The sequence below is a fragment of the Streptomyces sp. CMB-StM0423 genome (assembly GCF_002847285.1).
GTDB lineage: Bacteria > Actinomycetota > Actinomycetes > Streptomycetales > Streptomycetaceae > Streptomyces.
In genome coordinates this window covers 5,002,364-5,332,500 of the sequence record NZ_CP025407.1, presented here as the reverse complement: position 1 = coordinate 5,332,500, position 330,137 = coordinate 5,002,364, and the positions used below count along the sequence as shown (strand labels likewise).

Here is a 330,137-nt window from a genome sequence, read left to right as displayed (position 1 = left end):
TCCCAGAGTGCAGGGCAGATTGCCCACGTGTTACTCACCCGTTCGCCACTAATCCCCGGCCGAAACCGGATCATCGTTCGACTTGCATGTGTTAAGCACGCCGCCAGCGTTCGTCCTGAGCCAGGATCAAACTCTCCGTAAATGCATACATGATGCAAAAACAGAAACGAGTCTGCCTCGCTTACTGCTGTGTCACTACATCAAACACTTGGCATCGATTACTTGGCACACTGTTGAGTTCTCAAAGAACGGACACTACCTTCAAAACCCTTCCGGGCCTCTCCGGGCGTTTCCCTTCGGTGTCCTGAACCTTACCAGACCTTTTTCGGTGCGAATTCCCGCTCCGGATCGGGTAGTTCAGAGAGTGCTCTGCTTCGGAGTCATCGTGCCCTCCTGCCCGAGCGACGTGAACAGTACCAGGTCAACCGCGGGCGATGCGAATCGCCCTCAGGCGTCCAGGGAGTTGGGCGGGGTGTCGAGTTCTTCGAGTTCGACACCGGGGGCGGCCAGCACCACGTCGCCAGCGATGTGGACCTCACCCTGTTTGCCCGTCTCCAGGTCGCTGACCTGGTAGTTCACCACCTGTAGCGGCCCCGTGTCGGCCTCGTGGGTGTCCTCCCCCGTTTTCTTCCACGCCTGGTCCAGCGTGCGCGGGGCGAGGACCGGGTGGGTGAGGGCAACGAGGCGGAGGCGTTGGGGGGCCTGGGTGGAAGGGGGCCCGAGGAGGCGGGTGGTGGCGATGAGGAAGGCCGGGGAGGTGCCGGTGAATCCGTGGGCGCGGGCGTTGCCCTCGCGGGCCTGGTCTCCCGTCGCGTCCGAGCGGACCCAGGTGATGCCGTCGAGTGCCGCGCCGCGGACCTGCCAGCCGGCGGCGTGGAGTTCGAGGCGGACGGGGCGGCCCAGGTGGTCGATGGTGAGGTCGACTGATCCTGTGGCCGTGCCGTCGGGGTCGGTGGTCCTGGCGGTGTAGCGCCAGCCGGAGGCGCCGGGGGCGCACTGGAAGTGTTCGTCGCCCAGCGGGGTGCCGTCGTACGGGTCGTAGAGGGAATAGCGTCCGCGCGGCATGTCCGGCACCCTACGCGGGCGTGCCCTCCCCCGACGTGCCGCCGCCCGCCCGGGGGTTCCCGGGCGGGCGGCGGTGGTGCCGGGCTCAGTACCGGTAGTGGTCCGGCTTGTACGGGCCCTCGACCTGGACGCCGATGTACGACGCCTGCTCCGGCCGGAGTTCGGTGAGCCGGACGCCGAGGGCGTCGAGGTGGAGGCGGGCGACCTTCTCGTCGAGGTGCTTGGGCAGCACGTAGACGCCGGTCGGGTACTCGGAGGTCTTCGTGAACAGCTCGATCTGGGCGATCGTCTGGTTCGCGAAGGAGTTGGACATGACGAACGACGGGTGCCCCGTCGCGTTGCCGAGGTTCAGCAGGCGGCCCTCGGACAGGACGATGAGCACCCTGCCGTCGGGGAAGGTCCAGGTGTGGACCTGCGGCTTGACCTCGTCCTTGACGATGCCGGGCAGCTTGGCGAGGCCGGCCATGTCGATCTCGTTGTCGAAGTGGCCGATGTTGCCGACGATCGCCTGGTGCTTCATCCGCTGCATGTGCTCGGCGAGGATGATGTCCTTGTTGCCGGTGGCGGTGACGAAGATGTCGGCGGTCTCGACGACGTCCTCCAGCCGCGCCACCTGGAAGCCGTCCATGGCCGCCTGGAGGGCGCAGATGGGGTCGATCTCGGTGATGATCACCCGGGCGCCCTGGCCGCGCAGGGACTCGGCGCAGCCCTTGCCGACGTCGCCGTAGCCGCAGATGACCGCCGTCTTGCCGCCGATGAGGACATCGGTGGCGCGGTTGATGCCGTCGACGAGGGAGTGGCGGCAGCCGTACTTGTTGTCGAACTTCGACTTGGTCACCGAGTCGTTGACGTTGATGGCCGGGAAGAGCAGGGTGCCGGCCTGGTGCATCTCGTAGAGCCGGTGGACGCCGGTGGTGGTCTCCTCGGTGACGCCGCGGATCTCGGACGCGAGCTGCGTCCACTTCTGCGGGGTCTCGGCGACGGTGCGGGTGAGGAGTTGGAGGATGACGCGCTCTTCGTCGCTCTCCGCGGTGTCGGGCGAGGGGACCTTGCCGTCCTTCTCGAACTCGACGCCCTTGTGGACGAGGAGCGTGGCGTCGCCGCCGTCGTCGAGGATCATGTTCGGGCCGCCGGTGCCGGTGCCGGGCCAGGTCAGCGCCTGCTCCGTGCACCACCAGTACTCCTCCAGCGTCTCGCCCTTCCAGGCGAAGACGGGGACGCCGCGGGGGTCGTCCGGGGTGCCGTCGGGGCCGACGGCGACGGCCGCTGCGGCGTGGTCCTGGGTGGAGAAGATGTTGCACGAGGCCCAGCGGACCTCCGCGCCGAGGGCGGTCAGCGTCTCGATGAGGACCGCGGTCTGCACGGTCATGTGGAGCGAGCCGGTGACGCGGGCGCCGGCGAGCGGCTGGGCCTCGGCGTACTCCTTGCGGAGGGCCATGAGGCCGGGCATCTCGTGCTCGGCGAGCTGGATCTCCTTGCGGCCGAAGGCGGCCAGGGACAGGTCGGCGACCTTGAAGTCCGGGCTCGTGGCGGTGGTCGTGGAAGTCACGTCGCAACTCCTTGAGGGTGGTCGGATTCCCTGAGCGCAGACGGGACGTGCGCGCGGCGCGCATGCGCACGCACGCGTACGGACACACCGGTCCCTCTGCGGCTCAGTCCGCCGGAGGCCCTCTCTCCCCCTCGGCCGGCCCGCTGGCGGGCCACCCGATCGCCATCAGCAGCGACGTCTGGCTCTGCCCCACGAATCTACCGCAGGCCGCCCTCGCCGCGCGGGCATGTGGACAACGGGAACTGGCCATCCCGCGGACCGGACAGTCGGTGAGACGGCCGGCCCGGGTGGGGGTGCGGCGGTCGCTGCGCGCCGGTCCCGGGTCTCGTTACTTGTCCGCCTGTGTGCGGGCGATGTCCGGCTCCAGGTAGATCATCCTCGCCACCGGCACCGCCTCCCGTACCCGCGACTCCGCGGCGTCGATGGCGCGCGCCACCTCGCCCGCGGTGTCGTCGTGCTGCACCGCGATCTTCGCGGCGACCAGCAGCTCGTCCGGGCCGAGGTAGAGGGTCTTGAGGTGGATGACCTGGGTGACGGCGTCGCCGTCGACGAGTGCGGTGCTGATGGCCGCGACGTCGGCCTCGCTGGCGCCCTCGCCGAGGAGGAGGCTCTTGGTCTCGATGGCGAGTATGACGGCGATGATCAGCAGCAGGACGCCGATGCACACGGTGCCGACGCCGTCCCAGACGCCGTCGCCGGTGGCGAGGGCGACGCCGACGCCGAGGAGCGCCAGGACCAGGCCGACGAGCGCGCCGAGGTCCTCCAGCAGCACCACGGGCAGTTCGGGGGCCTTGGCGCGGCGGATGAACTGCCACCAGCCCTGGCTGCCCCGTACCTCGTTGGACTCCTTGATGGCGGTGCGGAAGGAGAAGGTCTCCGCGATGATCGCGAAGACGAGGACGCCCACCGGCCAGTACCAGTGGTCGATCTCGTGCGGGTCCTGGATCTTGTGATAGCCCTCGTAGATCGCGAAGAGGCCGCCGACCGTGAAGAGGACGATGGAGACGAGGAACGCGTAGACGTACCTCTCGCGGCCGTAGCCGAAGGGGTGTTCCTTCGTGGCGGCGCGCTTGGCGCGCTTGCCGCCGAGCAGCAGCAGCGCCTGGTTGCCGGAGTCGGCCAGGGAGTGCACGGCCTCGGCGAGCATGGAGGACGAGCCGCTGAAGGCCCATGCCACGAACTTCGCGACCGCGATCGACAAGTTGGCGCCGAGCGCCGCGAGGATCGCCTTCGTACCGCCGCCTGCAGCCATGTGCCGCCGGTTCCCTTCCGTCTGCCTCCGCGGGGCGCGGCGGGAGGCCGCGCCCTTCACGGCGGCACATTCTGTCAGCACCGCGGCCGGTGGGCGCAAGCCCTGCCGGCCGCGGCTGTGGACAACCCGCGGCGGAGCGCGCAAATCCGGTCGGCGGCGGTCAGTTGCCCGTAGTGGCGCGGAAGAGCGTGCCGGAACCGGTGGCGTGCAGCGTGCCGTCGGCGGCCGGTACGAAGGCCGACTCGCCGCGGTGCAGGGCCAGGTGCTCGCCGGCGGCGTTGGTCAGCTCGGCGCTGCCGTCGGTGCACAGCAGGATCTGCGGGCCCGCGCCCTCCGTCTGGGCGACGGTGACGGGGCCGTCGTCGAGGTCGTGGCGGTGGAGGCGGAAGTCGTCGACGGGGACGGCGTAGCGGCCGTCGGGGCCGGCCCGCAGCACCTCGGGGACGCCGGGGGTGAACGAGACGATCTTCAGCAGCTCCGGCACGTCCACGTGCTTGGGGGTGAGGCCGCAGCGCAGCACGTTGTCGGAGTTGGCCATGAGCTCGACGCCGACGCCGTCGAGGTAGGCGTGCGGGACACCGGCGCCGAGGAAGAGCGCCTCGCCGGGCTGCAGCCTGATGACGTTGAGCAGGAAGGCGGCGACGACGCCGGGGTCGCCGGGCCACGAGCGGGCCAGGGCGCCGTAGGCGGCGTAGTCGGCGGCGTACGGGCTGTCGGTGGTGCCCAGCTTCTCCGCCGCCCGGCCCGCGGCCTCGACGGTGGCCGCCAGCTCGTCGCGGTCCGCACGCAGTATGCCGGCGAACACCTCGCGCAGCGCGTCCTCCTGGGGCTGTGCGCGCAGGGCGTCGGCGTACGGCTTGAGGCCGTCGACGCCGAGGCCGTCGAGCAGGCCGGCGGCGTCCGCGGGCGGGCGGAAGCCGCACAGGCCCTCGAAGAGGGTGAGGGCGCAGATCAGCTCGGGCTTGTGGTTGGCGTCCTTGTAGTTGCGCTCGGGGGCGTCGGCGGGGACGCCGCGCTCCTCCTCGTCGAGGTAGCCGACGCGGGCCTGGGCGAGGTCGGGGTGGACCTGGAGGGAGAGCGGGGCGGCGGCGGCGAGCACCTTGAGGAGGAACGGCAGCCGGGGCCCGAAGCGCGCCACCGTCGCCGCGCCCAGCTCGCCTTCGGGGTCGCCGTGGATCACCTGGTCCAGGGGGACGGGTCCGGCGCCGCGGTCGAGGCGGGAGGGCGCGCCGGGGTGGGCGCCCATCCACAGCTCGGCCTGCGGCTCGTCGGTCGGGTCGGTGCCGAGCAGCTCGGGGATGGCGGTGGTGGAGCCCCAGGCGTACGGGCGGACGGTGTTGTTCAGGCGATCCATACGGCCATCTTGGTACGAGTCAGGCGGAACCTGCAGCCAGGGCGAGGTAAACGGCGGTGAAATCGGCGGTGGCGATCAGCTCGCCCGCGGCCTCCAGGGGATCGCCGTCCGACGGTTCCAGCTCGCTGACGGGGGTGCCCTGGGCGGAGGCCAGCTCGCGGGCCGCGGGGGCGGCCTCCCGGGGGGTGCGGGCGGTGTCGGCGGACTCGTCGTGCAGCAGGACGATGCGGGCGCGGAGCGCGGCGGGCTCCTCGACGCGGTCGCGGAAGATGTCGTCGGGGTCGGCGCCGGAGGTGAAGGCCCCGGACAGCAGCATGCCATGGGCGGCGAGCGCGTCGGGCAGCGTCGCGGGCAGCGCGGGGCGGCCGGCGACGGCGGCCAGTTGGCGGGCGAAGTAGCGTGCGGCGACGCCCGCGAGGGGGCCCTCGCTCCACAGCAGCGGCAGCGACTCGGCCAGCTCGGCGGCGAGCGTCTTGGCGGGGTTCGCGTACGTCTCGATGGCGGGACCGCAGCGCTCGGCGACGATGTCGAGGCGGTCGGCGGCCCGGGAGAGGGCGTCGTCGGGGGCGTCGATCAGGTCGATGCGGTCGGCGAGCGCGAGCAGCGGGGTGAGCAGCGGCCACAGGCCGCCGGTCTCGATCTGCTCGCCGGGGGCGCGCAGCAGCGGCATCGCGAGGCCGCGGGAGGTGACGATCTCGGTGACCGCGGAGGTACGGGGGGCGACGGCGGCGACGGTGCAGCCGCGCCGGTACGCCTGCTCGACGAGCGCGGTGAGGCCCGGCTCGCGGCCGTAGTCGGTGGCGATGAGCAGCAGGTCGTACGGTCCGGCCCAGCCGGGCAGCGTCCAGTTCAGGGCGCTGGGCTCGGGGCGGGCGCCGGTGGGGCGCAGGGCGGTGACGGGGCTGGCGCCCGCCGTCAGCGCGCGCAGCAGGTCGGCGGTGGTGTTCGCGACGGGTCCCGGGGCGGCGACGAGCACCACGCGGGGGCGGCCGTCGGGCCGGACCCGGGCGAGGTCGGACTCGGCGGCCTGGCGGGCGGCGATGCGCATCTGGGCGCCGGCCTGGGCGGCGCTGCGCAGCAGGCCGCGGGCGTCGGCGCGGGCGAGTTCCCCGGGGTCGTCGAGCAGCGACTCGTCGAGCATGGCGGGGGCCTAGGCGGGGCGGCGGGCTTCGTCCACGAGCAGGACGGGGATTTCGTCGCGTACGGGATAGACGAGGCCGCAGGTGTCGGAGGTGCACTGCAGCTCGGGCTCGCCGGGGGCGTCGGAGGCGCCGCCGGCCGCGCCGTCCTTGCTCTCGCGCAGCGGGGCGTGGCACGCCGGGCAGGCGAGGATCTCCAGGAGGCTGGCGTCGACCGGCATGTACGTCCCCTTCGGCTGGCTGCTGCGGTGCTGGGCTCGGCTGTGCGTACGAGCGGCAGGCGCCAGCCTACCGCCGGGCGTACGGGGCCGCCTGCGCGCGGGCGGGCCCTGTGGACGGGCGCGGGGGCGGCCGGCGTACGGGCGGCGGTGAGGGCCGTATCGGCGGGGGTAAGGGCCGTACGCCCTGGGGCGCTGCCCCTTACCGGCCCGCGTGCGGCGAGCCCGCCGCCTCAGCCGCGTACCAGCGCCAGCGCCTCGTCGCGAACCCGCGCCATCGTCTCCGCGTCGCCCGCCTCCACGTTCAGCCGCAGCAGCGGCTCGGTGTTGGACGCCCGCAGGTTGAACCACCAGCCGTCGCCGGTGACCGTCAGCCCGTCCAGCTCGTCGATCGTGACGCCCTCGCGGCCGGCGTACGCGGCCCTGACCGCCGCGAGCCGGGCGTCCTGGTCGTCGACGGTGCTGTTGATCTCGCCGGAGGCCGCGTACCGGTCGTAGGCGGCGACGAGCTGAGACAGCGGGCCGTCCTGGCCGCCGAGGGCGGCGAGGACGTGGAGCGCGGCGAGCATGCCGGTGTCGGCGTTCCAGAAGTCGCGGAAGTAGTAGTGCGCGGAGTGCTCGCCGCCGAAGATGGCGCCGGTCTTGGCCATCTCCTCCTTGATGAAGGAGTGGCCGACGCGGGTGCGCACGGGCGTGCCGCCCTGCTCCTTGACGACCTCGGGCACGGTCCAGGAGGTGATGAGGTTGTGGATGATCGTGCCGCCGCCGTTGCGCTCCAGCTCGCGCGCGGCGACCAGCGCGGTGATCGCGGACGGCGGGACCGGGTCGCCCTTCTCGTCGACGACGAAGCAGCGGTCGGCGTCCCCGTCGAAGGCGAGGCCGGCGTCGGCGCCGGTCCTGCGGACCTCGGCCTGGAGGTCGACGATGTTCTTCGGATCGAGCGGGTTGGCCTCGTGGTTGGGGAAGGTGCCGTCCAGCTCGAAGTACATGGGGACGACGTCGACGGGCAGCGGTTCGAAGACGCTTGGCACGGTGTGGCCCGCCATCCCGTTGCCGGCGTCGACGACGACCTTCAGCGGCCGGATGGCGCCGAGGTCGACCAGGGAGCGCAGATGGGCCGCGTAGTCGGCGAGGAGGTCGGTCTCCGTGACGCTGCCTGGCTTCGCGACCGGGGCGGGCGCCCCTTCTGCCTGCCACCGCTCGACCTTGGCGCGGATCCCGGCGAGCCCGGTGTCCTGGCCGACAGGGGCGGCGCCGGCGCGGCACATCTTGATGCCGTTGTACCGCGCGGGGTTGTGGCTCGCGGTGAACATGGCACCGGGCAGGCCGAGATGGCCGCTGGCGAAGTAGAGCTGGTCCGTGGAGCACAGGCCGATGAGGACGGCGTCCGCCCCGCGGGCGACGGCGCCGCGCGCGAAGGCGGCGGCCAGCGCGGGCGACGAGGGGCGCATGTCATGGCCGACGACGATCTTGCCGGCGCCGGTGGTCTCGGTGAAGGCGGCGCCGAAGAGCTCGACGAGCGGCTCGTCGAGCTGCTCGGGGAAGACGCCGCGCACGTCGTACGCCTTCACGATCGTCGAGAGATCGGTCACGGTTCTCCGCCCTTCGCACGCTGCTGAGGCTTGCACAGTACGCGATGGGGCGGACACACGCCGTCCGGGGCCGGGCCGGCGAGGGGCCGTGCGGGAGCAGCCCGGCGGGCCGTCGGTGAGGCGGGCGGCGTCAGCCTTCGGGGGAGCGGAGCACCCGCAGGTGGGCGCGGCGCGCGACCTCCATGGGGTCGGCGTCCCGGCCGCCGGGGGCCACGGCGCGCGGAGCGACCATCCCGTCCCGGTCCGCCGCCGCGCGGGGCGGGCGGGCCGCTTCGCGTACGGCGTTGGCCAGGGCCTCCAGGTCGTCGCTGCTGGGCCGCGCGGGGCCCGAGGGGATCGCGAGCCGGACGACCTCCCAGCCGCGCGGGGCCGTGAGCCGCTCGGAGTGCTCCGTGCACAGGTCGTAACAGTGGGGCTCGGCGTACGTCGCGAGGGGGCCGAGGACGGCGGTGGAGTCGGCGTAGACGTAGGTGAGCGTCGCGACGGCGGCTCGGCCGCATGCGGTGCGCGAACAGCGACGTACAGGGCTCACGACGTTGGACGGTACCGCACTCCTGAGCGGGCCGCGACGACTCACCATCGCGTCACCCACCCGTGTCGCCCGTCGTCCGGCGCGAAGCCGGTCGCGTATGGCCGAGTTGACCTGCGACGTCGGTCACATCGGCGGTGGCTACGACGTTGCAAGTGATCAGTCCTGGCTGCAAATCATGTCAATCCAACCGGTTTCGGCGGACTTCGGCCCGTTCATCTGCGAGCCGATTCCTGTGCCGACCGTTCACTTCGCGACATTCCCGGGGTTGCCCCGGGATGGTCTGCGGCGGGCCCGGCGCGGGCTACGCTCATCGGTGATGGAGCACACAGAACGACCGGCGCCGCCGCCAGGGCCCCCGCCGCGCCCGCGCGGCCGCACCCGCGACCGCCACGGCCGCGGCATGCGGGGCCCCGTGGCGCCGCCGCAGGTGCCGCTGGCGGTCAGCCGCTCGGACGCCTTCGTCGACCTGGTGCACGAGTCCGCCACCCGGCTGGAACGCCGCTGGCCGCAGCTCGCCGGCGTCGAGTTCGCCGTCCTCGACGTCCCCGGCGGCGGCAACGGCCCGGCCGGCTGGGAGGACGACGGCGGGGTGCCGCTCGGCCGGCTCGTCACGGGCGGCGGGGGCCCGGACCGCATCGTCGTCTACCGCCGCCCCGTCGAGATCCGTACGAAGAACCGCGACGAGCGCGCGCTGCTGGTGCACGAGGTGATCGTCGAACAGGTCGCGGAACTCCTCGGCGTCGCCCCGGAGTCGGTCGATCCGCACTACGGCCAGGACTGACGGCGGCACCGTACGTCAGTCCGTGAGGACGCCCAGGTCCTGCTCGGCGTCCGGGACTTCGACCATCCCGTTGTCGTCGGGGAGGGTCTGGATCGTGAACATCGGGATGCCGCTCTCCTTCGTCTCCAGCGTGCGCGAGGCGTAGAGCTCGCCGCCCGAGACGCGCTCGACGGTGAGCGCGAAGGTGCCCTCGGTGCCGGACGTCTTCGGCGGCTCGACGGTCAGCGTGGTGCGCGGCTTGACCGTGTACGTCTCCTCCGCCGGCTCACCGCCCTCGCTGCCCGGCGACGCGGTGACCTTGACCTCGACGGCCTTGCCCGGCGCGGCGAGCGACAGGCTCGCGGCCTTCGGCCAGTTCCCCGAGGCGGTGGTGCGCTCCTCGACCGGCGCGGCGGAGGGGATGAACGCCATCTCCTGCTCGGTGTTCTTGCCGCGGGTCACCCGCAGGGCCGCGACGATGGGTGCATCGCTGCCGTCCTCCGGCTCCAGGATCAGCGAACCCACCTCGCCCTGGGTGAGTTTCTGCATGTCGATCGCCGTCGTCATGCCGCTCTTGGCGTGCACCGACTCGTACCCGGCGGGGGTGATCGAGCCGTTGGGCCCGGCGAGCTTCACGGCGAGGTCGGCGTCGTCCTCGCCCGGGACGTAGACGACGAGGCGCACGGAGGTGGCGTCGCCGGGGATGCCGGGGAGGACCGCGCCGGGCGCGGGTTCGGAGACGGGCTGGAGCCAGTCGCCGCCGACCTGCTCGTCGGCGACGTGCACGGCGGCGCCGACGCGCCCGGAGCGCACGGCGACGTGCACCGCGACGTTGATCGACGGCTCCTCGGCGACCGTGGAGAGCAGCACCGAGACGCTGGAGCGGGCCGGGACCTGGATGCCGTTGCCCGTCTCGCTCTCGACCGGGCCGTCCTTGTCGAACAACTGAAGGTCGACGACGGCGGCCTCGTCGTCGGGGTTGGTGAGCTGGACGTAGTCGCGGCGCTCGTCGATCGTGCTGGCGCCGGCGAACCAGAACTCGCTGTCCGGGGCAGTGCAGCGCGCGCCGGACAGGCCGCGGCCGTCGCCCGCGGTGACGAGGGTCGTCTGCTGCACGCTCCAGCCGGGGGCGAAGTCGCCCTCGGCGGTGCCGACGAGCGCGGGGGCCTCGGCCTCGTCGGTGGTGGCCTCCGCGGGAGTGCCGGCGCGCTTCAGGGGGGCGACGGGGTCGGGGGCGTCGTCCTTCTTCTGTTCGTCGCCCTTACCGCCGCCGTCGTCCTTCTTCTCTTGTTCGTCCGCGGCTTCGGACTCCGTTGCGGCGGGAAGCAGTTCGGCGCTTCCTTCGTCGCCCTCGCCGCCGGGCACGAAGGAGGTGTACGTCGTCTCGCCGACCTCGGTGTCGCCCGGCTGCGGGCACAGCAGGGTGGAGCGCTCGACGGCGATGCGCGCCGCGGCGGGCGCGGCCTTGCCGGCGTCGTCCTCGTCGCCCGGGACGGTGAGGGTGGCGACGCCCGCGGTGACGGCGAGTGCCGCCGCGGCGGCGATCAGGGAGAGGGGGCCGGTCTTCACGCGTTGTCGCTCCCGTCCCGCTCGGCGCCCGCGCCGTAGTTCCGTTGGTCGTAGTACGGGCCGGAGTACTGCCCCGCGCCGTACGGGTCCTGCTCGCCGTCGCCGTAGCCCTGGCCGCCCTGCGGCGGCACCGCGGGGGCGCCGGGCCGCTGTTCGCCCTCGTACGCGCCGGCGTCGTACTGCGGCTCATAGGGCGCCTCGTACGACGTCCCGCCGTACTGCCCGCCGTAGCCGGTGCCGTCCCACTCGTAGCCCTGGGGCGGGGCCGCGTACGGGTCGGCGACCGCCGTGTCCCCGTAGCCCTGCTCCGCCTGGCCAGCACCGGCCACCGGCGCCGCGGCCCAGGCCGGCTGCTCGTCGGGCGAACCGGTCGCCCCGGGTGAACCGGGCGGAGCCGGCGGCATCGGCGGCGCCTCGGGCACGCCACCAGGCGCGCCCGCGCCCTCCGGTGCCCCGGCGCCCCCGGCCTCCGCCGCGGCGGCCTGCGCCCGCAGCCGCCGTGCGCGCCGCCCGTCGCCCTCCAGCGCCTGCGCCGGGATGGCAGGCGCGGCCGCCTCCGGCAGGTCGTCGTCCACGTCGCGCCGCCGCCCGGGCAGCGCCAGCACCAGCACGACGAGCAGCGCCGCGCCGCGCGCCCAGGTCCACGCCGTGTGCGTCACGGCGGTGTCGTACGTGACGTCCAGCCGCCCGCCGCCCGCGGGCAGTTCGAAGCCCTGCGCCCAGCCGTCGACCGTGGTGCCCTCCAGCGGCTCGCCGTCCAGAGTGGCCTGCCACCCGGCGCTCGCCGCGTCCGCGAGGCGCAGCACGCGGCCCTCGGGGCCCTCCTTGAGGTCCGTGTGCACCTCGACCGGCCCGGCGGCCACGGGCACCGGCTCGGCGGCCCCCTTCGCCTCGTCGTCGCCCGCGACGACGGTCGCGCGCGAGACCCGCGCGTCGACGCGCCAGAGCGCGCCGCCGTCCTGCTGGCTGAGCCGGGTCAGCCCAGGGGTGGCGTCCAGCACGCGGCCGAAGGTGCGCGGGGCGTCGTTGCGTACGAGGACGTAGCGCACGGCGTACGCGCCCAGCTCCGCCGACTGGTCGGCGCCGGAGCCGGCCACGAGCCCGGAGACGGTCCCGGAGAGGCGGGAGTTGCCGCCGTCGGCCGCGGCCAGCTCGGCGTCGCCGAGGCGGGTGCCCGCGCCCCGTACGAGCATGTACTCGACCTGGCCGACCGACCCGCCGACGACCAGCGTGCGCGGCTGGTCCGGCGTGCGGCTCTCCTCCGCGACGAACGCCGGCACCTGGTCGGCGCCGCCGCGCTCCAACGGCCCGTCGGCCCCGCGCCACATCCAGCCGACGGCGAGCACCAGCGGGCCCACGGCGCAGGCGACGGCGACGAGCACCGCGGCCGGCTGCCGCCAGCCGAAGGACTGCTCGGCGACGCGGTGACGGGCGCCGTCGGCGCCGATGACGGCGGCGACCAGCAGAGCGATCCCGTAGACGAGCGTCTGCGGCCCGGTCCAGCCGTCGCCCGCGCCGGCCGCGGCGAGCAGCCCGGCGACGGCGGCGACGGCCCACGCGGCACCCACCGGCAGCCGCCGGTCGGAGCGCAGCAGGGCGGCCAGCGCGGCGAGCACGACGCCGGCGAGCAGCAGGCCGCCGCCCGCGTTGGGGCCGCCGGGCGAGGCGAGCAGCAGGCCGAGCGGGGTCACGTCGTCGGTGGCGGTCTCCAGTCCGGCCTCGGTGAAGAAGCCGGACGGTGCCGTCAGCAGATCGAGTGACCAGGGCGCCAGCAGCACCACGGGGGTCACCAGGACGGCCAGTTGACGCAGGACGGGCCCGACGGGGTTCCGGCCGCGCACGACGGTCCAGGCGACCAGCGCGGCGGCCAGGAGAGCGGCCAGCGGCCAGACGACGGGGGTGAAGGCGGTGGTGACGGTCAGCAGCAGCGCGTACGCCCAGGCGCCGCGCCAGCTCGCCCGGCCGCGCAGCCCGCTCGCGGCGACGGCAGCGCGGGCGAGGAGCGGCAGCAGCACGGCGAGCACCGCGGTACCGATGCGGCCGGCGGCGAGCGCGCCGGTGGCGGCCGGCAGGAAGGCGTACGCGACGCTGCCCCAGGCGCGCAGCAGCCGGGAGCTGACGAGCGGCCGGGAGGCGAAGTACGCGGTGAAGCCGGCCAGCGGCACGGAGCAGACGAGCAGCAGGGTCAGCGCGGCGTTGGTGCTGCCGAACAGGACGGTGCCGAGACCGGCGAGGAACGCCAGGTAGGGCGGTGCGTCCTGGGTGCCGCCGGTGCCGACGGGGTGCCAGGAGTCGGCGTACGACGACCAGAGGTCGCCGGCGTCGGCGGGGGCGGGCAGGAGCGCGCCGCCGATGAGGGCGCCGCCGCCGATCAGCTCGCGGCAGGCGATGAGGGCGACGAGCAGCAGGACGGCGAAGAGCACCGGGCCCGGCTTGCGTGCCACCCGCTTCAGCCGGGCGAACTGCTCGACTTCGAGAAAGTCGGCATCGTCGTCCCCCGGGCCGGACTCGACGGCGCCGCCGTGCCGGCCGCCGCCGGACAGCTCGGGCTCGGAGCGGCCGCTGAAGTTGCTGAGCACCTGCTCGACGGTGGCGCGTACGGTCGCGCCGCGGCCGGGGAAGAGGGGCTTGAGGTCGCCGGGCGGCACGGCGGGCTTGCCGCGCCTGCGGCGGGCGGCGGCGATGCGGTGCGGGCGCAGCAGCACGGCGCCGAGTCCCGCGACTTCGTCGAGGGCCTGCCGCGGGACCTTGCCGACGAGGTACGCCAGCGTGCGCAGCAGGGTGCCGAGGACGAGCCGGAAGGCGATGTACGGCAGGGCCGCGGTGCTGGAGTTGACGAGAAGGGTGTAGGCGGCGCCGGCCTTGTCGACGCGGTGCGGGCTCGCGGACGTGCGCTCGGAGCGGCCGATGCAGTCGATGGAGCGCCGCTCGCGGGCGGCGGCCTCGGCGTGCCGCATGACGGCGTCGGGCTGGACGACGACCCGGTGGCCGGCCTTGTGGGCGCGCCAGCACAGGTCGACGTCGTCGCGCATGAGGGGCAGCCGGGCGTCGAAGCCGCCGAGTTGGTCGAAGACGTCGCGGCGGATGAGCATGCCGGCGGTGGAGACGGAGAGCACGTCGCGGATGCCGTCGTGCTGGCCCTGGTCCTGCTCGCGGCGGTCGATGCCGGTCCAGCGGCGGCCGCTGTGGGCGAGGGAGACGCCGGCCTCCAGCAACTGCCTGCGGTCGTACCAGCTCCGCAGCTTGGGGCCGATGATCGCGGCGGAGGGCATGTCTTCGGCGAGGCGGAGCATGGCGGCGAGCGCGTCGGGCTCGGCGGCGCAGTCGTCATGCAGCAGCCAGAGCCACTGGACGGGCTCGCCGTGCGGGAGCTCCGGCATGTCGTACGCGTCGTCGCGCCAACTGCGGCTGACGGGGTCCCAGCCGCTGGGACGGCGCAGGTACGGCAGTTGGTCGGGGGTGAGGACGCCCGCGGTGCGGGCGGCCTCGGCGGCGGCGGTGCCGAAGCCGGTGCGGCGGGCGAGGTGGAGCACGCGCTCGGCGCCGAGGGCTTCGGTGAGGATGCGGGCGGAGCCGTCGGCGCTGCCGGTGTCGGCGGCGATGACGCTCTGCACGGGGCGCTCCTGCGCCGTGAGCGCGGCGAGCGCGTCGGGCAGCCACCGCTCGCCGTCGTGTGAGACGAGCACGGCGGTGACGACGTGCCGCGGGAAGGCGGGAGTGCCGCCGCCGGGGGCGGCCGCGGTCGTCCCGGGCCGGCCTGCCGCGTCGGCTGCGGCGGCCGGGTAGCCGGCCGCGTAGTCAGCGTTGCTGTGCTCGGACATCGAGGTGCGGACCCCTGGTGGAGTCCGGGTCACCTCCCGGGAATGTGGCGGCTGTCGTGGACGGTGCCCCACACTAGAGGGTCCCTCCGTCACAGGGCGACTTGGCGGACGATCCCCGGGCCACCGCGGGGTTCCGCCGAGGTCACGTACTCCGTACGGGCGCCGGGCGCACGCCCGCGCGATTCCCGTGGCGCCGCGCTCGCCGCGCCGGGCCCGCCCGGCGCGCGGCTGCGCCGCCGGTGACAGCGCCCGCTACGGCACCGGCCACACCGGCTAGAGGGCCGCCTTCTTCAGCCGGCGCCGCTCCCGTTCGGACAGGCCGCCCCAGATGCCGAAGCGCTCGTCGTTGGCGAGGGCGTACTCCAGGCACTCGGACCGGACTTCGCAGGCGAGGCAGACCTTCTTGGCCTCGCGTGTGGATCCGCCCTTCTCCGGGAAGAAGGACTCGGGATCGGTCTGGGCGCACAGCGCGCGCTCCTGCCACCCGAGCTCCTCGTCCGCCTCCTCGACCAGCACCTGCTGGAACAGCTCGGTCATGTGCGCCCCTCGTCTTTGCTTCCCCGTGATGTTGCCGTTACTGAATCGCCTGAACGGACACGTGTGAAATTACAGGTACGCCGCTCTGGCACAGTCAAGCCGGGATCTGCTATTGGACCTCTTATTCACCCTGCGGCACCAAGCCCTCGTGAATAGTGTTCATATCGGCCAAGACCATGACAGTCCGATAGACCGCGATCCCGGCAGGCACCCCTACCGGGGGAGACGATCGGGGCTACGGCGCCGTTGCGGCCCGCCCGGCAAAGCGAAGAAGATCACAGTCGCGTCACGGATGCACAACGGCACCCCGGCCCTATGGTCGCCCTGCGGTTGGTCGCCGTCTCTCCGTACAACGGGGTGAATAAACCTTTCGCCACGCCCGGCAACCGGAAGGTGTGAATCCTTGCGGTCAACCCGGACATCCAGTTGACAACCACCCCCCGGATCCGCTCTGCTGATGCGCATGTCGGACCCGTGGCCGTACCGGCCGAGCGAGGAGTGTCCGAGCTGTTGTAGCCGCTGAGGCTCCAGCTCCGCTCCCTGCTGCCTGCCCCGCAGGCCATCCCTTCGCCACTCTCCGCACTCCTCGCGCACCACACACGCCAAGGACTCCCGGGCCCCATGCTCAGCGACATCCAGATCGGCGGCGACCCGCTCGCCTTCCCCCACCTCCTCCCGCCCGCGCCCGCCCACCCCGTCACGGTCGCCGACTTCGCCGGCCTCGCCCGCGCGCTCGCCGCCGACCGGGACACCTGGGCGCCGCTCGTCGGCTACGACCCCGTCACCCGCTGGTACCACCGGCTGCGCACCGGTCCCGGCTACGAGGTGTGGCTGCTGAGCTGGCTGCCGGGACAGCGCAGCGGGGCGCATGGCCACGGCCCTTCCTCCGGCGTACTCACCGTGCTGGAAGGGGAGTTGACGGAGCGCGCGAACCACACCGCGCGCACCCTCACGCCGGGCGCGCAACGCGTCTTCGCGCCGGGGTACGTCCACGAAGTCGTCAACGACGCGCTGACGCCCGCCGTGAGCCTGCACGTCTACTTCCCCGCCCTCACCGAGATGCCGATGCACGAGGACCGTCCCGCCCGAACAGCAGTCGCCTGCTGCGCCGCCCGCCGGAGGCACGAGCCCGCCCGCCGCTGAGCCCGGCCTGCAAGACTGGGCGCCATGCGCATCGTTGTACTGGCCGGCGGGATCGGCGGCGCCCGGTTCCTCCGCGGCCTGAAGCAGGCAGTGCCGGACGCGGACGTCACCGTCGTCGGCAACACCGGCGACGACATCCACCTGTTCGGCCTCAAGGTCTGCCCCGACCTGGACACCGTGATGTACACGCTCGGCGGCGGCATCCACGAGGAGCAGGGCTGGGGGCGCGCCGGCGAGACGTTCGCCGTCAAGGAGGAGCTGGCGGCCTACGGCGTCGGGCCCGGCTGGTTCGGGCTCGGGGACCGCGACTTCGCCACCCACATCGTGCGCACCCAGATGCTCGGCGCCGGCTTCCCGCTCAGCGCCGTCACCGAGGCGCTGTGCGACCGCTGGCGGCCGGGCGTGCGGCTGGTGCCGATGACCGATGACCGGGTCGAGACGCACGTCGCCGTCGAGTTGGACGGCGAACGCAAGGCGATCCACTTCCAGGAGTACTGGGTGCGGCTGCGCGCCTCCGTGCCCGCGCTCGCCGTGGTGCCCGTCGGCGCCGAGCAGGCCAAGCCGGCGCCCGGAGTGCTGGAGGCCATCGGCGAGGCCGACGTGGTGCTCTTCCCGCCGTCCAACCCCGTCGTCAGCATCGGCACGATCCTCGCCGTGCCGGGCATCCGCGAGGCCATCGCCGACGCCGACGTGCCCGTCGTGGGCCTGTCCCCCATCGTCGGCGGCGCCCCGGTGCGCGGCATGGCGGACAAGGTGCTGGCCGCGGTCGGCGTCGAGTCCAGCGCCGAGGCGGTCGCGCTGCACTACGGGTCCGGGCTCATCGACGGCTGGCTGGTCGACGAGGTTGACGCGGCGGCGGTGCCGGCGGTGGAGGCCGCCGGGATCCGCTGCCGGGCGGTGCCGCTGATGATGCGGGACACGGACGCGACGGCGCGGATGGCCGCGGCGGCGCTGGAGCTGGCTCAGGAGGTACGGGCATGACGGCGGACCCGGGTACGGGCACGGAGACCGGCGCGGAGACCGCCACGGCGGTGGCCGCGGGGGAGGCGGGGGCCCCGGAGTTCCGCGTACGAGCCCTGCCCGGCATCCCCGAGGTCCGCCCCGGCGACGACCTCGCCAAGCTCGTCGCCGCCGCCGCGCCCGGCCTCGCAGGACCCCCGCTCGCCGACGGCGACATCCTCATCGTCACCTCCAAGATCGTCAGCAAGGCCGAGGGCCGGGTCCGGCCGACCGCCGTGCCCGGCGACCGAGAGGCCGCCATCGACGAGGAGGCCGTACGCCTCGTCGCCCGCCGCGGCCCGCTGCGCATCGTCGAGACCCGGCACGGCCTGGTGATGGCCGCCGCCGGCGTGGACGCCTCCAACACCCCCGCCGGCACCGTCCTGTTGCTCCCCGAGGACTCCGACGCCTCCGCCCGCGCGCTCCGCGCCGGCCTGCGCACGGCCCTCGGCGTCAACGTCGGCGTCCTGGTCACCGACACCTTCGGCCGCCCCTGGCGCAACGGCGTCACGGACGTCGCCATCGGCGCCGCCGGCGTCCGGGTGCTGGACGACCTGCGGGGCGCCCCGGACACGTACGGCAACGCCCTGGAGGGCACGATCGTCGCCGCCGCCGACGAACTGGCCGCCGCCGGCGAGCTGGTCAAGGGCAAGGCCGACGGGCTGCCGGTCGCGGTGCTCAGCGGGCTGCCGCAGCTCGTCGCCCCGGTCGGCGAGGACGACGGGCCGGACGCGCGGGCGCTGGTGCGGGAGCCGGCCGAGGACATGTTCCGCCTCGGCACCTCGGAGGCGGTCCGCGAGGCGGTGACACAGCGGCGGACGGTGCGCGAGTTCACCGCCGAGCCGGTGGACCCGGCGGCGGTGCGGCGGGCCGTGGCCGCCGCGGTGACGGCCCCGGCGCCGCACCACACGACGCCGTGGCGGTTCGTGCTGCTGGAGTCGCAGGAGGCGCGCACGGAGCTGCTGGACGCGATGCGCGAGGCGTGGATCCGCGACCTGCGGGAGCTGAGCAGCTTCACGGAGGAGTCCATCGCCAAGCGGATCCGCCGCGGGGACGTGCTGCGCAACGCCCCGTACCTGGTGGTGCCCTGCCTGGTGATGGACGGCTCGCACACCTACCCCGACGACCGGCGCAACGCCGCCGAGCGGGAGATGTTCGTCGTCGCCACCGGGGCCGGGGTGCAGAACTTCCTCGTCGCGCTGGCCGGCGAGGGGCTGGGCTCGGCGTGGGTGTCGTCCACGATGTTCTGCCGGGACGTGGTCCGCGAGGTGCTGGACCTGCCGGCGGACTGGGACCCGATGGGTTCGGTGGCCGTGGGCCACGCGGCGGCCCCGCCGCGGCAGCGCCCGCCGCGGACGGCGGACGCGTTCACGGTGGTGCGCTGAGCGCGGCGCGCCCCCGGATGCGTACGACGGCGGGACCCCGGCACACCGCGGGCCGGGGTCCCGTCCGACTGATCAATTTGCTCGGTTGGCCAGCGCCAGGGCTCAGTTTGCCGAGACGGTGACCTTGTCGTCGTTCTTGAGCTGCTCGAAGAGCTGCTTGGCCTTCGGCTCGTCCCACTTCTGCACGGAGCCGAGCCGCGGGTCGGTGCCGCCGGAGACGACCGGCAGGTTCATCGACTTGCCGTCGCCGCCCGAGACGCCCTTCATGGCCCAGAACATCTGGGCGACGTTGAACAGGCTCATGTCCTTGTCGACGATCAGCGAGTCCAGGCCCGCGCCCATCGTCGGGTAGAGCTTGAACGGGTTCATGATCGTCGTGAACTTCGCCGACTCGCTGGCCAGCTTCGACAGCAGCTTCTGCTGGTTCTTCGTCCGGTCCAGGTCGCCGCCCGGCAGCGCGTAGCGGTTGCGGACGAAGGCCAGCGCCTCGGCGCCGTCGAGGTCCTGGCAGCCCTTCGCGAAGTCGGCACCGGAGTTCTCGTCCTTGACCGCCTCGTCGAAGCACATCTCGACGCCGCCGAGTTCGTCGACGATGTTGGCGAAGCCGCCGAAGCCGATCTCGGCGTAGTGGTCGATCTTCAGGCCGGTGTTGTACTCGACCGTGCGGACCAGCAGTTCCGGGCCCTCGATGGCGTACGCGGCGTTGATCTTCTGCGTCTGCTCCGGGATGCGGTTGCCGGTCTCCGAGCCGGTGAAGGACGGGATGGTGACCATCCAGTCGCGCGGGAGACTGACCATGGTGTTCCCGTTGTCACCGGTGTGCAGGATCATCATCGAGTCGGTGCGCTTGCCCTCGACGGAGCCGGTGTGCAGCTCGTCCTGCCGCTCCTTGGACATGCCCTCGCGGCTGTCGGAGCCGACGATGAGGTAGTTCGTGCCGTCCTGGCCGCCCGGGCGGTCCTCGACCTTGCTGAGGTCCACCTCGCGGCGCAGCTTGGAGTCCGCCCAGAAGTACGTGGCGACCGGCACGACTATGAGGATGACGAGCGCGACGATGGCGCCGATCTTGATCCGCTTGCGCCAGTTCGGCGGCGGCTTGCCGTAGCCGCCGGCCTGGCGGCTGCCGCCGTCGTCGCCGTACGGGCCGGAGGAGTCGCCGCCGCCGCTGCGATAGACCTGTCCCTCGTTGTAACCGTCGTCGTGCGCACCGTGGCCGTCGTCGTAGCCCCGGGATCGCTGCGGTGGCACCCCGCCGCCGCCCACGACGGGCATGACGCGGTGCGGCTCAGGATCGGACGAGCGGCTGCCGCGCCCGTACCGGTCCCTGTCTGCAGTCCATCCCTCGGGCCAGTCACTCATGCGGGAAGTGTGCCCTGCCCGCCCGGCCGACCTGAAGGGGGGTTCCGAATCGGACCGGGCTTGTAGCGGTTCTGATGCAAAGAGGCGCGCCGCATACAGTGACACACATGAACGATCAGGCACGGCCGGCGGCGGGTGAGGCGAAGCCCACCTCGGCCTCCCGCACCACGTTGTCGTCCATCATGACGGCGAACGACGCGAACCTGCTGGGCACCGTGCACGGCGGCGTGATCATGAAGCTGGTCGACGACGTGGCGGGGGCGGTCGCGGGGCGGCACTCCGGCGGGCCCGCGGTGACGGCGTCCATGGACGAGATGGTGTTCCTGGAGCCGGTGCGCATCGGTGATCTGGTGCACGTCCTGGCGCAGGTCAACTGGACCGGGCGGACCTCGATGGAGGTCGGGGTGCGGGTGATGGCGGAGCGGTGGAACGAGTCGACGCCGGCGAAGCAGGTCGCGAGCGCGTACCTGGTCTTCGCCGCGGTCGACGACCAGGGCCGCCCGCGCCCGGTGCCGGCGGTCGCACCGGAGACGGACCGCGACGAGCGGCGCTGCCAGGAGGCGCAGATCCGGCGCACCCACCGGCTGGCCCGCCGGCGCGCGATCAAGAACCTCCGCGCCCGCAGCGAACCCGCCTGACGGCGATCGGTTGGGGTACGCCGGCCCACTGCCGGCCGGGCGGGCCGCCGCGACGCCGGCCTGTGCCGGGCGGGGCGGCTCGAAGCACGCCGGGGGCTTGGCGCGCGTCCTGGGGCGTACGCCACTCCGGGTCAGCGACCGCGCACGCCCGGGACGACGCCGTACGCCGGGCCGCTGCTGCCGACGCCGGGCGCGCAGGCGACCGCCCGCCGCGCCGCCGTCCCCGCGGGCGTCATGTACAGCGGCGTCACGTACAGAGGACTTCGTCGCCCGTGACCGCCGACCAGACGTCCGCGCCGTCCAGGATCGGGTCCGCGGGCCGTACCCGGTGCACCTTCTCGTGGTCGTCGCCCAGCGTGACCGTCATGAGCGCACCGTGGCCGCGGTCCGGGACCAGCTTCGCGTGCGGGAGGGCGGCGGCCAGGGAGCGTACGGAGCGGTCCCACTCCGGGTCGTACCTGATGACCGTGCGGTCCGTCCGCGCCGCCGTCGTGGGCACCCCGGTGGTGTCGAACCCGGTGCGGGCCAGCGTGCGGTCCACCCGGCCGCCGAGGCCGTCCTCCCGCGTGCCGTTCGCCACCTGCACCCGGACCCGTTCCGGCGGCACCTCCACCGGCGTCGCCTTGCCCTGCCCGTTCCCCTTGCCCTGCCCCTTCCGGCCGTCCGGGCCCCCGCGGGCCTTGAGCGGCCTGTCCTCGCGCAGCCTGTCGAAGAGCCGCCGGGCCCGCTCCTCGTCCCACCTGACCGTCGCGCCGAGCCCCGGCACCTCGTAGTCCATGTCCGCCACCGGCACCGTCGCGAACTCCGACGATCCGGGCGAGAACCCGTGCAGCGCCTTGCCCAGCGAGAACACGGCGCCGGTGTCCAGCGCCGCGTCCGTACGCACCGAGCCCAGGAGCGTCGAGCCGACCTCGCGGAAGCGCAGCGGGTTCATCAGGCCGCTGGTGCCGGTGAGCTTGTCGATCACGGCGGCCAGGAAGCGCTGCTGGCGCTTCATCCGGCCCATGTCGGACGCGCCGTCGAGATGCCGGGCGCGTACGTACGCCAGAGCCTCGCCGCCGTCGAGGCTGCTGGTGCCGGCGGGCAGGTCGAGACCGGAGTACTTGTCGCGCAGCGGGCGCTGCGTGCACACCTGCACGCCCCCGACCACGTCGACCGTCTTCATGAACGCCGCGAAGTCGATCTCCACGTAGTGGTCGATGTGCACCCCGGACAGCTTCTCCACGGCCCGTACGGTCAGCGGCGGGCCGCCGTGCGTGTACGCGGCGTTGACCTTCGCGGCGTGCGCGGTGCGCCGCTCGCCGAGGGCGCGGTTGGTGTGCGGCGGCAGCTCGACGTAGCTGTCGCGGGGGATGCTGACCACGCTGGCGCGCTCGCGGTCCTTCGACAGGTGGACGAGCATCAGCGCGTCCGTACAGTTGCACGGCTCCCCGCCGAGGCGGTACTTGCGCCGCTCCTCCTCGCTCACACTGTCGCGCCGGTCGACGCCGGCGACGAGGAAGTTGAGCCCGTGGCCCTCCCGGGGGCGGTCGGAGATGCCGCCGAAGGCGTCGACCCGGTGGATGCCGGAGCCGATGGAGCTGAGCATGAAGTACCCGGCCCCGCCGGTGGCCAGCAGCAGGAGAGAGAGTGCGGTGGCGATCCGCAGAACCCAGCGCGGGCGCTTCACGGACGGGGCTGGCACGGTGTGGGGACCTCCGCGGGGCTCGGGTGCGGGCGTCGGCTGCCGCGTGCACCTGCGGGCACGCGCGCGTCTGTGCCTGCGCGGCAGGGCGGTGGCACGTGCACGGACCCGACCACGGTAGGGACGTAGGCGCCGTCCTGCCCCGCACACGCCGTCCGTACGCTTAACGCCACCCTGCGGGCACGCCCCGATCCCCCGTTCGCGGTAACCTGAGCGGCGCCATGAACGACTTTGCGACTCCCCCCGCGGTCTCCGTGATCATGCCGGTGCTCAACGAGGAACGGCACCTCCGTGAGGCGGTGCGGCACATCCTGGAGCAGGACTACGAGGGCGATCTTGAGGTCGTCGTCGCCCTCGGCCCGTCCACGGACGGCACCGACGCCATCGCCGCCGAGCTGGTCAGCGAGACCGCCGACGGCGCCCGGACCAGGGTGCAGACGGTGCCGAACCCCACGGGCCGTACGCCCGCCGGGCTCAACGCCGCCATCGCGGCCTCCTCGCACCCCGTCGTCGTCCGCGTCGACGGCCACGGCATGCTCTCCCCCGGCTACATCTCCGCCGCCGTCCGGCTGCTGGCCGAGACCGGCGCCCAGAACGTCGGCGGCATCATGCACGCCGAGGGCGAGACGAGCTGGGAGCAGGCCGTCGCCGCGGCGATGACCGCGCGCATCGGGGTGGGCAACGCCGCATTCCACACCGGCGGCGAGGCGGGTCCCGCCGACACCGTGTACCTGGGCGTCTTCCGCCGGGAGGCGCTGGAGCAGCAGGGCGGGTACAACGAGGAGTTCATCCGCGCGCAGGACTGGGAGCTGAACTTCCGGATCCGCTCGGCAGGCGGGGCGGTCTGGTTCTCGCCGGAGCTGAAGGTGTCGTACCGGCCGCGGCCGAACCTGCGGGCACTGGCCAAGCAGTACAAGGACTACGGCCGCTGGCGCCGGGTCGTCGCCCGGTACCACAAGGGCTCGATCAACCCGCGCTATCTCGCGCCGCCCGCCGCCCTCGCCGGGATCGTCGCGGGTGTGCTGGTCACCCCGCTGACGCCGCTGGGGCTGGCGATTCCGCTCGCGTACGCGGTGGGGATCGCGGCCGGCTCGGTGCCCGCGGGGCGCGGTCTTCCGGTACGCGCGCGCCTGCAGATCCCGGTGGCGCTGGCCACGATGCACATGACCTGGGGCTGGGGGTTCCTCACCAGCCCGCGGTCGCTGGCGCAGAAGGTGATCGCCAGCCGCCGCCCCGCGGTCACGGCGGGCTGACCTCCGGCCGCCTTCCCCACAGACGTCCGCACGGCCCCGCCCGCACGCGCGAGCGGGGCCGCGGCGTCACCAGGTGTAGGACGGATTGACGTCCATGCACGCCTTCTTGTTGCCGCCCGCCAGCGGGTTGGAGCTCTCCGGCGCCTTCTCCGGCCCCGCCTCCTCGCCGCCGCCGTCGGCGTCGCCGCCCGCGTCCGGCGGGTAGGCGTCGCCCTCCCGCCAGTCGGCGCCGACCACCAGCGTCACCCCGTCGACGCCGCTGGACTCCTTCACCGCCCGGTCGGGCAGCCCGATCGACTTGGCCACCGCCAGGGCGTTCGCGTGCTGCTCCTCGGTCGCGTACGAGATGGTGGTGTCCGCCTGCGACTTGGGCGTGGCGTCGGTGGCGGCCTGGGTGAAGCCGTCTCCCGCGAGCGCCTCGGCGATGTCGCCGGCCCGCCCGGTGACCGGGGCGTACATCGTGGTGCCCGTGCCGTTCTGGACGAGGACGGGGATGTCCGCCTTCGGCTCGGCCTGGGCGACGAGGTCGTCCGGCTTCTTCTTCTTGGGCTTGTCCTTGCCGTCGAAGGCGACGTCGTTGCGGATCATGGACCAGATCTGCGGCGCGTCCTCCTCGTTGGGTACGACGTGCGCGGTGTTCTGCGGGTCCGGCACCCACGGCATGGTGGTCATGGTGATGCGCTCGGGCGGCACCCGCTTGATGTCGTTCCCGAGGTCGTAGAGCTTCTTCAGGTCGCCCAGGCCGTCGTCGACGGTGAGCGCGTTGGTCGCCGCCTCGGCGAGGCGGCGCAGCTTGCCGGGGTCGGAGAGCTTGGCGCCCTCCTTGAGCTGGCGGGCCATCGAGTTCATGTACTGGTGCTGCGCGTGCGTACGCCCGATGTCGCTGCCGTCCTCGAAGCCGTGCCGGGTACGCAGCCACTGCAGCGCCTGCTCGCCCTTGATGGTCGTCTCGCCCTCTTCGAGGCGCAGCCCGGAGTCCTCGTCGTAGACGTTGTCCCGTACGCAGACGGGGACGCCGCCCACCGCGTCGGCCATGCTCACCACGCCGGCGAAGTCGATCATCATGAAGTGGTCGATGGAGACGCCGGTCATGGCCTCCCAGGCGGCGACGGTGCAGCCGGGACCGCCGTGCTGGAGGCTGGTGTTGATCGTCTCGGTGGTGGTCTCCGGGTAGACCGTGCCGTCGTCGGGGTCGGTGCACTCGGGGATCGTCACCCGGGTGTCGCGCGGGACGGAGACGACGGACATGTTGCTGCGGTCCGCGGAGACGTGGAGCAGCATCTGCACGTCGGCGAGCGGCTTGCGGCCGCGGTCGGCGCGGGAGCCGCCGAGGCGGACGTTCTCGTCGGAGTTCCGGCTGTCGGACCCCAGGAGCAGAATGTCCAGCGGGGTCTGGCCGTCCGCGTTGGGCTGCTTCTCGTCGAGCTTGTTCTTGCCGAGGTTGAGGCGGTCCTTCTCCAGGTTGTTGTTCAGATCGCGGTAGTAGAGATAGCCCGCGGCCGCGGTGCCGAGTATGAGGAAGGCGACGATGCCGAAGAACCAGCGGGCGATGCGCATCCCGCGGCGCCGGGGCGGCGGCGGTCCGCCGTCGCCGGGGCCGTCCGCGTGGCTCCGGGGGCGGCCGTCGGGGTCCGGTGCTTCGTGGCCGTCGCCGTGGTGCGGGCCGTGGTCGCCGGTGTGACGCGCGTAGCCACGCTGCCGCGGCATGCCCGGCGCGCCCGCGTCTTCGTACAGACTGTCGTCCCAGCCGAGCTCGCCGGCTCTGTCGGGGCGACCGTCTGCTCCGCTACCGCGGACGTTGCTGCGGCGCATGGGGCCTCCTGGTCGATCGCGGACGTGCGGTGTCCAGTCCGCACGTACGCCTCACTTCGCACAGACGTTCTTGTCTCCGGCCTTGACGTTCTGCACCCCGTCCGGCGCCTTGTCCGGCGCCTCGACCGGGGTGCCCGGCGCGGCGAAGTCCTCGCCGAGCGTGAGCGTCATGGTTCCCTCGGCCCCCGCGTTCTCCCCCGTCTTCTTCATGGCCGACTTCGGCAGCCCCATCATGTCGGCGAGCCGAGCGGCCTGTTCGGCCTGGTCAGGACCGTACTCAAGCCGGGTCTCCGGCTGGAGATCCGGGGTGTTGCCGGCCTCGGCGGCGTAGCCCGCGCCCTCGTCGAGAAGCCACCCGGCGGTGGCCGACGCCATGCCGGACTCCCCGCCGCCGTTGACGACGTCGACCCTCACCTCCCCGGGCTCCGACTTCTTCACCGGCTTGCCCTTCTTGCCCTTCTTCGCCCCGTCGAACGGCTTGTCCGCGGCCAGCAGCTTGAAGAGCGGCTTCGCCTTGGCCTCATCCATGAGGACCGTTGCGTCGTCCTCAGGGTTGTCCAGGACAGGCAAAGTCGCGAAAGTAATTTCGTCCTGGGGGACCTTCTTGAGGTCGTTGGCCAGGTCCATGAGCTTCTTCGCGCTGCCGATGCCGGAGTCGACGGTGAGCGCCTTGGTGGCGGCATCGGCCAGGTCGTACATCTTCTTCGGATTGCTCAGCGAGCCGCCGGACTTCATCTTGCGGATGAGCGAGCTGAGGAACTGCTGCTGGAGCTCGATCCGGCTCAGGTCGCTGCCGAACCCGACCGAGTAGCGGGTGCGGACGAAGGCCAGCGCCTCCTCGCCCTCGATCGTGTGCCGGCCGGCGGGGAGGTTGAGCTTCGACTTGGGGTCGTCGATGTCCTCCGCGAGGCACACCTCGACGCCGCCGACCGCGCTGGACAGGTCCTTGACGGCGTTGAAGTCCGCGAGGATGAAGTGGTTGACGTCGAGCCCGGTCAGTTGCTCGACGGTCTTCCAGGTGCAGCCCGGGTCGCGGCCGAACTGGCCGAGGCTCTCGTTGAACTTGGTCTCGTACGTCCCCGGGATGGTCTTCCAGCTCCCGTCCTCCTGCTTGGTCTTGCAGTCCGGGATGTCGGTGATCATGTCCCGCGGGATGCTCATCGCGGTGGCGTTGGTGCGGTCCTCGGAGACGTGGAACAGCAGGGTGGTGTCCGCGTGGCCGGGGCTGTTCATGTCGCCGTAGCCGTCGTTGCCCTTGCCGGTGCGCTTGTCCGTGCCCATCACGAGGATGTTGACGGGGCCGTCGATGACCGCCGCGTGATCCTCGCCGGCGACCTCGACCTTGTCTATGTTCCCGTTGAGCTTGCGGTAGATGAGGAACGCGGCGGTCCCGACCGCGAAGAGCACGACCGCGAGACCGCCGGCGACCCAGATCAGCGCCTTCTTCTTCTTGCTCTTGCGGGGCTTCGGCCGGCGGCGGCTGCGCGGCCCGTCCGCGTCCGGCCCCGGGCCCGCACCGGAGCCGCCCGCGCCGCCCGCCGCGCCGCGGCGGCGCTGGGACGGCAGCCGGGGCTCCTGGAGGCTCTCGGGGGCTTCCGCGGGAGAGGCATGGGACTGGTGCCTGCCGCCGGGCTGGGGAGGTGCCTGGCCCGGGTGCAGGCCGCCGGGCTGCGGCTGGCCCGGCTGGGGCGGGCCCGGGTGCGGCTGCGCGTGCGGCGGTTGCGCATGCGGCGGGCCCGGGGCCTGGCCGTGCGGGGGCTGCCCGTTCTGCTGCGGAATGTACTGCTGTGGCTGCTGGGGCGGACCGCCGTACCCGTGCGGGGCGTGACCGTGCGGACCCGGTGCGTGTTGGCCGTGGGGCTGGGGTCCCTGTCTGCCCGGGATCTGCGGGTCGAGACGCAGCTCGTAGCTGCCAGTCTCGGGATTGAACACCCACTGATCGGCGGGGTCGACCTCGCCGGCGTGTCCACGGCCTCGCCCATCCACGGTCGCTTGGGTTCCTCACATCGCTCGGTCAGCGCCTCCCCCTGCCGGCGCCGGTCTTCCTGCCATACGCTCGACGACCGCCTGTCAGGCGGCCGGTCGGCTCACACTAGCCGCCTCTTTCGGCGACTGGCGACGCCCGTGACAAATTCCACGCACTCGTAACAGGACATCCCGCGCATCCCCTCCATACACCGTGCCCCCCTTGTGCGCGTTGATCCGCTCTATCGGCAGATGTCATCCACAGGGGTTGTCCCCTTGAAGACGGACGGCGCGCCGGAGTCCGGTTTCTGCTTGGCTTTCCTGCCCTCGGAGACGAAGCGCACCACGCTGTCGGTTCGCAGTGCGGCGAACAATTCTCGCGCCGCCGGCTGCGCCAGTTCGTCGCGGTTGGAGTCCAGGCGGTACGGGCGGCGTGGCACGGTCATGAAGTGCACGCGCTCTTTCGGCACGTCACGGACGACGCGCACGAGGTCGTACAACTCGGTGAGCGACGACAACTCCTCGTTGGCGGTGAGCGCGGAGGTCACCGCGTCCAGCAGCGGGGCCAGGCGCATCGGGTTGAAGAGCACGCCGTTGCTCTGCACCTTGTTGACGAGCGAGGCCATGAACTCCTGCTGCCGCGACATGCGCTGGGTGTCGCTGCCGCCGTCGAGGGACTTGCGTGCCCGTACGTAGCCGAGCGCGTGCTCTCCGTCGAGCACCTGGCGGCCCCTGGGCAGCCGAAGCTTGGCCGATTTGTCATGCACCGCCGCCGGCAGACATACCTCGACGCCGTCCACGGCGTCCACGACTTCCTTGAAGCCCTGGAAGTCCGCGATGACGTGGTGGTCGACGCGCACGCCGATGAGCTTCTCCACCACGCGGATCGTGCACGCGGCGCCGCCGGAGGCGAAGCTGAAGTTGAACTGGTTGACCTGCTTGCCGCTCGTCCCGCCGCCGGGGCGGCGGCAGTCGGGGATCCGGACCATGAGGTCGCGCGGGATGCTCACGGCGGTGACGCTGTCGCGGTCGCCGGCGAGGTGCAGGAGCACGGCGGTGTCGGAGCGTTCGACGCCGGTGTCGTGGCCGTACCGCTCGCTGCCCGCGCGGGAGTCGGAGCCGATGACGAGGATGTTGGTGGCCCCGCTGGCGGCGGGCGGGGGGCGGTCCTCCTCGTGGCGCTTCAGCTCGCGGGCGGTGGCGGAGTCGACGGTGATGTTGCTGTCGAAGCGCTGGTAGAAGTACCAGCCGACGCCGGAGAGGGCGAGGACGAAGAGGGCCAGGCCGAGGCCGACGCGGCGGGCGAGGACGCGGCGGCGGCTGCGGGGGCGGCGGGGCGGCCGGGGGTCTTCCCGGTACGGGGATGCGCCCTCCCGCGGGCCGGTCTCGTCTGCGCCCATCCCTCACACTCATTCGGCCGTTGTCCACGTGTGCAGACGGCCGGGCACCCCCGGGGGTCGTACGGCCCGCCGCATTCGGTACATCGCATCACGAATGCGGCGCTACGCCCGATAACTTCGCCCGCGCGCGTCGCTCGGGGAGGGTGGCACGGGACGGCGTTACGAGACTCGCTCGTCGGCCCTGCGCTTCTCCTGCTGCTCGGGGGTGAGCCGGTCCAGGTGCGGGCAGAGCACGACCCCCGCGCCGGCGGCCAGGGGGGCGTAGAGGCCCGCGGAGAGCCCTTCCCACGTGTCGTACCCGAGTGTCGAGAGGGTGCGGGAGCCCGGCGCGAGCGCGCGCGACTCCGCGTCCGCCCGGGCGCGGGCGACCAGCTCGGCGGCGGTGAACCGGGCGCCGGGCGCTTCGAGCGCCGGCGCGTCCGGGTCGGCGGGGGCGTACGGCTGGAAGCGGTCGCCCTGTCCCGGCACCTCCACGGCGTAGTCGAGGAAGCCCTCCGGGGTCTGCGGGAAGCGGGCGCCGAGCGGGCGCAGGCTGAGGGCGACCCGCTCGCCGGTGCAGGCGCGGGCCTGCTCCAGCGCGTCGGGACCGCTGACGACGAGGTCGGCGGCGGCCGGGTCGGGGTCGGCGGGCACCGCGGTGACGCCGGTCGCGGCACAGGCCAGCAGCCAGACGGCGGTCTGCCAGTGGGCGGGCAGGAGCAGCGCGAGCCGGTCGCCGGGCTCGGCGGCGAGGTCGCCCTGGAGGAGGTTCGCGGTCTTGGCCACCCAGTTGGCGAGGGTGGCGACGGACAGTTCGACGCGCTCACCGGTGGTGTCGTCGTAGTACGTGACCAGGGGGCGGGCCGGGTCGGTGGCGAGGGCGGCGTCGAGCAGGGCGGCGGGGGTGGCGGCGGTGGGGTTCATCGCCGTCAGGTTACGCCGTCGCGTTACTCCGTCCGGCAGGGGCAAATGGACAGCGGTGGGGGGTGTGGAAAGGATGCGTCATATGTATGCATTTTCTTCTTCGGTCGTCGCGATATCCGCCGCCGCGCTGCTCGCCCCGCTGACGCCGCTCGCGGCGCCGCCCGCTTCGGCGGGCGTGGTCCCCCGGGCGGAGCGGGCCGCGCGGACGGAGCAGCCCGGCGGCCGTACGCAGTCACTGCCGCTCGCGCCGCTCGGCTCGTCCTCGCGCGGGCCCGGGGCGGGCACGTTGGGCCTGTCGAAGCCGGACACCGGGCCGTTCACGATGGTCGGCGTCGTCTGGGAGGACCCGGAGGCGGAGCTGGCCGGGCGCGTGCGGGTACGGGCCAGGTCGGCGGAGACGGGCCGGTGGTCCGGCTGGCAGGACCTGGACGCGCACGCCGCGGACGCACCCGGCCCGGGGCCCGGCGCGGAGTCGGGTGCGGAGTCGGGTGCGGAGTCCCGTGCCGCGGCCGGTGGCGAGTCCCGTGGCGGCCCGGCGGCCCGGCGCGGGGGCACGGCGCCGCTGTGGGTGGGTGACTCGGCGGGGGTCGAGATCCGCGTCGTACCCGCGCGGTCGCGGTCGGCGGACGCGGCCGGCGCGGCGCGGCTGCCGCGGGGGCTGACCGCCGAGTTGATCGACCCGGGCGGCGCGGGGGCGGGAACGGACAGGGCGCGGGCGGCCGGCACCGCCGCCGCGGACCGGATCGCCGCGCAGACCAAGGCCGCGTCGGAAGGGGATGCCGTCCGCCTCAACCCCGCCCTGCCCGCCGCCGCCCGGCCGTTCGTCGGCCCGCGGCCGAAGATCGTCACGCGCACGGGCTGGGGCGCGGACGAGAGCAAGCGGGCGAAGGGGTACCGCTACACGAAGACCGTGAACATCGCCTTCCTCCACCACTCGGCGACGGGCAACAACTACCGCTGCGCCGAGGCACCCGGCCTGATCCGCGGCATATACCGCTACCACACCCAGAGCCTGAACTGGGCCGACCTCGGCTACAACTTCCTTGTCGACAAGTGCGGCCGCGTCTACGAGGGCCGGGCGGGCGGCGTCACGCGCGCGGTCCTGGGGGCGCACACGTACGGCTTCAACCACAACAGCGTGGGCATCGCCGTCCTCGGCAGCTACGACTCGGCGGCGCCGTCGCAGGCCGCGGTCAACGCGGTGTCGCGGCTGACGGCGTGGAAGCTCGGCCTGTTCGGCAAGAACCCGGAGAGCAAGCAGACGAAGGTGTCGGGCGGCGGCAAGTACACCAGCGGGACGCGGGTCAGGCTGAACGTCATCTCGGGGCACCGGGACGGCTTCGCGACGGACTGCCCGGGGGTGCGGCTGTACGACAGGCTGGGCGCGGCGAGGGCGAGTTCGGCGTCGTACCAGGGCCGCCGCTGAGAAGGGGCGCGCGCCGGTCGCCGGAGGCGCGGCCGCGGGCCGTGCGGGCGAGGCGCCGCGGCGCGGGCAACTCCCGGCACCGGCCGCCGCCGGGGCTGTCGGTGGCGGCGGCTAGAGTCGTGCGACGTGTCCGCCGCCCCCGACCACCGCGCCCGCACCCGGACCTGGGCACCCCCGGGCCCGTACGACCTGTGGCGCACCCTGGGCGTGCTGCGGCGGGGGCCGGGCGATCCGGCGTTCCGCGTCGCGGACGGTGCGGTCTGGCGGGCGAGCCACACCCCCGCGGGCCCCGGCACGCTGCGCGTCGCCCCGGCGGGCGGGGCGGTAGCCGCCGAGGCGTGGGGCCCGGGCGCGGAGTGGCTGCTGGAGGGCCTCCCGGCGCTGCTGGGCGCGGAGGACGACCCGGAGCCGTTCACGCCGCGCCACCGCGTCGTCCACGAGGCCCGCCGCCGCCATCCGGGGCTGCGCCTTATCCGCACCGGCGTGGTGCTGGAGTCGCTGATCCCGTCGGTGCTGGAGCAGAAGGTCACCACGGACGAGGCGTACCGCTCCTGGCGCCTGCTGCTGTACCGCTACGGCACCGAGGCCCCGGGTCCTGCGGGGACGGAGCTGCGGATGCGGGTGATGCCGGACGCGCGCGGCTGGGCGATGATCCCGTCCTGGGAGTGGCACCGCGCGGGCGTCGACGGCAAGCGCGCGGCGACGATCGTACGAGCCGTCCGCCGCGCCCGTGCCCTCCAGGCGGCGGCGGACATGGACCTCGAAGCCGCCACCCGCCGCCTCACCGCCATCCCGGGCATCGGCCCCTGGACGGCGGCGGAAACCCTTCAGCGCGTCATCGGCGCCGCCGACGCGGTCACGGTCGGCGACCTGCACCTGCCCCGCATCGTGGGCTACACCCTGGTTCGCGAACGCAACGCGGACGACGAGCGCATGCTCGAACTGCTCGCCCCGTACGAGGCCGCGGGCCAGCGCCATCGCGCCACGCGCTACATCTGCCTCCTGGGCCGCATGCCCCCGCGCCGCAAACCGAAGGCCGCCATCCCGGACATAGCCCGCCTCTGACCCCGCCGCGCGGCGGGGTCCGGCGGCGCCCCGTATCAGGGCAGGTTGCGGGCCATGACGATGCGCTGGACCTGGTTGGTGCCCTCGTAGATCTGGGTGATCTTGGCGTCGCGCATCATGCGCTCCACCGGGTAGTCGCGCGTGTAGCCGTAGCCGCCGAGGAGCTGGACCGCGTCCGTCGTCGCCTCCATCGCCGTGTCGGAGGCGAAGCACTTGGCCGCGGCGCCCTGGAAGGTGAGGTCCGCGTCGCCGCGTTCGGACTTGGCGGCGGCGGCGTAGGTCAACTGGCGGGCGGCCTCGATCTTCATGGCCATGTCGGCGAGCATGAACTGGACGCCCTGGAAGTCCGCGACCGGCTTGCCGAACTGTTTGCGTTCGCGGACGTAACCCTTGGCGTAGTCCAGGGCGCCCTGGGCGATGCCGAGGGCCTGTGCGGCGATGGTGATGCGGGTGTGGTCGAGGGTCTTCATCGCGGTGGCGAAGCCCGTGCCCTCGGCGCCGATCATGCGGTCCGCGGGGATGCGGACGTTGTCGAGGTAGACCTCGCGGGTGGGCGAGCCCTTGATGCCGAGCTTCCTCTCCGGGGCGCCGAAGGAGACGCCCTCGTCGGACTTCTCGACCACGAAGGCCGAGATGCCCTTGGAGCGCTTCTCCGGGTCGGTGACGGCCATCACCGTGTAGTACTCGGAGATGCCCGCGTTGGTGATCCACCGCTTGACGCCGTTGAGGACGTAGGAGTCGCCGTCCCGTACGGCGCGGGTCTTCATGCCGGCCGCGTCGGAGCCGGCCTCGGGCTCGGAGAGGCAGTACGAGAACATCGCCTCGCCGCGCGCCAGCGGCGTCAGGTACTTCGCCTTCAGCTCCTCCGAGGCGGAGAGCATCAGGGGCAGCGAGCCCAGCTTGTTGACGGCCGGGATGAGGGAGGACGAGGCGCAGACGCGGGCGATCTCCTCGATGACGATGACCGTCGCCAGCGCGTCCGCGCCCGCGCCGCCGTACGCCTCGGGGACGTGGACGGCGTGCAGGTCGTTGGTGACGAGCGCGTCCAGGGCCTCCTGCGGGAAGCGCGCCTCCTCGTCCACCTCGGCCGCGAAGGGCTCGATCTTCGCCTCGGCGAGCGAGCGTACGGCGTCGCGGAGCATGTCGTGCTCCTCGGCCGGGCGGTACAGGTCGAATTCGGGCGCTCCTGCCAAGGCTCTCTCCCATTCCCGCGCATGCTAATTACCGTTAAGTAGTTCCGATGGTATGCCGTGCGCGGCGGGCGGACCTACGTGACGTTGGCGACAGGGGCGCGGCCCGGCTCAGGGTGCCGTGCCGCCCAGGCGGTCGGTCGGGTACTTCTCGACGTACTGCGCCATGGTGTCGTTCCGCATGGCCTCCCACAGGGGGTCGCCCGCCTTGTCGTCCAGCAGCACCACCGACTGGCCCTCGATCATGTCGAGGCCCGCGACCGGCGCGTTCATGAACACCAGGTCGCTGGAGCGCACCCCCTTCATGTCCCACATCAGGTCGCGCATCGCGCCGTTCGAGAACCGGTCGTCGACGCTGACGGTGGCGGTCACCGCGTCCAGCAGGCGCTTGACCTTGAGCGGGTTGGAGAAGTTGTCCGAGGACATCGTCTCGGTGATGACGGCGCGCAGGAAGTTCTGCTGCCGCTGGGTGCGGTCGAGGTCGCCGCGGGGCAGGCCGTGGCGTTCGCGTACGTAGTCGAGGGCGGTCCTGCCGTCCATGTGATGGGTGCCGGCGGTCCACTCGCCGCCGCCGTTGCGGCGCGGGGTGGTCTCGTCGATGGTGATGTCCACGCCGCCCACGGCGTCGGTGAGCCGCTTGAAGCCGCTCCAGTCGATCACCGCGAGGTGGTCGATCTTGACCTTCGTCATGCGCTGCACGGTGTCGATGAGCAGCGGGGGGCCGCCGTAGGAGAAGGCCGCGTTGAGCTTGGCGTCGCCCCGGCCGGGGATGTTCACCCAGGAGTCGCGGGGCAGGGAGACGACGTAGCCGCCGTCGCGGCCCTCGGGGAGGTGGACGAGCATCATCGTGTCGCTGCGCTGCGCGCCCGGCTTCCAGGTGTGCTCGCCGGCGCCGTCGCCGGTGAGCGGGAGGTCGGAGCGGGCGTCGACGCCGACGAGAAGGTACGTTTCGCCGCCCTTGGACGGCGCCGGCTGGTGCTTCTCCGGGACGTTCGTCGGGAAGGCGTTCGGGATGCGGTCGACGCGCCCCGTGTAGTGCTCGTACGCCCACCAGAGGCCGCCGGCGAGCATGAGCATGCCGGCGAAGAGCATGATCACGGCGCCGAGGAGCACCTTGCGGCCGCGGCGCATGCGGCGGCGGGGCGCGGCGTGCGAGGGGGCGCCGGCGGGGTCGTCGGGGCCGTCCGGGTCGCCGGGGCCGGTCGCAGGAACGGTTGCCGGGCCGGCGTGCGGGTCCAGGCCGTCGGGTCCCTTGGGCCCGCCGTCCGCGGCTGTGCCCTGCGCGCCCGGTGTTCCCTGCGCGCCCGGCGCGAACGCCGCGTCCACGTACGCCGCGTGCGCCGCCGTCGACGTGTCCCCGGCGTACGGCGCCTCCGGCTCGCGGGCGCGCGGCGTACCGGGCTCGTCGGTTCCGCTGCCCCCGCCGTCCAGATGCTGCCTCGCCACGATCCCCACTCCTTCAGGTGCACGTTCATGAGTCAGACTCCGCACCCGGGCCCATGGTTGCCCAGGCGGACGTGTCGGAGCCCGCCGTTATGCTCGGGACCATGACCTTGAAGATCACCGTGATCGGCACCGGTTACCTCGGGGCCACGCACGCCGCCGCGATGGCCGAGCTGGGTTTCGACGTGCTCGGCCTGGACGTGGTCGAGGAAAAGGTCGAGCTGCTGTCCACGGGCAGGGTGCCGATCTACGAGCCGGGCCTGGAAGACCTGCTGCGCAAGCACGTCTCCGGCGTCGGGGGCTCGTCCGGCCGGCTGCGCTTCACCACCTCGTACGGGGAGGCGGCGGCCTTCGGCGACGTGCACTTCGTGTGTGTCAACACGCCGCAGAAGCAGGGTGAGTACGGCTGCGACATGAGCTACGTCGACGCCGCGATCGACACCCTGGCGCCCCGGCTCGACCGCCCGTGCCTGGTGGTCGGGAAGTCGACGGTGCCGGTGGGCTCCGCGGCCCGGCTGGCACGCCGGCTGGCCGAGCTGGCGCCGGCGGGCGAGCAGGCAGAGCTGGCCTGGAACCCGGAGTTCCTGCGCGAGGGCTTCGCCGTCGAGGACACCCTGCGTCCCGACCGTATCGTCGTCGGCGTCGCGAGCGACCGCGCCGAGAAGGTGCTGCGCGAGGTGTACGCCGCGCCGCTGGACTCCGGTACGCCGTTCGTGGTCGCCGACTACCCGACCGCCGAGCTGGTGAAGACCTCCGCCAACGCCTTCCTCGCCACGAAGATCTCGTTCATCAACGCCATGGCCGAGATCTGCGAGGCCGCCGGCGGCGACGTGGTCAAGCTGGCCGAGGCGATCGGCTACGACGACCGGATCGGGAAGAAGTTCCTGCGCGCCGGGATCGGCTTCGGTGGGGGCTGCCTGCCCAAGGACATCCGGGCGTTCATGGCCCGCGCCGGTGAACTGGGCGTCGACCAGGCGCTGACGTTCCTGCGCGAGGTCGACTCGATCAACATGCGCCGCCGTGCCCACATGGTCGAACTCGCCCGCGAAGCCTGCGGCGGGACCTTCCTGGGCCGCCGGATCGGCGTCCTGGGCGCCGCGTTCAAGCCCGACTCCGACGACGTGCGCGATTCCCCCGCGCTCAACGTCGCCGGGCAGATCCACCTCCAGGGCGGCCAGGTCACCGTCTACGACCCGAAGGGCATGGACAACGCCCGCCGCGTCTTCCCCACCCTGCGCTACGCCGAGTCGGCGGAGGATGCGCTGCGCGGCGCCGACCTCGTGCTGCACCTCACCGAGTGGCCGGAGTTCCGCGCCCTCGACGCCGGGCAGCTCGCGAAGGCCGTCTCCCGGCCGCATCTGATCGACGGCCGGAACACGCTCGACCCGGTGCCGTGGCGCGCCGCGGGCTGGACGTTCCGCGCGATGGGCCGCCCGGCGGCGTAACCCACGCCGGCCGCCGCCCGGACGCCGAAGCCGGACGCGGCGAACCCCCCGTTCCGCCGGAAACGGGGGGCTGCGCCGTGCGGGGGACCCTCAGATGGAGACGCCGTTGTCGCGCAGGTACGCGACCGGGTCGACGTCCGAACCGTAGTCCGGGCTGGTGCGCACCTCGAAGTGCAGGTGCGGCCCGGTGGAGTTGCCGGTGGAGCCGGACAGACCGATCTGGTCGCCGGCGCCCACGCTCTGGCCCACGCTCACCGAGGTGGACGACAGGTGGGCGTACTGGCTGTAGCGGCCGTCGTCGTGCTTGATCACGACGGCGATGCCGTACGCGCCGCCGTCGGCGCCGTTGCCGGCCTTGACGACGGTGCCGGAGGTGACGGCCTTGACCGGGGTGCCGGTGCCGGCGGAGAAGTCGACACCGGTGTGGTAACCGCTGGGCCACGAGCCGCCGGCGGCCCGGTACGCGGTGGAGAGACCGGCGTCGATCGGGGCGGAGAACCCGCCCGCAGGAGCGGCCTCGGCCGCCGGCTCCTCCTCGGCCGCCGGCTCCTCCTGCTGCGCGGAGGACGGCTCGGCCGACGTGGTCTTCGGCTCTTCGAGGGTGACCTCTTCGCCGCCGTCGAACTCGTACATCTGACCGGGGAAGATCAGGTCCGGGTCGTCGCCGATGACGTCCTTGTTGCCCTCGTAGATCGTCTGCCAGCCGCCCGCGATGCCGTGCTTGCGAGCAATGTCCCACAGGGTGTCACCGGAGACGACGGTGTAGTCGCCGGCCTTCTGGTACTTCTTCTCCGGCGCCTTCAACTGCTTCGGGGCCTCGTCCTTGGCGGCCTGCTGAGCGGGCTCGGACTCGGTCTGCGCCTCGGGCTCGCTCTTCTCGCCACCGCCGGTGGAGAGGTCCGGGGCGGGGCCGCCCTGGGTGAGCCCGGCCTGCACCGAGCAGACCGGCCAGGCGCCGGGGCCCTGCGAGGCGAGGACCTTCTCGGCGATCTCGATCTGCTGCTCCTTGGTGGCCTGGTCGGCGCGCGGCGCGTACTGCGTGCCGCCGTAGCCCTCCCAGGTGCTCTGCACGAACTGCAGGCCGCCGTAGAAGCCGTTGCCGGTGCTGATGCTCCAGTCGCCGCCGCTCTCGCACTGGGCCACGCGGTCCCAGGTGTCGACGGAGGCGGCCTGGGCGTGGCCGCCGGCGATGAGCGGAATGGCGACGCCGGCGCTGCCGGCGGTGACGATGAGGGCCCTGCTGCCCCGGGCTATCCGGCCCAGGCGACGGTGACGTCCGCGTGCGGACATGGACATGCTCCTCTCCAACGCCTGCGAGGTGAGCTGTCGGGTTCGAGCTGGAGATGCCCGGCCATGCGGAGCATGGCTTCACCCCAAGCCGTCCCGCGCTTGCGCGCAGGCCGGCACTTACCTGGGTCCCCCGCTCCTGCCGTGAAAGCTGAAGTGCCTGCCCGTCGCCGCCGACAGGATTCGGCGTTACGGCGACGAGGTACCCGCATCGGTGGCGCGAGCACGGCGAGCACCGTAAACACACAGCCGAAAACAGAACAAGCTGTGAACCGTCATCAAGGCCGTTCCCCACATCACATCGGAATCAGCCCGACAATCGACCCATCCCGCGCCGCTCCTCAATTCCCCCCATCCGGTGGAGACTTGTCGACATATGAGGAGTCGGACACATCGCCCCATGGCGTGAGAATTCTGTGAGTGACTTATGTCACTCTGCTCACCCCTGGACCTTCGCGGGGCCGTCGAGCTGTTCGATGGTGGCGATCGACGGGCCGCGCCGGGCGGTCACTTCGCGCGCCGCCGCCTCGGCGTCGCGCAACACCCGTAGCGCATTGGCCCACAGGAGCCTGGCCAGGTCTTCTTCCGACCAACGGCGGTGCAGCAGCTCGGCGACGAGATGCGGATAACCCGCGACGTCGGCGAGGTCTTCCGGCGTGAACGGCGTGCCGTCGAAGTCGCCGCCGACACCGATATGGTCGATTCCCGCCACTTCGCGCATATGATCCAGATGATCCGCGACGGTCGCGGCCGTCGCCTGCGGCCGCGGGTGCGCCTCCTCGAACGCACGCCGTACGCGGACCGCTTCGTCGTCCGCGCCGAAGGGGTCGAGGCCCCGGGCGGTCATGTGCTCGTCCACCTCCGCGGTCCACGCCACGGCGGCGGGCAGGACGAACTTCGGCACGAACGTGGCCATCGCCACACCGCCGTTGGCAGGGAGCATTTCCAGCACATCGTCCGGAATGTTGCGCGGATGGTCACACATGGCGCGAGCGGATGAATGGGAGAAAACGACCGGCGCCTCGGTGACGCGCAGCGCGTGGCGCATGGTCGAGGGCGCCACATGGGAGAGGTCGACGAGCATGCCGACCCGGTTCATCTCGCGCACCACCTCCTCGCCGAAGGCGGTGAGCCCGCCGTGCCGCGGCTCGTCGGTGGCGGAGTCGGCCCAGTCGGTGTTGTCGTTGTGCGTGAGCGTCATGTAGCGCACGCCGAGCCGGCGGAAGGCACGGAGAGTGGCGAGCGAGTTGGCGATGGAGTGCCCGCCCTCGGCCCCCATCAGCGAGGCGATCCGCCCGTCGGCCCGCGCCGCCTCCACCTCGTCGGCGGTCACCGCGAGCCGCAGCTCCCCGGGGTAGCGGTCGACGAGCCGGCGCACCACGTCGATCTGCTCCAGACACGCCGACACGGCGGCGTCCCCGGCCAGGTCGGCGCTCACGTACACGGACCAGAACTGCGCCCCCACCCCGCCGGCCCGCAGCCGCGGGATGTCGGTGTGCAGCCGCGCGCTCTGGTCGACGGCGATGTCGCGCCGGTCGATGTCGTACGTCACCTGCTCGCGCAGGGCCCAGGGAAGGTCGTTGTGCCCGTCGACGACGGGGTGCGCCCGCAGCACCTCGCGGGCACGCGCGAGCAGTTCGCCGGTCATAAGGTCGTCCTCCCTGCGCGGATAGCGTGGACCACACGCTATCCGCGCAGGCTGACACTCCCGCGCCCGGGTCGGGCCAGGTTCGCTCCTCTAGACCAATTGCCGATTGGTTCCAAAGCGCCAACGCACGAATGACATGTGTCACAATGGCAGGGTCCAACAGGCCAGTCCCTGGCGGCTACGCGCGAGCAGCTCCTGGCCGACAGACACATATCTACGACTCATGTCAACCAAGGAGCAACATGTCCCAGGCAGCGGACCCCAGCCTCAATCGCCGCAAGCTACGCCAGGAGCTGCGCAGGGCGCGCGGCAAGGCCGGGCTGACACAGCGCCAGGCCGCTGACGAACTCGACTGGTCACTGTCCAAGGTGATCCGCATCGAGATGGCCACGGTCAGCGTGTCGGTCACCGATCTCAGGGCGATGCTGCACCTCTACGGTGTCGAGGACCCGGAGCTGGTGGCCGAGCTGGAGGAGGCGGCCCGGGGGAGCAAGGGGGCGAGCTGGTGGGCGCGGTACAGCGAGCTGGTCTCCCCGCAGTACGCCAAGTACCTCGGATACGAGAGCGCCGCGGAGAAGATCCGTACCTACCACCCGATCGTCGTCCCCGGCGCGCTGCAGACACAGGACTACGCGATGGCTCTGCTGGAGCCGCGCGTCGACGAGGGGCGGGCGCGCAAGGTGGTGGACCTGCGCATGGCACGTCAGGAGCGGACGTTCGACGCTGACACCGCTCCCGAGTCGGCCTTCGTCCTCGACGAGGCGGCCCTGCGCCGGCAGATCGGCACCCCGGCCGTGATGCGCGGCCAGCTTGATCACCTCATCCGGATGAGTGCGGAACCGAAGGTGACCATCCGGGTGCTGCCACTCACCGCCGGCGCGCACTACAGCACTCTCGGCAGCTTCGTCCTGCTGAACCTCGGCGACGAGGAGGACGACCTGCTGTACGTGGAACACGCCGCCGGCAGCCTGACCAACCGCGACGACCTCGAACTGCTGGCGCGCTACCAGGAGTGCTTCGAGACGATCACCACCCGTTCGCTCGAAGGGGAAGACGCCGTCGGGCTTCTGGAGCGCATCAAGACCGAGTTCGGCAGTCGCTGAAGGCCGGGGCGCACAGTGCCGGCGGCCGGAGTCATCGGGAGGGCGGCCTTGTACCTCAGATGGTTGCTCACGCACGGCCGGCAGGTCCCCGAAGCCGCCGGCCCGGGCGAACCTGCCCCGGCAGCCGCCGCGGAGGACGCGACCGGCGGAACCGCCGATTCGTCCGATCAGGTCACCCGGGAGGCGATACGTGACCCGGATCGGTTCGATCGGCTGAACCGCCTGGAAGGGGCCCGGGCAGACCGCCGTAGGCAGGAGGAGCGGGACAGCACCACGCAGTACATCCGGCGGCTGCACGCGGTGGTTCTCTCCTGCGTACTCGCCCTCATCATGGTGACCGGCTGCGTCATGCTGGTCATCTACTCCGTCGGCGGCCTCGCGATACCCGGCTCGCGCGTCCTTCAGACGGCAGTCAGTGTCGTCGGGACCGCGCTGGTCACCGGTGTGGTGTTCGGGGCGGCGAGAAAGATCCAGAACGTGTTCACGGGATCGCCCGGTCGGACGGGAGAGGAGCGCACCCCCGCCGATGCACCGTGACCGGGGTGAGCGCCCGCCAGATCCCGGCGGCGACCGCCACCCCCACCAGGACGACGAGCCACACCACCCGCTTCGCCACCACGCTGTCGACTAACAGCGACAGGACCGCCGCCAGGATGGTGGCCGCGGCGCCGACGGCCAGGCAGTACGCGACTGTCCCGGTCCACCGGGATCCGCGCGGGCGGTCCTCCCGCCCGGAAGGCAGCGCTCTCACGCCTCCGGCCTCCACGTACTCACCTCCCCCGGCGTCGTCTCGCCGGTCATGAACCGGCTAACTCCCCAGACACGACGGCCGCGAGAAAGTCGCTCCAGGCGGTGGGGGTGAAGGCGAGAACCGCCCCGGTCCGGTTCTTCGAGTCACGTGCCAGCACAGCACCGTCCCTTATGGCGAGCTCGACGCACTCGGATTCGCTCCCGCTGAAGCTGCTCTTGCACCACGCTGACTGTTCCTCAAGCGCCACAGTCACCCCCAGATGACGGTCCCCACGGCCCTCGAGCGACATCGACCCGTAGACCCTAGCGTCCCCCTGCGCAGCCACACAGAGGGTTCACGGCATTGACCGATCGGACACCCGATGTCACCGATCGTGTTGCGCTGGAGCCGATAATTGTAGGAGTGCCCCGAATCTGGCCACCAGACACGAACAAGCCGTGGACACCCCGCCGCTGCCGCGGGTCAGCCCGCCTGGGTGGTCTTGCGGCGGAGGCGGGCGCCCTTTTCCCGGGCCTGGTGGTTCAGGTCCTCCTGGAACGCCGTCATCCGGGTGCGGAGGTCCTCGTCGTGGGCGGCCAGGATGCGGGCGGCCAGGAGGCCCGCGTTGCGGGCGCCGGCCACGGAGACCGTGGCGACCGGCACGCCCGCGGGCATCTGGACGATGGAGAGCAGGGAGTCCATGCCGTCGAGGTACTTCAGCGGGACCGGGACGCCGATGACCGGCAGGGGCGTGACGGAGGCGAGCATGCCCGGGAGGTGGGCGGCGCCGCCGGCGCCGGCGATGAGGGTGCGCAGGCCGCGGGGCGCGGCCTGCTCGCCGTAGGCGATCATCTCGTGCGGCATCCGGTGTGCGGAGACGACGTCGACCTCGTACGGGACCTCGAACTCGCCGAGGGCCTGCGCCGCCGCCTCCATGACCGGCCAGTCGGAGTCGGAGCCCATGACGATGCCGACCAGCGGGCTGTTCTCCGCGCTCATACGCTGCTCATTCCGTGATCGTCCCCCGCAGGTAGTCGGCGGCGTGGCGGGCGCGGGCGCGCACGTCGGCCAGGTCGTCGCCGTAGGTGTTGACGTGGCCGACCTTGCGGCCGGGCTTCACGTCCTTGCCGTACATGTGGATCTTCAGCCCCGGGTCCCGCGCCATGCAGTGCAGGTACGCCGGGTACATGTCGGGGTAGTCGCCGCCGAGGACGTTCGCCATCACCGTCCACGGGGCGCGCGGGCGCGGGTCGCCCAGCGGCAGGTCGAGCACGGCGCGTACGTGGTTGGCGAACTGCGAGGTGACGGCGCCGTCCTGGGTCCAGTGGCCGGAGTTGTGCGGGCGCATGGCCAGCTCGTTGACGAGGATCCGAGGCTCGCCGTCCGGCCCGTCCGCCTCGAACAGCTCCACGGCGAGGTGGCCCACCACGTCCAGCTCCATCGCGATCCGCAGCGCGAGCTGCTGCGTACGCACCGCGTCCTCGGGCGCCAGCCCGGGCGCCGGGGCGATGACCGTGTCGCAGACGCCGTCGACCTGGACCGACTCCACCACCGGGTACGCGACCGCCTGGCCGCTCGGCGAGCGGACGACGTTCGCGGCCAGCTCGCGGCGGAAGTCCACCAGCTCCTCGGCCAGCACCGGCACCCCCGCGCGGAAGGGGGGCGCGGCGTCCTCTTCCGTACGGACGACCCACACGCCCTTGCCGTCGTACCCCCCGCGGACCGTCTTCAGCACGACCGGGAAGCCGCCGCCCTCGCGCGCGAACCGCGCCACGTCCGCCGGGTCCGCCACGATCCGGTGCCGCGGGCAGGGGATGCCCAGCTCCGTCAGCCGGGCCCGCATCGCGCCCTTGTCCTGCGCGTACACCAGCGCGTCCGGGCCGGGCCTGACCGCGACGCCCTCGGCCTGGAGGGCCCGCAGATGCTCGGTCGGTACGTGTTCGTGGTCGAACGTGATCACGTCGCAGCCGCGGGCGAACTCACGCAGCGTGTCGAGATCGCGGTAATCCCCCACGACCGTGTCACCCGCCACCAGGGCGGCGGAATCCGTACGGGTGCCGCTGAGGAGCTTGAACCTGATGCCGAGGGGGATGCCTGCCTGGTGGGTCATCCGGGCGAGCTGTCCCCCGCCGATCATGCCGACTACCGGGAATGTCACGCGTCCCAGCGTATCGGCCGGCCGGGCGGAGCCGCCCCCTCCGTCGGCGGGCCCGGTTAGCATGAGGTCTCCGGCCCGCCGGAGAAGACCGGGACCAGGGGAACACCACCGACCATCGGAGTCTGACGATCTTGATGAGTGCACGGCAACCGGGGGTAACGCGGCTCCGCCGCCTGAGCCGCGAGGTGGCCGAGTTCGCCGTGGTCGGGGGCATCGGCGTCCTGGTCAACCTGGCGGTCTTCAACCTCGTGCGGAACTCCACGGAGCTCCCCGTGGTCCGCTGCAGCATGATCTCGACGGCCGTCGCCATCATCTTCAACTACATAGGCTTCCGGTACTTCACCTACCGCGACCGGGACAAGACCCGGCCCCCGCGCGAGTTCACCCTGTTCCTGGTCTTCAGCGCCGCCGGGCTCGTCATCGAGAACGGCCTGCTGTACGTGGCCACGTACGGGTTCGACTGGGACACCCCGCTGCAGAGCAACATCTTCAAGTTCCTGGGCATCGGGGTGGCGTCGCTGTTCCGCTTCTGGTCCTACCGGAGCTGGGTGTTCCGTGCGGTGCCCGCGGCCCGGGCCGCCGCCGCGCCCGCGGATGCCGGGGAAGCCGGCGACATACCCGCGGCCGCCGAGGCACGGATCCCGGGCAGCCGGCGGAAGCCGCGCGAGACCAAGGAGCCGGAGGAGGAGCCGGGGGAACCCGAGGCGCAGGAAGAGGCGGTCGGAGCGCGGCGGTAGCGTTCACGCCCCGTACGAGCCCTCACGTATCGCGTACGCGCCTCCCTCCACCCCCGTAAGCCTGCCCGCGCGCCCCGTACCCGGGCGGCCGTGTGCCCCCGTACCCGAGCCGGCCGCGGGCCCCGTACGCCCCCTCAGTGTTCCTCGTGCTCCCGCGCGAGGAACAGCGCGAACGTCGTCGGCTTCTGCTGCACCAGCTCCAGCCGCCCTCCGTCCGCCTCCGCCAGGTCGCGGGCGACCGCCAGCCCCAGCCCGGTCGAGTTACGCCCGCTGACCGTGCGCTCGAAGACCCGGGAGCCGAGGTCCACGGGGACGCCTGGACCCTCGTCGGTGACCTCCACGACCACCTGGTTGCCCGTGACCCGGGTGCGCAGCGCGACCGTCCCCGCGCCGTGCATCAGCGCGTTCTCGATCAGCGTCGCGAGCACCTGCGCCACCGCCCCCGGCGTGCCCACCGCGCGCAGGTCCTTCTTGCCGGAGCGGACGATCGCCCGCCCCTCACCGCGGTACGCGGGCCGCCACTCCTCCAACTGCTGCTTGACCACCTCGTCCAGGTCGAAGCCCATCCCCGAGCCGGCCTTGGGGTCCCGGGACTTGGTCAGCAGCCGCTGCACCACGTCCGTCAGCCGCTCCACCTGGGTGAGCGCGACCGCCGCCTCCTCCTTGACCGTCGCCGGGTCGTCGGTGAGCGCGATCTCCTCCAGCCGCATGGACAGCGCGGTCAGCGGCGTACGGAGCTGGTGCGAGGCGTCCGCCGCCAGCCGCCGCTCGGCGGTGAGCATCCGCGCGATCCGCTCGGCGCTGGCGTCCAGCACGTCGGCGACGCGGTCCAGCTCGGGGACGCCGTAGCGGCGGTGGCGGGTGCGCTGGTCGCCGGAGCCGAGGCGCTCTGCGGTCTCGGCGAGGTCGGTGAGCGGGGCGGTGAGGCGGTTGGCCTGGCGGACGGCGAGCAGCACGGCGGCGCCGACGGCGAGCAGCGCCACGGCGAAGATGATCAGCAGGGTCTGGCCCAGCTCGTCGTTGACCCGGTCGCGGGCCTCCATGACCGTGACCCGCTCGCCCCTGCTGCCGGTCTCGGTGGCCGCGATGACCGAGCCCTCGGGCCGCTCACCGATCTTGACCGGCGGCCCGCCGGGCAGCTCCACCTCCGCGTACCGCCCGTCCGTGACCTGCGCGGCGAGCGCCTGGCGGGTCACCCGCGCGTCGTCGGCGATCTTGCCTTCCACGACGCTGAACAGCCGCACGGCCTCGGACTGCACCCGGTCGCGCGCGGCGGCCTCGATGGTGCGGGTCTCGACGATGACGAGCGAGACGCCGAAGACGGCGATGACGACGAGCACGACCGCGAGGGTGCTGTTGATGAGCCGTCTGCGCATGGCTGCCGGAGGCCGCGGGCGGCCGGCCTAGCTCTTCTCGAAGCGGAAGCCCACTCCGCGGACGGTCGCGATGTAGCGGGGGTTCGCGGCGTCGTCGCCGAGCTTCTTGCGCAGCCAGGAGATGTGCATGTCGAGCGTCTTGGTCGACGACCACCAGGTGGTGTCCCACACCTCGCGCATCAACTGCTCGCGCGTGACCACCCGGCCCGCGTCCCGCACCAGCACCCGCAGCAGGTCGAACTCCTTCGCCGTGAGCTGCAGTTCCTCCTCGCCGAGCCAGGCGCGGTGCGAGTCGGTGTCGATGCGCACGCCGTGGGTGGCGGGCGGCTGCGCCTCGGTGGAGCCGCGGCGCAGCAGGGCCCGGACCCGGGCGAGCAGTTCGGCGAGGCGGAAGGGCTTGGTGACGTAGTCGTCGGCGCCCGCGTCGAGGCCGACGACGGTGTCCACCTCGTCCGCGCGGGCGGTGAGCACCAGCACGGGGAAGCCGTGCCCGTCGGCGCGCAGCCGCCGGCACACCTCCAGGCCGTCCATGCCGGGGAGGCCCAGGTCGAGCACGAGGAGGTCGACGCCGCCGCGGAGCCCGGCACCGAGCGCCGTGGGACCGTCTTCCCGTACCTCCACCTCGTAGCCCTCCCGGCGCAGCGCGCGGGCCAGCGGTTCCGAGATGGCCGCGTCGTCCTCGGCCAGCAGTACTCGGGTCATGGTGCGATGGTAGACCTCCCGTCACCGAGAGTGGGCCGGTGGCGTCGGGTTCGCTCACCTCCCGGTACGCGGTCGAACGCCTCGGCGGCGCCCGTGCGCCGGTTCGCGCCGTCCGCCGGATCGCGGTCGCCGGATCGCGGCGCGTGGCGTTGTCGGCGACCATGAGGGCACCGGGCCGGCCGGTCCGCGGGGAGGCGGGTGCGATGGCTGCGGTACGGGTCCGGTGGCGGCGGCGGCTCGTGGCCGCGGTGCTGGGGACCGCCGCGGCGCTCACGGCGGTGGTGCTGCAGCCGGCCGGGACGGTGCCCGCGGAGCGCACGGCGGAGCGGATGGCGGAGCAGCGGCCCGGCGCAGACGGGGCGCTCAGGCGCAGCGTCGAGGCGTACGGGGAGCATCCGCGGCAGCGCGTCACCGTCCACTGGCAGCCGCGGCGGGCGCTCCGGGGCGGGCTCGTCGTGCTGCACGGGGGGTACTGGTCGTACGACACCGACTGGGAGCACTGGGCGCGGGCCTTCGCCCGGCGCGGGTACGCGGTCTTCGACGCCGGTTACCGCCTCACCCCCGAGGTGCCGTGGCCGGCGCAGCGGGACGACGTGCTGGCGGCGCTGCGGTGGGTGCGGCACAACGCCGCCGGGTACGCCGTGGATCCGGCGCGGGTGGCGGTGCTGGGCTCGTCGGCGGGCGGGCAGCTCGCCGTCGCGGCGGCCACGTACGGGGCGGGGGCCGCGCGCAGCGCCGGGGTGGTGGCGCTGTCGCCGGTGGCGTCGCCGTACCGGGCCTGGCTGGACGGCGGGGCGCCGGGGGCGACGGCGGCGGAGCGGCGGCTGCGCGCGAGCGCGGAGCGGCTGGCGGGGTGCGTACCGGACGGCACCCCGTCCCTGTCGGCGGACCCGGGGTGCCGGCGGGCGTGGTGGTCGCTGGATCCGCGCAGCACGGCGTCCGGGCGGGACGACGCCCCGATGCTGCTGCTGCACTCGGCGCACGACTTCGTGCCCGCGTACCACTCGGAGGAGGTGGCGGCCGCGGAGCGGGCGCAGGGGATGCCGGCGGGGGACGTACGGGTGCAGGTGGTGCCGGGCAGCGCGCACGGGATGCGGCTGCTGACCCAGCCGGGGGTCGTCGGGGAGATCGAGGGGTGGCTGCGGGGGCGGATCGGTTAGGCGTACGCGCCGGGCGGGGGGCGTACGACAATCGGCTCGTACGACGTGCGGCGGGCGGGACACGTACGGCAGAGGCCAAGCTGCCCGTACGAAGACCGTCAGTGCTCCGTACGACGGGCTAGAGCGGCGCGGACAGCTCCGCCCACACCGTCTTGCCCGCCACTCCCGCCTCCCGCTGGACGCCCCAGTCGAGGCACAGCCGCTGCACGATGAACATCCCGTGCCCGCCCGGCCTGCTGGCCCGGTGCGGGTTGCGCGGCTCGGGCGTACCGGTGCCGGAGTCGCTGACCTCCAGCCGCAGCACCTTCCCCGCCGTGCGCAGCCGCAGCTCGTCCGGGCCGCCGCCGTGCAGGCAGGCGTTGGTGACCAGCTCCGAGACGACGAGCAGGACGTCCTCCGCGGCCGCGCGCTGCTCCGCGTTGACCGCGGGCAGCCAGCCCCAGTCCTCCAGCGCCCGGCGGGCGAAGTCGCGGGCGCGGGGCACCATGCCGCTGGCGCCGACGAGCCGCAGCCGGCGCACCTGTCCCGCGGGGGCGGGCTCGCCGGCCGGATCGGCCGCGGCGGCACCGCCGTCGGGGCGCGCGGGCGCGGCGGCGCCGCTGCCGGCCTCGCCCTCCGGCGGCAGTGCGCCCGGCGGCAACGACCTGAAGCTCATCGCCTCACGACACCCCCTTCGCGCAACCGCACGCCCGCTCGCGCACCCGTCCGCGCATTCGCGCCCTTCCTGCCCGTTCCAGAAGTTTCGCCTGGGCTTCTGCCCTACGAGATCGCGGAAACACCCCCGAGTTTCCCCGGGAAGCTGTGACGCGCATCACCTGACGCACCGGCCCCACCCGGCTTCCGGTGACAGGGAGGTCACTCCACGAGGGCGGCTTCCAGGGTGTCGTGCAGCGAGAAGACCGCCTCCGCACCCGTGATCTCGAAGACTCTGGCCACCACCGGCTGCAGGCCCGCGAGGTGCACTGCTCCCCCGTCGGCCTCCGCTTTCAGGCGGGCACCGAGGAGCACGTTCAGCCCGGTCGAGTCGCAGAACTCCAGGCGTGAGCAGTCGAGTACGAGCCGGCTGCGGCCGCCGGCGATGCATCGCTCCAGCGGCTCCCGCAGCACCTCGGCCGTGTGGTAATCGAGTTCACCCGCAGGTGTGAGGACGGCGCTCCCGCCATGGACCCGCACATCGACGTGCAGTCGGCCGCGGCTCGGGCTTCCGGCGGTTCCGGCGTCCATGCGCGCTTGTCTCCTGACCCTCGGGCTGTCGTGCGATGCAGCCCCGACCCTACGCCTTTGGTCACACGTTCGGCACCCGAACAGCCAACATAATAGGGCAAATATGGACACCTGATTCTTGCACCGGAGGAGAGAAGCGGGTAGGGCTAGAAGCACTCACCACACGTGGCCTTGGGAGGCGCCGCAGACCACAAGCGGACAAGAACTGGCATCGGCAGCCGCATTGCCGAGAACGATGGAGGACAAATGTCAACCCGGCTCGACGCCGCGGCGAGCACGCCGCCGGCACGACCCCACGCCGAGCACGGCAACGACCACACTGAGCACCACGGCGACGCCGTCGTCTCCCGTGGCGGGCCCGGCGGCGAGGACGCCGCCGACCAGGCCACCGAGGACCCCGCGAGCATCGCGGACACCGCGAACGACGCGGACACCGCCGGCGGCGCGGCGCCCGCGTTCACGGGGAGCATCGACGAACTGGAGGGCATCGCCTTCGACGAGGTCGCCCCCGGGGACGCACGGGCCATGTCGAAGACCCTCTTCGACCGGCTCGGCACCCTCGAAGAGGGCACCCACGAGTACTCGTACGTGCGCAACACCCTGATCGAACTCAACCTGGCGCTGGTGAAGTTCGCCGCCTCCCGGTTCCGCTCGCGCAGCGAGCCGATGGAGGACATCATCCAGGTCGGCACGATCGGGCTCATCAAGGCGATCGACCGCTTCGAGCCCGCCCGCGGGGTGGAGTTCCCCACCTTCGCAATGCCGACGATCATCGGCGAGATCAAGCGCTTCTTCCGCGACACCTCCTGGTCCGTACGCGTCCCGCGGCGGCTGCAGGAGCTGCGCCTCGACCTGGCGAAGGCGGGCGACGAGCTGGCGCAGCAGCTCGACCGCGCCCCCACGGTCGACGAGTTGGCCGAGCGGCTGGACATCGGCAGGGACGAGGTCGTCGAGGGCATGGCCGCCTCGAACGCCTACACCGCCAGCTCGCTGGACGCGCAGCCCGAGGAGGACGACTCCGAGAGCACCCTTGCCGACCGCATCGGCTACGAGGACCACGGCCTGGAGGGCATCGAGTACGTCGAGTCCCTCAAGCCGCTGATAGCGGAGCTGACGCCGCGCGACCGGAAGATCCTCTCGCTGCGCTTCGTGGCCAACATGACCCAGTCGGAGATCGGCGAGGAGCTGGGCATCTCGCAGATGCACGTCTCCCGGCTGCTGTCGCGGACGCTGGTGCGGCTGCGCAAGGGGCTGATGGTCGAGGAGTGAGCCACGGGCCGGGCACCGGGCCGAAAGCCGCCTCCCCGCGTTTCCGGGGAGGCGGTGCCATGATCGGCCCATGGCCTCCCCCCGGCGGCGGACCGGCCGCCAGGCCCCGGTGCTCGCCCTGCTCACAGCGCTGGCGCTGGCGTGGACGGGCGCCTGCGCGCTGCCGGGCGGGAACGGTCCGGAGCCGCCCGGCGCCGGCACCTCCTCGTACGAACCGGACCCCGGCGGCGACGAGTGGACCCCCTGCCCGCTGACGGGCATGGAGCAGCGCGAATGCCGCGGCGTCACCGTGCCCGTCGGCGGCGACAGCCACGAGACCCTCCGCCTCGCGCTCTCCCGGCTGCCCGCCCGCGACCCCGGCCGCCGCATCGGCGCGCTCGTCCTCGCGCCCGGCGGGCCGGGTCTGTCGGGCCTCCAGGAGGCCGTGTCCGCCGGCGTCGACTACCCGCGCGCGCTGCGCGACCGGTTCGACATCGTCGGCTACGACCGCCGCGGCACCGGCCGAAGCCACCGCGTCGACTGCGGCGAGCCCCGCGGCGCGCTCGACCGCCTCCGCACCGCGCGCAGCCTCCGGCTCGTCCGGGACGTCACCGCCGTCGACGCCGCCGCCCGCGACTACGTCGAGGGCTGCCGCCTCTCCTACGGCCCGCTGCTGGCCCGCCTCGGCTCCCGCGCGGGCGCCACGGACCTGGAGCGGGTCCGGCGCGCTCTGGGTGAGGAGCGGATCAGCCTGCTGCTGCACTCGTACGCCACGGCGGCCGGGCAGGTCTACGTCACCCGTCACCCGGAGCGGGTGCGGGCGGCGGTCTTCGACGGGGTCGTCGACCCGGACCGGCCGGGCACGTCCTACGTACTGAGGACGCTGCACACCCGCCAGGAGCTGGACGACGAGCAGGTCCCGGAGCCGGGGCCCAGGGCCGTACCGAAGGCGGTGCCGTCCGACGTCCGGGCGGCGCTCGACGAACTGGACCCGGGGCCGCCGCCGCTCGCGCTCTTCCTGGGCGTCCACTGCACGGACTTCCGGTGGCCGGGCAACCTGCGGGCGCTGCTGCGGGAGCTCGACGACGCGCACGAGGCGCGGTGGCGTACGCGGACGGTGGCGCGCGACTACGCGCCCTGCGTGCACTGGCCGGGGCGCGGGGAGCCGCTGGGCGCGGTCCGGCCCGGGGGCGGTGACGGGGGCGGTGACGGGGGCGGTGACGGGGGCTACGGCGCGGCCGACGGGGCGGATCTGCTGCTGATCAACAGCGAGGACGACATCCGCACCCCGGCGGCGGGCGCGGAGCGGGTGGCGATGCGGTTCCGGGCGCCGCTGCTGACGGTGCCGGGCGGGCGGCACGGGCTGGTGGGCTTCGGCAACGAGTGCGCGGAGCGCGCGGCCGTGGAGCATCTGACGGCACGCCCCGCGGCGGCCCCGGACGCGAACCTCAGTTGCTGACCGGCGCGGTGGGACCGTCCGCCGCTCCTGAGTTGTCGCCCGTCGCGCTCGCGCCGGGTCGCCGCTCCTCAGTTGCCGCCCGCCGTCACCCGCTCCCCCCGCCGCCACACCTCCGCCACCAGCGGCACCCCCGGCCGGTACGCCAGGTGCACGTGGCTCGGCGCGTCCAGCAGCGCCGCGTCCGCCCGCGCGCCCGGTGCGAGGCGGCCGACGTCCGTGCGCCGCAGCGCCGCAGCGCCACCCGCCGTCGCGGACCACACCGCCTCGTCCGGCGTCATGCCCATCTCCCGTACCGCGACGGCCACGCAGAACGGCATGGAGCTGGTGAACGACGATCCCGGGTTGCAGTCCGTCGACAGCGCCACCGTCGCGCCCGCGTCCAGCACCCGCCGCACGTCCGGGTAGACCGCCCGGGTCGAGAACTCGCAGCCCGGCAGGAACGTCGCCACCGTCACCCCCGACGCCAGCGCCGCCACGTCCGCGTCGGTCAGGTGCGTCAGGTGGTCCGCGGACGCCGCCTCCAGCTCGACGGCGAGCTGCACCCCAGGACCGTACGACAGTTGGTTCGCGTGCACCCGCGGGGTCAGGCCGCGTACCTTGCCGGCCGCGAGGATCGACCGCGCCTGGTCGCCGTCGAACGCCCCCTTCTCGCAGAAGACGTCGATCCACCGCGCGTACGGCGCGCAGGCGTCCAGCATCTCGCCGGTGACCAGGTCGACGTACGCGCCCGGATCGTCCGCGTACTCCGGCGCGACGACATGCGCACCGAGGTACGTGACCTCCTCCACCTGCTCCGCCGCGACCCGCAGCCCCCGCGCCTCGTCCGCCACCGTCAGCCCGTAGCCGGACTTCGTCTCCAGCGTCGTCGTGCCCTGCCGGAGCATCTCGCGGACGAACCGGGCGAGGTTGGCCGCCAGTTCCTCGTCGGTCGCGGCGCGGGTGGCGGCGACCGTCGTGCGGATGCCGCCCGCGGTGTACGGGCGCCCCGACATCCGGGCGGCGAACTCGCGGGTGCGGTCGCCGGCGAAGACGAGGTGGGAGTGCGAGTCGACGAAGCCCGGGAGCAGCGCCCGCCCCGCCGCGTCGTACGCCGTGTCCGCGGCCGGCGCCGCGTCCGCCGCGCCGACCCAGGCGACGCGGTCGCCGTCGAAGACGACGGCCGCGTCCTCCAGCAGGCCGAGCGGCCCGTCGCCGAGGGCCGGGTCGTTGGTGACGAGGCTGCCGATGTTGACGATGGCGATGGCGGTCATGTTCCTGCCCTCGTGGGTCGGGGTGGCGTGCCGGACGGGGATACGGGTTCCTGCCTCGTGGGCGGGTGGCGGGGGCGGGGGTACGGCCGGTGGCGTGCGGGCGGGGATGCGGGAGTCAGCCGCGCAGCGCCGCGATCGCCGCCGTCAGCGCCCCCGGTACGTCCTCCACGAGCGCGTGCGCCCCGTCCCGTACGACGTGCCGGCCCCCCACCACCGTGTGCCGCACGTCCGCCGCCGTCGCCGCGAACACCGCCGTCTCCGCGCCGAGCCGCGGCACCGCGCCCGCCGTGCGCACGCTGTCCAGCGCCACGGTGGTGAAGTCCGCGAGCCCGCCCGGCTCCAGCCGGGCCGGTGCGGCCCAGCCGAGGGCCTCGTAACCGCCCTCGGTGGCGGCGCGCAGCAGTTGGTGGGCCGTCCAGTGGCCGCGGCGGCGGGTGCGCAGCCGCTCGTTCAGCTCCAGCGCCCGCGCCTCCTCGAAGAGGTCGATCACGGCGTGGCTGTCGCTGCCCAGCGACAGCGGGCTGCCCGCCCGCTCCACGGCCCCGGCCGGGCCGATGCCGTCCGCGAGGTCCCGTTCGGTGGTGGGGCACATGCACACACCGGTGCTGCTGCGGCCGACGAGGGTGAGGTCGTCGGCGGTGAGGTGGGTGGCGTGCACGGCGGTGGTGTGGAGGCCGAGGACGCCGTGGTCGGCGAGGAGGCGGGCGGGGGTGACGCCGTGGGCGGCGACGCACGCCTCGTTCTCGGCAGGCTGCTCGGAGAGGTGGACGTGCAGCGGGACGCGCCGGTCGGCGGCCCAGCCCGCGACGGTGGCGAGCTGTCCCGCGGGCACCGCGCGTACGGAGTGGACGGCGGCGCCGACGCGCGCGGTGTCGTCGTCGGGTTCGAGGGCCTCGGCGCGCTCCGCCCACGCGTCGGCGTCGCCGTCGCTGAAGCGGAGCTGGTGCCGCCCGGGAGGCTGCCCGAAGCCGGCGGCCAGGTACGCGGTGTCGAGCAGGGTCAGCCGGACTCCGGCCGCCGCGGCGGCGGCGATCAGTGCGTGGCCCATGGCGTTGGGGTCGTCGTAGCGGGCGCCGCCGGGCGCGTGGTGGACGTAGTGGAACTCGCCGACGCAGGTGATCCCCGCGAGCGCCATCTCGGCGTAGACGGCCCGGGCGAGGTCGTAGTACGTGCCGGGGGTGAGCCGGTCCGCGACGCCGTACATCACCTCGCGCCAGGTCCAGAACGTCCCGGAGCCGACCTGGACGGTGCCGCGCAGCGCGCGGTGGAAGGCGTGGCTGTGGGCGTTCGCCAGGCCGGGGAGGGTGAGGCCGCGCAGGACGGTGGCGCCCGGCGGCGGCGCGGGGACCGCGGTCCGTACCGCGGCGAGCAGCCCGCCGGACGCCGCCGCCTCCAGGACGACACCGGGTTCCACGACCCCACCGACCCATGCCTGTTCCGCCCAGTACGTCGTCACGCGGCCCCTTCCGACCGAGGTACGGAACTGCCGTCGGCGGCCAGGTCCGCCAGCACGTCCGCGAGCGCCCGTACGCCCGCCGCGCAGTCGTCCTCGGCCGCCGACTCGGCCGGCGCGTGCGAGACGCCGGTCGGATTCCGTACGTACAGCATGGCCGCCGGCACCGCCCCGGACAGGATCCCGGCGTCGTGTCCCGCCCCCGTCGGAAGCAGGGGCGCGCCGCCGAGGCGCGCGGCGAGGCGGTCGCGCAGGGCGTGGTCGAAGTCGACGACGGGCGTCAGCGACTCGCGGGTGACCTCCAGCGCCGTGCCGTCGCGGCCGGCGCGCTCGCGCGCGGCCTGCTCGACGGCGGCGACGAGGGTGTGCAGGGTCTCCTCGTCGGCGGCGCGGGAGTCGAGCCAGCCGCGGACGAGCGAGGGGATGGCGTTGACGCCGTTGGGCTCGACGGCGACCTTGCCGAAGGTGGCTCGGGCGCCCGCCTGCGCGGCCTTCTTGCGGGCGGACAGCACGGTGTGGGCGTAGGTCAGCATCGGGTCGTGGCGGTCCTCCATGCGGGTCGTGCCCGCGTGGTTGGCCTCGCCGCGGAAGTCGAACCGCCAGCGGCCGTGCGGCCAGATCGCCGATGCCACGCCCACCGCGTGGTCCGTACCGGCGAGCGCCACGCCCTGCTCGACGTGCAGTTCGACGAAGGCGCCGATGCGCGCCAGCCGCTCGGGGTCGGAGCCGATGCCGTCGGGGTCCTGCCCCGCGCGCTCCATCGCCTGCGGCAGGGTGACGCCATCCGCGTCGCGCAATTCGTGCGCGGCGGCGGTGGTGAGCTGTCCGGCGGTGAGCCGGGAGCCGACGCAGGCCAGGCCGAAGCGGGCGCCTTCCTCGTCGCCGAAGTTGACCACGCCGAGGGGTCGGCCGGGGCGGGCGCCGCGGGCGCGCAACTCGTCGAGGGCGGCGAACGCGGAGACGACGCCGAGGGGGCCGTCGAAGGCGCCGCCGTCGGGTACCGAGTCGAGGTGCGAGCCGGTGACGACGGCGCCGCCGGCGGCGGGGTCGCCGAGCCAGGCCCACTGGTTGCCGTTGCGGTCGGTCTCGTACGCGAGCCCGCGCGCGCCCGCCTGCGCCCGGAACCAGGCCCGGCAGTCGGCGTCCGCCGCCGTCCACGCGAACCGGCGGTAGCCACCGGAGGGCGCGTACCGCCCGAGGGGGCGCAGCTCGCGCCACATCTCCTGGAACGAGGACGGGCTCACGCGGGTCCGCTTTCCGCGTTCTCCCGCATCGGTACGCGCACGCCGCGCTCGGCCGCGATCTCCTCGGCCCGCTCGTAGCCCGCGTCGACGTGCCGGATGACGCCCATGCCCGGGTCGTTGGTCAGCACCCGGCGGATCTTCTCGCCCGCGAGCGCCGTGCCGTCGGCGACGGTGACCTGGCCCGCGTGCAGCGAGCGCCCCATGCCGACGCCGCCGCCGTGGTGGAGGGAGACCCAGGAGGCGCCGGAGGCGACGTTGACCATGGCGTTGAGCAGCGGCCAGTCCGCAATGGCGTCGGAGCCGTCGCGCATGGCCTCGGTCTCGCGGTACGGGGACGCCACCGAGCCGCAGTCGAGGTGGTCACGGCCGATGACCAGCGGCGCGGCCAGCTCGCCGCTCGCGACCATGTCGTTGAACCGCTCGCCGGCCCGGTCCCGCTCGCCGTAGCCGAGCCAGCAGATGCGCGCGGGCAGCCCCTGGAACTGCACGCGCTCGCCGGCCAGCCGGATCCAGCGGGCCAGCGACTCGTTCCCGGGGAAGAGGTCGAGGACGGCGCGGTCGGTGGCGGCGATGTCCTTCGGGTCGCCGGACAGCGCGGCCCAGCGGAAGGGACCCTTGCCCTCGCTGAACAGGGGGCGGATGTAGGCGGGTACGAAGCCGGGGAAGTCGAAGGCGCGCGCGTAGCCGGCGAGCTTGGCCTCGCCGCGGATGGAGTTGCCGTAGTCGAAGACCTCGGCGCCCGCGTCCTGGAAGCCGACCATCGCCTCGACGTGCCGGGCCATCGACTCGCGGGCGCGGACGGTGAAGTCGGCGGGCTTCTCGGCGGCGTACGCGGCCATGTCGGCGAAGTCGACGCCGAGCGGGAGGTACGCGAGCGGATCGTGGGCGGAGGTCTGGTCGGTGACGATGTCGATCGGGGCGCCGGCGGCGAGCAACTCGGGCACCAGCTCCGCGGCGTTGCCGAGGACGCCGACGGACAGCGGGCGGCGGGCGTCGCGGGCCTCGGTGGCCAGCCGCAGGGCGTGCTCCAGGCTGTCGGCCTGCGCGTCGAGGTAGCCGTGCGCCAGGCGGCGCTCGATGCGGGAGGGGTCGCACTCGATGCAGAGCGCGACGCCGTCGTTCATGGTGACGGCGAGCGGCTGGGCGCCGCCCATGCCGCCGAGTCCCGCGGTGAGGGTGATCGTCCCGGCGAGGGTGCCGCCGCTGTGCCTGTTCTCACGACTGAGCTTCGCGGCGACGGCGGCGAAGGTCTCGTACGTGCCCTGGAGGATGCCCTGCGTGCCGATGTAGATCCACGAACCGGCGGTCATCTGGCCGTACATGGTCAGCCCCAGGGCCTCCAGCCGGCGGAACTCCTCCCAGGTGGCCCAGTCGCCGACGAGGTTGCTGTTGGCGATGAGGACCCGGGGCGCCCACTCGTGGGTCTGCATGACGCCGACGGGGCGGCCGGACTGGACGAGCATGGTCTCGTCGGGGCCGAGCGTCGTCAGCGTGCGCACCATGGCGTCGAAGGAGTCCCAGTCGCGGGCGGCCTTGCCCGTGCCGCCGTAGACGACGAGCTTGTCGGGGTGCTCGGCGACCTCGGGGTCGAGGTTGTTCTGCAGCATCCGCAGGGCGGCTTCCTGCTGCCACCCGCGGGCGCTCGACTGGTTGCCGCGCGGGGCCCGCACGGGTCGGGGTCCTGCCATGCCTGCCTCCTGGCGCGCCGTCCGTTTCCGAAGCCGTTCTGAATGAACAGAAACACATCCTGACGCGACTGAATTACCCTAGTCAAGGCCGCCTCGCGTCCGACAGTTGGACGCCGTACGACAGCATTTGCGGACGGATGATTGACTGCCGCCATGCCTTACGACGAGCCCGTTTCCGTGCCGGAGAACCTCCCGCTCGCCGCCCGCCGCGACCTGGCGGTACGCGCGGCGCTGGCCGCGGGCCTGGTGTCCGACGCCGAGCCGGTGGTGGGGCTGCTGGACGTCGCGGGCATCCGCGAGTCCGCGGCCGCGCTGCGGGCCGCGTTCGACGGGGTGGTGTCGCCGGGGACGCCGGTGCTGCACTCCTTCGCGGTCAAGGCCGCCTCCCTGGTGCCGGTGCTGCGGCTGCTCGCCGACGAGGGCCTGGGCGCGGAGGTGGCCAGCCCCGGGGAACTGGAGCTGGCCCGCGCCGCGGACGTACCCCCGGACCGCACCGTGCTCGACTCCCCCGCCAAGACCGCCGCGGAACTGCGCGGCGCCCTGGCCCTGGGCATCGCGGTCAACGCGGACAACCCCGGGGAACTGGCCCGCATCGACGGCCTGGTCCGCTCGGCGCCGACCCGCTCGACGATCGGCGTACGGATCAACCCGCAGGTCGGCGGCGGCAGCATCGGCGCGATGAGCACGGCGACGGCCACGTCGAAGTTCGGCGTGACGCTCCAGGACGAGGGCGCCCGCGACTGGCTGATCCGGGCGTACGCCGACCGCCCCTGGCTCACCGCGCTGCACACCCACACGGGCTCGCAGGGCGTGCCGCTGCCGCTGATGGCGGCGGGGGTGCGCGCGGCGTACGAACTGGCGGAGGAGATCAACGCGGCCGCGGGCCGGCGGCAGGTCACCACACTGGACATCGGCGGCGGCCTGCCGGTGAACTTCGGCTCCGACGACGTGGAGCCCACCTTCGCCGACTACGCCCGCCTCCTGCACGCCGAGATCCCGGGCCTCTTCGACGGCCGCTACGCGCTGATCACGGAGTTCGGCCGCTCCCTGCTGGCGAAGAACGGCCTGGTGCTGGCCCGCGTCGAGTACGCCAAGTCCGCCGGCGGCCGCCCCATCGCGGTCACCCACGCGGGCGTCCAGGTGGCCGTACGCACGGTCTTCGCGCCGGACTCCTGGCCGCTGCGCGTGACGGCGTACGACGCGGCGGGCCACCCCAAGACGGGCACCCCGGTCGCCCAGGACGTGGCGGGCCCGTGCTGCTTCGCCGGCGACCTGGTCGCCCGCGCCCGCGAACTCCCCCCGCTGGCGGCGGGCGACCACGTGGCGCTCCTCGACACGGGCGCGTACTACTTCTCCAACCCCTTCTCCTACAACAGCCTCCCCCGCCCGGCGATCCACGGCTTCACGACGGACGCCGCCGAGGTCCGCTTCGCGACGGTCAGAACAGCCCAGACCCTCCCGGAAATCGTCAAGGAATCCGGCGGCCCCCACAGCAGATCGCTGACGAACCTGACCTGACCACCGGTGCCGTCGCCGGGCGGATCGGCGGGGCGTTGTGGGTGCCGTTCGTCATCGGGTTCGTGGTGGCGATGCTGACCGCCGCCTCGTACGTCGAGTTGGTCGGCAAGTATCCGCGGGCCGCGGGGGCGGCGTTGTACACCCAGAAGGCGTTCCGGGTGCCGTTCGGCGTGGACTTCCCCGCGAAGCTGTTCGCGCTCATCGCGCTCCTTGCCGTGTCCAACTCGGCGCTGATCAACATCATGATGGCCTCCCGCCTCTGCTACGGCCTCGCCAGCGAGCGGGTGCTGCCGCGCGGGATGGCGCGCGTGCTGCCGGGGCGGCGGACGCCCGTGGTGGGGATCGTCTTCGTCACGGCGCCGGCCATCGGGATCGGGCTGTGGATCGTCAGCCAGGTCGCCCTGCGGGCGGCCGGGCAGAAGTGAGGCTCACGGCCACAGGAGGTGCTTCGTCCACCCGGGTGGGGCCGACTCGTAGACGAGGCGGGTGTGGCGGCGGGACTTGTCGCCCTGCCAGAACTCCACCGTCCGCGGCCGTACCGCGTACAACGTCCAGCCGGGCGCCAGCAGCTCCGGGTCCGCCTCGATCCGGGCCAGGGACCCGGCGACCGCCGCGTCCCGCTCCGCCGGGTCCGCGAGCGGGCGGGACTGGCGGCCGAGGAGGGCCTCCGCGCGGGCGCCGGCCCCGCGGGCGCGGAAGTCCGCGGCGCTCAGCTCCGGGTCCGCGGTCACGACCGGGCCCCGGATCCGTACCTGGCGGGCCAGCGGGGACCAGTAGAACGTCAGCGCCGCGTACGGCCGCTCCGCCAGCTCCCGGCCCTTCGGGCTGCCCGCGTCCGAGGCGAACTGCCAGCCGTCCGGGCCGACGTCCTTGAGGATCAGCACCCGCGCCGACGGGTCGCCGGCCGCGTCCGCCGTCGACAGGGTCATCGCGTGCGGCTCGCGCACCCCCGCCCCTACGGCGTCCAGCAGCCAGCTCGCGAAGAGCGCGACCGGCTCGTCCGGTGTCTCCCGCGGGTCGAACGACGGCAGGTCGCCCTCGAAGACCTCGATCCCCCGCAGCAGCCGCCTCAGATCGGTCATGCCCACCCCCTTCATGCCGGTGGCCCGGCCGGAGGGATCCGGCCGGGCCACACGGTCAGTCGTTCAGTCGTGTCCGCCGTGTCAGTCGCCGCCCTGGAGGATGGCGACCAGGCGCAGCATCTCCAGGTAGATCCAGACCAGGGTCAGGGTCAGCCCGAAGGCGGCGAGCCACGCCTCGTTCTTCGGGGCGCCGTAGGCGATGCCGTCCTCGACCTGCTTGAAGTCCAGGGCCAGGAAGCACGCGCCGAGCACGACGCCGATGATGCCGAACAGGATGCCGAGGCCGCCGCTGCGCAGGCCCATGCCGTCGCCGCCGCCGATGAGCGAGGCGAACAGGTTGACCGCCATCAGCAGCACGAAGCCGATGGCCGCGCCGACGACGAACCGCTGGAACCGGGCCGTGACCCGGATGATCCGCAGCTTGTACGCGACGAGCACACCGAAGAACACCGCCATCGTGCCGAGCACGGCCTGCATGACCGCGCCGTCGACGTAGGTGTTGAAGTACTCGCTGATGATGCCGAGGAAGACACCCTCAAGGACCGCGTACGACAGGATCAGCGCGGGGACGGGCCGGCGCTTGAACGCCTGGACCATCGCGAGCACGAAGGCGCCGAGGGCGGCCACCAGGCCGATGCCGAGCGACTTCTCGCCGTCGAAGGTGATCCAGGAGGCGACGGCCGCGAGGATCACCAGGCCGAGCGTCATGCCCGTGCGGGACACGACGTCGTCCATGGTCATCCGGTTGCCGGCGGGAGCCGCGTACGGCGCCCACTCACCCTGCTGCTGGTCCGCGGGCGCGTAGGGGTTCCGCGGGGCGGCACCCGGCTGCTGCGCATACGGGTTGGTGCCGGGCTGGGCGTACGGGTTGTTGCCCTGGGCGACAGTGGGGCCCCCGGCCTGCGACGGCGCGTTGAAGCCTGCCGAACCGCCCTCGCGGCTGAACCCCCGTCGCGTGAAGACCGGGTTGCTGCTCCTCATCTCACTCCTCAGTGGCCGCACTGCGCGGCCTTGGGACAAGAGTAATGGGTAGGCAAAGACATCGCGCCAGTACCTCAGGAGGATCTTTCACAAGGCTTTTCCCAGACTTTCCCCCTTCGGGGTAAGCAAGCGCTCAGAAATTGAGGTCCGCGTCACAGCGCGAGAACCGTGACCCCCTCGCTACGTACGGGTAACTTCAGCCCAGGACCCTGCCCCTCCGCGTTCCCTGGGAGCCGTGATGCCCGAAGCCGTGATCGTCTCTGCCACCCGCTCCCCGATCGGCCGGGCCGGGAAGGGCTCGCTCAAGGACGTCCGCCCCGACGACCTGACCGCGGGGATCGTCCGGGCCGCTCTCGACAAGGTGCCGGGGCTCGACCCCGGGGACATCGACGACCTCATGCTCGGCTGCGGCCTGCCCGGCGGGGAGCAGGGACACAACCTGGGCCGGGTGGTCGCCGTGCAACTCGGCATGGACCGCCTCCCCGGCTGCACCATCACCCGCTACTGCTCCTCCTCACTGCAGACCACGCGGATGGCGTTCCACGCCATCAAGGCCGGCGAGGGCGACGTGTTCGTCTCGGCGGGCGTGGAGACGGTCTCGCGGTTCGTCAACGGATCCTCCGACGGCATGCCCGGTACCCACAACCCCTTCTTCGCCGGGGCCGAGGCCCGTACCGCGGAACGCCAGGAGAAGGGCGCGGCTTTCGGGGGAGGAGGCTGGCACGACCCGCGCGCGGACGGCCTCGTCCCGGACGTGTACATCGCCATGGGGCAGACGGCGGAGAACCTGGCGCGGGCGAAGGGCGTCACGCGGCAGGACATGGACGAGTTCGGCGTGCGGTCGCAGAACCTCGCGGAGAAGGCCATCGCCGCGGGCTTCTGGGAGCGCGAGATCACGCCGGTCACCACCCCGGACGGCACGGTGGTGACCAAGGACGACGGCCCGCGGCCCGGCGTGACGATGGCAGGGGTCGCGGGGCTGAAGCCGGTGTTCCGCCCGGACGGGCTGGTCACCGCCGGCAACTGCTGCCCGCTCAACGACGGCGCCGCGGCGGTCGTCGTGATGTCCGACACCAAGGCGCGTGAGCTGGGTCTCACCCCGCTGGCGCGGATCGTCTCGACCGGCCTTTCCGCGCTGTCCCCGGAGATCATGGGCCTGGGCCCGGTGGAGGCGAGCAAGCAGGCGCTCGCACGGGCCGGGATGGCGATCGGCGACATCGACCTGGTGGAGATCAACGAGGCGTTCGCCGCGCAGGTCATCCCCTCGTACCGGGATCTGGGCATCGACCTGGACCGGCTGAACGTCAACGGCGGTGCCATCGCCGTCGGCCACCCCTTCGGCATGACGGGCGCGCGGATCACGACGACGCTCATCAACTCCCTGCAGTGGCACGACAAGCAGTTCGGCCTGGAGACGATGTGCGTCGGCGGCGGGCAGGGGATGGCGATGGTGCTGGAGCGGCTGAGCTGAGCGTACGGAACGGGCGCGGGGGCGTACGGGACGTGTTCCGCGCCCCGTCATGCGGCGGTGGGACCAAAGGCCCGTCCTATTCATGCCATTTTCCGCTAGGGGTGGGGTTCTGCCCTCCGGCAGGCTGAGGTAGAACATGGGGGTCCTACAGCAATCGGGAGTCCGACAGTGAGCGCCACCAACTTCGCCGTCCTGCTGGCCGCCACCCCCGCCGCGCTGCTCGGCGCCGCCGTGCTGCGCACGGTGAGCGGGCTGCGGCGCGAGGTCGTCACGCTCCGTGCCGAGCTGACCGCGCAGGCCGCGACACAGGGCGTCCCGAAGGCGGCGGGGACGGGGACGGAGACGGATTCCGAGACAGCGGCCGCAGGCGACGCGGCCGTGCCCGGTGCCCGGCCCGTACCGGCGGCGGAGATACGTATCGCCGTCGCCCAGGCGCTCGCCGACGAGCGGGAGCGCGAGCTGGCCGAGGCCCGGGCGTTCTGGGCCGAGCAGGAGGCCCGCGACAGCATCGACGCGACCCCCTTCCTCAACGACCCCGTCGACTTCGGCGGCGAGGTGTTCATACCGCGCCAGGCCGACTTCGCCGGCTTCGAGCCGCTGCTCGACCCGATGGACCGGCTGGACCGCATGGATCGCATGGACCGGCTTGAGCGCACCGAGCCGGACGACGTCGCCGCCGCCGCGGACGCGCCGCCCGCCGAGGGCGAGTCCGCCGAGCTGGCCGCCGCCCGCCGCCGCCACCCCTCGCACCCCGACTTCCGTCCCCAGCCCGCCGTCGCCGACCACGAGCGCACCGTGAACCGGCTGGAGGACCTGGCCGCGGGCCGTACGCCGCTGACCGACGTGCGGCTCGGCCCGCTCGGCACCCTCGACGTCTACGTCTTCGCCGACGGCACCACGCTCTGCCTCTCCCCCGGCCACCGCGACACCGCGGAGCGCCTCGCCGAGGCGCTCGACGGGGGTACGGAGCCGGTGCTGCTGGGCGGTTCCGCGATCAGCGGGGCGTTCGCGCTCACCTTCGACTGCGCGGGCGAGAGCGTCTACATCCTCGCGGACCGCGTCATCGCCTCTCTCTGAGCCGTACCCGCCGAGCCGTACGGACGGGCCCCACGGCCCGTACAAGCCCGTCAGAGCGCCCCGTTCACAGCCGTACGCCCCTCACGACCGCCAGCGCCTCCGCGAGCCCCTCGGCGTCCTCCGCCGCCCGCAGCGCCTCCGCCAGGTCCCGGCCCGCGACGGCGACCTGGTCCCCCACCGCGAACTCCCCCGCCGCCGGCATCTCGTACGGCGTGCGCTCCGGCGCCTCCAGCCGCTGCGCCCGCGCGGACAGCTCGCGCGCCAGCGCGAGCCCGGCGGCGGCCGCCCCCGCGCGCAGCCGGCTCTGCGGCAGCGACCGCAGCCGGTCGGCGATCCGGTCAACCGCGGTCACGAAGTCGAGGACGTCGAGCACGAGCCGAGCCTAACCCGCCGGTAGCCCCCGGGCGGTTCGAGCCGTCCCGTGCCAGACGGTTGTCATTCGGCGCGCCCTCAGGCACGGTGCTGAGAAGGACTGCATACCGGAGGCGCCGATGTCCCAAGTCTTCTCCGCAGAAACCCACCGGAACCTGCTCTCCCGCATCCCCCACTGCACCGGCCGTGAAGTCTCCGACTGGTTGCAGACCGTCGAAGACGGTCCCTGTCTCCTCCGCTTCGAGGAGAAAGTGAGCTGGCTCCGTGGTGAGCACAACCTGGCGTACGGCCACGCCAAAGCGATCATCCACGAGTACGACCTGAGGCGGGCCGCGCGCAAACTGCTCTAGGAGGGGACTCAGCGCACCCCTGGCGCACCACGAGAGCACACCACGGCACGGCGAAGGGCCCGCGGGAGGGCGATCCCTCCACGCGGGCCCTTCCGACGGGCACGGCCGCCCGTCTCCCCGTTCCCCCGTGCGCTCCTACTCGCTCTTGATGGCCGCGAGCATGTTGAGCCGCGACGCCCTGCGGGCCGGCCACAGCGCCGCCAGCATGCCGACCAGCGCCGCGCCGAGGAGGAAGTAGGCCATCCGCTCCCACGGCAGCACCAGCGAGTACGTGTCGATCGAGCTGGCGATCAACTCACCGGCGGCCCAGCCGAGGAAGACCCCGAGGCCGATGCCGAGCACCCCGCCGAAGAGCGAGATGACCAGCGACTCCAGCCGGACCATCCGCTTCACCGCGCGCCGGTCGAGGCCGATGGCGCGCAGCATGCCGATCTCCTGCGAGCGCTCGAAGACCGACATGGCCAGCGTGTTGATGACGCCGAGGACCGCGACCAGGACGGCCATGCCGAGCATCGCGTAGAGCACGTTGAGCATCATGCTGATGAGCCCGGCGACCATTTCGGAGACGTCCTCCTCGTCCATCACCGCGATGGCCGGGTTGTCGCCGAGGGCCGCCTCCAGCTTGTCCTTCATGGCGTCGCTCTCGCCGCCCGCGGTCTTCACCCAGACCTCGAAGTCGGTGATCCGGTCGAGGTGCGGGCTGACGACCGAGGTGTCGAGCATGATGCCGCTGAGCATCTCGTTGCCCTTGTAGAGGCCGGAGATGGCCAGCTCGCCCTTCTCCCCGTCCTGGTACGTGACCTGGACGGTGTCGCCCATCTTCCAGCCCTCGTCCTCGGCGGTGTCGGTGTCGACGATCGCCTTGGCGGGGCCGCCGCCGGCCGGGACGCCCTCGGCGAGGCCCGCGAACGAGCCCTGCTCGAAGTCCAGCTCGACCAGCTTGCCGACCGTCTCGCCGTTGACACCGGTGAGGTCCTCGTCGTCGCCGCCGATGTCGACGGGCACGGTACGCAGCGGGGAGGCGGCGGTGACCTCGTCCAGGCCGGCGAGCTTCTCCCCGACCTCCGGGTTCAGGGGCGTGAAGTTGGTCATGGAGACCGAGTAGTCGGCCTTCATCGCGTCGGTGGCCATCTTGTCGATGGCGTTCGCGACGCCGCCCGCGATCACCGTCAGGCTGGTGATGAGGGTGAGCCCGATCATCAGCGCGGAGGCGGTGGCGGCGGTGCGCCGCGGGTTGCGTACGGCGTTCTGCCGGGCGAGCTTGCCGGAGACCCCGAACACCCGCAGCAGCGGGGCGCCGAGCGCGATCACCGGGCGGGACAGCAGCGGCGTCAGCACGAAGATGCCGACCAGCAGCACCGCGGCGCCGATGCCCATGAGCGCCTTGCCGTCGCTCGCGGTGGTGCCCGCGACGACCATGACGGCGCCGATGCCCCCGATGAGCGCGCCGATGATGTTGCGGACGACGAGGCTGCGGGTGGACGCCTGCGCGTGCAGGCTGCTCATCGCCGCGACCGGCGGGATCTTCGCGGCCCGGCGGGCGGGCAGCCAGGCGGCGAGCACGGTGACGACGATGCCGACGACGAGCGAGATCACGACCGTCGCGGGCGAGACGACCAGCGGCCCGTCGGGCACGGTCTCGCCGGTGGCGCTCATCAGCGAGCGCAGCCCGGCGCCGATGCCGACACCGGCGGCCAGGCCCGTCAGGGCCGCGGCGGTGCCGACGGCGGTGGCCTCGAAGAGCACGGAGCGGGTGACCTGGCGGCGGCTGGCGCCGACGGCCCGTAGCAGCGCCAGCTCCTTGGTGCGCTGGGCGACGAGCATGGTGAAGGTGTTGGCGATCAGGAAGATGCCGACGAAGAGCGCGATGCCGGCGAAGGCGAGCATGGCGGTACGCAGCCCGTCCATGCCCTGCTCGATCTGCCTGGCCTGGTCGTCGGCGAGCTTGGTGCCGGTGAGCGCCTCGGCTTCGGCGGGCAGGATCTTCTGCGCCTCGGCGCGCAGTTGCCCCTCGGAGGTGCCGGGGGCGGCGGCGAGGTCGATCTCGGTGTACTCGCCGGGCTTGGTGAAGAGGTCCTGCGCGGTCTTCGTGTCGAAGAGCACGAGGCTGCCGCCGGCGGCGACGTTGCCGTCGTCGGTGGTGAAGACGCCGGTGATCACCGGTTCGAGTACGGGGCCGTCGACGGACATCCGCGGGGTGTCGCCGACCTCGTAGCCGGTGCGCTCGGCGGTCTTGGCGTCGATGGCGATCTCGTTCGCGTTCTCCGGCCCGCGGCCGTCGCGCATCGGGTAGCGGGGGTCTTCGCCCTTGCCGCCGTCGCCGGGGTAGTAGTTGGCGCCGCTGGTGGACCAGCCGTCGCCGACGAGGTCGCCGTCCTTGTCGGCGAGCGCGGCGAAACCGGCGACGTTGCCGGTGGCGGACTTCACGCCGGGCAGGGCCGCGGCCTCGTCCAGCAGGTCCTGGGTGAGCGGCGGCGGCTCGCCGGGGCGGCCCTCGTCGGCGTCGTCGTCGGGCTGGAGGCGTACGTCGACGTGGTCGAAACCCTGCTCCGAGCTCTTGGTGTAGGCGTCGGAGATGGTGGAGGTGAAGACCAGGGTGCCGGAGACGAAGGCCACGCCGAGCATCACGGCGAGCACGGTCATCAGCAACCGGGCCTTGTGCGCGAACACGTTGCGCAAGGCGGTGCGAAGCATATGGGGTCCTGTGGTGGAAAGCCGGTAGCGGGCGGCCTGCTGGTCAGCGAGCGGGGCTCAGCTCACCCGGCCCGGTGTCGAAGCCTGGGGGGTCCGGGGGGCTGCGCCCCCCGGAAGGTGCCGCATCTTGTCCAGCACCTGCTCGGAGGTGGGGTCGCGCAGCTCGTCGACGATGCGGCCGTCGGCGAGGAACACGACGCGGTCCGCGTACCCCGCGGCGACCGGGTCGTGCGTGACCATGACAACGGTCTGGCCCAGCTCGCGCACGGAGTTGCGCAGGAAGCCGAGCACCTCGGCGCCGGAGCGGGAGTCGAGGTTGCCGGTGGGCTCGTCGGCGAAGATGATCTCGGGCCGGGCGGCCAGTGCCCTGGCCACGGCGACGCGCTGCTGCTGGCCGCCGGAGAGCTGGCTCGGCCGGTGCTTGAGCCGTCCCGACAGGCCCACGGTCTCCACCACCTCATGCAGCCACTGCTCGTCGGGCTTGCGGCCGGCGATGTCCATGGGCAGCGTGATGTTCTCCAGCGCGTTCAGCGTCGGCAGCAGGTTGAACGCCTGGAAGACGAAGCCGACCTTGTCGCGGCGGAGTTGGGTGAGCTTCTTGTCCTTCAGCCCGTTCAGCTCGGTCTCGCCGATGCGCGAGGAGCCGCCGGAGATGGTGTCGAGGCCGGCCATGCAGTGCATGAGGGTGGACTTGCCGGAGCCGGACGGCCCCATGATCGCGGTGAACTCGCCCTGCATGAACTCTACGGAGACGCGGTCGAGGGCGACGACCTTCGTCTCGCCCTCGCCGTAGACCTTCGTCAGCTCGGTGGCGCCGGCCGCCGCCACGCGGGCGTAGGCGGTGCCGGGGCCGGAGGCGCCGGGGATGGTGGTGGTCACGGCGGTGGGCTCCTGTCGGGACGGTGGTGTGCAACCTGTCCCTTCCATCGTGGCTGCGGAATCCGTCGCACGGATCAGCCCGAGCTCCGGTTCCGGGCGAGACCGAGGAGGTACACGGGCCGCCGGCGGCTCCTCCTCGGGGATGACCCGCACCCTGACGAAGGCATGGGGCAAGGGCCTCCGGAGGGGCAATAAGGGAAGTGGAATTTCATCCGAGGACTTCTTCGACAACTCGGGCCTAATTCAAGCCAACATCAGTCCGTAGCTGGCCAGTTCGGCCCATCCGCCCCGCTACTCTGGTTACGCGCCATGCGGTGGTCCGTACGCAGCGTGTGCGGGCCGGGAGTCCTGCCCGGATGGTGGAAAGCAGACACGGCGACCTTAAAAGTCGCTGGCCTTCGGGCCGTGCCGGTTCAAGTCCGGCTCCGGGCACCTCCCGGCAAGAGGTCGTCGACCTGCGAAGACGACTGGTCAGCAACGGTGACCCCGCCCCTCCGGGGCACCGCTGACGCCCGTTTCGACCTCGCCCCGGCAGTCTGGAACCGGCCACAGCGCTGAAACGTTCACCCAGATCCCGCCGGCCGCAGATCGGACCACTGCGGCTCCCTGGCGCGGAGCGGCCCGCCTCTCATGTCCTCCTCAGAATCCGCAGGTAGCCTCGCGCGCTACGCGGTCGAGGACCCCCGGCGGGAGGAGCGGAAGTGGTACGCGGGACGGTGACGCTGGCGCGGGCGGCGGTCGTGGTGCGCGCGGGCGCGGCGCCGATGTGGTGGCTGGGTATCGCCGCCGCGGCGGCGGGTGCCTGGCAGGACGGGCTGACGGGTCAGTGGATCGGACTCTACGCGGGCGCGGCGCTCTTCCTCGTCGTCTCCCCCGCGGTCTACGCGGTCCGCCGCGGGCGCGTCCTGGCGCAGGCGCGAACGGCCCAACGGGCGGGCCGCGGCGCGGTGTTGCAGGACCGGGCGGTGACCGTACGGACATGGCGGCGGGCGCGCCGGTGGTGGCTGGCGGCGGCGTTCGCCGTCGCGGCGGGCTCGGCCGCGGCGATGCCGATCGCCGGCGGGTTGGTGCTGGCCGGAGCCGGTGCGGGGCTGCGGGTGAAGGCCGCGTGGCTCGGCCGCTGGGAGCGGGAGCAGCAGGCGCTGCTGTGGCTGCCGGTCGACGCCGTCACCGCCCGCGGCGCCGGAACGGGCGGTTCGGGCGCGGCGTACCTCCGTACGGGCATCGCCGCCGGCGACGCCCTGCCGGGCGGGGGCGTACGCCGGGGCTCGCCCGCCACCGTCTGACGGCGGCGGGCCCGGAGCGCGCGGTCGCGGCGCGCGGGCGCGCGGGTGCACGGTGGGCGGCGCGCGGGTGCGCGGGGGCGAGTGGTATTCGCGTACCGGAAAATCCTGTCTATTGCCACCGGCGCCCACCGCGCACGTGGAATTTCAGCGGCACACGAATTACCGGCGTTAAGTGAAAAACAACGTTCCGCATTACCCGCGTAGTTGCGGCTGCCCGGGGGCTAATCCGTTTCGTCGCCCAAATCACCGTGAACGCGTAGAAACAACGTCAGCGGAAGAGGCGCAGCGGGACCGTGCGGGCGAGGACGGCGTAACCCTCGGGGTTGAGGTGGAGGTGGTCCCCGGTGTCGAGGGCGGGCAGCAGCGCGCGGGGGTGCGCGGGGTCGCGGGTGGCCGCGTCGAAGTCCACGACGGCGTCGAAGCGCCCGCTGCTGCGGATCCAGTCGTTCACCCGCTGCCGGGTCGCCTCGCGCAGCCCCGCCGGGTCGTCGTACGGCGTGCTGCCGCCGAACGGCGTGAGCGTGGCCCCGTAGACGCGGATGCCCTGCGCGTGCGCGCGCGTGACGATCTGGTCGTACGCGGCCACCAGTTCGTCCCCGGTCTCGCGCTGCGCCGCCTCGGTGGCCGGCGCGGTGCCGATGTCGTTGATGCCCTCGAAGACCAGCAGCCAGCGCGCCCCGCTCACCGCGAGCACGTCGCGGTCGAGCCGGGCGAGGGCGTTGGGGCCGAGGCCGTCGTCGAGGACGCGGTTGCCGCCCGCGGCCTGGTTGACGACGGCGACGGGCGGGGCGCCGGGGCCGCGCAGCCGGTCGTTGAGCAGGTCGGGCCAGCGGTCGTTGCCGTTGGTGGTGGAGCCGCGGCCGTCGCTGAGGGAGTCGCCGAGGACGACGGCGGCGCGGGTGCGCGCGGGGGCCTGGGCCTCGACGCCGCCGAGGAAGTACCAGTGGTCGGTGGCCGTCGCTCCGGGCAGCGCGGTGGCGCCGGTGTGATCGCCGGCCAGCAGGTACGAGGTGGTGCGCGAGCCCGGGTGCGAGGTCACGTCGGTGGACGCCTGGCCGTCGGCGAGGTACAGGGTCACGGTCAGGTTGGCGCCGGGGGGAGCGTCGAGGCGTACGGGGTCGGAGACGACCTGCGCGCCGACAGGGACCGTCGCGCCCGGCCGGCCGCCGAACGTCAGCGGGCGGGAGCTGCCCGGCACGATGCCGTCGACGCCGGCCCGGCCGCCGGCGGGGAGGGCGACGGCGGCGCGGGTGATCGGCAGCTCGGCGCCGCCGAAGGCGTTGGAGAAGCGGAACCGGAGCCGTTCGCCGGGGACGGCGAGGCGCACGGTCTGGCGCAGGGTGGCGTCGCGCAGCACGCCGTCGTCCTGGGTGAACGGCGGGGGCGGCATGTTCGCCGGCTCGGTGAGCTGCGGCATCGAGGTCCAGGCGGCGACCCACTGCGCGGGCCCGCGGGGGGCCGCGGCCGCCGCCGCGGGGGTCCCGGCGGCGGCGGGGGCGAGGCCGCGTAGCGCGTGGGCCGCCACCGCGACGGCCGCGACGAGGGCCATGACGAGCGCGGCGGCGAGGTACGGATACACGGCGGAGCGGCGGTCACGGGGGCGTCGGTACGCGGGCTCGGGCATCTGCGGCTCCCGGGGCGAGACGGCGAAATATTTCGAGATCCGTGCCGAAATTTTCTGACCGTACGCTACGGTCCGCCATCACCCCGGTCAACGCCGCCACCCGCGCGAGCCCATGCCGAACAGCCGCCCGCGGCAGATACCGCGACCGGTACGGCCGCAACCGCTCCGGCAGCCGCGTCAGTCCCAGTCGGACTTGTCCTTCTCCGCCCGGCGGCGGCGGAAGAGCCCCGTGGCGTGCACCGCGTTCACGCCGACGATGCCGCCCCACGTCACCAGCAGCCCGGCCAGCCCCTCGTTGACCACCCCGATCGCCGACAGCGGAATCGCCAGCACCATCGACACGGCGGCGAAGCCGAACCGCTCGCCGAACGTGCCCTCCGGCGTGCTCGCGCCCGGCTGCGTGCCCCGCGCGACCTGCATCTGCTGCTCGGCGAGCTGCCGGCGGAGCCGGGTGTCGAACGTCCCGTCCATCCGCTGCTGCACCTTCTCGAGGAAGCCCTCGATCAGCTCTTCCTCGTACTCGGGGCCGAGGTCCCTGCGGGTCTGCAGGGTGGCATCGAGTTCACTCTTGATCTCCGGGTCCCGCGCACTCATACCCCGTACGGTACGAGTCCGCGCGCTCAGGTGCAGTAGTGCTACCCCCCCAATTCGTTCCGGTGCGCCCTTGCCGTCGTGCATACGGTCATGCAAAGTCGTCGTGCACTGAATAGGACATCGGATCCGGAGGTGGGATGGTCTCCGCCGACGCGGGCGCCAGGCTGCAGAAGCTCTTCGAGGGGCGCCGGCTGACGCCGACCCAGCGCCGTATCGCGCACTGCATGGTGCGCAGGGCCGCCGACGCGCCGTTCCTGTCCAGCGTGGAGCTGGCCGAGCTGGCCGGGGTGAGCCAGCCGTCCGTGACCCGCTTCGCCGTCGCCCTCGGCTTCGACGGGTATCCGGCGCTGCGCCGCGCGCTGCGCGAGGCGGGGCTCGGCGAGCCGGCGGGGCGTACGGACCGGAACGAGTACCAGCAGGCCGTCCAGGCCGAGATCGAGAACCTGCGCAACCTCTCCGCGCTCCTCGCCGACCCCGCCCCCGTCGAGGACGCCGGCCGGCTGCTCGCCGCCTCCCGGCCGCTGCCCGTGCTCGGGCTGCGCGCCGCGGCGGCGCAGGCGCGCGGCTTCGCGTACTTCGCGGCGAAGGTCCACCCCGATATCCGGGTGCTCGACGAGGCCGGCTCGATGCTCGACGACCGGGTCGACGCCGCGGCCCGCGCCGGCGCCACGGCGCTGCTGTGCTTCGCGCTGCCGCGGCACCCGCGGGAGCTGGCGGGCGCGCTGCGCACGGCGAGGGCGACGGGGCTGACGGTGGTCACGGTGGCGGACAGCTCGTTCACACCGGTCGCGCAGGACAGCGACGTGCTGCTGCCGGCGGCGGTGGGCACGGGGCTGTCGTTCGACACGGCGTGCGGGCCGATGCTGCTGGGGCGGGTGCTGCTGGAGGCGATGTGCGACGCGCTGCCGGAGGCGCAGGCGCGGCTGGAGGAGTTCGACGCGCGGGCGGCGGAGCGGGGACTTTTCCTGGACTGAGGCGTACGGGGAGCGCGGACGCGGGGCGCACGGCGGGCGCCGTACGCGAGGCGCGCGCCCGACGCGCAGCGCATGCCGTACACGAGCGCGCGCCGGACGCGAGGCGCGGGCCGGACGAGGCGCGGGCCGGACGCGAGGCGCATGTCCTACGGGGCCGCACGGCCCGTCGTGCCGCCGTACGCCCCCGGCCCCCGCCCGCGTACGCCCCCTGCCCGCTACCCCCGCTCCCCCACCGCCGTCTGCTCCGCGTCCGTCTCCGACTCCGCCACCCGCCGCCTGCGCCGGTGCTTCAGCAGCGCCCACGGCCCGCGGCCCCCCGTCGGCCCCGCCGGGGCGACCTCCGTGCCACTCTCGCCCGCCGCCTGGGCCGCGGCCTTGGCCACCGGCAGGTAGCCCTCGTCGCGGCGGACGTCCGGGCGCTCCTCCTCCGCCGGCCACATGCCGAGCGCCGCGGAGAGGGTGGGCAGCAGGGCCATCGCGGCGGTGGCGTAACCCTCCGCCGAGGGGTGGTAGTTGTCGGGCCCGAACAGCTCGCGCGGGTTGGCCGCGAACTCCGGCCCCAGCAGCGTGCCCAGCGACACCGTGCGCCCGCCGCGGTCGAGCACCGCGATCGTCTGCGCCGCGGCGAGCTGCCGGCTCAGCCGGCGGGCCAGCCAGCGCAGCGGCTGCTGCACCGGTTCGATCGTGCCGAGGTCCGGGCAGGTGCCGACGACAACCTCCGTACCCGCGTCGCGCAGCCGCGCGACCGCGTCCGACAGGCAGCGCACCGACACCGCCGGGGGCACCCGGTGGGTGACGTCGTTGGCGCCGACCATGATGACGGCGACGTCGGGCCGCAGCCCCTCCTCGTCCAGCAGCAGCGTCACCTGCCGGTCGAGATCGTCGGACTGCGCCCCGGAAAGCGCGACGTTGCGCAGGTCCACCGGCCGTTCCGCGACCGCCGCGAGGCCGGAGGCGAGCAGTGCCCCCGGCGTCTGACGGGGGCGGTAGACGCCCTGGCCCGCGGCGGTGGAGTCGCCGAGGAACGCCAGCAGCACCGGCCGCACGCCGCGTCTGCGGCCGAAGGCCGCCCCGTACCGGCCGTCGGCCCGCGGCGGCTCCTCGTCGCTGCCGCCCACCCGGCGCCGCGCCAGGTGCACCTCCGCGACCAGCACCCCCAGCGTCGCGCCGCCGAGCAGGCCGATGCCCCCGCCGCCGTACGCCGCCGCCGCGGCGATCCGGCGTGCCGCCCTCGCCCTGGTCATCGACATCGCCTCTCCGTTCCGCGCCGGCCCCCGTGTGCCGTGCCGCGCAGTGTCCGTACGTACCGCTGCCGCCAGGTCCGTACGACCGTGTCCGAACCGTCGCCGCCCTGTCCCTTTTCCTGTCCCGTTCCCTGTCTCTTTTGCCAGTCCCTGTCCGCTGTCAGTCCCCTCCCCTTCTCTGTCCTACGCCGTCTCCCTCTCAGGGCTGCGGCGGCGCGCGGGCACCCGCCGCCCGGCGCGGTCTACGCGCGTGCTAACACTTTGTTGCCCGGCCTTGTGCCCGGCTCAATCACCCGCGGCGGAAGCCGTACGCTGGGCTCGCCCCGAGAGCCACGGACCCTGGAGTGAGCGGTGCAGTATCACGAGTCGATCACCGACCTGGTGGGCAACACGCCCCTGGTCAGGCTGGGCCGGGTGACCCAGGGCATCCGGGCGACGGTGCTGGCGAAGGTCGAGTACTTCAACCCCGGCGGCTCGGTGAAGGACCGCATCGCGCTGCGCATGATCGAGGCCGCCGAGCGCTCGGGCGCGCTGCGGCCGGGCGGCACGATCGTCGAGCCGACGTCGGGGAACACCGGCGTGGGTCTGGCGATGGTGGCCCAGCAGAAGGGCTACAAGTGCATCTTCGTCTGCCCTGACAAGGTGTCCACCGACAAGATCAACGTGCTGCGGGCGTACGGCGCGGAGGTCGTCGTCTGCCCGACGGCCGTCGACCCCGAGCACCCCGACTCGTACTACAACGTCTCCGACCGCCTGGTCCGCGAGACCCCCGGCGCCTGGAAGCCCGACCAGTACAGCAACCCGGACAACCCGGCGTCCCACTACCACTCCACGGGCCCCGAGCTGTGGACGCAGACCGACGGCCGCATCACCCACTTCGTGGCGGGCATCGGCACCGGCGGCACGATCTCGGGCACCGGCCGGTATCTGAAGGAAGCCTCCGCCGGGGCCGTGCAGATCGTCGGCGCCGACCCCGAGGGCTCGGTGTACTCCGGCGGCTCGGGCCGCCCGTACCTGGTCGAGGGCGTCGGCGAGGACTTCTGGCCGGACGCCTACGACCGCGGGGTCGCCGACGAGATCGTCGCCGTCTCCGACAAGGACTCCTTCCGCATGACCCGCCGGCTGGCCCGCGAGGAGGGCCTGCTCGTCGGCGGCTCCTGCGGGATGGCGGTGGTCGCCGCGCTGCGGGTGGCGGAGCGGCTGGACGAGAACGGCGTGGTCGTCGTCCTGCTCCCGGACAGCGGCCGCGGCTACCTGTCGAAGATCTTCAACGACGACTGGATGGCGGACTACGGCTTCCTGGAGGAGGCCGGCGCCGCGAGCGTCGCCGACGTGCTCCGGGACAAGGAGGGCAGCATGCCGTCGCTGGTGCACATGCACCCGGAGGAGACGGTGGGCGAGGCGATCGAGGTGCTGCGCGAGTACGGCGTCTCGCAGATGCCGGTCGTCAAGCCCGGGGCGGGCCACCCGGACGTGATGGCGGCGGAGGTCGTCGGCTCGATCGTGGAACGGGAACTGCTGGACGCGCTGTTCACCCGCAAGGCCGAACTCGACCACCCCCTGGAACAGCACATGTGCCCCCCGCTCCCGCAGGTCGGCTCGGGCGAACCGGTGGCGGACCTGGTCGCGGTCCTGGAGCGCGCGGACGCGGCGGTGGTGCTGGTGGAGGGCAAGCCGACGGGCGTGGTGTCGCGCACGGACCTGCTGGCGTACCTCGCGAAGGCCGCCGGCACGGCGTGAAGTCGCCATGTTGTCCACACCCTTCGAACACGCGTCACCACGCACCGCTACGATGCGTGCGTATCCCGGTGACGACACGTGCGGAGGGACAGATTGGCGGACCGACTCGCAGTCGACGGTGACGAGTTAGAGCGCTTCATGAGGTTGCTGAAGCGCTCGGTGCAGTCACTCGAAGGGGTCCACAAGGCCCTGCGCGACTCCACCATCAGCGGCCTCGGCACGGACAACCTCGACGACGCGTGCGAGGACTTCCAGGACGACTGGAAGTACGGCACGGGCCAGATCGGGGAACAGGTCGAGGAACTGGCGGAGATCGTCGGGGACAGCAAGGAGAGCTACGCCGAGGTAGACAAGGCCCTGGAAGAGAACCTGACGAAGGCTGCCCAGGGAGGCGGCACATGACGAACGACGGAGCGCCCGGCTTAGACGGCACCCCGCAGCCGGACAAGAAACCCTTCGACTTACCCCCGCCCGCGGACGACTGGTCCTTCATCCAGCCCCAGGGCCTCCAGCCGGGCACGGTCCCCGACCGGTACCCGTACCTGGGCTTCAACCCCACCCCGGGCAACACGGATACCGTCCGTGCCCTGGGCGCCAAGCTGATCAAGTGCGCGAAGGTGCTCGACGAGACCCGCGACATGATCACCAAGCTGATGGACGGCAGTTACTGGAAGGGCGACGCGGCCGTCGCCTTCCGCCAGCAGTTGGAGGACGGCCCGCTCCCCCTGAACCTCAAGAACGCCGCGCACTCCATCAGGAAGGCCGCCAGGCAACTCGACCGCTGGGAGACGGAACTCGGCGACTTCCAGCGCCGCGCACGGAAACTCGACGACCGCGCCCGCGAGGCGCGGCGCACCCTGGACGAGGCGGAGTCCCGCGCCGGCGCGGCAAAGCAGGAAACCAGCGACCACACCGGCCGCACCGGCGACCGCCCGGACCTGAGCGCCAAGAAACCGGGGGACGACCCCGACTCGGAGGCGACCCTGCGCCGCCTCAACGCGGCGGTGGACGAAGCGCAGGCCGAACTCGACCGCATCCTCCGCAGCGCGCGCACCCTGGCCTGGGAACACGAAACGGAGGCCGCGTCCCGAGCGGACGACATCCGCGACGCCACGGACAAATTGGCCCCCCAGGAACCGGGCTTCTTCGCCAAGGCAGCAGCCTGGATCACAGAAAACCTCCCGGACATCCTCAGCATCGCGGCAGGCGTGGTGGCCCTGGCCGCCCTGACGATCGTGACGGGCGGCACGGCAACGGCGATCCTGCTTCTGGCCGCGGCAGCCCTGAGCGCGGGCGCACTGACCGCACGGTTGGCGGACCCGGCGGTTCGGGCGTCGATCTGGGACGGCGTCACGAAAGGAGAGTTCGACGCGGACTTCTGGAACAACTCGGTGAGCGCGCTTGCCGACGGACTGGGCGTGGTACCTGGTGCGGCCGCCGTGGGGAAGGGTGTTGTCAAGGGAGTGGACGTTGTTCGCGCAAGCACCGAGGCTCTGACGCTGGGCCAGAAGTTCGGCACGGTGGGCACCCGCATCATGACCGAGGCCCAAGCTGTCGCCGCGCTGGGTAATCCGCTGCTGGCACGGGGGGTCCATGCCGTCGGATGGACCGCACAAACGGCCAACCGTATTGAGGTCGGCGCAGCATCGACAGGTGTGCTGTCCGGCGGGGTGGGTCTGGTCGGCACCGGTGTAGAAGCTCTTGAGAACGATATCGTCGGCGGGTCGGACAGCCTTCTCGGCGGTGTCGAAATCGTTGGACTCACCAGCGGAGAGATGATCGAACTAATCCGCCATATACCGACACGGTGAAGGAAACGACGTCGTCTGCCGGCCACTCTCGAACGAGGTCTTCCGTGCACCCTTCCGACTATTCCACCGCCTGGGACCATCCCCCCACCCGGCGCGTGTGGGCCGAGCGACTGACGATGAACACGATCGCCTTCATCGGCTGGCTTCTCACCGCCTTCGGAGTCCTGATACTCATCCTGCTCCTGCCGACCGGCTTCGTTCCTCTGTTGATTTTCCCCATGGTCTACGGCGGATACCGTGCACTCATCGCGCTCGCCTTCTTCCAGGTTTACGTGCGAATGCGCCGCATCCTTCAGACTTACCCCTGGCGCCTCGACCACGCCCCTTACGGTCTATCACAGCACCCTGAATCACCTCACGGAGACAAGTGGATCGAGTTCCCGAACCCGGAGCGACCCGGAGAGCGCATACCGCTGCACTTTCTCACCCACTATCGCGTGAACTGGTGGGGGAGGCGCATGGCACCCCGCGCCAAGCCGGAACTCAAGGCACAACTGGACCCGATTTGGTTGGCCGGCGATCCGCGCTTTTTCGGCGTCGTCGCCGTCAGCAGTGGCCCTCCGAGTAAAACGGCAGACCTCAAGCCGAAGCGCCTGCACCTACTCACCCAACCCCACGCGTTTTTCGCACCTGCCGACCATAACTCCTGGGAGGCAAGCGAGCAGTACGTCGCACGTGCCCGGCAGGCCGGCGCCCGGTCAGCGAGGCGCAATGGCTGACGAACATGCCACGTACGTCCTCAGCGATTCCGTCACCCAACCCGACCGCGAAGCGTGGTTCGCCCTGCCCGCCGGATTCACCACGCTGCCGCTCGACGCTCTCACCGCCCAGTCCGACACCACCGACGCCTCGCGACTGCGAGAAGTCGTCGACGACCTACTCGCCGGAGTTCCCGACGGGGTCGGGCGGCAGCGGGTGATCGGGCAGTTAGCTGGTGCTCAGCGGATGATGCTCGCCCTTCGTGAAGAAGGCGTCGTGCACTGTTCGCTGGGACTCCATCGCGACGACGACGGCGACGGGCGACTGCTCACCTCGTTCTTCACCTTCCGGTGGCAGGAGATCAGTCGCGCGCCCCTGCACCTCACCGCCGCTCGTGCCGTCGCCGCAGGTCACGACCGTATCGAAGTCCTCGACTTACCCTGCGGGCCCGCCGCCATCGGGGAGGCGGCGATGCGCGTCGCACCGGATCTCGGGATCGCCGTCGAGCGGCTGTTGCAGATTCATGCCTATCTGCCCCACCCCGACGGCAGCCGGCTCGCCGTGCTCACCCTCACCACTCCCGCGCCGCACCGCCGTGCCCACTACCGCGCGATGCTGCACGACGTCGCCGAGCACGTCAGCTTCGACGACCCGCTCGTGCACCTGCGCACACACGTGTGACGCGGGGACCGCCGCACCCCCGGTGCGTGCACCAAGGGGCGGGACGACGGCGGTCCCCGCGTGGGGACGCGCGGGCCGGTCAGGCCGTGCCCTGCGTCCGGCGACCAGGAGGTCCGGGAGCCGCTCCGGAGAGTTCCTTGCCGACGTCCTCAACGATGCAGGACCCGTGTTAACCCCGTGCTGCGCCGGCGTGACGCCCTCGTACCGTTTGCGGAATCACCCGGTCCACGCGCCCCAGGACAGAGCCTCAGCGCCACCGCGGCTGCCGCAGCGGCACCCCCGAGTCGCCCGACGCCGGGGTCCGTACCGCCAGCACCTGGTTCACGCCGATCCGGTTGTGCTCGAAGGACAGCGCCGACGCCGCCATGTACAGCCGCCACACCCGCGCCCGCCCCGGCGAGGTCAGGGTCACGGCCTGAGCCCAGCGGGCCTCCAGGTTCGCCACCCAGCGGCGCAGCGTCAGCGCGTAGTGCTCGCGCAGCGCCTGGGTGTCGCGCACCTCGAAGCCCGCGCGCTCCAACTGGTCCACCGTCGTGCTGAGGGGCGACAGCTCCCCGTCGGGGAAGACGTACGCGTCGATGAACTCGTCGATGACGTAGTCCTCTTCATCCGCCAGCGGACGGCGGGCGATCTGGTGGTTGAGCAGCCGGCCGCCGGGGCGCAGCAGCCGGTGGAGGCCGCGGGCGTACTCGCCGTAGCGCTGGGAGCCGACGTGCTCGGCCATGCCGATGGAGGAGATCGCGTCGTACGGGCCGTCGGCCGTCTCGCGGTAGTCCTGTACCCGGATCTCGATGCGGTCGCCGAGTCCTGCGTCGGCCACCCGCTTGCGCGCGTACGCGGCCTGTTCGCGGGAGAGCGTGATGCCGACGGCGCGTACGCCGTATTCGCGCGCCGCGTGCAGCACCATCGAGCCCCAGCCGCAGCCGACGTCGAGCAGCCGGTCGCCCTCCCTGAGGCCGAGCTTGCGGCACACGAGGTCGAGCTTGGCGGCCTGGGCGTCCTCCAGGGTGCCGTCCTCGTGCCAGTAGGCGCAGGAGTAGACCATGGACGGGCCGAGGACGAGGGAGTAGAAGTCGTTGCCGACGTCGTAGTGGTGGCTGACGGCGGCCTTGTCGCTGCGCAGGGTGTGCAGGGCGCCGCGGACCTTGTGCCGGCGCACCTCCTCGGGCGGCGGCGGGGGCGGGGGCAGCGGCCGGGCGAGGGCGAGGGCGCCGCGGGCGGCGGCGGCGAGGCGGGCCGGGCGGGGGCGGGGGGCATCGGGGCCGCGTTCCCAGAGGAGTCCCGCGAGCCGGTCGAGGGCGGCGTACAGGTCGCCTTCGACGTCGATCTCGCCGGCGACCCAGGCGCGGGCGAGGCCGAGTTCGCCGGGCCGCCACAGGATGCGGCGCAGCGCTCTGCGGTGGCGTACGACGAGGACGGGGGCGCCCTCGGGACCGGCTTCCGAGCGGTCCCAGGCGCGGATACGGATCGGCAGCGGGCCTCCGAGCAGCTCTTCCGCGAGGGCGGCGAGCCGGGGCGCGGCTCCGTGGGGCATGGCGCACCTCCGTGAGATGGGCAGGTGGTCGACGTGGTGTGTCCGCCGTTGCTGGACTACACGTAAACACCAAGACCCACCCGGGGAAGTCCCGTTGCCCGCCGGGGCGCGGGTACCAGCCGAAAAGAGCAGTCAGGCGCCCTGCCCGGCGGACCGGGTGGGCGCCTGACCGGCGGGTACCTGGAGGTCAGGAGGCGCGGGCCGCCTCGCGGCTGCGCTCCTCGCGACTGCGCTCGTCGCGGCCGTCCTCGGCGGGCGGCAGGCCGGCGGCGCCGCGGGCATGCTGCTGCTCCCGCGTCGCCTCTCCGTCGCGTACGGACTGGTCGTGCTGGGCCCGGGCGGCGGCGGTGACCGGCGCGGCGGCCTCGTAGAACTCGTCCCGCGGCGATTCCATGGCACCCAGCGAGACGACCTCGCGCTTGAGGAAGACGCCGAGCGTCCAGTCCATGAAGACCCGGATCTTGCGGTTCCAGGTGGGCACGGCGAGGCCGTGGTAGCCACGGTGCATGTACCAGGCGAGGCGGCCCTTGAACTTCAGGGACCGGCCGAGCACGTTGATCATCGCTACGCCCTTGTGCAGGCCGAGCCCGGCGACGGCGCCCTTGTTCTTGTGCCGGTACTGGCGCTGCGGGAAGCCGCGCAGCTCCGCCACGACGTTGTCGCCGAGGAGCTTGGCCTGCCGCAGGGCGTGCTGGGCGTTCGGCGGGCACCAGGCGTTCTCGGCGCCGGCCGCGCGGGCGGCGAGGTCGGGGATCTGGGCGTTGTCGCCGGCGGCCCAGATGTAGTCGGTGCCCTGGACCTGGAGGGTGGCGGCGGTGTCGACGTGCCCCTTGGGGCCGAGCGGCAGGCCGTACTCCTTCAGCACCGGGTGCGGCTTGACGCCCGCGGTCCACACGATGGTGTGGGAGTCGACCTCCAGGCCGTTCTTGAGCACGACGCGGCCGTCGACGCACGACTCCAGGGAGGTGTCGAGGTAGACCTCGATGCCGCGCTGCTGGAGGTGCTTCAGCCCCCACTTGCCGAGCGCGGGGCCGACCTCCGGGAGGATCTTGTCGGCGGCGTCGACGAGGACGAAGCGCATGTCCTCGCGCTTGATCGAGGGGTAGTACTTGGCGGCGTCACGCGCCAGGTCCTCGATCTCGCCGATGGTCTCTGCGCCGGCGAAGCCGCCGCCGACGAAGACGAAGGTGAGCGCCTTGCGCCTGGTGTCGGCGTCGTTGGTGGACTCCGCCTTGTCGAGCTGCTCCAGCACGTGGTTGCGGAGCCCGATGGCCTCCTCGACGCCCTTCATGCCGATGCCGTTCTCGGCGAGGCCGGGGATCGGGAAGGTGCGGGAGACGGCACCGAGGGCGACGATCAGGAGGTCGAACGGCACCTCGTAAGGAGTGCCGACGATGGGTGCGACAACCGCGACCTTGCGGTCCTGGTCGATGGAGGTGACGCGGCCGGTGAGCACCTCGGCGCCGGGAAGGACCTGGCGCAGCGGCACCACGACGTGCCGGGGGGAGATGCTGCCGGCGGCCGCCTCGGGGAGGAACGGCTGGTACGTCATGTACGAGCGCGGGTCGACGACGGTGACCGACGCCTCCCCGTACCGCATCTTCTTCAGGATGCGGCGCGCCGCGTAAAGGCCGACGTAACCGCCGCCTACTACGAGGATCCTGGGACGCTCCGTAGTGCTCATGATTCGAGTATCCCCCCGGTACCGGAGGGGTGCTCGTGAGGGGGTTCACAAGCTCCACCCCCTGTGGTGCTACACTGCGCCGCCGCACCTTGTGCGCTCGTCACGGACCGCGGGGCGGTTTTCGGCGACAGGCCCGTGAGCTGGGATTTCGAGCCCGCGACGCACAGACGTCACTCTGACGCAAAGCGCCTGTCACACGCCGCGCGGGCCCGCGGAGTCCAGGATCCGAGCCAGAAGGCGAAATCCGCACCGGAAGCATGTGAATAACTTCACGAACTTCCTTCGGTGCTCGGCTCCGTCACTTCCGCTCCGTGGCATCCGGTACGAGTCTGCTCGTGAAACCGGCGTCGCGCAGCCGCTCGTACGCTGCGGCCACGTCGTCGGGGATGTGCTGTTCGATCATGAAGTCCTGCTGCGGGTAGACCATGAGCCGCTGCTGCGCCCCGACCAGCATGTCGAGCACCAGCCGTGCGTCCCCGATGGAGTCGACGTATCCGGTCAGCGTCATGGGCGTGGAGGCACTGACCCAGTCGACTTCGGGCCACAGCTTGCGTGCGGTCGCGTAGGCCCGTCGTTCCTCGTACGGCTTGCTGATCAGCAGGACGGACGACACAGGGACACCGTGTTCTTCGAGCAACGTGCGGGAGAAGCGGATGTTCTCCCCCGTGTTCCGGGCCCGTGGCTCGACGAGGACCGCACCGGCCGGCACCCCCAGCTCCACCGCCCGCTCGCGGTAGTGCTCAGCCTCCCCACGCGGCATGCGGTCGCGTGTGGTGCGGCTGGTCGCCCCGGTGAAGACGATCAGCGGCATCATGCCCCGGTGGTAGAGATCGGCGGTGATCTCAGCGACTCCGAGGTCATGGCTGCCCAGCCCGATCGCAACAGAGCACGGACGCAGCTCGTGACCCATCTGCTGAAAGTCCCAGAGCCGTTGCGCGTCGGCCCACACCTGCGTCGAGATCACTGGCTCTCGCCCTCCGCCTTCGCCGAGTCGGGGACCTTGAAGTCATAGGTCCAGGAGAAGCGCGTCGCCGCGTGAACGCCGATCGCGAATTCCACCACGGTGCCGTCAGCCGTGCAGGTCGTCCGGTGCAACTCCACCACCCACTCGCCCGGTGCGAGCCGGAGGAGTTGCGCTTCGTCCGCCGTGGGGATGCGTGCGAACAGCGTTTCCCGCATGTGGTCGATTTCGTATCCGGCGTCATACAGGACACGGAAGCCGCCGCCCCGGCCGGCGGGCCCCGGCGCCGGGTCGACGATGCGCGTTCCTTCCACGTGCTCGGGACGGTAGTAACTGGTGAGCGTGTGCGTCGGCTGTGAGCCTTCCTTGATCACTCGCGCACGTGCGTAGACCTCCGCACCTTCGGGCAGGCCGTGCGCCTGAGCGACGGCGGCCGGCGCAGGCACCCGGCTGATGGTCTGAGTCTGCTCGTCCCGGTTGTACGCGCGCCCGGACGCCACACGGTCGGCGATGAACGCCACTTCATCGCCGTCGCGCCACTTGGCCTTGTCGTACCGCCCGATGCCGAGCCGCTTGAGCGGAATCCGCTCGCGGACGACCGTGCCGTGTCCACGCGACGACGTGACCAGCCCTTCGGCTTCCAACGCCTTGTACGCCGCGTGGACCGTGGACTTCGAACCTTCCCCCGCTTCCACGAGGTCCCTGATCTGCGGCAACTGGGCACCGGGCAGGTACTCGCCGCTCCTGATCTGTTCGGCCAGTCGGTCCGCAAGCTCTCGCCATTTGGGCGCCATGCCGCACTCCTCTCGACAGCGACAGTGAAGCACAGTCCTAGGACTGTTGACTGTCCTAGGACTGCGCGCCATAATCTTGCTCAACCGGCTTGCAGTCCCAGGACAACGAGCGCCAGGGCGCCGCCGGTCCGCCCACGCCCGAGGATGTGACTCCAGGTGAAATCGCGTTCGTTCCCTCGCAGCGTCGCAGCCGTCGGCCGCGCGCGAACATTCGTGGCGGACTGCATCAGCGGATGCGCTCCCGAGCAGGCCGACGACATCCGCGTGTGCGTCTCCGAACTGGCCACGAACGCCTTACAGCACACCCCCATCGGCCGCCGCTTCCTCGTCCAGATCATGTGCAGCGACAACGTAGTACGCATCGAGGTACACGACGCCAGCACCAACATCCCGCACCTATGCACGCCCGCAGACACCGACGACCGCGGCCGCGGGCTGCTGCTCGTTTCCGCATTCGCGGACGACTGGGGAGTGTCCGACCGCACCGGCCCCGGCAAGGTCGTATGGGCCGAGTTCAAAATCAGGCAACCGGCAGAGGCAACGTGTTAGCGGCGCGGCATCGTTCTGTTCACCCAACCGAGGAGGAAGTGTGAGCACTTACCCGGTATCGCCGAATACTGTCCTGGCCAACGCGCTTTCACACGCTCAGGACGTGCTCACACCTCGAGTCCTCGACGCGGCACCCGAGCGGATCGTGTTCGTCGTCGGGACGCAGATCAACGGGGCGCCCCACATCGGTACGTCACTCGTCCAGTCCCTCACCTTCGATACGGCAGCGAGGGTGCGCGAGAAGTTCGGCGCGCCAGTCGAGGTGCGGTTCGCCGCGCTGGACAACGCCCCACACGCCATCGTCACGGCCCCCTCGACCGGTCACCGGTACATGCGCACCTACGCGCACGCTCTCGGCGAGCAGGCCATCACCAAGCAGATCGACGCCTTGTACCGACCGCTCTTCGCCGCGCTCTCCGAGCGCCTGGCGGTGCCCTACGCCGTCGAGACCTACAGCCAGCAGCAGGCCACCGAGCACTACCGGCGCACGTGGCTGCGCGTTCTGCCCCGTATGGATGCGGCCCGCTGGTGGCTCGCCCCCTCGGCCGGCGTCGCTCACCTCCGCGTGCCGTGTCCCGCATCGGGATGCGGCTGGTCCGAGAAGTACGCCCAGCGCACGTGCGTACGCGACAGCAGCCGCGATCACGCCACCGTCACCGCCGAGTGCCTGCACCACGGCGCGTACGAGGTCACCATCACTCCTGGCGGTGGCGGGTACCTCGACCTGGCCACCTTGTACCGGAACCTCGTGAAAGAGTTGTCCCTCGGCGACAAGTACAGCGGCACGCTCCACGTGATGGTCAAGGGCGGCGATTGGGTGTTCGGCTCGCAGCTCGTCGACGGAGCCCTACAGGCCGTCGGCCTCGCCCCGCAGCAGCTTCCCGCCCGGTTGTTCTGCCCGCAGGTCGTCACGGACACGGGCGCGAAGCTGTCCAAATCCCTCATCCGGGAAGGGCATGCGCCCTTGCCGGACGGCGCGGAGCCCTGGATGCTCGACACCCGGGAATGGCCCGGCACGTTAGCCGACTACGTCAAGCGCCTGCTCGGCATGACCGAGATCGTGCTCTCGGACCCGCGGCACTTCTTCCGTTCGTACTCCGTCGGCGAAGTCGGCCGACTGCTGACCGCACCAGCGACTAGGAGCGTTCCCGCCCCATGACCGGAACCATGGCTCGCGTTCACGAGCTGAATCTCTACCGGCGGTATTTCGATCTTGTCGCCGCCGGCACGAAGTCCATCGAGGTAAGGGTCAAGTATCCGCACCTCGCCGACCTTGCCGCGGGCGACGTGATCCGGTTCCGGATCAAAGGCACCGAGGAAACTGTCGACGTAAGGGTCACCCGGGTCAACGAGTACCCGAACTTCGAGGCCCTGCTCGACAGCGAGGGCCCGGACAACGTCAATCCGACAGCCTCGCGCGAGCAGCAGCTCGCGAACATTCGGAGCATCTACGGCCCCGAAAAGGAAGCGCTCGGTGCCCTCGCCGTCGGTATCACCCGCGTTTCGGCAGGTCAGCGGCCTCGATCAGGCTGAGGCGGACCGGTACGCGATCCCGTCCAGGATGTCGTGTTCGCTGACGATCACCTCGGGGGCGCCCGTGCGCTCCATGACCGACAGCAGGACCAGTGCCCCCGCGGCGATCACGTCGACGCGGCCCGGGTGCATGACCGGGATGGCGGCTCGTTCCTCGTGGGTGGCCTTGAGCAGGGAGTTCGTGATGTCGCGGATGCGGGCCACCGGGACGCGGGCGTGGTGCAGGGCCATCGTGTCGTAGGCGGGGAGGTCCATGGCGATGCCCGCGACCGTGGTGACCGAGCCGGCGAGGCCGACCAGGGTGGCGGTGTCGCGGAGCGGGACCGCGGCTTCCGCCGTGTCCAGGGCCGCGGCGATGTCGGCCTTCGCCGCCTCGATCTGCGCCGGCGCCGGAGGGTCGGCGAAGTGGTGGCGCTCGGTGAGGCGGACGCAGCCGATGTCGACCGAGCGGGCCGCCGCCACCTCGTCCGTGCCGGAGACGAACTCCGTCGAGCCGCCGCCGATGTCGACCACCAGGTACGGCCCCGGCACCCGTCCCGACAGCTCCTTCGTCGCGCCCGTGAAGGCCAGCGCGGCCTCCTCGTCGCCGGTGATGACCTCCGGGCGGACGCCGAGGATCTCCTCCACGCCGCGGGCGAAGTCCGCGCGGTTCTCCGCGTCCCGGGAGGCGGAGGTGGCGACGAACCGGGTACGGACCGCGCCCAGCCGCTCGATGATCTCCGCGTACCGGCGGCAGGCCGCGAAGGTCCGCTCCAGCGCCTCGGGCGCCAGCCGGCCCGTACGGTCCACGCCCTGGCCCAGCCGGACGATCTCCATCCGGCGGTCCAGGTCCTTCACTTCGCCGGACCGCGTGTCGACGTCCGCGACCAGCAGGCGGATCGAATTCGTACCGCAGTCCACGGCAGCCACTCGGGTCATGCCTCATCCTCCCCGGATTCCTCGGGCGTCACGCACGGGCCCTTGGCCCACCACTCCGGCAGCATCGCCAGCGCCTCGTCCCCCAGCGGGTTCACCCCGGGCCCCGCCGCCAGCGCGTGCGCGACCAGCACATGCAGGCACTTCACCCGGTCCGGCATCCCGCCCGCGCTCGGGAATCCTGCCAGCTCGGCGATCGCGTCGCGGCGGGCGAGGTAGTCCTCGTGCGCCGCGCGGTACGCCGCCGCCAGCTCCGGGTCCGCCGCGAGCCGGGCCGTCATCTCCTTCATCACGCCGTCCGCCTCCAGCGTGCCGATCGCGGAGTTCGCGCGCGGGCACGTCAGGTAGTACAGCGTCGGGAACGGCGTGCCGTCGGGCAGCCGCGGGGACGTCTCCACGACATCCGGGTTGCCGCACGGGCAGCGGTGCGCCACGGCGCGCAGGCCGCGCGGGGCGCGGCCCAACTGCGCGGCCACGGCGGCGGCGTCGGCCGCGGTGGCGGGGGTGTGCTCGGTGGGCGGCGGGGGCTTGTCCATCTCTCCTCGTTCAGCCGGGCGGTCGGCGTCAGGCGCCGGGCGGCGGCGGGCGGCAGGTGTCCCGCGTCGGGCCGGCGTGCCGCGGCGGGCGGCGTTCGCGTACGTGACGCGCCTCAGCGCCGGCCGTCCGCGGCGTCCAGGCCGTCCCACAGGTTCTCGTACCACGGCCTGTCCACCGCCTCCCCCTCCGCACCGGAGCCGGCGGAGCCGGTGCCGTCGCGCATCAGGTAGCCGGTCTCGCCGGGCAGGACGTAGTGCAGGTGCTCGCGGGCCTGCCGGCGCACGTACTCCGGGTCGTTCCAGCGGGACTTCTCGTCCCGCAGCTCCTCCACCCGCTGCTCGGCCTGGGCCTTCTCCCGCTCCAGCTCGGCGACCTCGGCGCGCTGGGCGATGTACTGGCGCAGCGGGTACGCGAGCGCCACCACCAGCGAGCAGACGACGAGCGCGAGCACCGCGGCCCGCCCCGTCAGCCGGCTGCGCCGCGGCGGGCGCGCGCGGTAGACGCGCTCCGAGACCCGGCTGACGGCCTGCTCGCCGAGCAGCTTGAGCCGGGTGGTGGTGGAGAAGCGCTCCCTGGCCATGTGCGTCGCGTCCTCCCCGGGCGGCAAGCGGTGGTCGGCCCCGGTCGCACCCTACGCGGTGCGGCCGGGGCCGGGGGCGTCCGACGCCGATGTCGTACGGGGTCGGTCCGTTCAGCCGTTCTTGTAGCGGGGGAAGGCGCTGCGGCCCGCGTACTCGGCGGCGTCGTCGAGGATCTCCTCGATGCGCAGGAGCTGGTTGTACTTGGCGACCCGCTCGGAGCGGGCGGGGGCGCCGGTCTTGATCTGGCCGCAGTTCGTGGCGACGGCCAGGTCGGCGATGGTGACGTCCTCGGTCTCGCCGGAGCGGTGGGACATCATGCACTTGAAGCCGTTGCGCTGGGCCAGCTCGACGGCGTCCAGGGTCTCGGTGAGCGAGCCGATCTGGTTCACCTTCACCAGCAGCGCGTTGGCCGAGCCCTCGTCGATGCCGCGCTGCAGCCGCTCGGGGTTGGTGACGAAGAGGTCGTCACCGACGATCTGCACCTTGTCGCCGAGGCGCTCGGTCAGCACGTGCCAGCCGGCCCAGTCGTCCTCGAACAGCGGGTCCTCGATGGACACCAGCGGGTAGTCCGCGACGAGCTGCTCGTAGTACTCCGTCATCTCGGCGGCGGAGCGGCCCTTGCCCTCGAAGACGTACACGCCGTCCTTGTAGAACTCGGAGGCGGCGACGTCGAGCGCGAGGGCGACGTCCTGGCCCGCGGTGTAGCCGGCCTTCTGGATCGCCTCGATGATGAGGTCCAGCGCGTCCCGGTTGGAGTCGAGGTTCGGCGCGAAGCCGCCCTCGTCGCCGAGGCCGGTGGACAGGCCGCGCTCCTTGAGGACGGCCTTGAGCTGGTGGTAGATCTCCGCGCCGCAGCGGACCGCCTCGGAGAACGACTCGGCGCCGATCGGCGCGATCATGAACTCCTGGATGTCCACGTTGGAGTCCGCGTGGCTGCCGCCGTTGAGGATGTTCATCATCGGCACGGGCAGCACGTGCGCGTTGGGGCCGCCGAGGTAGCGGAAGAGCGGCAGGTCGGACGCCTCGGAGGCGGCGTGCGCGACGGCGAGCGAGACGCCGAGGATGGCGTTGGCGCCGAGGGAGGACTTGTCGGGGGTGGCGTCGAGGTCGAACATCGCCTGGTCGATGAGGCGCTGCTCGGTGGCGTCGTAGCCGACGAGCTCGGGGCCGATCTGCTCGATGACGGCGAGCACGGCCTTCTCGACGCCCTTCCCGCCGTAGCGGGCCTTGTCCCCGTCGCGCAGCTCCAGGGCCTCGAAGGCGCCGGTGGAGGCGCCGGACGGAACGGCAGCACGGCCGGTGCTGCCGTCGTCGAGGCCGACCTCGACCTCGACCGTGGGGTTGCCGCGGGAGTCGAGAATCTCTCGGGCTACGACGACGTCGATGGACGGCACGGTGTCTCCTTCGGAGGGATTCGCTACGGGTTCCGCCCTGAGCCTAGCCGCCCCGGGTGACGGCCCCGGCGCGCACCCGGCCGCATTCCGCGGTACGAGACGGTTCGGGCCCGGGAGCGGGGACGGACCGCGGGACGCGGCGCGGGACGGGAGCCGCGGGGGCGGGGGCGGCGGGGACGGAGGCTGCGGGGACGGGAGCCGCGGGAGCGGGTGGCGTACGGCGTGGTCGTCCCGGCCCGCGCACCGGACGGGCCGGGACGGCCGCGCCGTACCGCGGCGGCGTGCCGGGCGGCCGGCGGGCCCAGGGAGCGGGCGGCGGCAGGAGCGGCAGGCAGCGGTGCACACGGCGCGGGCGGGCCGGCCCGTTCGTGGTCCGGTTCGGCCCGCCCGCGCACGGGGCTAGTTCACCTTCAGCTTCTGGCCCGGCCGGATCAGGTCCGGGTTCGCGCCGACGACCGGCTTGTTGTCCTCGTACAACTGCTGCCAGCTCTCCGCGCCGTGCCGCCGGGCGATGTCGTCGAGGGTGTCGCCCTCGCGGACCTCGTAGTAGAAGCCGCGGAAGACCGTGCGGGACTCCGGCTGCGTCTGCTCGGCGGCGCCGCGGGCCTCGGTGCCCTGCGGGGCCTCCTGCGGCGCCTGCTCCTGCGTCTGCGGGGCCGGCTGCGGCAGGGTCTCCGGTTGCTGCTGCTGTTGCTGCGGGGCCTCCTGCGGCGCCGGGGGGACGATCTGCCCGGCGGCCGGACTCCCCGCGGCCAGGCCCGCGCGTGGGCCGCAGTTGGGCCACGCGCCCGGGCCCTGCATGGACAGCAGCCGCTCCGCGACGGCGATCTGCTGCTGCTTCGACGCCAGGTCGGCGCGCGAGGCGAAGCTCCGGCCGCCGGCGGCTTCCCAGCTCGACTGGGAGAACTGGACGCCGCCGAAATAGCCGTTCCCGGTATTCGTCGCCCAATTTCCTCCGGACTCGCAGGCGGCTACCCGTTCCCACGTATCGATGGGCGCCGCGAACGCGTGCTGGGCGCCGAGCACCGGCAGCCCGATCGCTGTTCCGGTGGCGCCCACGAGGACGGCCATGCGGGAGTGTGCACCAAGGCGTGCCTGTGCGGCGGGGCGGCGGTGCTTACCCGTTCCGGCAGGAAGAAGCATGATGCTCTTTTCTCACCGACGCCTGCGAGGTGAGCTGTCGGGTGCGGGCTGTGAGTGCCCGGCCGTACGTCATACGTGCGGCTTGACCCCAAGCCGCCCGGTCCGCCTTCTCGTTGGACCGGAGCGGCGCTTACCGTGGGTCCCCCGCTCCTGTCAGCGGTGCTTCATGCACAGGTGGCCCGGGTGAACGCCGACAGGATTCGGCGTGAGGCGATCACCGGGGCTCGCGTTGGCGAGCAATGTGACGGTAAGCACATAGGCGTGTGCGATTCAAAGACCTCGGAAAATGCCACGCCCGGTTTTACGTCCGTCAGGTAGCCCGGTCAGCCGATTACGTCAAATATGACTAATACGCGCCGACTTCACCCGCCGGCTGTTCAGTTCCCGCTCAATTCGAGTTCCTGACCAGGCTTGATGGTGTCGGGGTCCTTACCGAGGGAGTTCTTGTTCCCGTCGTACAACTCGGACCATCCGCCCGACAGGGAATGCTCTCTGGCAATTTCCGAGAGGGTGTCACCCGGTCGGACGGTATAACTGCCGTCGCCCGCCGCGGCATCGCGTCCCGAGGCGTCGCCCTTGCGGTCCCCGCCGCGCTCGTCCGCGTCGCCGGGGATCTCAGCGATCCACTCGCGGCCCGGCTCGGGCAGCTCGGCCTCGTCGGGCGACTGGGAGGCGCCGGGGGTCTCGACGGCCTCGCGCGGGGCCTCGGGGGCGCCGGGCGAGGCCGGGGCCTCGGACGGGGTGGGGGTCGCGGAGGCGTTCGGGGCGCGGTGCCGGCCGGAGCCGTCGGCGGAGGTGGTGTCGTCGTCCCGGCCGGTCCCCTCGCCGGGGCCGCCGTCGTGCTCGCCCGGGTCCTGGCTGCCGCGGTGCTTGCCAGCGCCCTCGCCGGCCTTCCGGTCCTCGTCGCCGCTGTCCTTGCGGTCGCGCTTGTCCTCGCGGTCCGTACGCCGGTCCTCGTCCTGGCCCTGGGAGTCCTCGCCCGGGCTCGGGGCGAGGGTGGGCGGCGCCGTGGGCAGCAGCGGCAGCTCGGCGCCGGGGTCGACCTCCGGCACCTCGTCGTCGCCGTGCAGCCCGGCGTCCTGGGCGCACTCCGGCCACGCCTTGTCGGCGCCCATGCCGGCGAGGATGCGCTCGGCGACCGTGATCTGCTGCGCACGGCTGGCGAAGTCGGGCTGCGAGGCGAACTCCTCGCCGCCGTACTCCTGCCACATGTCCATCGTCAACTGCAGGCCGCCGTAGTACCCGTTGCCCTCGTCGGCGCTCCACAGCCCGCCGCTCTCGCACTCGGCGACCCGGTCCCACGTGCCGGCGTCGGCGGCGCTCGCGCCGCTCGCCCCCAGCAGCGGCAGGGCGAGACCCGCCCCGGTCGCACCGGCCGCGACGACGAACGCGGGGGCCTGGCGGGGACGTCGGTGGCGTCCGTTACCCGAGCGCATGCGAGTGCCTTTCGTTCCCTGTGTGTTCGAGCCAGTGGCCGAACTTAATACCGAACTACCTCCGATCACAAGTTGATCGCCTGATAGTCACGCGCAGATCACAGAGAAGGGCCGAAGTGCACCGGCAGCGTCCGCAGGCCCCGCATGATGAGCCCGCCGCGCCACCGCAATTCGGACGTCTCGCCCGCCAGCCGCAGGTCGGGAAGGCGGCGCAGCAAGGTACCCAGGGCGGTCTGCGCCTCCAGCCTGGCGAGGGGTGCGCCGAGGCAGTAGTGGATGCCGTGGCCGTAGCCCACGTGCTGATTGTCACGCCGGGACAGGTCCAGGGTGTCGGGTTCCGCGAAGCGCGCGGGGTCGCGGTCGGCGGCGGCCAGCACGACGAGCACCGGGTCGCCCACGGCGACGCGCTGCCCGCCGATCTGCAGCGGCTCGGTGGCGAACCGCCACGTCGCCAGCTCCACCGGGCCGTCGTAGCGCAGCAGTTCCTCCACCGCGGAGGGCAGCAGCGCGGGATCCGCGGCCAGCCGGGCGCGCTCGGCGGGGTGGGTGAGGAGGGCGTACGTGCCGTTGCCGATCAGGTTGACGGTGGTCTCGAAGCCGGCGAACAGCAGGATGAACGCCATGGCGGCGGCCTCGTTCTCCGTCAGCTTCTCGCCCTCGTCGGAGGCGCGGATGAGGCCGGAGATCAGGTCGTCGTCCGCGGCGTCGCCGCCGCCGAGCGCCGCGCGCTTGCGGTGGATCAGCTCGGCGAGGTAGGCGCGCATCTTCTTCACCGCGCGCGCGACGCCGCCGCGCGGGCCCTTGCCGTGGTGGATCATCACGGCGGCCCAGTCGCGGAAGTCGTCCTGGTCCTCCGCGGGGACGCCGAGGAGGTCGCAGATGGCGTAGATCGGCAGCGGGAAGGCGAACTCGTGGATGAGGTCGGCCTCGCCGCGGTCCGCGAAGCCGTCGATGAGGCGGTCGGTCAGCTCCTGCACGCGGGGCGCGAAGGCGGCGACGCGGCGGGGCGTGAACGCCTTGGAGACCAGCCTGCGCAGCCGGGTGTGGTCGGGCGGGTCGATGTTGAGCAGGTGGGTCATGAGGCCGGCGCTGCGCTCGCCGGGGATGCCGGTCTTGTCGCTGTGGTGGTGCGCGGGGTTCTTGGACAGCCGGGGGTCGGCGAGGGCCTGGCGGGCGTCGGCATAGCGGGTGACGAGCCAGGCGTCGACGCCGCTGGGCACGGTGGTGCGGTGGACGGGCGTGTGGGTGCGCAGCCAGGCGTACGCGGGATAGGGGTCGGTGGCGAACTCCCCACTGAAGAGCGCGGGCTCGGGCCCGTCGCCCGCGGGCGGACCGGCCACGTCAGCGCGCGCCGGAGGACCCGGCGGCGGACGGCCCGTCGGAGGCGCCGGAGTCCTCCGGAGCCCTGCCGTTCGTGCCGGGCGGGGTTTCCGGCCTTGCGGCGTCGTACGTGCCGGTGCCGCCGCCCCCGGCGGCCTGCTCCGCCGCGCCCGCCTGCTCCGCCGCGAGGATCGCCTCGCGGTACGTGCGCGCCGCGGCCCGCAGCGCCGTCTCCGGCTCCACGCCCTGCGCCTCGGCCCGCAGCGCCAGCGCGAGCAGTTCGGCGCCGAACCCGTCCACCGGATCGCCCGCCGGCGCGGTCGCGCCACGGCCCTCCCGTACGGCGGCCCCGTCCCTGCGAACGCCGTTCCCCGCGGCCGCGGGAGCCCCGTTCCCGAGCCCGGCCCGTGCCCCGCCGGGCACCTGCACCGCCAGGCCCGCCGTGCGGGCGCGCCCGGCCAGCTTCGCCACCAGCGACAGCGCCGACTGCGCCAGCGGCACGCCCTCCGTGACCGACGTACGCCGCTTCTCTATGGCCTTCTCGCGCAGCCAGTGCGCCTTGACGTCCGCCGGGGTCTCGGCCACCGCGTCGCCGAAGACGTGCGGATGGCGGCGGACCAGCTTCTCCACGAGCGTGCCCGCCACGTCGTCGATGGAGAAGGGCTCCTCGGGGTCCTCCTCCGCGATCCTGGCGTGGAAGACGACCTGGAGCAGCACGTCCCCCAGCTCCTCGCGGACAGCCTGCAAGTCGCCGGACTCGATCTCCTCGACCAGCTCGTAGACCTCTTCCAGGCTGTGCGCCGCCAGGCCCGCGCTGGTCTGCCCGCTGCTCCAGGGGCACTCGCGCCGGATCCGGTCCATCACCTCGACCACGTCGATCAGCCGGGCGCCCGGCACGTCGTACGAACCGGGGAGCAGCTCCAGCGACGGCATCTCCACCCGCCCCGAGCCCGCCAGCCGCGCCAGGCCGTCCGTCAGCCCGGGCTCGCCGTCCGCCGCGGCGACCACGACGACGGTGGCGCCCTCGGCGCAGGCGTCGACCAGCTCGCGGGCGTCGGGCACGGCGGTCTCCACCTCGACGCCCGACTCCCGCAGATACGGCACCTGCGGATGCGCGGCGTCGGCGCACAGCACGCGGTCGGCGCCGCGCAGCGCCTCCCACGCGGGCCAGGACAGCAGCCCGGGGGCGATGCGGTGGGTGGTGGTCAGCAGGACGATTCGGCCGGTCACGTCCCCGACCGTAACGGACACCGCCGACAGCCCGGCACCGGCGGCCGCGGAACGACGGGCCCAAGCCCGCCGCCCGCTCACTGCTGCGGGCCGGCGTCGCCCTCGGCGGTGGCGCTGACCTGCTTGATCCACGGGGTGTCGGCCTGCCCCAGCCGCACCTGCTCGTTGTCCCACGTGCCGAACCGCGGGCTGACGTCGATGCCCAGGTCCTTCGACGCCTCGACCAGCACCCCGCCGAGCCGCGCCTGGCCCTCCTGCGTCTGCGGGTTGATGCCCAGCTTCTCCACCAGCCCCTGCACCATGAGCTGCTGCTTGTAGTGCGTGTCCAGGCCCTCCGGCGGGATGCTGAACTGCTGGACGTACATGGTCTCGAGCTGCTTCTCGCCGCCGACGGACTGCGCCTCGGCCTGGCGCGTGCGCTGCACCTCGCTGCGGGGGACGGTCACGCCGTGGCTCTCCGCGGCCTGCTCGATGACCCGGCCCTGGAGCATCGTGTTCAGCGTGTCCACGCTGAGGTCGCCGCTCTGGTCGATCATCTCGGCGGCCTGGGGGCTGTCGTTCTGCGCATCGCGCACCTCGGCGACCCGGTTCTGCAACTGCGAGACCGTGATGCGCTCGTCGTCGCCGAGCACGGCCGCGGCTCCCGCGCGCGGTTCGCCGCTGCACGAGCTGAGCAGCGGCACGGCCGCGATGAACGCGGCGGCGGTTACGGCGAGCGCTGTCCTGCGCATGGCGGCCTCCTGGGCGGCTTTCCTGCGGCGGCGTGCCACTTCGTGATACGGATCACGATCTTATGCAAGGGGTGGCCGGCGCCACCACTGCCAAGGCATGACTTGTGTGTTCGGCCGTTCTGTTCGGCCGTCATTCATGTTCCGTACACCGCGGCACAAGAAGGTTCGGCAGTGACCGTATCCGACGTGCCGACGCAGCCGGCAGCCGCCTCCACTTCCCCGCCGAAGCGCACCGCCGCACCGGACCCGGCCGCGGCCCCGGATCCCGCCGCCGCGGCGGCACGGCGGCCCGGACACCGCTACGACGTGGACCTCATCCGGCTGCTCTGCGCCTGCGGCGTCATCCTGGGGCACACCGGCTCCGAGTTCATCGACGCCGTGGGCCGCCAGGAGGCGAACGGCGCGGCCGCGTACTGGGCGGGCATGACCGCCGACGCGATCAGCCGGTTCGCCGTCCCCATGTACTTCGCGATCGCCGGCTGGGCCGTCCTCGTCGGCGCGCCCCCGCGCGACGGCCGGCGGCTCGCGCAGCGCATGGTGCGCATCGTCGTCCCCATGGCCGTGTGGACGGTCATCTATCTGCTGTGGGGCAGGCTGCAGGAGACAAATGAGGACCCCCTGCGGGACCTGGCGGTGGACGCCGCGTTCGGGACCGTACGCCCCGCCTACCACCTCTGGTACCTGTACGCCTACGTCCCCGCCGTCCTCCTCCTCGGCTTCGTCGTCCTGCTGCGCGCAGGACGGCGCCCCTGGTGGTTGGGCGGGGTGCTCCTCGGCTTCGCCCTCGGGCCCGGCCTGCTGGCCGACGCGGGCCGGATTGCGGACTCGGGCACACCGTCGTTCGGCTGGGGCTTCGGCGTCTACTCGCTCGTGTACGCGGCCGGGGGCGCCCTGCTGTTCTCGCTGCGCCCGCGGAGCGGACGCGGCATCCGCGCGCTGTGGCTGGGCGCGGCGACGGCGGCGATGCTGGGCGTGCTGCTCTACCAGACGCAGGTGAAGTACGTGATCCCCAACGCGCACGTGCTGGTCGCGGTCTTCACCGGCGCGGTGCTGCTGACGCTGACCCGGGTGCGGGTGCCGGAGCGGTGGCGCTCCCCGCTGAAGCGCGTCGCGGGGGCCGCGTTCGGGGCGTACCTCGTGCACCTCATGGTGATCAGGACGCTGGCGGAGCCGCTGGTGTCGGCGGATCTGGGCCGCGCGGAGGCGGTGTTGCTCACGGCCGGGATATGGGCGGCGAGCGTGGTGCTGTCCTTCGGCGTGGCGCTGCTGTGGCAGCGGCTGGGGCTGCGGCGGCTGCTGGGGTAGCGGACCGGGGGCCGGGTGTCCGTACGAGCGCTCCGGCGCCCGTACGGCCTCCCCTTCGCCGCGCCGCCGGGCTACGGCTTCGTCAGCGCCCTGCGGACCTTCCCCAGCGCCCTGCGGGCGTTGGGGACCCGGCCGAGGTTGCCGCCCGGCAGCCCCAGCGCCGTCAGCCGCTTGCGCTTGAAGTACGGCCGGGTGGACGCGTCCAGGTACACCGCCAGCCACTCCTGCGCACCCGGGCGCAGCCGTGCGTGGTTGTCGGCCTGCATGCAGTACCCCACCGCCGTGAGCAGCCCGGCGAGTTGGGTGGCGTCCCGCGCCGGGCGGTCGGGGCCGCCCAGCTCCGGGACGACGGAGTCCACGATGGTGACGGGTATCCGGTTGCTGTTCTGGTACGGGGTCAGCCGCTCCAGCAGCGTGTCCGTGCCGACGCGGGCGACGGGGATGCCGTACAGGGTGGCCGCGGTGAGCATCGCGGTGGAGAAGCAGCCGACGACGAGCCCCGGGCGCAGCGTGCCGTACAGCGCCTCGGCGAGCATCGGCTCCTCCTGCACCGTCAGCGTGACGCCCGCGTCCGCGGCGGCCTTCTGGAGCACCGTGGAGTAGCGCGCGGGGGCGGTGGGGTGGGGCTTGAAGAGGACGGCGCGGTGGCCGGCCGCGGCGGCGCCGCGCAGCATGCGCTCGTGGAGCGCCTCCTCCTCCGCCTGGCTGAGGATGCTGAGCGCGGCGAGGTACTGGCCGAGGAGTATCGCGGTGGGCGCACCCTCGCCGTCGGCCTCGCCCTCACCCTCCCCACCGTCTGCCGCGGGCGTGGCGGCGGTCACCTCGTCGAGCACCGCGCGGAACGCCTCGTTCGGCACCACCTCCGCGGGCGCCCCGTACTCGGTGAGCAGCAGCGGTTCGAGCCCCGGCACCAGGTCCAGGTGCAGCAGCCGCTGCACCCGGCAGGCCACGTGCTGCGGCAGCTTCTCGCGGGTCGGGCCGTAGCTCATCAGCCCGTCCGCGTACACGTGCACGTCGGCGTCGGCGAAGATCGCGACGAGCGCCTTGGCGGGCGGCGCGGTGACCGACTCGACCACCAGGTCCAGCGGCCCGTCGCCCAGGTTCCAGGCGCGCCGCAGCAGCCGCTGGAGCAGCGGCACGTCGCCGCCCTTGGGGTGCCAGGCCGCGGGGTGGTGCGGGCGGATCTCGTGGTTGTAGTCCAGCACCTCGTCGAAGCGGGTGGAAACCGGCGTCCATCCGTGCATTTCGGACAGTTGGACGGCGGTCTCGGGTACGGCCGCATTGTTGGCGACGAGCAGGATGCGGCGGGCGCCGGAGCGCGGCCCGAACTGCCCGGCGTCCAGCGCGGCGGCGAGAGTCGCCGCCCCGTACAGCGTGGAGACCTCGAAGATCTGGGTGCGGTGCTCGTGCACGTTTCAGGCGACCCTTTCAGGCTTTCCCGTACTGTCCTGCGTGCCCTGCCTGCCCGGCTGCCCGGGCTTCCCCCGCCCCGACGCCCGCAGTTGCCGCAGCATCCGGCCGCGCTGCTCGTCCATGCCGCGCAGGGTCTCCTCCAGCACGTCCTGCGGCATCCGCCGCAGCGCCTCGGCGGAGGCGCGCTCCAGGCGTCTGGCGAGGCCCGGCTCCAGGCGTTCGGAGTTGCCGCGGTGGAAGGCGATGAGGGCGCAGTAGGTCCGTACGGCCTTGGGCAGGAAGCGGTCGGCGTCCGGGTCGGCGAGGACGGCGTTCAGCATCGCGTCGTGCGCGGGGATGAAGTCGAGCTGGCGGTCGTCGCTGATCTGCGTGAGGGAGGTCTTGACGCCGCGCCGGTAGAAGACCCCGAGCAGGCCGGTGACGGCGAAGGTCTCGGCGTTCAGGTGGAGCATCCACGTCCACAGCCGGTCCTCGGCGGTACGCAGCTCGGCGGCGAAGCGCCCGGCGCCGTCCTTGAAGAGACGGCGGTGGTATATACCGGCCCAGACGAAGGGATAGTCGACCATCGTTTCGAGATTGGCCTGACCGATGCCGTCGCGGGCCGCGAGTATCGTGTCGCGGCGCCGGGCGGGCGCCCGCCGCACGACGCGGTCGCGCCCGTTGGACTGCACGTGGTCGACGCGCACGAAGTCGGTGCCGTACCGGTCCATGGCGGCGATGAGGTCGTCCAGATACCCCGGCGCGTACCAGTCGTCGCCGTCGAGGAACGTCAGATAGTCGCCTCTGGCGGCGTCGATGCCGCTGTTACGGGCCCGGGCGATGCCCCGGTTGGTCTCGTGCCGGATCACCCGTGCACCGGGCAGCGTCCGCGCGGCGCGGTCGACGATCTGCGGGGTGGCATCCGTCGAGCAGTCGTCGACGAGGATGAACTCCCGGTCGGAGCGGGCGTTGCGGGCCAGGCTGCGCAGGGTGTCCTGGGCGAATTCCTGCACGTTGTGAAAGGGCACGATGACCGACAGTTTGGGCACTTCGCAAGGCTAAGCGTGCGACCGTTTAAGCGGTTGCCGCCGAGGAGTCCAGCGGGTGAATTCTCGGTGCCCGGTGGGCGAACGTGTGCCGTTTCTCCGGCTTCGTACGGGGGGGCCGCCCGGCCCCGCACCGCGCGGGGCGATAGGGGGAGCCTGTCACCCGGCGAGGAGTTCGGCGACCGCGCGGCGGATGTCCTCGTCCTCGGTGAAGGCGCGCCAGCCGCCGTTGTGGTGAAGGCGGCGGTCGGGGAGGTCGCGGAGGAGTCGTGCCGCGTCCTGGGCCGGAGGGCCGATGCGGGTGAGGTAGTGCACGGCGGGGAGGGTCACGGGGAGGTGCGTTCCCTCGGGCAGGTGCCGTACGGCGTGCAGGAGCGCCGGGACGGTGGTCTCCGTGTCGCCCGTCGGGCTCCGCGCGCCAGCAGTCCAGCAGCGCGGGCAGCCGGTGCGGCGGGGCAGATCCAGCCGCCCTGGTGGAACAGCACGTTCTCCAGGTCGAATGCCGCCGTGTCCACGTCCGCGCGGTCCGTCCCGGCGCAGCGGCGCAGCAGCCCGGGTACGTCCTCGGCGGTGCCGTAGTTGTGCCGCAGCCCGGCCCAGCCGACGTCCTCCAGCCCCGCCCGCATGCCGGGCGTCACGAGCCGCACTGCTCCCGCAGGGTCTCCTTGTCCGCCGTCGTCACCGGGAGTTCGTACTTCAGCGCGACCTGCGCGAACCGTACGCCGTACGCGCAGCGGATCCCCTCGGCCGGCGGCAGCCACGCCTCCGGTCCCGAGTCGCCCTTCGAGGAGTTGGTGTCGCCGTCGACCGCGAGGAGGTTCAGCGGGTCGTTCGCCAACTGCTTCCGCCTGTCCTCCGGCCACTTCCCGGCGCCCATCCGCCACGCGTACGACAGCGGCACCACGTGGTCTATCTGCACGTCCATTGAGGTGGACGGGCCGCGTTCGAACGCTATGTCCTTGCCGGCATACGGGTCCGCAAGCTCCATCGTCGCCACCACGCAGTCGTCGCCGTCCTGCATCCGGACGTCCTGGCCGTCGCGGCGCAGCAGGTCGTTGCGGGTGTCGCAGCCGTTGCCGGCCAGCGGTACGCCGGTCGCGGTGTCCATCCAGGCGTAGCCGAACTCGTCGCGGTCGTAACCGGAACCGGAGCCGCGGCTCCCGGTGGCCAGGCGGTCGATGATGCCCAGGGCGGCCTCGCGGTCGGCGGCGGAGGTGAGGGGGGCGAGGCCGGGGGCGGTGCCGTCGGGGTTGTCGAGGGGGGAGGTGCCGCTGCCTGGGGTGCCGGGACTGCCGGGGCTCGCGGGGGCGTTGTCGCCGGGTGGCTCGTCCGCCCGGTCCTCCGCGGCATCGCAGCCCGCGGTCAGGGTCAGGGTCACGGCCGCGGCGGCGGCGAGGAGCGGCGGCAGCAGGCGGCGTATTCGTATCACGGCACTCGCACTTCACGTCGGAGCCGGGACCCCGGCCGGGCCCCGGCTCCGCATGCTAACTGCCGCCCGCGGACGGCCGTTTACGGATAGACCTCCGCCCGGTCGACGGACACGAACGCCGCGCCCGAGTTCGGGTTCTTCTCGCCGGTCACCCGGATCCTCACCGTGTGCTCGCCGCGCGGCAGCACCGGGCTCACCCACTGCAACTGCTCGCCGACGCGCGGGCTGCCGTAGTAGTCGACGCGCTGCTCCGGGCCGCCGTCGACGGAGATCGCGGCGATCCCGTTGCCGGTGTCCTTGACCGACAGCAGCGCCAGCCGCGTACCGGTGAAGCGGAACGTGGCCGTCGCGCCGGACTCGGCGCTCCAGTGGTCGTTGCCCCAGAAGCACTGCACGGCGCAGCCGCTGCCGGAGTTCCAGTTGCCGGTGTACGTCACCTGCGCGTCGGTGTCGTTGATGGCCGTGGTGCCGGGGCCCGGGTCGCCGGCCGGCAGGTCGATGGTCGCGCCCGCGGCGACGGGGGTGCCGAGGTCGGGGCGGCCGTCGGCGGTCCAGCCGATCTTCTGCACCCGGGTGGTGCGCCAACTGTAGGTGTACGTCGTCGTGTTCTTCGCGTGGTAGGCGATCCAGTCCTGGCTGCCGTCCGGCGACTTGAAGAAGAAGTGGTGCCCGGGGCCGTACACGCCCGCGCCGTTGTTACGCGAGAACATCGGGCCCGGCTCCTGCCGCCAGGCGGCGGGATCGAGCGGGTTGGCGCCGGGGGCGAGGGACTTGGCCCAGATCGCGTAGTCCGGCTTGCCGGTGTCGCAGGCGGAGTACGTGAGATAGAGCCGGCCCGCGGAGTTGTGGAGCGGGGTGGGGCCCTCGCGCACCTCGGGGCAGTTGCCGTCCGCGGGGAGGTGGACGCGGCCGCCGGAGAGGGTCCAGGGGTTGGACATGGGGGCGACGAAGAGCTGGTTGCCGACGCCGTCGTCGCGCTGGCCGCTCCAGGCGAAGTAGAGCTTGCCGTCGTGCCGGAAGGGCTCGCCGTCGATGGCCCAGCGGTCGTTGCCGGAGTCGGCGACCTTGGCCTTGAAGTGGTACGGGCCGAGGGGGTCGTTGCCCTCGGACTCCAGCACGTACATGCGGTGGGCGGCGTCGTTGCCGTCGCTGGCGGTGTAGTAGAGGTACCAGCGGCCGCCGTCCCGGAGGAGTCCGGGGGCCCAGATCTGCTTGTTGCGGGAGGGGTCGCTGTCGCGCCAGACCTCGTGCGGGGAGGCGGTGAGGAGGGTCGCGACGGAGGGGGACTTCCACATGCGGATGGCGTCGCCCTGGGTGGTGGCGACGTAGTAGTTGCCCTGGTGGGTGACGAGGGTGGGGTCGGCGCCGGTGTTGACGGGGTTGCGGAACCGGCCGGCGGCGGCGGGTTTGGCTGCCGGGTCGGCTGCGGTGCGGTCGGCGGCGGCCGTGGGGCGTTCATCAGCGGCCGCGGGGCGGTCGGGCGCCGGGGCTTCGTCGGCTGCTGCCGGGCCGAGGCCGGCCACCACGGCGACCGCGAGCAGCGTCGCGGCCAGGGCCGGCCAGCGCCGGCGGCGGAGTCTGCGTACGGCGTGGGTCACGGTGGGTACCTTCCGTGCGGTGCCTGTGGGGGTGTGGTGCGCAGGAGGGTGTCACGGGTTTTGTAGCGGAGATTTCAACGTTGTACAACCCGTCGCGGCGTCCGCGTCCGTGACGTACCCAGATGCCACAGCAGCCCCGCGCCCGTGACCCCCGCCGCCACCGGCCCCAGCCCCGCGGCGCTCAGCCCGAACCACTCCTGCGCCAGCCCGCCCAGCCCGCCGCCCAGCGCCATCCCCGCGTACAGCGCCGAGGAGTTGAGCCCGAGCAGGACCGGCGCGGCGGCGGGGCCGAGCGCGACCAGTCGGTGCTGCTGCGGTACGACGACGAAGCCCACGGCCACGCCCCAGACCGCCGCCCAGAGGAGCGCGGGTATGAGCGCGCGGGTGGCGAGGGGGGTCAGCGCGAGTGCGAGGACCGCCAGCGCGAGCGGCGCGGTGAGGACGCGGGCGGGGTCGCGGCGGTCGACGAGCCGCCCGGCGGCGGCGTTCCCGGCGAGCACGCCGACGCCCCAGGCCAGCAGGGCCAGCGTGAGCAGCGCCTCGTCGCCGTCGGTCGCGTCGCGGAGGGCGGGGGCGACGTAGGTGTAGAGCGTGTACGTACCGAGGAAGGCCAGCGTCGTCACGGCCAGCAGCGCCGGCACCCGCCCGCCGCGCGCGAGCGGCCGCAGCCGGTCGGCGAGCGTGGCGGGCGGCAGCCGTACGGCGGGCAGCCCGGCGGCGACGCCGACTGCCGCCACCAGCCCGGTCCCCGCGACGGCCCAGAGCGTGACGCGCCAGTCCGCGCTGCCGATCAGCGTGCCGAGCGGCAGCCCGAGGGCGGTCGCCAGCGTCAGCCCGCCGAGCACGAACGCCAGTGCCCGGCCGCGGCGTTCGGGCGGCACGATCGCGGCGGCGGTGCTGGAGGCGGCGGAGTTGATGACGCCGGCGCCCACGGCGGTGACGACGCGGGCGGCCATGGCGGTCCCGTAGCCGGGGGCGAGGGCGGTGGCGGCGTTGCCGGCGACGAAGACGCCGAGCGCGATCAGCAGCGTCGTACGCCGGTCGAGCCCCCCGGTGAGCGCCCCGACGACCGGCGCGGACACGGCCATCGTCAGCGCGAAGACCGTCACGAGCTGGCCGGCCGCGGGGGTGGAGACGCCGAGGTCGGCGGCGATGGCGGGGAGCAGGCCGGCGATGACGTAGCTGTCGGTGCCGACGGCGAACGTCGCGAGGGCAAGGGGCAGGAGCTTTCTGGTCACGGGACGGCACCGTAGCCAATGCATGGATGCTTGTCCATGTATCAATATGTGAGTAGGCTGCGGGCAGACAGCGGAGGGAGTACGGAAGACGATGCGCGAGGTGTCCCAGCCCGCGGCCGAGGCGATCCGCATGGTGGACGTGCTGCGCGCGCTCGCCGACCCGGTGCGGCTGGAGGTCGTGCTGCGGCTCGCCGCGACGGGCGAGGAGAGCTGTAACGCCATCGGCGGAGACCTCGACGTCCACCAGACGACGATGTCCCACCACTACCGCGTGCTGCGGGAGGCGGGCGTGACGTGGACGACGGTCCAGGGCCGGACGCGGCTGGTGCGGTTGCGGCGGGACGACCTGGACGCGCTGTTCCCGGGCCTGCTGGACTCGGTGCTGAACGGCGCGGCGGCGGCAGACGAGGCCGTCACCCGCCGCTGAGCAGGGCCTCCCCCAGGTCCGTACGCCGGTGCAGCACGCAGTGCCCGCGCCGCTCGGACCGTACGAGCCCCGCCTCGCGCAGGACGGCGGCGTGCCGGCTGGCGCTGGCGGGCGCGACGTACAGGGCGTCGGCGATGCGGCCGGTGGACATCGGCCGGTCGAGGACTTCCAGCACGCGGGCACGGGTGCCGCCGATGAGCCGGACCAGCGAGTCGCCACCGTGCGCGGCGCCGGCGGCCCCCTCGGGGGCGGGCAGCCACCCGGGCGCGGGGGCGAGCGGATAGACGAGCACGGGCGGCAGTTCGGGGTCGGCGAGCGCGACCGGTGTGCGGGTGCAGAAGAACGACGGGATCAGCGTCAACGGCCGCCCGTCGAGGGCGAACCCCCTGCTCACCGGGTACGCACACTCCAGCCGGTCCCCGCGCCAGGTCATCTCGGGCGCGAAACTGGCCAGCAGCCCCTCCGCCCCCTCCCGCAGCGCGGCCTCCGCCCGTACGGGCCGATCGGCGGCGGCAGCGGACCGGATCGCCTCGCGGTACGGCGCCACGGCCACCGCGTAGTACCGCCGCACCGCATCACCGAGCCGCCGCAGCGCGCCGGCGTCCCCGTCGGCCAACCGCCGTATGCCACGGGGTGGTTGGCCATGTGCACAGAGGAGCCCGATCTCCTTGCGCAACTGGGCCTTCGGGGTCCGTAGCACCTGCTCCAGCTCGGCATCCAGCGTCCGGCCGCCCTCGGGGCCGGGCGTCAGGAAGTCCGGAAAGTACGCGGCCTCGGGACACAGCCGCTGTAACGCCCCGAGGGTCTCCCCCAGCCCGGCGGCAACCAGCTCGCCCCGCACCCGCCGCCGCCACGGATCCAGCGCGAGTGCGGCGTGCGCGGTCTGCAACGCCTGCAAGCTGAGGACGACTTCCCACATGGGACTGACGTCCCCGGCGGACCGCAGCCGGTTGAGATCGGCAGAAGTGAACTCGATGAGCAGCATGTTTCCCCCGTGGATGAGACGTGCGACGCGCGGCCAAAGTTGCACGGCAACTTCCCGTTCACACCGCCCCGTACGCCACGGGGGGTCACGCTGAAGGCGGGTCAGAGCCCCCGCGCGAAGGCGACGAAGTCGGCCCAGGCATCGGGGTTGAAGGCGAGCTGGGGGCCGGCCTTGTCCTTGGAGTCCCGAACGTGGACGACGGAGGGACAGGCAGCAACCTCGACGCAGTCGTCACCGGAGCCGCTGCTGTGGGTGGACTTGCGCCAGGAGACGGCGACCTCGACGCAGTCGCCGGAACTGCTGCTGCTGTAACTGGACTTGAACCAGGCCAGGTCAGAGGGGTTCATAGATCTCCTCGAATCCGCTGCAACAGGCTCAGGGAGTCCTCGGGGTTGAGAACCTGCGTGCACATCCTGGCATACCGCCGCTGAAGCACGCTGACCACTTTTGGGTCGAGATCAACTGACCACTTTCCTGGCCCTCGTTGTAGGCGAACCACTGATTGTCAGCGGTCTCGAGCAGTTGCATTGGACCGCCCAGCCCGGGGTGCGCATCCCGCGCCAACGGCATGACTTGGATCTCGACGTTCCGCAACTCTGCGATCCCCAAGACAGTGTCAATCTGCTCGCGGGCGACCTCCGTCCTGGCCGTTCGGCGCAGGAACAGATGCTCCTCCAGGATGAAGCTGAACGCGGTGTTCGGGAGCTCCCGCAGCAGTCGCTGTCGCTCCGATCGTGCTTCCCATGCAGCCTCGATCTCCTCGTCACGCAGTGGAGGCAGGTGACTCGCGAACAGAGCCCGCCCGTATGCCTCCGTCTGGAGCAATCCCGGGATCAGCCGGCACTCGTACGTATAGAGGCTGATTGCCTCCCTCTCCAACCCAGCCCACGCGCGAAACCACCGCGCCAGACCCGGCTTGCGCACCACATGAGGCACAGATCTACGCAGTACACCCGTGTCCCCGAGGACGGGCTCGGCCCGCTCCACGAAGTCGGGCGGCGGCATCCGGCGCCCGCCTTCGATCGAGGCCACCGTGTGCTTCGAGTACCGCACGTGGCCACCGAGCTGCTCCCGGCTCAACCCCGCGTGTTCACACAGCGCTTGGACCACAGCCCCGAAGGTCCTCATGCTGTCCGACGGCTCCGGCGCACTCCCCAGCCCACTCGTCCCACTCACATCCCCGGCCATCAGCGGCCACCTCCCGCTCACCCGGCCCGCCTTGAACACCGTGCACGCGAATGCTTACGCACAGTGACGGCCGCTGTCTATCTCCGCCCCTTCATGCAGTTGGACACGTACGCGGGCGGGCCGTGGCATTCCGAACGGAGAAATTGGGCCGTAACTCGCGGTAACACCCCCCGATCCGCGCCGAATCAGCCCTCCAACGCCGACTTTCGCCCGTCCAGACGCACCCACCCGCCCGCAGGCCGCCACCTCCACGCCCGAACCACCGGGAATGCGCGCCACCGGCACAAACTCACCGCAAACGGAGCCGTAAACTCGGGCAAAATACCCACCCAGCCCGACTTTCGCCCCACTAGCGCCGCCCCCGCTCCCACGGCCAGCCCACACCCCCGGCGGAACGCCCTACCGGGGCCAGCGGACAAGTCGGCAGGGCCGGACTCCGTAAGCCACCGGCACAGAGAGGCGGTACCGGCCACGGGCACAGGGGCGGCGTAAGCCACCGACGCAGGAGCCGTGTTGGCCACCGGCACGGGGCCCGCGTAAGCCACCGACGCTGGACCCGTCCGCGCACGGGGCAGGCCCGTCTCCGGTGGCCGGCCCCCGTCCACCGGACGACCGATCCGTACGCGGCTTCAAGGGACGCCGCTCCCTCCGGGCCACCCGTAGCCGCCGGTCTGTCACGGGCCGGAGTCCGCAGTCCAGGGTGGGGCGAAGCCCCATCGCGAAGCGACGCCCCTCGCAGCGAAGCGGAGAGGGACGCCCTTGACGGCGGACGCAGGCCCGCACACTCAGGAGACGGGTGGCCCGGTGGGAGCCCCAACGACACCGCCCACCCCGACCCGGACCCCCCGTACACCGACCAACCCCACGCACCACCGCCACCCCGACGCCGTACCCCCGCACCCGCCCCACACAGCCACGACGTACCAGCTCAACGCCCCGCTACTCCTTCGCTGTCAGACCAGGCGCATACCCTTGGGCGGGCGTGAGGGCACGAGTGGGCGGATCACGAACGGGCCGACTGACCCGAGCGGGCCGAGCACGAGCAGGCAGTCGCTTGTTCGGCCGTGAGGGGACGAGCGGGCGGATCACGAGCGGCGAGTGGCCCGATTGCGAGCAGGCCAATCGCGAGTGGGCGAGTAGGCCAATCGCGAGTGGGCGAGTAGGCCAATCGCGAGTGGGCGAGTAGGCCAATCGCGAGTGGGCCGATCGAGCCGAGCGGATCACCACGCTCCCGAGCCGCCCCGCGGCGTCCCCGGAGGCGACCACCAGCGGGCACCCGCCGGAGGGCCCCGAAAGGGAGCCGCCGGAAGGGAACCGCCCGAAGGCAACCACCGGAGGCCGACCACCGGAGGCCGACCACCGCAACAACGACCACCTGAGGACGACCACCCGAGGACGACCACCGGCACGACGACCGCCCCGGACGCCGCCGCCCCGCCACGTCCGCCGCCTTCCGCCGTGACCCACCGCGCGCCCGCGCAGCGACCCCACCCGCACGTCCAACCGAACGCACCCGCCTCCCAACCGCACCCACTGTCCAGAGTCCTGGGGTAAGTCGGCATGGGCAGTGGCAAGCCGGGCATGCTCGCATTCGCCGTCGCGCCTCCGCCTCGGTGATTCCCTCGGCGACTGGCGGCAGAACTGCGGCGCACTCCCTCATGGTTACGGGTAGCGACAGGTACTTTCCTCCTCCCGCTTTGTACCGTTCGACCCGTACGAGCGCCTGACCTGGCTAACTACCCGCAATCCAGGCCAGATTCGAGGGCATGACCGCACTCTCCACGTCGCACCCACTCCCCCCGCCCGTCACCGTACGTATGTTCAGCCAGCGTTTCAGCTCCACCCCGCTCGGGGCGCGGCTGGCGCGGCATCTCACGATCGTTCAGCTCCACTCCTGGGGTGTCCCGCAGACCGCCACCGTCTGCGACGCCGCCGCCATCGTCGCCGAGTTGGCGGCGAACGCCGTGACCCACGGCCGCGTACCCGGGCGGGACTTCGAGCTGCGGCTCTCGCTCCTCGGGCAGGCCGTCCGGATCGAGGTCTCCGACGCCCGGGGACAGCGGCGGCCGCCGGGGCCGGAGCAGGTGGGCGCGATGCCCGTACCGGAGGGGGAATCCGGGCGCGGGCTGCTGCTCGTCGACGAACTGGCCGACCGGTGGGCGGTCCTGGACCGGGTGCCCGTCGGCAAGACGGTCCGTGCCGAGCTCGACCTGCCTGGGGACACCGCGGCGGCGCTCCAGCGGCGGGACGCCGCGGCGGCCCGTCCACGGCCCGAGGCGGTGGCGGCGCCTCCACGGCCGGACACGGCAGCAGCGCCTCCACGACCCGACGCCGCGGTGGCGCCTCCCCAACCGACCCGCCTCAGGTGACGCCCCCGCCCAGCCCCCTCAACCGCTGTGTGTCGCCCTGCGGATGAGCCGCCAGCGGTGCAGGAAGAACCGTATGAACAGAAGACCACGTTGCCGAGGTCGAAGAACACGGTGGCGGCGGGGGGTGGCGGGGACAAGGGGGTTCCTCTCGCGCCGGAGGCAGCGGCCGGCGTGGCCAGAAGCCAGCAGGAGTGGGTCATGGCGTCGGCCGGTTCCGCGACGTCCGGGACCTGCGGCCGGAGTACGGGACCTGCGGCCGGAGTACGGGACCTGCGGCCGGAGTACGGGGCAGCGGCGGATCAGGCCGCCGCCGCCCGGTACGGGCGGAAGAAGGCGCGCAGCTCCTCCGCGTAGAGCTCCGGCTCCTCGAACGGCGCGAAGTGCCCGCCGCGCGCCGGCTCCGTCACCCGCACGACGTTCGCGGTGCGCTCCAGCCAGGCCCGCGGTGGGCGGGCGATGTCGCCGGGGAAGAGCGAGAAGCCGGATGGCACCTCGACGCGGCGGGCGAGTTGCGCGGGCGGGATCGCGCCGTTCGCGCGGTACATGCGCATCGACGAGCCGATCGTGTTCGTCAGCCAGTAGAGCGTGACGTTCGTAAGGATCTCGTCCTTGGTGTACGAGCGCTCGACGTCGCCGTCGCAGTCGCTCCACGCCCGGAGCTTCTCGACGATCCATGCCGCCAGCCCGGCCGGCGAGTCGGCGAGTCCGAAGGCGGCGGTCTGGGGCTTCGTACGGTGCATGGCGGCGTTACGCGCCCTCGCTCGCGCCCCAGGCCGCGACCGACTCGAACCAGGCGCGCTCTTCGGGGGCGAGGTCCGCCGGGTCGCCCGGCGGGACGGGCATGCCCCCGTCCGTACGGTGAACGGCGACGACCCGGTCGGGGTGGTCGAGCGCGAGGTAGCGGCTGACGTGGCTGCCGATGTCGCCGCCCGCGGCGCCGAAGCGGTCGTAGCCGAGGATGTCCATGAGCTGGGCCCAGAGCCCGGCGACGGCGATGGAGTCGAGGGGCGGGCCGGCGGGGTGGTCGGAGTACCCGTAGCCGGGCATGTCGGGGACGACGACGTCGAAGGCGTCGGCGGGGTCGGCGCCGTGCGCGCCGGGATCGGTCAGGAGGGGGATGACCTTCGTGTAGCGCCAGAAGGAGTCGGGCCAGCCGTGACTGAGGACGAGCGGCAGGACGGGGGCGGCAGAGGCTGAGGGCGCGGCGGCCCGTACGTGCACGAAGTGGATCCCGAGGCCGCCGAGCCGGACGCGGAAGCGGGGCAGCCGGGCGAGTGCCGCCTCCTGCGCCGGCCAGTCGAATCCGTCCGCCCAGTAGCCGGCGAGTCCACGGAGATAGGGGAGGTCGGTGCCCATCGACCAGCCGGCGTCCTCGGGCGCGTCCGGCCAGCGGGTCGCGCGGAGCCTCGCGCGGAGGTCGTCCAGCGCCGCGGGTTCGGTGTGCGGGGTGAACGGCTCGGGGCGGGACGGGGCATCCGGCATGCGACGCACCTTACCGCCGGGTTCCGGGCGGCTTCGGTTCATCCGTTACGGGCACGGGGCTTTGCCGGAACGGCAAGGTTTCTCGCGGGACGGGGCGGGGGTGCGGAGACTGGCGGCGTACCGGACGCTGCTCGTCGAAAGGCAGGACACCCCCATGGCCGCCGCATCCCGCCGCAGGGACACCCCGCCGCCCCGTACCGGAGCCACGGAGGCCGAGACGCTGCGCGGCTTCCTCGACTACCTGCGGACGTCGATCGCCGCGAAGGTCGAGTCCGCGCCGGAACCGCAGGTGCGCACGGCGGGAGTCCCGTCGGGTACGAACCTGCTGGGCCTGCTGCACCACCTCACGTACGTCGAACGCGCGACGTTCCTGGGCGAGCGGGTCACCGACTGGCCGTCGACGTTCGAGGCCCCGGCGGCGTCGACCGTGGCGGAGATCGTCGCGGACTACCGCGAGGCGGTGGCGGGCGCGAACCGGGTGCTCGACGACTGCACGGACCTGGGCGCGGAGGTACCGCGGCGGGGCGGGAAGGCGCCGAGCGTGCGGTGGGCGCTGACGCACATGATCGAGGAAACGGGCCGCCACGCGGGCCACGCGGACATCCTCCGCGAACAAATCGACGGCGCGACGGGCCGCTGACCGGCGCGCGCGCACCCGTCGTAGACGGTGTCCGGTACGCGGCCGTGAGCGGCCCGGCGCGGTAGCCGCGATCCTGCTCCGGTCGGCGCTCGTTCCCGGCGCTCCACGCCAGCCCTTCGTCGTCGTAGAAGACCAGACCACCGAAATCGCCGGCGTCGATGCGGCGTACCAGGCCCGGGGCGGGGGGCGTACCGGCGGCGCCCTACGGTCATCCGCACAGCCGTACGCAGGGTGATGATCCGACACGGTGTGTCATCACGTATGGGAGTATGGGTCCCTGGGTATGGTGAGCCATATGAAGACCACCGTCGACATCTCCGACGCGCTGCTGACCGAGGCGCGCCGGACGGCCCGGCGCAAAGGAACCACGCTGAAGGCCCTCATCGAGCAGGGCCTGCGCGCAGTCCTGGACGAAGAGGCCGACCGCGCCGCCTTCACTCTGCGGGACGCCAGCGTGACGGGCGACGGGCTGCAGCGGGACGTGCGCGGGGCGAGCTGGGACGAGATCCGCGACCTCGCCTACGGGGACCGGGCGTGATCGCCCTCGACACCAACGTCCTCGTCTACGCCCACCGCGCGGACAGCCCGTTCCACGACGCGGCCGCGGCCGCCGTGCGGGGGCTCGCCGAGGGGTCGGCTCCGTGGGCGCTGCCGTGGCCGTGTCTGCACGAGTTCTTCTCCGTCGCCACCCACCCGCGCATCTACCAGCCGCCGAGCACCACCGAGCAGGCGCTGACCCAGATCGACGCCTGGCTCCAGTCCCCCACCGCCGTCCTCCTCGCCGAGGGCACCGGGTACTGGGCCGTGCTCCGCGAGGCGCTGGAGCAGGGCAAGGTCGCCGGGCCGATGGTGCACGACGGGCGGGTCGCCGCACTGTGCCGGATGCACGGCGTACGGGAACTCTGGTCCGCCGACCGTGACTTCAGCCGGTTTCCCGGTATCCGGGTGCGCAATCCCCTCCAGGGGTGACGCACGCACCCGCCCCCGCCCCGCTCCCGTCCCTACGAGTCCAGGATCGTCGTCAGCAGTTCGCCCACCCACGCCAGCAGTTCGCGGCCCTTCAGCGGCTGGGCGCCCATCTGCTTCGGCTTCGGGCGGTCCACCAGGATCTGGTTGAGTGCCGGCTTCACCACCGCGCCCGGGTACAGCCGCTTCAGCCGCAGTTCCTGCGACTCCCGCAGCGACACCGGGCTGAAGCGGATGCGGGTGCCCTGCAAGGTGATGTCCGCGACGCCGCAGGCGCGGGCCAGCATGCGCAGGCCCGCTACCAGCAGGAGGTTCTCGACCGGCTCCGGGAGGGGGCCGTAGCGGTCGGTGAGTTCCTCGCGGACCGCGCGGATGTCGTCCTCCGACGTCACCGAGGCGATCGCGCGGTACGCCGCCAGGCGCAGCCGTTCGCCGGGGGCGTAGTCGTGCGGGACGTGAGCGTCGACCGGCAGTTCGATCTTGACCTCCGGCGGCGGCGCCTCCGCTGCCTTTCCGTCGGCACCCCCCATCGTCGCGCGGTAGTCGGCGACGGCCTCGCCGACCATCCGGACGTAGAGGTCGAAGCCGACGCCCGCGATGTGGCCCGACTGCTCGCCGCCCAGCAGGTTGCCCGCGCCGCGGATCTCCAGGTCCTTCATCGCCACGTACATGCCGGCGCCCATCTCCGTGTGCTGCGCGATGGTGGCGAGGCGTTCGTGCGCCGTCTCCGTCAGCGGCTTCTCCGGCGGGTACAGGAAGTACGCGTAGCCCCGCTCGCGGCCGCGGCCGACGCGGCCGCGCAACTGGTGCAACTGGGAGAGGCCGAAGGTGTCGCCGCGTTCGACGATGAGGGTGTTGGCGTTGGAGATGTCGATGCCGTTCTCCACGATCGTCGTGGAGACCAGCACGTCGAACTTCTTCTCCCAGAAGTCGACCACCACCTGCTCCAGCGCCGACTCCGACATCTGCCCGTGCGCCGTGGCGACCCGCGCCTCCGGCACGGCCTGCCGCAGCCGGGCGGCGGCGCGGTCGATGGACTCCACCCGGTTGTGGATGTAGAAGACCTGGCCCTCGCGGAGCAGTTCGCGGCGGATGGCGGCGCCGATCTGTCTGTCCTCGTACGGGCCGACGAAGGTCAGCACCGGGTGCCGCTCCTCCGGCGGGGTGGTGATCGTCGACATCTCGCGGATGCCGGTGACGGCCATCTCCAGCGTGCGCGGGATGGGGGTGGCGGACATCGTCAGCACGTCGACGTTGGCGCGCAGCTTCTTCAACTGCTCCTTGTGCTCCACGCCGAAGCGCTGCTCCTCGTCGACGATGACCAGGCCCAGGTCCTTGAACCGGGTGTCGGACGAGAAGAGCCGGTGCGTGCCGATGACGACGTCCACCGAGCCCTCGCGCAGCCCGTCGAGCACGGCCTTGGCCTCGGCGTCCGTCTGGAACCGTGACAGCGCCCGCACCACCACGGGGAACTGCGCGTACCGCTCGGAGAACGTGCCCATGTGCTGCTGCACCAGGAGCGTCGTCGGTACGAGGATGGCGGCCTGTTTGCCGTCCTGCACCGCCTTGAACGCCGCGCGCACCGCGATCTCCGTCTTGCCGTACCCGACGTCGCCGCAGACGAGGCGGTCCATGGGGATCGGCTTCTCCATGTCCTCCTTCACCTCGGTGATGGTGGACAACTGATCCGGCGTCTCCACGTACGGGAACGCGTCCTCCAGCTCGCGCTGCCACGGGGTGTCCCCCGCGAAGGCGTGGCCGGGGGCGGCCATGCGCGCCGAGTAGAGCTTGATGAGGTCGGCGGCGATCTCCTTGACGGCCTTCTTCGCCCGGGACTTGGTCTTGGCCCAGTCGGAGCCGCCCAGCCGGTGCAGCGTGGGGGCCTCGCCGCCGACGTACTTGGTGACCTGGTCGAGCTGGTCGGTGGGGACGTACAGCCGGTCGCCCGGCTGGCCGCGCTTGGCGGGGGCGTACTCCACCAGCAGGTACTCGCGGGTGGCGCCCTGGACCGTGCGCTGCACCATCTCCAGGTAGCGCCCCACGCCGTGCTGCTCGTGCACGATGTAGTCGCCGGCCTGGAGGGTCAGCGGGTCGATCTGCTTGCGCCGCCGCGCGGGCATCCGGGCGCCCTCGCGGCCGGCGGCCTTCTGGCCGGACAGGTCGGTCTCGGTGAGCACCGCGAGGCGCAGGCCGGGGGCGACGAAGCCGTGGTCCAGCTCGCCGCAGGAGACGTGCACGACGGACGGCGCGAGCGCGTCGGGGGCGAGGTCCGCGTCGAGGCGGGCGGCGATGCCCTCGCCGCCGAGGACCTCGGTGGTGCGCTGCGCGGGGCCGTGGCCCTCGGTGAGGTAGACCACGCGCCAGCCGTCGGCGAGCCAGCCCTTGGTGTCGGCGAGGGCGCGGGCGGTGTCCCCCCGGTAGACCTCGGGGGCGTGCAGGCCCAGCTCCAGGGTGTCGTCCTCCAGCTCCGCGTCGGCGGAGAAGGGGCTGACCGACCACCACATCATGCCCAGCTCGCGCGCGTGCTCGCGGACGTCGGCGATGCCCCACAGCGAGGCGCGGCCCAGCAGCTCCAGGTCGATCGGCGCCTCGCCGCCGCCCGCGGAGGCGGCCCAGGACGCCTGGAGGAACTCCTGCGACGTGGCGACCAGGTCGGCGGCGCGGGTCCGCACCCGCTCGGGGTCGCAGGACACCGCCATGCTGCCGGCCGGAAGCACGTCGAGCAGCAGCTCCATGTCGTCGACGAGGACGGGCGCCAGGGACTCCATGCCCTCCACCGCGATGCCCTCGGCGATCTTCCCCAGCATCTCGCCGAGCTGCGGGTGCCGTACGGCGAGGTCGGCGGCCCTGGCCCGGACGGAGCCCGTCAGCAGCAGCTCGCGGCACGGCGGCGCCCACAGGCCGTGCTCGGCGACCTCAAGGGACCGCTGGTCGGCGACCTTGAAGTAGCGGATCTCCTCGATGTCGTCGCCCCAGAACTCCACCCGCAGGGGATGCTCCTCGGTGGGCGGGAACACGTCGAGGATCCCGCCGCGCACCGCGAACTCGCCGCGCTTCTCGACCAGCTCCACCCGGCTGTACGCGGCCGCCCCCAGCGCCTGCACCGTCTCTTCCAGGTCGGCGGATCGGCCGCTGCGCAGGGCCACGGGCTTGAGGTCGCCGAGCCCCTTGACCTGTGGCTGGAGCACGGAGCGTACGGGCGCGACGACGACGGAGACGGGGCCCGCGGCCGCGTCGTCGGGGTCCGGGTGCGCGAGCCGGCGGAGCACGGCGAGGCGGCGGCCGACGGTGTCGGAGCGGGGCGAAAGACGCTCGTGCGGCAGGGTCTCCCAGGCCGGGTACTCCACCACGGCGTCCTCGCGGCCCGGCGGCATCAGCGAGCGCAGGGCGGCGGCCAGGTCCTCGGCCTCGCGGCCGGTGGCGGTGACGGCGAGCACCGGGCGCCGGGTGCGCGCGGCGAGCGCCGCGAGCGCGAAGGGGCGGGCGGCGGGCGGGCCGACGAGGTCGACCTTCGGCCGCGCGCCGCCCTCCGCGGCGGTCACCGCCTCGGCGAGCGCGGGGTCGCGGACGACGGCGTCGAGCAGGCCGTACAGGCTCATGGGGCATCCGCTCCGGGTGGCTGGGTACTGGGTGGGTGGGCAGGCGGCCGGCGCCGCGGGCAACGCGAACAGCCCGAGGCGGCGGACGCCCCGGGGGGTCTCCAGCGTACGACGCCCCGCCGACACCCGGCGCCCAAGCCGCAGGACCGCCCCCGCGGCGGCGCCCCCGGTGCCTGGGTGCCCGCCTCCCGGGGGTGCCCGCCCCCCTGGGTGCCCGCTCCCGGCCACCCGCGGCCGTGCCACCCCTCGGTCCGCGCCCGCCCCGGCCCCGTACCGCCGCACCGCCTTCCGCCGCCCCCAGCCCGAAGCCGCAGGTGCCGCCGCGGAACCCCGACCTCCGGCCCGTACCGCCCCCGCGCACCCCTAAGGGCCCGCCCCCGTCGGAAAGCAGGGGCGGGCTCCTCCGTCCGGCCGACGGGACCGCCCTCAGGGCTATCTAGCCTGGTCAGGCGGGTCGACGGCGGAGACGGCGGGCCGGGCGGGGGGTCCTTCCCCAGTAGCGGGGTGGGGATATCCCCACACCGGATACGGCGCCAGGCACCAGGGATTTCCCGGCCCCCGCTCACGAGACTCATACACACGACGAAACAGCGCCGCAGCAGCGGCGCGAACAGGTTCCGCAGGGGCGGTTCCACAGACGAAGGAGACACGACAGTGACTACGGCTGTAGCGGCGCGCACGGCCGTCGCCGCACGAGCGCGACAGGTGACCAAGGCGTACGGCTCGGGGGAAACGCGGGTCCTCGCTCTCGACAACGTCGATGTGGACATCGCCCGGGGCCAGTTCACCGCCATCATGGGGCCCTCGGGCTCCGGCAAGTCGACCCTCATGCACTGCCTCGCCGGCCTCGACACGGTCACGGCGGGCCGCATCTGGATCGACGAGACCGAGATCACCGGGCTGAAGGACAAGAAGCTGACCCAACTGCGGCGCGACCGCGTGGGCTTCATCTTCCAGGCGTTCAACCTCCTGCCCACCCTCAACGCCCTGGAGAACATCACGCTGCCCATGGACATCGCGGGCCGCAAGCCCGACCGCGAGTGGCTGGAGCGCGTGGTGGGCACCGTGGGCCTGGCCGACCGGCTCAAGCACCGCCCGAGCCAGCTCTCCGGCGGCCAGCAGCAGCGCGTCGCGGTGGCGCGGGCGCTCGCCTCCCGGCCGGAGATCATCTTCGGCGACGAGCCGACCGGCAACCTCGACTCCCGCGCCGGCGCCGAGGTTCTCGGCTTCCTGCGCCGCTCGGTGGACGAGCTGGGCCAGACCATCGTGATGGTCACCCACGACCCGGTCGCCGCCGGCTACGCCGACCGCGTCCTCTACCTCGCCGACGGCCGCATCGTCGACGAGATGTGGAACCCGACCTCCGAGCAGGTCCTCGACCGGATGAAGTCCTTCGACGCGCGGGGCCGGGTGGCCTGAGATGACCGTCCTCAAGACCTCCATGCGCAACTTCTTCTCCCATAAGGGACGCATGGCGCTCTCCGCAGTCGCCGTCGTCCTGTCGGTGGCGTTCGTGTGCGGCACGCTCGTCTTCTCCGACACCATGACCACCACCTTCGACCGGCTCTTCAAGGCATCCGCCTCCGACGTCCGCGTCAGCCCCAAGGCCGCGGACAACGACGACGGCGACTGGGGCCGCAAGCCGCAGCCGACGATGCCGGCCGCGGAGCTGGCGCGGGTCGAGAAGGTCGACGGCGTCAAGGCCGTCGAGGGCGAGGTGGCCAACGACGCCATCACCGTCGCGAACGCCGACAACGACAACCTCGGCTCCACCACCGGCGCCCCCACCATCGGCACCAACTGGGACCGGCTGGAGCTGGAAACCACCGAGATCACCTCGGGCCACGAGCCGCGCGGCCCCACCGAGGTCGTCATCGACGCCGACGCCGCCGACAAGCACGGCGTGGAGATCGGCGACAAGATCCGTACGATCGCGGCCCCGGGCTCGTTCACCTCCGAGGTCGTCGGCATCGCCACCTTCAAGATCACCAACCCGGGCGCGACGATCGTCTACTTCGACACCGCGACCGCGCAGGAGAAGCTCCTCGGCAAGCCCGGCGTCTTCTCCTCGGTCAACCTCACCGCCGACGCCGGCGTCTCCAACGAAGCGCTGAAGGCCGACGTCCAGAAGGCCGTGGCCGACTCCGCCGAGCCCCTCAAGGTGCAGACGAAGGACGAGGTCGTCGAGGAGAACAAGAACGACCTCGGCAGCTTCATGGACGTCATGAAGTACGCCATGCTCGGCTTCGCCGGCATCGCCGTCCTCGTGGGCATCTTCCTCATCGTCAACACCTTCTCGATGCTCGTCGCCCAGCGCACCCGCGAGCTGGGGCTGCTGCGGGCCATCGGGTCCAGCCGCCGCCAGGTCAACCGCTCGGTGCTCGTCGAGGCGCTGCTCCTCGGCGTCATCGGCTCGGTCCTCGGCGTCGGCGCGGGCATCGGCATCGCCGTGGGGCTGATGAAGCTCATGGGCGCGGCCGGCATGGAACTCAACACCGCCGACCTGACGATCAATGCCACCACGCCCATCGTGGGCATCGTCCTCGGCGTCATCGTCACCGTGCTCGCCGCGTGGCTGCCGGCCCGCCGGGCGGGCAAGGTCTCGCCGATGGCCGCGCTGCGCGAGGCCGGCACGCCGGGCGACCGCAAGGCGGGTGCCGTACGCACCACGCTGGGCGTGCTGCTCACCGCAGGCGGCGGCGGGCTGCTCTTCCTCACCACCCGCGTCGACGAGGCGGCCGACGGCGCGATGTACCTCGCGGGCGGCGTGCTGCTGTCCCTGCTGGGCTTCATCGTCTTCGCACCGGTGCTGGCCGGTCTGCTGGTACGGGCCCTCGCAGCCGGCGTGCTGCGGATCTTCGGCCCGGTGGGCCGCATGGCCGAGCGCAACGCGCTGCGCAACCCGCGGCGCACCGGGGCGACCGCCTCGGCGCTGATGATCGGGCTCTCGCTGGTCGCCTGCCTGTCGGTGGTCGGGTCCTCCATGGTCGCCTCGGCGACGGAGGAGCTGGACAAGTCGGTGGGCGCGGACTTCATCATCCAGGCCGACGGCGGCCAGCCGATCGTCCCGGAGGCCGCGAAGGTCCTCGACGAGGCCCCGCACATGGAGCACGTCACGCACTACAAGGCCCTCGACGCCGACCTGACGCTGCCGGACGGCGAGACCGTCGAGGAGTACGGCCTGACCGCCGCCTCCGCGACCTACGCGCAGGACCTCAGGACCGTGACCGTGCGCGGCGACCTGGCCGACGCCTACAAGAAGGACAGCATGTCCGTCGGCGAGGACTTCGCCAAGGACCACGGGCTGAAGCTCGGCGACACCCTCACCGTCGACTTCGCCGACGGCGGCACCGCGGAGCTGACGCTGCGCGCCGTCACCTCCTCCGAGACCACGCTCGACGCGGGTGCCGCGTATCTGAACCTGACCACGGCCCGGGACTACATCAAGGCCGGCGACCTGCCGTTCGACGACATCATGTTCGGCAAGGCGAAGGAGGGCCAGGAGGAGGCCGCGTACGCCTCGCTGAAGGAGCTGATGGACCCGTACCCGCAGTACCAGGTGCGCGACCAGACGGACTTCAAGCAGACCCTGAAGGACCAGGTGGGCCAGATGCTCAACCTCGTCAACGGACTGCTGGCGCTGGCGATCATCGTGGCGGTCCTCGGCGTCGTCAACACCCTGGCCCTGTCGGTGGTCGAGCGGACCCGGGAGATCGGGCTGGTGCGCGCGATCGGGCTGTCGCGCAGGCAACTGCGCCGGATGATCCGGCTGGAGTCGGTGGTGATCGCCCTGTTCGGCGCGCTGCTCGGGCTCGGGCTCGGGCTGGCGTGGGGCATGGCGGCACAGCAACTGCTGGCGCTGGAGGGCCTGAAGGTGCTCGACATCCCCTGGCCGACGATCGGGGTGGTGTTCGCGGGCTCGGCGGTCGTCGGGTTGTTCGCGGCGCTGGTCCCGGCGTTCCGGGCGGGCCGGATGAACGTGCTGAACGCCATCGCGACCGAGTAGCGGCGGTACGCGGTGGAGGGGCCCGGCGAAGCTTGGTGGGCGTTCGCCGGGCCCCGAGCCCGTTCCCGGTACGGGCGGTATCCGGGACGGGCGGTATCCGGGACGGGCGGTCATGCGGAGCCGCCGGAGGCGGCTCCCGTACGGGCCGGCGGCCCCACGGGGGTGGGACGCCGGCCCTGCTTCCGTTGCCGGCATCTGTCGCCGGTCGCCGCCGACGGCTTCCGCCGGGGGCCTCTGTTGTCGATCGCGGCCGCAGGCCGCTGTCGGCGGCCTCTGTTGCCGGACCGGCGGTTACGGGGTCCAGACGATCGGCTCGTCCTCGTAGTCGTCCTCCTCGTACGAGGCGCCCGCGACGCCGGCGCCGGGGCCGGCGCCCTGGAGCCGCTTCGTCTCGTACGAGGCCCCCGCCTCGGCGAACTCGTCGGGCGCCTGGCCCTCCGCACACCCCTCGACGTCCGCGCCGAAGACCGTGGCCCCGGGGTCGCCGCCGTCCGCGGTGGTGCCGATCAGGTCCGGCGGGTACGAGCCGCCCAGGTCGCTGCCGTCCGCGTTCTCGACGGTGAACTCGACGCAGAACGGCGTGATGTCCGCGTCGCCGTTCTCCCCGAGCGCGGCGTCGAAGGCCGCCTTGTCCACGTCCGACACCCCGGTGACGGTGATCCCGATGTGGCCGGTGGCGCCCGCCCTGTCGTAGGGGACGACCGCCTGCTCGCCGATCTTCAGCTTCGTCCCCGGCGGCGTCACCTCGACCTCCTTCGGCGCGGCGGCCGGGCTCTCCTCCTCGGCGGCCGCCGGCTCCTCCTCGGGCTCCGGCGCGGCCTCCTGCGAGGACTCCCGGTCCGCGGCGGAGGAGTCGGAGCCGTCGTCGTCCGAGCAGCCGGCGGTGAGGGCGAGCGCGGCGGCGCTGACGGCCGCCAGCACTGTCATGCGAGTTCGGTTCACTGAGGGTTGCCTTTCGAAAATGCGCGGTGGCGCGCGCGGTCTCTCGTGCTGGTCGTGCATGAGAGGCATGCAAGCAAGGACACGAGCGGTCACCGCACGCGCATATTCGTGTCCCGACCCACGGTGGCAGCCGGGCCCCCGCCGGGTCATTGACGCTCTGAGGACACTTTCTTGACGATGCGTCGACGTCAGCCGCAGACGTCAGCCGCGGCCCGCGCCGCGCGCCCCCGGCGCACTCCGCCCGCTCCGCGCGGTCCCGCCGTCCGGGTAAAGGGCGGGTAAATGGATGCTCTAGGCTCGGGGGACTTGTCTCGGGGGGCAGTCGGGGTGGAGGCAGGCATGATCGGGGACGAGTTCCGCAGCGACGAGGTACCGGCACCGGACCGGTTCTCCCACTGGACGAACCGGATGTGCTCGCGGATGGAGGGGTTCTGCGCCCTGGAGCCGGGCGGTGAGCGCTGGGACGGCACCGGGTTCCTCGCCGAGGAACTGGAGATCGGACTGGGCGAAGTCCAGGTCGCGGCCCGCAGGCTCTCCCCGGTGAACGTACGCCGCGCGTCCGCGGACGCCGACGTCGGCGACGACGCGTACCAGTTCCTCATGCCCCTTCAGGGCTCGCTGCACACGGACTGGGACGGCCGCACGGGCGTCTGCCGCCCCGGCGGCATGTACTTCCACGACGGGACGCGGCTCAACGGCTTCGACTGCCGCCCCCCGGACGCCTGCGGGACCTTCGACGCGCTGGTCGTCACCATCCCGAAGGAGCGGCTGACGCTCCCGGCCGGCAGCCTCCGGCGCTTGGTCGGCCGGGAACTCCCCGGCGACCAGGGCCCGGGCGCGCTCCTGGCCGGCGCCGTCGGCCACGTGCTGAGCAGCGCGGACGTCTACCGCCCCACCGACACCGCCCGGCTGGGCACCGCCGTGCTGGACCTGGTGCACGCCCACCTGGCCCACCAACTGGAGGCGCTGACGCCGGAGTCGCTGGACCCGGAGCACCGCAGGCACGCGCTGCTGGTGCGGGTCGTGGACTTCATGCGCCACCACCTGGAGGACCCGGAGCTGACCCCGCAGTCGGTCGCCGACGCCCACCACGTCTCCGTCAGCTACCTGCACCGGATCTTCCGCGCCCACACCGGGGGCCGCGAGACAGTCGCGGGCTGGATCCGCCGCCAGCGCCTCGAACACGCCCGCCGCGACCTCGCCGACCCGGTGCTCGCGGCGGTGCCCGTACACCGGATCGCGGCCCGCTGGGGCTACATCCACGCGGCGGCGTTCACGCGCAACTTCCGCGCGGCGTACGGGGTGACGCCCCGGGAGTACCGGCACGGCGACCCGGCGGCCTCCGCCGACGGCGGCTCCTGAACCCGTCGCGTGGGGCTCGTAGACTCGTGGCGTGGCATTCACGAGCGGTCCGCACTGCTTCCTCTGAGCGGAAGGCACTGAGGGCGGCGCCGGCCGGCGTCGCCCTCCCCGGCGTGCCTGCCGCGTGATCCGCGTTCCCTCGCCGCCCGCCTCGCGGGCAACGGCGTTGCGCGCGCGCCCGCAGGCACGGTCCCCGTCCGCCCCGTGCCAGGAGTGCCCCGTGCCCGTACCGCTTCCCCCCGCCCTCGCCCTCTCGCTCGACGTGCTGCGCTGCCCCACGTGCCGCCGCACCCGCCGCCTGCACCCCGAAGGCGGCGCCCTGCGCTGCCCGGCGGGCCACACCTTCGACCTCGCCCGCCACGGCTACGTCAGCCTGCTCACCGGCGCCCGCGCCACCAGCGGCGACGACGCGGACATGGTGCGCGCCCGGAGCCGGTTCCTGGCCACCGGCGCGTACGAGCCGCTGCGCGCGGCCGCGGCCCGGCTGGCGGCCGCCGCGGTGTCCCGGCCGCGGGCCACGGTCGTGGACGCGGGCTGCGGTACGGGCCACTACCTCGCCGGCGTGCTCGACCGGCTGCCCGGCGCCCGCGGCGTCGGCCTCGACACCTCCGTACGCGCCCTGCGCGCCGCCGCCCGTGCCCACGACCGGGCCGCCGCCGTGGCCGCCGACGTCTTCCGCCCCCTGCCGCTGGCCGACGGCACCGCCGATGTCGTCCTGAACGTCTTCGCCCCGCGCAACGCGGCCGGGTTCCACCGCGTGCTGCGGCAGGGCGGCCGGCTGGTCGTGCTCCGCCCCACCGGGCGCCACCTGGCCGAACTGCGCGACCGGCGGCCCGCGATGGTCGCCGTCGACCCGGCGAAGGAGGAGCGGCTGCACCGCGCGCTCGACCCCTTCTTCGAGGCCGCCGCCACCGAGCGGGTCGACTACCCCGTCCACCTGACCGCGGCGGAGGCCCTGGACCTGGTGGCGATGACACCGAGCGCGCGCCACCCGGCCCGTACGGAAGGACCTCCGCCGGGCCGGGTCACCGTCTCGGTGCTGGCCACCGCCTACCGGCGGCGGTGAACGGGGCCCTCGGCGTTCAGAGGTGATCGGGCTCGCCGGGCCGGAAGCTCGCCCGGACGTGGACGCGCTCGCCCTGGGGGCCGAGGATGCTGAGGAACTCCACGGCGCCTTCGTCGGCGTTGCCGAACCAGTGCGGAAGGTGGGTGTCGAACTCGGCCGCCTCCCCTTCTCCGAGAATGAAGTCCTTGTCGCCGAGGACGACGCGCAGGCGCCCCTTCAGGACGTACAGCCAGTGATAGCCCTCGTGCGACCGGGGGTCGGGCTCACGGCCGTCGGTCAGACCGGCGGGCAGCAGGTGCTTGAACGCCTGCAGCCCGCCGGGCTTGCGCGTCAGCGGGACGACGGTCATGCCGTTCCGGGTGAACGGCCGCGGATACACCCGGGGGTCGAGCTCCGCCGGCGCGCCGACCAGCTCCTCGTTCGGCACCTGGTACGCCCTGGCCAGCGGCAGCAGCAGTTCCAGACCCGGCTTGCGCTGTCCGGACTCCAGCCGGGACAGGGTGCTGACCGGAATGCCGGTGGTCGCCGACAGGGCGGTCAGGGTGACGCCCCTGCGGCGGCGCAGCTCGCGCAGCCGGGGGCCGACCGCGGCGAGCACGGCGTCGATGTCATCGCTCACGGGCCCACTGTGCGGCCCCTGTGCACTTTCCGCAAAGAACTTTGCCGGATCGCCGAGCCGGGTGCACCGTGGCGGCACACAGCGAGAGGAGCGGGCACATGGACACCGAGCACTGGGATGCGATGTACCGCGGCCGCGACCAGGTGTTCAGCGGCAACCCCAACGCCGTACTCGTCGCCGAGGCCGCCGGCCTGCCGCCGGGCCGGGCGCTCGACGCCGGCTGCGGCGAAGGCGCCGACGCCCGCTGGCTGGCCCGGCGCGGCTGGCAGGTCACCGCGGTCGACGTCTCCGGGGTCGCCCTGCGGCGCGCCAGGGCCACCGACGCCGGCGGCCGGGTGACGTGGCAGCGGGCCGACCTCCTGGCCGCACCGCCACCCGCCGGCGCCTACGACCTGGTGTCCGTCCACTACTTCCCGCTCAGGCGCCGCCCCGGCCACGCCGCACTGCGCGGCCTGCTGGACGCCGTCGCCCCCGGCGGCACGCTGCTCTTCGCCACCCACGCCCTCGCCGGCCTGGCCCGCCACGGGGAGCCGGGCTTCGACCCGGCGGACTACTACCAGCCCGGCGACATCGCCGGACTCCTCGCACCCGACTGGGAGATCCTGGCCGACGAGACCCGCCCCCGCACCGCCCCGCCGCCCGCCGGCACCCACCACGCCCACGACGCCGTCCTGAGAGCACGACGCCCAGGATGAGCGCTCCCGTCAGTACGGTGCCATGTCCAGGTCACCGATCACCCGCAGCCCGACTTGCGCCGCAAGCCACGGAGCGCGTTCGGCCTCGACCTGCTTGACGTGGACGAACACCGTGTAGTCGGCCACCGGCTCGGTCAGTTCCAGATCGCGGGCGTGCGCGCACAAGGTGACGAACGCCCCGCGGGTGCCTCCCGCCCCCAGGCCCACCTCCGGGGCCTCCGGCCAGGCGTTGAAGTCCCACCGCACCGTCGCCGGGCTGTCGCCCACCGCCCGGAGAAACGGCTCCACGGCCTCGGGGGTCTCGGACCAGCACGACAGCCGGACGGGCAGGCAGGCCGCGGGGTCGTCCCCCCTGGCGGAGGAGCCGGGCCTCTCCCCTTCCGCCCACCAGTCGGCGTCCGGCAGCAGGGCCAGCACCCCCGAGAGAGCGTGGGGCGAGGAGATCCGCGCGTCGAAGTCGACTTCCAGGTCGCTCAGGTCGGCGAGTGCCAGCAGCCTTTCGACGATGCGCAGCCCCTCCGAGAGGTCCACCGTTCTCAAGACGGGCTGCGCGTAGGAGTTCATGGCGAACAGTGTGCCACCGCGTAGGGAGGTGGCCGGGTGAGATCGCTCGCAGCCCGGACGTACCGCTAGTCGTCCCCGTGGGGCGAGGGGCCCGGGACGGTGCCGGTGGCCGGGTCGGAGTCCGGGGCACGGCCCGTCATCGCCGTGAGGGTGGCGCGTACGTGCTCCATGTGCGCCGACAGTTCCTCGCGGCGGCCCTCCGCCTCGCGCAGCGCGCGCTGCGTGTCGCGCTCGATCTGCTCCGCCTGCCCCACCGCCTCCGCCACCAGCTCCGCGCCCTGCGCCTCCGCCTCGTCGCGGCAGCGGGCCGCGTACTCCTCGGCCTCGGCGTGCGCCGCCTGCTGCTCGGCGAGGTGCGCCTCCGCGGCCCGGGTACGGGTGGCGAGGTCGGCGTCGATGGCCTGCCGCCGCTCCCGTACCTCCTCGTCCAGCCGCCGCGCCGCCGCCGTGCGTTCGTGACCGGCGTCGTCGAGCATCGCCGCCGTGCGGTGCTTCATCTCCGCCAGCGCCGCCGCCGCCTCGCCCGCGGTGTCCTCGACCGCGGCGTGCGCGGAGGACAGCAGGTCGGCCGCCTCCTGCTCGGCCACGCCGAGCGCGCTGCGCAGCCGGGCCTCGGCCTCCTCGCGCAGTGCGTGCGCGGCGCGGCGGGTGTCGGCGGTGGTCTCCTCGACGTACTGGCGCGTCTCGGCCTGCGCGCGGTGCAGTTGCTCCGCCGCCGTGCCGCGGAGTTCCGCGGCCTGGTCCTGGGCGAGGTACAGGATCTCCTGGGCGCGGGCGCCCAGTTCCGCGTACGTCTGCTCCTTGACCTGCGCCAGCTCGCCGGTGAGGCGTTCCAGCTCCTGGCCCAGCTCGCGCTCCAGGACGGTGAGGCGGGCGGCCCGCTCCCAGGCGGAGTCGCGCTCCTCGCCCACGCGGGTCACCGCGGCGTCCACTTGGTCGGGGTGGTAGCCGCGACCACCGCGTACGGTGTCGAAGCCCCGAGCCGACGTCTTCACGGTGCCCATGTGATCGAGCTCCTCTCGTCCCCGGTCGACTGTCGGCGCTCATCCTTCAGGACTCGTGCGAATCGGTCATAATCTGACACCCACTCCTTTCAGGTGGTCATCGGTCGAAGAACATACGAAACGGCCCCACCGGCGGAGCCGGTGAGGCCGTTCCCGTACTGCCCGCGCAGGGTTACAACAGGCCGTCCCAGAGCTGTTCGAGCACCACCGACCACCAGTGGTCGGGGCCCTGGAGGGCCGCCGGGTCGATCGCCGCCAACTGCGACTGGAAGTCGACCGTCCAGCGCCCCGCCTGGTCCGGCGTCAGCCCGAAGCGCATCCGCCACATGTGGCCGAGCATCGCCAGGCAGCGCACGAACTCCGGCAGCCCCGAGTTCACGAACTGCGGCGGCGCGCTGCCCCCGCCGGGCGCCGCCTCCAGCGGCACGGCGACGATGTGCGCGGTGCCGTACTGGACGCACATCTGGCGGCCGAAGTCGTTGCCCATCACGAGGTACGAACCGGCGTCGGACGCCGCCTGCACCCCCCGCTCCGCCGCCAGCTCCGCCAGCGTCGGCACCGGCCGGCCCGGCTGCGCCTGGCCCCAGAAGAACGGGCCGAAGTCCATCGGCAGCCCGGCCCACACGAGCGTCTGGGCCACGATGTCCGGCACGCCCTGCCGGGCCACGGCCCGCTGGTCGTACCGGAACACGCCCTGCGGCCCGAACGCCTGGTACAGCTCGTGCCCCAGCCCCTCCGGGGGCAGCGGCGGCAGCACGGGGATCTGCCCGGGCGGCGGCAGCGGCACGCGCTGCGGCCGCGGCCGGGCCGGGCCGTCGGCGACCTGGTGCAGCTCGCCCTGGTGCTCGATGAGCTGCTGCATGCCCTGCTGACGGGAGGCGTGGTCGCGGCCGTAGGAGGCGGTGTGGCTGAGCCGCACCTGCGGCCAGGTCTCGCGGATCATGCGGGAGCAGTAGCCGCCGGGCAGGTCGCAGGGCTCCAGCTCGGTGTGCAGCTCCAGGACCTGCTGCGGGGGTACGCCCATGCCGCGCAGCTCGTGCAGGATCTGCCACTCGGGGTGCGCGGTGCCGGGGGCGGAGCGGCGCATGACCTGCTGCTCGGAGCCGTCTTGCGCGCGGTAGCGCAGGACGGCGAGGTAGCCGGGGCCGACGGTGGGGACGCCGGGGGGCGGGTAGCCGTAGCCGGCGGGCTGGGGGGCACCGGGGGGTGGCATGCCGGGGGCGGGTGCTCCGGGTGCTCCGGGTGCTCCCGGTACGGGTCCGGGGGCGCCGGGGGCGCCCGGGGGGAAGGGGGCGGGGCCGGCGGCGGGGGGCGCGCCGGGGGCGCCCGGGGCGCCCGGTGCGAAGGGGGCGCCGCCGGGGGGCGGGGCGGGCTGGCCGGGCGCGGGAGGCGGGGGTGTGCTGGGTGCCCCGGGGGCGCCGGGTGGGGCGGCGGGTGCGCCGGGGGGTGAGGGTGGGCCCGGGGGTGCGCCGCCTGCGGAGGCGCCCGGGTCGACCTGCGACACGAGCTGGGTCGGGATGTACGAGTTGCCACCGCCCGGGGTGCCCGGAGCGGACGGCGGGGGCGGCGCCGAGGACCCGGAGCCGCGGCCGGCGCCGGGCGTGCCGGGGGCGCCGGGAGGCGGCGGTACGCCCTGACCGCCGGGGGACCGCTTGCCCTTGAGCGGGGGCGGGAGGGGGGTGGCCTTGCTGGTGGCCTGCTCGGCGATGTCCGCGGCACCGCCACCGGGGTTGGGGGGCGGGGCGGAGGGGGTGTGGGGGGCGCCCGGAGCGCCGGGGGCTCCGGGTGCGGAGGGGGCGCCCGGGGCTCCGGGGGCCGCGGGCGGGGTGGGCGGGGTGGGCGGGGCCGGGGTGCCGGGTGCCGCGGGGGCGGGTGGGGCGCCGGGGGCGTTCGGGGCTCCCGGCGGGGCGGGGGCGCCGGGGGGCGGGGTGCCCGGCGCGCCGGGGTAGCTGCCGGAGCCGGGGGCCGGTGCGGCGCCGGGGCCCGGAGGGGGCGTGGCGCCGGGGGCCGCGGGCTGGCCGGGCGGCGCCGGGGCGCCGGGGTAGCCGCTGGGGGCGGGCGGAGCGCCCGCGCCCGAGTGCGGGCCCGGGGCACCGGGGTAGCTGCCGCCGCCGGGCGGGGGCGGGTACGGGCCGCTCGGCGGCGGGGTGTCGGGAAGCTGAGCGGAGAGGACCGTCTCCGGCAGGGGTACGGAGGCCGCGTCGTCGTCGCCGCGGGAGTTGGTGTCGTTCCACGGAGTCGGCGCCGCCGCAGCGGGCGCCGTCGGGTCCACCCGCGGGCCCACCGACCCGGAGGAGACCGCCGAAGCACCGGCACCCCCGGCCGCGTACGGCGAAGCGGGACCGGAGCTCCCGGCCCCGTACGGCGCACCCGAACCCGGCGCACCCGAACCCGACGCCGAGGCAGGCGACGGCGACGGGGAAGGAGCAGGCGCAGCCGCGTGCCGGCCACCCGAACCACCGGACCCGGCAGACCCGGACGACCCCGAGGACCCCGAGTCGCGCCGCGGAATGCCGATCTGGTCCGCCGCCTCCTGCAGCCACTCCGGCGGCGTCAGCAGGAACGACGTCGCCCCCAGGTCCACACGCTCCCCCGGCTGCGCGCCACGCGGCGCCGCCGCCTCCTCGCCGCCGTACTCCTCCTCGAAGCGCCGGATCACCTCGCCGACCGGCAGCGCGGGCCACAGCGTCGTGTCGCCCGAGTCGCGCGCGATGACCATGCGCGCCCCCGAGCCCTCCGGCACCTCGTCGCCCGCCGGGATCTCGGCCCAGGCCACGAAGCCCAGCTCGAACTCCCGCACCTTGACCTCGCGGCGCCGCTGCTGCGGCACCCCGCCGTTGATCCACGAGTCGGCGCGCTCCTGCGCCTGTGCGAAGGTGACCATTACCTCTTCACCCCTCCACCGGCACGGCGCGCGCGAAGCCGCCGTCCACCATCAGATTCGCCACGGTCTCCAACTCCGGCGGGCCGCCGACCAGCCGGTCGAGGAAGGCGTCGAAGTCCTCCCCGCAGAACAGCAGCAGCCGCTCCACCCGGTCCGCGACCGACCAGCCCGAATCGCCCTGGTCGCGGGCGTCGTCGTACGGGCAGAACCACACGCTGCCGCGCCTGCGGCCCTTCGTCTTCAGCGCCAGCACCCCGCCCTGGAGGAAGGCGATCCCCAGGTAGTCCTTCGTCAGATGGTCGCGCAGGCACTTGTTGACGTAGACCACGTCGTTGACCGCCGCCTCGTCGCGCACGGTGAAGAACGGCTGGTCCACCAGCAGCCCCAGCTCCGGGTCGAGCGCCGCGCCGACCGGCGCGCAGCCGCCCGCCGCCTTGAGGAAGTCGCGGTACGCGCCCGGCAGCCCGTAGCCGAGATCCTCCTCGACGCCCATCACCTGGTCCTCGGTGACCGCAGCGCCGTCACGCGGAAGGGTGAAATGCACCGGCCGCGTCTCCTGCAACGGGCGCGTGCCGCGCTTGTCCTGGTCGACGGCCGCCGTCGCCAGCCCGCCGTGGTGCCGCAGCAGCGCCTTCACGTCGGCCGGCACCAGCTCCATGCGACGGGTGCCCGCCACGTGGTGCCAGGTCCAGCCGTGCGGCGTCGCCACGGACGGCAGCGTCGACCACAGCTCGTGGCCCTGCGCGTGCAGCGCCGCGTTCGCCGACACGTAGTCCGTCAGCCGCAGCTCGTCGATGCCGAAGCCCTCGGGGGGCTCGGCGATGTCCGCCGCCGCGCGCGCGTACGGGGAGAAGTCCGGGTAACCGTCGGCGTCCACACGCACGCCGCGGGGGTGTCTGGCGGCCCGGACCGGGTCCGGGAAGTTCACGACCTGCCCGGCGTATGCCGCGTTCGGCGGTGCGACGGTCGTTCCTCGCCGACCTGACGTCATCGCGTGTGCCCCCTGCCGTTGGTCTCCGTCAAAACACAGCCTATGGGGTGCCGCGGCCGGCGGTCTTGCCCTGGTCAGAGAGCGCCCCGGCAAGCGGCGTGATCTGCTCCGCAATGACGGACTTGCCCAGCACGGGACCGGACCACGGGGTGTGCACACGCCGGTACGGAAGGCACCTCGGGTGTCGTGTCGTACGTATGTGGCAAGCTGGACGGCGCGAGACAGCGGAGTTTCACGGGGGAGGCTCTTACCGCTATGCACGCACGCTCAGACACAGTCGATCCGCTCACCGGCGGCGATCCATACGGCGGTATGGGACGCACGTTCGGCGGGACGGACACTCCGTACGGATACATGGAAACGGACATGGGGACGGGGACGGGCCCGGCGGCCGACCCCCGCACAGACTGGCGCGACACGGCGCCCGGCGACGGCCTGCCGCGCCTCACCAGCCGGCGGGACGGCGTCCTGCCGGCCGTCGGCGCCGCGCTCTCCGTCCGCGGCCAGACCCTCACCTGCACGGCGGGCCGCGCCGACCAGGGCCCCCTGCTCCACCCACTGGTGCAGGACTTCCTCGACACGCTCACCAGCGGCCGCCGCGAGCGGTTCACCGGGCGCTGCCCGGAAGCCGTGCTGCTCTCGCGGCACCTGACCGCCGTCGAGGCCGGCCGCAGCAAGCGCGCCGCGCGCAAGCCGCTGTCGGCGGGAGAGGCGCGGCGGGCGCTGAAGCAGGCGAAGATCACCGCCCGGCACATCCGCGAGGACGGCGACCCGCTGCACGGGCGGTACGCACCGCCGTGCCGCTCCTGCACCGCGCTCCTGACCCATTTCGGCGTGCGCACCGTGGGCGACGCGCACGCCGAGGACTGAGCCGTGGTCCCCACGGACCCGCGCGACCTGGCCGCGCACCACATCACGCGCTTCCCGGTCGAGGTCGACAGCGCGCTGCGCGCGGCCGGCTGGGAGCCGGGCCGGTGGGACATAAGGCAGGCGGAGACCTGGGCCGACGCGCTCCGGGCCCATGTGTCGCCCGGCGGCCACGTGCACGCGGTGTTCCCGGCGGCGGTCGAGGCGTGGGCGGAGTTCGGCGGCCTGCGGGTCGTCGGCGAGGGCCCCGGGCGCCAGTTGGGCCCGGCGGACCTGCATGTGGACCCGATGCACGGGCTGCATCTCACGCGCACCCTCGCGGACCTGGGCCGCGCGCTCCGGACGGAGCTGTGCCCGCTGGGCGCGGAGCTGGCCCCGGACGGGAGCACGGCGCAGGCGGTGCTGGCGGTCGACGCCGACGGCAGGGGGTACGCGCTGGATCACGCCGGGGACTGGTTCCTGGGCAGGACCGTGGACGAGGCGCTGGTGACGCTGGTGACCGGACTCGAACCGCAGCGCCTGACGCCGGGGCCGGAGTAGGGACGGGCGTCCGTACGGGCGCTGCTTCCACGGGATGCGCTGACCGGCGCGTCGGCCGGCGCCCCGGGTGCTACGTCCCGCTGGGCAGCACGGCCGAGACGCGGAAGCCGCCCGCGTCCGTCGCACCCGAGACGAAGCCGCCGCCCAGCCCCGTCACGCGCTCGCGCATGCCCACCAGGCCGTTGCCGCCGCTGGGCAGCCCGGCGCTCTGCGAGGCGGCGTCGGACGGGCCGTTGACCACGAGCACGGCCACCTCGGCGACGCGGTGCGCGAGCAGCACCCGGGTCTTGGCGCCGGGCGCGTGCTTGTGGACGTTCGTCAGCGCTTCCTGCACGACCCGGTAGACGGTCTGCTCCACCTCGGCGGCGTACGGGCCGGGGTCGCCCTCCACCGCGAAGTCCACGGCCATCCCGGCGGCGCGGGACTCGCCGATGAGCGACTCCAGGTCGTCCAGGGACGGCCCGGGACCACCGGCGTCGGCGGCGTCCCGCGGGCGCTGCCCGCCACGGGCACCCGCGGCGGCCGGGCCGCCCCGCGAGGGCCGGCCGGCGTCGGTGGCGACGGCGGCGGGGGCGCCGCCGGCGGCGGAGGAGGCGGCCTCGGGACCACCCCGGGCACCCCCGGCGCTGGTACCGGCACCGGCCACCGCAACCCCGGCGCCCGCGACCCCGGCGGCCGTACCGCCGGCCGCGGCCGCGCCGGACGCCGCACCACCCGGTGCCGCAGCGCCGACGACGGCGTCGCCACCGCCCGGCGCCCCACCCCCCGGCGACGACACCGACCCCGCCGGCATCCGCAGCACGCCCAGCATCTCCCGCAGCTCCGTCAGCGCCTGCCGCCCCATGTCCCCGACCAGCGCCGCGTTCCGCGCCGCCTTCTCCGGATCGTTGAGCACCACCCGCTCCAGCGCCGCCGCGTGCACCACCATCAGGCTCACCCGGTGCGCCACCACGTCGTGCATGTCCCGCGCGATCCGCGTGCGCTCCTCGCGCCGCGCCCACACCGCGCGTTCCTCCGCCCGCTCCGCGAGCAGCGACAGCTCCCGCTCCAGCCCGTCGGCCCGCTCCCGCAGGCTCTCCACGAGCCGGCGCCGCGCGCCCACGTACAGCCCGAACAGCAGCGGCGGCAGCGTCACGCCGACCGACATCAGCAGGGCGACGAGCGCGGCCAGCACGAAGGGGGAGCCGCGGTCGTGCTCCTCGAAGGTCTGGTACATCTGCACGAACGTGACAATGATCACGGCGGAGACGGACATCCCGGCCAGGGCCCCGGTGATGCGCCGGGGGATGTCGGAGGCGGCGAGGGTGTAGAGGCCGACGATGGTCAGCAGGAAGCCCATCTCCGCGGGCGTGACGGCCATGCCGACCAAGACCGGGACGATCGGCCACCGCCGTCGCAGCACCAGCGTGCTGCCCGCGACGAGCCCCAGCACGATCCCGAACCCCAGGGGCAGCCCGGCGTCCTGCGCGAACGGCACGCCCTGCGCCACACACTCCGCGGCCGACGCCACCGCCAGCACCACGTCCAGCACCATCGACCGGCGCCGCGCCCACCACCAGACCGGCCTCCGCCCCCCGGAGACCTCGCTCACGGCTTCCCCCGACGCGGTCATACCAACCAGCGTAAGGGCCGATCGCACAGTGCCAGGCTTCGGGTGCAACAGCACGCAACGGATTCGAACGCACACGAAACCACCAGGTAAGCCCCGAACTGGTGAATCGACCGCATATTCGTATCCGCTGCCCGGGCCCCGGGCGAGGCTGGTCGCCATGACCCACGCAGCACAACGCCGCCGGGGCGACGGCACCGGCGGCCTGCTCACCGGCACGGCGACCTTCGAGGAACTACGCGACCGGGCGGCCGCCCTGCGCAGGGAGGGCCTGAGCCGCAGGCAGATCCGCGACCACCTGAAAGTCGGCAACAACGACCTGCTCAACCGCCTCCTGGAGGGCGAACCGCCGCCGGAGTGGACGAGACGCCCGCGAGCGAAGGACGACCTGCGGGCGAGGGCCCGCGAGTTGCGCAAGCAGGGAAAGACCTACGACCAGATCCAACTGGAACTGGGCTGCTCGAAGAGTTCGATCTCCCTGTGGGTACGCGACCTGCCCAAGCCACCGCCCAGGACCCCGGAAGAAGCCTCGGCGATCGCGAAACGGGGCTGGGAAGCGACGCTGCGAAAACGGGACAAGGAAAGACAGCAGACCAAGGAGGCGGCGACCCGCGAGATCGGGCAGCTCAGCGACAGAGAACTGTTCCTGGTCGGCGTGGGCCTCTACTGGTCCGAGGGAGCCAAGGCCAAAGCTCCCGGCCGGCAGGAAAGGGTGATCTTCGTCAACAGCGACCCCGGAATGATCACCGTCTTCCTGGCCTGGCTCCGCCTGCTGGAAGTCGATCCGGAGCGCGTGCGGTTCAGCGTGCAGATCCACGAGACGGCGGACGCCGCCGCGGCCGAGGAGTTCTGGGCCGCGCACGTGGGCGTGGACCGCAGCCTTCTGCTCAAAACCTCGCTCAAGACGCACAACCCCCGGACCAACCGCACGAACACCGGCGAGGGCTACAACGGATGCCTTCGTGTAACGGTCCGGGACGGCGCTGAACTGTACCGTCGCATCGAGGGGTGGTGGTACGGCATAGTGGTGGCCGCACATCACCCCGATCACTGAATCGGACATAGGTGACGAACCATCCCGGGTCGTCTAATGGCAGGACAAATGGTTTTGGTCCATTGAATGAGGGTTCGACTCCTTCCCCGGGAGCCTCGGCACAGATGGCCCACGGGCCCCGGCAACCGCCGGGGCCCGTTTGCGTTACCGACGCGTATGGCGTCGGTATCCTGCCCGTACCCCCGATTCCGCCTGCGTAAGGACCTCACGTGACCGCGAACCGCCCCGCAGCCGTCGTCGTACTCGCCGCGGGCGAAGGCACCCGTATGAAGTCCGCGACCCCCAAGGTCCTGCACCGCATCTGTGGTCGCTCGCTCGTCGGGCACGTCGTCGCCGCCGCCGGAGAGCTGGACCCCGAGCATCTGGTCGTCGTCGTCGGGCACGGCCGGGAGGCCGTCAGCGCGCATCTCGGGGAGGTCGCGCCGCAGGCGCGGGCCGTGGTGCAGCGGGAGCAGAACGGGACCGGGCACGCCGTGCGGATCGCGCTGGAGGAACTGGCCGGGAGCGGGGTGGCGCTGGACGGGACCGTCGTGGTGGTGTGCGGCGATACGCCCCTGCTGGCCCGCGAGACGCTGGACCGGCTCGCCTCGGCGCACGACGCCGACGGGAACGCCGTGACCGTGCTGACCGCCGAGGTGCCGGACGCCACCGGGTACGGGCGGATCGTGCGGGAGGACGCGACCGGGGCCGTGACCGGGATCGTGGAGCACAAGGACGCCTCCGCCGCGCAGCGGGAGATCCGGGAGATCAACTCCGGGGTGTTCGCGTTCGACGCGAAGCTGCTGGCGTCCGCGCTGACGCAGGTGCGGCGCGACAACAGCCAGGGCGAGGAGTATCTGACCGACGTGCTGGGGATCCTGCGGTCCGCGGGGCACCGGGTGGGTGCGTCGCTCGCCGCCGACCACCGCGAGATCCTCGGCATCAACAACCGTGTGCAGTTGGCGGAGGCGCGCCGGCTGCTGAACGACAGCCTGCTGCGGGACGCGATGCTGGCCGGGGTGACGGTGGTGGATCCGGCGTCGACGTGGTTCGACGTGGCGGTGACGTACGAGCCGGACGCGGTGGTGCACCCGCAGACGCAGCTCCTGGGCTCGACGCACCTGGGTGCGGGCGCCGAGGTGGGGCCGGGGTCGACGCTGACGGACACGGCGGTCGGCGCGGGCGCGCGGGTGCTCAACACCGTTGCGGACGGGGCGGAGATCGGACCGGGGGCGAGCGTGGGGCCGTACACGTATCTGCGGGCGGGGACGCGGCTGGGCGAGGGGGCCAAGGCCGGGACGTACGTGGAGATGAAGAACGCGGAGGTGGGCGCGGGGACGAAGGTGCCGCATCTCTCGTACGTGGGGGACGCGACGATCGGCGAGTACACGAACATCGGTGCCGCGAGCGTGTTCGTCAATTACGACGGCGTGGCCAAGCACCACACGACGATCGGGAGTCACTGCCGTACGGGCGCGGACAACATGCTTGTTGCGCCCGTCACCATCGGGGACGGCGCGTACACCGCCGCCGGCTCGGTGATCACGAAGGACGTGCCGCCGGGTTCGCTGGCCGTGGCGCGCGGTCAGCAGCGCAACATCGAGGGCTGGGTGGCCCGTAAGCGCCCCGGGAGCGCGGCGGCGCAGGCGGCCGAGGAGGCCCGCCGGGAGGGTGTGGCGGAGGGCGAGGGTGCCGGTCAGGCGGGGTGAGGGCGTGGGAAGCCGGGGCGTTCTGGGCGTACGGTGAGTAGGACACCCGACCGGCCGCCCGCCCGGCCGCCTGCCCGACACCGAGGAGAACGTGCTGTGACCGGGATCAAGACGACCGGCCAGAAGAAGCTGATGCTTTTCACCGGCCGTGGCTACCCCGAGCTTGCCGAGGAGGTCGCGCACCAGCTCGGTGTGGGCCTCGTACCGACGAAGGCGTTCGACTTCGCCAACGGTGAGATCTACGTCCGTTTCCAGGAGTCGGCACGGGGGGCCGACTGTTTTGTGATGCAGAGTCACACGACGCCCATCAATCAGTGGATCATGGAACAGATGATCATGGTGGACGCGCTGAAACGTGCCTCCGCGCGCAGCGTCACCGCGATCGTCCCCTTCTACGGCTACGCCCGCCAGGACAAGAAGCACCGCGGCCGGGAGCCGATCTCGGCGCGGCTGATCGCCGACCTGCTGAAGACGGCGGGTGCGGACCGGATCCTGACGGTGGATCTGCACACGGACCAGATCCAGGGCTTCTTCGACGGCCCGGTGGACCACCTGTTCGCGCTGCCGGTGCTGGCGGACTACGTGGCGTCGAAGACGGACCGGTCGAAGCTGACCGTGGTCTCGCCGGACGCGGGGCGCGTGCGGGTGGCGGACCGCTGGGGCGACCGGCTGGGGGCGCCGCTGGCGATCGTGCACAAGCGCCGGGACCCGGACGTGGCGAACCGGGTGACGGTGCACGAGGTCGTGGGCCACGTGGCCGGCCGGGTGTGCGTGCTGGTCGACGACATGGTGGACACCGGGGGCACGATCTGCGCGGCGGCGGACGCGCTGTTCGCGAACGGTGCGGAGGACGTGATCGTGGCGGCGACGCACGGCGTGCTGTCGGGTCCTGCGGGTGACCGGCTGAAGGGGTCGAAGGTCAGCGAGTTCATCTTCACGAACACGCTGCCGACCGCGAGCGAGTTGGACCTGGACAAGATCACGGTGCTGTCGATGGCGCCGGTGATCGCGCGGGCGGTGCGCGAGGTGTTCGAGGACGGGTCTGTGACCAGCCTCTTCGACGAGCTCGCGTAGCCGTACGGCAGAAGATCGACTTGGGGCGGCCGCTCGCCGCCGGGTAGACTCCCGGAGTTGCTCGGCGAGGGAGGCCGCCCCGGTCCGTCCGGTTCCGGTTCGGTGCTCCGTTATCGACGCGCTCTTCGTAGCAGGCCGATTGCGGCCGGGTGACCGTCCCGTCAGCTTCACCTACTGCGAGGAGTGCGGCCATGGCCGAGTACAAGATCACCGCGGAGCCGCGGACCGAGACCGGCAAGGGCGCCGCCCGCCGGCTGCGCCGCGAGGACAAGGTTCCCGGCGTCATCTACGGCCACGGCGCCGACCCGCGGCACGTGTCCCTGCCGAGCTACGACCTGCTGATGGCGCTCAAGACCTCGAACGTGCTGATCAGCCTCGACCTCGAAGGCAAGTCCGAGCTGGTCATCCCGAAGGACGTGCAGCGTGACGCGCTGCGCACCGGGGTGCTCAAGCACGTGGACCTGCTGGTCGTGAAGCGCGGCGAGAAGGTCACGGTCGAGGTGCCGATCCAGGTCGAGGGCGACCTGGCGCCGGGCCAGAACCTGCTGGAGCACACGCTGCACGCGCTGCCGGTCGAGGCCGAGGCGACGAACATCCCGGAGTCCGTGACGGTCAGCGTCGAGGGCCTGGAGGCAGGTGCCACGGTGGCGGCGAAGGACGTCAAGCTGCCGGCCGGGGTGACGCTCGCGGTCGACGGCGAGGACCCGGTGCTGCACGTCGTTTCGCCGCAGGCGGAGGAGCCGTCGGCCGCGGAGGGCGAGGCGGCCGAGGGCGAGGCCGTGGCCGCCGAGGGCAAGTCGGAGGAGTGAGCACGGCGGGGGCGGGCCGTACGGGCCCGCCCCCCGTCTCCGTACGCGCACGCACACGCACCCCGGGAGGGCCGGCAGATGTCGGACGCAGCGCAGCCGTGGCTCGTCGTGGGCCTGGGCAATCCGGGCCCGGGGTACGCGGGCAACCGGCACAACGTCGGGTTCATGGTCGCCGACCTGCTGGCGGAGCGCGTCGGCGGCCGGTTCAAGGCGCACAAGTCGCGGGCGCAGGTCGTGGAGGCTCGCCTCGGCCCGCCGGGTCCTGCGGGCCGGCGGATCGTGCTGGCCAAGCCGATGTCGTACATGAACCTGTCCGGCGGCCCGGTCTCGGCGCTCGCCGGCTTCTACAAGGTCCCGCTGGAGCGGATGGTCGTCGTGCACGACGAGCTGGACCTGGACTACGGCACGCTGCGGCTGAAGCTCGGCGGCGGCGACAACGGCCACAACGGGCTGAAGTCGCTGTCGAAGTCGCTGGGCCGGGAGTATCTGCGGGTGCGGTTCGGCGTGGGCCGGCCGCCGGGGCGGATGGAGGTGGCGGACTACGTGCTGAAGGACTTCTCCGCCGCCGAGCGCAAGGACCTCGACTACTTCGTGGACCGCACGGCGGACGCCGTGGAGGCACTGGTCACGGAGGGCCTGGAGCGCGCCCAGAACACGTACAACGGCTGATCCCGCAGTCTGTCACAGGACTGTGACAAAGGGCTTTCCGCGCACATCTCGCGAAACGGGATGAGCGGTGCACAGCGCGCTTGACCAGCAGTGCGTCGGAGGCGGAAGCTGAGCCGCCCCCCAACTTCCCTCTCACACCTTTCACTCACGAAGTCGGGTATCCCATGCGAACCATTGCTTCGGTCGGCGCGGTCGCCGCTGCCGCTGCCGCCTCGCTGCTGTTCGCCGCCGCACCGGCGCCGGCGGCCAGTGGCGACAACGGAACCGTGAAGATCCACGACGCCGCCACCGGCGAGGAACTTCGCAAGAACGAGCCGAAGGTCTGCGAGTTCTATCTCGACGCCTTCGGCTTCGATGCCGGGCAGCAGGTCACGTGGAAGATCGTCGGCTGGAAGCCGACCGGGGACAACAAGACCGTCGCGGACGAGGGCGCGATCGTCCTCGACGGCGAGGGGCACGGCCGGACCGAGGACATGACCCTCCCGGACGGCCACTACAAGCTGTTCTGGAACTGGAAGGGCGAGAACGGGGCCGCGAAGCACAAGGTCTTCTGGACGGCGTGCGAGGACTCCGAGTCGCCGGACCCGTCGGACACCCCGTCCGGCACCCCGTCGGACGACTCCTCCGAGCAGGCGGAGCAGCCGGGCAAGCCCGGCAAGCCCGGCAAGGGCGACGAGCAGGGTGAGGACGGCGGGCAGAGCGACGACGCGACGCCCAGTGCGTCCGGCGCGCCGGGCGCGCAGGGCGGGGGCGACGACGAGTCGGGCGGTCTGGCCGCCACCGGCGCATCGGTGACGGGCATCTCGATCGCCTCGGCGATCCTCCTGGGCGCGGGCGGGTACCTGGTGCTCCGCCGCCGGGGCATGGGCCGCCAGCACTGAGCACGTCCCGCCGGAAGACCGCACGCGGCTCTCACCCCAGGGGGGTGGGGGCCGCGTGCGGTTGCGGGCGCCGCGCCCCGGTGAGCACGGGTACGTCCGCCCCGCGGCGCGCCGCCTCGGGTACGCACCGCGCGCCGGACGGACCGCGGGTCAGCCGGTGTTGCGCAGGCCCGCCGCCACGCCGTTGACCGTCAGCAGCAGCGCCCGGCCCAGCAGCGGGTCCGGGGCCTGGCCGCGTTCGGCCGCCTCGCGCTGCCGGCCGAGCAGCGTGACCTGGAGGTACGAGATCGGGTCGAGGTAGGCGTCGCGGATGCGGAACGTCTGCTGGAGCACCGGGTTGGCCTCCAGCAGCTCCGACTCGCCGGTGATACGCAGCACTTCGCTGACCGTCAGCTCGTGCTCGGCCTCGATGACGGCGTAGATGTGCTTCAGCTCGTCGGGCACGAGGGTATCGACGTAGTGCTGCGCGATCCGCAGGTCGGTCTTGGCGAGCGTCATCTCGACGTTGGCGAGGAAGTTGCGGAAGAAGTGCCAGTGTTCGTACGCCTCTTCCACCACCGCGTCGAGCCCCGCCTCGCGGGCCGCGCGCAGCCCCGAGCCGACCCCGAACCAGCCGGGGACGATCTGCCGGGACTGCGTCCAGCCGAACACCCAGGGGATGGCCCGCAGCCCGTCGAGGCCCGCGCCGGTGTCGGGGCGGCGGGAGGGCCGGGAGCCGAGGTGCAGCTCGGCGAGCTGGTCGACGGGCGTGGAGGCGAAGAAGTACGCGGGCAGGTCGGGGTCGTCCACGAGCCGCCGGTACGCGGCGTGGGCGGCGTCGGAGACGACGTCCATCGCGGCGTCCCAGCGGGTCAGCGCCTCCACCGACTGCCGCGGCGCGGTGTGCAGGGCGGACGCCTGGAGGGTGGCGGCGACGGTCAGTTCGAGGTTCTCCCGGGCCAGGGACGGCACGAGGTACTTGTCGGAGATGACCTCGCCCTGCTCGGTGACCTTGATCTCGCCTTCGAGGGTGCCCCACGGCTGGGCGAGGATCGCGTCGTGGGTGGGGCCGCCGCCGCGGCCGACGGTGCCGCCGCGGCCGTGGAAGAGGCGCAGCCGTACGCCGTGCCGGTGGGCGACGTCGCGCAGCCGGCGCTGGGCGCGGTGGATCTCCCACTGGGAGGTGGTGATGCCGCCGAACTTGGAGGAGTCGGAGTACCCGAGCATGACCTCCTGGACGTCGCCCCGCAGCGAGACCAGGCGCCGGTAGGAGGGGTCGGAGAGCATCGCGTCGAGGAGGTCGTCGGCGATCTTCAGCTCGTCGGTGGTCTCCAGCAGCGGCACGATGCCGATCTTCGCCCAGCCGGCGTGCAGGTCGAGGAGCCCGGCCTCGCGGGCGAGGACGGCGGCGGCGAACACGTCGTCGGCGCCCTGGCACATGGAGATGATGTACGACTCGATGACCTCGGGCCCGAAGGCGTCGATGGCCTTCCTGACGGTCCCGAAGACGCCGAGGGTCTTGGTGCCGGCCTCGTCGAGCGGCGCGGGGGTGGGCGCCAGTGGGCGGCGCGAGCGCAGCTCCCTGGCGAGCAGGCCGCGGCGGTAGTCGCGCGGCATGTCCAGGTAGCGCCAGGACTCCTCGCCGAGCCGGTCGAAGAGCTGGCCGAGGGCGTGGTGGTGGGCGTCGGCGTGCTCGCGTACGTCCATGGTGGCGAGCTGGAGGCCGAAGGCGGCGATGGTGCGGATGGTGCGCTCCAGCCGGCCGTCGGCGACGAGCGAGCCGCGGTGCGCGCGCAGCGAGGTCTGGACGAGGGCGAGTTCGTCGATGAGCTGCGCGGTGCCGAGGTAGTCGCGGCCGGGCACGTGGGCGCTGCCCTCGGCGAGCCGGCGGCGGGTGTTGAGGAGCTTCTGCCGGATGCAGGTGGCCTTGAGGCGGTAGGGCTCCTCGGCGTTGAGCCGCTTGTAGCGGGGGCTGATCTCGGGGAGCACTTCAAGGTCGCGCTGGACGGATTCGAGGAGTTCCTCGGTGGCACCGCCGTTGCGGATGGAGTTGGACAGCGCGGAGCGCAGCTCGTCCACGTGGCCGATGGCCTCGGTGATGCCGTGCTCGTGCTGGAGGAGGAGCACGTCCCAGGTGACCTGGGGGGTCACGTTGGGGTTGCCGTCGCGGTCGCCGCCGATCCAGGTGCCGAAGGTCAGCGGGCGGGTGCCGGGCGGCAGCACGGCGGACTGGTCGGCGCCGACGCGCTCCAGTTCCGCGGCGAGGTCTTCGAGCACGTCGCCGACGGCGCCGCGGTTCAGCTCGTCCAGGTAGTAGATGGCGTTGCGGGCCTCGTCGGCGGGCTCGGGCCGGACGACGCGCAGTTCGTCGGTCTGCCAGATGAGGTCGATGTCCTCGGCGAGGCGGCGGTCGCAGCGGCGGCGGTCGGCGGCGGACGCGCCCTCGTCGGCTTCGAGGAGGCGGGCCACGTCGCGCAGCTTGGTGAGGACGGAGCGGCGCGCGGCCTCGGTGGGGTGGGCGGTGAAGACGGGGCGGACGCCGAGGCTGGCGATGGTCTCGCGCAGGTGCGCGGGGTCGGCGTCCTTGAGCATGTCGGCGGTACGGGCCAGGCTGCCGCCCTCCGCGGCGCGGCGGGCGCGGAACTCGCGGCCGCGGTGCACCTGCTCGGTGACGTTGGCGAGGTGGAAGTAGGTGGAGAAGGCGCGCACGAGCCGGGCGGCGGTCTCCAGGTCCACGGCGCGCAGCAGCTCCGCGGCGGCGTCGCCGTCGGTGCGAGTCAGGGCGCGTACGCGCTCGACGAGGTCCAGCAGTTCCGGCCCGTCCTGGCGGACAAGGGTCTCGCCGAGCAGGTCGCCGAGGCGCCGGATGTCGGCGCGCAGCTCGGCGTTGCCGGCGGCCGCGGCGCCCGGGTCGGGGCCTGCGGCTCCGGCGGGGCGGTGCGCGTGGGTGTCGGCACTGGTCACTGGTGCGGCTCCTTGGCGTGCGGCGCTGGTGGTTCCGCCCGTGCGCGGCGGCGCGCGGCGGGCCGGGGTGCGGACCGCGCTGTCCGACGCCCCCAGACTAGTCGTCCCTGCTCGCTGCCCGGGTGGGCGAAGCCCGCGGGGTTGCGGCATGGGAACCGGCGTCTGCGGGCACTCAAGAGGTGTTCCTTCCACACGGGCGCGCATGTACGCCCGTTGGGACCGTGCCTCTTTCAGCCCGGAACTGAGGCATGCCATACTTACGCCAACGTAGGTTACGGGACCGTAGCCTCGCTGGTCCATGTTCCCCCAGCCTCCGAGGATGCCCATGCCGTCCACGTCCGAAGTGATCGACGAGCAGCCCCGCTCGGCCACGGTCACCGCTGAGTCCGCGACGCTCGGCGGTGAGAACAAGAGATCGATCGAGCAGATCACGCTGCTCGCCTTCATCGTGCTGCCGTTCGTCGCGCTGGTCGCGGCGATCCCGCTGGCCTGGGGCTGGGGGGTGAGCTGGCTCGACCTCGGACTGATGACGTTCATGTACTTCCTCGGCCTGCACGGGGTGACGGTCGGGTTCCACCGGTACTTCACGCACGGCTCGTTCAAGGCGAAGAAGCCGCTGCGGGTGGCGCTGGCGATCGCCGGGTCGATGGCGGTGGAGGGCCCGGTCGTGCGCTGGGTCGCGGACCACCGCAGGCACCACAAGTTCTCCGACGCCGAGGGCGACCCGCACTCCCCCTGGCGCTTCGGCGAGACGGTGCCGGCGCTGATGAAGGGCCTGTGGTGGGCCCACATCGGCTGGCTCTTCGACGAGGAGCAGACGCCGCAGAACAAGTACGCGCCGGACCTCATCAAGGACTCGGCGGTCCGCCGGGTTTCGCGTCAGTTCGTGCTGTGGACGGCGGTCTCGCTGCTCTTCCCACCGCTGGTCGGCGGCCTGGTCACCTGGTCGTGGCAGGGCGCACTGTCGGCGTTCTTCTGGGCCTCGCTGGTCCGGGTCGCGCTGCTGCACCACGTCACGTGGTCGATCAACTCGATCTGCCACGCGGTCGGCAAGCGCCCCTTCAAGTCCCGGGACCGCTCGGGCAACGTGTGGTGGCTGGCGATCCTGTCCGGCGGCGAGTCGTGGCACAACCTGCACCACGCGGACCCGACCTCCGCCCGGCACGGCGTGATGAAGGGCCAGATCGACTCCAGCGCCCGGATCATCCGCTGGTTCGAGAAGCTCGGCTGGGCGTACGACGTCCGCTGGCCGAGCGAGTCCCGTATCGACTCGAAGCGCAATAGGGACGGCGACGCCGGCAAGGGCTCGCGCAAGGGTGCGGCCGCCGCGTCGGCCCGCCGTGAGGAGCCCGCCGCTGACGCGGCATGATGGAGCCGTGGCTACCGGCGGTAAGAGCAGCACGGGCAACAGCGGCGACGGCGGCGAGGGGAAGCCGCCGCGCCGTACCCGGCGGCGGATGACGGGCAAGGAACGCCGCGAGCAGCTCGTCGACGTGGGGCGCACGCTGTTCGCGGCGCGCGGCTTCGAGGCGACGTCGGTGGAGGAGATCGCCTCGAAGGCGGGCGTGTCCAAGCCGGTCGTGTACGAGCACTTCGGGGGCAAGGAGGGGCTGTACGCGGTCGTCGTCGACCGGGAGATGCGGCAGCTCCTCGACATGGTGGCGGGCGCGCTGACCGCGGGGCATCCGCGGGAGCTGCTGGAGCAGGCCGCGTTCGCGCTGCTGGACTACATCGACGAGTACACCGACGGCTTCCGCATCATGGTCCGGGACTCCCCGGTGGCGCAGTCGCACGGCTCGTTCGCCTCGCTGATCAGCGACATCGCCACCCAGGTGGAGGACATCCTGGGGCTGGAGTTCAAGTCCCGCGGCTTCGATCCGAAGCTGGCGCCGCTGTACGCGCAGGCCCTGGTGGGGATGGTGGCGCTGACCGGGCAGTGGTGGCTGGACGTGCGCAAGCCCAAGAAGGCGGAGGTCGCGGCGCATCTCGTGAACCTCGCCTGGCACGGCCTGGGCGATCTGGAGGCGAAGCCGCGGCTGATAGGCCACCGCCGCGCATAGCACGCGGCGCGCGGCGGCCTGCGGCGCGTGTCCGTGGTCCGGGCGCCGTCCGCTGCCGGTCCGGGCGGCCGGAACGCCGCCGGTCCCGGGGGTACAGGGGGCGGAACCGCCGGCATCCTGACCGGTATCCGGCCCCGGCGGAGCCCCTACGCGGCCTGGAACTCCAGCCGGTTGCCGAACGGGTCGGCGGTGTGGAAGCGCCGTACGCCCGGAATCTCGCCGTCGGCCCAGGTCACGTCGTGGCCGCGGGCGGCCAGCCGGCGGGCCAGCGCGTCGAGGTCGGTGACGACGAGCGCGGGGTGCGCCTTGCGGGCGGGGCGGAAGTCCTGCTCGACGCCGAGGTGGAGCATCACGGGCCCCGACGTGAACCAGCAGCCGCCGCGGGCGGCGAGCGCCGCCGGCTTGGGCACCTCGGTCATGCCGAGGACGTCGCCGTAGAAGATGCGGAGGATTTCCTCGCTGCCGGCCGGGACGGCGAGCTGGACGTGGTCGAGTCCGGTGATCACGGCATGACTCCCAGCGCGAAGATGCGGCGGAACGGGAACGGGGTGCCGTGCGGGCCCGGCGGGTAGGCGGTGCGCAGCAGGGCCGCGTAGGCGGTGACGAAGGCGTCGGCGTCGTCGCCGAGGGCGTCGAGGACGGGGCGCAGCCCGGTGCCCTTCACCCAGTCCAGCACGGGGTCGTTTCCGTGCAGGAGGTGGGTGTACGTGGTCTCCCAGGCGTCGCCGGCGCAGCCGAGGTCGCAGAGCAGCTCCAGGTACGCGACGGGCTGCAGCACCGGCTGGTCGCGCAGCACGCCGTGCAGCCGCTCGCGCCAGCGCGGGTCGCGGGTGAGCTGCCGCATCAGCGCGTGGCTGGGGGCGTCGTAGTTGCCGGGGACCTGGAGGGCGAACGTGCCGCCGGGGGCGAGCCCGGCGAGCCAGCGGGGGAAGTGCTCCCAGTGCTCGGGCACCCACTGCAGCACCGCGTTGCCGAGGATCAGGTCGTACGCACCGGGCTCCGGCGTCCAGTCGGCGAGGTCGGCGTGGGCGAAGTCGATCCGGCCGCCGCCGGGGGTGGGGCCGGCCTGGGCGGCGGCGGTGCGGAGCATGTCGGCGGAGCTGTCGTACCCCGTGATGTGGGCGGCGGGCCAGCGGGCGGCCAGCAGCGCGGTGCCGTTGCCCGTGCCGCAGCCGATGTCGGCGATCCGCGCCGGGCGTCCCGGCAGCTCGCCGACGCGGGCGACGAGGTCGGCGAGGGGGCGGGTGCGGGGCCCCTCGTGGCGCAGGTACTGCTGCGGGTCCCAGGAGGGTGAGGTCATGCCTCCAGCGTTCCGCCGATGTATCTCGATGTCAAGAGACTTCACGTCGACAGACCGACTACACTGATCGCATGCGGGACGAGGTGGACCGGCTGGTCGCGGCGTGGCGCAGGGAGCGCCCCGACCTCGACGTGGAGCCGCTGGAGGTGCTGAGCCGGGTGAGCCGGCTGGCCCGCCACCTGGACCGCGCGCGGCGGCTGGCCTTTGCGGAACACGGCCTGGAGGGCTGGGAGTTCGACGTGCTGACCGCGCTGCGGCGGGCCGGCGAGCCGTACCAGCTCTCCCCCGGGCAACTCCTCACCCAGACCCTGGTCACCTCCGGGACGATGACGAACCGCATCGACCGGCTGGCGAAGAAGGACCTCGTCGAGCGGCTGCCGGACCCCACCGACCGGCGCGGCGTGCTCGTACGGCTCACCGCGGAGGGCCGGGAACGCGCGGACGCGGCGCTGGCGGCGCTGCTGAAGCAGGAGCGGGCGATCCTCGCGGAGCTGCCGCCGGAGCGGCGCAGGGAGCTGGCGGACCTGCTACGGCAACTGACGGCCCCGTTCGACAACGTTCCGTGACGGCCCTGACCGCCCCTTCCGCCGTACGGATGCCCCCGCCGCCGGGACGACCGCGCTAGCCGCCCACTCTGGCCGGTTCGCCCAGGTCCACCGGGCCCACGCCCGCGCGGCGGGCCAGGGCCACCGCGGCCAGCGTCGAGTGCACGCCCAGCTTGCCCAGGACGTTCTGCATGTGCGTACGGACCGTGTGCGGTGACAGGTACAGCCGCTCGGCGACCGCCTTGCGGCCCAGGCCCGCGACCATGCAGCGCAGTACCTCGTGCTCCCGCGGGGTCAGCGACTCGACCAACTGCTCGCTCTCCGTACGGTGCTCCCTGGCCGCCGTCAGCTCCCGCAGCACGCCCGTGAGCAGCGCGGGCGGCAGATGCGTTTCTCCCCGCAGCACGCCCCTGATCACCGCCAGCAGCCGGGACAGCGAGCTGTCCTTGGCGACCCAGCCGAACGCCCCCGCCTGCAGCGCCGCCGCCGCCCGCGCCGGGTCGTCGCGGGCCGCGAGCACCACCGTGCGCGTCTGCGGGTGCGCCGAGCGGACACGTGCGGTGAGCGATATCCCGCCGGGGCCGCCCGCCGCCGAGCCGTTCCCCGCGACCGCCTGCGCGGGCACCGGGGCGCCCGCGGGCGTATCGCGGTCGAGGTCGGCGTCGACCAGGAACACGTCGAACCTGCGGCCCTCCGCCGCCGCCCGCTCCAGCGAGCGCAGCGCGGCCTGGCCGCTGCCGGCCGGCAGCACGTCGACGTCCGGCTCCGCTGCCAGCGCGGCGGCCAGCGACTCGGCGAACACGCGGTGGGCATCGGCCACCAGGACCCGGATCCGAACCACGGACACCCCCATGTCGCGGACTACCAGAACTCGCGGAATGCGGAATACGGCGCTCGGAGCGTGAAGCGCCTGCCTGAGCTGCGGCCGCCGCCGCGTCCCATAGCTACCCCACCCCGTGCGCCGTACCCACGGTCTCGCCCCCTGAACGGCACCGGCCCCCACCGGTGCTGCCCCACAGCGTAGGGCGCGGGCCCCACAAGGGAAGCCCAACGGCCGACTTTCCGTGGCGAGTTCGCCACGCGGAGTAGAAACCGGCCGGATACGGCCCCGTTGTGGATGGATTCCGGAGTTCCGGCGGGCCCGGGAGCGGTAAGGCTGTACCTTGCCGGGGCAGTAGACCCCCGGGGGGAGGGCGAGATGGCCGTTCGGCTGATCGTGGTCGACGAGCACCGCCTGCTCGCCGAGGCTCTCGCGTCCGCGCTGAAGCTGCGCGGGCACCGGGTGCTGGCCGCGGCCGCGCCCACGGCGGGCGCCGCGGAGCTGGTGGTGAGCAGAGGACCTGAGGTGTGCCTGCTGGGCACGGCGACCCCGGCCGCACCCGGGGCGTTCGACCCTGTGCTGCGCATCAAGCGGGAGCGCCCGCAGATAGCGGTGGTGGTGCTCGGCCCGGTGCCGAATCCGCGCGGCATAGCGGCGGCGTTCGCCGCGGGTGCCTCCGGGTACGTGCGGCACGACGAGCGCATCGAGGGTGTGGAACGTGCGCTGGTCAAGGCGCGTGCGGGGGAGGCGGCGGTGGCTCCTCAGTTGCTGCAGAGCGCGTTCACGGAGCTGCTGAACCCGGCGGCGGAGCCGGACGACGAGGGCGCCCGGCTGCTTCAGTTGCTGACCCCGCGCGAGGTCGAGGTGCTGGTGCGGGTGGCGGAGGGCGAGGACACGCGGCTGATCGCCCAGGGGATGCGCATAGCCGCGAGCACGGCCCGTACGCACGTGCAGCGCGTGCTGATGAAGCTCGGGGTGGGTTCACGGCTTGAAGCGGCGGCGCTGGCGGCCCGTACGGGGCTGCTGGACCGCGCCGCCGCCCGGCCCGCGGTGGACGGCGAGGCCGGGGCGTAGCGGCTTTTCCGGGGCCGAAGACGCGGCGGCTTTCGGACATTCGCGTACGGGCGGGCCCGGCAGGTGTACGGGGATCGGTCGGCGTACGGATCAGCGGGTGTCCGGGCGGTCCTGGCCGTCGTCCCCGTTGACGGCCTCCGCCAGCTCCTCCCCCGACGGCGGCCGCACCGGCCGCAGAAGCTGCCAGCCGAGGAAGAACAGCCCGAGCGCCAGCATCCCCAGCCCGGTCCACAGGTTGATGCGCACGTCCTCCGCCTTGGCGATCTCCGCATCGGAGTCGAAGGCGCCGGTGATCACGAGGATCAGCCCGTACACGACGAAGAGGCCGCCGATCAGCCGCCGTACGTCGAACAGCCTGCTGGCCGTCGCCGACTTGCGCTCCAGCTCCTCGATCTGCTGTGCCAGTTCGCCGGTGTCCGGGATGCGGCCGGGACCGTCCGGGCCGTCCGGGCGCTCGTTGCTGTCGCTCATGGTGCGCTCCTAGAAGGAGAAGGGGATGTAGCACAGGGCGGCCAGGACGAGCGCGCCCCAGCCGAGCAGCGCCGGCTTGCGGTACCAGGCGTCGTCCCCGGCGGCGGCGGGCTCGGACATGCCCGGGGAACGGGTCCCGTAGACGAGGCCCGCGAGCTGCTCGGGGGCTTGGGCCGGGTGAACGGCGTGACGACGAGCATCGCGGCCGCGCCGGCGACGAAGCCCACGATCGCGGAGACGAAGTTGGCGCCCTGGTCGCTGGGGATGCTGATGACGCCCTGCTTGTAGATCCAGAAGTAGTTGAGCACCGCGGCGACCGTGCCGACGAGCAGCCCCCAGAAGCCGGCCTTGGCGGAGGTGCGCTTCCAGAACATGCCGATGATGAAGACCACGAACATCGGCACGTTGAAGAAGGAGAACAGCGTCTGCAGGTAGGCCATGATGTTGCTGAACCTGGACGCGATGAACGCCGTGCCGACGCTCGCCGCGACCCCGATCACGGTGATGATCCGGCCGAAGCGCAGGTAGTACGCGTCCGGCTGACCGCGCCTGACGTACGGCTCCCAGATGTCGGTGGTGAACACCGTGTTGAACGACGAGACGTTGGCCGCCATGCCCGCCATGAACGCCGCCAGCAGTCCCGTGATGGCCACGCCCAGCACGCCGTTGGGCAGCAGTTGCTGCATGAGGTACGGGATCGAGTCGTTGTACGTCAGGTTCGAGCCGGACGTGCCGATCTTGGGGACCAGAGCCGCGGCGGCCAGGCCCGGGATCATCACCAGGAAGACGATGAAGATCTTCGGGTACGCGCCGATGAGCGGCGTGCGCTGGGCGGCCGAGAGGTTCTTGGCGGACAGCGCGCGCTGCACCTCGGCGAAGTTCGTCGTCCAGTAGCCGAAGCTGAGGAGGAAGCCCAGTCCGAGGACGATCGTCAGCCAGTTGGCGCCCAGCGGGTTGGAGTGGCCGATGGCGGTGCCACCCCAGGCGGTGGTGAAGTCGCTGCCGCGGGAGGCGGTCAGGGTGTCCTTGAGGCCGTCCCAGCCGCCGACGCGCTTGAGGGCGAGGAGCGTCAGCGGCAGCAGCGCGGCGATGATGACGAAGAACTGCAGCACCTCGTTGTAGACCGCGGACGACAGCCCGCCGAGGGTGATGTACGCGAGCACGACGGCGGCGGAGACGACGATGGCGACCCACTCCGGCCAGCCGAGCAGCGCCTCGACGACGATGGACATGGCGTAGAGGTTGACCCCGGCGATGAGCACGGCGGCGACGGAGAAGAGCACCGAGCTGAGCAGGTGCGCGCCGCGGTCGTAGCGGTGCAGCAGGAACTCCGGCACGGAGCGGACCTTCGAGCCGTAGTAGAAGGGCATCATCACCAGGCCGAGGAAGACCATCGCCGGGATGGCGCCGATCCAGTAGAAGTGCGTGGTGTAGGCGCCGTACTGGGCGCTGTTGGCGGCCATGCCGAGGATCTCGGTGGCGCCGAGGTTGGCGGAGATGAACGCCAGGCCGGTGATCCAGGCGGGCATGGAGCGGCCGGAGAGGAAGAAGTCGAGGCTGGTCTTGACGCTTCGCCGGGCCAGGAAGCCGATGCCGAGGACGACGGCGAAGTAGATGGCCATGATCACGTAGTCGAGGGCGTTGGTGTCGAGGCGCAGCTCTGTCGCTAGTGGGTGCATGCTTCAGGTCCGCTTCCGTGCGTGGTGCGTTCAGAAGACGAAGCCAGACGGGTGGCGTTGGATTCCGAAAGCTTCTGTTGGGACTGTTTGCTTGTCTGTTGGATCTTGCCCCAGAATGTCGGATAAGGGGTAAATTAGGGTGAGCGACGCTCCGGCGTTGACTCGCCTGTTGGCTTGTGGTTCATTGTGTTCGATTGTGTTGGGGAACCGGACCATGACGGCCGGCGGGCAGGGCAGGCCAGGGCCGAGGAAGAGGCTCCAGTGAAGAAGACGCACACGCGGCTCGCGGACGGGCGCGAGCTGATCTACTTCGACGCGCGTGACGACGCCGTCCGGGACGCGGCCGACCGCCGCCCCCTGGAGCCGACGCGCACCGCGTCGGAGGCGCGCTTCGACCCGCTGCGCGGGGAGTGGGTGGTCATCGCCTCACACCGCCAGGGCCGTACGTACCGGCCGCCCGCCGACGAGTGCCCGCTGTGCCCCTCCCGCGACGGGCGGCTGAGCGAGATCCCCGCCGACGACTACGAGGTCGCCGTCTTCGAGAACCGCTTCCCCTCGCTGACCGGCGACCCCGGCCCCGGGACCGGCGAACCGCCGTTCGTCGGCGCGCCGGGCGCGGGGCGCTGCGAAGTGGTCTGCTTCACCTCCGACCACGACGCCTCGTTCGCCGGTCTCACCCCCGGGCAGGCCGCGCTGGTGCTGGACGCGTGGACCGACCGCTCCGTGGAGCTGGCGGAACTCCCCGGCGTCGAGCAGGTCTTCTGCTTCGAGAACCGCGGCGAGGAGATCGGCGTCACCCTCGGCCACCCGCACGGGCAGATCTACGCGTACCCGTATGTCACGCCGCGCACCGCGCAGATGATGCGGTGCGCCGACCTGCACCGGGCGAGGACGGGCGAGAACCTCTTCGACACCGTCGTCGCAGCCGAGACGGCGGCGGGGACGCGGGTGGTGCTGGAGGGGGCGCACTGGGTGGCGTTCGTGCCGTACGCGGCGCACTGGCCGTACGAGGTCCACCTCTACCCGCGGCAGCGGGTACCCGACCTGCCGGCGCTGGGCGACGCGGCGCGCGCGGAGTTCCCGGAGGTCTACCTCGAACTCCTGCGCAGATTCGACCGGATCTTCGGCCCGGGCGAGCCCCCGACGCCGTACATCTCGGCCTGGCATCAGGCACCGGTGCGGGCGCCGGGCCGCGATGACTACGCTCTGCACCTTGAGCTGTTCACGATCCGCCGAAGCCCGGGCAAACTGAAGTACCTTGCAGGCTCGGAGTCCGCGATGGACGCCTTTGTCACCGATGTGCCGCCCGAACGAGCGGCGGAGCGACTGCGAGAGGTAGCGAGCGCGTGAAGTCTGCCGACGGCGACCGGAGGTGCGGCGGCCAGGTCCGGGGCACCGTCCCCTGCCGGAACTCCGCGGCCGCATCGCCCGGACCCGGCACCCCGTCCCGCTACGGGCTGCGGTGCGCGGTCTCCGCGCTCACGTACCTTGCAGGCTCGGAGTCCGCGATGGACGCCTTTGTCACCGATGTGCCGCCCGAACGGGCGGCGGAGCGACTGCGAGAGGTAGCTGGCAAGTGAGTCATGACGTGGCCGGGGGTGCCGGAGGTGCCGGGGGCGGCGGGCGGAAGTATCTGGTGACCGGTGGGGCGGGGTACGTGGGGAGCGTCGTCGCGGCGCACCTGCTCGCCGCCGGGCACGCGGTGACCGTGGTCGACGACCTGTCGACCGGGTTCCGCGAGGGGGTGCCGGAGGGCGCCGAGTTCGTCGAGGACCGGATCCAGCACGCCGCGAAGTGGCTGGACTCCTCGTACGACGGCGTGCTGCACTTCGCCGCCTTCTCGCAGGTCGGTGAGTCCGTCACGCACCCCGAGAAGTACTGGCGCAACAACGTCGGCGGCACCCTGGAGCTGCTCGCCGCGATGCGCGACGCGGGCGTGCGGCGGCTGGTGTTCTCCTCCACCGCCGCCACCTACGGCGAGCCGGAGTCCGTGCCGATCACCGAGGACGCCGTCACCGCGCCGACGAACCCGTACGGGGCCTCCAAGCTCGCCGTCGACCAGATGATCGGCGCGGAGTGCCACGCCCACGGGCTGGCCGCCGCGTCGCTGCGCTACTTCAACGTCGCCGGCGCCTATCTGCCCGCGCAGGGCGGCGGCCCGTACGGCGAGCGGCACGACCCCGAGTCGCACCTGATCCCGCTGGTGCTCCAAGTCGCCCTGGGGCGGCGCGAATCGATCTCCGTCTTCGGCGACGACTACCCCACCCCCGACGGCACCTGCATCCGCGACTACATCCACGTCGCGGACCTCGCCGAGGCGCATCTGCTCGCGCTCGACGCGGTACGCCCCGGGGAGCACCGCATCTGCAACCTCGGCAACGGTGCGGGGTTCTCCGTGCGCGAGGTCATCGAGACGGTCCGCCAGGTGACGGGGCACCCCGTGCCCGAGGTGGTCGCGCCGCGGCGGGCCGGGGACCCGGCGGTGCTGGTGGCCTCGGCGCAGGCGGCGAAGGAGCAGTTGGGCTGGCGGCCGTCGCGTACGGAGCTGGCGGGGATCGTGTCGGATGCCTGGGACTTCGCACGGCGGGGTTCGGGCGCGGGGGAAGGCGGAGGGGACGCATGACGGCCGGGGAGACGACGGCGGCGGGCCGGGACGCGGCGAGCCGCGGCACCGCGGAGACGGACGCGGCGGGACCGGGCGCGACGGAGGCGGCCGCGGCGGAGACGACGGCCGCGGCGTTCGCGGAGATGTACGGGGAGCCGCCCGCCGGGGTGTGGGCCGCGCCCGGGCGCGTCAACCTCATCGGCGAACACACCGACTACAACGACGGCTTCGTCATGCCGCTCGCCCTCCCGCACACCACCCTCGCCGCCGCCCGCCGCCGCGACGACGGCGTGCTGCGGCTGCACTCGGGCGACGGCGAATCGCGCCTGACCGAGCTGGCCGTCGACCGCATCGATCCCCTGACCGTCGGCGGCGACCGCGGCGGCTGGGCCGCCTACCCGGCGGGCGTGGTGTGGGCGCTGCGCCGCACCGTCGACGCCTTCGCGGACTTCGCCGGCGCCGACATCCACTACGAGAGCACGGTCCCCACGGGCGCCGGGCTCTCCTCGTCGGCGGCCCTTGAGGTCTCCACCGCGCTGGCGCTCAGCGACCTGTACGGCCTGGGCCTCGACCCCGTAGGGCTGGCGAAGGTCGGCCAGCACGCCGAGAACGACTTCGTCGGCGTACCCAGCGGGATCATGGACCAGATGGCCTCCGCCTGCTGCACCGCGGGCAACGTGCTCTATCTCGACACCCGCGACCTCACGCAGCGCGCCGTGCCCTTCGACCTCGCCGCCGAGGGGCTCACCCTGCTCGTCGTCGACACGCAGGTCAAACACGCCCTGGGCGACGGCGAGTACGCCGAGCGGCGGGCCGGCTGCGAGGCGGCGGCGCGGACGCTGGGCGTACCGGCGCTGCGCGACGTGCCGTACGCGGAGCTGGACGCCGCGCTGGCCCGGCTGACGGACCCGGCGGTGCGCCCGCTCGTCCGGCACGTCGTCACCGAGGACCGCCGCGTCGAGGAGTGCATCGCGCTGCTCGACGCCGGCCGCACCCGCGACATCGGCCCCGTGCTGCTCGCCGGACACGCCTCGCTGCGCGACGACTTCCGCGTCTCCTGCCGCGAACTCGACGTGGTCGTCGAGTCGTCGGTCGCCGCGGGCGCGCTCGGCGCGCGCATGACCGGGGGCGGCTTCGGCGGCTCGGCGATCGTGCTGGCCGGGACGGACGCGGCCGACACGGTCGGCAAGGCCGTCGAATCGGCCTTCGCCGCCGCGGACTTCGGCCCGCCGCGGATCTTCGCCGCAGTCCCCGGCGCGGGCGCCCGCCGCCTGGTCTGAGGCCGCTCAGGCGCCCCCGCCCGGGGGGCGCCCGGCAGCCGGCCGTCACTTCTCCTTGCTGCCGAACGCGAGGGCGAAGTACTCGACGTCGTCGCGGTCGCTGATGATGTCCTGCGCCAGGTAGAACCGGCCGTGCTCGAATATGTACGGCACGCTGTCGCTGTAGGTCAGCGTCGACTCGGCCTCTGCCGTGTCGTTCGGCAGCTCCAGCCAGGTCTCCTCCTTGGCGGAGCCCGGATCTATCGCGACGATCTCGCCGCCGGAGTCGTACGTCCCCTTCCGGTACGCGATGATCTTGCCGCCGTCCATCCGCAGCGGCACCATGGTCCGCTTCTCACCGGCGTCGTACTTCTTCGTCGGCTTGCCCGTGTCGAGGTCGAAGGCGACGATCTCGTTCGTGTCGCCGTAGTCGCTCTTGCCCTGGTGCTCGCGCGACGGCAGGTACATCGTGTCGCCGTCCACCGCCACCGTCGTACACGACTCCGCGCCGTCGGAGTAGTCGCAACCCGGCTTGTAGCGCGGCCCGGCCGTCTCCGTGCCCAGGGAGATCTTCGAGCGCAGCTCGCCCTCGTCGAGGGCGAAGATGTCGGTCTCGGTGGTCTTGCCCGCGCCGATCGTGATCACCGGCGGCTCGACGCTGAGCACCTGGACGCTCTGCACCCCGTCCGGCACGTCGTACGACCAGTAGATGCCGCCGGTCGCCGGGTCGACCTTCTGGACCTTCATGTCCTCGTTGAGCGAGCCGCAGAAGACCAGGCCGAGCAGGTTCGTCCCGTCGCTGGCGTAGTCGTGGTCCTTGCACTCGGTGGTGGGCTTGGTCTGCCACACCGGGTCGCCCCCGGCGAGGGGGAACGCTGCGGAGCCGGAGAGGCCGGAGGCGATGACCGTGCCGTCGGCGATGGTCACGTACTCGAACTTCAGGCTCTCGTCGGCGGTCGCCACGTGCTGCTTCCACAGCTCCTCGCCGGTGTTGACGTCGAAGACCACGACCTCGGAGCACGGCGCGTAGGTGTCGTCCGGGTCGGAGACCTTGCCGTCCTGCACCAGCATGGCGGCCTTGCCGTCGTCTGTGACCGCCCGCGAGGCGCCGCAGACCAGGCCGGCGGTCGGCAGCTCCCAGACTTCCTTGCCGGTCGCGGTGTCGTACCCCTTCACGGCGTTCAGCTCGCCCTTGGCGTAGATCTTCTCGGTCGCCCACTGGCCCTCGGCGGGCCACGTCGCGCCCTCCTCGGCCTGCGGGTACGGGACGCCGAACAGCAACTCGCCGTCGGCGCCGGCCGGCTTGCTGTCGCTGACGGTCTTCTTGGCACCGCCGCCGCCACCGCCCCCGCCGCCGCCGGCCTGCGTGTCGGCGTCGTCGCGGGTGAGGAAGAAGCCCGTACCACTGGCGACCACCAGGATCGCCACCACCGCCGCGATGATCGCCCACACGGGGACGAGCTTCTGCGCCTCCGGCTTGGCCGGCATGCCCGGGACCTGCGCCTGCGGATAGCCGCCCGAGTGCTGCGGAGCGGGCTGGGCGAAGCTGTAGTGCGGCTGTTCCCGGGACTGCTGCGGGGTCTGCTGCCCGTACGGCTGCGGGGCCGGGGCCGGAGGCTGGGCCGGGGCCTGCGGCGGCTGCGCCGGCGGGTAGCCGTACTGCGGCTGCTGCGCGGGCTGTTGCGGCTCCTGCGGCGCGCCGAAGCCGCCGCCTGGCGCGGGCGGCGGCGGAGTCTGCGGATATCCGTAACCGGGCTGCTGCGGATCCTCGGCCGGCGGCGGCCCGAAGCCACCGGACGGCGGCCGGCCAGGCGGCGGTGGCGGCTGCGACATTTCCCTGTCCCCCCGGATGGATGTGCGTACGAGCTGCGGTCGCGTGGCTCATTTCTACCACCCGCGGGTGACAGCCGCCGCCGGCCGCGTACGGACCGCGCACCCGGCCGCACGCCGCGGGCTCAGCCCGCCTCCGCCGCCTCCGCCAGCTCCAGCCAGCGCAGCTCCAACTCCTCGCGCTCGGCGGTCAGCTCGCGCAGTTGCGCGTCCAGCTCCGCCACCCGCGCGAAGTCCGTCGCGTGCTCGGCGATCGCGGCGTGCAGGTCGGTCTCCTTGCCGCCGATCCGGTCCAACTGCCGCTCGATGCGCTGCAGCTCCTTCTTCGCCGCCCGCGCGTCCGCCGCGGACAGCCCGGCTGACGCCGGCTGTGCCTGCGCCCCGGCAGCCAGCGGGGCCTGCGGCTGCCGGTCCTGCGTCTCGCGGATACGGGCCCGGCGGCGCAGGTACTCCTCGATCCCGCCCGGCAGCATCCGCAGCGACCCGTCGCCCAGCAGCGCGTGCACCGTGTCCGTCGTCCGCTCGATGAAGTACCGGTCGTGGCTGATGACCACCAGCGTCCCCGGCCAGCCGTCCAGCAGGTCTTCGAGCTGCGTGAGGGTCTCGATGTCCAGGTCGTTGGTCGGCTCGTCGAGGAACAGCACGTTCGGCTCGTCCATCAGCAGCCGCAGCAACTGCAGCCGCCGCCGCTCGCCGCCGGACAGGTCGCCCACCGGCGCCCACTGCTTCTCCCGCCCGAAGCCGAACTGCTCGCACAACTGCGAGGCGGTCATCTCCCGCCCCTTGCCGAGGTCCACCCGCTGCCGTACCCGCTCGACCGACTCCAGCAGCCGCCATTGCGGGTCCAGTTCGGTGACCTCCTGCGAGAGGTACGCGAGCCGCACGGTCCTGCCCGCGACGATCCGCCCGGCGGCCGGCTGCGTCTCGCCGCCGGAGCGGGCGGCGTCCGCGAGCGTACGCAGCAGGGACGTCTTGCCCGCGCCGTTGACGCCGAGGAGCCCGACGCGGTCGCCGGGGCCGAGATGCCAGGTCAGCCCCTTGAGCAGCACCCTGCCTTCGGCGCCGCCCCCGGCCCGTACGGTGACGTCCTCCAGGTCGAAGACCGTCTTGCCGAGGCGGGAGTTGGCGAACTTCATCAGCTCCGCGGAGTCCCGGGGCGGCGGCACGTCGGCGATGAGCGCGTTGGCGGCCTCGATCCGGAAGCGGGGCTTGCTGGTACGGGCCGGGGCGCCGCGGCGCAGCCAGGCCAGCTCCTTGCGCACGAGGTTCTGCCGCTTGGCCTCCTCGGTGGCGGCGATCCGGGCGCGCTCGGCGCGGGCGAAGACGTAGTCGGAGTAGCCGCCGTCGTACTCGTGGACCGCGCCCCGCTGGACGTCCCACATGCGGGTGCAGACCTGGTCGAGGAACCAGCGGTCGTGGGTGACGACGACGAGCGCGGCGCGGCGGGTGCGCAGGTGCTCGGCGAGCCAGGCGATGCCCTCGACGTCGAGGTGGTTGGTCGGCTCGTCCAGCACGATGAGGCCGGGGGTGCCGATGAGCAGCTTGGCCAGCGCGATGCGGCGGCGTTCGCCGCCGGAGAGCGGGCCGATGACGGTGTCGAGGCCCTGCTCGAAGCCGGGCAGGTCGAGGCCGCCGAAGAGGCCGGTGAGCACGTCGCGGACGCGGGCGTCGCCGGCCCACTCGTGGTCGGCCATGTCACCGACGACCTCGTGCCGGACGGTGGCGGCGGGGTCGAGGGTGTCGCCCTGGGTGAGGACGCCGAGGGTGAGGCCGCCGGTGTGGGTGACGCGGCCGGCGTCGGGCTCTTCGAGCTTGGCCAGGAGGCGGACGAGGGTGGTCTTGCCGTCGCCGTTGCGGCCGACGACGCCGATGCGGTCGCCTTCGGCGACGCCGAGGGAGATGCCGTCGAGGAGGGCGCGGGTGCCGTAGACCTTGTCGACGGCTTCCAGGTTGACCAGGTTGGCGGCGGCCATGGCGGTGCGGTGCTCCTCGCGGGGTCGGGGTGGGTTTCCTCGGCGGGCGGCCTCCCAGCGTAGTTCGCGCGCCGCGGAAAGCCGCCCGCGGCCTTTCCCCCACCCCGCCCCGGCCGAACCCGGGGGCGCTGCCCCCCTAGTCCACGACCACCGCGCCCGGGGCCGGGGCCTGGGCGACGCGGGCCTTGCGGCAGGTGCCCGACGCCTCCAGCGCGGCCGCGACCTCCGCCGCCGCCGTCTCGTCCGCCGCGAGGAACGCGCACGTCGGGCCCGAGCCCGAGACGAGGGCCGCCAGCGCGCCTGCCGCGGTGCCCGCGTCGAGGGTCTCCGCCAGGGAGGGGCGGAGGGAGAGGGCGGCGGGCTGGAGGTCGTTTCCGCCTTCGATCGCCGTCAGCGCCGCGGCGAGGTCCGCCGGATCGCCGGAGCCCAGCGCGTCCAGCACCGCGGGGGACGGGTCCGGGTCCGGTACGGAGCGGCCCGCCACCAGGCGGTCGAACTCCCCGTAGACCTCCGGCGTCGACAGGCCGCCGTCGGCCACCGCGAAGACCCAGTACAGCGGGCCCTTCGCGGACAGCGTCGTCAGCCGCTCGCCCCGGCCGCGGCCCAGCGCCGCCCCGCCGACCAGGCTGAACGGGACGTCGCTGCCCAGCTCCGCGCAGATCCGCAGCAGCTCGCCGGCGCCGGTCCCGGTGCCCCACAGCGCATCGCAGGCCAGCAGCGCGCCCGCGCCGTCCGCGCTGCCGCCGGCCATGCCGCCGGCGACGGGGATGTCCTTCGCGATGTGCAGGTGGACGTTCGGCTCCCGCCCGTGCCGGGCGGCGAGCAACTGCGCGGCGCGGGCGGCGAGGTTCGAGGTGTCGGTGGGGACGGCGGCGGCGTCGGGGCCCGCGACCGTGACGCGCAGGGCGTCGGCCTCGGTGGCGGTGACCTCGTCGAAGAGGCCCACCGCGAGGAAGACGTTCGCGAGGTCGTGGAAGCCGTCGGCGCGCGGCGGGCCGACGGCGAGCTGCACGTTGACCTTCGCGGGTACGCGGACGGTGACGCTCCGCGCGGCGGCGGGGGCGGGACCGGGGGCGGGCGTGGTCGATCCGGATGTCACGGCGTGCTGCTCCTCGTGGTGGCGGTCCGGTGCCGGGACTCCGCGATCCGCGCGAAGTCCTCGATGGTCAGCGACTCGCCGCGGGCCTGCGGCGAGACGCCCGCGGCGCGCAGCGCGGCCTCGGCGGCGGGCGCGGATCCTGCCCAGCCGGTCAGCGCCGCGCGCAGCGTCTTGCGGCGCTGGGCGAACGCGGCGTCGACGGCCGCGAAGACCTCGGTGCGGGTGGCGCCGGTCGCGGGCGGCTCGCGGCGGGTGAGTGAGACGAGCCCCGAGTCGACGTTCGGCGCGGGCCAGAACACGGTGCGGCCGATGGCACCGGCCCGCTTGACGTCCGCGTACCAGGCGGCCTTGAGCGACGGCACGCCGTAGACCTTCGACCCGGGGGCGGCGGCCAGCCGGTCGGCGACCTCGGCCTGCACCATGACCAGGGTGCGCTCGATGCCGGGGAAGGTGGCCAGCATGTGCAGCAGCACGGGCACCGCGACGTTGTACGGGAGGTTCGCCACCAGCGCCGTCGCCGGCGGGCCCGGCAGTTCGGTGATCCGCAGCGCGTCGGCGTGCAGGAGCGCGAAGTGCTCCGCGCGCTGCGGCAGCCGGGCCCGTACGGTCGCGGGGAGGGCGGCGGCGAGCGCGTCGTCGATCTCGACGGCCGTGACGTGGGCCGCGGCCTGGAGCAGGGCGAGGGTGAGCGAGCCGAGTCCCGGGCCGATCTCGACCACCACGTCGTCCGGCCGCACGCCGGCGGCGCGCACGATGCGGCGGACGGTGTTGGGGTCGATGACGAAGTTCTGGCCGCGCTGCTTGGTGGGGCGTACGCCGAGGGCCGCCGCCAGCTCGCGGACGTCCGCGGGGCCGAGCAGCGGGTCCGGCTCGCCGGTGGGGGCGCTCACCGCTCCAGGCTATTCGGTGCGTCTTGGCGGACTCCTGGCGAGCCGCCGGCGGCGGACCGTACGGCGTCGGCCGGGGCGTAGCCGAACGCGCGCGCGGTGTTCGCCGCGATCGCCGCGGCCAGCTCGTCGGGGTCCTCGCCGCGCTCCGCGGCCATGGCGCGCAGCGTGAGGGGGATCAGATACGGCGCGTTGGGGCGGCCCCGGTACGGCATCGGCGTCAGGAACGGCGCGTCCGTCTCGACGAGCAGCAGCTCCGCGGGCGCGACGGCGACGGCCTCGCGCAACTGCCCCGCGTTCTTGAAGGTCACGTTTCCGGCGAAGGACATGAAGTAACCGTTTTCCGCGCAGGTTTCGGCCATCGCCGCGTCACCGGAATAGCAGTGGAATACCACCCGCTCCGGCGCCCCCTCTTCATCAAGAATGCGCAGCACGTCGTCGTGGGCATCCCTGTCGTGAATGACGAGGGCTTTTTGCCGGCGTTTTGCCATCTCGATATGGCGGCGGAAGGAGTGCTGCTGCGCGGCGACGCCCCCGGGGCCCGTCCGGAAGTAGTCGAGGCCGGTCTCGCCGACGCCGACGACCTGCGGCAGCGCCGCGAGCGCATCGATCCCGTCGAGGGCCGCCTCCAGTCCCGCGCCCAGCCGCGGGGCCTCGTTGGGGTGCAGGGCGACGGTCGCCCACACCGCGTCGTGCGCGGCGGCGGTCTCCGCGGACCAGCGGGACCGCTCCAGGTCGCAGCCCACCTGGATGAGCGTGGTGACGCCGGCCCGGGCGGCCGCGGCCACCGCCTCGGCGACCGTGCCGTCCTGCATGTCGAGATGCGTGTGCGAGTCCGCCGCGGGGTGGCCGAGCGGCTCGGGCGGCGGCGGCGCGGACTTCGCGCCCGCGCCGCCGGAGGTGTGCTGAGCCATGCCGGGGACTCTACTGGCTCGGTACGACAGCGCCGTGCGGGGCGGTGACCGACCGGACCTGCCAGGGCCCCCGCGGTGTCAGGTGCGGCGTGTGCGCTGCCGCACCGACTCGACGGACCGGACCTGGCCGGCGCGCATGATGCGTACGACGTGCTCGCCGCAGTTCAGGCACGTGGGCCGGGTCAGCGGCGAGGGTACCCGCTCTCCGTCGGTGTGGTACGTGACGAAGGGCCGGCCCTTCGAATCGACGTGATGGTGTATCTCGTAGCTCTGCTCCCACCCGTGCCCGCACATCATGCAGGCGAAGGCATATGACTCGATCACTGGCTCGGGTTCGGACATTGGCTGCTCCTCTTGTCCATGTGAGGGACAAGTCGCCGGAACGCATCCCCTATTCCAGTGGACACCCATTCGGCGCGGCCCGCAGCCGTCCATACCATCAATTGAAGGAGTTTTGATCCGGCTACTCTGAGTTGTTTACCGAGTTTTTCGCGGCCACCACCGCATCGAACACGTCGCGCTTGGGTACCCCGGCGTCCCGGGCGACCGCCGCGATGGCCTCCTTGCGCCCCTCCCCCGCCTCCTCACGGACGGTGACCCGGCGGGCCAGCTCCGTGGGACCGGGCCGCTCGCGGTCCACGGGCGCGCCCTCCACTACCACGGTGACCTCGCCGCGCACGCCGTCGGCCGCCCACTCCGCCAGCTCCTTCAGCGGGCCGCGCCTGACCTCCTCGTACGTCTTGGTCAGCTCCCGGCACACGGCGGCCCTGCGGTCCTCGCCGAAGACCCCGGCCATGGCGGTGAGGCTGTCGGCGAGCCGGTGCGGGGCCTCGAAGTACACCAGCGTGCGCCGCTCGGCCGCCGCCTCCCGCAGCCGCGAGAGCCGCTCCCCCGGCTTGCGCGGCAGGAAGCCCTCGAAGCAGAACCGGTCCACGGGCAGCGCGGAGACCGCAAGGGCCGCGAGCACCGCGGAAGGGCCCGGCGCGGCGGTGACGGTGATGCCGCGCCGTACGGCGGCCGCGACGAGGCGGTAGCCGGGGTCGGACACGGAGGGCATCCCGGCGTCGGTGACGAGCAGGACGCGCGCGCCGCCGGCCAGCTCCTCGACGAGATCGGGGGTACGGGCGCTCTCGTTGCCCTCGAAGTACGACACGACGCGGGCCGTCGGCTGCACCCCGAGCGCCTGCGTCAGCCGGCGCAGCCGGCGGGTGTCCTCGGCGGCGATGACGTCGGCGGCGGCCAGCTCGGTCGCCAGCCGCGGCGGGGCGTCCGCGGGGTCGCCGATGGGCGTGCCTGCCAGTACGAGGAGTCCACTCACGTGCCCATCCTGTCGGATGGCACCGACAGGCCGCGAGGACGGGTCCCGCCGCAGGTCCGCGGCGGGGTCCGCGACCGGTCCGTGGCCGCGTCCGCCGCCCGGTCCGTGGCCGGGTCCGCGGCGGCGGGCGGTCGGCCCCGGGGCGTACGGGCCGTACGGCGGCCGTACGGGCTGCTCCCGGCCGGATCGGATCAGTCCCGCCGTGCCCGGGACGCGCGCGCCTAGGATGGGCCCCCGTGAGCAGTGACACCGTGACGCAGCCCGCGCAGAGCCGGTCCGCGCCCGCCCCCGCGTGGCAGCGGCGGCTCCGCGCGTTCGGGTACGTGCCGCGGCGCGAGTCCGGTGTCACGGAGCGGCTGGTGCCGCCGTACCGGCGGTCCGGGGCGCGGCTGCTGCAGGTGATGGGCGTGCCCGCGGTGACGGCGATGCGGGTGGCGCGGCTGGGCGCGTGGGGCGGGCCGCTGCTCGTGGCGCTCTTCGCCGGCGTGCTGCGGTTCGTGAACCTGAGCAGCCCGCGCGCGGTGATATTCGACGAGACGTACTACGCCAAGGACGCCTGGTCGCTGCTCCAGCTCGGCTACGAGGGCAGTTGGCCCAAGGACGCCAACGACAAGCTCCTCGACGACCCGCAGGTCATCCCGCTCAGCGAGGATCCCGGCTATGTCGTCCACCCGCCCGTCGGCAAGTGGATGATCGCGCTCGGCGAGTGGGCGTTCGGCCTGGAGCCCTTCGGCTGGCGCTTCGTGACCGCCCTGCTCGGCACGCTGTCGGTGCTCATGCTGTGCCGCATCGGCCGCCGGCTGTTCCGCTCCACGCTGCTCGGCTGTCTGGCGGGGCTGCTGATGGCGGTCGACGGCCTGCACTTCGTGATGAGCCGTACCGCGCTGCTCGACCTGGTGCTGATGTTCTGGGTGCTGGCCGCGTTCGGCTGCCTGCTGATCGACCGGGACCGCGCACGGGAACGGCTGGCCGCCGCGCTGCCCCGCGGGCGGCCGGACGACTCGGTGGCCTCCGGGCTGCGGCTCGGGGCGCGGCCGTGGCGGCTCGCCGCCGGAGTGTGCATGGGGCTCGCGCTGGGCACCAAGTGGAACGGGCTGTTCATCCTCGCCGCGTTCGGGCTGCTGACGGTGCTGTGGGACGCGGGCGCCCGCCGTACGGCCGGATCCCGCCGCCCGTACGCGCGCGCGCTGCGCCTCGACGTGGTGCCGGCGTTCTTCTCCACGGTGCCGGTGGCGGCGGCCGTGTACGTCGCCTCCTGGACCGGCTGGTTCGCCTCCGACAACGGCTACTTCCGCGGCTGGGCCGAGGACCGCGACACGGCGTTCCCCTTCATCCCCGATGCCGTGCGCAGCCTGTGGCACTACCACGCGGTGGTCTACAGGTTCCATGTCAACCTCGACTCCGGCCACACCTACGACTCCAACCCGTGGAGCTGGCCCGTGGTCGGCCGGCCCGTGTCGTACTTCTGGGACGACCCGCGCCCGGGCTACGACGGCTGCCCCGCCGACGCGACGGAGAACTGCGCCCGCGAAGTCCTGGCCCTGGGCACCCCGCTGCTCTGGTGGCTGGGCGTCGCCGCCGTCGTCTACGCGCTCTACCGATGGGGCCTGCGCCGCGACTGGCGCGCCGGCGCGATCCTGTGCGGGGTGGCGGCCGGCTGGGTGCCGTGGCTCTTCTACCAGGAGCGCACGATCTTCCTCTTCTACGCCGTCGTCTTCCTCCCGTACCTGTGTCTGGCGGTGACGATGATGCTCGGCGCGATGGCCCGCGCCGGCACCGCCGCCCTCGCGGGCACGGGCACGTCCGCGGCCGGACCCGGCGCGGACCAGCCCACCGAATGGCGCAGAGCCGCGGGCGTGGTCGCGGCGGGGGTGCTCGTCCTCCTCGTGCTCTGGAACTTCATCTACTTCTGGCCGATCTACACCGGCGAGACGATCACGCGCGACGCCTGGGAGGCGCGCATGTGGCTGGGGAGTTGGGTCTGAGCGCGGGCGCGACGGGTGGGCGTCCCTGCGGCAGGTGGCTTAATGTGCTTGACGCAGGGTCGAAATGGTCTCGGGGCGCGCAGAGGGAGCACGGCAGATGGCGGGCAGCCACCGGCGCAGACGCGTCGGATCAGGTGCGTCGGCGCGAGCGACGCGCACCCGGATCGCAGTAGTCGTCGGAGTCGGTGCCGCGGTCGTCGGTGCGGCCGGGTTCGGCGCGTACAGCGTCCTGGAGGACGACCAGGCCGAGAGCGGCGGCAACGCGCTGTCGGCGCCGGCCTCATCCGATCCGGTGAAGACCGGACCCCCGGGTCCCCGGGAGACCGCCAGGGCGGCGGGGGACTTCCTGGCCGCCTGGGCGGGCGGCAACACGGAGACCGCGGCCGGGATGACGGACGACAGGAAGGCGGCGCTTCGCGGCCTCGACTCGTACCGCGAGGACGCGGGCGTCGAGAAGGTGAAGCTGACCCCCGGCCGGGCGGAGGGCACGAAGGTGCCGTTCAGCGTCGACGCCCGGGTGACCTTCGGGGACAACGTCAAGCCCTGGGCGTACAACTCGGCCCTTGAGGTCGTACGGGACGAGAAGACCGGCGAGCCCGAGGTCGTCTGGGACCCGTCCCTCATACATCCCAGACTCACCGAAGGCGAGCGGCTGCGCACCGGTTCGACCGAGGCCCCGCCGATCAGGGCACTGGACCGCACCGGCGCCAGGCTCGACCCCAAGGAATACCCCTCGCTCGCGCCCGTCATCGCCGACCTGCGCGAACGTTACGGCGCGAAGACGGGCGGCAAGGCGGGCGTCAAGGTCTGGACCGAGCCGGCCGACGCGCCGAAGGGGGACAAGAAGAAGGACAAGAAGGACGACGACAAGGCGGGCACGCCCGAGACCCTTCTGGTGCTCTCCAAGGCCAGGCCCGGCACGCTGCAGACGACGCTGGACGCGGCCGTGCAGGAGACCGCGGAGGAGGCCGTCGCCAAGCAGGGCGGCGCGGCGCTGGTGGCGCTGCAGCCCAGCACCGGCCAGATCCTCGCGGTCGCCAACCAGGTACCGGACGGCCACAACACGGCGCTCCAGGGCACGCTGCCGCCAGGATCGACGATGAAGGTCGTCACGGCCTCGATGCTCATGGACAAGGGCCTGGCCGCGCCCGACAAGCCGCACCCCTGCCCGCGGTACAAGGCGTACGGCGGCTGGGAGTTCGAGAACGTCGGCGACAACTCGTTCACCATCCAGGGCGGCACGTTCGCGCAGTCCTTCACCGCCTCCTGCAACACCGCGTTCATCTCGATGGCGGAGAAGCTGGAGAACGACGACCTGACGAAGCAGGCCCGGGATGTCTTCGGCATCGGGCTCAACTGGCAGACGGGCGTGACCACGTTCGACGGCTCGGTGCCGGTGCAGTCCGGCGTGGAGATGGCGCTTTCGCTGATCGGCCAGGGCGGCGTACGGATGAACCCGCTGACGATGGCGTCGGTGTCGGCGACCGCGAAGTCCGGCGTCTTCAGGCAGCCGCACCTGGTGCCGCAGTCGTTCGACGGGCGGCAGTTCGCGACGGCGCCGAAGAGCATGAAGGCGGCGACGGCGCAGTCGCTGCGGGACCTGATGGAGGAGACGGCGAGGACCGGGACGGCTGCGGGGGCCATGAGCGGGCTGACCGGGCAGGTGGGCGCGAAGACCGGCTCCGCGGAGATGGGCGGCCAGGAGGAGACGGACGCCTGGTTCACCGCGTACCGCGGGGATCTGGCGGCGGCGGCCACGGTGCCGAACATCGGGCACGGCGGCGAGTTCGCGGGCCCGCTGGTGCGGGACGTGCTGGCGGCGCACGGCGGCTGAGGCGCAGGTTCACCGGGACCCGGCGCGGAGGGCGCCGGGTCCCGGCGCGCGGAATGTGTTCGCGTGGCCTATACACGGGGCGTTAACGTCACCTGCATGACGACAGCCGACGCCGCACACCCGCTCTTCGCCGCCGCCCTCGCCGAACTCGGCCTCAGCGTCCCGGTACGCCGCTTCCCCGACGCCACCCGCACGGCGGCGCAGGCGGCGGAGGCCATCGGCTGCGAGCTGAGCCAGATCGTCAAGTCCCTGATCTTCGCGGCGGACGGCGTACCGGTGCTGGTCCTGATGGACGGCGCCTCGCGGGTGGACACCGAGCGCGTACGGGCCGAGTTGGGCGCCGCGGGCGTGCGCCGGGCGGATGCGGCGGTGGTGCGCGAGGCCACCGGGTACGCCATCGGCGGCGTGCCGCCCTTCGGGCACGTGACGCGCATGACGGTGCTGGCCGACCGCGGGCTCCTCGACCACGGCGAGGTCTGGGCCGCCGCGGGCGACCCGCACACCGTGTTCCCCCTCGCTCCCAAGGACCTCGTCGCGCACGCGGGCGCGCGGGTCGCGGACGTGTCCGAGGTGCGCGAGCCGGGGGTGTGACCCCCCTCATAGCCGCGGCGGTCCTCGCGGCCGCCGTGATGCACGCCTCGTGGAACGCCATCGCCCACGGCGTCAAGGACCAGTTGGTCGTCTTCGCGCTGATCGGCGTGGGCGACGTGCTGATCGCGGGCACCGCGGTGTTCTTCGTGCCGTTCCCGGACGCCGGCGCCTGGCCGTGGCTGCTGGCGTCGGTCGCGATCCACCTCGTGTACATGACGCTGCTCATGCAGTCGTTCCGGCTGGGCGACTTCGGGCAGGTCTATCCGATAGCGCGCGGCACGGCCCCGCTGGTGGTCGCGGCGGTGGCGCATCTCTTCCTGAACGAGCGGCTGGGCCTGTGGCAGACGGCGGGCGTCGCGGTGGCGTGCGCGGGCCTGAGCGGCATCGCCCTGTGGGGGCTGCGCGGCAAGGACACCCGCCCGCACTGGCCGGCCCTGGCGGCGGCGTTCGCGACGGGCCTGTCGATCGCGGCGTACACGATCGTCGACGGCGTCGGCGTGCGCGCCTCCGGCAGCGCGATGGGCTACACGGCGTGGCTGGTCCTGCTGATGGGCCCGTGGATCCCGCTGGCGGCGCTGGTGCTGCGCGGCCCGGGGATGGTGCGGGAGCTGGCGCCGGTGGCGGTGCGCGGGCTGCTGGGCGGGGCGATCTCCATCACGGCGTACGGGCTGGTGCTCTGGGCGCAGACGCGCGCCCCGCTGGCGCCGATAGCGGCGCTGCGGGAGTCGAGCATCGTGGTGGGGGCGGCGATCGGGGCGGTGTTCCTCAAGGAGCGGTTCGGCGGGCCGCGGATAGTGGCGGCGTGCCTGATGGTGGCGGGGATCGCGCTTGTGCTGCTCCCGGCGTAGCCGGGGTGTCCCGAGGGTGTGACGAGTACGCAACAGGTGTTATCCACAGGGGTTTTCTCCGCGGGCGTTCACCTTCAGGATGGAATCTCCGCAACACAGACAACGGGGGATGACCATGGCACTGCTCGGCGAAGGGACGAAACGCCAATCCGATGAGGCATCGGACCGCGAGGCGCCCAGGCGGCACCTGGGCGCATATCTCACCGCGGCGGTGCTGCTCACGGCGCTGGGGCGCATGGTCGTCGCCTGGATCTCCTACGACTTCGACCAGGTGGACGGCAAGGTCGACGACTTCTTCAAGGCGCTGTACGACCCGCGTGTCCTGCTGGAGCCCGAGTTCTTCAACCCGTACGTGTGGGCGTTCACAGTGGCGTTGATGGTGACGGGGCTGGTCGCGGCGCTGAACCGGCGGGCGGGGCGGGGGGCCGCGCTGCTGTGCGGGTTCGTGATGTTCGCGACCGCGGCGCGCGAGTTGATCGGCCTGGCCCGTAGCGAGGAGTTCCGGGAGTGGTACTTCGGGATCAGCGACCTGGAGGCCGCGATCGTCGGCAGTTGGGTCGTCGTCCTGCTGTTCTCGGCGACCGTCGTCGTGCTGATGCTCCGGGCGGGCGACCGGCCGGCCGCGGGCGCGGCGGGGATGCCGGCGCGGGGGTCGCAGCTCTACCTGATGTCCGGCGTGCTGATGCTGATCCTCGGCCTCGCGCTCATCGGCTGGATCGTGCGCGTACTGACCATGGACGGGTACGACAGGGGTGAGTACTTCAAAACCCTGGTGGACGCCGGGGAGGCGCCCTTCCCGGTGTTCGCCGGCTCCGGGGAGTTCTGGACGGCGGTCGTCCCGGTGGCGCTGCTGGTGCTGGGCGTGCTGGCGCTGATGCGCCGGCCGGTGGTGCGGGGTGCGTCGATCACCATGCTCGGGGTCTTCCTCTACATCTACGTCCGCCAGATGATCGGCATGACGATCACCGAGTTCCCGGATGATTCGCTGGACGAGAGCCGTCTTCCCTTCCCCGACTGGGATGCCTACACCGAGGACACGGAGGGCTGGCTCAGCCTGGCCACCTATGTCGGCGGCTCGCTGATAGCCATCGTGGTGATCGCGATGATGCTGCGCGCGCCGGAGGCGGCGGCGGGGGCGGACGCGCCGCCGGTGGCGGGCGGTTACGTACCGCCGCAGCCGGTGGGGCAGCCCGTACCCCAGGACTCACCGCAGCCGCAGGGGCAGCCGCGGTACGACGCGATGCCGCAGGCGCCGACCATAGCCGCACCGCCGCCCCCGGCCGCGCCGCCGCAGGCGCCACCGCCGCCTGCCGGCCCGCCGCCCGCGGGCTGACCGGGCGGGAGCCGACCCCGCGGGAGCCGACCTTGCGGGCGCGGGTCAGACCGGGCGTACCTCGTCGCCGAGGCGTACGGTGCCGGGAGTCAGGACGTCGGCGCCCACGCCGATGCACATCCCGCGGTCCGCGGTCAGCGTCTTGAGCACCCGGCGGTCCTCCGGCAGGTCGCGCTGCGCCATCGTGGTCATCACGCAGCGCTTCATGCGCTTGATGACCCGCAGCCGCACCTCGTCGCCCACGGCGATCTCCCGGCCCACCCAGTCCTCTTCGATCCAGGGCTCCTCGGTGTCCAGAAGGATGTTCTTGCGGAAGCGGCGGGCGTCCGCGGGTTCGGTGTCGCCGAGGATCAGGCCGAGCGCGTGCAGGGAGGCGGTGCCGATGAGCGTCACGCCGCAGTCGTCGTAGTGCGAGACGGCGTCCTCGCGGGCCAGCCGGACGTCCGCGCCGAGCAGTTCTGCGAGGTGGGCGTCGCCGCGCAGGTCGGAACCGTCGGGGGTGACGACGTGCGGGCGGGCGGCGCCGGCGTCGTGGGCGGCGGCGTAGGAGGCGGAGAAATGGAGCAGGCCCTCGGTGCGGCGGAAGCGGCGGGAGTTCTTGCCGCTGCCGAGCTTGCCGTCGCCGTAGGTGACGGCCCAGAGGCGGTCGCCGACCGTGCCGCGCTCGTCGATGACGAGCTCCGGCAGCCGTTCGCCGAGCATCGACTTGACCGGGAAGCGCCGGAGCATGGCGACGGTGGGGTCGGACGGTTCCGGGAAGGGCGGCGGAGCCGGTATGGCGGGCGGGAGTTCGGGCATGCTTCGGACCCTATGCCCGCCCCGGGCGAAGCCGAAGGGTATTTCCAGGCCGTACGCGACCGGGGGCGCGGCCGGGTGCACGCCCGGCCGCCGCCCCGGCGCCAGGCCCCCGACGCGAGCGGTCCGCGCCCACCTGCGGCCGCGGCGACGGCGCCCGGCCCCTCGTGGGGCCGCCGCCCGACTTGCCGTGTCCCCGTACGCCCCGAAACATGGAGTCTGTGACAGCCGGTTCCGACAGCACCGCCGCGCCCGGCCCCGGCCTGCCCTACCTGCGCTTTCCCCACCTGTACGGCGACCTCCTCTGCTTCGCCGCCGAGGACGACCTGTGGCTCGCCCCGCTGCCCGCCCCCGGCGCCAAGCCCGAGCGGGGCTGGCGGCTGACCGTCGACCGCACCCGCGTCGGGCACCCGCGGTTCTCGCCGGACGGGCGGTCCATCGCGTTCACCAGTTGGCACAGCCTCGACGCCGAGATCCACGTCGTGTCCGCGGAGGGCGGCGGGGCACGGCGGCTGACGTACTGGGGCAGCCCGGACACCCGGGTGTGCGGCTGGACGCCGCCGGGCACCGGCGAGGACGGCTCGGCGCAGATCCTCGCGGTGTCCTCGCAGGGCCAGCCGCTGTCGTACCAGACCTGGTCCTATCTGGTGCCGACCGACGGCGCCCCCGGGCACCGGCTGCCCTGGGGCCCCGTCGACGACATCGCCGTCGCGGAGCTGTCAGGAGACCGCAAGACGCTGCTGCTCACCGGCCGCCCGCCGCACGAGCCCGCCGCCTGGAAGCGCTACCGCGGCGGCGCCACCGGCCGGATCTACCTGCACGGCCGGCGGCTGCTCGCGGACCTCGGCGGGCACGTGGAGTGCGTGATGTTCGTCGGCCCGCCGCCCGCCGCGCGGATCGCCTTCCTCTCCGACCACGAGGGCGTCGGCAACCTCTACTCCTGCCTCCCCGACGGTACCGACCTGCGCCGGCACAGCGATCACGCCGAGTTCTACGCCAGGAACGCCGCCACGGACGGCTACCGGGTGGTCTACCAGTGCGCCGGCGAGCTGTGGCTGGCCGAGGACTTCGGCCCCGCCGGCCAGCCGCGCCGCCTCGACGTGCGGCTCGGCAGCCCGCGGGTCGGCCGGCGGCCGTACCAGGTGGCCGCCCAGAACAACGTCCAGGGGCTGACCGTCGACACCACAGGACGGGCCAGCGCCGTCGCGGTGCGCGGCGCGCTGTACTGGCTGACCCACCGCGACGGCCCGGCGCGCACGATCACCGAGACCCCCGGCGTACGCATCAGGCTGCCGGAGATGCTGGGCGACACCAACCGCGTCGCGTACGTCACGGACGCCGCAGGCGAGGACGCCATCGAGATCGCCGACCTGCCGCGCACCGGCGCCGTCGGCGAGCCGCTGCGGCTGGCGGCCGGAAAGCTGGGCCGCGTGCTGGCGCTGGTGCCGTCGCCGGACGGCCGGCACATCGCGATCGCCTCGCACGACGGCCGGCTGCTGCTGGTCCGGGTGCCGGAGCGGGTGCGCGCGGACGAGCGGATGTCGGCGGAGGTGGCGGAGGAGTTCGCGGAGGCGGTACGGGCCGCGGAGGAGCTGTCGCCGGCGGAGGCGGCCGGCGACTGCCAGCTCACCGAGCTGATCCGGTCGGTCAACGGGCCCGTACGCGACCTGTCGTTCTCGCCGGACTCGAAGTGGGTCGCCTGGGCGCACCCGGGCATCGGCCGCTCGCTGCGGCAGATCAAGATCGCCCGGGTCGCGGACCGGACGATCGTGGACGTCACGGACGGCAGGTTCGAGGACGAGGAGCCGGTGTTCACCCGCGACGGGCGCTATCTGGCGTTCCTGTCCTGGCGCGGCTTCGACCCGGTGTACGACGTGCACACCGGCGACCTGTCGTTCCCGCTGGGCTCCCGCCCGTACCTCGTACCGCTGCATCCGGCGACGCCCTCGCCGTTCGCGCTGTCCGCCGAGGGCCGGCCCGCGGCCGGCGGGATGGACCCGGTCGGGCCGGCGGCGGCGGAGGCGGGCGGGAACACCGCGGTGCTGGTGGAACCGGAGGGGCTGGAGAGCCGGGTGACGCCGATTCCGGTGCCGGCGTCGAAGTACTCCTCCCTGGTGCCGGTCGCGGGCGGCGGGCTGGTCTGGCTGCGCTGGCCGATCTCCGGGGCGCTCGGCGAGACGTTCGCCAACCCCGCGGACACCTCGGGCCGGCCGACGCTGGAGCACTTCGACATCTCCACCGCCCGGCTCACCGAGCTGACGTCGCTGGTGACGGAGATCGCCGTGAGCGGCGACGGCAGCCGGCTGGTCGCCAACGACGGCGGCTCGCTGCGCGCGATCCCGGCGACCGGCCTGGCGGACGCGGACACCACCGTCTACATCGACATGCGGCGCGTGCTGCACACCGCGGACCCGGTGGCCGAGTGGCACCAGGCGTACGACGAGGCCGGCCGGATCATCCGCGCGTACTTCTGGGAGCCGCACATGTGCGGCGTCGACTGGGACGCGGTGCTGGCGCAGTACCGGCCGCTGCTGGACCGGGTGGCCTCCCCCGACGAGTTCGCCGACCTGCTGCGCGAGGTGCTGGGCGAGCTGGGCACGTCGCACGCGTACGTCACGCCCGCCCGCCGCAACGAGGGTCCGCCGCACTACCAGCGGCCCATCGGCTTCCTCGGCGTGAACTTCTTCCGCACCCGCGACGGCCGCGGCTGGGCGCTGGCCCGCATCCTGCCCGGCGACTCCTCCGACACCCGCGCCCGCTCCCCGCTGGCCGGCACCGGCATCCCGGACGGCTCGGTGCTCACGCACGTCGACGGCCGCGCGGTCGACCCGGTCACGGGCCCGTACCCGCTGCTGGAGGGGGCGGGGGGCACGTCGGTGGAGCTGACGTTCGCGATCGAGGGCGGCGGCGGGAGGCTGCGCCGGGTGGCGGTGGTGCCGCTGGTCGACGACCGGCCGCTGCGCTACCAGGACTGGGTGGCGGCGCGCCGCGCGGTGGTGCACGAGCTGAGCGGCGGGCGCTGCGGCTACCTGCACATCCCGGACATGATCGGCAGCGGCTGGGCGCAGTTCAACAGGGACGTGCGGATGGAGATGAACCGCGAGGCGCTGATCGTGGACGTACGGGGCAACGCGGGCGGGCACATCAGCGAGCTGGTGCTGGAGAAGCTGACCCGCACGATCATGGGCTGGGACCTGACACGCAACACGCAGCCCGTCTCGTACACCTCGACCGCGCCCCGCGGGCCCATGGTGGCGCTGGCCGACGAGGCCACGTCGTCGGACGGCGACATGATCACGGCGGCGTTCAAGCTGCTCGGCCTCGGCCCGGTGGTGGGGCTGCGGACGTGGGGCGGGGTGGTCGGGATGACGGGCCGGCACCGGCTGGGCGAGGGCACGGTGATCACGGTGCCGATGAACGCGGCCTGGTTCGACGAGTACGGCTGGGGCGTGGAGAACGCCGGCGTCCCGCCCGACGTGGTCGCGGAACGCACGCCGCTGGACTGGGCGGAGGGCCGGACCTCCGAGCTGAACGTCGCCGTGGCCACCGCGCTCGACCTGCTGCGCGAGCACCCGGCGGCCGCGCCCCCCGACTACACCGACGTGCCGGACCGCAGCCGGCCGCCGCTGCCGCCGCGCACGCGGCGGCCGTAGAACACCCGGGAGGCGTAACAGCACTTGGTCCCGGAATGCAGCATTCGTCCGTTCATGTAAGCCTGAGGGAGGCCCGAACCCCCCTCTCTCACTAGGAGTGACAAGAATGGGCGCATTCGACAAGGCGAAGGAGATGGCCGGCGAAGCGGCCGAGAAGGCCAAGCAGGCCGCGCACAAGGCGCAGCAGAGCCGCGAGCAGAAGCAGGAGTCCGGCCAGGACACTTCGCAGCGCGCCAAGGAGGGCGCGGAGCAGGGCCGCGACCGCATGAAGGACGACCGCGACAAGCGCGACGACCAGCGGGAGCAGCGCTGATACGGCGTCGCTGAGCCACGCCCGAGGGGCGCACCCCACGCCGGGTGCGCCCCTTCGCCGTTGTGCCGCCGGGCGCGTACGAACGCGCGCGGGTCTGCCTTCAGCGCGTACGGGCATACGGCGTACGAGCGTTCGCCACCGCCGCCGTACGCGCCGGGCCGCCGCCGCACGCTACCGCTCCGGGGTCCCCCGCAGCGCCCGCGTCCGCTCGTCGGCCGCGCCGCCCGCGCCCACAAGTCCGCCGCGCGCCTCCCGCGTCGCCGCGAGCCGGGGCGCGAGCTTGCGCATCTCCCGCCGCCCCAGCGGCCCGGTGACGAGAGACGGCAGCGCGCCGCGCACCGACTGCATGCCGCGCAGCCACCACTGCCCGTAGACGTGCGGCGAGCGCCGCTCGATGCCCGCGACCAGACGCTCGACGGCGGGCGCCAGCGGATAGGTCTTGTTCGACGGCCACGGCAGCCGTGCGCGCATGTCGCGCAGCACCTCGTCCTCGTCGGCGCCGCGCACCATGTCGGTGTCGGTCCAGCTCAGATAGCCGACGCCGACGTCCACGCCCTGGTGGCCGACCTCGCCGCGCAGGCAGTGCGCGAACGCCTCCACGCCGGACTTCGACGCGCAGTACGCCGCCATCATCGGCGCGGGCGTCACGGCGGCGAGCGAGGCGATCTGGAGGTGGTAGCCGCGGGCGCGGACCAGCGCGGGCAGGAAGGCGCGGGCGGTGGCGACGCTGCCCAGCAGGTTGACCTCGATGACGCGGTCGAAGGAGCGGGCGTCGGAGTCGAGGAACGGGCCGCCGGTGGCGACGCCCGCGTTGGCGACGACGACGTCGACGCCGCCGAAGTGCTCCTCGACCCCGGCGGCGGCGCCGGCCATCGCGTCGTGGTCGGTGACGTCCGCGTACCAGTGGGCGGCTTCGCCGGGGAGCGAGCCGGCGACCTTCTTCAGCTCGTCCGGCTCCAGCCCGACCAGTGCGAGCCGCGCCCCGCGGGCCGCGAGCCGGCGTGCCAGCAGCGCGCCGACGCCGCGGGCGGCGCCGGTGACGACGACGGTCCTGCCCTCAAGCCCGTGCCGGCGGCTCATGCGCCCGCCTCCTCCTTCTCGGCGGCCGCCGTGGCGGCCGGATCGGCTGTCGTCCCGGCGGTCGAGTCACCGGCCGGCTCGGGGGCCGTCTCCCCGGCCGCCTCGGCGGCCACTTCAGCCTGCGCCTCCTCCGGCGGTCCCGCCAGGTGGTCGCGTACGAGCCCGCGCAGCACCTCCGCGACCGCGTACGGGGCCTCGATCGGCGTCATGTGCCCCAGCCCCGGCAGCTCGGTGAAGCCCGCGCGCTCCGGCAGCAGCTCGTCGATCTTCCGCGCCAGCTTCACCGGCGTGAGCCGGTCGGCGCTGCCGTGCACCACCGCGGCCGGCACCGGCATCCGCGCCACCTCCGCGTCCAGGTCGAGCGACGCCAGCACCCGCCCCCACGCGCCGCGCGCCCTGCGCGGGGTGGCGAAGACGATCCGTACGCTCGCCTCGATCTGCGCCGGGGTGGCGCCGCGGCCCAGGATCGCCGGGCCCAGCACCTTCTTCGACAGCGGGGTCACCGGCCCCATCGGCAGCCGCGAGACCAGCAGCGCGCGCTGGATCGCGGAGCGCAGCGTACGGGCCCGCAGCGGCACCACCCGCGACTCGGGCACCAGCCGCGAGCTGCCCGTGCTGCACAGCAGCACGGCGGCGGCCCGCTCGCGCAGATAGGGGCGGCCCGCGGCGGCCATCAGCGTCATGCCGCCCATCGAGTGGCCGCCGATCACGGCCTTCTCGCCGGGCGCCAGCGCCGCGTCCAGCACGGCGCCGAGGTCGTCGGCGAGCGTGGCGGTGTGGTACGAGCCGTCGCTGCCGGCGGGGCTGCGGCCGTGGCCGCGCTGGTCGTACACGACGACGCGGTAGTCGGGCGCGAGCTGCCGGACGACCGGCGCCCAGAAGGCGGTCGAGCAGCACCAGCCGTGCGCGAGGACGACGGCGGGCGCGTCCTTCGGGCCGTGCTCCTCGACGTACAGCCGGGTGCCGTCGGCGGAGACGGCGGTCAGCTCGCGCCGCGGTACGGGCGGGGCGTACGGGCCTGTGGTGACGTGCATGAGCCTGGTCATCGGACGGCCTCCTCGTCATGCCGCGCCGCGCCGGACCGCCGGGCACCGGGCACCCCTTCACCGTCGGTGCGCAGCACCCCTTCACCGGCGCGCAGCACCTCGTACTCCTCCGGATGCACCCTCCTCGTCACCCTCCGGAACTCCGTCGTCGTGCCCGGCCACACGGTCGTGTTGCGCCCGTTGGCGTCGAGATACCAACTGTCGCAGCCGCCGGTGTTCCATACCGTGCGCTTCATCCGCTCCTGCACCCGCGCGTTCCACGCCTTCACGGCGGACGGGCGCGCGTCGAGCGCGACGCGGCCGCCGGGCTTGCCGAGGCGGCCGAGTTGGCGTACGAAGTCCGCCATGTAGGTGAGCTGCGCCTCGATGATGAGGATCATCGAGCTGTTGCCGAGGCCGGTGTTGGGGCCGATGATCGTCAACAGGTTCGGGAAACCGGCCGCGCTGGCGCCGCGCAGCGCCTCCATCCCGCCGCTCCACGCCTCCGCGAGGGTGGTGCCGTCACGCCCCTTGATGCGGTCGGCGATGGGCATGTCGGTGACGTGGAAGCCGGTGCCGAAGATGATCGCGTCGGCCTCGGTCTCGGTGCCGTCGGCGGCCACGAGGGTCGAGCCGCGCACCTCCTTCAGGCCGGAGGCGACGACGTCGACGTTGGGCTGGGCGAGCGCCGGATAGTAGTCGCTGGACAGCAGGATCCGCTTGCAGCCGATGCGGTAGCCGGGGGTGAGCTTGCGGCGCAGTACGGGGTCCTTGATGACCCGGCCCAGGTTCCGCTTGGCCAGCCCCTCCACGAATCCCAGCTCGTTGGGGTGTTTGGTGAACGCCCCCACCTGGAGTTCGCGGATGCCCCACAGGATGCCGCGGCGCAGCTTGGTGGTCGCGGGTACGCGCGCGTGCAGCCACCGCTCGGGTCCTGTGATGGCGCGGTCCACCCGCGGCAGCACCCACGGCGGGGTGCGCTGGAAGACGGTGAGCCGCGAGACCTCGGGCTGGACGGAGGGCACGATCTGGATGGCGGAGGCCCCGGTGCCGACCACGGCGACGCGCTTGCCGCCCAGCGGCAGGTCGTGGTTCCAGCGCGCGGAGTGGAAGACCTTGCCGGGGAACGTGTCGAGGCCGGGGATGTCCGGGACCTTCGGGTCGGACAGCGGGCCGGTGGCGGAGACCACGACGTCGGCGGCGAGTTCGCCGCGCGCGGTGTCGATCTCCCAGTGCAGCTCGTCGTCGTCCCAGCGGATGCTGCGTACCTCGTGGTCGAAGCGGATGTGCTGCCGTACGCCGAAGACGTCGGCGACCTGCTCCAGGTAGTCGCGGATGTGCCGCTGTCCGGAGAAGGTGCGCGGCCACTCGGCGTTGGGCGCGAAGGAGAACGAGTAGAGGTGGGAGGGGACGTCGCAGGCGCAGCCCGGGTAGCTGTTGTCCCGCCAGGTGCCGCCGAGCGTGCTCGCGCGCTCCAGCACGACGAAGTCCGTGATCCCCTCCCGGCGCAGCCTTACGGCGGCGCCCAGGCCGCCGAAGCCGGAGCCGATCACCGCCACCCTGACGTGTTCACGCGTCATCGCCGTCGTCCTCCCAGGCGTGGAGTCGATTGCGCCAGCATTCACTGGCACGATGAGAGCGTAGGGCCTGTCCTTACCGATGGGTAGGGGGCCGGCGTGATCGACTTCCGCCCGGGGGCGGGGTGTCGGCGGGAGGTCCTACCCTGGTGGTCGGGGCGTACGGCACGGACCTGCGAGGACGGCCGGAGGCCGGCGGAAGGGCCGGCGAAGGGCCCACGGAAGACCGGAAGATGACCGGTGGAAGCCCGGCGGAGGGGACAGACGGTGGGACGCGAATACCGGACGGAGGAGCTGGCCGAGCGCGCCGGCATCACCGTCCGCACCCTGCGCTTCTACCGCGAGCGCAAGCTCCTCCAGCCGCCGCGCCGCGAGGGCCGTATCGCCTGGTACGGAGAGGCCCACCTGTCCCGGCTGCGGACGATCGCCGCGCTGCTGGACCGCGGCCACGCCCTGGGCGGCATCGCCGAGTTGATCTCCGCCTTCGAGAGCGGCCGGGACGTACGGGGCGCGGCCGAGCTGCTCGGCCTGGAGGAGACGCTGACCAAGCCGTGGTCGGAGGAGACCCCGGTGCGCATCACGCCGGAGGAGCTGGCCGACCGGTTCGCGGGCGAGGTCTCGCCGGAGAACCTGGCGACGTCCATCGACATGGGGTATGTCGCCGTGGAGGGCGAGGAGTTCATCCACGTCAGCAGGCGGCTGCTGGACGCCTCGTCGAAGCTGGTGGCCAGGGGCGTGCCACTGGCCGCCGTGCTCGCCGCCGCCCGCGAGGTGCGCGCGCACGCCGACGACCTCGCCGAGCTGTTCACCGCGCTCATACGGGCGCACGTGCTGGCCGACGTCATGGAGACGCCCGCGGGCGAGCTGACGGGCGAGCAGGTGGAGCGGCTGACGGACGCGCTGGAGCAGTTGCGGCCGGTGTCGATGGAGGTGCTGGAGGCGGAGGTGGCCATGGCGATGGACCGGCGGGTGCGCAAGGAGTTCGAGGAGTGGAAGCGCACGCACGCCGGGTCCACCGCCGAGGAGCCGGAGGGCTGAACCGGCCGGTCAGGTACCGGCGTCCGGGACGCCGGTCCTCAGGCCGCGGGCGGCACGTCGCCGGAGGCCAGGTCCGGGGCCGTATCGCGGGCGGCGGCGTGACCGGGCTCGGTCACCTGGGCCCTGCGGGCGTTCACCGGGATTCCGGCAGCCACCAACGGGCCTTGTAGATCCCGCTGTCGGGGAGCTTGTACGCGCCCTCCGGATTGTGGGCCGACACCGTCGTCGTCCACCACGTCTTGCCGAGGCCCGGCTCCGGCACGGTCGTGGCGACCCGGCCGCTGCCCTGCACGTCGCTGACCGCCTTCACGCTGCGCCGGCTGATCTGCGCGGCGCCGGCGAAGTCCTTACGGAACTCGCGCCGGCCGATGTCGTACTGGTACACCCCGTAGTTGGTGGTCAGCCACAGCCGGCCGGGGCGGCTCGCGACGAGGCTGAGGTCGTGCCCGCCGGCCCGTACGCCGTCGGGGTGCGGCAGCGCGGCGCCGTCGACGCGGGTGAGCGTGGGCGCGGCGGGGGTGCCGCCGGCCCTGAGGGCGATCAGCTCGTCGTAGCCTATGGCCCACAGCAGGCCGTTCCTGTTGTCCCACTGCAGCCCGTGTGCGTCGTCGAAGCGGTACTCGAAGTACGTGTCCGTCGCCGGGCCCTGCGAGGCGGCGTAGAGGCGGATGGTGTCGCCCGTGCTGCCGGCGACGGCGACGTTGCCGTCGGGGAGCAGCTCGATGCTGTGCGGGTTGACCGAGTCCGTACCGCCGGCGAGGGCACCGGCCCAGTAGCGGCGGCCGGTGGGCACCTCGACGACGGCGGCGAAGCCGAACGAGGCGGTGGTGAGCAGGTACGTACGGCCCCTGCGGCGGCGGGCCTTGGCCTCGTCGACATACGTCCAGCTCGCCTGCGGCACCAGGTCCGCGTAGCGCTCGTCGCCCTCCGGCGAGAACGCCCAGCGCACCGCGTCCGGCGAGTCCCACGGCAGCCGGGAGTCGAGGACGAGGACGCGGCGGGACTTCTGGTCGGTGACGGCGACGGGCGGGGTGGGCTTGCCGCCGGCCGCGTGCGCGGCGGCGGCGGGGAGCGTGGCGGCCGCGGCCGCGCCGAGCGCGGTGAGCAGGGCCGTACGACGTGTGGGTCTGCCGGTCATGGGCACTCCTGACGGGTTGCTCTGATCAACATCATCCGCACAGTGCCACGCGGAACGACGGGAAGTAAGCCCTTGCGGTGGCTGATTGGTGAATTCTGCGCATCTGTCCCACCCGATGACTCTTGTCAGTGGCCGCCCTTACGATGACGAAGTGACCAGAGAAACGGTGGCGGACCCCGCCGCAGAAGAGCCGGTGGAGAAGCGCCTGGAGTCCCACCGCATCGAGCTGACCGGGTACTGCTACCGCATGCTCGGCTCCGCCTTCGAGGCGGAGGACGCGGTCCAGGAGACGATGGTGCGCGCCTGGAAGGGCTTCGAGCGCTTCGAGGGCCGCGCGTCGATGCGCTCGTGGTTGTACCGCATCGCCACGAATGTCTGTTTCGACATGCACGGCAGCCCCCAGCGCCGCGCCCGCCCCATGGACCTGTCGTCCCCCGGCGCCGCCACCACGCCCCCGGAGGCCGCCCTCGGCGCGGCCCTCCCGGAGGCCACCTGGCTGGAGCCGATGCCGGACAAGAAGGTGCTCCCCGAGGGCGGCGACCCCGCCGAGGTCGCCGCCCAGCGCGACTCCGTGCGCCTCGCCTTCGTCGCCGCGCTCCAGCACCTGCCGCCGCGCCAGCGCGTGGTGCTCATCCTCCGGGACGTGCTCGCCTGGAAGGCGAGCGAGGTCGCGGAGCTGCTGGAGACCTCCGTGGCGTCGGTGAACAGCGCGCTGCAGCGCGCCCGCGCCACGCTGGCCGCCGAGGCCCCGGCCGACAGCGAGCCGGCCAAGCCGCTGGACGCGGACCAGCAGCGCTTCCTGGAGCGGTACGTGGACGCCTTCGAGCGGTACGACCTGGATGCGCTCACGGCGCTCATGCGCGAGGACGTCATCCTCTCCATGCCCCCGCTGCCGCTCTGGCTGCAGGGCCCGGAGGACATCCGCACCTGGTTCCTCGGCACCGGCGCGGTCTGCCGCGGCTCCCGCCTGGTCCCCTGCTCGGCGAACGGCATGCCGGCCTTCGCGCAGTACCACCCGGATCCCGAGAGCGGCGGTCACCGCGGCTGGGCGATACAGGTCCTGGAGATCGAGGACGGCAAGGTCACCCACATGAACAGCTTCCTGGGCGTGGACCGGCTGTTCCCGCTCTTCGGCCTGCCGCTGGTGCTGGCGGACTGAGCGCGCGGACCGGCGAGGCCGGCCGGGCGATCCCCCGGACCGCCCCGCCACCGCGCCCGGATGCTACGGCGCCCGCGGCCGGGACCGGTTCCGAAGGCCCGGTCCGCTCCGGCCCGTCCGCCGCGGACCCCGTTCGCCACGGCCCGATCCGCCGGGCCCGGCATGCGTGCCCGCCGTGACCCGTCCCGCCAGATCCCGTCCGCAAGGGCCCGGTCCGGCGCAGCCCCGCCCGCTACGGCCCGTCCGGCGAGGACTCCGCGCGGGTCTGCAGCAGCGTGCGCTCCTGCGCGTTGCGCGTCAGCTCCGCCGCCCGCGCGAACTCCTCCCGTGCCTCCTCCACCCGCCCCAGCCGCCGCAGCAGGTCGCCGCGCACGCTCGGCAGCAGGTGGTAGTCCTTCAGCGCCGGCTCCTCCGCGAGCCCGTCGACGATCCGCAGCGCGTCCTCAGGACCGTACGCCATGGACACCGCCACCGCCCGGTTCAGCTCCACCACCGGCGACGGTGCCACCCGCGCCAGGGCCTCGTACAGCCGGACGACCTGCCCCCAGTCCGTGTCCTCGGCCCGCGACGCCCGCGCGTGGCAGGCGGCGATCGCCGCCTGCAGCGCGTAAGGACCGGGCCCCGGCGCCCCGGCCGTGACCAGTGACTGCGCCCGCGCCAGCGCCGTGAACCCGCGCCGGATCAGCAGGTGGTCCCAGCGCCCGCGGTTCTGCTCCAGCAGCAGCACCGGCTCGCCGCCGGGCCCGGTGCGCGCGGCCGCGCGCGACGCCTGGATCTCCAGCAGCGCCGCGAGACCGTGCACCTCGGGATCCTCCGGCACCAGCCCCGCCAGCACCCGCACCAGCCGCAGCGCGTCCTCGCAGAGCCCCGGGCGCATCCAGTCGTCGCCGGCGGTCGCCGAGTAACCCTCGTTGAAGATCAGGTAGATGACCTCCAGCACCGACTCCAGCCGCTCCGCCCGCTCCGGCCCCTGCGGCTGCTCGAACGGCACCTCCGCCTTCGCCAGTGTCCGCTTCGCCCGTACGATGCGCTGCGCCACCGTCGGCTCCGTGACCAGGAACGCCCGCGCGATCTCCTCCGTCGTCAGCCCGCCCAGCAGCCGCAGCGTGAGCGCCACCCGCGCGGGCGTGGACAGCACCGGGTGGCAGGCCGTGAAGACCAGCCGCAGCAGGTCGTCCTCGATGTCGTCGTCGAGGACCGCGGCGAGTTGCGCCTCGCCCTCCGGGCGGCGGCTCTCCAGGTCGTGGCCGATCTCCGCCAGCTTGCGCGCGTAGCGCTCCTTGCGGCGTACGAGGTCGATGGCCCGCCGCCTGGCCGTGGCCATGAGCCACGCGCCGGGGTTGTCGGGCACCCCCGACCCGGGCCACTGCTCCAGGGCCGCGACCAGCGCGTCCTGCGCCAGTTCCTCCGCCACCCCGACATCGCGCACGATACGGGCCACGCCCGCGATGATCCGCGCGGACTCGATCCGCCAGACCGCCGCCACGGCGCGGTCGGTGGCCCCCCGCGCGGCGACGGGCGGCCCTGGTACGTCCTCCCGCCGGGCGCGGGCGTCCTGCGAAGCCGTCACAGCCCCACATCAGAACAGCCCGCCCCGGCCGAAGGCAACTCTCAACGGCCCTGACCTGGGCCGTCACCTGCGGCTACGGCTCCATGATCTCCCGCAGCTCCAGGGTGATGGTCCACTCCTCGCCGTGCACCTTCAGGAACCGGTTGGCCCACTCCAGGGCCTCTTCCTTCGACTTGACCTGGACGATGAGATAGCCGCCGACCAGTTCCTTGGACTCGGTGAAGGGACCGTCGACGACGGAAAGCTTCCCGTGGTCGGAGACGACCCGTACGGCCTCCTCACCGGGCTTCAGCCCGGCGGTGTCGAGCAGCACGCCGGACTTGGTCATCTCCTCCAGCAGCTTGCCCATCTCGTCCATGATCTCCTGGCTGGGCATCCCGTCGGCGGGGCTGTTCTCCAGGTCCGGCTCGATCAGCATCATGTAGCGCATCGCGCGTCTCCTCGTACTCGTCGCGGGCGGCCCGGTGCCGTCCTTCTGCCCATGCGTCGAACGGCACCCTGCCGGATCGACACCCGCCCAGAAGTTTTTTCCGCGACCTCAGCGCGCCACGAACTCGACCCGGAACATCCGGGGCCAGTACTTGCCGGTGAGCAGGAACTCGTCGCCGCCGGGGACCGCGGCGATCCCGTTGAGCTGGCGCGCCCCGGCCCGCAGCTCGGCGGGCGTGAGCAGCCCCGCGGCGTCGATGTCCGCGGTGACGGCGCCGGTGTCCGGGTCGATACGGACCAGGGTGTCGGTCTGATAGACGTTCGCGTAGACGCTGCCGTCGGGGGTGCACTCCAGCTCGTTGAGCTGGTCGACGGGGGCGCCGGCGCGGGTGACGTCCACGTGTCCTGTGGGCTCGAACGTCTGCGGGTCGCGGAACGTGAGCCGGGAGCTGCCGTCGCTCATGACGAGCCGGCCGCCGGTGCCGCCGTCCGTACGGTCCTGGCACAGGCCCCAGCCCTCGCCCTCGTAGCGCACGCGGCGCAGCTCCTTGAGGGTCTCGGCGTCGCGCTCGATGGCGATGCCGTCCTGCCAGGTGAGCTGCCAGAGCCGGGGGCCGACGAGGGTCAGGCCCTCGCCGAAGAGCGGGGCGGGCAGGTCGCGGCGGACGGTGGGGGTGCCGCCGGCGGGGCCGCGGCGTACGGAGGAGCTGCCCTCCAGTCCCGTGCCCTCGTAGAGGACGTCCCCGCGCAGCTCCAGGCCCTGCGTGAACGCCTCGGCGTCATGCGGCAGGCGCTCCAGCACCCGTACCCGCAGCTCCTGTACGTCCTGGTCCGTGGGAGCCGGGCTCCGGCCGCTCCCGCTCTGCGCCGCCCCGGGGTCCCCCGTCGAGCACGCGGCCAGCGCCGCGGCGAGGAGAGCGGAGGCGGTCACGGCGATGCGGCGCATGGGGCCACCATGGCACAGCGGTCGCACAGCACGGAGGCGGGACGGCTTCGGTGTCACCGCCGGGAGTGACGGAGGCGGGTGCTGCAGAGGCGGGTGCGACGGGGACGGGGGCACCGGCGGACGATGCCGTGCCGGTCGTCGTGGCTGGGCGGGGTCCTGGCGGGCCGGATAAGCGGGAGCAGCCGGCGGGGTGCGGCGCCAGGGCGGCGCCGCCGGACGCGGCGGCGCCGGCAACGATGAGCGCCGCCACCGCGGGTGACGGGCCCGCGGGGGCGGCGTTCTCCGGCGCCGGGACCCGGGGTGCGGGGGTCTCGGGCGCCGGGGTGTGGGGGGCGGGGGTCTCGGAGGTACGGGGCTCGCCGCCCCGGGTCGCGGCGGGCGCGGCGCCGGCGCGCCCCGTTCCGGCACGGCCGCCCCCGGCGTGCGCCGCGTCGGCGTGCGCCGCTTGGGCGCGGCCGGCTTCGGACACACCTGTCCTGGACGCATCCGTCCCGGGCCCGTCGGGCCCGAGCGCCTCCGGCCCGGCCTCCGCGGCCGGGGCGGTCTCGTAGAGCGCCGCCGCCGCTGCCGCACCCGCGTGGTACGCGGGAGTGGGCGCGGGTACGGAGCCGGGCACGGCCCCGGGCCCGTCCAGGACCGGGGCGGGCCCGGCGGGGTCTGCCGGTGCGACCGGCTCGGGCGGCGCGGCGGGGGCGGGCACCCTGCCGGTGACCGGTGCCACGGCCCCGTCCGCCGGCGCCGCGGCGGTCCCGGTGGCGGGCTCGCCGGCCGGCTCCTCCGGCGGCGTACGGTGCGCCTGGACCGTCAGCTCGATCAGCCCCGCTGCCGCGACCACGCCGGCCCCGATGGCGAGCAGGGCGCCGAGCGCCCCGTACCGCACCGTCTCGCCCAGCGCCGTGACGCCGACCGCCGCCGCTATCACGGGATTGACCACCGTCAGTGTCGCCAGCGGCGCCGACAGCCCCGCGCCGCGGTACGCCGCCTGCGACAGCAGCAGCCCGGCCGGGGCGAGGATCGCGATCATGCCGATGGCCAGCGGGTCCATGAAGTCCGCGGTGACGTCCTTGGTGAACACCGATGCCATGCCGAACGCCGCGCCCGAGGCCACCGCCAGCGTCACGCTGCGGGCCGCCACATGCCGTATCCGCGTGCCCACCAGCGTCAGCACGGCCAGCACGCCCACCGACGCCACGGCCAGCGCCAGCGCCGTCGTCCCGCCCAGCTCCCGCGACTCGACGGGGTCGACCAGCATCAGGAGCACCACGAGCCCCACGGTCGACAGCAGCGCCCCGCGCCAGGCGGCCCGCCCGGCGCGGCGGCTGAAGAAGATCGCCGCCATCGGCAGCGCGAAGACGATGGTCAGGGCGCCCAGCGGCTGGACCAGGCTCAGCGGCCCGTAGGCGAGCGCCACCACGTGCAGCAGCGCGCCCGAGGTGTTGAGCACGACGGAGGCCCACCAGCTCCCGCGGTGCAGCGGCGCGAACAACCCGCCCGCGCCGTCGGTGGTGGTGGCCGCGACACGCTCCTGGACGAGTGCGGCGCCGGCGTATGCCACCGCTGACACCAGCGAAAGCAACACCGACAGCATGAGTGGGCTCATATAGCAACGATCGCGCGATCGCTGGCGAAAGTCGTCATCCTGGCGGATGCTCTGGGTCGTACTGCCGGAGCAGTACGACCGCCGGGGGGAACCCCTCTCGGGTCGCATTCCACGCCCATATCGGTCCGGCCCGACAATCGCCTACCGGCCGGTAGCCGGGCGCCGGGCCGTAGCGGAGGCGCGCGCCGGCTCACGGCCAGGCGTAGAAGCCCTGCCCCGTCTTGCGCCCCAGCTCGCCCCGCGCGACCTTCGCCCGCAGCAGCTCCGGCGGCGCGAACCGCTCCCCCAGCGTCTCGCGCAGGTGCTCGGCGATGGCCAGCCGGACGTCGAGCCCGACCAGGTCCGTCAGCCGCAGCGGGCCCATCGGGTGCTTGTAGCCCAGCTCCATCGCGGTGTCGATGTCCGCGGGCGCCGCCACGCCCTCCTCGGCCATGCGGATCGCCTCCAGGCCCAGGGCCACCCCGAGCCTGCTGCTGGCGAAGCCCGGCGAGTCCCGTACGACCACCGCCGTCTTGCCCAGCGTCCGCGTCCAGTTGCGCGCCGCCGCGAGCGCCGCGGCACCGGTCTCCGGCGCGTTGACCAGCTCCACCAGCTCCGAGGCGGGCACGGGGTTGAAGAAGTGCATGCCGAGGAACCGCCCCGGCCGGCCGAGGGCGGCGGCCAGCTCGGCGACGGACAGCGAGCTGGTGTTCGTCGCCAGCACGGCGTCCGGGCCCACCGCCCGCTCGGCGGCGGCGAGGACCCGCGCCTTCAGCCCGGCGTCCTCGGGCACCGCCTCCACCACCAGCTCAAGACCCGCCTCTGCCGGCAGCTCCGCGATGGAGCCGACGGCCCGTATCCGCGCGACCACCTCGTCCGGGTCCACCCCCGCGGGCAGCCGGCCCCGCTCGGCCGCCCGCCGCAGCGCGCCGGCGACCCGCGCCACCGCGGCCGCCGCCGCGTCCGCGCCGCCCTCCACGATCACGACGCGCGACCCGGCGGTCGCGAACGACTGCGCGATCCCGGCGCCCATCCGGCCGCCGCCGACGACCGCCATGGCGCGGGGCGCCCCGGCTCCGGGCTCGTCAGGCGCTGTGCTGTGCTCCGTCATGTCGTACGTCCTGTCGTACCTCTTGACTGGGATCCGGCCGCTCCGCAAGCTAACCGAATGATCGGTCGGGCCACAAGGGGAGTCAGGTGGTGCAGCACATGACCTCGCCGCACGACGGCACGACGGTGTTCGCGGCGGACATGGCCGCCCGCCGCCACGGCATCGAGCTGCTGGAGGCCGCGCCGGGCACCGCGACGCTGCGGATGGCGGTCACGGCGGAGATGGCGAACGGCCACGGCATCGCCCACGGCGGCTACGTCTTCCTCCTCGCCGACACCGCGTTCGCCTGCGCGTGCAACAGCCGCGGGGTCGCCGTCGCGGCGGGCGCGGACATCACGTACGCGGCGCCCGCGCACGTCGGTGACGTGCTGGTGGCGCGGGCGGAGGAGCGGGTGCGCTTCGGGCGGAACGGGGTCTACGACGTGCGGGTGCTGCGCGGCGCCGAGGTGATCGCGGAGTTCCGCGGCCGGAGCCGTATCGTCCGCGACCCGGCGACGGGCGCGAAGGGGCCGCACGGAGCCGGCGGCGGCAACGGGGCGAACGGCGAGCACGACGGAACCGGCCCGGAGGGACGAGCGTGAGCGACACGACGACCGGCACCCCCGCACCGCTCCTCGACGACGGCGAGCGCATGACTCCCGGCGAGCTGGCGGCGTACCAACTCGACCGCCTCCGCGCCACGCTGCGCCACGCGTACGACAACGTCCCCCTCTACCGCCGCAAGTTCGACGCCGCCGGCGTCACCCCCGACGACTGCCGCACGCTCGACGACCTCGCGCGCTTCCCCTTCACCACCAAGGACGACCTCCGCGAGGGGTACCCCTTCGGCATGTTCGCCGTCCCCGTCGCCGACGTCCGCCGGTTGCACGCCTCCAGCGGCACCACCGGCCTGCCCACCGTCGTCGGCTACACGGCGGCCGACCTCGACACCTGGTCAGGACTCGTCGCCCGCTCCATCCGCGCCGCGGGCGGCAGGGCCGGGCACCGGGTGCATGTCGCGTACGGCTACGGGCTGTTCACCGGCGGCCTCGGCGCCCACTACGGCGCAGAACGCCTCGGCTGCACCGTCATCCCCGCCTCCGGCGGGATGACCGCGCGCCAGGTGCAGCTCATCCGGGACTTCGCGCCCGAGGTCATCATGGTCACGCCCTCGTACATGCTCACGATCATCGACGAGTTCGAGCGCCAGGGCCTCGACCCGCGCGCCAGCTCGCTGCGCGTCGGCATCTTCGGCGCCGAGCCGTGGACGGAGGAGATGCGGCACGAGATCGAGGAGCGGGCCGGTCTCGACGCGGTGGACATCTACGGGCTCTCGGAGGTGATCGGGCCCGGCGTCGCCCAGGAGTGCGTGGAGACCAAGGACGGGCTGCACGTCTGGGAGGACCACTTCCTGCCGGAGATCGTGGACCCCGTGACGGACGAGGTGCGGTCGGCGGGCGAGGGCGGCGAGCTGGTGTTCACGTCGCTGACGAAGGAGGCCATGCCGGTCGTCCGCTACCGCACCCGCGACCTCAGCCGGCTGCTGCCGGGCACGGCGCGGCCGGCGTTCCGGCGGATGGAGAAGGTCACCGGACGCTGCGACGACATGATCATCCTGCGCGGCGTGAACGTCTTCCCGAGCCAGATCGAGGAGATCGTGCTCCGCACCCCCGGGGTGGCCCCGCACTTCCAGTTGCGGCTGACCCGGGACGGCCGGCTGGACCGGATGACGGTACGGGCCGAGGCCCGGCCGGGGGCGCCGGTGGAGCAGCGGACGGCGGCGGGCGAGGCGATCGCGCGGCGGGTGCGGGAGGGCGTGGGGGTGGGCGTGGAGGTGGAGGTCGTGGCGCCGGAGACGCTGGAGCGATCGGTGGGCAAGATCCGCAGGGTGGTGGACGAGCGGGAGGGGTAGGCGGTACGGGCGCTGCCTCCGGCCTCCGCCGCAGCCCTCCGCTGCGGCCCCCCGCCGCGGTTCAGCGGGCCGCGGCGCCCTCCACCTGTTCGCCGTCCCGCGCCGCCCGCAGCGGCTTGGCGAAGCAGCGGCTGTCCTGCTCGAAGCGGTAGTAGCCGAACTTCTCCGTCGGCTCGTACCCCTCCGAGATGTACAGCGCTATGGCCTCCGGCTGCTTGTTGCCCGTCTCCAGCACCATCCGCGACCGCCCCGCGGCCCGCGCGCTCTCCTCCAGCGCCGCGAGTATCCGCCGGGCAAGACCCCGCCCCCGGGCCTCGGGGACCACGTACATCCGCTTCAGCTCGGCGTCACCGGCCTGGTGCCCCTCGGGGGTCCCGTCCATGGCCCGCCAGCCGCCCGTGGCGAGCGGGGTGCCGTCGGCGTCGTACGCGAGCAGGTACAGCCCGCGCGGGGGCGTGAAGTGCAGCGGGTCCATCACCGTGTGATCGCCTTCGCCGTACCGCTCGGCGTACTCGAGCTGGACCCGGTCGTTGAGCATGACCGCGTCGGGATGGTCGTAGGGCACGGCGACGATCTCCATGACGGCAATGGTACGAAGCCGCCGCCGGGTGCCGAACCGGGCATCACGGTGCAGGTAACCGGACCCGGAGACCGCGAGGGGGGCCAGCGGCCATACTTTGGGACCGTGGAGGAGAACAAAGGTCTGAAGGTCACGCCCGTCAACGCCGCCGCGATGGACCCGGCCGCTCTGCCCGGCCTCGTATCGTCGCCGCCGGACGAGAAGGAGAAGGAGCAGGACGAAGCAGAAACGACCGACGAGAAGAAGGAGTCCGAGGACTCCGAAGTCTCCGCGGACTCCGCGGACTCCGCGGACTCCGCAGACGACGACAGCGACAAGGAGAAGGCGAACAAGGCAGACAAGGCCGAGTCCGCCGGGAAGGACACCGAAGGGGACACCGACGAGGACAAGGCGACCGCGGCCGGTGACGCCGAGGCCGACGACTCCGACGGCTCCGATGAATCCGACGGCTCCGACGCCGACGGCCCCGTCTTCGAAGCCGCCGACCGCCGCGGCTCGGTGACCGTCGACAGCACCGGCGTCCGCTTCCAGCTCGACGACACCGAGGCCGAGTTCACCTGGCCGGAGATCGGCGCGGTCGAGTACAAGACCTCCCGGTTCGGCCGCCGCCTCATCCTCAGCGTCCACGACAGCCGCGGCATCTGCCCGGCCGAGGTGGAGGCCCCGGACAAGGCGACGCTGAAGACGTGGGCGGCCGATCTGGAGTCGGCTCTCGACGCCTACTTCGAGGCGTCGTCGTCGTAACCGTCCGCCGGTCGTAGACCCGCCGGAAAGAGGTCACATACGCAGAGAAGCGAACTAATCCGACGAGGGCGGCTCCCGCGGTGCCGTCGACGCCCCCGGCCCGCGGCGCCGCCGCCACGCCCCGTCCACCAGCGCCACCGCGCTGAAGCTCCCGTCCGTCACCCGCCGCGCGCACTCCTCCCACTCCCGGAGCACGCGCCGCCGCCCGCCGGGGGTGGCGGTCCACGCGGCGCGCGTCACGACCGGCCCGCCGTACGCGGGGTCCCAGGTCAGCGTGTGGAAGGGGCCGATGCCGGGCACCTGGGTGGCCAGCATGTGCACGGTGCGCCGGTGGTACCACTTGCTGACGGTGGTGACGGACAGCCCGGCGGCCAGCGCCTCGTGCACGTACGGCAGCGAGAACGCGACGTTCTCCCAGGTGTTCGCCGACCTGTCCTCACACCGGATGGCCTCCTCCGGCACCCCGCGGGCCACCAGCAGCCGGCGGAACTCCCGCGCCTCGACGACGCCGTCGTGCCGGTTCACTCCCCCGGTGAGGATGACCATCGGCGCCAGCCCGCGGAGGTGGCGCTCGGCGACGATCTCCACGGGCGGGCCGAACTGGTTGGTGCCGAAGACGAGATGCGCGGTGGCCCGCCCGGCGGGCGGCGGTGCGGAGACGTCCACGTACGCGGTGATCTCGGCGATCTCCCGTGCGCCGAGCGGGTGTTCGCTCATGTGCCCCTCGCGGACGGCCTCAGAGGGGGACTGCCACCGCGTTGAAGGTGGTGTCCGGTTCCTGGGGGGAGGTGAAGCGGGCGTTGACCAGATAGAGGCGGTTGCCGTGGCGGGCCGCCGTGGTGGGGACGTCGAAGCGGGGGTCCGTGATCGTGTGGTGCAGCGTGGCGGTGCGTATCGCGCGGTCGAGGCGGAAGGCGGCGACCAGGTTGTCCCGGTTGCGGACCACGTACAGCGTGTGGCCGACGCGGGCCAGGCCGTCGCCGTTGGCGACGTCCGCCGCGCCCTGCAGCGCGATCTCCGTGGCGTGGCCGGTCCGCGAGTCGACGTGGTACAGGCGGCCGGGACTGCTGCTGACGACGATGAGGCCGCGGCCGTCGGGGGTGTCGACGATGCCGTTGGCGTTGAAGACGCCGGGGGTCTGGACCCAGTCGCCGGTGAGCGGGAGGGCGCGGACGGCGCCGGAGCGGCCGCGGGGGACGGCGTACAGGACCGCCTCGTTGGAGTCGGTGAACCAGGCGCTGCGGCCGAGGAGGACGGTGTCGTTGACGAAGTGGCCGGCCGGCGGCGTCAGCCGGTGGGTCGCGACCACGGCGCCGGTGCGGGCGTCGATGACACTCGCCGTGCCGCCGGCACCGCCGGCCACGTACAGCAGGCCGTCGCGGTCGAGCTTCAGGCCGATGGACGCCGTGCCGGGGGCGCCGGCGTGGATGACCTTGGTCGCGCCGGTGCGCAGGTCGGCGCGGAGGACGGCGCCGTTGGCGCGGGAGCCCATGTAGGCGTACGGGCGGCTGCCGATGGTGATGCCCTCGGGGAGCCAGCCGTCGGGGAGCGGGAAACCGGCCGGCCAGTCGCCGCCGCCGTAGGGCCTGCTGGTGCCGTACGGCCTGGTCGTACCGTTCGGCCTGGTGTTGCCCGACGGCCTGCTCCCGCCGTACGCCGCACCCGTGCCGGCGACCGTCGCGGCCGTGAACGTGGCGCCGGCGGCGGCGCCGAGGAGCAGGCGGCGGGAGAGTCTGGGGTGGTTCGGAGCCATGGTTGCGGGCCTTCCGTGACAGTGGACGGCAGGGGTGTGCGCACCTCGGTAACTCTGCGAACTCCCGACACAACGGATCGTCCGCGCCCCGGAGTTCCCTGAGCGAAGCGCCCCGGGCGAAGTGCCCTGTACGAAGTTCCGCACGCGCGGTTCCCCGCGCGCCCCCGCCGCGCCCGCCTGAGAAGATGACCCCATGCCGCCCCCCGAAGCATCGCCCCGGCGCAGCGCCATCGGCGTCCGCGACGTGGCCGCGCTGGCGCGGGTGTCGCCCACCACGGTCTCCAACGTGCTGTCGGGCAACCGCCCCGTCAGCGCGGCCACCCGCGAGCGGGTGCACTGGGCGATCGACCAACTCGGTTACCGCCCCAACCTCTCCGCCCGCAACCTGCGGCTGCGCCGCGCCGGCCTGATCGCCGTCGCCGTACCGGAGATCGACATCCCGTACTTCGCCGAGCTGACCCGGCACGTCGTCCAGGCCGCCCGCGAGAGCGGCTACACCGTGCTCATCGACCAGACCGGGGGCCGCCTGGAAGCCGAGCGCTTCGTGCTCAGCGGCATGAACCCCGGCATGGTCGACGGCGTGCTCTTCAGCCCCCTCGGCATCGAGCGGCACGAGTTCGACAACCGGCGCGGCAGCACCCCGCTGGTGCTCCTCGGCGAGCGCATCACCGGCACCGGCGCCGACCACGTGGCGATCGACAACGTCGCCGCGGCCGCCGACGCCACCGCGTACCTCCTCGGCCGGGGCCGCCGCAGCGTAGCCGCGCTCGGCCACCAGGAGCCGCGCGGCGGCGGCACGGCGCCCCGCAGGACGGAGGGCTACCGCCGGGCGCTCCAGGCCGCGGGCGTGCCGTACGACCCGTCGCTCGTCGTCCACACGCCCTCGTACCACCGCCGCGACGGCGCCCTGGCCATGGCCGCGGCCCTGGACCGCGGCGCCCGCCCCGACGCGGTGTTCTGCTACACCGACCTCCTCGCGCTGGGCGCGATCCACACCCTGCACGAGCGCGGGCTGCGGGTGCCGGAGGACGTGGCGGTCATCGGGATCGACGACATCGACGACGGCCGGTACAGCAACCCGACGCTGACGACGATCGCGCCGGACAAGGCGGAGATCGCGCGGACGGCGCTGGGGCTGCTGCTGGACCGGATCGCGGACGGGGGGCGGGTGGCGCGGCAGGTGGTGGCGGCGCACAGGCTGGAGGTCAGGCGGAGCGCGTGAGGCGGGGGCGTACGCGCGGACGCGCACACCCCCGGCGCACACGCGGGCAGGGATCCTACGCCCCGTCGGACTCCCCCTCGAACGCCGCCGGCCGGAGCTGCGCGGCCCGTACCCGGGCGACGTCCAGCTTCTCCGACCGGTCGAACCGGTAGATGCCGTTCTGTTCCTGGAAGACGTCCGTCAACTGCGTGTAGCAGTAGCCGAACATGTCCGGGTCGCCGAGCAGCACCCCCGTCAGCCCGGCGAACCGCTCGTGGAACGCCTCCTCGTCACGCGGCCGCTGCCCGTACCCCCACGACACCAGCCGGTCCTCCCCCGCGGACGCGGCGTCCTCGGGGTTCCACCAGATGCCGCCGAACTCGCTGCAGAAGTAGGGCTGTCCGCCATACGGCAGCGACCAGGTCTGCCCGGCCGCCTCGTCCTGCGGGTTGACGAAGGGGGTGCCCGCCCGCAGCCCGGCCATCAGGTCGCCGAATGCCTTCGGGTCCTGCTCGTAGCAGTGCGAGTCGTAGACGTCGGTCTCGGGTACGCGGTGGGCGTAACCGGAGGCGTCGAGTACGGGCCGCGAGGTGTCGGCGGCCTTGGTGGCGAGGAACATGGCGCGGGTGACGTCGTCGAGGACGCTCTGCCGGTCGGTGAGCACCTGCCGGGTCTCGTTGAGCGGGCACCAGCCGATGAGGGCGGGGTGGGAGTAGTCGCGTTCGACGGCCTCCAGCCACTGGGCGACGAAGCCGGCGGTGGGCTGCTGGTTGTCGGGCCCGACCGGGCCGCCGGTGCCGGCGCCCCAGTCGCCGAACTCGCCCCAGACCAGGTAGCCGAGGCGGTCGGCGTGGTGGAGGAAGCGCTCCTCGAAGACCTTCTGGTGCAGGCGGGCACCGTTGAAGCCGGCGGCGAGGGAGAGTTCGATGTCGCGGACGAGGGCGGCGTCGTCGGGGGCGGTCATGAGGCCGTCGGGGTAGTAGCCCTGGTCGAGCACGAGCCGCTGGAAGACGGGCTTGCCGTTGATCAGGATCCGCTTGCCGTCGACCGTCACCGCGCGCAGCCCGGCGGTGCAGACGGCACGGTCGGTCACGGTGCCGTCGAGACCGGTCAGTTCCAGCGTCAGCTCATACAGATGCGGGTCCTCGGGGGACCAGGGTCGGCGCCGATCACCGGGTACGGGCAGGACGAGGCGCGGCGCGAGGTCGAAGTCCGCGGCGACGGCGGCCTCGACGACGACGCCGTGCTCGTCGCGCAGTTCGGCGCGGACGCGGTGGCCGGTGCGGCTGCCGGCGAGGGGGACCTCGACGTGGAAGCAGCCGGCGGCCAGGTCGGGGGTGATGCGGGGCCGCCGGAAGTGCGTGTCCGCGACGGGCTCCAGCCAGACGGTCTGCCAGATGCCGGTGGTACGGGTGTAGAAGCAGGCGTGGTTCTCGTACGCGGTCGACTGCTTCCCCCGCGCCTGCGGCCCCTGCGCGGCATCCCGCGCCCGCACCACGACGACGGCCTCCTCCCCGGCCCGTACGACACCGCCGAGATCGGCGCTGAACGGCGTGAACCCCCCGCTGTGCCGGGCGACTTCCCGCCCGTTGACCCACACGGTGGCATCGTGGTCGACGGCCCCGAAGTGCAACAGCACCCGCCGCCCGGCCCACGCCTCCGGTATCCGCACGGTGCGCCGGTACCAGACGGCGTGGTGGAAGTCGGTGTCCCCGATCCCGGACAACTCCGACTCGGGACAGAACGGGACGACGATGCGCTCGGGCAACTCACGTCCGGCAAGCCCGCGCTCGAACCCGCTGTCACCGGGATCACGGGCGAACTGCCAGGTGCCGTTGAGGTTGAGCCAGTCCGCCCGGACGAAGCCGGGCCGGGGGTACTCGGGCCGCGGAGTCCCCGCGGGGGCGGCGGGAGCGTGCGAATCGGGCATGGCGAAGGGTCTCCTGGGGGAGGACGACGATCGGACGGGATGCGGTCCCTGCCATCACAGCACCAAGATGCAACGTTGTAAACCACACCGGAACCCGGCAGCCACCCCGGCCGCGTAACGTTAAAATCCGGGAGGGGCCGGGTGGGGCGCTCACGCAGGCACGGCGGCTGCCACGTAGGAGGGCTTTGCCGGTGCGAGTGCCCGCGCCGAGAATGGCGCCGTGACTGATCTCTACGCGGTGCGCGTGCTGGCCGTCGACCCTCCGCGGCGGCACATACAACTGCGGGTGACCGCCTTCAACCCGGACGTATGGCACTGGCCGCTGCCCGACAAGAACTTCTTCCTCCGCGACCTGGAAGAGGACGAGGCCGTACTCGACCTTCTTGTCGACGAGGACGACGGGATCGAGCAGGACTTCGTCGAGAGTGCGGAGCGCACCGCGACCCGCAACTACCCCTTCACGGCTGAGGCCGAAGAACGGCTCTCCGAGAGCGGCAGAGGGTTTCCCTGGGAGGACGAGGGGCCATTCGACGAGATGTCCCCCGAATCCGCCGCGGCCTTCCTCCGGTGCGAAGAGGTCCGCGTGGGGGCCGACTACGACGTCGTGGTCACCGACTCACGACTGATCGGGCATCTCAAACCCGGCCTCTGGTGGCGCACCACCGCTTATCCCGGCGCAGATTGACGCGACGACGGGCCCGGACCGGGCCTCCGGCCGCCCGGGTGGGGCGGCGCGGCCGGAGGGGACGCCTGACGGTGGGGGCGGCGGCGGGGTGGGGGTTAGCTGCGGTCGTAGAGGTAGAACTGCTCCCAGGCACCGGAGACGGTCTCGGAGCGGGCGCGCAGCACGTACTGCAGGGAGCCGGTGTAGTTGTTCTCCATCGCGACGAACCGGCCGTTCAGCTCGGAGCGGAAGGCCCAGCGGTCGAGTTCCTCGTTGTACCAGAGCGTGAAGCGCTCCCAGGCGCCCGCGGTGGTGGAGCGGGCACGCAGCACGTTCGCGGCGCTGCCGGTGAAGTTGCGCTCGACGGCCACGTACCGGTTGTTGGCCTTGGACTTCAGGGCGTACGTCTCGGTGGCCTCGTTCCAGATCAGGTCGAAGGTCTCCCAGGTGCCGGGGTTGGCGGACCGGGCGCGCACCACGCCGGTGCGCGGTGCGGCGTAGTTGACCTCGGCGGTCGCGAACCCGCCGTTGCGGACCGACTGGATCGCGACGGGCTCCGCCGCGTTCGCCGAGACCGCGCGTGCCCCCTCGGCCGCGGCGGCCGCCTCCGGGCCCTGCACTTCCTCCCACCCTCCGGGCAGCGCCGACGACGAACCGGGCTGCGCCGCGGCCGTCTCCAGCACGGGAAGCCCGAGCGCGGTGCACAGGCTGACCAGTACTACAAGCGTGCGTCTCACGTTGTCATGTCCTTCGTGTCAGTCGATGCCTCGCGGCCCGCCGGGAGACCGGGTGCGCCGGCAGTTGTCGCGGAACGGCAGCGGCTGTCCGCAGCGGACACCAGGACACGGAGATCCCACCCTCTGATTCCTGCGAGCACCGGCATCGTGCTCAGCAGCCCCACCCTTCCCCTACGGTGCACTTTCACATGCCCTATGCGGATTGCAGCCGGGGACCGACGATTGCGCCACAACATTCCCGCCCCGTTCACCGGGGATTCGCGAGAGAACCGCCACCTCTTCGAAACCCGGAACGGCCGGGAGCCGCGGGCGTCGGTACCGGCGTCGTCGTGCGGACTGCCGTGGCGTGGTTCGAGGACGCGGATCCGCACGGTGGCGTCCTGCCGGTGGAAGATCCGGCGGAAGACGGTGGTCCGCACCGGCCGCTCCCGCGGGTTCGCTGCCGGGCCCCGGAAACGACAAAATCCCGCGCGGTCGAGAAGACCGGCGGGACCTTGTGAACACCCTGGGAGCCGAATCCAGAACGGCTCTGAAGTGGGCCGTTCACGAGTGGGGTTGACCAGCACCGTCGTGGGCCTTTGAAGATCGTTCCCCGCGCGCCGAGTGATCGTTCCCCGCGGTTTCTGCGAGCGCGTTCTTGTCGACTCAGCAGCCTCCAGTCGTCGTAGTACAGCCCGGCCTCACCGTCAGAGGTGGCAGTACCTCGCTACCACGGGCTTGGAAGGTTGCGTTCTCGTCAGGGCACCCTAGCCCTGGACATGGGCTGCCCCGTGCTGGCTTGCATCGCAGCCGTGCGCTCCGGCTGCGGCTGGATCTGCTCTGACCGGCTGGAAGGCTGCGGTATCCTGAATGCGCTTCCATTTGTCAGTTCCGCAGGCCGAGGATGGGCTCTTCATGGGCGGTCCCACCGTGTATGACGTCGCCGAGCGCGTCGGCGTGTCCATCGCGACGGTGTCACGTGTGTACCGGAGCCCCGACAGCGTCCGCTCGGAGACCCGTGAAAGGGTCCTGTCCGCCGCCCGTGAGCTCGGGTACGTGCCGAGTGCGAGCGCGCGCGGGCTGGCGAGCCGGGTCACCGGCGTGCTCGGGTTGTGCTTCCCCGACTTCGCCGAGCCCGCGGCCGACGACTCCTCCGACCCCCAGGGCGCGGAGCTGAGCCTGTACGGCGACGAGGTGATCCGGGGCATGGAGCGAGCCGCCCGGCGGCGTGGCTACGCCTTGCTGATCTCGGCGTCACCCGCTGACCGGGCGGGAGAGTCGATGGCGGAGATCGCCGGTCGCGTCGACGGGCTGGCGTTGCTCGCCCAGCAGTGGCCTGCCGCGGAACTCGACGTCGTCTCGCGGCGGCTGCCCCTCGTGGTGCTGGCCGGGCAGCGGCACCCCGGACTCGACCGGGTCGAGGTGGCCAACTTCGACGGTCAGTTGGCGCTCACCCGGCACCTTCTCTCCGATCACGGGCTCCGCCGGCTCGCCTTCCTCGGGGGCCCCGAGGACTCCCCGGACGCGCAGGCCCGGTTCCGCGGCTTCCAGGCGGCCCTCCTCGAAGAGGGGCTGGAGGTGCCCGAGTCGCCGGACACGCGGGGAGACCTGACCCTGGCCGCCGGCCGCAAGGCGGTGGCGGAGCTGCTGGACCGGGGCGGGCCCCGCCCCGAGGGTCTGGTGTGCGCCAACGACCAGATGGCCGTGGGCGCCCTGCAGGCACTGGCCGAGCGGTCGATCGGGGTTCCGGGTGACATGAGTGTCACGGGTTTCGACGGGATCCCGCTGAGCGGGGCGGTCAGCCCCTCGCTCACCACGGTCAGGCAGCCGATGGGCCGCCTGGGCGAGGAGGCGGTGGAGGTGCTGCTCGCCAGGCTGGCGGACCGCGCCCAGCCCGTCGTGGCCCGTACTCTTCCCACGGTTTTGGTCCGCCGGGTGAGTTGCGGGTGCCCTGCCTGACCTCCCGGGGGACCTGCGTCAGATACCCGGCCCGGATTTTACACCACCGTTACTGAAGCGTTATCGAGTCGACCCTTGTGAGGGGCGGCGAGTTTCCGCCAGGGTCATGTATGCGCTTACAAACCCGCGTGTGCACTCGATAGGAGCCCCTCATGGCCCGCAGAGCCCGGATTGCCACTGCACTTGCCGTCGTCTCAGCGCTGGGACTGGCCGCTTGCGGCGACGGCGGGGGCGGCGAGGTGGGCGCCGACGCCGAACAGACCCTCACCGTCTGGGCCATGGGGGAAGAAGGCACGCACATCCAGGAAATAGCGAAGAAGTTCAACAAGGACCACCCGAACATCACGATCAAGGTAACCCCCATCGGCTGGGACGTCGCCCATCAGAAGCTGGTCTCCGCCGCAGCCGCGGGCAAGCTGCCGGACATGGCGCAGCTCGGCTCGACCTGGGTGGGCGAGTTCATCGACCTCGGCGTCCTGGAGCCGGTGGATACCGGCGCCTTCTCCGCCGACGACTTCTTCCCCGCCGCCTGGGAGGGCAATGAGCGGGACGGCGAGGTCTACGGCGTGCCGTGGTACGTCGACACCCGGGCCCTGTACTACCGCACCGATCTGGCCGCGAAGGCCGGTGTCGACAAGGCCCCCGAGACCTGGGCCGACCAGCTCGCACTTGCCGAGGCGTACCAGGGGCTGGAGAGCACCAAGTGGGGCTTCTCCCTCCCGGCCGGCGGCGTCGGCTCCTGGCAGAACTGGATGCCGTACTTCTTCTCGGCGGGCGGCTCGTTGATGGACGACGACGGCAACCTCACCCTGGACTCGCCCGAGGCGGTCGCGTCCTTCACCGAATACCGGAAGTACTTCGACAAGGGCCTGTCCAAGAGCACCCCCGAGGCCCCCGGCTACGACGTGATCAAGGACTTCGGGGCGGACCGCGTGCCGATGTTCGCCTCCGGGCCCTGGATGGTCCAGAACATCACGGACCAGACCCCGCAGTTGAAGGATAAGTGGGATGTCGTACCGCTGCCGGCCGGCGACGAGCCCGCCTCCATCATCGGCGGCGCCTCCCTGGTCACCTTCGCGGACAGCGAGCACAAGGCGGCGGCGAAGGAGTTCACGTCGTTCCTCTCCGGGCCGAAGACGCAGGCCGACTGGTACGAGATGGCCAAGTCGCTGCCGGCCAACACGGCCGCCTGGGACGAGCCGGCGCTCCAGAACGCCGACATCAAGGTCTTCCAGAAGTCCCTGGACACCGCCGGCACGATTCCGCCGCTGGCGAAGTGGGAGGAGATCGCCCACGAGATCGACCTCACCCTTGAGGAGCTGGGCAAGGGCGGCGACCCCACCGACCTCGCCAAGCAGCTCCAGGAGAAGACCGAGGGTCTGGCGGGCTGAGGCATGACCTCCGCCACCGCCAAGCAAGACGTCGCCGAGCGGCCGGCCTCCCGGGCGGGCAGCCCGGGTGGGGCCGGCGGCCAGGCTCCGCCCCGGGCGTCCCTGCGCCGCGACCGGCTGTCCCGGCACAACCTCTCCGGCTGGCTGTTCTCCACCCCTTTCCTGGCCTTCTTCTTCACCTTCATGGCGTTCCCGATCGTCGCGACGCTCCTGATGAGCTTCACCGACTTCGGGCTGCGCAACGTCACCGACCCGCTCTCCGCCGACTTCACGGGCCTGGACAACTACAGCAAGCTCTTCGGCGACGAGAAGTTCGTGCGGGCGCTGCTCAACACCGGCTACTTCGTCGTCCTCGGTGTGCCGCTCACCATCGGCAGCGGGCTCGTGGCCGCGGTGCTGCTGAACTCCGGCATCGACCGGCTGCGCACCTTCTTCCGGGTCGGCTTCTACGCCCCGGTGGTCACCGCCATCGTCGCGGTCGCCGTCGTCTGGCGCTTCGTGCTCGACCCGACCGAGGGCCTGATCGCCGGGCTGGCGGCCCAGGTCGGACTGACCGCCCCGGACTTCCTGGCGTCCGAGACGCTCGCCATGCCCTCGCTGATCGTGATGGCGGTCTGGCGCAACATGGGCACCGCGATGGTGCTCTTCCTCGCCGGACTGCAGTCCGTCCCGACCGAGGTGCGCGAGGCCGCGCGAATCGACGGAGCGGGCGCCTTCCAGGAGTTCCGCCGGATCACGCTGCCGCTGCTGCGGCCCACCATGCTCTACGTCGCCATCATGACCAGCATCGGTTTCCTCAACGTCTTCGAGGAGCCGTTCGTGATGACGAACGGCGGTCCCTCGGACAGCACTCTGACCGTCTCGCTGTACATGTACCGCGAAGGCTTCAACTTCTTCCACATGGGTTACGCCAGCGCGATGGCGTACACGCTGTTCGTGATCATTCTGGCCGTCACGCTGCTGCAGCTCAGGCTGCTGAAGGACAAGACGAAATGAGCACCACCACCGCATCGCACAACGGCTATGCGAAACGCGACGCCCGAGCCCGGCGGCGCAAAGCCCTCACCTACGCGGCCCTCGGCCTCGGCCTGCTGATCACCGCGGCTCCGTTCCTGTGGATGGCCCTGTCCGCCTTCAAGACCGAGCAGGAGCTCTCCGCCAGCCCGCCCCGATGGATTCCCCGGGAGTGGACGCTCGACAACTTCCGCACCCTGCTGGACCTGCTGGATGCGCCACTGTATTTCTTCAACTCCGCCGTGGTCGCGGTCTGTGTGACCCTGTGCAACCTGCTTTTCTGCTCGATGCTCGGGTACGCGCTGGCCAAACTCAACTTCGCCGGCAAGAAGCTGGTGTTCGGCATCGTGATGGCCGCCCTGATGGTGCCCGGCAATCTCATGCTCATGCCGAAGTTCGTCATGATGAGCAAGCTGGGGCTGATCGACACCTTCGCGGCGCTCATCCTGCCGTTCGCCGCGGGAGCCTTCGGCGTCTTCCTGATGCGGCAGTTCATGTCGAGCGTCCCCGACGAGCTGCTGGAAGCCGCCCGGGTAGACGGCGCACGCGAGTGGTACATCTTCTGGCGCATCGTGATCCCACAGGTCAAGCCCGCACTCGCCACCCTCTCGATCTTCGTGTTCCTGGGCTCCTGGAACAACTTCCTGTGGCCCCTGGTCGCGACGAACGACGCCGACAAATACACCCTGCCCGTGGCGCTCGCCACCTTCGCCACCGACCCCACCAAGGCCGACGGCTCCAACGGCGTCCTGATGGCCGGCGCCTTCCTGGTGGTGCTGCCGGTGCTCGTCGTCTTCATCATGCTGCAGCGGTTCTTCACCCAGAGCATCGCCACCGCGGGGCTGAAGTAGTCCGCTGCCCGGGCCGTAAGGGGCCGCCGACAGCCTGACGGCCCGCGGTCCCTTACGGCCCACCACCCGCAGAGCACACACCGATCACCGCACCCCCATGCATCTGCCTGCACACAGACACCTGCTGTCAAGGGAGTTGGATCGCTCATGGACCGCCGCTCGTTCCTCGCAGCCACTGCCGCCACCGCCGGAGCCGCGGGCTCCGCCGGTCTCGGCGCTGCCCCCGGGCACGCCGCAGTGCGCTCCGCACAGGACCCGGAGTCGGTGCTCACCGGCTGGTTCGAGGACACCTACCGCTCGCTCGAGGCGATGGTCGCCAACAACGGGCTGCCCGCCGACAACATCGACCTGAGCGGCGGCGAACCCATCCTGACCGAGAACACCTCGGTGACCAACATCGGCTGCTGGATCTGGTCCACCGTGGCCGCCGCCGGCCTCGGCGTCATCAGCGAGCGTGAGATGCACGCACGCCTGGCGCGTACGGTGGCCACCATCGAGCGGATGGAGCGAATCCACGGATTCTGGTTCAACTGGTACCAGACCTTCACCGGCGAGGTGCTCGACGAGTGGCCCGGCAGCGGCGCCCCCGTCGACCACCTGCTCTCCACCGTCGACAACGGCTGGCTGGACGTCGCCCTCCGCATCGCCGAGGACGCCGACCCCCTGCTGCGCGGCCGGATCCGCAAGCTCCGCGAGGACATCGACTGGTCCTTCACGTACGTCCCCTACAACCCGGCCGACCCCGTCGCCCACCCCGGCCATATGTCCACCGGATTCCGGCTCGCCGACGACGCGCTCACCCCCCATTTCTACGGCGCCCTCGTCTCCGAGACCCGCATCGCGGGCTACCTCGGCATCGCCGACGGCACCGTCCCCGGTGACCACTACTGGCACATGCTGCGCACCTTCACGCCGGATCAGGCACAGGAGATGCCCCCCGGCGGCGACTGGGTCGTGCGCGACGGCGTGCGGTACTTCAACGGCCACTACACCTACCGCGGCCGCCGCCACGCGCCAGGCTGGGGCGGCTCGATGTTCGGCGCTCTGATGCCGGAACTGTTCGTGCCCTCCGCCCACTGGTCCCCGTCATGGCGCACGAATCTCACCCACCACGTCCTGGGGCACCGCGACCACGGCCTGCTCGACGCCGAATACGGCTACTGGGGCTTCTCGCCGGCCAACGTGCCCGAGGGCGGCTACCAGGAGTACGGGGTGCAGTACTTCGGCATCTCCCCCGAGGGCTACTGCTCCAACACCGACCGCACCTACGTGCCGTACGGCGAGCCGAAGCCGGACCCCTCCGCCTACACCAACGGGGTCGTCACCCCGCACGCCGCCGCGATGGCGCTCATGGTCGCGCCGCGGTACGCCTTCGACAACCTCAGGCGCATCGCCCGCGACTTCGACGCCTACGAGCGCGGTTTCGGCTTCTACGACTCCGTCAACGTCGGCACCGGCAAGGTCAGCGACCGGATGCTCTCCCTGGACCAGGGCATGTTCGCCGCCGCGCTCGCCCAGGTGCTCAGGCCCGGCCTGCTGCAGCGTCCGTTCCGCACCGGCGGTTTCCGCCGCATCCTCAAGCCGCTGCTGGCCAAGGAGGACTTCGGGATATGAGCACCCTGCCGGTCACCACCCCCAGCCGCAGGACGGTCGTCGGCGGCCTCGGCGCCGCCGCCGTGACCACGTCCGGCGCCCTCGGCAGGACCCCGGAGGCGTCCGCCGCCGGCGCCCCGGCGCCCGCGCCCGCCTCCGCGGCCGGTACGCGGCGCGCGGCCGATCCCGTCACGTACCGGAACAAGCAGATCCACATCGACGGCGAGCCGGCGCTCGTCCTGGGCGGGGAGATCCACTACTTCCGGCTCAAGCGCGGCGAGTGGCAGTCCCGGCTCGACAGGGCCAAGGCGGCCGGGCTCAACGCGATCGCCACGTACATCCCCTGGATGTGGCACGAGACACCGGACGGCCGTATCGACGTGACGGGACGCACCCGGCCGGAGCGTGACCTCGGGGCCTTCCTCGACCTGTGCTTCGAGAACGGCTTCGACGCCGTCGTCCGGCCCGGTCCGTTCACCATGGCCGAGCTGAAGGGCGAGGGAGTGCCGGAACGGGTGCGCAGGGAGCACCCGGAGATCAACCCCAAGGGCTGGCACGGTGCCAAGGGCACCACGCCCGCCGTGGACTACCTCGCGCCCGCGTTCCTGGAGGAGACCCGCCGCTGGTACGACGCCGTCATGCCGGTCATCGCCCGACGGCTGCGCGGCGACGGCCGGCCGGGTGTCATCGCCTGCCAGCTCGACAACGAGATCGGGATGCTCGACTGGGTGAGTAACACCCCCGCGCTCACCGACCACGTGCTGCGGGACTTCCGGGGCTGGCTGGAGCGGACGTACGGGGACGGCCTGGCCGACCGGTACCCGTTCGCCGGGGAATCCGACGGCGCGTTCGACAAGGGCGTCCGTGAGCCCGCCGACGGCTACTCCGCCGCCCTCATGCACGACTTGGGCACCTTCATGCGCGGCCGCTTCGCCCGCTACGTCGATGCGCTACGCGAGGCCGCGGAGGACAACGGGGTGCGCGGCATTCCGTTCCTCGTCAACATCCACGGCACCGGGGGCGATCGGGGCACGAACTTCCCCATCGGCATCAGCCAGTTGATGGAAACGTACTCCGGCAAGCCCGGGCTGATCTCCGGCGCCGACTTCTACCTCGGCGACCTGACGTTCCGGAACGTCACCGACCTGTATCTGGTCCACTCGTTCATGGACGCGACGAACGATGGCGACCAGCCGGTGACCGCCCTGGAGTTCGATGCCGGTCACGCCGACTACGGCAACGACCTCGACAACCAGTCCGGCGCCGAGGCGGCCGACCTCAAGACCCGGCTCTGCCTGGCCCAGGGCGCCAAGATGATCAACTACTACCTGTTCGCCGGCGGGTTCAACCCCAAGCTCGACGAGCCGCTGGACGACGGGAACGACCGCATCGGATCCACCGGGGAACGCCACGGCTTCGCCGCCCCTGTCGACCCCGAGGGGCGGCCCGGTCCCAGCTATCCCTCCCTGGTCCGCACCGCCCGTGCGGTCCGCGCCAACGCGGCCGTGCTCGCGCCGATGCGGGCGGAGTACGACGATCTCGCCCTCGGCTTCGTACCGGATCACTACCTGACCGAGTACCGCCCCGACACCGACGCCGTGCGGGACGTGCTGAGCGATGTCGAACCGGTACGGGGCTTCGGCCCCCGGGGCGCGCTGTCCCGCGGCATGCTGCTGGGCGGCTACCGCTACCGCAGCGTCGACCTGCAGGCCGGTGATCTCGACCCGGCCCGTACTCCCGTCCTCGGGCTGGCCACCGGCGAGTACCTGGACAGCGTGGTCCAGCGGCGCCTGGTGCGCTATCTCCGGGCGGGCGGCAAGCTGCTGCTCTCCGGTCTGCTGCCGGGCAAGGACATGTCCGGCCGCCCGTCGACCGAACTGCGTGACGCGCTCGGGCTGACGCCCGGCAAGACCCTGACCGACGCGAACCGGTTCTCCCTCTCGGTGACCGCACACGGCTGGGCCGCACCGCGCGCCGAGATCCGGGTGCCCAAGGCGCAACTGTGCACGGCGAGCCACGGGAGCCGCGCCGACATCGTGCTGCGTGAGCTGTCCACGGGCCAGGGCTGCGGATTCGACATTCCCGTCGGCGCGGGCCGGGCCGTCGTCGTCACGAGTGCGTACCGCTGCGACCTCGGATTCTGGACAGCGGCGCTGCGTCGGCTTGGCGCCGAGCCGCGCTTCACCCACGACGCGAAGCTGCCCGGCGTCTTCCTGGCTACCACGGCCGACGGCGACGGCGGACGGATGCTGCACGCCTTCAACATCTCCTCCGGATACGGGCAGGACGTCACCTTCGCGGAGCGCGGCAAGCCTCTCTTCGGCGGTGAGCGGCTGCACCTGCCGGGGCGCGGCGCGGCGATGCTGCCGCTGGGAGTCCGTACGGGCGGCCTGCGGATCGCGTACGCCACCGCGGAGATCAGCGAGATCGCGGACGGGCGGATGGCCTTCCGGGCGCTCGGAGACGAGGCGGTCGTGGCCGTCGACGGACCAGCCCGCTGCGCGGGGGCGAAGGTCTCCGTGGAAGGCGGCCGGACGCTGCTGCGCGTGGGACGGCGGGAGTTCACCGTGCATCGGGGCTGACGCGCCCCGTGGGCCCGCGGCACCCAGGTGCGCGGGCCCACGGGGGAGCCGCGACTTCCGTATCTATGCGCTCGCACCCCGGCTGATGATCCCGCCGGGGCGCGTCACCAAGGCAAGAGGACTTCAGATTCACATGCACGGACCGCACGAAGGCAAGGTCAAGGACCTGATCAGCAGGATGACCGTCGAGGAGAAACTGGGCCAGCTCCAGCAGTTGACCTGGACCGGGGCGACCGGACCCGGCGGCGGCCAGACCGAGGAGGTCGAGCGAGCGGCCCGGGCCGGCCTGCTCGGCTCGGTGCTCAACCTGCACGGGGCCCGGCACACCAACTCCCTGCAGCGGATGGCCGTGGAGGGGTCCCGGCTGGGGATCCCGCTGCTGTTTGCCCAGGACATCATCCACGGCTTCTGGACCACCTTTCCCATCCCGCTTGCGGAGGCCGCCGCATTCGATCCCGCGGTCGTCGAGCGCGACGCCAGGGTTTCGGCGAAGGAGGCCCGTTCCAACGGAGTGCGCTGGACCTTCTCGCCGGTGATGGACGTCACCCACGAGCCCCGCTGGGGCCGGATCGCCGAGAGCTGCGGCGAGGACCCGTACCTGAACGGTGTGCTCGCGGTCGCCAAGGTCCGCGGCTACCAGGGCGACGACCTGGCCGCCGACGACAGCCTGGCGGCCTGCGCCAAGCACTTCGTGGCGTACGGCGGCGCCGAAGGCGGGCGCGACTACAACACGGTGGACGTCTCGGAACAACGGCTGCGCAACCACTACCTGCCGCCGTTCAAGGCGGCCGTGGACGCCGGAGCGGCCACCGTCATGGCGGCCTTCAACACCGTCAGCGGCGTCCCCGCGCACGGCAACCCGCACACCCTCACCGGCATCCTCAAGGAAGAGTGGGGCTTCGAGGGGCTCGTCGTCAGCGACTACACCGGCGTCGAAGAGCTGATCGCGCACGGGTACGCCGCCGACGGAGCCGACGCCGGGCGGCTGGCCCTGACTGCGGGCATCGACATGGAGATGGTCAGCACCCGCATCGCCACCCACGGCGCGCAACTACTCGCAGCCGGGCGGATCAGGGAGGACCGGATCGACGACGCCGTCGCGCGCGTGCTGCACCTGAAGTTCGCCCTCGGTCTCTTCGACGACCCGTACACCGACGAGGACGCCGCCATCGACGCGCCGACACCCGAGGCACGCGCTGCGGCGCGCGAGACCGCCGCCCGCTCCATGGTGCTGATGAAGAACGACGGTGTCCTGCCGCTGGACCGCGGCCTCCGCTCCGTCGCCGTGGTCGGCCCGTTCGCGGACTCCACCGACCTGCACGGCACCTGGGCCGGCCCCGGCTGCCGGCGGTTTCCTTCCGTGAGCGTCCTCGACGCCGTACGTGCCGCGGCCCCCGGCGCGGAGGTCACCCACGCCGCGGCGGACCCTGCGCAGGCCGCTGCCGCGGCCGGCGCCGCCGACGCCACCGTCGTCGTGGTCGGCGAGGCCCCGGAACTGAGCGGTGAGGCCGCCGCGCGCAGCGACATCTCTCTGCCTGCCGGACAGCGGGAGCTGATCGCCGCGGTCGCGGCCACCGGCAAGCCGTTCGCGGTCGTCCTGGTCAACGGACGTCCCTTGACAATCGGCGACTGGGTCGGCGAAGTCCCGGCCCTGCTGGAGGCATGGCACCCGGGCATCGAGGCCGGCAACGCCGTCGCCGACGTGCTCTTCGGCGCGGTGAACCCCGGCGGCAAGCTACCGGTGACCTTCCCACGCGCCGTCGGGCAGATCCCCCTCTACTACAACCGGGAGAGCACCGGCCGTCCGTACGACCCGGAGGAGAAGTACACCTCGAAGTACCTCGACCTGGCCGACGGGCCGCAGTTCCCCTTCGGCCACGGCCTCAGCTACACCGCTTTCAGCACCGGGCAGCCCCGGCCCGTCCGGGACACGGTCACCGCCGAGGCCCTTGAGCGGGGCGAGCGGATCGGGATCGAGGTCGAGGTCTCGAACACCGGCGACCGCACCGGCGACGAGGTGGTGCAGATGTACGTGCACGATCCGGTGGCGAGCATCGCCCAGCCGGTGCGCCGGCTGCGCGGCTTCACCCGCGTCACCCTCGGCCCGGGGGAGAAGCGCACCATGCGCTTCACACTCGGCGCCGAAGACCTCGGCTTCTGGACCAACGACGCGGCCGGGCAGTATGTCGTCGAGCCGGGCCGGATCGACGTGTACGTCGGCAGCAGCTCCCTGACGGAGGCCCGCTGCACGCTCACGATCGCCTGAAGGCACCCGCGTCCGCCCCTGCACCACGGAGGTTCGCCAGCATGACCGCGCCCCCGCGGCCGAACATCATCCTCTTCATGACCGACGACCACGCGCCGGCTGCCATCAGCGCATACGGCAGCGTGATCAACAGGACCCCGGCGGTCGACCGCCTCGCCGCCGAGGGCACCGTCTTCGAGAACGCCTACTGCACCAACGCCATCTGCTCCCCGGCCCGAGCCACCCTGCTGACCGGCACCTACAGCCACGTCAACGGCATGACCTCGCTGGAGAGCCCCACCCACAGATTCGACGCGGCCCAGCCGTCGTTCCCCAGGATGCTCCAGGACGCCGGCTACCAGACGGCCATCGTCGGCAAGTGGCACCTGGGCCACGGCGCGGACCACGACCCGCAGGGCTTCGACTACTGGGAGATCCTGCCCGAGCACGGCGTCTACCACGACCCCGAGTTCCTTACCGCCGAGGGCCGCAGGACCTACCCCGGCTACGTCACCGACATCATCACCGACCTCGCCCTCAGCTGGCTGGACAAGCGGGACCCGGACAAGCCGTTCTGCCTCCTCATCCAGCACAAGGCGCCCCACCGGGCGTTCGAGCCCGCACAACGCCACGCTCACCTCTACGAGCACGAGGACGTCCCCGCACCCCCCACGCTGCACGACGACCTGGCCGGCCGCGCCCCCGCGGCCCGCGAGGCGGCGATGAGCATGGAGGACCTCACCACCGAGGACTTCAAGGGCGTGCCGGTGCCGCCGGGTATGTCACCGCACGACGAGCGCGAGTGGCGCTACCAGCGCTACATCAAGGACTACCTGCGGGTCATCGCGGCCCTCGACGAGAACGTCGGCCGCGTGCTGCGCTACCTCGACGTCAGCGGCCTCGACGGCTCCACCGCCGTCGCCTACACCTCCGACCACGGCTTCTTCCTCGGTGAACACGGCTGGTTCGACAAGCGCTTCATGTACGAAGAGGGCATACGCATCCCGCTCGTGGTCCGCTGGCCGGGCCGTACGGCACCGGGATCGCGCAGGCGGGAGCTGGTGGCGAACGTCGACTTCGCCCCCACACTGCTGGACCTGGCCGGCGTGGCCCGGCACCCGCGGATGCAGGGCGAGTCGCTGGTGCCCCTGCTGCGGGGCGAGGAACCCGAGCGCCGTCGGGACGCCGTCTACTACCGCTACTACATGCATCTGGACGACTGCCACAACGTGCAGGCCAGTTACGGTATCCGCACGGCGACGCACAAGCTGATCCGCTACCCCGGCCACGGCTCAGGCGCCGACGGCGCCAAGGACCTTCCGCGCCCCGCCGCCTGGGAACTCTTCGACCTCACGACGGACCCCCACGAGCTGCACAACCTCTACGACGATCCGCGCTGCGCCGATGTCGTACGCGACCTCACCGACCGGCTGGCGGCACTGCAACGCGACGTCGGCGACACCCCGGACGGGCACCTACTCGAAGGAGCGGCCGCATGACCTCGTCCCCGCCGGCCTGGCTGGCCGACGCCGTCCTGTACCAGATCTACCCCCAGAGCTTCGCCGACTCCGACGGCGACGGCATCGGCGATTTCGCCGGCATCGAGCAGAAGCTGGACCACCTGGCCTGGCTGGGCATCACCACCATCTGGATCAACCCGTGCTTCACCTCGCCGTTCCACGACGCCGGCTACGACGTGGCCGACTTCCTCACCGTCGCACCCCGCTACGGCACCAACGGCGACCTGGCCGCACTCGTCGACAGCGCCGGCCGGCGCGGCATCCGGGTGCTGCTCGACCTGGTCGCCGGCCACACCTCCGACCAGCACCCCTGGTTCACCGCCTCCGCCGGCGACCCCGGCGACCACCGCTACATCTGGGCCCCGGAGGACCTGCGCCCGCCGGGCTACCAGCCCTCACCCGGCAGCCGCCCCGGCTGGTACAGACCGAACTTCTTCCCCAGCCAGCCAGCGCTCAACTTCGGCTACGCACGCGCCGACCCCGGCGAGCCGTGGCGCCTGCCGGTCGACGCCGAGGGCCCGCGCGCCAACCGGCAGGCGCTGCGCGACATCATGGACCACTGGCTTGCCCTGGGCCTGGCCGGATTCCGTGTCGACATGGCCGCCTCCCTGGTCAAGGACGACCCCGGGCACGTCGAGACCGCGAAGCTGTGGACCGAACTGCGCGGCTGGCTGGACGGCGCGCACCCGCAGGCCGTGCTGCTGTCCGAGTGGGGCGACCCCGGTACCGCCGTCCCGGCGGGCTTCCACGGCGACTTCTTCCTGCAGTTCGGCGGAGACGACGACGGCCTGCCCCTGCGCTCGCTGTGGAACAACGACGCCGGCACGGTCAGCGAGGAATGGGCCCCGGCCAGACCCTATTTCGACGCCGAGGGCGCCGGCACCCCCCAGACCTTCCTGACCGCCTGGCGGGCGGCGACCGACACGATAGGCGATGCCGGCTTCGCCGTCCTGCCCTCGTCCAACCACGACTTCTCCCGGCTGGCCTGCGGCCCGCGTACGGCGGAGCAGTTGCCGGCCGCGTTCGTGTTCCAGCTCACCTGGCCCACCCTGCCGGCGATCCACTACGGCGACGAGATCGGCATGCGCTACCTCCCCGGACTGCCCGACCACGAGGGCAGCGTCTTGGGCCCGCGCTACAACCGGGCGGGTTCACGCACCCCCATGCAGTGGGACAGCAGCACGAACGCCGGCTTTTCCACAGGCCCCGCCGACCGGCTGTACCTCCCCCTCGACCCGGACCCGGACCGTCCCACCGTGGCCGCCCAGCGGGCCGACGAGACATCCCTGATACACCTGGTGCGGCGCCTGATCGCCCTGCGCAAGGCCACCCCGGAACTGGGCGCCTCCGCTGGAGTGAAGGTGTTGTGCGCCGGGTATCCGCTGGTCTACGTCCGCGGCAGTCGATATGTGGTCGTGGTCAACCCGGGCCGGACGCCCGCCACAGCCACGCTCCCGGCGGAAGTCCGCTGTAGCGCACTAGAGGCATCCGGTGTCACCATCACGGACAGCGGGGACATCGGGGCGGCGGGCTTCGGCTACGGCGTGTTCGAGGTCGAATAGCCAACAGAGGAACGGGTCAGCCAGCACAACAACGCAGGCACGGTTGGGCCGGCTGTGCCCAGGACGCCACACCGACGGCCCCGAGGCCCTCCCCAGCGTGCTTACCGGCCTAACCCAGGTACCCGACCCTCACCGGGACCACGGGGCCGACGCCACCCGCTCGCTTTCATCCTGTACGTGGCCCGCGTGCGCGGATCTGGCCCCCTGGCCGCGCACGCCGACTACACATGAATGGGCGGATCCTCCTGCACATCCTGGCGCACGTCGGTGCCGAAGCGGGAGTCTCCCCGGCGACGCTCTCGCAGCGTTTCGGGTCCAAGCGGGGCCTGCTGCTGGCGTTCGCCGCGGACGCCGCGGCGGATGCTGCCGCGCCCTACCGGAGGGCTCGGGCCGCGTACGACTCACCCCTGGCGGCGCTGCACGCCGCCGCCGACGAGTTCGCCGGTCACATGTCCACCCCTGAAGAGATGGCCAATCGCCTCGGCATGCTTCAACTCGATCTCTCTGATCCCGAGTTCCGAGTTCATGCCGCCGAAAACACCCGCGCGGTCGATGCGGCTCTGCAGGAGCTGTGTTCCGACGCCGTCACGGAGGGCGAGCTCCCGTCCGGCACGGACGGGTCGCGGCTGGCGCGCGCCGTCCAGATCACCATTGATGGCTCCCTGTTGCGGGGGGCCCTCACCGGCGACGGCGATCCCGCCGCCCTTCTCTACGACGACGTCGACCACCTGCTCAGGAGAATCCTGTGACCTTCACCGCCACCGTGTTCATCGGCACCAGCCTCGACGGCTACATCGCCCGCCCTGACGACGACATCGAATGGCTGACCTCGCGCGGCGAGAGGGCTGGCGACATAAGCTTCTTCGAGTGCCTCGACTCGGTCGACGCCGTAATCATGGGCCGCGACACCTACGACAAGGTCATCGGCTTCGGCGAGGAGAAATGGCACTACGGCGAGCGCCACGTCGGCGTCCTGAGTACCACTCTTCCCGAGAATGCCGACCCGCGCATCACCGTCTACCGCGACGTGAACAGCCTCGTCACCGACCTCGACGAGCGCGGAATCAAGCACGTCTGCCCTGACGGTGGACGCCTCATCCAGAGCTTCATCCGTGCAGGACGCGTTGACGGGTTCATCATCAGCGTCGCCCCGGTCCTTATCGGCGCCGGTCACCCTCTCTTCGGTGAGCTGTCCAAGGACGTCTCCTTCGCCTGGACTCGGCCGCCGACGTCGGCCAATCCGCAGCCACAACGAAGGCGCCAACGGACGCTTCAAGAGCGGGAAACTCGACATCGGCAACCCCAAACACCGGCCGGCCCCCGGCCAGGTCACCCAGGCACTTCTCCTCGCGGTCATGCTCACGATCGCCAACCTGACCGTCCTGGAAACCTGGCTTCTGGAACGCGACGGCCCGGACGAACTCACCACCGCCGACTTCGACGCGAGCGGCCCTCTGCCACCACGCACCGCCTCCGACGTAAGGCACGTCTTGCCGACGGGGCGCCCGCCGCCACCGCACACCGCCTGACCGAGCTCTCGCGAAACGACACCACATCGCCGAAGCACGCCGATCACCACGATTGGCGTGCTTCCCCATGCCCGGACACAGGCGAGCGCACGATGCACGCCCGCCACACCCCCGCAGCACCGGCACGCAGACCTCCCGACGAACCCGGAAACGGCAAAATCCCGCCCGATCGAGACGATGGGACGGGATCTCGTGAACCGCCTACGAGGTCACTCGTGAACGGCCCTGAAGTGGACCTGTGGGGATTTGAACCCCAGACCCCCTCGATGCGAACGAGGTGCGCTACCGGACTGCGCTACAGGCCCTCACAACGGAAGAAACCTTAGCATCCCCGGTCCCTGGCCAGGAAATCGGTTCCTGTCGCAGGCGAAAGCGCGCGCTACTCGTTGGCCGCGCGGCGGCGGGGCGGGTCCGCGTACTGGTCGAAGAGCGGGGTCCGGTTGGTGGGGCGGCGGGGTGGGGGGGCCGCTTCGGGGGCGGGGTCGGCCGTCGGGGACTCCGGGTGCGGCTGCTGGGGTTCCGCCGCGCTGGAGCGGGCCGAGCTCCACGTGTCCGGGGCGTCGAGGTCCAGCCCCCGGGTCGCGCGGGGGGCCACCGGGGCCGTGACGTACGTCGGCAGCGGCACCGGTACGGGGTCCCAGCCGGCATCCGCCGGGCGGTCCCGCTCGCGCTGCTGGTCGACCCACTCCGCGTGGTCGGTCTGCTCCACCAGCGCCCTGCGGTCCGCCTCGTACGCCGCCGCCGGGGCGTCGAACGGGGCGGTGGCGGACGGGTCGTCCTCGGTGCCGGTCTCCGCGTCCCGGGTGTCCCCGTCACCGCCGCCGGCCACGTTCTCGCGCGGCCGGCGCGGCGCCGCCTCGCGGTCCGCGCGCTCCTCGCGCAGCCTGCGGGCCGCCGCCTCGCCGCGGGCCTGGTCCGCGGTGAACGTGCGGCGGCGGCGCTCCTGGGTGCGTACGCGGACCACGTACGCCGTGAGCAGCACCACCGGGAGCACGACCGCCCACAGGAAGCGCGGGCCGCCCACCGAGGCCGCCACCGCGCCCACCGTCAGCGCCACGAACAGCAGCGTCAGCGTGCGCCTCCGGCGCGCCAGCACCCGCGCGCGCGCCCGGCGCTCGGGAGTGGACGGGGACTGCGGGTTGCGGGCGGACGGCGCGGAGGGGGTCTCTTCCGGGGCGCGGGGGCCCGTGATCGCGCCTGCCTGTGCGTCCGTACGCCCCGCCGGAGCCGCCTCCGGTTCCTCGTCCGCCCCCGCCGTCACGCCCTGGCGCGCCACCGGCGCCGCCGGCGTCTCCTTGCGGGTACGGCGCGGGCGCGGGGCGGCGGCGCGGGGGTCGGTCACGGGCACGGCAGCGGCCCGGACGTCCACCACGCCGCCTGCGGCGGGTGCGGCATCCGGGCTCTCGTCGTCGTCCCCGGCGCCCTCCCCGGAACCGGAAACGGGCCCCGGGTCCAAGCCCGCGCCCGCGTCCGCACCGGAGTCGGCGCCGTCCCGGTCCTGGCTACGGTCCGCCCCGCCCCGTCCGGTCAGCAGCCGGATGGCGGTGCTGAAGCGTTCCGTCGGACGGGCTTCGTTCAGCTCGTCCTGCCTACGGAGCCACATCGGCACCAAGTAGGCGGCCCAGGCCCCGACGATCATTGCGTAGATGAGGCCGCTGCTGCTCACGCCTTACACGGTAGAGGCCGCGGCGACAGCGCATGGGCCAATTGGCTCGGTGTGTCGCACCATCTGGCTGATATCTCGACCTTTTCTTCTGATTTTTCACGCCCGCACTATCGAATCTTTGTTTCATTTCTCCGAGTGGCGCAGCCCGCGCCACCGGTTGACGAGCCCCTCCGGGACTTCCTCCGCGGTCAGCACGAACACCAGGTGGTCGCGCCAGGCCCCGTCGATGTGCAGGTAGCGCGGGCGTACGCCTTCTTCGCGAAAGCCCAGCTTTTCCACCACGCGGCGGCTCGGCATGTTCTCGGGCCGGATGCAGACCTCGATCCGGTGCAGCCCCACCGTCCGGAAACAGTGGTCCACGACGAGGGCCACCGACGTCGGCATCACACCGCGGCCCGCGAACTCCCGGTCGATCCAGTAACCGACGTGCCCGGAGCGCATCGAGCCCCATGTGATACCCGCCACGGTCAACTGCCCGCACAGCGTGCCCTCGTATTCGATGACGAAGGGGAGCATCCTTCCCGCGCTCGCCTCGCTGCGCAGATGCCGGACCATCTGCCGGAACGTGGGGCGGCGGGTGTGCGGGGTGCCGGGCGGCGGGGGCGGCAGGGTGGCCTCCCAGGTACGCAGCCAGTCGCGGTTGCGCTGGTTGATCTCCCGCCAGGCTCGCTGGTCGCGCACGCGGATGGGGCGGAGGGTCACGGGTCCCTCCGCCAGCACCGCGGGCCAGGACGCGCTCAGTGGGCACCGCCGGGGTGTCTGGGGCGGCCGTCCTCCGCGCGCGGGCCGTCGTCGGCGCGCGCGTGGTCGCCGCCGTGCACCTGGTCGACCGCGTGCGGCAGCAGCCGCGCGAGCACCGCGAGCCCGTCGCGTACGCCCCCGGACGAGCCCGGGAGGTTCACGATGACCGTACGGTCCGCGACCCCGGCGAGCCCGCGGGAGAGCGCTGCGGTGGGCACCTTCGGGTACCCGTACGCCCTGATCGCCTCAGGGACGCCCGGCAGTTGGCGGTCGAGCACCCGGGCGGTCATCTCCGGGGTGCGGTCGGTCGGCGAGACGCCCGTGCCGCCGGTGGTCAGGACCACGTGGTAGCCGGCGGCGACCGCCTCGCGCAGCGCCGCCTCCACCGGCTCGCCGTCCGGCACCACCAGCGGGCCGTCCGCGGTGAAGCCCATCTCCGTCAGGCCCGCGACGAGCAGCGGGCCGCCCGTGTCCGCGTACACCCCCGCGGCTGCCCGGTTGGACACCGTGACCGCCAGGGCCCTCACGGCCGGCTCCAGTCGCCGGACTTGCCGCCGGTCTTCGTCTCGACCCGTACATCCGTGATGACCGCCGCCTTGTCGACTGCCTTGACCATGTCGACCACCGTGAGCGCCGCCACCGACACCGCGGTCAGCGCCTCCATCTCCACGCCCGTGCGGTCCGTGGTGCGCACGGTCGCCGCGATCTCCACGGCGTCGTCCGCGACGGCGAGGTCGACGGTGACGCCGGAGAGGGCCAGCGGATGGCAGAGGGGGATCAGCTCCGGGGTGCGTTTGGCGCCCATGATGCCGGCGAGCCGGGCGGTGGCCAGGGCGTCGCCCTTGGGCAGCGCCTCGCCGGGCGCGGTGCCGCGGAGCAGCTCGACGACGCGCGGCGAGACGAGGACGCGCCCGGAGGCGCGGGCGGTCCGTGCCGTGACGTCCTTGGCGGAGACGTCGACCATGCGGGCGGCGCCCGTGTCGTCGAGGTGGGTCAGGCGGCTTGGCTGGCTCATGGCGTCAGGAACTCCCGGGGTGAATTCGCGCGGAGCCACGTTACCTCCACGGCCCGCCGTCCGGCTCCGCGCGTTTCCGGCTCCCGCCGCTCAGTCGAGGAGTACGACGTCCACGGACGCCCCCGGCGTCACCTCCGTGGTCTCCTCCGGTACGACGACGAGCGCGTTCGCCCGGGCCAGCGCCGCGACGAGGTGCGACCCGGAGCCGCCCACGAGGGTGACCGCCCCGGGGCCCGGGCCACCGGGGTCGGTGCCGCCGGGGTCGGTGCCGCCGGGGTCCGGGCCGCCGTCCGGCCGCTCGTGCTCGTACCAGCCGCGGAGGAACTGCCGGCGGCCCGCGGGCGAGGTCAGCGTCTCGGTGCCGGCCAGCCGGGCCCGTACCACCGGGCGCTGCACCGGCTCCACGCCCATCAGCCTGCGGATCACAGGGCGGACGAACATCTCGAAGGAGATGTACGCGCTCACCGGGTTCCCCGGGAGCGCGAACAGCGGGGTGCGGTCCGCGCCGATGCGGCCGAAGCCCTGCGGCTTGCCCGGCTGCATCGCCAGCCGCCGGAACTCCACTCCGCCGCCCGCCTCGCCGTCCAGCTCGGCCAGCGCCTCCTTCACCACGTCGTACGCCCCGACGCTGACGCCGCCGCTGGTGACCAGCGCGTCCGCGCGGATGAGCTGGTCCTCGACGGTGGCGCGCAGGGTCTCGGCATCGTCGGCGACGGCGCCCACGCGGTAGGCGATGGCGCCCGCGTCGCGGGCGGCGGCGGTCAGCGCGTAGCTGTTGGAGTCGTGGATACGTCCTGGGGCGAGGTGCTCGCCCGGGGGCACCAACTCGCTGCCGGTGGACAGCACGACGACCCGCGGGCGCGGGCGGACCCGCACCGTGCCGCGGCCGATGGCGGCGAGCAGCCCGATCTGCGCCGGGCCGAGCACGGTGCCGGCGCGCAGCACCAGGTCGCCGGCGAGGACGTCGCTGCCGCGGGTGCGCACGTGCCGGCCGGTCCCGGCGGGCTCGTAGATCCGCACGGCGCCGCCGGCGCCCGCGGGCGACTCGCTGTGCGGGCGCATGGCGTCGACCCGGCCGCGGCCCGTGCCGCCGTCGGTCCACTCCACCGGGACGACGGCCTGGGTGCCGGGCGGCAGCGGGGCGCCGGTCATGATGCGGGCGGCCTCGCCGGCGCCGACGTGCGGCAACTCGCCCCCGCCGCCCGCCGGTACGTCGCCGACGACGCGCAGGACGGCGGGGAACTCGTCGCTCGCGCCCTCGACGTCGACGGTGCGGACCGCGTACCCGTCCATGGAGCTGTTGTCGAACGGCGGCAGGGCGACGGCCGCGGTGACGTCCTCTACGAGGACGCAGCCCTGGGCGTCGAGCAACTGCATCTCCAGCGGCTCCAACGGGCGGATCTGCCGCAGTATGTCGTCGATGTGCTCGTCGACGGACCACACCCCGGCGGACCGGCGCCCCGGCCGGTCCTCCCGGGCCGCGTCACCCGTCTCCCGGACGGCGCCGCCTGTCTCCTGCACTCCGGTCTCCTGCTTCTGCTCCCCCGCGTCCGTCGCCCCCTTCACGGCCTCGCTCAATCCGCCATCTCCTCCGCGACGTACTTCCGCAGCCACGCGCGCAGGTCGGCGCCCAGGTCCTCGCGCTCGCACGCGAGGCGGACGATCGCCCGCAGGTAGTCGCCGCGGTCGCCCGTGTCGTACCGCCGGCCCTTGAACACCACGCCGTGCACCGGGCTGTCGAGCGCCTCGTCCGTCGCCAGCCGCTGCAGGGCGTCGGTGAGCTGGATCTCGTTCCCCCGGCCGGGCTCTGTCGTGCGCAGCACGTCGAAGATCGCCGGGTCGAGCACATAGCGGCCGATGACCGCGTAGTTGCTGGGCGCGTCGGCGGCGGCCGGCTTCTCGATCAGGTCGGTGACGCGCACCACGTCACTGTCCGCGGTGGTCTCCACGGCCGCGCAGCCGTAGAGGTGGATCTGCTCCGGGTCGACCTCCATCAGCGCGATGACGCTGCCGCCGTGGTCGGCCTGGGCGCGCACCATGCGGGCCAGCAGCGGGTCGCGCGGGTCGATCAGGTCGTCGCCGAGGAGGACGGCGAACGGCTGGTCGCCGACGTGCTCGGCGGCGCACAGCACCGCGTGGCCGAGGCCGCGGGGGTCGCCCTGGCGGACGTAGTGGATGTTCGCCAGGTCGTTGGACTCCGCGACCTTCGCCAGGCGCCCGTCGTCGCCCTTCTTCCGCAGGGCCTCTTCCAGCTCGTGGTTGCGGTCGAAGTGGTCTTCGAGCGGGCGCTTGTTCCGCCCGGTGATCATGAGGACGTCGGTGAGTCCGGCCGAGACGGCCTCCTCGACGACGTACTGGATCGCGGGCTTGTCGACCACGGGCAGCATCTCTTTCGGCGTCGCCTTGGTCGCCGGCAGGAAGCGGGTACCGAGGCCGGCGGCCGGGATGACAGCCTTGGTGATCCGAGTACGCGAAGAATCCATGTTCAGCACCATAAGGGTAGGTACGGACAAGTGGGCAGCGACCAGGCCAGAAAGGCGGCGTTGCGCCGCACCCTACTCGCGGCGCGGGCCGCCGTGCCGCGGGGTGAGGCCGAGGCCGCGGCGCGGCGGCTGGCCCGGCGGGCGCTGGAGCTGCCGGAGCTGGCGGGGGCGCGGACGGTGGCGGCGTACGTGTCGGTGGGGCGCGAACCGGGCACGCGCGAGCTGCTGGAGGCGCTGCGGGCGCGCGGGACGGCGGTGCTGCTGCCGGTGCTGCTGGCGGACGACGACCTGGACTGGGCGGAGTACGGCGGTCCCGACGCGCTGCGGCCCGCCGGGCGCGGACTGCTGGAGCCGGCCGGGCCGCGGCTGGGTCCCGGGGCGGTGCGGGCGGCGGACGCGGTGCTGCTGCCGGGGCTGGCCGTCGACGGCCGGGGGCTGCGGCTGGGGCGGGGCGGCGGGTCGTACGACCGGGTGCTGGCGCGGCTGGCGGTGGGTGTCGACGGCGAGGATGGTGACGGCGGGGGTGTCGGCGGCGGAACTGCGGGCGCCGGCGGTGCAGGGGGCGGAAGTGCCCGCGGTGGCCGCGGCGGTGATGACGCCGGTGTCGGCGGCGGAGTCCCGGACGGTACGGGCCGCGCGGGCGCCCGGCGTACGGGCGTGAGCCCCCCGCGTACGGGAGCGGACACCGGCGCGCCCCCCGCCGGCGCGCCGTCCGCCGCCGGGCCCGCCCTCGTCGTGCTCCTCTACGACGGCGAAGTCCTCGACCACGTACCGGCCGAGCCCCACGACCGCCCCGTGACCGCCGCCGTGACGCCCTCCGCGGTGCACCGCTTCCCGCCGCCGTAGCCGCCGGGGCGCCGGCCCCGTACGCCTCACGGCGACAGCGTCATCGTGTCCTCAGCGGCCTCCTGCACCGCCTTGTCGGAGAACGCCCACTCGTAGAGCTCCCCCTTCGCCCACGCCGTCGTCTGGTCCGTGTAGTTCGGGTGGAAGGCGTGCCCGGAGGCGCCGGAGAGGTTGACCCAGCCCGAGGCGTCGAGGTCCGCCAGGTCGACCACCATCCGCATCGAGGGCACCCACTGCACGTCGTATCCGCCCGCCGCGTTCCAGCCGGTGGCGTTGACGGCGGCCTCGCCGCCGCTGAGGTTCCAGGGGCCGCGGTTGAGCAGCCACTGCACGACGCCGGGGCCCTCGGTGCCCAGCGTCTGGTTGCGCAGCATCAGTTGGTGCAGCCGGCCCCAGGACCAGGTGTCGATGTCCTTGCCCAGCTCGGCGGTCAGCTCCCAGCGGGCGTCGTTCATGGCGTGCTCGAACAGCTCGTCGCGGTTCTCGTCGAGGGGCTCGCCGTCGCTGCCGGTGGTCTTCCACCAGCGGCTGTCCTCGTCCTTGAGGATGCTCCGTACGACCTCGTACCACCGGTCGCCGCCGTCCGGCTGGGCGGCGTCCGCGTCGCGCTCGCCGCACTCGCGGACGGTGGCGGGCCCGTCGGGGTTCGCCGCCGGGTTGGCGGGCGGCACGTGCAGGCACTCGCCGTCCGGGCGCAGTTCCTTGGGCATCTTGTCGCCGAAGGAGAGCTTGAGGATGTTGCGCCAGACGGCGTTGAAGTACGCGGCTGCGGAGGAGTCGGTGTCCTGGCTGTAGTCCCAGTCCTTCAGCAGGTCCTGGGCCTCGCGCACCATCGGGTCATCGATCTCGATCTCCAGCAGCAGCGGAGTGAGGAGTTCGGCGATCTCGCTGTGGTTGTCGAGCTGCATGGTGCGCATGTCGTCGGGGGAGATCTTCCCGCCGTCCTTGATCTTCTCCTTGATGAGGCCGGAGATGCGGTGGCTGCGGGTGCCGTAGCCGGGGTCGGTGGTCAGAAGATACGGGTAGTCGTTCTCGTCGACGACGGCCTGGTTGGCGGTGACGATGTAGCCGCGGTCGGGGTTCAGCTCCCAGGGCAGCGCGTCGAAGGGGATGTAGCCGTCCCAGGAGTACGCCGGGTCCCAGCCGGGCGCGGGCAGGCTGCCGTCGCCGCTGCCGCGCTGCGGGATCTTGCCGGGCGCCTGGTAGCCGATGTTGCCGTCGGTGTCGGCGTAGACGAGGTTCTGCGAGGGCACGGCGAAGTCGCGGGCGGCTTCGCGGAACTCCTCGAAGTCCGCCGCCTTGTTGATGCCGAAGACGGCGTCCATGGTGCTGGACGGCTCCAGGGCGGTCCAGCGCAGCGAGACGGCGTAGCCGTCGCCGCGGTCGGGCGCGGAGTTGCCGACGGGGGCTTCCTTGCCCACCTCGGCCAGTTCGTCGCTGCGGTCGGAGATCACGGGTCCGTTGCGCGTGGTGCGTACGGTGATGCGCTTGTCCTCGCCGTCCGCGACCTTGATCAGCTCCTCGCGGGTGCCGAACTCGCGCGTCTTGCCGTCGTACAGGTACCCGTCGTCCTCGACCTTCTCCAGATACAGGTCGGCGACGTCGGCACCGAGGTTGGTCAGCCCCCAGGAGATGTCGGCGTTGTGACCTATGACCACGCCCGGCATGCCGGAGAAGGAGAAGCCGCTGACCTCGTACGGGCAGTCGTCGCTGACGCGGGTGCACTGCAGCCCCATCTGGTACCACACGGAGGGGAGCTGCGCGGACAGGTGCGGGTCGTTGGCGAGGAGGGGCTTTTCCGTGGTGGTCAGGTCGCCGGAGACGACCCAGGAGTTGGAGCCGATGCCGCTGCCGCTGGGGCCGAGGAGGGAGGGGATGTCGTCCATGGTCTTCGCCAGCGAGCCCATCTGGCTGCTGAGTCCCTCGGAGGCGGTGCTGTACGTGTTCTCCACCCCCTGCGCCCCGCCGGCGCTCCGCGGCTCGTAGCCGTCGGTGGTGGCGGTGTCTCCGTCCACGATGGGCTTGTTGCGCTTGTACGGGTACGGCGGGTACAGGTCCGCGATCTCGCCCTCGTCGAAGCGCTGGGACAGCAGCGAGCGATCTATCTCGTCCTCGACGTTGGCCCGCAGGTCCCACGCCATCGCCTTCAGCCAGGCGACGGAGTCGACGGGGGTCCACTTCTCCGGCTCGTAGTCGTTGACGAACCCCAGGGCGGCGTACTCCACGGACAGGCTGGAGCCGCTGTGGTCCGCGAGGTAGGCGTTGACCCCGTCGGCGTAGGCGCGCAGGTACTTCTTGGTCTCCCCCGAGAGCTCCTCGTCGTACTCCTTCTGCGCCACCTGGCGCCAGCCCAGCGTGCGCAGGAACTCGTCCGTCTCGACCTGGTCCTTGCCGAACATCTCCGACAGCCGGCCCGACGTCATGTGCCGGCGGACGTCCATCTCCCAGAAGCGGTCCTGCGCGTGCACGAAGCCCTGTGCGCGGAAGAGGTCCTCGGCGGTGTCCCCGTACAGCGTCGGCACCCCGCGGGCGTCGCGCTTGACCGTGACCGGCGAGGCCAGACCGGGCAGTTTGAGCGATCCGGTGGTCTGCGGGAAGGAGTCGCGCACCGTGCTGACGGTCCAGAACGCGGCGGCGCCGACGCCCAGCACCAGCAGGGTGGCGAGCCCGATCGCGACGTAGATGAGGCGGCGCCTCTTGCCTGCCGTGCGGCCGTTCTCGTTGACGGGCATGCCTGTCCTTCTGGAGCCAGCGGAGCACTTGCTGGAGCAACCTTAGGCGCCCGGTCAAGGGGCTCCGAACGGCCCCTGCGCTGTCCCCCGAAGCAGCAGGCGGACGGTCACTCCGGGTAAATTCTCCGTCAAGGCGGATCACACGAGAGGGAGAAAGCTGTCAGTCGAGGAACTCAACAAGCTCGCGCTCGTCGCCGCGCTGGTGCTCCTGGTCGCGGTCGCGGCGGTCCGGCTCGCGTCCCGCAGCGGCCTGCCCAGCCTCCTGCTGTACATGGGCATCGGCGTCCTCGTCGGCGAGGACGGCCTGTTCGGCTACGGCTTCGACGACGCCGAACTCACCCAGGTCTTCGGTTACGCGGCCCTCGCGCTGATCCTCGCCGAGGGCGGCCTCGGCACGAAGTGGAGTGAGATCAAACCCGCCCTGCCCGCGGCCGCCGTCCTGTCCACGGCGGGCGTCGCGGTCAGCGTCGGCGTGACGGCGACCGCCGCGCACTACCTGGTCGGCCTGGAGTGGAAGCAGGCGCTCATCATGGGCGCCGTCGTCTCCTCCACGGACGCCGCGGCGGTCTTCTCCGTGCTGCGCAGGGTGCCGCTGCCGAAGCGGGTCACGGGCGTGATGGAGGCCGAGTCCGGGTTCAACGACGCCCCCGTGGTCATCCTGGTCGTCGCCTTCTCCACCTCCGGGCACATCCATGCCTGGTACCTGCTCCTCGGCGAGATCCTGCTGGAGCTGGCCATCGGGGCAGCGCTGGGGCTGGCGATCGGCTGGCTGGGCTCCATGGCGCTGCGGCACGTGGCGCTGCCGGCCTCCGGCCTCTATCCGATCGCGGTGATGGCCATCGCCATCGTCGCGTACGCCGTGGGCGCCCTGGCGCACGGCAGCGGCTTCCTGGCGGTCTATCTGGCGGCGATGGTCCTGGGCAACGCGAAGCTGCCGCACTGGTCGGCCACCCGCGGCTTCGCCGACGGGGTGGGCTGGCTGGCGCAGATCGGGATGTTCGTGCTGCTCGGGCTGCTGGTCACGCCGCACGAGCTGGGCGACGACATCCTGCCCGCGGTGATCGTCGGGCTGGTGCTGACGATGGTGGCGCGGCCGGCGTCGGTGATCGTGAGCCTGTTGCCGTTCCGCATCCCCTGGCGGGAACAGGCACTGATGTCGTGGGGAGGGCTGCGCGGCGCGGTGCCGATCGTGCTGGCGACGATCCCGATGGTGAACGACGTGCCCGACTCCGGACGCGTGTTCAACATCGTCTTCGTGCTCGTCATCGTCTACACGATGGTGCAGGGTCCGACGCTGCCGCTGGTGGCGCGGTGGCTGCGGCTCGGGGACGGCGACGCGGCGTACGACCTGGGCATCGAGTCGGCGCCGCTGGAGCGGGTGCGGGGGCACCTGCTGTCGCTGTCGGTGCCGGAGCGGTCGCGGATGCACGGGGTGGAGGTCGGCGAGCTGCGGCTGCCGCCGGGGGCGGCGGTGACGCTGGTGGTGCGGGACGGGGCGAGCTTCGTGCCGACGCCGACGGACATCCTGCGGCGGGGGGACGAGCTGCTGGTGGTCACGACGGACGAGGTGCGGGACGCGACGGAGCAGCGGCTGCGGGACGTCGGACGGGGCGGCAAGCTGGCGCGGTGGCTGTCGGCGGACGAGCGGCGGGGGCGGTAGGGTCGGGGTGGAATTCGTACGAACAGTTGTCTCTGTCTGATGCAGGGCCGGCGCGCCTGACCGGCGCGCACAGCGGACGGCCCTCGGTGCGCGGCACTACCAGGCAGCAGGAAGGACCGGGCCGTGTCGCGCCCGTCTCAGCCTCCGCCTCCGGGATCCCCTTCGTCTTCGGGACCCCCTTCACTTCCGGGACCTCCTTCGTCTTCGGCGTCCCCTTCACCTTCGGGAGCTCTCTCCGGTACGCACCTGGGCCGGGCTTCCGGTACGCCAGGTCCACCCGGTGCGCGGCCCGGCTACCGTCAGTTGCTGCGGACGCCAGGGGCGCGGAGCTTCGTGCTCCCCGGCTTCGCCGCGCGGCAGCCGTTCGCGATGCTGACCATGAGCATCGTGCTGCTCGTGGAGCACACCTCCGGCTCGTACACCCTGGCCGGCACGGTGGCGGCCGCGGCGGGTCTGTCCATGGCGTTCTGCGCCCCCGTCAGCGGCAAGCTCACCGACCGCCACGGGCAGCGCGCGGTACTGCTCCCGAGCGTGCTGCTGCACGCCGCCGCGGTGGCCCTGCTGAGCGTGCTCGCGCTGGCGGGTGCGCCGGGGTGGGCACTGGTCGCCGCGGCGGTGCCGACGGGTGCGTCCATCCCCCAGATCGGGCCGATGGTACGGGCCCGTTGGTCGCATCTCTTCGCCACCGGTCCGCATCCGCGCACCCCGCTGCAGCACACGGCGACGGCGTTCGAGTCGGTGACGGACGAGTTCACGTTCGTCGTGGGGCCGGTGCTCGCCGCGGCCCTGTGTACGGGGGTGCATCCGGCGGCGGGCCTGCTGGCGGAAGGTGTGCTGACGCTGGCCGGCGGGCTGCTGTTCGCGGCGCAGCGGCGGACGGCGCCGCCGGTGGGGCGCGCGGACCGCACGGGCCTGCCGCGCGGACGGCGGGCCTCCGCGCTGCGGGCGCCGGCGCTGCCGGTGCTGGTCGCGGCGTTCTTCGGGGTCGGCGCCGTCTTCGGCGGCATGCAGGTGTCGCTGACGGCGTTCAGCGAGTCGATCGGCCGCCCCGGGCTGAGCGGGGCCCTGTACGGGGTCTTCGCCGCCGGCAACATGCTCGCCGGGGTCGTCATCGGCATGGTCCACTGGCGCGGCCCGGCGCAGCGGCGCCTGCTCGTCGCGTACCCGCTGCTGGTCGCCACCGCCTCGGGACTGTGGGCGGTCGCGGGGCTGGAGTCGGCGGCGGCGCTCGGCGGGCTCGGCCTGGCGGTGGGCGTGTGCATCGCGCCCGCGCTGATCACGGGCTTCACGCTGGCCGACGCGCTGGTGCCCAAGGAGGCGCGTACGGAGGCGTTCACGTGGCTGACAGGCGCCGTCGCGCTGGGGCAGGCCGCGGCGACGACGGCGGCCGGGCGGCTGGCGGACGGCCCGGGCGCGAGGGCCGGGTTCCTCGTACCGCTGGCGGCGACCGCGCTCGCGTGCGCCACACTGCTGCTGCTCCGGCGCCGACTGCGGCCTGCGGACAGCCACGGAGTGATCACGGTCCGTGGCGGCAAGCGCCCCGTACCGGCGCCGGTGGACTGACGGGCGGGAATGCTGCATGATGAAGCGTCGTTAGCACTCAACAGTTGAGAGTGCCAGGAGGAAGCACGTGCCGACCTACCAGTACCAGTGCACCGAATGCGGCGAGGGCCTCGAAGCGGTGCAGAAGTTCACCGATGAGCCGCTGACGGTGTGCCCCGCCTGCCAGGGGCGGCTGCGCAAGGTGTTCTCCGCGGTCGGCGTCGTCTTCAAGGGCTCCGGGTTCTACCGGACGGACAGCCGCAGCGGTTCCGGCTCGGGATCCGGGGGTTCGGGTTCCGGCGGGTCCGGGTCGAGCGAGAAGAAGAGTTCGGAGTCGTCGGCTTCGTCCTCTTCGTCGTCGTCCTCGTCTTCTTCCTCCTCTTCTTCGGGTTCGTCGTCCTCCTCGACGTCCTCGCCTTCCTCCTCGTCGTCCTCCAAGTCGTCCAGCGGGACGTCCGCGGCCTGAGCGCCGCCGGGTCGGGCCGCGCGGTTATCGTTGCGGCATGGCTGAGGCAGCGGCAGTACAGGCAGAGATCGGCGTCATCGGGGGCTCCGGGTTCTATTCGTTCCTCGACGACGTCACGGAGATCGCCGTCGAGACACCGTACGGGCCGCCCAGTGACTCGCTGTTCCTCGGCGAGATCGCGGGGCGGCGCGTCGCGTTCCTGCCCCGGCACGGCCGCAAGCACCACATCCCGCCGCACCGGATCAACTACCGCGCCAACCTGTGGGCATTGCGCTCCCTGGGCGTACGGCAGGTGCTGGGGCCGTGCGCCGTGGGCGGGCTGCAGCCGGAGCACGGGCCGGGGACGCTGCTCGTACCGGACCAGATGGTGGACCGTACGAAGTCGCGCGCGCAGACGTACTACGACGGTGAGCAACTGCCCGACGGCGCCACGCCGAACGTCGTCCACGTGAGCCTCGCCGACCCCTACTGCCCCACGGGGCGCGGAGCCGCGCTGAAGGCCGCGCACGAGAGCGGCTGGGAGGCGGTCGACGGGGGGACGCTGGTCGTCATCGAGGGGCCGCGGTTCTCCACGCGGGCGGAGTCGGTGTGGCACCGGGCGCAGGGGTGGGCCGTGGTCGGGATGACCGGGCACCCGGAGGCGGTGCTGGCGCGTGAACTGGAGCTCTGCTACACGTCGATGACGCTGGTGACGGACCTGGACGCGGGCGCCGAGACGGGCGAGGGCGTCTCGCACGAAGAGGTGCTGGAGGTCTTCGCGGCGAACGTCGGTCGGCTGCGGGACGTGCTGTTCGACGCGGTGGGGCGGCTGCCGGCGACGGCGGACCGGAACTGCCTGTGCGCGGGGGCGCTGGCCGGGATGGACCCGGGGATCGAACTGCCGTAGCGGCGGTTTGCCCGGCCGCAGGGGCGGTTTACCCGGGCGCGGGTGACGGGGTTATCCACAACTGGGGAGTTATCCACAGGCTGGAGCGGGGCGGGCGGGGATCGGGCAGAGTCAGGGGCGTCACGGAACGCGATCGACTCGTCACGAACAGGTGGTGGCCGCCATGTCTGCCTTGGCCCGTACTCTTCCCGGCTCTTCTCTGACTCTTTCTCCCGGCGCCGAGGCCGGCTCGCGGAACGGCGATGCGGGGCCCGGAGGCAACGGCCTGGCGGAGGCGGTGATTTCACGCGGGGCCGGCGCGGGCGCGGCGGGACCGGGCTCGTTGCCGGCCGCGGGACCCGGCTCGCTGTCCGCGGCGGGACCGGGCTCGTTGCCGCGCGGGGCGCCGCCGCCGGGCGGGGTGCCGGACTTCGAGCCGCTGCGCCCGGCGCGCGGGGCCCGGGTGCGGCGGGCGCTGGCGAGCCGCCGGCGATTGCTGGCCGCATTACTCGCGATGGCGGCAGCGGCCCTGGCCGCGGGACCGCGCAGCGACGCGGAAGACCCACCGCCTGCCGCGGCACCGGACGACTCGGAGCGGGAGGCTTCCGGCGACGTCACGGGCCCGGCGGCTGCGGGGCGGGACGGGGGCGGCAGCGGCGGCGGGGAGGTGCTGGCGCCGGTGCGGATCGCCGACGCGGGGGTGGCCGGCCTGCTGGCGCCGGGCGATGTGGTGGACGTGCTGGCCGTGGACGCCGAGGACGGAGGCGCGGCGCGGGTCGTGGCACGGGCGGCGCGCGTGGCGGAGATCCCGGGGACGGCGGGGGCGCCGGACGCGGAGCAGGGCGCGGACGCGACCGGGGCCGCGGAGACACGGGGAGCGATGGGGGCGCCGGAGTCGATAGAGGCGCCGGACGTGCCAGAAGAGGCCCTGGACGCAACGGACTTGCCGGAGACCCCGGAGGTGGAGTTGCCGTCCGGAGCAGCGGGGTTGACGGGGTGGGAGGACGGGGCGCTGGTGGTGCTGTCCGTGCCGCGGTCCGCGGCCACGGCGCTGGCCGGAGCGGCGGCCGGCGGACGGCTGGCGGTGACGCTGCGATGACGACACTTGCGCGGCTGGTCACCGGCATGAGTGGGAGGATTGGACAATCCTTCCGTATCTCTGCCATACCTTGCTGGGTCGACCGACCCGTCGAGAGTGAAGCGAGGAAGGGCATTGAGCACGCAGGGCGCCGGGAGCACCTCGGACAGTCAGGGCGTCATCGCCGGGTTCAAGCAGTTCCTGATGCGCGGGAACGTGATGGAACTCGCCGTCGCCGTCGTCGTCGGCGCGGCGTTCACGAGCATCGTGAATGCCGTGGTCAAGGGCGTCATCAACCCCATCGTCGGCATCTTCGGCTCGAAGAACCTCGACAAGTACCACTCGTGCTTCAGCGATGTCTGCACGACGAGCCCGGAGGGCGAGGTCACCAAGGGCGTCGCGATCCTGTGGGGCCCGGTGCTGAGCGCGACGCTGACGTTCGTCATGACGGCGGCCGTCGTGTACTTCGCGATGATCCTGCCGATGAACAAGCTCAGGGAGCGGCAGGCGGCGAAGGCACCGGCGGAGGAGACCGCCGTGGAGGCCACGGAGATCGAGCTGCTGACGCAGATCCGCGACGAGCTGGCGGCCCAGCGGAACGTCGCGACGCCGAACCGCGACGGCGGCACACTGCCGTCACAGAGGTAGCACGGCGCGCGGCCGCCCGGAAGCGGCGGGGCCGTCGCCGAGGCCCCGTGCGGGGTCAGATGTGGTGCGGCGGCTTCTCGTCGAGGAAGCGGGCCAGATCGGCGGCGCTCCCCTCGGCGGCGGGCCGCTCGCCCCAGCCCTCGTCGGTGTCGTCCCGGCTCGGCTGCGCCAGCGGATCGTCGAAGACGAGCGGGTTCTCGGGCTCGGTGCTCATAGCCCCCAGGATACGGGGCCGCCCCCGGCGGCGGCCGGGGCGGCGGCGTAGCGGAGCGGGGCGGCACGTCCGGCGACACGGCGCGCACGCCGGACGGGCGGTACGGGCACGGGCGTAGGCACGCGCTGTGGTCGGTGCGCGGTGGCAGTCACGCGTGCTGTGACCCGGGCGCGGCCCTGGGGATGTGCCGCCGGAGACCCATGGGGTGGGCCATTAAGGTGCGTCGCATGGGTGTGGACGGGATCACGGATGTGGCGGGGCTGCGGGTCGGGCATGCATCGCGGGTCGGGGACGGGTGGCTGACCGGGACGACGGTGGTGCTCGCTCCGGTGGGTGGCGCCGTCGCCTCCGTGGACGTACGCGGGGGCGGACCCGGCACCCGGGAGACCGATGCCCTCGACCCGCGCAACATCGTGCCGCGGGTGGAAGCGGTGGTGCTGACGGGCGGCAGTGCGTACGGGCTGGCCGCCGCCTCCGGCGTGATGGCCTGGCTGGAGGAGCAGGGCCGCGGCTTCCGGGTGGGGCCCGATCCGGCGCAGGTGGTCCCGGTGGTCCCGGCGGCCGCCCTGTTCGACCTGGGGCGCGGCGGCGACTTCCGGGCCCGCCCCGACGCCGCCATGGGCCGGGAGGCCGCCGCCGCGGCAGCGGCCTCCGCGTCCGGCGCCCCGGTCGCGGAGGGCAACGTCGGCGCGGGAACGGGCGCGGTGTGCGGGGCGATGAAGGGCGGCGTCGGCACGGCGAGCACGGTGCTGCCCTCCGGCACCACGGTCGCCGCGCTGGCCGTCGTCAACGCCGCCGGCTCCGGCATCGACCCGGCCACGGGCGCGCTGTACGCGGAGTTGCCCGGCGCGGCCGCGGGCGGACCCGCGGCGCCCGGCGAAGCAAGGGGTGGGGATGGGGGGCGGGGGGTCCCCCCCGGGGCTTCTTCGGGGGGTGGCTCCAGGGGCGGCGCGGGAGGTCTGCCCGGCGCGGAGGTGCATGCCGCCGCGTGGCGGCGGTTGGAGGCGGCCCGGGAGGAGACCGCGCGGCGGTTCGCCGCGTCGGCCCGGCCGCCGCTGAACACGACGCTGGCCGTCGTCGCCACGGACGCCGCCCTCGGCAAGGCGCAGGCGCAGAAGCTGGCCGGCTCCGCGCACGACGGCCTGGCCCGTGCCGTACGCCCCGCGCACCTGCTCTCCGACGGCGACACCGTGTTCGCCCTGGCCACCGGCACCCGGCCGCTGCTGCCCCCGGACGCCGCCACCCCCGACCCGGCGTTCGCGGTCCACCAGGAAGCCGGCGCGCTCAACGAGATCTTCGCGGCCGGTGCGGACACCCTCACCCGGGCCATGGCCAGGGCACTCCGCACCGCAGAATCCATCGACGGCCCGGGCGGCGTCTTCCCCTCGTACACCGACCTCTACGGCCCCGCCTGACAACGGACTCCGACCCGCCCGGCCCGTCCGCCCCCTCGGGGAACTGCCGTTGCCGCGTTGCCGGTAGCAGGGCGAGCGCGGTTTCGGGTGGGAGGCGGGTGAGGGTGAGGCCGGTCGCCGCCCGCGGCCGCGGCCAGGAAGGCGTCGGCAACGGCGGTGCCGGCAGGCGCGGTTGCGGGCGGGGTTGCAGGTGCGGGGGCGGATGCGGGCGCGGGCGCGGTTCCCCGGATGCGGGCGCGGGCGCGGCTGGCGTGTTTCTTCGCGTTGGCCTCGGTGGTGCCGAGGGTCTCCGCCGCCTCCCGGAACGGCATGCCGGACAGCTCGTGCAGGACGTAGGCGACGCGCTGCGGCGGGGTCAGCCGGTCGAGGACGACCAGCAGGGCGCGGGAGACCTGTTCCGTTGCAGGAAGCGCTCGTCCGCCGCGAGTTGCCCGTCCGGGATCAGGTCCGCGGGCAGCGGTCCTCGCGGCGGCGGCGCCGCGCGCGCAGGTGGTCGGGGCAGACCCGGGTGAGGACGGTCGTCAGCCAGGCGGCCGGGTTGCGCGGCTCCGCGGAGGCGGCGGCCGACGCCTTGATCCACGTCGTCTGCACGGCGTCTTCCGCGTCGTGTACGGATCCGAGCAGCCGGAACGCCCACGCCGTCACCTGCGGCCGGGTCGCCTCGAACTCCGCAACCTGAACCACGGGATGTCACCTTTCCCCGGCGGGAGACGTTGGGACGGACGAGACCACCACTCTCACGTCCCGGAAGCCCACCAGCCGAGGAGTTCCACTGCCCATGGGCGTACAGACGACCGCGCCGGCCACCGCCGTGGTGGTGTGCATCGCGGCGAACACGTTCATCGCCGTCGCCGACTTCGCCAAGGCGGGGTTCGTGATGAAGAACTCCGCCGCCGTGCACACCCCCGCCGCCGCCCTGCCCTACCTCGCGGCGCTGAAGCTGGCGGGTGCGGCCGGGCTCGTCGTCGGGCTGGCGGCGGTGCCGTGGCTCGGGGTCGCCGCCGGGGTCGGCCTGACCCTGTTCTTCACCGGGGCCGTCGCCGCGCACATCAGGGCACGCGTCTTCCACAACATCGCGTTCCCCGGCCTGTATCTGCTCCTCGCCGTGGCGTCCGCCGCCTACATGACCGACGCCGCGATCGGCGCGTGAGACCGCCTGCCCACCGGGGCATGGGGAAGCCCCCGATGCCGGGGGGAGGCATCGGGGGCTGCTCGGGGTGGGCGGTCGGGCCGCCCGTCAGGCCGCGGACTCGAAACCGGTGTCGCGGGCGAGCTTCTTCAGTTCGACGAGCGCGTGCTTCTCGATCTGCCGGATCCGCTCGCGGGTCAGGCCGTGCTGCTTGCCGACCTCGGTCAGCGTGCGCTCGCGGCCGTCCTCGATGCCGTAGCGCGCCTTGATGATCGACGCCGTGCGGGGCTCCAGCCGGCCGATGAGGCCCTCCAGTTCCTCGCGGCGCATCATCACCAGCACGGAGTCCTCCGGCGAGTCCGCGCCGGTGTCCTCCAGCAGGTCGCCGAACTGGGTCTCGCCCTCGTCGTCGACCGCCATGTTGAGGCTGACCGGGTCGCGGGCCCAGTCCAGGACGTCCGTCACGCGCTCGGGCGTCGAGCCCAGCTCGGCGGCCACCTCGGCGGGCTCCGGCTCACGGCCGTGCTCGCGGTTGAACTCGCGCTGTACGCGCCGGATACGGCCCAGTTCCTCCACGAGGTGGACGGGGAGCCGGATCGTCCGGGACTGGTCGGCGATGGAGCGGGTGATGGCCTGCCGGATCCACCACGTGGCGTACGTGGAGAACTTGAAGCCCTTCTTGTAGTCGAACTTCTCGACGGCGCGCACCAGGCCGGCGTTCCCCTCCTGGATCAGGTCGAGGAGCGGCAGCCCGCTGCGCGGGTAGCGGCGGGCGACGGCGACGACCAGGCGGAGGTTCGAGCGGATGAAGAGGTCCTTGGCACGCTCGCCCTGCGCCACGATCGCTTCGAGTTCCTCCCGGTTCGCCGACGCGCTCGGCGCGTCCAGCGCCTCGGACTTCGCCTCGCCGGCGAGCAGCTTCCCGGCGTAGACGCCGGCCTCGATGTCCAGGGAGAGCTCGACTTCCTTCGCGGCGTCGAGCAGCGGCGTCCGTGCGATCTCGTCGAGGTACATCCCGACGAGGTCGCGGTCGGCGATCTCGCCGCTCGTGGCGCGAGCGCCGCGAGCGCTACTTGCCCCGCCGGCCGGGGTTGCGGCCTGGCGGCGGGCGACGGCACGGGTTGCCATGCGTGCTCCCTTGCGAGTGAGTTCCTCACCGGTGGTCGACACCTACCGGGTGTCCCTTGCATCTCGTTAAACGAAGAGAATCAGGACAGAATTCCCTTCGGGTGCCCCGGTTTTCGTGATCTTGCAGTATCCTGCCCCGCCTCAAGGCAGGCTCAGGGCGCCGTACGGTGTTGCCGTACGGGCCGGAGAGGGCCTGGTCAGGCCGGGCGGTCGGCGGGTGGCGGCGGCCCGGGCCGGTGCCGGCCGCCGCTGGTCCGTGAGATGCCCGTCACATCCGACATCGTGACCTTCCCCCCTGGGCGGCGCCGTCCTGGGCCGCCCCTCCCCCTGTGAAGACGGCGCGCGGGGCCTTCTGGTTGCTCCCGCGGCCGGAAAGTGCGGGTGGGTGCCTGGGCCCGTAGACCTACGGGGACCTAGGGCCCGCGGCCGTTACGGACCGGCGGCGGCGCACGTAGCGTCGCCGGCATGGAGACGAGCCGCGAGGACGCGCGTACGGAGAAGGGCCGCACCCGGGACGGCAGGGACGACAGCGGGGTGCTCGACGAGGCCCTGGAGCGGCTGCATGCCGCGGGCCCCGAGCGGCAGGGCTGGCTGACGAACCACGGGCCGATGACCGTCGAGGCCCTGGTGCACGGCGACCGGGCGGCGACGGTGCACCGCTGGCTGGACCGCTACCGGGACAAGCTGGAGGACATGCCGCCGCAGGCCCGGCCCATCGACCCCGCCGCCTGGCGCGAGGCGCTCGGCGACCCGGCCCGGCTCGGGGACTGGCCGGCGTACTTCGCGCGGGAGCTGGACGCCCGGCCATGGCGCGAGGTGCTGGCGGAGTGGTGGCCGCGGCTGCTGCCCGGGCTGGCCGGCGCCGCGACGCACACCGTGATCCGCGCGGGCCACGCCGTACGGACTCTCCAGGACACCGAGGCCGCGGGCCACGCCCCCACCGGCCCCCGCGTCACCGAGCTGGCGCACGCCCTGGGCTACTGGGCCGCCCGCTACGCCCGCCTGCCAAGCGCCCCCGTCCCCGCCGGCACCGCCGGCCCGGACGCGGCGCTGGCCGCCGTGCCCGCCGTGCCCGCGCAGGCCGGCGGCATCCGCGAGCGGCTGGCGCAGCTCACCGCGGAGTCGACGCCCGGCTGGCCGGCGGCGGTGAGCGCCCTGGCCCCGGCGCGTACCCCCGAGGAGGCCCGCGAGGCGCTGGCCGGGCTGGTGCGGGCCGCGGTCCACCGCTATGCGGCGTACGGCCATGGCGAGCCGGTGATGCTGGTGCACGCGGCGACCGCCCCGAACGCCGTGCTCCGCGCCCTGCCCGCGCTCCCCCGCGATCTGTGGGTCCCGAGCTACGCGGCCGCCTGGGCGGCGAGCGCCGCCGTCACCGCCGCGTACGGACCTGCCGCCCCGCTGCCGCCGGACCGCGTCCCGGCGCCGCCGGCCGGGGACGCGGCGGCCGCCGCCGACGAGCTGCTGACCCGGGCGGCGGCGCACGGGGACGAGCACACGATCAAGTTCGTCGACACCGCGCTGGACGTCGGCGACGACACCGCGCGCGTGGCCGCGCTGCAGTCCGTCGCGCTCATCGACCCGGCGTTCTGAACCGGGCGCACGCGAGCATCCGGCCGAGCGCCGGTATGGTTGAAGTCTAAACTTCAGGGGACCGGAAGGCGGCGACCCACCATGCCCACCATGCCCGCGCTCTATCTCTCCCACGGCGCCCCGCCGCTCGCCGACGACCCCGTCTGGCCCGCCGAGCTGGCCGCCTGGGCCGCGGACCTGCCCCGCCCGCGCGCCGTCCTCGTGGTCTCCGCGCACTGGGAGGAGGCCCCCGTCGCCCTCGGCGCCACCACCACGGTCCCGCTGGTCTACGATTTCTGGGGCTTCCCCGAGCACTACTACCGCGTCCGCTACCCCGCCCCCGGCGCCCCCGAACTGGCCGAGTCCGTACGCAAACTGCTGCGCACCCCCGGCGAGAGCGTGCAGGACTTCCCCGACCGCGGCCTCGACCACGGCGCGTACGTGCCGCTGGTGGAGATGTTCCCGGACGCCGGCATCCCGGTGCTCCAGCTCTCCATGCCGACCCTGGACCCCGGGCGGCTGCTGGCGCTCGGCCGCCGGCTCGCACCGCTGCGCGCGGAGGGCGTGCTGATCGTCGGCAGCGGCTTCTTCACCCACAACCTCGCCGCGCTGCGGCACACCGGCGACGGGCCGCCCGCGTGGTCCGCGGAGTTCGACGCCTGGGGCCGCGAGGCGCTGGCGGCGCAGGACGTGGACGCGCTGCTGGACTTCGTACGGAAGTCGCCCGCGGGCCGGCTGGCCCACCCCCGTACCGAGCACTTCGCCCCGCTGTTCGTCACCCTCGGCGCCGCCGAGGACGACCTGCCCACCCAGCGCAGCGTCATCGACGGCTTCTGGATGGGGCTTGCCAAGCGCTCCCTCCAACTGGGCTGAGCGAGACGGCGGCAGCGGACAAGAGAACCGGGCATGGCGAAGGCCCCTTCCCGTCCCCCCGAGGAACGGAAAGGGGCCTTCGCTAGCCCTGAACTCCCCTTTGAGTCAGTGCACTGGCGCGGTCAGTGGACCATCACCGGCGCCTGCACCTCGTCCGGCGTACCGGCGTCCTTGCCGTCGCCGGAGACCTCGTGCCCCGCCTGCGCCCGGGCGTTGACCAGGGCGTACGCGATGGCGGCCGAGACCACCAGGATGCCGACGGCCCACCAGATCGCCGTCGAGTAGCCGTGCACGGCCGCGGAGTTCTCGAAGCCCTGGCGGCCCAGGCTGCGGGCCTCCGAGGCGTGCGAGGAGATCCAGTCGGTCGTGGCACTGGCGGCGATCGTGTTCAGCAGCGCGGTGCCGATGGCGCCGCCGACCTGCTGCGAGGTGTTGACCATCGCCGAGGCGATGCCCGAGTCACGCGGCTCGACCCCGAAGGTAGCCAGGGACATGGCCGGCATGAACGCCGTGCCCAGTCCCAGGCCCAGCAGCACGAGGCCGGGCAGGACGATCGCGGCGTACGAGCTGCCGGGCTCTATCTGGGCCAGCAGCAGCATGCCGAGGGCGCCGACGAGGAAGCCCGGCACCAGCAGCAGCCGCGGCTGCACGCGGGTCATCAGCCGGGCGCCGATCTGCGTCGAGCCGATGATCATGCCCACGATCATGGGGAGGAACGCCAGGCCGGTCTTGACCGGGCTGTAGCCCTTCACGACCTGCAGGTAGTAGGTGAGGAACAGGAAGACGCCGAACATCGCGATGACCGCGAGGCCGAGCGAAAGGTAGACGCCGCCGCGGTTGCGGTCGAGCAGGACGCGCAGCGGCAGCAGCGGGTTCTTGACCCTGGCCTCCAGCGCCACGAACGCGGCAAGCAGCACCACGGACGCGACGAACATGACCAGCGTCAGGGTGTCGGTCCAGCCGGACGACTCGGCCCGGGTGAAGCCGTACACCAGCGCCACCAGACCGGTGGTCGCCAGCAGCACGCCCGGGATGTCGAGCGAGGAGCGGTTCCGGCTGCCCTTCGGGTCGTGGATGACGGCCATGGCGCCGAGGACCGCGACGACGGCGAACGGGATGTTCACGAAGAATGTCCAGCGCCAGTCGAGGTAGTCCGTCAGCACGCCGCCGAGGATCAGGCCGACGGCACCGCCACCACCGGCGATGGCGCCGTAGATGCCGAACGCCTTGGCGCGCTCCTTGCCGTCGGTGAAGAGGACCGCGAGCAGCGACAGGGCGGCGGGCGCGAGCAGCGCGCCGAAGACGCCCTGGAGGGCGCGGGCGCCGAACATCATGGCCTGACCGGTCGCGGCGCCGCCGAGCGCGGAGGCGACCGCGAAGCCGACGAGGCCGGTGATGAAGGTGCGCTTGCGGCCCCAGAGGTCGGCGATGCGGCCGCCGAAGAGCAGCAGACCACCGAAGGCGAGCGCGTAGGCCGTGATGACCCACTGGCGGTTGGCATCGGAGATGCCGAGGTCCTCCTGGGCGGAGGGAAGCGCAATGTTCACGATGGTCGCGTCGAGGACGACCATCAACTGAGCCACAGCGATGAACGCGAGGGCTTTCCAGCGCCTCGGATCAGGCTGCAATGCCGTTTCTGGCATGGGGGTACCCACCATTCGAGTTCAGGGTTGATCTTGGTACGAATCAGAACGAACCGGTGCTCATCACCGCACAGGGCTCGGAAACAGAGAGTCTCGATGATCAGAACAGACTCACCGCTCGCGGATCACCTCATTTACGTGCCCTTCTGCCGCAAAGCCTCGAACGTGGCGGCGCTGCCGGACAGCGTTGACCTGGCCGGATTCATCAGCCCGTCAAGGAACAGCTCCAGATGACGGTGCATGTACGTGTCGAACCCCACACCGCACTCCAGGCCGGGCAGCGGCCGGGTGAGCTGGGCGAGCGCGACCATCAGGTCGCCGACGCCCACGTCCGACCGGAGCGTGCCCTCGGCGCGGGCCCGCGCCATCAGGTCCTCCAGCGCGGTGTCGAGCCGCTCGCGCATGCCGATCACCTCGGGCGCCGCGTGGTCGAAGCCGTCGGCGAGCAGGGGACACAGCGACCCGATCCGCTCGTCGGCGCCCCGGTGCACGAAGCCCCGCAGCGCATCGAACGCGTCGCCGTCCTCGGCGAGCGCGGCCTCCGCCAGGCCGGCGATGCGGCGCATGGATTCCAGGGTCACCTGGAGGATCAGCTCGCGGCGGTCGGCGAAGTGCCGGTAGACCGTCGCGTTGCCGACGCCGGCGCGGCGGGCGATCTCGTCGAGCGGGACGTCGGGTCCCCACTCCACGAACGCCTCCCGGGCGGCCTCGATGATCCGTTCACGGTTGCGGGAGGCGTCGGCCCGCATGCGCGGCTGCCGCTGCTCGGGGAGCGTGGCGCTCTTGCCCGTGCCCATGGTTGCCTCCCTGGTGGCTTCCGGGGAATCACTCCCCGCTTTCTTCGGACACCTGCTAAACGGGGAAGCACTCCCCGCTATTTCCCGGCATCGAAGTGATCTGCGCCACGCGGGCGTCGGGCCCAGGGCCGGACGCCCTCGGGCGCCCCGGCACCGATAACTTGGGGCACGTACCGTCTTTCGCTCCAGACTCGGAGGCTGACCGCCATGGCAACCACCCGCACCGCGAAGACCCACTGGGAGGGCAACCTGCTTGAGGGCAAGGGGACCGTCGCCCTCGAGTCCTCCAAGATCGGCACGTACGACGTGAGCTGGCCGGCCCGCTCGGCCGAGCCCGGCGGCAAGACCAGCCCCGAGGAGCTGATCGCGGCGGCCCACTCGGCGTGCTACTCCATGGCCTTCTCGCACGGCCTGGCCGGCAAGGGCCACACCGTGGAGTCCCTGGACACCAGCGCCGACGTGACGTTCCAGCCCGGCGAGGGCATCACCGGCATCGTGCTGACGGTGCGCGCGACCGTGCCGGGGCTGTCCGAGGAGGAGTTCCAGGCCGCCGCCGAGGACGCCAAGAAGAACTGCCCGGTGAGCAAGGCGCTGGCGGGCGTCGAGAACATCACGCTCAACGCCACGCTGGTCTGAGCGGACGCCGTACGTACCCTGCGGCCCGGCTGCGCGGGCAGCGGGGCCGCGGTCGATCGCCCGGTCGGCGCCTCGGCGCGGACCGGGCGATCGTGTGCCCGCGACTCGTCAGGTCGTGCCCGACGGGTCCGGCGAGGTGGAGTCGTCCGGGCAGGGGGACGCGCCCGGGTCGCCGGGGCTCGGCGAGGGGGATTCGCCGGGATCGGCGGGGCAACTGTCGCCGGGATCCGGGTCGCCGGGGTCGCCCGTGCCGCCGCCGGGGTCGCCGCCCGGGTCGCCGGAGCCGCCCGGGTCGCCGGAGCCGCCGGTCTCGCCCGGGTCGCCGGGGCTGGGGCCCGGATCGCCGCCGCCCGGGTCGCCGCCGGGGTCGCCCGTACCGCCCGGGTCGCCGGAGCCGCCGGAGTCACCCGTACCGCCTGATCCGCCCGTACCGCCCGAGCCCCCGGAACCGCCGGAACCCCCCGAACCGCCGGAACCGCCGGAACCGCCGTCCGAAGGACTCGGCCGCGGCCCGACCACGATCCCGCCGGGACCGTCCGGCTCTCCCGGCGTCTTCCTGCTCCCCTTCTCCGGTACGGAACGGGGGTTGCCCGCGCCGGAGCTGACCGGCAGCACGCCCGTGCCGTCCGGCACCGCGTGCACGCCGGAGCGGTAGAAGCCCAGCCAGGCCAGCACGGTGTTGAGGTAGTCCCGCGAGTAGTTGTAGCTGAGGATCGCCCGGTCCAGGTCGGCCGCCGCCGTCAGGTCACGGTTGCCCGCGCACAGGTAGCGGCCCGCCGCCAGCGTCGCGTCGTAGACGTTGTTCGGGTCGGAGCGCCCGTCGCCGTTGCCGTCCGCGGCCCACCCCGCCCACGTCGACGGGATGAACTGCATCGGCCCCACCGCCCGGTCGTAGCCGGTGTCGCCGTCGTAGCGGCCGCCGTCGGTGTCGGAGATGTTCGCGAAGCCGTTGCCGTCGAGGACCGGCCCCCGGATCGGGGTGAGGGTGGTGCCGTCCGCGTCGACGGCCCCGCCGCGGGCGTGCCCGGACTCCACCTTGCCGATGGCGGCCAGCAGTTCCCACGGCAGCCCGCAGCCGGGGTCGCTGACCGCGAGCCGCCGCTCCGCCTTGCGGTACGCGTCGAGCACGGTCGCCGGGACGCCGGACTGCTGCTCGATCACCGCGGGTGGCGTCGGCTGCGTGCTGACGATCGGGTCCATGCCCTGCAACGGCGGGATCTCGGTGTGGTACTGGCCGTCGCCCGGCGTCCCCGGCGGCAGCACAGGCGCGGTGTCGAGCCGGTCCTCCGCCCCGCCGCCGGCCGCCCGGTCGGGCTCGTCGCCGGGTGCCTGCGAGGCGGTCAGCGCAACCATCGCCGCCGCCGCGAGCGCCGCCGTCGCCACGCTGTGGCGCATCCTGCTGAGTGAAGCCATGGACCTGCCTCCCGGCGGAAGTCGAGGGTTGCGGTTGCCGTGGTCGTGGTGCGCGGTCGTGCTCGCCGTCGTGCCCGGGCCGTCAGCCGAAGGTGTCGATGTTCGAGATCCGCCACCTGCCGTCGTCCTTCACCGCGTCCACCGCGACCATCGCGGCGCCGTACGACGTCTCGTCCGTGTCCGTACGGGTGTTGCGCTGGTCGGCGAAGACCAGCACGCGGGCCGCGCCGCCGTCGGCCAGCTCCACCGCCGAGTCGGTCACGGTGGTGGTGAGGACGAGCTTCTGCGACGGGGCCTGCTCGCGGACATCCGCGAGCATCTGCCGGTGCTGGCCGACGGCCTTGCCGGTGAGGTACGTACGGGCCGCCTTCCGGTTCTCGTCGAGGTCGGTGTAGTCGACGGAGAACACCGCCTCCACCGCCTCGCCGACGCCGCCCTTGACCTCGCTGGTCAGCGGCGCGTCCACGAGCGCGGCGTTGTCGGCCGCGGGATCGTCGCCGCCGCTCGCCTGCACGGCGGCGAAGGCCGCGAAGCAGCCGAGCAGCACGGCGGCGGCGCCCAGCGCCGCGGCAAGCCGCCCGCCGCGCGGGGACGTCGGGGCGGCAGTGTCCCCGGCGCTACGGTCCCGGGCGCCGGGCCACGGCCTGCGGGCCGGCGCCGGGGTCTGCTTCCCCGCGGGCTCCGCAGGCCGGGCCCCGGTCCTGCTCCTGGGCCTCGCCCGTACGGCCGCCGCGGGCTGCCGCCGGGCCGGCTTCTGCGCCTCCTCGGCGGGAGGTGCGGTGCGCCGGCGCCGATTGATCAGGTGGCGGGTGGTCGACATCTGTGCGGTCCTCTCCGGAAGTTCACTGCCCGGCTTCGCCGGCCCGGCCCGAGTCCGAGCCCGATCCCTGGTCGGTGCCCTGCCCTGCGCCCTGGCCGGAACCCTCGCCCGCGTCGCCGCCCGCGGAGTCGCCCGCCGGCGCCTGCCCGAGGGCGCTGAGCTTCCAGCCGTCGCCGGTGCGGGTGACCTCGCCGAGCATCCGGCTCTCCTTCGCCTGCGGCTTCTCCCCGGGCGCGGCGACCGTGATCCGGACCGCGACCAGCACGTCCGCCCGGCCGGCCCGGTCGTCCAGCTCGGTGAGCGCCGCCGACAGCACCTCGGCCGTGGTCACCGTCTCCGCCTTCGCCACCTCCTTCTCGAACCCCTCGCGCCCCTGCTGCAGTTGGGCGAGGAGTTCACCGGTAGCGGACGCCTCCCAGCGGTCCAGGCCCGCGTCGAGATCGCGGTGGTCGAGGGTGTTGAGGTTCGTCACGGCCTGCCGGGCTGCGGCCAGCGCGTCGTCCCGGGAGGCGGCGAAGTCCGCCGCGTCGTCGTGCGCGGCCGCGTACCAGGAGGTGCCGGCCCACGCCGCGAGCACCGCTGCCAGCGCCGCCGCCACGAGGGCCAGCGTCAGCAGGGGGTTCTTCCTCAGGCTCACGTCGATCCGCCCTTCGCTAGCGGGACTTCAGGTCGGTGATGCGCCACTGCCCGTCCTGCCGCTCGGCGGTCACGGAGAGCTGCGCGCCGGCGCTCGTCGGGTCCTTGCCCTTGCGTTCGGTGATCTGGTCGAGGAGGACCAGCAGCGTGGCGTCGTCGCCGTCGAGCCGGATCACCCCGGCGCGTACGACGTGGGTGGTCAGCGTCAGCTCCTGGTCGACGACCCGCTGCCGGATCTGGCCGAAGAGCTGCCGGTACTGTTCGCGGGCGGGCCCGGCGAGGAGTTCGTCGGCGTCCCGCGCGGTGACGCCGGGGTCTTCCGGCGCGTACGAGAACACCTTGCCGAGGGCGTTGCTGACGTCGCCGGCGACGGCGGCGGTACCGGAGGAGTCGGTGAGCGCCCGGTTGGCCAGCGCGTCGTCGCCGTTGAAGCGGGCGGCCTGGACGAGGAGTCCGGTGCCGGCGAGGATCAGCGCGGCCAGCGCCGCGACGCCGGCGGCCCGCCATCGGCGCCGGGCGGCGGCGGATCCCGTACGGCCCTCACCCCCGGACTCGCCGGACTCGGCTTCGGCGGCTTCGGCTTCGGCGGGTTCCGCCGGCTCCCGCTCGCGCGCGTCGACGGCCACGCCCGCCGTGCCGTCGCTGTCGCCGTCCCGGCTCATGAATCGCTCCCCTCCACCGTGATCGCGGTGAGCGACGCGATCTTCCAGCCGTCCCCCGTCCGCTCCAGGCCCGCCTCGAACCGCTTGCGGTCCTCACGCTCCCCGTCCGCCCCGCCGCTCGTCTCCACCCGCACCGTGGCCAGGGCCTTCGCCGTGCCCGCGCGCATGTCCAGCTCGGTGACCGCGGCCTCCGTGACCGTGGCACGGGCCGTGACGCCCGCGCGGTCGAAGGCGTCGGCGCTCGCGGCCCGCGACCGGCGCAGGTCCTCGTGCAGCGGGCCGGTGGTGGCGTCCTGCCAGCGGGCCAGGCCCGCGTCGGGGTCGGCCGCGTCGATGCTGTTGAGCGTCCCGATGTGCTCCTGGCCAGCGGCCAGCACGCGGTCGCGCTCGCGGCCGAAGTCCAGGTCGTCGCGGGTCGCGGCGGCGGCGTAGCGCCAGGCGGAGAAGCCGGCGAAGGCGAGGACCAGCGCGACGGCGAGTGCGGCGACGCACGTCCGCCGCCGCGGGGCGCTGCGGACGTACGGGAGTCGGGTGCTCATCGCGCCTCCTTCAGGCCGAGCAGCCCGGCCATGTCGGTGGGCCCGTCGCCGACCGCGGGCAGCCCGAGCGCGCCGGGCAGGGCTCCGGGCGCGGCGCGGGTGCCGGGCCGGTCGTCGGCGAGTCCCGAGCCGGGCCTGGCGGGCTCGGGCACCCCGCCGCCGCCCGGGGAGTGCGCGGAGCCGCGGACGTTGACGCCGCTCGACGCCGGGGCGGTGCAGCGGGCGGCGGTGTTGAAGCCCGCCGGGCTGGTCTTGAGGCCGTTGCGGTACGCCGTGGAGCCGTACCCCTGGGTGCAGGGCAGCGGGTCGAAGAAGCTGAGCGCCATGCCGAAGCGGGCGCCGTCGGAGGTGATGGCGGTGGAGCCGGCGGCGGCCACCTGCGGCAGTTGGACGAGCAGTTGCTCCAGGCCGTCCTGCCGGGTGACCGCGATCTCCGAGGTGGTCAGCAGGTTGGCGAGCAGGATGCTCAGGCTCGGGTCGAGGTCGCGCAGCAGCCCGGTGACCTGGCTCGCGGCGCCGGGGCCCGCCTCGACGACGCGGCGCAGGTCGCCGTCGGAGCGCTTGAGCTGCTCGGTCAGCTCCTCGGCGCCCTTCGCGAACTCCCGGAGCGCCTCGCCGGAGTCGTTCTGCGTCTGCAGCACGGTCTCGCCGTCGATCATGAGCCGGGTGCTGTACGGCAGCGCCGCGTCGGCGGCCCGGATGAACTCGCTGCCGGTGTCGAGGAGCCGCTGGAGGTTGTCGCCCTGCCCGGCGAGGGCGTCGCCGAGTTCGTCCACGACGGTACGCAGCTCGCCGGTGTCGACGGAGGTGGCGAAGGAGTCGACGCTGGAGAGGAGGTTGGTGACGGGCGCGGGCGTCGCGGTGTGCTGGCGGCCGACGACGGCGCCGTCCGCGAGGTACGGGCCGGAGTCGGCGGCGGGCTTGAGGTCGATGTACTGCTCGCCCACGGCGGAGTAGTTGGCGACGTCGGCCGACAGGTCGGTGGGGATCGGCGGGGCCGAGTCGCGGATCTGCAGCTCGGCCTCGACGCCCGTGCCGGTCAGCTCGATCGACCCGACGCGCCCGACCGACACCCCGCGGTAGGTGACCTCCGCGTGCGGGAACAGCCCGCCGGTCTCGGCGAGTTCGACGCGCACCGTGTAGTAGTCGCGCATGCCGACGTAGCGGCCGAGGTCGGCGTAGCGCACGCCGACGTAGCCGATGACGAGCACCGCGACGAGGGCGAAGACGATGTTCTTGACGATGACGGACCTGGTGATCACCGGCCCTCACCCCCGGGCGACTCGCTGCCGGACGCCGGCGGCGACTCCGGCTCCGTAGCGGACGGGCTGCCCGGCGGCGACCCCGACGGCGTGCCGGCGCCGTCGGCCGGGCCGCCGCCGGGAGAGGCGGACCCCCTATCCCCGGACCCCGTGTCGCCCGGCGCCGGATCGCCCGGGTCCGGGGACTGCGACGGGTCGGCGCCCGGCGTCGGTCCTACGGACGGGAGCGGCAGCGGCAGCGCCAGGGCGGTGCCGGGCGGGGCGGAGCGCGGGTCGACGGTGGTGCTCGGCCCGGTGGCGCCGGGGACGGACTCCTCGGTCAGCGGCGGGATCAGCTCCGTGCCGCGGGGGGCGGTGACGCCGAGGTAGATGTTGAGGTAGTCGCCCTTGACGCCGCGCAGCACCTCGTCGGTGAAGGGGTACGTGAGCAGCACCTCCAGCGAGGCGGGCAGCGCCTGCCCGGCGTCGGCGAGGTTCTTCAGCACCTTCCCCAGGGCCCTGAGGTCGGCGATCATGTCCTCTTTGCTCGCGTCGATGGTCTCCACCGCGACGTCGGAGAGCCGGTCCAGCGACCGCAGCATGGTGACCAGCGCGCCGCGCTGTTCCTCCAGCACCTTCATGCCGGGGCTGAGGTCGTCGAGGATGACGCCGATCTCCGTCTTGCGGGTGGCGAGGGTGGCGGACAGCCGGTTGACGCTGTCGAGCGCGTCGGTGATGCCGTCCTTGTTGTCGTCGAGGCTCTTCATCAGGGTGTCGACGCGCTTGAGCATGGAGCGGACCTGCGGCTCGTTGCCCTGGAGCGCGTTGTTCAGCTCCCGGCTGATGGTGCGCAGTTGCTCGATGCCACCGCCGTTGAGGAGCATCGACAGGGCGCCGAAGACCTCCTCGACCTCCGGGTTGCGGTTGGTGCGCGCGAGCGGGATGTCGGTCTTGGAGTCGTCGGGGAGGATCGCCGTGGTGACGTCCCCGGGGGCGGTGCCGAGGTCGCCCGTCTGCTGCGCGTCGGCCTGCTTCTCCTGGGGCGGGGCGATCAACTGGACGTATTTCTCGCCCAGCAGGCTCGATTGCTCGATCCGGGCGTACGCGTCGGCCGGCAGCCGCACGTCGCCGTTGACCTTCATGGTGACCACGGCGGTCCACCGGTCGTCGGCGACCTCGATGCCGGTGACCCGGCCGACGGCCACGTCGTTGACCCGCACCGAGGACTGCGGCACGAGGCTCAGCACGTCCTCGAACTCCGCCGTGACCTCGTACGGATGGCTGCCGAGGTCGGCGCCGCCGGGCAGCGGCAGGTCCTGGATGCCGGTGAACTCGACGTCCGCGGACTCGTAGACCTTCATCACCACCAGCGGCGAGGCGATGACGAGCGCGGCGGCCACGACCCCGGCGACCGTCTTGACGTGCCAGTTCATCGCCCGCCTCCCTGTTCCGGCGTGCCGTAGACGTCGCCGACCGCGGGCAGCGGCAGCCCGGGCAGTTCCTCCTGCCGCTCCGCGGGCGCCGGTACGAGCCCTTCGCGGCCGGTGGCGCGGCCGCCGCCGTCGTCCGCCAGGCCGGCGTCGGGCGGGCCGCCCATGCTCAGCTCGTTGAGGTTGCCGCGGCCGTCGATGGTGCGCTTGCCGGGGTTGTACGCGCGCAGCAGGTTGTCGGTGGCCAGGGGTGCGCTGTCCAGCGCCTCGGCGAGCGAGGCGCGGTTGTCCACGAGGATGCGGGTCAGCCCGGCGAGCTTGTCGACGTTGGTCCTGAGCCGGCCGCGGTTGTCCTTGATGAACCCCTGCACCCTGCCGAGCGCCTTGCCCAGCTCCTCCAGCGCCGCGGCCAGTTCGTCCTTGTCCTCGGCGAGGAAGGTGCCGACGTCGGCAAGCTGCTGCTCGGCGTCGCGGACCTGCCGGTCGTTCTTCTTCAGCATCGTGGTGAAGGACTGCAGGTTCTCGATCGTGCCGAAGAGGTCGCCGCTGCGGCCGGAGAGCGTCTGGGTGGCGTCGCCGAAGCGGTCGATGCTGTCGCCGATCTCCTTGCCGTTGCCCTCCAGATTGCGGGCGCCGGTTTCGAGCAGCTTGCTCAGCTCCCCGGTGGCGTTGGCGCCGTCGGGGCCGAGGGCGTCGCTGAGGTCGGTGAGGGAGGCGTACAGCTCGTCGATCTCCACCGGGGTCGCGGTGCGCTCGACGGGGATCTCGTCGCCGTCGGCGAGTTCGGGCCCGCCGGAGTAGGCGGGGCTGAGCTGCACATAGCGGCCGGAGACCACGCTCGGCGCGATGACCGCCGCCTGCACGTCGGCGGGCGCCTGCACGCCGTGGTCCAGGGTCAGCTCGACGCGCACCCGGTCGCCCTCGGGCTCGACGGAGTCGACGGTGCCGGCCTTGACGCCCAGGATGCGCAGGTCCGAGCCGTCGTAGAGGCCGACTCCGGAGTCGAAGTAGGCGGTGACCGCCTTGCCGTCGGGGCCCGTCAGCGCCCGTACGCCCCAGGTGCCCGCCGCCAGCAGCAGCACCGCGGTCACCAGCAGCGCGACCGGTCTGCGGTCCCGCAGCCGGCCGGCGGCCGCGCGCAGCCGCCGCACCGCTTGCGTTGCCGGACGTGCCATCATCGGCCCCCCTTCGGCTTGGGCGGCTGACACCCGCGGTCCGGCACGACGTCCGGCGCGTACTCCCGCGGAACGAGCCCGCAGAGGTAGCTGTCGAACCAGCGGCCGCTGCCGAGGGTGTTGCCGACGAGCCGGTAGTACGGGCCGGCCGTGGCCAGCGCCTTGTCGAGGTTCTTCTCGTTGGCCTGGAGCACGCCGGTGACCCGGTCGAGGGCGTCGAGCGTCGGGCCGATCTGCTCCTCGTTGTCCTCCACCAGCCCGTCCAGCTCCTTCGCCAGGTCGCGGGTGCCGGTGAAGAGGGCGTGGATCGCGTCGCGCCGGCTGCGTACCTCGGCGAGCAGGTCGTTGCCGTCCTTCAGCAGCGTCTCGAACGTGTCGTTCTGGTCCTTCAGCGTCTTGGTGATCTCGTCGCTGCCGGACAGCAGCCGGGCCAGCTCGGCGTCCCGGGAGGAGATCGTCTGCGACAGGTCCGCCAGCCCGTTCGCCGCCTTGCGCACGTTCGGCGGGGTGTCCTCGAAGGTCTCCGAGATCACCTCGAAGCTCTCCGCAAGCGCCGTGGTGTCCAGTTCGCCGACGGTGGACGACAGGTCCTGGAACGCCTGCGTCACGTCGTACGGGGACGTGGTGCGCTCGACCGGGATCGGCTGGTCGGCGTCCTGCCGGACGCTGCCCAGCGGATCCACGGCCAGGTACTTCTCGCCGAGCAGCGTCTCGATGGCGATCGCGGCGGTGGACCGGTCGCCGATCCAGGCGTCGCGCACCGTGAAGTCGACCGCGACCCTGGGTCCGTCGAGCCCGACCTCGTCGACCTCGCCCACCTTCACGCCCGCCACCCGCACCTCGTCGCCGGAGCGCAGCCCGGCGGCCTCGGAGAAGTGGGCCGTATAGGAGGTGCCGCCGCCGACGCCGGGCAGCGCGTCGGCGCGGTACGCCGCGAGCCCGCCGAGGGCGAGGACGAGCAGCCCCACCAGCGCCACGGCGATGGGGTTGCGTTCGCGTACGGGCTTCAGCCCGGGCACTCTCATCGCTCACACCTCGGCGGCTGGACCGAGATCCCGGTCGGCGGCTCGCTGCCGTCGGACATGCTCACGCCCGTCACCCGCGCCTCGCAGAGATAGAGGTTGAACCAGGAGCCGTACGAGGCGAGCCGCCCCAGCGTGGCCATCTTCACCGGCGTCTGTTCGAGGAACTCCTCCACCAGCGGCACGTTCTCCGACAGCCGCTCGGCGACCCGCCCGACCTGGTGGATGTCCTCCTTCAGCGGGGCGCGGCCGTCGCGTACGAGATCGGCGGTGGTGGCCGTCAGGTCGCCCATGGCGTCGACGGCGCGGAAGAGCGGCTCGCGGTCGTCGGAGAAGCCGGACACCAGGTCCTGGAGGGTCACCAGCAGGTCGTTGAACTCCTTCTCGCGGGTGTTGACGGTCTCCACCACCTCGGTGAGGTTGTCGATGACCTCGCCGATCACCTGGTCCTTGGCGGCCAGCGTGCTGGTCAGCGAGCCGACCGTCTCGACGAGGCTGTCGACCGTCCCGCCCTGGCCCTGGAGCACCTGGACGATCTCGTTCGCGAGCTTGTTGGTGTCCCGCGGCGACAGCCCCTGGAACAGCGGCTGGAAGCCGTTGAACAGCTCGGTGAGGTCGAGCGCGGGCCGGGTGCGCTCCAGCGGGATCGTGCCGCCGGGCGCGAGCGACCGCCCGACGGGGCCCTCGCCCTGCTCCAGGTCGATGTAGCGCTGGCCGACCATGTTGAGGTACTTCACGGAGGCGTTGACGGAGGCGGGCAGCGCACGCCCTTCGCGTACGGTGAACTCCACCCGCGCGTACCGCCGTCCGCTCAGCTCGATGGACTCCACCTCGCCCACCTTCACGCCCGCCACCCGCACGCTGTCGCCCTCGACCAGGCCGGCCACGTCGGTGAACCGGGCGCTGTAGCCGTCGGTGGGGCCGACGCCGGTGTTGGCGATGGAGAAGGCGAGCGCGGTGGTGGCGAGCGCGGTGACCGCGACGAAGACGAGGGACTTGATCAGGGGTCCCGCGAGGCTTCTTCTGTTCACTTCAGCCGCACCTCCGTGCCGCGGAAGACGGGTCCGGCGAGCACGCTCGACCAGTCGGGCAGGCCGGCGGGCGGGCGCTCCATGCCGGCCGCGAGGAGTTCGTTGACGAGCTGGTTCTCCGCCGGGGAGTTGGGCAGCCCGAGGGCCTTCTCGTCGGTGGCGAGCTCGGTGGCGAGGGTCTTCGCGGACTGCGGCCGGCCGGCGGCGGTGCCGCTCCTGGCGGGCGCGCCGGTGTACGGGACGCCGTAGCACCGCGGGCCGCCGCCGGCGTCGAACCGCGGGGCGTCCCGGCCGGGCACGTACTTGCCGCGGGCGGGCAGCACCTCGACGTCGACGTGCAGTCCCGGCTTGTCGGTGCCCTTGCCGAGCGCCTTGTCCATGACCGGCACGAAGTCGGCGAGGGTACGCAGCGTGCAGGGGAACGACGGCGCGTACTCGGCGATCTTCTCCACCGTGGGCCGGCCGTCGGCGGACAACCGGATGATGTTCTCCCGGTTCTGCTCCAGGAAGGTGTCCAGGTCCTGCGACGTGGTCGTCAGCGTGCCGTACAGCCCGCCCAGGTCCTGGGCCTTCTCGGCGATGGTGCCGCTCGTCGTCGTCGCGTCCTGCAGCGCCTTGATCAGGTCGGGGACGGTGTCCGCGTACAGGTGGCCGAACTCGACCAGTTCGCGGATGTCGCGGTTGAGCGTGGGCAGGTGCGGGTTGAGCTTCCGCAGGTGCTCGTCCAGCTCGACGAGGGTGTCGCCGAGCTTCTTGCCGCGGCCGTCGAGCGCGTCGGCCATGGCGGTGAGCGTGGCGGAGAGCTTCGACGGCTTCACGGCGGTGAGCAGGGGCATCACGTTGTCGAGCACCTGCTCCAGCTCGACGGCGTTCTCGCTGCGGTCCTGCGGGATGACGCTGCCCGCCGCCAGCGTCTCGCCGGCCGTGCCGCCGTCCGCGGGCGGAACCAGGGAGACGAACCGCTCGCCGAAGAGCGTGGTGGGCAGCATCTGCGCGGACACGTCGGCGGGGATCCGGTCCAGCTGCCCGGGGTTGAGCGCAAGGGTCAGCCGGGAGGTCCGCCCGCCGTCCGCCGCGGAGATCTCCCGCACCTCGCCGACGACGACGCCCCGCATCTTCACCTCGGCGTACGGGTGCATCTCGTTGCCGACGCTGCCGGTCTCGACCGTGACGGTCGCGGTGTCGGTGAACTCCTTGTTGTAGACAGCCACCGACAGCCACACGAGCAGCGCCATCACCAGCAGGAACACCAGCCCCGCGGTCCTGCGTCCCGTCGTCTCCAGGCTGCTCATCCGGACACCTTCACCGTGGTGGTGGTGCCCCAGATCGCCAGGCTCAGGAAGAAGTCGGTGACGGCGATGAGCACGATCGCGGTACGGACCGAGCGCCCCACGGCGACGCCGACCCCGGCGGGTCCTCCGGTGGCGCGGAAGCCGTAGTAGCAGTGCGCGAGGATCACCATCACGCTGAAGATCAGCACTTTCATGAACGACAGGAGCACGTCGGCCGGGGAGAGGAAGAGGTTGAAGTAGTGGTCGTACGTGCCGGCGGCCTGCCCGTTGTAGAGGACCGTCACGGCGCGCGAGGCGAGGTACGAGCTGAGCAGCCCGATCCCGTAGAGCGGGATGATGGCCACCACCCCGGCGATGATGCGCGTGGTGACGAGGTACGGCATGGAGCGCACCCCCATGCCCTCCAGCGCGTCGACCTCCTCGTTGATCCGCATCGCGCCGAGCTGGGCGGTGAAGCCGGCGCCGACGGTCGCGGACAGCGCGAGGCCGGCGACGAGCGGGGCGATCTCGCGGGTGTTGAAGTAGGCGGAGACGAAGCCGGTGAAGGCGGCGGTGCCGATCTGGTTGAGGGCCGCGTAGCCCTGGAGGCCGACGACCGTGCCGGTGAACAGGGTCATCGCGAACATCACGCCGATCGTGCCGCCGATGACGCCGAGGCCGCCGCTGCCGAAGGCGACCTCGGCGAGCAGCCGCTGCACCTCCTTGAGGTAGCGGCGGGCGGCCCGCGGGGTCCACAGCAGGGCGCGTACGTAGAAGACGAGCTGGTCGCCTGCCTGGTCGAGCCAGGAGAGCGGGCGGTCGAGGAGCCGTCCTGCGCGCAGCCGCCGGGGGCCCTGCTCGTACTCCCCCGCCGTGCCGTCCTTCTGGGCCAGGGCCATCGCTCAGCCTCCCTTCGGGGGGACGACCTGCAGGTAGATCGACGTCAGGATGGTGTTGACGAAGAACAGCAGCAGGAAGGTGATGACGACGGACTGGTTGACCGCGTCGCCCACGCCCTTCGGGCCGCCGCGGGGGTTGAGGCCGCGGTAGGCGGCGACGATGCCGGCGATGAACCCGAAGATCAGCGCCTTGATCTCGCTGATGTAGAGGTCCGGGAGCTGCGCGAGGGCGGAGAAGCTGGAGAGGTACGCGCCGGGGGTGCCGCCCTGGAGGATGACGTTGAAGAAGTAGCCGCCGAGCGTGCCGACCACCGAGACCAGCCCGTTGAGCAGCACCGCGACGCCCATCGTGGCCAGCACCCTGGGCACCACGAGCCGCTGGACCGGCGAGACTCCCATGACCTCCATCGCGTCCAGCTCCTCGCGGATCTTCCGGGAGCCGAGGTCGGCGCAGATCGCCGAGCCGCCGGCGCCGGAGATCAGCAGCGCCACGATGAGCGGTGACGCCTGCTGGATGACCGCGAGCACGCTGGCGCCGCCGGTGAAGGACTGGGCGCCGAACTGCTGGGTGAGCGAGCCGACCTGGAGGGCGATGACCGCGCCGAACGGGATCGACACCAGGGCCGCGGGCAGGATCGTCACGCTGGCGATGAACCAGAACTGCTCGACGAACTCCCGCAACTGGAACGGCCGCTTGAACGACAGCCGGGCGACGGACAGCGCCAGCGCGAAGAGCTTCCCGGTCTCGCGCAGCGCACCCGCACCGGGTACGGACCAGGCGGGGCGCGGCGGCGCCGGCTGCCCGGCGGCCTCCGGATGCTCGCCGGGGTCCGGGTCCTGCGGCTCCGGCGAAGGGGGTACCGGCGGCAGGGTCGTGGTCATGGCCGCTCCTCCGGGGGCGCGGGCATGGTCAGCGTCTTCGCGTGGGCGACCGAGCCGCCGATGCCGGCGAGGATGGCCTGGCGGGCGGCGGTCGGCAGTTGCGTCAGCATGCCCAGCACCCGCTCGCGGTGCCGGTCCACCGCCTGCCGCGGCGGCATTCCGGCCGACGGCTCCAACTGCGGCACGATCTCGCGCGGGCCCGTACCGGAGGCGCCGTCGGGGTCGAAGCCCTCGGCGGCGAGCGTGGCCGCGTCCTTCTCTTCCGACATGCCGATGGGGCCGAGCCTGCTGCCGCTGAGGAACTGCGAGACGACCGGCTCCTCGCTGGTGAGCAGCACCTCGCGGGGCCCGAAGGTGACGAGGTTGCGGCGGAAGAGCATGCCGATGTTGTCGGGGACGGTGGAGGCGATGTCGATGTTGTGCGTGACGATCAGCATCGTCGCGTCGATCTGCGCGTTGACGTCGATGAGCAGTTGCGAGATGAACGCCGTACGCACCGGGTCGAGACCGGAGTCCGGCTCGTCGCACAGCACGATCTCGGGGTCCAGGACGAGCGCGCGGGCCAGCCCCGCCCGCTTGCGCATGCCGCCGGATATCTCGCCCGGCAGCTTGCCCTCGGCGCCGCCGAGGCCGACGAGGTCCATCCGCTCCATGACGATGCGGCGGATCTCGGACTCCTTCTTGCGGGTGTGCTCGCGCAGCGGGAAGGCGACGTTGTCGAAGAGGCTCATCGAGCCGAAGAGGGCGCCGTCCTGGAACATCAGCCCGAACTTCTTGCGCGCCTCGAAGACGTCGCGCTCGCGGCTGTTCACCATGTCGACGCCGTCGACCAGCACCTGCCCCTCCTCGGGCTTGAGCAGGCCGATGAGCGACTTCAGGAACACGGTCTTGCCGGTGCCGGACGGGCCCAGCATCACGCTGACCTCGCCGGCCGGCAGCGTCAGCGTGACGTCGCGCCAGATGTTCTGGCGGCCGAAGGACTTCGTCAGGCCGTCCACGACGACTTCGATTCCCATCACAGCCCCCTGGCGGGTGCGCAGCGCCGGCCGTGTACACCGCGGCCGGTCCCGTCAACTCCGGTGCGGGCACAGCACAGCACGGCCGGCGCCCCGGTGCCCCCGCCGCAAACGACGACTGGCATCCGGTGACAATCCCGGGCGGCGCATTTGTCTCCGAGTGAGCAAAGAGGAGCGGGCCGGGCCCGGCTTCTGCGCGACGCGTGTTCTGCCGTGCACATGCGTGCATCACTCCATGAGCAGTCCTGCAGCAGCCGGTGCGGCCTCTGCGCCTACGGGATCCACGCCGGCGGCGGACCCGACTTCTTCGGTGCGGCCTTGCTGGGGGACGGGCTGCACGAGCACCTGCGGGGGGAGACGCTACGCACGGGTAACCGGGGAATCAATAGCCGTGGCAGGGAAAGTCACCGACTCCTTACCAGCGGGTACTTTCTTGTCGTCCGCTGAGCAATCGGACCCGCCGGATTGTCACCGCCTGACAATCCGGGGACCGCCGGGAACGGCCGCGTGCGTACCGCCGTTCCTCATCGCGTGACAACGAAATCAGCCAGGGCAAAAAGAAGGCTCCGACGCGCACGACGCGCGGGAGCGGGCCCGCGCCGCGGGCCGGCACCGCCCTGACCAGCACGGTCCGGCGGCCGGCCGACGGCGTGCGGCTCCGGCCGCCCGTAGGCTCAACCGCCTGCCCGGCCGCGGGAGTTCCGGATTTGTCAGCGACTGCGCGCCCGGCAAGCACCCGATTGTCACGGCGTGACAATGATTTGACAGAAACGACTCAGCCGCGGGGCTTCTTGGATAGTTTCCCGGCGAAGGTGTTGTGCCCTCTTGCGGATGTGGCTACGGTACCCGTCAGTAGCTGAGATGTCGGCATATTCAGGCGGGCCGGCCTGCGTAATTGACGCCGGCAAACGCTCGGAGCCCACGAGCACGGTGTAGGTATTCATTGTGCCCCCCAACCACGGTGCGCTGATTCTCGGCTCGGCACTGCCATCCTGTCCTGCAAACTCGACGAATGCGAGGACGAGAATGAGCAAGATCCGCAAGTTCGCCGTAGGAGCGGCCGTTGCGGTCAGCTCCATCGCCATGGCGGCCGGTCCCGCCGCTGCCGACCCCTCCACCGTGTGGACGGTCGGCCCCGGCAGCCCGCAGGCATTCAACGCCGTTTCGAGTTCCACGAAGCTCGAACTCAACGGCATCCTGCTCACCTGTACGAACTCCACGGCCTCGGGCACCCTGTCCAGCAAGACGGGCAACCCCGCAGCCGTCGGCAATATAAGCGCCGTCGCCTTCAACAACTGCACGACCCCCTTCGGCCCCCTCACCGTCGACCCGGTCGAGCCCTGGTCGCTGAACGCCGCCGACTACAGCGCCGGGGTGACGCAGGGGAGCGTCGGCAACGTCACCGCCAAGCTTGCCGTCCTGGCGTGCACCTTCGACGTCGTGGGCAAGGCGTCCGGGAACTACAGCAACGCCACCGGGAAGCTGACGGTCGACAGCGTGGTCGGCGACCTCACGGTCCAGAACTCCGTGAACTGCGGTGCGATCGCCAAGAACGGCGACCAGCCGAGCTTCGACTCGGTGTACGACGTCACGATCCCGGGCGGCGGCAAGCCGACCATCGTCGGGTCCAACCCGCCCGCGTGACGACCCGCTAGTGCACCACGCCTGACGTGAAGCTGCCCGGCCTCTCGCGACGGCCGGGCAGCCCGGGCATGTCTCAGCAGCCGGCGTCCCGCCCAGGTCCGGAAGGGATCGAGCAAGTCGTGACCGAGAGCGACGCGGCGAAGAGCCGCAGACCGCGCATCACCCCGCGCGCCGGCGCGGTGGTCGCCGCCCTGCTCCTGGCCGGGGCGATCCCGGCCGAGAGCGCCGCGGCGGGAACCCAGCCGGTCGACACGGAGATCCCTTACACCTGCCGATTCCCTTCCGGCGGGCAGGACGTCGCGGTTCGGGCCGTCGCCGAACTCCCCGACCGGGTGGACACCGGCGAGGAGATCCAGCCGCAGGAGGTGGCCGTCGAGATCCGGCTCCCGGAGTCCGCGCTCGCCGACATCTCCGCGAGCAGGCCCGGCGCCCTGAGCGCACAGGTGTCGCTCGACACCGCCGTCGCCCAGGGCCAGGACACGGCGGTGGCGGAGTGGACGGCCGCGACCGAGGGAGACGTCCCGGTTCCGGACGCGGGTGACGTCACACTCCCGGCGCCGGGCCTGGCGCCGTCGATGACGACGCAGACGCCGGGCGACCTGACCGTCGCGGCCGGCGACCTGGCCATGGACCTCACCGCGAGCCCGCCCGCCGAGGGCGGGGAAGCAGCGGCCGAGCGGCTGTCCGTGGCCTGCTCTCCCGCGGAGGGCGCGGAGTTGCTGCTCGCGAGCATTGCCGTCACCGGCCCCGACGACGGGGAGAGCCCGCCGGCCGGCAGCCCGCCCGGAGAGGGGAATCCGGACGACGACCCGGACGACCCGCGCGACGGCGGGGGCACGGTCACGCCGGAGAACGAGGCGGGCGAGCCGGTATCCCCGCGGGCGCCCGCGGACCCGCGGGAAGACGCGCCGCCCTGCCCCTCGGACGTCACCGACGTGCAGTCGCTGTCCGCGTACATCACCGGGTTCTCGAACGTCAGAAAGCTGAACGGCGCGGCCCGACTCCCGTTGATGTGCGGCCTTTTCCTGCAGTACGAGCCGACCATCGACATCCAGTTCCCGTGGGCCTACATTCACGGCACCGGTGACGGCGAGCTGATGTACAAGGGCCGCCCTCAGTCGCCCCCGGTGAAGGCCACCTTCCTCACCTTCGGCTTCATGCCGACGACCGCCACCATGGTGCTCGAACAGAAAGGGCCGATGCGGGTCGTCGCCGACTCGAAGACCCACATTTTCGACGTCACGCAGGGCGAGGCCACCGCCGTCATCAGGATCTCCCTGGTGATCCGCATCACCGATGTACGGGTCAACGGAACGCCCCTGGACGTCGGACCGAACTGCCGCACCGCAGGGCCGCTCTATTCCAAGGACCCCGATCCGGCGCAGGACACCAAGGACCACATGGTGCTCTCCGGGTTCACCTTCCGAAACCCGGACGGCAGTTTCGACGGATACACGCTCGGCGCGGGCGGCACCCTGCCCGGAAACGTCACCATCCCGCGCTTCGAGGGCTGCGGTGCGGAGGAAGACCTCGACCCGCTGTTCACCGCCTCGGTGTCCGGGCCGGACAACCTGCTCAAGCAGACGCAGGGAGGGGCCTGCTCCTGGCGGACCCCCGAAGCAAACGGCGGCTGCACCGAGGAGTTCTCCCCCCGGGACGTCCCCCAGGCCGAACGCTGAGTTCTCCCAGCTCTTCCGGCCTCCGGCAACCGGGGGCCGGTACCTCACAGGTCACCATCCAACTGCCCAGGTGCCCATGCCCGGTTGTGCGGACGACCCTTTCCCATGACCGCGATCACGGAGTGGGCCCGACCGGAAAGGGAAGCATGAAAGCAGTCAGAAACGGGGTAAAGGCTTCGCTGCTGTGCGCGCTTACGGCCTTCACCGCCTTCTTCTCCATGGGAATGTCCACGGCGAACGCCGCCTCGGCCACCGAGCTGAACGGTTCCTGGGGGCCCTTCACCCGCTGTCCGGTCGACGACCCCAGGATGCTGGCCGCCGACGGCGAGGACTTCGTCGCCCAGTGCGTGTCCTCGGCTTCGGCCAGCGGCGCCATCAAGCTCGGCAACTCCGAGGTGACGGCCGGTAAGGCGAACCTGCAGTTCGGGCTGGTCCAGAACACCGCGGCGGGCACCTTCGAGGTCATACCGCCCAAGGTCGGCGCGCTCGTCGCCGATCCGGCCACCGTGCCGGGCGGGCTGCTCGGGCTGATGTGCCCGAGCGACATCCCGGTGGTCAGCCAGATCTGCGACTCGATCACCAACTCCGACCTCAACCGCATCACGGCGACGATGGAGTCCGCCGGCTCCCCGTCGAACTTCGACCTGCTGGCGGGCGCGACCACGGGCAAGCCGATCGTGACCCTGCCGGTACGGATCCACCTGGAGAACCCGCTGCTGGCCGATTCGTGCTACATCGGATCCGCCTCGAAGCCGGTCGTCCTCCACCCGGCGAACCTCACCCAGCCGTCCTTCGGCGCGACCCGCTTCGACAGCGACGGCACCCCCAACCCCGCACCGGACGCGGCGATGACCAGGGTCGAGCTGCCGGGCGCCGACCAGGGCGACTCCGCGTTCTCCGTACCGGGCGCGACGGGCTGCGGCCTGCTCGGCCTCATCGACCTGGCCGTGAACCTGAAGACCGGACTCCCGTCGGCCTCGGGCAACAACGACCTCGTCCTGAACGACGCCTCGACCTACATGGCGGCCCTCACGGCCCCGGGCCTCATCACGCCCGACAACGGCAAGCTGCTGTCCGAGTACTGGCACTCCGCGGTGCGCTGAACGCGCTGCCCGCGTGAGGTGGCCGGCCACCCCCGGGTGGCCGGCCACCGCCGTGTGTCAGGCGCCGCGGGCGCGCCGCTCGTGCCGGCCGGCGGTCCCGCTCACCCGCTCTCGATCAGGGCGCTCACATCCACCATGGTGCCGTCGGGTTCCCAGCGGACCGCGCGCGGGGTGTCGTCCCCGGCGACGGACTCGCCGACGACGACTCCGTCGTCGTTGACCCCCGTCGCGCGGCTGGTGGCATCGCCGGGCAGGGTGCCGAGGTCGACGACGGTCCCGTCCTCGTCCCAGCGCACCGCGTGCACCCGGCCGTCCGGGCGCTCGGCACTGCCGACGACGACCCCGGAGGCGTCGATCCCGCGGGCCTCGCTCCGTGCCCCGCCCAGCCCGTCGAGTTCGGTGAAGGATCCGTCCGCATCCCACCGCACCCGCCGTCCCGGAGAAGCCGGCGGCCACACCGGCGTCGTTGACCGCCGTGGCGCCGCCCGCCATGGCCTCGGGGAGGATCCCCAGGTCCACGGCCCTCGCGGCACCCGGCCAACGTGCCGCATGCATCGTTTCCTTCACCGTGAGGGCGTAGCCGACGACGTGTCCGGCGTCATAACGCCGCCGAGAAGAACGCGCGTCGGTATTCCATTGCACGACCAACCCCTCCCGCACGCCGCACGGACAATGAAGTTACGCGCCGGTAACGGAGCGGTGCAATGGGCCTGCGCGGAAATCGTCATCCCTTGTCACCACGCAAGTGTTCCCCCCTCGGCTTTTGTCGCCCAGTGCGCAATCGCGCGCGTTCCACTCCCCTACGGCCGCCCCACCCCGCATGCTTGGCGGCACACGCGCGGCCCCACCCCGTCTCACCGCCCGTCTCATCGCACCACCCGCAAGCGGAGCCCCGCCGATCGGGCTCCGCCCCGGGGTGGGAGGAGTCATGCAGATGCCAGACGCAGGACCCGCCGCCGGACTCGTCGAGCCGCCCGAGCCGCTGCCGCCGGAGTTCGCCGCGATCATGCGACCGGAACTGCCCAGCCTCGTCGAGGAAATCGCGGTGGAGATCAGAAGGGCCATCCCCGAATACGACCAGTTGCTGGAAGGCCCGTACGGGGAGGTATTGCAGCAGGGCGTCGAGCAGAATCTCGCCGCGTTCGTCGAGCAGGTGGCCAACCCGAAATCACCGACAGGCCGCAGGGACGAAATGTGCCGGCGGCTGGGCAGGTTCGAGGCGTACGAGGGCCGCAGCTTCCAGTACCTGCGCTCGGCCCTGCGCATCGGCGCGCGGGTGGCGCTGCGGCGCGCCAAGACGGTCGGTACCCGCTACAACATCTCGCCCACGCTCATGGCGATGTTCGCCGACGCCGTCTTCGCGCACGTCGACGCGACCGAGGAACTGTGCCGCGAGGGCTACCGGGAGGCGCAGTCGGGGCCCGAGGACGCCGGGGCGCGGCGGCGGCGGCTGCTGCGGCTGCTGCTCTCCGGCGGCGCGCTGCCCCTGGCCCACCCCGCGGTCACCGAACTCGCCGACGGCGCCGGCTGGCCGCTGCCGGACGTGGCGACGCCCGTCGCACTGACCGCCGACCGCCGCCCGGACCCCGAGCCGCTCCACCCCGACGTACTGGTCGAACTCGCCGATCCGCAGCCCCACCTCCTCGTGCCGGGGCCCCTCACCGAGGAGCGCCACGCCATGCTGGCCGCGGCGCTGGCCGGCTGCCGGGCCGCCCTCGGCGTGACGGTGCCGCTCGCCAGGTCCGCGGACTCGCTGCGCTGGGCCCGGCAGGCGCTGGCGCACGCGGAGACCGGCATCGTCCGCGACGGGCCGGTGTTCGCGTGCGACGACCACCTGGTGACCCTGTGGCTCATGGCCGATCCGCCGCTGGCCGAGGAACTGGCGCGGCGGCAGTTGGCGCCGCTCGCCGGCCACACGCCGGTGCGCAGGGAGCGGCTGGTCGACACGTTGCGGGTCTGGCTGACGACCCGCGGCACGGCGGCGCGGATGGCGCGGCTGCTGCACGTCCACCCGCAGACCGTGCGCTACCGGCTGCGCAGCCTCCACCAGCTCTTCGGTGCGCAGTTGGACGACCACGACGAGCGGTTCGCGGTGGAGGTCGCGGTACGGACGCTGCATCTGCGGCAGCGCGGCGACGGCGGCTGAGCGCCCCCGGGCGCGCGGCCCGTACGCGGCCGTACGCAACCCGTGCGCGGCCCGTACGCGACCGCTGCGCGGCCCGCGCGGCGGCGGCGAACTATCACCCGCGTACAAAAGATGCGTACAAGCGCTTGCCCGGTGAGTAGTGCCGCATCCACTCTGTGTGGGCTACACGTTCCTCGCGGTACCGAACATGCCACGCAACACCGCGGTCACCGGTGCGCTGCAGGCCGGGCGCCCGCGGATCCTCATCCGAACAGTGAGCTGCCGGCACCACCGTGCGGCAGGGCACCTGACTTGCACACCCCCCACCGGGTCGGTGTCCCCCTGCCTCGCCGGCGGCGTGAGGGGTAGACCTATGCCGTCCGAAGTGCAGGCAGTCGCACTGGCCGAGCCGCCCGAGCCGCTGCCGCGGGAGCTGGCCGCGCTGATCCGGCCTGAGTTACCGAGCCTCTACCGGGAGATCGTCGCGGCGATCCGCGGTGCGGTGCCCGAGTACGGGCTCCAGATGGGCGAGGCGTACGACCGGGCCCTGCGGCTCGGCGTCCGGCAGTCGCTGAACACCTTCACCGACCGGGTCGCGACGCCCCGCAAACGCGCCGTGCACCTGGCCGAGGTGCACCGAAGACTCGGCCGGTTCGAGGCGCAGGAGGGCCGCAGCCTCGACGCCCTCCAGTCCGCGTACCGCATCGGCGGCCGGGTCGCGTGGCGGCGCGCGATGGTCGTGGGCGAGCGCAACCACCTCGCCTCGCACGTGATGAACGCCTTCGCCGACGCCCTGCTCGCCTACATCGACGAGCTGTCGGAGCTGGCCAGGGAGGGCTACCTCCAGGCGGAGGCCGACTCGGCGGAGCGGCTGAAGAGCCTGCGCAGGCGGCTGCTGCGGACGCTGGTCGCCGAGCCGCCCGTACCGCGCCACACCGTGGAGGACATCGCCGCGCAGGCCCGCTGGCAGTTGCCGGACGAGGTGACGCCGGCCGCGCTGATGCCGGCGGAGCGGCTCACGTCGCTGACCGGGCTGCCCGAGGACGTACTGGCGGACACCGCGGGCCCGCACCCGTACCTGCTCATCCCCGGCCCCTTCGACGACGAGCGGCGCGAGGCGCTGGACGTCGCGCTGGGGCCGATCGGGGTGGCCATCGGCCTCACCGTGCCGCTGCACAGGACCGCGGACTCGCTGCGCTGGGCGCGGCAGGCCCTCGGCATGGTCGAGTCGGGCGCGATCCGCGCCCCTTCCCCGGTACGGGTCGAGGACCACCTGCTCACCCTCTGGCTGCTCACGGACCCCGCCCTGGTGGAGCAGATGGCGGGCCGCCAGCTCCAGCCGCTGGCCGCCGTGACGACCGGCCGGCGCGAGCGGCTGGTGGAGACCCTGCGGGTGTGGCTGACCACGCGCGGCACCGCGGGGCGTATCGCCGAGCAACTGCACGTCCACCCGCAGACCGTGCGCTACCGGATGCGGACCCTCGGCCAGCACTTCGGCTCCCAGCTCACCGAGCCGGACCGGCGCTTCGCCCTGGAGGCGACGCTGCGCGCGCTCTGGCTGCGCGACCAGGCGGACCTGCCGTCGACGGGCCCGATCACGGGCCGTACGGGACGTACCGAGCGCACGGAGCGCACGGAACGCACCGAGCCGCCGGGCTGACGACCGGCGCCGGCGGGACCGGGCGGGGCGACGGGGGTCGCCCGCGCTCAGTCGGCCTTGGGGATGTCGAACATGCTCGTCAGCTTCAGCGCGAGCGCCACGTCTCCGCTGACCTTCAGCTTCCGCGTCATGAACAGCTTGACGGGCCCCGCGTTCCCGGACGTCACGTTCAGGAACTCCTCGTCGCCCATGTCCAGCGTCACCCGCGGCTTCGCCTCGCCCTGCCCCTCGCGCACCGAGCAGGCGCCGCCCGAGACGGTCACGTCGTACACCACCTCGGTCACGCCCGCGATCCGCCAGCGGATGACCGCCTCCAGCTCCCCGGCCCTGTCCGGCCGGAACTGCTGCTCCATCCGCCGGAAGACCTCCCCGACGACCCGCGCGCGCAGCGCCTCGTCCCGGGCCAGCTCCTCGATCTCCCGCGAGGAGAGCCCCCTGACGATGCGCGCGTACTCCTCGGGGGACACCGCGGCGAAGTCCAGGCCCTCAAGACCCTGCGTGTCGTCGGTCATCCGCACACCCATCTTCCTTACCGAATAGTAGACTTACTCGATAGTCAAATATAGGAGGCGGCAGAGTACGCTCGCAACCGTGACCGAAAAGCGCAGGCGGCGGCTTCCCCGGCAGGTGCGGGAGCAGCAGATCATCGACGTGGCCGTACGGGTCTTCTCCAAGCGCGGCTACCACGCCGCCTCGGTGGACGAGATAGCCGTGCTGGCCGGGATATCCAAGCCGATGGTCTACCTCTATCTGGAGTCCAAGGAAGGGCTCTTCATCGCCTGCCTGCGGCGCGAGGCGGAGCGGCTGGTGGCCGCGTTCCAGGGGGCGGCCGAGGGGGTGCTGACGCCGGAGCTGCGGCTGCGGGCGGGGCTGCGGGCGTTCTTCTCGTTCGTCTCCGAGCACCGCGACGGCTGGGTCGTACTGCACCGGCACGCCGCCGAGTTGAGCGAGGCCATCGCCGCGGAGTCGGCGCGCGCGCGGCGGGCGGTGATGGCGGAGGTCACCGCGCTGGTACGGGCCGGGATCGAGGAGAACGGCGGGCCCGCCCGGCTCGGGGACGAGGACGCCGAGTTCGTCGCGCACACCATCGTGGGCGCGGCCGACGCGCTGACGGACTGGATGGCCGAGCACCCCGCCGAGTCGCCGGAGGGCATGACACGGCGGCTGATGAACATGATCTGGGTGGGCATGCGCAACGTGCTCGACGGCGAAACCTGGGCGCCACCGCCGCCGCCGGAGCCGTCAGCCGCCCAGGGGTGAGACAGCGCCCCGCAGGTGCGCGCGGTCGCCGTCCGCGCCGCGCACGTCGAACGCCCAGCCGCCCACGGCCTGTTCCGGGTGCTCCGTCCCCTCCCTCCGTTCCGCGCGGAAGCGCACCGCCGCCGGCAGCAGGACCGGCGCGCGGAACGACACGTCCACCGCGTACGCCCCGGGCAGTTCCGCCGCCAGCGCCGCCAGGCAGTGCGCCTTGGCCCACATCCCGTGCGCGATCGCGCGCCGGAAGCCGAACGGCCGGGCGGTCAGCGGGTGCAGGTGGATGGGGTTGCGGTCGCCGGAGGCGGCGGCGTACGAGCGGCCCAGCGAGCCCGGCAGCCTCCAGCTCTCCTCCCGTGCCGCGGCGGTGAGTTCAGGCGTCCCGGGTGCCTCGCCCGTGCCGGTGCCCGGCCCGCGGCTCAGGTACGTGCTCGTCGAGCGCCACACCGTCTCGCCGCGCAGGCGCGCGTGCGCGGCCACCGGGAACGCGGTGCCCTTCGGGTGCGGCTGCGCGCGGCCGGTCGCGACGACGTACGTCAGCCGCTCGCCGGCGTCGACGGGGCGCAGGTGCTCGACCCGGTTGGCGAGATGGACGAGACCGAGGAGCGGGAAGGGGAAGTCGCGTGCGGCCATGAGGGACATGGCGAGCGGAAAGGCGACGACGTGCGGGTACGTGGCCGGAAGCCGGCCGTCGTCGGGGAAGCCGCAGACGGCGGCGTAGCGGCGGAGGCGGGCGGGGTCGGGGCGTACTTCGCGGAGGATCAGGCGGCGCTGGGGGACGGCGGGCAGCCCGGCACCGGCTTCCGCCCCGGCCTCCGCGGCGGTTCTGGCTCCGGACGCGGCGGCTCCGGGGCCTCCGTCGCCTCCCGCCCCCGTCCCGTGCGCCCTCCCCCGCCGCTTCGGCACCACCGCCCGCCCGTACAGCGGCAGCAGTCGCGGTGCTCTGTCCAGCTCCCGTGTCTCCATCTCACGCCCCCAGCAGCGCCTGGCCGCACACCCGCAGCACCTGTCCCGTCACGGCTCCGCTGCCCGGCGCCGCGAAGTACGACACCGCCTCCGCCACATCCACCGGCAGCCCGCCCTGCTTCAGGGTGTTCATGCGGCGGCCCGCCTCGCGGATCACCAGCGGGACCGCCGCCGTCATCCGCGTCTCGATGAACCCGGGCGCCACCGCGTTGACCGTCACGCCGCGTGCCGCCGCCCCGGGCGCCGTGGCCTGGACGTAGCCGATGAGGCCCGCCTTGCTCGCCGCGTAGTTGGTCTGGCCGACGTTCCCCGCGATGCCGCTGATCGACGAGGTGCAGACGATCCGGCCGTCCGCGCGCAGCAGCCCGTCGCCGAGGAGGCGGGCGGTGAGGGTCTCGACGGCGGTGAGGTTGACCCCGATGACCGCTTCCCACTGGCCGGCGCTCATCCGGCCCAGGGTCTTGTCGCGGGTGATGCCCGCGTTGTGCACGACGACGTCGACGCCGCCGTGGTGTTCGCCGAGGTACGCGGCGAGCCGGTCCCCCGCGTCCGCCGCCGTGATGTCCGACTCCAGCACCCCGCCGCCGGCCCGGGCCGCCACCGCCGCCAGCTCCGCGCCCTGCGCGGCGACGTCCAGGCACACCACCCGCGCCCCGTCCCGGTGCAGCGTCTCCGCGACCACCGCGCCGATCCCCCGCGACGCGCCCGTGACCAGCGCGGTCTTCCCGGCCAGCGGCCGCGCCCAATCGGCCGTCCCCGGCACCGGCGCCGTGCCCGTGACGCGCAGCGCCTGCCCCGAGACGTACGCCGAGCGCGCCGACAGCGCGAAGCGCAGCGTCGACTCCACGCCGCCCTCCGCGCCCGGCGCGACCAGCAGCAGATGCGCCGTCGAGCCGTCCCGGAGCTCCTTGCCCACCGACCTGACGAACCCCTCAAGCGCCCGCTGCGCCACCGCTTCCCCCGACCCCGCGGCGGCCTCCGGCGGGGTGCCGACGACCACGACGCGGCCGCAGGGGGCGAGTTCGCGGATCCGGGGGTGGAGGAAGTCGTAGAGCGCGCGCAGCCCGGCGGAGGTGCCGATGCCGGTGGCGTCGAAGACCAGCGCCCCGGCCCGTACCGACGACTCGTCCGCGGCCTCCGCCACCTCCGCGCCCACCGCGTCCAGCAGTGCGCGCAGCGTCTTGTGCATCCGGCCGCCGGCCGCGCCGCCGAGCACGACGGGGCCGCGGGCGACGGGCTGCCCCGGCCGGTACCGCTCCAGGCGCGCGGGCCGCGGGAGGCCGAGCCGCTTGGCGACGAAGGCCCCGGCTCCGCGGCTCGTGAATTTCCGGTAGCGATCGGCCATTGGCAATCTCCTTACGCCTGAGTAAGTTTACTGCGGAGTAAGGAGCGTAGGAACTGAGCCCCCGCCGCACAAGGAGCCGCGGGGAGGCGAGGGAGGGAACACGGCGATGACGGCACCGGCGGGAACGGGCGGGCGGACCGGCGGCGGCGTGCGGCGCGTCGCGATCGTCGGCGGCAACCGGATCCCCTTCGCCCGCGCGGACGGCGCGTACGCCACCGCGTCCAACCAGGAGATGCTCGCCGCCGCCCTCGACGGCCTCGTCGGGCGGTACGGGCTGCGCGGTGCGCTGCTCGACGAGTTCGTGGCCGGCGCCGTGCTCAAGCACAGCCGCGACTTCAATCTCGCCCGCGAGGTCGTCCTCGGCAGCAGGCTCGACCGCCGCACCCCCGCGTACGACGTCCAGCAGGCGTGCGGCACCGGCCTCCAGACCGTGCTCCTCGTCGCCAACAAGATCGCGCTCGGCCAGATCGACGCGGGCGTCGCCGGCGGCGTCGACACCGCCAGCGACGCGCCCCTCGGCCTCAACGACGGCCTGCGCCGCGTCCTCCTCCACGCCCGGCGGCAGCGCTCCGCCGCCCGCCGCGTCGCCGCCCTCGCCGGGCTCCGCCCGCGGCACGTCGTCCCCGACATCCCGCGCAACGCCGAGCCGCGCACCGGGCTTTCGATGGGCGAGCACGCCGCGCTGACCGCCCGCGAGTGGCGGGTGCCGCGCGCCGCGCAGGACGAGCTGGCCGCCGCCAGCCACCGCCGGCTGGCCGCGGCGTACGACGCGGGTTTCTTCGCCGACCTGCTCACGCCGTTCCGCGGGCTCGACCGCGACCAGAACCTGCGCCCCGACTCGACCCCCGCCGAACTGGCCCGGCTGAAGCCCGTGTTCGGCGCCGCGGACCCGGACGCCACCATGACCGCGGGCAACTCGACCCCGCTGACCGACGGCGCGGCCACCGTGCTGCTCGCGAGCGGGGAGTGGGCCGCCGCGCGCGGGCTGCCGGTGCTCGCGTACCTCACGCACGCGCGCACCGGCGCGGTCGACTTCACCGAGGGCCCGGACGGGCTGCTGATGGCGCCCGCGTACGTCGTGCCGAGGCTGCTGGCCGACGCCGGACTGGGGCTGGCGGACCTCGATCTGTACGAGATCCACGAGGCGTTCGCCTCCCAGGTGCTGGCCACGCTCGCCGCGTGGGAGGACGCTGCGTTCTGCGAGGAACGCCTCGGCCTCGACGCGCCGCTGGGCGCCGTCGACCGGGAGCGGCTGAACGTCGCCGGCTCCTCGCTCGCCGCCGGGCACCCCTTCGCCGCGACCGGCGGCCGGATCGTCGCGACGCTGGCGAAGCTGCTGCACGAGCGGGCGGCGGAGCGCACGGCCGCCGGCGCCCGGCCCGTCCGCGGACTGATCTCCGTCTGCGCCGCCGGCGGCCAGGGCGTCACGGCGCTGCTCGAAGCGTGAACCTCCGCCAACCGAAGGAGCAATCGTGGGCGTACGGAAGGATCTCAAGGCCGCGCGTAAGCGCTCTGACCTCGCCGGGCGTGCCCCCGTCGACGTACGCACCGACGACGGCGTCGTGCGCCAGGCGACCGTCCCGCGGCTCGCCGCGCCGGCCCCGGAGAGCGGCAGCGCCGTCGCCGGCATCCCCTACACCAACGCCGCCGAGGACCCCGGCGCCGTCGTCATCCGCCGCAAGACCGGCGGCCGCTGGGTCCCGGTCACCGCCCGCGCGTTCGCCGACGAGGTGACGGCGGTGGCCAAGGGCCTCGTCGCCGCCGGGCTCGAACCCGGCGGGCGGGTCGCGATCATGTCCCGTACGCGCTACGAGTGGTGCGTGCTGGACTTCGCCGTCTGGGCCGCCGGCGGCCAGTCCGTACCGGTGTACGCGACCTCCTCCGCCGACCAGGTCGCCTGGATCCTGCACGACTCCGGTACCCGCTTCGTCGTCGCCGAGACCGCCGCCAACGAGCAGACGGCCCGTACCGCCGCCTCCGACGCGCACGTCTGGCAGCTCGACGACGGCTGCCTCGACGAGCTGAAGGCCCTCGGCCGCGACGTGTCCGACGACGAGATCGCCAAGCGCCGCGCCGCCCTCACCCCCGACACCATCGCCACCCTCTGCTACACCTCCGGCACCACCGGACGCCCCAAGGGCTGCGTCCTCACCCACGGCAACCTGCACGCCGAGGCCGCCAACAGCGTCGAATTACTGCACCCCATCTTCAAGGAGGTCACCGGGCAGACCGCCTCCACCCTCCTCTTCCTGCCCCTCGCCCACATCTTCGGCCGGGCGATCCAGATCGCCTGCCTGTCCGCGCGCATCGAGATCGGCCACTGGCCGTCGATCAAACCCGACGAGCTGCAGCCGGAGTTCAAGGTCTTCAGGCCGACGTTCCTCGTCGGCGTCCCGTACCTCTTCGAGAAGATCCACCACACCGGCCGGGAGATGGCCGAGAAGCTGGGCCGCGGCTCGTCGTTCGACCGCGCCGACCGCATCGCGGTGCGCTTCGGCGAGGCGCACCTGAACAGGTTCCTCGGCACCGGCAAGGGCCCAGGGCCCGGTCTTTCCCTGGCGTGGGGCCTGTACGACCTGCTGGTCTACCGGCGCATCCGCAAGGAGCTGGGCGGCAGGCTCCACTACGCCATCAGCGGCGCCTCCCCGCTCGACCGCAACCTCAACCTCTTCTTCTACGCCGCGGGCATCGTCATCTACGAGGGCTACGGCCTGACCGAGACCACCGCCGCCGCCACCATCACCCCGCCGCTGCGCCCCCGCCCCGGCACGGTGGGCCGGCCGCTGCCGGGGACGGCGGTGCGCATCGCGGACGACGGGGAGGTGCTGATCAAGGGCGGCATCGTCTTCGGCGGGTACTGGCGGAACCCGGAGGCGACGGCGGAGGTGCTGCCGGACGACTGGTTCGCGACGGGCGACCTGGGCGCGCTGGACGAGGAGGGCTATCTGACGATCACCGGGCGGAAGAAGGACCTCCTGATCACCACGGGCGGCAAGAACGTCTCGCCCGCGGTGCTGGAGGACCGGCTGCGCAGCCGGCCGCCGGTGGGGCAGGTGCTGGTGGTGGGCGACAAGCGCTCGTACGTGGCGGCGCTGGTGACGCTGGAGCAGGAGGCGCTGGGGCACTGGCTGGCGGTACGGAAGCGGCCGCGGGACACGCCGCTCGCGGAGCTGCGGGACGACCCGGAGCTGCGGGCGGAGGTGCAGCGGGCGGTGGACTACGCGAACGAGGCGGTGTCGCGGGCGGAGTCGATCCGCCGGTTCGTCATCGTGGCCGGGGAGTTCACGGAGGAGAACGGGATGCTGACCCCGTCGATGAAGGTGAAGCGGCACGCGGTGGAGGCGGCGTACGAGCGGGAGATCGAGGGGCTGTACGAGGGGTGAGCCGCGGCCTCGGACCCGGCGGTGCCCGGGGTCGTACGGATACGACCCCGGGCGCGCCGCACGGCGTCCCGGAGGTGTCCGCCGTGGTTCAGCTCCGGGCGGCCGCCGCCGGCGTGAAGCTCGCCGGCTGGCCGCCGCCCGGGAGGCCCGCGCCGCCCTCGGACTTCTTGATGCCGTCCGTGATCTCTTCCAGCTCGTCCAGCGCGGGCGCCTCGTCGCCGATGTCGAAGCCGGCCCGGACGAGGACCAGCGTGTCCGGGTTGGCCGGGGACGGGAACGCGAGCGACTGCACGTAGCCGTCGTCGCCCTCCTTCGTCACGACCTTCCAGCGCACCAGGTAGCCCTCCTCGCCGGCCACCTCGACCTCGCCGGACTCCACCTCGTCGTGCGAGGTGATGCCGCCGTACGCCTCGTCGCCGTACGACGCCTCCGCGTTGGGTTCGATGTCCTTCTCGGCGATGCTCTTCGGGCTGGTGGCGTCGATGCCGAGGGCGAGGGCGGGCGCGGAGTTCACCCCGCCGCGTACGCAGGTGTCCTTCGGCGACGTCGGGCACTTGTACTCGCCGACCGACACCGAGGCGCCTATCTGCCCGGACTGCCCCTTCCAGCCGTCGGGCACCGGGATCTTGATGCCGCTGGCCAGGTCGGTGGCGAAGCCGTCCTCGCTGGGGATCTCCATCGGCGGCTGCCCGCCGTCGGGGTTGCCGGGGTCCTCCTCGCCGCCCTCGGGGTCCTGCGGCCCGGGCGACTGGCCGGGCCCGCCGCCCGGGCCGCCGCCGGAACCGCCGGAGCCGCCGTCGGGCCCGCCGCCCGGGCCCTCGCCGGGGGCCGGCGAACGGGGCTCGCCGTCCGGGCCGTAGACCACGGGGCCACCGCCGCCGGCCTTGTCGCCGTCGTCGTCGCCCCACATCGCGTACCCGCCGGCGATGCCGCCGCCGACGAGGGCCGCGGCGGCCACGCCGATGGCGATGCCGAGCGCGAGCGGGCGCCTGCCCGTCCAGCGCTTCTTGGCGTACGGCCCCTCGGGGCCGAGCGGTTCGGCGTGGCCGCCGGATATGACTTCGGTGGGCGCCCCGTGCATACCGCCGGGCGGAGGCATGCCGCCGGGGATGCCGCCGGCCGGAGCGTCCTGCGGGGCGGCACCGGGGGCCGGGGGCGCCGCGGGCCCGTCAGGGCCCCGGGCCCCGTCGGCAGCCCCGTCGGCGGCCCCGTCGGCCCCGGTGGCCCCATCGGGGCTCTGCGCAGGGACATCTGCGGCGACAGCAGCGGGCCTGACCTCGTCCGTCCAGCCTTCACCGTCCCACCTCCGCTCCCTCGGCGACTCGTCGTCGCTGCGGTCCGGGTCGGGATACCACCCTGCAGGTGCCATACCACTCATGCATGCAGGCTATCGAGGCTCCCTGAGAACCGGATGAGAGCGGTCTGAACCTTATGCCCGGCCAACTGCGCAAACCCTCAGAAGACGTCCCGGGGAGCGCTCAGAAGGAGAGCCAGGTCCCCGCGAGCCCCTGCTGCCCCACCCCCGTCCTGGAGTAGTCGCAGACGCCCCGGTCGAAGACGGCCCGCAGCCGCCGCCACTCGGCGTCCGTCCACGTCACGCCGTACTCGCTCGCGTACGTGTCCCGCCGCGGCGGCTCCGTACGGCACTTGATCACGTCCGTGGCGATGTCCTCGCCCGCGACCTCGCGCGGGAAGGAGTTCGACGGGTAGAGCCGCTCGCAGGTGCTGTCCGGGTCGCGGTCCAGCGCCTCGGCGACGAACCGCGGCTCGGCGTCCCGGGTGTTGCAGCCCTCCCGCAGCTCCGCGGGCCTGGCCGCCACGATCCTGTCGATGCGCGGGGCGGCGGAGGTGTCGGCGTCGAGGTTCGTGAGCCAGCGGTCCATCATCGCGAGGGAGTGGCGGACGAGGGGGCTGGCGGTGCTCTGGCCGCCGTAGCGGTTGTCCTCCATGAGGGAGACCATGTTGGCCGCGGTGCCGTTGGCCTTCGCCAGCCGCTTGCGCATGGACAGCGAGTAGTAGCGCAGGTGGGTGTCGCCGCGGGGGGCGTCGTCCACGTACGCGCGGTACTCGATGATCGGCACGTCCGCGAGACCCCCGCCGCCGTTGGTGAGCCGGCCGGTGCGGTACGCGGTGCGGGTGGCGATCGGGTCGGCGGTGGTACGGGCGTCGACGATCCGGGCGTCGTGGTCGTAGCCGCCGACGCGCTCGTTCAGCTCCAGGAACTGCTCCTTGCCGATCGTCCCGGCGGCGAGGGCGCCGAGGCCGTACTGCACGCCGACGTTGTCGAGCGGGCGGCGGGCGAAGCCGGTGCGCGGATCGGGGCCGTAGACGTTGATGGCGTGGTCGTAGAGGTCGCAGCGGGCGCCGCGGGGGTTGGTCTCCGGGTCGTACCGCAGTTCCTCGGGCAGCACGCCGCAGTTGCCCGTCGGGTCGATGCGCGTGGCGTCGCCCTGGGTGCCGGTGGCGACGGCGTACGAGGCGAAGCCGGTGACGGCGCGCTTCTGCTCCTCGGTCCAGGCCAGGTCCGTGTCCCCGGCGAAGTACTCGGTGAGCAGCCGGGTGTCGGTGACCCTGTTCGTCATCGCGAAGCCGACGTCGGGGAAGGAGCAGGCGGGCAGGATGCCGTCGAGGATGCCGGGGTAGTTGTCCACGATCTGGTACGCCTGGTACGAGCCGCCGGAGCAGCCGAAGCCGATGGTGTGGTCGACGGGCCCGTACGCCTCGGTGAACCGCTCCTTGACCATCATGGCGGTCTCGGCGGCGGTGAGGTCGTGGCAGTTGGCGCCGAAGACGTTGAGGGACGAGGACATGACGGCGTACCCGCGCCCGAGCATGTGGGTGTCGGTGACCCCGCCGGTGGTGTTGCCCTGCCGGTACCAGCCGCCGATGCAGCCGCCGCCGAGGGTGTAGACGGCGCGGCCGTTCCAGCCGGCGGGGCGGGTGCGGGGATCGGGGTCCGGCTCGGCGAGGGGGTCGTGGAGGATCGTGGACTGGTAGATGCCGCGGTTGGCGGTGCCGGTCTCCATCCGCACGATGAACGGGACGGTGCGGCCGGTGGAGGTGGTGGTGCGGCCGACGTCGGCGGGGTAGCCGGTGGCGCCGGCGGGCCAGGCGGTGTAGACGCCGGCGGTGTTCCGGTAGAAGTAGTCGACGCGGGTCTCCGCGGAGCAGTCGGCGTCGAGCGGGTCGCCGAGGGTGCCGCCGACGACGGGCAGCCGGAAGGTGCCGGTCTCGCAGACGAAGGGCTGCTGGTGCGGCCCGGAGAAGACGGGGCCCTCGGCGGGGTGGCCGGTGAGCGTGAGCCGGGCGGCGCGGTGGCCGGGGGCGGTGGCGGTGACGGTGTTGCGCCCGTCGCGTACCCCGTCGACGACGCCGGACACGGCGCCGGGGCCATCGGGGGCGAAGAGCGCGGTGACGTCCTCCCCGTTGAGCCGGATCTCCACGGCGGCGGGGTCGGGGGCGGCGACGCGGAGCAGGGCGTCGCCGCCGGTGACGGAGCCGGGGCGGCTGGAGAGCACGTCGAGGCCGATGCGCTGGGATGCCTGGGGGGCGGCGGCCTGGGCGGTGAGCGGGAGGGCGAGGAGAGCGGCGAGCGCTGCGGAGAGGGGGACGAGCAGAGCACGGCGTGGGCGCATGCAGGGGTCCTCCGGTTCGTTGCGGCCTACAACTTGACCGTACGCGTTCAACTCCACCCCGAAAAGACACCGCGTCGCACGACCACGCTCCGCCCCACCCCCACCACCCCACACGGGGCCCGACCCCACCCCGGCCACCCGCTACACTGTCGCGGGTGGCCGGGCCTCCGCCCCGCCCCGCCTCCGTAGCTCAGGGGATAGAGCACCGCTCTCCTAAAGCGGGTGTCGCAGGTTCGAATCCTGCCGGGGGCACCAGGTATTACCTCTCTGGCCTGGGGGCTCCGCCCCAGGAAGGGCTTCGCTCGGCCTCGGACTCCTCGTCCGGGGCCGTTTGCGTGCGCGGGCGGGGAGTCGGTCTCCGAACGGCGACCCGACGGCTAGCGCGGGGAAGCAGCCCGCGCGGCCGGATCAGCGGAACAGGGAGGAACCGAGCGGGTGTTGCCGGTCGAAGCCGGGGAGGATCAGGAAGGTCGCGCCGGCCGTCGTGGTGGTGAAGGGCAGCAGTGCGTCGGAATTGTCCATGCGGGTGAGCGTGGCCGTGAAGGTCCGCAGGTCGTTCTGGAAGCTGATGAAGAGCAGGCCGGGGGCCGGCTCGTCGGTGCTGTAGGAACGGCGGAGCATGTGGCCGACGCCGACCGCGGTGGGGTTCGCCCTGCGCACGTGGGCGTCCACGGGGACCAGATAGCGCCCGTCGGGTGTCTTGGCGCCCAGTTCCGGGCCGGAGGCGACGGTGCCGCCGGAGAGGGGTGCGCCGCTGGCGCGGCGCCGCCCGAAGACCGCCTCCTGCTCGGCGACGGACAGGGCGGCGAACCGTGTCAGGGCGAGTTCCATGCGCCGCAGTACGGCCAGGGTGCCGCCGGCGACCGCGGGCGGCCCGGCCAGCCACAGGTCACGTTCCTGCTCGGCGTCCGTGTGCGGGCCCACGATGCCGTCGATGAAACCGAGCAGGTTGCGCGGTGCGGTACGGCCCTTGGCGACCGGCACGTCCGTACCGCGGCGTCCGGACTGCCGCCACCGTTCGCGGACGCGGTCGCCGGCCTGGTCCAGGAGCGCGGCGGCGACGACCGGCAGGAGCAGCGCGTCGTCGGCGCAGATCTGTAACAGCAGATCACCGCCGCGTGCCTGCGGAGCGATCCGCTCGCGGGAGAACCTCGGGAGGTCGACCGCGCCGGGCAGTGAGGCATCCGCCGTCCGCACCAGCCGCGGACCCACGCCGACGGTCACGGTCAGGTCACCCGGGGACAGGCCCAGCAGCCGCGGGTCGGACCCGGCGGTGAGGCTGCGGACGGCCTCGCCGAGTTCGGCCAGTAACGGGCCCGGCGACACCGCGGTGCCGAGGTCGGCCACCACGGCCAGCAGGTTGCGCTGGGCCGACCCGGGAGACGTGACGCCCGCCTGATGCCGGCCCGTCGCCGGAACGGACGTGGACTCGGCCGCCGCGGAAGGACCGGGCCGGCCCGGCCCGGCGGAGCCCCCTGAGCACCCGGCGGCGACGAGACCGGCGGCCACCGTGGCACCGGTGACGTCGAGGAACGCGCGGCGGGACGGGGGGCGATCGACGCGGTCCATGATGTGCAGAGTGTCACACCTGCCTCGCATCTGCCCCTCAACCGCCTTGTTCCGGCGGGGAATTCGTCCTCGTGCCAGACTGGCCACCATGTCTCGATCGGCACTTCGCGTGATGGCGGCGTTACTGGGCGCACTGACCCTGCTGGCCGGCTGCAGCAGCGGTGGCGACGGCGGATCGGACAAGGGCCGGCGGCCGGACGGTGCGCAGGTGACGATCCGCGTGCCCGGCGACGCCCCGACGATCTCGGCCGGAGTGGCCCTGGCCCGGCCCGGTGACCTGGTGCTGGTGGCTCCGGGTGTGTACCGCGAGTCGGTGAAGCTCGACACGGCCCGCATCACGCTGCGGGGCGAGTCCCGGGCCGAGGTGGTCGTCGATGGTCAGTTGCGGCGGCCGAACGGGGTGGTCGTCACCGCGCCCGGCGTGGCCGTGGAGAACCTGACCGTGCGGGGGAACACGCAGAACGGGGTGCTGGTCACCGGTTCGGCGGCGGCGGTCGACGGGCTGCCGGGCAGCGGCGGTTACGACACCGGTGACGAACCCGTCAGGCTCCTGAAGTCGTTCCTGGTCTCGCATGTGACCGCGACCCGCAACGGTCTGTACGGCATCTACGCGTTCTCCGCGCAGAACGGCGCCATCGAGCACTCCTACACATCGGGCGGGGCGGACTCGGGGATCTATGTCGGCCAGTGCAAGCCGTGCCGGATCGTGGTACGGGACAACGTCTCCGAACTCAACGCGGTCGGTTACGAAGGCACCAACGCCAGCGGCGAGATGTACGTCGCCGGCAACCGCCTGGTCGGCAACCGCGTCGGGCTGACCACCAGCTCCGACCACCAGGAGAAACTGCTCCCACAGCGCGACGCCGTCGTCGCCGGCAACCTGATCGCGGACAATCAGCACCCGCAGACGCCCGAACAGGCCGACGGCGGCTGGGGCATCGGCATCGGCGTCGACGGCGGCAGCGACAACCGGTTCATCCGCAACCGGATCACCGGCAACACCAACGCCGGACTCGTGATCACCGCGACCGCCGACCTGACGGCGGACCGCAACCGGGTCACGGACAACACCTTCGCCGCCAACGGCGTCGACGTCGGCTCGACGTTCCCCACCGCCACCCGCGGGCAGGGCAACTGCCTGCAAGGGAACGCGCTTCAAAAGACCGTACCCACCGGGCTCGTGGACACCGCGTCCTGCCCGGTTCCCGCCACATCACCCACACCCTCCGGCAGTTGGCGGAGCGCGGCAGGGCCCGCGGGCATCCCGTTCACCGACGTGGCCGCGCCGGGTCCGCAGCCGGAGTTCCCGCGTGCCACCACCGCGGGCGCCACCGCCGTGCCGGACGTTCCGGCGCTGCCGGAGATCGCGGACATCGCGCTGCCGCCGGAGTCGCTGCTCGCCGACCGTGCGCGGGTGCGGGCCTCGTGAGCGGCGGCTACGGCGCCGGTGTGAGGCCGGGTACCGGCTTGACGGGGACGTACGTCCGGTCGTCGAAGTCGAAGACCACCGGCTGCGACTCGGAGGCGATGCCGACCTGGACCCGGTACATGGTGCCGTCCGCGCCGATCCAGTAGCGCACGGTCGGTGACGCACCGGCCTTGGCAGACGCACCGGCCTTGCCGGAAGAACCGGCCTCGGTGCCGGCGTCCGGCCCGTTCATGATGTCCGTCCGATGGCCGTGCACCTCGTCCCGCCCGACCCATGCCGCGCCGTTCTGCGGCAGCAGCGCGGCGTTCTCCGGCCGGTCGCTGCCGAGGCCGAGTGCGATGCCCAGCGAGGTGTCCAGGGCCGTGCCGGTCAGCTGCAGCGGACGGCTGTGCCAGCCGGACGCGGGCGGCGACGCCGGTGCGACCGCCGGGGGGTCCGTCATGGGGTGGACGAGAACGGTGGTGGCCGTCCACTGGATCAGGCCGTCACTGGACGTGTCGCGCCCGGTGCCGCGCACCACCCCGTAACCGGTGTGGGTGCGGTAGTCGATGGACCCGGTGATCACCAGCCCGCCGGTGGCGTTCGGCACCGTGATCGTCACCGCCCGCCCGCCCGCCTGGTAGTTGAGGAACCGGGTGACCGCCAGCCGGTTCGCCTCTTCCGAGGTCAACGCCCGTGGGGCGGTGGGGGAATCGCCGTCGCCGAGGAGGACGAAGGCGGTGACGGCGGCAGCGGTGACGCCGAGGGCGGCGGCTGCCGCCCAGCGCAACCTTGGCCACCGGCGGCGCCGGCCCGCCTCGCGTCCTATGGGACCCCGCTTGGTGTCGATGCTCCGCGTTCTGATGCTCCGCACGCGGCGCGACTGTAACAGGTCCCACGGAGCCGCGGGCAAACTCTGCGTTCTCCGGACATGACCCTCGGTAACCCATAAACTCAACCTGCAATATGCCGATTTGGCGTTGGAATCGAACAAATAAAGGAATGCCATGCCATTACGTGGAGTGGTGCGTCCAGGGCTGGCCGCCCTCTTACTGGTGGGCGGCGGCACGGGCACGCTCTTGACCGGTGCCGGGCAGGCCAGCGCCTCGGCCTCCGACGGCAGCCTGACCGTCCAGGTGCTGCGGGACTTCTTCGGCACCGGCGTGATCAACTCGACCATGGACGTGCCGCAGCGGGGAATGAAGGTCGACGTCAGCGACCCCGCCGGCCATCACGTCACCGGCGTCACGGACGCCACCGGAAAGGTCGTCGTACCGCCGTCGAGCGAGCTGACCGGCGGCCGTTACCGCGTCGACGTCACCGTCCCGGCGCCCTACAGCGACTACCTGCGGGCGGCGCCCGCCTCGACCGCGCCGAACCACTTCGACAGCTTCACCACGTTCGTGGACGTCTCGGACGGCAAGGACGACTCGGTCATCACCGGGGTCTGGGACCCGGCCGACTACGCACTGCCCGATTCCCGCTACTTCGTGCCGATCCAGAGCGGTGCCGGCGGGACGGACACCCGGGCACTGGTGGCGTTCGGGACGGACGTCCGCGGCAACTGCCCCGACCAGCAGGCATGCCCGGAGGTGCTCAACACGCAGGACCAGGTGGGCACGACCTACGGGTTGGCCTACGACAAGCACCGCGACCAGCTCTTCCAGTCGGCCTTCGCCCGGCGGTACACCGAGTACGGGCCGGAGGGCGGTGACGCGATCTACACCGTGCCGGCAGACGGCGGCGGCGCCCCGAAGCTGTTCGCGAAGGTGCCGGGCGCCACGGAGACGCCGCACGACACCGGCAACCTGATCAAGGACGCCGGGTTCACCGACGCACCGGGCAAGGAGAGCATCGGCAGCCTGGACCTGTCGGAGGACGGCTCGACCCTGTACGCGGTGAACCTGCTCACCCGCAGCCTCGTCAGCTTCGACGCGACCAAGCCCACGGCCTCCGCGCCCAAGGCGACCGTGCCGATCCCCGACCCGGGCTGCGCGTCGGCCGACGACTGGCGCCCGTTCAGCGTCGCCACCCACAACAACACCCTCTACGTCGGGGGCGTCTGCAGCGCGGAGAGCACTCAGGACCGCGCGGACCTGAAGGCCGTCGTCGCCACCTATGACGGCGAGGAGTTCACCACCGTCCTGTCCCAGCCGCTGGACTTCGAGCGCGGGAGCGTGCTCACCAGCAACTCCGGGCGCGACCAGGTCAACCACTGGAACCCGTGGAACACCTCTCTGGAGGACTGGGACGCCTTCAACGTGAGCGGCGCGATGATCGATCCGCAGCCGGAGCTGGCCAGTCTGGCCTTCACCCGCGAAGGCTCGCTGATCCTCGGCTTCCGCGACCGGTTCATGGACGTCGTGAGCTGGGGCGGGCTGGATCCCAGGCCGGGCAACGACACCCCGCAGAACGGCATGTCCGGCGGCGACATCAACATGGCCTGCGCCACGCCCACCGGCGGGTACGAGTGGGAAGGCACCGGAAACTGCCCCGACCACGCCACGGACCCCACCCTTGACGGGGCCCAGCCCAGCGGCGTCGTCGAGTACTTCCCGGGTGACTTCTTCCCGAACGGCGGCTCCGCGACCCAACCGGGTCCGCACCAGGAGTCCTCGCTGGGATCGGTCGCCTACATCCCGCAGCAGCAGTGGGCCGTCAGCACGCAGATGGACCCGACCGGCCAGGTCATCACCAGCGGTACCGGCTACTACGACGTCGCCACCGGCCTCGGCCCCGGCAACGATCCGGCGGCCAACGCCTACCAGTTCGTCGGTCCGAACCAGAACGGGTTCGGCAAGGCCGGCGGCCTGGGCGACATCGCGTACGCCGCGGCGAACGCACCGATCCAGATCGGCAACGTGGTGTGGTTCGACGGCGATCACAACGGCGTCCAGGACGCCGGGCACGTGCTGCTGCCGGACGCGACGATCAACCTGCTGGACGCCGACGGCGAGAAGGTCGCCACGACCACGACCGACGCCGCCGGTGAGTACTACTTCGGTGGTGCCGGAGCGGAGTACGAGCTGACTCCGGGCGCCAAGTACACCGTGCAGTTCGATGTGTGCACGGCGGACACCGGCGAGGTGCCGGGCCGGCCGGCCGCCGACGACCTGCGGTTCACCCTGCCGCGGGCCGGTGACGACCGGGTGCACGACTCCAATGTGACCCCGCCGGCCAATGGCCGGCTGTGCAACGGGTACGCCCCGGTCACCGCGCCGACCAGGCCGGGAGGGGTTGATCACACGATCGACGCCGGCGTGTACGTTCCGGAGGAGGCACCGCCGACACCCACCCCGCCGACACCCACGCCCCCGGAAACCGACCCGCCGGCAAGCGATCCCCCGGCAACCGAGCCGCCGGGAACCGAGTCCCCGACACCGTCACCGGCGCCCCCGACGGGCCCGGCGCCCAACACCCCGGCGCCGGCAGGCGACCGGAAACCGGGTTCGCTCGCCGACACCGGCTCGTCCGGCCTGGGAGAGATTCTCGCCCTCGCCGCCCTGCTGGCCGGTGCGGGTGCGGCAGCCGTCCTGGTCAGCCGTCGTAGGCGCGCCAGGCACCGCTGACACCCGAACCCCCCGACGGGCCGGTGCGATCGCACCGGCCCGTCGGCATGGACACCCTCCGTTCAGGCAGGGCTTCGGTCGCGGAGTTTCGCGCGGGCGCCGGGGTTCCAGAGGGACAATGGGCACTGCGGCGTTGCGGGTTCTGCAATCGCCGCTGGGTTACCGAAGGGTGTTGTTCCGGTTTGTTGGGTGTGCCGCGTTGCGGTGCAGGGGGGTTGACAGGCGGGGGCTGAAGAATCTACAAATAGGATTGCGCCGCTGAGGTTCGGGCCCTTGTCCCGATTTCCCGGCGCTTCTGCATGTCGGCTTCCCCCTCCCCGCGACCCGGCGTCGCGGGTGCCGTCTTCGGGATGCAGCTCTCTGTGAGGCCGTCTTCCGGCCCTCTCCCCCCACACATTTCACAGTCACGTTTCTACGCCGCCGTCCGGGACGTAACCCGGTGGCGGCTTTGCCATGCCCGCACACGAATGACTCGCACAGGGAGGAAATGTTGGCAGACAAGACCGAAGTGGAAGAAGTGTATTCGGCGCTGGAGGAATCCGCCCGGCTCGTGGGTGCCGTCTGCGTACGCGACAAGGTGCGGCCCGTGCTGGATGCGTTCGGGGCCGTGCTGGGTGAGGATCTGGTCGTCCTCGGGGTGCAGAGCGGTGAGCGTAACGCGGCTGAGCTGGATTTCAGTTTCAGGGTTCCGGGTGAGATCGGGAATCCGTACCCGTACGCGCTGGCGAAGGGGTTCGTCGGCGAGACCGGTCATCCCGTCGGTGCCCTGCTGTCCGATGTCAGCGCGCGTGTCCCGGTCCAGGAGTACTACATAGACGCCGGGGTCGTCGGCGGGTTCAAGAAGCTCTACGCGCACTTCCCGCAGGCTTTGCAGCCGCTCGCGGCGCTCACCGACATCCCGTCGATGCCGGATGCGGTCGCCGAGAACGCGGGGCTCTTCACGCGCTACGGGCTCGACAAGGTGGCGATGGTCGGGGTCAACTACCGTGCGAACACGATGAATCTGTACTTCCAGTTCGCCCCGGACAACCGGCCCGAGCCTCGCGCCATCGCCTCGATGCTGCGCGAGATGGGAATGCCGGAGGCCGACGAAGCCGTGCTCCGGTATGTCAGCGCGGCGATGCGGGCGAACATCACGCTCGGCTGGGACTCCGCGCACATCTTCCGGGTCGCGCTCGCCCCGCCGCCGAGTGCGGGATTCGAGCCCGCGGAAATCCCGGCCCCCATGGATCCGCACATGGAACGGTTCGTGCGGCAGGCGCCGTTCGCGTACGAGGGCGAGCGGGTGAATCTGATCGCCGTCAAGTGGGTGCCGGAAGAGCAGTTCGTCGAGGCGAATTCCTACTACCAGCTCTCGCCCATGCTCAGGAAACTCACCCGGAGCGACTGACAACCCGGCGGCAGGACGCCGCACCCGAGACTTGGAGGTCACCATGTCCGAAGCCGCTCAGGCGGGAAGCGCCGCCCCCGGGAACCTCGCCGCGCGGGCCGACGCGCTCTTCCAGGAGGCGGTCTCCGGGCCCCGTGCGCAGCTCGGCGAGAACCTGCTGCGCATGTCCCTGACGGCCTGGGAGAACCCGGAGCTGCGGCCGCGGCTCCTGGCCCGGGTCGAGGCCGCGACCAGCAGCGAAGAAGGCGCGGAGTATCTGCGCGAGCACTTCTCCGCCCTGCTCGTCATCCGGCTGGGAGAGGTCGTCGACGTACCGCGGCTGCGGCTCAACGCGCTGGTGGTGCAGGTCGTCGGGCTGATCATGCTGCGCTACGTGCTGAAGATGGAGCCGATCGCTTCTGCGTCGGTGGACGAGCTCGTCGAGACATTCGCGCCCACGCTCCAGGGCTACCTGAGTGAGTAACGGCGACTTCAACGACAGGAGAATCATGTCCGGTTCGGCAGAGAACCTGTACGCCGCCATCGAGAAGACCGCGGGGCTCGTGGACGTGCCCTGCGCGCGCGACAAGGTCTGGCCCATCCTCGGCGCGTTCGAGGAACTGCTCCCGCAGGCCGCGATCCTCTTCCGGGTGGCGACCGACGCGCGCCACGCCGGAGAGATGAACTGCCACATGATGATGCTCCCGAGCACCATCGACCCGCATGCGCTCGCGCAGGCCAACGGCCTCCTGCCGCGTACGGACCACCCCATCGACTCGCTCCTCGGTGACATCGAGGGCCGGTTCCCCATCGGCAGCTACGGCATCGACTTCGGCCTCGTCGGCGGCTTCCAGAAGGCGTGGTCGTGCTTCCCCGGCGAGCAGATGCAGAGCCTGCCGAAGCTCGCCGCCCTCCCCTCCATGCCGCCCAGCGTGGCCGGGAACATGGAGTTCTTCGAGCGCTACGGGCTGGCCGAGAAGATCACCCTGATCGGCATGGACTACGGGCACCGCACGATGAACGTGTACTTCGGGGAGGTGGACGACTGCCTCACGCCGGCGGCCGTCCGGTCCATGCTGAGCGACCTCGGCATGCCGGAGCCGAGCGAGCACCTGCTGAAGTTCGCCCAGCAGGCGTTCGGCTTCTACGCCACCCTGAGCTGGGACTCGCCGGACATCGAGCGCTTCTGCTACTCGGCGATCACCCCCGACCCGCTGGCGATCCTGGACCGGGTGGAGCCGAAGATCGAGCACTTCCTGCGGGAGATCCCGTACGGCGCCGACAACCCCAAGGCCGTCTACGTCGCCACCTCGCCGGGCGACGGCGAGTACTGCAAGGTCCAGTCGTACTACCAGTGGCGCCCGCGCCTGGTGAACCACATGCACACCACGGCGCCCCCCGCCTCCGGCTAGCGAACCAGCCGGGCGGACCAGGTCCGCCCGGCTCAGGGCCGGCGCTGCGCGGAGAGCGCGGTGAGTTCCTCGATGTCGAAGTGCGAGCGGCGGTTCGGCGCACCGTAGCGGGTCAGCTTCCCCCGGCTCACCCATTTTCGGATCGTCGCCTCCGACACCCCCATGGCCAGCGCGGCCACCTTGGTCGGAACGAGCCTGTGGTGCGGTGGTCTGCTCACGCCTCGCTGCCCTTTCGCTGCCGTTCCACGAGCTGCCCGAGCAGGAGCCACTCGTGCGGCGCCCAGGCGTGCCCCGCCGAGCAGGCGATGCTCCGCACGGGCACCGGCTCGCCGGCTCTGAGCGACGCGGTGATGGTCCCGCCGCAGCCGTCCTGGACGCACTCTTCCACGAGGGTGAAGTACCCGCCCGGTTCGGGATCGATGGTCTGCCGCAGCTCCTTGACCAGGGCCTCGACCTCGTCGGCGAAGTCCGCCGCCGCGGGCTGGGCGGTGATCCAGTCCAACTGCCCGGCGAGGAACACCGCCAGGTGCGGCACGCTTCGCTTCGGCGCGGCGGCCCTGCGCTTCGCCACGACCGTCCCCGACCACGACTCCAGCAGGGAGGAGATGCGCTGCCGCGTGTCCAGCAGCGAGATGTCGGGATAGTCGAGGCGGCGGCTCGTGGAGACCTTCGTCGGATTACGCCACCGGGTCGGCGCCGTCGGCGACGCCTGGTACAGGCACTCCCGGTGCAGTCCTGCCAGCTCCCGCAGGTGACGCCCGACCTGCCTGATGCAGGGGTCGCACAGCAGAGAGGGCGCAGCAGCGCCGGTTCTTCGCGCATGACCTCGCGTACAGGGATGAAACGGCATCGAAGCCCCTCCGTCTGACCCATCGCCTCGAAAACCGCCGCCCCCGAGGGACCCGCGCCGACTGCGGCAGTCGGCCGGTTCGGACACCCGCCCGGCGCCCGTAGTCCCGGTTGCCGGCTCCCAGACTGACCTGCCGGACTTGAGGGTGACTTGCCGGTGGCTTGCCGTCGCCACGCACGCGGGTCGGTACGGTCCGGGCCGCCGCCGGCTTCGCTGGCGTGGAGGTCCGGGCCGTGTCACACTTTGGGCACGTCACCCCTGCCCGGATGAGGAAATGCGGAGGGTGAGATTCCCCCGGAGAATCCCGGCAGTGCGGCGGTCCGTAAACCGGAAGAGCCGGCGCCGATGGGGGACTTACGAATCCGGCCCCGCGCCGCAGGACGCACGGTCCTGCTCCCGGCCACGGCCGAAGCCGGCGCGGTCGGCCGCCTGTGTTCGCTATCCGATGTCCTGCTGGAACAGCAGCGGGCAGGTCCTTTTCACATCGCCCTGTGGGGGAGCAATGATCGCAAATCCTGGGATCGAGCGTTTGTGTGCGGCTGCGGAAGAAGCGGCCGGGCTGGTGGGCGTGGACTGCCCGCCCGAGAAGATGTCCGCGTTGCTGGCGGCGTTCCCGAACGTCGCCACCGACTCCACCATCGTGTTCAACGCGGTGAACAAGGGAGGCCGTATCCGGGACGTCTCCTTCGACTTCACGGTGCCGCTGGCCGACGGCAATCCCTATGAGCGCGCCGTGGAGCACGGCCTCGCCGAGGAGACGGACCATCCGGTCCGCGGCATGTTCGCGGACCTGCTGACCGCGCTCCCGGTCGACTGCTACGGCGTCGACTACGGCGTCAACGGCGGCTTCAACAAGAGCTACGCCGTCTTCCCGATGGGCCGGCTGCAGGAACTGGGCCGGCTCGCCGTCGTACCCGCCATGTCCACCGCGCTCGCCAAGTGGATGGACGTGCTCGTCGGGTACGGCCTGGACGGCAAGGTGTCGACCGTGGCGATCGACCACGCGAACCGGACGTGGAACGTGTACTTCAACGGGCTGTCCCCGGAGCACTTCGAGCGCGCCACCGTCCAGGCGATGCTGCGGGACTTCGGGCTGCCGGAGCCGAGCGGACAGCTCCTGGACTTCGCCGGGACCTCGTCCGCGCTGTACCCGACTTTCGGCTGGGACGACGCGGAGATCGAGCGGGTCAGCTTCTCCACCCGTACGACCGACCCGGGGGCGCTCCCCGCGCACGTCGAACCGAAGCTCGGCGTGCTCGCCGCCAAGGCGCCGTACACCTACGAGGGCGATCGCAAGCTCGTCTTCGCCGGCGCGCTGACGTCCGGCGGGGAGTACTACAAGCTCGCGACGTACTACCAGATGGCCACGGCCGCGCACGACCGGGTACGCCGCGGGAGCTGACGTACGGGCGGCGGGCGGATCTCCGGACCCGATGACCGCCGGGGTCGTGCCGGGGCGCGACGTCGAGGGCCTCATCGCCGGTGCGGCCCTCGACCGCCGCCGGCAGCACTCCGTTCACCGGGCCGAACCGCCTGGTGGCTGGCGGCGCCGGCCCGTGCCGGAGTGCGTTGCCGGTCAGGCGGCGTTGTGTGCGATGAGGCGGTTGAGTGCGGTCAGGGCCTGGACGTCGGCCAGGACGGGGAAGTCGAAGGGCAGCGGACGCGGACCCGCCTGGTCGGCTATCGAGCTGAAGCCGCCGTCGTCGTGCTGCTGGTCGGTCAGGTACGCCAGCGGCTTGGCGAGATCGGTCCCGGGCGCGTGCCGGGCGAGGGTGGCCAGGGCCTGGGCGGTGGACAGCACGTCGCTGTCCTTGCCCGGTGCGTGCCCCCAGCCGCCGTCACTGCCGCGGCTCTCGTCCAGGAACGCCACGGCCCTGGCGGTGGCTTCGGCGGCGCGCCGGTGCAGTGCCGTCTCCGCGGCCGGTACGCACGCCAGGGCGTCCAGGATGCGCAGGATGGCGCTGGACCTGCTCAGCGTCCAGCTCGGCTCGAAGCTGCCGTCCTGCCGCTGGGCGTCGATGAGGACGCCGACCGCGGGGGCCAGCATGTCCCCGTAGCTGTCCCAGGGCATGGCGATCACCGCGCCGGCCGTCATGTCCAGGTCCGAGGTGTGGCCCCGCAGATACGTGGGGAAGCCGCCGGCCTCGTTGGTCCGCGAGCAGAGGTACTCCTCCCCCGCCGCGATGCCGTGGCGGTACCGCCGCGCGTCGAGCATCCGCAGGAGTTCCACGCACCGGGCGGTGTCGTCGACATCCGTCTGCGTGGTCGCCTCGTTGTAGCCCCAGCCGCCGTCGAAGTGCTGTCGCGAGGCGAGGTACTGCCCCATCCGCGCCGCCAGCCGCTCGTGCCCCGGCGCCGACGCCAGCGCCGAGCCGGCGAGCGAGGTCACGAAGACCTCCTGCCCGTCGATGAACGGCACCCCGCCGTCCGGGCCGCGCAGCCGCGCCAGCGCCTCGATCCCCTCCCGCATCAGCTCGGAACCCGGCCGGAAGGTGTGGAGGGCGTGCAGCGCCACCAGGTGGCACAGCGCGTTCCCCTCCCACACCCGCCGCGCCGGGAAGGCCGCCAGCCGCCGTACGAGCAACTCCTGGTACTCCGCCGGCTCCTGCCCGGACTCGTCCGCGTCCGCGCCCGCTCCGGCGTTGTCGTGGACGTACAGGATCGTGGCGGCGTACAGCGTCAGCTCCGTCCACACCGCCTGCGGCCGCGGAGCGATCTCCCGCGGATCGGGACGCTTACCGTCCGGCAGCAGTCCGCACAGCACCAGAATCGTGTCCAGCAGCAGCCGCTTCCGCATCCCGGATCCGTGCCGGGCCCCGCTCAGGCCCGCAAGCAGCTCGTCCGCCTCGCACACCCGGCCGGAGAGCGCGTCCACGACCACCCGCTCCAGCGTGCCCTTCGGCTGCGCCCGCTGCAGGTACTCCTGCAGCTCCTTCTGCACCCGCGGCAGCGCACGCTCCTTGCGCAGCAGCAGCAACAGCAGCGCGGACTCGATGATCCGGCCGGCACACCGGTCCCTCAGCGCGCCCTCGCCGTCCACCTGCACCGCCAGATGCCGCGCGACACGGCGCCGTACCTCCCGCACCCCGGGCCGCTGTCCGCCGGAACCCCCTGTCACGGGCTGCGAGGCGGCGTCGGCCGCGGAACCCACCAGTCGATCAGTCATCAAGGACTTCCTTTCGGAATGGCAAAAGAAACCCGGCCCGCTGAAACAGCGGACCGGGTAGCGGATTTGCGAGATGCGAAGGGGAAGGACAGGCGGTCTCAGGCATTCCGGAGGAGGGCCTGAAAGCCGAAAGCCTTGCGAAATCGGGGAGCGGCGGCGAAGAGCGCCGACAGGGGGCGGCGGTAACCGTCACCCCGGAGAGGGGGGAATCTCACCCTCCGCATAACCGATTTCGGACAGGGGAGACTTGCCGGAAGTGTGACACGGCATGATCTCCGCGTCAACGGCCCCCCGGGCGGCCTGATCTCAGCCCTTCGGCCCGGCCCTCATGCCCCTTGTTCCCTGATCTGCCGCGCCGTTCCCGCCGGCGGCAGGATCGCCGCCGCCGTCTCGCGCGCGTACCGCGCGGGCTCCGTGCTGCGGGAGATGGCGGCGAAGGTGAGGGAACCGGCGTACAGGATCAGGAAGCGGTTCGTGACCGCGTCCGGGTCGGATATCCCGGTGGCGGCGATCAGGCCGCGGAGGTACGCGCTGACGGCGAGCTGGTGGTCGCGGACCGCGGCGGCGGCGCGGGCGCTGTCCGCGCCGATCTCGTTGAAGGCGTTGGTGAACGGGCAGCCGCGGAAGTCCGGTCGGCCGAACCACCACTCCAGCCAGTCGAAGACCGCCAGCACCCGCTCCCGCGGCAGTCCGGTGGCCTCCTTGGCGACGAATTCCGCCAGCTCCGCGCGCACCCAGCGGTCGCGCCGCCGCAGGTACGCCTCGACCAGCTCGTCCTTGGAGGCGAAGCAGTGGTAGAGCCGCTTGAGGGAGACGCCGGCGGTGTCGCGGATCCGGTCCATGCCGACCGCGCGGATGCCGTGGGCGTAGAAGAGCCGGTCGGCGGCTTCCAGTACGCGCTCCCGGGCGACCTCGTTGCCCGCGTCGTCCATGTCCGCTGCTCCCGTTCCGCCCGTGCCCGCCGTCACGTCCCGCTGCGCCGCCCACAACGTACCGGCTCTGTCCCGATCACGTCGCGGCGGCGTCCGGCCGCTTGAGAACGACCGTTCTCGACATTACCCTCTGAGCGGAGAACGGTCGTTCCCCGGCCGTTCCACACCGTCGGTGCCGGCGGGCCCGGAACAGGGGACCGGGTCCGCCACGCACCGCCGGCCAGGCCCGGAGCAGCAGGGTCCGGGGTACGGGGGTACGTGCCCGGAGACGGGACACGACACGGGGAGGTCAGTTGCTACGCGTGCATTTCACCGCCGCCGACCTGGCGCGCACCCGGATCGCCGACGGCCCTGACCCGCTGTGGGAGACCGTCCTGAGCGTGCACCAGCTCACCGAGCAGCGCCCCGACCCGGCGCTGCGCGCCTGGCGTACGCGGGAGTGCGGCCACGGCAGAGCCGCCTTGCGCATACTGCGGCCGGTGATGCCGCCCCGCGGCTACTTTCCCGACTTCCTCACCCCGGCCGCCTCGCTCGGCGGCCTGGAGTCCGGCATCGACGCCGTGCTGTCCACGCCCCGGCAGCGGCTGCGCGCCGAGCTGGCCCGGCTGGTGGAACGGGCCACGCCGCCCGCGTGGATGCGGCCGCTGGCGGAGGGCGAGCCGGAGAGCCTGCGGCGGCTCGGACGGGCGCTGCGCGCGTACCACGCGTCGGTGCTGCGGCCCGCGTGGCCGTGGATCGGCCGGCGTACGGAACAGGACCGGCTGTGGCGGGCGCAGACGCAGAGCGTCGCGGGCACGGACGCGATGCTGCGCACCTTCGGCTCGCTGCTGCGCTGGCGCCCGCCGGTGCTGACGGTGGACTACCCGATCGACCGCGATCTGCATCTCGACGGGCGCGGGCTCGTGCTGGTGCCGTCGTACTTCTGCCGCCACCTGCCGGTCGCGCTGGCAGATGGGTCGCTGCCGCCGATCCTCGTCTACCCGGCGCGGCCCCCAGTGGACCGGGATACGGGCGGCGCGGCGGGGGCCGCCGGGGCCGAGAGCCTCGCGCAGCTCCTCGGACACACCCGGGCCGCCGTGCTGCAGAGCCTCGGCGGCCTGTGCACCACCTCGGAGCTGGCCCGCCGCGCGGGGGTGTCGGCCTCCTCGGCGAGCGAGCACGCCGCGGTGCTCCGCCGCGCCGGGCTGATCACCAGCACGCGCTTCCGCAACCGGGTGCACCACTCCCTCACGCCCCTCGGCACGGCGCTGCTCGCCGGGGACACCGTGCCCGCCACGGCGTGAGCGGAACCCGTGCGCCGTCGTTCGGGTACGTCCGAAAGGTCTGGGGCCCGCGCCGACCACCGGCTGGTCGCGCCCCTGGAGAACGACCGGAACCGAGGCCCGGGACCCTCCCGGCAACCCGCCCGTGTCAGGTTTGCGTGAGAGCGCCCTCGAAGTCGTAGCGTCCGCGACATGACCCACACGACCACTCCGCAGCAGCACACCGGCTCCGGCTTCGGCGCCCGGAGCACCACCGCCGACGTCCTGCAAGGCGTCGGCCTGAGCGGCCGGCTCGCCGTCGTCACCGGCGGCTACGTCGGTCTGGGGCTGGAGACGACCCGCGCGTTCGTACGGGCCGGAGCCCGCGTCGTCGTACCGGCCAGGCGGCGCGACGCCGCCGAGCATGCGCTCGCCGGCCTGGCGGGCGAGGGCCCCGGCGGAATCGAGGTCGACGAGATGGACCTCGCCGACCTGGACAGCGTCCGCGGCTTCGCCGACCGGTTCCTCGCCTCCGGCCGCTCCCTCGACCTGCTGGTCAACAACGCCGGCGTCATGGCCAGCCCGGAGACCCGCGTAGGACCGGCGGGCTGGGAGGGGCAGTTCGCCGTGAACCACCTCGGCCACTACGCCCTCGCCAGCCACCTCCGCCCCGCCCTCGTCCGCGACGGCGGCGCCCGCGTCGTCGCCCTGTCCTCCCGCGGCCACCACCTCTCCGGTATCCGCTGGAACGACCCGCAGTTCCGCGCGGAGCCGTACGACAAGTGGCTGGCGTACGGCCAGTCGAAGACCGCGAACGCGCTCTTCGCCGTCCACCTCGACGCCCTCGGCCGGGACGCGGGCGTACGGGCGTTCAGCGTGCACCCCGGGATGATCTTCACCGAGCTCGGCCGCCACGTCCCCCGCGAGGAGCAGATCGCGCAGGGCTGGATCGACGAGGACGGCAACATGAGCGCCGCGTTCAAGACCACCGAGCAGGGCGCCGCCACCCAGGTGTGGGCGGCGACCTCGCCGCGCCTGGCCGGCCTGGGCGGCGTGTACTGCGAGGACTGCGACGTCGCCGAGCGGGCGGGCGCGGGCGGCGAGCAGGAACTGCGCGCGGGCGTACGGGACTACGCCACCGACCCGGACCAGGCCGCCCGGCTGTGGGCGCTGTCGGCGGAGCTGACGGGCGTCGACGCCTTCGGGACGGCGTCCAGCCGGGCCTGATCCGGACCCAAGGGGCCTTCCGCTGCCTAGAGTTGCGTGCATGGAGATGCGACGGCTGGGGGCGGATGGCCCGCGGGTGGCCCCGATCGGGCTCGGCTGCAGTGCGATGTCCGGTGCGTACGGAGCCGCGGATGAGAAGGAGTCGGTGGCGACGATCCACGCCGCGATCGACGCCGGGGTGACGCTGCTCGACACCGCGGACTTCTACGGCATGGGCCACAACGAGTGGCTGATCCGGCAGGCGCTGCGCGCGGGGGACCGGGAAAAGGTGGTCCTGAGCGTGAAGTTCGGCCAGTTGACCGGCCTGGACGGCACGTTCGGGATCAGCGACGGGCGGCCGGCGGCGGTGAAGACCTTCCTCGCGTACTCGCTCCAGCGGCTCGGCACCGACCACGTCGACATCTACCGCCCGGCCCGGCTCGACCCCGCCGTGCCGGTCGAGGAGACGGTCGGCGCCATCGCCGAGGCGGTACGGGGCGGGTACGTGCGCGGCATCGGTCTTTCCGAGGTGGGCCCGGAGACGATCCGGCGGGCGCACGCCGTCCACCCGATCGCGGACGTGCAGATCGAGTACTCGCTCTTCAGCCGCGGCGCCGAGGACGGCGTACTGGAGACGTGCCGGGAGCTGGGCATCGGCGTCACGGCGTACGGGGTGCTGTCCCGCGGCCTGCTCTCCGGCAGCTACCGCCCGGTGGCCGACGCGACCGGCGCGCGCTCCCATCTGCCGCGCTTCCAGGACGGCAACGTGGCGGCGAACCTGGCGCTGGTGGAGAACCTGCGGAAGATCGCCGAGCCGCGCGGCATCACGGTCGCGCAGCTCGCGGTCGCCTGGGTGCTGGCGCAGGGGCGGGCGGGGACGCGGCCGGAGGGCGACGTCGTCGCGCTGGTGGGGGCGCGGCGGCCGCGGCGGGTCGCGGACGCGGTGGCGGCGGCCGGACTGACGCTGACGGACGAGGAGTTGGCGGCGGTGGAGCGCGCCGTGCCGCGTACGGCGGTGGCCGGCGAGCGGTACGGTGCGGCGGCGCTGGCGCACCTGGACAGCGAGCGGTAGGACTCCCGGCCGGTACGCGGACGGGCCCGCGGCGCGGATGCGGGCCCGTCGGCGTACGGTCAGCCGGCGTACGGTCTGCCGGCGTGGACGCCGGTCAGCCTCCGGCGCAGGGCCGTCAGCAGCGCTTCTCGGACGCGCCCTGGTTGGGCAGCGCCGCCCCCTCGACGCGCAGCGTGCCGACCGCGGCCGTGCACTCGTTCGCGGTGGCAGTGCCCTGCGTCCAGAACTCCTGCTGCTTGGTGTCGTTGCGGGTGAGCTTGCCGACCACGGCGTCCCGGTCGTAGCTGAACACGCCGAGGGTCACGTCGTACGGCTTCGCGCCGGTGTGGAAGCTGTCCCACACCCACAGGTAGCCGTAGTTCTCCTTGCACGAAGGCGAATAGAACTGCTTCACCGACGCGACTGTCGCGCCGCTCCGCTTGATGTAGCCGGTCGCCCCGATCTGGTAAGCGTCTTCACAGACCCCGGCGGCCTGCGCCCGCTTGCTCTCGGGGTTTCCCTTGGCGGTCGGCGCGGTGGCCGCGGCCCGGTCGCTCGTGCCCGAGGGCGCCGGCGCGGGCCCGCTGCCCGCGTAGGCGGCGCCGGCGGGGGTGAGGACCAGCACGGTGGCCGCAGCCGCCAGAGCGAACTTCCTGACTCGGGTGGAACGCATAGCGGTACTCCCTTTTCTGGACACAGAGGGATTTCAGAAGCATACGGCTCATGCCCCGGATACCCGGTAAGACCCGTGACGCCCCCGGGGGGTTGTAGAAGCAACCGGCGCAAATCCCCCGATCTTTCAAGCCCCGGGCGGGGATCGCACGACGCGCATCGAGGCGCCCGCGCGCCCGGCCCGGCGGCGGCGTACGCGGGCGGCGCTACAGTGAGCGCGTGACCTCCCCTCCGGACGACGCATCCACGCTGGTCGGCGACGGCGAACGGGACGACGGCGCCCGGCGGTTGCGGGACGCGTACGCCGAAGGGCGGCTGACCCGCGAGGACATGGACGCGCGCCTCGACCGCGTGCTCACCGCCACCACGCGCGGCGAACTGGCCGCGGCGCTGGCGTCGTTGCCGGCGGCGGACCCGGGCACGTCGGCCGCGATCGGGGCCGCGACCGGGCGGGTGAAGCGGAGCGGCGCGTGGCGGGTGCCGCGGACGCTGAAGGTGGATTCGGCGCTGGGGCGGGTGCGGCTGGACCTGTCGCGGGCGGTCATCGAGCACCCGGTGGTCGACATCGTGCTCAACGTCGGCACCGGCAGGGCCTCGATCATCGTTCCGCACGATGCCGTGGTCGACCTCGACGGCGTGCAGACCGGCATGAAGGACTCCGTCTACAAGCCCCCGCGCAGGCCCGCGTCCGGTGGGCCGACGATCCGGATCACGGGGGTCATGGGCTTCGGCCGGCTGACGGTCCGGCACGCGCGCCGCTGACCGGACGGGGGCCGGGCGTCAGCCGTCGGGGTCCACGTGCACGAAGAGGTCGCCGCGGCCTTGGCCTTCGAGGCGGGGCATGCCGAGATCACGCAGCCGGAGGGCCTGGTCGTCGCGCATGGCGGCGGGGATGCGGACGTTCTTCTCCCCGTCGATCAGGGTCGGTACGAGGGCGGTGGTGCCCCCGGCCACCTGCTCCGGGGGCAGCACGACCTGGACGTGGAGGTCGTCGCCGTCGCGGGTGAAGCGGGGGTGCGCCCGCTGGGCGACGTCGACGTAGAGGTCCGCCGCGGGGCCGCCGCCCGGGCCGGCCTCGCCCTCACCGGCGAGCTTGATGCGCATGCCGTGGTCGATGCCCGCCGGGATCCTGACGTGGAGCGTGCGGCGGGTGAATACCCGGCCGTCGCCGTCGCACGTGGGGCACGGGTGCGGCAGGAAGGTGCCCAGGCCCTTGCATTTCCGGCACTCGGACGCGGTCCTGACCTGGCCGAGGAAGCTGCGCGTGGCCTTCGGCACCTGGCCCGCGCCGCCGCAGTCCGTGCACTTCTCCAGCGTGGTCCCCGTCGCCGCGAGCCCGCCCGAGCAGGCCGTGCAGAGGACCGCCGTGTCGATCGCGAACTCCTCGACCGTGCCCCGGGCCATGTCCTCCAGGTCCAGGTCGAGCGGAAGCGTGGCGTCGGTGCCCCGGCGGGCGCGGCCCGGCCCCGGTTTGGTGCCCGCCGAGCCGAAGAAGGCGTCCATGATGTCGCGGTAGTTGTCGACGCCCGCCCCGCCGACCACGGTCAACCGCACCGCACCGGCGCTCTCCCCACCCCTGTCCGCCATGGGCACGAGTCTGTTCAGCCCGCGTCCGCGAACGGACCTTCCTCGTCAGGCGGTTGGCCGTCCGCGTACGGGGGCGGGTCCTCGGGGAACCCGAAGAAGCGGCGCAGGGCGTCGGCTTCCTGCTTCTTGCCCGACCCCTCCATGGCTTCGGCCATCCGCGAGATCAGCAGGATCGTCTCCGGGTCCCGGCGCCCGAGCTTGAGCCAATCGGCCGTCAGGTCGGCGAACTGCTCCTCCGGCGGCACGACCGCCTCCTCCGGCACCGGCTCGGGCTCGGGCTCGTACTCCGGCTCGGGTTCCGGCGCGTACAGCAGGTCGCGGAAGGGCGGGGCGACCTCGCTGTTGTTCGCCGCGGCGGAGAGCCGGGCGAGCAGCCCGATGCGCTCGACCGTGCCCTCCACCTGCTCGTCGTTGCGCGCGAGCCACCACACGACGGCGCTGCCGGGATCCTTCAGCACGTCGTCGGAGAGGTACATGCGCTTGTTCCGCTCGTAGTTGCGCTCGTGCTCCCAGACGTCCTCGTCCTTCCGTACGTTCGACAGCTTGCTCAGCCGCTCCCGGTCGGAGTCCGACAGCGCCAGGCCCACGTCCTTCGCCATGGCCAGCACACGGCCCGAGGCATCCGGCTCCATCACGCTCAGCACGCCGTTGAGCTGGTGCTGCGCCATGGCCGGCGACCGCGGCGACTGCCGGGCGGCGAACTCCCGGGCGCGCAGCAGGACGGCGTGCACGGCGAGGCCGCAGGGGTCGAAGTGCGGGCTCTCGCAGTCCTCGGGGATCCAGCGCACGGTGGCGGAGAAGAGGAAGTCGTAGTCGGGCACGGCGCTGGGCAGCGAGACGTTCGTGACGCGGTGCTCCTGGCGCGGCGGGGGCGGGATCGGGAGGTCGGGCTCCAGGGTGGTCTCCGGCGGGATCCGCCCGCCGCGGTACGCGCCCGCGCGGGCGGCGGCGACGGTGCCCGTCAGGGCTACGGCACCGAGGGCGGGCCAGAACCAGCGGGGCCAGTCGGCGGCAAGACCCGCGATGGTGAGGACGAGCAGGCAGATGACGGTGAGGAAGACCGTCAGGGTGCGATGGCCGGAACTCATCGGGGGGCCTCCGGAGCGGCGTCGGTGTCGGGGGGTTCGGGTTCCGTGGGCGGTCGGCCGATGCCCTGGGCGGTGTCGAGGCGGCGGCGGTAGCGCTCCGCCACCTCGCGGCGCTGCGCGCGGTCGGAGCCGGAGGCGCGCACCCACTGCTGCGAGAGGACGTAGGTGCGGCCGGCGGCCGCGGGATAGGGGGCCGCGGCGGCGGCCAGCGTGGCGAGCAGCGCGTCGCGGTGGGCGGGGGTACGGGCGGCCGCGGCGGCGGTCAGCCAGGTGCCGACGTGGGGCGCCCACTCCTCGTGCGGCCGGTGCGCGAACACGGCGGCCAGGCACTCGGTCAGCCGCTCGGTCGCGGCAGGCCCGGTGCACAGGGCCGGCTGCCGGGCGACGGCCTCGGCGAGGGCGAGGAAAACGCGGGTATCGCCCGGCCAGCGGAAGCCGGTGGGACCGAGGCCGGAGGTGGCGAGCCGGGAGAGGAGCAGGGCGCAGAGGCGGCGTTCGCTCGTCGCGAGGCCGAGCAGGGAGTCAAGCGCGGGGCGGCGGTCGCCGTCTTCCTCCCGGGCGAGGTGGTGCAGCCGGACGAGGGCCTGGTCGGGGTGGTTCACGGCCATCACCTGGGCGCAGACCACGGTCAGGGCCAGCCGGTACGCCCGGGACTGATCGCCGTGTTGCCGCGCGTCGGCGAGGATCTGCTGCCGTACGGCGCGGCCGTGCACGTCGTGGCTCACCCCGGCGGCAAGCACCTTGGCGGCGTCGGGCATGAGCCCGTGTCCGCCGCGGTCCGTCCACTTGCGGGCCAGCGAGCGCAGTTCTTCGGGGTGGCCGGTGCGGAGCGCCTGCTCGGCGAAGTGCTCGATGAACCGGTCCCGTTCCTCGCGGTCCAGCCTCAGGTCCCGTACGCACCGGGCGACCCAGGCGTGGAACTCGGGCCGCAGGCCGGGGAAGTAGGACCAGAAGTGCGCGAGCACGGTCCGGGCGCGGCGGGGCTTCGCATAGCGCACCCGGCCGTCCGGCCCCGTGGGGCAACCGAGTTTGCTCAGCTCGGTGTTGAGATCGGTCCGGTCCAGCCGGGGCCGTTCGTCCTCGGGATGGCCGGCCTCTTCCAGCAGAGCCGTCACGGCGGCGTGGACGGTGTCCGGTGTGGCGCCTTGGAGCATCGCGACGGTCAGTGCCAGCGCCCGCTGCCGTCCATCGGTGAGCGTGTCGACCCACTGGGCTCCCTCCGGATCGTCCTCCCGGAGCTGTGCCAACGGGCCCGGCCACCACTCGCCGAACGACCCCGCGGGCGCCGCGTCCCGGGCACGGCGGATGCCCTCCGCGAGCCGCGCCACGTCGCGCATCGGGGCGTCGGCCAGAAAGCCGTCCAGGTCGGGCACCGCGAGTGCGGCCGGGGGTGGGGTGAGGTGCGCACGACGGAGGTAGCGCATGAGTACCTGGTCCGTCCGGGGACGGTCCACGTGCACCATCAGCCGGTGCAGCTCCGCCGTGAGGAGGTCACGCAGGTGCGGGGGAAGTACGACGACCAGGCGGGCGTCGCGCTCCTCCAGGACGGACCGGAAGTCGGAAAGCTCGCCCAGCAGCCCGGTCGCACCGCAGTCGGACAGGTCGAGCAGCAGGCGGTCGCCGTCGACCACCGCCCGCCGGTCGAGCGTCGCCCGGCCGTCCTCGCCGTCCTCCGGGTCGACCTCGTGGATGCCCGGGCCGGCGGCCGGTTCGTACAGCAGCATCTGCGCGGCGGTGTGCCGGCCGGAGCCCGGGGGCCCGGAGAGGACGGCGGTGCGGTGCTCGTGCAGCAGGCGGCGGGCCTCGCCGAAGCGGCGGGGCGGGACGAAGCGCTGGTGGACGAAGGCGAGTTGCTCCTTGGCGACGGCCCGCGGGTCCTTGCCGCGGTTGCCGAGGCGCTGCGACGCCTCGGCCATCGCGGCGATGTAGACGTACTGGTCGCCGGGCCCGGTGTGGAATGGGGCCCGGGCCTCGCCGACGAACGTGCCGAAGTCCGTCATCGGTCGTTCTCCCGGCGGCGGCGTGCGGGGCCGAAGTTCTGGTCGATGCCGCCGTGGTCGCTGCCGCCGACGATGTTGCCGTCGCCGGTGACCTGGGGGCCGTTGATCTGGTCGCCGTCGACGCGGTCGCCGCTGACCAGGTCGCCGGAGCCGGTGTGGAACGGGGCGTTCGCCTCGCCGACGACGGTGCCGATGCGGCCGCTGATGTTGCCGATGCCGCCGCTCTGGCCGGTGTTGTGCATCCCGGGTGCCGTGTCGTCGGCCCCGGGCGCGGGCTCGGCGGGCGGCTCCGCCGCGGTGGCGGCCGGGTCCGGGCCGCGGTCGGCGGCGGCGAGTTCGGGGACCTGCTTGGCGAGCTGGTCGCCGATGAGCGCGAGGTCGTGGCGGGCGGTGCGTAACGTGAAGCGCATGTACTGGCAGTCCGCCAGCGCCACGATGCTCTCGGGCAGCCGCCGGGGGTCGAGCTGTTCGGTGTTGCGGCCGACGAGGACGGGCATCACGGCGACGCCGTGCGCGAACGCCTCCTCGATCTCGCGGCGTACCCAGTCGTCCTCGTGGTCGAGCGCCCTGGTGCCCGGCCGGGCGGGGTGGACGGTGTCGGTCCAGCCGTGGCCGATCAGCGCGAGCAGGACGCTGCTGCGGCGTACCCCCTTGGTCAGCGCGTCGTTGTAGTTCTCGCCCGCGGGGATGGACTGGGCGGCGAGGAAGACCATGCGGTCGCCGAAGCGGCGGGTCAGCTCGTGGTAGAGCGCGTAGGCGGCGTCCTTGCCTTCGCTCGTGCGGTAGTTGATGAAGATTTCGGGCATGGCGGAGCGTCCTTTCGTCCGGGTGGTGGTGGAGCGGGGCGGTCGGTCAGCGGGGTGTGGTGCGTGGCGCGGTGGCGGTGAGGGCCGCGGTGAGGTCGGGGCTCAGGTCCCGTACCGCGGCGTTGCGCGGGTGGCGGCCCAGGATGCGGGCCGTGCGGCGGAGGTCGGCGCCGATGGTGGCGGAGTGGACGACGGTGGCGTGGCCGAGGAGGGGGCGCAGCAGGTCGCAGGCGTGCTCGACCTGGCCGGACGCGGCGTGCGCGAGGGCGAGGCGGACGCCGGAGCGGGTGCGGCTGCGTAACGCGTGGGACGGCATACGGTCCGTCTCCCGGGCGAGGTAGTCGGCGGCGCGCTGGGGGCGGCCGAGGTGGTAGAGGCACCAGCCGGTGTAGAGCGACACCACGTCCGGGACGTGGGAGGCGCCGATGACCGGCTCCCCGGGGTCCGGCCGGTCGAGGGCGAGGAGTTCGCGGGCCTGGTCGAGGCTGTGCATGGACGCGCTGTAGTTGCCGTCGAGCGCGTGGCCCTGGGCTGCGTGCTGGGCGGCGAGGCCGCGGATACGGGGTGGGGCATCGCCGTCGCGGGCGTGCCCGGCGAGGCCGACGGCGTGCGCCACGTCGCCGCGGAGCAGGCTGACGAGGGCGCGCCGCACCAGGCCGTACGCCGCCAGGTGGCGGTCGTCGCCGGCCTCCGCCAGCTCCACGGCCCGGTCGGTCCACCACAGCGCGGCCTCGTCGTTGCCGGACTCCTGGGCCATCCAGCCGGTGTACTCGGCGAACCTGGCGGCCAGCACCAGCAGTTCGCGCCGGGTACGCGGGCCGGAGCGCAGGGCGAGCTGCTCCGTGGTGTGCGTCTGGGCGATCAGCGCGGGCAGCAGCAGCGCGGGGTCGGCCGTCTGGCCGAGGCGGCGGAACTGGGCGAACACCGCGCGCGACGCCTCGATCAGCGTCGTCCCCCCGGCGTCGGCGGCCGCGCGCGGGCCGACGGCGTCGAGCGCGAGACTGTTGCCGGCATCGCGACCGGTGTCGGGACGTGCGTCGCCACCGGCGTCGTGCGCGAAGACCGGCGCGGTTTCGCCGCCGGCGCCGGCCGCAGCGGGCTGCTGCCCCGCCGTCGACTCGAACCGGCTCGAACCGCCCTTGTGCATGCGCAACGTCCACACCTCACCGTCATGGCTTGCAGGAGAGCGCCGGGCGGACACGGCGCGCTCGGGTACGAGGGCGGCGAGCGCGCCGCCCGCACCGAGCGCGGTGTCGCACCACCGGGCGAGCTCCGGCGTGGGGCTCTTCTGCCCGGTCTCGACCTTGCTCAGATGGCTCTTGCTGTAGTGCACCAGCGCGGCGAGACGATCGAGCGTGAGCCCCGCCGCCAGGCGCCGCCTGCGGAGTTCGGGCCCGAACCCGTACGTGGACTCAGGCATCCGGCCTCCCGTGACCGGGCCGCTGTCGCGGCTTTCGATCGCCGGCACCAGTCAGCGTGCGGCAGCGGACGCGGGTCGAACAAGGCGAATGTGGCTGTTTCCCGTTTCCCATACGGAGAGTGAACGAACGGGCCTCCTCGGCTGTCGAGACTGCGCCTGCGCCATTCGTCGCCCGCTCCGACCGCCGCCGCGCCGACACCGGCGCCGCCGACCTGGCGTTCGGCCTGCGCCGCCTCGACCCGTCCCGCCAGCCGCAGTTGGCCGCCATCGGCGACCTGTGGCCGGAGCGCTCGGCCCTCGACCGGTATCCGCAGGTGCTGCGGATCATCGTCGACGGACTCCTCGCCGAGGCCGGCCGGACCGTCTGAGCCCTCCCCGCCCCACACCGTCGACACCGCGCGCCAAACAATTTGAACAAAACAACAACTAGAACTATCGTTCAAGAAAGAAGCCAGCCGCCCATACGCCGAGGGAGCCCCGTATGACCACGCCCGTCGCCCGCCGCGCCGGTCCCCGGGAGTGGGCGGGGCTCGCCGTGCTCGCCGTGCCGACCGTGCTGCTCGGCCTGGACGTCACCGTCCTCTACCTCGCGCTCCCCGCGCTCGCCGCCGAGTTGCACCCCAGCGGCACCCAATCCCTGTGGATCATGGATGCGTACGGCTTCCTGATCGCCGGATTCCTCGTCACCATGGGCACGCTGGGCGACCGCTTCGGCCGCCGCCGGCTGCTCCTCGCCGGCGCCGCCGCCTTCGGCGCCGCGTCGGTCGCCGCCGCGTACGCCCCCAGCGCGGAGGCGCTCATCGCCGCCCGCGCGGCGCTCGGGGTCGCCGGGGCGACGCTGATGCCGTCGACGCTCGCGCTGATCAGCAACATGTTCGCCGACGCCCGCCAGCGCGCGCTGGCCATCGGCATCTGGGCGACGATGTTCGCGCTGGGCATGGCCGCCGGGCCGCTCGTCGGCGGGGCGCTGCTGGAGCGCTTCTGGTGGGGCTCGGCGTTCCTCATCGCCGTGCCGATGGTCGTGGTGGTGCTGGTCGCGGCGCCGTTCCTGCTGCCCGAGTACCGGGCGCGCCAGGACGGGCCCTTCGACCTCCCCAGCGTCGCGCTGTCGCTCGCCGCGATCCTGCCCGTGGTCTACGCGGTCAAGCACGTCGCCGCCGAAGGCGCCGGCGGCCTCGGGGGCGCGACGGTGCCGGCGCTGGCGGCCGGGGCGGCCGCGGGGGTGTGGTTCGTACGGCGGCAGCGCACCCTCGCCGCGCCGCTGCTGGACCTGCGGCTCTTCGCCGAGCGGACGTTCGGGGTGGCGCTGGGACTGCTGCTGGTCGGGCTCGTCGGTGTCGGCGGGGTGATGTATCTGGTCACGCAGCACCTGCAGTTGGTCGAGGGCATGACGCCGCTGGCCGCGGGGGTGTGGATGGGGCCTCCGGCGCTGATGATGTTCGTCGCCGCGATCGGGGCGCCGCTGCTGGCGCGCAGGGTCCGCCCGGGGTACGTCGTCGGGGCGACGCTCGGCGCGTCCACCATCGGGTACGGGCTGCTCGCCACCGTCGACCGCACGGACGGCGCAGCCCCGGTCGTCACCGGCTTCGCGCTCGTCTACCTCGGGCTCGGCGCCCTCGCCGCGCTGGGTACGGACCTGGTCGTCGGCTCGGCGCCGCCGGCGAGGGCGGGCTCCGCGTCGGCGCTGTCGGAGACGGTGCAGGAGCTGGGGCTCGCGGTGGGCGTCGCGGTGCTGGGGAGCGTCACGACGGTGGTGTACCGCGCCCGGATGGAGGGGTGGATTCCGGCCGGGCTGCCGGAAGGCGCGCGCGAGGCGGCGGGCGACAGCCTCCCGGCCGCTGCCGGGGCGGAGTTGCCGGGGCAGGTGCTGCGGCGGGCGGAGGAGGCGTTCGTCTCGGGGCTGAACGTGACCACGGGGATCACGGGGGTCGCGGCGGCGGCGCTCGCGGTGGTGGCGGCGGTGGCGCTGCGGGGGGTGGGGCCGACCCAGGGGGCAGCGGAGGAGGACGGCTGAGCGGGGTGGCCGGTCGCGTGGGTGCGCGGCCCGTAGCGCGGGGGTCCCGGGCCTCGTACGGGCCGCGCACCCCGCCTCGTACGGGCCGCGCACCCCGTCCGTACGAGCCCGCTGCCCGCCCCCGCCTCCCGACTACCCTGGTCCCCACTCACCACCCCGACGGGAGGCCCGCATCGTGGAGCACGGCGTGACGCGCCGCAAGGCCGAGCCCGTCACCGACGGCCGCCGCGCCCGCGGCGTGCGCCGCCGGGCGGAGATCATCGAGGCCACGCTCCGCGTCGTCCAGCGCGACGGCGCCGGCGGCGTCACCCACCGCACCGTCGCCCGCGAGGCGGACGTCACCACCAGCCTCACCGCGTACTACTTCGCGACCCTCGACGACCTGCTGGTCGCGGCGCTGTCCACGGTCGCCGACGAATACACCCACCGGCTGCACGAGATCATCGAGAGCGACACCGACGACCTCGGAGGACTCGCCGCCCTCGTCGCCTCCGCGGGCGGCGACGGCCGTCAGCGTGCGCTCGCCGAGCGCGAGTTGTCCACGATGGCCGCCCGCCGCCCCGCCCTGCGGCCGGTCGCGCGGCGGTGGCGGGAGGTGGTGGCGCAGATCGGCGAGCGGCACTCCACCGACCCGCGGGCGGTCGACGCGCTCGTGGCCGCGACGGACGGGCTGTGCGCGGACATCCTGCTCACCGACGCCCGCCCGGACGTCCGCCGGATCCGCGCGGTGCTCGCGCACAGCCTGCGGACCGGCGAGGACTAGCGGGCCGGACGGGCTAGTCGACCACCGCGGCGACGGCCTCGATCTCCACGAGCTGGTCGTAGTAGCCGAGGACGGTGACGCCCATCAGCGTGCTGGGTACGTCGTGTTCGCCGAAGGCGTCCCGTACCACCTCCCACGCCTTCACCAGATCCTCCTGCCGGGTGGAGGCGACAAGGACGCGGGTGCTGATCACGTCCGGCAGCGCGGCGCCCGCGTCCGCGAGCGCGGTGCGCAGGTTCTCGACGGACTTGGCCGCCTGCCCGGCGTAGTCCCCGACCGCGGCGGTGGAGCCGTCCGCGTTCAGCGGGCAGGCGCCCGCGAGGAAGATCAGCCGGGCCTCGGCGGGCGCCGTGGCGGCGTAGGCGTACTCGGCGACGTCCGACAGGGACGCGGAGCGGATGAGCGTGACGGCACGGGGCACGGGCACTCCTTCTGAGCCGGGGTCGGACACCCCGACCCTCGCAAGGATCGGCCCCGCCCGCCACGTATTTCTTTACCGCCCCGAGAGCCCCGGGAGCCCCCGCAGCCCCGGGCGTTACACGGGGCAGGGGTGGTAGTGCAGGCTCAGCGCCTCGTCGACGGCCGTGCTGGTGCGGGTGGAGGCGGCGATGACCTCGGGCCAGGAGCCGTACTTGGCGTAGAGCTGGTCGGCCGTCGGGCCGAGGGGGTTGCCGTACTTGGCCTGGTTGCGCTCCTCCAGCACGCGCACCTCCGCGGGCGTCATGCCCGCGCGGGTGATCTCCTTGGCCTGGTTGCGCATGTCGACCAGCTTCCTGGCGACCTCCTCGTCGGACGCGCCGTCCGCCCGCATCCGGGCCTCCGTGCGGCGCATGTCCTCCAGCAGCCCGTGGTAGCGCATCCGCGTCTGCTGCGCCTCTGCCTTCTCGTCCCACGGCAGCACCCGGATCCGGCACACGACGGGATCGGGACTGGGGCAGGGCTCGGTGGCCGGGGCGGGCGGTGCGAGCGGGGCGGTGACGACGGAGCCGCAGGCTCCGGCCGGGCAGGCGGCGGCGGGGTCCGCGGCCGGGCCCGCGAGCAGGGCGGCGGCGGTGAGGAGGGGCGCGAAGAGGAGCGTGAGAGCGCGCCGGAGACGGTACGCGCCGTGCGGAACGTATGCAGACATACGCGGAGTTTTGCCCCGAGTACGCGTACGGTCCCGCAGGCGCACCGGCGACCACCCCGCCCGGCGGACGCCCCTCCGGCCCCCGTCCCGCCGGCCGCCCGCACTCCCGCCGAGCCTTCCCCGGGCGGCCGCCGGGGTCAGATCACGCCGTCGAGGTCCCGCAGGAGGCGGGCCTTGGAGCGGGCGCCGACCACGGACCGTACGGGCTCGCCGCCCTGGAAGACGAGCAGCGTCGGCACGGCGAGGACGCCGTGTGCGACGGTCGTTCCCGGGTTGTGGTCGACGTCGAGGCGTACGGCCCTGACCCGGTCGCCCAGTTCGGCGGCGAGCGCGCTGATGACCGGGGTGAGCTGCTTGCACGACGGGCACCACTGGGCGGTGAACTGCACCAGCACCGGCACGTCCGCGCGCAGCACCTCCTCGGCGAACGTCTCGTCCGTCACGTACGGAACGCCCTGGATCGTCGTCTGCGGTGTCGTCCCTGAAGTCGTCATGTGGCCTCTTCCGTCAGCCGCCGCACAGCGGCACGTCTCCGTCGGTCCCGCCCGCGCCGCACGGCGCCGGCAGCGCCTCGGCGCGCGCCAACTGCGCGGTCAGGTGGTCGCGCGCCGCCCGCAGTTCGGCCATCAGCCCGTCCAGCTCGGCGATCTTCCTGCGGTACACCGCGCGCGCGTCGGGGCACGAGTCGCCCGCCGGATGGCCGGCGCGCAGGCACTCCACGAACGGGCGGGTGTCCTCCAGCTCGAAGCCGAAGTCCTGCAGCGTGCGGATCTGCGCGACGAGCCGCAGGGCGTCGTCGCCGTACACGCGGTGGCCGTTGGCGCCGCGGTCGGCGGCGGGCAGCAGCCCGCGCGACTCGTAGTAGCGCAGGGTCCGCGTGCTGACCCCGGCTCTCTCGGCGAGTTCCCCGATGCGCATACGGCCGACGTTAGACGTTGACGCCGACGTCAGGACAAGCGCGAGACCCTACGCCTCAGGACGGGGCCTACGCTTCCGGCCGCCGGGCGAGGATGTAGGCGCGCGTCGTCTCGGGCTCCTGCGGGTAGTGGGCGCGCTCCAGCGTCGCCTCGGCCTCGAAACCGGCCGCCCCGAGCAGGGCGGCCACCGCCGCCGGCTCCAGGAAGCGGAAGTCCACGTCGACCGGGTGCCCCCACCAGTCGTCCAGGTGCCGCACCTCGGTGCCGACGTGGAACGAGACCAGCAGCCGCCCGCCGGGCCGCAGCACCCGGCGCGCTTCTGCGAACGCGGGCGCCAGCTCGTCCGGTTCGAGGTGGATGACCGAGTACAGCGCGACCGCCGCCCCGAACTCGCCGTCCCCCGCCGGCAGCCGCAGCAGGTCGCCCTCGCGGAACTCCGCCGCCGGATGCTCGCGCCGGGCGAGCGCGACCATGCCGGGCGACAGGTCGATCCCGACCGCCCGCGCCCCGTGCGCCGCGAGCCACCCCGTGACGTGCCCCGGCCCGCAGCCCAGGTCGGCGACCGGGGCGCCGTCCCCGGCCTGCTCCAGGAGCGCCGCGAGCAGCGCCCGGTCCAGCGGCTTGTGCGCCAGCTCACCGCCGACGGTGCCGAGGTAGGTCTCCGCCACGGTGTCGTAGCTGGTCCGGGTCCTGTCGTGGTCTCCCGCGCGCGCCATGGTGGACAGCATCCCACCACGGCCGCGCGGTCACCCCGGCACCATCACGTCCGTATCGTCACGTCCGTGCCGGAACAGCGGCCTCCGAGGCGTCGTCGGGCAGCGGCATCGAGTCCATGAAGGAGCTGACCGAGAACACCGCGCGCCCCGCCCCCGGCGGCCCGTAGCCCGGAGGGGACGAGAGACCGTGGGTGTCCAGCGCGTCCTGGTACGTCTCCAGCAGCCGGATGTGGTACTCCAGCGGCGCGCCCTCGGGGTTGGCCTTGCCCAGCGGCGTCGTCGGCTCCGGGCACCAGGTGGTGAACCGCGGCACGACCCCGTGCGACATGAAGAAGTCCAGCCCCTCGCGCGTGGACGCGATGGCCTCGTCGACCGTCGTGAAGCCGAACGGCTCGGCCATCTCCACGCCCGCGACGAAGTTGGGGATGACGTTGGAAGGCCCGAAGACCTCCGCGGAGTCGAGGATCCGGCGGTGCCACTCGTCGCGGCCGACGTAGCGCTCCTTGCCCGGGCAGTACAGCTCGAACAGCCGCCGGTCCCACACCTCGAAGTTGGGGTGGTAGATCTGCGCGCCGTAGTCGTGGAAGCGCTGCACGTCGGCCTTCGGCAGCGCCTGGGCGACGACCTTGCCGATCCAGCGGCCGGGGAAGCGCTCCTCGATGGCCTTGGCGTACTGGCCGTAGAAGTCCGCCTCGTCCTTGCCGCCGATGTGGGAGGTCACGGCGCCGCCGGTGAGGGTGTACGCGGTGGAGGTCTTCGCGGTGTCGTACCGGTCGATGATCTCCAGCGCCTCCAGCACCTCCTCCACCGGCTTCACGCCCGTGTACGGGCGGCCGGCGGCCTTGTGCTGGCGCCAGTTGTGGTTGATGTCGCAGTACTGGCACTCCTCCTTGGCGCCGAAGTACTGGCAGACCCGGAAGACCGTGAGGTAGATCAGGTAGCCCCACTGGATGGTGGGCGCCACCTCCATCACGGACTTCCCGTTGGCGAGCTTGTGCCGGTAGTAGTCCGGCATCGGCGGCAGCCCGACGTCGGCGATGCGCACGCCGTCGAGGTAGAGCCCGAGGGCGCCGTCGTCGCCCGGCTTCACGCGGTACGGGGACGAGGGGTTGACCCGTACCGAGACGACCGTGCGGCGCAGGTCGTACGGGCCGCCGGTGAGGACGATCTCCTCCGGCGGGCGGTTGAGCGCGGCGGCGCCCAGCTCGGGGAGCGTGCCGTGGTCGAAGGAGAAGATGAAGTACGACTTCGGCTTCACCTCGCCGGAGCCGTCCTCGCCCGCGCCGCTCAGCGCGGAGTCGTCGAAGGCCATCCCGCCGCGCAGCAGGTCTTCCTTGATCACGGCCTCTCTGGGCACGTTCGGGAAGCGGGCCATCAGGCCCTCGATGAGGTCGGTCCGGCTGCGACCGGCTGCGGTGGCTGCGGTGGCTGCGGTGTCCATGTACTTGCTCCTTCCCGGCGTCCGTGGCGGAGCGACGCCGCATCCTCCATTGAACACGGACGGCCTCCCGTCCCGGGCGCCGGGGGAGCGGACATGCCGCGTCAGCGGGGACCGGCGGGTGCCCCGGGGGCGGCGGACCCCGCGGCCCGTGGCCCGTACGGCCACCGCGTCGACCTCGAAGAGCATCTCCGGCAGCGCCGCGACGCCACCCCGACGAGTGTCTGCGCGGGCAGTGAGTCGCCCCACACCCGGTGCAGCGCGGCGAGGACGGTCTCCGGCCGCTCGCGGTCGTGGCCGACGACGTACGTGCCGAGGCTGGCGGAGGACCGCTCGACCTGGGCGGCGAAGTCGGCGGAGACGACGGCTCCGGTCTCGTCCGAGGCGTACTGGCCGGCGATGCAGACCGGCCGGCCGGGGGCGGTGGCGACGTGGCTGCAGCCGTATCCGGTGGGGTCGTGGAGCTGCGGGGGGTTGCGGAGCGCGCGGGTCATGGCCGGTATGTCCTTTCGGGTGAATTCGGAACGGGCGCGGGGGTGTTCGGGGTGGTGCCGGGTCGGCTCACGGTGTCTCGGCCGGCGCGGCGGCAGGGGGGCGGCGGGCGGTACTCGGGTCGTACGGGTGCACAGGACTACCGCCGCGAGGGTGAGTACCGCCCCCGCAGCCGGCGCCGCCCCCAGCGCGACCGCGTCGACGAGCACGCCCCCGGCACCGGCCGGTCCTTACCGGAAAATCCCGTCAGCCGTTCGCGAGCCAGCGCCGCAGCCGCTCGCGCGCGGCCGGCGCCTGCGCCTGCTCCCGCACGTCTTCCAGCGTCTGCCCGGCCGGCTCCCGGCGCCACGCCGGCTCGGCGCGGGCCATCGCGTGCGCGAAGGCGCACGGCAGCCGGTAGCTCGCGGGCGCCCCGCCCCCGGGCCCCTGCTGCCGGATCTCCGTGCAGCGGAACGCCTCGTCGGGGCCCTCGACGGCGGCGACGACGTCCATCAGCCTGATCCGCGCGAGCGGCCGGGCGAGGCGGAAGCCGCCGCGCGGCCCGGAGGTGGAGATGACGATGCCGGCCCGGACGAGGGCCTGGAGCTGCTTGTTGAGGTACGGGGCGGGGAGTTCGTGGTACGCCGCGAGGCGGGCGGCCGTCACCGGGCGGCCGGGTCCTGCCCACGCCGGGTTCAGGCAACTGTGCAGCGCCCACTCGACGCCCTCGGTCATCCTCATGATTCTGGATATCAAACCTCCAGAATTACCAACGCAGGCAGGAGAACTGCGGAGCAGTGGATACGCACAGCAGACCGTCCGACATCGCGACTAAGCGCCCAAGTCGGTTACTTTTCAGCACAACTGACTTTAGCGGCACACACTCAAATGGCGGATCAAATCCGGATACTCCGGCTACTGTTCTCCTCAAGTCGCAGTAGCTAGAGGGGAGTAGTGCGGATGGGGCCGATGAAGAAGATCCCGGGACAGCGCAGTCCGGTGGAGTGTGCGCGCGCCTTGGACCAGGCACTTGAGGCCCAGCGAGCCCGGACCGCGCTGGTCCGGGCGATCAAGAACGGGGAGGTCGACTGCGTCCAGGCGCTGGAGCGCGCGGCGCGGGACGCCCTGGCCGGGGACATGCTGGCGAAGGACTTCCTGCTGGCGCTGCCGGGGGTGGGTCCCGCGCAGACGGCGAAGCTGATGGCGAAGCTGGGCCTGTCGGACACCCGCAGGCTCCGCAGCCTGGCCCCGGTGCAGCGGGAGCTGATCAGCGCGGCGGTACGGAGCTGACTCCCGCCGGGGGAGGCGGGGTGGGGTCGTAGGGGGGCGTGCGGGGGCCGTACGGAGTCAGGGCCACGGGATGGCGGCGAGCACCCGGGGGCGCGGGCCGCAGGGGCTCGCCGTACGGACGGCGCAGCGGGAGCCCGGCGGGGCCACCGACCGGGCCGTACGAACCGGCCGCCCCCAGGCCGCGGTCCCGGTGCCGGGCCCACAGCCCCGCCGCCGTGCGGGGACCGGGTGCCACCGGCTGAGGCCCAGGCCCAGGCCGCAGGCCGGGGGCCGGCCCACGGCGCCGGCGTCCGGCGCTGTGCCCGCGCCGGACCTTCCCGTGCGTACCCACCTGGCGCGGGCCCCACAGCCCGCAACGGCCGCACGCCCGCCGGACCGCACCCCGGTGCCGCCGCTACGCGTGGGGGCCCACTTCTGTCCGGCCCACCGTCAGCTCCGCCCGGCCCTCCATGATCCGGGCCAGCCGTTCCACCTCCCCCTCCAGCGCCCGGCCGTGCCGGGCCGGGAGGCGGTCGAGGGGTTCGACCGTGACCGTGATCCGGCGGCCCGAGCGGCGCTGGTGCCAGACGCCCGCGGCCTGGCCGTCGATCAGCAGCACCGGGAAGTTGCCCGCCTGGCCGCCGGCGAGGGCGCGCTCGTAGGCCCGCCCGGGGAAGAGGAGTTCGCGGGGGCGGCAGGCGATCGCGTACGCGTCGAAGTACGGCAGCAGCCGTACCCCGCGCGGCTCCTCCGCCGGCGTCGCCGCGTCGCCCGCCACCACCCACGACGGCACCCCCGCCAGCTCCACCGGCTCGATCTCGGCCGCCTTCGCCCGCGCCGCGAAGAGGTCCCTGGCCCAGCCCGCGGGGGCGGCGAGCCAGCGGGCGAAGTCCTGCGGGGTGGCGGGGCCGTAGGCGTACAGATAGCGGCGTACGAGCGCGCTCAGCGCCTCCTCCGGGGGCGCGGGGGCGAAGCCCGGCAGCCAGCGCTGCGGGCTCGTGTACGTGACCTTCCGGCCGCGGTTCGGCCCGAAGCACAGCGCGCCGCGGTGCGCGGCCAGCGCGGTGGCGGCCCGCCAGCGCGGCCACTTCGTCTGGAACGCCTCCATCACCGGGTCCGCCGCCCACGACCCGGCCCGCTCCGCGAGGGCGTCGGTGAGCTCGTCGACGGTCAGCTCCGCGTCGGCGAGGGCGTCGGCCGCGGCGGCGACGACGGCGTCGGCCTGGTCGGGGGTGAGCAGCCCGAGGGTGCCGCCGCCGTTGCCGGAGCCGGTGGGGAGCGCGCCGAGCGCGCCGGTCCACAGGGGCAGGTCGGCGGCGGGGAGGAGGTGGATGGTGCCGCGGGGGCCGAAGGTCTTGACCACGGTGCGGTCCTCCCACAGCGCGCGGCGTACGTCGGCGCGGGTGGCGTCGGCGAGGCGCATGCCGACGGAGAGTTCGGCGGCGGAGAGCACCTGGGCCTGGGCCCCGCAGAGGGCGCGGAGGACGGCGGCGGGGGTGCCGGGGGGTACGTCGCCGGCGGAGGCGGCGCCCGTACGAGCACCGCGCGCCGGGCCGCCTGCCGGGGAGCCGGAGCGCGCGGGACGGCTGCCCGCGGAGCCGGCGACCGCCGGGGCGCCGCCGACCGCCACCGCGGAGTCCCCCGCGCCCTCCGGCGTCGCCACCCCCGCCAGCCCGCTGCGCGCCAGCCGGCGCGCGCTGGCCTGCGCCCACGTCATCGTCCGCGTACCCATCCGCCGTCTCTCCTCACCGCCGCCGGCCCGGATGCCGCCGACCCGGATGCCCCCGACCGTAGGACGACTTCAGGTCAGATTCCGTCCGCAATTCCCCCACACGGCACCCGGCCGACCGTCTTTTACCACCAGCCCCACCCTCGCGCAGCCGTTTCCCGCGGAATCGGCCCGCGCCCCCGCTCTCCCCCTCACACTGGGAGCACGGTCGGCGCACGGGGCAGCGGCGCGGGCCGAGGAGGTGGTCGCCGATGGCATGTGGCTCGTGGAACTCCCGCCGTTGCAAGACCAGGCGCTACTGGCGCACGCCGGCGCCGAGGCGCTGCGCCACGCGGCCCAGACCCCCCGTACCCAACCGGCACTGCTCCGCGCGCACCCGCCGCCGGACCACCTGCCGCTGACCAGCGGCCGCGTACCCGGTCAACGCGGTGGAGAGCGGCGACCTCCACCGCATCATGTTCGACGCGGGCGTCGGCCCGCGGTGACCGTCAGTCCGGGCAGTGCGTCCCGCGCGGCAGTTGGTACGGGGCCGAGATGCGGTACGTGCCGGGGCGCGGGGCGTGCAGCCGGGTCCATTCGCCGGCCTTCGTCACGCAGCCCTCCAGGTTGACGTAGAGCTGCCCGCTCTCCGACCACTCCCGGACCCCGTCGACGTCCGCCCCGTCCGAGCCGTCGCCCTCCAGCACCTGCGGCGCCTCGACGCCCTCGCCGTCCTCGTCGACCAGCCCGAGCCACGGCGAGAACGGCACCCGCACCAGCACGGGACCCGCGTACTTCACGTCGATGACCAGCTCGCCCTCGTCCGCCCGCCGCACCTCCGCGGGCGCCTCGACCAGCGGCGTGGGGTCGTTGACCCGGAACAGCCGCCAGTTCGCGTCCGCCCAGATCTCCGTCAGGTACGGCTGCCCCTTGGCGACGATCTTCGCCTCCTCGTGCGCCCCGGTGTCCGGCCGGTCCTCCACCGGCAGCACCACATACCGCACGGCCCAGGTCTTCAGCCAGGCGTGATACGTCTTCGGGGTCAGGCTGCCGTCGTAGAAGATCTCGTGCCGGTCGAGGTCCGCCTGCCGGTTCCAGCCGCGCGCCAGGCTCACGTACGGCTGCAGCGCGGACGCCTCCCGGTGGCTGCGTACGGGCACGACCTCGACCCGCCCCGCCTCCGCGTCCACCTGCTGCAGTTGGTCCACCAGCGGCGCCAGCTCGCGCGTCCAGGCCGCGGTCGGGCTGGTGAGCACGAGGTCGACCACGGGCTTGACGACCACCCACACGGTGATGGCCGCGAACGCCAGATACGCCGCCCCCACGGAACGCATCAGCCGCGGCGCCGCCTGCCGGGTCCCCGTCTGCGCGACGACCAGCAGCACCGTGCCGCCGAAGATCAGCGCGAGCCGCTCGATGTTGCTGCCGACCGGCGAGGGGATGACCCACGCCCCGAGCGTGCCGAGGAAGTAGATCGCCGCGACGATCCGGACCGTACGCCACGACTCCGGCGCCATCAGCCAGATCAGCGCGGCGGTGATCATCGGCGCCACCGCGGAGATCCACGGCATCGGCATGTTCCCCTGGAACGGGAAGAGCCAGCTCGACAGCGCGACGACCACCGGCGGCGCCGCCCCGAGCAGATACGCCTCGGTGCGCCGCTTCTGCAGGAACAGCCCGGTGGCGACCACCCCGGCGAAGAGCCCGGCCACCGGGCTCGCGGCCGTCGCCAGCATGCTGGACAGCACGACCGCGGTCCCCCGCCAGCCGCCCACCCGCCGCCGGCCCTTCTCGCCCTTTTCTCCTTCTTCGTCGTCTTCATCGTCTTCGTCGTCTTCGCGGTCGTCGCGGAAGACCAGGGCGATCGCGACCAGCGCGAAGAGCAGCCCCAGCGCGAACGTCACGCGGCCGGAGGCCGCGTTCCCCACGAGCGCCACGGCGCCGAAGAGCGACGGCACCAGCGGCCGCGGCACGTACCGGCAGCGGGCGAGGATCAGCGCGAGCACGCCGGCGGAGAGCGTGCCGGCGAGCACCATGGTCGTCCGCACGCCGAGCACGGCCATCAGATAGGGCGATACGACGCTGTACGAGACCGGGTGCATGCCCCCGTACCAGGCGAAGTTGTACGCCGTCGAGGGATGGCGGCCGGCGAACTCGGCCCAGGCGTCCTGCGCCGCCAGGTCGCCACCCTCGTTGGCGAGGAGCAGCAGCCACAGGATGTGCAGGATGCCCGCGGCGACGAGGGTGGTGAGCACGGGTCGCTGGGCGAGCCAGCGCAGGTGGGGCCGGAGGCGGTCGGGCGGGGTGAAGCGCAGCCGGGCGGCGAAGGGGGCGGCGGCTTCCGTACGGGGGGTGCCGCCGCTGTCCTTGACGCCCGTACGGGCGGCGCCGGCACTCGCCTCGGCGGCGCCGGAGGGGGCCGCGTCGGCCCCGCTCACGGCCGTACCGTCGCCGTCTTCTCCGCCCTCGTCCGCGCCGCCCTCGTCCGCCGTGCTCTGCCCCGCGGGACCCGCCGGATCGTCGGAGTCGGCGGACGCAGGCGCGGGCCGGCCCCCGTCGGCTCCTGCCGCGGCTCCATCTGCTGATCGGCTGCCGGCCGCGGCTTCGCGGTCCGGCTGCACGGTGGTCACTGCGACGACTCCCCGTCTTCCCTTGACGTCCCCGGGGGCGGTGCCAGCGACGCTAGCACGGGCGTACGACGCCCCCGGGCGCTAACCGAGCCTGCTGAGCTTCGCCCCTACGCCAGGCTCCGCCATGTCCTCCGCCAGCGCCACCGGCACCCGCACTTCCCCCTGGCCGGAGCCCATCGTCAGCACCCCGACCGGGTCACCCTTCGCACCCTCGTGCGGCACCTCTCCGGTGCGGCCGGGACCGAGTTCCAGGCCCACCTTCAGCCCGCCCCAGCCCGGCGCCACGACGTCCTCGGTCGCCACCACCGGCGTCGTACCGCCGAGGCCGTCGTCGACCTCGCCGACGACGTCGCCCTTCTTCACGACGGTCATGTCCGTGAGCGCCTTCTCGCCCTCCGCCATCAACTGCCGGCCGAACTCCATGGCGGTCGGAAGCTGCGGCACCGCGTACTGCCCGAGGACCGCGCCGACGATCAACTGCTCCTCGCCCGCGACCTTCTTCTCGGTGGCGAAGAGGAAGTTGCCGCCGGCCTTGGTGGTCGAGCCGACCTTGATGCCGATGCCGTGCAGCGGAACCATCTTGTTGCTGTTGTCGTGGTCGTCGCCGCGGCTGTCGGTGTAGACGGGCATGGCGACGATCTGCTTGAACAGCGGGTCCTTCATCGCCGCCTTGCCGAGGATCACCTGGTCCTCGGCCGTGGAGACGGTGGACTCCTTCAGGCCGCTGGGGTCGCTGTAGGTGGTGCCGTCCATGCCCAGCTCTTCCGCGGTCCTGTTCATCTCGTCCACGAACGCCTGCATGTCGCCGTCCGAGTGCCAGCGGGCGAGCAGCCGGGCGACGTTGTTGGCGGAGGCGATGAGCAGGGCCTGGAGGGCTTCCTTCTGGCTGAGCTTGGAGTCCGGGTCCAGCTCGACGGTCGTCTCGCCCTCGGAGCTGAGGGCGGCCTCGTCGACGGCGGTGTCGTCGACGGGGATGCTCGCGCCCTTGCCGCCGGGCTTCATCGGGTGGTCGCGCAGGATGATGTAGGCGGTCATGACCTTGGCGACGCTGCCGATCGGCACGGACTTCTGCTTCCCGTACGAACCGAGGCTGCCGAGCCCCGCCACGTCTATCGACGCCTGCCCCTCGCTGGGCCACGGCATCTCGGGGGTGCCGCCCTCGAAGGAGTAGCCGGAGGCGGCGGTGAGGGTGAGTGCGGGGGCGGGCAGCGGGCGGAGCATCTGGACCACGCCGAGGACGATCGCGAGCAGGATGACCAGCGGCGTCCAGATCTTCACCCGCCGTACGAGCGTACGGGTGAGGGTCTCGGGCGGCGGCGGGGTGTTGGTCAGCTCGGCGAGCAGGTCGAGCGGCCGCTTCTCCTCGTACGGCGGGAGGGGCTGCTGCTGCGTCCGCTCCCAGCCGGGCGGCGAGTCGGGCCCGGCGGCGGGCTCGGGCGGCGCGGAGTCGGGTGCCGCCGCGGGCGCGGGGACCGCCGGGGGCGCGGTGGGGGGCGCCGGGGGCGTCGCGGGGACCGCCGGAGGTGCGGCGGGGGGCGCCGGGGGCGTCGCGGGCGTCGCGGGGACCGCCGGAGGTGCGGCGGGGGGCGGCGGCGGAGCGGCGGGCTTGGGGGGCAGGTCGGCGTCGGTCTTGAGCGGCACGAAGGTGCTGCCGGGTGGCCCGGCGAGCTTCCCGACGGGCGGGGTGTCGGCGGGGTCGCCGTCGCCGTCGGCCGTGTCGGGCACGGCGTCGGCGGGCTCGTCGGCCACGGACACGTCTTCGACGTCACCGGCCAGGGCGACGGCATCGCCGGGCTCGTCGTCGCCGGTCTTCGTCACCCAGGCGGCGACGGCGGCCCGCAGCCGGTCGTCGCCGCTGACCTTGGCGGCGTCGGCCTCGGCGACGAGCCGGAAGCTGGCGGTGGCGGAGTCCTTGCCGCGGGAACCCGCCGCCGGGGAGGCGCCGGAGCGGTCCGGAGCATCAGCGGGGGACCCGGAACCGAGGCCGGAGCCGGTGTCCGAACCGGAGTCCGGAGCGTCGTCGGCGGCACCGGAGCCGGAGCCCGCGGCCTCCCGGGCACGCCCGGGGGCGAGGTCGCCCTCCACACGCGCCTCAGCGGCCTCAGAGACCCCGGACCCACCCGAGCCCTCACGACCCCCACGAGAGCCGCCCAGAGCCCCCTCAGAGCCCTCCCCGACCCGAGCCCCAGGCACGGCCGTGCCGTCGGCCCCCGGCCGAGCCGAACCCGACGCACCCGAGCCGCCGCCGTCGGAGGCAACGTCCGCAACCCGGAAAGTGGCGGTCGCGGTGTCCCTCTTGGCGCCCGAGGCACCGCCGGCCGAACGGGGCTTGCCGGACGTCATGGCACCGTCAGCCGCCGCGTCCGCGGCCTCCGGCCCGGAGGCGGACCGGGCGCCCGAAGCGCCGGCACCGGCCGGTCCCCCGGCCTTCGGCCGCGAGGCGCTCGACGGGGCGTCGTTGCCGGGACCACCGGCAGCCGAGCGGGGCTTGCCGGACGTCGTACCGCCCTCGGCCGCCACGTCCGCGGCCTCCGGCCGGGACGGGCTCTCTGCGCCCGAACCGCCGGCAGCCGCCGAAGACCCGGCACCGGCCGGTCCCCCGGCCTTCGGCCGCGACGCTCCCGGGACGGCATCGGTGCCCGGGGCGCCGGCGGCCGAGCGGGGCTTGTCGGACGTCGTGGGGACCTCGGCCCCCGCCGCCTCACCGCGCCGCGCCGCAGGCGCGTCCGCGGCCTCCGGCCCGGACGCGGGACGCGCGCCGGAACCGTCCGCCTTGGCCGGATCGCCCTCGGGCTTGGGCGGCGGCGCAGCACCGGCGGTCGGCGGCTTGGACGCCGCGGTGCCCTTTGCGACGGCGCCACCTCGCGACCCAGGCGCGTCCTCGGGCTTCGGCCGGGCCGCCGACCGCGCGCCGGAAGCGTCCGCCTCAGCCGCTTCGCCCGCCGGCTTCGGCTGCGGCGCAGCACCGGCGGTCGGCGCCTTGGGCGCCTCGGCGCCCTTCGAGGCGCCGCCGCCTCGCGGCTCAGACGTGGTGCTGGGCTTCGGGCGGGGCTTGGCTCCCGCGTCGGAACCGTCCGCGCCTGCCGACGACCCGGCGTCAGCGGCAGTTCCCGCGGCCGTCGGCTTGGGCGCGGCAGCGTCCTTCGCCCCTGAATCGCTGCCGGGCTTCGGGGCGGGCGCGCTAGCGGCGCGCTTCGCGGTGGGGGCGGGCTTGGCCGGGGGTTCGGCCTCTGGGGTCTTCTCGGGCGCCTTGTCGCTCTTCGGTGCCGTGTCGCTCTTCGCCTTGGGCGCGGCCTTCGCCTTCGGGCCGGGCGCGGCCTTCTCGCCGGAGCCCTCCCGCTGCGGCGACCGACCGGGCGCCTTGCCGTCGTCGCTCGCCTGCTTGGCCTCGGCCCCGTCGTCGGCCTCAGCGGAGGTCTTGTCCGCCTTCTGGCGGGATCCGTTCGCCGCCTTGCCGCCGCCGTCCGCCGTGCGCTTCGCGCTCGCCGCGGGCTTCGGCTTCGACTCGGACGCCGCGCCCGATCCCGCTCCCGATCCCGCTCCCGGCCTCTCGCCGTCCTCGTCCGCCGGCTTCGCGGCCGCCGCGCTCTTCGGCTTCGTACCCGAGCCCTCGCCGCGCGCCGGCGCCTTGCCGTTCTTGCTCGGGGGCTTCGGTCGCGACTTCGGCTTCCCGGTCCCGCTCCCGGCCTTCCGCCCGTCCTCGGACTCGGACTCCGCCCCGGACCCGGTCTCGCCGCCGGCCGCACCCGCGTCGTCATCCGCCGCCGCCCCGGGGGCAGTTCGCTCCTCGCCGCCCTGTGCGGGAACCGGCGCCGGGACGGGGGCGTTGTCGGTGGAGGACGTGAACGCCAGGCGTGGGTCGCGTCCGCCGTCCGGATCGCGAGGTTCGCGTTCGTCCACGGTCGCCGACCCCGACGGTTGCTGCTCCTCGGGCCTCCCGGGGGACTCGACCGCCACCGACTTCCTCCTCCTGAGTCACAACCGCACAACCGCGTCAACCACGGGGTGGCCACCCACCCTACGGGGACGTAGCCGTCTCTCGCCCGCATCTGAGAGACGAGAACGACATACCTACAGGTTCCCGATCAAAGCGCCCACGCACTCTCGACAGACCAATGTGAGAGGCGTCACCCTGTCATTCATCCACGCGGGGAGGCATGGATGGGCAGGAGCCGCAGAACACTTCCGGAGGAGCTTCTGCTGCTGGCACTGGACCCGGCCACGGGTACCACTGCGCAGCCGCAGTCGCTCGACCTCGGCCTGGCAGGAGCACAGCTCGTCGAGCTCGCTCTGGCCGGGCGAATAGCCCCGGACGGGGATCGTATCGCCGTGATACTTCCGCGTCCGACCGGGGACCCCACATTGGACACAGCGCTTGAGTTGCTGCGTCGCCGGGGCAGTCCCGTGCGCGCGGTGAACTGGATAGGTGGGCCACGTCTGGGGTTGCGCCAGACGTATCTCGCTCATCTGGAGCGCTGCGGCATGGTGCATGCCGTGGAGAGCCACATGTGCGGGGTACTCCCCACCACTCGGTATCAGGCAACCGACACCGCTATCAGCCGGGAGATACGTGCCCGGCTGGACAGTGCGATCCGCACCGGCGTCCCGCCGGACCCGCGGACCGCGGCGCTTGCCGCGCTGGCCCACGCGGTCGGACTCGGCAAGCATCTCTACCCCGGGAACGAGGGGCGCTCCGCGCGCTCCCGGCTCCGGGATCTGATCAGGCACGACCCGATGGGCGGTCTGGTGGCGCACGCCGTGATGGACGTGCAGAACGGCGTCACCGCTCAGCCGCGGCGCACCTCCGGAGGCGGCCGTCCCGCGGCCCGTCCGCCGGCTGTCGCGCAGCCTGCCGGAGTTCCCGCGGGGTCCCGCCGCGCGGGGATGATCCGGACGGCCGCGGTGCGCTGAGCCCGCCCGGCGGCCGTCGCACGCGACGCCGAGTCCGTACGCACGCATCCGCGTACGGGCGAGGCGTGGCGCACGGCGGTGCACCGGACCGGGAACGGGAGCCGCAACGCAGGGCCCCGTCCCGTCGAGACCACTCGACGGGACGGGGCCCTGTCCTGCGTTCCAAGTCCTGCGTTCCGAACGACTCCGGCCGCTCCGGCGACTGCGCGCGCTCGGCGCCCCCGTGGGCACAACCGGCCCCCGCCGCCCCGTGCCGCGCACATTGTGCGCCAAACCTTCGTCCTCTGCGGCGATTTCGCGACGATCGCAGCGGCACACACTCCGTCGGTGGCAGGCTGCACCCAGTAATGAGTTACGTCCGCACGCGGATTACGCACCCGGAGGTGCAACTCCCTTGGCGTCCAACGTCAACCCCACGGTCAGGCGGCGCCGCCTCGGCCAGGAGCTGCGCAGGCTGCGCGAGCAGAAGAACATGACCGCGGAACAGGTCGCCGACCGGCTGCTGGTCTCGCAGTCCAAGATCAGCCGGCTGGAGAACGGCCGGCGCAGCATCAGCCAGCGCGACGTCCGCGACCTGTGCGGCGTGTACGAGGTGGAGGACGAGCGGATCGTCAACTCCCTGATGCAGATGGCGCGGGAATCCCGCCAGCAGGGCTGGTGGAACGCCTTCGGGGACGTGCCGTACAGCGTCTACATCGGCCTGGAGACCGCCGCCGCCTCGCTGCGCATCTATCAGTCGCTCGTCGTGCCGGGACTGCTGCAAACGCGCGCGTACGCGGAGGCCGTCATCGCCGGCAGTTCGCCGGAGGTGACCGAAGCGGACGTCGACAAGCGGGTGAACGTGCGGATGCGGCGGCAGGACCGGATAAGGGGTACGGAGCAGCCGCTGCGGCTCTGGGCGGTGTTCGACGAGGCCGCGCTCCAGCGGGTGGTGGGCGGCCCGCACATCATGCGCGAGCAGTTGGAGCACCTGATCGAGGTGTCGCAGTTGCCGCACGTCACGGTGCAGGTGCTGCCGTTCGAGACGGGCGCGCACCCGGGGGTCACGGGGCAGTACGCGATTCTGGAGTTCCCCGAGGAGTCCGACTCCAGCGTGATCTATCTGGAGGGCGTCACCAGCGATCTCTACCTGGAGAAGAGCGACGACGTCCACAACTACAGCTTGATGTACGAGCATTTGCGGGCGCAGGCGCTCAATCCAGAACAGACCCGGAAATTCATCGCGGATACGGCTAAGAAGTACGCCCGCTGATAATCGGAGGCGCGGCCGGGTATCCCGAAACGGAGGCACGGTACACCCGTACCCGGACGCTCCGGAAGAGCAGCGGCCTTTCGCCATCCGGTCGAGTGAAAGCCCCCTGACCGGTGGGTTGTTGAGCGGTAGCGTCTCGGCGTCGGGCCGGGGCGTCGACAACACTCCGGCCTGCGAACGGGCAGGAAGAAGTTGAGTCCCTCAGCAACCGGAGAAGAACATGGCAATCGAACTCGGCGCCACCGGCGCCTGGACCAAATCGACCCACTCCGCGGGCAACGGCGAGTGCATCGAGGTGCGTTCGACCGCTCCCGGGCTGGTCTCGGTGCGCGACTCGAAGGTCCCGGACGGGCCGGTCCTGGACTTCACCCCCGAATCCTGGGCCGCATTCGTGGCCGAGGCGGCCGGCGGCGCTTTCCGTACGGCCTGACCGACGGTGAACCCGTGAGTTGACCGGAAACTGCACGACCGCAAGTCCGAACGCCCTCTCGACTGGCTCGCCGTCCCGGCCGAGAGGGCTCGGCCTTTTCCGACCGGCCGCCGCCCGGCCTCCCGCCTAGCCGGCCGCCGGGCTTGCCACCGGACTTGACACCGGGCCTGGCACCGGGCCGAAGACCGCGCCGGGCTGCCGGCCCTGGCTCCACACCCCCGCCGCGAAGGCCGCCGCCGCCTCCAGCAGCCCGGCCCGCTCCAGCCCCCCGCCGTCCGCCGGCTCGCCCCCCGCGTCCCGTACGAGGGTCCGCACCACCGTCAGCGCGTCCTCGTCGTCCCCGCACAGCGGCACGGTGACCCGCGCCTCCCCGGGCCCGGGCGCGCTGCGCCGCCAGACCTCGGCGGGGGCGAGGTTGAAGCCCTTGACGACATGGGCCCCTTCGGCGAGGCCGGCGATCCGCCGGGCGGCGCTGGGACCCCCGGCCAGCAGGTCCGGGTCGGGCTCCATGGTCGCCGTGTCGAGGGCGTTGGTGCAGTCGACGACGGTACGTCCGCGCAGCACCCCCTCCCCCGCGCCCGCCTGCCGCAGCGCGTCGCCCAGCGCCGCGTACGGCACGGCCAGCAGCGCGACCGTCCCGAACCCGGCCGCCTCACGCAGGCTTCCGGCCCGGCCGCCGGCCCGCTCCGCGAGCTCCGCCGCCTTCGCCGCGCTCCGCCCGCCGACCAGCACCTCGTGCCCCGCGCGCGCCCACGAGCCGGCCAGCGCGCCCGCCATGGCCCCGGTGCCCAGTACTCCGATACGCATCGTCGCTCCTCCATCTGTTCGCGATGTCCTCAGCGACACTAGGAAGACCGAAAGGCACCGATCGGTGCGTAACGGATGCGCTAGAAGGACGACAGGAGCAGCAAGCAGAAGGAAGAGGAGAGGAGGAGCGGAATGAGCGAGACGCTGCCGGCCGTCCCGGTGCACACCAGCCCCTTTCTCGCGGACTGCCGCGCCCGCGTGGGCATCGACGTGCTCGCGCACGCCTGGAACGGCATCGTGATCTTCGCGCTGAGCGAGGGGCCGCGGCGCCCCGCCGAGATGCGGAAGGCGATCGGGGGCATCAGCCCGAAGGTCCTCAACCAGACGCTGCGGCGGCTGGAGGGCTACGGGCTGGTGGAGCACCGCCGCTACGCCGAGGCTCCGCCGCGCGTCGAGTACCGGCTCACGGACAGCGGGCAGTCGCTGCTCGGGCCGCTGTGGGCGCTCGCCGCGTGGTCGCGGGAGCACGGCGACGGGGTGCTGGTGGCGCAGGAGCGGGCCGAGCGGCGTCAGCGCGGACAGGGCGGCGTCAGCGCGGACAGGGCAGTACTCGGCGCGGAACAGTGCGGCGGTCAGCGCGGATAGCGCAGCAGCCACGCCTCGTTCGGGGCGCTTTCGCCGTGCAGCGCCGGGCCGAGGGTCATCTCCAGGGCGAAGTCGTCGGCCAGTTGGAGGATCGTGCCGCGGCCCTCGACCTCCGCCACCCACGCCGGCGGCAGCGCCGTCTCGCCGTGCTGCGCGCCGAGCAGGCTGCCGCAGAGCGAGCCGGTGGCGTCGGAGGCGCCGCCGTGGTTGACGGCGAGGAGCAGGCCGTGGCGCACGTCGGTGGCGGCCAGCGCGCAGTACAGGGCGAGGGCGACGGCCTCCGCGGCGCTCTCGCCGGTGCCGAGCAGCTCCACCTGCTCCGGGCCCGGCTCCGGCCCCTCGCGGGCGTCGAGCGCGGCGCGCAGGGCCGCCGCGGTCTCCTCGTGCCCCGGGCGCCCGGCGAGGATCTCCAGCGCCCTGCTCACCGCCTCCTCCGGCGCGTCGCCGCGGGCGAGGCCGTGCACCACGACCGCGTACGCGCCCGCCGCCAGATAGCCGGTCGGGTGGCCGTGGGTCTGCGTGGCGCACTCGGCGGCGAGCTGGAAGACCAACTGCGGCTCCCAGCCCACCAGCAGCCCGAACGGCGCGGAGCGCACCACGGCCCCCGGGTCCTTCGCCTCCGGGTTGCGGGGCTGCTGGAGCGTGCCCATGCGCTCGTCCGCCAGGCCCCGCAGGCTGGCGCGGGGGGCGCCGCGCTGCGAGTACAGCCACTCCTCGCGGGCGAGCCAGCCGTCCTCCGCCTTGCGCTCGTCGGGGCCCCAGTCCTTCTGCGTGGCGTACCAGCGGCGGTACGCGGTGTGCACGTCGGTAGGCGGGTGCCACCGGCCGCCGTCGCGGCGCACCTGGGCGCGGATGAGGCCGTCGACGGTGAAGAGGGTCATCTGGGTGTCGTCGGTGACCGCGCCGCGGCGGCCGTAGGCCGGGGCGAAGTCGGCGGCGCCCTCCGGTCCGTGCCCGGCCCGTATCTCCGCCAGGGAGGCATCCGCGATACCCGCGCCCAGGGCGTCGCCTATGGCGCCGCCGAGCAGGCAGCCGCGCACTCTGCTCCGGAAGTCCTGCTGCTCGGCGCGGCCCCAGGTGCGGCGTGCGGTCGTCACTCGGCCACCTCAGTCCGGACGTTCGGTCTCTCGCGGTCAGGTCTCGCTGTCTGGTCTCGCTCGGTTCGGCACGTGCTCCGGCCCAGCACTGTAATCGAGTGGCTTTGTTCACGAGTTTCGGTTCTGGCTCAACTTCCGTGAAGCGGTCGCTCTCCGTCACGCGAGCAGGACGCGTTTACGGAGGAGCCGGAAGCCGGCTCGGCCGAACATCTGCCGTTTGAGCATCTTGATGCGGTTGACGTGTCCTTCGACGACGCCGGAGTTCCAGTGCAGGGTGAGGCCCGCGGTGACGGCGTCGAGATCGCGTTCGAGGCCGTTGATGAACGTGTGCATGCTGGGCAAGTCGTCGGTGCGGACCGCCGCTATCCACTCGCGGAGCTGGTGGCCCTGGAGCTGGGTGAGCATCTGAGCGAAGGCGCGGACATGGCTGGTCAGAGCGTCCAGTTCAGGGCAGTGCGCCAGGACGGACTTGAGTTTGAGTCGGTCCGTCTCCGGAAGGGCGTCGGGGTGGGTGAGGATCCACCGGGTGACCGTCCGGGGCGTGGGCGGGTGGGTCGCCGTTCGCGAGGGGCTGCGGAAGGGCCGGAGGTAGGCACGCACGGTTCCGTATCCGCCGGCGTATCCGTGAGCCTTGATCTCCTCCCAGAGCGTCCACGCGTTCGTGCAGCCTTCCGCCCACCGCTCATGCAGGTAGGGCTTGAAGTCATCGAGCCTCGTCGGCCGGTTCTGCCACTGCCCTTGGAAGAGGTCTTCCGGGGCGGCAGCGTCAGCGAGGCGTTTGACCGTCCGGTGTGTCATGTGGAGTCGGCGGCCGATGGCCCGTCTGCTGAGACCTTCGGCCAGCAGCGCCTGGACGATCGCGTGTTTCTCGCGTGTGCGGTCGGCGAACCGGTGGCCTGTCGGCCAGGGCGATTTGTTCTGCCCGTCAGGTTGCCGAGGGTTCTTGGCCGCGTCGCGTCGAGGCAGGGTGAACGGTGCCCGTAGACAGGATCGATGACGCGACACACATCGTTCGGCGGCTTCGCCGAGGTTGTGCCAGAGGTGGAAGCGGTCCGCGACCTGGAGAGCCGTCGGGGCCCCGGCCCGCGCTCCCTCGGCGAAGAAGGGGGCGCGGTCCCGGCAGACCACCTCGATGCCGGGACGTTCGCTGAGCCAGGCCGCCAGCGTTGCCGACTCGCGGTCCGGCAGCAGATCCACAGGGCGCCTGGTCTCGACGTCGACCAGCACCGTCCCGTAGACCCTGCCCTTGCGCATCGCGTACTCGTCGACGCCGACCACCCGCGGGGCCGGAGGCTGAGGCTCGGGCAGGGCGTCGACCAGCCGCAGCACGGTGCTGCGGCTGACGGATACCCCGACGACCCGGGCCATCCGTGCGCCGGCCCGGCCGGCGAGCGCGAGGCCGACCGCGGCCAGCGTCGAGCGCAGGCGCTCGCTCCACCGGCTGTGCCGCCGGGTCAGCCCCGGCACCTGCTCGACGAACGTCCGCCGTCCGCACGAAGCGTTCGGGCAGAAGAACCGGCGGACAAGCAAGCTCAGCACCACCCGCCGCCCCGCCGTGGGCACGTCGGCCGGAAACCGCAGGTAGGAGCTGTGCACCCGCCCCGACCAGGTTCCGCAGTCCGGACACGTCGAGCCGGCCGTCGTCCGGCGGGCCTCGATCCGTATCGCCTCGTTGTTCACGTCCACCGACAGCACCGCAACGTCCGCGATCGACGAGAACAGCAGCTCCTCCAACCGGAGCACCGTCTCTTCCACGGCGCCGAACTGTCGACCACACCAAGATCACCACTGATCATTTTCGGGCAACTTCCCGAAGGTCAGCTCCAGCCTCGGTCGTCACTCAGCGTCGGGCTTCACGGAAGTTGAGCCAGAACCCCTTCTCGTGGACAGAGCCAATCGAGGGAAACCGAGAGGCCAGCGGGCGTATCCGCGTCATACGCCCGGCAGTTCGCGGAGCAAGTCGTCGATTGTGCGCAGATATCCCTCGATCCGGGGCCGGTCCGCCGCCGACGTGACGGGCGCGGCGGCCAGCATGGAGAGCAGTGCGCGTACGTCCTTGAGCAGCAGCCAGTACGTCTTCGCGGTCGCCAGCTCCGCCAGCGCCGCGTCGGCGGCGGCCCAGTCCCCGGTCGCGGCGCGGCACATCAGCCGGACCTCCACCCGGTCCGCGTCGGTGACGCTGTCCGCCAGCATCGCCGCCTCCACCGCCGCCCAGCGCCCGGCGGGCGGCGAGCCGCCCGTCAGCCGCTCCAGCAGGACCTCGTCGAACTGGGTGAAGCCGTCCTCCGGACTGGCCGCGAGCGCCGCCGCGACGTGCGGACGAGCCTCCTCGTACCGGCCGAGTTCCATCAGCGTCTCGGCCTTGTCGCCGTGCAGCGACGTGTCGTCGGGATCCGCCAGGAGCGCCGCGCCGAACGCGGCCAGGGCCTCCTCGTGCCGTCCGTCCAGGGAGAGCAGCCGGCCCTTCAGGCTCAGCCCGTCGGCGTGGTCCGGCCACCGGGCGAGGACCGCGTCGACTTCCGCGTACGCCTCGGCCGTCCGCCCGATGTGGCCGAGGGTGCGGGCCCGGCCGATCCGTGCCCACCTGCGGGTGGCGTCGATCTCCAGGGCGCGCGCGTAGTCCGCGAGCGAGTCGTCGAAGCGGTCGGCCATCCGGTAGAAGACGCCCCGGGTCTCCAGCACCCACGTGAGCCGCGGGTCGATCTCCAGCGCCCGGGTGAACTCGGCCAGCGCCGCGTCGACTTGCCGCTGCGCCGCCAGGCACTGGCCCCGGCCGGCGATCGCCCAGGCGTAGTCGTGCTCCAGCTCCACGGCCCGGTCGAAGTTCGCCAGCGCCTCCTCGATCCGCCCGGCGAGCCGGTGCACCTCCCCGCGCTCGCCCCAGCACCACGACCACTCCGGCTTCAGCTCCAGCGCCCGGTCCACGTCCGCCAGCGCCTCGTCCAGCCGGTTCAGCCGGCGGTAGGACTCGCCCCGGTTGGCGTACGCCCAGTCGTAGTCGGGCGACAGCTCCAGCGCGCGGGTGTAGTCGGCGACGGCCGCCTCGAACCGCTCGGCGTCCTGGTGCAGCCGGCCGCGTTCGACCCAGCACCAGTCCCACTGCGGGTCGACCGTCAGCGCCCGGTTCAGGTCCGTAAGCGCCTCCGCGGGGCGGCCGAGCGCGGCGTGGCACTGGGCGCGGCTGGCGTACGCGTAGGCGTAGTCGCCCTCCGCCGCCTCCAGGGCCCGGTCGAAGTCGGGGATCGCCTGTTCCGGGGCGCCCGCGACCCGCTGCACCTCGCCGCGCATCGCCCAGCTCATCGGGGACGGGTCCAGCTCCACCGCCTGGTCCAGGTCGGCCCTCGCGTCGTCGTAGCGCTCCAGGTAGAGCCGGGCCCGGCCGCGGTGGGTCAGCGACCAGGCGCGGTCGGAGCCGGCCTCGATGCAGCGGGTGAAGTCCGCGTCGGCCTCGGCGTAGCGGTCGAGGAGTACGTACGCCTGGCCGCGGCCCGCGTACGCGCGGGTGAAGGCCGGGTCGAGCGCCAGCGCCCGGTCGAAGTCCGCGATGCTCGCGTCGAGTTCGTCGGCGTTGCGGCGCTCCCGGCCGCGCAGCGTGTACGCGAGCACCCGCTCGGGATCGGTCAGCTCCGCCTCCCGCAGCAGGAACGTGCACACCTCGACGACGCCGCGCGGGCCCTCCCCCCTCACCGCAAGCAGCCGCCGGCCCCAGTCCCGTACGGGCTCGCTGTCCGCGTCCGTGCCCGCCTGCTCCATCGTCTGCGCCCACCGCCGGGTCTCGGCAGGACCTACGTCGGCGGCCTGGAGTGCGTCGCGGCGGGCGCGGGGCAGGGCGCCCTGGGGGTCGGCGCACAGCAGGTGGTACGTCTCGTTGCGGCGGTGGCCGAACCACCGCTCGTCCAGCCAGCGCTCCTCCCGCACGTCGGTCCCGGCCGGCAGGCTCGCCTCCAGCTCCGCGCACCAGCCTGCGTGCGCCGCGGCGAGCGCGCGGTGCTGCTCGCGCCAGCGCTGCGGCGACCGCGCGCGCTGGACCCGCAGCATCGCCGAGCGGACCACGCCGTGGTACTGCACCCGGCCCGCCTCGTCGCTGACGAACGGCAGCGCGCGCAGCCACCCGTACAGCCCGGCGGCCGCGGGCGCGACGGCGACCCGGAACACGTCCTCGTCCAGGGACGGCGGCAGCGCGGCGGCCTGCGCCGCGGCTTTCTGCACGGGGTCGGCCACCCACTTCAGGAACCGCTCCACCGCCGTGCCGCTCGGGTCCCCGCCGCCGGGGCGGACCGGCGGCGTCTCGGCGAGCATCGAGGTGAGCACCGGCAGCCGCCCGGACAGGTGCAGGATCTCGTCCACGACCCGGGCGTCGGCGATGCCCCTGGCCGCGATGAGCGCGCGCGCCTCCTCCTCGGTGAAGAGCTCCAGCTCCAGTTCGGCGGCGAAGTCGCCGGCCGGCCAGCGGGCGGGGTCGAGCCGCTGCTGCCCGGCGCGGGTCACCACGACGTTGGCGGGCAGCGCGCCGTAGCGGTCGCTGGTCATCACGTCGCACAGCCAGGCGTCGAGGACGGGTCCCGTGCGCTCGTACGTGTCGAAGAACAGCGTGAGCCAGGGGGCGGCGGTGCCGACGCCGCGCAGGTCCTCCAGGAAGGCGGGGGTGAGGGCCTGGAGCGGGGAGAGGACGAGCTGGACGTCGTCGTGGCTGCGCAGCCGGGTGGAGAGCGCGGCGCGCCAGCGGTCGAGGCTCTGCGCGACCTGCTGCGGGTCCATGGCGCCGGCGACGGCGCCGAGTCCCGGCACGAGGCCGAGTCCTGCCAGGCCCGCCTGGGCGGCGATGCCGGCGGCGGGCGAGGCGGCGGCGGGCGCCTGGGCGGCGGGCACGGGCCCCGCGGCGTCCACGGGACCCCCCTGGTGCGGCACGCCGGGGGTCCCGGCGCCGGGCGGGCCGGGCGCGGCGTCGAGGGTGGCGACGACGGAGTCCGCCTCGTGGCGCCGCTGGCGGTAGCGCTGGAGCAGCCGGTCGAAGCCCTTCAGCGGGTGGCCCTGACGCGCGAGTTGGGTGCTGATCGCCTCCATCGCCTCGGGCACGCTGACCGCGGACTCGTCGACCTGCGCGGTCAGCGCGCCCTGCTCCCCGGCGAGTTGCAGCAGGCGGCGCAGCAGCGACGTCTTGCCGACGCCGGCGACGCCGTGGAAGTGGAAGAGGAAGCGGTGCGCCGGATCCTCGGGGGGACAGCGGAAGTTGTCCCGGTACGCGGTGATCTCGCGCTGCCTGCCGACGAATCCCGACCGGCGGCGGTCGCGGATCAAGTCCTGCATGGACGGACGCACTTCGGGCACGGCGCCACCTCCCCCGGGGGCGAGCTTAAAGCCTCGCGGCGGCGGCGGGGGCGGGCCGGACGGGTCCGGCCCGGGGCTCGTGCCCGGTGCGGTCCGGGCGGCCGCCCGGTGCGCCGCGCGCGCCCCGCTCCGTACCCGCCGGGCGCCCGCGTTCCGTACGCAGGGCGCCCCCTTCCCGTACGCGCCGGGCGCCCCCTTCCCGTAGCGCCCGCTACTGCCCCAGCACCGGCAGCAGTTCCGGCAGCCGGCCGTCCGCCGCCTCCGCCGCGCGCAGCCGCTCCTCCGGCACCTCGCCGTACGTCGTCGTCCGCGGCCGGGCCGGGCGGCCCGCGGCGGCGGCGATGGCGACGAGGTCCTTCACCGAGCGGTACGACCCGTACGACGAGCCGGCCATCCGCGAGATCGTCTCCTCCATCAGCGTGCCGCCCAGGTCGTTGGCGCCGGAGCGGAGCATCTGCGCGGCGCCGTCCGCGCCGAGCTTGACCCAGCTCGTCTGGATGTTGGTGATGTGCGGGTGGAGCAGCAGCCGGGCCATGGCGGTGACCGCGCGGTTGTCGCGCATCGTGGGTCCTGGCCGGGCGATGCCCGCGAGGTAGACCGGCGCGTTGGTGTGGATGAACGGCAGCGTGACGAACTCCGTGAAGCCGCCCGTGCGCTGCTGCAGCTCCGCGAGCAGCCGCAGATGGCCCAGCCAGTGCCGCGGCTGGTCCACGTGCCCGTACATCATCGTGGACGAGGACTTCAGGCCCAGCTCGTGCGCCGTGGTGACCACCTCGACCCAGTCGGCCGCGGGCAGCTTGCCCTTGGTGAGGATCCAGCGCACCTCGTCGTCCAGGATCTCGGCGGCCGTGCCCGGGATGGAGCCGAGCCCCGCCTCCTTGGCGGCGGTCAGCCAGTCGCGTACGGAAAGGCCGGTGCGCGCCGCGCCGTTCATGACCTCCATGGGCGAGAACGCGTGCACATGGATGCCCGGCACCCGCTCCTTGACGGCGCGGGCGATGTCGAAGTACGCCGTGCCGGGCAGGTCGGGGTGGATGCCGCCCTGCATGCAGACCTCGACGGCGCCCACGTCCCACGCCTGCTGGGCGCGGTCGGCGACCTGCTCGACGGAGAGGGTGTAGGCGTCGGCGTCGGTGCGGCGCTGGGCGAAGGCGCAGAAGCGGCAGCCGGTGTAGCAGACGTTGGTGAAGTTGATGTTCCGGGTGACGACGTACGTGACGTCGTCGCCGACCGTGGCGCGGCGCAGGTCGTCGGCGACGCCGCAGAGGGCGTCGAGGGCGGGGCCTTCGGCGTGCAGCAGGGCGAGGGCCTGGGCGTCGGTGAGCCGGGTGGGGTCGTCTGCGGCGCGGGCGAGGGCGGCGCGCACGTCGGAGTCGAGCCGGCCGGGGGCGGGGCGGTCCGGGCCGTCGGTGGCGGGGCGGTCCGGGCTTTCGGTGGCGGGGCCGGCGGTTGCCGCGGTCGCTGCGTCTGCCGCGGGGGGTGCCGCGGGGTCGCCGGACAGTTCCCTGGCCGTCTCGCGCAGGGCCTCCCAGTCCCCGTACACCGCGTCGAAGTCACCCCGCCGGTCGCCCGTGCGGCCCTCGGTGTCGATGGTGCGGTGCAGGTCCGTGCGCCCCCCGGCGGCGAAGCCGCCGTCCGGCTCCTGCCAGGGCAGGCCCCGCGGCCGTACGTCACGGGCGAGGCCCGTCTCCGGGTCGGCCAGCGCGCTGACGTGCGGCAGCACCCGGGGGTCGAGCCACGGCTCACCGCGGCGCACGAACTCCGGGTAGATGGCGAGCCGTTCGCGCAGCTCGAACCCGGCCGCCGCCGACCGCGCCGCCAGCTCGTCGAGCTGCGGCCAGGGCCGCTCCGGGTTGACGTGGTCCGGGGTCAGCGGCGAGACCCCGCCCCAGTCGTCGATGCCGGCCGCGATGAGCTTGCCGTACTCGGCGTCCACCAGGTTCGGCGGCGCCTGCACCCCGATCGCCGGGCCCAGGATGAGCCGGGTGACGGCGACGGTGGCGGCGAGGTCGTCCAACTCGGCGTCGGGCATGCCGCGCATCGCCGTGTCCGGCTTGGCGCGGAAGTTCTGCACGATGACCTCCTGGAGGCCCTGGTACGCCCGCTGCACCCGGCGCAGCGCGAACAGCGACTCGGCGCGCTCCGCCGGCGTCTCGCCGATGCCGATGAGCAGCCCGCTGGTGAACGGCACGGAGGAGCGCCCCGCGTCCTCCAGCACCCGCAGCCGTACGGCCGGCTCCTTGTCGGGCGAGCCGTGGTGCGGCCCGCCGGGCTCGCTCCACAGCCGCTCGGCTGTGGTCTCCAGCATCATCCCCATGGACGCGGCCACGGGCTTGAGCCGCTGGAATCCGGCCCAGGTCACCACGCCCGGGTTGAGGTGCGGCAGGAGGCCGGTCTCCTCCAGCACGCGGACGGCCATCGCGCGGACGTACGCCTGCGTGTCGTCGTACCCGTGCGCCTCCAGCCACTCGCGCGCCTCGGGCCAGCGGTCCTCGGGCCGGTCCCCGAGCGTGAACAGCGCCTCCTTGCAGCCGAGCGCGGCGCCGCGGCGGGCGATGTCCAGCACCTCGTCGGGGGACATGAACATCCCGTGTCCTTCCCGGCGCAGCTTGCCCGGGACGGTGACGAACGTGCAGTAGTGGCAGCGGTCCCGGCAGAGCCGGGTGAGCGGCAGGAAGACGCTGCGGGAGTACGTGATGACGCCGGGCCGGCCGGCGGCCGCCAGACCGGCGTCGCGCACCCGGGCGGCGGAGGCGGAGAGGTCGGTCAGGTCGGCACCGCGCGCCTGGAGGAGCACGGCGGCCTCGGACACGTCGAGGGCGACGCCGTCGCGGGCGCGCCTGAGGGCGCGGCGCATGGCGTTGGCAGTGGGGGCGGGGACGGGCGGGGGCTTCATCTTTCCGAGCATAGGAGGCAGGTCGGACACCGGTGCGGGTCGCGGGGCCCGCGGGGCGGCTGCGGCGAAGGGGGTTCCTGCCTGGTCAGAGGAAGCGGGCGCAGGCGTCGAGCGCCCGCAGCACCTCCGTCTCGCCGGCGGGCGGCAGTTGGACGACGGTCTCCCGTACGCCCTGCGCGGCGAAGTACGCGAGCTTGCCCTCGCTCGGCCGCACGGCGTACGGGACCACCTCCAGCGCCGCCGGATCGCGCCCGGCGTCCTCCCACACCTGGCGCAGCCGCGGGATGCTGTCGGTGAGCCCGCCGCCGCCGATGGGCATCCAGCCGTCGGCGTACTCGGCGACGTGCGCGAAGAGCTTCGGTCCCGGCCGGCCGCCGAGCAGGGTGCGCGGGCCGTACAGCGGGGAGGTGCCCTTGCGGGGGCGGGGGTCCTGGACGGGCTTGGGGTGCGCCTCGGAGGCCCGTACGGCAGTACGCGGCGCGGAGCCGCCCGCCGCATCCCCTTCGCCCTTCGTGTCGGCCGCGTCCGGTGCGTCCGGTGCGTCCGGTGCGTCCGCCGCCTCCGCCGCCGCCTCCCCGTCGTACGCCGTGGGCTCCGGCGCCCAGAGCGCGTTCATCAGCCCCATCCGCCGCCGCCCCAGTTCCCGCCGCCCGCGCCAGTCGACCCCGTGGTCGTCGGCCTCCTCCTCGTTCCACCCGAAGCCGACGCCGAGCGTGAACCGGCCGCCGGAGAGGAAGTCGAGCGTCGCGACCTGCTTCGCCAGCACGATCGGGTCGTGCTGGGCCACGAGCGTGATGCCGGTGCCGAGCGCCAGCCGCTCGGTGACGGCGGCGGCCTGGCCGAGGGCGACGAAGGGGTCGAGCGTGCGCCCGTACTCGCGGGGCAGCGGTTCGCCCATCGGGGCGGGGGTGTCGCGGCTGACGGGGATGTGCGTGTGCTCGGGGAGATAGAGCCCGTGGAAGCCGCGTTCTTCAAGCTCACGCGCGAGGGCCGGGGGGCGGACGGTCTCGTCGGTGAGGAAGACGGTCACGGAAATACGCATTCGCGCAGTATCCAGCGCGAGTCGTACGCTGGGAACAACCCCCGCGGCGATTCCCGCCGTGAGACGGGAGGCCCGTCATGTCTGTCCGGCCGCGTCGTTTGTCTTCTCTTGTGGTGTCGGTCCTGTGCGCCACCGCGTTATGCGTGCTCTTCCAGCCTGCGGTCGCCTCGGCGCAGTCGTCGGGCGGGGTCGGCTCGGCGAGCGGCGCCGCGGGCCGGTACATCGACCCGGGCATGAACGCGGGTGCCTCCATGGGCGCGACGACGACGGTCTCCGGCGGGTTCTCTTCGAGTACGGGGATCACGACGGGGGTCACCACCACGTCCGGCGGCACGGGGCCCACGACCACGGGCGGGGGCGGCGGCGTCGGCTGGGGGTCGGTGCTGTTCGTCGCCGGCGTGGTCCTGGTCTACTTCCTCGCCGGGCGGGCGATGCGCCTGATCGGCGCCGTACACCGCCGCCGCAGGCGCTGACGGCGGGTCCCCGGCCGCACCGTCCGTCGCTCACGACCCACGTGTCCCGCAGTGTTCCCTTCCGCGTCACCCGCGTATAGGACCCGTGTAGCACCGTCTCAGCGATGAACCGACGTGAAGGGACCGCACCCGTGGACAGACGCGACCTGTTGAAGCTCTCGGCGGCCACCGCCGGAGTGATGACGCTCGCCCCCGTCAGCTTCGCCAGCGCGGCAGACGACGCAGAAGGCTCCGCCGCCGGCTCCGAGGACAGCCGGACCGTCACCGGCCATCTGGAGCCGGGCGCACCGGACTTCGTCTACCTGCCCGTCGACGTGCCGCGCGGGGTGCGCGAGATCCACGTCTCGTACCGCTACGACCGCCCCCAGGTGCCCGCGGGCACGACGGGCAACGCCCTGGACATCGGCATCTTCGACGAGCACGGCACCCGCGACGGCGGCCGGGGCTTCCGCGGCTGGTCGGGCGGCTTCCGCACGGAGTTCGCGATCAGTGCCGACCGGGCGGCGACGACGCCCGCGTACCTGCCGGGTCCGGTACGGGCCGGCCGCTGGCACGTGGTGCTCGGCCCGTACACGATCGCCCCGCAGGGTCTCGACTACGAGGTGACGATCACTCTGCGCTACGGCCCGGCGGCCGAGACCGCCCCGCCGCGGTTCCCGCCGGAGCGCGCCAAGGGCCGCGGCCGGGCGTGGTACCGCGGGGACTGCCACCTGCACACGGTGCACTCGGACGGCGCCCGTACGCCCGCGGAGACCGCGGCGGCGGCGCGGGCGGCGAAGCTCGACTTCATCACGACGACGGAGCACAACACGTCCTCCGGGCACGCCGCGTGGGACGGGCTGTGGGGTGACGACCTGCTGGTGCTGTGCGGCGAGGAGGTGACGACGCGCAACGGGCACTACCTGGCGGTCGGCACCGACCCGGGCGTGTTCGTCGACTGGCGCTACCGGGCACGGGACGACGCGTACCCGCGCTACGTGCGGCAGATCCACGCGGCCGGCGGGCTGGTCGTGCCTGCGCACCCCAACTGCCCGTTCGTCGGCTGCCAGTGGAAGTTCGGCTACGAGGGCGCCGACGCGGTCGAGGTGTGGAACGGGCCGTGGACGACGGACGACGAACTGGCGGTGGCGGCCTGGGACAACGCCCTGACGGCGGGCCGCGAGGGCGGCGGCCCGATGGACTGGCTGCCGGCGCTGGGCAACAGCGACGCGCACCGTGACGGCCAGGTCGTGGGCCTGCCGCAGACGGTGGTGCTGGCCGACGACCTGTCCCGGCAGGCGCTGCTGGCGGGCCTGCGGGCGGGGCGGAGCTGGCTGGCGGAGTCGGCGGACGTGGACGTGGAGTTCACGGCGTCGGGCCCGCGGGGCGAGCACGCGGGCATCGGGGAGCGGCTGCGGGCGGCGCCGGACGGAAAGGTGACGGTACGGCTGAAGGTCACCGGCGGCCCGGCGAAGGCGCAGGTCCGGTTCATGACGGACGAGGGCCAGTTGTACGCCACGACCCTGGCGGACGGCGCGGGGACGGTGGAGTGGCAGACGACGCCGTCGTACGCGGCGTTCGTCCGCGCGGAGGTCCGGCACCCGGCGGCGGACGGCGGGGCGAGCGGGCTGCCGGGGGCGATGGCGGCGATGACGAACCCGATCTGGCTGGGCCGCTGAAGCGGAGACGCTGAGGCGGGGGGCCGGGGCGTAGCGGAAGACGCTCCGGCCGGGCAAGCGGCGCCCTCCGGCGGATCGATCCCGGAGGGACGCCGCTGCCGCTCGGGTCAGGCGGGTGCGGGCACTGCCCGGCCGAGGTGGCGGGCGAGGAAAGGGTGGGCCGCTCCCCCGGCAAGAAGCCCGTGGCGGCCGGGCCTCCCCCGTTCCCGGAAAGCCGGAACGCCCGGAAAGAGGGGAACGAGGCCCCTTACCGCAGCACCCGTAGCACGCCTTCCGGTTTCGGACCCCCCTGTTTCGGCCCTGCCCGAACGGGCACGGCCTCTTCAGGACATATAGAATCCAGCCGAACTGACGCGTGCGGCAGGTTTGGCCTATGTGGTCGTCCCTCGTGATCGTCTTCGCCAAGGTGGTCGACAGGGGCACACCGCAGCGCCCTCCTGACGAGGCGTCAGCTCACGCGCGGTGCGTAACCGGGGGCGCACGGCGAGGATCACGCGCCGCGCCGCTGCGCGGGGTGTGCTCCCGAAGGCCGAAAAACGTCCACTTACTGGGCCATTGGCCCAGCCAGAGCGCTGTCGTTGCTGACTAAAACACCCCCGGCAGGGCAGACTTGGCTATCTGGAATCACCGGGACCGGGGAGGGGGCGGCCATGGCCCACGAAGACGAGACGAGTGCGCTGCGCTTCGCCGTGCTCGGTCCCGTTCGTGCCTGGCGCGGCGAGGAATCCCTCCCGGTGGGTACGCCGCAGCAGCGGGCGATGCTCGCGGCACTGCTGCTGCGCGGTGGCCGTACGGCCACGGCCCAGGAGCTGGTCGACGGCATCTGGGGCGAGGAATCCCCGCCGCGCGCGGTGTCCGCCCTGCGCACGTACGCGTCCCGGCTCCGCCGGACGCTCGGCGCCGACGCCCTGGTCAGCGAGGCCGGCGGCTACGCGATCCGGGCCCACGGCACCGAGGTCGACATCGCCACCGCGGAGGAGCTGGCCCGCTCGGCCGAAACCGCCGCCTCGGCGGGCGACTTCGCCAAGGCCCGCGAGCTGTACGCGGGCGCGCTCGCCCAGTTCACCGGCGAACCGCTCGGCGGCGTGCCCGGCCCGTACGCCGACTGGCACCGCGACCGCCTCGAAGAGCTGCGCCTGTCCCTGCTGGAGCACCGCATCGAGCTGGACCTCGACGCCGCCCGGCACGCGGAGGCCGTCTCCGAGCTGACGGCACTGACCGCGGGCCACCCGCTGCGTGAACGGTTCCGCGAGCTGCTGATGCTGGCCCTCTACCGCAGCGGCCGGCAGGCCGAGGCCCTCGCCGTGTACGCGGACACCCGCCGCCTGCTCCAGGACGAACTCGGCGTCGACCCGCGCCCGGAGCTGGCCGACCTCCAGCAGCGCATCCTCCAGGCCGACGAGGACCTGGCCGCCCCGAAGACCGAACCCCTCGCGGGCGACGCCCCGTTCCGCGTCGTACGTCCGGCGCAACTGCCCGCGACCGTCTCGGACTTCACCGGCCGCGTCGGTGTCGTGGAGGAACTGGGCAAGGAGCTGGCGAACGCGCCGGACTCGGTGATGGCGGTGTCGTCGGTCTCCGGCATCGGCGGCGTGGGCAAGACGACGCTGGCCGTGCACGTCGCGCACGCGGCGCGGGAGTCCTTCCCCGACGGCCAGTTGTACGCGGACCTCCAGGGCTCGGGCCCGTCCCCGGCCGAACCGGCCGCCGTCCTCGGCGCGTTCCTCCGCGCCCTGGGCACCCCGGACGCGGACATCCCGGAGCCGGTAGACGAACGCGCCGCGCTCTACCGCTCGGTGCTCGCGGGCCGCCGCATACTGACCCTCCTCGACAACGCCCGCGACGCCGCCCAGGTACGCCCCCTCCTCCCCGGCACGGAGGGCTGCGCGGCGCTGATCACGTCCCGCACGAGGATGACGGACCTGGCCGGCGCGCACCACGTCGACCTGGACGTGATGGCCCCGGACGAAGCGCTGCTGCTCTTCACCCGCATCGTCGGCGCCGAACGCGTGGACCTGGAACGCGACGCCGCCATGGACGTGGTAGCCGCCTGCGGCTTCCTCCCCCTGGCCATCCGCATCGCGGCCTCCCGCCTGGCGGCACGCCGCACGTGGACGGTGTCGGTACTGGCCCGCAAACTGTCGGACGAACACCGCCGCCTGGACGAACTCCGGGTGGGCGACCTGGCGGTCAAGGCCACCTTCGAGCTGGGCTACGGCCAACTCGAACCCGAACAGGCCCGCGCCTTCCGCCTCCTGGGCCTGGCCGACGGCCCGGACATCTCGGTGACGGCGGCGGCGGCGATCGTGGACCGCACGACGGAGGACGCGGAAGAACTCCTGGAAGCCCTGGTAGACGCCAGCCTCCTGGAGTCGGCGGCCCCGGGCCGCTACCGCTACCACGACTTGGTGCGGCTCTTCGCCCGCGACTGCACCGAACGCGAGGAGCCCCCGGCGGAACGCGAGGCGGCGCTGTCGCGCCTGCTGGACTTCTACCTGGCGACGGCGGCGAGGGTGTACGAGCTGGGCCGCCCGGGCGACACGCTGATGAAGCACCTGACGCGTGCGATCGAGGCCGGGCTGGAGTTCCGCAGCCGAGAGGCTGCCCTGGACTGGCTCTTCCGGGAAGCCGACCCCCTGCTCGCGGCCGTCCGGCAGGCTGCCCGCGGGAGCAATCTCGCGTCCGCAGCAGACTTGCTGCTCGTCGCCAAGGACCTCGCCGAATCCGGTGCGTATTCGCTCCCGTTCGTCCGCGCCGCAACTGCCGCCCTGGCAGCAGCGCAGGCAGAGGACGACACTCGCAGCCAGTGCAGGGCGCACACGGTGCTGTCCTCCGCGCACATCTTCTCGGGCCGGTTCGAGCAAGCAGATCAGCACGCGACATCCGCATTGCTTCTCAGCGAGACGTGCGACGACATCTGGGCACGCGGTGAAGCGGCCACGGACCGCGGCCTCATCGCCTCCATCCAGGAACGTCACGGGGACGCCGAGGACTACCTGGAGTCTGCACTGAGCGCCTATCGCGCCGACGGCAACCTCGACGGTGAGGCCATCGCGCTCAGCAACCTCTCGCGGCTCCACAACGACATGGGCAGCGCGGCGACGGCGGTGCAACTCGCGGAGCAGGCAATCGCGATATACCGAAAGCTCAACGCAGAGTTCCGACTCGCCAACGTTATGTATGCGCTGGGAATCGCCCTCACCGGTCTCCGCCGCCACGAGGAAGCGCTCGCCCAACTGACCCAGGCGCTTGGGATCTTCCGCGCCCACAGGATGAGCCTCTGGGACGGCCTCACGCTGTTCCGGCTGGCTGAGGTACACCTCGCTGCCGGGCAGGCCACGGAATCCGCCGCCCAGGCCGAGCAGGCGCTCACGCGGCTGCAGGGCATCGGCGGTGACTGGCACC

At 73.0% G+C, this 330,137-nt stretch carries 279 protein-coding genes, 4 tRNA genes, 1 rRNA gene, 7 pseudogenes and 2 riboswitches (2 of these 293 running past the window's edge); of the genes and pseudogenes, 126 read left to right on the top strand and 165 right to left on the bottom strand.

Translation table 11 applies throughout. From position 1 onward, the window contains the following. The 9 genes from CXR04_RS23305 to CXR04_RS23265 form a co-directional block, all read right to left on the bottom strand. Positions 1-142, bottom strand: a 16S ribosomal RNA gene (locus CXR04_RS23305); it reaches 1,385 nt to the left of the window's first position. A 305-nt stretch (positions 143-447) separates the two neighbouring features. After that, a complete protein-coding gene (locus tag CXR04_RS23300; RefSeq protein ID WP_101424242.1) occupies positions 448-1,065 on the bottom strand; it encodes a hypothetical protein in 618 nt (205 codons plus the stop codon). Between the two features lie 85 nt (positions 1,066-1,150). Further along, positions 1,151-2,614 (bottom strand): adenosylhomocysteinase, encoded by a 1,464-nt coding sequence (ahcY, locus tag CXR04_RS23295; RefSeq protein ID WP_101424241.1) that lies wholly within the window; start codon positions 2,612-2,614, stop codon positions 1,151-1,153. Positions 2,615-2,942: 328 nt separating this feature from the next. Beyond that, positions 2,943-3,866, bottom strand: coding sequence for a cation diffusion facilitator family transporter (locus tag CXR04_RS23290; RefSeq protein ID WP_101424240.1), 924 nt, complete (start codon positions 3,864-3,866; stop codon positions 2,943-2,945). A gap of 160 nt (positions 3,867-4,026) precedes the next feature. Beyond that, a complete protein-coding gene (gene manA / locus CXR04_RS23285) occupies positions 4,027-5,220 on the bottom strand; it encodes a mannose-6-phosphate isomerase, class I (RefSeq protein ID WP_101424239.1) in 1,194 nt (397 codons plus the stop codon). Positions 5,221-5,239: 19 nt separating this feature from the next. Next, entirely contained in the window at positions 5,240-6,361 is a 1,122-nt protein-coding gene (locus tag CXR04_RS23280; RefSeq protein WP_101424238.1) for an SIS domain-containing protein, read from the bottom strand. A gap of 9 nt (positions 6,362-6,370) precedes the next feature. Beyond that, a complete protein-coding gene (locus CXR04_RS23275) occupies positions 6,371-6,580 on the bottom strand; it encodes a Trm112 family protein (protein WP_101424237.1) in 210 nt (69 codons plus the stop codon). Between the two features lie 230 nt (positions 6,581-6,810). Then, positions 6,811-8,169, bottom strand: coding sequence for a phosphomannomutase/phosphoglucomutase (locus CXR04_RS23270; protein ID WP_101424236.1), 1,359 nt, complete (start codon positions 8,167-8,169; stop codon positions 6,811-6,813). Positions 8,170-8,299: 130 nt separating this feature from the next. Next, complete coding sequence (locus CXR04_RS23265; RefSeq protein WP_101424235.1) at positions 8,300-8,749, bottom strand: DUF3499 domain-containing protein; 450 nt, start codon at positions 8,747-8,749, stop codon at positions 8,300-8,302. Between the two features lie 352 nt (positions 8,750-9,101). Between CXR04_RS23265 and CXR04_RS23260 the strand changes: the two genes are divergently transcribed. Beyond that, a complete protein-coding gene (locus tag CXR04_RS23260; protein ID WP_101424234.1) occupies positions 9,102-9,482 on the top strand; it encodes a metallopeptidase family protein in 381 nt (126 codons plus the stop codon). 15 nt (positions 9,483-9,497) lie between these two features. Here the strand turns inward: CXR04_RS23260 and CXR04_RS23255 are convergent, their stop codons facing one another. The 3 genes from CXR04_RS23255 to CXR04_RS23245 form a co-directional block, all read right to left on the bottom strand. Continuing rightward, positions 9,498-11,030 carry a DUF5719 family protein gene (locus CXR04_RS23255; protein WP_101424233.1) on the bottom strand — a complete coding sequence of 511 codons (1,533 nt, stop codon included), beginning with the start codon at positions 11,028-11,030 and terminating at the stop codon, positions 9,498-9,500. Continuing rightward, positions 11,027-14,851, bottom strand: coding sequence for a glycosyltransferase family 2 protein (locus CXR04_RS23250; RefSeq protein WP_101424232.1), 3,825 nt, complete (start codon positions 14,849-14,851; stop codon positions 11,027-11,029). The genes CXR04_RS23255 and CXR04_RS23250 overlap by 4 nt, the downstream gene beginning before the upstream one ends. Before the next feature lie 273 nt (positions 14,852-15,124). Next, positions 15,125-15,388 carry a WhiB family transcriptional regulator gene (locus CXR04_RS23245; protein WP_018840771.1) on the bottom strand — a complete coding sequence of 88 codons (264 nt, stop codon included), beginning with the start codon at positions 15,386-15,388 and terminating at the stop codon, positions 15,125-15,127. A gap of 621 nt (positions 15,389-16,009) precedes the next feature. Here CXR04_RS23245 and CXR04_RS23240 point away from each other — a divergent pair. From CXR04_RS23240 to CXR04_RS23230, 3 genes are read left to right on the top strand one after another with little or no spacing between them, the layout of a single operon-like run. Continuing rightward, a complete protein-coding gene (locus CXR04_RS23240; protein ID WP_101424231.1) occupies positions 16,010-16,531 on the top strand; it encodes a cysteine dioxygenase in 522 nt (173 codons plus the stop codon). Positions 16,532-16,555: 24 nt separating this feature from the next. Beyond that, a complete protein-coding gene (gene cofD / locus CXR04_RS23235) occupies positions 16,556-17,512 on the top strand; it encodes a 2-phospho-L-lactate transferase (protein WP_101424230.1) in 957 nt (318 codons plus the stop codon). Beyond that, entirely contained in the window at positions 17,509-18,915 is a 1,407-nt protein-coding gene (locus tag CXR04_RS23230) for a coenzyme F420-0:L-glutamate ligase (protein ID WP_101424229.1), read from the top strand. The genes cofD and CXR04_RS23230 overlap by 4 nt, the downstream gene beginning before the upstream one ends. A 102-nt stretch (positions 18,916-19,017) precedes the next feature. On the opposite strand, the gene CXR04_RS23225 is transcribed toward CXR04_RS23230, so the two are convergent. Beyond that, positions 19,018-20,187, bottom strand: coding sequence for an LCP family protein (locus CXR04_RS23225; RefSeq protein WP_101424228.1), 1,170 nt, complete (start codon positions 20,185-20,187; stop codon positions 19,018-19,020). A gap of 194 nt (positions 20,188-20,381) precedes the next feature. On the opposite strand from CXR04_RS23225, the gene CXR04_RS23220 reads away from it, so the two are divergent. Next, positions 20,382-20,912, top strand: a complete 531-nt coding sequence (locus tag CXR04_RS23220) for an acyl-CoA thioesterase (RefSeq protein WP_101424227.1) — start codon at positions 20,382-20,384, stop codon at positions 20,910-20,912. A gap of 247 nt (positions 20,913-21,159) precedes the next feature. Here the strand turns inward: CXR04_RS23220 and CXR04_RS23215 are convergent, their stop codons facing one another. After that, positions 21,160-22,581, bottom strand: coding sequence for an LCP family protein (locus tag CXR04_RS23215; protein WP_101424226.1), 1,422 nt, complete (start codon positions 22,579-22,581; stop codon positions 21,160-21,162). 236 nt (positions 22,582-22,817) lie between these two features. Here CXR04_RS23215 and CXR04_RS23210 point away from each other — a divergent pair, with 236 nt between their 5' ends. Further along, positions 22,818-23,849, top strand: a complete 1,032-nt coding sequence (locus CXR04_RS23210) for a glycosyltransferase family 2 protein (RefSeq protein WP_101424225.1) — start codon at positions 22,818-22,820, stop codon at positions 23,847-23,849. 66 nt (positions 23,850-23,915) lie between these two features. On the opposite strand, the gene CXR04_RS23205 is transcribed toward CXR04_RS23210, so the two are convergent. The 4 genes from CXR04_RS23205 to CXR04_RS23190 all read right to left on the bottom strand — a co-directional run bounded on the left by CXR04_RS23205 (position 23,916) and on the right by CXR04_RS23190 (position 29,929). Next, positions 23,916-25,661, bottom strand: coding sequence for an LCP family protein (locus tag CXR04_RS23205; RefSeq protein ID WP_101424224.1), 1,746 nt, complete (start codon positions 25,659-25,661; stop codon positions 23,916-23,918). Positions 25,662-25,712: 51 nt separating this feature from the next. Next, positions 25,713-27,593, bottom strand: coding sequence for an LCP family protein (locus tag CXR04_RS23200; RefSeq protein WP_101426550.1), 1,881 nt, complete (start codon positions 27,591-27,593; stop codon positions 25,713-25,715). Between the two features lie 275 nt (positions 27,594-27,868). Then, the gene (locus CXR04_RS23195; protein WP_101424223.1) at positions 27,869-29,026 is read right to left on the bottom strand and encodes an LCP family protein; all 1,158 of its coding nucleotides are present in this window, start codon (positions 29,024-29,026) and stop codon (positions 27,869-27,871) included. Positions 29,027-29,185: 159 nt separating this feature from the next. Further along, positions 29,186-29,929 carry a TIGR03089 family protein gene (locus CXR04_RS23190; RefSeq protein ID WP_101424222.1) on the bottom strand — a complete coding sequence of 248 codons (744 nt, stop codon included), beginning with the start codon at positions 29,927-29,929 and terminating at the stop codon, positions 29,186-29,188. Between the two features lie 82 nt (positions 29,930-30,011). Here CXR04_RS23190 and CXR04_RS23185 point away from each other — a divergent pair, with 82 nt between their 5' ends. After that, positions 30,012-31,355: an N-acetylmuramoyl-L-alanine amidase gene (locus tag CXR04_RS23185; protein ID WP_101424221.1), complete on the top strand. Its 1,344-nt coding sequence runs from the start codon at positions 30,012-30,014 to the stop codon at positions 31,353-31,355. Positions 31,356-31,481: 126 nt separating this feature from the next. Beyond that, a complete protein-coding gene (locus tag CXR04_RS23180; protein ID WP_101424220.1) occupies positions 31,482-32,420 on the top strand; it encodes a DNA-3-methyladenine glycosylase family protein in 939 nt (312 codons plus the stop codon). Positions 32,421-32,455: 35 nt separating this feature from the next. Here CXR04_RS23180 and CXR04_RS23175 read toward each other — a convergent pair whose 3' ends face one another. Then, complete coding sequence (locus CXR04_RS23175) at positions 32,456-33,613, bottom strand: acyl-CoA dehydrogenase family protein (RefSeq protein WP_101424219.1); 1,158 nt, start codon at positions 33,611-33,613, stop codon at positions 32,456-32,458. 108 nt (positions 33,614-33,721) lie between these two features. Further along, entirely contained in the window at positions 33,722-35,056 is a 1,335-nt protein-coding gene (locus CXR04_RS23170; RefSeq protein ID WP_234380430.1) for an LCP family protein, read from the bottom strand. Positions 35,057-35,157: 101 nt separating this feature from the next. Between CXR04_RS23170 and CXR04_RS23165 the strand changes: the two genes are divergently transcribed. Further along, on the top strand, positions 35,158-36,498 hold the full coding sequence (locus tag CXR04_RS23165; RefSeq protein ID WP_101426549.1) for a UDP-glucose dehydrogenase family protein: 1,341 nt from the start codon (positions 35,158-35,160) through the stop codon (positions 36,496-36,498). Positions 36,499-36,588: 90 nt separating this feature from the next. On the opposite strand, the gene CXR04_RS23160 is transcribed toward CXR04_RS23165, so the two are convergent. Together CXR04_RS23160 and CXR04_RS23155 are read right to left on the bottom strand one after the other, a co-directional pair. Then, on the bottom strand, positions 36,589-37,788 hold the full coding sequence (locus CXR04_RS23160; protein ID WP_101424217.1) for a transglycosylase family protein: 1,200 nt from the start codon (positions 37,786-37,788) through the stop codon (positions 36,589-36,591). Positions 37,789-37,791: 3 nt separating this feature from the next. Then, a riboswitch (cyclic di-AMP (ydaO/yuaA leader) is annotated at positions 37,792-37,984 on the bottom strand. Between the two features lie 240 nt (positions 37,985-38,224). Next, positions 38,225-39,433 (bottom strand): dipeptidase, encoded by a 1,209-nt coding sequence (locus tag CXR04_RS23155; protein ID WP_101424216.1) that lies wholly within the window; start codon positions 39,431-39,433, stop codon positions 38,225-38,227. 242 nt (positions 39,434-39,675) lie between these two features. Here CXR04_RS23155 and CXR04_RS23150 point away from each other — a divergent pair, with 242 nt between their 5' ends. Both CXR04_RS23150 and CXR04_RS23145 read left to right on the top strand, forming a co-directional pair. Further along, positions 39,676-40,536, top strand: coding sequence for a helix-turn-helix domain-containing protein (locus CXR04_RS23150; protein ID WP_101424215.1), 861 nt, complete (start codon positions 39,676-39,678; stop codon positions 40,534-40,536). A gap of 63 nt (positions 40,537-40,599) precedes the next feature. Then, complete coding sequence (locus CXR04_RS23145) at positions 40,600-41,073, top strand: hypothetical protein (RefSeq protein ID WP_234380429.1); 474 nt, start codon at positions 40,600-40,602, stop codon at positions 41,071-41,073. On the opposite strand, the gene CXR04_RS34955 is transcribed toward CXR04_RS23145, so the two are convergent. The 4 genes from CXR04_RS34955 to CXR04_RS23125 all read right to left on the bottom strand — a co-directional run bounded on the left by CXR04_RS34955 (position 41,018) and on the right by CXR04_RS23125 (position 43,403). Then, positions 41,018-41,287, bottom strand: a complete 270-nt coding sequence (locus CXR04_RS34955; RefSeq protein WP_159072379.1) for a hypothetical protein — start codon at positions 41,285-41,287, stop codon at positions 41,018-41,020. The two genes, CXR04_RS23145 and CXR04_RS34955, sit on opposite strands and share 56 nt — an antisense overlap. Before the next feature lie 46 nt (positions 41,288-41,333). Beyond that, the gene (locus CXR04_RS23135; protein ID WP_101426547.1) at positions 41,334-41,576 is read right to left on the bottom strand and encodes a DUF397 domain-containing protein; all 243 of its coding nucleotides are present in this window, start codon (positions 41,574-41,576) and stop codon (positions 41,334-41,336) included. Between the two features lie 173 nt (positions 41,577-41,749). Continuing rightward, complete coding sequence (purE, locus tag CXR04_RS23130; RefSeq protein ID WP_101424213.1) at positions 41,750-42,265, bottom strand: 5-(carboxyamino)imidazole ribonucleotide mutase; 516 nt, start codon at positions 42,263-42,265, stop codon at positions 41,750-41,752. A gap of 7 nt (positions 42,266-42,272) precedes the next feature. Further along, a complete protein-coding gene (locus tag CXR04_RS23125; RefSeq protein WP_324843328.1) occupies positions 42,273-43,403 on the bottom strand; it encodes a 5-(carboxyamino)imidazole ribonucleotide synthase in 1,131 nt (376 codons plus the stop codon). Between the two features lie 206 nt (positions 43,404-43,609). Between CXR04_RS23125 and CXR04_RS23120 the strand changes: the two genes are divergently transcribed. Beyond that, positions 43,610-44,161, top strand: coding sequence for a GtrA family protein (locus tag CXR04_RS23120; protein WP_101424212.1), 552 nt, complete (start codon positions 43,610-43,612; stop codon positions 44,159-44,161). Between the two features lie 134 nt (positions 44,162-44,295). Here CXR04_RS23120 and CXR04_RS23115 read toward each other — a convergent pair whose 3' ends face one another. Both CXR04_RS23115 and CXR04_RS23110 read right to left on the bottom strand, forming a co-directional pair. Next, on the bottom strand, positions 44,296-45,537 hold the full coding sequence (locus CXR04_RS23115) for an ATP-binding protein (protein ID WP_101424211.1): 1,242 nt from the start codon (positions 45,535-45,537) through the stop codon (positions 44,296-44,298). A gap of 27 nt (positions 45,538-45,564) precedes the next feature. Continuing rightward, positions 45,565-46,239 carry a response regulator transcription factor gene (locus CXR04_RS23110; RefSeq protein ID WP_047016091.1) on the bottom strand — a complete coding sequence of 225 codons (675 nt, stop codon included), beginning with the start codon at positions 46,237-46,239 and terminating at the stop codon, positions 45,565-45,567. A gap of 203 nt (positions 46,240-46,442) precedes the next feature. On the opposite strand from CXR04_RS23110, the gene CXR04_RS23105 reads away from it, so the two are divergent. Beyond that, positions 46,443-47,399, top strand: coding sequence for an alpha/beta hydrolase fold domain-containing protein (locus tag CXR04_RS23105; protein ID WP_101426545.1), 957 nt, complete (start codon positions 46,443-46,445; stop codon positions 47,397-47,399). A gap of 118 nt (positions 47,400-47,517) precedes the next feature. Here the strand turns inward: CXR04_RS23105 and CXR04_RS23100 are convergent, their stop codons facing one another. Beyond that, positions 47,518-48,054: an ATP-binding protein gene (locus tag CXR04_RS23100; RefSeq protein WP_234380428.1), complete on the bottom strand. Its 537-nt coding sequence runs from the start codon at positions 48,052-48,054 to the stop codon at positions 47,518-47,520. 200 nt (positions 48,055-48,254) lie between these two features. Beyond that, a complete protein-coding gene (locus CXR04_RS23095; protein ID WP_101424209.1) occupies positions 48,255-48,623 on the bottom strand; it encodes an STAS domain-containing protein in 369 nt (122 codons plus the stop codon). A 246-nt stretch (positions 48,624-48,869) separates the two neighbouring features. On the opposite strand from CXR04_RS23095, the gene CXR04_RS23090 reads away from it, so the two are divergent. Next, the gene (locus CXR04_RS23090) at positions 48,870-49,892 is read left to right on the top strand and encodes an RNA polymerase sigma factor SigF (RefSeq protein WP_101424208.1); all 1,023 of its coding nucleotides are present in this window, start codon (positions 48,870-48,872) and stop codon (positions 49,890-49,892) included. Between the two features lie 70 nt (positions 49,893-49,962). Continuing rightward, positions 49,963-51,330: an alpha/beta fold hydrolase gene (locus tag CXR04_RS23085; protein ID WP_101424207.1), complete on the top strand. Its 1,368-nt coding sequence runs from the start codon at positions 49,963-49,965 to the stop codon at positions 51,328-51,330. A 68-nt stretch (positions 51,331-51,398) separates the two neighbouring features. Here the strand turns inward: CXR04_RS23085 and hutI are convergent, their stop codons facing one another. From hutI to hutU, 4 genes are all read right to left on the bottom strand, one after another. Beyond that, positions 51,399-52,580, bottom strand: a complete 1,182-nt coding sequence (gene hutI, locus CXR04_RS23080) for an imidazolonepropionase (protein WP_101424206.1) — start codon at positions 52,578-52,580, stop codon at positions 51,399-51,401. Between the two features lie 115 nt (positions 52,581-52,695). After that, positions 52,696-54,036: a formimidoylglutamate deiminase gene (locus CXR04_RS23075; protein WP_101424205.1), complete on the bottom strand. Its 1,341-nt coding sequence runs from the start codon at positions 54,034-54,036 to the stop codon at positions 52,696-52,698. Next, on the bottom strand, positions 54,033-55,253 hold the full coding sequence (locus tag CXR04_RS23070; protein ID WP_101426544.1) for an allantoate amidohydrolase: 1,221 nt from the start codon (positions 55,251-55,253) through the stop codon (positions 54,033-54,035). Before CXR04_RS23070 ends, CXR04_RS23075 begins: the two co-directional genes overlap by 4 nt. Positions 55,254-55,273: 20 nt before the next feature. After that, positions 55,274-56,965: a urocanate hydratase gene (hutU, locus tag CXR04_RS23065; protein ID WP_101424204.1), complete on the bottom strand. Its 1,692-nt coding sequence runs from the start codon at positions 56,963-56,965 to the stop codon at positions 55,274-55,276. Between the two features lie 153 nt (positions 56,966-57,118). Here hutU and CXR04_RS23060 point away from each other — a divergent pair, with 153 nt between their 5' ends. Both CXR04_RS23060 and CXR04_RS23055 read left to right on the top strand, forming a co-directional pair. Beyond that, positions 57,119-58,483, top strand: coding sequence for a diaminopimelate decarboxylase (locus CXR04_RS23060; protein ID WP_101424203.1), 1,365 nt, complete (start codon positions 57,119-57,121; stop codon positions 58,481-58,483). Then, positions 58,441-58,857, top strand: a pseudogene (locus CXR04_RS23055) (hypothetical protein); the annotation flags it as partial. The gene CXR04_RS23060 and the pseudogene CXR04_RS23055, both read left to right, overlap by 43 nt. Before the next feature lie 54 nt (positions 58,858-58,911). Here CXR04_RS23055 and CXR04_RS23050 read toward each other — a convergent pair. Together CXR04_RS23050 and CXR04_RS23045 are read right to left on the bottom strand one after the other, a co-directional pair. Further along, positions 58,912-59,565, bottom strand: coding sequence for a pyridoxine/pyridoxamine 5'-phosphate oxidase (locus CXR04_RS23050; RefSeq protein WP_199850514.1), 654 nt, complete (start codon positions 59,563-59,565; stop codon positions 58,912-58,914). Positions 59,566-59,646: 81 nt separating this feature from the next. After that, on the bottom strand, positions 59,647-60,546 hold the full coding sequence (locus tag CXR04_RS23045) for a Bax inhibitor-1/YccA family protein (RefSeq protein ID WP_101424202.1): 900 nt from the start codon (positions 60,544-60,546) through the stop codon (positions 59,647-59,649). A gap of 238 nt (positions 60,547-60,784) precedes the next feature. Between CXR04_RS23045 and CXR04_RS23040 the strand changes: the two genes are divergently transcribed. Together CXR04_RS23040 and CXR04_RS23035 are read left to right on the top strand one after the other, a co-directional pair. Beyond that, a complete protein-coding gene (locus tag CXR04_RS23040; protein ID WP_199850513.1) occupies positions 60,785-62,017 on the top strand; it encodes an acetyl-CoA C-acetyltransferase in 1,233 nt (410 codons plus the stop codon). 168 nt (positions 62,018-62,185) lie between these two features. Beyond that, complete coding sequence (locus CXR04_RS23035) at positions 62,186-63,094, top strand: hypothetical protein (RefSeq protein WP_101424200.1); 909 nt, start codon at positions 62,186-62,188, stop codon at positions 63,092-63,094. A 64-nt stretch (positions 63,095-63,158) separates the two neighbouring features. On the opposite strand, the gene CXR04_RS23030 is transcribed toward CXR04_RS23035, so the two are convergent. Then, the gene (locus CXR04_RS23030) at positions 63,159-63,467 is read right to left on the bottom strand and encodes a hypothetical protein (protein ID WP_101424199.1); all 309 of its coding nucleotides are present in this window, start codon (positions 63,465-63,467) and stop codon (positions 63,159-63,161) included. A 118-nt stretch (positions 63,468-63,585) separates the two neighbouring features. Between CXR04_RS23030 and CXR04_RS23025 the strand changes: the two genes are divergently transcribed. Continuing rightward, the gene (locus CXR04_RS23025) at positions 63,586-63,816 is read left to right on the top strand and encodes a DUF4287 domain-containing protein (RefSeq protein ID WP_047016108.1); all 231 of its coding nucleotides are present in this window, start codon (positions 63,586-63,588) and stop codon (positions 63,814-63,816) included. A gap of 135 nt (positions 63,817-63,951) precedes the next feature. Here the strand turns inward: CXR04_RS23025 and CXR04_RS23020 are convergent, their stop codons facing one another. Both CXR04_RS23020 and CXR04_RS23015 read right to left on the bottom strand, forming a co-directional pair. Beyond that, positions 63,952-66,510, bottom strand: a complete 2,559-nt coding sequence (locus tag CXR04_RS23020) for an ABC transporter permease (RefSeq protein ID WP_101424198.1) — start codon at positions 66,508-66,510, stop codon at positions 63,952-63,954. A 57-nt stretch (positions 66,511-66,567) separates the two neighbouring features. After that, positions 66,568-67,389: an ABC transporter ATP-binding protein gene (locus CXR04_RS23015; protein ID WP_101424197.1), complete on the bottom strand. Its 822-nt coding sequence runs from the start codon at positions 67,387-67,389 to the stop codon at positions 66,568-66,570. Positions 67,390-67,739: 350 nt separating this feature from the next. On the opposite strand from CXR04_RS23015, the gene CXR04_RS23010 reads away from it, so the two are divergent. After that, positions 67,740-67,821 (top strand) — tRNA-Leu (locus CXR04_RS23010). Positions 67,822-68,090: 269 nt separating this feature from the next. Beyond that, positions 68,091-68,675 (top strand): hypothetical protein, encoded by a 585-nt coding sequence (locus CXR04_RS23005; protein WP_101424196.1) that lies wholly within the window; start codon positions 68,091-68,093, stop codon positions 68,673-68,675. A gap of 268 nt (positions 68,676-68,943) precedes the next feature. Here CXR04_RS23005 and CXR04_RS23000 read toward each other — a convergent pair whose 3' ends face one another. Continuing rightward, entirely contained in the window at positions 68,944-70,299 is a 1,356-nt protein-coding gene (locus CXR04_RS23000; protein WP_101424195.1) for an SGNH/GDSL hydrolase family protein, read from the bottom strand. 177 nt (positions 70,300-70,476) lie between these two features. Next, positions 70,477-70,893: a hypothetical protein gene (locus CXR04_RS22995; protein WP_101424194.1), complete on the bottom strand. Its 417-nt coding sequence runs from the start codon at positions 70,891-70,893 to the stop codon at positions 70,477-70,479. A gap of 137 nt (positions 70,894-71,030) precedes the next feature. On the opposite strand from CXR04_RS22995, the gene CXR04_RS22990 reads away from it, so the two are divergent. Then, entirely contained in the window at positions 71,031-71,867 is an 837-nt protein-coding gene (locus CXR04_RS22990; protein WP_101424193.1) for a MurR/RpiR family transcriptional regulator, read from the top strand. 215 nt (positions 71,868-72,082) lie between these two features. Here the strand turns inward: CXR04_RS22990 and CXR04_RS22985 are convergent, their stop codons facing one another. Beyond that, positions 72,083-73,117 (bottom strand): SGNH/GDSL hydrolase family protein, encoded by a 1,035-nt coding sequence (locus CXR04_RS22985; protein ID WP_101424192.1) that lies wholly within the window; start codon positions 73,115-73,117, stop codon positions 72,083-72,085. Between the two features lie 345 nt (positions 73,118-73,462). On the opposite strand from CXR04_RS22985, the gene CXR04_RS22980 reads away from it, so the two are divergent. The 5 genes from CXR04_RS22980 to CXR04_RS22960 all read left to right on the top strand — a co-directional run bounded on the left by CXR04_RS22980 (position 73,463) and on the right by CXR04_RS22960 (position 78,042). Further along, positions 73,463-74,851, top strand: a complete 1,389-nt coding sequence (locus CXR04_RS22980) for a cystathionine beta-synthase (RefSeq protein WP_101424191.1) — start codon at positions 73,463-73,465, stop codon at positions 74,849-74,851. Positions 74,852-74,989: 138 nt separating this feature from the next. Further along, the gene (locus CXR04_RS22975) at positions 74,990-75,253 is read left to right on the top strand and encodes a hypothetical protein (protein ID WP_234380427.1); all 264 of its coding nucleotides are present in this window, start codon (positions 74,990-74,992) and stop codon (positions 75,251-75,253) included. Continuing rightward, positions 75,250-76,662 (top strand): putative T7SS-secreted protein, encoded by a 1,413-nt coding sequence (locus CXR04_RS22970; protein WP_101424189.1) that lies wholly within the window; start codon positions 75,250-75,252, stop codon positions 76,660-76,662. Before CXR04_RS22975 ends, CXR04_RS22970 begins: the two co-directional genes overlap by 4 nt. Before the next feature lie 116 nt (positions 76,663-76,778). Then, positions 76,779-77,381 carry a hypothetical protein gene (locus CXR04_RS22965; RefSeq protein WP_101426542.1) on the top strand — a complete coding sequence of 201 codons (603 nt, stop codon included), beginning with the start codon at positions 76,779-76,781 and terminating at the stop codon, positions 77,379-77,381. Then, positions 77,374-78,042 carry a hypothetical protein gene (locus tag CXR04_RS22960; protein WP_101424188.1) on the top strand — a complete coding sequence of 223 codons (669 nt, stop codon included), beginning with the start codon at positions 77,374-77,376 and terminating at the stop codon, positions 78,040-78,042. Before CXR04_RS22965 ends, CXR04_RS22960 begins: the two co-directional genes overlap by 8 nt. Before the next feature lie 247 nt (positions 78,043-78,289). Here CXR04_RS22960 and CXR04_RS22955 read toward each other — a convergent pair whose 3' ends face one another. The 4 genes from CXR04_RS22955 to CXR04_RS22940 all read right to left on the bottom strand — a co-directional run bounded on the left by CXR04_RS22955 (position 78,290) and on the right by CXR04_RS22940 (position 83,015). Continuing rightward, positions 78,290-79,576 (bottom strand): SAM-dependent methyltransferase, encoded by a 1,287-nt coding sequence (locus tag CXR04_RS22955; RefSeq protein ID WP_101424187.1) that lies wholly within the window; start codon positions 79,574-79,576, stop codon positions 78,290-78,292. A 187-nt stretch (positions 79,577-79,763) separates the two neighbouring features. After that, positions 79,764-81,260 (bottom strand): NAD(P)/FAD-dependent oxidoreductase, encoded by a 1,497-nt coding sequence (locus CXR04_RS22950; protein ID WP_101424186.1) that lies wholly within the window; start codon positions 81,258-81,260, stop codon positions 79,764-79,766. A 298-nt stretch (positions 81,261-81,558) separates the two neighbouring features. Next, positions 81,559-82,224 carry a YdcF family protein gene (locus tag CXR04_RS22945; protein WP_101424185.1) on the bottom strand — a complete coding sequence of 222 codons (666 nt, stop codon included), beginning with the start codon at positions 82,222-82,224 and terminating at the stop codon, positions 81,559-81,561. Beyond that, the gene (locus CXR04_RS22940) at positions 82,221-83,015 is read right to left on the bottom strand and encodes a GntR family transcriptional regulator (RefSeq protein WP_101424184.1); all 795 of its coding nucleotides are present in this window, start codon (positions 83,013-83,015) and stop codon (positions 82,221-82,223) included. The genes CXR04_RS22945 and CXR04_RS22940 overlap by 4 nt, the downstream gene beginning before the upstream one ends. A gap of 156 nt (positions 83,016-83,171) precedes the next feature. On the opposite strand from CXR04_RS22940, the gene CXR04_RS22935 reads away from it, so the two are divergent. Genes CXR04_RS22935 through CXR04_RS22925 form a run of 3 tightly spaced genes read left to right on the top strand, consistent with a single transcriptional unit; the run spans position 83,172 to position 85,097 of the window. Beyond that, the gene (locus CXR04_RS22935; protein ID WP_101424183.1) at positions 83,172-83,564 is read left to right on the top strand and encodes an ATP-binding protein; all 393 of its coding nucleotides are present in this window, start codon (positions 83,172-83,174) and stop codon (positions 83,562-83,564) included. A gap of 40 nt (positions 83,565-83,604) precedes the next feature. Continuing rightward, positions 83,605-84,723, top strand: coding sequence for a hypothetical protein (locus CXR04_RS22930; RefSeq protein ID WP_101424182.1), 1,119 nt, complete (start codon positions 83,605-83,607; stop codon positions 84,721-84,723). Then, positions 84,720-85,097: an ASCH domain-containing protein gene (locus tag CXR04_RS22925; RefSeq protein WP_101424181.1), complete on the top strand. Its 378-nt coding sequence runs from the start codon at positions 84,720-84,722 to the stop codon at positions 85,095-85,097. The genes CXR04_RS22930 and CXR04_RS22925 overlap by 4 nt, the downstream gene beginning before the upstream one ends. Here the strand turns inward: CXR04_RS22925 and CXR04_RS22920 are convergent. From CXR04_RS22920 to CXR04_RS22875, 9 genes are all read right to left on the bottom strand, one after another. Beyond that, positions 85,089-86,015, bottom strand: coding sequence for a Ppx/GppA phosphatase family protein (locus tag CXR04_RS22920; protein WP_101424180.1), 927 nt, complete (start codon positions 86,013-86,015; stop codon positions 85,089-85,091). The two genes, CXR04_RS22925 and CXR04_RS22920, sit on opposite strands and share 9 nt — an antisense overlap. Further along, positions 86,012-86,548: a DUF501 domain-containing protein gene (locus tag CXR04_RS22915; protein WP_101424179.1), complete on the bottom strand. Its 537-nt coding sequence runs from the start codon at positions 86,546-86,548 to the stop codon at positions 86,012-86,014. The genes CXR04_RS22920 and CXR04_RS22915 overlap by 4 nt, the downstream gene beginning before the upstream one ends. Before the next feature lie 113 nt (positions 86,549-86,661). Continuing rightward, a complete protein-coding gene (locus CXR04_RS22910) occupies positions 86,662-87,129 on the bottom strand; it encodes an FtsB family cell division protein (protein WP_199850512.1) in 468 nt (155 codons plus the stop codon). A 111-nt stretch (positions 87,130-87,240) separates the two neighbouring features. Beyond that, positions 87,241-88,524 (bottom strand): phosphopyruvate hydratase, encoded by a 1,284-nt coding sequence (gene eno, locus CXR04_RS22905; RefSeq protein WP_047016128.1) that lies wholly within the window; start codon positions 88,522-88,524, stop codon positions 87,241-87,243. A 399-nt stretch (positions 88,525-88,923) separates the two neighbouring features. Beyond that, on the bottom strand, positions 88,924-89,595 hold the full coding sequence (locus tag CXR04_RS22900; protein ID WP_101424177.1) for a LysM peptidoglycan-binding domain-containing protein: 672 nt from the start codon (positions 89,593-89,595) through the stop codon (positions 88,924-88,926). Between the two features lie 76 nt (positions 89,596-89,671). Beyond that, a riboswitch (cyclic di-AMP (ydaO/yuaA leader) is annotated at positions 89,672-89,836 on the bottom strand. Positions 89,837-90,044: 208 nt separating this feature from the next. Further along, positions 90,045-91,103 carry a LysM peptidoglycan-binding domain-containing protein gene (locus CXR04_RS22895; protein ID WP_101424176.1) on the bottom strand — a complete coding sequence of 353 codons (1,059 nt, stop codon included), beginning with the start codon at positions 91,101-91,103 and terminating at the stop codon, positions 90,045-90,047. Between the two features lie 98 nt (positions 91,104-91,201). Further along, entirely contained in the window at positions 91,202-92,443 is a 1,242-nt protein-coding gene (locus CXR04_RS22890) for a cytochrome P450 family protein (protein WP_101424175.1), read from the bottom strand. A 1-nt stretch (position 92,444) separates the two neighbouring features. Next, positions 92,445-93,653 carry a MazG family protein gene (locus CXR04_RS22880; RefSeq protein ID WP_234380426.1) on the bottom strand — a complete coding sequence of 403 codons (1,209 nt, stop codon included), beginning with the start codon at positions 93,651-93,653 and terminating at the stop codon, positions 92,445-92,447. Positions 93,654-93,730: 77 nt separating this feature from the next. Next, entirely contained in the window at positions 93,731-94,384 is a 654-nt protein-coding gene (locus CXR04_RS22875) for a SurA N-terminal domain-containing protein (RefSeq protein ID WP_101424174.1), read from the bottom strand. A 186-nt stretch (positions 94,385-94,570) separates the two neighbouring features. Between CXR04_RS22875 and CXR04_RS22870 the strand changes: the two genes are divergently transcribed. After that, the gene (locus CXR04_RS22870) at positions 94,571-95,689 is read left to right on the top strand and encodes an acyltransferase (protein ID WP_101426541.1); all 1,119 of its coding nucleotides are present in this window, start codon (positions 94,571-94,573) and stop codon (positions 95,687-95,689) included. Between the two features lie 71 nt (positions 95,690-95,760). On the opposite strand, the gene CXR04_RS22865 is transcribed toward CXR04_RS22870, so the two are convergent. The 7 genes from CXR04_RS22865 to CXR04_RS22840 all read right to left on the bottom strand — a co-directional run bounded on the left by CXR04_RS22865 (position 95,761) and on the right by CXR04_RS22840 (position 102,392). Beyond that, positions 95,761-97,101, bottom strand: a complete 1,341-nt coding sequence (locus tag CXR04_RS22865; RefSeq protein WP_101424173.1) for a polysialyltransferase family glycosyltransferase — start codon at positions 97,099-97,101, stop codon at positions 95,761-95,763. A gap of 3 nt (positions 97,102-97,104) precedes the next feature. Continuing rightward, on the bottom strand, positions 97,105-98,130 hold the full coding sequence (locus CXR04_RS22860) for a glycosyltransferase family 2 protein (RefSeq protein WP_101424172.1): 1,026 nt from the start codon (positions 98,128-98,130) through the stop codon (positions 97,105-97,107). A 156-nt stretch (positions 98,131-98,286) separates the two neighbouring features. After that, entirely contained in the window at positions 98,287-98,457 is a 171-nt protein-coding gene (locus CXR04_RS34950; protein WP_159072378.1) for a hypothetical protein, read from the bottom strand. Continuing rightward, a complete protein-coding gene (locus CXR04_RS35310; RefSeq protein WP_199850511.1) occupies positions 98,454-98,774 on the bottom strand; it encodes a hypothetical protein in 321 nt (106 codons plus the stop codon). The genes CXR04_RS34950 and CXR04_RS35310 overlap by 4 nt, the downstream gene beginning before the upstream one ends. Continuing rightward, positions 98,762-99,556, bottom strand: a complete 795-nt coding sequence (locus tag CXR04_RS22850; protein ID WP_101424171.1) for an HNH endonuclease family protein — start codon at positions 99,554-99,556, stop codon at positions 98,762-98,764. The genes CXR04_RS35310 and CXR04_RS22850 overlap by 13 nt, the downstream gene beginning before the upstream one ends. Positions 99,557-99,636: 80 nt before the next feature. After that, the gene (locus CXR04_RS22845) at positions 99,637-101,154 is read right to left on the bottom strand and encodes a family 43 glycosylhydrolase (RefSeq protein WP_101424170.1); all 1,518 of its coding nucleotides are present in this window, start codon (positions 101,152-101,154) and stop codon (positions 99,637-99,639) included. A gap of 74 nt (positions 101,155-101,228) precedes the next feature. After that, positions 101,229-102,392, bottom strand: coding sequence for an MFS transporter (locus CXR04_RS22840; protein ID WP_101424169.1), 1,164 nt, complete (start codon positions 102,390-102,392; stop codon positions 101,229-101,231). A 91-nt stretch (positions 102,393-102,483) separates the two neighbouring features. Between CXR04_RS22840 and CXR04_RS22835 the strand changes: the two genes are divergently transcribed. Continuing rightward, on the top strand, positions 102,484-102,819 hold the full coding sequence (locus CXR04_RS22835) for an ArsR/SmtB family transcription factor (RefSeq protein ID WP_101424168.1): 336 nt from the start codon (positions 102,484-102,486) through the stop codon (positions 102,817-102,819). Here the strand turns inward: CXR04_RS22835 and CXR04_RS22830 are convergent. The 3 genes and pseudogenes from CXR04_RS22830 to CXR04_RS22820 form a co-directional block, all read right to left on the bottom strand. Then, a complete protein-coding gene (locus CXR04_RS22830) occupies positions 102,806-103,804 on the bottom strand; it encodes a helix-turn-helix domain-containing protein (protein WP_101424167.1) in 999 nt (332 codons plus the stop codon). The two genes, CXR04_RS22835 and CXR04_RS22830, sit on opposite strands and share 14 nt — an antisense overlap. Positions 103,805-103,905: 101 nt before the next feature. Next, positions 103,906-104,151 carry a DUF397 domain-containing protein gene (locus tag CXR04_RS22825; RefSeq protein ID WP_101424166.1) on the bottom strand — a complete coding sequence of 82 codons (246 nt, stop codon included), beginning with the start codon at positions 104,149-104,151 and terminating at the stop codon, positions 103,906-103,908. After that, positions 104,148-104,992 (bottom strand): annotated as a pseudogene (locus CXR04_RS22820) (helix-turn-helix domain-containing protein). The gene CXR04_RS22825 and the pseudogene CXR04_RS22820 overlap by 4 nt, the downstream one beginning before the upstream one ends. A 1,766-nt stretch (positions 104,993-106,758) precedes the next feature. Here CXR04_RS22820 and CXR04_RS22815 point away from each other — a divergent pair. After that, positions 106,759-107,361: an ATP-binding protein gene (locus tag CXR04_RS22815; RefSeq protein WP_442802398.1), complete on the top strand. Its 603-nt coding sequence runs from the start codon at positions 106,759-106,761 to the stop codon at positions 107,359-107,361. A gap of 299 nt (positions 107,362-107,660) precedes the next feature. Here CXR04_RS22815 and CXR04_RS22810 read toward each other — a convergent pair. Continuing rightward, positions 107,661-108,843: pseudogene (locus CXR04_RS22810) on the bottom strand (epoxide hydrolase family protein). Positions 108,844-108,997: 154 nt separating this feature from the next. On the opposite strand from CXR04_RS22810, the gene CXR04_RS22805 reads away from it, so the two are divergent. The 3 genes from CXR04_RS22805 (at position 108,998) to CXR04_RS22795 (ending at position 110,452) form a co-directional block, all read left to right on the top strand. After that, the gene (locus CXR04_RS22805; protein WP_101426540.1) at positions 108,998-109,483 is read left to right on the top strand and encodes a DinB family protein; all 486 of its coding nucleotides are present in this window, start codon (positions 108,998-109,000) and stop codon (positions 109,481-109,483) included. A 295-nt stretch (positions 109,484-109,778) separates the two neighbouring features. After that, entirely contained in the window at positions 109,779-110,021 is a 243-nt protein-coding gene (locus CXR04_RS22800; RefSeq protein WP_234380423.1) for a DUF2191 domain-containing protein, read from the top strand. Then, the gene (locus CXR04_RS22795) at positions 110,018-110,452 is read left to right on the top strand and encodes a TA system VapC family ribonuclease toxin (RefSeq protein WP_101424163.1); all 435 of its coding nucleotides are present in this window, start codon (positions 110,018-110,020) and stop codon (positions 110,450-110,452) included. Before CXR04_RS22800 ends, CXR04_RS22795 begins: the two co-directional genes overlap by 4 nt. 32 nt (positions 110,453-110,484) lie before the next feature. On the opposite strand, the gene mfd is transcribed toward CXR04_RS22795, so the two are convergent. Beyond that, positions 110,485-114,048, bottom strand: coding sequence for a transcription-repair coupling factor (gene mfd / locus CXR04_RS22790; RefSeq protein WP_101424162.1), 3,564 nt, complete (start codon positions 114,046-114,048; stop codon positions 110,485-110,487). Positions 114,049-114,702: 654 nt separating this feature from the next. Between mfd and CXR04_RS22785 the strand changes: the two genes are divergently transcribed. Together CXR04_RS22785 and CXR04_RS22780 are read left to right on the top strand one after the other, a co-directional pair. After that, positions 114,703-115,467, top strand: a complete 765-nt coding sequence (locus CXR04_RS22785; RefSeq protein ID WP_101424161.1) for an ABC transporter ATP-binding protein — start codon at positions 114,703-114,705, stop codon at positions 115,465-115,467. 1 nt (position 115,468) lies between these two features. Further along, positions 115,469-118,054, top strand: a complete 2,586-nt coding sequence (locus CXR04_RS22780) for an ABC transporter permease (protein WP_101424160.1) — start codon at positions 115,469-115,471, stop codon at positions 118,052-118,054. Positions 118,055-118,345: 291 nt separating this feature from the next. Here CXR04_RS22780 and CXR04_RS22775 read toward each other — a convergent pair whose 3' ends face one another. Further along, the gene (locus tag CXR04_RS22775) at positions 118,346-118,981 is read right to left on the bottom strand and encodes a hypothetical protein (protein WP_101424159.1); all 636 of its coding nucleotides are present in this window, start codon (positions 118,979-118,981) and stop codon (positions 118,346-118,348) included. A 354-nt stretch (positions 118,982-119,335) separates the two neighbouring features. Here CXR04_RS22775 and CXR04_RS22770 point away from each other — a divergent pair, with 354 nt between their 5' ends. Further along, positions 119,336-120,358, top strand: a complete 1,023-nt coding sequence (locus tag CXR04_RS22770; RefSeq protein ID WP_101424158.1) for an AraC family transcriptional regulator — start codon at positions 119,336-119,338, stop codon at positions 120,356-120,358. A gap of 220 nt (positions 120,359-120,578) precedes the next feature. Beyond that, positions 120,579-121,424, top strand: coding sequence for a methyltransferase domain-containing protein (locus CXR04_RS22765; RefSeq protein WP_101424157.1), 846 nt, complete (start codon positions 120,579-120,581; stop codon positions 121,422-121,424). Between the two features lie 16 nt (positions 121,425-121,440). Here CXR04_RS22765 and CXR04_RS22760 read toward each other — a convergent pair whose 3' ends face one another. Next, complete coding sequence (locus CXR04_RS22760) at positions 121,441-122,043, bottom strand: XRE family transcriptional regulator (protein ID WP_101424156.1); 603 nt, start codon at positions 122,041-122,043, stop codon at positions 121,441-121,443. A gap of 98 nt (positions 122,044-122,141) precedes the next feature. On the opposite strand from CXR04_RS22760, the gene CXR04_RS22755 reads away from it, so the two are divergent. After that, the gene (locus tag CXR04_RS22755) at positions 122,142-122,738 is read left to right on the top strand and encodes a class I SAM-dependent methyltransferase (RefSeq protein WP_101424155.1); all 597 of its coding nucleotides are present in this window, start codon (positions 122,142-122,144) and stop codon (positions 122,736-122,738) included. A 9-nt stretch (positions 122,739-122,747) separates the two neighbouring features. On the opposite strand, the gene CXR04_RS22750 is transcribed toward CXR04_RS22755, so the two are convergent. From CXR04_RS22750 to CXR04_RS22735, 4 genes are all read right to left on the bottom strand, one after another. Further along, positions 122,748-123,302 carry a hypothetical protein gene (locus CXR04_RS22750; protein WP_234380422.1) on the bottom strand — a complete coding sequence of 185 codons (555 nt, stop codon included), beginning with the start codon at positions 123,300-123,302 and terminating at the stop codon, positions 122,748-122,750. Positions 123,303-123,367: 65 nt separating this feature from the next. Continuing rightward, complete coding sequence (locus tag CXR04_RS22745) at positions 123,368-124,306, bottom strand: hypothetical protein (RefSeq protein WP_234380421.1); 939 nt, start codon at positions 124,304-124,306, stop codon at positions 123,368-123,370. Positions 124,307-124,478: 172 nt separating this feature from the next. After that, positions 124,479-127,190: an SUKH-4 family immunity protein gene (locus CXR04_RS22740; RefSeq protein ID WP_101424154.1), complete on the bottom strand. Its 2,712-nt coding sequence runs from the start codon at positions 127,188-127,190 to the stop codon at positions 124,479-124,481. 7 nt (positions 127,191-127,197) lie between these two features. Continuing rightward, positions 127,198-128,181 carry an SMI1/KNR4 family protein gene (locus tag CXR04_RS22735; protein ID WP_101424153.1) on the bottom strand — a complete coding sequence of 328 codons (984 nt, stop codon included), beginning with the start codon at positions 128,179-128,181 and terminating at the stop codon, positions 127,198-127,200. 366 nt (positions 128,182-128,547) lie between these two features. Between CXR04_RS22735 and CXR04_RS22730 the strand changes: the two genes are divergently transcribed. Both CXR04_RS22730 and CXR04_RS22725 read left to right on the top strand, forming a co-directional pair. Beyond that, complete coding sequence (locus tag CXR04_RS22730) at positions 128,548-129,051, top strand: YwqJ-related putative deaminase (protein WP_101424152.1); 504 nt, start codon at positions 128,548-128,550, stop codon at positions 129,049-129,051. 3 nt (positions 129,052-129,054) lie between these two features. Continuing rightward, complete coding sequence (locus CXR04_RS22725) at positions 129,055-129,588, top strand: SUKH-3 domain-containing protein (RefSeq protein ID WP_101424151.1); 534 nt, start codon at positions 129,055-129,057, stop codon at positions 129,586-129,588. Between the two features lie 70 nt (positions 129,589-129,658). Here CXR04_RS22725 and CXR04_RS22720 read toward each other — a convergent pair whose 3' ends face one another. Next, positions 129,659-131,200 carry a sensor histidine kinase gene (locus CXR04_RS22720; protein WP_101424150.1) on the bottom strand — a complete coding sequence of 514 codons (1,542 nt, stop codon included), beginning with the start codon at positions 131,198-131,200 and terminating at the stop codon, positions 129,659-129,661. A 157-nt stretch (positions 131,201-131,357) separates the two neighbouring features. Here CXR04_RS22720 and CXR04_RS22715 point away from each other — a divergent pair, with 157 nt between their 5' ends. From CXR04_RS22715 to CXR04_RS22685, 7 genes are all read left to right on the top strand, one after another. Then, positions 131,358-132,251: a hypothetical protein gene (locus CXR04_RS22715; protein ID WP_101424149.1), complete on the top strand. Its 894-nt coding sequence runs from the start codon at positions 131,358-131,360 to the stop codon at positions 132,249-132,251. Between the two features lie 22 nt (positions 132,252-132,273). Then, positions 132,274-132,344: transfer RNA gene (locus tag CXR04_RS22710), tRNA-Gln, on the top strand. 116 nt (positions 132,345-132,460) lie between these two features. After that, positions 132,461-133,939 (top strand): bifunctional UDP-N-acetylglucosamine diphosphorylase/glucosamine-1-phosphate N-acetyltransferase GlmU, encoded by a 1,479-nt coding sequence (glmU, locus tag CXR04_RS22705; RefSeq protein WP_101424148.1) that lies wholly within the window; start codon positions 132,461-132,463, stop codon positions 133,937-133,939. Between the two features lie 96 nt (positions 133,940-134,035). Next, positions 134,036-135,013 (top strand): ribose-phosphate diphosphokinase, encoded by a 978-nt coding sequence (locus tag CXR04_RS22700; RefSeq protein ID WP_101424147.1) that lies wholly within the window; start codon positions 134,036-134,038, stop codon positions 135,011-135,013. Positions 135,014-135,204: 191 nt separating this feature from the next. Then, positions 135,205-135,822 (top strand): 50S ribosomal protein L25/general stress protein Ctc, encoded by a 618-nt coding sequence (locus tag CXR04_RS22695; protein ID WP_101424146.1) that lies wholly within the window; start codon positions 135,205-135,207, stop codon positions 135,820-135,822. Positions 135,823-135,900: 78 nt separating this feature from the next. Continuing rightward, positions 135,901-136,491: an aminoacyl-tRNA hydrolase gene (gene pth / locus CXR04_RS22690; protein WP_101424145.1), complete on the top strand. Its 591-nt coding sequence runs from the start codon at positions 135,901-135,903 to the stop codon at positions 136,489-136,491. Between the two features lie 164 nt (positions 136,492-136,655). Then, the gene (locus CXR04_RS22685) at positions 136,656-137,372 is read left to right on the top strand and encodes a hypothetical protein (protein WP_101424144.1); all 717 of its coding nucleotides are present in this window, start codon (positions 136,656-136,658) and stop codon (positions 137,370-137,372) included. 150 nt (positions 137,373-137,522) lie between these two features. Here CXR04_RS22685 and ppc read toward each other — a convergent pair whose 3' ends face one another. Then, positions 137,523-140,315, bottom strand: coding sequence for a phosphoenolpyruvate carboxylase (gene ppc / locus CXR04_RS22680; RefSeq protein WP_101424143.1), 2,793 nt, complete (start codon positions 140,313-140,315; stop codon positions 137,523-137,525). Positions 140,316-140,640: 325 nt separating this feature from the next. On the opposite strand from ppc, the gene CXR04_RS22675 reads away from it, so the two are divergent. Further along, positions 140,641-141,684 (top strand): acyl-CoA desaturase, encoded by a 1,044-nt coding sequence (locus CXR04_RS22675; RefSeq protein ID WP_101424142.1) that lies wholly within the window; start codon positions 140,641-140,643, stop codon positions 141,682-141,684. 88 nt (positions 141,685-141,772) lie between these two features. Continuing rightward, positions 141,773-142,375 (top strand): TetR/AcrR family transcriptional regulator, encoded by a 603-nt coding sequence (locus tag CXR04_RS22670; RefSeq protein ID WP_234380808.1) that lies wholly within the window; start codon positions 141,773-141,775, stop codon positions 142,373-142,375. A gap of 146 nt (positions 142,376-142,521) precedes the next feature. On the opposite strand, the gene CXR04_RS22665 is transcribed toward CXR04_RS22670, so the two are convergent. Then, positions 142,522-142,881, bottom strand: coding sequence for a VOC family protein (locus CXR04_RS22665; RefSeq protein ID WP_101424140.1), 360 nt, complete (start codon positions 142,879-142,881; stop codon positions 142,522-142,524). Then, positions 142,878-143,675 (bottom strand): trans-aconitate 2-methyltransferase, encoded by a 798-nt coding sequence (locus CXR04_RS22660; protein ID WP_101424139.1) that lies wholly within the window; start codon positions 143,673-143,675, stop codon positions 142,878-142,880. Before CXR04_RS22660 ends, CXR04_RS22665 begins: the two co-directional genes overlap by 4 nt. Before the next feature lie 71 nt (positions 143,676-143,746). On the opposite strand from CXR04_RS22660, the gene CXR04_RS22655 reads away from it, so the two are divergent. Further along, positions 143,747-144,241, top strand: coding sequence for a MarR family winged helix-turn-helix transcriptional regulator (locus CXR04_RS22655; protein ID WP_101424138.1), 495 nt, complete (start codon positions 143,747-143,749; stop codon positions 144,239-144,241). 55 nt (positions 144,242-144,296) lie between these two features. On the opposite strand, the gene CXR04_RS22650 is transcribed toward CXR04_RS22655, so the two are convergent. Then, complete coding sequence (locus CXR04_RS22650; protein WP_234380420.1) at positions 144,297-145,061, bottom strand: response regulator transcription factor; 765 nt, start codon at positions 145,059-145,061, stop codon at positions 144,297-144,299. A 357-nt stretch (positions 145,062-145,418) separates the two neighbouring features. Between CXR04_RS22650 and CXR04_RS22645 the strand changes: the two genes are divergently transcribed. Then, positions 145,419-146,114, top strand: a complete 696-nt coding sequence (locus tag CXR04_RS22645) for a response regulator transcription factor (RefSeq protein ID WP_101424136.1) — start codon at positions 145,419-145,421, stop codon at positions 146,112-146,114. A gap of 90 nt (positions 146,115-146,204) precedes the next feature. Here the strand turns inward: CXR04_RS22645 and CXR04_RS22640 are convergent, their stop codons facing one another. Together CXR04_RS22640 and CXR04_RS22635 are read right to left on the bottom strand one after the other, a co-directional pair. Beyond that, a complete protein-coding gene (locus tag CXR04_RS22640; protein ID WP_101424135.1) occupies positions 146,205-146,585 on the bottom strand; it encodes a hypothetical protein in 381 nt (126 codons plus the stop codon). A 9-nt stretch (positions 146,586-146,594) separates the two neighbouring features. Further along, positions 146,595-148,264: pseudogene (locus tag CXR04_RS22635) on the bottom strand (sodium:solute symporter family protein). Between the two features lie 261 nt (positions 148,265-148,525). Here CXR04_RS22635 and galT point away from each other — a divergent pair. The 3 genes from galT (at position 148,526) to galK (ending at position 152,149) form a co-directional block, all read left to right on the top strand. After that, on the top strand, positions 148,526-149,614 hold the full coding sequence (galT, locus tag CXR04_RS22630) for a galactose-1-phosphate uridylyltransferase (protein WP_101424134.1): 1,089 nt from the start codon (positions 148,526-148,528) through the stop codon (positions 149,612-149,614). 226 nt (positions 149,615-149,840) lie between these two features. Next, entirely contained in the window at positions 149,841-150,887 is a 1,047-nt protein-coding gene (gene galE / locus CXR04_RS22620) for a UDP-glucose 4-epimerase GalE (RefSeq protein WP_234380419.1), read from the top strand. After that, complete coding sequence (gene galK, locus CXR04_RS22615; RefSeq protein ID WP_267898205.1) at positions 150,884-152,149, top strand: galactokinase; 1,266 nt, start codon at positions 150,884-150,886, stop codon at positions 152,147-152,149. Before galE ends, galK begins: the two co-directional genes overlap by 4 nt. Before the next feature lie 45 nt (positions 152,150-152,194). Here the strand turns inward: galK and CXR04_RS22610 are convergent, their stop codons facing one another. The 7 genes from CXR04_RS22610 to rsmI form a co-directional block, all read right to left on the bottom strand. After that, complete coding sequence (locus CXR04_RS22610; protein WP_101424131.1) at positions 152,195-153,961, bottom strand: outer membrane protein assembly factor BamB family protein; 1,767 nt, start codon at positions 153,959-153,961, stop codon at positions 152,195-152,197. Between the two features lie 122 nt (positions 153,962-154,083). Then, positions 154,084-155,931: an ABC-F family ATP-binding cassette domain-containing protein gene (locus tag CXR04_RS22605; RefSeq protein ID WP_101424130.1), complete on the bottom strand. Its 1,848-nt coding sequence runs from the start codon at positions 155,929-155,931 to the stop codon at positions 154,084-154,086. A gap of 136 nt (positions 155,932-156,067) precedes the next feature. Beyond that, positions 156,068-157,030 (bottom strand): 4-(cytidine 5'-diphospho)-2-C-methyl-D-erythritol kinase, encoded by a 963-nt coding sequence (locus CXR04_RS22600; RefSeq protein WP_101424129.1) that lies wholly within the window; start codon positions 157,028-157,030, stop codon positions 156,068-156,070. After that, the gene (gene rsmA / locus CXR04_RS22595) at positions 157,027-157,920 is read right to left on the bottom strand and encodes a 16S rRNA (adenine(1518)-N(6)/adenine(1519)-N(6))-dimethyltransferase RsmA (RefSeq protein ID WP_101424128.1); all 894 of its coding nucleotides are present in this window, start codon (positions 157,918-157,920) and stop codon (positions 157,027-157,029) included. Before rsmA ends, CXR04_RS22600 begins: the two co-directional genes overlap by 4 nt. Next, a complete protein-coding gene (locus CXR04_RS22590; RefSeq protein WP_101424127.1) occupies positions 157,917-158,831 on the bottom strand; it encodes a TatD family hydrolase in 915 nt (304 codons plus the stop codon). The genes rsmA and CXR04_RS22590 overlap by 4 nt, the downstream gene beginning before the upstream one ends. A 78-nt stretch (positions 158,832-158,909) precedes the next feature. Then, positions 158,910-159,173: a hypothetical protein gene (locus CXR04_RS22585; RefSeq protein WP_101424126.1), complete on the bottom strand. Its 264-nt coding sequence runs from the start codon at positions 159,171-159,173 to the stop codon at positions 158,910-158,912. Positions 159,174-159,294: 121 nt separating this feature from the next. Next, on the bottom strand, positions 159,295-160,149 hold the full coding sequence (gene rsmI / locus CXR04_RS22580) for a 16S rRNA (cytidine(1402)-2'-O)-methyltransferase (RefSeq protein WP_101424125.1): 855 nt from the start codon (positions 160,147-160,149) through the stop codon (positions 159,295-159,297). Positions 160,150-160,385: 236 nt separating this feature from the next. Between rsmI and CXR04_RS22570 the strand changes: the two genes are divergently transcribed. The 5 genes from CXR04_RS22570 to CXR04_RS22550 all read left to right on the top strand — a co-directional run bounded on the left by CXR04_RS22570 (position 160,386) and on the right by CXR04_RS22550 (position 166,740). Next, entirely contained in the window at positions 160,386-162,134 is a 1,749-nt protein-coding gene (locus tag CXR04_RS22570; protein WP_101424123.1) for a dolichyl-phosphate-mannose--protein mannosyltransferase, read from the top strand. A 97-nt stretch (positions 162,135-162,231) separates the two neighbouring features. Continuing rightward, positions 162,232-163,968 carry a penicillin-binding transpeptidase domain-containing protein gene (locus tag CXR04_RS22565; RefSeq protein ID WP_101424122.1) on the top strand — a complete coding sequence of 579 codons (1,737 nt, stop codon included), beginning with the start codon at positions 162,232-162,234 and terminating at the stop codon, positions 163,966-163,968. Between the two features lie 96 nt (positions 163,969-164,064). After that, complete coding sequence (locus CXR04_RS22560; protein ID WP_101424121.1) at positions 164,065-164,559, top strand: YbaK/EbsC family protein; 495 nt, start codon at positions 164,065-164,067, stop codon at positions 164,557-164,559. Beyond that, entirely contained in the window at positions 164,556-165,407 is an 852-nt protein-coding gene (locus tag CXR04_RS22555; RefSeq protein ID WP_101424120.1) for an EamA family transporter, read from the top strand. Before CXR04_RS22560 ends, CXR04_RS22555 begins: the two co-directional genes overlap by 4 nt. 109 nt (positions 165,408-165,516) lie before the next feature. After that, a complete protein-coding gene (locus CXR04_RS22550; RefSeq protein WP_101424119.1) occupies positions 165,517-166,740 on the top strand; it encodes a hypothetical protein in 1,224 nt (407 codons plus the stop codon). A gap of 45 nt (positions 166,741-166,785) precedes the next feature. Here the strand turns inward: CXR04_RS22550 and CXR04_RS22545 are convergent, their stop codons facing one another. Next, complete coding sequence (locus CXR04_RS22545) at positions 166,786-167,538, bottom strand: MOSC domain-containing protein (protein WP_101424118.1); 753 nt, start codon at positions 167,536-167,538, stop codon at positions 166,786-166,788. 218 nt (positions 167,539-167,756) lie between these two features. Here CXR04_RS22545 and CXR04_RS22540 point away from each other — a divergent pair, with 218 nt between their 5' ends. Next, the gene (locus CXR04_RS22540) at positions 167,757-171,188 is read left to right on the top strand and encodes a S41 family peptidase (RefSeq protein ID WP_101424117.1); all 3,432 of its coding nucleotides are present in this window, start codon (positions 167,757-167,759) and stop codon (positions 171,186-171,188) included. A gap of 106 nt (positions 171,189-171,294) precedes the next feature. After that, entirely contained in the window at positions 171,295-171,501 is a 207-nt protein-coding gene (locus CXR04_RS22535; protein ID WP_101424116.1) for a hypothetical protein, read from the top strand. A gap of 171 nt (positions 171,502-171,672) precedes the next feature. Here the strand turns inward: CXR04_RS22535 and CXR04_RS22530 are convergent, their stop codons facing one another. Genes CXR04_RS22530 through CXR04_RS22520 form a run of 3 tightly spaced genes read right to left on the bottom strand, consistent with a single transcriptional unit; the run spans position 171,673 to position 175,186 of the window. Beyond that, positions 171,673-172,581 (bottom strand): SDR family oxidoreductase, encoded by a 909-nt coding sequence (locus CXR04_RS22530; RefSeq protein ID WP_101424115.1) that lies wholly within the window; start codon positions 172,579-172,581, stop codon positions 171,673-171,675. Continuing rightward, positions 172,578-173,627 (bottom strand): alpha/beta fold hydrolase, encoded by a 1,050-nt coding sequence (locus CXR04_RS22525; RefSeq protein WP_101424114.1) that lies wholly within the window; start codon positions 173,625-173,627, stop codon positions 172,578-172,580. The genes CXR04_RS22530 and CXR04_RS22525 overlap by 4 nt, the downstream gene beginning before the upstream one ends. After that, a complete protein-coding gene (locus CXR04_RS22520; RefSeq protein WP_101424113.1) occupies positions 173,624-175,186 on the bottom strand; it encodes a flavin-containing monooxygenase in 1,563 nt (520 codons plus the stop codon). Before CXR04_RS22520 ends, CXR04_RS22525 begins: the two co-directional genes overlap by 4 nt. 264 nt (positions 175,187-175,450) lie before the next feature. On the opposite strand from CXR04_RS22520, the gene CXR04_RS22515 reads away from it, so the two are divergent. Next, the gene (locus CXR04_RS22515; protein ID WP_101424112.1) at positions 175,451-176,221 is read left to right on the top strand and encodes a MerR family transcriptional regulator; all 771 of its coding nucleotides are present in this window, start codon (positions 175,451-175,453) and stop codon (positions 176,219-176,221) included. A 133-nt stretch (positions 176,222-176,354) separates the two neighbouring features. Here CXR04_RS22515 and CXR04_RS22510 read toward each other — a convergent pair whose 3' ends face one another. Continuing rightward, complete coding sequence (locus CXR04_RS22510) at positions 176,355-177,359, bottom strand: DUF6528 family protein (RefSeq protein WP_101424111.1); 1,005 nt, start codon at positions 177,357-177,359, stop codon at positions 176,355-176,357. Between the two features lie 115 nt (positions 177,360-177,474). Between CXR04_RS22510 and CXR04_RS22505 the strand changes: the two genes are divergently transcribed. After that, a complete protein-coding gene (locus CXR04_RS22505; protein ID WP_101424110.1) occupies positions 177,475-178,518 on the top strand; it encodes a sigma-70 family RNA polymerase sigma factor in 1,044 nt (347 codons plus the stop codon). A 232-nt stretch (positions 178,519-178,750) separates the two neighbouring features. Here CXR04_RS22505 and CXR04_RS22500 read toward each other — a convergent pair whose 3' ends face one another. The 5 genes from CXR04_RS22500 to CXR04_RS22480 all read right to left on the bottom strand — a co-directional run bounded on the left by CXR04_RS22500 (position 178,751) and on the right by CXR04_RS22480 (position 184,153). Continuing rightward, the gene (locus CXR04_RS22500) at positions 178,751-180,088 is read right to left on the bottom strand and encodes an RNA polymerase sigma factor (RefSeq protein ID WP_101424109.1); all 1,338 of its coding nucleotides are present in this window, start codon (positions 180,086-180,088) and stop codon (positions 178,751-178,753) included. Between the two features lie 73 nt (positions 180,089-180,161). Further along, positions 180,162-180,518, bottom strand: coding sequence for a YciI family protein (locus CXR04_RS22495; RefSeq protein WP_101424108.1), 357 nt, complete (start codon positions 180,516-180,518; stop codon positions 180,162-180,164). A 108-nt stretch (positions 180,519-180,626) separates the two neighbouring features. Then, positions 180,627-181,319 (bottom strand): glutaminyl-peptide cyclotransferase, encoded by a 693-nt coding sequence (locus CXR04_RS22490; RefSeq protein WP_234380417.1) that lies wholly within the window; start codon positions 181,317-181,319, stop codon positions 180,627-180,629. After that, entirely contained in the window at positions 181,297-183,063 is a 1,767-nt protein-coding gene (locus CXR04_RS22485; RefSeq protein WP_234380416.1) for a DMT family transporter, read from the bottom strand. Before CXR04_RS22485 ends, CXR04_RS22490 begins: the two co-directional genes overlap by 23 nt. A gap of 190 nt (positions 183,064-183,253) precedes the next feature. Further along, positions 183,254-184,153, bottom strand: a complete 900-nt coding sequence (locus CXR04_RS22480) for a 3-hydroxyacyl-CoA dehydrogenase family protein (RefSeq protein WP_101424107.1) — start codon at positions 184,151-184,153, stop codon at positions 183,254-183,256. Between the two features lie 86 nt (positions 184,154-184,239). On the opposite strand from CXR04_RS22480, the gene paaI reads away from it, so the two are divergent. Both paaI and paaK read left to right on the top strand, forming a co-directional pair. Then, complete coding sequence (gene paaI / locus CXR04_RS22475) at positions 184,240-184,734, top strand: hydroxyphenylacetyl-CoA thioesterase PaaI (RefSeq protein WP_101424106.1); 495 nt, start codon at positions 184,240-184,242, stop codon at positions 184,732-184,734. Between the two features lie 50 nt (positions 184,735-184,784). Further along, on the top strand, positions 184,785-186,044 hold the full coding sequence (gene paaK, locus CXR04_RS22470; RefSeq protein WP_234380805.1) for a phenylacetate--CoA ligase PaaK: 1,260 nt from the start codon (positions 184,785-184,787) through the stop codon (positions 186,042-186,044). Positions 186,045-186,105: 61 nt separating this feature from the next. Here the strand turns inward: paaK and CXR04_RS22465 are convergent, their stop codons facing one another. Continuing rightward, the gene (locus CXR04_RS22465; RefSeq protein ID WP_199850510.1) at positions 186,106-186,624 is read right to left on the bottom strand and encodes a GNAT family N-acetyltransferase; all 519 of its coding nucleotides are present in this window, start codon (positions 186,622-186,624) and stop codon (positions 186,106-186,108) included. Positions 186,625-186,729: 105 nt separating this feature from the next. Here CXR04_RS22465 and CXR04_RS22460 point away from each other — a divergent pair, with 105 nt between their 5' ends. Continuing rightward, positions 186,730-187,368, top strand: a complete 639-nt coding sequence (locus CXR04_RS22460; protein ID WP_101426534.1) for a hypothetical protein — start codon at positions 186,730-186,732, stop codon at positions 187,366-187,368. Between the two features lie 54 nt (positions 187,369-187,422). Here CXR04_RS22460 and CXR04_RS22455 read toward each other — a convergent pair whose 3' ends face one another. Together CXR04_RS22455 and CXR04_RS22450 are read right to left on the bottom strand one after the other, a co-directional pair. Further along, on the bottom strand, positions 187,423-188,085 hold the full coding sequence (locus CXR04_RS22455) for a YdcF family protein (protein WP_101424104.1): 663 nt from the start codon (positions 188,083-188,085) through the stop codon (positions 187,423-187,425). Positions 188,086-188,104: 19 nt separating this feature from the next. Continuing rightward, the gene (locus CXR04_RS22450) at positions 188,105-189,121 is read right to left on the bottom strand and encodes an SMP-30/gluconolactonase/LRE family protein (protein WP_101424103.1); all 1,017 of its coding nucleotides are present in this window, start codon (positions 189,119-189,121) and stop codon (positions 188,105-188,107) included. Between the two features lie 193 nt (positions 189,122-189,314). Between CXR04_RS22450 and CXR04_RS22445 the strand changes: the two genes are divergently transcribed. Continuing rightward, a complete protein-coding gene (locus CXR04_RS22445; RefSeq protein ID WP_101424102.1) occupies positions 189,315-190,343 on the top strand; it encodes a LacI family DNA-binding transcriptional regulator in 1,029 nt (342 codons plus the stop codon). Positions 190,344-190,398: 55 nt separating this feature from the next. Here CXR04_RS22445 and CXR04_RS22440 read toward each other — a convergent pair whose 3' ends face one another. Then, positions 190,399-192,252, bottom strand: coding sequence for a glycoside hydrolase family 2 protein (locus CXR04_RS22440; RefSeq protein ID WP_101424101.1), 1,854 nt, complete (start codon positions 192,250-192,252; stop codon positions 190,399-190,401). Positions 192,253-192,472: 220 nt separating this feature from the next. On the opposite strand from CXR04_RS22440, the gene CXR04_RS22435 reads away from it, so the two are divergent. Beyond that, the gene (locus tag CXR04_RS22435) at positions 192,473-192,937 is read left to right on the top strand and encodes a hypothetical protein (protein WP_101424100.1); all 465 of its coding nucleotides are present in this window, start codon (positions 192,473-192,475) and stop codon (positions 192,935-192,937) included. Between the two features lie 95 nt (positions 192,938-193,032). Here CXR04_RS22435 and CXR04_RS22430 read toward each other — a convergent pair whose 3' ends face one another. Then, positions 193,033-193,653: a fascin domain-containing protein gene (locus CXR04_RS22430; RefSeq protein ID WP_442802397.1), complete on the bottom strand. Its 621-nt coding sequence runs from the start codon at positions 193,651-193,653 to the stop codon at positions 193,033-193,035. An 894-nt stretch (positions 193,654-194,547) separates the two neighbouring features. Between CXR04_RS22430 and CXR04_RS22425 the strand changes: the two genes are divergently transcribed. From CXR04_RS22425 to CXR04_RS36105, 12 genes and pseudogenes are all read left to right on the top strand, one after another. After that, a complete protein-coding gene (locus tag CXR04_RS22425) occupies positions 194,548-195,591 on the top strand; it encodes a LacI family DNA-binding transcriptional regulator (protein ID WP_101426532.1) in 1,044 nt (347 codons plus the stop codon). A gap of 152 nt (positions 195,592-195,743) precedes the next feature. After that, the gene (locus CXR04_RS22420) at positions 195,744-196,982 is read left to right on the top strand and encodes a sugar ABC transporter substrate-binding protein (protein WP_101424099.1); all 1,239 of its coding nucleotides are present in this window, start codon (positions 195,744-195,746) and stop codon (positions 196,980-196,982) included. Between the two features lie 3 nt (positions 196,983-196,985). Beyond that, positions 196,986-197,978 (top strand): carbohydrate ABC transporter permease, encoded by a 993-nt coding sequence (locus CXR04_RS22415; RefSeq protein ID WP_101424098.1) that lies wholly within the window; start codon positions 196,986-196,988, stop codon positions 197,976-197,978. Further along, positions 197,975-198,847 carry a carbohydrate ABC transporter permease gene (locus CXR04_RS22410; RefSeq protein ID WP_101424097.1) on the top strand — a complete coding sequence of 291 codons (873 nt, stop codon included), beginning with the start codon at positions 197,975-197,977 and terminating at the stop codon, positions 198,845-198,847. The genes CXR04_RS22415 and CXR04_RS22410 overlap by 4 nt, the downstream gene beginning before the upstream one ends. Positions 198,848-198,994: 147 nt before the next feature. Continuing rightward, the gene (locus tag CXR04_RS22405) at positions 198,995-200,461 is read left to right on the top strand and encodes a glucoamylase family protein (protein ID WP_101424096.1); all 1,467 of its coding nucleotides are present in this window, start codon (positions 198,995-198,997) and stop codon (positions 200,459-200,461) included. Continuing rightward, entirely contained in the window at positions 200,458-203,022 is a 2,565-nt protein-coding gene (locus CXR04_RS22400) for a beta-galactosidase (protein WP_101424095.1), read from the top strand. The genes CXR04_RS22405 and CXR04_RS22400 overlap by 4 nt, the downstream gene beginning before the upstream one ends. Positions 203,023-203,155: 133 nt before the next feature. Then, positions 203,156-205,288, top strand: a complete 2,133-nt coding sequence (locus CXR04_RS22395; protein WP_101424094.1) for a glycoside hydrolase family 3 N-terminal domain-containing protein — start codon at positions 203,156-203,158, stop codon at positions 205,286-205,288. A gap of 41 nt (positions 205,289-205,329) precedes the next feature. Continuing rightward, the gene (locus CXR04_RS22390) at positions 205,330-206,766 is read left to right on the top strand and encodes a sulfatase family protein (RefSeq protein WP_101424093.1); all 1,437 of its coding nucleotides are present in this window, start codon (positions 205,330-205,332) and stop codon (positions 206,764-206,766) included. Then, the gene (locus tag CXR04_RS22385; protein ID WP_101424092.1) at positions 206,763-208,349 is read left to right on the top strand and encodes an alpha-amylase family glycosyl hydrolase; all 1,587 of its coding nucleotides are present in this window, start codon (positions 206,763-206,765) and stop codon (positions 208,347-208,349) included. The genes CXR04_RS22390 and CXR04_RS22385 overlap by 4 nt, the downstream gene beginning before the upstream one ends. A 227-nt stretch (positions 208,350-208,576) precedes the next feature. Next, complete coding sequence (locus tag CXR04_RS22380) at positions 208,577-209,098, top strand: TetR family transcriptional regulator C-terminal domain-containing protein (RefSeq protein WP_101424091.1); 522 nt, start codon at positions 208,577-208,579, stop codon at positions 209,096-209,098. Then, positions 209,095-209,484: pseudogene (locus tag CXR04_RS36935) on the top strand (dihydrofolate reductase family protein); the annotation flags it as partial. The gene CXR04_RS22380 and the pseudogene CXR04_RS36935, both read left to right, overlap by 4 nt. A 220-nt stretch (positions 209,485-209,704) precedes the next feature. Then, positions 209,705-209,878, top strand: a complete 174-nt coding sequence (locus tag CXR04_RS36105; protein WP_234380413.1) for a hypothetical protein — start codon at positions 209,705-209,707, stop codon at positions 209,876-209,878. Positions 209,879-210,109: 231 nt separating this feature from the next. On the opposite strand, the gene CXR04_RS22365 is transcribed toward CXR04_RS36105, so the two are convergent. The 7 genes from CXR04_RS22365 to galU form a co-directional block, all read right to left on the bottom strand. Beyond that, positions 210,110-210,183: transfer RNA gene (locus CXR04_RS22365), tRNA-Ala, on the bottom strand. Between the two features lie 74 nt (positions 210,184-210,257). Further along, positions 210,258-211,544: a divisome protein SepX/GlpR gene (gene sepX, locus CXR04_RS22360; protein ID WP_324842569.1), complete on the bottom strand. Its 1,287-nt coding sequence runs from the start codon at positions 211,542-211,544 to the stop codon at positions 210,258-210,260. Between the two features lie 123 nt (positions 211,545-211,667). Then, positions 211,668-212,246 carry a GNAT family N-acetyltransferase gene (locus CXR04_RS22355; protein ID WP_101424089.1) on the bottom strand — a complete coding sequence of 193 codons (579 nt, stop codon included), beginning with the start codon at positions 212,244-212,246 and terminating at the stop codon, positions 211,668-211,670. Between the two features lie 35 nt (positions 212,247-212,281). After that, a complete protein-coding gene (locus CXR04_RS22350; protein ID WP_101424088.1) occupies positions 212,282-212,812 on the bottom strand; it encodes a MogA/MoaB family molybdenum cofactor biosynthesis protein in 531 nt (176 codons plus the stop codon). Continuing rightward, on the bottom strand, positions 212,809-213,300 hold the full coding sequence (moaC, locus tag CXR04_RS22345) for a cyclic pyranopterin monophosphate synthase MoaC (RefSeq protein WP_101424087.1): 492 nt from the start codon (positions 213,298-213,300) through the stop codon (positions 212,809-212,811). The genes CXR04_RS22350 and moaC overlap by 4 nt, the downstream gene beginning before the upstream one ends. A 90-nt stretch (positions 213,301-213,390) precedes the next feature. Continuing rightward, positions 213,391-214,878 carry a molybdotransferase-like divisome protein Glp gene (gene glp / locus CXR04_RS22340; protein ID WP_101424086.1) on the bottom strand — a complete coding sequence of 496 codons (1,488 nt, stop codon included), beginning with the start codon at positions 214,876-214,878 and terminating at the stop codon, positions 213,391-213,393. Next, positions 214,875-215,783 carry a UTP--glucose-1-phosphate uridylyltransferase GalU gene (gene galU, locus CXR04_RS22335; protein WP_234380412.1) on the bottom strand — a complete coding sequence of 303 codons (909 nt, stop codon included), beginning with the start codon at positions 215,781-215,783 and terminating at the stop codon, positions 214,875-214,877. Before galU ends, glp begins: the two co-directional genes overlap by 4 nt. Positions 215,784-215,813: 30 nt before the next feature. Between galU and CXR04_RS36100 the strand changes: the two are divergent. Then, positions 215,814-216,272 (top strand): annotated as a pseudogene (locus CXR04_RS36100) (5-formyltetrahydrofolate cyclo-ligase); the annotation flags it as partial. A 383-nt stretch (positions 216,273-216,655) separates the two neighbouring features. Here the strand turns inward: CXR04_RS36100 and CXR04_RS22325 are convergent. Further along, positions 216,656-219,361, bottom strand: coding sequence for a penicillin acylase family protein (locus CXR04_RS22325; protein ID WP_101424083.1), 2,706 nt, complete (start codon positions 219,359-219,361; stop codon positions 216,656-216,658). A 157-nt stretch (positions 219,362-219,518) separates the two neighbouring features. Between CXR04_RS22325 and CXR04_RS22320 the strand changes: the two genes are divergently transcribed. The 6 genes from CXR04_RS22320 (at position 219,519) to mscL (ending at position 225,620) form a co-directional block, all read left to right on the top strand. Beyond that, positions 219,519-221,021, top strand: a complete 1,503-nt coding sequence (locus CXR04_RS22320; protein WP_101424082.1) for a potassium/proton antiporter — start codon at positions 219,519-219,521, stop codon at positions 221,019-221,021. Between the two features lie 303 nt (positions 221,022-221,324). Continuing rightward, a complete protein-coding gene (locus tag CXR04_RS22315; protein WP_101424081.1) occupies positions 221,325-222,584 on the top strand; it encodes an MFS transporter in 1,260 nt (419 codons plus the stop codon). A gap of 67 nt (positions 222,585-222,651) precedes the next feature. Continuing rightward, entirely contained in the window at positions 222,652-223,029 is a 378-nt protein-coding gene (locus CXR04_RS22310) for an FmdB family zinc ribbon protein (protein ID WP_101424080.1), read from the top strand. Positions 223,030-223,066: 37 nt separating this feature from the next. Further along, positions 223,067-223,915 carry an S-methyl-5'-thioadenosine phosphorylase gene (locus CXR04_RS22305; RefSeq protein ID WP_101424079.1) on the top strand — a complete coding sequence of 283 codons (849 nt, stop codon included), beginning with the start codon at positions 223,067-223,069 and terminating at the stop codon, positions 223,913-223,915. A 277-nt stretch (positions 223,916-224,192) separates the two neighbouring features. Next, the gene (locus CXR04_RS22300; protein ID WP_234380409.1) at positions 224,193-224,993 is read left to right on the top strand and encodes a hypothetical protein; all 801 of its coding nucleotides are present in this window, start codon (positions 224,193-224,195) and stop codon (positions 224,991-224,993) included. A gap of 114 nt (positions 224,994-225,107) precedes the next feature. After that, on the top strand, positions 225,108-225,620 hold the full coding sequence (gene mscL, locus CXR04_RS22295; protein WP_101424078.1) for a large conductance mechanosensitive channel protein MscL: 513 nt from the start codon (positions 225,108-225,110) through the stop codon (positions 225,618-225,620). Positions 225,621-225,675: 55 nt separating this feature from the next. On the opposite strand, the gene CXR04_RS35305 is transcribed toward mscL, so the two are convergent. Then, positions 225,676-225,834 (bottom strand): hypothetical protein, encoded by a 159-nt coding sequence (locus CXR04_RS35305; protein WP_018839180.1) that lies wholly within the window; start codon positions 225,832-225,834, stop codon positions 225,676-225,678. Between the two features lie 227 nt (positions 225,835-226,061). On the opposite strand from CXR04_RS35305, the gene CXR04_RS22290 reads away from it, so the two are divergent. After that, positions 226,062-227,249: a P1 family peptidase gene (locus CXR04_RS22290; protein WP_101424077.1), complete on the top strand. Its 1,188-nt coding sequence runs from the start codon at positions 226,062-226,064 to the stop codon at positions 227,247-227,249. Here CXR04_RS22290 and CXR04_RS36095 read toward each other — a convergent pair. Next, positions 227,234-227,626, bottom strand: a complete 393-nt coding sequence (locus CXR04_RS36095; RefSeq protein WP_442802469.1) for a sigma factor-like helix-turn-helix DNA-binding protein — start codon at positions 227,624-227,626, stop codon at positions 227,234-227,236. The two genes, CXR04_RS22290 and CXR04_RS36095, sit on opposite strands and share 16 nt — an antisense overlap. Before the next feature lie 64 nt (positions 227,627-227,690). Next, positions 227,691-227,933, bottom strand: coding sequence for a sigma factor (locus CXR04_RS36090; RefSeq protein WP_234380408.1), 243 nt, complete (start codon positions 227,931-227,933; stop codon positions 227,691-227,693). Between the two features lie 94 nt (positions 227,934-228,027). On the opposite strand from CXR04_RS36090, the gene CXR04_RS22280 reads away from it, so the two are divergent. Then, positions 228,028-228,399: a DoxX family protein gene (locus tag CXR04_RS22280; protein ID WP_101424076.1), complete on the top strand. Its 372-nt coding sequence runs from the start codon at positions 228,028-228,030 to the stop codon at positions 228,397-228,399. A gap of 87 nt (positions 228,400-228,486) precedes the next feature. Here CXR04_RS22280 and CXR04_RS22275 read toward each other — a convergent pair whose 3' ends face one another. After that, positions 228,487-229,506, bottom strand: a complete 1,020-nt coding sequence (locus tag CXR04_RS22275; protein WP_101424075.1) for a sigma-70 family RNA polymerase sigma factor — start codon at positions 229,504-229,506, stop codon at positions 228,487-228,489. 465 nt (positions 229,507-229,971) lie between these two features. On the opposite strand from CXR04_RS22275, the gene CXR04_RS22270 reads away from it, so the two are divergent. Continuing rightward, positions 229,972-231,096: a questin oxidase family protein gene (locus tag CXR04_RS22270; RefSeq protein WP_101424074.1), complete on the top strand. Its 1,125-nt coding sequence runs from the start codon at positions 229,972-229,974 to the stop codon at positions 231,094-231,096. A gap of 81 nt (positions 231,097-231,177) precedes the next feature. Continuing rightward, positions 231,178-231,948, top strand: coding sequence for a dioxygenase family protein (locus tag CXR04_RS22265; protein ID WP_101424073.1), 771 nt, complete (start codon positions 231,178-231,180; stop codon positions 231,946-231,948). Between the two features lie 122 nt (positions 231,949-232,070). On the opposite strand, the gene CXR04_RS22260 is transcribed toward CXR04_RS22265, so the two are convergent. Together CXR04_RS22260 and CXR04_RS22255 are read right to left on the bottom strand one after the other, a co-directional pair. Further along, positions 232,071-233,591: an MFS transporter gene (locus tag CXR04_RS22260; protein ID WP_101426530.1), complete on the bottom strand. Its 1,521-nt coding sequence runs from the start codon at positions 233,589-233,591 to the stop codon at positions 232,071-232,073. Between the two features lie 134 nt (positions 233,592-233,725). Continuing rightward, positions 233,726-234,388: a TetR/AcrR family transcriptional regulator gene (locus CXR04_RS22255; RefSeq protein WP_101424072.1), complete on the bottom strand. Its 663-nt coding sequence runs from the start codon at positions 234,386-234,388 to the stop codon at positions 233,726-233,728. Positions 234,389-234,595: 207 nt separating this feature from the next. Between CXR04_RS22255 and CXR04_RS22250 the strand changes: the two genes are divergently transcribed. Continuing rightward, positions 234,596-235,024 carry an OsmC family protein gene (locus CXR04_RS22250; protein ID WP_101424071.1) on the top strand — a complete coding sequence of 143 codons (429 nt, stop codon included), beginning with the start codon at positions 234,596-234,598 and terminating at the stop codon, positions 235,022-235,024. 108 nt (positions 235,025-235,132) lie between these two features. On the opposite strand, the gene CXR04_RS22245 is transcribed toward CXR04_RS22250, so the two are convergent. From CXR04_RS22245 to CXR04_RS22180, 14 genes and pseudogenes are all read right to left on the bottom strand, one after another. Further along, positions 235,133-236,437, bottom strand: a complete 1,305-nt coding sequence (locus CXR04_RS22245) for a lytic murein transglycosylase (protein ID WP_442802396.1) — start codon at positions 236,435-236,437, stop codon at positions 235,133-235,135. 82 nt (positions 236,438-236,519) lie between these two features. Continuing rightward, positions 236,520-237,257: a hypothetical protein gene (locus CXR04_RS22240; protein ID WP_101424069.1), complete on the bottom strand. Its 738-nt coding sequence runs from the start codon at positions 237,255-237,257 to the stop codon at positions 236,520-236,522. A gap of 118 nt (positions 237,258-237,375) precedes the next feature. Beyond that, positions 237,376-237,900 (bottom strand): annotated as a pseudogene (locus tag CXR04_RS22235) (hypothetical protein); the annotation flags it as partial. A 10-nt stretch (positions 237,901-237,910) separates the two neighbouring features. Beyond that, positions 237,911-238,555, bottom strand: a complete 645-nt coding sequence (locus tag CXR04_RS22230; protein ID WP_101424067.1) for a nuclear transport factor 2 family protein — start codon at positions 238,553-238,555, stop codon at positions 237,911-237,913. Further along, positions 238,552-239,094: a hypothetical protein gene (locus tag CXR04_RS22225; protein WP_101424066.1), complete on the bottom strand. Its 543-nt coding sequence runs from the start codon at positions 239,092-239,094 to the stop codon at positions 238,552-238,554. Before CXR04_RS22225 ends, CXR04_RS22230 begins: the two co-directional genes overlap by 4 nt. Then, entirely contained in the window at positions 239,091-240,356 is a 1,266-nt protein-coding gene (locus tag CXR04_RS22220; RefSeq protein WP_101424065.1) for an MCE family protein, read from the bottom strand. The genes CXR04_RS22225 and CXR04_RS22220 overlap by 4 nt, the downstream gene beginning before the upstream one ends. After that, on the bottom strand, positions 240,353-241,768 hold the full coding sequence (locus CXR04_RS22215) for an MCE family protein (RefSeq protein ID WP_101424064.1): 1,416 nt from the start codon (positions 241,766-241,768) through the stop codon (positions 240,353-240,355). The genes CXR04_RS22220 and CXR04_RS22215 overlap by 4 nt, the downstream gene beginning before the upstream one ends. Continuing rightward, positions 241,765-242,940, bottom strand: a complete 1,176-nt coding sequence (locus CXR04_RS22210; protein ID WP_101424063.1) for an MCE family protein — start codon at positions 242,938-242,940, stop codon at positions 241,765-241,767. The genes CXR04_RS22215 and CXR04_RS22210 overlap by 4 nt, the downstream gene beginning before the upstream one ends. Further along, entirely contained in the window at positions 242,940-243,965 is a 1,026-nt protein-coding gene (locus CXR04_RS22205; RefSeq protein WP_101424062.1) for an MCE family protein, read from the bottom strand. Before CXR04_RS22205 ends, CXR04_RS22210 begins: the two co-directional genes overlap by 1 nt. Next, on the bottom strand, positions 243,962-244,993 hold the full coding sequence (locus tag CXR04_RS22200; protein ID WP_101424061.1) for an MCE family protein: 1,032 nt from the start codon (positions 244,991-244,993) through the stop codon (positions 243,962-243,964). The genes CXR04_RS22205 and CXR04_RS22200 overlap by 4 nt, the downstream gene beginning before the upstream one ends. After that, entirely contained in the window at positions 244,990-246,285 is a 1,296-nt protein-coding gene (locus CXR04_RS22195; protein ID WP_101424060.1) for an MCE family protein, read from the bottom strand. The genes CXR04_RS22200 and CXR04_RS22195 overlap by 4 nt, the downstream gene beginning before the upstream one ends. Next, positions 246,282-247,163 (bottom strand): MlaE family ABC transporter permease, encoded by an 882-nt coding sequence (locus CXR04_RS22190; RefSeq protein WP_234380406.1) that lies wholly within the window; start codon positions 247,161-247,163, stop codon positions 246,282-246,284. Before CXR04_RS22190 ends, CXR04_RS22195 begins: the two co-directional genes overlap by 4 nt. Before the next feature lie 3 nt (positions 247,164-247,166). Next, the gene (locus tag CXR04_RS22185) at positions 247,167-248,045 is read right to left on the bottom strand and encodes an MlaE family ABC transporter permease (RefSeq protein ID WP_199850509.1); all 879 of its coding nucleotides are present in this window, start codon (positions 248,043-248,045) and stop codon (positions 247,167-247,169) included. Further along, positions 248,042-249,061, bottom strand: a complete 1,020-nt coding sequence (locus CXR04_RS22180) for an ABC transporter ATP-binding protein (RefSeq protein WP_101426529.1) — start codon at positions 249,059-249,061, stop codon at positions 248,042-248,044. Before CXR04_RS22180 ends, CXR04_RS22185 begins: the two co-directional genes overlap by 4 nt. Positions 249,062-250,087: 1,026 nt before the next feature. Between CXR04_RS22180 and CXR04_RS22175 the strand changes: the two genes are divergently transcribed. The 3 genes from CXR04_RS22175 (at position 250,088) to CXR04_RS22165 (ending at position 253,487) form a co-directional block, all read left to right on the top strand. Further along, complete coding sequence (locus CXR04_RS22175) at positions 250,088-250,705, top strand: hypothetical protein (protein WP_101424059.1); 618 nt, start codon at positions 250,088-250,090, stop codon at positions 250,703-250,705. 119 nt (positions 250,706-250,824) lie between these two features. Then, positions 250,825-252,384 carry a DUF6801 domain-containing protein gene (locus CXR04_RS22170; protein WP_101424058.1) on the top strand — a complete coding sequence of 520 codons (1,560 nt, stop codon included), beginning with the start codon at positions 250,825-250,827 and terminating at the stop codon, positions 252,382-252,384. Positions 252,385-252,530: 146 nt separating this feature from the next. Further along, the gene (locus CXR04_RS22165; RefSeq protein WP_101424057.1) at positions 252,531-253,487 is read left to right on the top strand and encodes a hypothetical protein; all 957 of its coding nucleotides are present in this window, start codon (positions 252,531-252,533) and stop codon (positions 253,485-253,487) included. A gap of 101 nt (positions 253,488-253,588) precedes the next feature. Here the strand turns inward: CXR04_RS22165 and CXR04_RS22160 are convergent, their stop codons facing one another. Further along, the gene (locus CXR04_RS22160) at positions 253,589-253,915 is read right to left on the bottom strand and encodes a hypothetical protein (protein WP_159072377.1); all 327 of its coding nucleotides are present in this window, start codon (positions 253,913-253,915) and stop codon (positions 253,589-253,591) included. Positions 253,916-254,421: 506 nt separating this feature from the next. Between CXR04_RS22160 and CXR04_RS22155 the strand changes: the two genes are divergently transcribed. Together CXR04_RS22155 and CXR04_RS22150 are read left to right on the top strand one after the other, a co-directional pair. Further along, positions 254,422-255,633 carry a helix-turn-helix domain-containing protein gene (locus tag CXR04_RS22155; protein WP_101426528.1) on the top strand — a complete coding sequence of 404 codons (1,212 nt, stop codon included), beginning with the start codon at positions 254,422-254,424 and terminating at the stop codon, positions 255,631-255,633. A 352-nt stretch (positions 255,634-255,985) separates the two neighbouring features. Next, positions 255,986-257,272 carry a helix-turn-helix domain-containing protein gene (locus CXR04_RS22150; RefSeq protein ID WP_199850508.1) on the top strand — a complete coding sequence of 429 codons (1,287 nt, stop codon included), beginning with the start codon at positions 255,986-255,988 and terminating at the stop codon, positions 257,270-257,272. Between the two features lie 47 nt (positions 257,273-257,319). Here CXR04_RS22150 and CXR04_RS22145 read toward each other — a convergent pair whose 3' ends face one another. Continuing rightward, on the bottom strand, positions 257,320-257,784 hold the full coding sequence (locus CXR04_RS22145) for an SCP2 sterol-binding domain-containing protein (RefSeq protein WP_101424055.1): 465 nt from the start codon (positions 257,782-257,784) through the stop codon (positions 257,320-257,322). Positions 257,785-257,863: 79 nt separating this feature from the next. Here CXR04_RS22145 and CXR04_RS22140 point away from each other — a divergent pair, with 79 nt between their 5' ends. Continuing rightward, positions 257,864-258,532 carry a TetR/AcrR family transcriptional regulator gene (locus CXR04_RS22140; protein WP_101424054.1) on the top strand — a complete coding sequence of 223 codons (669 nt, stop codon included), beginning with the start codon at positions 257,864-257,866 and terminating at the stop codon, positions 258,530-258,532. Here CXR04_RS22140 and CXR04_RS22135 read toward each other — a convergent pair. Both CXR04_RS22135 and CXR04_RS22130 read right to left on the bottom strand, forming a co-directional pair. Further along, complete coding sequence (locus tag CXR04_RS22135) at positions 258,515-259,492, bottom strand: MaoC family dehydratase (protein ID WP_234380405.1); 978 nt, start codon at positions 259,490-259,492, stop codon at positions 258,515-258,517. The genes CXR04_RS22140 and CXR04_RS22135 overlap by 18 nt on opposite strands. 1 nt (position 259,493) lies before the next feature. Then, positions 259,494-260,837 carry a 3-oxoacyl-ACP reductase gene (locus CXR04_RS22130; protein ID WP_101424053.1) on the bottom strand — a complete coding sequence of 448 codons (1,344 nt, stop codon included), beginning with the start codon at positions 260,835-260,837 and terminating at the stop codon, positions 259,494-259,496. 106 nt (positions 260,838-260,943) lie between these two features. Here CXR04_RS22130 and CXR04_RS22125 point away from each other — a divergent pair, with 106 nt between their 5' ends. Together CXR04_RS22125 and CXR04_RS22120 are read left to right on the top strand one after the other, a co-directional pair. Further along, on the top strand, positions 260,944-262,284 hold the full coding sequence (locus CXR04_RS22125; RefSeq protein WP_101424052.1) for an acetyl-CoA C-acetyltransferase: 1,341 nt from the start codon (positions 260,944-260,946) through the stop codon (positions 262,282-262,284). Positions 262,285-262,309: 25 nt separating this feature from the next. Beyond that, on the top strand, positions 262,310-264,220 hold the full coding sequence (locus CXR04_RS22120) for an AMP-dependent synthetase/ligase (RefSeq protein WP_101424051.1): 1,911 nt from the start codon (positions 262,310-262,312) through the stop codon (positions 264,218-264,220). Between the two features lie 88 nt (positions 264,221-264,308). Here the strand turns inward: CXR04_RS22120 and CXR04_RS22115 are convergent, their stop codons facing one another. Together CXR04_RS22115 and CXR04_RS22110 are read right to left on the bottom strand one after the other, a co-directional pair. After that, positions 264,309-265,598: a DUF2510 domain-containing protein gene (locus tag CXR04_RS22115; RefSeq protein WP_101424050.1), complete on the bottom strand. Its 1,290-nt coding sequence runs from the start codon at positions 265,596-265,598 to the stop codon at positions 264,309-264,311. A 100-nt stretch (positions 265,599-265,698) separates the two neighbouring features. Continuing rightward, the gene (locus CXR04_RS22110; RefSeq protein WP_101424049.1) at positions 265,699-267,855 is read right to left on the bottom strand and encodes a DUF6351 family protein; all 2,157 of its coding nucleotides are present in this window, start codon (positions 267,853-267,855) and stop codon (positions 265,699-265,701) included. Positions 267,856-268,034: 179 nt separating this feature from the next. Here CXR04_RS22110 and CXR04_RS22105 point away from each other — a divergent pair. After that, positions 268,035-268,110, top strand: a tRNA-Arg gene (locus CXR04_RS22105). A gap of 153 nt (positions 268,111-268,263) precedes the next feature. Here CXR04_RS22105 and CXR04_RS22100 read toward each other — a convergent pair. After that, complete coding sequence (locus CXR04_RS22100) at positions 268,264-269,424, bottom strand: Dyp-type peroxidase (RefSeq protein WP_101424048.1); 1,161 nt, start codon at positions 269,422-269,424, stop codon at positions 268,264-268,266. Between the two features lie 88 nt (positions 269,425-269,512). Between CXR04_RS22100 and CXR04_RS22095 the strand changes: the two genes are divergently transcribed. Continuing rightward, positions 269,513-270,853, top strand: a complete 1,341-nt coding sequence (locus CXR04_RS22095; RefSeq protein WP_101424047.1) for a right-handed parallel beta-helix repeat-containing protein — start codon at positions 269,513-269,515, stop codon at positions 270,851-270,853. Positions 270,854-270,860: 7 nt separating this feature from the next. On the opposite strand, the gene CXR04_RS22090 is transcribed toward CXR04_RS22095, so the two are convergent. Beyond that, entirely contained in the window at positions 270,861-271,706 is an 846-nt protein-coding gene (locus CXR04_RS22090; protein WP_442802395.1) for a hypothetical protein, read from the bottom strand. A gap of 133 nt (positions 271,707-271,839) precedes the next feature. On the opposite strand from CXR04_RS22090, the gene CXR04_RS22085 reads away from it, so the two are divergent. From CXR04_RS22085 to CXR04_RS22070, 4 genes are all read left to right on the top strand, one after another. After that, positions 271,840-274,401: an SdrD B-like domain-containing protein gene (locus CXR04_RS22085; protein ID WP_101424046.1), complete on the top strand. Its 2,562-nt coding sequence runs from the start codon at positions 271,840-271,842 to the stop codon at positions 274,399-274,401. A 490-nt stretch (positions 274,402-274,891) separates the two neighbouring features. Continuing rightward, positions 274,892-275,791 (top strand): aromatic prenyltransferase, encoded by a 900-nt coding sequence (locus tag CXR04_RS22080; RefSeq protein WP_159072376.1) that lies wholly within the window; start codon positions 274,892-274,894, stop codon positions 275,789-275,791. Positions 275,792-275,834: 43 nt separating this feature from the next. Beyond that, a complete protein-coding gene (locus CXR04_RS22075) occupies positions 275,835-276,254 on the top strand; it encodes a TetR/AcrR family transcriptional regulator (RefSeq protein WP_159072375.1) in 420 nt (139 codons plus the stop codon). Between the two features lie 25 nt (positions 276,255-276,279). Then, a complete protein-coding gene (locus CXR04_RS22070) occupies positions 276,280-277,182 on the top strand; it encodes an aromatic prenyltransferase (protein WP_101424043.1) in 903 nt (300 codons plus the stop codon). Between the two features lie 32 nt (positions 277,183-277,214). Here the strand turns inward: CXR04_RS22070 and CXR04_RS34945 are convergent, their stop codons facing one another. Together CXR04_RS34945 and CXR04_RS22065 are read right to left on the bottom strand one after the other, a co-directional pair. Then, positions 277,215-277,400 carry a hypothetical protein gene (locus CXR04_RS34945; protein ID WP_159072374.1) on the bottom strand — a complete coding sequence of 62 codons (186 nt, stop codon included), beginning with the start codon at positions 277,398-277,400 and terminating at the stop codon, positions 277,215-277,217. After that, on the bottom strand, positions 277,397-278,032 hold the full coding sequence (locus CXR04_RS22065; protein ID WP_101424042.1) for a hypothetical protein: 636 nt from the start codon (positions 278,030-278,032) through the stop codon (positions 277,397-277,399). The genes CXR04_RS34945 and CXR04_RS22065 overlap by 4 nt, the downstream gene beginning before the upstream one ends. 502 nt (positions 278,033-278,534) lie before the next feature. Between CXR04_RS22065 and CXR04_RS22060 the strand changes: the two genes are divergently transcribed. Then, complete coding sequence (locus CXR04_RS22060) at positions 278,535-279,434, top strand: aromatic prenyltransferase (RefSeq protein ID WP_101424041.1); 900 nt, start codon at positions 278,535-278,537, stop codon at positions 279,432-279,434. Positions 279,435-279,608: 174 nt separating this feature from the next. Here CXR04_RS22060 and CXR04_RS22055 read toward each other — a convergent pair whose 3' ends face one another. Together CXR04_RS22055 and CXR04_RS22050 are read right to left on the bottom strand one after the other, a co-directional pair. Then, on the bottom strand, positions 279,609-281,198 hold the full coding sequence (locus tag CXR04_RS22055; RefSeq protein ID WP_159072373.1) for a prenyltransferase/squalene oxidase repeat-containing protein: 1,590 nt from the start codon (positions 281,196-281,198) through the stop codon (positions 279,609-279,611). 326 nt (positions 281,199-281,524) lie between these two features. Then, entirely contained in the window at positions 281,525-282,130 is a 606-nt protein-coding gene (locus CXR04_RS22050; RefSeq protein ID WP_101424039.1) for a TetR/AcrR family transcriptional regulator, read from the bottom strand. A gap of 293 nt (positions 282,131-282,423) precedes the next feature. Here CXR04_RS22050 and CXR04_RS22045 point away from each other — a divergent pair, with 293 nt between their 5' ends. The 3 genes from CXR04_RS22045 (at position 282,424) to CXR04_RS22035 (ending at position 285,649) form a co-directional block, all read left to right on the top strand. Continuing rightward, positions 282,424-283,413 (top strand): helix-turn-helix domain-containing protein, encoded by a 990-nt coding sequence (locus CXR04_RS22045; RefSeq protein ID WP_101424038.1) that lies wholly within the window; start codon positions 282,424-282,426, stop codon positions 283,411-283,413. Positions 283,414-283,584: 171 nt separating this feature from the next. Further along, positions 283,585-284,598, top strand: a complete 1,014-nt coding sequence (locus CXR04_RS22040; RefSeq protein WP_101424037.1) for an SDR family NAD(P)-dependent oxidoreductase — start codon at positions 283,585-283,587, stop codon at positions 284,596-284,598. A 40-nt stretch (positions 284,599-284,638) separates the two neighbouring features. After that, positions 284,639-285,649 carry an aldo/keto reductase gene (locus CXR04_RS22035; protein ID WP_101424036.1) on the top strand — a complete coding sequence of 337 codons (1,011 nt, stop codon included), beginning with the start codon at positions 284,639-284,641 and terminating at the stop codon, positions 285,647-285,649. Positions 285,650-285,764: 115 nt separating this feature from the next. On the opposite strand, the gene CXR04_RS22030 is transcribed toward CXR04_RS22035, so the two are convergent. Further along, positions 285,765-286,253, bottom strand: a complete 489-nt coding sequence (locus CXR04_RS22030; RefSeq protein WP_101426524.1) for a hypothetical protein — start codon at positions 286,251-286,253, stop codon at positions 285,765-285,767. Positions 286,254-286,519: 266 nt separating this feature from the next. On the opposite strand from CXR04_RS22030, the gene CXR04_RS22025 reads away from it, so the two are divergent. Then, positions 286,520-287,062 (top strand): DUF1707 SHOCT-like domain-containing protein, encoded by a 543-nt coding sequence (locus tag CXR04_RS22025; RefSeq protein WP_101424035.1) that lies wholly within the window; start codon positions 286,520-286,522, stop codon positions 287,060-287,062. An 18-nt stretch (positions 287,063-287,080) separates the two neighbouring features. Here the strand turns inward: CXR04_RS22025 and CXR04_RS22020 are convergent, their stop codons facing one another. Genes CXR04_RS22020 through CXR04_RS22000 form a run of 5 tightly spaced genes read right to left on the bottom strand, consistent with a single transcriptional unit; the run spans position 287,081 to position 293,201 of the window. Beyond that, a complete protein-coding gene (locus tag CXR04_RS22020; RefSeq protein ID WP_101426523.1) occupies positions 287,081-287,887 on the bottom strand; it encodes a DnaJ C-terminal domain-containing protein in 807 nt (268 codons plus the stop codon). A gap of 14 nt (positions 287,888-287,901) precedes the next feature. Then, positions 287,902-288,975 (bottom strand): hypothetical protein, encoded by a 1,074-nt coding sequence (locus CXR04_RS22015; protein WP_234380404.1) that lies wholly within the window; start codon positions 288,973-288,975, stop codon positions 287,902-287,904. Continuing rightward, positions 288,972-290,975: an ABC transporter substrate-binding protein gene (locus CXR04_RS22010; RefSeq protein ID WP_101424034.1), complete on the bottom strand. Its 2,004-nt coding sequence runs from the start codon at positions 290,973-290,975 to the stop codon at positions 288,972-288,974. The genes CXR04_RS22015 and CXR04_RS22010 overlap by 4 nt, the downstream gene beginning before the upstream one ends. Next, on the bottom strand, positions 290,972-291,781 hold the full coding sequence (locus tag CXR04_RS22005; RefSeq protein ID WP_101424033.1) for a TIR domain-containing protein: 810 nt from the start codon (positions 291,779-291,781) through the stop codon (positions 290,972-290,974). Before CXR04_RS22005 ends, CXR04_RS22010 begins: the two co-directional genes overlap by 4 nt. 46 nt (positions 291,782-291,827) lie before the next feature. After that, entirely contained in the window at positions 291,828-293,201 is a 1,374-nt protein-coding gene (locus tag CXR04_RS22000; protein WP_101424032.1) for a helix-turn-helix domain-containing protein, read from the bottom strand. Positions 293,202-293,320: 119 nt separating this feature from the next. On the opposite strand from CXR04_RS22000, the gene CXR04_RS21995 reads away from it, so the two are divergent. The 3 genes from CXR04_RS21995 to CXR04_RS21985 all read left to right on the top strand — a co-directional run bounded on the left by CXR04_RS21995 (position 293,321) and on the right by CXR04_RS21985 (position 295,978). Continuing rightward, the gene (locus CXR04_RS21995) at positions 293,321-293,569 is read left to right on the top strand and encodes a hypothetical protein (protein ID WP_234380403.1); all 249 of its coding nucleotides are present in this window, start codon (positions 293,321-293,323) and stop codon (positions 293,567-293,569) included. A 113-nt stretch (positions 293,570-293,682) separates the two neighbouring features. Further along, positions 293,683-295,215 (top strand): MFS transporter, encoded by a 1,533-nt coding sequence (locus CXR04_RS21990; protein WP_101424031.1) that lies wholly within the window; start codon positions 293,683-293,685, stop codon positions 295,213-295,215. Between the two features lie 187 nt (positions 295,216-295,402). After that, positions 295,403-295,978 (top strand): TetR/AcrR family transcriptional regulator, encoded by a 576-nt coding sequence (locus CXR04_RS21985; protein WP_234380402.1) that lies wholly within the window; start codon positions 295,403-295,405, stop codon positions 295,976-295,978. 13 nt (positions 295,979-295,991) lie between these two features. Here the strand turns inward: CXR04_RS21985 and CXR04_RS21980 are convergent, their stop codons facing one another. From CXR04_RS21980 to CXR04_RS21940, 8 genes are all read right to left on the bottom strand, one after another. Beyond that, positions 295,992-296,399: a RidA family protein gene (locus CXR04_RS21980; protein ID WP_101424029.1), complete on the bottom strand. Its 408-nt coding sequence runs from the start codon at positions 296,397-296,399 to the stop codon at positions 295,992-295,994. A 114-nt stretch (positions 296,400-296,513) separates the two neighbouring features. Next, complete coding sequence (locus CXR04_RS21975) at positions 296,514-297,104, bottom strand: hypothetical protein (protein ID WP_101424028.1); 591 nt, start codon at positions 297,102-297,104, stop codon at positions 296,514-296,516. A gap of 137 nt (positions 297,105-297,241) precedes the next feature. Beyond that, positions 297,242-297,598, bottom strand: coding sequence for a thioredoxin family protein (locus tag CXR04_RS21970; RefSeq protein ID WP_101424027.1), 357 nt, complete (start codon positions 297,596-297,598; stop codon positions 297,242-297,244). Positions 297,599-297,611: 13 nt separating this feature from the next. Then, a complete protein-coding gene (locus CXR04_RS21965; protein WP_101424026.1) occupies positions 297,612-298,022 on the bottom strand; it encodes a MerR family transcriptional regulator in 411 nt (136 codons plus the stop codon). Between the two features lie 67 nt (positions 298,023-298,089). Further along, entirely contained in the window at positions 298,090-298,737 is a 648-nt protein-coding gene (locus CXR04_RS21960; protein WP_101426522.1) for a class I SAM-dependent methyltransferase, read from the bottom strand. 58 nt (positions 298,738-298,795) lie between these two features. Further along, entirely contained in the window at positions 298,796-300,178 is a 1,383-nt protein-coding gene (locus tag CXR04_RS21955; RefSeq protein WP_101424025.1) for a radical SAM protein, read from the bottom strand. Between the two features lie 101 nt (positions 300,179-300,279). Beyond that, positions 300,280-300,669, bottom strand: coding sequence for a RidA family protein (locus tag CXR04_RS21950; RefSeq protein ID WP_442802394.1), 390 nt, complete (start codon positions 300,667-300,669; stop codon positions 300,280-300,282). Positions 300,670-300,913: 244 nt separating this feature from the next. Further along, positions 300,914-301,381, bottom strand: a complete 468-nt coding sequence (locus CXR04_RS21940; RefSeq protein WP_101424024.1) for an RrF2 family transcriptional regulator — start codon at positions 301,379-301,381, stop codon at positions 300,914-300,916. 225 nt (positions 301,382-301,606) lie between these two features. Between CXR04_RS21940 and mihF the strand changes: the two genes are divergently transcribed. Then, positions 301,607-301,936 (top strand): integration host factor, actinobacterial type, encoded by a 330-nt coding sequence (gene mihF, locus CXR04_RS21935; RefSeq protein ID WP_101424023.1) that lies wholly within the window; start codon positions 301,607-301,609, stop codon positions 301,934-301,936. A 394-nt stretch (positions 301,937-302,330) separates the two neighbouring features. Here the strand turns inward: mihF and CXR04_RS21930 are convergent, their stop codons facing one another. From CXR04_RS21930 to CXR04_RS36515, 3 genes are all read right to left on the bottom strand, one after another. After that, positions 302,331-303,647: a winged helix DNA-binding domain-containing protein gene (locus CXR04_RS21930; protein ID WP_101424022.1), complete on the bottom strand. Its 1,317-nt coding sequence runs from the start codon at positions 303,645-303,647 to the stop codon at positions 302,331-302,333. 485 nt (positions 303,648-304,132) lie between these two features. Next, on the bottom strand, positions 304,133-306,253 hold the full coding sequence (locus CXR04_RS21925) for a hypothetical protein (RefSeq protein WP_101424021.1): 2,121 nt from the start codon (positions 306,251-306,253) through the stop codon (positions 304,133-304,135). Positions 306,254-306,334: 81 nt separating this feature from the next. After that, positions 306,335-308,338 (bottom strand): D-alanyl-D-alanine carboxypeptidase, encoded by a 2,004-nt coding sequence (locus CXR04_RS36515; RefSeq protein WP_267898203.1) that lies wholly within the window; start codon positions 308,336-308,338, stop codon positions 306,335-306,337. A gap of 2,076 nt (positions 308,339-310,414) precedes the next feature. Here CXR04_RS36515 and CXR04_RS21915 point away from each other — a divergent pair. The 3 genes from CXR04_RS21915 to CXR04_RS21905 all read left to right on the top strand — a co-directional run bounded on the left by CXR04_RS21915 (position 310,415) and on the right by CXR04_RS21905 (position 312,846). After that, positions 310,415-311,164 (top strand): GOLPH3/VPS74 family protein, encoded by a 750-nt coding sequence (locus CXR04_RS21915; protein ID WP_101424020.1) that lies wholly within the window; start codon positions 310,415-310,417, stop codon positions 311,162-311,164. 394 nt (positions 311,165-311,558) lie between these two features. After that, positions 311,559-312,416 (top strand): helix-turn-helix domain-containing protein, encoded by an 858-nt coding sequence (locus tag CXR04_RS21910; protein ID WP_101424019.1) that lies wholly within the window; start codon positions 311,559-311,561, stop codon positions 312,414-312,416. Between the two features lie 220 nt (positions 312,417-312,636). After that, positions 312,637-312,846 carry a DUF397 domain-containing protein gene (locus CXR04_RS21905; protein WP_101424018.1) on the top strand — a complete coding sequence of 70 codons (210 nt, stop codon included), beginning with the start codon at positions 312,637-312,639 and terminating at the stop codon, positions 312,844-312,846. A 126-nt stretch (positions 312,847-312,972) separates the two neighbouring features. On the opposite strand, the gene CXR04_RS21900 is transcribed toward CXR04_RS21905, so the two are convergent. Continuing rightward, positions 312,973-313,653 carry an NADPH-dependent F420 reductase gene (locus tag CXR04_RS21900; protein ID WP_101424017.1) on the bottom strand — a complete coding sequence of 227 codons (681 nt, stop codon included), beginning with the start codon at positions 313,651-313,653 and terminating at the stop codon, positions 312,973-312,975. Between the two features lie 132 nt (positions 313,654-313,785). On the opposite strand from CXR04_RS21900, the gene CXR04_RS21895 reads away from it, so the two are divergent. Further along, positions 313,786-314,238, top strand: a complete 453-nt coding sequence (locus CXR04_RS21895; RefSeq protein ID WP_101424016.1) for a winged helix-turn-helix transcriptional regulator — start codon at positions 313,786-313,788, stop codon at positions 314,236-314,238. Here the strand turns inward: CXR04_RS21895 and CXR04_RS21890 are convergent. The 5 genes from CXR04_RS21890 to CXR04_RS21870 all read right to left on the bottom strand — a co-directional run bounded on the left by CXR04_RS21890 (position 314,226) and on the right by CXR04_RS21870 (position 324,601). Continuing rightward, on the bottom strand, positions 314,226-315,335 hold the full coding sequence (locus CXR04_RS21890) for an ADP-ribosylglycohydrolase family protein (protein ID WP_101424015.1): 1,110 nt from the start codon (positions 315,333-315,335) through the stop codon (positions 314,226-314,228). The two genes, CXR04_RS21895 and CXR04_RS21890, sit on opposite strands and share 13 nt — an antisense overlap. Before the next feature lie 156 nt (positions 315,336-315,491). Next, positions 315,492-317,090: an ISL3 family transposase gene (locus CXR04_RS21885; protein ID WP_234379988.1), complete on the bottom strand. Its 1,599-nt coding sequence runs from the start codon at positions 317,088-317,090 to the stop codon at positions 315,492-315,494. A 177-nt stretch (positions 317,091-317,267) separates the two neighbouring features. Further along, positions 317,268-320,642: a tetratricopeptide repeat protein gene (locus CXR04_RS21880; protein ID WP_101424014.1), complete on the bottom strand. Its 3,375-nt coding sequence runs from the start codon at positions 320,640-320,642 to the stop codon at positions 317,268-317,270. Positions 320,643-320,874: 232 nt separating this feature from the next. Then, positions 320,875-323,571, bottom strand: coding sequence for a bifunctional FO biosynthesis protein CofGH (locus CXR04_RS21875; RefSeq protein ID WP_101424013.1), 2,697 nt, complete (start codon positions 323,569-323,571; stop codon positions 320,875-320,877). Between the two features lie 73 nt (positions 323,572-323,644). After that, positions 323,645-324,601 carry an LLM class flavin-dependent oxidoreductase gene (locus CXR04_RS21870; RefSeq protein ID WP_101424012.1) on the bottom strand — a complete coding sequence of 319 codons (957 nt, stop codon included), beginning with the start codon at positions 324,599-324,601 and terminating at the stop codon, positions 323,645-323,647. 143 nt (positions 324,602-324,744) lie between these two features. Here CXR04_RS21870 and CXR04_RS21865 point away from each other — a divergent pair, with 143 nt between their 5' ends. The 3 genes from CXR04_RS21865 to CXR04_RS21855 all read left to right on the top strand — a co-directional run. Then, the gene (locus tag CXR04_RS21865; protein ID WP_234380400.1) at positions 324,745-325,074 is read left to right on the top strand and encodes a hypothetical protein; all 330 of its coding nucleotides are present in this window, start codon (positions 324,745-324,747) and stop codon (positions 325,072-325,074) included. Positions 325,075-325,253: 179 nt separating this feature from the next. Next, on the top strand, positions 325,254-326,732 hold the full coding sequence (locus CXR04_RS21860) for a CehA/McbA family metallohydrolase (RefSeq protein ID WP_101426520.1): 1,479 nt from the start codon (positions 325,254-325,256) through the stop codon (positions 326,730-326,732). 650 nt (positions 326,733-327,382) lie between these two features. Continuing rightward, on the top strand, positions 327,383-330,137 hold the 5' portion of the coding sequence (locus tag CXR04_RS21855; RefSeq protein WP_101424010.1) for an AfsR/SARP family transcriptional regulator. 161 nt of this gene lie beyond the right edge of the window; only the first 2,755 of its 2,916 coding nucleotides appear in the window; the start codon lies at positions 327,383-327,385; the stop codon falls past the right edge of the window.

Excerpts from the sequence above, each read along its gene's own strand:
- CXR04_RS22230 (WP_101424067.1), bottom strand. The coding sequence starts at position 238,555 with ATGAGCCGGGACGGCGACAGCGACGGCACGGCGGGCGTGGCCGTCGAC.
- CXR04_RS35305 (WP_018839180.1), bottom strand. The coding sequence starts at position 225,834 with ATGAGCACCGAGCCCGAGAACCCGCTCGTCTTCGACGATCCGCTGGCG.
- CXR04_RS22960 (WP_101424188.1), top strand. The coding sequence starts at position 77,374 with ATGGCTGACGAACATGCCACGTACGTCCTCAGCGATTCCGTCACCCAA.
- CXR04_RS23100 (WP_234380428.1), bottom strand. The coding sequence starts at position 48,054 with ATGAGCTTCAGGTCGTTGCCGCCGGGCGCACTGCCGCCGGAGGGCGAG.
- CXR04_RS21880 (WP_101424014.1), bottom strand. The coding sequence starts at position 320,642 with ATGCAGGACTTGATCCGCGACCGCCGCCGGTCGGGATTCGTCGGCAGG.
- CXR04_RS22975 (WP_234380427.1), top strand. The coding sequence starts at position 74,990 with ATGAGGTTGCTGAAGCGCTCGGTGCAGTCACTCGAAGGGGTCCACAAG.
- CXR04_RS23050 (WP_199850514.1), bottom strand. The coding sequence starts at position 59,565 with ATGACCGATCTGAGGCGGCTGCTGCGGGGGATCGAGGTCTTCGAGGGC.
- CXR04_RS22175 (WP_101424059.1), top strand. The coding sequence starts at position 250,088 with ATGAGCAAGATCCGCAAGTTCGCCGTAGGAGCGGCCGTTGCGGTCAGC.
- CXR04_RS23225 (WP_101424228.1), bottom strand. The coding sequence starts at position 20,187 with ATGCCCGTCGTGGGCGGCGGCGGGGTGCCACCGCAGCGATCCCGGGGC.
- CXR04_RS22590 (WP_101424127.1), bottom strand. The coding sequence starts at position 158,831 with ATGGCTCAGCACACCTCCGGCGGCGCGGGCGCGAAGTCCGCGCCGCCG.
- CXR04_RS22135 (WP_234380405.1), bottom strand. The coding sequence starts at position 259,492 with ATGGAGACACGGGAGCTGGACAGAGCACCGCGACTGCTGCCGCTGTAC.
- CXR04_RS22525 (WP_101424114.1), bottom strand. The coding sequence starts at position 173,627 with ATGACCAGGCTCATGCACGTCACCACAGGCCCGTACGCCCCGCCCGTA.
- CXR04_RS22920 (WP_101424180.1), bottom strand. The coding sequence starts at position 86,015 with ATGACCCGAGTGGCTGCCGTGGACTGCGGTACGAATTCGATCCGCCTG.
- CXR04_RS22390 (WP_101424093.1), top strand. The coding sequence starts at position 205,330 with ATGACCGCGCCCCCGCGGCCGAACATCATCCTCTTCATGACCGACGAC.
- CXR04_RS22480 (WP_101424107.1), bottom strand. The coding sequence starts at position 184,153 with ATGACGGAGCACAGCACAGCGCCTGACGAGCCCGGAGCCGGGGCGCCC.
- CXR04_RS22380 (WP_101424091.1), top strand. The coding sequence starts at position 208,577 with ATGAATGGGCGGATCCTCCTGCACATCCTGGCGCACGTCGGTGCCGAA.
- CXR04_RS22125 (WP_101424052.1), top strand. The coding sequence starts at position 260,944 with ATGACGGCACCGGCGGGAACGGGCGGGCGGACCGGCGGCGGCGTGCGG.
- CXR04_RS22035 (WP_101424036.1), top strand. The coding sequence starts at position 284,639 with ATGGAGATGCGACGGCTGGGGGCGGATGGCCCGCGGGTGGCCCCGATC.
- CXR04_RS22640 (WP_101424135.1), bottom strand. The coding sequence starts at position 146,585 with ATGAGCGACAGCAACGAGCGCCCGGACGGCCCGGACGGTCCCGGCCGC.
- CXR04_RS23210 (WP_101424225.1), top strand. The coding sequence starts at position 22,818 with ATGAACGACTTTGCGACTCCCCCCGCGGTCTCCGTGATCATGCCGGTG.
- CXR04_RS22585 (WP_101424126.1), bottom strand. The coding sequence starts at position 159,173 with ATGTCCGAACCCGAGCCAGTGATCGAGTCATATGCCTTCGCCTGCATG.
- CXR04_RS21895 (WP_101424016.1), top strand. The coding sequence starts at position 313,786 with ATGAGCGAGACGCTGCCGGCCGTCCCGGTGCACACCAGCCCCTTTCTC.
- CXR04_RS22740 (WP_101424154.1), bottom strand. The coding sequence starts at position 127,190 with ATGGTCACCTTCGCACAGGCGCAGGAGCGCGCCGACTCGTGGATCAAC.
- CXR04_RS23265 (WP_101424235.1), bottom strand. The coding sequence starts at position 8,749 with ATGGTGAGTCGTCGCGGCCCGCTCAGGAGTGCGGTACCGTCCAACGTC.
- CXR04_RS22875 (WP_101424174.1), bottom strand. The coding sequence starts at position 94,384 with ATGCGCAGGACAGCGCTCGCCGTAACCGCCGCCGCGTTCATCGCGGCC.
- CXR04_RS22165 (WP_101424057.1), top strand. The coding sequence starts at position 252,531 with ATGAAAGCAGTCAGAAACGGGGTAAAGGCTTCGCTGCTGTGCGCGCTT.
- CXR04_RS21955 (WP_101424025.1), bottom strand. The coding sequence starts at position 300,178 with ATGGACACCGCAGCCACCGCAGCCACCGCAGCCGGTCGCAGCCGGACC.
- CXR04_RS22565 (WP_101424122.1), top strand. The coding sequence starts at position 162,232 with ATGGCGGGCAGCCACCGGCGCAGACGCGTCGGATCAGGTGCGTCGGCG.
- CXR04_RS22425 (WP_101426532.1), top strand. The coding sequence starts at position 194,548 with ATGGGCGGTCCCACCGTGTATGACGTCGCCGAGCGCGTCGGCGTGTCC.
- CXR04_RS22155 (WP_101426528.1), top strand. The coding sequence starts at position 254,422 with ATGCCAGACGCAGGACCCGCCGCCGGACTCGTCGAGCCGCCCGAGCCG.
- CXR04_RS23125 (WP_324843328.1), bottom strand. The coding sequence starts at position 43,403 with ATGATCGGCGGGGGACAGCTCGCCCGGATGACCCACCAGGCAGGCATC.
- hutI (WP_101424206.1), bottom strand. The coding sequence starts at position 52,580 with ATGACCGCCATCGCCATCGTCAACATCGGCAGCCTCGTCACCAACGAC.
- CXR04_RS22255 (WP_101424072.1), bottom strand. The coding sequence starts at position 234,388 with ATGGGCACGGGCAAGAGCGCCACGCTCCCCGAGCAGCGGCAGCCGCGC.
- CXR04_RS23185 (WP_101424221.1), top strand. The coding sequence starts at position 30,012 with ATGTATGCATTTTCTTCTTCGGTCGTCGCGATATCCGCCGCCGCGCTG.
- CXR04_RS22075 (WP_159072375.1), top strand. The coding sequence starts at position 275,835 with ATGTCCGAAGCCGCTCAGGCGGGAAGCGCCGCCCCCGGGAACCTCGCC.
- CXR04_RS22965 (WP_101426542.1), top strand. The coding sequence starts at position 76,779 with ATGAACACGATCGCCTTCATCGGCTGGCTTCTCACCGCCTTCGGAGTC.
- CXR04_RS22005 (WP_101424033.1), bottom strand. The coding sequence starts at position 291,781 with ATGCCCGAAATCTTCATCAACTACCGCACGAGCGAAGGCAAGGACGCC.
- CXR04_RS22050 (WP_101424039.1), bottom strand. The coding sequence starts at position 282,130 with ATGGACGACGCGGGCAACGAGGTCGCCCGGGAGCGCGTACTGGAAGCC.
- CXR04_RS23190 (WP_101424222.1), bottom strand. The coding sequence starts at position 29,929 with ATGAACCCCACCGCCGCCACCCCCGCCGCCCTGCTCGACGCCGCCCTC.
- CXR04_RS23025 (WP_047016108.1), top strand. The coding sequence starts at position 63,586 with ATGTCCCAAGTCTTCTCCGCAGAAACCCACCGGAACCTGCTCTCCCGC.
- CXR04_RS22415 (WP_101424098.1), top strand. The coding sequence starts at position 196,986 with ATGACCTCCGCCACCGCCAAGCAAGACGTCGCCGAGCGGCCGGCCTCC.
- CXR04_RS22060 (WP_101424041.1), top strand. The coding sequence starts at position 278,535 with ATGATCGCAAATCCTGGGATCGAGCGTTTGTGTGCGGCTGCGGAAGAA.
- CXR04_RS22915 (WP_101424179.1), bottom strand. The coding sequence starts at position 86,548 with ATGGACAAGCCCCCGCCGCCCACCGAGCACACCCCCGCCACCGCGGCC.
- CXR04_RS22400 (WP_101424095.1), top strand. The coding sequence starts at position 200,458 with ATGAGCACCCTGCCGGTCACCACCCCCAGCCGCAGGACGGTCGTCGGC.
- CXR04_RS22215 (WP_101424064.1), bottom strand. The coding sequence starts at position 241,768 with ATGAACTGGCACGTCAAGACGGTCGCCGGGGTCGTGGCCGCCGCGCTC.
- CXR04_RS22825 (WP_101424166.1), bottom strand. The coding sequence starts at position 104,151 with ATGAACCCCTCTGACCTGGCCTGGTTCAAGTCCAGTTACAGCAGCAGC.
- CXR04_RS23135 (WP_101426547.1), bottom strand. The coding sequence starts at position 41,576 with ATGTCGCTCGAGGGCCGTGGGGACCGTCATCTGGGGGTGACTGTGGCG.
- CXR04_RS22085 (WP_101424046.1), top strand. The coding sequence starts at position 271,840 with ATGCCATTACGTGGAGTGGTGCGTCCAGGGCTGGCCGCCCTCTTACTG.
- CXR04_RS21905 (WP_101424018.1), top strand. The coding sequence starts at position 312,637 with ATGGCAATCGAACTCGGCGCCACCGGCGCCTGGACCAAATCGACCCAC.
- CXR04_RS22305 (WP_101424079.1), top strand. The coding sequence starts at position 223,067 with ATGGCTGAGGCAGCGGCAGTACAGGCAGAGATCGGCGTCATCGGGGGC.
- CXR04_RS22205 (WP_101424062.1), bottom strand. The coding sequence starts at position 243,965 with ATGAGAGTGCCCGGGCTGAAGCCCGTACGCGAACGCAACCCCATCGCC.
- paaK (WP_234380805.1), top strand. The coding sequence starts at position 184,785 with ATGACTCCCGGCGAGCTGGCGGCGTACCAACTCGACCGCCTCCGCGCC.
- CXR04_RS22445 (WP_101424102.1), top strand. The coding sequence starts at position 189,315 with ATGCCGCCCCCCGAAGCATCGCCCCGGCGCAGCGCCATCGGCGTCCGC.
- CXR04_RS22685 (WP_101424144.1), top strand. The coding sequence starts at position 136,656 with ATGCGAACCATTGCTTCGGTCGGCGCGGTCGCCGCTGCCGCTGCCGCC.
- cofD (WP_101424230.1), top strand. The coding sequence starts at position 16,556 with ATGCGCATCGTTGTACTGGCCGGCGGGATCGGCGGCGCCCGGTTCCTC.
- CXR04_RS22895 (WP_101424176.1), bottom strand. The coding sequence starts at position 91,103 with ATGCGCTCGGGTAACGGACGCCACCGACGTCCCCGCCAGGCCCCCGCG.
- CXR04_RS22550 (WP_101424119.1), top strand. The coding sequence starts at position 165,517 with ATGACCATGGCACTGCTCGGCGAAGGGACGAAACGCCAATCCGATGAG.
- CXR04_RS21930 (WP_101424022.1), bottom strand. The coding sequence starts at position 303,647 with ATGGGTACGCGGACGATGACGTGGGCGCAGGCCAGCGCGCGCCGGCTG.
- CXR04_RS22290 (WP_101424077.1), top strand. The coding sequence starts at position 226,062 with ATGGGTGTGGACGGGATCACGGATGTGGCGGGGCTGCGGGTCGGGCAT.
- CXR04_RS22180 (WP_101426529.1), bottom strand. The coding sequence starts at position 249,061 with ATGGGAATCGAAGTCGTCGTGGACGGCCTGACGAAGTCCTTCGGCCGC.
- CXR04_RS22835 (WP_101424168.1), top strand. The coding sequence starts at position 102,484 with ATGCGCGAGGTGTCCCAGCCCGCGGCCGAGGCGATCCGCATGGTGGAC.
- CXR04_RS22420 (WP_101424099.1), top strand. The coding sequence starts at position 195,744 with ATGGCCCGCAGAGCCCGGATTGCCACTGCACTTGCCGTCGTCTCAGCG.
- CXR04_RS22405 (WP_101424096.1), top strand. The coding sequence starts at position 198,995 with ATGGACCGCCGCTCGTTCCTCGCAGCCACTGCCGCCACCGCCGGAGCC.
- CXR04_RS22065 (WP_101424042.1), bottom strand. The coding sequence starts at position 278,032 with ATGCCGTTTCATCCCTGTACGCGAGGTCATGCGCGAAGAACCGGCGCT.
- CXR04_RS22900 (WP_101424177.1), bottom strand. The coding sequence starts at position 89,595 with ATGGCCGTCCTCGTGGGCGCCACCGGAACAGCGATCGGGCTGCCGGTG.
- CXR04_RS22395 (WP_101424094.1), top strand. The coding sequence starts at position 203,156 with ATGCACGGACCGCACGAAGGCAAGGTCAAGGACCTGATCAGCAGGATG.
- manA (WP_101424239.1), bottom strand. The coding sequence starts at position 5,220 with ATGGATCGCCTGAACAACACCGTCCGCCCGTACGCCTGGGGCTCCACC.
- CXR04_RS22070 (WP_101424043.1), top strand. The coding sequence starts at position 276,280 with ATGTCCGGTTCGGCAGAGAACCTGTACGCCGCCATCGAGAAGACCGCG.
- CXR04_RS21975 (WP_101424028.1), bottom strand. The coding sequence starts at position 297,104 with ATGTCTGCATACGTTCCGCACGGCGCGTACCGTCTCCGGCGCGCTCTC.
- CXR04_RS22605 (WP_101424130.1), bottom strand. The coding sequence starts at position 155,931 with ATGGCCGCCGCCAACCTGGTCAACCTGGAAGCCGTCGACAAGGTCTAC.
- CXR04_RS22240 (WP_101424069.1), bottom strand. The coding sequence starts at position 237,257 with ATGTCGACCACCCGCCACCTGATCAATCGGCGCCGGCGCACCGCACCT.
- purE (WP_101424213.1), bottom strand. The coding sequence starts at position 42,265 with ATGAGCGCGGAGAACAGCCCGCTGGTCGGCATCGTCATGGGCTCCGAC.
- CXR04_RS22485 (WP_234380416.1), bottom strand. The coding sequence starts at position 183,063 with ATGAGCCCACTCATGCTGTCGGTGTTGCTTTCGCTGGTGTCAGCGGTG.
- CXR04_RS22610 (WP_101424131.1), bottom strand. The coding sequence starts at position 153,961 with ATGTCGCAGCCGCCACCGCCGCCTGGCCGGCCGCCGTCCGGTGGCTTC.
- CXR04_RS22190 (WP_234380406.1), bottom strand. The coding sequence starts at position 247,163 with ATGGCCCTGGCCCAGAAGGACGGCACGGCGGGGGAGTACGAGCAGGGC.
- CXR04_RS22195 (WP_101424060.1), bottom strand. The coding sequence starts at position 246,285 with ATGAGCAGCCTGGAGACGACGGGACGCAGGACCGCGGGGCTGGTGTTC.
- CXR04_RS22940 (WP_101424184.1), bottom strand. The coding sequence starts at position 83,015 with ATGGCGCCCAAATGGCGAGAGCTTGCGGACCGACTGGCCGAACAGATC.
- CXR04_RS22655 (WP_101424138.1), top strand. The coding sequence starts at position 143,747 with ATGCGGGACGAGGTGGACCGGCTGGTCGCGGCGTGGCGCAGGGAGCGC.
- CXR04_RS22115 (WP_101424050.1), bottom strand. The coding sequence starts at position 265,598 with ATGAGTGGTATGGCACCTGCAGGGTGGTATCCCGACCCGGACCGCAGC.
- CXR04_RS21965 (WP_101424026.1), bottom strand. The coding sequence starts at position 298,022 with ATGCGCATCGGGGAACTCGCCGAGAGAGCCGGGGTCAGCACGCGGACC.
- CXR04_RS22055 (WP_159072373.1), bottom strand. The coding sequence starts at position 281,198 with ATGACTGATCGACTGGTGGGTTCCGCGGCCGACGCCGCCTCGCAGCCC.
- CXR04_RS22130 (WP_101424053.1), bottom strand. The coding sequence starts at position 260,837 with ATGGCCGATCGCTACCGGAAATTCACGAGCCGCGGAGCCGGGGCCTTC.
- CXR04_RS22265 (WP_101424073.1), top strand. The coding sequence starts at position 231,178 with ATGCCCACCATGCCCGCGCTCTATCTCTCCCACGGCGCCCCGCCGCTC.
- CXR04_RS23155 (WP_101424216.1), bottom strand. The coding sequence starts at position 39,433 with ATGACCGGCGAACTGCTCGCGCGTGCCCGCGAGGTGCTGCGGGCGCAC.
- CXR04_RS23300 (WP_101424242.1), bottom strand. The coding sequence starts at position 1,065 with ATGCCGCGCGGACGCTATTCCCTCTACGACCCGTACGACGGCACCCCG.
- CXR04_RS22730 (WP_101424152.1), top strand. The coding sequence starts at position 128,548 with ATGGGGACGGGGACGGGCCCGGCGGCCGACCCCCGCACAGACTGGCGC.
- CXR04_RS22245 (WP_442802396.1), bottom strand. The coding sequence starts at position 236,437 with ATGGCTTCACTCAGCAGGATGCGCCACAGCGTGGCGACGGCGGCGCTC.
- CXR04_RS22985 (WP_101424192.1), bottom strand. The coding sequence starts at position 73,117 with ATGTCGATGACCAGGGCGAGGGCGGCACGCCGGATCGCCGCGGCGGCG.
- CXR04_RS22805 (WP_101426540.1), top strand. The coding sequence starts at position 108,998 with ATGGCCGCCGCATCCCGCCGCAGGGACACCCCGCCGCCCCGTACCGGA.
- CXR04_RS23095 (WP_101424209.1), bottom strand. The coding sequence starts at position 48,623 with ATGGACGCCGGAACCGCCGGAAGCCCGAGCCGCGGCCGACTGCACGTC.
- CXR04_RS21860 (WP_101426520.1), top strand. The coding sequence starts at position 325,254 with ATGACGCTCGCCCCCGTCAGCTTCGCCAGCGCGGCAGACGACGCAGAA.
- mihF (WP_101424023.1), top strand. The coding sequence starts at position 301,607 with ATGGGGCCGATGAAGAAGATCCCGGGACAGCGCAGTCCGGTGGAGTGT.
- CXR04_RS22020 (WP_101426523.1), bottom strand. The coding sequence starts at position 287,887 with ATGGCGGACAGGGGTGGGGAGAGCGCCGGTGCGGTGCGGTTGACCGTG.
- CXR04_RS23275 (WP_101424237.1), bottom strand. The coding sequence starts at position 6,580 with ATGCCGGTCGACGCCAGCCTCCTGGAGATCCTCGCCTGCCCGGCGTGC.
- CXR04_RS22110 (WP_101424049.1), bottom strand. The coding sequence starts at position 267,855 with ATGCGCCCACGCCGTGCTCTGCTCGTCCCCCTCTCCGCAGCGCTCGCC.
- CXR04_RS23165 (WP_101426549.1), top strand. The coding sequence starts at position 35,158 with ATGACCTTGAAGATCACCGTGATCGGCACCGGTTACCTCGGGGCCACG.
- CXR04_RS22260 (WP_101426530.1), bottom strand. The coding sequence starts at position 233,591 with ATGCCAGAAACGGCATTGCAGCCTGATCCGAGGCGCTGGAAAGCCCTC.
- CXR04_RS22560 (WP_101424121.1), top strand. The coding sequence starts at position 164,065 with ATGACGACAGCCGACGCCGCACACCCGCTCTTCGCCGCCGCCCTCGCC.
- CXR04_RS23085 (WP_101424207.1), top strand. The coding sequence starts at position 49,963 with ATGGCCTCCCCCCGGCGGCGGACCGGCCGCCAGGCCCCGGTGCTCGCC.
- CXR04_RS22645 (WP_101424136.1), top strand. The coding sequence starts at position 145,419 with ATGGCCGTTCGGCTGATCGTGGTCGACGAGCACCGCCTGCTCGCCGAG.
- CXR04_RS22040 (WP_101424037.1), top strand. The coding sequence starts at position 283,585 with ATGACCCACACGACCACTCCGCAGCAGCACACCGGCTCCGGCTTCGGC.
- CXR04_RS22780 (WP_101424160.1), top strand. The coding sequence starts at position 115,469 with ATGACCGTCCTCAAGACCTCCATGCGCAACTTCTTCTCCCATAAGGGA.
- CXR04_RS22010 (WP_101424034.1), bottom strand. The coding sequence starts at position 290,975 with ATGACGGACTTCGGCACGTTCGTCGGCGAGGCCCGGGCCCCATTCCAC.
- CXR04_RS22735 (WP_101424153.1), bottom strand. The coding sequence starts at position 128,181 with ATGACGTCAGGTCGGCGAGGAACGACCGTCGCACCGCCGAACGCGGCA.
- CXR04_RS22955 (WP_101424187.1), bottom strand. The coding sequence starts at position 79,576 with ATGCCCCACGGAGCCGCGCCCCGGCTCGCCGCCCTCGCGGAAGAGCTG.
- CXR04_RS22015 (WP_234380404.1), bottom strand. The coding sequence starts at position 288,975 with ATGAGTTCCGGCCATCGCACCCTGACGGTCTTCCTCACCGTCATCTGC.
- CXR04_RS23245 (WP_018840771.1), bottom strand. The coding sequence starts at position 15,388 with ATGACCGAGCTGTTCCAGCAGGTGCTGGTCGAGGAGGCGGACGAGGAG.
- CXR04_RS23020 (WP_101424198.1), bottom strand. The coding sequence starts at position 66,510 with ATGCTTCGCACCGCCTTGCGCAACGTGTTCGCGCACAAGGCCCGGTTG.
- CXR04_RS21960 (WP_101426522.1), bottom strand. The coding sequence starts at position 298,737 with ATGGCGCGCGCGGGAGACCACGACAGGACCCGGACCAGCTACGACACC.
- CXR04_RS23240 (WP_101424231.1), top strand. The coding sequence starts at position 16,010 with ATGCTCAGCGACATCCAGATCGGCGGCGACCCGCTCGCCTTCCCCCAC.
- CXR04_RS22830 (WP_101424167.1), bottom strand. The coding sequence starts at position 103,804 with ATGCTGCTCATCGAGTTCACTTCTGCCGATCTCAACCGGCTGCGGTCC.
- CXR04_RS23110 (WP_047016091.1), bottom strand. The coding sequence starts at position 46,239 with ATGACCCGAGTACTGCTGGCCGAGGACGACGCGGCCATCTCGGAACCG.
- CXR04_RS22800 (WP_234380423.1), top strand. The coding sequence starts at position 109,779 with ATGAAGACCACCGTCGACATCTCCGACGCGCTGCTGACCGAGGCGCGC.
- CXR04_RS23160 (WP_101424217.1), bottom strand. The coding sequence starts at position 37,788 with ATGTCCGCACGCGGACGTCACCGTCGCCTGGGCCGGATAGCCCGGGGC.
- CXR04_RS23070 (WP_101426544.1), bottom strand. The coding sequence starts at position 55,253 with ATGTGGCGCGAGCTGCGCCCCCTCGGGCGGTACGCGCCCTCCGGTGGC.
- CXR04_RS22925 (WP_101424181.1), top strand. The coding sequence starts at position 84,720 with ATGACCGGAACCATGGCTCGCGTTCACGAGCTGAATCTCTACCGGCGG.
- CXR04_RS22970 (WP_101424189.1), top strand. The coding sequence starts at position 75,250 with ATGACGAACGACGGAGCGCCCGGCTTAGACGGCACCCCGCAGCCGGAC.
- CXR04_RS23205 (WP_101424224.1), bottom strand. The coding sequence starts at position 25,661 with ATGCGCCGCAGCAACGTCCGCGGTAGCGGAGCAGACGGTCGCCCCGAC.
- CXR04_RS22770 (WP_101424158.1), top strand. The coding sequence starts at position 119,336 with ATGATCGGGGACGAGTTCCGCAGCGACGAGGTACCGGCACCGGACCGG.
- CXR04_RS22410 (WP_101424097.1), top strand. The coding sequence starts at position 197,975 with ATGAGCACCACCACCGCATCGCACAACGGCTATGCGAAACGCGACGCC.
- CXR04_RS22535 (WP_101424116.1), top strand. The coding sequence starts at position 171,295 with ATGGGCGCATTCGACAAGGCGAAGGAGATGGCCGGCGAAGCGGCCGAG.
- CXR04_RS23060 (WP_101424203.1), top strand. The coding sequence starts at position 57,119 with ATGCCTTACGACGAGCCCGTTTCCGTGCCGGAGAACCTCCCGCTCGCC.
- CXR04_RS22990 (WP_101424193.1), top strand. The coding sequence starts at position 71,031 with ATGGTCTCCGCCGACGCGGGCGCCAGGCTGCAGAAGCTCTTCGAGGGG.
- CXR04_RS22210 (WP_101424063.1), bottom strand. The coding sequence starts at position 242,940 with ATGGCACGTCCGGCAACGCAAGCGGTGCGGCGGCTGCGCGCGGCCGCC.
- galK (WP_267898205.1), top strand. The coding sequence starts at position 150,884 with ATGACGGCCGGGGAGACGACGGCGGCGGGCCGGGACGCGGCGAGCCGC.
- CXR04_RS23105 (WP_101426545.1), top strand. The coding sequence starts at position 46,443 with ATGGCTGCGGTACGGGTCCGGTGGCGGCGGCGGCTCGTGGCCGCGGTG.
- CXR04_RS22465 (WP_199850510.1), bottom strand. The coding sequence starts at position 186,624 with ATGGAGATCGTCGCCGTGCCCTACGACCATCCCGACGCGGTCATGCTC.
- CXR04_RS22530 (WP_101424115.1), bottom strand. The coding sequence starts at position 172,581 with ATGAGCCGCCGGCACGGGCTTGAGGGCAGGACCGTCGTCGTCACCGGC.
- CXR04_RS22185 (WP_199850509.1), bottom strand. The coding sequence starts at position 248,045 with ATGACCACGACCCTGCCGCCGGTACCCCCTTCGCCGGAGCCGCAGGAC.
- CXR04_RS22275 (WP_101424075.1), bottom strand. The coding sequence starts at position 229,506 with ATGGCAACCCGTGCCGTCGCCCGCCGCCAGGCCGCAACCCCGGCCGGC.
- CXR04_RS36105 (WP_234380413.1), top strand. The coding sequence starts at position 209,705 with ATGCTCACGATCGCCAACCTGACCGTCCTGGAAACCTGGCTTCTGGAA.
- CXR04_RS23250 (WP_101424232.1), bottom strand. The coding sequence starts at position 14,851 with ATGTCCGAGCACAGCAACGCTGACTACGCGGCCGGCTACCCGGCCGCC.
- CXR04_RS21950 (WP_442802394.1), bottom strand. The coding sequence starts at position 300,669 with ATGACCCGCGCGCTCCGCAACCCCCCGCAGCTCCACGACCCCACCGGA.
- CXR04_RS22755 (WP_101424155.1), top strand. The coding sequence starts at position 122,142 with ATGGACACCGAGCACTGGGATGCGATGTACCGCGGCCGCGACCAGGTG.
- CXR04_RS22520 (WP_101424113.1), bottom strand. The coding sequence starts at position 175,186 with ATGACGCGTGAACACGTCAGGGTGGCGGTGATCGGCTCCGGCTTCGGC.
- CXR04_RS21970 (WP_101424027.1), bottom strand. The coding sequence starts at position 297,598 with ATGACGACTTCAGGGACGACACCGCAGACGACGATCCAGGGCGTTCCG.
- CXR04_RS22095 (WP_101424047.1), top strand. The coding sequence starts at position 269,513 with ATGTCTCGATCGGCACTTCGCGTGATGGCGGCGTTACTGGGCGCACTG.
- CXR04_RS23230 (WP_101424229.1), top strand. The coding sequence starts at position 17,509 with ATGACGGCGGACCCGGGTACGGGCACGGAGACCGGCGCGGAGACCGCC.
- CXR04_RS22495 (WP_101424108.1), bottom strand. The coding sequence starts at position 180,518 with ATGCGCTACATGATGCTGATCGAGCCGGACCTGGAGAACAGCCCCGCC.
- CXR04_RS22150 (WP_199850508.1), top strand. The coding sequence starts at position 255,986 with ATGCCGTCCGAAGTGCAGGCAGTCGCACTGGCCGAGCCGCCCGAGCCG.
- CXR04_RS23290 (WP_101424240.1), bottom strand. The coding sequence starts at position 3,866 with ATGGCTGCAGGCGGCGGTACGAAGGCGATCCTCGCGGCGCTCGGCGCC.
- CXR04_RS22000 (WP_101424032.1), bottom strand. The coding sequence starts at position 293,201 with ATGCCTGAGTCCACGTACGGGTTCGGGCCCGAACTCCGCAGGCGGCGC.
- CXR04_RS22750 (WP_234380422.1), bottom strand. The coding sequence starts at position 123,302 with ATGAACTCCTACGCGCAGCCCGTCTTGAGAACGGTGGACCTCTCGGAG.
- CXR04_RS22325 (WP_101424083.1), bottom strand. The coding sequence starts at position 219,361 with ATGCCCGTCAACGAGAACGGCCGCACGGCAGGCAAGAGGCGCCGCCTC.
- CXR04_RS22910 (WP_199850512.1), bottom strand. The coding sequence starts at position 87,129 with ATGGCCAGGGAGCGCTTCTCCACCACCACCCGGCTCAAGCTGCTCGGC.
- CXR04_RS23000 (WP_101424195.1), bottom strand. The coding sequence starts at position 70,299 with ATGCCCGAGCCCGCGTACCGACGCCCCCGTGACCGCCGCTCCGCCGTG.
- CXR04_RS23220 (WP_101424227.1), top strand. The coding sequence starts at position 20,382 with ATGAACGATCAGGCACGGCCGGCGGCGGGTGAGGCGAAGCCCACCTCG.
- CXR04_RS22505 (WP_101424110.1), top strand. The coding sequence starts at position 177,475 with ATGACTCTTGTCAGTGGCCGCCCTTACGATGACGAAGTGACCAGAGAA.
- CXR04_RS22450 (WP_101424103.1), bottom strand. The coding sequence starts at position 189,121 with ATGGCTCCGAACCACCCCAGACTCTCCCGCCGCCTGCTCCTCGGCGCC.
- CXR04_RS22950 (WP_101424186.1), bottom strand. The coding sequence starts at position 81,260 with ATGAGCACTACGGAGCGTCCCAGGATCCTCGTAGTAGGCGGCGGTTAC.
- CXR04_RS22660 (WP_101424139.1), bottom strand. The coding sequence starts at position 143,675 with ATGACCTCACCCTCCTGGGACCCGCAGCAGTACCTGCGCCACGAGGGG.
- CXR04_RS22385 (WP_101424092.1), top strand. The coding sequence starts at position 206,763 with ATGACCTCGTCCCCGCCGGCCTGGCTGGCCGACGCCGTCCTGTACCAG.
- CXR04_RS22455 (WP_101424104.1), bottom strand. The coding sequence starts at position 188,085 with ATGAGCGAACACCCGCTCGGCGCACGGGAGATCGCCGAGATCACCGCG.
- CXR04_RS23115 (WP_101424211.1), bottom strand. The coding sequence starts at position 45,537 with ATGCGCAGACGGCTCATCAACAGCACCCTCGCGGTCGTGCTCGTCGTC.
- hutU (WP_101424204.1), bottom strand. The coding sequence starts at position 56,965 with ATGGCAGGACCCCGACCCGTGCGGGCCCCGCGCGGCAACCAGTCGAGC.
- CXR04_RS21875 (WP_101424013.1), bottom strand. The coding sequence starts at position 323,571 with ATGCTCGGAAAGATGAAGCCCCCGCCCGTCCCCGCCCCCACTGCCAAC.
- CXR04_RS22720 (WP_101424150.1), bottom strand. The coding sequence starts at position 131,200 with ATGACCGCGTCGGGGGAAGCCGTGAGCGAGGTCTCCGGGGGGCGGAGG.
- CXR04_RS22715 (WP_101424149.1), top strand. The coding sequence starts at position 131,358 with ATGACCCACGCAGCACAACGCCGCCGGGGCGACGGCACCGGCGGCCTG.
- mfd (WP_101424162.1), bottom strand. The coding sequence starts at position 114,048 with ATGAGCCTGTACGGCCTGCTCGACGCCGTCGTCCGCGACCCCGCGCTC.
- pth (WP_101424145.1), top strand. The coding sequence starts at position 135,901 with ATGTCGGACGCAGCGCAGCCGTGGCTCGTCGTGGGCCTGGGCAATCCG.
- CXR04_RS22100 (WP_101424048.1), bottom strand. The coding sequence starts at position 269,424 with ATGGACCGCGTCGATCGCCCCCCGTCCCGCCGCGCGTTCCTCGACGTC.
- CXR04_RS22250 (WP_101424071.1), top strand. The coding sequence starts at position 234,596 with ATGGCAACCACCCGCACCGCGAAGACCCACTGGGAGGGCAACCTGCTT.
- CXR04_RS22280 (WP_101424076.1), top strand. The coding sequence starts at position 228,028 with ATGGGCGTACAGACGACCGCGCCGGCCACCGCCGTGGTGGTGTGCATC.
- CXR04_RS22670 (WP_234380808.1), top strand. The coding sequence starts at position 141,773 with ATGACGGGCAAGGAACGCCGCGAGCAGCTCGTCGACGTGGGGCGCACG.
- CXR04_RS23150 (WP_101424215.1), top strand. The coding sequence starts at position 39,676 with ATGTCCCAGGCAGCGGACCCCAGCCTCAATCGCCGCAAGCTACGCCAG.
- CXR04_RS22695 (WP_101424146.1), top strand. The coding sequence starts at position 135,205 with ATGGCCGAGTACAAGATCACCGCGGAGCCGCGGACCGAGACCGGCAAG.
- CXR04_RS23195 (WP_101424223.1), bottom strand. The coding sequence starts at position 29,026 with ATGGGCGCAGACGAGACCGGCCCGCGGGAGGGCGCATCCCCGTACCGG.
- CXR04_RS21870 (WP_101424012.1), bottom strand. The coding sequence starts at position 324,601 with ATGCGTATTTCCGTGACCGTCTTCCTCACCGACGAGACCGTCCGCCCC.
- galU (WP_234380412.1), bottom strand. The coding sequence starts at position 215,783 with ATGGATTCTTCGCGTACTCGGATCACCAAGGCTGTCATCCCGGCCGCC.
- CXR04_RS23090 (WP_101424208.1), top strand. The coding sequence starts at position 48,870 with ATGTCAACCCGGCTCGACGCCGCGGCGAGCACGCCGCCGGCACGACCC.
- CXR04_RS22775 (WP_101424159.1), bottom strand. The coding sequence starts at position 118,981 with ATGACAGTGCTGGCGGCCGTCAGCGCCGCCGCGCTCGCCCTCACCGCC.
- CXR04_RS22270 (WP_101424074.1), top strand. The coding sequence starts at position 229,972 with ATGGAGACGAGCCGCGAGGACGCGCGTACGGAGAAGGGCCGCACCCGG.
- CXR04_RS21940 (WP_101424024.1), bottom strand. The coding sequence starts at position 301,381 with ATGACCGAGGGCGTCGAGTGGGCGCTGCACAGTTGCCTGAACCCGGCG.
- CXR04_RS22545 (WP_101424118.1), bottom strand. The coding sequence starts at position 167,538 with ATGCCCGAACTCCCGCCCGCCATACCGGCTCCGCCGCCCTTCCCGGAA.
- CXR04_RS23045 (WP_101424202.1), bottom strand. The coding sequence starts at position 60,546 with ATGAGGAGCAGCAACCCGGTCTTCACGCGACGGGGGTTCAGCCGCGAG.
- moaC (WP_101424087.1), bottom strand. The coding sequence starts at position 213,300 with ATGAGCCAGCCAAGCCGCCTGACCCACCTCGACGACACGGGCGCCGCC.
- CXR04_RS21915 (WP_101424020.1), top strand. The coding sequence starts at position 310,415 with ATGGGCAGGAGCCGCAGAACACTTCCGGAGGAGCTTCTGCTGCTGGCA.
- CXR04_RS22225 (WP_101424066.1), bottom strand. The coding sequence starts at position 239,094 with ATGAGCACCCGACTCCCGTACGTCCGCAGCGCCCCGCGGCGGCGGACG.
- CXR04_RS22145 (WP_101424055.1), bottom strand. The coding sequence starts at position 257,784 with ATGACCGACGACACGCAGGGTCTTGAGGGCCTGGACTTCGCCGCGGTG.
- CXR04_RS23040 (WP_199850513.1), top strand. The coding sequence starts at position 60,785 with ATGCCCGAAGCCGTGATCGTCTCTGCCACCCGCTCCCCGATCGGCCGG.
- CXR04_RS21900 (WP_101424017.1), bottom strand. The coding sequence starts at position 313,653 with ATGCGTATCGGAGTACTGGGCACCGGGGCCATGGCGGGCGCGCTGGCC.
- CXR04_RS22440 (WP_101424101.1), bottom strand. The coding sequence starts at position 192,252 with ATGCCCGATTCGCACGCTCCCGCCGCCCCCGCGGGGACTCCGCGGCCC.
- CXR04_RS22745 (WP_234380421.1), bottom strand. The coding sequence starts at position 124,306 with ATGGGCACCGTGAAGACGTCGGCTCGGGGCTTCGACACCGTACGCGGT.
- CXR04_RS22675 (WP_101424142.1), top strand. The coding sequence starts at position 140,641 with ATGCCGTCCACGTCCGAAGTGATCGACGAGCAGCCCCGCTCGGCCACG.
- CXR04_RS21990 (WP_101424031.1), top strand. The coding sequence starts at position 293,683 with ATGACCACGCCCGTCGCCCGCCGCGCCGGTCCCCGGGAGTGGGCGGGG.
- CXR04_RS22995 (WP_101424194.1), bottom strand. The coding sequence starts at position 70,893 with ATGAGTGCGCGGGACCCGGAGATCAAGAGTGAACTCGATGCCACCCTG.
- CXR04_RS22815 (WP_442802398.1), top strand. The coding sequence starts at position 106,759 with ATGACCGCACTCTCCACGTCGCACCCACTCCCCCCGCCCGTCACCGTA.
- CXR04_RS23280 (WP_101424238.1), bottom strand. The coding sequence starts at position 6,361 with ATGCTCGACGAGTCGCTGCTCGACGACCCCGGGGAACTCGCCCGCGCC.
- CXR04_RS23260 (WP_101424234.1), top strand. The coding sequence starts at position 9,102 with ATGCGGGGCCCCGTGGCGCCGCCGCAGGTGCCGCTGGCGGTCAGCCGC.
- CXR04_RS22510 (WP_101424111.1), bottom strand. The coding sequence starts at position 177,359 with ATGACCGGCAGACCCACACGTCGTACGGCCCTGCTCACCGCGCTCGGC.